346 protein-coding genes and 12 pseudogenes (2 of these 358 running past the window's edge) are annotated in these 461373 nt (G+C 60.9%); 141 read left to right on the top strand and 217 right to left on the bottom strand.

The genetic code is table 11. The annotated features are described in order from the left end of the window. Window positions 1–1180, top strand: a pseudogene (locus J4E63_RS09485) (IS4 family transposase) (it extends 13 nt beyond the left edge of the window). Between the two features lie 991 nt (window positions 1181–2171). Here J4E63_RS09485 and J4E63_RS09490 read toward each other — a convergent pair. The 3 genes from J4E63_RS09490 to J4E63_RS30855 are packed head-to-tail and all read right to left on the bottom strand — an operon-like array spanning window position 2172 to window position 6837. After that, window positions 2172–2564, bottom strand: a complete 393-nt coding sequence (locus J4E63_RS09490) for a hypothetical protein (RefSeq protein WP_207281726.1) — start codon at window positions 2562–2564, stop codon at window positions 2172–2174. A gap of 11 nt (window positions 2565–2575) precedes the next feature. Continuing rightward, the gene (locus tag J4E63_RS30850) at window positions 2576–3478 is read right to left on the bottom strand and encodes an RHS repeat-associated core domain-containing protein (RefSeq protein ID WP_259333662.1); all 903 of its coding nucleotides are present in this window, start codon (window positions 3476–3478) and stop codon (window positions 2576–2578) included. Window positions 3479–3501: 23 nt separating this feature from the next. After that, the gene (locus J4E63_RS30855; protein WP_259333663.1) at window positions 3502–6837 is read right to left on the bottom strand and encodes a hypothetical protein; all 3336 of its coding nucleotides are present in this window, start codon (window positions 6835–6837) and stop codon (window positions 3502–3504) included. Between the two features lie 780 nt (window positions 6838–7617). On the opposite strand from J4E63_RS30855, the gene J4E63_RS31210 reads away from it, so the two are divergent. Beyond that, window positions 7618–7743: an Arm DNA-binding domain-containing protein gene (locus J4E63_RS31210; protein ID WP_404943323.1), complete on the top strand. Its 126-nt coding sequence runs from the start codon at window positions 7618–7620 to the stop codon at window positions 7741–7743. Between the two features lie 272 nt (window positions 7744–8015). Here J4E63_RS31210 and J4E63_RS09505 read toward each other — a convergent pair. Then, window positions 8016–8225: pseudogene (locus J4E63_RS09505) on the bottom strand (transposase domain-containing protein); the annotation flags it as partial. Window positions 8226–8350: 125 nt separating this feature from the next. On the opposite strand from J4E63_RS09505, the gene J4E63_RS09510 reads away from it, so the two are divergent. Together J4E63_RS09510 and J4E63_RS30865 are read left to right on the top strand one after the other, a co-directional pair. Continuing rightward, on the top strand, window positions 8351–8905 hold the full coding sequence (locus J4E63_RS09510; RefSeq protein WP_207281727.1) for a hypothetical protein: 555 nt from the start codon (window positions 8351–8353) through the stop codon (window positions 8903–8905). 149 nt (window positions 8906–9054) lie between these two features. After that, window positions 9055–9229: pseudogene (locus tag J4E63_RS30865) on the top strand (LysR family transcriptional regulator); the annotation flags it as partial. Window positions 9230–9317: 88 nt separating this feature from the next. On the opposite strand, the gene J4E63_RS09515 reads toward J4E63_RS30865, so the two are convergent. The 7 genes from J4E63_RS09515 to J4E63_RS09545 form a co-directional block, all read right to left on the bottom strand. Then, window positions 9318–9902, bottom strand: a complete 585-nt coding sequence (locus J4E63_RS09515) for a sarcosine oxidase subunit gamma (RefSeq protein ID WP_060742982.1) — start codon at window positions 9900–9902, stop codon at window positions 9318–9320. A 3-nt stretch (window positions 9903–9905) separates the two neighbouring features. Continuing rightward, entirely contained in the window at window positions 9906–12803 is a 2898-nt protein-coding gene (locus J4E63_RS09520; protein WP_207281728.1) for a 2Fe-2S iron-sulfur cluster-binding protein, read from the bottom strand. After that, a complete protein-coding gene (locus J4E63_RS09525; protein WP_207281729.1) occupies window positions 12800–13102 on the bottom strand; it encodes a sarcosine oxidase subunit delta in 303 nt (100 codons plus the stop codon). Before J4E63_RS09525 ends, J4E63_RS09520 begins: the two co-directional genes overlap by 4 nt. Before the next feature lie 13 nt (window positions 13103–13115). Next, a complete protein-coding gene (locus J4E63_RS09530) occupies window positions 13116–14357 on the bottom strand; it encodes an FAD-dependent oxidoreductase (protein ID WP_046052994.1) in 1242 nt (413 codons plus the stop codon). Next, the gene (gene folD / locus J4E63_RS09535) at window positions 14339–15244 is read right to left on the bottom strand and encodes a bifunctional methylenetetrahydrofolate dehydrogenase/methenyltetrahydrofolate cyclohydrolase FolD (RefSeq protein ID WP_207281730.1); all 906 of its coding nucleotides are present in this window, start codon (window positions 15242–15244) and stop codon (window positions 14339–14341) included. Before folD (J4E63_RS09535) ends, J4E63_RS09530 begins: the two co-directional genes overlap by 19 nt. Then, a complete protein-coding gene (gene purU / locus J4E63_RS09540; protein ID WP_207281731.1) occupies window positions 15241–16107 on the bottom strand; it encodes a formyltetrahydrofolate deformylase in 867 nt (288 codons plus the stop codon). Before purU (J4E63_RS09540) ends, folD (J4E63_RS09535) begins: the two co-directional genes overlap by 4 nt. Window positions 16108–16347: 240 nt before the next feature. Continuing rightward, window positions 16348–16947, bottom strand: a complete 600-nt coding sequence (locus tag J4E63_RS09545) for a helix-turn-helix domain-containing protein (protein WP_003200568.1) — start codon at window positions 16945–16947, stop codon at window positions 16348–16350. A gap of 281 nt (window positions 16948–17228) precedes the next feature. Between J4E63_RS09545 and glnT the strand changes: the two genes are divergently transcribed. From glnT to J4E63_RS09570, 5 genes are all read left to right on the top strand, one after another. Beyond that, on the top strand, window positions 17229–18563 hold the full coding sequence (gene glnT, locus J4E63_RS09550; protein WP_060742976.1) for a type III glutamate--ammonia ligase: 1335 nt from the start codon (window positions 17229–17231) through the stop codon (window positions 18561–18563). Window positions 18564–18635: 72 nt separating this feature from the next. Beyond that, entirely contained in the window at window positions 18636–19541 is a 906-nt protein-coding gene (locus J4E63_RS09555; RefSeq protein WP_060742975.1) for a glutamine amidotransferase family protein, read from the top strand. Between the two features lie 11 nt (window positions 19542–19552). Further along, window positions 19553–20236 (top strand): protein glxC, encoded by a 684-nt coding sequence (locus J4E63_RS09560; RefSeq protein WP_060742974.1) that lies wholly within the window; start codon window positions 19553–19555, stop codon window positions 20234–20236. 20 nt (window positions 20237–20256) lie between these two features. Further along, window positions 20257–21600 (top strand): FMN-binding glutamate synthase family protein, encoded by a 1344-nt coding sequence (locus tag J4E63_RS09565; RefSeq protein WP_060742973.1) that lies wholly within the window; start codon window positions 20257–20259, stop codon window positions 21598–21600. A 335-nt stretch (window positions 21601–21935) separates the two neighbouring features. Next, window positions 21936–23261, top strand: coding sequence for an ammonium transporter (locus J4E63_RS09570; RefSeq protein WP_207281732.1), 1326 nt, complete (start codon window positions 21936–21938; stop codon window positions 23259–23261). A gap of 53 nt (window positions 23262–23314) precedes the next feature. Here J4E63_RS09570 and folD (J4E63_RS09575) read toward each other — a convergent pair whose 3' ends face one another. The 9 genes from folD (J4E63_RS09575) to J4E63_RS09615 form a co-directional block, all read right to left on the bottom strand. After that, entirely contained in the window at window positions 23315–24238 is a 924-nt protein-coding gene (folD, locus tag J4E63_RS09575; protein ID WP_207281733.1) for a bifunctional methylenetetrahydrofolate dehydrogenase/methenyltetrahydrofolate cyclohydrolase FolD, read from the bottom strand. Window positions 24239–24333: 95 nt separating this feature from the next. Further along, window positions 24334–26013: an APC family permease gene (locus tag J4E63_RS09580; protein WP_103307841.1), complete on the bottom strand. Its 1680-nt coding sequence runs from the start codon at window positions 26011–26013 to the stop codon at window positions 24334–24336. 75 nt (window positions 26014–26088) lie between these two features. Further along, entirely contained in the window at window positions 26089–28431 is a 2343-nt protein-coding gene (locus J4E63_RS09585; RefSeq protein WP_207281734.1) for a DUF1989 domain-containing protein, read from the bottom strand. A 15-nt stretch (window positions 28432–28446) separates the two neighbouring features. Further along, the gene (locus J4E63_RS09590; RefSeq protein ID WP_207281735.1) at window positions 28447–29814 is read right to left on the bottom strand and encodes an NAD(P)-binding domain-containing protein; all 1368 of its coding nucleotides are present in this window, start codon (window positions 29812–29814) and stop codon (window positions 28447–28449) included. 39 nt (window positions 29815–29853) lie between these two features. Beyond that, a complete protein-coding gene (purU, locus tag J4E63_RS09595; RefSeq protein WP_060742967.1) occupies window positions 29854–30720 on the bottom strand; it encodes a formyltetrahydrofolate deformylase in 867 nt (288 codons plus the stop codon). A gap of 30 nt (window positions 30721–30750) precedes the next feature. Beyond that, window positions 30751–31881, bottom strand: a complete 1131-nt coding sequence (locus tag J4E63_RS09600; RefSeq protein ID WP_207281736.1) for an aminomethyltransferase family protein — start codon at window positions 31879–31881, stop codon at window positions 30751–30753. 34 nt (window positions 31882–31915) lie between these two features. After that, window positions 31916–32932, bottom strand: coding sequence for a DUF3445 domain-containing protein (locus J4E63_RS09605; protein ID WP_207281737.1), 1017 nt, complete (start codon window positions 32930–32932; stop codon window positions 31916–31918). Window positions 32933–32941: 9 nt separating this feature from the next. Beyond that, window positions 32942–33871 carry a PDR/VanB family oxidoreductase gene (locus tag J4E63_RS09610; RefSeq protein ID WP_207281738.1) on the bottom strand — a complete coding sequence of 310 codons (930 nt, stop codon included), beginning with the start codon at window positions 33869–33871 and terminating at the stop codon, window positions 32942–32944. Further along, on the bottom strand, window positions 33868–34380 hold the full coding sequence (locus J4E63_RS09615) for a dimethylamine monooxygenase subunit DmmA family protein (RefSeq protein ID WP_207281739.1): 513 nt from the start codon (window positions 34378–34380) through the stop codon (window positions 33868–33870). Before J4E63_RS09615 ends, J4E63_RS09610 begins: the two co-directional genes overlap by 4 nt. Window positions 34381–34603: 223 nt before the next feature. Here J4E63_RS09615 and J4E63_RS09620 point away from each other — a divergent pair, with 223 nt between their 5' ends. From J4E63_RS09620 to J4E63_RS09630, 3 genes are read left to right on the top strand one after another with little or no spacing between them, the layout of a single operon-like run. Continuing rightward, a complete protein-coding gene (locus J4E63_RS09620; protein ID WP_404943324.1) occupies window positions 34604–35749 on the top strand; it encodes an ATP-binding protein in 1146 nt (381 codons plus the stop codon). Further along, window positions 35718–36389 (top strand): response regulator, encoded by a 672-nt coding sequence (locus tag J4E63_RS09625; RefSeq protein ID WP_207281740.1) that lies wholly within the window; start codon window positions 35718–35720, stop codon window positions 36387–36389. Before J4E63_RS09620 ends, J4E63_RS09625 begins: the two co-directional genes overlap by 32 nt. Further along, window positions 36390–37151, top strand: coding sequence for a PAS domain-containing protein (locus tag J4E63_RS09630; RefSeq protein WP_207281741.1), 762 nt, complete (start codon window positions 36390–36392; stop codon window positions 37149–37151). It begins immediately after the preceding gene. 93 nt (window positions 37152–37244) lie between these two features. Here J4E63_RS09630 and J4E63_RS09635 read toward each other — a convergent pair whose 3' ends face one another. After that, complete coding sequence (locus J4E63_RS09635) at window positions 37245–38144, bottom strand: AraC family transcriptional regulator (RefSeq protein ID WP_207281742.1); 900 nt, start codon at window positions 38142–38144, stop codon at window positions 37245–37247. Window positions 38145–38301: 157 nt separating this feature from the next. On the opposite strand from J4E63_RS09635, the gene J4E63_RS09640 reads away from it, so the two are divergent. Next, window positions 38302–39060 (top strand): SDR family NAD(P)-dependent oxidoreductase, encoded by a 759-nt coding sequence (locus J4E63_RS09640; protein WP_207281743.1) that lies wholly within the window; start codon window positions 38302–38304, stop codon window positions 39058–39060. Between the two features lie 249 nt (window positions 39061–39309). After that, window positions 39310–39393 (top strand): annotated as a pseudogene (locus J4E63_RS31215) (diguanylate cyclase); the annotation flags it as partial. Window positions 39394–39467: 74 nt separating this feature from the next. Here the strand turns inward: J4E63_RS31215 and J4E63_RS09645 are convergent. From J4E63_RS09645 to ribBA, 7 genes are all read right to left on the bottom strand, one after another. Beyond that, a complete protein-coding gene (locus J4E63_RS09645; protein ID WP_207281744.1) occupies window positions 39468–40511 on the bottom strand; it encodes an LLM class flavin-dependent oxidoreductase in 1044 nt (347 codons plus the stop codon). Between the two features lie 36 nt (window positions 40512–40547). Further along, entirely contained in the window at window positions 40548–41033 is a 486-nt protein-coding gene (locus J4E63_RS09650; protein ID WP_207281745.1) for a flavin reductase family protein, read from the bottom strand. Window positions 41034–41131: 98 nt separating this feature from the next. Next, window positions 41132–42286, bottom strand: a complete 1155-nt coding sequence (locus tag J4E63_RS09655; protein ID WP_207281746.1) for an ABC transporter ATP-binding protein — start codon at window positions 42284–42286, stop codon at window positions 41132–41134. Between the two features lie 17 nt (window positions 42287–42303). After that, on the bottom strand, window positions 42304–43113 hold the full coding sequence (locus J4E63_RS09660; RefSeq protein ID WP_074877303.1) for an ABC transporter permease: 810 nt from the start codon (window positions 43111–43113) through the stop codon (window positions 42304–42306). Window positions 43114–43119: 6 nt separating this feature from the next. Continuing rightward, entirely contained in the window at window positions 43120–44064 is a 945-nt protein-coding gene (locus J4E63_RS09665; protein WP_207281747.1) for an ABC transporter permease, read from the bottom strand. Further along, window positions 44061–45086 (bottom strand): ABC transporter substrate-binding protein, encoded by a 1026-nt coding sequence (locus J4E63_RS09670; RefSeq protein WP_207281748.1) that lies wholly within the window; start codon window positions 45084–45086, stop codon window positions 44061–44063. The genes J4E63_RS09665 and J4E63_RS09670 overlap by 4 nt, the downstream gene beginning before the upstream one ends. Before the next feature lie 301 nt (window positions 45087–45387). Then, window positions 45388–46497, bottom strand: coding sequence for a bifunctional 3,4-dihydroxy-2-butanone-4-phosphate synthase/GTP cyclohydrolase II (ribBA, locus tag J4E63_RS09675; protein WP_207281749.1), 1110 nt, complete (start codon window positions 46495–46497; stop codon window positions 45388–45390). A 71-nt stretch (window positions 46498–46568) separates the two neighbouring features. Between ribBA and J4E63_RS09680 the strand changes: the two genes are divergently transcribed. Beyond that, a complete protein-coding gene (locus J4E63_RS09680) occupies window positions 46569–46865 on the top strand; it encodes a DUF1330 domain-containing protein (protein WP_207281750.1) in 297 nt (98 codons plus the stop codon). A gap of 104 nt (window positions 46866–46969) precedes the next feature. Here the strand turns inward: J4E63_RS09680 and J4E63_RS09685 are convergent, their stop codons facing one another. From J4E63_RS09685 to J4E63_RS09720, 8 genes are all read right to left on the bottom strand, one after another. Further along, window positions 46970–47533 carry an NUDIX hydrolase gene (locus J4E63_RS09685; RefSeq protein WP_207281751.1) on the bottom strand — a complete coding sequence of 188 codons (564 nt, stop codon included), beginning with the start codon at window positions 47531–47533 and terminating at the stop codon, window positions 46970–46972. 1 nt (window position 47534) lies between these two features. Next, window positions 47535–48287: a GntR family transcriptional regulator gene (locus J4E63_RS09690; RefSeq protein ID WP_207281752.1), complete on the bottom strand. Its 753-nt coding sequence runs from the start codon at window positions 48285–48287 to the stop codon at window positions 47535–47537. Between the two features lie 60 nt (window positions 48288–48347). Beyond that, on the bottom strand, window positions 48348–48752 hold the full coding sequence (locus tag J4E63_RS09695; protein WP_207281753.1) for a carboxymuconolactone decarboxylase family protein: 405 nt from the start codon (window positions 48750–48752) through the stop codon (window positions 48348–48350). A gap of 202 nt (window positions 48753–48954) precedes the next feature. Beyond that, complete coding sequence (locus J4E63_RS09700; RefSeq protein WP_123344292.1) at window positions 48955–49440, bottom strand: flavin reductase family protein; 486 nt, start codon at window positions 49438–49440, stop codon at window positions 48955–48957. Window positions 49441–49452: 12 nt separating this feature from the next. After that, window positions 49453–50934 (bottom strand): aldehyde dehydrogenase, encoded by a 1482-nt coding sequence (locus J4E63_RS09705; RefSeq protein ID WP_207281754.1) that lies wholly within the window; start codon window positions 50932–50934, stop codon window positions 49453–49455. After that, entirely contained in the window at window positions 50931–51764 is an 834-nt protein-coding gene (locus J4E63_RS09710) for an alpha/beta fold hydrolase (RefSeq protein ID WP_207281755.1), read from the bottom strand. The genes J4E63_RS09705 and J4E63_RS09710 overlap by 4 nt, the downstream gene beginning before the upstream one ends. A 43-nt stretch (window positions 51765–51807) precedes the next feature. Continuing rightward, entirely contained in the window at window positions 51808–52398 is a 591-nt protein-coding gene (locus J4E63_RS09715) for an amino acid synthesis family protein (RefSeq protein ID WP_018927718.1), read from the bottom strand. 231 nt (window positions 52399–52629) lie between these two features. After that, the gene (locus tag J4E63_RS09720) at window positions 52630–53679 is read right to left on the bottom strand and encodes a LacI family DNA-binding transcriptional regulator (RefSeq protein WP_207281756.1); all 1050 of its coding nucleotides are present in this window, start codon (window positions 53677–53679) and stop codon (window positions 52630–52632) included. A gap of 162 nt (window positions 53680–53841) precedes the next feature. Here J4E63_RS09720 and J4E63_RS09725 point away from each other — a divergent pair, with 162 nt between their 5' ends. Genes J4E63_RS09725 through J4E63_RS09740 form a run of 4 tightly spaced genes read left to right on the top strand, consistent with a single transcriptional unit; the run spans window position 53842 to window position 57376 of the window. Then, window positions 53842–54930, top strand: coding sequence for a fatty acid desaturase family protein (locus J4E63_RS09725; RefSeq protein WP_207281757.1), 1089 nt, complete (start codon window positions 53842–53844; stop codon window positions 54928–54930). Window positions 54931–54966: 36 nt separating this feature from the next. Continuing rightward, window positions 54967–55287: a MocE family 2Fe-2S type ferredoxin gene (locus J4E63_RS09730; RefSeq protein ID WP_060742985.1), complete on the top strand. Its 321-nt coding sequence runs from the start codon at window positions 54967–54969 to the stop codon at window positions 55285–55287. 18 nt (window positions 55288–55305) lie between these two features. Next, entirely contained in the window at window positions 55306–56538 is a 1233-nt protein-coding gene (locus J4E63_RS09735) for an NAD(P)/FAD-dependent oxidoreductase (protein WP_207281758.1), read from the top strand. A gap of 1 nt (window position 56539) precedes the next feature. Then, window positions 56540–57376 (top strand): sugar phosphate isomerase/epimerase, encoded by an 837-nt coding sequence (locus J4E63_RS09740; protein ID WP_207281759.1) that lies wholly within the window; start codon window positions 56540–56542, stop codon window positions 57374–57376. A 401-nt stretch (window positions 57377–57777) separates the two neighbouring features. On the opposite strand, the gene J4E63_RS09745 is transcribed toward J4E63_RS09740, so the two are convergent. The 5 genes from J4E63_RS09745 to J4E63_RS09765 form a co-directional block, all read right to left on the bottom strand. Then, entirely contained in the window at window positions 57778–58359 is a 582-nt protein-coding gene (locus J4E63_RS09745) for a TetR/AcrR family transcriptional regulator (RefSeq protein WP_060742959.1), read from the bottom strand. Continuing rightward, window positions 58346–59194: a 3-hydroxyacyl-CoA dehydrogenase NAD-binding domain-containing protein gene (locus tag J4E63_RS09750; RefSeq protein WP_207281760.1), complete on the bottom strand. Its 849-nt coding sequence runs from the start codon at window positions 59192–59194 to the stop codon at window positions 58346–58348. The genes J4E63_RS09745 and J4E63_RS09750 overlap by 14 nt, the downstream gene beginning before the upstream one ends. A 38-nt stretch (window positions 59195–59232) precedes the next feature. After that, window positions 59233–59760: a cupin domain-containing protein gene (locus J4E63_RS09755; protein WP_207281761.1), complete on the bottom strand. Its 528-nt coding sequence runs from the start codon at window positions 59758–59760 to the stop codon at window positions 59233–59235. A 68-nt stretch (window positions 59761–59828) separates the two neighbouring features. After that, window positions 59829–60944 carry an alcohol dehydrogenase catalytic domain-containing protein gene (locus tag J4E63_RS09760; RefSeq protein WP_207281762.1) on the bottom strand — a complete coding sequence of 372 codons (1116 nt, stop codon included), beginning with the start codon at window positions 60942–60944 and terminating at the stop codon, window positions 59829–59831. Between the two features lie 72 nt (window positions 60945–61016). Beyond that, entirely contained in the window at window positions 61017–61598 is a 582-nt protein-coding gene (locus tag J4E63_RS09765) for an amino acid synthesis family protein (RefSeq protein ID WP_207281763.1), read from the bottom strand. 126 nt (window positions 61599–61724) lie between these two features. Between J4E63_RS09765 and J4E63_RS09770 the strand changes: the two genes are divergently transcribed. The 3 genes from J4E63_RS09770 (at window position 61725) to J4E63_RS09780 (ending at window position 64915) form a co-directional block, all read left to right on the top strand. Beyond that, window positions 61725–62576, top strand: a complete 852-nt coding sequence (locus tag J4E63_RS09770) for a fumarylacetoacetate hydrolase family protein (RefSeq protein ID WP_060742954.1) — start codon at window positions 61725–61727, stop codon at window positions 62574–62576. Window positions 62577–62616: 40 nt separating this feature from the next. Further along, the gene (locus J4E63_RS09775) at window positions 62617–63177 is read left to right on the top strand and encodes a VOC family protein (protein ID WP_207281764.1); all 561 of its coding nucleotides are present in this window, start codon (window positions 62617–62619) and stop codon (window positions 63175–63177) included. Between the two features lie 100 nt (window positions 63178–63277). Next, on the top strand, window positions 63278–64915 hold the full coding sequence (locus J4E63_RS09780; protein ID WP_207281765.1) for a bifunctional 3-(3-hydroxy-phenyl)propionate/3-hydroxycinnamic acid hydroxylase: 1638 nt from the start codon (window positions 63278–63280) through the stop codon (window positions 64913–64915). 84 nt (window positions 64916–64999) lie between these two features. Here J4E63_RS09780 and J4E63_RS09785 read toward each other — a convergent pair whose 3' ends face one another. Next, on the bottom strand, window positions 65000–65686 hold the full coding sequence (locus J4E63_RS09785; protein ID WP_060742951.1) for a GntR family transcriptional regulator: 687 nt from the start codon (window positions 65684–65686) through the stop codon (window positions 65000–65002). A gap of 231 nt (window positions 65687–65917) precedes the next feature. Between J4E63_RS09785 and J4E63_RS09790 the strand changes: the two genes are divergently transcribed. The 5 genes from J4E63_RS09790 to J4E63_RS09810 all read left to right on the top strand — a co-directional run bounded on the left by J4E63_RS09790 (window position 65918) and on the right by J4E63_RS09810 (window position 73107). After that, a complete protein-coding gene (locus J4E63_RS09790) occupies window positions 65918–67570 on the top strand; it encodes a DUF1302 domain-containing protein (protein WP_207281766.1) in 1653 nt (550 codons plus the stop codon). A gap of 24 nt (window positions 67571–67594) precedes the next feature. Further along, a complete protein-coding gene (locus J4E63_RS09795; RefSeq protein WP_207281767.1) occupies window positions 67595–68947 on the top strand; it encodes a DUF1329 domain-containing protein in 1353 nt (450 codons plus the stop codon). Window positions 68948–69034: 87 nt separating this feature from the next. Beyond that, window positions 69035–70129: a YCF48-related protein gene (locus J4E63_RS09800; protein ID WP_207281768.1), complete on the top strand. Its 1095-nt coding sequence runs from the start codon at window positions 69035–69037 to the stop codon at window positions 70127–70129. Then, window positions 70126–72528 (top strand): RND family transporter, encoded by a 2403-nt coding sequence (locus J4E63_RS09805; protein WP_207281769.1) that lies wholly within the window; start codon window positions 70126–70128, stop codon window positions 72526–72528. Before J4E63_RS09800 ends, J4E63_RS09805 begins: the two co-directional genes overlap by 4 nt. Continuing rightward, window positions 72529–73107 carry an NADPH-dependent FMN reductase gene (locus J4E63_RS09810; RefSeq protein WP_207281770.1) on the top strand — a complete coding sequence of 193 codons (579 nt, stop codon included), beginning with the start codon at window positions 72529–72531 and terminating at the stop codon, window positions 73105–73107. 89 nt (window positions 73108–73196) lie between these two features. Here J4E63_RS09810 and J4E63_RS09815 read toward each other — a convergent pair whose 3' ends face one another. From J4E63_RS09815 to J4E63_RS09850, 8 genes are all read right to left on the bottom strand, one after another. After that, entirely contained in the window at window positions 73197–74546 is a 1350-nt protein-coding gene (locus J4E63_RS09815; protein ID WP_207281771.1) for an MFS transporter, read from the bottom strand. Then, window positions 74536–92349 (bottom strand): non-ribosomal peptide synthetase, encoded by a 17814-nt coding sequence (locus tag J4E63_RS09820; RefSeq protein WP_207281772.1) that lies wholly within the window; start codon window positions 92347–92349, stop codon window positions 74536–74538. Before J4E63_RS09820 ends, J4E63_RS09815 begins: the two co-directional genes overlap by 11 nt. After that, window positions 92346–101909: a non-ribosomal peptide synthetase gene (locus J4E63_RS09825; protein WP_207281773.1), complete on the bottom strand. Its 9564-nt coding sequence runs from the start codon at window positions 101907–101909 to the stop codon at window positions 92346–92348. The genes J4E63_RS09820 and J4E63_RS09825 overlap by 4 nt, the downstream gene beginning before the upstream one ends. A 575-nt stretch (window positions 101910–102484) precedes the next feature. Next, entirely contained in the window at window positions 102485–103207 is a 723-nt protein-coding gene (locus J4E63_RS09830; protein ID WP_207281774.1) for a hypothetical protein, read from the bottom strand. 113 nt (window positions 103208–103320) lie between these two features. Continuing rightward, complete coding sequence (locus J4E63_RS09835) at window positions 103321–103944, bottom strand: DUF2182 domain-containing protein (protein ID WP_259333676.1); 624 nt, start codon at window positions 103942–103944, stop codon at window positions 103321–103323. Between the two features lie 172 nt (window positions 103945–104116). Next, window positions 104117–105652 (bottom strand): tyrosinase family protein, encoded by a 1536-nt coding sequence (locus J4E63_RS09840; protein WP_207281776.1) that lies wholly within the window; start codon window positions 105650–105652, stop codon window positions 104117–104119. A gap of 109 nt (window positions 105653–105761) precedes the next feature. Continuing rightward, window positions 105762–106184, bottom strand: a complete 423-nt coding sequence (locus J4E63_RS09845) for a hypothetical protein (protein WP_207281777.1) — start codon at window positions 106182–106184, stop codon at window positions 105762–105764. A gap of 22 nt (window positions 106185–106206) precedes the next feature. Next, window positions 106207–108381 carry a multicopper oxidase family protein gene (locus tag J4E63_RS09850; RefSeq protein WP_207281778.1) on the bottom strand — a complete coding sequence of 725 codons (2175 nt, stop codon included), beginning with the start codon at window positions 108379–108381 and terminating at the stop codon, window positions 106207–106209. A 774-nt stretch (window positions 108382–109155) separates the two neighbouring features. On the opposite strand from J4E63_RS09850, the gene J4E63_RS09855 reads away from it, so the two are divergent. Beyond that, window positions 109156–109611: a hypothetical protein gene (locus J4E63_RS09855; protein WP_207281779.1), complete on the top strand. Its 456-nt coding sequence runs from the start codon at window positions 109156–109158 to the stop codon at window positions 109609–109611. A 269-nt stretch (window positions 109612–109880) separates the two neighbouring features. On the opposite strand, the gene J4E63_RS09860 is transcribed toward J4E63_RS09855, so the two are convergent. The 5 genes from J4E63_RS09860 to J4E63_RS09880 all read right to left on the bottom strand — a co-directional run bounded on the left by J4E63_RS09860 (window position 109881) and on the right by J4E63_RS09880 (window position 117486). Further along, on the bottom strand, window positions 109881–111821 hold the full coding sequence (locus tag J4E63_RS09860) for a hypothetical protein (protein ID WP_207281780.1): 1941 nt from the start codon (window positions 111819–111821) through the stop codon (window positions 109881–109883). Continuing rightward, a complete protein-coding gene (locus J4E63_RS09865; RefSeq protein ID WP_207281781.1) occupies window positions 111818–113521 on the bottom strand; it encodes a VPA1262 family N-terminal domain-containing protein in 1704 nt (567 codons plus the stop codon). The genes J4E63_RS09860 and J4E63_RS09865 overlap by 4 nt, the downstream gene beginning before the upstream one ends. A gap of 120 nt (window positions 113522–113641) precedes the next feature. Then, the gene (locus J4E63_RS09870; RefSeq protein WP_259333682.1) at window positions 113642–115135 is read right to left on the bottom strand and encodes an alpha/beta hydrolase; all 1494 of its coding nucleotides are present in this window, start codon (window positions 115133–115135) and stop codon (window positions 113642–113644) included. A gap of 233 nt (window positions 115136–115368) precedes the next feature. Then, window positions 115369–115815: a hypothetical protein gene (locus J4E63_RS09875; protein WP_207281783.1), complete on the bottom strand. Its 447-nt coding sequence runs from the start codon at window positions 115813–115815 to the stop codon at window positions 115369–115371. 141 nt (window positions 115816–115956) lie between these two features. After that, window positions 115957–117486: a DUF2235 domain-containing protein gene (locus J4E63_RS09880; protein WP_207281784.1), complete on the bottom strand. Its 1530-nt coding sequence runs from the start codon at window positions 117484–117486 to the stop codon at window positions 115957–115959. Window positions 117487–118159: 673 nt separating this feature from the next. On the opposite strand from J4E63_RS09880, the gene J4E63_RS09885 reads away from it, so the two are divergent. The 3 genes from J4E63_RS09885 to J4E63_RS09895 are packed head-to-tail and all read left to right on the top strand — an operon-like array spanning window position 118160 to window position 122142. Continuing rightward, the gene (locus J4E63_RS09885; protein ID WP_310650698.1) at window positions 118160–120160 is read left to right on the top strand and encodes an ATP-binding cassette domain-containing protein; all 2001 of its coding nucleotides are present in this window, start codon (window positions 118160–118162) and stop codon (window positions 120158–120160) included. Between the two features lie 3 nt (window positions 120161–120163). Beyond that, a complete protein-coding gene (locus tag J4E63_RS09890) occupies window positions 120164–121225 on the top strand; it encodes a glycine betaine ABC transporter substrate-binding protein (RefSeq protein WP_207281786.1) in 1062 nt (353 codons plus the stop codon). Further along, a complete protein-coding gene (locus tag J4E63_RS09895) occupies window positions 121222–122142 on the top strand; it encodes a homocysteine S-methyltransferase family protein (RefSeq protein WP_207281787.1) in 921 nt (306 codons plus the stop codon). The genes J4E63_RS09890 and J4E63_RS09895 overlap by 4 nt, the downstream gene beginning before the upstream one ends. A gap of 240 nt (window positions 122143–122382) precedes the next feature. Here the strand turns inward: J4E63_RS09895 and J4E63_RS09900 are convergent, their stop codons facing one another. The 6 genes from J4E63_RS09900 to J4E63_RS09925 form a co-directional block, all read right to left on the bottom strand. Continuing rightward, the gene (locus J4E63_RS09900; RefSeq protein ID WP_192260552.1) at window positions 122383–123705 is read right to left on the bottom strand and encodes a cytosine permease; all 1323 of its coding nucleotides are present in this window, start codon (window positions 123703–123705) and stop codon (window positions 122383–122385) included. A gap of 111 nt (window positions 123706–123816) precedes the next feature. After that, window positions 123817–124791, bottom strand: a complete 975-nt coding sequence (locus J4E63_RS09905; RefSeq protein ID WP_207281788.1) for a biotin-dependent carboxyltransferase family protein — start codon at window positions 124789–124791, stop codon at window positions 123817–123819. Beyond that, complete coding sequence (locus J4E63_RS09910) at window positions 124788–125660, bottom strand: allophanate hydrolase subunit 1 (RefSeq protein WP_192260554.1); 873 nt, start codon at window positions 125658–125660, stop codon at window positions 124788–124790. The genes J4E63_RS09905 and J4E63_RS09910 overlap by 4 nt, the downstream gene beginning before the upstream one ends. Further along, on the bottom strand, window positions 125657–127030 hold the full coding sequence (locus tag J4E63_RS09915; protein ID WP_192260555.1) for an acetyl-CoA carboxylase biotin carboxylase subunit: 1374 nt from the start codon (window positions 127028–127030) through the stop codon (window positions 125657–125659). The genes J4E63_RS09910 and J4E63_RS09915 overlap by 4 nt, the downstream gene beginning before the upstream one ends. A 10-nt stretch (window positions 127031–127040) precedes the next feature. Further along, window positions 127041–127286, bottom strand: a complete 246-nt coding sequence (locus J4E63_RS09920; RefSeq protein ID WP_207281789.1) for an acetyl-CoA carboxylase — start codon at window positions 127284–127286, stop codon at window positions 127041–127043. A gap of 94 nt (window positions 127287–127380) precedes the next feature. Beyond that, entirely contained in the window at window positions 127381–128139 is a 759-nt protein-coding gene (locus J4E63_RS09925; protein WP_207281790.1) for a 5-oxoprolinase subunit PxpA, read from the bottom strand. Window positions 128140–128264: 125 nt separating this feature from the next. On the opposite strand from J4E63_RS09925, the gene J4E63_RS09930 reads away from it, so the two are divergent. After that, complete coding sequence (locus tag J4E63_RS09930; protein WP_207281791.1) at window positions 128265–129182, top strand: LysR family transcriptional regulator; 918 nt, start codon at window positions 128265–128267, stop codon at window positions 129180–129182. Between the two features lie 167 nt (window positions 129183–129349). On the opposite strand, the gene J4E63_RS09935 is transcribed toward J4E63_RS09930, so the two are convergent. From J4E63_RS09935 to J4E63_RS10020, 18 genes are all read right to left on the bottom strand, one after another. After that, window positions 129350–129751 carry a biopolymer transporter ExbD gene (locus tag J4E63_RS09935; RefSeq protein ID WP_207281792.1) on the bottom strand — a complete coding sequence of 134 codons (402 nt, stop codon included), beginning with the start codon at window positions 129749–129751 and terminating at the stop codon, window positions 129350–129352. Next, window positions 129752–130477, bottom strand: a complete 726-nt coding sequence (locus tag J4E63_RS09940) for a MotA/TolQ/ExbB proton channel family protein (RefSeq protein ID WP_207281793.1) — start codon at window positions 130475–130477, stop codon at window positions 129752–129754. 85 nt (window positions 130478–130562) lie between these two features. Continuing rightward, on the bottom strand, window positions 130563–131372 hold the full coding sequence (locus J4E63_RS09945; protein ID WP_207281794.1) for an energy transducer TonB: 810 nt from the start codon (window positions 131370–131372) through the stop codon (window positions 130563–130565). Between the two features lie 271 nt (window positions 131373–131643). After that, window positions 131644–132579 carry a LysR substrate-binding domain-containing protein gene (locus J4E63_RS09950; protein WP_207281795.1) on the bottom strand — a complete coding sequence of 312 codons (936 nt, stop codon included), beginning with the start codon at window positions 132577–132579 and terminating at the stop codon, window positions 131644–131646. A 160-nt stretch (window positions 132580–132739) separates the two neighbouring features. Beyond that, on the bottom strand, window positions 132740–133960 hold the full coding sequence (locus J4E63_RS09955; protein WP_207281796.1) for an MFS transporter: 1221 nt from the start codon (window positions 133958–133960) through the stop codon (window positions 132740–132742). Further along, complete coding sequence (locus J4E63_RS09960; RefSeq protein ID WP_207281797.1) at window positions 133957–134772, bottom strand: ABC transporter ATP-binding protein; 816 nt, start codon at window positions 134770–134772, stop codon at window positions 133957–133959. Before J4E63_RS09960 ends, J4E63_RS09955 begins: the two co-directional genes overlap by 4 nt. Window positions 134773–134816: 44 nt before the next feature. Beyond that, window positions 134817–135584, bottom strand: a complete 768-nt coding sequence (locus tag J4E63_RS09965) for an ABC transporter permease (RefSeq protein WP_207281798.1) — start codon at window positions 135582–135584, stop codon at window positions 134817–134819. A gap of 9 nt (window positions 135585–135593) precedes the next feature. Further along, window positions 135594–136427 (bottom strand): ABC transporter permease, encoded by an 834-nt coding sequence (locus J4E63_RS09970; protein ID WP_207281799.1) that lies wholly within the window; start codon window positions 136425–136427, stop codon window positions 135594–135596. A gap of 2 nt (window positions 136428–136429) precedes the next feature. After that, window positions 136430–137521 (bottom strand): ABC transporter substrate-binding protein, encoded by a 1092-nt coding sequence (locus J4E63_RS09975; protein ID WP_207281800.1) that lies wholly within the window; start codon window positions 137519–137521, stop codon window positions 136430–136432. After that, complete coding sequence (locus tag J4E63_RS09980; protein ID WP_207281801.1) at window positions 137518–138360, bottom strand: class II aldolase/adducin family protein; 843 nt, start codon at window positions 138358–138360, stop codon at window positions 137518–137520. Before J4E63_RS09980 ends, J4E63_RS09975 begins: the two co-directional genes overlap by 4 nt. Next, entirely contained in the window at window positions 138357–139715 is a 1359-nt protein-coding gene (locus J4E63_RS09985) for an LLM class flavin-dependent oxidoreductase (protein ID WP_207281802.1), read from the bottom strand. The genes J4E63_RS09980 and J4E63_RS09985 overlap by 4 nt, the downstream gene beginning before the upstream one ends. Before the next feature lie 243 nt (window positions 139716–139958). Then, window positions 139959–140528 (bottom strand): alpha/beta hydrolase, encoded by a 570-nt coding sequence (locus tag J4E63_RS09990; protein WP_207281803.1) that lies wholly within the window; start codon window positions 140526–140528, stop codon window positions 139959–139961. Window positions 140529–140829: 301 nt separating this feature from the next. Continuing rightward, the gene (locus tag J4E63_RS09995; RefSeq protein WP_207281804.1) at window positions 140830–141387 is read right to left on the bottom strand and encodes an alpha/beta hydrolase; all 558 of its coding nucleotides are present in this window, start codon (window positions 141385–141387) and stop codon (window positions 140830–140832) included. 239 nt (window positions 141388–141626) lie between these two features. Continuing rightward, complete coding sequence (locus J4E63_RS10000) at window positions 141627–142400, bottom strand: ABC transporter permease (protein ID WP_207281805.1); 774 nt, start codon at window positions 142398–142400, stop codon at window positions 141627–141629. Next, window positions 142397–143245: an ABC transporter permease gene (locus tag J4E63_RS10005; protein WP_207281806.1), complete on the bottom strand. Its 849-nt coding sequence runs from the start codon at window positions 143243–143245 to the stop codon at window positions 142397–142399. Before J4E63_RS10005 ends, J4E63_RS10000 begins: the two co-directional genes overlap by 4 nt. 26 nt (window positions 143246–143271) lie before the next feature. Further along, window positions 143272–144321 carry an ABC transporter substrate-binding protein gene (locus J4E63_RS10010; RefSeq protein ID WP_207281807.1) on the bottom strand — a complete coding sequence of 350 codons (1050 nt, stop codon included), beginning with the start codon at window positions 144319–144321 and terminating at the stop codon, window positions 143272–143274. After that, window positions 144321–145655 carry an LLM class flavin-dependent oxidoreductase gene (locus J4E63_RS10015; RefSeq protein ID WP_207281808.1) on the bottom strand — a complete coding sequence of 445 codons (1335 nt, stop codon included), beginning with the start codon at window positions 145653–145655 and terminating at the stop codon, window positions 144321–144323. The genes J4E63_RS10010 and J4E63_RS10015 overlap by 1 nt, the downstream gene beginning before the upstream one ends. A 25-nt stretch (window positions 145656–145680) precedes the next feature. Further along, on the bottom strand, window positions 145681–147786 hold the full coding sequence (locus tag J4E63_RS10020) for a TonB-dependent receptor (RefSeq protein ID WP_207281809.1): 2106 nt from the start codon (window positions 147784–147786) through the stop codon (window positions 145681–145683). Between the two features lie 330 nt (window positions 147787–148116). On the opposite strand from J4E63_RS10020, the gene J4E63_RS10025 reads away from it, so the two are divergent. Then, the gene (locus J4E63_RS10025) at window positions 148117–148980 is read left to right on the top strand and encodes a nitroreductase family protein (RefSeq protein ID WP_259333695.1); all 864 of its coding nucleotides are present in this window, start codon (window positions 148117–148119) and stop codon (window positions 148978–148980) included. 52 nt (window positions 148981–149032) lie between these two features. On the opposite strand, the gene J4E63_RS10030 is transcribed toward J4E63_RS10025, so the two are convergent. The 11 genes from J4E63_RS10030 to J4E63_RS10080 form a co-directional block, all read right to left on the bottom strand. Then, window positions 149033–150214, bottom strand: a complete 1182-nt coding sequence (locus tag J4E63_RS10030) for a cysteine desulfurase family protein (RefSeq protein ID WP_207281810.1) — start codon at window positions 150212–150214, stop codon at window positions 149033–149035. 9 nt (window positions 150215–150223) lie between these two features. Next, window positions 150224–151171, bottom strand: a complete 948-nt coding sequence (gene cysK, locus J4E63_RS10035) for a cysteine synthase A (RefSeq protein WP_207281811.1) — start codon at window positions 151169–151171, stop codon at window positions 150224–150226. A gap of 319 nt (window positions 151172–151490) precedes the next feature. Next, window positions 151491–152225 (bottom strand): UTRA domain-containing protein, encoded by a 735-nt coding sequence (locus J4E63_RS10040; RefSeq protein WP_207281812.1) that lies wholly within the window; start codon window positions 152223–152225, stop codon window positions 151491–151493. 184 nt (window positions 152226–152409) lie between these two features. Next, the gene (gene pnuC / locus J4E63_RS10045) at window positions 152410–152988 is read right to left on the bottom strand and encodes a nicotinamide riboside transporter PnuC (RefSeq protein ID WP_192260559.1); all 579 of its coding nucleotides are present in this window, start codon (window positions 152986–152988) and stop codon (window positions 152410–152412) included. A 12-nt stretch (window positions 152989–153000) separates the two neighbouring features. Then, entirely contained in the window at window positions 153001–153840 is an 840-nt protein-coding gene (locus J4E63_RS10050; RefSeq protein WP_207281813.1) for a 5'-nucleotidase, lipoprotein e(P4) family, read from the bottom strand. A gap of 12 nt (window positions 153841–153852) precedes the next feature. Continuing rightward, window positions 153853–156000 carry a TonB-dependent siderophore receptor gene (locus J4E63_RS10055; RefSeq protein ID WP_207281814.1) on the bottom strand — a complete coding sequence of 716 codons (2148 nt, stop codon included), beginning with the start codon at window positions 155998–156000 and terminating at the stop codon, window positions 153853–153855. A 127-nt stretch (window positions 156001–156127) separates the two neighbouring features. Then, complete coding sequence (locus tag J4E63_RS10060; RefSeq protein WP_207281815.1) at window positions 156128–157000, bottom strand: sulfurtransferase; 873 nt, start codon at window positions 156998–157000, stop codon at window positions 156128–156130. Continuing rightward, on the bottom strand, window positions 156997–158109 hold the full coding sequence (locus J4E63_RS10065; RefSeq protein ID WP_207281816.1) for a phosphotransferase enzyme family protein: 1113 nt from the start codon (window positions 158107–158109) through the stop codon (window positions 156997–156999). Before J4E63_RS10065 ends, J4E63_RS10060 begins: the two co-directional genes overlap by 4 nt. Further along, entirely contained in the window at window positions 158106–159026 is a 921-nt protein-coding gene (locus tag J4E63_RS10070; RefSeq protein ID WP_207281817.1) for an ABC transporter substrate-binding protein, read from the bottom strand. Before J4E63_RS10070 ends, J4E63_RS10065 begins: the two co-directional genes overlap by 4 nt. Window positions 159027–159431: 405 nt before the next feature. Continuing rightward, window positions 159432–160265 carry a CmcJ/NvfI family oxidoreductase gene (locus tag J4E63_RS10075; RefSeq protein WP_207281818.1) on the bottom strand — a complete coding sequence of 278 codons (834 nt, stop codon included), beginning with the start codon at window positions 160263–160265 and terminating at the stop codon, window positions 159432–159434. 15 nt (window positions 160266–160280) lie between these two features. Further along, window positions 160281–161009, bottom strand: a complete 729-nt coding sequence (locus J4E63_RS10080) for an SDR family NAD(P)-dependent oxidoreductase (protein WP_207281819.1) — start codon at window positions 161007–161009, stop codon at window positions 160281–160283. Window positions 161010–161370: 361 nt separating this feature from the next. Here J4E63_RS10080 and J4E63_RS10085 point away from each other — a divergent pair, with 361 nt between their 5' ends. Continuing rightward, window positions 161371–163794 carry a glucose/quinate/shikimate family membrane-bound PQQ-dependent dehydrogenase gene (locus tag J4E63_RS10085; protein ID WP_207281820.1) on the top strand — a complete coding sequence of 808 codons (2424 nt, stop codon included), beginning with the start codon at window positions 161371–161373 and terminating at the stop codon, window positions 163792–163794. 87 nt (window positions 163795–163881) lie between these two features. Here the strand turns inward: J4E63_RS10085 and J4E63_RS10090 are convergent, their stop codons facing one another. The 3 genes from J4E63_RS10090 to J4E63_RS10100 all read right to left on the bottom strand — a co-directional run bounded on the left by J4E63_RS10090 (window position 163882) and on the right by J4E63_RS10100 (window position 168516). Next, on the bottom strand, window positions 163882–164820 hold the full coding sequence (locus tag J4E63_RS10090) for a sulfonate ABC transporter substrate-binding protein (RefSeq protein WP_207281821.1): 939 nt from the start codon (window positions 164818–164820) through the stop codon (window positions 163882–163884). Between the two features lie 63 nt (window positions 164821–164883). Further along, window positions 164884–166218, bottom strand: coding sequence for an LLM class flavin-dependent oxidoreductase (locus J4E63_RS10095; protein WP_207281822.1), 1335 nt, complete (start codon window positions 166216–166218; stop codon window positions 164884–164886). 39 nt (window positions 166219–166257) lie between these two features. Next, window positions 166258–168516 carry a TonB-dependent receptor gene (locus J4E63_RS10100; RefSeq protein WP_207281823.1) on the bottom strand — a complete coding sequence of 753 codons (2259 nt, stop codon included), beginning with the start codon at window positions 168514–168516 and terminating at the stop codon, window positions 166258–166260. A 206-nt stretch (window positions 168517–168722) separates the two neighbouring features. Between J4E63_RS10100 and J4E63_RS10105 the strand changes: the two genes are divergently transcribed. Beyond that, window positions 168723–169769, top strand: coding sequence for a LacI family DNA-binding transcriptional regulator (locus J4E63_RS10105; protein WP_207281824.1), 1047 nt, complete (start codon window positions 168723–168725; stop codon window positions 169767–169769). 88 nt (window positions 169770–169857) lie between these two features. Here the strand turns inward: J4E63_RS10105 and J4E63_RS10110 are convergent, their stop codons facing one another. Both J4E63_RS10110 and J4E63_RS10115 read right to left on the bottom strand, forming a co-directional pair. After that, window positions 169858–170559 (bottom strand): hypothetical protein, encoded by a 702-nt coding sequence (locus tag J4E63_RS10110; RefSeq protein ID WP_207281825.1) that lies wholly within the window; start codon window positions 170557–170559, stop codon window positions 169858–169860. A gap of 247 nt (window positions 170560–170806) precedes the next feature. Then, window positions 170807–171991 carry an aldo/keto reductase gene (locus tag J4E63_RS10115; RefSeq protein WP_207281826.1) on the bottom strand — a complete coding sequence of 395 codons (1185 nt, stop codon included), beginning with the start codon at window positions 171989–171991 and terminating at the stop codon, window positions 170807–170809. Window positions 171992–172179: 188 nt separating this feature from the next. Between J4E63_RS10115 and J4E63_RS10120 the strand changes: the two genes are divergently transcribed. Further along, window positions 172180–173145: an AraC family transcriptional regulator gene (locus J4E63_RS10120; RefSeq protein ID WP_207281827.1), complete on the top strand. Its 966-nt coding sequence runs from the start codon at window positions 172180–172182 to the stop codon at window positions 173143–173145. A gap of 38 nt (window positions 173146–173183) precedes the next feature. Here the strand turns inward: J4E63_RS10120 and J4E63_RS10125 are convergent, their stop codons facing one another. Next, window positions 173184–173306: an OprD family outer membrane porin gene (locus J4E63_RS10125; RefSeq protein ID WP_256587119.1), complete on the bottom strand. Its 123-nt coding sequence runs from the start codon at window positions 173304–173306 to the stop codon at window positions 173184–173186. 247 nt (window positions 173307–173553) lie between these two features. On the opposite strand from J4E63_RS10125, the pseudogene J4E63_RS10130 reads away from it, so the two are divergent. From J4E63_RS10130 to J4E63_RS10180, 12 genes and pseudogenes are all read left to right on the top strand, one after another. Beyond that, window positions 173554–174808, top strand: a pseudogene (locus tag J4E63_RS10130) (HD-GYP domain-containing protein). Between the two features lie 826 nt (window positions 174809–175634). After that, window positions 175635–176237 (top strand): annotated as a pseudogene (locus tag J4E63_RS30870) (methyl-accepting chemotaxis protein); the annotation flags it as partial. 11 nt (window positions 176238–176248) lie between these two features. After that, entirely contained in the window at window positions 176249–176617 is a 369-nt protein-coding gene (locus J4E63_RS10140) for a response regulator (protein ID WP_013692986.1), read from the top strand. Between the two features lie 32 nt (window positions 176618–176649). Beyond that, a complete protein-coding gene (locus J4E63_RS10145; protein WP_060742938.1) occupies window positions 176650–176967 on the top strand; it encodes a lipid asymmetry maintenance protein MlaB in 318 nt (105 codons plus the stop codon). Between the two features lie 16 nt (window positions 176968–176983). Then, a complete protein-coding gene (locus tag J4E63_RS10150) occupies window positions 176984–179113 on the top strand; it encodes a chemotaxis protein CheA (RefSeq protein ID WP_207281828.1) in 2130 nt (709 codons plus the stop codon). An 891-nt stretch (window positions 179114–180004) separates the two neighbouring features. Beyond that, window positions 180005–180412, top strand: a pseudogene (locus tag J4E63_RS31220) (HAMP domain-containing protein); the annotation flags it as partial. Between the two features lie 33 nt (window positions 180413–180445). Continuing rightward, window positions 180446–181525 carry a methyl-accepting chemotaxis protein gene (locus J4E63_RS31225; RefSeq protein WP_404943329.1) on the top strand — a complete coding sequence of 360 codons (1080 nt, stop codon included), beginning with the start codon at window positions 180446–180448 and terminating at the stop codon, window positions 181523–181525. Window positions 181526–181528: 3 nt separating this feature from the next. Then, the gene (locus J4E63_RS10160) at window positions 181529–182041 is read left to right on the top strand and encodes a chemotaxis protein CheW (protein WP_207281830.1); all 513 of its coding nucleotides are present in this window, start codon (window positions 181529–181531) and stop codon (window positions 182039–182041) included. Window positions 182042–182115: 74 nt separating this feature from the next. Continuing rightward, the gene (locus J4E63_RS10165; protein ID WP_207281831.1) at window positions 182116–182640 is read left to right on the top strand and encodes a chemotaxis protein CheW; all 525 of its coding nucleotides are present in this window, start codon (window positions 182116–182118) and stop codon (window positions 182638–182640) included. After that, a complete protein-coding gene (locus J4E63_RS10170; protein ID WP_207281832.1) occupies window positions 182637–183440 on the top strand; it encodes a protein-glutamate O-methyltransferase CheR in 804 nt (267 codons plus the stop codon). The genes J4E63_RS10165 and J4E63_RS10170 overlap by 4 nt, the downstream gene beginning before the upstream one ends. Before the next feature lies 1 nt (window position 183441). Then, window positions 183442–183951 carry a chemotaxis protein CheD gene (locus J4E63_RS10175; protein WP_060742932.1) on the top strand — a complete coding sequence of 170 codons (510 nt, stop codon included), beginning with the start codon at window positions 183442–183444 and terminating at the stop codon, window positions 183949–183951. Next, the gene (locus tag J4E63_RS10180; RefSeq protein ID WP_207281833.1) at window positions 183951–185027 is read left to right on the top strand and encodes a chemotaxis response regulator protein-glutamate methylesterase; all 1077 of its coding nucleotides are present in this window, start codon (window positions 183951–183953) and stop codon (window positions 185025–185027) included. Before J4E63_RS10175 ends, J4E63_RS10180 begins: the two co-directional genes overlap by 1 nt. 12 nt (window positions 185028–185039) lie before the next feature. Here the strand turns inward: J4E63_RS10180 and J4E63_RS10185 are convergent, their stop codons facing one another. Then, a complete protein-coding gene (locus J4E63_RS10185; RefSeq protein WP_060742930.1) occupies window positions 185040–185669 on the bottom strand; it encodes a response regulator transcription factor in 630 nt (209 codons plus the stop codon). Next, the gene (locus tag J4E63_RS10190) at window positions 185666–188695 is read right to left on the bottom strand and encodes a PAS domain S-box protein (protein ID WP_259333700.1); all 3030 of its coding nucleotides are present in this window, start codon (window positions 188693–188695) and stop codon (window positions 185666–185668) included. The genes J4E63_RS10185 and J4E63_RS10190 overlap by 4 nt, the downstream gene beginning before the upstream one ends. A gap of 199 nt (window positions 188696–188894) precedes the next feature. On the opposite strand from J4E63_RS10190, the gene J4E63_RS10195 reads away from it, so the two are divergent. Beyond that, a complete protein-coding gene (locus tag J4E63_RS10195; protein ID WP_207281834.1) occupies window positions 188895–191795 on the top strand; it encodes an ATP-binding protein in 2901 nt (966 codons plus the stop codon). Then, on the top strand, window positions 191780–192841 hold the full coding sequence (locus J4E63_RS10200; protein WP_207281835.1) for an HD-GYP domain-containing protein: 1062 nt from the start codon (window positions 191780–191782) through the stop codon (window positions 192839–192841). The genes J4E63_RS10195 and J4E63_RS10200 overlap by 16 nt, the downstream gene beginning before the upstream one ends. 56 nt (window positions 192842–192897) lie before the next feature. Here J4E63_RS10200 and J4E63_RS10205 read toward each other — a convergent pair whose 3' ends face one another. The 27 genes from J4E63_RS10205 to J4E63_RS10335 form a co-directional block, all read right to left on the bottom strand. Then, window positions 192898–193971 carry a polyamine ABC transporter substrate-binding protein gene (locus J4E63_RS10205; protein WP_219738603.1) on the bottom strand — a complete coding sequence of 358 codons (1074 nt, stop codon included), beginning with the start codon at window positions 193969–193971 and terminating at the stop codon, window positions 192898–192900. A gap of 44 nt (window positions 193972–194015) precedes the next feature. Beyond that, on the bottom strand, window positions 194016–194357 hold the full coding sequence (locus tag J4E63_RS10210; RefSeq protein ID WP_047738985.1) for a cupin domain-containing protein: 342 nt from the start codon (window positions 194355–194357) through the stop codon (window positions 194016–194018). Continuing rightward, window positions 194354–195778: an FAD-binding oxidoreductase gene (locus tag J4E63_RS10215; protein ID WP_207281837.1), complete on the bottom strand. Its 1425-nt coding sequence runs from the start codon at window positions 195776–195778 to the stop codon at window positions 194354–194356. Before J4E63_RS10215 ends, J4E63_RS10210 begins: the two co-directional genes overlap by 4 nt. A gap of 57 nt (window positions 195779–195835) precedes the next feature. Then, entirely contained in the window at window positions 195836–196636 is an 801-nt protein-coding gene (locus J4E63_RS10220; RefSeq protein WP_207281838.1) for an AraC family transcriptional regulator, read from the bottom strand. 216 nt (window positions 196637–196852) lie between these two features. Further along, window positions 196853–197437, bottom strand: coding sequence for a biliverdin-producing heme oxygenase (locus tag J4E63_RS10225; RefSeq protein ID WP_207281839.1), 585 nt, complete (start codon window positions 197435–197437; stop codon window positions 196853–196855). Window positions 197438–197522: 85 nt separating this feature from the next. Next, complete coding sequence (locus J4E63_RS10230) at window positions 197523–199670, bottom strand: HlyD family efflux transporter periplasmic adaptor subunit (RefSeq protein WP_207281840.1); 2148 nt, start codon at window positions 199668–199670, stop codon at window positions 197523–197525. A 4-nt stretch (window positions 199671–199674) separates the two neighbouring features. Then, complete coding sequence (locus J4E63_RS10235) at window positions 199675–201009, bottom strand: efflux RND transporter periplasmic adaptor subunit (RefSeq protein WP_207281841.1); 1335 nt, start codon at window positions 201007–201009, stop codon at window positions 199675–199677. Next, on the bottom strand, window positions 201006–201755 hold the full coding sequence (locus J4E63_RS10240; RefSeq protein ID WP_207281842.1) for an efflux RND transporter periplasmic adaptor subunit: 750 nt from the start codon (window positions 201753–201755) through the stop codon (window positions 201006–201008). Before J4E63_RS10240 ends, J4E63_RS10235 begins: the two co-directional genes overlap by 4 nt. A 43-nt stretch (window positions 201756–201798) precedes the next feature. After that, on the bottom strand, window positions 201799–203469 hold the full coding sequence (locus J4E63_RS10245; RefSeq protein WP_207281843.1) for a TolC family protein: 1671 nt from the start codon (window positions 203467–203469) through the stop codon (window positions 201799–201801). Window positions 203470–203492: 23 nt separating this feature from the next. Beyond that, window positions 203493–210026, bottom strand: coding sequence for a beta-propeller fold lactonase family protein (locus J4E63_RS10250; protein ID WP_207281844.1), 6534 nt, complete (start codon window positions 210024–210026; stop codon window positions 203493–203495). A gap of 51 nt (window positions 210027–210077) precedes the next feature. Beyond that, window positions 210078–211604: a Tad domain-containing protein gene (locus J4E63_RS10255; protein WP_207281845.1), complete on the bottom strand. Its 1527-nt coding sequence runs from the start codon at window positions 211602–211604 to the stop codon at window positions 210078–210080. Between the two features lie 266 nt (window positions 211605–211870). Further along, entirely contained in the window at window positions 211871–212440 is a 570-nt protein-coding gene (locus J4E63_RS10260; protein WP_207281846.1) for a hypothetical protein, read from the bottom strand. Continuing rightward, the gene (locus tag J4E63_RS10265) at window positions 212437–212925 is read right to left on the bottom strand and encodes a TadE/TadG family type IV pilus assembly protein (protein ID WP_207281847.1); all 489 of its coding nucleotides are present in this window, start codon (window positions 212923–212925) and stop codon (window positions 212437–212439) included. The genes J4E63_RS10260 and J4E63_RS10265 overlap by 4 nt, the downstream gene beginning before the upstream one ends. Window positions 212926–212935: 10 nt before the next feature. Next, complete coding sequence (locus J4E63_RS10270; RefSeq protein WP_207281848.1) at window positions 212936–213802, bottom strand: lipopolysaccharide assembly protein LapB; 867 nt, start codon at window positions 213800–213802, stop codon at window positions 212936–212938. 26 nt (window positions 213803–213828) lie between these two features. Further along, window positions 213829–214788 (bottom strand): type II secretion system F family protein, encoded by a 960-nt coding sequence (locus tag J4E63_RS10275; RefSeq protein ID WP_207281850.1) that lies wholly within the window; start codon window positions 214786–214788, stop codon window positions 213829–213831. A gap of 37 nt (window positions 214789–214825) precedes the next feature. Further along, a complete protein-coding gene (locus tag J4E63_RS10280) occupies window positions 214826–215806 on the bottom strand; it encodes a type II secretion system F family protein (protein ID WP_207281852.1) in 981 nt (326 codons plus the stop codon). Between the two features lie 3 nt (window positions 215807–215809). After that, window positions 215810–217168, bottom strand: coding sequence for a CpaF family protein (locus J4E63_RS10285; RefSeq protein WP_207281855.1), 1359 nt, complete (start codon window positions 217166–217168; stop codon window positions 215810–215812). Window positions 217169–217179: 11 nt separating this feature from the next. Beyond that, complete coding sequence (locus J4E63_RS10290; protein WP_207281856.1) at window positions 217180–218409, bottom strand: hypothetical protein; 1230 nt, start codon at window positions 218407–218409, stop codon at window positions 217180–217182. Window positions 218410–218421: 12 nt separating this feature from the next. Continuing rightward, window positions 218422–219081, bottom strand: coding sequence for a CpaD family pilus assembly lipoprotein (locus J4E63_RS10295; RefSeq protein ID WP_207281858.1), 660 nt, complete (start codon window positions 219079–219081; stop codon window positions 218422–218424). Window positions 219082–219095: 14 nt separating this feature from the next. After that, window positions 219096–220733 (bottom strand): type II and III secretion system protein family protein, encoded by a 1638-nt coding sequence (locus J4E63_RS10300; protein ID WP_207281859.1) that lies wholly within the window; start codon window positions 220731–220733, stop codon window positions 219096–219098. A gap of 64 nt (window positions 220734–220797) precedes the next feature. After that, the gene (cpaB, locus tag J4E63_RS10305) at window positions 220798–221685 is read right to left on the bottom strand and encodes a Flp pilus assembly protein CpaB (protein WP_207281861.1); all 888 of its coding nucleotides are present in this window, start codon (window positions 221683–221685) and stop codon (window positions 220798–220800) included. A 20-nt stretch (window positions 221686–221705) separates the two neighbouring features. After that, the gene (locus J4E63_RS10310; protein ID WP_207281865.1) at window positions 221706–222263 is read right to left on the bottom strand and encodes a prepilin peptidase; all 558 of its coding nucleotides are present in this window, start codon (window positions 222261–222263) and stop codon (window positions 221706–221708) included. An 8-nt stretch (window positions 222264–222271) separates the two neighbouring features. Further along, on the bottom strand, window positions 222272–222466 hold the full coding sequence (locus tag J4E63_RS10315; RefSeq protein WP_207281866.1) for a Flp family type IVb pilin: 195 nt from the start codon (window positions 222464–222466) through the stop codon (window positions 222272–222274). Window positions 222467–222611: 145 nt separating this feature from the next. Continuing rightward, window positions 222612–224030: a HAMP domain-containing sensor histidine kinase gene (locus J4E63_RS10320; protein ID WP_207281867.1), complete on the bottom strand. Its 1419-nt coding sequence runs from the start codon at window positions 224028–224030 to the stop codon at window positions 222612–222614. Beyond that, on the bottom strand, window positions 224017–224682 hold the full coding sequence (locus tag J4E63_RS10325; RefSeq protein ID WP_207281868.1) for a response regulator transcription factor: 666 nt from the start codon (window positions 224680–224682) through the stop codon (window positions 224017–224019). The genes J4E63_RS10320 and J4E63_RS10325 overlap by 14 nt, the downstream gene beginning before the upstream one ends. Window positions 224683–225025: 343 nt before the next feature. Next, complete coding sequence (locus tag J4E63_RS10330) at window positions 225026–226030, bottom strand: aldo/keto reductase (protein ID WP_207281869.1); 1005 nt, start codon at window positions 226028–226030, stop codon at window positions 225026–225028. Window positions 226031–226132: 102 nt separating this feature from the next. Next, a complete protein-coding gene (locus tag J4E63_RS10335; RefSeq protein WP_207281870.1) occupies window positions 226133–226693 on the bottom strand; it encodes a PaaI family thioesterase in 561 nt (186 codons plus the stop codon). 59 nt (window positions 226694–226752) lie between these two features. On the opposite strand from J4E63_RS10335, the gene J4E63_RS10340 reads away from it, so the two are divergent. Beyond that, window positions 226753–227208, top strand: coding sequence for a MarR family winged helix-turn-helix transcriptional regulator (locus J4E63_RS10340; RefSeq protein ID WP_060742910.1), 456 nt, complete (start codon window positions 226753–226755; stop codon window positions 227206–227208). A gap of 93 nt (window positions 227209–227301) precedes the next feature. Here J4E63_RS10340 and J4E63_RS10345 read toward each other — a convergent pair whose 3' ends face one another. The 12 genes from J4E63_RS10345 to argH form a co-directional block, all read right to left on the bottom strand. Continuing rightward, window positions 227302–228810, bottom strand: coding sequence for an amino acid ABC transporter permease/ATP-binding protein (locus tag J4E63_RS10345; protein WP_207281871.1), 1509 nt, complete (start codon window positions 228808–228810; stop codon window positions 227302–227304). A 106-nt stretch (window positions 228811–228916) separates the two neighbouring features. After that, on the bottom strand, window positions 228917–229723 hold the full coding sequence (locus J4E63_RS10350; protein WP_404943325.1) for an ABC transporter substrate-binding protein: 807 nt from the start codon (window positions 229721–229723) through the stop codon (window positions 228917–228919). 74 nt (window positions 229724–229797) lie between these two features. After that, entirely contained in the window at window positions 229798–230850 is a 1053-nt protein-coding gene (locus J4E63_RS10355) for an isopenicillin N synthase family oxygenase (RefSeq protein ID WP_103307803.1), read from the bottom strand. Window positions 230851–230864: 14 nt separating this feature from the next. Further along, on the bottom strand, window positions 230865–231716 hold the full coding sequence (locus J4E63_RS10360) for a sugar phosphate isomerase/epimerase (protein WP_207281872.1): 852 nt from the start codon (window positions 231714–231716) through the stop codon (window positions 230865–230867). A 319-nt stretch (window positions 231717–232035) separates the two neighbouring features. Then, the gene (locus J4E63_RS10365) at window positions 232036–233214 is read right to left on the bottom strand and encodes an MFS transporter (RefSeq protein ID WP_207281873.1); all 1179 of its coding nucleotides are present in this window, start codon (window positions 233212–233214) and stop codon (window positions 232036–232038) included. 69 nt (window positions 233215–233283) lie between these two features. Continuing rightward, complete coding sequence (locus J4E63_RS10370; protein WP_207281874.1) at window positions 233284–234633, bottom strand: MmgE/PrpD family protein; 1350 nt, start codon at window positions 234631–234633, stop codon at window positions 233284–233286. Next, a complete protein-coding gene (locus J4E63_RS10375; protein ID WP_207281875.1) occupies window positions 234633–235517 on the bottom strand; it encodes a polysaccharide deacetylase in 885 nt (294 codons plus the stop codon). The genes J4E63_RS10370 and J4E63_RS10375 overlap by 1 nt, the downstream gene beginning before the upstream one ends. Further along, window positions 235510–236352, bottom strand: coding sequence for a polysaccharide deacetylase (locus J4E63_RS10380; protein ID WP_207281876.1), 843 nt, complete (start codon window positions 236350–236352; stop codon window positions 235510–235512). The genes J4E63_RS10375 and J4E63_RS10380 overlap by 8 nt, the downstream gene beginning before the upstream one ends. Window positions 236353–236493: 141 nt before the next feature. Beyond that, on the bottom strand, window positions 236494–237318 hold the full coding sequence (locus tag J4E63_RS10385; RefSeq protein ID WP_060742902.1) for an ABC transporter substrate-binding protein: 825 nt from the start codon (window positions 237316–237318) through the stop codon (window positions 236494–236496). A 39-nt stretch (window positions 237319–237357) separates the two neighbouring features. Then, window positions 237358–238122 carry an amino acid ABC transporter ATP-binding protein gene (locus tag J4E63_RS10390; protein WP_008001408.1) on the bottom strand — a complete coding sequence of 255 codons (765 nt, stop codon included), beginning with the start codon at window positions 238120–238122 and terminating at the stop codon, window positions 237358–237360. A 10-nt stretch (window positions 238123–238132) separates the two neighbouring features. Next, the gene (locus J4E63_RS10395) at window positions 238133–239011 is read right to left on the bottom strand and encodes an amino acid ABC transporter permease (RefSeq protein WP_092325990.1); all 879 of its coding nucleotides are present in this window, start codon (window positions 239009–239011) and stop codon (window positions 238133–238135) included. A 72-nt stretch (window positions 239012–239083) separates the two neighbouring features. Next, window positions 239084–240511 carry an argininosuccinate lyase gene (gene argH / locus J4E63_RS10400; RefSeq protein WP_207281877.1) on the bottom strand — a complete coding sequence of 476 codons (1428 nt, stop codon included), beginning with the start codon at window positions 240509–240511 and terminating at the stop codon, window positions 239084–239086. Between the two features lie 293 nt (window positions 240512–240804). Here argH and J4E63_RS10405 point away from each other — a divergent pair, with 293 nt between their 5' ends. After that, complete coding sequence (locus J4E63_RS10405; RefSeq protein WP_207281878.1) at window positions 240805–241770, top strand: LysR family transcriptional regulator; 966 nt, start codon at window positions 240805–240807, stop codon at window positions 241768–241770. 253 nt (window positions 241771–242023) lie between these two features. On the opposite strand, the gene J4E63_RS10410 is transcribed toward J4E63_RS10405, so the two are convergent. Next, window positions 242024–242800 (bottom strand): IclR family transcriptional regulator, encoded by a 777-nt coding sequence (locus tag J4E63_RS10410; RefSeq protein WP_060742898.1) that lies wholly within the window; start codon window positions 242798–242800, stop codon window positions 242024–242026. A gap of 164 nt (window positions 242801–242964) precedes the next feature. Here J4E63_RS10410 and J4E63_RS10415 point away from each other — a divergent pair, with 164 nt between their 5' ends. From J4E63_RS10415 to J4E63_RS10440, 6 genes are all read left to right on the top strand, one after another. Next, window positions 242965–243723: an ABC transporter substrate-binding protein gene (locus J4E63_RS10415; RefSeq protein ID WP_092254690.1), complete on the top strand. Its 759-nt coding sequence runs from the start codon at window positions 242965–242967 to the stop codon at window positions 243721–243723. Window positions 243724–243784: 61 nt separating this feature from the next. Beyond that, entirely contained in the window at window positions 243785–244441 is a 657-nt protein-coding gene (locus tag J4E63_RS10420; RefSeq protein ID WP_060742896.1) for an amino acid ABC transporter permease, read from the top strand. Then, window positions 244438–245184 carry an amino acid ABC transporter ATP-binding protein gene (locus tag J4E63_RS10425; protein ID WP_207281879.1) on the top strand — a complete coding sequence of 249 codons (747 nt, stop codon included), beginning with the start codon at window positions 244438–244440 and terminating at the stop codon, window positions 245182–245184. Before J4E63_RS10420 ends, J4E63_RS10425 begins: the two co-directional genes overlap by 4 nt. After that, window positions 245181–246470: an FAD-binding oxidoreductase gene (locus J4E63_RS10430; protein ID WP_192260594.1), complete on the top strand. Its 1290-nt coding sequence runs from the start codon at window positions 245181–245183 to the stop codon at window positions 246468–246470. The genes J4E63_RS10425 and J4E63_RS10430 overlap by 4 nt, the downstream gene beginning before the upstream one ends. 179 nt (window positions 246471–246649) lie before the next feature. After that, window positions 246650–248089, top strand: a complete 1440-nt coding sequence (locus J4E63_RS10435; protein ID WP_207281880.1) for an ATPase domain-containing protein — start codon at window positions 246650–246652, stop codon at window positions 248087–248089. A gap of 23 nt (window positions 248090–248112) precedes the next feature. Continuing rightward, a complete protein-coding gene (locus tag J4E63_RS10440; RefSeq protein WP_092202955.1) occupies window positions 248113–248475 on the top strand; it encodes a response regulator in 363 nt (120 codons plus the stop codon). Window positions 248476–248632: 157 nt separating this feature from the next. On the opposite strand, the gene J4E63_RS10445 is transcribed toward J4E63_RS10440, so the two are convergent. Both J4E63_RS10445 and J4E63_RS10455 read right to left on the bottom strand, forming a co-directional pair. Next, the gene (locus tag J4E63_RS10445; RefSeq protein ID WP_192260595.1) at window positions 248633–249625 is read right to left on the bottom strand and encodes a hypothetical protein; all 993 of its coding nucleotides are present in this window, start codon (window positions 249623–249625) and stop codon (window positions 248633–248635) included. Window positions 249626–249847: 222 nt separating this feature from the next. Beyond that, window positions 249848–250741, bottom strand: a complete 894-nt coding sequence (locus tag J4E63_RS10455; protein WP_207281881.1) for a LysR family transcriptional regulator — start codon at window positions 250739–250741, stop codon at window positions 249848–249850. Window positions 250742–250835: 94 nt separating this feature from the next. Here J4E63_RS10455 and J4E63_RS10460 point away from each other — a divergent pair, with 94 nt between their 5' ends. Next, window positions 250836–252002 carry an MFS transporter gene (locus J4E63_RS10460; protein ID WP_207281882.1) on the top strand — a complete coding sequence of 389 codons (1167 nt, stop codon included), beginning with the start codon at window positions 250836–250838 and terminating at the stop codon, window positions 252000–252002. Between the two features lie 115 nt (window positions 252003–252117). Here the strand turns inward: J4E63_RS10460 and J4E63_RS10465 are convergent, their stop codons facing one another. From J4E63_RS10465 to J4E63_RS10490, 6 genes are all read right to left on the bottom strand, one after another. Then, entirely contained in the window at window positions 252118–252852 is a 735-nt protein-coding gene (locus J4E63_RS10465; protein ID WP_207281883.1) for an SDR family NAD(P)-dependent oxidoreductase, read from the bottom strand. A 73-nt stretch (window positions 252853–252925) separates the two neighbouring features. Further along, on the bottom strand, window positions 252926–253744 hold the full coding sequence (locus J4E63_RS10470) for an ABC transporter permease (protein ID WP_207281884.1): 819 nt from the start codon (window positions 253742–253744) through the stop codon (window positions 252926–252928). A gap of 12 nt (window positions 253745–253756) precedes the next feature. Continuing rightward, window positions 253757–254938, bottom strand: coding sequence for an ABC transporter permease (locus J4E63_RS10475; protein WP_310650699.1), 1182 nt, complete (start codon window positions 254936–254938; stop codon window positions 253757–253759). Window positions 254939–255080: 142 nt separating this feature from the next. Further along, window positions 255081–256133 (bottom strand): ABC transporter substrate-binding protein, encoded by a 1053-nt coding sequence (locus J4E63_RS10480; protein ID WP_207281886.1) that lies wholly within the window; start codon window positions 256131–256133, stop codon window positions 255081–255083. A 151-nt stretch (window positions 256134–256284) separates the two neighbouring features. Next, window positions 256285–257391 (bottom strand): ABC transporter ATP-binding protein, encoded by a 1107-nt coding sequence (locus J4E63_RS10485; RefSeq protein ID WP_207281887.1) that lies wholly within the window; start codon window positions 257389–257391, stop codon window positions 256285–256287. Beyond that, window positions 257391–258782, bottom strand: a complete 1392-nt coding sequence (locus J4E63_RS10490) for an aminotransferase (RefSeq protein WP_207281888.1) — start codon at window positions 258780–258782, stop codon at window positions 257391–257393. The genes J4E63_RS10485 and J4E63_RS10490 overlap by 1 nt, the downstream gene beginning before the upstream one ends. Before the next feature lie 187 nt (window positions 258783–258969). Between J4E63_RS10490 and J4E63_RS10495 the strand changes: the two genes are divergently transcribed. The 4 genes from J4E63_RS10495 to J4E63_RS10510 all read left to right on the top strand — a co-directional run bounded on the left by J4E63_RS10495 (window position 258970) and on the right by J4E63_RS10510 (window position 262970). After that, window positions 258970–259854, top strand: a complete 885-nt coding sequence (locus J4E63_RS10495; RefSeq protein ID WP_207281889.1) for a transketolase — start codon at window positions 258970–258972, stop codon at window positions 259852–259854. Next, entirely contained in the window at window positions 259851–260861 is a 1011-nt protein-coding gene (locus J4E63_RS10500) for a transketolase family protein (RefSeq protein WP_207281890.1), read from the top strand. The genes J4E63_RS10495 and J4E63_RS10500 overlap by 4 nt, the downstream gene beginning before the upstream one ends. Further along, window positions 260851–262134, top strand: coding sequence for an aspartate aminotransferase family protein (locus J4E63_RS10505; RefSeq protein ID WP_207281891.1), 1284 nt, complete (start codon window positions 260851–260853; stop codon window positions 262132–262134). Before J4E63_RS10500 ends, J4E63_RS10505 begins: the two co-directional genes overlap by 11 nt. 161 nt (window positions 262135–262295) lie before the next feature. After that, a complete protein-coding gene (locus tag J4E63_RS10510; RefSeq protein ID WP_063321744.1) occupies window positions 262296–262970 on the top strand; it encodes a GntR family transcriptional regulator in 675 nt (224 codons plus the stop codon). A gap of 165 nt (window positions 262971–263135) precedes the next feature. On the opposite strand, the gene J4E63_RS10515 is transcribed toward J4E63_RS10510, so the two are convergent. Then, window positions 263136–263933 carry a helix-turn-helix domain-containing protein gene (locus J4E63_RS10515; RefSeq protein WP_207281892.1) on the bottom strand — a complete coding sequence of 266 codons (798 nt, stop codon included), beginning with the start codon at window positions 263931–263933 and terminating at the stop codon, window positions 263136–263138. Window positions 263934–264079: 146 nt separating this feature from the next. On the opposite strand from J4E63_RS10515, the gene J4E63_RS10520 reads away from it, so the two are divergent. From J4E63_RS10520 to J4E63_RS10530, 3 genes are read left to right on the top strand one after another with little or no spacing between them, the layout of a single operon-like run. Continuing rightward, on the top strand, window positions 264080–264268 hold the full coding sequence (locus J4E63_RS10520) for a DUF1656 domain-containing protein (RefSeq protein ID WP_207281893.1): 189 nt from the start codon (window positions 264080–264082) through the stop codon (window positions 264266–264268). A gap of 12 nt (window positions 264269–264280) precedes the next feature. Further along, window positions 264281–265189 (top strand): HlyD family secretion protein, encoded by a 909-nt coding sequence (locus tag J4E63_RS10525; protein WP_207281894.1) that lies wholly within the window; start codon window positions 264281–264283, stop codon window positions 265187–265189. Beyond that, on the top strand, window positions 265189–267123 hold the full coding sequence (locus J4E63_RS10530; RefSeq protein ID WP_207281895.1) for an FUSC family protein: 1935 nt from the start codon (window positions 265189–265191) through the stop codon (window positions 267121–267123). The genes J4E63_RS10525 and J4E63_RS10530 overlap by 1 nt, the downstream gene beginning before the upstream one ends. Window positions 267124–267264: 141 nt before the next feature. Here J4E63_RS10530 and J4E63_RS10535 read toward each other — a convergent pair whose 3' ends face one another. Continuing rightward, window positions 267265–269475 carry a TonB-dependent siderophore receptor gene (locus J4E63_RS10535; protein ID WP_207281896.1) on the bottom strand — a complete coding sequence of 737 codons (2211 nt, stop codon included), beginning with the start codon at window positions 269473–269475 and terminating at the stop codon, window positions 267265–267267. 292 nt (window positions 269476–269767) lie between these two features. Here J4E63_RS10535 and J4E63_RS10540 point away from each other — a divergent pair, with 292 nt between their 5' ends. From J4E63_RS10540 to J4E63_RS10585, 10 genes are all read left to right on the top strand, one after another. After that, complete coding sequence (locus tag J4E63_RS10540) at window positions 269768–270571, top strand: ABC transporter ATP-binding protein (RefSeq protein ID WP_207281897.1); 804 nt, start codon at window positions 269768–269770, stop codon at window positions 270569–270571. Beyond that, entirely contained in the window at window positions 270568–271551 is a 984-nt protein-coding gene (locus tag J4E63_RS10545) for an iron ABC transporter permease (protein ID WP_106272111.1), read from the top strand. Before J4E63_RS10540 ends, J4E63_RS10545 begins: the two co-directional genes overlap by 4 nt. Then, on the top strand, window positions 271548–272597 hold the full coding sequence (locus J4E63_RS10550; RefSeq protein WP_207281898.1) for an iron ABC transporter permease: 1050 nt from the start codon (window positions 271548–271550) through the stop codon (window positions 272595–272597). Before J4E63_RS10545 ends, J4E63_RS10550 begins: the two co-directional genes overlap by 4 nt. Before the next feature lie 40 nt (window positions 272598–272637). Then, window positions 272638–273588 carry an ABC transporter substrate-binding protein gene (locus J4E63_RS10555; protein ID WP_310650700.1) on the top strand — a complete coding sequence of 317 codons (951 nt, stop codon included), beginning with the start codon at window positions 272638–272640 and terminating at the stop codon, window positions 273586–273588. Between the two features lie 155 nt (window positions 273589–273743). Continuing rightward, window positions 273744–274697, top strand: coding sequence for a TauD/TfdA family dioxygenase (locus J4E63_RS10560; RefSeq protein WP_404943330.1), 954 nt, complete (start codon window positions 273744–273746; stop codon window positions 274695–274697). Between the two features lie 70 nt (window positions 274698–274767). After that, entirely contained in the window at window positions 274768–279585 is a 4818-nt protein-coding gene (locus J4E63_RS10565; protein WP_207281900.1) for a non-ribosomal peptide synthetase, read from the top strand. A gap of 43 nt (window positions 279586–279628) precedes the next feature. Next, window positions 279629–289090 (top strand): non-ribosomal peptide synthetase, encoded by a 9462-nt coding sequence (locus J4E63_RS10570; protein WP_207281901.1) that lies wholly within the window; start codon window positions 279629–279631, stop codon window positions 289088–289090. Window positions 289091–289101: 11 nt separating this feature from the next. Beyond that, window positions 289102–298119, top strand: a complete 9018-nt coding sequence (locus tag J4E63_RS10575) for a non-ribosomal peptide synthetase (RefSeq protein ID WP_207281902.1) — start codon at window positions 289102–289104, stop codon at window positions 298117–298119. Continuing rightward, window positions 298116–301904: a non-ribosomal peptide synthetase gene (locus J4E63_RS10580; RefSeq protein ID WP_207281903.1), complete on the top strand. Its 3789-nt coding sequence runs from the start codon at window positions 298116–298118 to the stop codon at window positions 301902–301904. Before J4E63_RS10575 ends, J4E63_RS10580 begins: the two co-directional genes overlap by 4 nt. Continuing rightward, window positions 301901–303544 carry a cyclic peptide export ABC transporter gene (locus J4E63_RS10585; protein WP_207281904.1) on the top strand — a complete coding sequence of 548 codons (1644 nt, stop codon included), beginning with the start codon at window positions 301901–301903 and terminating at the stop codon, window positions 303542–303544. Before J4E63_RS10580 ends, J4E63_RS10585 begins: the two co-directional genes overlap by 4 nt. Window positions 303545–303552: 8 nt before the next feature. Here J4E63_RS10585 and fhuF read toward each other — a convergent pair whose 3' ends face one another. After that, window positions 303553–304290 (bottom strand): siderophore-iron reductase FhuF, encoded by a 738-nt coding sequence (gene fhuF / locus J4E63_RS10590; protein WP_207281905.1) that lies wholly within the window; start codon window positions 304288–304290, stop codon window positions 303553–303555. 203 nt (window positions 304291–304493) lie between these two features. Here fhuF and J4E63_RS10595 point away from each other — a divergent pair, with 203 nt between their 5' ends. From J4E63_RS10595 to treS, 3 genes are all read left to right on the top strand, one after another. Beyond that, window positions 304494–304709, top strand: coding sequence for an MbtH family NRPS accessory protein (locus tag J4E63_RS10595; protein ID WP_207281906.1), 216 nt, complete (start codon window positions 304494–304496; stop codon window positions 304707–304709). A 38-nt stretch (window positions 304710–304747) separates the two neighbouring features. Beyond that, entirely contained in the window at window positions 304748–306178 is a 1431-nt protein-coding gene (locus J4E63_RS10600; protein ID WP_207281907.1) for a diaminobutyrate--2-oxoglutarate transaminase, read from the top strand. 281 nt (window positions 306179–306459) lie between these two features. Further along, window positions 306460–308526, top strand: coding sequence for a maltose alpha-D-glucosyltransferase (gene treS, locus J4E63_RS10605; RefSeq protein WP_207281908.1), 2067 nt, complete (start codon window positions 306460–306462; stop codon window positions 308524–308526). Window positions 308527–308672: 146 nt separating this feature from the next. On the opposite strand, the gene J4E63_RS10610 is transcribed toward treS, so the two are convergent. Together J4E63_RS10610 and J4E63_RS10615 are read right to left on the bottom strand one after the other, a co-directional pair. Continuing rightward, the gene (locus J4E63_RS10610; RefSeq protein WP_207281909.1) at window positions 308673–309065 is read right to left on the bottom strand and encodes an ester cyclase; all 393 of its coding nucleotides are present in this window, start codon (window positions 309063–309065) and stop codon (window positions 308673–308675) included. A gap of 126 nt (window positions 309066–309191) precedes the next feature. Further along, window positions 309192–310874, bottom strand: coding sequence for a diguanylate cyclase (locus J4E63_RS10615; RefSeq protein ID WP_207281910.1), 1683 nt, complete (start codon window positions 310872–310874; stop codon window positions 309192–309194). A gap of 195 nt (window positions 310875–311069) precedes the next feature. On the opposite strand from J4E63_RS10615, the gene J4E63_RS10620 reads away from it, so the two are divergent. Beyond that, window positions 311070–311852 (top strand): EAL domain-containing protein, encoded by a 783-nt coding sequence (locus J4E63_RS10620; protein ID WP_207281911.1) that lies wholly within the window; start codon window positions 311070–311072, stop codon window positions 311850–311852. Between the two features lie 282 nt (window positions 311853–312134). On the opposite strand, the gene J4E63_RS10625 is transcribed toward J4E63_RS10620, so the two are convergent. Next, on the bottom strand, window positions 312135–313031 hold the full coding sequence (locus J4E63_RS10625) for a LysR family transcriptional regulator (protein WP_207281912.1): 897 nt from the start codon (window positions 313029–313031) through the stop codon (window positions 312135–312137). 231 nt (window positions 313032–313262) lie between these two features. On the opposite strand from J4E63_RS10625, the gene J4E63_RS10630 reads away from it, so the two are divergent. Beyond that, the gene (locus tag J4E63_RS10630) at window positions 313263–313889 is read left to right on the top strand and encodes a hydrolase (protein ID WP_207281913.1); all 627 of its coding nucleotides are present in this window, start codon (window positions 313263–313265) and stop codon (window positions 313887–313889) included. A 100-nt stretch (window positions 313890–313989) separates the two neighbouring features. On the opposite strand, the gene J4E63_RS10635 is transcribed toward J4E63_RS10630, so the two are convergent. From J4E63_RS10635 to J4E63_RS10645, 3 genes are read right to left on the bottom strand one after another with little or no spacing between them, the layout of a single operon-like run. Then, window positions 313990–315600 carry an arylsulfatase gene (locus tag J4E63_RS10635; RefSeq protein WP_207281914.1) on the bottom strand — a complete coding sequence of 537 codons (1611 nt, stop codon included), beginning with the start codon at window positions 315598–315600 and terminating at the stop codon, window positions 313990–313992. Between the two features lie 29 nt (window positions 315601–315629). Then, the gene (locus tag J4E63_RS10640; protein WP_060742880.1) at window positions 315630–316445 is read right to left on the bottom strand and encodes an ABC transporter ATP-binding protein; all 816 of its coding nucleotides are present in this window, start codon (window positions 316443–316445) and stop codon (window positions 315630–315632) included. Then, window positions 316442–318034, bottom strand: coding sequence for an ABC transporter permease (locus tag J4E63_RS10645; protein WP_207281915.1), 1593 nt, complete (start codon window positions 318032–318034; stop codon window positions 316442–316444). The genes J4E63_RS10640 and J4E63_RS10645 overlap by 4 nt, the downstream gene beginning before the upstream one ends. 287 nt (window positions 318035–318321) lie before the next feature. Between J4E63_RS10645 and J4E63_RS10650 the strand changes: the two genes are divergently transcribed. Then, entirely contained in the window at window positions 318322–319323 is a 1002-nt protein-coding gene (locus tag J4E63_RS10650) for an ABC transporter substrate-binding protein (RefSeq protein ID WP_207281916.1), read from the top strand. Between the two features lie 116 nt (window positions 319324–319439). Here the strand turns inward: J4E63_RS10650 and J4E63_RS10655 are convergent, their stop codons facing one another. Further along, the gene (locus J4E63_RS10655; protein WP_207281917.1) at window positions 319440–320360 is read right to left on the bottom strand and encodes a LysR family transcriptional regulator; all 921 of its coding nucleotides are present in this window, start codon (window positions 320358–320360) and stop codon (window positions 319440–319442) included. 182 nt (window positions 320361–320542) lie between these two features. Here J4E63_RS10655 and J4E63_RS10660 point away from each other — a divergent pair, with 182 nt between their 5' ends. Next, on the top strand, window positions 320543–321448 hold the full coding sequence (locus J4E63_RS10660; RefSeq protein WP_207281918.1) for a TauD/TfdA family dioxygenase: 906 nt from the start codon (window positions 320543–320545) through the stop codon (window positions 321446–321448). A gap of 72 nt (window positions 321449–321520) precedes the next feature. On the opposite strand, the gene J4E63_RS10665 is transcribed toward J4E63_RS10660, so the two are convergent. Continuing rightward, entirely contained in the window at window positions 321521–323128 is a 1608-nt protein-coding gene (locus J4E63_RS10665) for an alkaline phosphatase family protein (protein WP_207281919.1), read from the bottom strand. 190 nt (window positions 323129–323318) lie between these two features. Further along, complete coding sequence (locus tag J4E63_RS10670; protein ID WP_207281920.1) at window positions 323319–324263, bottom strand: LysR family transcriptional regulator; 945 nt, start codon at window positions 324261–324263, stop codon at window positions 323319–323321. A gap of 155 nt (window positions 324264–324418) precedes the next feature. Between J4E63_RS10670 and J4E63_RS10675 the strand changes: the two genes are divergently transcribed. The 6 genes and pseudogenes from J4E63_RS10675 to J4E63_RS10700 form a co-directional block, all read left to right on the top strand. Continuing rightward, window positions 324419–326758 (top strand): TonB-dependent receptor, encoded by a 2340-nt coding sequence (locus J4E63_RS10675; RefSeq protein WP_207281921.1) that lies wholly within the window; start codon window positions 324419–324421, stop codon window positions 326756–326758. 327 nt (window positions 326759–327085) lie between these two features. Next, window positions 327086–327895: an energy transducer TonB gene (locus J4E63_RS10680; RefSeq protein ID WP_207281922.1), complete on the top strand. Its 810-nt coding sequence runs from the start codon at window positions 327086–327088 to the stop codon at window positions 327893–327895. Window positions 327896–327947: 52 nt separating this feature from the next. Then, the gene (locus tag J4E63_RS10685; protein WP_219738604.1) at window positions 327948–328667 is read left to right on the top strand and encodes a MotA/TolQ/ExbB proton channel family protein; all 720 of its coding nucleotides are present in this window, start codon (window positions 327948–327950) and stop codon (window positions 328665–328667) included. 1 nt (window position 328668) lies between these two features. Further along, window positions 328669–329070: a biopolymer transporter ExbD gene (locus J4E63_RS10690; RefSeq protein WP_092203032.1), complete on the top strand. Its 402-nt coding sequence runs from the start codon at window positions 328669–328671 to the stop codon at window positions 329068–329070. A gap of 130 nt (window positions 329071–329200) precedes the next feature. After that, entirely contained in the window at window positions 329201–329830 is a 630-nt protein-coding gene (locus J4E63_RS10695; protein ID WP_207281923.1) for a LysE family translocator, read from the top strand. Between the two features lie 40 nt (window positions 329831–329870). After that, a pseudogene (locus tag J4E63_RS10700) lies at window positions 329871–330077 on the top strand (DUF2867 domain-containing protein); the annotation flags it as partial. A gap of 6 nt (window positions 330078–330083) precedes the next feature. On the opposite strand, the gene J4E63_RS10705 reads toward J4E63_RS10700, so the two are convergent. The 3 genes from J4E63_RS10705 to J4E63_RS10715 all read right to left on the bottom strand — a co-directional run bounded on the left by J4E63_RS10705 (window position 330084) and on the right by J4E63_RS10715 (window position 333855). Beyond that, window positions 330084–331538 carry an amino acid permease gene (locus tag J4E63_RS10705; RefSeq protein ID WP_207281924.1) on the bottom strand — a complete coding sequence of 485 codons (1455 nt, stop codon included), beginning with the start codon at window positions 331536–331538 and terminating at the stop codon, window positions 330084–330086. 176 nt (window positions 331539–331714) lie between these two features. Beyond that, the gene (locus J4E63_RS10710) at window positions 331715–332770 is read right to left on the bottom strand and encodes an ornithine cyclodeaminase (RefSeq protein ID WP_207281925.1); all 1056 of its coding nucleotides are present in this window, start codon (window positions 332768–332770) and stop codon (window positions 331715–331717) included. A 50-nt stretch (window positions 332771–332820) separates the two neighbouring features. Then, entirely contained in the window at window positions 332821–333855 is a 1035-nt protein-coding gene (locus tag J4E63_RS10715; RefSeq protein ID WP_207281926.1) for a histone deacetylase family protein, read from the bottom strand. A 119-nt stretch (window positions 333856–333974) separates the two neighbouring features. Here J4E63_RS10715 and J4E63_RS10720 point away from each other — a divergent pair, with 119 nt between their 5' ends. From J4E63_RS10720 to J4E63_RS31240, 5 genes and pseudogenes are all read left to right on the top strand, one after another. Then, complete coding sequence (locus tag J4E63_RS10720) at window positions 333975–334475, top strand: Lrp/AsnC family transcriptional regulator (protein WP_092168820.1); 501 nt, start codon at window positions 333975–333977, stop codon at window positions 334473–334475. Between the two features lie 490 nt (window positions 334476–334965). Beyond that, window positions 334966–336066, top strand: coding sequence for an ABC transporter substrate-binding protein (locus tag J4E63_RS10725; protein WP_207281927.1), 1101 nt, complete (start codon window positions 334966–334968; stop codon window positions 336064–336066). A gap of 1286 nt (window positions 336067–337352) precedes the next feature. After that, window positions 337353–338405, top strand: a pseudogene (locus J4E63_RS31230) (sensor histidine kinase); the annotation flags it as partial. 210 nt (window positions 338406–338615) lie between these two features. After that, window positions 338616–338951: pseudogene (locus J4E63_RS31235) on the top strand (response regulator transcription factor); the annotation flags it as partial. Between the two features lie 519 nt (window positions 338952–339470). Further along, window positions 339471–339812 (top strand): annotated as a pseudogene (locus tag J4E63_RS31240) (ATP-binding protein); the annotation flags it as partial. Window positions 339813–339848: 36 nt separating this feature from the next. On the opposite strand, the gene J4E63_RS10735 reads toward J4E63_RS31240, so the two are convergent. Continuing rightward, window positions 339849–340358 carry an Lrp/AsnC family transcriptional regulator gene (locus J4E63_RS10735; protein ID WP_060742855.1) on the bottom strand — a complete coding sequence of 170 codons (510 nt, stop codon included), beginning with the start codon at window positions 340356–340358 and terminating at the stop codon, window positions 339849–339851. Between the two features lie 198 nt (window positions 340359–340556). On the opposite strand from J4E63_RS10735, the gene J4E63_RS10740 reads away from it, so the two are divergent. The 4 genes from J4E63_RS10740 (at window position 340557) to mdeB (ending at window position 345328) form a co-directional block, all read left to right on the top strand. Further along, window positions 340557–341573: a 1-aminocyclopropane-1-carboxylate deaminase gene (locus J4E63_RS10740; protein ID WP_060742854.1), complete on the top strand. Its 1017-nt coding sequence runs from the start codon at window positions 340557–340559 to the stop codon at window positions 341571–341573. 135 nt (window positions 341574–341708) lie between these two features. Continuing rightward, a complete protein-coding gene (locus tag J4E63_RS10745) occupies window positions 341709–342167 on the top strand; it encodes a transketolase (protein WP_207281929.1) in 459 nt (152 codons plus the stop codon). 45 nt (window positions 342168–342212) lie between these two features. After that, entirely contained in the window at window positions 342213–342635 is a 423-nt protein-coding gene (locus J4E63_RS10750) for a hypothetical protein (RefSeq protein WP_207281930.1), read from the top strand. Beyond that, entirely contained in the window at window positions 342632–345328 is a 2697-nt protein-coding gene (gene mdeB / locus J4E63_RS10755; protein ID WP_207281931.1) for an alpha-ketoglutarate dehydrogenase, read from the top strand. The genes J4E63_RS10750 and mdeB overlap by 4 nt, the downstream gene beginning before the upstream one ends. Window positions 345329–345847: 519 nt before the next feature. On the opposite strand, the gene J4E63_RS10760 is transcribed toward mdeB, so the two are convergent. The 7 genes from J4E63_RS10760 to J4E63_RS10790 all read right to left on the bottom strand — a co-directional run bounded on the left by J4E63_RS10760 (window position 345848) and on the right by J4E63_RS10790 (window position 353909). Further along, a complete protein-coding gene (locus J4E63_RS10760; protein ID WP_207281932.1) occupies window positions 345848–347002 on the bottom strand; it encodes a M20 family metallopeptidase in 1155 nt (384 codons plus the stop codon). Next, complete coding sequence (locus J4E63_RS10765; RefSeq protein WP_207281933.1) at window positions 346999–348423, bottom strand: M20 family metallopeptidase; 1425 nt, start codon at window positions 348421–348423, stop codon at window positions 346999–347001. The genes J4E63_RS10760 and J4E63_RS10765 overlap by 4 nt, the downstream gene beginning before the upstream one ends. Then, on the bottom strand, window positions 348420–349409 hold the full coding sequence (locus tag J4E63_RS10770; protein ID WP_192260639.1) for an ABC transporter ATP-binding protein: 990 nt from the start codon (window positions 349407–349409) through the stop codon (window positions 348420–348422). Before J4E63_RS10770 ends, J4E63_RS10765 begins: the two co-directional genes overlap by 4 nt. Beyond that, entirely contained in the window at window positions 349406–350422 is a 1017-nt protein-coding gene (locus J4E63_RS10775; protein ID WP_207281934.1) for an ABC transporter ATP-binding protein, read from the bottom strand. Before J4E63_RS10775 ends, J4E63_RS10770 begins: the two co-directional genes overlap by 4 nt. A gap of 31 nt (window positions 350423–350453) precedes the next feature. Then, entirely contained in the window at window positions 350454–351356 is a 903-nt protein-coding gene (locus J4E63_RS10780) for an ABC transporter permease (protein ID WP_207281935.1), read from the bottom strand. Between the two features lie 9 nt (window positions 351357–351365). Beyond that, window positions 351366–352283, bottom strand: a complete 918-nt coding sequence (locus tag J4E63_RS10785; RefSeq protein ID WP_092165408.1) for an ABC transporter permease — start codon at window positions 352281–352283, stop codon at window positions 351366–351368. Window positions 352284–352388: 105 nt separating this feature from the next. Then, the gene (locus J4E63_RS10790) at window positions 352389–353909 is read right to left on the bottom strand and encodes an ABC transporter substrate-binding protein (protein ID WP_207281936.1); all 1521 of its coding nucleotides are present in this window, start codon (window positions 353907–353909) and stop codon (window positions 352389–352391) included. A 186-nt stretch (window positions 353910–354095) separates the two neighbouring features. Between J4E63_RS10790 and J4E63_RS10795 the strand changes: the two genes are divergently transcribed. Next, complete coding sequence (locus J4E63_RS10795) at window positions 354096–355010, top strand: LysR substrate-binding domain-containing protein (RefSeq protein WP_072339293.1); 915 nt, start codon at window positions 354096–354098, stop codon at window positions 355008–355010. A 54-nt stretch (window positions 355011–355064) separates the two neighbouring features. Here J4E63_RS10795 and J4E63_RS10800 read toward each other — a convergent pair whose 3' ends face one another. The 5 genes from J4E63_RS10800 to J4E63_RS10820 all read right to left on the bottom strand — a co-directional run bounded on the left by J4E63_RS10800 (window position 355065) and on the right by J4E63_RS10820 (window position 361023). Further along, window positions 355065–357974, bottom strand: a complete 2910-nt coding sequence (locus J4E63_RS10800) for a DUF4132 domain-containing protein (protein ID WP_207281937.1) — start codon at window positions 357972–357974, stop codon at window positions 355065–355067. Window positions 357975–358004: 30 nt separating this feature from the next. Continuing rightward, a complete protein-coding gene (locus J4E63_RS10805) occupies window positions 358005–358445 on the bottom strand; it encodes a hypothetical protein (RefSeq protein ID WP_207281938.1) in 441 nt (146 codons plus the stop codon). A gap of 171 nt (window positions 358446–358616) precedes the next feature. After that, complete coding sequence (locus J4E63_RS10810) at window positions 358617–358892, bottom strand: hypothetical protein (protein WP_207281939.1); 276 nt, start codon at window positions 358890–358892, stop codon at window positions 358617–358619. A gap of 442 nt (window positions 358893–359334) precedes the next feature. Continuing rightward, window positions 359335–360075 (bottom strand): NAD(P)-binding domain-containing protein, encoded by a 741-nt coding sequence (locus tag J4E63_RS10815; RefSeq protein WP_310650710.1) that lies wholly within the window; start codon window positions 360073–360075, stop codon window positions 359335–359337. A gap of 189 nt (window positions 360076–360264) precedes the next feature. Beyond that, window positions 360265–361023, bottom strand: a complete 759-nt coding sequence (locus J4E63_RS10820; RefSeq protein ID WP_192260647.1) for an SDR family oxidoreductase — start codon at window positions 361021–361023, stop codon at window positions 360265–360267. A 122-nt stretch (window positions 361024–361145) separates the two neighbouring features. On the opposite strand from J4E63_RS10820, the gene J4E63_RS10825 reads away from it, so the two are divergent. From J4E63_RS10825 to J4E63_RS10840, 4 genes are all read left to right on the top strand, one after another. Beyond that, window positions 361146–361718 (top strand): TetR/AcrR family transcriptional regulator, encoded by a 573-nt coding sequence (locus tag J4E63_RS10825; RefSeq protein WP_207281941.1) that lies wholly within the window; start codon window positions 361146–361148, stop codon window positions 361716–361718. A 75-nt stretch (window positions 361719–361793) separates the two neighbouring features. Next, complete coding sequence (gene gcvA / locus J4E63_RS10830) at window positions 361794–362699, top strand: transcriptional regulator GcvA (RefSeq protein WP_207281942.1); 906 nt, start codon at window positions 361794–361796, stop codon at window positions 362697–362699. Window positions 362700–362767: 68 nt separating this feature from the next. Continuing rightward, window positions 362768–363595: a DMT family transporter gene (locus J4E63_RS10835; RefSeq protein ID WP_207281943.1), complete on the top strand. Its 828-nt coding sequence runs from the start codon at window positions 362768–362770 to the stop codon at window positions 363593–363595. Between the two features lie 33 nt (window positions 363596–363628). After that, window positions 363629–364390 (top strand): SDR family oxidoreductase, encoded by a 762-nt coding sequence (locus J4E63_RS10840; RefSeq protein ID WP_207281944.1) that lies wholly within the window; start codon window positions 363629–363631, stop codon window positions 364388–364390. A gap of 105 nt (window positions 364391–364495) precedes the next feature. On the opposite strand, the gene dctA is transcribed toward J4E63_RS10840, so the two are convergent. Together dctA and J4E63_RS10850 are read right to left on the bottom strand one after the other, a co-directional pair. Further along, window positions 364496–365803 carry a C4-dicarboxylate transporter DctA gene (gene dctA, locus J4E63_RS10845; RefSeq protein ID WP_207281945.1) on the bottom strand — a complete coding sequence of 436 codons (1308 nt, stop codon included), beginning with the start codon at window positions 365801–365803 and terminating at the stop codon, window positions 364496–364498. A 102-nt stretch (window positions 365804–365905) separates the two neighbouring features. After that, the gene (locus J4E63_RS10850) at window positions 365906–367075 is read right to left on the bottom strand and encodes a mandelate racemase/muconate lactonizing enzyme family protein (RefSeq protein WP_207281946.1); all 1170 of its coding nucleotides are present in this window, start codon (window positions 367073–367075) and stop codon (window positions 365906–365908) included. 99 nt (window positions 367076–367174) lie between these two features. Between J4E63_RS10850 and J4E63_RS10855 the strand changes: the two genes are divergently transcribed. After that, window positions 367175–368056: a LysR family transcriptional regulator gene (locus tag J4E63_RS10855; RefSeq protein ID WP_207281947.1), complete on the top strand. Its 882-nt coding sequence runs from the start codon at window positions 367175–367177 to the stop codon at window positions 368054–368056. A 74-nt stretch (window positions 368057–368130) separates the two neighbouring features. Here J4E63_RS10855 and J4E63_RS10860 read toward each other — a convergent pair whose 3' ends face one another. The 11 genes from J4E63_RS10860 to J4E63_RS10910 all read right to left on the bottom strand — a co-directional run bounded on the left by J4E63_RS10860 (window position 368131) and on the right by J4E63_RS10910 (window position 383403). Then, window positions 368131–369108, bottom strand: coding sequence for an aliphatic sulfonate ABC transporter substrate-binding protein (locus tag J4E63_RS10860; protein WP_060742838.1), 978 nt, complete (start codon window positions 369106–369108; stop codon window positions 368131–368133). 144 nt (window positions 369109–369252) lie between these two features. Next, window positions 369253–371385, bottom strand: coding sequence for a TonB-dependent receptor (locus tag J4E63_RS10865; RefSeq protein WP_207281948.1), 2133 nt, complete (start codon window positions 371383–371385; stop codon window positions 369253–369255). Between the two features lie 414 nt (window positions 371386–371799). Continuing rightward, complete coding sequence (locus J4E63_RS10870) at window positions 371800–372759, bottom strand: D-isomer specific 2-hydroxyacid dehydrogenase family protein (protein WP_207281949.1); 960 nt, start codon at window positions 372757–372759, stop codon at window positions 371800–371802. Then, complete coding sequence (locus tag J4E63_RS10875) at window positions 372756–373943, bottom strand: acyl-CoA dehydrogenase family protein (protein WP_207281950.1); 1188 nt, start codon at window positions 373941–373943, stop codon at window positions 372756–372758. Before J4E63_RS10875 ends, J4E63_RS10870 begins: the two co-directional genes overlap by 4 nt. A 79-nt stretch (window positions 373944–374022) precedes the next feature. Beyond that, window positions 374023–375033: an ABC transporter substrate-binding protein gene (locus J4E63_RS10880; RefSeq protein ID WP_207281951.1), complete on the bottom strand. Its 1011-nt coding sequence runs from the start codon at window positions 375031–375033 to the stop codon at window positions 374023–374025. A gap of 13 nt (window positions 375034–375046) precedes the next feature. Continuing rightward, window positions 375047–375730: a peroxiredoxin-like family protein gene (locus J4E63_RS10885; RefSeq protein ID WP_207281952.1), complete on the bottom strand. Its 684-nt coding sequence runs from the start codon at window positions 375728–375730 to the stop codon at window positions 375047–375049. Further along, window positions 375727–377073 (bottom strand): LLM class flavin-dependent oxidoreductase, encoded by a 1347-nt coding sequence (locus J4E63_RS10890; protein ID WP_207281953.1) that lies wholly within the window; start codon window positions 377071–377073, stop codon window positions 375727–375729. The genes J4E63_RS10885 and J4E63_RS10890 overlap by 4 nt, the downstream gene beginning before the upstream one ends. Window positions 377074–377101: 28 nt before the next feature. Beyond that, window positions 377102–378076, bottom strand: a complete 975-nt coding sequence (locus tag J4E63_RS10895; RefSeq protein ID WP_207281954.1) for an ABC transporter substrate-binding protein — start codon at window positions 378074–378076, stop codon at window positions 377102–377104. 299 nt (window positions 378077–378375) lie between these two features. Continuing rightward, window positions 378376–380850, bottom strand: coding sequence for a TonB-dependent siderophore receptor (locus tag J4E63_RS10900; RefSeq protein WP_207281955.1), 2475 nt, complete (start codon window positions 380848–380850; stop codon window positions 378376–378378). A 364-nt stretch (window positions 380851–381214) separates the two neighbouring features. After that, a complete protein-coding gene (locus J4E63_RS10905) occupies window positions 381215–382798 on the bottom strand; it encodes a rhodanese-related sulfurtransferase (protein WP_207281956.1) in 1584 nt (527 codons plus the stop codon). Then, window positions 382795–383403 (bottom strand): cysteine dioxygenase, encoded by a 609-nt coding sequence (locus tag J4E63_RS10910; protein ID WP_103308121.1) that lies wholly within the window; start codon window positions 383401–383403, stop codon window positions 382795–382797. The genes J4E63_RS10905 and J4E63_RS10910 overlap by 4 nt, the downstream gene beginning before the upstream one ends. A 240-nt stretch (window positions 383404–383643) precedes the next feature. Between J4E63_RS10910 and J4E63_RS10915 the strand changes: the two genes are divergently transcribed. Continuing rightward, on the top strand, window positions 383644–384549 hold the full coding sequence (locus J4E63_RS10915; protein ID WP_207281957.1) for a LysR family transcriptional regulator: 906 nt from the start codon (window positions 383644–383646) through the stop codon (window positions 384547–384549). A 127-nt stretch (window positions 384550–384676) separates the two neighbouring features. Continuing rightward, window positions 384677–385471: a class II aldolase/adducin family protein gene (locus J4E63_RS10920; RefSeq protein ID WP_103308123.1), complete on the top strand. Its 795-nt coding sequence runs from the start codon at window positions 384677–384679 to the stop codon at window positions 385469–385471. A gap of 361 nt (window positions 385472–385832) precedes the next feature. Here J4E63_RS10920 and J4E63_RS10925 read toward each other — a convergent pair whose 3' ends face one another. Beyond that, the gene (locus J4E63_RS10925) at window positions 385833–386921 is read right to left on the bottom strand and encodes an LLM class flavin-dependent oxidoreductase (RefSeq protein WP_207281958.1); all 1089 of its coding nucleotides are present in this window, start codon (window positions 386919–386921) and stop codon (window positions 385833–385835) included. A gap of 361 nt (window positions 386922–387282) precedes the next feature. On the opposite strand from J4E63_RS10925, the gene J4E63_RS10930 reads away from it, so the two are divergent. The 3 genes from J4E63_RS10930 to J4E63_RS10940 are packed head-to-tail and all read left to right on the top strand — an operon-like array spanning window position 387283 to window position 390008. Further along, complete coding sequence (locus J4E63_RS10930) at window positions 387283–388155, top strand: ABC transporter permease (RefSeq protein WP_207281959.1); 873 nt, start codon at window positions 387283–387285, stop codon at window positions 388153–388155. A 1-nt stretch (window position 388156) separates the two neighbouring features. Further along, complete coding sequence (locus tag J4E63_RS10935) at window positions 388157–388945, top strand: ABC transporter ATP-binding protein (protein WP_192260664.1); 789 nt, start codon at window positions 388157–388159, stop codon at window positions 388943–388945. 37 nt (window positions 388946–388982) lie between these two features. Then, window positions 388983–390008 (top strand): ABC transporter substrate-binding protein, encoded by a 1026-nt coding sequence (locus J4E63_RS10940; protein WP_207281960.1) that lies wholly within the window; start codon window positions 388983–388985, stop codon window positions 390006–390008. 78 nt (window positions 390009–390086) lie between these two features. Here J4E63_RS10940 and J4E63_RS10945 read toward each other — a convergent pair whose 3' ends face one another. Continuing rightward, entirely contained in the window at window positions 390087–390542 is a 456-nt protein-coding gene (locus tag J4E63_RS10945; protein WP_207281961.1) for a MaoC/PaaZ C-terminal domain-containing protein, read from the bottom strand. 260 nt (window positions 390543–390802) lie between these two features. Here J4E63_RS10945 and J4E63_RS10950 point away from each other — a divergent pair, with 260 nt between their 5' ends. The 5 genes from J4E63_RS10950 (at window position 390803) to J4E63_RS10970 (ending at window position 397356) form a co-directional block, all read left to right on the top strand. Next, on the top strand, window positions 390803–391828 hold the full coding sequence (locus J4E63_RS10950; protein ID WP_103308126.1) for an AraC family transcriptional regulator: 1026 nt from the start codon (window positions 390803–390805) through the stop codon (window positions 391826–391828). A gap of 336 nt (window positions 391829–392164) precedes the next feature. Beyond that, window positions 392165–393508 carry an MFS transporter gene (locus J4E63_RS10955; RefSeq protein ID WP_060742822.1) on the top strand — a complete coding sequence of 448 codons (1344 nt, stop codon included), beginning with the start codon at window positions 392165–392167 and terminating at the stop codon, window positions 393506–393508. A 49-nt stretch (window positions 393509–393557) separates the two neighbouring features. Next, a complete protein-coding gene (locus tag J4E63_RS10960) occupies window positions 393558–394298 on the top strand; it encodes a nitroreductase (protein ID WP_060742821.1) in 741 nt (246 codons plus the stop codon). Further along, window positions 394295–395947 (top strand): AMP-binding protein, encoded by a 1653-nt coding sequence (locus J4E63_RS10965; RefSeq protein WP_207281962.1) that lies wholly within the window; start codon window positions 394295–394297, stop codon window positions 395945–395947. Before J4E63_RS10960 ends, J4E63_RS10965 begins: the two co-directional genes overlap by 4 nt. A 146-nt stretch (window positions 395948–396093) precedes the next feature. Beyond that, a complete protein-coding gene (locus J4E63_RS10970) occupies window positions 396094–397356 on the top strand; it encodes an OprD family porin (protein WP_207281963.1) in 1263 nt (420 codons plus the stop codon). 194 nt (window positions 397357–397550) lie between these two features. Here the strand turns inward: J4E63_RS10970 and J4E63_RS10975 are convergent, their stop codons facing one another. From J4E63_RS10975 to J4E63_RS10985, 3 genes are all read right to left on the bottom strand, one after another. Further along, window positions 397551–398477 (bottom strand): sugar ABC transporter substrate-binding protein, encoded by a 927-nt coding sequence (locus J4E63_RS10975; protein ID WP_060742818.1) that lies wholly within the window; start codon window positions 398475–398477, stop codon window positions 397551–397553. An 80-nt stretch (window positions 398478–398557) separates the two neighbouring features. Next, window positions 398558–399349: a TIM barrel protein gene (locus J4E63_RS10980; protein ID WP_207281964.1), complete on the bottom strand. Its 792-nt coding sequence runs from the start codon at window positions 399347–399349 to the stop codon at window positions 398558–398560. Further along, complete coding sequence (locus tag J4E63_RS10985) at window positions 399346–400368, bottom strand: Gfo/Idh/MocA family oxidoreductase (RefSeq protein WP_060742816.1); 1023 nt, start codon at window positions 400366–400368, stop codon at window positions 399346–399348. Before J4E63_RS10985 ends, J4E63_RS10980 begins: the two co-directional genes overlap by 4 nt. A gap of 184 nt (window positions 400369–400552) precedes the next feature. Here J4E63_RS10985 and J4E63_RS10990 point away from each other — a divergent pair, with 184 nt between their 5' ends. Beyond that, the gene (locus J4E63_RS10990; protein WP_060742815.1) at window positions 400553–402544 is read left to right on the top strand and encodes a sigma-54-dependent Fis family transcriptional regulator; all 1992 of its coding nucleotides are present in this window, start codon (window positions 400553–400555) and stop codon (window positions 402542–402544) included. 75 nt (window positions 402545–402619) lie between these two features. Here J4E63_RS10990 and J4E63_RS31095 read toward each other — a convergent pair whose 3' ends face one another. Both J4E63_RS31095 and J4E63_RS31100 read right to left on the bottom strand, forming a co-directional pair. Next, window positions 402620–403171, bottom strand: coding sequence for a hypothetical protein (locus J4E63_RS31095; protein ID WP_310650701.1), 552 nt, complete (start codon window positions 403169–403171; stop codon window positions 402620–402622). After that, a complete protein-coding gene (locus tag J4E63_RS31100; protein ID WP_310650702.1) occupies window positions 403138–403815 on the bottom strand; it encodes an MFS transporter in 678 nt (225 codons plus the stop codon). The genes J4E63_RS31095 and J4E63_RS31100 overlap by 34 nt, the downstream gene beginning before the upstream one ends. A 444-nt stretch (window positions 403816–404259) precedes the next feature. Between J4E63_RS31100 and J4E63_RS11000 the strand changes: the two genes are divergently transcribed. The 4 genes from J4E63_RS11000 (at window position 404260) to J4E63_RS11015 (ending at window position 408326) form a co-directional block, all read left to right on the top strand. Beyond that, complete coding sequence (locus J4E63_RS11000) at window positions 404260–405279, top strand: substrate-binding domain-containing protein (RefSeq protein WP_060743238.1); 1020 nt, start codon at window positions 404260–404262, stop codon at window positions 405277–405279. 131 nt (window positions 405280–405410) lie between these two features. Further along, a complete protein-coding gene (locus J4E63_RS11005) occupies window positions 405411–405836 on the top strand; it encodes a YciI family protein (RefSeq protein WP_207281965.1) in 426 nt (141 codons plus the stop codon). A gap of 23 nt (window positions 405837–405859) precedes the next feature. Next, on the top strand, window positions 405860–406267 hold the full coding sequence (locus tag J4E63_RS11010) for a VOC family protein (protein ID WP_207281966.1): 408 nt from the start codon (window positions 405860–405862) through the stop codon (window positions 406265–406267). Window positions 406268–406583: 316 nt separating this feature from the next. Next, on the top strand, window positions 406584–408326 hold the full coding sequence (locus J4E63_RS11015; RefSeq protein ID WP_207281967.1) for an OPT family oligopeptide transporter: 1743 nt from the start codon (window positions 406584–406586) through the stop codon (window positions 408324–408326). Window positions 408327–408334: 8 nt separating this feature from the next. Here the strand turns inward: J4E63_RS11015 and J4E63_RS11020 are convergent, their stop codons facing one another. Beyond that, window positions 408335–409237: a LysR substrate-binding domain-containing protein gene (locus J4E63_RS11020; RefSeq protein ID WP_207281968.1), complete on the bottom strand. Its 903-nt coding sequence runs from the start codon at window positions 409235–409237 to the stop codon at window positions 408335–408337. A 157-nt stretch (window positions 409238–409394) separates the two neighbouring features. Between J4E63_RS11020 and J4E63_RS11025 the strand changes: the two genes are divergently transcribed. Then, a complete protein-coding gene (locus J4E63_RS11025) occupies window positions 409395–412457 on the top strand; it encodes an FAD-binding and (Fe-S)-binding domain-containing protein (RefSeq protein WP_207281969.1) in 3063 nt (1020 codons plus the stop codon). 712 nt (window positions 412458–413169) lie between these two features. On the opposite strand, the gene J4E63_RS11030 is transcribed toward J4E63_RS11025, so the two are convergent. Then, the gene (locus tag J4E63_RS11030) at window positions 413170–413658 is read right to left on the bottom strand and encodes a hypothetical protein (RefSeq protein ID WP_207281970.1); all 489 of its coding nucleotides are present in this window, start codon (window positions 413656–413658) and stop codon (window positions 413170–413172) included. A 411-nt stretch (window positions 413659–414069) separates the two neighbouring features. On the opposite strand from J4E63_RS11030, the gene J4E63_RS11035 reads away from it, so the two are divergent. Further along, window positions 414070–415275, top strand: a complete 1206-nt coding sequence (locus J4E63_RS11035; RefSeq protein WP_207282486.1) for a DSD1 family PLP-dependent enzyme — start codon at window positions 414070–414072, stop codon at window positions 415273–415275. A gap of 54 nt (window positions 415276–415329) precedes the next feature. Here J4E63_RS11035 and J4E63_RS11040 read toward each other — a convergent pair whose 3' ends face one another. Beyond that, window positions 415330–416550, bottom strand: coding sequence for a multidrug effflux MFS transporter (locus J4E63_RS11040; protein WP_207281971.1), 1221 nt, complete (start codon window positions 416548–416550; stop codon window positions 415330–415332). Between J4E63_RS11040 and J4E63_RS11045 the strand changes: the two genes are divergently transcribed. From J4E63_RS11045 to J4E63_RS11095, 11 genes are all read left to right on the top strand, one after another. Continuing rightward, the gene (locus J4E63_RS11045) at window positions 416441–416797 is read left to right on the top strand and encodes a hypothetical protein (RefSeq protein WP_207282513.1); all 357 of its coding nucleotides are present in this window, start codon (window positions 416441–416443) and stop codon (window positions 416795–416797) included. The genes J4E63_RS11040 and J4E63_RS11045 overlap by 110 nt on opposite strands. Window positions 416798–416887: 90 nt before the next feature. Further along, complete coding sequence (locus J4E63_RS11050; RefSeq protein WP_207281972.1) at window positions 416888–418306, top strand: LLM class flavin-dependent oxidoreductase; 1419 nt, start codon at window positions 416888–416890, stop codon at window positions 418304–418306. A gap of 4 nt (window positions 418307–418310) precedes the next feature. Further along, window positions 418311–419282, top strand: coding sequence for an AMP-binding protein (locus J4E63_RS11055; RefSeq protein ID WP_060742783.1), 972 nt, complete (start codon window positions 418311–418313; stop codon window positions 419280–419282). After that, window positions 419279–420049 carry an ABC transporter ATP-binding protein gene (locus J4E63_RS11060; RefSeq protein ID WP_072405043.1) on the top strand — a complete coding sequence of 257 codons (771 nt, stop codon included), beginning with the start codon at window positions 419279–419281 and terminating at the stop codon, window positions 420047–420049. The genes J4E63_RS11055 and J4E63_RS11060 overlap by 4 nt, the downstream gene beginning before the upstream one ends. Continuing rightward, the gene (locus J4E63_RS11065) at window positions 420046–420927 is read left to right on the top strand and encodes a branched-chain amino acid ABC transporter permease (RefSeq protein ID WP_060742781.1); all 882 of its coding nucleotides are present in this window, start codon (window positions 420046–420048) and stop codon (window positions 420925–420927) included. Before J4E63_RS11060 ends, J4E63_RS11065 begins: the two co-directional genes overlap by 4 nt. A 4-nt stretch (window positions 420928–420931) precedes the next feature. Next, window positions 420932–421996 (top strand): branched-chain amino acid ABC transporter permease, encoded by a 1065-nt coding sequence (locus J4E63_RS11070; protein WP_207281973.1) that lies wholly within the window; start codon window positions 420932–420934, stop codon window positions 421994–421996. A 78-nt stretch (window positions 421997–422074) separates the two neighbouring features. Continuing rightward, window positions 422075–423415: an ABC transporter substrate-binding protein gene (locus J4E63_RS11075; protein ID WP_060742779.1), complete on the top strand. Its 1341-nt coding sequence runs from the start codon at window positions 422075–422077 to the stop codon at window positions 423413–423415. A 66-nt stretch (window positions 423416–423481) separates the two neighbouring features. Then, the gene (locus tag J4E63_RS11080) at window positions 423482–424816 is read left to right on the top strand and encodes an ABC transporter substrate-binding protein (RefSeq protein ID WP_103308157.1); all 1335 of its coding nucleotides are present in this window, start codon (window positions 423482–423484) and stop codon (window positions 424814–424816) included. 62 nt (window positions 424817–424878) lie between these two features. Beyond that, window positions 424879–425655: an ABC transporter ATP-binding protein gene (locus J4E63_RS11085; protein ID WP_207281974.1), complete on the top strand. Its 777-nt coding sequence runs from the start codon at window positions 424879–424881 to the stop codon at window positions 425653–425655. 171 nt (window positions 425656–425826) lie between these two features. Then, the gene (locus tag J4E63_RS11090) at window positions 425827–427059 is read left to right on the top strand and encodes an SfnB family sulfur acquisition oxidoreductase (RefSeq protein ID WP_207281975.1); all 1233 of its coding nucleotides are present in this window, start codon (window positions 425827–425829) and stop codon (window positions 427057–427059) included. 9 nt (window positions 427060–427068) lie between these two features. Then, window positions 427069–427464, top strand: a complete 396-nt coding sequence (locus J4E63_RS11095; protein ID WP_060742775.1) for a hypothetical protein — start codon at window positions 427069–427071, stop codon at window positions 427462–427464. Between the two features lie 131 nt (window positions 427465–427595). Here J4E63_RS11095 and J4E63_RS11100 read toward each other — a convergent pair whose 3' ends face one another. The 5 genes from J4E63_RS11100 to msuE all read right to left on the bottom strand — a co-directional run bounded on the left by J4E63_RS11100 (window position 427596) and on the right by msuE (window position 432621). Continuing rightward, window positions 427596–428444, bottom strand: a complete 849-nt coding sequence (locus J4E63_RS11100; RefSeq protein ID WP_207281976.1) for an amidohydrolase family protein — start codon at window positions 428442–428444, stop codon at window positions 427596–427598. Further along, the gene (gene ssuD, locus J4E63_RS11105; RefSeq protein WP_207281977.1) at window positions 428441–429571 is read right to left on the bottom strand and encodes an FMNH2-dependent alkanesulfonate monooxygenase; all 1131 of its coding nucleotides are present in this window, start codon (window positions 429569–429571) and stop codon (window positions 428441–428443) included. Before ssuD ends, J4E63_RS11100 begins: the two co-directional genes overlap by 4 nt. Before the next feature lie 127 nt (window positions 429572–429698). After that, window positions 429699–430802, bottom strand: a complete 1104-nt coding sequence (locus tag J4E63_RS11110) for a sigma-54-dependent Fis family transcriptional regulator (RefSeq protein ID WP_060742772.1) — start codon at window positions 430800–430802, stop codon at window positions 429699–429701. Between the two features lie 8 nt (window positions 430803–430810). After that, a complete protein-coding gene (locus J4E63_RS11115; protein WP_060742771.1) occupies window positions 430811–431998 on the bottom strand; it encodes an acyl-CoA dehydrogenase family protein in 1188 nt (395 codons plus the stop codon). A gap of 59 nt (window positions 431999–432057) precedes the next feature. Then, complete coding sequence (gene msuE, locus J4E63_RS11120) at window positions 432058–432621, bottom strand: FMN reductase (protein ID WP_207281978.1); 564 nt, start codon at window positions 432619–432621, stop codon at window positions 432058–432060. Between the two features lie 139 nt (window positions 432622–432760). Between msuE and J4E63_RS11125 the strand changes: the two genes are divergently transcribed. Continuing rightward, window positions 432761–433159 (top strand): YceK/YidQ family lipoprotein, encoded by a 399-nt coding sequence (locus J4E63_RS11125; RefSeq protein ID WP_259333710.1) that lies wholly within the window; start codon window positions 432761–432763, stop codon window positions 433157–433159. A gap of 42 nt (window positions 433160–433201) precedes the next feature. Here the strand turns inward: J4E63_RS11125 and J4E63_RS11130 are convergent. Further along, window positions 433202–433534, bottom strand: a pseudogene (locus J4E63_RS11130) (NmrA/HSCARG family protein); the annotation flags it as partial. Between J4E63_RS11130 and J4E63_RS11135 the strand changes: the two are divergent. Beyond that, window positions 433443–434300: a LysR substrate-binding domain-containing protein gene (locus tag J4E63_RS11135; protein ID WP_207282488.1), complete on the top strand. Its 858-nt coding sequence runs from the start codon at window positions 433443–433445 to the stop codon at window positions 434298–434300. The pseudogene J4E63_RS11130 and the gene J4E63_RS11135 overlap by 92 nt on opposite strands. Window positions 434301–434306: 6 nt before the next feature. Here the strand turns inward: J4E63_RS11135 and J4E63_RS11140 are convergent, their stop codons facing one another. After that, a complete protein-coding gene (locus tag J4E63_RS11140) occupies window positions 434307–434765 on the bottom strand; it encodes a helix-turn-helix domain-containing protein (RefSeq protein WP_207281979.1) in 459 nt (152 codons plus the stop codon). Window positions 434766–435040: 275 nt separating this feature from the next. Here J4E63_RS11140 and J4E63_RS11145 point away from each other — a divergent pair, with 275 nt between their 5' ends. Then, a complete protein-coding gene (locus tag J4E63_RS11145; RefSeq protein WP_404943331.1) occupies window positions 435041–436324 on the top strand; it encodes an MFS transporter in 1284 nt (427 codons plus the stop codon). On the opposite strand, the gene J4E63_RS11150 is transcribed toward J4E63_RS11145, so the two are convergent. After that, the gene (locus J4E63_RS11150) at window positions 436249–437139 is read right to left on the bottom strand and encodes a LysR family transcriptional regulator (protein WP_003200706.1); all 891 of its coding nucleotides are present in this window, start codon (window positions 437137–437139) and stop codon (window positions 436249–436251) included. The genes J4E63_RS11145 and J4E63_RS11150 overlap by 76 nt on opposite strands. 167 nt (window positions 437140–437306) lie before the next feature. Here J4E63_RS11150 and J4E63_RS11155 point away from each other — a divergent pair, with 167 nt between their 5' ends. From J4E63_RS11155 to J4E63_RS11175, 5 genes are all read left to right on the top strand, one after another. Next, a complete protein-coding gene (locus J4E63_RS11155; RefSeq protein WP_207281981.1) occupies window positions 437307–438389 on the top strand; it encodes a 4-oxalomesaconate tautomerase in 1083 nt (360 codons plus the stop codon). A gap of 41 nt (window positions 438390–438430) precedes the next feature. Then, on the top strand, window positions 438431–439756 hold the full coding sequence (locus J4E63_RS11160) for a dicarboxylate/amino acid:cation symporter (RefSeq protein ID WP_207281982.1): 1326 nt from the start codon (window positions 438431–438433) through the stop codon (window positions 439754–439756). 140 nt (window positions 439757–439896) lie between these two features. Next, window positions 439897–441201 carry a CitMHS family transporter gene (locus J4E63_RS11165; protein WP_207281983.1) on the top strand — a complete coding sequence of 435 codons (1305 nt, stop codon included), beginning with the start codon at window positions 439897–439899 and terminating at the stop codon, window positions 441199–441201. 94 nt (window positions 441202–441295) lie between these two features. Beyond that, window positions 441296–442549: an OprD family porin gene (locus J4E63_RS11170; protein WP_207281984.1), complete on the top strand. Its 1254-nt coding sequence runs from the start codon at window positions 441296–441298 to the stop codon at window positions 442547–442549. 247 nt (window positions 442550–442796) lie between these two features. Beyond that, window positions 442797–444071, top strand: a complete 1275-nt coding sequence (locus tag J4E63_RS11175; RefSeq protein ID WP_219738606.1) for an MFS transporter — start codon at window positions 442797–442799, stop codon at window positions 444069–444071. Window positions 444072–444101: 30 nt separating this feature from the next. On the opposite strand, the gene J4E63_RS11180 is transcribed toward J4E63_RS11175, so the two are convergent. Genes J4E63_RS11180 through J4E63_RS11190 form a run of 3 tightly spaced genes read right to left on the bottom strand, consistent with a single transcriptional unit; the run spans window position 444102 to window position 446948 of the window. Continuing rightward, window positions 444102–445472, bottom strand: a complete 1371-nt coding sequence (locus J4E63_RS11180; protein WP_259333712.1) for a HAMP domain-containing sensor histidine kinase — start codon at window positions 445470–445472, stop codon at window positions 444102–444104. Continuing rightward, a complete protein-coding gene (locus J4E63_RS11185; RefSeq protein ID WP_103308546.1) occupies window positions 445465–446151 on the bottom strand; it encodes a response regulator transcription factor in 687 nt (228 codons plus the stop codon). The genes J4E63_RS11180 and J4E63_RS11185 overlap by 8 nt, the downstream gene beginning before the upstream one ends. Then, window positions 446151–446948, bottom strand: coding sequence for a MipA/OmpV family protein (locus J4E63_RS11190; RefSeq protein ID WP_207281987.1), 798 nt, complete (start codon window positions 446946–446948; stop codon window positions 446151–446153). Before J4E63_RS11190 ends, J4E63_RS11185 begins: the two co-directional genes overlap by 1 nt. Window positions 446949–447218: 270 nt before the next feature. Here J4E63_RS11190 and J4E63_RS11195 point away from each other — a divergent pair, with 270 nt between their 5' ends. Then, on the top strand, window positions 447219–449180 hold the full coding sequence (locus tag J4E63_RS11195; protein WP_207281988.1) for a methyl-accepting chemotaxis protein: 1962 nt from the start codon (window positions 447219–447221) through the stop codon (window positions 449178–449180). A gap of 43 nt (window positions 449181–449223) precedes the next feature. On the opposite strand, the gene J4E63_RS11200 is transcribed toward J4E63_RS11195, so the two are convergent. From J4E63_RS11200 to J4E63_RS11240, 9 genes are all read right to left on the bottom strand, one after another. Then, on the bottom strand, window positions 449224–449979 hold the full coding sequence (locus J4E63_RS11200) for an ABC transporter ATP-binding protein (RefSeq protein WP_207281989.1): 756 nt from the start codon (window positions 449977–449979) through the stop codon (window positions 449224–449226). Then, window positions 449973–451034, bottom strand: a complete 1062-nt coding sequence (locus tag J4E63_RS11205) for an iron ABC transporter permease (RefSeq protein ID WP_207281990.1) — start codon at window positions 451032–451034, stop codon at window positions 449973–449975. Before J4E63_RS11205 ends, J4E63_RS11200 begins: the two co-directional genes overlap by 7 nt. Further along, window positions 451031–452218, bottom strand: coding sequence for an ABC transporter substrate-binding protein (locus tag J4E63_RS11210; RefSeq protein WP_207281991.1), 1188 nt, complete (start codon window positions 452216–452218; stop codon window positions 451031–451033). Before J4E63_RS11210 ends, J4E63_RS11205 begins: the two co-directional genes overlap by 4 nt. Before the next feature lie 64 nt (window positions 452219–452282). Further along, window positions 452283–454694 carry a TonB-dependent receptor gene (locus J4E63_RS11215; RefSeq protein WP_207281992.1) on the bottom strand — a complete coding sequence of 804 codons (2412 nt, stop codon included), beginning with the start codon at window positions 454692–454694 and terminating at the stop codon, window positions 452283–452285. A gap of 99 nt (window positions 454695–454793) precedes the next feature. Beyond that, entirely contained in the window at window positions 454794–455771 is a 978-nt protein-coding gene (locus J4E63_RS11220; RefSeq protein WP_207281993.1) for a FecR domain-containing protein, read from the bottom strand. After that, window positions 455772–456287 carry a sigma-70 family RNA polymerase sigma factor gene (locus J4E63_RS11225; protein WP_207281994.1) on the bottom strand — a complete coding sequence of 172 codons (516 nt, stop codon included), beginning with the start codon at window positions 456285–456287 and terminating at the stop codon, window positions 455772–455774. Between the two features lie 789 nt (window positions 456288–457076). Continuing rightward, window positions 457077–458261: an aminotransferase class V-fold PLP-dependent enzyme gene (locus J4E63_RS11230; protein ID WP_207281995.1), complete on the bottom strand. Its 1185-nt coding sequence runs from the start codon at window positions 458259–458261 to the stop codon at window positions 457077–457079. 15 nt (window positions 458262–458276) lie between these two features. Continuing rightward, window positions 458277–459521, bottom strand: coding sequence for an MFS transporter (locus J4E63_RS11235; RefSeq protein ID WP_207281996.1), 1245 nt, complete (start codon window positions 459519–459521; stop codon window positions 458277–458279). A gap of 16 nt (window positions 459522–459537) precedes the next feature. Continuing rightward, on the bottom strand, window positions 459538–461373 hold the 3' portion of the coding sequence (locus J4E63_RS11240) for an IucA/IucC family siderophore biosynthesis protein (protein WP_207281997.1). Its footprint extends 12 nt past the window's final position; 1836 of the gene's 1848 nt are visible here — the last part of the coding sequence; the start codon falls outside the window, past its right edge; its stop codon occupies window positions 459538–459540.

A 461373-nucleotide genomic window follows, 5' to 3' on the forward strand; every position in this document is an offset into this window, starting at 1 on the left:
GATTCTTACACAGCGCGCTCGCTCAAGCACTTCCAGTGTTCACTCTCGTCGCCTGAAAACGTTGATGTGTTGTGTCAGCGCATTGCTACGAGGACGTCGTCTCACTCTGACGGGGCTTGGTCGATTTTTACCGAGCAAAGCCTATCCCAAACACACCATCAAACGAGTGGATCGGTTGCTGGGTAATCGGCATCTGCAAACCGAGCGACCGCTGTTTTACTGGGTCATGCTGCGAGCCCTGTTGGGCTCGCTCAAGCATCCATTGATCCTGGTCGATTGGTCACCCATTGATGCGGCTGGAGAGTTCTTTTTGTTGCGCGCAGCCATCCCTTTGGCGAGACGATCATTCCCGATCTATGAGAGCGTTCATGATCTTGAGGGTTGTCCGAAATATCAAAGACGATTGCTACAAATGCTGGCCGAAATGCTTCCCGAAGAGTGCGTCCCGGTCCTTGTGGCTGATGCAGGTTTTCGCCGACCATGGATCAAAGCCGTCGAGGCGCAAGGCTGCTATTACGTGGGACGCGTGCGTAACCGGGATCTCTACCGAGCCGACGCAGACACTTGGCTACCCGTTAAAAACCTCTACACTCTGGCATCGTCCTCACCGAAGTCATTGGGGCGTATCGAGATGACCCAAAGCGCTCCGCACATCATTCATCCGTACTGCGTTAGGAATTCGGCAAAAGGTCGCAAACACCAGCGTGTCACCGGATCAATCGCCAAAAACAAACTCAGCAGGCAATCGGCCAATCGTGAACGAGAGCCCTGGTTATTGGCTAGCAACCTGCCGGTAGATCAATGGAATCCATCGAAAATCATGGCCATTTACAAACAGCACATGCAGATAGAAGAAGGCTTCAGAGATGTAAAAAGTGAGTATTTTGGCGTAGGCGTCACTAGCCATCGGAGTTACTGCCCACGCCGAATCGAAGTACTTTTGCTGATCTCGGCTCTGGCTAGTTACATCATTTGTTTAATTGGGTTGCAGGCCCGCGAGGCGTGGCATGAGCACCGTTTTCAAAGTAATAGCCTTAAACGCCGACGAGTATTATCGCTATGGCGGCTGGGCCTGGAATACTGGCGTAGCGGACGCGGCTCAAACTCTCGAAAAACTTTGGAGAGACTTGAGCACGCGTTGCGAGCAGAGGTACATCAAGAGGCGCAGGCATTGGAGTAGATTTGTGGGGATCCCTCAGGAACGGACCATTTTTCATATCCTTTAATTTTTTTCCAAAAAAGATGAGAGCTTTGCGTTACGCTCAAGACTGTCGTTATCTTGCTCGTAAGCATATTTTATCGGTGATCTACCTGCATCGTTATTGATTGGAAACTGTTCGGGATGAATAATTCGCAGGGCGCTTATAATGTTCCCTTATTTGAAGTCGATAACACGCAGCTTTTCCAATCCGCTTAGTTTGATTTTGGTTGCTTTGCTCTGTGCGAGTATTTCGATAGCCAAAGTGTCGTCCATCACTGAAATGGATATTAGTTGTCCGTCATGAAAAGTGCTCGACAACATTTGATTATTACCTTTAGGCAGAGGCTATAGGGGGCTGACATTACGGTCTTTATATGTGGGTGGACTACCATCAGCAGGTAATGACCATTTCCTACACCGGACTCATTGGGGGGGCATCATAGGCCACTTCAGGGAATCCATCGCTTCCGTAGCGGTGAGCGTTTCCTCCGGCATCCCTATCTGTGGTTGAGCCCGGCTCCCCCGTCCACGGCCTCCCGCGAGTGCGCTCACCTTTGTCGGGGTTAGAGGTACTCTGTTTGTTGTCCTCACCCTGTCCAGACTCTTCACTTCTGTAAGTGGTAGTAGTTGGAGTATCTGAAATTTGCGTTACTGATCGTGGTGAGTTTCCGAAGCTACTGTCCTCCAAGGATTGACTGCTACCGCCATTATTAGACATGCTTTTCACAGTGCGTGCGCCAGCCAACGCGGTTAAGGCGTAAATCGCTGGGTCTATCAGGAACGCATAACGCCCATCAGGATCGACATACTTATAAGGATTGTTGTTGGCGTAGGCATAACGATTGAAGCTATGGAGGTTGTCCGTCTAAAAATCAACCGGATCAACGCCCATAAACCCCATCCGCACCATCCTTGGAAGGCTGAGGCGGATGGGGCGCTTAGGGAACTTTAAACCGAGGTGCTGATACAATCAGTCAGCTTCAAAAATAATAATCGGATTTTCATTGCAGATAATATCTATCCATTCCTCAGTAACAATTGCCAAATGAAAAATCGGATCATCTTTATATATGTCAAGCGAGTCATTATTCAGCCATGCTAAGAATTCTGAATGCTCAACCAAGAAAAATGAACTTTCGGAATTCTTCGGAACAAATGACAGCGAGGCAAGTCGCATACTTTCGTTTGCTACGCGTATAGCGGTAGGAAGTTCAGGAAAGTCTAAGTAGAATCGTTTTCCTGCGCCTCCAGCCTCCCTAAGGTGAATTTGCATACCGCTACCATAGGTAATATGCTCGAACATGACCTTGCCGAAACTTGGTGAGCCTGATGGGCTCCAGGGTCGAAAAATCTGTGTATTCATGTCAGTATCCATTAATCGTAACGTATCTTATCGCCGGCTCGCTTTCCATCAGGTCGCTGAATTTCTATGGTTGGTCTACCGTCACTACTATTTGGCCTAACGATAACTCTCCTGCCGTCTTCCAATGTACCTACGCGTACACCGTTCCCCTTGTCCCCCACATTCGAAGGGTTCATAGCATCAAAATCTTTGTTGGCTTCGTCGAAGCCGCCAGGCCTTGTCCAAATCCGCGTTCCCCCTCCAGTCTTCTCACCCTCAGTTGCACCGGGTACAGGCGATTCAGCATTACTCCCGTCTTTTCCAGTATTTGTGCTTTGTTCGTTATGTACTTTTCCTATGGACCAGTTATCGGAACTACCTAGGTCATGACTCGCGGAAGTGCTTTTTAAGCTAGAGCCCTCGAACAATCCTTGATTGCTAGCACCATTAGATATGCTTTCCACAGTGAGTGCACCCGCCAAAGCGGTTAATGCGTAAATCGCTGGGGCTATCAGGAACGCATAACGCCCATCAGGATCCACATATTTGTAAGGATTGTTGTTGGCGTAAGCATAACGATTGAAGCTATGGAGGTTGTCCGTCTGAAAATCGACCGGATCAACGCCCATAAACCGTCCCAGCACCGGGTCATAGTATCGGGCTCCCATGTACGACAAGCCAGTGGCATCGTCATAGGCTTTGCCGTGGTAGCCGATCTTGTTACTGCTGCTGGGCGCCGAGCGATTCAGCTTGTCCCCATAAGGCTTGTAGTTTTCCTTCCACAGCAGGTTGCCAGCGGCATCCGTGGCAGCCATCGGGGTGCCCGAAATGTCGTTGTGAAAATAGGTGATGGTGTCGGCGATGGCAACGTTGTTCAGCATGATCGCCAACAAGCCCGCCCCGAGTTTTTTGCCCAGCCTTTTCAAAGCATCCATGTGTTTCTCTCCTTTTTTCCGGCTCATGGGCTGACCCGCTGGGCGATGCGCTTGTCACCTAGATAGAGGTACTCGGTGAGCACGCCTGCATTCAGTTCGATCAACGGTTTGCCATTGGAGTCGTGCATCTCGTAAACCTTACCGCTGGCCTTGGTCACGGCACTGCGGTGGTTGAGGCCGTCATAGCTGTATTCCACCTTTTTCGCAGGAACAGCGCAGTTGATGCAGATGAGATTGGGCACGTCGTTATAGCTGTAGGTGTTGCCTTGGCTGCTGCTGACGTTGCCGTAGGCGTCGTAGCCAAAGGTGCTGGCCCGCAATCCACTTACACTGCTGAGACGGTTACTGGTGTCATAGGTGTAGGCGAGACTGGATTGCCCGAGGGTTTGCTTGGTGAGATTGCCGCCACCGTCGTAGGAGATGCTGCCCTGGCCCCAGAAACCCACAGCGCTGGTCAAGCGGTTGATGTTGTCGTAGCCCAGCGTGCGGTTGAAGTTGCTGTCAGCGGCATCTTTGATTGTGGTTAAGTTTCCGACGCCATCATAGGTGTAGGTGCTGCTGAGGTAGACGCCGGCTGTGCCTGTTCTTAGAGTGCTGAAACTGGACGGCCACAGGCGCGCATTCTGGCCATAAGTGGATACGGCACCGCTGCTGTAGGTGATGCTTTGAATCAATCCAGACGGCCAATACTTCACGTTGGTGACGTAGCCTGAAACCGTGGTGGGCCGCCCCAGTGCGTCGGGTGTGTAGCTCACCACACGACCGGATTGCGGGTAGGTGATGCTGCTCAACTGATCATTGCCGTTGTAGGCATATTTGGCAGTGAACACCTTGCCGTCCAATGCCAGACTTTCCTGGGTCAGGTTGCCTGCGGCGTCGTAGGCGAAGCTGCGATTGCCGCCGCTGGTATTGCTGGTCAGCAGTTTGCTGTTCTTGTTGTAGGTGTTGGTGATTGCCGGTGTTGAGCCGGGATAAGTCGTAGTGATCAGGCGATTCAACTTGTCGTACGTGTAGGTGGTCACGCCTGAAGCTCCGGTTTTCTTGCTCGTCATGTTTCCGGCAATATCACGCCCATAAGTAGTGATACCGGTTTCTGGATTTGTGACGCTAATGAGATAGTTGTGGCTGTCATAACCATACGTTCGTTTTTGCCCGAACTGCGTAACCGCTGTCATAAGGCCATTGGGCGCGCGCTCAATGCTTACATTGGCAGAGGGCTCGGGTGCGGTAATGCTCATCAGTAACTGTTTGTCGGGATTACCGTATCCGCGGTAGGTGTAAGTTGTGGTTTTGCCACGCTCATCCACGACCAACATATTGGCCGGACCGTAGCTGCTAGATTGGAAGGTGCCATCGGCATTGGTCTGACGGGTCAAGCGGTTCAGAGCGTCATATTGATAGCTTGTTCCTATTGCCACTCCTGGATTTGATTCAAAGGTTTTGCGTCCCAAGCCATCGTAAGTGAAGCTTCTGGCTACTCCGGCCAATGTGATGCTGGCGGGTCGACCGAACGGGTCGAGTAGAGTTTTTTCCACCAGCGCGCCGCGGGTGACAGTTTTGGAGGTCGAGGTATAGACGGTAGTTTGGGGAGTGCCCGCTGGCGGTGTGAATGAAGTCTGACGGTTCAGGCCGTCGTAAGTGAAAGTGGTGGTTTTCCCCTCACCATTGGTTTCGGATGTAATATTGCCTGCATTGTCCACCAGGCGCGTAATGGTGATGCCTTCGGGATGAGTTTCGGTTTGAGCAATGCCGCGTTTGTAGTTTGAGTGAGTGTAAACCCCGCCACTTGGAGTGGTTTTGCTGGCGACGTTGCCTTGACTGTCGTAGGTAAACTTTGTCGTCACGCCGTCACGAGTTTCAGTAAGCACCTTGCCGTTAGCATCGAAGATACGCGCCATCGACAGGCCAGGAGACGTCTCACTCTGCAGTCGCCCGATGATCCATTTGTTGGGATCATTGAAGTAGGTCATTGTTGTAGTGCGGCTGCCTCCATTGGGTCCGGTCTCTATTCGGGTTCCAGGGTTACCATAGATGTCGTAGTTCGCAAACGACGTCGTGTATATCGCCCCGTCCCGGGTCAATGTGCGTTTTTGCAGGTCGGCAGCCCAAATACTTTGGTCGTGGACAATGCCAAGCTCTCTTAGTTGTGTAGGGAGATTCGCGATAGTCCTGGTTTGCCAAACATAGGATTCCGATGCTCCGTTGGGGTAGATTTTCTCCATCAGACTGCCTACCCGCCACGCATTATTCTGAAAACCGGGAGGAGGGGCTGCGGTAGTGATGGAGTAACCTGGTCCCATGTACTTATAAGTTGTTGTTCCTTCTGGGCCGGTGACTTGAGTTGTATCGAGTGCTCCAGCCCCGCCTCGGGCATAGGAGTATGTCCAAGCCTCTCCGGTGGATAGAGCGCGTTTTTTAATTCGCTCCCCTCTTGCATAAACCCTTAAGCCTCCAAGAGGAGAATTCATATTAAAAAAATCGTACTCATACGTGGTTTTGCCGCCAGATGGATTGGTAAAAGCTATTAATTTTCGGGCAGTTACTCCCGCAGTAGTCAGAGGGATAGTTTCAGGTAAAGAATCGATGCCGGCCGCCACAAAACTTCCAGGGGCATAATTGTAGAGCCAGGTTAAGCCGGACGGCATCGTAACCTTTGCAAGTGTGCGAGAGTTAACTGCGTCAGGTGCTAGATAGCTGTAGCTCCAAGCCCTTCCAGCGTTGTCTGTCATTGACAGAAGACGACCTGTTACAGGGTCATAAGAAAAACTAACGCTCCTACCGTCGCTGGATGTGATTTTAGACAGCAATCGCGATGGTTTTTCAATTTCATCCACGGTTGGCGAAGAGTACACAATTAGCTGTGCGTTGATACCTGGAAGGGTGAGCGGTTTTAATTGAGTTCCAAAGTCAATGTAGCTGAAAGTTAGCGTATTTCCAGTCGGATCTATTGCGCTTTTGGCTGTCATGTAACTTGAGGAGCGAAGCGGGGTGTAGAACATGGTGTCATATTCAATTGGCTGATACATGTATTCATCTTTGTAAATCCCTAGCTTCCCTGCGTATCGATCAATGAGGATGTTACCCATGTCGTAAGCTATCCCCTCGGGAGATGTGAGCTTAACGTTATTGGATATGCAGTCGACCTTCCAGCCATTTTTGGTCTGTGCTTTATAATTGTTGAGCATATAAAGTGTTTGGGTTTCACCGTTTGGCATTTCAAGCGTTGCCATATGGGGAGGAAAATTCGAGTTGGTAGGTTTGTTGGCGCAGAGATTGACCATTCCGCTTTCCATGTAATATGGATCGCTTTGCTGCATTTGATAATGATTATCAAAGGTAATGCGTGGTGCTGCGTTCAACGACCACCCAGGTCCTAGGGCTGTCCACCGATAGGACTGTAGGTGTGTCGACGCAAGGCCTGTTGAGGCGGAGCGCATATCATAATTCCTCCAAACCTCTATATCGAGACCACCATTCCCTGGTAAGACAAGATCCTTATGGCGTAGATTTAAATTTCCTGACCAAGGGTCCACGCGATCAATTTGATCATGATCAATTTGCTTTATTTGTAGCGGGCGTCTATCTGTATCAACTGTTGAGCGTGCCTGTGCCAGTGGGGATACCAAAACAAAACTCATCAGGATTAAGTTTAATCTGCCTCTGAGTGATGGCTTGTTAATATGCCTAAAGCTATTTAATAAGCAGTAATATGTCACAACTAACTCCATTCCGTTGGCAATGATTTTTAGTGCTGTTTAGCCCAATATCTCCAGCTTCTGATTGAGGGGCGAAGCGTAGCTGAACGTCACGACTTGGCAATTTGCCATCAGTACGTACCAATAATCAATAGCTGTCAAAAAAAACAAAATATTTAGTCCGTTAGATTGACGAAGCGGTCTAAGGATTGTCTCTGTCCGGTGGATCAAGATTGGTCGATGGTGGCTCTGTAGTGGTCTAATGAAATCCAGCACTATCCGGTGCGTTTGAGTCCAGGATTGAGTCCAGGATTCTGGCGAGCACTGAATCGGTTTATTGCTGGAGCAGATTGTGTCGCGAGATGAGCATCTGGCTCTGACTCTGTCAGGAGCTCGCGATGGCGCTCTCAGAAATGATCGTTCGGCAATCCTGAATCACTGGCAATGACTACGATAGGCGACACGGATGGACTTGCGCTCAACGTGACCGCCCACGGCGGGAAAATCTGGCGCTTCAGATACTACTGGGCGGGCGTGCAGAAGCGCATGTCTCTCTGTAGTTATCCGTAATCAGGCTCAAAGAAGCTCGTGCCCGACGTGATGAGGCGCGGACCTTAGTCGCCCAAGGCATCACCTTATGAGCACCGTAAGCAACAGCGTCGTGCTGTTCGTTTTGCGGCAGAGCATACCTTCGAGGCCGTATTCAATCAGTGGGTGGAGTTCCGCAGGTTGAGTTTGAAGGAGGGTCGCCAAAGCACGCTCTCGCAAATCTTGAGAATCTTCAATAGAGACATTCTGCCGTAAGCGCACGGGCAGAACGTCTTGCACGACTAAGCCGGCCGTCACCTATGCGTTAGCAGCGCTGCAATCTCACTCGCCCGCTGCGTAGGCAGGCGCGCCAGCACATCCTTCAGGTAGGCATACGGATCGTGCCCATTGTTCCGGGCCGACTGGATCAAACTCATGATCGCAGCGGCGCGTTTGCCGCTGCGTAGCGACCCAGCAAAGAGCCAGTTCTTGCGCCCCGGCGCCCGAGGTCGTATCTGGTTGTCGGGTAGTCAGACGCGGTCACCCGCGGCTGTGAACAACATCCTGGGCAAGTGAGCAGGCAAGTAAGCTAGGCTGTTCGCACGACTGGCCGTTGGTATTCGACGGCCTGAAAACAAAGGCGCTATCAATGTCGAAGCATTTGCTGTTGGGCTGGACCCGTTCCTTGTGCGTGCTTGCTGCCTTGAGCGGCGCGGCCACCATGGCAGTTGCTGCCCCGCCTGAAAAAACCGCTACGGCGGTATCGGACACGCAATCGGTGTCCCTGGCAGGCGGCAAGCTGAAGTTCGTGCTGAAAGGCGTCGAGGCCCGTACCTTGAACAGCGAGAACGGCGGCACGATGTACTTCGATCCGAAAAGCGAGCGGGCCATCATCGTTACCGAAGGTCCGGCGCCGACTGCGGGCACCACCCCGGACGCTGCGTTTCGCCTTGCCGTGGATACCTTGAAGGAAAAGCAGCAGGCCGCGTCACCCAACTTTCGCATGACTAGCGAGAAGACCATTCAGGTGAACGGCTTGAACATGTACCGCCTGGACGGCACCGACGATTTCAACGGCCTTAAACTACTTATGGCCTCGTTGATGACGATGAACGATCAGAAGATCACCATCATCGAAGTGATGTCCAGCGTAAACGACCCGGCCGGCCATACCGCTGCGTTGAAGAACATTCTGGGCAAGTAAACCGCAGGTTGGGCCGCCTCTAAGGCGAGCTGATTTTGGTACCGAATTGCGATCAATGGATTCCTTTCCTTCGATGGTCGAGAACTCTACAGAATCTCAAAGTCCGAGAAGCGGCTTAATCTGCGAGTTTAATTTCAGCGCAGCCGTGGCGCTTCATACTCAACAGTGTCGGCTTGATTCGGCGCTTGGCAACCCTTGACCAGGGCATTGTCCTGATGCCAAAGGAAATCGTTGCCGATGAGCGCCTATGCCATCACTGAAACACGTCTGCTGCCCGCGAAGACACAACGCTTCATTGAGTTCTTGCAGAGGCGGTTGCGGTAAAGGCGACTCGGTCAGCGGGGTGGTATGTGGCGTGGGCTCCCCTATCACGGTGTGGGAGCCTGGCCCCAAGGTACAAGCGATGTTGCGTTCAGTCTGGTTGAGCCCCCCCGAATTGCTCCAGGGCATCGAGCATGGCGCAATGGAAGTAGGCCCGTGATGCTCGGTCGCAGAGAATGTGGAACGCAGGGGTGTCAACGATTCCAGAGTAGATGATGATCACGTTGATCCGCGCCGCCGACGTTTGCGCCACCGCACCCGGGCTGAAGGCTTGCCGGCTCAGGTCGACGCCGCACAGCTTGGCCATGACCTGAGCAACGGAGCTACCGCTCAGCAAGAAGCAGGCATGGCTGTCCTGACGTGGCAGCAGGTAGTTGGCTCGGTGGTCGAGTTCCCAGCGTGCTTCTTCATCGGCGATCCGTTCGCCTTGATCGTCGGGGCTCCCCAGCAGCAGGTATTCGGTTTGCGACAGACGCGCCACCTGACTACCGTCAGTCTGGACGGTGGCCCGATTGGGGGCGTCCGGCAGTACGAAGCCGCGTGCCTTCAGGTAATCGGCGGTTTGTGTTCCGCGAAAACCGACCCGGGGCAGGTCGGTCAGATCCACCAGCGTGCAGGTTTGCGTGTGGGCAACCGGCCGTGGTCTGATCATCTCTTGTGGATTCAGACTGGACATGACTTAAAGCTCCTGCCGTTGGTTTTCAGGATCGAAGAAGGGTAATTGCACGACTGTGGCCTGAACCACGATCCCGCCCTCGACGCGGATCGGAATCTGTTGGCCCGGCGCACTCTGGTCGATGCCGGCGTAGGCCAGGCCGATGATCTTGCCCAGGGAGGCGGAATACTCGCAGGAGGTGACGTTGCCGCTGATGTCCGGGCCGTTAAGCACCAGATGGCCTTCCAGCGGTTGCAGGCTACCTTTGGGCAGGCTGAAGCCCACCAGTTTGCGTTTCAGCGGCTGGGCTTCGAGGATGTCCACCGAGCGGCGGCCGACGAAGAACGGCTTGGTGCGACTGACCGCCCAACCCATGTCGATTTCCGCCGGGTGAGTCATTCCATCGGTGTCCTGACTGATGATCACGTGGCCTTTTTCCAGGCGCAGCAGGCGCTGGGTTTCGACGCCGAAGGGGCGGATGTCATGTGCTTTGCCGGCCTCAATCAGCGCATCCCAAAGCTTGAGTCCATGACGTGCCGGGACGTGGATTTCATAACCCAGCTCGCCGACAAAACCGACTCGCAACAGCCGTGCCTTGATGCCGGCCACGGTGCCTTGACGGACGCCCAGATAAGGGAAGGCTTCGGCGCTCAGATCGAGATCACAGCAGACTTTCTCAAGCACTTTGCGCGAGTCTGGCCCGGCGACGTTGACCGCGCAGATGGCTGCGGTGACGTTGGCGACGTCCACGTCCAGGCGCCATTGTGCATTCCACTTGAGCATCTGCTGATAGATCCGGTCGACGCCGCTGGTGGTGGCGGTGACGTAGAAATGGTTCTCGGCAAACCTCGCACAGACACCGTCGTCGATCACCACACCATGCTCATTGGTCATCAGCGCATAGCGAGAACGGCCGATCGGCTGTTTGAGGAAGGCAAAGGTGTACATCCGGTTAAGCAGCTCGGCGGCGTCCGGGCCGCGCACGTCCAGGCCGCCGAGGGTCGAGACGTCGATGAGGCCGACCTTGTTGCGCACGTGCAAGGCTTCGGCTTGCATGCAGCGTTCGCGATCCTCGGCGTTGCCGTAGTAGGCCGGGCGTTGCCAGATGCCTGCTGGCATCATCTTCGCGCCAGCTTGCAGGTGACGAGCGTGCATCGGCGTTTGTCGGTACGGGTCGAACGCGCGACCGGCGACATGCGCGAGCTTTTCCGCAACAAACGGTGGCCGCGCTGTGGTGACGCCGGTTTCGCTGATGTTGCGCTGGGTGGCCCAGGCGACCAACCGCGCGGTCGGCAGCGCCGAGTGACGACCCTGGGACGGTCCCATGCCGACGGTGGAGTAGCGCTTGACCAGTTGCACGTCGCGATAGCCGATCCGGGTGGCGTTGACGATGTCGGCTACTTGCAGATCCTCGTCGAAGTCGACGAAGTCCTTGCCTTTGGGGTGCGGGAAGATTGGCCAATTAAAGTTGACCCGAGCCTCACCGCTCAATGGCGCGCGTTGCGTGCCGACGGTCAGCCCCAGCGCGAGGGCAGCTTCGGCAGCGGCATTCACACCATCGGCAATCACGTTATCGAGCTGGTGACGACCGTTGACCGAGCCGGCGACATTCAGATTCTTTGGCAGGCCGCTGAGCGTGAACTCGGCACGCTGATCGTCGTAGGCCAGCTTGCCGCCGGCCTGGCACAGCAGTTGATAGACCGGCATGTAACCGGCGGACATGCACAGTAAATCGCACTCCAGGTGTTGCCCGCTCTCGGCGACCTGGCCTTGTGCGGTGATCTGGCGCACGTCGACGCCGTTGATATGGCGCATGCCTTTCTCGTGCAGGGCTTCATAGACGGTGCTGTTGCTCTGGTGGTAGATCTTGCGTTGCGCCAGTGCGCGCAGCAGGGATTCGTCCGAAGGACCCTGGCGCAGGTCCACCACAGCGACGACCTCCACGTCCTGGTCATGCAGATCCAGCGCGGCGAGGTAACCGTCATCGTTGCCTGTCAGCACCACGGCGCGTTTACCCGGTTTGACCGCATACAGTTTCATCAGTCGTTGCGCGGCGCTGGTCAGCATCACGCCTGGCAGGTCGTTGTTGCGAAAGATCACCGGCTGATCGAAGGCCCCGCTGCACACCAGGCACTGGCGGGCGCGGACCTTGTACATGCGTTTGCCCTGAATCACCGGCAGGTAGTTGTCGGTGAACCAGGCGTTGCAAGTGGCTTCGGTCAGGATCTGGATATTGGCGTGTTGCTCTACCGCCGCGAGCAGTTCGCGGCGTAGGTTTTCAGCCTTGTTGCCTTCGATATCGAAGCGGGCATAGGTTAGCGAACCGCCGAGAACCGATTGTTGCTCGATGAGCAACACCTTGGCCCCCGCGTTGGCTGCCGTCAGCGCCGCATGGAGCCCGGCGGGGCCTGCGCCGATTACCGCGACGTCGGTAAACAAGTAGGCCTTGTCGTAATACTCAGGCTGGAACTTCAGGTCGAGTACACCGAGGCCGGCCTTCTTGCGAATGATCGGTTCCCAGACTTTCCACATGCCCTTGGGTTTGTAGAACGAGCGGTAGTAGAAACCCACCGGCATGAATTTCGAGAACTTGCCGAGGTAGGCGTCCTTGTCGTTATCCAGCGAGCCGTTGACGTTCTGCGCCGTCACCTGCAACCCAGCGGACAACGCATGTGCATCGGCCAGCACGTTGGGTTCTTCGGGCAACTGCACCAGGCTGTTGGCGTCCTGGCCGGCCATGGTCAGCGGGCCACGCGGGCGATGGTATTTGAACGAACGGGAGATCAGGAAACGCCCGTTGGCCAGCAAGGCACTGGCGATGCTGTCGCCCAGCAAGCCTTGGTAGCGCTGGCCGTCGAAGCTGAAATCCAGTGGTTGATCACGGTCGATCAGCAAGCCCATGGGGGCGGGTAGGCGATTCATCCTGCGATCTCCTTGGCGGCGGCGTTAAATTCGACACGGGTGCTGAAGAGCTCTTTGGGGTCGAAGGTCCGCAGGATTTCATCGGTGACGGTGTGACGCTCCGCCAGAAACCAGTAGCTGGACGGCGTGTGCATCCACCATTCGCGCACCACGCCGGCGAGGTTGTCGGTGTTGAACACGTAGTCGGCCCATTCCGCATCGCTGCAACTGACGGGATCAGGCATCGGTTTGAATTCACCGCCATAGGTGAACTCGCTGATATTGCGCGGCCCGTTGAGCGGGCAAATCATGATTTTCATCGTCTGCTCTCCGTCAGTGGCTGGCCGCCGTGGCGCCCATTTCGTTGACTTGCTGGAAGGTCGAGAAACGTTCGAGGCCGAAGGGTTTGATCAGCTCCGGCACCTTGCCGCCGCTGGCCACCAACTCGGCCATGGTCTTGCCGCAGATCGGCGTGGCCTTGAAGCCCCAGGTACCCCAGCCCGCGTCGAGGTAGTAATTCTTCACCGGCGACAAGCCCATGATCGGACTGTAATCCGGGGTCATGTCGGTGATCCCGGCCCATTGGCGCATCAGCTTGGCGTTGGCCAGGAACGGGAACATCTCGATCGCATGGGCGAGCAGGCTTTCCTTGAGGTCCAGGGTCGAGCGGGTGTTGAACAGTGGATAGGGATCGGAGCCACCGCCGAATACCACCTCACCACGGCTGGTCTGCTGCACATAGCAGTGCAGTGCGGAGGAGCTCACCAGCGGATCGAGAAACGGTTTGAACGGCTGGGTGACCATCGCTTGCAGCGGGAAGGTCTGGATCGGCGAACGGATCCCGGCCTTGGCCATCAGCAATGAGCTGTGCCCGGCAATCGCCTGCACCGCGCAACCGCACTTGATGGTGCCGCGGTTGGTCTTGACCGCGGTGATGGCGCCGTTCTCGATAATCAGATCCTGGACTTCGGTGAGCTGATGGATTTCGACGCCGCGCTTGGCCGCCTGCTTGGCGTAACCCCAGGCCACGGCGTCGTGGCGTGCTGTGGCGCCGTCGATGTGCCACAGACCGGCGATCACTGGCAAGTGGCCGGGATCGAGGTTGAGGCTGGGCACCAGTTCGCGGATCTGCTGGCGGTCGATCATCTCGGTACGGCCGCCAAAGTGTTTGTTGACCTCGGCTCGCTGGCGGAACGAACGCACTGTGGCATCGGTGTGGGCCAGAGTCAGTTGGCCGCGCTCCGAGTACATGATGTTGAAATCGAATTCGTTGGACAGCGACTGGAACATCCGCACCGACTCGGCATAAAAGCGCACGCCTTCGCTGGTCAGGTAGTTGGAGCGGATCACCGCGGTGTTGCGCGCGGTATTGCCGCCGCCCAGGTAAGACTTTTCCAGCACCGCAATGTTGGTGATGCCGTGGTACTTGGCCAGGTAATAAGCGGTGGCCAGGCCATGGCCGCCGGCACCGATGATCACTACGTCATAGCTCGATTTGAGTTCCTTCGGTGGTGGCAAATCCACTTCCACCGGATACTCCGAACTCAGCCCGTATTTCAATAGATTGAATGGCATAGGGCCTCCGATTGGCTGCGTTGAGCCTGGTGTTGCGCAAGGGCTGCGGTCACGGTGTTCTTCATCAGAAAGGCGATGGTCATCGGCCCGACACCACCCGGTACCGGGGTGATCGCCGCGACCTGGGGCAGGGCGCTGTCGAAGTTGACGTCGCCCACCAGCCGGCTGCTGCCATCGTCTTCGATGCGGTTGATGCCGACGTCTATCACCACTGCGCCAGGCTTGAGCCAACTGGCGTCGATCAACCGTGGGCGACCCACGGCGGCGATGACAATGTCTGCCTGGCGGCACAGGGCCTGCGGATCCGGGCTGCGCGAATGCAGGACGGTCACCGAGCAGTCGGCCTGCAGCAACAACGCGGCCATGGGTTTGCCGACGATGTTCGAGCGGCCGATCACCACCGCATGCTTGCCGCGCAGATCGCCGCAGGTTTGTTCCAGCAAATACAAACAACCACTGGGGGTGCAGGGCGCGAGTACCGTGCGACCCTGGCTGAGGCCGCCGACGTTCTGACTGTGGAACCCGTCTACATCCTTGTCCGGAGCGATAGCCTCCAGTGCGCGTAATTCGTCGATATGCGAAGGCAGCGGCAGTTGCAGCAGAATGCCGTGGATCGAGCGATCAGCATTCAGTCGAGCGATCAGAATGAGTAACTGTTCAGTGCTGGTGTCCGTGGACAGCCGATGTTCCAGCGAGCGGATACCCACTTCTTCGGCGCGCAGGATCTTGTTTCGCACATAGACCTGGCTGGCAGGGTCGCTGCCCACGAGAATCACCGCCAAGGCCGGTTGAATGTCTTGCTCGCGCAGACGCTCCACGTCCTCGCGAACCTGCACCAGGACGCGGGCGGCAGTGGCTTTTCCGTCGATCAGTTTGTGCGTGTTCACCGGAAGATCACCGTTCTGTCCTGGTTGAGGAAAACCCGGTGCTCCAGGTGATACTTGACCGCCTTGGACAGGGCCACGGTTTCGGTGTCACGGCCGGTGGCAACCAGGTCGTCGGGCAGGTAGACGTGATCGACGCGCTGTACTTCCTGCTCAATGATCGGTCCCTCATCGAGGTCGCTGGTGACGTAATGAGCGGTGGCGCCGATCAGTTTCACGCCACGCTGGTAGGCTTGGTGATAAGGCTTGGCTCCTTTGAAGCCGGGTAAGAACGAATGATGGATGTTGATCGCCCGCCCGGAGAGTTGCTTGCACAGGTCATCAGAGAGGATTTGCATGTAGCGCGCCAATACCACCAGTTCGGTGCCGGTGTCGTCGACGATCTTCATCAGCTCGGTTTCCTGTCGAGCCTTGGTTTCCTTGGTCACCGGCAAGTAGATGAAACGAATGCCTTCGCGTTCAGCCATGGGCCGCAGGTCGAGGTGGTTGGAGACGATGGCGGTGATGGTCATGTCCATCTCGCCCTTGTGGTAGCGATAGAGCAGGTCGGTCAGGCAGTGGTCGAATTTGCTGACCATCAGCAGCACACGCATCGGCTCGCGGGTGTCGTGCAATTCCCAGGTCATATCGAATGCTTGGGCGACGTCGGCGAAGCCGTCCTTGATCTGCTGAATGTCGCCCTGATGGCCGTCGTTGAAGCGGAACACCGCACGCATGAAAAAACGGCCGCTGAAATCGTCATCGAATTGCGCCATCTCCCCGATGTAGCAACCGTTGTCCGCCAGGTAGGTGGTGACGGCAGCGACGATGCCGGACACCGCGGGACAGGTGATCTTGATGATGAAATGGTTTTTTTCGTGTTGCATGACACGTCCTCGGGATGATGGCGGCAGCTCATCGCATAGCGAAAAAAATCATCGACGGACAGCAGGCTCATCCATGAGCGTATTTTCTTGTTGGGAATAAATTATTCCTGGTTGTGGCTTTATAGGGGAATGGCCGCGTCGCGTCCAGAGCTTTCAAGAAAGTTTTTTAACTGACAGGAAAATTCGTGAGGCCGACGCTGGGTCGGCCTCAAGACAGGGCAAAGCAAAGGAAAGGGGGCGTTATTCTTTGTCGTTGCCGTAATTCATGATCGACAACAGGCGGATCGGCACCTGCACCAGTTGCTCGGGGCCGTGGGGGATTTCGCCTTCGAACGTCAGGCTGTCGCCAGCTTCCATTCGGTACAGCTGATTGCCGTGGCGATAGATCAGCTCACCTTCCAGCAAGTGGAGGAATTCGGTGCCGGGGTGGGAGAAGGTCGGAAACTCTTCACTCGCATCATCCATGCTGACCATGTAGGCCTCAAAACTTTTCTTCGGCCCACGAGTGTGATTGAGCAGATGATAGGTATGACCCTTCTCGGTGCCTCGTCGAACCACTTCCATTCCCTGATCAGCCTTGACCAGCAACGCACTACCGTCTTGCTGGTCGTATTCGCTGAACAGCTTCGACAGTGGCAGGCCGAGCACGTCGCACAGGCGGCTCAAGGTGTCGAGGCTGGTGGACACCTGGGCATTTTCGATTTTGCTCAGCATGCCCTGGCTGATATCGGCAATCTTGGCCACGTCAGATAATTTCAGATCCTGAGCCTGGCGCTGGCGCTTGATCTGCAATCCCAGGTATTGCTCAAGCTTGAGGCGCGGGGCGGTTTCGGTCGACATAGTCATCAGGTCCTGCACACTTTCCGTTCAGTAATATTAGTTTCGCACTGAGAAAGTGCAAATGGCACTGCTTGGCGCCTGGCCTGTGGGCAGTATTCTCACAGGGAAAAGAATATTCCCATATATACAGCACAAAAGCGCCTGTCACGGCGTTTCTGCGTTCACTCGCGAATCTGGCAAGGGCTTTGCATTCCTATTGGGAAAATAACTTTCTTTTTAGGAATAAAAAGACGGTCAAGGCCCATTCAAGATGTTTTGCCTTTCGCGAGGAGTGACGAGCAATGTTGCCAGCAGAAACCCAGCGCATCATCGACAAGCACGGGATCAAATACGTACTTGCGCAATTTGTGGATATTCACGGTGCGGCCAAGACCAAGTCGGTGCCGATCTGTGGGCTCAAGACCGTGGCTGAAGAGGGAGCAGGTTTTGCCGGGTTTGCGATCAGCGGCATGGGCATGGAACCCCACGGCCCTGACTTCATGGCTCGCGGCGACTTGTCCACCCTGACCCCGGTGCCCTGGCAGCCGGGTTACGGGCGGGTGGTGTGCGTTGGCCACGTCGACGGTAAGCCGCATCCGTATGACAGCCGTTATGTGCTGGGGCAACAAGTGCAACGCCTGGCGGAAAAGGGTTGGACCCTCAACACCGGTCTGGAACCGGAGTTCAACCTGATGCGCCGCGATGAGAGCGGCAAGCTGCAACTGGTCGACCCCAGCGACAACCTGGACAAGCCTTGCTACGACTATAAAGGCCTGTCGCGTTCCCGGGTGTTTCTCGAGCGCCTGACCGAGGCCTTGCAGGCAGTGGATTTCGAGGTCTATCAAATCGACCACGAGGACGCCAACGGCCAGTTCGAGATCAACTACACCTACAGCGACGCCATGACCTCGGCGGATCGTTTCACCTTCTTCCGCATGGCTGCCGGCGAGATCGCCAATGACCTGGGGATGATCTGTTCCTTCATGCCCAAGCCCGACCCGAAACGCGCCGGCAACGGCATGCACTTTCACCTCTCGATCAGCAGCGCCGACAACAAGAACCTGTTCCATGACGCCAGCGATCCGAGCGGCATGGGCCTGTCGAAGCTGGCCTATCACTTCGCCGCTGGGCTGCTGGCCCATGGTCCGGCGCTGTGCGCCTTTGCCGCGCCGACGGTCAACTCCTACAAGCGTCTGGTCGTGGGCAATTCCTTGTCCGGCGCGACCTGGGCGCCGGCCTTTATCGCTTTCGGCGCCAATAACCGTTCGGCCATGGTGCGGGTACCTTACGGCCGCCTCGAATTCCGTCTGCCGGACGCAGGGTGCAATCCCTATCTGGTCAGCGCCGCGATCATCGCCGCCGGCCTGGATGGCATCGACCGTCAGCTGGAAATCGACCACGTCTGCAATGAAAACCTCTACAGCCTGAGCCTGGAGCAGATCGCCGCGCGGGGCATCAAGACCCTGCCGCAATCGCTCAAGGAAGCCTGCGACGCGCTCGAAGCCGACCCGCTGTTCGCCGAGATGCTCGGTCCGCAGATCGTAGACGAGTTCATCAAGCTCAAGCGTATGGAGTGGGTGGAATACAGCCGCCACGTCTCCGACTGGGAGATCCAGCGCTACACCGAATTTTTCTGACTGTGTGCTTTGACAACCATTCGGGCACCCGGCACGGCGTCGGGCGTTCACTGCCTCCGAAGGAGACTTGATATGTGTGGAATCGTAGGTCTTTACCTGAAAAATCCGCAGCTGGAATCCCAGCTCGGCAAGCTCTTCGAACCGATGTTGCAGGCTATGACCGATCGTGGCCCGGACAGTGCCGGCTTCGCCATTTACGGCGATGAAGTGGCGGACGGCTGGGTCAAGCTGACCTTGCAGGCGACCACCGAAGGCTTCGACTGGAAAGCCTTGATGGGCGAATTGGAAGGGCGCCTCGGCTGTTCGCTGGACTGGTTCCAGAACGCCAGCGCCGCTGTACTCAAGATCCATGCCGCAGAGGCGCCGGTGCGCCTTGTCCTCACCGAACTGGCCCCGAGCGTGCGCATCATGAGTGCCGGCCAGAGCATCGAAATCCTCAAGGGCATGGGCTTGCCCGAGGAAATTTCCCAGCGTTTCGGCCTGGCCGGCATGCAAGGCAGCCACATCATCGGTCACACGCGGATGGCCACCGAAAGCGCGGTGACCATGGAGGGCAGCCACCCGTTTTCCACCGGCGCCGACCTGTGCCTGGTGCACAACGGCTCGCTGTCCAACCACTTCCGCCTGCGTCAGGAACTCAAGCGCGAAGGCATTCACTTCGAGACCGACAACGACACCGAAGTGGCCGCTGGCTATCTGACCTGGCGCCTGCAGCAGGGCGACTCATTGAAAGAAGCGCTGGACCATTCGCTGGTAGATCTGGACGGTTTTTTCACCTTCGCCATCGGCACCCGCAACGGTTTTGCCGTGATCCGCGACCCGATTGCTTGCAAGCCGGCGATCCTCGCCGAGACCGACGACTACGTGGCCATGGCCTCCGAGTATCAGGCACTGTCGAGCCTGCCGGGCATTGAACACGCCAGGGTCTGGGAGCCGGCACCGGCCACGATGTACATCTGGGAACGCGAGTCAGCTTAAGGAGCGCACATATGAAAACTATCGATCTTTCCACTGCCACCGTGCGTGACCTCAATCAGGCGCTGCATGACCAGGTCAATAACGTGACCGATCACGAGTGGCTGGTGACTCATTCCAACGGTAAGCACAACCTCGCGGTCGGGGTGAACGAAGCCGTCTCCATCGATATCCAGGGCCACGCCGGTTACTACTGCGCCGGCATGAATCAAAAGGCCTCGATCACCGTCCACGGCAACGTTGGTGTCGGTTGCGCCGAGAACATGATGTCCGGCTACGTCCGGGTCAAAGGCAGCGCCTCCCAGGCGGCCGGTGCCACGGCACATGGTGGTTTGCTGGTGATTGAAGGCGACGCCGGGGCACGCTGCGGTATTTCCATGAAAGGCATCGACATCGTCGTTGGCGGCAGCATCGGCCACATGAGCTGTTTCATGGGCCAGGCTGGTCGCCTGGTGGTGTGCGGTGATGCCGGTGATGCGCTGGGCGATTCGTTGTACGAAACCCACATTTACGTCAAAGGAACCGTCGAGTCCCTCGGCTCGGACTGCATCGAGAAAGAGATGCGTGCCGAGCACCTGGAAGAGCTGCAAGGACTGCTCAATCGCGCCGGTTTCGAGCATAAGGCGGCTGACTTCAAGCGTTACGGTTCGGCCCGTCAGTTGTACAACTTCAAAGTCGATAACGCGTCCGCGTACTGATCCGCGCGAGGAGAACAGATATGAGCGACCCGATTAACCAAAAAGCAGCCACTCCAGTGTTGCGTGAGTCCGCGACCTTCGACCGCCTGACCATTCAGGAAATCCAACGTGCCGCCGAGACTGGCATCTACGATATTCGCGGCGGCGGTACCAAGCGCAAACTGCCGCACTTCGATGATTTGTTGCTGCTCGGTGCCAGCGTTTCGCGTTACCCGCTGGAAGGCTATCGGGAGAAATGCGGCACCGATGTGATCCTCGGCAACCGCTTTGCCAAGAAGCCGATCCACCTGAAGATTCCGGTGACCATCGCCGGCATGAGCTTCGGTGCGTTGTCGGCCAATGCCAAGGAAGCCCTCGGTCGTGGCGCGACCATCGCGGGCACCAGCACCACCACCGGTGACGGCGGCATGACCCCGGAGGAGCGCGGCCAGTCGCAGCATTTGGTCTATCAGTACTTGCCGTCGCGCTACGGCATGAACCCGGACGACCTGCGCAAGGCTGACGCCATCGAAATCGTCCTGGGGCAGGGCGCCAAACCCGGTGGCGGCGGTATGTTGCTGGGCATGAAGGTCACCGAGCGTGTGGCCGGCATGCGCACCTTGCCGATCGGTGTCGACCAGCGCAGCGCCTGCCGTCACCCGGACTGGACCGGCCCGGATGACCTGGCGATCAAGATTGCCGAACTGCGGGAAATTACTGACTGGGAAAAACCGATCTACGTGAAAATCGGCGCCAGCCGGCCGTATTACGACGTCAAGTTGGCCGTGAAGGCCGGGGCGGATGTGATTGTGCTCGATGGCATGCAAGGCGGGACGGCGGCGACACAGGAAGTCTTTATCGAACACGTGGGGATTCCGATTCTGTCGGCCATTCCTCAGGCGGTACAGGCTTTGCAGGAGATGGGCATGCACCGCAAGGTTCAGTTGATCGTTTCCGGAGGGATTCGCAACGGTGCCGACGTCGCCAAGGCGATGGCGCTGGGGGCGGATGCAGTAGCAATCGGCACCGCGGCGCTGATCGCCTTGGGCGATAACCATCCACGCCTGGACGAGGAACTGAAGAAAATCGGCTCGGCCGCCGGTTTCTACGATGACTGGCAGAACGGCCGCGACCCGGCCGGTATCACCACCCAGGATCCGGAACTGTCCAAGCGACTGGATCCGGTGGAGGGGGGCCGCCGCTTGGCCAACTACCTGCGCGTCCTGGTGCTGGAAGCCCAGACGATGGCCCGGGCTTGCGGCAAGTCGCACCTGCACAACCTCGATCCCGAGGATTTGGTAGCCCTGACGGTGGAGTCGGCCGCCATGGCCCGGGTGCCGCTGGCGGGGACCAACTGGGTTCCGGGTTCCGGTACCGGTTACTGACAAAAAACGGTGGGAGCGAGCTTGCTCGCGATGACGGTGGCACAGTCAAAACCGACGCAAGCTGACCCACCGCTATCGCGAGCAAGCTCGCTCCCACAAGGGATTTGTGGCGTGCGCAATGTAAGTGAACGCCCCGAAAAATTGTGGGAGCGAGCTTGCTCGCGATGAAGGTGGCACAGTCAAAACCGATGCAAGCTGACTCACCGCTATCGCGAGCAGGCTTGCTCCCACAAGTCCTGTTCATGGCATTTATATTCGAGAGGCCGAAAAGGTCCGTATCTCATTCTTTATTGCTCGCTGCCCGACACCCACCTTTCTTCGCAGGAGCTTTGAACATGGTCAATCGTCTTCTCGGCAAATCCCTTCTTGGCTTAATGGCGGCCAGCGCGCTCGCGCCGCTCGCCCAGGCAGCCGACGCCCCCACCTTGAACACCGGCAGCACCGCCTGGATGGTTACTGCCGCGGTGCTGGTGCTGTTTATGTGTCTACCGGGTCTCGCCTTGTTTTACGGCGGTCTGGTGCGGGCGAAAAACATGCTCTCGCTGTTTACCCAGTGCTTCGGCATCGCCGGCCTGGTCGGCGTGCTGTGGGTGATCTATGGCTACAGCATGGTGGTCGACAGCACCGGCATGATTGAGGGGCAGGTGACGTTCAACAGTTTCGTCGGTGGTTTGAACCGGGCGTTTCTGGCGGGCATGACCCCGGAAAGCCTGGTCGGCGACATCCCGGAAGGCGTGTTCGTGACTTTCCAGATGACCTTCGCGATCATCACCCCGGCGCTGATTGCCGGTGCATTCGCCGAGCGCATGAAGTTCTCGGCAGCGCTGTGGTTCATGGCGTTGTGGTTCACCCTGGTGTATGCCCCAGTGGCGCATATGGTTTGGGGTGGTTCGGGCGCTTTGATGCATAACTGGGGCGTTCTCGATTTTGCCGGTGGCACTGCGGTGCATATCAATGCCGGCGTCGCTGCATTGGCGGCGTGCCTGATTCTCGGCAAGCGCAAGGGCTATCAGAACACGCCGATGCCAGCCCACAACCTGAGCCTGACCATGGCCGGCGCGGCGATGCTCTGGGTGGGCTGGTTCGGCTTCAACATCGGTTCCGGTGGCGGTCTCAATGGCACTTCGGGCATTGTCATGCTCAATACGCAACTGGGTGCCTGCGCCGGGGTTCTCGGCTGGATGTTCACCGAGTGGTTCAAGGTCGGCAAGCCGAGTGCTTTGGGCCTGGCCAGCGGTGCCTTGGCCGGTTTGGTCGGCATTACTCCGGCGTGTGCGTATGTGGGCGTCGGCGGCGCGTTGGCCATCGGTCTGCTGTGCGGGGTGTTCTGCTACTTGAGCGTCACGGTGCTGAAGCGCCGCTTTGGCTATGACGACAGCCTCGACGTGTTCGGCTTGCACGGCATCGGCGGAATGATTGGCGCGGTGTTGACCGGCGTGTTCTGCGTGCCGTCCTTGGGCGGGTTGGTGGAAGGCGTGAGCATGGGCGCTCAGGTCGTGGCGCAGATCAAGGGCGTGTTGCTGACGACGGTTTACTGCTTCGCCATCAGTTGGATCATTCTCAAGGTCATCAACGCGCTGATCGGCTTGCGCGCCGATGAGTCGGTGGAGGAGATGGGGCTGGACCTGGCCGAGCACAATGAGCGCGCCTACAACCACTGATCGTTACTGTTCAACGACACGGCCCACCTTCGAGTGGGCCGTTTTCGTGGCGCTCAAATCTCAGCCAGATGGCTGGCGGATTTCTGCTCACGGGCCTGGGCCGCACGCTGCAATTGACTGGCGATCAGGGTGTTCTTCAGCAGATACGCAATGGTCATGGGCCCCACACCTCCCGGAACCGGCGTGATCGCACGGGCGACGGTGCGCGCACTGGCGTAGTCGACATCGCCCACCAGATGGCTGCCGGATTCGTCAGTAACACGATTGATTCCGACATCGATCACCACCGCTCCAGGCTTGAGCCAACTGGCATCGATCAGCCCAGGACGGCCCACTGCCGCGACGACGATATCGGCCAGTCGACACAACGCCGGGGCATCGACGCTGCGCGAGTGCACCACACTGACCGAACAGTGAGCCTGCAGCAGCAAGGTCGCCATGGGTTTGCCGACGATGTTCGAGCGACCGATGACCACCGCGTGCAAGCCGCTCAAGTCACCGCAGGTTTCGTGCAGCAGGCGCATGCAGCCACTGGGTGTGCAGGGTGTCAGGACGTCGATGCCTTGCACCAGGCCGCCGACGTTTTCGCGATGAAAACCGTCCACGTCCTTGATCGGATCAATGGCATGGATCACCGCGCCTTCGTCGACATGGACCGGCAATGGCAGCTGCACCAGGATGCCGTTCACCGTGGTATCGGCATTGAGCTGCGCAATCAGTTCCAGTATTTGCACCTGGCTGGCGCTTTCCGGCAGACGGTATTCAAGGGAGCGGATCCCGACGTCCTTGGCCCGCAGTAATTTATTGCGCACATAGACCTCGCTGGCCGGGTCTTCACCAACGAGCAGCACGGCCAGGGCGGGGTAAATTTGCTGTCCGGCCAAGAGCAGAACCTCTTCTCGAACTTCGTCGAGAACCTGGACAGAGATGGTTTTGCCGTCGATAACGCGGGCAAGTGCAGGGGTGGTGCTGATCAAAAGAGTCACCGTGGTCTTGATTGATAGGGGGCGAAGTGATCATCGAGGCGTCGTTGCGCCCCGATGATCCGTCAGAGACCCGCTGGCAAGGGCGCTCAGGCTACCAGTTGATGGCAACCGTACACCACCAGTACGCCCGCGATCAGCGTGGCATAAGGCAACCAGCCGGCGCGTTTTTGACCGGCATCGGTCTGAATGTACAGGTCGCTGAGCATGGTCTCGGGGAAGCGTCCCTTGTCCTGCACATAGTGGCGGAAGCAGAACACCGGAAGAATCAACAACGCCAGCAACAGGCCGGTCAACAGAGTGCCGGCGCCCCAGATATCGGCGCCCAGCCCCATACACGCCAGGTTGACGAAACTCAGTACGCCACCCGCGACCAACAGCACGGTCGGGGCCTTGTACGGGCGTATCCAGTCGGGACGGTCCAGGCGATGGATCCAGCCGGCATTGAGGTTGAGGAAGTTGAAGATGATGTAGCTGACGTTGGACGCGGCCAGCACGAAGACATAGTCGGACATCAGCAACAGCAGCAGGTTGAACGACAGGTCGGTCCACATCGCGGCGGTAGGCGCACCGTGTTCGTTGGTGCGGCCCAGGTATTTCGGCAGCCAGCCATCCACCGATGCTTGGTATAAGGTGCGCGAGGAGCCGGACATCGAGGTCATGATCGCCAGCAGGGTGGCCAGGACCAGCATGATCAGTACGATGTTGGCGACCAGCTTGCCGCCGCCGATGCTGTCCGCCATCACTTGGCCGACGCCCATGCCGCTGTAGATCGCGGGTGACAGCAGACCGCTGTAGACCGCCGGTGTAACCACCGCGCCGCTGGCATCGAGCACCGCCGGGGTCACCAGTTGCCCGAGTCCCAGACTGCCTTGAAACGCCAGGGGCACCAGGGTGAACACCAGAATGCACAGCAGGCCGGCGTAAAAAATGGCCTTGAAGGTGTCACGTTTGGGGTCCTTGAATTCCCGGGTATAGCACACTGCGGTTTCGAAGCCGTAAGTGGACCACGCGGCCATGAACAGGCCTCCGGCCATCAATGACCACCCGGAAATATCCCAAGGCCCGTCGATCACTTGCCCGGCCGCGTCGTGGGCCAGCGGGTACAGGGGCAGGAAGTTGGCTTGGGCCGAATCCCCGGTGAACAACGGCACCACACCCACCAGCAACAGAGGAATCAGCGAGGTCACGCCAAGCACCAGGGTCAGGCGTGCCGAGCGCAAGATACCGCCATGCTGCACGGCGAACACCGTCAGTAAAATCAACAGGCCGATGGCGAACGTCGCGTTGATCCGCAGCGACAGGCCACTCTTGATCCAGCCCAGGTCAAGCAGGGTCAGTTGCCAGGTGTTGATCAGCGCATCGGCGGGAAACAGCGCGGTGAGGATGTAACCGGCTGCCAGCCCTGAACCGATCGACAGCACCGGCGACCAGGCCAGCCAGTTGCACCACACCGAGACCGGTGCGATCAGCTTGCTGTAGCGCACCCAGGCGACCGCGCCATAGACCGAGGCGCCACCGGATTTGTGCGGGAACAGCCCGGCGATTTCGGCATAGGTGAAGGCCTGGATGAAACCGAACAGGATCGACACGATCCAGACGATCCAGGCCGGTTTGCCGACGGTGGCGGCAATCGCTCCGATAGAGAACAGCACCAGCGCGGGCACGCCACTGGCGACCCAGAACGCCCCGCGCCAATCGATCTTGCGGTGCAAGCTGCCCACTGAGCTGGCGGCCTGCGGTACGGCCTCGAACGTAGTCGCTTCCATCTTCGTATTCCCATGTCTGAGTAGAGTGGTAGTGGGGCAGTCAAGGTCGGGTGACGCACAGGCTCGTGTGATCGATCAACTGCGTACCCGGCTCTTGTCCGGGTCGTAGAAAATCGCTGCGGTGACCGTGGCGCTGATGCGCTTCTGAAGGCCATCGACTTTGCCGATCTCAAGCGTCGTGCCGACGTCGGCGCAGGCCACGTCGACCCGGCACAGCGCGATATTGCTGGCCAGCAGCGGCGAGCGGCAGGCACTGGTGATGACCCCGACCTGGGCTCGGCCGCGATACACCGGGTCGCCGTGGTGGGCGCCTTCGTTGCCGCTCAGTTGCAGGCCCACCAGTTTGTGAGCGGGATGGGCGCTGCGCCGCAACAGCGCATCCCGGCCGATGAAATCGTCGGTTTTGCTTTTCAGCGGCACGGAAAAGCCGATACCGGCCTCGAACGGATCGGTCTGGTCGTTGAACTCGTAGCCGGCGAAAATCAGCCCGGCTTCGATGCGCAGCATGTCCAACGCTTCCAAGCCCAGCGGCACCAGGCCCAAGGGTTGGCCCAGTTGCCAGATCCGGTCCCAGACCTGCTCGGCATCCTCGGGCTGGCACCAGACTTCGTAGCCCAACTCGCCGGTGTAGCCGGTGCGTGAGATCATCAGCGGGCAGCCGTCGTAACCGTCCAGGCGGCCCACCAGGAAACGGAACCAGCCCAGGGTTTCCAGGCTCGGTTGGGTCGGTGGGGTCCAGACCATCTGTTTGAGCAGTTCACGACTCATCGGGCCCTGGACGGCCAGGTTGTGAATCTGCTCGCTGGCGGATTTGACCCAGACCTTCATGCCGAGCTTTTGCGCCTGCTCGCGTAGCCAGACCCCGGCGTAATCCTCGCCGCAGATCCAGCGGAAATTGTCCGGGCCCAGGCGCAGCAGGGTGCCGTCGTCGAGCATGCCGCCGTGTTCGTGGCACATCGCCGAGTACACCACTTGACCGACCGCCAGGCGCCGCACATCCCGGGTCAGGCAGTACTGCAGCAGGGCTTCGGCGTCGGGACCGATGATTTCGAATTTGCGCAGGGCGGTCAGGTCCATCACCGCGACACGTTCGCGGCAACCGAGGTATTCCTCGATGGCGCCATAGCCGTCGTAGCGCAGCGGCAGCCACCAATTGCGGTAGTCGGTAAAGCTGCCGGTCAAGGCGCTGGTGCGTGAGTGGAACGCGGACTCACGGGTGAGAATCGGGTCGGCATCGGCCGTGGTTCGAGTGCTCATGGCGATGGAAAAACGCTCCTTTTCGCTGTAGATGCGGACATGGATATCGGTCGGGTTCCAGCCGTTGGCCGGGTCGATGTCATCCGGGCACGAGGTGCTGCCACACAGCAGATCGGTCATGGCCCGCAGCAGTACGTAATCGCCGGGACGCGACCAGGGCTCGTCCAACGTCATCTGCTGGTGGGCGTCGATCCCGGTATTGAAGAAGAAATTGATCGCCGGCCAGCCATTACGGGCCTTGACCCCATGTGACGCGAGCACTCGGTTGAGGTTGTCGCTGCAGTTGTCGTGCCCGAAGTAGCCATGGCTCTCGTAATAGCGCGCGGCGCAGGCCAGGGCGAAGGAATCGTGGCGGCCGACGGTGTCACGCACCACCTCCAGCATCGGCTGCATCTGTCGGTCGAAAAACTTCGAGAACAGCCCCGGTGCCGGGTAGGCGCTGCCGTTCAGAGTGCGGGTCACGGTCTGGTCCAGGTCCAGTTCCTGGCCGCGATCCAGTGCCCTCCGGTCCAGAGCGACGAAGTCCGAGCACTGGCGGCCGGCGACGTCCAGCACCTGCACGTACTGCCCTTTGCCGACGGTGTAACTGTGGGCGGTGCCGGCGCCAATGGTGAACTCGTCAATTAATTCGCCCAACGGTTCTGGCAACGCGGGGAGTAGCAGGGGCGAGGGATTGGCCCGTGTCACCCATGACCTGAGTTCGCCAGGCCGGTATTGCCGGTCAACAGCGGTCGGTCCGGCGGGCGCCGCGATGATCACCAGTAGCTCATCGCTGGCGACGAAGTGGCGGCTGAAGTCGGCGGGGCTGTCCTCGTCCCAGAGTGACGCGGCGCTGGGCAGATGTTGCGGGTCAATCCCGCGTTGGCTCAACGCCTGGCAGATGCGCCGAGCCTGCAAGGTCGGTTCGTTGAGCCGTGCGCCGATAAATCCACAGGCCGTCGAACCGTTCAGTGCCCAGGCTGCCAAGGCGCTGCGACCGAGCCTGTCCACGGCCAGCAATTCGCAAGGTTGCCGGCCTTCGAGATCGATCACTTGCAGGCTGTCGCCGGGCTGTAGCGCAACAAGGGTCAGGCCGCCAGCGGCCACCCGATAGCGCTCCAGGGCCGGGGCCCGGGCAAAGAGTCCGGGCTCCCGCGGGCTGGAAACACGAGGTGCGTTCATGGTGAGGCTCCCGGGTCAACCGATCGACTTGACGGACATCGGCGGTTCGGCGAGGTACGCCGCCATGGAGTCGTCAAGGGCATGCAGCCAAGGCGTGTGATGGGGGGGCGACTGGGTGCCAGTCATCAGCGATCGGTAGGACTTGTCGCGGTAACCCATGATGTCGTGGGCCTTGTCGTGCTTCCAGTGCAGGAAGGTGTCGTTGACCGCGGCGATATCGAAGTTCGGGTAATCGGTGGCGTCCACCAGTTGCTGGATATAGGCGCCCTGGTATTCGAACATCTGCTGATTGGTTTCAAGCTGCTGTTCACGGGCATGCCATTGCTGACTATCGGCGGCCCTTTGTGCCTGGTCGGGTAGGGCGATGCGTTGCAGGATCACGTCGCGGGCGTACCACGCCTGGGCGTCGAACATGTTGAACGAGTACCACTGGTCCTGCATGCCGAGGTAGATCAGCTGCGGGTTGGGCTCCCAGAAAATGCCCTTGTACAGGTTCATCGGCCATAGCCGGTTGTCGGTCTTGAGGCGCAGTTCGTCCGGCAGGAAGGGGAAGTGATGTTTGTAGCCGGTGCACAGGATCACCGCATCGATGTGCTTGTGGGTGTCGTCGATAAAGTACGCGCGATTTTTTTCCAGGCGCTGTAACAGTGGTTTTTCTTCCCAGTTGGCCGGCCAGTCATAGCCCATGGGGGCGGTGCGGTAGCAACTGGTGATGCTGCGGGCGCCATATTTGTAGCACTGGGAGCCGATGTCTTCGGCAGAATAGCTGCTGCCGACGATCAGCAGATCCTTGCCCTTGAACTCCAGCGCGTCGCGGAAATCATGGGCGTGCAGGATGCGCCCGCCGAACTGCTCGAATCCGGGGAAGTACGGCATCATCGGCGTCGAAAAGTGCCCGCAGGCGTTGATCACATAGTCGAACTCTTCCGAGGTCTGGGTATCGCTGCCATGGTCGTGGGCGACCACCGTGAAGCGACGAGTCTCTTCGTCAAAGGTGATCTGGCGCACCACGTTGTTGAAACGGATGTAGTCGCGAACCCCGGCTTTTTCTACGCGGCCCTTGATGTAGTCCCAGAGCACCTCCCGTGGCGGGTAGGAGCCGATGGGACGGCCAAAATGTTCTTCGAAGGTGTAGTCGGCGAACTCCAGGCATTCCTTCGGGCCGTTCGACCACAGATAGCGGTACATGCTGCCGTGCACCGGTTCGCCGTTTTCATCCAGACCGGTGCGCCAGGTGTAATTCCACATGCCGCCCCAGTCTTGCTGTTTTTCATAGCAGACCAGTTCCGGGATGGGCGTTCCCTGGTCCCTGGCCGATTGAAATGCCCGCAGTTGAGCCATGCCGCAAGGGCCGGCGCCGATGATTGCTACACGTGTGGTCATGGTCGTTTCTCGTGGCTGTGATTCGGAAAAAAGGCTCGCTCAGCGAAAAATCACCGTCTTGTCCTGGTTGATGAATACCCGGTGTTCCAGGTGGTATTTCAGGGCTTTGGAAAGGGCGACGGTTTCGGTGTCGCGGCCGATGGCAACCAACGAATCAGGCAGGTGGGTGTGGTCGACGCGCTGGATTTCCTGCTCGATGATGGGGCCCTCGTCGAGGTCGCTGGTGACGTAGTGGGCGGTGGCGCCGATCAACTTCACGCCACGGTCGTAGGCCTGGTGATAGGGCTTGGCGCCCTTGAAACCGGGCAGGAACGAGTGATGGATGTTGATGGCCCGGCCGGACAGCTGCTGACACAGGCCGTCGGACAGAATCTGCATGTAGCGGGCGAGCACCACCAGATCGGTCTGAGTGTCCTCGACGATGCGCATCAACTCGGCTTCCTGGCTGGCCTTGCTGTCCTTGGTGATCGGCAGGTAGATGAAGCGAATGCCTTCGCGTTCGGCCATGGCTCGCAGGTCCAGGTGGTTGGAGACCACTGCGGTGATGTGCATGTCCATCTCGCCTTTGCGGTGGCGGTACAGCAGGTCAGTCAGGCAGTGGTCGAACTTGCTGACCATCAGCAGCACCCGGGTCGGTTGACTGCTGCAGAACAGCTGCCACTGCATGTCGAAGCCGCCGGCCAGGTTGCCCAGACCTTTGCGTAGAGCGTCGACATCGCCGGTTACGCCGGTGTTGAAACGAAACACCGCGCGCATGAAAAACTGCCCGGTGAACTCGTCGTCGAATTGCGCCAGCTCGCTGATGTAGCACTGCTGTCCGGCCAGGCAGGTGGTGATCGCGGCAACGATGCCGGACGCTGCCGGGCAATTGATCTTGAGAATGTAATGTTCGCTGGAAGTGTCCATCGAAGGTCCCTTGGATAAAGTGTTGGAGGCTCAGCCCTTGGCCGTGCGCTTGGTTTTTTCCGGGTCGTCGAAGGGCAGGGCGTGGGTCACGGCGGCGCTTTCCTGGCTGCCGCGCACCTGCAGGGCAACGCCTGGATTCGAGCAGGCGACGCTCATCCGGGCGATGGCCATGGAGCGCTTGCTCAGGCGCGAATACATGCCGCAGGTGATCACCCCGACTTGCTGGTTGCCTTGCCACAAGGTGTCCCCGGCCTCCGCGGCGCGGACGCCTTCGAGCAACACGCCGGTGATCTTGAAGCGCTCCTGGCCGCGCAACCGGAAGTGCTCTTCGGCGCCACGGAATTCGCGCTTGTCCGGGGAAACGGTGAAATCCAGGCCCATTTCCCACAGGGTGTCGCCAGCCTTCTGATCGGCGAAGGGGTACATCTGCGAGTTGTCGTAGGGGAAAAACATCAGCGAGCTTTCCACCCGCAACCAGTCCAGGGCGGTAAAGGCGCAAGGGATGATGCCCAGGCCGGCGCCTTGTTCGAGGATCGTGTCCCACAGCGCCGGGGCATCGGCGGCCTTGCAGAAGATCTCGTAGCCGCGTTCGCCGGTGTAACCGGTGCGAGAAATCATCACCGGGCGATCGAACAGGCGGGTTTGCAGGTGATGGAAATAGGGCAGCTGACGGATTCCGGGGACGTGCTCGGCGAGAAAATCCACCGCCAGCGGCCCTTGCAGTGACAGATCGTGCAAGTCGTCATCGAACAGCACCGCCACCTGGCGACCCTGCGATGAACGCACCAGCATTTCGTGGCCACTGCCGGCACCATGGACCACCATGAACGCGTTGGGACCGGTGCGATAGACGATGCAGTCATCGACGAATTTTCCGTCCTCGTCGAGCATCGAGGCATACACCGACTTGCCGGGGTAGAGCTTGGCGATGTCGCGGGTGGTGGCCCACTGCAGCAGGCTCTCGGCGTGGGGGCCGACGTAGTGGACTTTTTTCAGCCCGGACACGTCCATCAGCCCGGCCCGGGTGCGGATTGCCTGATGGTGATCGGCCAGGTCGCTGTCGTAGGTCCAGGCAGTGCCCATGCCGTTCCAGTCTTCCAGGTTCGAGCCGAGTGCGCGGTGCCGTTCGGCCAGCGCGGAAATACGCCATGAATGCGTCATGTGAAGATCCTTGTCGGGAAAAGTAGGTGAGGGGTCAGGCTTGCGGGTCGAAGCGGCTCAGCCACTCCACCAGGGTCTGTCGATAACGACTCATGCCCTTGTAGTCGGCGATCGGCTCGGGCAGGTCGCGCAGCACACGGTGCAGGCGGCAGCCCCAGCCGGGCTGGGTGACCAGTTCCTGCATGCTGATCAGGTAGGTACGGATGCTGAACATCACCGCGTTGCTGCGCGGCAGACGGGCCATCACTTGCAACTCGACCCGCAGGTGAACCTGCTGCCCGACGTTTTCGGCGCTGATGCGGCCGCGGTCGGCGCCCCATTCATGGAAAGTCTCGGGGGAGGAGTCCAGGCGCGGATTGATCGTCAGTGTCCAGTTCAGGCGCCGCACCGGCTGCCCCGTTTGCAGGTTGAGCAGGTACTTCAGCGCGCGGTCGAAAATGCCCATCTGATGGGCCATGGGCACCGGTGAATGCCATTGCTTGAAACTCATGCCGGCGTCGAAGGCCAGGGACCAGTCGGCCGGGCTGGTGACCAGGCCGGCGTCCATGTACAGATCGCCGTCGCGTTGATCGAGGAGGGCGAAATCCCCCTGTACCTGTCGGCCAATGAACTCCAACGGTTCGCAGGGCAGGCTGGTGGCATCCCCGAACACAAAGTGCTGATCGATGTTCAGCAGCGTGTTGCGCCAATGCCAGCGATCATCGTCACGCACCAGCGAGAACCACTGCGGATAATCCGCGGCGAGATGTTCCATGAGCATCTGCAGCGCATCCCAGGCTGCCACTTGCATGTGCGGCATCACCAGGTAGCGGCGCGGATCCTTGTCCAGTACCAGGGCGCGTTCGGCCATTTCCGAACGGTAGTGTTCGTCGATGTCGAACCCGTGCTGGTAAACCGAGCCTGGGTCCCGCGAAATCGCCGGCTCGATGTTCACCGAGTACAGGTAGCTGTCCTCGGTGAAAGGGAAGGGAAAACGGCGGATGGCCGTGGGGCTGTTGCGAAAACTGAAGTCGTCTCGGTAACTCTGCAGGGGGCTTGATTGAATGGTCATGGTCGACTCCTAAAGATCCAGCGAAACGCAAGGGCCGCGGCCGCGGGAGACACAAGGCATGAGAAAGTCAGCCTGCTCGGCGGGGCTCAGGAAACTGTCGCGGTGTTCGATGTCGCCGCCCACATGGCGGGTCATGCATTGGCCGCAGACGCCGCCACGGCACAGGTTGGGGATCTGCAGTCCGGCGGACTCCAGGGCTTCGAGCAGGCTTTGTTCGGCGCCGACGCGTAAGCGCTGGCCGCTGCGCAGCAGTTCCAGGTCGAAGGATTGGCCCGGTTGTGCGGCATTGAAGGCTTCCCAATGCACCCGGCCCGGCGGCCAGCCAAGGGCCCTGGCCTGTTGCCGAACCGCATCGAGCAACGGTTGCGGACCACAGGTGTAAACGTGGCTGCCCAGTGGTCGATCGCGCAGGATCCGGCTCAGGTCCGGGCGGCTGGCGTAGGTGTGCAGGCGTGATCCCAGCCGTTGTTGCAACGCCTCGACATAGGCATCGCTCAGGCCAGGACGACAGAGGTAGTGCAATTCGAAGTGAGCCTGGCGTTGTTCAAGGGCCGCGATGTAGGTCATGAACGGCGTGATGCCGATGCCTCCGGCGATCAGGATGTGCAGGCTGGCGGTCGAGTGCAGGGCGAACAGATTGGCCGGCGGCGAAATCTGCAGCCTGTCCCCGACCTGGACCTGCCGATGCAGGTAGTGCGAGCCGCCGCGGGAGGCCTCCTGCAGGCGTACAGCGATGCGGTAATGCTGGCTGTCCGCCGGGTCGCTGGTGAGTGAATAGGCATTGCGCAGCGTGCCTTCGGCCAGTGGCAGGTGGACCTGCACATGACTGCCGGGAGAGAAAGCCGGCAGGGGCCCGGCGCACGCCTGCAGGGTGAATTCGCGCACCACTGGGGTGAGCATTCTCGCTGCGCTGACCCGCACTTCGATGGCGGCGCTCATGGCCGGACTCCGCCATAAGGCTGGTCGGGGTTGGTGCAGACGCCGAGGTACGCCCCCAGGCGGCGGGAAAAATGTTCGCGGACTTCCAGCCCTACGTCGCAACCGAGGCAAGTCAGCAGCGCCTCTGGCCCGGCGACCTGCGTCAGGCCGCAGTGCACGCAATACACCCGGCGCGCACCGGCAATCGTGCGGATGATGTCGATCTCGTCATTTTCCATTCCGGCGCTGCGGGCCTCGCCGTGGATGCGCCAGATAAAGGCCTCGTCGCCCATGATGTAGAGATGGCTGCCGATGGTCGCGCCAACCAGCACCTGATGCAGGCGCCGGGAAAAGTCGGCGCTCTCGCCATCCAGCACCAAGGGTTGTTCCAGTTCCCCGACAAAGGGCGAGCAGGCGGCCGCCGATTGCATGGCCACGATGTGCCGGGTGACGCTTTCACGAGGCAGCGGCTGGCGATAGCGCGGGAGGCTGTGAAGTCGGTCCGGGGCGGCGCTGTGTCTATCCGTCATGGGGATTTTCCTGGCTGATCCGCGTCTGTCGAAGCGCGAGAAAGGTGGCGTTGGATTGGGCGTTTGTTTCCTGTTGGGGAAGATACTTTCCTATGGGGAAAATCTTCTCAATCCGGAAAAAGGGCTATGTCTTTGGAGATAAGCCCTGCGCAACGCTTGTTCGGGGCATGGAAGTTGCTGGTCTTTACTCATGGCTGAGCAACCGGACGGGGAGTTATCGAGAGTGCGAACACGACCGCAGTGGTGGCCGCTCTGGTTGGGGCGTATCCGCCCCGAGCAGGCGCGCAGCGTGCGCAAACTGCTGGCCGGGTTGCCCTTGTGTCAGGTGCACGCTGACGGTGCCTTGTCGGGTTTTCTGGATCGTTTCGAAGCGCTGCTGCCAACCTGCAGACTGAATCTGATCCTCGATGGCGAAGACCTGGGGCCGGCACGGCGCGGATTGCTCGAGGGCTGTCAGGACGTTGCGCGTTGCCCCTGGCGTGACTCGACACTGCCGGATGCGGCTCAGGCCTGTGGGCCTTGCCGGCAACGGGGCGTGCATCGACTGCTGTGTGCCTTGCCGCATAGCGACGATTCGAGCAACGGGGTGTTGTTGCTCGATACCCCACATCCGGTCCACGCAAGCTGGCGCCAGTTGGTGGAGGAGGCGGCGCAGGCGGTCTGCGTCACGGTGCGCTTGCGCGGCTACACCCGTGAACAACAGCGCAAACAGGCTACATCCCGGCACGGCGCCCTGGCCCGCGAGCTGCATGATTCGGTGGCTCAGCAGTTGGGCTACCTGTCGTTCCAGGCGCGTTCGCTGCAGTCGCAGTTGGGCGAGCCCGCGCAGGCCAGCGCCGTATTGCAAGAACTGTGCGGCGGCTTGAGTCAGCTGCAGCGTCAGGTGCGCGAGCTGATCACCAGCGCTCGTCTGACCATGGACGGGCGTTCGCTGCGCCAGGCGCTTGCCGATTCTATCGCCGAGTTCTCGCGACGCTGCATCATCGTTTTTGAACTGGACAATCGCCTGGCTGATGACGCTTTGAGCCCGGAAACTGAATTACAGATTCTGCAGATCATTCGCGAGGCACTGGCCAATGCGGTACGCCATTCCCATGCGCGGCATGTGCGCATCGAGTTGCGGCAGAACCAAGACGGTGATGCTTCTGTTTCGGTGGAGGATGACGGCATCGGACTGAGCCCGGCCTCAGGGGAGGAAAATCATTTCGGCCTGGCGATTATCCGCGAGCGCGCCGCGAGCATCGGCGCCCGACTGACCATTGAGGCGATCCGCCCGCACGGGGTCCGCGTACACCTTGGACTTCGCCGTCACCAAGACCTGCCACAGGGGAGTTTCGATGGACTGCACGACCTTATTACTGATCGATGATCACCCGCTGTTCCGCAAGGGACTGGCACAGCTGTTCGGTGCCAGCGACGACTTCGAAGTGGTGGGGCAGGCCGCCAGTGGCCGCGAAGGCATCAACCTGGCCGTGAGCCTGGCGCCGCAGCAGGTTTTGCTTGATCTGCACATGCCCGGTTTGAGCGGTTTGCAGGTGCTCGACGAACTGCGTCAGTTGCGCCTCGATTGCCAGGTGGTGGTGCTCACCGCATCGATGGATCGCGCCGAACTGTTGACCGCCCTGCGCCTGGGGGCCAGTGGTTATGTGCTCAAGGAAACCGAGCCTGATGCGTTGTTGGACTACATGCGCAATTGCCACAAGGGTGCGATCGTTCTGGATTCAACCCTGATTGCGCTGCTGGCCGATCAAGGCGAGTCGATGACCCGGCCTGCGCACGATTCGGCCCCGCTCGACACCGGCAACCTGACCGAGCGCGAGGGGCAGACCCTGGCCCTGATCGCCGCTGGCATGAGCAATAAACAGATCGGCCGGGAACTGGGGATCAGCGATGGCACGGTCAAAATCTATGTGAGAAATCTGTTGCAGAAGCTCAACCTGCACTCGCGCCTGGAGCTGGCGGCGTGGGTGCACAACGGCACATCGATGAGACACGAGGAGCGTCATTAGATGATGGAACGGGCCGAGGCATTTGGGCAGACACTGCCCTTGCACCTGATGGATCGCTTTCCGGCGGCGTTGCTCCAGTTGAGCGATAACGGACAGATCGTCCATTTCAATCTGGCCTGGGTCGAGCTGATGGATCTGCCGGGTACGGAACGCAACCTCATCGACTATGTGCATCACGAAGACCGTTCGTTGTGGCGCCAGGCGCTGCATGAATTGCGTCGGCGTCCCGAAACCTCGTTCAACCAGCGGTTGCGGTTTGTTCACCCTTCCGGGGAACTGCGCTGGTTCGACATCAGCCTGAAGCGCGGGCCTCAGGGTTTTTATCTGGTGGCCGGCGACATCACTGCGCACAAGCGGCGTGAAATTGCCTTGCAGGCCAGCCAGCGCAGCAGCATGAGCTTGCTCGACAGCATGCCGGGGCTGATCTATCGCGGCCGCAACAACCGCGACTGGACCATGGAATTCGTCAGTGCCGGTTGCCTGCAACTGACCGGATATCCACCGGAACGGCTGGTGGATAACCATGAGTTCACCTACAACAGCCTGATTCTGGCCCAGGATGCCGATTACGTCTGGCGCGAGGTGCAATATGCCTTGTCACGGCAGGAACCGTTCGAACTCAATTACCGGATTCGCTGCGCTGATCAATCGATCAAGCATGTCTGGGAAAAGGGCGTCGGGATCTATGCCGATACCCGCGAAGTGTTGGGTATCGAGGGGGCGATTTTCGAGCGCAGCACTGGCCCGAACTTGGGGCGCTGAACGGATGCAATGTCTGTCGTTAATCTGGCTCTGGCTAAGAGTCTGGATGGACTTACCAATCACAGTGCGTCCAAGACGGTTCTCATGTGCCGTTCATGCCGTGCCCGAAGCCCCGATCGCCCGTCGTATCTTACGAACGTCCCGTGCCGGCGATGCACCGAATTGCCGCAGGTATTCGCGACTGAACTGCGATGCGCTTTCATAGCCCACAACGAACGCCACGTCAGACGCGCGATGCTCGCCGGCCAGCAACAGCTGGCGAGCCTCCTGCAACCTGAGTTGTTTCTGATACTGGAGAGGGCTGAGTCCGGTCATCGACACGAAATGGCGATGCAGGCTTGCCCGGCTCATGCCGCTGACATCGCACAATGCCTCGATGCGAAGTCGGTTCTTGTAGTTGTCCCTGATCCAGGCGACAGCCTGCCGGATGCGACTCAGTGCACCATCGGGCTGGGCAATCTGACGCAACAGTCGCCCTTGGGGGCCCTGCAGGAGACGATAAAGCAATTCCCGTTCGACCATGGGGCCGAGCACCGGGATATCGGCAGGCGTGTCGAGCAGCGACAACAGGCGCAGCAACGTATTGCGCAGCGACTCGGTCATTGGGTTGATCGTGATGCCGATCCCTTTCTGTTCGCTCTCGTGAACCGGCGTCATGGTCGCCGCCAATTCCGCCAGTAGGGCCGGATCCAGCACGAGCGATACCGCAACGTAGGGCTGCCCATTTTCAGCATCCAGGATCTGGCCCATCAACGGCAGGTCCAGCGCGCTGATGAGGTATTGCTCACTGTCGTAGCTCAGCAGGCTGTCGTTGATTGCAACGCGCTTGGAGCCTTGCAGGATGAAGCAGATCATCGAGCGGTACAGGCAGGGTGCCTTGTTTGTAGAGCCCTGTCCGACGCAAAGGTCTACGCGGGGGATCCGTGTGGTCGTCAAGCCCGGTGGCGCATGGCGCAAGGCGATTTCGAGATGGGGGGCTAGGCGATTGTTCATCAGGCGATTATGCCCTCGCTCAGCCATCACGCAAGATGATTGAGACAATCAGGCAAGCAATTGAGCTGATCGGACGTGGGTGACAGCCCGTTCATTGCTTATCTTGGACCGCTCAAGAAGGCGTCGAACGGCGCGCCCAACCTAGCAGAGACAGTCCATGCCCCATCCGATCGCACTCATCACCGGCGCCAGCCGTGGCCTTGGCCGTAACATGGCGCTTCACCTCGCCAAGCGCGGCGTCCACATCATCGGTACCTATCGCAGCGGCGGCGCAGAAGCCCAGACGCTGAAGCAGGAGATCGAGGCTCAGGGCGGCAAGGCCGCGATGCTGCCGCTCGACATCACCGATACCGCCAGCTACCAGGATTTTTCAAATGCACTGACAGCGACACTGAAGACCGACTTCGGCCGTGAGCGCTTCGACTTCCTCGTCAACAACGCCGGCAATGGCCTCTTCGCGAACTTTACCGACGCGACCGAAGGTCAGTTTGATTCACTGGTCGCTACGCACCTTCGCGGACCGATTTTCCTGACGCAAAAGCTGTTGCCGCTGGTGGAAGACGGCGGTCGTATCCTGAACGTCTCCTCCGGCTTCGTGCGCTTTACGCTGCCGGGGTACAGCCTTTATGCGGCGGTCAAGGCCGCCATTGAGGTGCTGACCCGTTTCATGGCGGTAGAGCTCGGTTCCCGCCAGATTCGGGTGAATGCGATTGCCCCGGGTGCCATCGCCACCGATTTTGGCGGCGGTGTCGTGCGCGACAACCAGGATGTCAACGCCTATGTGGCGCAGGGCATCGCGCTGGGTCGTGTGGGGCTACCGGACGATATAGGCGGGGCGGTAGCCGCTATCCTGTCCGATGACATGGCCTGGGCCAACGGGACGACTTTTGACGTTTCGGGCGGGCAGTTGCTGTAGCCATCGACGACAAGGTTACAGTCGATACCGTCTGTCACGCCGGCAGACCAAGCGATTCCCGATACTGCGTTTCATCGACCTCGCTCAGCGTCGCATAACCGTCGTAATGGTAGATCCTTCGCCCAGCCATGCCCACAGGATTCGAACGTAGCCGCTTGGGCCCTACGAATCGGCTCCGGGGGATGGTAGAAAACCCTGTGACAGAACACGGTCTTTCCGTCAGTCAGGTAGGGTGAGTCCAGTGAGCGGAAGGGTGTCGGGATCTATGCCGATACGAGGGATGTGTTGGGGATAGAGGGCGCTATTTTCGAGCGCGGGGCGGGTCGGCCCTGAAGGAATATGGGGTCTGTAAAGCACATCAGTCAAGTGTGGGGGCGGGCTTGCTTGCTCCCACATTGAACCTTGTGTTAACGAAACGCCGGCACCACCTGTTTGATAAACAGCTCCAAGGATTTTTTCTTCTCCGCATGGGGCAAGCTGTTGTCGCACCAGAAGCTGAACTCATCGACCCCGAGTTCCTGGTAATACTTGATGCGCGGGATGATTTCTTCCGCGGTGCCGATCATGGCGGTCTTGTGCAGACTCTCCAGTTCGAACTCCGGGCGAGCGGCGAACTTTTCTTCCGGGCTCGGCGCCAAGAAGCCGTTGACCGGTACTTCCTTGTTGCCGAACCAGGCATCGAAGGTGCGATAGAACTTGGAGATCGCCTTGGCCCCGACTTTCCAGCCTTCCGGGTCATCGACGGCGTGGACGTGGGTGTGACGCAGCACCATCAGTTGCGGACGTGGTACGTCCGGGTTGTTGTCCAGAGCCGCCTGGAATTTGTTCTTCAGGTCGAGGACTTCTTCGTCGCCTTTCATCAGCGGCGTGACCATGACGTTGCAGCCGTTGGCCACGGCGAAGTTGTGTGAGTCCGGGTCGCGAGCGGCGATCCACATCGGCGGATTAGGCTTCTGGATCGGCTTCGGCACGCTGGTGGACGTCGGGAATTTCCAGATATCGCCGTCGTGGGTGTAGTCGCCTTGCCACAGGGCGCGCACCACCGGAACCATTTCCCGCAGGGCTTGACCGCCGGATGAGGCAGGCATGCCGCCGGCCATGCGGTCGAATTCCACCTGGTAGGCGCCACGGGCCAGGCCGACTTCCATGCGACCGTTACTGATCACGTCCAGCAGCGCGCATTCACCGGCGACCCGCAACGGGTGCCAGAACGGCGCGATGATGGTGCCGGCGCCGAGGTGAATAGTGGTGGTCTTGGCGGCCAGGTAGGCCAGCAGCGGCATCGGGCTCGGCGAGATGGTGTATTCCATGGCGTGGTGTTCGCCGATCCAGACGGTGCTGAAGCCACCGGCCTCGGCCATCAGAGTCAGTTCGGTCAGGTCTTGGAACAACTGGCGGTGGCTGACACTTTCGTCCCAGCGTTCCATGTGCACGAACAGGGAAAACTTCATGACGCTTACCTCGGATCTTTGTTATTGACTGTCGGTTCAGGCGAGGACGGGCAGGGCGCCCATCTTGCCGTGGCAGTACACCAGGGGACCGGCGGTGTGCTGCGGCACTATCAGGTTCTTCACGGCGCCGACCATGATCGCGTGGTCGCCGCCTTCATATTCGCGCCATAGCTCACATTCGATGACGGCCGTGGCGTTGGCCAGAATCGGATTGCCCAGCTCGCTCAACGTCCATTCGATCCCTTGCGCCTTGTCCTTGCCTTTGCGGGCAAAGGCATAGGCTTCGCTTTGCTGACCGCCGGAAAGTACGTGGATGGCAAAGCGTTTGTTCTTGATCAATACGGGATAGGAGTCGGAACTGTAGTTTGGGCAGAACAGCACCAGGGCCGGGTCCACGGACAGCGAGCTGAACGCGCTGGCCGTGAGGCCGACGATTTGCCCGTCGTCATCCAGCGTGGTGATGACCGTTACCCCGGACGGGAACGAGCCCATGACTTGTTTGTAGATGGCGGCATCGATCATTGGACGGTCCTCTGGTGTTGTACTACGGTTTTTATGATCTTATTGGTATTATGGTATACCGTAATATACTGTTTGCAAGCGCTTTTTGTGAGGCTGGATCAGTGGGCGCCAGCGGCCTTGTTCAGATCGCTTTCGGCCCATTGGGTGTACACGCAAGCATCCGCAGCGGCCCAGCGTACTCGCACCGGGTCGCCGGCTTTTAGAGGCATGCCTGCGGCAGAGAGGGCCTTGACGGTCATGGCGGTGCTGCCCGACGTCACCACGCTGCAAGTCTGGCTTTCACCGAGAAAGAGCATTTCCACGACCTTGGCCGAGACTTCATTCCAGCCTGTCGCCAACGGTTCCTGCGCAGCTTGCTCAATACTCAAGGCCAACGCTTTCTCCGGTCGCACCATCAGCAAAACATCCTGATCAGTCTGCAAGCCTGCGGTCAGTCGAATCGACAGAGACTGACCTTCAAACGAAGCCACCGCATTGCCCTGGGCCTTGAGCTTGAGGAAGTTGGAGTTGCCAAGGAAGGAGGCAACGAAGGCATTTGGCGGGTTCTGATACAGGTCAAAACCGCTGCCCAAACCGACGATTTTGCCGTGGCTGAAAATCGCGATGCGTTGAGACAAACGCATGGCTTCTTCCTGGTCGTGGGTCACGTAAATGATGGTGATGCCCAGACGCCGATGCAGCTGACGCAGTTCGTCTTGCAAGTCTTCGCGGAGTTTTTTATCCAGGGCCCCGAGGGGTTCGTCCATCAGCAGGATGCGTGGTTCATAGACCAGCGCCCGAGCGATCGCTACCCGCTGTTGCTGGCCACCGGAGAGTTGCGAAGGGCGGCGATGCGCAAATTGCTCAAGCTGCACCAGCTTGAGCATGGCATCGACCCGACGCTCACGTTCGCTGGCGGCCAGCTTGCGGATGGCCAGGGGGAACGCGATGTTGTCGCGCACTGACAGGTGCGGAAACAGCGAGTAACGCTGGAACACCATGCCGATGTCACGCTTGTGCGGCGGTACGTTGACCAGCGACTGGCCATTGACCTGGATCTCGCCGCTGCTCGGGGTTTCGAAGCCGGCGAGCATCGACAGGGTGGTGCTTTTTCCGGAGCCGCTGGAGCCGAGGAAGGTCAGGAATTCACCGTCCTTGATGTCCAGTGAGATGTCGTCCACGGCGGCAAAGTCGCCGTAGTACTTGTTCAGGTTGCGCAGGCTGACCAGCGGTTTGTCGTTCTGCTGCGCGGAATCTTTGATGACGGCACTCATGTAGTACTCCTGTGCGCTCAGGCGCTGATTTGATTGCGCCGGCGAACGGCGGCGGCGATGACCATGACCAATACCGAGAGACCGATCAGCAGCGTCGAAGCGACGGCAATCACGGGGGTCAGGTCCTGGCGCAGGGTGGTCCACATTTTCACGGGAAGGGTTTGCAGGGTCGGGCTGGCCATCATCACGCTCAGCACCACTTCATCCCACGACACCAGGAACGCGAACAGCGCACCGGCGACCATGCCAGGGCGGATTGCCGGAAAAGTCACCTTGAATACCGCTTGCAGTCGCGAGGCGCCGCAGATCACTGCAGCATCCTCGATGGACTGATCGAACAGCTTCAGCGAGTTGATGATCGAGATGATCGTGAATGGCAGCGCCACGATGACGTGGCTGACCACGAAAGCGAACATCGTCCCGGTGTAGCCGAGTTTGAGAAACAGCGCGTACACCGCCACGGCGATGATCACCAGGGGCACGATCATCGGCAGGGTGAACAGACCGTAGAGCATTTCCCGTCCCGGAAAGCGCCCGCGTACCAGGGCAAAAGCGGTCGGCAAACCCAGGGCTACGGCGCAGATCGTGGTCAGCACGGCGACCTTGAGGCTGGCCATGGCTGCGTTCATCCAATCGGGATTGGAGAAGAACTGGCCGTACCATTTCAGCGTCCAGCCCGGCGGCGGAAACACCAGCCACTGAGAGGAGCCGAAGGACAGCAGCACGATGAACACGATCGGCAACAGCAGGAACAGCGCGATCAAACCGGTCGTGAAATACAGGCCGAAACGCATGCGCCGGCTCATGGCATTGGGGGTCAGGAGCATGACGGCTTACCTCGCGTTGCTGGCGCCAACCGGGGATTCCGGCTGGAGCTTCAGGTAGAAGTAGAACAACACCAGCGTGATCACGATCAGCAAGGCTGCACCGGCGCTGGCCAGTCCCCAATTGAGGAACGACTGCACCTGCTGAATGATGAACTCCGGCAGCATCATGTTCTGCGCGCCGCCCAGCAATGCCGGGGTCACGTAGTAACCGAGGGACATCACAAACACCATCAGGCCGCCGGAGAACAGCCCCGGCCGGCACAGTGGCAGGAACACCCGGAAGAAGTTGGTCCAGGGGCTGGCGCCGCAAATCGAACCGGCTTGCAGAATCATTGGGTCGATGGCCTGCATGGTTGCCTGCAACGGCAGCACGATGAACGGAATCATGATGTAACTCATGCCGATCACCACGCCGGTCAGGTTGTGCACCATTTCCAGTGGCTGATCGATGATGCCCATTGCCATCAGTGTTTTGTTGATTACACCGGACGCCTGCAACAGCACCAGCCAGGAATAGGTCCGCGCCAACAGGCTGGTCCACATCGACAGCAGCACAATGTTGAGGACCCAGCGGCCCCAGCCACGAGGCACCAGCGTGATCGCCCACGCCAGAGGAAAGCCCAGCAGCAGGCTGAACAGGGTCACCAGCCCGGCCACCGAGAAGGTGTTGAGCAAGACCCGGGCGTAAGCCGAGTTGGCGAACAGTTGTTCGTAGTTTCCCAGGCCCGGTACCGGTTCCAGTACGCCCCGCAGCAGCAGACCAATCAACGGCGCCAGAAAGAACAGGCCGAGAAACAGCAGGGCGGGGAGCAGGTTGCTCGAACCGCGCCAGCGCTGCGCCAATGAAGAGGATTGGTTCATTACAGCCGCCTTGCCGGGAACCGCTCCGGCAGCGCCAGTGGCGCTCCCGGTCGGAGTAGGTTGGCGGGACGCTGTTGCCGTCATTTTCATTTGACCAGCCATTCGTTCCACCGTGTCGCGATGGCGGGACCGTTCTTGGCCCAGTACGCGAAATCAAGAGTGATCTGATCCTTGGTGTAGGCAGTCGGCAGGTTAGGGGCGAGCACCGAATCCAGGCGCGCCACGCTGTCGACGTTGACCGGCGCATAGGCGGTCAGGTTGGAGAAGTCAGCTTGTCCTTTGGCGCTGCTGGCGTTGGCCAGGAACTTCATGGCAGCCGCCTTGTTTTTCGAACCTTTTGGAATGACCAGGATGTCGGCCATGACGAGGTTCTGTTTCCAGCTCACGCCCACCGGTGCGCCATCCTGTTGCAACGCGTAGATCCGGCCGTTCCAGAACTGCCCGAGGCTTGCTTCACCCGCGGCCAGCAACTGTTGCGACTGCGCGCCGCCGCCCCACCAGACGATGTCTTTCTTGATGGTGTCGAGTTTCTTGAAGGCGCGATCCAGGTCCAGCGGATACAGCTTGTCGGCGGGTACACCGTCGGCCAGCAGAGCCAGTTCGAGCACGCCGGGGCTTGGCCATTTGTAGAGAGCGCGTTTGCCGGGATAGGTCTTGGTGTCGAACAGCGCGGACCAATCCTGAGGTTTGGCGGCACCGAGCTTGCCTTCGTTGTAACCGAGGACGAAGGAGAAGTAGAACGAGCCGACACCATGGTCAGAGACGAAGCGAGGATCGATTTTATCGCGCTGGATCACCGAGAAATCGAGGGGTTCGAGCAAGCCTTCAGCCGCCGCGCGCAAGGCGAAATCAGCCTCGACGTCGACCACGTCCCATTGCACGTTGCCGCTTTCGACCATGGCTTTGAGTTTGCCGTAGTCGGTAGGACCATCCTGGACCACGGTGATGCCGCTGGCCTTGCTGAACGGATCGGCCCAGGCCTGCTTCTGTGCATCCTGGGTGCTGCCGCCCCAGCTGACGAAGTTGACGCTTTCGGCCGCCATTGCCACATGGCTGACCGTGGTCAACAAGCCCGCGAACAGTACTGCGGTTACACCTTTGTTCAACACCATTTTCACGCCCTCATTTGTTGTGTTTTTGAGCGGGTTTGGTAATGCCCGCCTATCGGGAGCAGTAGGTCCATTGGGGCCTCTAAAGGCGGCCATGCCAAGGGCTGTTATTGGTGCTTTCCCTGTAGGGGGCACTTGGCTGAAGCGTTAGGCCTATGGAATATCATATTATGGTATTCCAAGCTTTGTGCAAGCACTTTGCCTTACCGGCTATCAGCCAAAAACGGTTTTTTGTGGCGAAGGACAGGTCTGATGACAGTTTAGTCGGCGAGTTAACCGCTTTTCGTAGGAGCCTGCCCCGGACTCATCCGGTGAACGGGATGCTCTCGACCACTTCCAGGTCGTAACCGGTCAAGCCTGCGTATTTCAGCGGTGGGCCGAGATGACGCAACTTGCCCACGCCGAGATCCTGCAGAATCTGCGCACCGGTCCCTACTTCAGAATAGATGCGCGACTGCGAACGGCTGAACTGTCGTGGCGGCTGGGTGAGTTGGGGCACCCGTTCCAGCAGCGCTTGCGACGACTCATGGTTGGCCAGCACGACCACCACGCCGCGACCTTCTTCAGCCACCCGTTGCAGCGCGGCCCACAGCGTCCAGTTGGACGGGCCGCTGTATTGCGCACCGACCAGATCGCGCAGCGGGTCGATCACATGCACCCGCACCAGGGTTGACTCTTCCCGACAAATATCCCCCATGACCATCGCCATGTGCACGCCACCTTCGATGCGGTCCTCGAAGGTGATCAGCCGGAAAGTCCCATGCACCGTCGGCAATTCGCGTTCGCCGATGCGCACCACGGTGTGTTCGGTGCTAAGTCGGTAGTGGATCAGATCGGCGATGGTGCCGATCTTGATTCCATGTTTGCGTGCGAAGACTTCCAGGTCAGGGCGGCGAGCCATGGTGCCGTCGTCGTTCATCACTTCGACGATCACCGAGGCTGGGGTGAAGCCGGCCAGGCGGGCGAGGTCGCAACCCGCTTCGGTGTGGCCGGCGCGGGTCAGAACGCCGCCTTCCTTGGCGCGTAGCGGGAAGATATGGCCGGGCTGCACAATGTCCGTGGGACCTGCATTGGCAGCAACGGCGGCGGCAACGGTACACGCCCGATCGGCGGCGGAAATACCGGTGGTCACGCCCACGGCGGCCTCAATGGATACCGTAAACGCGGTGCTGAATACGCTGCCATTGCTCGGCACCATCTGCTCCAGCCCCAGGCGCTGGCAGTGTTCGTCGGTCAGGGTCAGGCAAATCAATCCGCGCGCTTCACGGGCCATGAAGCTGATGGCCTCGGCGGTGCAGCGGTCGGCGGCGAGCAACAGATCGCCTTCGTTTTCCCGGTCCTCGTCATCGACCAGAAGCACCATCTTGCCTTGCCGGTAATCTTCGATGATTTCTTCGATGCTGTTGAAGGCCATGCTGGAACTCTCAGTGTTTGGTAGGTATATTTATTGGTATACCATAATACAGAATAAACCGAGAGGTCACTATGAAGGCGTACTGGATTGCTCACGTGGATGTCACCGACCCCGACCAATACAGTCAATACACCCAGCGCGCCCCGGCGGCGTTCGCTTTATATGGCGGGCGGATGTTGGCCCGGGGCGGGCGTAGCGAAGCGATGGAAGGTCGGTCCACGCCGCAACGCAGTGTGGTCATCGAGTTCGATTCTTACGAGCAGGCGCTGGCCTGTTATCACAGCGAGCAATATCAGGAGGCGAAACGGCACCGCGAGGGCGTGGCCCGGGCCGAGGTGATCATTGTCGAGGGTGTGATTCCACTGTAGGAGCTGTCGAGTGCAACGAGGCTGCGATCTTTCCCCTGCCAATTGAGTCTGGAGCGAAAGATCAAGATCAAAAGATCGCAGGCTTCGCCAGCTCCTGCAGGGGCTTAGCGGATGAAATGGATCTTGCCGCTGTCGTCGTTGCCGATGTAGATGCCGTAGACCCCGGCCTGGCGCTCCTCGATATAACGCTCGAGGATCTGTCGGATGGCCGGGTAATAAATGCTGTCCCAGGGAATGTCTTCGGGGGCGAAGAACTGGCAGGCGAGGGTTTCCGGGCCGAACTGGCCGGTGATCTCCACCGCGATGGCGCGGAAGATGATGTACACCTCGCTGATCTTCGGCACGCTGAAGATGGAGTAGGGCGAGACGATCTCGGCGCGTACGCCGGTTTCTTCCCAGACTTCCCGCAGTGCCGCCTGTTCGGTGGTCTCGCCGCCTTCCATGAAGCCGGCCGGCAGGGTCCAGGTGCCGGGACGCGGTGGAATGGCGCGTTGGCATAGCAGGTATTTACCGTCCTGCTCGATGATGCAGCCGGCAATGATCTTCGGGTTGACGTAATGGATGTAGCCGCAGCCGCCGCACATCAGGCGCTCATGGGTATCGCCCGGTGGCAGGCGGTGACTCAAGTCACTGCCGCCACACTTTGGACAAAAGCTCGGGCTGAACATATCAGCGACCTATGCGCGGTTCTTTCAAGGCGATGGGCGCCGTGATTTCAGGGATGTCACCGGTCTCTTCCTGCTTGCGCTTGAGGTATTCCAGGGCGACCTTGGCGGCGGCGCGCACGTGGTCGACGCACGCCTGGTGGGCGGCCAGGGGGTCGCCGCTCTTGATCGCGTCGACCATGCGTTCCATTTCCTGGTTACTGCTGCCGCGCCGGTTTTCCTGGGACACCGACGTCGCCCGCAGGTAACTGATGCGGGCCTGCAGCTGGCGCAACTGGGTGGCGGCGACATGGTTGCCGGAGCCTTCGAGCAGCACGTCGTAGAAGCCTTGCACCGAATCGATGACTTGTTGCAACTCGCCATCCTTGAGGGCCTTGCGGTTTTCCTCGAGGGCTTTCTCCAGCGCCTTGATGTCCTTGGCCTTGGCCCGCAGGGTGAACAGCTGGACGATCAAGCCCTCGAGCACGCAACGCAATTCATAGATATCGCCGGCATCGGCCAGGGTAATGATCGCCACCCGCGGGCCTTTCGCATCGGCGAACTCCACCAGGCCTTCGGATTCGAGGTGGCGCAAGGCTTCGCGCACCGACGTGCGGCTTACGCCCAGGCGATCACATAAGTCCCGTTCCACCAGGCGATCTCCCGGCAAAAGCTGGAAGTTCATGATGGCGCTTCGCAGTTTATCCAGCACGATTTCGCGCAGGGTGATGGGGTTGCGATTGACCTTGAAGCTGTCGTCGAGTGGCAGGCGTTTCATGGGGTCCGCTCTGTAATATGGCTGTCCATGCCAAACGGGCAACATTCGTGCACGTTCAGATCAAACAGCCGAGGGTTGACTGGGGGCCTCGGCATCGGCTTCGGCGAAGGCTTCACGGGCAAGCCGGAAACTGTCCACGGCCGCGGGGACACCGCAATAGATACCGACTTGAAGCAGAATTTCGCGTATTTGCTCACGACTCAGGCCGTTACGCAAGGCGCCACGCACATGCAGCTTGAGTTCATGGGGGCGATTGAGCGCCGAGATCATCGCCAGGTTAATCATGCTGCGTTCCTTGAGCGACAGCCCCTCGCGACCCCAGACATGGCCCCAGCAGTATTCGGTGACCATTTCCTGCAAGGGCCGGGTGAAGTCGTCGGCGTTTTTAATGGAGCGCTGCACATAGGCTTCGCCCAGCACCTGGGTGCGGATCTTGAGGCCTTGTTCGTATTTATCGTTGCTCATCGCTGTGTGCTCTCAAAATCGTCGATATAGGCTGGCTGGCTAAAGAGTTGCTAGGCTACCGGGCTCATGCGCGCTCCCTGAAAAAGTGAAGAACCTGTGGGAGCGAGCTTGCTCGTGATGAGGGCAGCACATCCAACATCCATGTGACTGACACACCGCTATCGCGAGCAAGCTCGCTCCCACAGGGGGAGGTGTATAGCCATCAGGCCAGCGCGGGCAGCGGGCCCAGCTTGCCTTTGTGGTAGATCATCGGTGTCACCGGTTGCTGCGGCAGAATCAGATTCTTCACCGCGCCGACGATGATCGCGTGATCGCCGCCGTCGTATTCACGCCACAGCTCGCACTCGATGATGGCCGTGGCCTTGCCCAGCAGCGGGTTGCCCAACTCACTGAGGTGCCAGTCGATGCCTTTGGCCTTGTCCTTGCCTTTCCCTGCAAACGCATAGGCTTCGGCAGTCTGGTCGGCGGACAGCAGATGAATCGCGAATTGCTTGCTGTCACGCAGGATCGGGTACGTGTCGGAGGCGTAGTTGGGGCAGAACAGCACCAGTGCCGGATCAATCGATAGCGCACTGAAGGCGCTGGCGGTGATGCCGACGATATTCCCATCCGGGTCCAGGGTGGTGACCACCGTGACGCCGGAAGGGAAGGAACTCATGACTTCTTTGTAGATGCCGGGTTCGATCATTTCTCAGGACTCCTAGCGCATCACGAACGGATCAGGCATGGGCGCCTGGGAAAGATTGATCCACACCGTTTTCAGTTCGGTATAGGCCAGCACTGAATCGATGCCGCTTTCGCGTCCGTAGCCGCTGTTCTTGAAACCGCCGATGGGCGCCATGGCCGAGACCGCGCGGTAGGTGTTGACCCAGATGATCCCGGAGCGCACATCCCGGGCCAGGCGATGGGCACGGCCCAGGTCGCGCGTCCAGATGCCGGCGGCGAGGCCGAACTGTGAGTCGTTGGCAATCGCCAGGGCCTCGGCTTCGTCCTTGAATCGGATGACCGACGCCACCGGGCCGAAGACTTCTTCCTGCATGATTTTCATCGAGTTGCGATCGCATTCGAACAGGGTCGGTTCGTAGAACCAGCCTTCGCCCAGGTTCTGCGGACGCTTGCCGCCCAGGCGCAAGCGAGCGCCTTCGGCGATGGCATCGGCGACCAGGCCTTCGACCACCGCCAGTTGTTGTGCGGTGGCCATCGGCCCCATTTCGCTGCTGTCTTCCTGCGGGTTGCCGATGCGGATGCGCTTGGCGCGCTCGACCAGGCGCGAGACGAATTCGTCGTAGATTTCGTCTTGCACCAACAGTCGCGAGCCGGACACGCAGCTCTGGCCCGATGCCGCATAGATCCCGGCAATCGCACCGTTGATGGCGCTGTCGAGGTCGGCGTCGGCAAAGATAATGTTCGGTGACTTGCCGCCCAGTTCCAGGGACAGCTTGGCGAAGTTCTCGGCGCTGCTGCGCACCACATGCCGGGCCGTGGCGGCACCGCCGGTGAAGGCGATCTTGCGCACCAGCGGATGGCGGGTGAGGGCGGCGCCGGTGCTTGGGCCGTAACCGGTGACGACGTTGACCACCCCTGGCGGGATGCCGGCTTCCAGGGCCAGGCGAGCCAGTTCGAGAATGGTCGCCGAAGCGTGCTCGGACGGTTTGATCACGATGGTATTGCCGGCCGCCAGCGCCGGTGCCAGTTTGATCGCCGTCAGGTACAGCGGGCTGTTCCAGGGAATGATCGCCGCGACCACACCCATGGCTTCGTGCACGGTGTAGGCGAACATGTCCGGCTTATCCAGCGGCAGCGTGCCGCCTTCGAGCTTGTCGGCCAGGCCGGCGGTGTAGTGGAAGAACTCCGGCAGATAGCCGACCTGGCCGCGGGTTTCGCGAATCAGCTTGCCGTTGTCGCGGCTTTCCAGCTGGGCCAGTTGTTCTTTGTTCTCGGCGATCAGGTCGCCCAGGCGGCGCAGCAGTTTACCCCGTGCGGTGGCGGTCAAACCGCGCCAGGCCGGGCTGTCAAAAGCGCTCTGCGCAGCCTGCACGGCGCGCTCGACATCGGCTTCGTCGGCGTCGGGCAATTCGGCCCAGGGTTGCGCCAGGGCTGGGTTCAGGCTTTGGAAGGTTTTGCCGGACAGCGCATCGACCCATTCACCGCCGATGCACATCGAAAAACGTGCGAGTGTCATGCAACGATCCCCTTTATTGGATTTTGTCGGGCGTTTGCCGTGTCGAGAAACGCCAGCAGCAACTGGTTGACCAGGCGCGGCGATTCTACCGGCATCATATGTCGTTGCTCGGCGAGCACGGCAACGGTGGCGCCGGGAATTCGCTCGGCCAACTGCCGGGCCATTTCCGGCGTCGAGCCCGGGTCCAATTCACCGGTGGCGATCAGCGTCGGTACTTGGATGTTGCCCAAGTCATCGGCGCGGTACATGTCCTGGGTGGCGAACAGTTCATAGGTGGTCAGGTAACCTTGCGGATCGTTCTGCGCCAAGGTCTGGCGCAGCGCGGCAATCTGCGCCGGGTTGGCCGCCTGGTATTCGCGGCTGAACCAGCGCGACAAGGCGGCCTCGGCGTTGGCGTCCGGTCCGTGCTCGGCGGCTTGGGCGGTGCGGGCGATGACCCCGGCGCGCTGTTCGGCGCTGCGGTTGAACACGCTGTTGAGCACCACCAGGCCTTGCAGGCGTTGCGGGTAATGCAAGGCAAAGGCCCGCGCCACCAGGCCGCCCATAGAAAAACCGATCACGCTCGCCTGGGGCAATTGCAGGTGGTCGAGTAGCTCGAGCAACTGATCGGCATAACCGAGCAGGGGCGTGCCGCTTTCCGGGCGAGGGCTGGCGCCATGGCCGAGCATGTCGTAGGCAATCACGCGGTACTTCGTGGCCAGGCCAACGACCTGGCCGCCCCACATTTCTTTATTCAGGCCCACGCCGTGGATCAGGACCACGGGCTGGCCTTGGCCGGTCGCCAGGTAACTGGTGCCCGCCGGGGTGAGTTCAGCGGTGAGCCGAATCATGGAGCGCTCCTGCATGCCTTTTTGTTGTTCTTACCGACCTTGATTATTGGGCGTTTTCAGCGGCCAGTTCTTCGAGATCGATGTAACGGTTGCCGATGCGAGGGTGCAGGCGGCCGCCATCGGCGCAACCCAGAACAACCACGATTTCGTCGGCACGCGGTGCATCTTCGATCTGCATTTCCAAGGTGATGTAGTGCGAACGCAGGCCTTCGTCGTCCTTGTGCATCATCGGGATCTGGATCGAGGTGCCCGGCCCGCCGCGCTTGTTGGTGAAGCTCAGGTAGCTCTTGGCTTTCACCGCTTCGCGGTAATGGTTGCCGAAGCGCAGGGTATGGATGACGGCGGAGGCGTGTTCGATTTCACCGTCGGCGCCCACTACGGCGGCCTTGCCATAAGCCTCGATCTTCTCGGCGCCGCCGATGATGCCCACCAGACGCTCGACCATCAGCGCCCCGAGGTCGGAGCAGTTGGCGCGAATTTCCGGCTTCAGGTCTTCGACAAAGCCGCGACCCAGCCAAGGGTTTTTCATCACGACGGCCAGCCCGACCATGGTCACGGGCTTGTCGGCAGCCTTGCCGCCTTCGATAAAGGTTTCTTCGACGTAGCTGACGATCTTGCGGATTTCGAAACTCATGAGCTGCTCCGTGTAGGGTAGGAATGTCTATGCGTCTGATGGTATACCATAATACCTGAAGCACAAGTCCCTGGAACGGGTTTCTGGTCGGAAGTTGATAAAAGGAGGGAAGGTATTGCTCCGTTGCTCGGAGTACAAAGAGGGGACTGAATGCGCAGAAGTCAGCTGAAGCCGTAGTAAGTGGCGGTTAACCGCGCCATCAAGGGCCGAACAGGTTGTGCCGCCAGCCCATCAGCTTTGGGAATTCTCCGATGTCACAATCTGCAGCGGAATATGCACCCGGTGGCGCACAGGATCGAACTGCTCCGCAGTCTGCAATTCCACCAGTAGATCCACCAGCGCCGTTGCAGTCTGGCGCGGCTGAGAGTCGATCACCACGTCGACCAAACCCTGGGCCAGGGCTTGGCGTGACAGCTCGGTGGACTCCTGCAAAATGCAGCACAGCGTCGGGCGCTTGGGCAGTTGCGCCAACGCGTTGATAATCCCGTCGCCACCGCCGCCTACCACGCATAGCCCGCGCAAATCGTCATGCCGAACCAGCAGGTCGAGGGTTGCTTCTTCGGTGATGTCGCAGTTGTCCAGATTGATCAGCGGCTCCAGCGGGCGCAGCCCAGGTGCGTGTTCGGCCAAGTAACTGTGCAAGCCTTCGACCCGCGCCTGGTGGCCAAGAAAGCGATGACCTCCGAGCAGAATGCCGATGCTGCCTTTGCGCGCGCCACAGGTGCGGGCCAGCAGCCACCCCATCGTGCGCCCGACGACGTGATTGTCTTGGCCGACATAGGGCTCGGTCGCCGCCTCATGAATGCCCGACAGCAGTGCCACCACGGGCACGCCGGCCTCGCGAATCTGGGCAAGGGCGGCGTTGATCTGCGGGTGGGCGAAGCTGACCACCGCTAGGCCGTCGCACTGCACCGCCAACTGTTCGATCTGGGCGATGATGGCGCTGGGGGTGCGATCAAAAACGTATTCGAATTGGCAGGTCAGGTTGGCCCCGACCTGGCGTTGCGCGGCCTCGGTGATGGCTTGGGCCAGGTTGGCGTAGAACGCCTGGGCGGTGCCCAGCAGCAGGATGCCGAAACGGTACGTGGGGCGACGTTCGAGAATACGTTGGCCGATCAGCCGTGCGGCAAAATAGCCCACGGCTTCTGCGGCCTGAAGCACCTGTTCGGCAGTGGCGGGATTAACCGGGGCGCGAGCGTTGAGCACGCGGTCGACGGTGGCGACACTTAAGCCTGCGTGTTTGGCGACCGTGGCGATGGTGGGGCGTTTATTGTTATTCATGATGGACCTTCAAAGCGTCTTGATAGAAAACTATCAAGCCCTGCAGGAGCTGGATGATAGCTTGATAGGGAATGTATTCAAGGCCTTGAGAGGGCCTTTCACGCTCTCTATATTTTCTTACGCAAGGCACCTGACATCTCACGCTTGCGGAGAACAATAACAATGTCTCAAGACAACACAGCCTCTACTCGGGACTATCGCCTGACCGGCCCTGAAGCCGCCCGCGCGGCTGAAAAGGGCCTCGTATCGGCCAGTTGGTACCAGTCGCCCATCTCCCGTCAACGCATGAAGCAACTGATGCAGCGCCGCGACGGCCCGGCCTTGCTCGACACCGCCATCTGGCTGCTGACCCTGCTGATCACCGGCTTCGGCGGCTACTGGTTCTGGGGCACTTGGGCTTGTGTGCCGTTTTTTCTTGCGTATGGCGTTCTGTACGCCACCGCCTCCAACCCGCGCTGGCATGAAAGTGGCCACGGCACGGCTTTCAAGACTCGCTGGATGAATGATGCGCTCTACCAGGTGGCGAGCTTCATGTGCATGTTCGAGCCCCATGTGTGGCGCTGGAGCCATGCCCGGCACCATACCGACACCATCGTCGTCGGCCGCGATCCGGAAATCGTCGAACCGCGTCCACCGAGCTTGTTCATGATGCTGCTGAGCCTGTTCCAGATCCCGTTGCTGCTGAAGACGATGGGAGGCGTGTGCCGGCACGCGGTTGGCAAAATGGATGCCCAGGAACAGACGTTCATCCCTGAGTCCGAATGGTCCAAGGTGTTCCTGGCGGCCCGTATCTGGCTCGTGATTTACGCCGTTGTCTTTGGTGCGGCGCTTTACCTGCACAGCTGGTTGCCGCTGATGTATATCGGCCTGCCCATCCTGTATGGCGGCTGGTTGTCCTACCTGTTTGGCCTCACCCAACATGTAGGCCTGGCGGAAGATGTGCTGGACCACCGTAGCAACTGCCGCACCATCTATATGAACCGGGTACTGCGCTTTCTGTACATGAACATGAATTATCACCTTGAGCACCACATGTACCCGATGGTGCCGTACCACGCCCTGGCGCAACTCCATGAAGAGATCCGCCACGACTGCCCGCCGCCTTACGCCAACATAGGTGAGGCCTTCAAGGAAATCATTCCGACCCTCTTGAGGCAGCGCAAGGACCCGACGTATTTCGTGCGACGCCCCGTCGGTAGCCCAAGGCCTGCCACCGACGCTCATCCACAGGCTGAAGCCACCCTGGGCTGACACCTTCCGGCTGTATCCCGAACAAGAGAAAACGCCATGAACGATCAATGGATCGATGTATGCGCCGTGGGCGAAATAAATGAAGAAGACGTCATTCGCTTCGACCACGGTCCGCATACCTATGCCATCTACCGCTCTGCTGACAACGAGTTTTTTGCCACTGCTGGCCTGTGTACTCACGAGTCGATCCACCTGGCTGACGGCCTGGTGATGGACCATGTCATCGAGTGCCCCAAGCACAACGGGCGCTTTGACTATCGCACCGGCAAAGCCTTGGGGGCGCCAGTGTGCGTCAATCTCAAGACCTATCCGGTACGGGTCGACGCGGGGCGGGTTCTGCTCGCCATTTCGGTTTGACCGCCAGGAGTGCACGCCATGAATGCTCCACTGATTATCGTCGGCGCCGGCCATGCCGGTGGCCGCGCGGCGCTGACCCTGCGCGAGCAGGGTTATACTGGTCGGCTGATCCTGATCGGCGATGAACTCCATTTGCCGTACGAGCGTCCTCCGCTGTCCAAGGGCTTGCTGCAGGGCACGATGGACCTGGATGATTGCAGCCTGTGGAGCGATAGCCGGCTCACTGAACTGAACATCGAACACCTGGCGGGCAACCCGGTAAAAAGCCTGGATCCGCAGCACCACCGCCTGCAATTGACCGACGGACGTTGGTTGCCTTACAGCCGATTACTGTTGGCAACCGGGGGCAGAGCGCGTCGCTTGTCCCTGGTGCCTGAACCTCTGGCCAACGTGCTTTACCTGCGCACCCATGACGAAGCCCTGGCCCTGCGCAGCGCATTGATGCCCGGCACGCGCCTGGTGATCATCGGCGGTGGCCTTATCGGCCTCGAAGTCGCGGCAACGGCCCGGACCTTAGGCTGTCAGGTGACGTTGCTGGAAGCCGGGCCGCGACTGGCCGGGCGAGTATTGCCTGAAGCTGTGTCCCAGGCCTTGTTGGATTTGCATCGGCAACAGGGCGTGGACGTGCGGCTGAACGTAGCGCTTGAAATGGTACAAGGCATCGAACGCGCTGAGGCGGTGCAACTGGTGGACGGCCAGGTGCTGCCCTGTGACTGGGTGGTGGTCGGTATCGGCATGCAACCCAACATCGAATTGGCCGCGGCGGCGGGGCTGGAGGTGGGCCAGGGAATTCGAGTCGATGCCCAGTTGCGCACCAGCGCGCCGGACATCTTTGCGGCCGGCGATGTGTGTGAGTTTCGCCTGCACGCCGACGCGTTATTCCAGCGCCAGGAAACCTGGCGCAATGCCGAGACCCAGGGCCGTCACGCGGCATTGAATCTGTTGGGCGGCGAGCTGCCGTTCGAGGGTGTTCCCGGCTTCTGGTCTGATCAGTACGACTGGGGCTTGCAGACGGTGGGCGTGATCTCACCGGCGCCACCTTCGGCCGTTCGCACCTTGGCAGGCGGTGGTCTGCTGCTGTTCTACCTGGACACCGAGCAACGTTTGCAAGGCGCCTGCGGCTGGGGGCAGGGCAACAGCGTTGCCAAGGACATCAAGTTGTGCGAACGGCTGATTGCCAACCTGACCCCACTCTCTGTGGACGCGTTGGCCGATGCCGATGTGCCTCTCAAACATCTACTAAGGCCCTGACATGCGTGAGTTCCTGGTATTTCAGTCCCTGTGGGCCATGCAAGATCACCGTGGTCAATGCGATCTTTCCCTGGAGGCGCAGGTGGAGAAGATTGCCGCTGCTGGCTTCGATGGGATCACCGACCATTTCTGGATCGCGCCACAGGCCGAACGTCTGCATGCCGCTGCCAAGGCGCAAGGCCTGCAAATCGAAGGTCAACTGTTTCCCCGCACCGTGAATGACTTGGCGCAAGCACTTGAGGTTGCCTCCCGTTACGGCTGCCACCACCTCACGCTGCAAGCCGACGTCCGGCCGCGCACGCTGGCACAAGCGATCACTCTGGTCGAAGGCTGGCAGCGTCTGGCCGAGCAGGTGGACTTTCCGATCCTGCTGGAAACCCACCGCTATCGTCTCACCAGTGACCTGTTGTTCACCCTCGACTTGCTCGCGCAGATGCCCGACCTCAAGTTGTTGGCTGACTTGTCCCATTACGTCGTGGGCCGCGAATTGCCTGAGTCGGCCACTGCCGAAGACGACGAACAGATTCATACCATCCTACGACACAGTTGGGGTTTTCACGGGCGAGTCGCTAATAGTGAGCAGGTCCAGGTGCCCTTGACCTTTGCCCAGCATCGCCCCTGGTTGGACCGGTTTCTGGGCTGGTGGCGTTACGGAATCAAGGATTGGCTGGTGCGACCGAACACACCCGCGAGCCTGTCCTTCACCTGCGAGCTTGGCCCGCCACCCTATGCGATCACATGGAGGGATGGGCGCGATATAACGGATCGCTGGGGTGAGGCGCTGATGCTGAAGGAACTGATGCGGGGTGTTTGGGATGAGTGTCAGGCGGGGCGCTGATGATGATTGCTGGTTCTACTGAATGTGGGACGAATCAAATCGTATAGACCGAAGCCACCCCTTCTTGGGCCTTGATATACCTCAAAAACAAGTCCGGAATTGAGTCTTTTCTTGCTTCGGAAAGATAATAAAAACCTTAAATTTCAATGGGTAGGACGCCAGATACGAGTCTCGTTTGCCGCTCCAGGATTCAGAAAAAAGCCACTCAGATGAGTGGCTTTTTTTGGCCTGGGATTTATGTGCAGGAGGCGTGTCGTGCGGGCTCATCCTTTGCGCCGAACCGCGCGTGCTGACCCGGACTGCATGCGCACAAAGTCCAAAAAGGCTGTTTCCAGTCCTGCTCGAGCCAAATGCTGCACTGCCAGTGGAATGTCGACCTCGTGCAAGTCGACATGTACAGACTAAGGTGCGGAACACTCCTGCACAGCCCCCCTTATCAGCCGCTCGACCAGGTGGGTATAAGCTTCATCAGTCAACGAGCGTTCCTCAAGCCAATCCGGCAGGCAGTTGAGAAGTCGCGTGATGATGGGCCCGGCTGCCGTAACTGTTTCGTGCGCGCTGAACGTATCGCTGAACACCGCGCGCAGAAACGCATGCTCATATCTGCCGCGTTTGAGGATGATGTGTTGCTTCTGGGCGGTATCAAGATAGGCGAAACCCTGTAACGCCAGCCGAAAATGCAGGGGCCGCTCACGGTGCAGGCGCAGGTGGGCGGCAATCAGGTTCGACAGTGGTCGAGGTCCAGCGGTGCGTTGCCGCACAGGTTGCTGGACCAACAGGTGGAGTTCTTCGTAGAACTCTTCGATCAGGTCGAACAACAGGGCTTGTTTGCTGGGGAAATGGTTGTACAGCGAGCCAGGGGCGATACCCACGTGGCGAGCCAGTTCGCGCATGCTGACCTGTCCGAATCCCTTGCTGACGAAAAGCTCCAGGGCCCGTTCTCGGATCGTGTCATACCCGCCGCAAGTTTCAGTTGTAGACATGAAAGCCACGTCCGGATTTTTTGCCTAGCAATCCTGCTGCGACCATCTCTTTGAGCAGCGGGGCAGGTCGGTATTTCGGATCGCCAAAACCTGTTTGCAGGTTGTCCAGAATTCCCAGCACGGTATCCAGGCCAATCAGGTCAGCCAATGCGAGCGGCCCGATCGGTTGGTTGCAGCCCAGGCGCATGCTGGCGTCGATTGCTTGGGCATCGCCGTTTTCCTGAAGGACGAAAATCGCTTCATTGATCATCGGAATGAGGATTCGGTTGACCATGAAGCCCGGGCGATTCTGTGTGTGGATCGCGGTCTTGCCCAACTGTTCGATCAGTGCCCCGGCGGTGGAACAGGTTGCGTCGCTGGTTTGCAAGCCACGGATCAGCTCCACCAGGCCCATGATCGGCACAGGGTTGAAGAAGTGAATCCCCATGAAGCGTTCCGGGTGTTTGATACTCGCCGCCAATTCGGTAATCGATAGCGATGAGGTGTTGCTGGCGATCAGGCAATCCAGGCGAGCGTGGGTGTCGACCTGCTGCAAGATCTTGCGCTTGAGTAACAAGTCCTCCGTGGCCGCTTCGATCACTACGTCCATTTGATCCAGGTCGGTGTAATGGGTCGAGGTATGGATACGTTGCAGGGTCTCAATGGCTTGCGCAGGGAGGAGTGTCCCTTTTTCAACTTGCCGGTCCAGGTTTTTTTGCACGATTTGCAGGCCCCGGCCGAGCGCCTGTTCATGGATATCGATGAGCAATAACGTATGGCCGGCTGCCGCACAGGTTTGGGCGATTCCACTGCCCATTGTGCCGGCGCCAATCACTGCAATGTGCTGCAGGGTCATGTTGAGCACCTAAGGTTCGGTGGGAGAGTGTGTGTCGACTAGTCACGCTTCGTGCCGATCATCACGAACAGCGCGCGGGCGATTTGATCGCTCTTGTTACGCCAGGCATGCCGGGTTCCACGCTGGATGACAACCTCGCCGGGCCGGATCAGTTTTTGTTCGCCATTGTCCAGCTCCAGCCAGAGTTCGCCCTGGAGCAGGATGCCGTAGTCGATGGTCGGCGTCGTGTGCATGCCCGGATGGTCCGGTTCGAAGCATTCGAACAAGCCGGGCAGGGCGCCGCCCAATTCCTCGATCATCTGTCCGACATCCGTCGGGTTCTGCATCACGGTGTCCGGCGGAAAATCATAGATTGCCAGACTGGTTTCGCCTGGCCCAGGCACCAGGGAAGGGTGCCCCAGGGTGGGATCCTGCTGCGCGCCGGCCGTTGATCCGGTGGACCACAGGTGCGCCATGGCATGGCCGGGAATGGACTTAAAGGCACAAGACCGCGGGGCCGCATCATCGCTGATGAATACGGATTGGCCTGTGGCATCCAGGCCGGTGACGACTCTTCGAATTTTCATGGCATTCCCTGGGTTCGGTGGGCGGGCATCAGGGTGCCCGCCGTTGTGTTGAACGGGTTTCGTGAATGTCAGGGGCAGATCACGTAGTTGCTGAAGCCACCCTGGCGATTTTCGATACCGGTAATCGCGTCGTTCACCTTTTCCAGGCTGAAGGCCGTGTTTTCGAAGAATGAAAGATCCAGCGTTCCAGACTCCACCATGTCCGCCATGGCTTGTCCTTGACCTGTGGTGAACCAGGCCGAGCCGCTGATCTGGATGTCGTTGTCCATGATCCAGTGCAGATCGATGGGGACCTCACCTGCGATAGCACCGATATTGACCAGATGACCGCCGCGGTGAATGGATTTGAGGGCTTGGGTCAGGGTCTCGTGAGGGGCGCCTGGGCCCAGGGCATCGATCACCACATCGACACCTTCACCGTGTGTCACTTCATTGACCCACTCATTGGTTGGCAGCGTGCCCAGGGTATGGATCTCAATCCGGCCTGGCGCGGCGAGGTCTTTCACGCGTTGGAAGAGCTCCGCGTTGCGAGCTGTGCCGAGGATCTTGCGAACGCCCATCGCCAGGGCCAGTGCGACAGCGCCCAGGCCGAGCGTGCCACTGATGCCGTTGATCAGCAGGACGGTGCCAGGCCCGACATTGGCCTTGAGCATCGCCTTGTAGGCGGTACCCAGGTAGCCCAGTCGCGCGGCAGTCTCGAAGCTGAGGTTATCGGGCAGTTTCACCAGGCTGTATTGCGGCGCAGGGATGTACTCGCAAAGACCACCGTAGGGATAGTCTTCGAACATGCGCGGGCTTTTTGGCGTGAAGCCGAAATAGCCATTGAAGGTGTAGGCCGTGCAGGCGATGGTATTGCCCGCACGACAGGCTCGACACGAACCACAGTGGCGGCCCGGATTGACGTAGACCCGGTCACCGACCTTGAAGTCGTAGACCTGTTCGCCTACGGCCTCGATGACTCCCGTGGGGTCGAGGCCAAAAGTCGCCGGCAGTTTTGGCAGGGGATTTTGCGGGAACCACTTGACCCAGTTTGTCAGGATGTTGTGGAGGTTGGGGACGATCCCGCATGCCTTGATCTTGACGAGCACTTCAGTTGGACGAATGCCCGGTACGGGCAACTGCTCGATGACCATGGGTTTACCGCCTTCATACAGGCGTGCGGCGCGCATCGTTTTTGCAGTCATGATGTTCTCCGATACTCATATTATTTTTGTCGTAGTGCGTAATCCGTGGAGCGACACTTCAAAACCTTGGCATCAACGTAAGCCGTCTTCACCTCTCACGTCAGCGACCGCCAGGCCGCCCAGTCGCGAATGGATCCTGCCGCCTGTAGCCATGGCCAGGCCGAAAGCGATTTCCCCGCGGCGGGGGCCGTCCCATACCGTCATTTCCGCCACACCAAAATGACTGCGGACATAAGCTGCCTGGATATGCCCCAGCGGAATCATCACCCGGCAACCAGGACCACCGATAGTCTTGCCTGCTGGAACGATGGCCTTGGGGTTGCCCAGTGCCTCACGCATGGCCCAGCCACCGGCTTCGTGCCAGACCGCTCCGTGTTCCAGCTCGCCGTCTTCACCGACAATCGCGCCCTTGCCATAAGCCTGCACTTGCGCGGCGCCGCCCAGTGCCTGGATCAATTGCTCCGACAGTTGTGCGCCTAAACCCCTGAGCTCCTGCATGAATGGCAGCAGGTCTTCTTCATATCTGCCGGCGTAGGGATTGGCGACCACCGCGGTGGCGACCGCAATGCGTAACGGCGTTGATGTGCGGGGGCCTCCCTCGTGGAATATTTCTTCGATGTCCAGTTTGATCTTACGAACCATCACCAGCGACATGCTTGCCTCCAGAACCAGGAGCCTCATGGGGCTCATTATTTTTTTTCGCGACCTTTTGCATTATGCATTTAATGATGTATGGTGCAAGAAATTAGTTTTTATGCACAAAAAAAACAGGAGAAGAACATGAAGCTGATTTCGTACCGCAAAGAAGGGAGGGCCCATTTTGGCGTCGTGTCAGGTGATGGGGTGGTCGAGCTGACCCGTCGTTTTGCGCAGGTTCCGGACCTCGCCACCTTTCTGGCCAATCGACTGCTGGTACAGGAGGCACGCAAGATCGTCGAGACCGCCCAGGCCGATTATTCGTTTTCCAGCATTCAACTGGAGGCCGTCATACCGAATCCCGGCAAGGTTATCTGTGTGGGCATCAACTATGTGGCTCACGCTGAAGAGGCCGGCCGGAAGGTCGGGGAGTTTCCGGTGATATTCCAGCGATTTGCCGAAACGCTACTGCCCCACGGCGAACCACTGGTCAGGCCAAAAGTCTCGGAGCAGTTCGACTTCGAAGCTGAACTGGCCGTCGTCATTGGGAAAGGTGGCGCGCACATCGATCCGGCCGATGCCATGGACCATGTGGCGGGCTACACCTGTTTCAACGATGCTAGCGTGCGGGATTGGCAGTTCCATACGCACCAGTACGGCATGGGCAAGACGTTCAGAAAAACTGGCGCACTGGGCCCCTGGATCATTCCAGCGTCGGAAATTTCCGATTACCGTACGCTGGTGGTACGGGGCATTCTTAACGGTGAGCAACTGCAGGAAGGCAGCCTCTCGGAGCTGGCTTTCGACATTCCACATTTGATCTCCTACGTGTCCAAGGCGCTGCCATGGAACCCGGGCGACATTCTGGCAACCGGCACGCCGAGCGGGATCGGCTTCAAGCGCAAACCGCCGATTTTCTTGAAACCCGGTGATGTGTTCGAGGTGGTCATCACTGAAATCGGGACCCTATCGAACGGCGTCATTGACGAAGCCTGAGCGTTGTCCTCTACACAATCATAAAAATTGGAGGTTCCACATGCCCGCGTTACCCACTATCAATTTCACCCATTCCGGCGTGTTCTGTTCAGACCTGGATCGGATGGTCGACTTTTACTGTCGCGTCCTGGGTTTCATCGTCAGCGACAAAGGCGTGGCCTCGACCGGGCATCGCCTGTTTTTCATGACGCAGAATCCGGAGCTGCACCATCAGGTCGTGCTCTTTGACGGCAAACCTGTTGATCTGCCATTCAACCCGATCAATCAACTGTCGTTCCTGCTCAATTCGTTGGATGACCTGAAGGCCTACTACCAATTCGCCAAAAGAAGCGGCATTGAGGGCATCGCCCAAGTGGATCACGGGAATGCCTGGTCGATTTATTTCAAGGACCCTGAAGGCAACCCCGTCGAGATGTATGTCGATACACCGTTCTATACCGCTCAGCCGTGCAAGGAACCGCTGGACCTCGAGTTACCGACCGAGGTCATTCTGGCCCAGACCGAGGCGATGTGCATACGCCGACCAGGGTTCCAGACACGTGCGCAATGGATGGACTCCATCCGCGCGAAAATCGAAGAACAGCGGGTCCGGATTGCCTGATTGTTCCGTCCGGTAAAGGCGATGCCTGGTTGACGAGCAGGCGTCGCTATCGGCATCAACCAGCACGCGCAATCGATAACTACAAGAAGCGGAGTAGACGATGGACTACGATGTCATCATTGTTGGAATGGGACCGGTGGGCGCGTTGTGCGCCAATCTGGCCGGTCTGTGGGGGCTCAATGCCCTGGTGGTGGACAAGTGCGAAACGGTCTATGCCAACCCTCGGGCCATGGGCTTTGACCATGAGGTGATGCGCGTCTTCGGCAATATCGGCTTGGCTGACGATATTGCCGAACATGTCATGCCGTATCGCCCCTCGGAATACCGCACGACCGGTTCACAATTGATCAAGCGCATTGACGCTGCCAAGCCGCCGTTTCCACTGGGCTGGGCGCCAAATTATGTGTTTTCCCAGCCGCCGGTGGAGCGCGCCCTTCGCGACAAAATTGCCCGTTTCAAATCGGTAACCGTTGAGCTTGGCTCCGAGGTGCTGACGGTCGACTCCGCCGAGTCCCAGGCTAATGTGCGCATCCAGGCGAAGGACGGAACCGAACGCACGGTCACGGCGACCCATGTGCTGGCCTGCGATGGCGGCACCAGCCCGATCCGCACCCGCTTGGGGTTGAAGATGGACGACCTGGCGTTCGACGAGCCGTGGCTGGTGGTCGATGTGATCCTCAACGAAGGGGCGGGGGAGGACCTACCGAAGACGAACGTTCAGTTCTGCGAATTGGCCAGGCCGTGCACCTTTGTCGTCGGCCCCGGGCGCCATCGTCGCTGGGAGTTCATGATCAATCCGGACGAACAGCCTTCGGAAATCTCAAAGCCTGAAACGATCAAGAAGCTGATTGCCCGCTGGTTGCCAGAGCAGGACTATCAGTTATGGCGGGCTTCGGCGTACCGATTCCATGCATTGATCCTGGAGCAGTGGAAAGCCGACCGGGTGTTCTTTCTCGGGGACGCGGCCCACATGACGCCGCCATTCCTGGCGCAGGGCATGTGCCAGGGGATTCGCGATGCCTTGAATCTGGTGTGGAAAATCGCCTTGGTGAAAGAAGGGCTGGCGGCTCCGGATTTCCTGGAAACCTATCAGATCGAGCGTATCCCTCATGTGCGCCAGACCACCCTGGCGGCCAAGGAGTTCGGCGGTGTGATCTGCGAGCGCGACAGTGAGAGAGCCGCGAACCGGGATACACGGCTGATCGAACATATGAAGGAGAACCCGGGCGGGACCATCCGGCAATCGCTGATCCCCGGTCTTTCCCAAGGGTTTATCGCGCAAGTGTCGCCGGCCGGTGAGCTGTTTCCCCAACCTATGGTGATCAACCATGTCGGCAAGCAGGCCTTGCTTGATGAGTTTACCGGCCAGGCGTTTCGTGTGGTCGTTGCCCCCGGCTTCGATGCCACTGCGTTGTTGAGATGCCTGCGCAGCAGCCAGTCGCTTAAAGGCTTGCCTATCCACGTCGTGCGGTTGGTCAACCCTGAGCAATCAGGAGCCCGCGCTGCCGATGAGTACCAGGAAGTCGATGGACTGCTGGCGCAATGGCTGGAACAGCGAGGGTGCAATGTGGTGATCGTGCGGCCCGATCACTACGTATATGGCGGGGCGGTGACGGTGGCCTGGGCGATGGAGTTGCTCGAAGGCATGGAGCTTGCGCTGTGGTGCAAGCCGCCGCAGAAACCCACGCCGACTCAAGGCGGCGTCTGCGACAAGACGATCAGGTTCGCACAGGCTTAAAGCCTGAAAGGCAACACGCCCTTCGCCTGGCACGGTCCACGAACACAGTGCCAGGCGAAGGGTTTTTTGTGACGTTTCATAAGTCTATTGAAGCGTGGCTTGTCGGCGTTCTATGGCTTCGACAATCCGGCCCAGGGTTTCCTGGATGTGATTGCGCAGCAAGGTGACGGCTTTCTCGGTGTCGCGAGCAAGGGCCGCGTCCATCAACTTCTGGTGCTCGTTGCCCTTGTGCCGCTGGGTGACCCGCTGCTGGGCGGAAAAGCGCCGGTAGCGTTCGGCCCGATCAAACAGCGAGTCGATCATCTTCAACAACAACGGCGAGGGGCACGCCGCGAACAGGGCAAAGTGAAAAGCCTTGTGTCGGGTCGACCATTCATCATCGAGCACCAGCACACCGCTTCCGAGTTTTTTCTCGACCAGATTCAGGCGGTGAAAAGCCCCCAGCACATCGGCTTCCCAGGCATCGTCGCCATGCGTAATGGCATCGGCCAACGCCTCGCACTCCAGTAAGCAGCGCATGCGTGTGATGTCGCGAAAATCAGTGACGGAAATGGGGGCAACCCTGAAGCCCTTGTTATCGCTGGCTTCGACCACGCCATCCTGGGTCAATCGATTGAGGGCTTCACGAATCGGCGAGCTGCTGAGGCCGTAGGTCTTGGACAACTCTGCGACCTTGAGTTTTTCGCCGGGAGCCAGCTCACAACAGACGATCGCTTTTTTCATCTTCGTCAACGCGACATCGATCAGCGGAATGCTGGGGGAGGGAATCATGGTCGGAGCCGTCCTGAAATTTGCACCAAACCGATTTTATGCGCAAAACAGACTTTAGTGCAAAGGCTGATTTATCCGCTTGACTTTGAATTTGCGCAGGGCTAGTTTTTGTGCACAAAATATATTTAAGTGCAGCAATGATGTTTTTACGCATAAGAAGTGCCAGCGGTATTCGCGGCCAAGGCTGCGAGTGGATGACCTTTTACAAAAACAAAAAACAGGAACATCTCCATGAAAACAGCCAACCAGCGGTTTTGCCCGTTGCCGGTCTCCAGCCTTGCTTGCACCGTCAGTGCAACGGTACTGCTGAGCCTTTCAACCCAGGTACAAGCCTTCCAGATTGATACCGGCAACCCCGACCTTTCGGCGACGTGGGATAACACCATCAAGTACAGCAATGCCTGGCGTGTGAACAAGCTCGATCACAAAGTGGCAGTGGGCCCGGGGACCTCCAACAGCAATCCCAACCTGGACGATGGCGACCGAAATTTCGACCGCGGGCTCATTTCCAATCGCCTGGACATTCTTTCCGAGTTCGACATCAAGTACAAAGACGTCGGTGCGCGCCTCAGCGCAGCGTCCTGGTACGACAATGTCTACAGCCAGGACAATGACAACGATTCGCCGGGCACCGCCAACTCGGTGAGTGTCGACCACGACGAGTTCACCAGCGACACTCGTCGGATCCACGGTCAACGCACTGAAATCCTCGATGCCTTTGTCTACGGCTCGACGGAGATCGGCACAACCTCGTTGTCCGGGCGGCTCGGGCAGTTCACGCAGATCTACGGCGAAAGCTTGTTCTTTGGCGCCAACGGCATTGCCAACGCCCAGTCCACCGTGGACCTGGTGAAGCTTCAGTCAGTCCCCGGTTCTCAGTTCAAAGAAATCCTGATGCCCACCAAGCAGGTGTCCGGCAACTGGCAACTGAACGACACCGTGAGCGTGGGGGCCTACTACCAATTCGAATGGAACAAGACCCGTTTGCCCGCCGCGGGTAGCTACTTCAGCGGCGCGGACTTTGTGGGTGAAGGCGGGGAGCGGGTGTTCTTTCCAACCGGTGAACTGCGCCATGGCAAGGACAAGGATGCAAGGGATTCCGGGCAGTTCGGCGCGCAGTTGAAGTTCGCTGTGGATGACTGGGAGTTCGGTCTCTACGCCGCGAAATATCACGAAAAGACGCCGGTGTTTTACTTCCGTCCGGCCGCGCTGGTGCCGGGGGCCGATGACTCGTTTATCAATGTCTATCCCGAGGACGTGAAGGTCTTCGGCGCGAGTTTCAGCACGCTGGTGGGCGAAGCCAATATTGCCGGTGAGACATCCATCAGGCTCGATACGCCCTTGGCAGGCGTCGGCGGCACCATCATCACTGGCATGGACGCCGACAACGATTCCAACCCCGCGTACCCCATCGGTCGGTCGTGGCATGCCCAGGTATCGATGATCAATGTCTATGGAGGATCCGCTCTGTGGGACGGCGCTTCCCTGTTGGGTGAGTTGGCGTTCAACCGACGGCTGAGCGTCACCAAAAATGCCGATCAGTTGGACCCCAACACCACGCGCGATGCATTCGCCATGCGCTTCACTTTTGAGCCGCAATATTTCCAGGTCTTTCCCGGCATCGATGTCCAAGCGCCGATCACCCTTGGCTACAACCCGTCCGGGCGTTCTTCCGTCACGCCGCAGGCATTTGGACCGGAACATGGCGGCGACCTGACGCTGGGTCTCAAGGCCGATTACAAGAAGCAGTGGTACGCCTCGCTGAGCTACACCAACTTCTTTGGCGAGGCCGGGCCGGTTATCAACTCAGCCAATTCCTTCACCTACCAGCAAAACATGAAAGACCGGGATTTCGTGGCGTTTTCGATCCAGCGAACCTTTTAAGCAAAGAACAGGCGGGCCCTGATAATGATAAAAATTAAACTGCTGTTGCTGTCCACTCTGTCGATCTCCCTGTCTGTCGGTACCGCGCTGGCGGCGGTCAGTCCCGACGAGGCGGCGAAGCTCAAGACGACGCTGACGCCCATGGGGGCCGAAAAAGCCGGCAACGCCGATGGCTCCATCCCGGCCTGGACCGGCGGCCTGACCAAGGATGTCGCCGGGGCCAAGTTCGGCGATATGCCTGCCGATCCGTTCCCTGGCGAAAAACCGCTGTTGCAGATCACCGCCAAGAACGCTGCGCAGTACGCCGACAAATTGAGTGAAGGAACCAAAGCCCTGTTGGCCAAGTTCCCGGACACCTTTCACCTTGATGTCTATCCGACTCACCGCAGCGCTGCGGCGCCGGACAACGTCTATCAGAACACCTTCGCCAACGCTACTGGCTGCAAGACCACCAGCAATGGTTTGTCGGTAGAGGGCTGTTACGGCGGTATCCCGTTCCCGATCCCGAAAAACGGCAACGAGGTCATCTGGAATTTTCTGCTGCGGGTTGAAGCCGAATCCATACAGATGGGCTATGTCAACGTCATCGGCAACGCTGATGGGACTCGGACGCTGGCCAGCCGGGGCGTGGAGAACTGGCAATACCCGTACTACTACAAGGACGGCGCTGCGGATAAATGGTCCGGGCAGTATGCGCTGCTGCGATTCTTGACCAGCGAGCCGCCATTCAAGGCCGGGGAATCGCTGGTGACCCATGACAGTATCAACGTCCAGGAGCCACGGGAGGCCTGGCAATACCTGGTCGGCCAGCGTCGTGTGCGGCGGGCGCCAACCGTGGGTTATGACACTCCGGACTTCGTCGCTTCAGGTGCGAACTATTTCGATGAGGTGCACGGCTTCATCGGTCATCCGGATCGCTACGACTGGAAACTGGTGGGCAAGAAGGAACTGTACATCCCTTATAACAACAACAAGTTCCACGCCGAAAAACGCGACGATGCCTTTACCGCCAACCACCTCAATGCGGACAAGGTGCGCTGGGAACTGCACCGTGTCTGGGAGCTGGAAGCCACGGTGGCGCCGGGCAAACGCCACGCCGTGCCCAAGCGCCGATTCTTCATCGACGAAGACAGCTGGACCATCTCGCTGGTGGATGGCTACGACGCCGAGGGCAAACTCTGGCGTGTCTCCCAGGTACTGCCATTCGTGGTGCCGGCCATCCCAGCGGTGGTGGTCAAACCTGTGGTGATCTACAACCTGCAGGCCAAGACCTACAGCGTCGTCCAGGGTCTGAACGGGGAAACCTACAGCGTGATACCGCGCAAACCCGAGAACTTTTTCACCGGCACCGCGGTGGCATCCGGGTCGGTTCGCTGAGCCTCGCAACGGTTGATTAATACGTTTGTTTTCTGGAAGCGGTGCACGGTCATCGCTTCCAGAGAGCGGCATCATCGAGGTTCAGACATGCCTACTTTCTATTCCGGCCCTATAAAGGCCTTCATTGCCAGCCTGTGGATGGTGACGACGTTTTATGGCTCGGTCGCCGTAGCGCAAACGACGGGATTGTCCCAGCAACCGGCGATTTACAGCGCGATGGCAACGCAATCGGTCATGCTCAGTGTGGCCCGGGCAGGGCAGCGGTTGGTGGCCGTGGGCGAGCGAGGTTTCATCATCGTATCGGATGACAACGGGGCGAGCTGGCAGCAAGTCGGCTCGCCGGTCAGCGTGACGCTGGTCAAGGTGCGTTTCATCGATGACAACCAGGGCTGGGCAGTCGGACATGCCGGCACCGTGCTGCACAGCCAGGATGGCGGTTCGACCTGGGTTAAACAGCTCGACGGTGTCCGAGCCGCCGAAATCGAACTGGAGCAGGCCAGGCGTGACACCGATGAGCGGGCCCCGGAGCGTCTGTCCCTGGCTCAGCAACTGGTAGATGAAGGGCCTGACAAACCTCTGCTCGACCTGCTTTTCCTCGACGCGCAAAACGGTTGGGTGGTGGGGGCTTATGGCTTGGCTTTCGTCACCCATGATGGCGGGCTCAGTTGGCAGTCCATTCGTGCCCATGTCGATAATCCAGACGGATTACATCTCTATGGCATCGCGCGGATAGGAGCCGATGTCTTCATCGCTGGCGAGCAAGGGACATTGCTGCGTTCCAGCGATACCGGCCAGACCTTCGAGGCGCTGACGCCGCCTTTCGAGGGAACGATCTTCGGTCTCGCACCGGCCGCCAATCATTCGATCCTGGCGTTCGGACTGCGTGGCAAGGCCTTCGAGTCCCGGGATCGCGGCGAGACTTGGAAGCATCTCGACACCTTGCAGCCGGTGACGTTGACCAGCGGCCTGCGTCTTGATGATGACTCGGTCCTGCTGGCGGACGAGTCGGGTCGGGTGCTGCGTTTTGCCGATGGCGACACGCAAGCCGCTGTCCTTCAGATACCTCAACCTCGTTACTTCACGGGCATGACGCAAGCGGCGAACGGTGACCTGATCATCAGCAGCACGCGCGGCATGCTGTCGTCCGCCATAAAAGTGGAATCGTCGGAGCCGCTACAATGAACAGTTTTACGCACTCTGCCGAACACTCGCCTGCGCTTGCATCACCTGCCTTTGATCCTGCTTCCGGAACCCTGGTCGAGCGATTGTTGTTCAATCATCGCAGCATCGTCTTGGGCATCTGTGTGCTGCTCAGCCTGGTGCTCGGCTATCAGGCGTTGAGTCTGAAGCTCAATGCCGCCTTTGAAAAAATGATCCCGACGGATCACCCCTATGTGCAGAACTATCTGCAGAACCGCAGTCAGTTGGGGGAGGGCGGCAACACATTGCGGATTGCGATCGAGGCCAGACAGGGCAGCATTTTCAGTGCCGAGTACTTGGAAACGGTCAAGAAGATCAACGACGAAGTGTTTTTGCTCCCCGGTGTCGACCGCTCCTACATGAAGTCCTTGTGGACGCCGGCCACGCGCTGGATCGGCGTGACCGAGGAGGGTTTCGACGGCGGTCCTGTCATCCCGGACGATTACGATGGTTCAGCCAGCAGCCTGGAACAGGTGCAGCAGAACATCGAACGGTCGGGCGAGGTGGGGCGGCTCGTGGCCTCCAACTTCAAGTCCAGCATCGTGCTCCTGCCGCTTCAGGAAAGCGCCTCGGATGACGGTACCCCACTGGATTACAACGCATTGTCAAACCGACTCGAACAGATTCGGACCAAGTACGAAAACCAGAACATCCAGATTCACATCACCGGTTTCGCCAAGGTCGTGGGGGACTTGATGGACGGCATGCGGCAGATGCAGCTGTTCTTCGCCGCGACCTTGGTGATCTGCGGGCTCGTGTTGTTCTGGTACACACGTTGTGTGCGTAGCACGGTGCTGGTGCTGCTGTGCTCGATCATCGCGGTGGTCTGGTTGCTGGGCTTGCTGCCGACACTGGGGTTCGACCTGGATCCGTATTCCATCCTGGTTCCGTTCCTGGTGTTTGCCATCGGCTTGAGCCATGGCGCCCAAAAAATGAACGGCATCATGCAAGACATCGGACGCGGTGCCGACAAGCTGGTTGCGGCGCGCTTTACCTTTCGCCGGCTGTTTTTAACCGGGTTGATGGCGCTGGTGGCGGACGCCGTGGGCTTTGCAGTGTTGATGATCATCAAGATCCCGGTGATCCAGGACCTGGCCGTTACCGCGACGGTCGGTGTGCTGACGCTGATTTTTACCAACCTGATCCTGCTGCCGATCCTGTTGTCATACACCGGCGTGAGCAAAGTGGCGGCGCAACGGGAAGCGGCCAACGACCGGTTTTCCAAGCTGGACGCTCATCACGCCCGGCATCCGCTCTGGGCTTTCCTGGATCGCTTCACCGAACGCAAATGGGCCAGCGGCGCGATCTTCATCGGCGTGGTGCTGGGTGCGCTGGGCTTTGCCATCAGCCTTCACGTCAAGATTGGCGACTTGAATCCTGGAGCACCGGAGTTGCGTCCTGAGTCGCGCTACAACACCGACAACCGCTTCATGGTCAGCAACTTCTCCGCCAGCAGCGACAAGTACGTGGTGATGGTCAAGACCCCGCAGTACTTCTGCGCCAATTACCAGACGTTGGTAACGGTGGATGCTCTGGAGGCGCAGTTGCAACAGTTGCCGGGCGTGGTGTCCACCACCTCCCTGGCGGCACTGAGCAAACAGGCCGCGGCCGGGATGAACGAGGGCAGCATGACGTGGTACGAGATACCGCGTAACCAGGGGCTATTGAACGCGATCATCACTCGTGCACCGCGGGAGTTGTTCAACCAGAACTGCGATCTGCTGACCGTGTATGTCTACTTGACGGACCACAAGGCCGATACGCTCACCCGCGTGGTGCAGACGGTCGAACAGTTCGCGGCAAGCCATGACAGCGATCAGATTCAGTTCCTGAACGCGGCGGGTAATGCCGGTATCGAGGCGGCCACCAACATCGTCGTGAAACGTTCGAATGTGCAGATGTTGTTCATGGTGTACGCAGCGGTCATTGCCCTGTGTTTCATCACGTTCAGGTCCTGGCGAGCCGTGGTCTGTACGGTGTTGCCGTTGATGCTCACGTCCGTGCTGTGCGAAGCCTTGATGGTGGGGCTCAACATCGGTGTAAAAGTGGCGACCCTGCCAGTGATCGCCTTGGGGGTGGGAATCGGTGTGGATTACGCGCTCTACATCCTCAGCGTGACGCTTGCCAACCTGCGCAATGGTTCCAGCCTGTCGGATGCCTATTACCTGGCGCTGTTATCCACCGGCAAGGTGGTGGTGATGACCGGGATTACCTTGGGGGTGGCCGTGACCACTTGGGTACTGTCGCCGATCAAGTTCCAGGCCGACATGGGCATTTTGCTGGGCTTCATGTTCGTCTGGAACATGGTGGGGGCGCTGATCCTGGTGCCCGCGCTCGCGCATTTTCTCCTCAAGCCCAAGCCACAGACCGTGAGTGTTTAAATGACCGCAACGATAAACCTCCTGGGCTTGTCCGGCAGTTTGCGCCAAGAGTCGGCCCATACGGCGATCCTGCGCACGGTGGCCGAACGGTTGCCTGAACATGTGCAGTTGACGCTCCACGAATTGAACAATGTCCCGCCGTATAACGAGGATGACGATGGCGCCCATTCACCACCGGCCGTGATTGCCTTGCGCGCTGCTGTGGCGGCGGCCGATGGGTTAGTGATCGGCTCGCCGGAATACAACCACGGTATGTCCGGCGTGTTGAAAAATGCGCTGGATTGGTTGTCCCGTCCTCATGGGAAATCGGTACTGCAGGGCTGCCCGGTATTGAGTTTCACTGCCTCGCCGGCGTTCACGGGTGGGGTGCGCGCGCATCAACAGCTCAATGAAACGCTCTGGGCGATCCAGGCGCTGCAGGTCGTTTATCCGCAGATCGTGATCGGTAACGTGACCGGCAAAATAGATCAGGGGCAGCTACGGGACGAATCAGCCCGGGCTTTTTTATTGGATGGCGTTGGCGTGTTGATCACGCAGATCGCTAACGCGCCTATGAGGGGACGTTCACGTTGCTCTTGATGCCCGCTGGAAGCGAGTCCGGACTTAGGGGGATGGTCAGTGCCCAGACCTCCGAGGGGCTGTGGCGGTGGGAGGGCTCAGGGGGGTAATCAAGGAGCTGGAGCCTGTCCACTGGACACGTCGGCTGCTGCCTTTTTGATTGGCTGAGCAGTGGGTGCCGCGCCCGGCTGCAGGCGCCGCAAGGGGCCGAAGGCCAGCCCCAGGCTGGCCAGCAGCCCATACAACAGGCCAGCCGCGGCAAACAGCAGGCTCAGGCCGCCCACCTTGCCCGTTCCCAACAGCGGCGCCAGCCTGGCCTGCCACTCTCCGGCTTTGCTCATCCATGTGATCGCCCAGCCGTCGGCCAATGCGCCGGCGCCCAGGGCGCCAATGGGCATTGCCAGCAGGCAAACCATCTGCCGGGCCGACAAGACCCGGCCGAGGGCGTCGGCGGGCAGGCTGCGTTGCCAGAAACTTTGGTCGCTGCTGGTGCTCAGGGAAAAACAGCCGAACGCGACGAAGGCGGCCACATACAGCACCACCGGCGAAGCGCTGGCGCCGATGGTCAGGACGGCGGCGCCGAGCAGCAGGTCGGCCAGCAATACAGTGCGGATCAGCCGTGCCGGCGGCCGGGCCACCACCCACAGTGAGCCGCCGAGCATGCCCAGGCCACCGCAGGTCATCAGTGTGCCCAGTACCAGCACCGAGTGGCGCTCCAGTACCAGTGGCGACAACAGCGCCGAGGCCAGGCCGAGCATCAAGTGCTCCAGCCCGAGGTAGGCCAGCAACGCCCACAGCGCCGGACGCCCGCGCAGCACGGCCAGGACCACCGACGATCCGCCCTCGGCGCCGACGCGGCCCTGGCCGGTGCCGCGTACGGCGCTGACGAACAGGCCGATCCAGACAAGGACGGTGGCGCATAACAGCACGGCGCCAAGGTCCAGCAACAGCACCCCTGCCACCCCGACGCTGCCTAACAGCAGCGCCGCCAGGGTGGGGGCGATCAGCTGTGGCAAGCCCACCATCAACTGCATCAGGCCATTGGCCCGGCCGATCGCCTGGGGGCTGCGCAGAAGTCGCGGGATGGCCGCCTGACACACCAGCATGCGCACCACCAAAGTGCTGGAGTTCACCGCGGCGAAAGCGTACACCTGCCAGCGGTCCAGGGCGTTGGATTCGAACAGCCACCAGAGCGCCAGCGCCGCCGCGCCGCTACAGGCTTCCACGCCCAACAGCAGGGCACGCGCTTCACAGCGGTCCACCAGCCATCCGGCCAGCGGCGCCAGCAGCAGTCCGGGCAGGGCTGACAGGGCGATGACCCAGGCGTAGTCGCTGACGCTGCCGTGTTGCTGCAGCAACCAGATCCCCAGGCTGAATGCCGCCAGGGCGGAGCCCAGGGTGGACGCGACCTGGGCGCCCCAGGCCCACAGCCAGGGGCGTAGCGAAGGTTCAATCGCCATGGTTTGGCAGTGCCTCGATCACGGGCCAATGGTGGCGCAGCAAACCGGCGAGGGCCGGCGCCGCGCGAGACTTGAGAATCGACAAATGATTGCAATCCTCGAGAACGTGCCGCCTGCAATTGGGCGCGAACGCCTCCCAGTGTCGCGCCGGGTCGTCCGGTTCGGCGCTGTGCTGGCCAGCCTCGACCAGCACCACGGACCCTGGGTAGGGCGGTGTTGGCTGGTACTGCGTCGCCAGGTTGGCCTGGAACACCCGCAGTGGCCCGCGCAACGCCTCGGCTCGGGCCTGCGCCGGCATCAGCCCGACCGCTTGCATGCTCGCCAGCAGTTGAGCGCATTGCTCGTCGACTTCGAGGCTGGCGAGGCGGTCGATGTCCAGGCCCAGGTCGCGCCCGGCATCCATCTCCAGCAAGCCGACGTAACGGGCCAGGGCGTGGCGCGCGTCGCTGGCCAGACGCGGGCCGGGCGCGCGGCTGTCGAGCAGCAACACCGGCGCCACCAACGCGCCCTCGGCTAGCAGCTGACGGGCCACTTCGAACGCCAGCCAGCCGCCGAACGAATGGCCGAGCAGGTAATACGGGCCATCCGGCTGCTGTCTGCGGATCTCCTTCACATAGGCGCTGGCGGCCGCCTGCACCGTCCCGTGGGGCTCGCAGCGCCCATCGGAGCCGCGGGCTTGCAGGCCGATCACGTTCAAGCGCCCATCCAACTGCTGGATCAGCGGCACGAAGCTGGCGACGTTGGCCCCGGCACCGGGGATCATGAACAGGCAAGGCGCCTGCGCCGCGCCGGTCTGCAAGACAAAGCCGATACGGCCGCCGCGGGGTTCGTCGACATCCCGTTCGGCCTGGCTCAAGGCCTGCTCCAGCGCTTGGGCCAGGTGTTGCAGCGGCTCGGGGTCACGCATGATCGACCAGTGATCACCCTCGATGCGTTGTTCCACCAGATCGTTGCCCAGCAGAGCCTGCCAATCGGCCCCAAGCCCGTTTGGGCTGGACAACCCCGGCACAGGCGAAGTGGCGCTGAACAAATACACCGGCAGGCCCAGGGGCGCCGGCCTGTAGCGGACCATGGCGTTGCGCAGGGTCAGGTTGAGGCGGGCGCGACGGTCCAGTGCCTGGCGGTCAAAGCCGCCGGGCAGCCAGCCGCGTTCCTGGGCCGTGGTGATCAGCGCATCGAGGTCGAGGCCAGCGTGCCAGGCGTCCCCCGGCTCCTGGCCGGCCCCATTGCGCCAGTGCTGCGTCAGATAAGCGAGCAGTTGCTGGCGCAGTGCGTCATCGTCCAAGTCCAGGGTCAGCGGCGCGGCGCGCAGTGCGCCCGGCTGGCTGCTGTCGATCAGGCCAACGAACGCCACCGGACAATCCTCGCCTCGCAGTTGGCGGGCCATTTCATAGGCCAGCAGGCCGCCCGCCGACCAGCCGGCGAGCCGGTATGGGCCCTGGGGTTGGACCTTGCGCAGCAGCGCGATGTAACGGCTGGCGAGCGTCTCGTTGCAGATGCCTTGCTCCAGTTCGGCGGCGGCTTGCACCGCGTATATCCCCAGCGCCGGGTCCAGGTAGCGGGCCAGGCGAGCGTAGGGCAGCGCCTCGCCGGTGCCTTCGTGGATGAAGAACAGCGGGGCCCGTTGGTTCGTGCCAGCGCGGATGCACAGTAGCGCCTGCTGGTCGACGGCCTGGGCATCCAGAGGCCGCACTTCACGAGCCAGTGCCGCCAGGTCCGCGGCGTTGAACAAGTCGCCCACGGACACGCCCAGGCCTTGTTCGCGCAGGGCGTCGAGCATTTGCACCAGCAGCAGCGAATGCCCGCCGAGGGCAAAGAAATTGTCCTCGCGACCCACCTGCTCGACCCCCAGCAACCGTGCCCAGAGTTGTGCCAGCAGGCTTTCCGTGGCGCCTTGGGGCACAGCGTAGGGACGCTGTTGCAGGGCGTGCTGGTCAGGCGCGGGCAAGGCGCCGCGGTCGACCTTGCCATTGGCGGTCAACGGCCATCGTTCCAGTTGCACATAGGCGCCGGGCACCATGTGCGCTGGCAACTGTTCGGCCAATGCCAACCGCAGCGACGCAGGCTCCAGCTGGCGGCCCGGTTCGGCGAGCAGATAGGCGACCAGCCGCGGATCACCGGGTTCGTCCTGGCGTGCCAGGACCCGTGCCGAACGCACATCGTCCAGCGCCGTGAGGCGTGCTTCGATCTCCCCCAATTCGATGCGGAAGCCGCGCACCTTGACCTGCTGGTCGTTGCGTCCCAGGTAGTACAGGGTGCCGTCGCTGCTCCAACGCGCCAAGTCGCCGGTTCTGTAGAGGCGTTCGCCCTCGCCACCGGCAAAACGCGCCGGCAGGAATCGCTCGGCGTCCAGCGCTGGACGGTTGAGATAGCCGCGGGCCAGGCCCGGCCCGGCGATGTGGAGTTCGCCCACCACGCCGCGGGGCACCAGTTCGCCCCGCTCATCGAGCAGATAGACCCGCAGGTCGGGGATCGGCCGGCCGATGGGGGCCAGCCCGGCGTGGCAGTGGGCGGCATCGATGGGCTGGTAGGTGACATGCACCGTAGTCTCGGTGATGCCGTACATGTTCACCAATTGCGTGCCCTGGCTGTCCGGGCGCTCGAACCAAGGCCGTAGCGCCGCGCCATCGAGGGCCTCGCCGCCGAAGATGATGCAGCGCAGGCGATGGGGTTCGGCGCGGGTCTGTTTCATCCAGGCGTAGAAGGCGCTGGGCGTCTGGTTGAGTACGGTGACGCCGGTTTCCACCAGCAGCCGGTAGAAGTCTTCGGGGCTGCGCGAGGTCAGGTAAGGCACCACCACCAGCCGGCCGCCATGCAGCAGCGCGCCCCAGAGCTCCCAGACCGAGAAGTCGAAGGCGTAGGAGTGGAACAGCGTCCAGACGTCTCGTTCATCGAAGCCGAACCAGGCATCGGTGGCGCTGAACAGCCGCAACACCGAGTGGTGCTCGATCATCACGCCCTTAGGCATGCCGGTCGAGCCGGAGGTATAGATGATGTAGGCCAGGTCGCGGTCGCTGGCGTGCGGATCGGCTGCCGGATCGGTGCAGGGCAGGTCGCGCCAGCCGCCGCGATCCGGGTCCAGGGAAAGGACTTCGCAGCCGGCCGGTACGTGCAGTTCAACCGGCAGATCAGCCAGGGTCAACAGCACCCGCGGCTGGCTGTCGTCCAGCATGAAGTTCAGGCGCTGGGCCGGGTAGACCGGATCCAGCGGCACATAAGCGCCGCCGGCCTTGAGGGTCGCGAGAATGGCCATGGGCATGTCGAGGCTGCGTTCGACATGGATTGCCACGCGGCTGTCCGCGCCGACCCCCAGCCCACGCAAGCGATGGGCCAGGCGATTGGCGCGCTCGTTGAGCGCTCGATAACTGAGCCGTTGTTCACCGTACTCCACCGCTACGGCGTCCGGACGGCGGACTGCCTGGGCCTCGAAGCGCTGGTGCAGACGCTCGCCATTGGTCGTGGGGAGCGCCACGGCGGGGTTGAAGCCATGGAGCAGTTGCTCGCGTTCGGTTTGGCTGAGCAGGTCGATGTCGGCGACCGATTGACGGTCGTCCGCGACCATCGCCCGTAGCACCGAGAGCAGCGCCTGCCAGTGGCGAGCTACGGTATCGGCGTCAAACAGCGCGGTGGCGTAGTTGAAGCCGCCTTCGATCACGCCGTCCACCTCGTGCACATCCAGCGCCAGATCGAACTTGGCCGTGGTCACCGGCGCACCGACGCTTTCCAGATGCAAGCCGTTGCCCAGGTCCAGTTCGCCCGCCGGGGCGTTCTGCCACGCCAGCATCAGTTGGAACACGGCGTTGTAGGCTTGGGAACGTGTCGGATTGAGTGCCTCGATGACCTGTTCGAACGGCAGGTCCTGGTGTTCCTGGGCGGCCAGCGCCAGGTCCTTGACCCGGGCCAGGAGGGTGTCCACCGTCGGGGCGTCGTCCACTTCGATGCACAGCGCCTGGAAGTTCACGAAGAACCCGATCAGCGGCTCCAACTCGACCCGGTTGCGGTTGGCCACCGGCGAGCCGATGACCACCCGGTCCTGGCCCGAGAACCGGCTGACCACCACCGCCCAGGCCGTCAGCACGGTCATGTAGAGCGTGGTGCCGTGGCGCTGGCCGAGGGCCTTGAGGCCGTGGGTCAGCTCAGCGTCGATGCGCACCGGCAGGCTGGCGCCGGCGTAGTCCAGCCGCGCCGGTCGCGGCCGGTCGGTGGGCAGGGCCACGCAGGTCGGTGCGTCCTGCAAATGGCGGGTCCAGTAGGCGCGCTGGCGTTGCAGTTCGTCGCCTTGCAACCATTGGCGCTGCCAGAGGCTGTAATCACCGTATTGGCGGTCCAGGGCCGGCAGTGGATCGACCCGCCCCTGGCTGAACGCTTGATACAGGCGGGAGAACTCGTCGGTGAGGATGCCCATGGACCAGCCGTCCGAGACCAGGTGGTGCAGCGTGACGAGGACGACGTGGTCGTCGTGGTCCAGACGCAGCAGGCTGGCGCGGATCGGCCATTGGCGCGTGAGGTCGAACGGCCGAGCGGCTTCCTCGACGCAGATCGATTGCCAGTCCGTCGCGTCGGAGGCGCTCAGGTCCAGGGTTGTCAGGGCCAGCGCCCGGGGCAAATCGATCACTTGGCGCGCCTGTCCCGCCACACTGACGAAGCGGGTACGCAGGCTTTCATGCCGCGCGACGATGCGGTCCAGCGACCTGCGCAGCGCTTCGATATCCAAGTGCCCGCGCAAACGCAGGCCCGCGGGCATGTTGAAGGCTGCGGTGGAATCCGGATTGAGCTGCTGGATCAGCCAGAGGTTCTGCTGAGCGAACGACAGCGGCAGCGGCTGACTGCGGTCACTGGCCAGCAGCGGCCCAAGGCGGCTGCGCCCGGCGTTGCCCAGGGCGGCGGCGAGCGCGTGCAGGCGCGGCTGGGCGAAGACCGCCGAGAGTGGCATTTCCAGGCCCAGTCGATGGCGCACCTTGGCCAGCAAGCGTAACGCCAGCAACGAGTGTCCACCCAGGGCGAAAAAGTCATCTTCACGACCCACTGCCTCGACCCCGAGCAGTTCGCGCCAGATCGCTGCCAGGGTGGTTTCCAGTTCGCCCTGGGGTGCGCTGTATTGACCCTGGGCGAACGCATCGGCGGGAGGCGCCGGCAAGCGCTGACGGTCGACCTTGCCGTTGGCAGTGATCGGCAGTGCCGGCAGTTGGACGAAGGCACTGGGCAGCATGTACTCGGGCAGGCGCTCGCTCAGTTGGCTGCGCAGGGTCAGCGGCGAGAGAGTCTCGCTGGCGCTGTAATAGGCCACCAAGCGCGCCTGACCGCTGTCGCCCGGCAGAACGATCACCACCGATTCGCGCAGGCTGGGCAACTGATCGAGGCGACTTTCCACTTCGGCCAGTTCGACCCGGTAACCGCGGATCTTGACCTGGGAATCGTTGCGCCCCAGGTACTGCAGGGTGCCCTCGGCGGTCCAGCGTGCGAGGTCGCCGGTCTTGTACAGTCGCGCGCCGGGGGTGGTGTCGAAAGGGTGCTCGATGAAGCGCTCGGCGCTTAGCTGCGCCCGGTTCAGGTAACCCTGGGCCAGGGCCGCGCCGGCGACATGCAGTTCGCCGGCCGCGCCCTGGGGTACCCATTGGCCGCTGCTGTCCAACAGGCACACCTGGGTATTGGCGATCGGCCGGCCGATCACCGGCAGGTCCGGCCAGAGCGCAGGATCACCGGACAGGGTGTGGGTGCAAACCACGTGGGTTTCGGTGGGGCCATAGTGGTTGTGCAGACGGGCCTGGGGATGAGCTTCGAACAGCGCGCGCAGGGCGCCGTTGATGCGCAGCGCTTCGCCGGCGACGATCACGTCCCGCAGCATCGGCAACGCCAGTGGCGCCTCGGCCCAACCGTCGGCCAGGGTCGCCAGGGCGATGTAGGGCAGGAACAGCCGTTCGATCCGCTCCTGCGCCAGCCATTGGGGCAGGCCGGCGAGGTCCAGGCGCTGGGTCTCGTCCAGCAGCACCAGGGTGCCCCCGGTACCCAAGGTGGAGAAGATCTCCTGGAACGCCACGTCGAACCCCAGCGCGGCGAATTGCAGGGTCCGCGCCGGACCGGGCAGCGCCTGGGCGGCCTGCCAGGCCAACAGGTTGCTCAAGGCCAGGTGGCCCATGGCAACGCCCTTGGGCGTTCCGGTGGAGCCGGAGGTGTACATGACGTAGGCCAGGTCATCCGGCCGCGGCGGCGCCAGTTCCGGCAGGGCGGACACCGGACCCACGGTGGCCGCCAGGCGAACCGACAGCGCTGGGCAGTGCTCGCCGAGCCTCAGGGCTTCGACGCGCTGGGCATCCCAGAGCAGCAGGCAGGGTTGGCAATCGTCGACGATAGCCTGCCGGCGGGCGATGGGTTGGCTGGGGTCCAGGGGCACGTAGGCTGCGCCGGTCTTGAGCGTGGCCAACAGGGCCAAAACCATCTCCAGGCTGCGGGGCAGGTGGATGGCGATCCGTTGGCCCGGGCCTGCGCCCAGTTCCAACAACTGCGCGGCGAGATGATTGGCCTGGCGATCAAGTTCGCCATAGCTCAAACCGCGTCCATGCAGCTCCACGGCAAGGGCCTCGGGCTGCTGCCGTGCTTGCCGTTCGAACGGCCGATGCACCCAGCTTGCTTCGGGGAACGGCGTCGGGACCGGATTGAGCTGATGCCACAGGCGCTCGCGTTCCCGGTGGTCCACCAGCGACAGCCGCGCCACCGGCTGGCGGTCGTCCAGGCAGAGCTGTCGCAGCACATGGGTCAGGTAGTCCCAATGCCGTTGCACACTGGCGGGATCGAACAACGCGGTGGCGTAGTTCAGTCCTCCGATGATGCGTCCATCGGCCTCGTACAGTTCCAGGGACAGATCGAACGGCGCGGTGATCTGCTCACCGGCGACACTGGTCAGGCTCAGGCCATCGAGGTCCAAGGCTCCGCGCGGCGCGTTCTGCCAGGCGAACATGAGTTGGAACACTGGACTGTGGGCCAAGGTGCGCGGCGGATTGAGCGCTTCCACCACGTGCTCGAACGGCACGTCCTGGTGCGCCTGGGCCCCCAAGGCGTGCTCGCGGACCTGGGCCAGCAATTGGCCGACATCCGGTTCCCCGCCCAGGTCGACGCACAGCGCCTGGGTGTTGACGAAAAAGCCGATCAGAGGCTCGACTTCAGCTCGGGTGCGGTTGGCCACGGGTGTCCCGATCACCACCTGCTCCTGGCCGGCCAGGCGCCCGACCACCACGGCCCAGGCGGCCAACAGGGTCATGTACAGCGAGGTGCCGTGGCGCCGGCCCAGTTCCTTGAGCGCGGCGCTGGTGGATTCATCGAGGGCGACCGTCAGGCGCGCGCCACTGAAGTCCTGGCGTGGCGGCCGCGGCCGGTCGCTGGGCAGGTCGATGCGTGCTGGTGCGTCACGCAGGTGCGCGAGCCAGTAGGCCAACTGTTCGGCACCGCGCTCGCCGGCCAACCACTGGCGTTGCCAGGCGGCATAGTCGGCGTACTGAATCGCCAGGGCCGGCAGCGGGTCCGGGGTGCCCCGGCGAAAGGCCTTATAGAGGGCCGACAGTTCGTCTACCAGCACGCCGATGGACCAGCCGTCGGCGATGATGTGGTGCAGTGTCAGGTGCAGCACATGGCGCTGGTCCTGCTGTCGCACCAGCAGAGCCCGCAGCAAGGGCCCTTCGCTCAGGTTGAACGGTTGCGCCGCTTCGGTGGCCAGGGCCGCCCGCAGGCCGGCGTCGTCGTTGGCTTCCAGGGTCAGGCGCGAGGATCCCCAGCGCGGCCCTGGCTCGATGACCTGCCGGACTTCGCCGTCCTGTTCAACGAACCGGGTGCGCAGCACCCCATGGCGCTCGACGATCCGGGTCAGGGCCTGGTCCAGGGCGGCTTCGTCGAGTTCGCCATCCAGGGCCAGGGCGCCGCTGATGTGGTAGGCGGCGCTCGCCTGGGCGTCCAGGCGGCTGATGAACCACAGCCGCTGCTGGGCGAACGACAGCGGCCGTTCGGCAGCCTCCGGCAGTACCGGGATCGCCGTCAGGGCAGAGCGCGCTGCGCCCGCCATTAGCGGGGCCAGGGCTGCAACGGTCGGGTTCGCGTACAGGGTCGCCAGGGGCAATTCCAGGCCCAGGCGCTGGCGCACCCGCGAGACCCATTGCACCGCCAGCAGTGAATGGCCGCCCAATTCGAAGAAATTGTCGTGCCGGCCGACCCGGGCGACCCCCAGCAGGTCACGCCAGATGGCGGCCATGAGGGTTTCCTGCTCACCCCGCGGAGCTTCGTAGGCCTGACTGCTCCAGGCCTCCTCGCCGGGCAGTGGCAGGGCGCCGCGGTCGAGTTTGCCGTTGGGTGTCAGCGGCAGGGTGTCCAGCGGCATGATGACCGCCGGTACCATATAGCCCGGCAGCCGGTTCGCCAGGGCGTCGCGCAGGGCCGCCGGCGCCAACGGCCCGTGGCCAGGACTGGCCACGGCGTAAGCCACCAGCGCCGGCTCGCGGCCATTGCGCGGGACCGCCAGGACTGCCGCCGCGGCCACTTGCGGCAGGGCCAACAGGGCGCTTTCGATCTCCCCCAGTTCGATGCGGAAGCCGCGGATTTTGACCTGGAAGTCATTGCGCCCCAGGTAGTGGAGCTGGCCGTGGACGTCCCAGAAGCCCAGGTCGCCTGTGCGGTACAGCCGCGCGCCGGGCTGGTCGCTGAAGGGGTCGGCGAGGAAGCGTTCACGGGTCAGGTCGGGTCGCCGGTGGTAGCCGCGTCCAACGCCAGCACCGCCGATGTACAGCTCGCCCGGTACGCCTACGGGCAACCGCTGCATGGCGTCATCGAGGACGTGCACCTGGGTGTTGTCGATGGGCCGGCCGATGTGCGGGACGAAGCCCCCTTCGCGGTCCATCGCAGCCCAGGTCGAGTAGACCGTGGTCTCGGTCGGGCCATAGAGGTTGTTGACCTGACGCACGCGGCTCTGCTCGAACAGGCGCTGCACCAGGGGGCGGGGCAGCGCCTCGCCGGCCAGGTTGACGCTCTCCAACGAGTCCCCCAGGGCTTCTGCGCGCAACAGCGCATCGAGGGCCGAGGGCACCGTATTGAGTAGGCTCAGCTCCGGACGCTGGTCGAGCAGGGCGAGGGCATCGTCCACCAGCTCCAGGGTGCCGCCGCAGGACAGCGGCGCGAAGCATTCGAATACCGACAGATCGAAGTTGATCGAGGTGCTGAACAGGCTCCGGCTGAGCACTTGCGGGGTGAAACTGCCCAGGGCCCAGTCGAGGAAATTGCGCGCGTTGCGGTGTTCGATCATCACCCCCTTGGGTTGTCCGGTGGAGCCGGAGGTGTAGATCATGTAGGCCAGATGCTGGCCTTCCAGCCCCAGGGCCAGCGGCGTGTCGCTGGTCGCGGTTTTGCTGTCGCGCAGCACTTCATCGACGTTCACGCGGTGGCAATCGTCGGCCAGCGCCAGTTCCAGCGGCGCGTCGGCCAGGGTCAGCACCGCCAGCGGGGCGCTGTCGTCGAGCATGTAGGCCAGGCGCTGCGCCGGATAGGCCGGGTCCAGCGGCACGTAGGCACCGCCGGCCTTGAGTACGGCGAGCAGGGCGACGATCAGTTCCGGAGTGCGGCGCAGATGGATGCCGACCCGCGCGTCAGGTCCGACGCCCAGCGCTTGCAGGCGCCGCGCCAGGTGATTGGCCTGGCGGTCGAGCTCTGCGTAGCTGAGCCGGCGGCCCTTGCAGTGCACTGCCAGGGCCTGCGGGGTCTGCCGGGCCTGGGCTTCGAAGCGCTCGTGGAGCAGGGCACGCTGGGGCTGGGGACGCGCCGTGGCGTTGAACCGGGCCAGTTGCGCGAGTTCCGCTGGCGGCAGCACATCCAGGGTCCGGGCCAGACGATGCGGGCTACTGCCCAGGGCTAGCACCAGGCTGGCGAGGGCTTGTTCCAGAAACCCCAAGGCCCGTTGCGCACCCACCGAGCCGGCAATCTGCGCGGTGATGCCAAAGCCCTGACCGAGGTCATCCACCGAGAAGGTGAAGGGGTAATTCGTGCGCTCGGCGGTGCCCAGCACCTGCATGCCAGCGACGCTCTGGTGGGGCATGTCTTCCAGGCTGTAGCGAAAATTCAGCAACGCGCAAAACAGCGGCGTCCCTGCCGGCACGCCACTGCAGCGCTGGGCCAGCGTCAGCGGCGCGTGCTCATGCTCAAGCAGGTCCAGCAGCGCCTGATGGGTGCGCTGCAGGCTGTCGATTACCGAGGTCTGCGCGAAGCCGATGCGCAGCGGCAGGGTGTTGATGAACACCCCCAAGGCCTGGTCCGCCCCCTCGATCCCCTGCAGACGACCCAGCAACACGGTGCCGAACACCACGTCGGCGCGGCCCGTGGCCTTGCCCAATACCAACGCCATGGCCAGGTGGAACAGGCTGGCGACGCTCACCTGGTGGTGGCGTGCCGTTTGCCGCAGGGCCAGCGCCAGCGTCGGGTCGAGGACGCCCCGGGCTTCGTCCAGAGCGCCGGTATTCTGCACGTCCAGCAGGCCGAACGGCGCGGTGGGTTCGCTGACGTCCGCCAGCATGGCTTCGAAAAACCGTTGTTGGCGTGCGCTGTCCTGGCCGTGCCGGGCGTGGGCAACAAAGGCCCGGAACGGCACCGGCTCGCGCAGTTGCGCGGCGCGACCCTGCTGGATCAGCACGATTTCCTCGACCATTCGCTCCAAGGTGGTGTGGTCCAGCACCAGGTGATGGTGCAGCACTTGCAGCAGCCAGCGTTGCCCGGCGGCGTCGAAGGCCTTGACGAGCCGCAGCAGCGGCGCCTGGCGGATATCCAGGCGGCGCTGCCGTGGATTGGTGTGCGCCTGCAACTGGGCGAGGGCGTCGGCCTCGGTGATAGGCAGCACCTCGATGGGCAGTGGCGCGTCACGCCAGACTACCTGCACTGGCTGTTCCAGCCCCTCCCAGGCCAGGGCGGTACGCAGGATGTCGTGGCGGGCGATGACCTGTTGCAGCGCCTGGCAAAAACCGTCCAAGCCGGCTTCGTCGTCGAAGGCCAGGGTGGTGTGCAACAGGTAGGTGTCGCCTTCTTCCTGCAGCAGGTAGTGGAAGAACAAACCTTCTTGCAAAGGCGCCAGGGGGTAGATGTCTTGCACGTTGGCGGCGCCACCTTCGACCTGGGCAACAATGGCGTCGATCTGCGCCTGGGTCAGCTCCACCAAGGGCAGCAGCTCAGGAACGATACGGCTGCAGCCGGCAGGTATCGTCGCCTGCAGCGATGCCAGCTCAAGACTCGGGACCGCCGAGCGCTGTGCCAGGCAGTCGGCCAGCGCGGCGACACTGGGGGCGCCGAACAGCGTGCGTACATCCAGCGGCCAGCCCTGTACCCGCAGCTGTTCCACCAGTTGCACCGCCAGTAACGAATGCCCGCCGAGGGCGAAGAAGTTGTCCTGCCGACCGACTCGCGGCACGCCGAGGACCTCGGCCCACAACTCGGCGAGTCGGGTTTCCACTGGCCCTTGGGGCGCTTCGTAGCAGTGCAGGGCGAAATGCTGTTCGTCGGGCTCGGGCAGGGCGTGGCGGTCGAGCTTGCCGTTGGCGGTCAGCGCGAAACCGTCCACCTGGACGAAAGCTGCCGGCAGCATGTAGTCCGGCAGCACGGCTGCCAGGCGGGCGCGCAGGGCGTTGGGCTCTTGCGCTTCGGTGGCGCTGAAGTAGGCCAGCAGGCGCTGCTGGGCATCGGCCAGCACCAGCGCCTCGTCGATCCCCGGCAGGGCCTTGAGCTGGGCTTCGATTTCCCCCAACTCGATGCGAAAGCCACGGATCTTCACCTGGAAATCATTGCGGCCCAGAAACAGCAGCACGCCGTCGGCGCGCCAGCGCACCAGGTCGCCAGTGCGGTACAACCGTGCCCCGGGCGCCTGGCTGAAGGGGTTGGCGACGAAGCGTTCTTCGCTCAGTCGGGGTTGGTTCAGGTACCCCAGGGCGAGCCCATCACCACCGACGTAGAGCTCGCCGACCACCCCAATCGGCACTGGGCGGCGCTGTTCATCCAGCACGTAGACCTGGGTGTTGCCCACGGGCCGGCCGATGGGAATGTCACCGGCCAACGCATCCGCGAGGGTGATGGCGTGAGTGGTGGTGAAGGTGGTGTTTTCCGTCGGCCCGTAGCCGTTGAGCAAGTGCTGGGGTGGCGAATGGCGCAGGACCTTTTCGATGCGCCGCGGATCGAGCACGTCGCCGCCGACCATCAGGTAGCGCAGCGCGTCGAAGGCCGGCGCCAGGGCCTCGGCGTACTGATGGAACAGCCCGGCGGTGAGCCAGAGCACGCTGACTTCGTGGTGCAGCAGATGCTCGTTGAAGCGGGCCGCGTCCAGCAGGGTTTCCCTGGGGCAGACCACCAGGCAGCCGCCGTTGAGCAGTGCGCCCCAGATCTCCAGGGTACTGGCGTCGAAGGCCGGATTGGCGGCGAGGGCGAAGCGGTCCTGGGCGGTGAACTCGGCGAAGCCGTTGTTGCGCACCAGCCGGGTGATGGCGCGGTGCGGCACCTGCACACCCTTGGGCGTTCCGGTGGAGCCGGAGGTGTACATGATGTAGGCCGGTGCTTCGCTCGACACTGTCACAGGTTGACGCGGCGGGATGGGTTCGTCCGCAGTCGCAAGGCGATCCCAAGGGCACAAGATCTGGTAGCCGGTACCTTGCACCGGCGCGTCCGGGTTTTCACAGAGCAGCCAGGCGCTGGCACAGTCGTCCAGCAACGCGCGTTGACGCTGCAGCGGGGTGGCGGTGTCGATGGGCACGTAGGTCGCGCCGTTTTTCAGGATCGCCAGGACCGCCGTGACCAAGCGCGGGCCGCGCGCAAGGCTCAGGGCGACCCGGGCGCCCGGGGTGACGCCGTGCTCGGCCAACCAGTGCGCGAGCTGCTCGGCCTGTTGGTCGAGCTGGCGGTAACTGAGCAAGTGTTCGCCGTCCTGCACCGCGGTGGCGTCGGGCCGGCGCTGGGCCTGGGCCTCGAACAGACGGTGCAGGGGCTCGTCGGCAGGGTAATCGCGGGTGGTTTCATTGAATCCGTGGAGCACCTGCCGACGTTCGTCCGCGCCGAGGATCGACAGCGCCTGGAGCGGCAACTGGTCGTTCTCGACCATCGCCTGCAACGTGGCGCACAGCGCCTGCCAGTGACGCTCCACGGTGCCGGGGTCGAACAGCGCCGTGGCGTAGGTCAGCCGACCGCCGATCGCGCCATCGCGCTCATACAGGTTCAGGGTCAGGTCGAACTTGGCGCTGTCCTCACCGGTGGACAGCGGGGTCACTTCCAGGTCGCCCAGGGCCAGGCTCGGCTGCGGAGCATTCTGCCAGGCCAGCATGACCTGGAAGATCGGACTGTGAGCCAACGAACGCGACGGGTTCAAGGCTTCCACCAATTGCTCGAAAGCCAGCTCCTGATGGGCCTGGGCATCCAGCGCAGTGCGCCGCACCTGGGCCAGCAGCTCGCCGACCTGGCTGACCCGGTCGAGGCGCACCCGCAACGCCTGGGTGTTGACGAAGAAGCCGATCAGCGGCTCGACCTCGGCACGGGTGCGATTCGCCAGCACCGAGCCGATGACCAGGTCATCCTGACCCGACAACCGGCCAAGGACCACCGACCAGGCGGCCAGCACGGTCATGAACAACGTCGTGCCGTGGCGTTCGTTCAAGTGCTTGAGGGACCGCACCAGTGCGGCGTCGATGCTCAGCTCCAGGCTGGCTCCGGTGAAGTCCTGTCGGGCCGGGCGCGGCCGGTCCAGGGCCAGGTTCAACGAAGGGGGCGCGTCGGCCAGTTGGGTGCGCCAGTAGTTCAGTTGCTCAGCGATGCGTTGCGCCTGGCGTGGGGAGCGTTGCCACAGGGCGTAGTCGGCGTACTGGATGGCCAGCGGTGGCAACGGATCGGCTTGCCCCCGGCTGAAAGCCCGGTACAGCTCGCTCAACTCCCGGGTCAGCACGCCCAGGGACCAGGCGTCGCCGACAATGTGGTGCAAGGTCACCAGCAGGACGTGCTCCTGCTCGGCCAGGCGCAACAGGCGGGTGCGAAACAGCGGGCCGCCGGCCAGATCGAAAGGCGCCTGGGCTTCAGCGATGTAATGGGCCTGCAACTGTGCTGGCGACTGATCCCGCAGGTCGTGGCATGGCATCAGCAGCGAATGCCCGGGATCCACCACCTGGCACGGCTCGCCGCCGTCGGACACAAAACGGCTGCGCAAGGCTTCGTGCCGCTCGACGATGCGCGCCAGCGCGGCGCCCAGGGCCGCTTCATTCAGCTCACCGCGCAGCCGCAGGCCTCCGGCCATGTGGTAGGCCGCGCTGGCCTGGGCATCCAGGTGCGCGATGAACCATAGGCGTTGTTGGGCAAACGACAACGGCAGCCGCGCCGGCCGTGGACCGGCCGGGATCGGCGCCGCGCCGTGGAGCCCGGCCGCGCCCAGGGCTTCGATGGTCCGTGCCTGGCGTTGCAGAGTCGGGTGATCGAACACACTGGCCAAGGGCAGTTCGACGCGCAATTGCTGACGCAGTTGGGAGACCAATTGCACCGCCAGCAGAGAGTGGCCACCGGCCTGGAAAAAGTGCTCGTCGCGGCCGATCCGTGGCCGGCCCAACAGGCGCCCCCAGATCGTCGCCAGTTGGTTTTCCAGCGGCCCCATGGGCGCTTCGAAGTGTCCGCTGGCGGCCTGTTCCGGTGCCGGCAGCGCGCTGCGATCGAGCTTGCCGTTGGGCGTCAGTGGCAGGGCGGGCAGGGCCACGTAGGCGCTGGGTTGCATGTACTCGGGCAATACCGCCGCCAGGGCGTCGCGCAGTACCGCCTCGTCAGACGCCGCTTCCGGCTGGGCCACCCAATACGCCACCAGCCGCGCATCGCCGCTCGGCGCCTGACGAGCCACGACCACGGCATGCTGCACCCCCGGGACACGCGCCAGGGCGCTTTCGATCTCGCCCAGTTCGATACGATAGCCGCGCACCTTGACCTGGAAGTCGTTGCGCCCCAGGTAGAGCAGTTGTCCATCCTCGGTCCAGCGACCGAGGTCGCCGGTGCGGTACATCCGCGCGCCGGGCTGGGCTGCGAAGGGGTCCGGGAGGAAACGCTCCTCGGTCAGCGCCGGCCGGTTCAGGTAACCCCGAGCGACACCGGCGCCGCCGATGTACAGCTCGCCCACCACACCACGGGGCACCAGTTGCCGGTGCGCATCGAGCAGGTAGACCTGGGTGTTGTCCAGCGGTCGACCGATGCCCGGCACGAAGCCTTCGGCGCGGTCCATCGTCACCCAGGTCGAATAGGTGGTGGTTTCCGATGGTCCATACAGGTTGCACAGGCGCTGCACGTCACTGTGGGCGAAGATCCGTTGCACCAGGCCCTGCTTGAGTGGTTCGCCGGCCAGGTTGACCACCCGCGTCGAGGCCGGGATCGCCGCGGCCCCCACCAGCGCATCGAGCGCCGACGGCACGCTGTTGATCAGGGTGACGGGCACCGGACGGTCGAGCAGGGCCAGGGCATTGGTGGCCAGGTGCAGGGTCGCGCCAGCGGCCAGGGGCACGAAATATTCGAAGACCGCCAGGTCGAAGTTGATCGAGGTGGCGAACAGGCTCTCGCGCAGACTTTCGGCGTCGAAGGCGCGCAGCGCCCAGTGCAACAGGTTGCAAGCATTGCGGTGCTCGATCATCACGCCCTTGGGCAGGCCGGTGGAACCCGACGTATAGATCACGTAGGCCAGGTGCGCGCCGGTCAGGCCCAGGCGCGCCGGGTCCGGGTTGTCGGCCGGTTGCTCGGCCAGACGGGCCTGGGTCTGCGGATCGTCCAGGCACAGGGCGGTGCAACCCGCCGGTGCCGTCACGCTGGCTTGCAGTGCGGTGGTCGTCAGCAACGCCTGAGGCGCGCTGTCTTCGAGCATGTGCGACAGCCGCTCGCGCGGGTACGCCGGGTCCAGCGGCACATAGGCCGCGCCGGCCTTGAGGATGCCGAGCAGGGCGACCAGCAGATGCGGGCCACGCTCCAGGCAGATCGCTACCCGGCTGTCCGGCTGCACGCCGGCGCCCAGCAACAGGTGGGCAAGGCGATTGGCCTGGGCGTTGAGCGCTCCATAGGTCAACGGACTGGCGCCATCGGCCGCGTCGAAACGCGCGGCGATGGCCTGGGGCTGGCGTTCGGCCTGGCGCTCCAGGGCCAGGTGCAACAGGTCCCGTTCGGGCAGCGGCCGGGCAGTAGCGTTGAACGTGTGCAGCAGTTGCTCACGCTCCGCCTCCGGGAGTATCGAAAGATGGCAGGCCAGGCGCTGGGGTGTACCTTCCAGCGCGTTGAGCAGGTTATCCAGGGCCGTTTGCAGCCAGCCAAGCACCGGGGCTGCGCCCACCAGGGGATCGATTTGCAGGCTCAGCGAAAACCCATCGCCCAGGTCGTCGACCGACAGGTTGAAAGGATAGTTGGTGCGTTCCTCACCGCCCAGAACCTGCATGCCATCGAGCACCGGGGCAGGCCCCTGGGCCGTGCTGTGCCGGTAGTTGAGCAGCGCCGAGAACAGCGCCGTGCCGTTGGGCAGCGCGCTGCAGCGTTGGGCCAGGCCCAAGGGCGCGTGCTCATGGGCGATCAACCGGCTGAGTAACCCATGGGTGTCGCGCAGCGCCTGCCTCACCGGCACCGCCAGGCGCACCCGCAACGGCAACGTATTGATGAACAGGCCCATGGCGGTGGCTGCTTCGGCGGCGCCCAGCAGGCGACCGAACATCACCGTGCCGAACACCACATCGTCACGGCCGCTGGTCTTACCCAGCACCAGGGCCCAGGCCAGATGGAACAGGCTGGCGCTGCTGACTTCCAGGCGGCGCGACAGTTCGCGGATGCGCCGGCTCAGATCCAGCGCCAGTGGCACTTCCAGGGTCTGCACCTGGCTGCCGTCGCCGCGCACATCGAGCAGCCCGCAGGGCGCGGTGGGCTCGTCGATATCGCCAAGCAGCTCGGTGAAGAATGCCGCGTGTTGCGCTTCGCTCAGGCCCTGACGGGCGCGCACCACGAAATCACGGAACGGGCGTGGCGGTTGCAAGTCGGCCAGGCGGCCCTGCTGGATCGCCGCGACCTCGCTCACCAGCCGCTCCAGCGATGTATGGTCCATCACCGCATGGTGGTGCAGCAGTTGCAGCAGCCAGCGACCGTTTGCCGGATCCGCTGCAGCCACCGCGCGCATCAGGGGTGCCTGGCGCAGGTCCAACCGATGCTCCCTGGGATCGGTCCAGGCGCGCAGCGCGGTGGCCACGTCGCCCGCGGGCGGGCTGAACAGTTCCAGCGTCAGCGGGGCCTGACGCCACACCACCTGGACCGGCGCGTCGAGACCTTCCCAGGCCAGCGCGGTGCGCAGGATGTCGTGGCGGGCGATGGCCTGGTTGAGAGCGTCCATGAAGCGGCGCAGGCGCGGTTCGTCATCGAAGGCCAGTAGCACGTGCAGCAGGTAGGTATCGCCGCGCTCCTGGAGCAGGTGGTGGAAGAGGATGCCGGCCTGCAGGGGCACCAGCGGGTAGATGTCCTGGATATTGGCGGCACCGCCCGGAACGCTGGCGACAATGCCCTCGATCTGAGCCGCCTCGAGCTGGCAAAGGTCGAGCAGCGCCGGGGTGATGACGGTGGTACCCGCCAGCAGTCCGCTGGTGCCGGCGGGCTGTGCCGCGGGCTGGCGCAGGGCTTCGATCAGCGCCGGCTTGTGGCTGCGCAGGAGGGCGATCAGTTCCTGGTCGGCCAGAACTTCATCGTCGGCCACCACCGAGAGTTGGTCGCCGCGCAACGACAGGGTCACGCCGCGGTGTTTGAGCAGAGCCAGCAATTGATCCGCAGTCACAGGAGCAGTTCCTTCAATGGAGTAGTGGCCGCGGCCAGACCGGCAAGGGTCGGTGCGGTGAACAATTGGCTGATGTCGACCCGCAGGTGGTGCTGGCGCATGCGCTCCACCAGCCCCATGGCAATCAGCGAGTGGCCGCCGAGGGCGAAGAAATTGTCGTGTCGGCTGACCCGCTCGACGTTCAGCAGCTCGCACCAGATGGCCGCCAGGGCTATTTCGATGTCGCCTTGGGGGGCTTCGTAACGGGTTTGCACGTACGCCTGGGCGTCGGGTTCGGGCAGGGCGTTGCGGTCGAGCTTGCCGTTGGCAGTCAACGGCAGGCTATCGAGGCGCACATAGGCGCTGGGCAGCATCGACTCGGGCAAGCGTTCGCCCAGGGCCGTCCGAGCCTGTGCCGGCGTCGGTGGCGCGTCGCCCAGCAGGTACGCGATCAGTCGGGCCACGCCATGGCGATCGGGACGACCGACCACCACCGCCTGCCGAACACCGGGCAGTGTCAACAGATGGCTTTCGATTTCCCCCAGCTCGATGCGGTGCCCATGGATCTTCACCTGGAAATCGGTGCGGCCAAGGTAGCTGAGGTTGCCATCAAGCTCCCAGCGACCGAGGTCGCCGGTGCGGTACAGCCGCGCGCCGGGCTGGGTCGAGAATGGGTCGGCGATGAACCGCTCCCGGGTTAGCGCCTCGCGCTGCCAGTAGCCACGGGCCACGCCTCGGCCGCCAATGTGGATTTCACCCACCACCCCCGGCGGCGCGCGCCGACCGTGATGATCGAGCACGTGCACTTGAGTATTGGGCAGGGGCAGGCCAAGGCTGGGCAGCGGATGCTGATCCAGCCAGGCGCTGGTGGTGTCGACCGTGCATTCGGTCGGGCCGTAGACGTTCAGCACCCGCACACCGGGCTCGTCGGCCAGTTGCTGCCAGAGCTCTGCGGGGACGGCCTCGCCGCCGAGCAGCAGGCGGCGGGGCAACGGCTGGGGCAGGGCCAGCGTCTGGCGATGCTTGAGCAGCGCCTGCAACTGGGTCGGGGTGCAGTCGAATAGGGTTACCTGCCGGCTCTGCAGGTAATCGAGCAGGGCCGCCGCGTCCAGGCGCACGCGTTTTGGAATCAACACCAGGCAGTGGCCGCTCAGCCACTGACACAACTGCTGGACCGAGGCGTCGAAGGCCACCGAGGCGTTGAGCGAGCAGCGCGTACCGGCCGGCAGGTCAGCCAGACGCTGGTGCAACCCGGCCCAGAGGTTGAGCACCGAGTGGTGCTCGACCATGACGCCCTTGGGCTGGCCGGTGGAGCCTGAGGTATAGATCAGATAGGCGAGGTCGCTGGACTGGGTGCCGATGTCCGGATCGTCGGTTGCGGCCTGCTGCCAGGCGGCACCAACGGCATCCAGGCAGATCAGCGGCCCGGCGTCGAATGTCGGCAGCCCCTCGCGCACTCGCTCCTGGGTGAGCAGCGCCCCCGGAGCGCTGTCTTGCAGCATGAAGGCCAGCCGCGGAGCCGGATAATCAGGGTCCAGCGGTACATAGGCGCAGCCGGCTTTCCACACCGCCAGCAAGGCGATCGCCAGGTGCGCTTCGCGGTCCAGGCATACCGCGACCCGTTGCCCGGGCCGTACGCCCTGGTCCAGCAAGTGATGGGCCAGGCGGTTGGCCTGTTCGTCGAGCTGTCGAAAGCTCAGTTGGCGGTGCTCGTCGATCAGCGCAAGGACGTCGGGGTGGCGAGCGGCCTGCTCGGCGAAGCGCCCGTGGAGGGTGCCGTCGGGCGCTGACACGGACGGCACTGGATTGAGGCGATTCAACCGGGCCTGCTCGGCGGCGGGTAATACGTCCAATGACTGGATGTGCCCATCGTCGGTCTGTTCCAGCGCTTCCACCAGGGCGTGCAGGGCCGTCAGCATGAAGCCCAGCAGCCGTTCCGGCGCATGGTCGGGGTGGGTCTGGGCGGTCAGCGAAAAACCTTCGCCCAGATCGTCCACCGCCAGGTTGAAGGGGTAATGGGTTCGCTCCTCGCTGTGCAGCAGGGTCATGCCGGGCATGGCCTGGTGCACATTGGCCTGGCCGGCATGGCTGTAGCGGTAATTGAACAAGGCGCTGAACAACGCCGTCCCCGGCGCGACCGCGCTGCAACGCTGGGCCAGGGCCAGCGGGGTCTGCTCGTGGCAGAGCAGACCGTTGAGGGTGTCCTGGACCTGCCGCAGGATGGCGTGGACGCCGCCGTCCAGGCGCACCCGCAGTGGAAGGGTGTTGATGAACAGGCCCAAGGTCCGGTCGGCGTGGGTGCCGGCCTGCAGGCGGCCGAACAGTACCGTGCCAAAGACCACATCGTCGCGCCCACTCAGGCGCCCCAGCACCAGGGCCCAGGCCAGGTGGCAGACACTCGCCGCGCTCACCCCGTGGGCTTCGGCCTGGCGACGCAGGCGGCGCGCCAGCTCCGGTGCCAGCGGCTGCTGGTGTTCCAGGGCCTGCCAGCGGGGATCGGTTTGCAGGTCAAGGTCGAAGGGCAGGGTGGGTTCATCCAGATCGCCCAACTGCTCGCTGAAAAAAGCGCGGGCGGCGGCCACCGCTTCTGGTCGCCGGGCCTGGGCCACCAAGGCTCGGGTGCTGGTGGGCGGCGGCAGGTCCGCCGGGCGTCCGCCCTCGATCAGGGCGATCTCTTCGATCATCAATTCCAGGGAGGTGTGATCGACCACCACGTGGTGATGCAACAGCAGCAACAGCCAGCGCTCCTGCGCCGGGTCAAAGGCCACCCGGGCCTCGATCAGCGGGGCCTGTCGCAGGTCGAGGCGGTAGTGGCGCGGGTCGGCACTGGCCTGTAGCCGCGCCGCGATATCGTCACCCTCCAGCGCCAGGCGCCGAGGCGTGAACGCGACCTGCCGCAGCACCACCTGCACGGGTTCCTCCAGGTCCTCCCAGAGCACCAGGGTGCGCAGCGCGTCGTGCCGGCCGATGACCTGGCCCAGCGCCGCGCAGAAACGTTGCAGGCGCGCCTCGTCGGTAAAGGCCAGCAGGCTGCGCAGCACATAACGATCGCCCTCGCGCTGGGCGCGGTGGTGATAGAGCATGCCCTCCTGCAAGGGGCCCAGTGGATAAATGTCCTGAATATTGCCGGCGCCGCCGGGCACTCGCGCCGCGATCAGGTCGATCTGTGCCTGGGGAAGGGTCACCAGATCCAGCATCTGCGGGCTGATGCGGGCGCACGGGGTCGGGATGGCGCTTACGCTTGGTGCCGGCGCCGGAACGCTGGCCAGTTTTTCCAGGCGCAGGGCCTGGGCGGCCAGTGTCGAGCGTTCGAACACGCTGCGTATGTCCAGGTCCCAGCCATTGCGGCGCAACTGTTCGAGTAATTGCACCGCCAGCAACGAATGCCCGCCAAGGCTGAAGAAGTCGTCGTCACGGCTGATTTCCGAGACGCCCAGCACCTGGGTCCAGATGGCCGCCAGCCGCCGTTCGGTGTCCCCTTGCGGCGCCTGCCTGACGGCACTGCTGGCCTGGGCCTCGGGCAACGGCAGGGCCTGGCGATCAAGTTTGCCGTTGGGCGTCAGTGGCAGTTGCTGCAGGGCGACGCAGGCGCTGGGCAGCATATAGTCCGGCAAGCGACTTTCCAGATAGGCGCGTACTTCAGCCAAGTCCGGAACGGGCGTGGTCGAAACCTGCGCTATCAGATAGGCCACCAACCGCGGATCACCGGCAGGGCCAGGCTGCGCCAGCACCACCGCTTCGCGCACCGCCGGCATGCCCAGCAACTGCGTTTCGATCTCCCCGAGTTCGATGCGGAACCCGCGTACCTTGACCTGGAAGTCATTGCGTCCCAGGTAATCCAGCGAACCATCGGCTCGCCAGCGCCCCAGGTCACCGGTGCGGTACATGCGCGCCTGGGGATCCTCGACGAAGGGGTCGGACAAAAAGCGCTCTTGGGTCAGCTCGGCACGATTGAGATAACCCCGCGCCACGCCTGCTCCGCCGATGTAGATCTCACCGGCCACGCCCAACGGCACCGGCTGGCGATGACGGTCAAGCAGGTAGACACGGGTGTTGTCCAGGGGCCGGCCGATGCCGGGCCGGTAGCCCCCCGCACGGTCCATCGACAGCCAGGTGGAATAGGTGGTGGTTTCCGTTGGCCCATAGAGATTGCAGACCCGTTGCGTCGTGCTGCGGGCGAACAATTGTTCCACCAGTCGCGGCTTGAGCGGTTCGCCCGCCAGGTTGACCACCCGGGTGCTGTCGGGGACGGCGCCGACCCTGACCAGTTCTTCCACCGCCGAGGGTACGCTGTTGATCAGCGACACCGGGCAGGGTCGGGCCACCAACGCCAGGGCGTTCTCCACCAGGTGCAGGGTCGCGCCGGCGGCGAGAGGGACGAAGCATTCGAAGACCGCCAGGTCGAAGTTGATCGACGTGGCGAACAGGCTGCGGCGCCATTCCTCGGCGTCGAAGCTGCGTAGCGCCCAATGCAGCAAGTTGCAGGCGTTGCGGTGCTCGATCATCACGCCCTTGGGCACGCCGGTGGAGCCCGAGGTGTAGATGACGTAGGCCAGGTGCGCTGGGCCCAGGTCCGCAACCCTGGGGTTTTCCGTGGGCAGGGTCGCCAACCGGTCCCGCAACTGCGCTGCATCCAGGCACCAGCATTCGACCGCCGTGGCCGGTAATCCACTGACCACGGCCTGGCTGCTCAGGACCAGCCGGGGCGCGCAGTCTTCGAGCATGTGCGCAAGACGCGCCGGCGGGTAGTTGGGGTCCAACGGTACGTAGGCCGCGCCGGCCTTCAAGGTGGCGAGCAGGGCGATCAACAGGTCTGGACCACGTTGCAGGCTGATCGCTACCCGGTCATCGGGGCGCACCCCGGCCGTCAGCAGGGCGTGGGCCAACTGGTTCGCCTGCTGATTAAGCTGGGCATAGCTGAGCTGGGCTCCCGCGGGCGTTTCGAACTGCGCCGCCATGGCGTCGGGATGCAGTGCCGCCTGCCGCTCGAAGGGCTGGTGCAGCAGGGTGTCCCGTGGATGCGCCTGCCGTGTGGCGTTGAATTCTTCCAGCAGTTGCTGGCGTTGCTCCAGAGGTAGGATGTCCAAGGCACAGGCACGGGTGGCCGGTGCGGTTTCCAGGGTCTGTGCAACCACCTCCAGGGCCCGAATCATTTGCGCAAGGACCGCGTCGACGCAGACTGAACGATGGACCTGTCCGGTCAGGGCAAAGCCGTCGCCGAGGTCATCGATGGACAGGCAGAACGGGTAGTTGCTGCGCTCCTCGCTGCCCAGCAGGCGCACCCCGGGCAGGTCGAAATCTGGGCGGGCCGAGCGTTGTGCCTGGCTGTGGCGAAAGTTCAGCAGCGCTGAGAACAACGCTGCCTGGGTGGGCAGTGCAGTGCAACGTTGGGCCAAGGCCAGCGGCGCGTGTTCATGGGCGAGCAGTTCGGTCAGTCGTCCATGGGTCTGGCGCAAGGCGCTATACAGGGGCATGTCGAGGTCGATGCGCAGGGGCAGGGTATTGATGAACAGCCCCAGGGCCTGCTCCACCTGCTGGCCGGCACTGAAGCGACCGAACAGCACCGTGCCGAAGACCACGTCGTCGCGGCCGCTGGCCTTGCCCACCACCATGGCCCAGGCCAGGTGGAACAGGCTGGCGACGCCCACCGCCTGGGTCTTGGCCAGTTGCCGCAGGCGGCGGGCCAGGGCGGGGTCGAGTGAGCGCTGGGCCTCGCGGTTGTCGCGGCCGGAACCCTGGATGTCGTGCAGCGCGTAGGGCAGGGTCGGTTCGTCGAGCGTGCCGAGCAGCCGCTGGAAATAGGCCTCGGCGCTGGCCTGGCGCCGGTGCTCGCGGGCCTGGGCGACGAACCGGCGAAACGCCACGGTCGGAGGCAGCGGATGCCCGGGATCTTGCATCAAGGTGCGGACTTCGCCGAACAACAGCGCCAGGGTGGCGTGGTCGATGGCCAGGTGGTGGTGGACCAACTGCAACTGCCATTGGCCGCTGGGCATGTCGAAGCGCACGTAGGCCTGGGCCAGGGGCGCGCGGCGGATGTCCAGGGGCTGTTCGGCGAAGGCGTCGCATGCCGCCAGCCAGACCACCGGCAGGGGCGCCTCGCGCCAGACCACTTGCACCGGCTCGTCCAGGCCTTCCCAGAGCACGGCGCTGCGCAGGATGTCATGGCGGGCGATCACCTGATCGAAGGCGGCGATGAAGGCGTCCAGCAGTGGGCGGCTTTCGAAGGCCAGCGTCGCGCGTAACAGGTAGGCGTCGTCGGTCGGTTGCAGCAGGTGCTGGAACAGCAAGCCTTCCTGCAGGGGCGCCAGGGGATAGATGTCCTGCACGTTGGCGGCGCCGCCTTCCACCGCCGTCACGATCAGGTCGACCTGAGACTGTGGCAGGCTGAGCAACGGCAGCATGGCCGGGGTGATGCGCTTGCAGTCCGGCGCGATGGCGGGTGCCTCAGGCAGCGCCTGTGATTTGGCCGGACCCAGCGGGTTCTCCAGCAGCAATGCGAGATTGAGCAGGTTCGCCGCGCTGAACAAGGTCCCCACGTCCAACTGCCAGCCTTCGGCCCGCAACTGCTCGACCATCTGCACCGCCAGCAACGAATGCCCGCCGAGGGCGAAGAAGTTGTCCTGCCGACCGACCCGCGGCACTCCGAGGACCTCGGCCCACAGTTTGGCGAGGCGGGTTTCCACTGGCCCTTGGGGCGCTTCGTAGCAGTGCAGAGCGAAATGCTGTTCGTCGGGCTCGGGCAGGGCGTGGCGGTCGAGCTTGCCATTGGCGGTCAGCGCGAAACCTTCCACCTGGACGAAAGCCGCCGGCAGCATGTAGTCCGGCAGCACGGCCGCCAGGCGGGCGCGCAGGGCATTGGGCTCGTGCGACTCGGTGGCGCTGAAGTAGGCCAGCAGGCGCTGCTGGGCATCGGCCAGCACCAGCGCCTCGCCGATCCCCGGCAGGGCCTTGAGCTGGGCTTCGATTTCCCCCAACTCGATGCGAAAGCCACGGATCTTCACTTGGAAATCATTGCGGCCCAGAAACAGCAGCACGCCGTCGGCGCGCCAGCGCACCAGGTCGCCAGTGCGGTACAAGCGTGCCCCGGGCGCCTGGCTGAAGGGGTTGGCGACGAAGCGTTCTTCGCTCAGTCGGGGTTGGTTCAGGTACCCCAGGGCGAGCCCATCACCACCGACGTAGAGCTCGCCGACCACCCCAATCGGCACTGGGCGGCGCTGTTCATCCAGCACGTAGACCTGGGTGTTGCCCACGGGCCGGCCGATGGGAATGTCACCGGCCAACGCATCCGCGAGGGTGATGGCGTGAGTGGTGGTGAAGGTGGTGTTTTCCGTCGGCCCGTAACCGTTGAGCAAGTGCTGGGGTGGCGAATGGCGCAGGACCTTTTCGATACGCCGCGGATCGAGCACGTCGCCGCCGACCATCAGGTAGCGCAGCGCGCCGAAGGCCGGCGCCAGGGCCTCGGCGTACTGATGGAACAGCCCGGCGGTGAGCCAGAGCACGCTGACTTCGTGGTGCAGCAGGTGCTCGTTGAAGCGGGCCGCGTCCAGCAGGGTTTCCCTGGGGCAGACCACCAGGCAGCCGCCGTTGAGCAGCGCGCCCCAGATCTCCAGGGTACTGGCGTCGAAGGCCGGATTGGCGGCGAGGGCGAAGCGGTCCTGGGCGGTGAACTCGGCGAAGCCGTTGTTGCGCACCAGCCGGGTGATGGCGCGGTGCGGCACCTGCACGCCCTTGGGCGTTCCGGTGGAGCCGGAGGTGTACATGATGTAGGCGACATCGCCGGCTTCGCGGGTCGGGTGGGATTCAGCCAATACATGGTCTGGCGCTGCAACGTCAATGAAGCGGACGTTTTCCAGTGCGGGCCGATCGTCACCCGCCACCAGCAGCCAGGCGCTGCCACAGTCCGCCAGTACCCGCGCCTGATGGGCCGTCGGGGCCTCCCGGTCGATGGGTACATAGCATGCGCCGCGCTTGAGGATCGCCAGGATCGACACGATCAACGCCGCCCCCCGGGCCAGGCACAGCGCCACCGCATCACCGGCGCCAATCCCACAGGCCGCCAAATGCCCAGCCAGGCGCTCGGCCCGTTGGTCGAGCTGGCGGTAGCTCAGGGTCTGCGCGCCGTCCAGCAGCGCACACGCATCGGGGCGCCGTTGCACCTGCCCGGCGAAGAGCACAGGCAGCGGTTCATCGGCCGGGTAGTCATGGCTGGTGGCATTGAAATCGTCAAGGATCTGCTGCCGTTCGGCTGTGTCCAGCAGCACCCAGTCGCCCAGGGCCCGGGTTGGCTCGGCGAGGACCTGATCGCTCAAGCACTCCAGGCGCCGCAGGTGCATGGCCATTTGTTCGGCACTGAACAGTCGCGGGTCGTAGTTGAATTCCAGAAAAGGTTCGGCCTGGGCTTCGTAATGCCGCAGATAGATCGCCAGCGGATAGCGCTCAAAACCGTTGTGCCAGGTACGCAGAGCGCAGCGGGCCGAGGCAAGGTTGACGTCGCCGGGGTACTGTTCGACCGACAGCATCAGCTCGAACAACTGGCCGGGATGGCCGGCGCGAGCCCGCAACTCACGATGCAGACTTTGCAGGGGGTAGCGCTGGTGGCGGTAGCTGCGCAGGGTCTGGCTGGCTACCCTTTGCACGGTCTCGACGAAGCTGGCGGCGGGGTCGACCTCGACCGTCAGCGGCAGCACCGAGGAGAACATGCCCACGGTCCGTTTCTGCAGGGGATTGCTGCGGTTGTGCACCGGAACGCCGATGACCAATCGCTCACGCTGGTCGGTCACCCGGCTGAAGTAGCCGGCCAGCAATGCGCTCAGACAATGGCTCAACGTCGCGCCCTGGGTTTTTGCCCACTGGGTCATGAGGGCCAGGCGCTGGTGGCCCAGGGTCCAGATCGCCTGGGCACTGGGCTGCGGCTCGCTGGTGCTGGCCGGATCACGGGACGGCGAAGCACTCTGGAACAACGGTTCCGGCAATGCCGGGAACTGCTCCAGCCAGAAATCCCGCGCCTTGGCGTGGCGCGCCGAATCAAGGTAATCGCGGTCGCTGGCGACAAAGCTGCGATAGCCCTGAGCCAACACCGGGTCCAGTTGGAGTGGCTCGCCGACGAACAGTTGGTTATAGGCGGCGCTGACAGCCTGGCCGACCAGGCCCACCGAAGTGCCGTCGCTGATCAGGTGATGGTAACGGCTGTTCCACAGCGCATGGGTGTCGGACAGTTGAAACCATTCCATGCCCCACAGAGGTTGCCCGCGGAGCGAGAACGGCGTGCGATTCAATTGCTCGATGGCGGCCATGGCCCGGCCTTCGGACTCACCGCGCCAATCGTGGAAGGTGAACGGCGTCTGCAAGTGCTCGGCGACCTGCTGCTGCACCTGCCCGTCGCGGTCGCTGATCATCAGCCGCAACGCATCGAATTGGGCCACCACGGCTCGCAGCGCCACGGCGAACAGCGCGTGGTCCACCGTGCCGTGGATTTCCACGGTTACGCCGATGTTGTAGGAGGGCGTGTCGGGCGATAGCAGTTGGTCGAGCCAGACGGATTGTTGCGTGGAACTCAACGAAATGCATCGCGGTTCGATCATGACACCTCCTTGTGCAGGGGTCGTGCCCCTGGGTCGACGCGGCAAGGCTTGTGGCCTGCGCGATACGGACCGGTCCTGTTTAGAAAACAACGGCAGACAAGCCTCGACGCCGCTCCCCTGGCCGGATATGGCCGCGCTGGAAACGGATTTCCGGCGTCTTTCGATGGGTGGGACGGGCTTGGTGCGCATTTAAAATAACAGCGCTTTTGCAGATGGGAAGCATTTTTTAATAGTTGTACGATGTCGTATCGGAATCATTTCCCGCCCCGCCGCGGGCTAGAGCTGCCGCGCAGGCTTGAGCCCGTGGGTTGTGTGATCGCTCACCGGGGGTCGGTCCCGCCCCTTGCAGGCGGGGGACATGGAGAGGTGAGCGTAGGGGAGGCCGACAGGATGGAACGGCGAACGGTGCAGGCGCTGGAGATCGTACATCACTTGCTGAAGCAGGTTGTCCCCGCGCAACGTTACTTGTTTGGCAAGCGTCCGGCCAACATTTGAGTTCAGCCAACTAAGGTGATAGGCAATGAAAAAACCACGCTTGGCCTGACAGCTACCTGGATAGTCTGCGCATCATTTAGTCAAACCGTCACGTCGACCTTATTGGCGCCTACGGTCATCTGGGTGACGGTTTCATGCGTCATCCGCTCGCCCTTGCTCCACAGCTGGGAGGAGAAGAAGCCGTTCAGGGTCTCAGCGTTTGGGGTTGTCCCTTTTTTAAGGAATAGGGCACCCAGATCGATGGTGTTGGCGAAGTTGTCCTTGTTCAGAATGTACCCACCCGTAAAGTTGCCACCCCACGTAGCGTCGGCGGCCACCAGGGCGATGGAGGCGTCGCGGTAGCTGCTCGCTGCCGATTTCAACTCACTGGAAGCATTCAGCCGCTCGTTCAGCCGATCCATGTCGGAAGCGCTGAGCTGGCGTGAACTGTCGAGGACCTTGAGGCTGCCATCCGCTTCGATGGTGAAGCCAAATTTCTTCTCGGCGAGATCCGGATCGGTGTGAGCCAACGCTGATTGGAACTCTTCGAAAGAGAGTTTCAGCGATTGATGGGCGCTTTTGTGCCCCTCGGCAATTTGCGGGTAATCCGGCGACTGGGTGCGCGCGATCATGCTCTCGATCGATGCCGTTTCCGGGCTCGGCGCGGGGGCTTCATTGATTGGATGGCAAATCGCCGCCGGATTGATGTTGACCGTGGTTTTCAGCAAGTCTTCACTGAGGGTTTTGGTGGTCAATGGCTGGCTGGTTTGGCTCAGCTGAGCGGCTGATGGCCGGATAAATACGGAATTGATTGAAAGGGTCATGTCGTCATTCCTTGAACGTCTGAAGTTAGCAGGGTATCGACGGCCTATGAAAAAACATGAGGTGGAAGGGAAGGTCCAGACGGATTGCATACGTGAAGCCTTGTTTTAAACGGTCAGCTCCAGCGCGGCGTTTTGGCAGCGCTGAGCCGTTCAGACAGCAGGATCGCGCCCGCCAGCAACATCATCGGAATGTGCCAGGACCCGCTGACAAGCGGCACGATCATCCAGGCCCAGCACGAAACGATGCAAAAGAGGCCGTGCGCCAGGCCTCGGATCAGGCAATCCCTGTCGGCAGCCCAGCCGAACAGGCTTAGCCGCCCCATTCGGCGGCCACGATTGAGGGCTGCGCGGTGCCACGGGCTCGCGCTCCACAGCATCGCAACCAGCAGCGCCACGGCCAGGGCATTTTCTGCGGCAGCCATCTGTAGCAACAGCGCCAGGGCGATCAGGAGCGGGCCGGCGGCCATCCACATGGCACCGTAACCGAGCAGGAAGCCGACTGACGCTTGTATTCGCCTGCTTGGCAGGCTGGAGCGCCAGAGGTGTATGAGTGGCGTCGCCAGGAGGGGCGGCATCATGGCCAGGAGCATCAAGGCCCAACCGGCCAGGATTCGCTGGGGTGGGTTGAGTGCCAGCTCCGCTTGCAGGGCGGCAGGCCAACTCGTGAAGATCGATAGCCCATTCACTGTGACGCAAAACGCAGGTCCGTTGGTGGTGATGTCGTTGTAGACGGACAAGGCCAAGCCGAGTCCCGCCATTGCCAAAAGCACCGGCCAGGGGTCGTAGGTAAATTGGCGTAGAACAGAGCCTGGGCGCATGAGGTCGTTCTCGACGCTGATGTCTATCTGGCGTTCGTCAACGGCTGAAGCCGGACTTCAACGCCTGAAGTCCGGCACCCTTGGTCCAGCGCTACTGAGTTTGCAGCAATAGATGCACATCAATGACGGGATCGCCCATCAGCTTCTGCGGGAACCGATCGCCGATGAAGTCCTTGTTCACCGGCTCTACCCAGACGCTCAGCTTGCCGCCCAACACGGCCGCCATGGGTAACTCGAAATCGAATTGGGTCATGGCATTGGTCACGCAATTGGCGCAGCTTTGAACCTCTACCGGTTGAAACAATGCTCTGGAGGCAATGGTCTTGGCGTCTTTTTGCAAGTGCACCGAGAAGCTGCCGGGGATCTTCAGGCGATTGATACCGCTGACCCGCACATTGACCCGATCGGCTTCAACCGTGAAGTGTTTGGATGCAGCGAGCGTACGCTGGGTCTTTGGCAGGAAATCGACGTTCGAGCCTGTCGCCGCGGGTGCATAGTCAATGCCGAGTTGAGCGACCGAATCGATGATCGCCAGCGTGTTCAGCTCTGGCGGGGTGCTGGTGAATGGGTTCAGGGTTTGCAGCGCCGTATCGTTGAAGATCTGATAACTGACGGGGTCGGTGACTTCGTTGATAGTCGTGAGCAATCCATGCAGATCGGTGGCCAGCATTTTTTTCTGCCATTCCCAGAACAGCCTGTCCCAATTGCAATGGAAGAACCAGAACACTGGGTCGAAGGCCGCCACTTCCTGGTTCTGCATGGTGGGGCCAATTGAGTTGTGGCCACTGTCGTGGGCGGCAATGATGGTGTTGTGGGCGGCGCCGGACCAATAGCCGTGGAAGTCCTCCCAGTCAGTTTTGCTCATGGCCCGGTTCACATCATCGGTCACCCCATAGGTCAGCAGGTTCTGGGCGATCGTGTCGTAGGTAAACCGTGTGGTGACGTAGCCTTCCGGATAATCGGAGCTGGCCGCTTGCTGCAACGTGTACTGGTCGAAGGGCGGGCTTTTGAGCACGTCGGGGAAGGGCGTGGTGATATCCCAGTAGGGCAGGGTGACGTTCGCACAGCCGGGGACCGATCTCAGGGCGTTCTCGAAGCTGACCAGATAGGCTCGGTGCCAAGGGTTGTAGCCCGGGACGTGATGCATGCAGTAGGTATTGGGTGCCGGAAACCAGTGATAACCGGCCTGCGTGAAGTAGCTGTTGGGATCGGAGGGGTCCATGGCCATAATGGCTGAAAACGCCTGTTTGAGCAGATCGAGCTCGGCGCTGGACAGCGTGGTGATGTCCTTGCGGACCCTGGCGGTGGACGCGTCTGCGCTGAACAGTGACCGCGCAGCGAAGTCCGTTGCGTTGGCGCTGGCAGCGGGGACTCCTTTCGGGTAGCCGTTGTTCATCCAGTTGAGGAAGGTACCCGCCCAGTCAGCGGGCCAGGGTCGGTCTGGCGGCATATTGCCCCCCGCCACTTGTTGGTAGATGTCGCCTGCGTGCTTCATCACCGCGTCGTAGCTGGCCAGGTCGAGGCCTTGCCTGGCCATGTGCGCCCGGTCTACTGAGGTGAACATGTCGCGGATCTGCCCGTACCAGGTAGGTTGGGTGACAGGCGCTGTGGTGGAGGTAGTGGTCATGCCCGACTCCTTGTCGTCAATAACGAACGTTGCAGTGGATCGGATCCTGGTCGCCGGTATTGCTTGCTCGACATCCGTGGCGGCCCGGTAGTGCCCCGACAAACAGTACCTAGGTACTTTTGACGCAGATGAACGAGGCGACCAGTCCAGCGGGTTCGCCATTGTGAGGTTTCATGCGGATGACCGACCCGGTGATGGCCGGGACCTGGCTCACGCCGTTGGGCCAACGCTCTGTCAGCGATCCGTCATAATCGTAGAAGTAGTCTTGTGTCGAGGTCCCGGGACGCCCGCTGCCCGCAATGTGCACATGGTCTGGACGACCGTGGCCATGGGTGATGACCCCCTTCAAATCCATGACGGCGTTTGCCCCGAAACTGAGTTCGCCGATGAACGTCTCGTTGGCGGTGTCCTCTACGGTCCACACACCTTCGGCGAACAACAGCGCCTCCAGTTTTTTCGGGTCACCGTCAGTCAACGCGGGGTTGTTGAGAAAACTCCTGTACGTCCATTGGCCTGCAAAGGGATTGCTCATTACCGATAGCTCCTGATCAGGGTTACTTGGAGTTCGAGTGTTGATGTGCCGTGTGCTTCATACCGGCCATGCCAATGCCACCGCCGACAGCAGTGATGTCCGGCACGATCTGGATATTGGTCATCATGCCGCCGTCTTCGTGGTCGAGGATGTGGCAGTGGATGACGAACTCACCGATGTAGCGGTCGTAGTGCGTGCGCACCAGGACCTGGTAGTCGTTCTGCACGAAGATGGTGTCCTTGAACTCATGCCACATCCCGCAATATTGATTCTGCAGGCCCAGTTCGTCGGCTGGCACCAGGCACTCGCCGTTGGCGCCGAAGATGCTTTTGGGCTTCTCGCCCGGCTTGGCGTAGAGCACGTCCATCACCTGGAACGGGTTGACGTGGATGTGAAAGATATGAGGTTCACCCTGGGAGGTCAGGACCCAATCGTCTGTCGTATTGACCTGTCGGGTGAAGTCGATGCGGTCCGGATCGTAGGACTTGTAGTTGATGTAGAAGCCGAACGGGCCGGTCCACGGGTCTCCCGGTTTCTGCGGCGCGTTGGCGGGCGGCGAGGGCGGGAATGGCGGATTGCCAATAAAAAAGTCGGCCTTCTGAATGTCGTCATTGACCACGGCATTCTTCAGGTCATCCATCCCGCGCCAGGGGTTCAGGTCTCCGGTTCGCAGCCCTTCCAGGGCTGCGGCAGGGAGCGACTTATCCGTTTTGTTAGCGTCGTACAGCGCTCGCTGGATGTAGCTTTGCGGATCATCAGTCACCACCTGGCCGCCCGACACGATGACCGTGGCCAGCAATTGTGTTTCGTTCGGACCCTGGCCGCCCGGGCCACCCTTGGGGCCTGCATTGGCGCGTTCAGCGGGAGTCGCTGCCTGGTTCAGTACACAGTAGGTGCCGTCGCGGGGGAACATCAGCAGCACATCGCTGCGATAGCCCGGTTGCAGGAAGTTGCTGCCGATGCCGCCGCTCACGCTCTTTTTGTTGACGCCGATGGGGCGAATTGCAGTGCGTGTGAGTCCGTCGGCGGCGATCTCGAACTGAGGCACGAGCTCGACCGGTTTGCTGGAGTCGGGCACGGTCACCGGGCACAGGTCGGCGATCAGCGCAGCCTGTGCCTTCGGTGTACCGCTGAGCACGCCTTTGAGCGCGAGACTGGCTTTGGGATTGGTCGTGTTCATGGGCACGATTTGCAGGTTCACGGTGTCGTGGATGCCCCCATGAATGAAGCGCCAGCGTTGGATTTCTCCCGCGGCAATGCCCTGCAGGGTCGGTTGCACTACGCCATTGATGCTGGTGAACCGACCACTCTCATCCCAGACAGTGGCCGAGGAGAGTTGTGCATCGAAGTTCTCTACCACACCGGTTTTGCCGCTGGGACACGTCCAGGTGAGATCCTTTTGCTTAATGATGGCGCCCATGTCGTCGAAACACGCATACGGGATTTGCTGGAACAGAAAGACTTGTTCGGTAATGGGCTTCCCGGCCGCATCCTTGAGAATGGTGTCGATGTCGCCTGGCTTGCCGCCCGTGTAGGGGCGGTTGCCGCGTACAATCAGGGCACCCGCGGCACCGCTGGCGACTTGCAGCGCCGTGGAGCCATGCCGGTGCGCGTGGTACCAGAAAGTGCCCGAAGGGTGATCGGTGGGGATGTTGATCTCGTATTCGAATTTGGTTTGCGGGGCGATGTTCAACAGCACGTTGTCACTGTTGCCCGACGGAGACACGTGCATCCCATGGTAATGCAGATTGATCGTATTGAAGCAGCCCGGCTGGCCATTCGCCGGATCACCCCCTCCCGGACAACTGGGATCGTTTTTATCCAGTTGGTTGTCCAGGTGGACCCGCAAGGTGTTGCCTGGCTGCACATCGATCAGCGGCCCCGACAGACAGCCGCCATAGGAACGCAGCTGGACCTTGTCCTTGGCACCGTCGGGATTGCCCGGGTTGTAGATATAGTTTTCGCGCTTCTGCACTTGCAGGTTGAGTTCGACGGTTTGTCCGTCGCGGGTAATGTCGCCCTGCGGGTTGCAATCTGTTTTGGCAAGGGTCGACTCAGTTGCCTTCAGCGTGCCCGGCGCGCCTTTTTCAACAAGCCTGGGCGGCGCCAGGAATGGCTGGGCGGCGAGTTCGGCAAACACTGCCTGGGAGGTTGTGCAGACCAACAACCCGGCCAGGACTATACGAAGCGAAGTCATATTGTTCTCCCTGCGCCATTGCGCGAATGTGTGCGACAGCCTTGGCGGCTGTGTGTCCTTTGATCAGCTGATTTATATGGGAACCGACATCGATCCTGCGGTGAGGCTGCCTGTTTTCCAGGAGGAATCTTTGCGCTTTAGCACATTGGCGCTGTTCGCAGCCATGCCGGAGGAGTCGCAGGTGCGGCCTGCGGCTGGGCGGTGGTCCGGCGATTGGGTGGCGCAAGGGAGGGCGGGGGTGTACGGCGGTTCTCTCCGAGCCATCCGATTGAATGGCTCGTAAGGGGCACTGATATCGAGCAAGACCACGGGATCATGGGCCGCTATTGCAAACAGGTACTGTCCTGGTGCGGACATGGCTCCCTCCTGGGGAACACCATGACGAACGCGTTTGCGTCGCCAGATGTGTAGCTTCCTGCTAATCAGCGTTGCGATGCCCGGACGGCAAGATCGGAGGTCTTGTGGCTCGGAGCCAGTATCCTGAAAGTCAGCTTTGGGAGCATAGCCGGCGTTACTTTATCTGCAAGATATTTTCGTAGGAATTTTCTGATGGGGGCCGGTAGAGGGTATTCAGATGATCGACGGCACAACGTGCCCCTCTCAAACCTATCTGTGCATGCGGATGAATGGCGGTAGTCAGCGCTAGGGTTATCAATCAGCAAGTGGAACAAACTAATGGCTTGGTAGTCTTCAAGAGTGCCCCTTGGCAACGGACGGTTCTTGCATGGGGGCGGTCCGAAACGTTGGAGTATTTTTTTCCATAGGAGGTTTCGCGTGCTCTGGAAGTCAAATCTTGTAGTGCTCGCCTTGTCTGCCGTTGTCTTTTCGGCGCAGGCTCAATCCGATCGTCAAGTGGTCGAGGACATGGTGACTCGCTCGGCCAATGTCTGCCCAGGCCACAGCGCCGAGCGCACCACGCCCACGGTGAAGGCGGTGCCTGTCGGCGCGTTGCGGGTCATGCTTGATCGCGGCTTGGTGATGTGTCCCGATCGTCGTCTCGATGCCAACGCGCCGGCTGTATTCTACGGTCGAGTTGGCGTATTCCAATGGAACCCCGAGGTGCCTGCAAGCTCGGAGGTGATCGTCAAGCAGATCGACGCCATGACCCGCAAGGACGAGTATCCATCGGACACCTTGGTTTGGGACGCCAAGGGGGTGCCACTTGAGCAGCGCACCGTGCCGGCTTTCGAACCCAAGCCAGGGGCTGCTGTGCTGTACCAGGTACGGTAAGTCCTGTCGACGAGGTGCGTAACCGCGGCGCGAGTTCGTCCGATTGGCTACGAATGGAATTCAGTCGCTCAGCTTGGAATAAATCCCCTCTTGACCCTTGAAGCACTTCAAGAACAAGTCCGGGATTAAGTCTTTTCCTGCCTCGGCAAGAATAATAACCCTTTGGATTTCAACAGAGTTCCACTGAATTCTGTAAGCGATTGAAATCAGGACCTTCGGGTCCTGATTTCGTTTTTGGCGGTTACGCACACTGGCCAGGCTTGGCGATCTCAAGACACTCGTCGATGGCGTCTTTTGTGCCAGTAACTGCGCAACTGAGCTGGTAGTTGCCGTGATTCAAATTGCAGGCTCCATGCAAGGTACCTGGTGATGCGATCTTCCATCTCGCTTTGCAGGCTGTTGTCTTCGGTGATTTCGCCCAGGTCTAGCCCTGCTGTGCCAAGTGCAGTGATAGCCAAGGTAAGCAAGCGGTCATCTGACCCCAGGCGGTCGATGTAAGTCAGCAGTGCGCCTGACCGATCATCTTCCTGGAGCTTCTGGGTGCTTGGATAACACCGAAACAGGTCTTCGATCACAGTGGCCCAGGTATCAAAAGGGTCTGAGCAGACGTGGGCGTGGAAGGCGGCTTCGAAGACCGCCGACCACAGTTCGGTCATCTGCGCCGTAAGGGCAGGCGGGGCGTCCGGGCTCGTGCCTTTGCGAATCATGGCAATGCCCACACCTGCGAGGAACAGGCTTGGGACGCCGAAGTCCTTCCTGATGGACTGCTCCAGCCGATCACGTCTGAGCATCGAGGCGAAACGGTTGAATGCGACTCTCCATCTATCGGTTACAGACTCTTTATCGCTCAGATAGAGATCGGCGACCAACGTATGCTGCCAACTGTATTTGTACCCAGTCGATGAACCGAACTGGCTCCGGGCCGCAACCAGAAGACTCTCGAACGCCTCGCGTAAGTCCGCTGCGACGGGCATCTTCTTGTGCAGTATTAATGCAATGAAGAAGTGAAAGTAGGCGCGCTCGTCTTCCTTGTCAGCCAGCGTGATCAGTTTGAGATCCTGGAGCCCGATTTTCAGTGGTTGTACTGGAGGCAGGATCAGCGTTGTCGCTGGAAACTCATGGTTCGCCAATTGGGCAATGCATTCATCGATGAGCGTGTCCACATATCTGGAGGCCCAGACCCGGTGAAGCGGCTTCAGCAGGTGTACCAGCCAGTTCACGCAGAGGTAATAACCGTCGGCGCGGGCAAGGAGCACCGACAGAATTGCACGAACCTTGATTCTGATTTCGTCGAGATCTGCCGTAGGCTCCGTGTTTCCTGGTGGATTGCCCAGATCCTGCAGGTATCGGAAGGCAACCTCAAGCAGTAGCGGAGCCATCATGTTTCGGTTCCAGTCGCCTTCGTCATTCCGGACGTTCGGGGCACTTTTCAGCAACGCAAGCAGATGCTCGAAATCGTAACGGATGTCATATGTGTAGAGCATGTCCGATGCAAGCGTCGGAACAGTGAGCTTTTCGGCCATTTGCAGGAAGCGTTTTGCATCGGCATGGCGGGCAGCCATCAAAAGAGAAAGTACTTCTGAGCCCAGATAGCTCATTCCCCAGGCATGCAGATGCCAGAGTTCATGAATGTCTGTTTCCTGATGCCATCCCTTGAGCAGGTCCATCCGATGTTTGTGACGGACGTGCTCCGGATCCTCATAGAGCTGATTCTCATAGGCGATGAGTGATTCCAAGGCATCCCACAGCTGATGATCCGTAGACGCAAGAGCATCCTGGGTCGCTTCGGTGAAGCCGATGATGAGTAGATAGTCGTGTCTGGCCAGCAATGCCACTGGCACGATATCGGTAGCGAACTGCGCGCGTGCAAGGAGTGCGTCTCCCAGGGCAAGGCCGATGATCAGGGCTTCGCCACGCTCTGCGTCATTCGTCATAAGAGCCTGCAACACGGTGTAAATCCCATGCTTCGACTGCTCTGGCAGGTCTAGATTATCGAGTGCTTGTCGGTGCAGCAGGCTGTGATCGCGGAGCTTCTCAGGAATGTCTTCGGTGTCACCATTGAGGTTGGCGAGAAACTGGCTCAGCAGTTCGGCAATGGCGTCTCGTGCACAGGGTACCCAGGATTGTTCACAGAGTGCGCGTGCCAGTTCATCCTCCTGGATACATCGATTGACGTAATAGTCAGTTTCAGCAATGCGTGGATCAATCATGGCATTTTCTCCGCTTCAACGACCATTTCCGCTGTTTGGCTGGCAGGCCTCGAAGCAGACGGTTTGGCACTCGAAGAAGGGCCAGGCATACCAAGCGACCCACGTTTGAGCTTGCGTGCCCAACGGAGCAGTTTGACGAACTTTGAGCAGGGGGCAGACTCGCGCGTCGCCAAGCGATGCTGCACCCAGTCATCCAAGGTTTTGGTCCGGGCCGGGTCATGCAGGACCAGGCTGATCTTGTCGATGACCGGCTCAGGTGCCGGGAGCTTAATCATCATGCCGGCACGTTCGCCGAGCGAGTTCAGTGAGTTGCCGGTGAACCAGACATCGTTGTCGATTACCAGAAACCGGTCGTGCACCGTTGGCATAGCACCCGTCATCACGCGCACTTTGATGTGCGTCATGTCAACTTGGGATATGTTCAACAGCATGGCCTCACCGGCTTCCTTGTCCTTGTAGTGCTCATCAGGCTTGGCCATTGCGGTACTCGCGCCGGTGAGGATTGTCACTTCGGTGTTCAAATAGGCCGTGGCAGCAGCGAAACTGAAAAGCTCCGCCGTGGCGAAGTATGGGTCGATGATCCATACACGATGTTTGGCCTCACCGATCAGTTGACGAACGAAGCTTGTGGCCTCTTCTTGGTTGCGATGCAGCCACTTTTGTCCCTGGCTTTCGGCTACCAATGTTCGCCGGCGGTCATATTGTCCCTTGCGCAGTCTCGCCGGTATACCGTTAGCGCGAGCGGCTTTGCCCACAACACGTTCCGAAACCCGCTCGCGGATCGCAACGTTGAACGAGAGGCCTTCCTTGCCGGGGACTTGAATCGCTTTTTGGGTACCGATGACCTCAAGACCGAAATTCATCTGTGTGCAGTAGCTACGGTCTTTTTTCCACACCAACACACCCCTTACCGGGCAACGAATGAACAGCTCGAATTTCTCAGCTGTCCCTGCATGGGGTATTTCGAGGTACGAGCCCTCGGCAATGACAGTTTGTATGGCGCTTATCCCCGTAGGCCGATGCTCCAGCATCATGACTTCCAGGCCTCTGACCGAATGATTATGTCTCGGCGACAGTCGCAGTACGGTTTTTTCCACGCCCTGTTCATCGACATGGAGTCTGATCTGCAGATCACGCAAGACGGGATTCGGCAATAACAGGTGTACCGAGCCAAATTGTTCAGGATGACGCAGGAAATCGATACCCAGTTCGCTGCACAGCCACGAGACTGCTGCCGGCTCGATGTCGCAGAGCTGAGATATCATGGGCGGGCAGTGGTGGGGCATCAGGTGGTGCACGCGGAGTGCTCCTTCTACGTCACTGACCGCGACGAAGTCTTCCGTGGTCACTAGATGTGGCCATGACGGTTCGGGGAACAGGTTCTCGTGCAGCAGTCGGTAACGTTGCTCATCGCCCATCAGCAATTGTACTTCACCACTGAGACAGTCGTGATACCAGGCCTGCGCCTGCTTGGCTGTTACGACATAGCGGCGACGCACCAATCGGCTGCCGCTCTTCAATTTTTTGACCGGGTAGCTGGTCGACGGTTCTTCGGCTGGCGCACCAAGCTCGGCAGGGAAAAACTGTGCAGATGCGAATACCAGGTAGCAGGCGTTGTTATGAAACAGGCACGCCATGTCGACGACGGCATATTGATAATCGTCGTCGAGGATGGTCGCATTTGGGGTGGTGATTGACATCTGGTCCTGCCTTCCTGATGGATCCTATGCCTGATAGGGGCTAGGTGATGCATATATGCCATCGGTCTGGTAGAAGCAAGCAAATGCAGCATCACGGCAGGGAAGGCTCGGCGCGGCAGTTCAACGCTGTAGAGCGTACTCTTCAACAAGACGCCATAGCAGCCTGCCCATTGGGAGCCGGTAAATATCGCTATGAGCACCGCCGCCAGAGCCGGGGGAGTTGAACTGGGTGATGCCTTCAGAGGCGTCGATAAAACTAATCTTGCCTGGGTTGGTGGGCGACATCGAGCAGTCTTTGCCATCGGCCTTGCACAGGCTGAAGCTGCCTCCAGGTGTTGCAGATGTATCACTGGCTTTCAGGCATTCGAAGGTTGCTGTCATTGCCGGGTCAGGGGTGTCACAGGCCAGTTTCCAAGAGCTGATCGAGCCTGAAGGGTCGTACCAGACCACCATTCGCCCGCCTGCGGCACCATCGTATTTCGAGGCAGTCAGTGCAATATGGGTCGTGCTCAACTTGCCAAAGTCGCGATAAGGCGCACCTTCAATCCCTTTACCCACTATGAAACGGTTGATGCTCACCGCACCTTGCAAACCCACCGCCAGATCCACCCTACTGACGGGGACTGTTTGACTGGGCTTGAGCGCTGGCGAGCTGAACAATGCGCGGGTCATGGCTCGGGCTCCGAAGCTGTGGCCGATAGCGACTACTTTGGCCTTGCTTCCCGATGCATCGAGCGCGTCGGGCACGGTTTCGTTGATGAGTTTGTTAAGCCACGACAGGCCGATTTCGTCGGCGTCGTTAGCCTTGTTGCCATAGCTGAAAAAATTAGTGAAGGAATTGGACCAAAATGACGGCCACGTTACGCCAATCACCAGCGGGCGGAACTGACTGTTTACGATATTCAAGGACTTGGGGCGAGTCGCCTGATCATCTAGTCGAGCGTTTTGCGCTTCTTGCGCGGCAGCCATCATGTTCCCGGTAATATCGTTGATGTTGCGAATAGCCTCATCCTGAGCAGTGTTCCAGCCCATCACCACGATGAGTACGTGGGTATAGCGAGAGCTGCGCAGATCCTGAGTCAGGTTCCTTTCCAATGCATCGAGAGCCTTTGAGCTTTCGCCGTACAGATCAGTGAGCGCCGGATTGGTCACTTCCAGATTCTGGGCGGTCTGGCAGGCATGCCAGTCATTGATTTTCTTGAGATCGTAGTCTTTGCGTATTCCTGCCAGAGCATCGGCTGCATAGGCGTTGTAGACAAAGCAGTGAGTTTTGGCCAGATAGGGGTCACCCTCCACGCTGTCGTCCTGCAATACTCCGTTTTGGAGAATATGCGAGACGAACATGGCCTTGCTGTCGAATGTCTGGAATCGCTCGATGTGATGGGCCGTGTTATATCGAGTGTCTTCCTCCCCCTTGAAGTACGCCGCCTCGGAATGAATAAAGCGCACGTTATCGTTAAACTTCGGTCCGCCTATTATCTTTTGTGGGCTTTTCTCCAGCGCTACCACGTAGCCAGGGAAGTGCAGCGCGGTGCCAGAAGGGAAGTAGAGCATGCTGTGAAATTTCACCGCGTCGCTGCTATCCAGCGATAGCGCGTCCTCATACGGGGCCATGACTCGCTCGGTCGAAATGCATCCACTTATCAGGACGGGCAATACTGCTGCGGCAAAAACGGGCACTCCAGATCGCCAAATCTTATGCATCATTTTTCTCCCTGAGCCGCCGAGCGCGGCGCGATGTCAAAATGATTGTAGTCAGCCTTTTCAGCTCTGGTGGCGCGCTTCAGGATTTGTCTGAAAAAGTTTGTCGATGGGCACAGCCCCATCTTTCAGGTAGCGCGTCAGTGCTATCCAGCGTTTAAGACTGTAATCCAATCACGCCAAGCCATGATAAAAACTAGCAATGTTACCAGTATTAAACACAGCCAGAACGCAAAGGTTATTTTTGTTCTGTATTTGTTCTTTGTTTTCTCGCTATGGAAATGTTCCCAGCCTTTTGCATGTTGATTGCTTTGTGAAACTTCTATTTCTATTTTCTTTATGTAGGTGCTAAGGCGTTGTAAATGTTGGCCAACATTAAAGCTACGTAAAGCACTGAACAGCGAGACCAGTATCGGAATGCTCCACGCCAAATATGAAAATGGGATGGCCAACTTTGCAGTTACAAGCCAGGAATAAATGGCGGCAATGGCAAGTATTGCATTCCGTTCCAGGGAGGCTAATTCGGCGACAGCCGCTTCCACTTCTTTGCGAAGTGTTAGATATTCTTCTTTAAGAAAGTCTGGCGTATCCATTTCAACTCCCGTTTAACTGATATCAGGCGACATGCCCTGTAGCGATGGCGTGTCGTATAAGGTTCCTTGTCACCCTATAAGTCCTTGTCTTTGGGCAAGCACCTCTCTAAGACCGAGTACAAAACTGCAAACAATGCTGTTTCAAGGTTTTTTAACCACCCATCTCAACGCCACGTGTCCACGATTATTGCCATAACAGTTCCAAGCATCATTGGCATACGCATACAAATACCCCGAGCGCTTTGGCACATAGCTGCATCCCTTGCCGATCTTGAAACTCTCGGGCTTGATCAAATAACCCTTGGCATCCACGCCGTCGCCGTTTGTGATCGCGCCCATTAGGCAGAACCAGGGGTACTGTTCGTGACGTTTAGTAAAGCGGAAATTGGCATCACTGTTTTTGAAGAGCCTGCCGTACCAGGATTCCACCTGCCCCAACGCACTGGCTACCAAGTGTGCAACTTCCGCTGGCTGGAAGTTGCCGTCATCGGTGCCGTCGGGGCCGCAGCTGATGGCGCTGTCCAGCCATTCGCCGGATGCACTGAAGGTGTAGCTCACGCCCGCTTCCAGCCATAGACCCGTTTCGTTCCAAGGCGAACGTGCCGAGATATCCAGCGACACCGGCGGTTTCGGTGCGATGAGGCGCGACTGTCGATAGGGGTATTGGGTTATAGGCGGATCGTCTTGGCGTTTCAGCGCGGAGTCGTGAAAGCGATCAGGTTGTGCGACGAGGTTGGCGATGCTACGCGGCTGGGTTGGCAGCAGGCTGAAAACGCCGTCACAGGAGTCATGCATCATGTCGTGGTAATCAGGTTTGATCTGATTGATCGCGTTATTGAACTGTAGCCCACACGAGGACGCTTCTTCGATCATCCACTGCAAGGCGCCATCTGCCAGGCCGTTTTCGTGATAGCCACCACCAACGTCTGAATGCACCCCTGGAAACCACAACTGCTTCATGTCTTGGTCGGTTGGCACTTCGGTCCATAAAGTTGGCTGGAACGTCGCTCTACGTTCATCCATGGCCACTGCGTGTCGAGCGGTCTTTACCGAGTTATGCAAAGTCGTATCGTGGAAGGTGTAACGGTTGCGGTCGTCGAGCAAGTTGAGCAAAGCCATATCGTCCGGAATACCTAATGCACCAACGGTATCCCACACACCAAGGAAGCGGATCGGAATGCTGGCGCTCGTCTTGTTGTGAAACTTCCAACCCAAGTCATCCCAGTCTGCACGGTCTTCAAGTTTGCGTCGGTAGCCACGTTTCAATAATTGATCTATTCGCCTCCAAACTTCGGCAGGTTCTAAATCAGCGATCTTCAACAACCCACAACTGGTGATGAAACCGCACAGGCTTCGCACCGTATATGCGCCGCGACTGAAGCCGAACAGATAGATGTCGGCGTCTGTTTTGTAATTGTAGCATAGTTTCTGATAGGCACTTTTTATATTGTCATCCAATCCGGCTCCGGTGCCGCCACCAATCGCCTTGTCCCACCACTTGCCGGAGGTCCCCACGCCTGGGTGGTAGTACTTTTCTTGAGGAGTCCCTTTGGCATCGGTTGCTGCAACGGCGTTGTGCAGTCTGACCACGTTGGTGGGGGCTGGTACGCCTTTGTCGAGCTGGTCAGGTGTATTCCAAGTACCATCGCAGCAAATTACGATGTTGGCCATAGCAGGGTCCTCGCTTCAGTGGTTAGTGAAGTCAAAACCAGTTCGGTAAGTGCGTCAAGTATGGAAACGGGGAAAAAGCTATATGCCTAATTTAAAAAAAGTTTTTTATTATTTGCTGGCGGAGTGTTACGTAGTTGAAACACAGTTCACTCAACAGATTTTGTTTCGAACATTGGAATATGACACGCTCATAAAAAATGGGGGCTATTTACTTTTCCCGAGTCTTCAGGGTTGTCAAATGAGTTTCATCTGATTTCGTACAGAGCCTGAGACTACTCAGATATTTTTATAACGATAAATACGTGTTTTTTATTTGTTGATGCCTTTTGATTATTTGTGACTCTAGATCAGAGGCAGATAGACCGGGGAAAGCGGGCCTAAGCTAATTCCAAAAAGATATTTATTTTTGCTTTTTAAGATCGATTAGCTTTATTCAGCAAGAGGCGCCGTGCCGCACGCGCAGCGTTTTTTTGCTTCAGGCTAACCGTGTTCGGGTCATGGCCTGGGGCTCAGCCAATTTCCTATTCTGGGGCGAGCGCCTTGATCGCCTCCCAGGGTACGCTTGCCCGGAGCTCCTGTGACGCTTATTCAAACCTCTTTGGCAACTGCCTGGATCGATTCATCTCAACGGCCTGCGCAACCCGCCAGCGATCAAGCAAATGAGGGCGATGTTGTGCTCGAACTGCGAGACGTCACCAAAGCCTATTTGCGCAAAGGCTCTCCAGTGCTGCCGGCCGTGAGCAATGTCAGCTTGAAGGTGCGTCGTGGGGAGGTTCTGTGCCTGATGGGGACATCCGGAAGTGGCAAGTCTACGTTGCTGCGGCATATCAATCGCTTGATCGAACCCACGAGTGGCGAGGTCTTGATCGAAGGGCAGGCCATAAGCGGTTTGAGCCACAAGGCATTGCGCGAATTGAGATCGCAGCGCATCGGGATGGTGTTTCAACATTTCGGCCTGTTGCCTCACCGTACGGTGCTGGACAACGTAGCGTTGCCCCTCGAGCTGCGGGGCGAACCCGAGTTGGTTCGTCATTCGGCGGCAACCCTGCAGTTGCAGGCGGTAGGCCTGGAGGGTTGGGGCGAGCATTATCCCCATGAACTGTCCGGTGGCATGCAGCAACGGGTTGGCCTGGCGCGGGCATTGGTGACAGATCCGGACATCCTGCTGATGGACGAGCCATTCAGTGCGCTGGACCCGACCATCCGGCGAGATCTGCAAAGTCATTTTTTGGCCTTGGTGCGTGAGCGCGGCATCAGCACATTGCTGGTCACCCACGACCCGGCGGAAGCCGTACGTCTTGCTGACAGAATTGCGGTTCTGCGTCGCGGCCGCCTGGTGCAATTGGGCACTCCCAAACAGTTGATCGAGCAGCCGGTTGACGACGACGTTGGGGACTTTTTCCGGGATTTCACCCCGACCCCTTCACCGTTGCGCAGCGTCGACAGCGTTCCGCTCCAGGCCCCCGAATCTGCTCCTCGCGAGCAGTCCGCCAGCCCTGGCTCGCGTGGCTGGCAAGCCCTGCTGCTGGGGCCGGCAGCGCTGGCTGCGCGGGGCAAGGGCGGTCTTTTCTGGCTTGGCTTCGCTGCTGAGCTTGCAGCGCTGGCGGTTGCTGGCCAAGGCATTGTCAGTCAGTCATGGCTAGCGATTCTGGCGGCTGTGAGTGTGTTCGCGGCCAGTCGCTTTACTGCGTTCTCGTTGAGCCGCCAGCCTGTGCGGCGCAACGTATCGGGTTGGGGGCTGCCGTTGGTTGTACTGCTGGTCAGTCAGGCATTGGTGATCTGGCGGGTGTTTACGCCTGATACCACCCACGTACTGTTGCAGTTCCCGGCCAATCGCCAGGCGCTGCTGCTGGCGGCACAGAGCATTGATGAATTCATCGGCTGGTCGCAGGTGACGTTCGAGAGCGCCTTCGTTGGCGTGATCGTTGCCGTTCGTACTGTCATTGAAGGTGTCGAGAACCTGTTGGGCTGGTTGCCCTGGTCAGTTTCGGCAGTGGCCCTGGTGTTTCTGGCGTGGCGTTCGGCCGGCTTGGCGCTGGCGCTGAGCAGCAGCGCTGCCTTGGTGTACATCGGGGTGTTCGGTTTTTGGGAGCGAACCATCGCGACGTTGGCGCTGGTCGGCTCGTCGGTGTTGATTGCCCTGGCCATCGGTGTACCAACCGGCATTCTGCTGGCGAAGCGCCCGCTTGTACGGCGTCTGATCACACCCTTGCTGGATGTCATGCAAACCCTGCCAACGTTCGTGTACCTGATTCCTGCGGTGGCGTTCTTCTCTGTCGGCAAGACTCCCGCGGTGATCGCGACCGTGATCTTCGCCCTGGCGCCGATGATTCGCCTGACGTCGCTGGGTATCCAGGAAGTCCCGAAGGATGCCGTCGAAGCGGCGGTTGCCCATGGGGCCAGCCCTTGGCAAACCCTGATCAAGGTGCAACTGCCCCTGGCTCGCCGCTCGCTACTGCTGGGGATCAATCAAACCATCGTCATGAGCCTATCTATGGTCGTGGTGGCCGCCCTGATCGGTGCTGGCGGTCTGGGTTATGACGTCATGACGGCGTTGCGCAACATCAAGGGGGGCGAGGGGGTTCTGGCGGGTGTGGCGATCGTCCTGTGCGCACTGATCCCTGATCGAATCATTCAATCGAGCTTGCGCAAGCAAGATCATTTGCACAACTGAACAATGAGGCTAATCGTGAAGAAACACCTATTCCGCAACCTGGGCGCTGCTGCGCTGCTGGCCTCAGTGATCCTTCCTGCCGCCGTCATGGCCAAGGACAAGATAGTCATCGGCGAGCAGAACTGGACAGGGGCTATCGCCATTCAGCATATCCTCGGCGAGGTGATTAATACTCGCCTGGATGGCGATGTGTCGTATCTGGCAGGGGATGTCGCAGTACTGTTCAGTGCCGCGGCGAAAGGCGATGGCTCGGTGGATGTGCTGACGGACATCTGGCTGCCCAATCAATCGGCCGCTTGGGCCAAGTACGTGACTGGCGGCACCCGGTCATTGGTGCCGAACACTCACCCGTATGCGGGTGAACAAGGGTTTTACATTCCCGGTTATCTGCAGGATAAGTACGGGGTCAAATCCATCTATGATCTGAAAAAACCGGAAGTGGCCAAGCTCTTCGAACCACTGGGCGGCGGCAAGGCTGAACTGCTGGTAGGGCCGGCGGGCTGGGAGTCGACTTACATCGGCCAGATCAAGGCCAAGGATTACGGGTTTGCCGATAAATTCGAGTCGGTGTCCACCGAAGCCTCGGTGACCTACGCCAAACTCGCCTCGGCTTACAAGGCGCAACGTGGCGTGGTGTTCTATGCCTACACCCCGGACTGGATCTTTTCGGCCTTTGACCTGCGTCGCCTGGAGGAGCCGGCATTCGACGGTTACGCCCAGGACAATAAAAAAGATGACCCGCTTTACAAGGCTGATGGCTGCTGGAAATTCATCAGTCCGACCGTCGACCCGGACTGGCTGAACAAGAGTCAGATCACCTGCGCCTTCCCGGATGCCAAGGTGCATGTCCTGGCGTCCACTGCCTTGCAGAAACGCGCACCTAAAATTGCCGAGTTCCTGCGCAATGTTGCTATCGATCCGGCGCAACTCAATGACCTGATCCTGAAGATCGAAAAGGAAAAACAGCCGGCTGACGTCGCGGCCAAGGCGTGGGTACAGGCGAACAGCGCCATCGTCGATCAATGGCTCGCCGCCTCGGCGCCGAAAGTGAGCGCGATCCAATGAGCCAGGCGTCCTTGCGTTTGCTCGATGGCGGCATGGGTCGCGAATTGCAGCGTATCGGGGCACCGTTTCGCCAGCCGGAATGGTCGGCCCTCGCGTTGATCGAGGCGCCTGACTATGTGCTGCAGGCTCATCAGGCATTTATTGAGGCCGGTGCGCGAATCGTCACCACGAACAGCTACGCGGTGGTGCCGTTTCACATCGGCGATGAGCGCTTTGCCGAGCAGGGCCGTGCGCTGGCCGAACGGGCCGGACGCCTGGCTCGTCAGGCGGCGGCCGGCAGCACCGAGCCGGTCACGGTGGCCGGCTCCCTGCCTCCCGCCCTGGGGTCGTATCGACCTGACTTGTTTGATCATCAACGTTCGGTCGTGATCCATCGCGAGCTCATCGCCGGATTGCAGGCGCACGTTGATGTGTGGCTGGCGGAAACCCAGAGTTCCATCGCTGAAGTCCGGGCAGTCGTCGAGGCGCTTGGCGCAGAATCGAAACCGCTTTGGCTGTCGTTCACACTGCTTGATGAAGCCGGCGAGCCACCGCGATTGCGTTCCTCGGAGTCAGTCGCCCAGGCGGTACACGTAGCGGTCGAATTGGGGGCGAGGGCGGTGCTGTTCAATTGCAGCCAGCCGGAAGTCATGGCGGCGGCGCTGGCGGTGGCGCGGGATGTCCTTCTGCGCCTCGATCAAAGCATCGAGCTGGGGGTTTACGCAAACGCATTTCCGCCTGTCAGCACAGAGGCAAAGGCCAACAGCACGCTGCTGGAGATTCGCCGCGACCTGGGCCCTGAATCCTACCTGCACTGGTCCAGAACCTGGGTAGCGGCGGGTGCCAGTATTGTCGGTGGATGCTGCGGTATCGGGCCTGAACATATTGCGCAGTTGCATGAGCATCTGCTGCCAAACGAAGAGGTTGTCGGTGCATGATCGATTTTCGCCAAGACCTGGTGGTTGAAAGCCCGACCCCGATGCCCTGGCTCAGCTGACTTAATGCCGGCCTTTCAGTTTAGTCGTTCGGGGTACGTCACTAGCAGGAACGCTATAGCTTCACTGTCAGCCGGACTGCGACACTGTGCGGTGGACCCATCAGCGAATTCGTAATGAGCTTCCCATTGCCTGCTCTACCTTGTTAGAGCAGGCGGGTAAGGGATGAGTGACTGCAAAACTCTACTCTGCCAACCGTATCCGCAACCGGCTTCGATGGGACAAGCCTGCTTGCAAGGCAAACGCAACTATCACGGTAGATGGCGCGGAAAAGCTGCTCAGGCCGCCGCCGGAAAACATCAACGCAAGACCCAATGCGGTGGCGCCAAACCAGGCCGTCAAGCCCACCGGGTTAAACGCGACCACCCGTTCGAGCGCTGCCACGTCACTGCGTCCGTAGACAATTTGCGCCAACGCCACACCCACCCAGGCCACCACGAAAATCCCCTGATAGGCCAACGCCTTGAGGATGTAGGCAAACACGTCCGCGAGCATCAAACCGTAGACGATCACTCCCACTGCCACTGCCCACATCAGGTACGAACCGCGAAGACCAAATCGACCAAAGAACGCCTGCATGTTCAGGGTCGCCAAGTAATAGTTGGCGGTGTTGATCCGGGTTTGCGTGGCCCAGACAAACAGCAATCCCCACAGGCCCATCAACTGCAAAATCGCCATCACCACCGAGACTTCGTTCAGCGCGCCTTCGTGGGGAATGCTGCTGACCAGGTAAATGCCCGCCGCGCCGTTGAGCAGAAACGTCACCGCGTAGAATGGCATGCCGAAGTTCCAGCGACCGTGGTACTCGGCGTCTTCAGGCTTGCCGAAACGCGCATAGTCGAAGGTGAACAGCATCAACACCCAGACGCCCATGTAGGCGACAAAACAATCCCACCAGCCGAATGCACTAGGCGTTGCCGGGCCGAAATCCAGCCATTGCGGCTGGTAGCCATAACGGCTGATCGATAGCCCCACCGCCACCAGCAAACCACCGAGGTACACCGGCAGCAATACGCCGTTGAGCTTGTCCAACCAGTGCTGCACGCTGCCCAGGATCATTGGCACGCTGTAGAGCACTACTGCCAATGCCGCCAGTGGATAGACCAGTTCCGGGTACAGGTGATTGAGCGCGACGGCGATCACCGAACCTTCGAACACCGCGTAATAGATCGCGGTCGAGAAGAAAATCAACGTCGCCAGGCTCGCTCCGGTGCTGCCGAACAACAGCCGTGAAAACAACGCCACCGACAAACCGCTGCGAACCGCAAAGCGGCTTAGCACGCTGTTGACCAGTCCATAACTGATCACCGACAAGACCATGCCGATCAGCGCATTGCGCGCACCGAACGACAACGCCAATGAAGCCCCCACCACGATGTAAAACATTGCACTGCATACCGCCCACCAGGCCATGGTCAGGGACAGTCGACCCATGCGCGCTTCGGTGGGAACAGGATGATGCGCCGGGTCTTGCCCGGTTTGACTCGATTGCGATAAAGCAGCCATATGCGTGAACTCCAAAACCAATCAAAGGTTGAAGCGCGGGCAGCCGTCACCGCACCGAAGTGCGGCGTTGGCGTACCGTTTGGCATGGCCCGCGCTAGACGGCGGGCAGAGTCAGGAAGGGAACAGCTTGCTCAGGTAGCTGAGTTTTTTCTTATAGGAACGTCGCGCTTGCAGCGCCTCTTCGAGGGTTACCGCGACAAAGCGGGCCTTCTGGTTGGGTTGCATCTGGCCGATCAAATCGAGGTCGGCGCTGATCACCGTGCCAATCATCGCGTAGCCGCCACCGGACACCGCATCACGGTGCAGCACGATGGGTTCGAGCCCGGCGGGCACCTGGATCGAGCCGATCGGGTAGCAACTGTCGACGATGTTCGACGGATCGGAACCGGCGCCGAACGGCTGCTCCCGGGGCTGAAAACTCAGCGCGCTGCCGCCCTTGAAGCGATAGCCGATGCGGTCGGCTTCCGAACCGACCGTCCACGGCTCGGCGAAAAAGCTCTTCGCCGCCGATTCGCTCAAGCGGTGGTAGTACAAACCGGGCACCACCCGCAGGGTGATATCGCCACCCAATGATTGCCGTAACACCATGGGCAAACTGGCCCCGGCGCGGCTCTTTCCACTGGCGATGCCTATCGGCAATTCGTCGCCTGCAATCAGGCGTCGCCCCTGAAAGCCGCCGAGCGCGCCGAGCGTATAGGTGGAGCGACTGCCGAGCACCACCGGCACATCAATGCCGCCGGCTACCGCCACATAAGCGCGGGCACCCGCCTTGGGAAAGTCAAAGCGCAGCACTTGCCCGGCCTTCACGGTGAACGCAGTGTCGTGGTGCATTTCCACGCCATCGACCCGTGGCGTCATGTGCGCGCCGCTGACCGCCACCAATGCATCCTGCTGAAACTCCAACTCAGGCCCGAGCAGCGTGCATTCCAGCACCGCCAGACCTGCCGGGTTGCCGACCAATTGATTGGCCGCGCTCAAGGCGTATTGATCGAGCGCGCCGGACGGCGGAATGCCCAAGTGGTAATACCCTTCGCGGCCCAGGTCTTGTACCGAAGTGGCGAGGCCGGGTTTGAGGACCTTGATCATGCCAACACCTCCTGCAACGACTTGGGGTAGCCAACGGGATCGGCGAGGAACGCGTCCAGCGAAAACTCCACCGGCCGAATCCGCAGATCAAAGCAACCGGCTTCCACGTCGGCCACCGCGTGGTCGTAGGCTTCACGGTCCATCGGTTTGAACTGCACGATGTCGCCTGGACGGAAAAACACCATGTGTTCTTTCAGGTACGCGAGGTTCTGTTGCGGGTCGTAGATCGGCGCGGGGGTGACGCCAAACATCTGATAACCGCCGGCACCACGCACCGAGTAAATGCAACCAAAGCAACCGCCGTGACCAAGGGTCAATTTCGGTGTGTCGGTGCGCGGGCGCAGGTACTTGGGCACCTGCAACTGGCGCTCGCGCTCGACCATCTGGAACATGAACGGCAGCCCGGCAACGAAGCCAACCATCGAGACAAACCACGGCGCGCCACTGTGGGCCGCGATGAATGCATCGACGTCGGCCAGACCGTTGATTCGTGCGGCGTATTCCAGGTCCGTGGCGCTCGGGTCTTGATGGCGGTCGCGAAAACGCATCAGGGTTTCGTGGGTCCAGGGATCGTTGTAGAGCACCGGAATCTCGATAATCCGCGTCTGCAACGTGCGCTCGGCAACGGCCCCGGCCTCGGCGATTTTTACCGCTTCGAGCAAGGTGTGAGGGGCGATGCGATCCGGGTCGAAACGAATCTGGAATGACGCGTTGGCCAGGCAGATATCGAGCACGCCATCCAGCGCCAGCTGTTCCACGGCGCGGGTGACGGCCAAGCCTTTGAAGAACGCGTCCAGGGACATGCTGTCGCTGACTTCGGCAAACAAATGCTCATCGGCGCCAAAGCTGTAGCGGATGGGAGTACTCATGCTTCACCTCCGCTGCGGCGCTCGGCCAGCCAGGTTTCAAGAGTGCCGGTGTGAAAGTCGGCGCTGTGCAACCACGGTTGTTCCAGCAATTCACCGTGCAACGCCAAGGTGTTGGCCATGCCGGTGAGCGTGGTGTGCGCCACCGCCATTCGCGCTCGGGCCAGGGCTTCGGTGCGATCCGCACCGTGAATGATCAGTTTGGCCAGCAGCGAGTCATAGTACGGCGGCACACGGTAGCCTTGATACAGGTGCGTATCGACGCGAATGCCCGCGCCGTTCGGCCAGATCAGTTCCTCGACCAGGCCTGGACTCGGGAAGAAATCCCGCGCCGGGTCTTCCGCGTTCAGGCGCATTTGCAGGGCGGCGCCGTTGAGTCGGATGTCACTTTGCTTGAAGCCCAACGGCTCGCCGCCAGCGATGCGCAACATGGCCTGGACCAGGTCGATGCCGGTGATCAGTTCGCTGACCGGGTGCTCCACCTGAATCCGCGTGTTCATCTCGATAAAGAAGAACTCGCCAGTGGTGTCGTCGTACAGGTATTCCAGGGTGCCGGCGCCCTTGTAGCCCAACGATTCGGTCAGGCGCACGGCGCTTTCGCAGAGGTTTTCCCGTTGCTGTTGGCTGAGGACTGGCGACGGCGCTTCTTCGAAGATTTTCTGCCGGCGCCGTTGCAGCGAACACTCGCGCTCAAACAAATGCACCGCGTGCCGACCGTCGCCCAACACCTGCACTTCAATATGCCGAGCCCGGCTGATAAACCGCTCCAGATACACCGCGCCATTGCCAAACGCCGCTTGGGCTTCGCGCTGGGAGCGGGGAAATTCTTCGCTCAGTTGCTCGGCGTTTTCCGCCAGTCGAATACCGCGCCCGCCGCCACCGGCCGAAGCTTTGATCAACAACGGGAAGCCAACGGATTGAGCCGCCTGCAGCGCCGACTCGACGTCGAACAGTTCACCCGGCGACCCCGGCACCACCGGCACGCCAGCGGCTTGTGCGGTACGCCGTGCCTCGGCTTTATCGCCCATGCGCCGGATCGTCTCCGCGCTCGGGCCGACGAATATGGCGCCGGCAGCCACCACCGCTTCGGCGAAATCGGCGTTCTCCGACAGAAAGCCGTAGCCGGGATGCACCGCGTTGGCGCCCGTGGCTTTCAAGGCGCCGAGCAAGGCCTCGACGTTCAGGTAACTTTTGTCGGCACGGGCCGGGCCAAGAATGTGCACCTCATCGGCCATGCGCGCGGCCTGGGAATCGACGTCCGCCTCGCTGCACGCAGCAACGGTGGGAATGCCCAGTTCTTTGGCGGCGCGGATAATCCGCACGGCGATCTCGCCACGGTTGGCGACCAGCAGTTTATGAATGGCTTGGGTCATGATCGCCCCCTCACTTGTCGTCGAGTGTTGCGACGACTTGACCCGGCTCCACCGGATCACCGTCTTCTACCAAAAAGGCACTGAGGCGACCAGCCGTCCCGGCGGTCAGTTCGGAGAACTGCTTCATGACCTCGATCAGGCCAATGACCGTGTCGGCGCTGACCTGCGCGCCGACCTCGACGAAGTTCGCCGATCCCGGGGTGGCTTTGCGGTAGAAGGTCCCCGGCAATGGGGTGATTACAGTGTGTTCAGCCATGTCTGTTCCTCTTGGAATAATTGTAGAAAGGCAGGCAAAAAGTGAATCGGTGGGCAAACCCTGGCGTCTGTGGGCCAGGTGTTTTCGTTCGGTCTCAGCGCGGTGCTCGGACCTCTATGCCTGCGCCATCAAGTGCATGACGCGTGGCTTCGACCAACGCCAGGGCACCCGGCGTGTCGCTGTGCAAACAGATGGAATCGAATTCAATCGCGAGGTCTTCGCCCTCGACGGTGCGCACCACGCCTTGTTGGCAAGCACGCAGCACCCGCTCGGCGACGTGGGCCGGGTCGTAAGCCCGCACGTTGCGGGTGAAGACGATGGAGCCGCTGAGGTCGTATTCGCGATCGGCGTAGAACTCGCGGATTACCGGTTGGCCGAGTTCCGTGGCAACCCGCCAGATCACCGAATCGGGCATGCAATACAACAGCAACTCCGGCTCCAGGCGCTGGAGGTTTTCCACCAGCAAACGGGCGGCCTCTTCGTCTCGGGCCAGGTGCATGTAGAGCGCGCCGTGGGGTTTGATGTGTTGCAGGGCCACGCCTTGAACCCGGGCGAGTTCACGCAGGGCGCCCAACTGATAGAGCATGTCGTCGACCAGTTCCTGGGCCGGCGCATTGATGTGTCGACGGCCAAAACCAACCAGGTCGCGAAACCCCGGATGCGCGCCGATAGCCACGCCCAGGCGCTTGGCCTGCTCGACGGTGCGGCGCATGGTGCCAGGGTCGCCGGCATGAAAACCGGTGGCGATGTTGGCCGAACTGATAAAGCCCATCAGCTCATTGTCGACGCCATCGCCGATGGTCCAGGGGCCAAAGCCTTCGCCCATGTCCGAGTTGAAGTCTACTGCCTGCATGACGCTTGCTCCCGACGCTTGTGACTTCGTGGAGGCCAAGTTAGATTCCTCCCAACCCCTTGGGAAGATCTATTATCAGATAGGTCATCTTCTGAAAAACAGATACGTCGTCGCCTGGAGTGCTCATGTCCCTGACCCTGCGCCAAGTCCGCTATTTCGTCGCCACCGCCGAGATCGGGCAAATCTCTCAAGCCGCGATTCATCTGAATATTTCCCAGTCGGCGGTGACCACGGCGATCAAGGAACTGGAGGGCCTCCTTGGCACGCTGTTGTTCCAGCGCTCGGCCCAGGGCATGAGCCTGACTGACGCCGGGCGGCACTTTTTGAATCGGGCCTACGTGATTTTGCGCAGCGTCGATGACGCGTTGAATAGCCCGTTGCCGGACATCCGCGCCAGCGGCGTGTTGCGCCTGGCGGCGAGCTACACAGTGATCGGTTATTTCCTCCCGCACCATTTGCAGCGCCTGGAACACTGGCATCCGGACGTGGCCATTGAAGTCCATGAACAGGAACGGCAAGCGATTGAGCAAGGCTTGTTGGACGGTCGTTTTGATATGGCCGTGGTGCTCACCGCCAACCTCACGCACCCGGACATCGTTTCAGAGATTCTCTTCAACTCCGAACGGCGGTTATGGCTGCCCAGCCGCCATCCGTTGTGCGAACGCTCGGCGGTCAGCCTCGCCGACGTCGCGAAAGAACCCTACATCCTGCTGACCGTCGACGAAGCCGAACAAAGCGCCATGCGCTACTGGGAACATGCGCATCAACAGCCAAACGTGCGGGTGCGTACCAGTTCAGTCGAAGCGGTGCGCAGCATGGTCGCCAATGGCAGCGGCGTGGCAATCCTCTCGGACCTGGTGCACCGCCCCTGGTCACTGGAAGGAAAACGCATCGAAACCCTGACAGTCACCGACGAGGTGACGCCGATGAGTGTCGGACTGGCGTGGCATCGCGAGCGCGAATTCAGCCCGGCGATGCAGGCGTTTCGTAACTATTTCCACGATGCATTTTTGGCGCCACAACAGCTGTCTGCGCGACGCTGAAAACGGCGAAAAGCATGCCCTCTTTTTGTGGATTTACGATGAGAGCGTTGGGCCATTTCCGGTCTGTTGTGACGGGAAGATTTTGGCAGTTTCTCCCCGTCGTGAATGACCGGTTTGATCCAGAAACCGTCGCCAGCGCCCGCGACGTTGTTAGCGATTGAGCTCCGTCATTTTGCGGTAATCACTGATAGTTTGGTGATTCCTGCCCGTTCAATAGACGCCATGGCCCTGGCCACTTCACCGTAGTTCACCCCGTTGTCCGCCTGCAGTTGCACCCGCAGATCAGAATTCTTGCCTTTGGCCGCCTGCAAGTTGGATTCAAGCAGGTCAGCCTGGATCTCGTCCTTGTTGATGAACACCTTGCCCTTGTCATCGATGCTCACCACCAGCGGGTCCTTCTGTTCCACTGGCGCCACCGACTCGGTCTTCGGCAGGTTGATCGGGATGGCGTTGGTCAGCAGCGGCGCGGTCACGATGAACACCACCAGCAGCACCAGCATCACGTCCACCAGAGGCGTCACGTTGATCTCGCTGAGCACTTCATCGCTGTCTTGTGTGGAGAAGGCCATTCAGGATGCCTCCTTGACTTTCTGACCGGCGATCTTCGCGCCGGACTTGTTCAGCGCCGGGTGCTGCAACACGCGGAAGGCGTTTTTCTGCGCCAGGCTGTAGAAGTCGTGGGCGAAATCGTCCAGGTCAGCGGCAGTCAGCTTCAGGCGACGCAGAAAATAGTTGTACACCAGCACCGCCGGGACCGCGACGGCAATACCGACGCCAGTAGCGACCAGGGCGGCACCGATCGGGCCGGCCACGGTTTCCAGGCTCGCCGAGCCTGCGGCGCTGATGCCTTTAAGCGCCGACATGATGCCCCAGACCGTGCCGAACAGACCGATGAAGGGCGATGTACTACCGATGCTCGCGAGGATCGCCAAGCCACTTTCCAGGGCACGCCGCTCGCGCACAATCTGCTGGCGCAAAGCGCGCTCCAGGCGATCCTGGTGATTGATTGCCTGGCTCAGGTCCGCCGCTTGTGTCCCTTCCTGGACCTGGATAGCGGCATATCCGGCCAGCGCGACACGGGCGGCGGCGCCTGGTTGGCCGTGGGCCGGTTCAGCGGCGGCGTCTAGGCTGGAGGCCGCCCAGAAGCGCTTATGGAATGCACGATCCTGGGTCTTGAGACGCGTGAACTGCACGCCCTTGAGCAAGGCCAGGCCCCAGGTTGCGACAGAAAAGACAATTAGCAGCCAGATGACGGCGTGTTCGATGGACTCGAACGGTGATGCGATCAGGTTCATGGTCAGGCTCTCCAACAAGGCGTTCAGATCAGTTGTGGCGATGCGCCTTTTGTCAGGTGGCCCGCGGTCTATCGGTTAACTCGAGTTACTTGATTTTGAAGTCGATGGGTACGCTGACCCACCCGTCCAGGGTGACGTCGCCTTGCTTGGCCGGAACGAAACTCCAGCGTTTGACCGCTGCCAGAGCGGCGTCATCAAGTTGATCGCGGCCACTGCTTTTCTGGATCTGGATTTCACCAGGCTTGCCACTGGCCAAGACGTGAACCCGCAGCAACACTGTGCCCTCCCAGCCGCGACGCATCGCCAGCGAAGGGTATTCGGGGGCCGGATTTTTCAAGTAGCCGGCGCTGGCTGAAGGCGGGCTCACCGGTTTCGGCGCTGGCGGTGCGGGAGGCGTGGGCGCGGCAACCGGTTGCACTGGCGCAGGGGCCACCGGCGGTTGCTCCACAGGCTTGGCGACCGGTTTAGGCACGGGTTTGACCACTGGCTTGGGTTTGGGAATAGGTTTGGGTGGCGGTGGCTTGACGGCCAGCTCATCCTCCACCGGCGGCGGTGTCTCGACCACGGGTTGCGCAATCGGCTCGGGCGGCGGTGGTTCCACCAGGGGCGGCGCGGGCTGGGAGAACTCGATGGTCATGGGCGGAATTTCCGGCGGCATCACGGGCAGCACCGGTGCTGGCGTCTGGTTGACCCAGACAAGTACCGCGCCGTGCAACACCAGCGCGAACACGCCCAGCAAGACACCCTCACGGCGAGTCAACACGTGTTTAGGGGTGGTGTGCAGGCGAGAAGAAGCCAACGGCCCGCTGTAGATTTGTCCTGGATCAAGCAGCGTGCCACTTGGTAAGGGGCGCCAGAAGGTATCTAACCCTGTGACGGCTTGGACATTGCCCATGAATTACTCCTGCAAGTCCTTAACTGATATGGAACGCGTCATAGCGTTTCCGACTGCTAATGCGTTACTGGGATTGATGATCCTTTAGGAAAAGTACTTAACAAAATAATATTTTCACCGATGGTTATCTGGTTTTTGACCAAACGGCTGCGTGTGGTCGGTTCATGCTTCAGTGGCATGAGTCCCTAATACATTTGAGTTTTGTTTCTGCCGGATGCGGCTTACCTGTTTTATAAACTAGGTATTGTGTGTTGGGTGTCCAACTAGTTTTTCATATAAGATCACGACTGCCTTCGACAGCCGCACGGATCTCATCGCTGCCAAGATTCGGAATCAGGGTTTGTATGAAGGCGATTGCATATCCGCGCAGGAAAGTGCCACGTCGTACCGCGATACTGGCTATGTTGGGAGGTATGAGGTTTTCCTGCTGTAGGCATATGATGCCTTTGTCACGCTCTGCGTTGTAGGCCATCTCGGCAACAATACCAATGCCCATGCCGAGTTCGACGTAAGTTTTGATGACATCCGAATCAATTGCGGTAAGTACAATATTGGGTGTTACACCCTGATCGTAAAAAGCCTGATTGATACGACCTCGTCCGGTCATTCCTTCTTCATAAGTAATGATGGGATATTCGGCGATGTCTACGAGTGATGGATTGATGATCCTTGTGAGTGGGTGGCCAACCGGTACTACCACTCGGTGCCACCACGTGTAAGCCTGGAAAAGTGCAAAGTCCGATTGCCTGGACAGCGACTCCGTCGCGAAGCCAAGGTCGACACGTCCATCGCGCACCATCTCGACGATCTGTGCCGGTGAAGTCTGGTGCAATGCCAACTTGACGTTGGGGAATGCTTCGCGAAAGGCTGCGACCGCCTTGGGCAACCGATAGCGTGATTGAGCGTGGGTACTTGCCACCGTGAGACGACCGCTGGCGCGACCCAGGTACTCGTCGGCGGCGTCCTTGAGATTGTCTTTTTCTACCAAGATGCGCTCGATGATACGGGCGATATCGCGGCCAGGGGCTGTCAGTCCCGTCAATCGCTTGCCGTGACGCTCGAAGATCGACACACCGAGTTCTTCTTCCAGCTCGCGCAACTGACGGGACACGCCTGATTGTGAGGTGCACAACACGTCAGCGGCTTCGGTCAGGTTGAAACCCTTTCGTATGGCTTCTCTAACCGAGCGCAGTTGTTGGAAATTCATGGTACCGCCCCCTTGTACAACCTCTGGCCTCCCGCCCGACATGCGCTTCATTGCGCGATTGCGATTGTTGATTCGAAGCGCATGGTAAAGAATACTGTTACGGCTTAGAAGTTATTAATAATTATCTTGTTATCTCTAATTGGAATATAAAATCTGTGCATCAGATCCGGGATTTTCTTCCGGTAACCAGGCTTTTCAGCAGAAAAGCCGCAAAAATGGGTGCCATCAGCAAGAACATGAATTGCAAGTTGAACCAGTGTCCAACCGCTCCTCCAATTGCGCTCCCAACCAGTCCGCCAGCCGGCCCGACGAAGGTGGTCAGGCCGGCAATGCGTCCTTGGCCGCGCTGTGCGCCGACCTTGGCGAACCAGGAAATAGTCATGATCTGCAGCATGCCCAGACCCATTCCCAGAACGATGGCGCCCAGCCACAGCATCCAGTCCGTCGCTGCAGCTCCGAGTATCAGCAGGGCACAGATAACAATCACACAGCCGAAGCGAAAGAACAGCTGCTCACCCATGCGCGAAGCGAGGCTGCCTATTCCGAGCAGCGCCAGCACATAACTGGCGCCCTGGGCGGAGATCAATCCGGCCGCTTGGGCTGGGTCGAAGAGAAATGCCTGGATGGCGATGACGACGATAAAGAAGCTATAGAACTGATTGACGGCCTGAATGCAAAACTCGCGCAGGCAGGCATCACGCAGCAGTTTGTCGCTGCCCACCAGAGCTATTTGAGCCGCGAGTTCAGCCAGGCTGAAGGTACGAACATGTGCCTGTGAGGGTTGGTAGTGACGGAATACGTGCGGAGCCAGCAGGACCAGTACGAAGAAGGTGCTGCCTATGGCGACATAGCCACCGGCGAAGCCGACGCTGTCCAGTAGCCAGGCGGCTACCAACGGTCCCAGCAATAGCATGCCGATCATATGCGTCGCACGAAACCAGCCGGCCATGCCGACGCCGACTCGCCCGATCTGCTGCATGAACATCGCGCTTAGCGAGACAATACGCAGCGGCATGAAACAACTGATCAGCAAAATGATCAGGCACAGCAGGGCGGATGAGTCGATCCAGGGCATTGCCAGATATAGGCCGCCACTGACCAGGGTGCCGATCGTGAACATGCGCAGGGGGCCGTGTTGATCCACCAACACTCCGGCGGGCAGGCTCATGAGCAGGATGCCGACGCTTTGCGCACCGGCTATCAGGGCCAGTTGAATGGCGTCTGCCTGCAACTGCACGGCATACAGTGACAACACCACTTTGGCAACGCCGACACTCAATCCGGCGAGTGCATTGAGGCAAAGAAAACCCGCCAGCACGTTGCGCTGCCCTTGCAGGCCGTTGGTGTATTTGTCGGCTGCCAAGGGTTGCGCATTTTTCACCAGGTCAGTCTCCACGTGTCGGTACCCGCGTGTATCGAAGGCGCCTCCGGAACGGTCGAGACGTCGGAAAAATCGCTCATCACATCGTCCTTGATCGCCACGAACAGCGGGTTCGCCCGTTCGCGCGGACGCGCCAGTGGCACCGCGACGATGCGTTTGATTCGCCCCGGACGGGGTTCCATCACCACGATGCGATCGCCGAGGAATACCGCTTCTTCGACATCATGGGTGACCATGATCGTGGTGATGCGCTCCTGGCGCAGGATGTTCTGCAACTCGCGCTGCAAATGGCTGCGAGTCAAGGCATCGAGTGCTCCGAAGGGCTCATCCAGCAGCAGGATCTGTGGACGACTCACCAGCGCACGAGCGATGGCCACGCGCTGGCTCATGCCGCCGGACAGTTGCGATGGATAGGCGTTTTCAAACCCCTTGAGGCCTACCATCTCGATATGGGTTTGTACCGATTCATGCTTCTCTGCGGCGTTAAGGTCTGCATTGATCAGACTTATCGCAACGTTCTGGGCCACGGTCAGCCAGGGGAACAACCGGTGTTCCTGGAATACGATGCCGCGCTCCAGGCTGGTGCCGATGATGCGTTTGTCATCCACCAGAATGTCGCCTTGGTAATCGTCTTCCAAGCCGACAATCAGCCGCAGCAGGGTCGACTTGCCGCAGCCACTGCTGCCGACCACACTGACGAATTCGCCAGGGCTTATGCTCAAGTCGATGTTCTGCAACACCTGCAGGGGCTGGTTTTCTACAGCGTAGTGCTTGTTCAGGTGGCGAATTTTCAGAGCGGCGGCATGGGCCATGGTGCTCCTCCTTCAAAGTGGTCAGAAAAAGTTGGGGGCGGCGTTTACGCCGGATCTCGCCAGCGCAGCAGGTAGCGCTCCAAAGCCTTGGCGGCTATGTCCAGGGCAAAGCCGACGGCACCGATCAGCACGATGCCCAGCAGCATCAGGTCCAAGCGCATCTCGGCGCGGCTTTCCATCAGCAGCACGCCCATCCCGTCGCCCGAACCGAGCATGTATTCGGCGCCCAGGGTGGCGAGCCAGGAGAACACCAGCGCCAGATAGAAGCCGTTGAAGAGGGAGGGCAGGGCTGCCGGTATCAGTAGTCGACTGAACATCTGCCAGCGTGAGAAACCGCTGACGCGGGCGACGTCGACCAGCTCGCGTGGCACGCCGGAAACACCCTCGAATGTATTGAGTAGTACGGGGAAGAATGCGGCCCAGGCGATAAACGCCAATTTGCTGCTCTCGCCAAAACCGAACCACAGTGACAACAACGGCAGCCAGGCAAACAACGACACCTGCTTGATCGAGTGCAACGTCAAGGCGAAGAACCGCTCGGCGTGCCGCGATACACCCAGCAGCACTCCGAGCAGCAGCCCAAGGCTGGTGCCGATGATCAGGCCACTCAGCCCGCGCAGCAGACTCTGCGCCAGGGTCTGCCAGATAGCAGCGCCCGCTTCGGTGCCGAAGGCGGCATTCAAGACCTTGTCGGGAGCGACGAACAAGGTGGAATCGGTCAGCCCGAACGCGTACACCGCCCACCATATGAACAACAACAGTGCAGGCAGTGTCAGACCGCGCCGCAGGCGACGTAGAGCAAGGGGATTCATGGGCATTCCTCAGGCGAAACCGCTACGTCGCCAGCGCAGGATGCGCCGCTCGATCAGGGCCAGACCCAGGTCCAGAAGAAAACCGATCAGGCCAATGGCAGCCACCGCTACCAGCATCACGTCCAATTGGTAGAGCTGACGGCTGTCGACCATCAGAAACCCCAGACCCTCGGACGAGGCCAGCAACTCGACCACCACCAGCGCCAGCCAGCTCTTGGTCAGTGCATAACGGATGCTGCTCCAGATCGACGCAAAGGCAGCGGGAAAGATGATTCGCCACAGCAACTGACGATGGCTGAAGCCATAGAGGCGACCTACTTCAATGAGCCGTGACGGCACCGCGTGGATGGCATTGCAGGTGTTCAGCGCCACGGGCAACAGCGCGGCCTGGGCCACCAGAACAACCTTCAAGGTTTCGCCGATGCCCAGCAGCAACATCAGCAACGGCAACCAGCCCAGCAAGGGCACATAAGCGATCATGCGTACCAGCGGATACAAGTAATCGCTGGCGCGCTCGGAAAGCCCCATGGCAATCCCCAGCAACAGGCCGATGCCACTGCCCATGAGAAAACCCAGCAGCACCCGTTGCGTGCTGATCGACACATGCTCGGCCAATTGTCCGCTGCCGATCATGTCCCGCGCGGTGTTCAATACCACCTCTGGCCCCGGCAGAACTTGCGAGGCGATCAACTCGTGGCGTGCGCTCAGCCACCAGAGCAGCATCAGGCCGACTGGCAACAGCCATGGCCAGACGAAATGCAAGACGCCACCGGTCATACGCGACAAGGTAATGCTCGGCAGTGTCTTGCCGGTGGGCAGGGACGAGAGTAGGGCGCGGTTCATGTTTACTCACTCGCCTTGGCTATCGGGGTGCCGTGGGCGTCCATAGGCTGCCAGTGGTGCTCAAGCTGCAGTTCTTTCAGCGCCTGGTCGAGAAAGCTGTGATCCATCCACTGGTCCAGGTCGAAGTCCTTGCCGCGCAACAGTTTCAGCTCTTTGGCCAGGCGATACGTGTCGTGGTACTGGGCGACCAGGAACGGGTCGAACAGCGGACTGGCGCGCTGGCTCCAAGGGCGATCACTGGTGTCTTCCCTGATTGCGTCCTGCAGGCGGAAGCTCCACCACGGGCCGAAAACCGCTTCCTTGTTGGCCGGATCCGATCCCCATTGGGCCGCGCGAACCAGTACCTTGACGATGCGCGCGGTGGTTTGAGGGTATCGACTGGCGAAATCATCGCGCACGATCAGGCCTGTCTGAGCGGTGGCGTTGGTATCCCGGTCACGGGTGGTGTAAACGATCCTGGCGGCGCCGTTGTTACGCAATAGCAGCAGCTCGGCACCGCCAAACACCGCGTCGATATCTCCGGTGCCCAGGGCTGTGTTGGAGGTGGCCTGGTCGAGGCTGACCTGTCGCACATCGCGTTCGCTCAGCCCATTGGCGGCGAGGATACGGATCACCTGCAAGTGAATGTAATTGCCCTTCAAATAGGCAACGCGCTTGCCCTTGAGGTCTGCGATCGACTTGATGGGGGAGTCGGGTTTCACCGCCAGGTAGGCATTGCTGAACTTGCTTACTGGCAGGATGTAGCGGGTCTTTACACCCGCCGAGCGGCCGATCAGCGAGATCAGGTCGCCCTGGCCGGCAAAGTCCAGTTGGTTGCTGGCCAGCGCCTCACCCACCATCGGCACGGTATTGAGGCCGATGAACTTGAAGGTGGTGTCATCATTTTTGAACTCTTCCTGAAACAACCCATTGGCATGGGCGATACCGAGCAAACCCCAGCCCCAGTAATCCTTGCCCGCTACGCCCAGGGCGGGGCCGCCCAGGCGGATTTCCTTGGGCGCGGTTTCTGCCAGGGCCGAGGTGGTGCCGATGATAAGGGCGGCGGCGAGAACAATACGTCGCCAGAATGCGGCGACCGGTAATACGGCTTTCACCGAACACTCCCGACTGAAGATTGGGCGGCGGACAGCAGGTCCGGTTGCTCCTTGACGATGCTTTGATACAGCGGCTGGAAGTTCAGCCAGCCGTTATAGGGACCAAAACGCTCGGCGCTTTTGCGGGCATGTTCCTCTTCCATGGTCAGGGTCGAGCCCATGGATTCGGCGGCGATCTGCGACTGACAGACTTTTTCCAAGGAGATGAACAGGTAGGCCGTTTCGTCAACACTCTGGCCGACGGTGAGCAGCCCGTGGTTTTTCAGCAGCAGCGCACGGTTGCCTTCCAGCGCTTGCGCCAGTGAATCACCTTCGCCGTGGGCATGACTGTCGAAGATCGCGTGTTTGCCGAAGAACACCGCTGACTCAGCGCTGGCGGGTGGGATCAACCGGCCGTTGGTGGTCCAGGTGCGTCCGTAGAGAGAGTGCACATGGGCCACCGAGACGATGTCCGGGCGTAGAGAGAGAATCGCCGAGTGCAGGGGAATGCCGCCCGGGTGTGGATAGCCGTCACCTTCGACCAGATCGCCGTTGAGGTCGATCAGCAACAGATCGTCTGCGGTGATCAGGTTGAAGCTCAGCCCGAACGGGTTCATCCAGAAATGGTTGGGGTTTGCCGTGTCGCGTGCGCTGATGTGGCCCATCACGCCTTCGTCGTAGCCCAGCTTGCCGAAGATGCGGAACGCGGCAGCAAGCTTGTGCTTGCGGTGCAAGCGCTCCTCCTCGACCGTGGCGAACACCGGTGGTTGCGGTCGCGGATAGGTCTTGGCTTTTTCGAAGCGCCGCTCGATATCCGATTGTGGTGCGGATTGTTGGTTGAGTTGGGTGATGTCGTTCATGCCTGCATCCTCTCGGTTTCAGCCAGGCGTCGTGCGGCGGCGTAGCGGTTTTCGGGGAAGTCGAGGCCGAGGTTGCCGCGAAAGGTTTCGGCCTCGTAGTCGGTACGGAACAATCCACGCTCCTGGAGGATGGGAATTACCTTGTCGACAAAGCGCTGGGTCAGGTTCACGTTGCCAAACACAATGAAACCATCAACCACGGGGTGCTCGAATAAAGCCTGCAACTTGTCGGCGACCTGCACCGCAGTGCCGACAAAAGCGCCACGCGGGTTGGCGGCGCGCAAGGCAAGTTGGCGCAGGGTAAGTTTTTCCTCGCGGGCGATGCGTTTGTAGTACTCGGCAGTGGATCTGAAGCTGTCCTTGCCGATGTCACCCAGCTCTGGCAAAGGCTCGTCAAGGGGGAACTGTGAGAAGTCGAAGAAACTGAAGTAACGGCTCAGGTATTTCACGGCGAACTCGATATCGATGTACTGCAATGATTCCTGGTACAGACGTTCGGCTTCTGCTTCGGTGTCGCCGACGATCGGCCCGATGGAGGGCAGGATCAAGACGTGTTCCGGGTTGCGGCCATAGGCTTTCACCCGGCGCTTGATGTCCTGGTATTGCTCTTGTGCCTCGGTCAGGTCACCGCTACCGATGCTGGCAAAGTCGGAGAAGATCGCGTCGGCGTAACGTGCGGCCAGATCGCGTCCGGCCTCCGAGGCGCCCGCCTGGAATTGCACCGGCCGGCCTTGTGGTGAGCGCTCGATGTTCAGCGGGCCTTGGACCGAGAAAAACTCACCTCGATGATCGAGGGTGTGCATTTTGTCGAAGTCGACATATTGGTTGGTCTCGCGGTTGCGGACGAAGGCGTCGTCTTCCCACGAATCCCACAGGCCATTGACCACGCCCACGTATTCCTGGGCGATGCGGTAACGCAGCGCGTGATCGTGCAACTTGTCGTGGCCATAGTTCTTGGCCACGCCTTCCAGCGCCGACGTCACCGCGTTCCAGCCGGCGCGACCATCGCTGATCTTGTCCAGGGACGCGAGTTGGCGAGCGGTGGTAAAGGGTTCGCTGTAGGAGGTGGTCATGGTGCCGACCAACCCGATTCGCTCCGTCACTGTCGCAACGGCCGAGAGCGCGCTGATGGGCTCCAGGCGGCTGAGGAACGGCCAGGTAGCGTCTTTGGTGATGTAGGCCGAGTCGGCGATGAAGGCGAAATCGAATTTGGCGGCTTCGCCGAGTTGAGCCAGTTTGATGTAGCTACGGATGTCGGCGGCTGCGCCGTCCGGGATTGCCGGATCGCGCCAGTGGCCGCCACCACCTTGAATACCGATGCCAAAACGGATTGTACGATTGTCGGTGCGGGCCATGAGTAGTGTCCTGCAGGTTTGAGCGGCGACTCTCGGAGGGAGCAGCGCTGCTGTCGGTTGAATTCGACGCGGCTGTCCTGTGCAGGGTGAGCGCGGTGGCAGCCCCAAGATACGAAAGCACCGGGGCTACTGGAACTGATAAAAACGGTGTTTCTTATGCAGTAAAGTCGTAAGAAGCGTCTGAAGAGGAACTGAAAGTTATCACCGCAGCGGGTATTTCTTTAATACCCAGAGGTTTAGGGTTTATTCCTGTCTTGCGACGACAGGGTCAAGCGCCGCGTGGGCGATCAGTTCGTCACGTAACTGCGCGCCAAAGGTCCAGTCCGCCAGTTCGGAAGCTGCACCGAGATGGCCGTGGGCGCCGGCGATTTCCAGGCGTGCCCCCCACGCGTTGGCGAAATGTTGCGCGCGTGGCAGGCTGACTTTCGGGTCGTCGGTACTGGCAACGACCACCGTCTTGAATGGCAGCACCTGCAGCGGAACGGGAGCAAATCCCTGCGTACCGGGCGGGTAGTCAGGCGCTTCGATATCGCTGGGCGCTACCAGCAATGCGGCTTGTACCGGGCCGCTGTAACGGCTAGCCCAGTGCACGACCAGGCTGACTGCCAGCGAGTGCGCGACCAGCACCACCGGCGTGTCCTTTTCGCTGATGGCCGCTTGCAAGGCTTCGACCCAATCGTCGAGGTCGGGATTCTGCCATTCCTGTTGCAGAACCCGTTGGTAGGAAGGGTTGTGTTTTTGCCAATGGGTTTGCCAATGTCCTTCTCCCGAGTTGCCACGTCCGGGAAGAATCAGAACACGTACATCTGTCATCTGTGAGTCCTCGTCATCTGGTTTTTGCCGGCGCAAGCGTGATGCATCGTTGTGCTGCGCCGCGTGTGGAGCATCAGGAGGATCATGCTAGGGGATCGGAGCAGGGTGGCGAACCGATTTAAAGTGCTATGCAAAGCCACTTCACGCATATGCGTCGCAATGGCCGGCGGGCGAAGGGGGCTGCGTGCACGTGTGCGGGCAGGTTAAGCAGATGTGCGGGGAGTGCGAACTGAGATTGTCGGCGTTGCTTGCGCGCCGATTTCATATGGCTGTGGGCGGAAAAGAGTCCGGGATTACCGCTTCATGAAGCCTCGACCAACTCCTGCAGCAACGCGTAGCCATAAGGCCAGTCACCCAGTTCAGCCAGTGAACCGAGGTGACCGAATGCGCCCGGTATCAACAGGCGTGACCCCCAGGCCGTGGCAAATTGTTGCGCTCGTACCAGCGTCACCCGTGCATCGTCGGTGCTGGCGACGAGGATGCTGGGAAAGGGCAGGCCCACCAAGGGCATCGGCGCGAAGCCCAGGGCGCCGGGCGGGTAGGACGGTTCTTCGACATCGCTGGGTGCTACCAGCAACGCACCCTTGACCGGCCCTTTATAGGCCGCGCCGGTATGCCGCAAAGCCCAGTGTGCCACCAGACCCACCGACAGCGAATGGGCGACCAGTATCGCCGGTGAGTCGTCTTCGGTAATGGCCTGGTGCAGGGTCTCGACCCATTCCTCGACGTCGGGGTTGTCCCAGTCGCGCTGGAATACCCGGCGGTAGTTCGGGTGGCTGCGCTCCCAGAACGTTTGCCAGTGCTTGGCGCCGGAGTCGCCTCTGCCAGGCAGGATCAGTACGCGCGTTTCGGTCGGCATCGTGAGCTTCCTCGAACATGAAACGCGCAGGCTAGCCGATGCGCCCTGATCCGGCGACTGGTCAATTGGCATAACGACATAACCAGCATGCCTCAGGGCAAGGCGTCGCCGAGGCGGTACTCATGACTCAGCGCTAGCGATGCTGCCGAGGTTGAAGCGCGTACCTTCGGTGGGCCAGGGAGCGTAGTGGGACGATTCGATCCGGTGTTCTGTGCATTCACGGCGTGCAGACAGAGCTCTCACGCTGGTTTTCGCCAGCGCAACAGGCGTGTCTCCAGAAGGTGAGTCAGCCAGTTCAGCCCGAAGCCGATAGCCGCGACAAGGAATATGCCGAGCAGCACGTGATCCATGCGATACCGCTCCTGGCCATCGATCAGCAGGTTGCCCAGCCCGTCGCCGGAGGTGAGCATGTACTCCGCGCCCAAGGTCGCCAGCCAAGCGTAGATCAGTGCCAGGTAGAACCCGGTGAAAATCGACGGTACTGCTGACGGCAGAACGACGCGGGTGAGCAGTTGCCAGCGGCTGAACCGGTGCACACGAGCGACCTCGACCAGGGCGGTGGGGACGCTGCCGACGCCTTCGAAGGTGTTGATCAGCACCGGAAAAAATGCCGCCAGTGCGATGAACACGATTTTGCTGGTCTCGGCCAGACCGAACCAGGCCATGATCAGCGGGATCCAGGCGAACAGCGAGATTTGCTGCACGGTGCGCAGCGTCGGGCCGAACAACAAACGGCTCAATCGCGACAAACCGAGCAGCAGGCCTGTCGCCAGACCGGCCGAGGCACCCAGCATCAGTCCGCTAACGTAGCGCCCCAGGCTGGTGAACAGCGTGGTCCACAATTGGCCGTCATCGCTCATCTCGACGGCCGCGCTCAGCACGCTCTGCGGCGTGACAAACAGCGGTCCGGTGTAACCCCAGGTTGCGGCTGCCTGCCAGAGCAGCAGACCAATAAGCGGCAAGAGCGCGCCGAGGACATAGGGGCGCCAGACGGGCACGTGCACCCGGCTCATGATGCGAACGCCTGTTGGCGCCAGCGCAATAGATGCCGCTCGGTGGCCTCAAGCAGCTTGTCCAGGGTGAAGCCGACCGTGCCGACGATGATCACCGCCGCCAGTAGCACATCCATCTGCATGAGTTGTTGGCCGTTGGACATCAGGTAGCCCAGACCTTCCGACGACGCCAGCAATTCCACCAGCACCAAGACTAGCCAGCAGTGCGTGAGGCCATAACGCAGACCGCTCCAGATTGCAGGCAACGCGGCGGGCAGCAGCACTCGCCACAGTCGCTGGCCATAACCGAAACGATACACCCGCGCCAGTTCCAGATAGCTCGGGGGTACGTTGCGCAGACCCTGGTAGGTATTGAGAGTGACCGGGATCAGCGCCGCCTTGGCGATAAGCACAATCTTCAGTGTTTCGTCGATGCCGAGCAGCAACATCAGCAGCGGCAACCAGCCGAGCAGCGGCACGCAGGCCAGCATGCGGAACGCCGGATACAGCAACTCGCGGATGATGTTCGAGAGCCCCATGCCGAACCCGATGAGTAAACCGGCGCCGGCACCCAGCGCAAAACCGCCGAAAACCCGTTGCAGACTGACTGCCAGATGCCGCCACGCCTCACCGGTGTGAAGCATCGTCAGCAGGGTGTCGAACACTTGGGTGGGAGGGGGCAAGGTCTGCGCGCTGATCCAGTTTTGCTCGGTGCCCAGCCACCAGAGTGCCAACAGGACGAAGGGCACCGGCCAGGCCAGCAGCAGGCTGAAGACCGGGCGCCACTCCCGGCGCCCGTGAGCCGACGCAGAACCCGCCGATACGGCGCGGGCCGGCGTTTCATTCAGGCTGAGCGGTGTTGTCATGGTTACACCTTGGCTACCGGCCGACATTAGCGAGTCCGTTGTCCGTTGGCATTCAATGCCACCCAGTAATTTTCCAGACTCAGTTCCTTGAGTGCGGCCTCAAGCGGCTGCGGATCGAACCATTGCTGAATATCGAACTCAACGCCACGCAGCAGGCCGAGCTCCCCGACCAGCTTCTGTGTGTCCTGATACTGAGCGACATAAAACGGGTCGAGCAACGGGCTGAGGCGGTCTGCGATGGGGCGGTTGCTGTAGTCTGTCTCCAGCGTCGCCAGACTGCGCCCACCCTTGGCCCAGATAGCAAAGACCTCGTCTTTGTTGGCTGGATCGCTAGCCCAATGCGCAGCCTTCACAATCACCTTGACCACCCGCCGGGTAATGTCCGGGTAGCGTTGGGCGAACTCCTCGCGCACCAGAATGCCGGATTGCGCAGTGAGCCGTGCCGAGCCGCCCTGGGTGCTATAGATCACCTGGGTCAGCCCCTTGTCCCGGCTCTCCAAAGACTCCGCGCCCGCGAAGATTGCGTCGATGTTGCCGTTGAGCAGGGCATTGGTAGCCGCCGCACCGAGCAGGCTGACGTTGCGGATGTCTTTTTCGCTCATGCCTTGGGTGGCCAGAATGCGAATGACTTGTAGCTGGATGTAGTTGCCCTTGAAGTACGCGACCTTTTTGCCACGCAAATCGCTCACCGATTTGATCGGCGAGCCCGGAGCGACCAGCAGATAGGCATTCTCCAGGCGGCTGCCGGGCATCAGCAGGCGAGTCTTGATGCCTGAGCTTTTGCCGATGATAGAGATCATGTCCCCGTTGCCCGCGAAGTCGATCTGGCCGTTGGCCAAGGCCTGACCGACCATGGGGCCGCCGCCTTTGAAACCGGGGAACTCAAACGTAATGCCATCTTTGGCGAACTCTTCTTCGAACCAGCCTTTGGCCCGCGCGACACCGGTTGCACCCCATACGCCCTGAGTGTCGCCGTGCAAGGCCGGCGCGCCGAGACGCACGACCAGCGGCTGTTCCTGAGCGTGCGCGGCTGCGCCGAACAGTAAAAAAACCAGTACCCCAAACAGACGAATCATCACTGGCCACCCTTGGCATTTCGGTTTTCCGGGAACGACAGGCCGAGGTTGCCGCGCAGGGTATCGGCCTCGTATTCGCGGCGAAAGATACCGCGGTCCTGAAGGATGGGGACTACCTGATCGACGAACTCGCGCAACCCTAGTGGTTGCAGATAGGCGTGGAGGATATAACCATCCACCACCTCCTCTTCAAAAAGCGCTTGCAAGCGGTCGGCAATTTGTTCCGCTGTGCCAACAAACTGCAAACCCGGACTGGCGGCGCGTAAAGCCAGCTGGCGCAGGGTCAGGTTCTCATCGCGTGCGATACGCAGGTAGGCCTCGGCAGTGGATTTGAAGCTGTCCTTGCCAATGTCACCGAGGTCGGGCAATGGTTCGTCGAGGGCAAACTGGGAGAAATCGAAGAAGCTGAAATAGCGGCTCAAATATTTCACCGCCACCTGGATATCCAGCAGTTCGGCGACTTCACGATGCTTGCGCAATGCATCGGCCTCAGTCTCCCCGACAATCGGTGTGATCGAGGGGAATATCAGGACCTCTTCCGGCCTGCGCCCATAAGCTGCAGCACGTGTCTTGATATCGTTGTAGTAGGCCTTGGCCAATGGCACATTCTCAACGCTCCCAGAAAAGATCGCATCGGCTTCACGGGCTGCCAGGTCACGGCCCGGTTCCGATGCTCCTGCTTGAAACAGCACCGGGCGACCCTGCCGGGAGCGCTCGATGTTCAGTGGGCCCTGCACGGAAAAGAATTCGCCCTTGTGATTAAGCGGATGCATTTTTTTGAAGTCGACGTACTGGCCGCTGTCTTTGTCGCGTATGAAAGCGTCGTCTTCCCATGAGTCCCAGAGCCCCTTGACCACGCGAATGTATTCATCAGCGATGCGATAACGCAGGGCATGGTCGTAGAGTTTTTCGCCGCCATGGTTTCGCGCGTGGCCCTCAAGCGCTCCGGTTACGGCATTCCAGGCTGCGCGTCCACCACTGAGAAGGTCCAGCGAGGCAAGTTGGCGAGCGGTGGTGAAGGGTTCACTGAACGATGTGGTCATGGTAGCTGCCAGACCGAGATGAGTGGTCACGGAGGCCACTGCCGAAAGTGCGGTGATCGGCTCCAAACGGCTGAGAAAATACGGAGTCGAATCTTTAGTGATAAACGTCGAATCGGCGATGAAACCGAAATCGAACTTGCCGGCCTCGGCGATACGCGCCGCTTCGATAAAGGCGTCGAGGCTCGAGGCACAATTGCTGGACGTCTCTGGATGTCGCCACGCCTGAACGTGTGCGCCTATGCCCGAGAGAAAGGCTGCAAGATGCAACTGGCGTTTGTTTGAGTGGGCCATAGCGGTGCTCTCCTTTAAGCTTGATTCAGAGGAAATCGTGGCGAACCGTGAACAGCAATTGCCGCTCGCGGTTGTAATTGACGGAGTAAAAATCCAACGCAGGCACGTAGGAGCCGGGAAGCTCGTAGGTCTTGTTCAAAAGATTTTTAGCGGTGACCGAAAAGGTCCAGTCGGCATCCGGTGTGGTATAGAAGATGCCCGCGTCCAGGTAGTGTGTAGACGGGAATTTGGTGTACTCGTTAGTCGCACTGACCGCCGAATAGGAACTGCTCTCCGAGCGGTAGTTGGCGTTCAATCGTACGTCGCCACCGTTCTGCAACGAAACGCTGTAGGTACTGCCAATGCTGCCACTCCAACGGGGCGCATAAGGCAGTTCGTAGCCAGTGAAGTCCGTGCTGGCGGCACCGGTAGGGTTGAGGAACTCGTCGAATCGGGTACGCAGGTAGGCCAGGTTGAGGTTGAACTCCAGATTACGGCTGGCTTTGAGGGTGGACTCCCATTCGGCACCATAGGTGTGGGCTTGCCCTGCATTGGCAATCACTGCGCCGGTGATCAGTTGGCCGTTGACCACCGGGTTGTTGATTGACGCCTGATAGTCCTCATAGTCGTTGTAGAACAGAGCCAGGTTGTTGCGCAGACGCCCATCCCATAGGGTGCTCTTGAGGCCTAGCTCATAGGAGGTGACTTTTTCCGGGTCGACCGGTGTTTGCGCGATGGCCAACGAGGCTGAGGCTGGGTTCCAGCCGCCAGCCGTTTCGCCGACGGCCCAGGTGGCGTAAGTCAACAGTTCAGGTGTCCACTGATAGTCGAGGGTAACTTTAGGCGTTACGGCCTCGTACTCTTCCTTCAAACCGTTTACCGAGTAACGCTGCGCGAGCTGCGCGCCTGTGGCGTTGCTGTTGTAGGCGGCGCTATCCATCTCACGCCATTCCTTGTTCAGGCGCAAGCCAAGGGTCAGGCTCAGGGCATCGGTGAACTTGTACGTGCTTTGGCCATACAGACCTATGCTGTTGGTGGTGCTCTTGCTATCGATGACACTGAAGGCGTTGTTGTTCCAGCTCAGGCGATCCATCTCGAACACCTCGTGCCAGAGCATCAGGCCCGTGATGAAGCTCAGGCGACCATAGTCACCGAGCAACTGGAATTCCTGCGAATACTGCTCCTGATTGAGGTCCTGGTCGAAGCCCTGCACATAGGTTGGGTAGGGGTCGTCAGAGGGCATGTCCACGTCGAAGTTGCGGTAGGCCGTTACTGACTTGACCGACAGTTGATCGTTCAGCCAGGACTGCAGTTTCAGTGAGGCACCGCCACTGTCGTAGTTCTGCTCTTCACCGATATCAGAAAAATTGCGCCGCTTGCCGCTACCCGGGTAGTTGGTGGGCGTAGGCCCGCCGGTAGCATGTCCGTGTAAACCGTCGACCGACAGCACCGCATCGAAGGTATCGGAAGGGGTTAGATGGAAAATGGTGCGGAACTGTTTGTTCTCGTAGCCATTTACATCCTTGTCCAAATAATGGTTGTCCACGTCACCATCGATATGGCTGCTGGCAAGTGCGACGCTGGCGGTCAGTAGTTCCGGGCTCAGGGTGCCGGTGGCATAACCGCGAGTCTCCACTTGCCCCTGATTGCCCAGGCCAACGCTTGCCCAGGCATGGGGCTGTGCAGTGGGTTGACGAGAGATCAACTTGAGTGCGCCAGAACTGGTGTTCTGCCCGTAAAGGGTGCCTTGGGGGCCGTGCAGCACTTCAACACGTTCGATGTCAGGCAAGCTGCCGAGGAAGCTGCTGCCAAACGAACGTGGAATATAGACGTCGTCCAGGTACCAACCCACTGAAGGGTTGCCAATCGGTCGCGATGAGCCAATACCACGAATGAACACACTTTGAGTATTCGTCCATTGGTTGGGGATGTTGACGCCAGCGGCGAGACCGGCGAGGTCGGCGAGTTTTGTGACGGAGCGCTTTTCCAGTTCGTTGGCGTCGATCACATTGACCGTGACAGGGGTTTTTTGCAGGGTCGTTTCACGGCGCTCGGCAGTGACCTTGACTTCCGGCAGGCGAGTGTCGTCTTGGGCAGGTGCCTGTTCTGCGAGGGCAGCGTTTGGAACGCCCAGGCCGGCGTTGATGATCAACAGCAATGCCAGTCGGATTTTGTTGCTGTACAGCTGTGGTGCACTTGGAGATGGAACAGTTTTTCGCAGAATTTGCAGGATATGCATGGCACCCTCGCAATCGTTGTTTGTTTAACGTCACCTCCATCTCGTGATAGTCGGAACATGAAGCCGTATCGTTACGGCGAAGTGAGAGTAATTCTGGACGATCCGTTCAGGAACTGAATTTATCTCCAATCTAAAGTCATTTATCGGCTATCTGAACGTTTGGTTCGCGTTCCGTAACTCGAGTCGCCGATTGCATTTGCATAGTTGGAAAACGCGCTTTTGTTGCAAGCTCGGAGCTCTAAGATGATTCGCGCGCAATGGTGCGCATCGTCTGGAGAAAACAGCATGACAGCGATACCCAGTGAGTCACTGTGGCGGCGTTACGGTGACGCTACCGAGAAAACCCTGTCTCCCAGTAATGCGATAGTGGAGTCATTGCTTGCGCACCGCAGTGTGCGTCATTACCTGCCGACACGGGTGCCCCCGGGCACCCTGGAGGCTATAGTCGCAGCGGCACAATCGGCGGCGACATCGTCCAATCTGCAGTCCTTGAGTGTGATCAACGTCGAAAGTCCACAACGTCGACGTCGGTTTGCCGAGATCGCTGGTGGTCAGCAACACATCGTCGAGGCACCGCTGTTTCTGGTCTGGGTTGCTGATTTGTCACGGGCGAAACGGCAGGCACAACGGCATGGGGCCGAGTTGGCGGCCATCGATTACCTTGAGAGCCTACTGTTCAGCAGTATCGATGTCGCCATGGCAGCGCAAAATGCAGTGGTGGCGTTAGAGGCTTTGGGGCTGTCGAGTGTTTATATCGGCGCTTTGCGTAACGACATTGCTGCCGTCAGTGATGAACTTCAACTTCCACAAAACAGCTTTCCGGTTTTCGGCCTCTGTGTCGGTTATGAGGACCCGGCGAATCGTACGGAAATCAAGCCGCGATTACCTCAGGCCACCGTGGTGCACCATGAGGTGTATTCGACGGCAAATGAGGATGTCCTGGTCGATGAGTACAGTGTCCGGTTGCAAGCCTTCTATCGTGAGCAGAAGCTCCCGATCCTTAGCTGGCCGGAGCTGGTTCTGAAGCGCCTGCAGCATGCGGCAACACTGGGTGGACGGGCGAACCTGGCCGGGCAGTTACGCGAGCGAGGCTTCAGCCTGGACTGACTGCGACATTGCCGACGGCGTTCGAAGCGCGCCGTCGGCAGATGTACTTCAGTCATGGCACCGGGATCGTAAGGGCGCTTCGGATGAGTTGCGCAGCGCGATCAACCTCGCGTTCTGTGCTGTAACGACCTAGGCTCAACCGGATGGTGCGTAGCGCTTCGCTTGGCCGCAGGCGTAGCGCCAGCAATACGTGGGACGGTTCATTGCTCGCTGAATTGCAAGCGGAAGTGGAAGAGAGAGCGAGTTCGTTACCGAGGGCGAAATCGTAGTAGGGCGTCAGGCTCAAGGTATTCGGTATGTGGTTTGTACGGTTGCCATTGATGGTGATGGGCAGCCCCGCCAGTGACTTAAGCAGGCGCTCGCGCAGTGCTGATATACGTTCGCGTTCGGATTCGGCATGTTCCCGGGCCATGGCGAAGGCTTCACCCATGCCGACAATCTGGTGAGTGGCCAGCGTGCCCGAGCGTAATCCCAGTTCATGCCCTCCACCATGAATTTGCGCCTGCAGTTTTCCCTCGGCCCGCGAGCCTATATAAAGTGCACCAATACCTTTTGGGCCGTAGGTTTTATGGGCGGAAAAGGACATTAAATCGACATCAAGCCTCTTCAAGTCGATGCTGACCTTACCGGTAGCCTGGGCGGCATCGACATGAAAAAGTGCGTCGTGCTCACGCACGATCCGCCCGATGGCGTCGATATCGGTCAGCGTACCCAGTTCATTGTTGACCAGCATCAAGGACACCAAAAAGGTGTCTGCGCGCAGCGCTTGGCAGAGTGCCTGAGGCGTAATGGCACCGTCCTGATCGGGGGCCAGATACGTCACTGAAAACCCCTGGCCCTCCAGTTGGCCAAGCGTGTCGAGCACCGCTTTGTGCTCAAGTTGGCTGCTGATGATGTGGCCAGTGGGCTTACCTCGAGCCTGGGCGACGCCTTTTAAGGCGAGGTTGTTCGATTCGGTGGCTCCCGAGGTCCAGACAATCTGTTCGGGACGTGCGTTGACCAGCTCAGCGACTTGTTGGCGCGCTCCTTCCACCAACGCTTTGGCGCGTTGGCCAAAGGCATGGGAACTGGACGCCGGGTTACCGAACGTGTCCGCTTTGCCCAGGCATTCGATCATTCGAGCGATGACGCGTTCGTCGACAGGCGTGGTGGCGGCGTAGTCGAAGTACAGTGCAGGCTCGGCGTTGCTTTCGGCCGTTGTGGCGGGCCATATCCAGGGAATAATGCGTGGCATGATGGTTTTTCATACCTCATCGAACAGAGCGGTCGACAAGTAGCGCTCGGCGAAGCTGGGAATGATGGTGACAATGACTTTGCCTTCGTTCTCTGGACGCTGTCCGATGTTCCGTGCGGCAGCCAGAGCGGCCCCGGAGCTGATACCCACCGGTATGCCTTCGAGCCTGGCAATTTTTCGCGCGGTATCGAGGGCGTCGTCGTCACTGATGGCGAGGAATTCGTCGATCACTTGCAAGTTGAGAATCTTTGACAGGAAGCCCGAACCTATGCCCTGGATTTTGTGTGGCCCGGGTTTGCCGCCTGACAAAACCGCGCTGCCGGCCGGCTCGACGCCAATTATCTGGACCGAAGGCTTGTAAGCCTTTAGCACTTCACCCACACCAGTAATGGTACCGCCTGTGCCAATCCCCGCCACAACGATATCGACTTCGCCGGCGGTGTCATTCCAGATTTCCTCGGCTGTTGTGACCCTGTGAATCGCCGGGTTGGCAGGATTTTCGAACTGCTGGAGGACGATCGAATCGGGTATTTCCTGCTGCAGCTCGTGAGCCCTGGCGATGGCGCCACTCATGCTTTGGTTGGCGGGCGTCAGTTCCAACTCTGCACCCAGAAACCGGAGCATTTTGCGTCGCTCTTCGGACATGCTTTCCGGCATGCACAGAATCAACCGGTAGCCTCGTGCGGCCGCGATGAAAGCAAGAGCGATACCCGTGTTGCCTGAGGTCGGTTCAATAATTGTCGAGCCGGGCTGGAGCCGCCCGGATTGTTCGGCGTCGTTGATGAGTGCCAGGCCAAGGCGATCTTTAACCGAAGACAGTGGGTTGAAGAATTCAAGCTTGCCTAACAATTGAACCGGGAGGTTGAGCTCGGTTGCGAGTCGGTTGAGGCGCACGAGTGGTGTGGCGCCGATGGTGTCGATGATACTTTCGTAAACGTGGCCTCTGAATGTAGGCATGATTCCTCGCAAGTACATTACGCATACAGTTGATGCCCACGCGCGAATGCGAGCGAGTCTGGGAGAGGAAACTATCGCGGGAGCGCTTTAATGAAAAACGAAAAAAATGGCGAAGCTTAGATGCCTGGCGGGATAGGGGCGTGCGTCTAGAGCCTGAAATGGGGGCCGACGTCTTGTTGAGGCACGAGAGGGTACTGATCTGGCCCAACACGCCAATGGGCAGGGTTCTCGGGGCCGCCTGGCGCCTGAAGTGATTTCAATAGTCGCTCGCCTCAACGCCATGTACGCGGGACTTGTCGGCGGCGTCTGTGCCGAGGCCTCAGGGAGTTCCCGGATACCGCGTCTCCATCACGATCGACAGCGCATCCGGGCGCCAGAATTCCTGGTCGAACTCCACCGGCTGGTTGTCTTCGCCAAAGTTCAAGCGCTCCAGGTATACACTGGTGGAACCCGGTGACAGTTGTAGCAACTCGGCCTGTTCTTCATTCACCGTGCCGATATGCATCTCCAATTCGCAGCGTGATTGCACGCGCCCAAACCGTTCGCGCAGTAGTTGTGTCAGCGAGGTGTTCAAGTCGACCTCCAGCAGGCCGGGGCACCAACTGGCGAGCAAGGCGTTGAACTCCAGCAGCACCGGGCGGCGGTCGATCCAGCGGCGGCGTTGCAGGAAAAACACCGGTTCGTCCGCCGAGGCCAAACCCATGCGCTTGGCCAGCCACGGGCCTGCCGGGCGCAGTTCGGCATGCAGGCATTCGGTGCGGGGTATGCGGCCCTGGGCACTGACGTAATCCATGAAACCGCTGATGCGCGTCGGGTCGTAGCGGATGCGCTGGGGGCTGACAAACCAGCCCCGGCGATTTTCCCGATACACCAGGCCCTCGGCCTCCAGTTGCTGCAGGGCCTGGCGCAAAGTGACGCGAGTGCAGCCGAAGCGTTCGATCATTTCCCGTTCGGAGGGGAATTTTTCATCGGCCTGGGGGACACCGGCGGCGATGTCGTTGGCGATCTGTTCGCGGATGCGCTGGTAATGCGGGGAAATCGGGTCGAAAGGCATCCTGGGGTTCCGTGTGCAGGCATGACATGAGGGTGACTCTACCGTTCCTGCTGGCCCAGGTCACCTGTCCCAGGCAGGCTTCAGGCAACGCGGAATGAGGCGCCATGGGCCGAGCCCGGCCGATGGTCGCCATCGGTCTTGAGGCGCGAGCGCAATGAAAACACGCTTGTAAGCCAACCCTCGGCTATAGGTGATGCTGTTGTTTCTGCAGCAGGAAATCTCGGCGCCAGGCCCGTAAACCATAGGCCGCCAGCAGCACAAAACCGGCGTAGAGGGCGGCGGTCAATTGCAGGTCTTTATACAGGAACAGACCCACGTAGGCCGCGTCCAGCACCATCCATAACCACCAACTGGCCATGTATTTGCGCGCCGCCCACAGGCTGGCCACCAGGCTGAACGCGGTGAGCAGCGAATCCAGCCAGGGCAGGGCGGCATCGGTGAAATGATGCATCACCGCGCCGAGGGCAACGGCGCCGACCGCGCCCGCGAGCAAGTGTCGCCATGCCTCGTTGGGTGGCAGGCGCTCCACCCGCACCTTGCCAGCCTCGACGCGCCCAGTGCTCCAGCGCCACCAGCCATAGCCTTGGAGCACGGCGAAGACCAGTTGCAGGAGCATGTCCGAATACAGCTTCACGTCGAAGAAGATCCAGGCGTACAGCAACACCGCGATCACACTGACCGGCCAGCACCAGCGCACCCGTTGTGCGGTGAGCCAGACCCCGGCGATGTTGAAGAACACGGCGACGATTTCCAGTGGCGACATAGGGTTCTCTTATCACTGATTTTCTAGATGCAGCGCCTGTTGCTTGAGTTGGCGCTTGCGTTCAAAGGGCAGTTTTTCCTGGTCGCCATAGGGGGCGCTGTACCAGTTGCCGTAGGTCGGGTTGGGCAACAGGAACCAGCGTTGGCCCAGCCACGCCAGGTAGGGGGCGGCGGCCTTGCGTTGGTCGGCCAGGGTGTTGTGCTCGGCCTGCACGAAGTCACCGAAGGAGTCGCCGGCCAGCATCAGCACACGGGCGTGGCTGGCGACCCATTGGCGGCGGCAGTTCTTGCCGTAGCCGGCCTGTTCGCAGTGACCGGTCGGGGTGCTGGCGGCCAGTACCTGTTCGTTGCGCTCTACCGGGAAGCCGCGCAGGCGCAGGTTGTTGACTGTCGCCTGGACCTGGCTGTGTTCACGGTTGGTGATGTAGTAGACGGTGATGCCTTTCTTATCAGCCGCCTGCAGGAACTCTACGGCGCCGGGGAGCGCCTGGGCCTTGGCCTGGTCGACCCAGGTGTTCCAGCGATCGTAGGAGTAGACCTGGTTGTTGAGGATGTCCCGGGCATTGAGCGGTACGTTGTCCAGCACGGTTTCGTCGATATCCACCACCACCGCTGGCGGCAGGCCGGTGAGGTTGCGCGGCGCAAAGGGCAGGGCGTCCCAGGTCAGGTCGGCCAGGGCCGCGTCCAGTTGACGCGTAGCGCTGGCGAATACCTGGCGATAAATCAGTTCGTGCTCAATGGAGGTCTGGGCCCACAGCACTGCGTCCAGTTGATCGTTGGCGGGCGGTTGCTGCTGGCAGCCCACCAGGGCGGTGGAGAGTAGGCATACAGTGGAAATAATCAAATTACGCATGGTCAGTCAGCCTCAAAAATTGACGGTGGCGGACAATCGCGCCGTGCGCGGCGCACCCAGGAACAGGTAGCCGTCGCCTGCGGATTCACCCACATCTCGCCAGTAGCGTTTGTCGAACAGGTTGTCGACAGTCAGTCGCAGCACAGTATCGTAATCGCCAACCTTGGTGGTGTAGCGACTGCCCACATCGAACACCGCGTAATCGTCGACTTTCACCGTGGCCTGGCGGTTGGCGTATTTACTCGCGCTGTATTGCACTCCGCCGAGCAAGGCCAGGCCGGGGATGCCGGGAATGCTGTAGTCGCCGTGCAAGCTGGCGCGCAGCTTGGGCACGTTGATCGCCTGGTGGCCGTCGTAGTCATCGGTGCCGCTGCCACTGACCCGGGCGCGGATCGCCGCGACGCTCGCCGAGAGTTGCAGGTCGGAGGTCACGTGGCCGTTGGCTGACAGTTCAATCCCTACATTCTTTTGTGTGCCTTGCTGCACGAAAGTGGTGGTGCCGTCGTCGTTCGGTCGGTTGTATTGCAAATCCTGGCTGATCTGGAACAACGCGGCAGTCAGGCTCAGGCGCTGGAAGTCACGCTTGATCCCGACTTCCAACTGGCGTGACGTGGTGGGCGGCAGTACCTCTTCGGCGTTGCTGCTGAACCACGCAGCTTCACCGCCCAGGGACAAACCTTTGCTGTAGCTGGCATACAGCGACGTGTCCGGGCGCGGCTTGTAGATCAGCGCCACCTGGGGCAGGAACACGCTGCGTTGGGTGTGCCGGGTGGTGGCGCCGGCCTGGTTGTAAGTCTCTTCATCGAGGCGTACCTGGCGCCCGCCGAGGAGGGTTTGCCACTGCTCGTTGAAGCTGATGCGGTCGCTGGCGAACAGGCCGTACTGGCGGCTGTCGAGGCGCCGGTAGGTGTGGCCAAGCGGGCCGTCGTAGGGTTCCAGTACCGGTGACGGCTCATAGATATTGCCCTCGCCGATGTACTCGTTGACCGAGGTGCGCCGGTCCACCAGGCGACGGAACGCAGTGGTGCCGAAGGTCAGGTCATGCTTGAGGAAACCGGTGTCGAACTGGCCATTGAACGCAGCCTGGGCTTCTTCGTTGCGGCGGGTGTCGTCGGGGCTGCGGTAGTCGGAGATGTCATAGTCACCCTCGGCGCTGAAGTGGTTGGGCACAGCGGTACTGGCGCAACTGGCGGCACCGTAGCAACCCCAGGCGAAGGTGCTGTAGTCGTCGATCACTACGCGACTGCGGGACGCACTGAAGCTGGCCTTCCAGGCGTCGTTGAAGCGGTATTCGAATAGCCCATCGAGGTTCAGGGAGCGGATGCCCACCGGGTTCGACCAGCTCTGGTACGCCAGCAGGTCCTTGGGCGAAACGTGATGCGGCACCTCGGTGCCGCCGAGCAATTGATAGCCCGGCACCGAGCGCTGCTCGCGGTCCTGGTACTCGGCGTTGAGTTGCAACAGGGCGTTGGGGCTGATGTTCCAGTCCAGCGCCAAGGAGGCGAAATCGCGCTTGCCGTCGGCGTGGTCGACGTAGGAGCGAATGTCTTCATGGGCCAGGTTGACGCGCACACCCACCTGCTGTTCGGTGCCGAGCCAGCCGCCGACATCGGTGGCCAGGTAGCGCTCGCCCTGTTCGTTGGTAGACACCGTCACCGAGCGCACATTTTCCGGGCGCTTGCTCACGTAGTTGACCAGTCCGCCGGGCTCGGAGACGCCACTCTGCAAGCCAGACAGACCTTTGAGCACTTCCACCTGTTGCTTGTTTTCCAGCGCCACGTTCTGTTCGCCGGTGATGGTGCGGCCGTTGATCTTGTAGCTGCTGGCCGGATTGAGGGCGAAGCCACGGATCACGAAATTCTCGTAGTAGCCGACCGGCGCATAGCTGTCGCCGACCGAGGCGTCATTTTTCAATACCTCACTGAGCAGGCGTGCCTGCTGGTCTTTCAGGCGCGCTTCGGTGATCACCGCGACGGACGCCGGGGTGTCCAGCAACGGCGCGCTATCGAAACCGGCCACGGCGGCTTTTTTTGCCTGATAGTCGTTGGTTTCCTGGCCGACGACGGTGACGGTGTCCAGCGTCGCCTCCTGGGCATGGGCTGCCGCAGCGGCGAGGGTGATGCTCAGGGCGAGCAGCGTGTGACGGTAAGGTGTAGCCATATAAAGAGCGCTCCAAAGGTCTGCCGGCCATTGCCGTACGCTTTTATCGGGCGCAAAGGGGCCCAGCGCTGCGCAACGGACGGGTTGCCAGTTCGTGATGAAAAAGCCGAATTCGCCGAAAGTGGCGTCAAGCCGGAGCTGCTCCGGTAGTCATTGGTAAACGTGCGTCGGCGGCCCATTCCTGCAAGGAACCGTCGTAGATCGCGATGTCCTGGCGACCCAGCAGGGTCAGAGCCAACGCGTTGGCAGCCGCGGAGATACCGCCGCCGCAATACAGGATCAGTGGGCCTTCGCTGTGCAGCAGCGTGGGGCCAATCGCCAGGGCCAGGGCATCCTTGGGCAGGTAGCGGCCGTGAGCGTCGAACAGGTGGCGCGCCGGCAGGTTGCGACTGCCGGGGATATGCCCGCGTCGGGCGTAGCGGGTGGCGGCGGTGCCCTCGAAAAGGGCCGCGCCGAGGGCGCAGATCAGTTGTCCCGGTGCGTTGCCAGCGACGATTGCTTCTACACCGCTGCGGTCGATCCACAGCTCTGGGCGCGGGTTGATCGGCCAGTGTTGCACAGGCGTTATCGGCTTGGCAGGGCCGCTGTGTTCTGGCAGACCGGCTTCACGCCAAGCGTTGAAACCGCCATCCAGCACCCTGGCGTCGATACCTGTGCCACGCAGCATCCACCACAACCGTGCGGCCCAGAAGCCGTCGGCGCGGTCATAGATAACCACGGTTTTTCCTTCGCCTGCGCCAAGGTTTGCCAAGGCGTTCACCAGTGCCTCGGGACGCGGCAAGGCAAAGCTGAAACCGGCCTGGGTGTCCGCCAGTTCAGTCAATAGGTCGGCATGCCGCGAGCCCGGGATGTGTGCCTGGAACCAGCCGTCGTAACCGCTATCGACGCGGTAGTCGCCATCGAACTCGGGTGATGGCAGCACTACCGTGGCGTCCAGCACCACTAATCCAGGGGCGTCCAGATGCGCCTGCAGCCATTGGCTATCGACCAGAATACTCATACGACTTTACGCCGGATATGGCCGAGCAGACGTTGCCCTTGCGGCCCGGCGAACCAGCGCAAATGACCCAGCAGATACGCGTAGTACGCCACGTCTGCACTGGCGGTGGAGCCCACCACATCCTGGTAATACGCCACTTCGGACAGCGCAAAATCTACATGCACCAACGGCAGCAAGGCGCTGAGGGTATGTAAATCTTTCGCGCTCAGCGGGCGCACCTGGTGATAACCGGTAAGCAGGGCATCGACGCTGTCGAGATCGGCGCGAGCCGCACCGCCAGTGTCCAGTTCCAGCCAGGGCACGGCGTTGCGCTCAATGGCAGTTGCCAGGTCGAAGAGGGCGAAGGTGCGGTCGGCCAGTCCGAAATCCAGCACGCTCGAAACGCTGCCATCAGCACTCCATAACAGGTTGGAGGCGTGCCAGTCGTTGTGGGTCCACAGCGGTGGTTGTTCACGTAACAACGGGTGCAATGCGTTGTGCCACGGCAACAACAGTTCGCTGAGTTGGGCTCGCCAATCCTTGCCTGCCAGGTAAGGGCTGGCGATATGGGCGATGGCTTCCAGGGGGGCAGGCTGTTCGATCAGCCGCGCGTTTGCCAGAAGCACGTGGGTCTGGCGTCGGGGCGCGTCGTAGTGTTCGGCGGCCTGATGCAAGCGGGCCAACGCCTGGCCGGCGGCGAAGGCATGCTGAAGATTCTGGAACGGCGACCACGACAGCGCATCGCGGTACAGGTCCAGGCCCTCGGCGACGTGGTGCACTTCATAGGTCCACTCTCCTTGCACCGTGGCCGTCGCGCCATGTCGATTCGGCACTACCGCCGCCACTGGCGCGTCTTGGCGATGCAAGTGGGCGATCAGTTGGTGTTCTTCTTGCAGCCACGCGGCTTGGCGCACCCGTTGGTGATGTCGTTTGACGAACAGCGTCGCATGGCGGGTGGTGATCAGCCCCGCTGCGGAAAACGGCCTTGGGCTGTGCCAATGCAGGCTATGCAGCGGACCCAGTTGCGGGTACTCCCGCAGCAGGTGTTCGATGTCGGTTTCGTGCAGGGCCGGCCAGTCGGCGACGACCGGCTCCAGCCCAAGGCCGTGAGCGGTGCGTTGGGGGTTCATGCGCTCACCTCGGGCAGATAAGCGTTGCTGGTTGCGCCTTGCCACACCTGCGGATTGTCGAGCACCGCATGCTCGTGCAGCCACTCGGCGTAGGGTGCCAGCAGCGCCTGGCGTTGCTCGCCCCAGCGGCCTTCATGCAGCCAGGTCGGGGCGATTTTATGCAGTGACGCACTCAGCAGTTCGGTCGGGAAGTACGGCGTGGTGTGTTCGTAGGCGGTGAGGGCAATCGACGGATCCTGAGCCACGGCCAGGTAACCGCGAGCGGTGGCCGCGAGGAAGTCACGCACCACTTCAGGTTTGTCGGCCAGGGTGCGTTCATGGGTGCCGAGCAGGTAGCTGTGATAGGCCGGTGCGCCGATGTCGTCCACCCGCAACACCACGCGCCGCGTCGCTTCGATGGGGCTGTGCATCAAAGCTTCCCAGGCCCAGTAACCACCAAAACTGGCGTCGGCGATACCTTCGGCGAGTTGCTCGGGGCGCAGTTCGCGCACACCGCTGTTCACCAGGATCACAGCGTCGAAGTCGCCTCCGTCGCGGTTCACCAAGTGGCGCACCATGGCCAGGCCACGTGGTGTCGGGTTGAGGGCCAGGCGCTTGCCGACCAGATCGCGGGGGCGGCGGATGCCGGAATCAGTGAGGGTCTGGATCGATTCCAGGCCTGCATGGTTGATCGCCGCGATACCCTGCAACGGCTGGCCCAGGCCCCGACGTACCAGCAGGCGGTTGCTGGGAAATACGCCAAAGTCCGCCGCGCCGGCCAACAGGTGCTGCAAGGTGTCGCCGCGGTAGGGGTCGTGCACCACCAATTCCACATCCAGGCCCAGCTCTTCATACCAGCCGCGCTCCCGCGCCAGGTACAAACCCGCCGAATTCGGCCAGGGATGGAAGTACTCGAGCATTACCTTTACCGACACCATCGCTTGCCACTCCCGTCCAACGTCTTTTGATGGAAGCGATTTATAAGGGAGTGATCTGGTATATACCAATATCCTTTATTGCTATGGATATAACCGCACCGGGCGACCTGAAATTGGCTTCACTGACAGTGTTGTTGTCGCCGGCGCGGTAATTTCCCGGCAGGTAGCCCATTTTGGCGGTGGCCCCCTAAGCTTCGGCAATGTGCGCTGCGGTGCGGGCCATGGGCTGTCACACATCTTCGCGTCGTTCATCGTTGACGGTGCGAATCGAACCTTCCAGGCGCATTTCGGCGGGGATCGTGTCGTGGCGATCAGCGGCTTGCGTAATCATTTTGTTCACCCAGCACGGATCGCAGGCTTGGTCGGTAGCCAAGCCTGCGATCCGTTGCTGGGTGAAGCCTTGATTTACGTGTCGAAGAACACCAGTGCGCGTAATTCGATACTGCGGCGCGGCGGCGCATCCTCTGGCGTCGTCGGGTCATCAAAGGCGGTGTGGGCACTCAGCCGGGCCACATCCTGGCGCGAATCATGGATTTTCAGCAGCAAGACTTCATCGGGCTGTAACTGCGAATAGTAATACCAGCGGTGGGCCGGGTTGGCCTTGACCGAAAACGTCTCGCCGACCTTGTCGCGGTACACCAGGTCGCTGGGCAGCAGATCGCTATCGGCCATGCTGCGCGCATCGCACAAGGCAAGGGGGGTGCTCAGCACTGGCGCACCGATGGGGCGCCACACGTTGATGATCGCAAAGCGCTTGAGCAGGCGCTGTTCGGCTTCCTCTGCCGGCAGGTGGTCGCGGACGCGGCGGATAGCCGAGCGTTCGGTCTGGTCGTTGTGCACGTAGCGCACCGGTTCACGCAGGCCACGGGCTTCCCGGCCAGGGTCATCGACGCGGATCGTATGGTCGAAGATCACCACCTTCACGGCACCGGTCTGCTGTTTGAGCAGGGCTTCGGTTTCCGGGTAGTAATACAGGCGCACTTGTTCGTCGTCTTCAAGGTTCGCAACGGCGCTGGTGTGATCAACTTTTTCGAAACCCTGGCGGTTGAGATTCGCCGGCTCGTCGAGTAACCGTGCGTTGTGGATGGTCACCTGAGTCGGGTCCAACACGCCGCTGCGTTGGGCCACGCCGTCGGGCGGCGGGTAGGTGTAGTTCACTGGACGCCCTCCGGTGTCCTGCAGGTAGTTCAGCACGCTGCGCACGGAGACGGGGGCGAGTTGAGTCTGATCGGTTCCCATAAAAACACCTCCAGGTCAGAACGGTTCCTTGAATGGCCTCAGGTCCAATTCCTGGGTCCAGGCGCTGCGCGGTTGGGTATGCAGGTACCAATAAGCGTCGGCGATATCGTCGAGTTTCAATGAGCCGTCTTCACCCAGCTTGGCAAGGTAATCCGGCGCACGGCTCTTGATTCGCTCGCCATCAATGGAGCCGTCGATGACCACATGGGCGACGTGCACGTTCTTCGGGCCGAATTCACGGGCAAAGGACTGCGCCACCGAACGCAGTCCGGCCTTGCCAGCTGCGAATGCGGTATACGGCGGTTTGCCCCGCCACGATGCGGTCGCGCCGGTAAACAGAAGGCTGCCGCCGCCATTGTCGAGCAGCGCCCGGGTCGCCTCGCGAGCGAACAGAAACCCACCCAGGGTGGATGCGCGCCAGGTTTGCTCGAACAGTTCTGCGCTCAACTCAAGCGACGGTGCGGATACCGAATTGCCCACATTGAAAATTGCCGCTTTGAGCGTGCCGAGCTGATTCACCCGCGTAATCGCCTCGAGCACCTGGGTCTCGATTCCTGAGTCGGCCACAACTGCATCCGCTTTGCCCCCGGTTGCTTCGATATCCGCGACCACTGCCTGCAACTTGTCCAGGCTCCTGCCGCTAACCACCACGCGGTAACCCTCGCGGGCGAATCGTCGCGCCAATGCAGCGCCCAATCCCGCGACCGCGCCGACCCCGGCAACCCACACCACTGAGTCAGCCATTCGCAACACCCTCCAAGAGATACGTAGCTAGCAATCTAACCGTCGCCGAGCACGAGGAATAAGAATTTCGACAGCTAAGGTTATGCTCGCGGTTTCAGGCGTGCGGAATCGGAGGGCGCGGCCCGTGAACTTACGAACCGTTTGCGTTGGCCGGTTTTGTTCGAGTCCCAGGACACCACCCGGTCCAGATGATGTGTTCAATTCAGTCGAGAATACCTTAGGGAATTCGGGCTGCCGCCAAGTAAGGACATCAAACAAATGTCCGAATCCTAGACTTTGGAGGTGACGGTGCCGACGTAAGGCACCAATAAGTAGTTAGCTACCTATATAATATTCACTTCATTTCAGTGAAGGTTTTTATATGAAGCATGCACAGCACCTATCAAGGATCTCGGCAATCATTTTGATTGGATTAGGCGTGATCATCACCATGCTCGGCCTTGCGCTGGCTGTTGGCGGGGTGAAGTTGCTTAGTTTGGGAGGGTCGTGGTACTTCCTGATCGGTGGCCTTGCCATGGTCATTTCAGGTGTGTTGATCGCTTGCCGAAAACCGGCCGGTGCGTGGTGGTTCGGGGCGTTTCTCCTCGGTACGGCAATCTGGGCGCTGGTGGATGTCGGGCTAGTGTTCTGGCCACTGTTCTCGCGCCTGTTCATGTTTGGCGTAATCGGCTTGGCAGTGACGTTGGTGTATCCACTGCTCAAGCGTGCCAGCGGTGCAGCTTCGGGCCGCGGTGCCTATGGCCTGGCGGGCGTGTTGGCCGTGGTGCTCGCCGTCGCGGCGGGCAACATGTTCGTGGCTCATCCAAGCGTCGCCCCGACAGGTGATGGCCCAGGCGTGACGCCGGTCGACCCGGCCAAAGCTCAAAAGGATTGGGCGCACTACGGCAACACCGAGGGTGGCAGTCGTTTCGCCGCGCTGGATCAGATCAATCGCAACAACGTCGACAAGTTGAAGGTCGCGTGGACTTATCACACCGGCGATATCGCCGAGAGCGATGGTAATGGCGCCGAAGACCAACTGACGCCACTGCAGATTGGTAACAAGGTGTTCATCTGCACACCCCACAACAACCTGATCGCCCTCGATGCCGACACCGGTAAAGAGTTGTGGAAGAACGCGATCAACGCGCAGTCGAAAGTCTGGCAGCGTTGCCGTGGCCTCGCCTATTTTGACGCTACCCAGCCAGTCGCCCAGGCGACCCGCTCGCCAATCACACCGGTCAGCATTCCTGCCGGCGCCAACTGCCAGCGTCGTGTGCTGACGAATACCATTGATGCGCGCCTGATTGCCGTCGATGCTGACACAGGCGAGTTCTGCCAGGGTTTCGGTACCAATGGCCAAGTTGATCTCAAAGCCGGTCTGGGCAATGTGCCGGACAGCTACTATCAATTGTCCTCGGCGCCGCTAATGGCCGGTACCACGGTGGTGGTTGGCGGCCGCGTTGCCGACAACGTTCAAACCGACATGCCAGGCGGCGTGATTCGTGGTTTTGACGTGATCAGCGGCCAAATGCGTTGGGCGTTCGACCCGGGTAACCCGCAAAGCAAAACCGCGCCAGCTGACAACAGTACCTATGTACGCAGCACCCCGAACAGTTGGGCGCCGATGTCTTACGATCCGGCAACCAACACGGTGTTCCTGCCAATGGGCAGTTCGTCCACCGACATCTATGGTGTTGAACGTACCGAGTTGAACCACAAGTACGGCGCCTCACTGCTGGCGCTGGATGCCACCAGCGGTGATGAGAAGTGGGTCTATCAGACCGTGCACAACGATCTCTGGGACTTCGATTTGCCGATGCAACCGAGCCTGATCGATTTCCCGCAAGCAGACGGCAAAACTGTTCCTGCGGTGGTGATCGGGACCAAGGCCGGGCAGATTTTCGTCCTCGACCGCGCTACCGGCAAGCCGCTGACGGAAGTCAGTGAAGTCCCCGTCAGGCCGGGCGACATTCCGAACGAACCGTACTCGCCGACCCAGCCAAAATCCGTCGGTATGCCACAGATCGGTGCCCAGCATTTGACCGAGTCGGATATGTGGGGCGCGACGCCTTACGATCAGTTGCTATGCCGTATCGACTTCAAGTCCATGCGTTACGAGGGCCTTTTTACAGCGCCGGGCACCGACAAATCGCTGAGCTTCCCGGGTTCGCTGGGCGGCATGAACTGGGGCGGCATCTCTACTGACCCAGTGCATGGCTTCATCTTCGTCAACGACATGCGTCTGGGCCTGTGGATCCAGATGATCGGGGCCCCAGCAGAGGCACCTAAAGCCCGGCCTACCGGTGCGTCCGCTGGCGAAGCGCTGAACACAGGCATGGGGGCTGTTCCGCTAAAAGGCACGCCTTATGCGGTCAACAAAAACCGCTTCCTGTCGGTTGCAGGCATTCCATGCCAGGCGCCGCCATTCGGCACCCTGACCGCCATCGACATGAAGACTCGTAAGGTTGCCTGGCAAGTCCCGGTCGGCACCGTCGAAGACACGGGCCCCCTTGGGATCCGTATGCACCTTCCGATCAAGGTGGGTCTGCCAACCCTTGGTGGCACGCTGTCGACGCAAGGTGGCCTGGTGTTTATTGCTGGTACCCAGGATTTCTACCTGCGCGCTTTCAACAGCTTTGACGGTGAGGAAATCTGGAAAGCCCGTTTGCCAGTGGGTAGCCAAGGAGGCCCGATGACTTACGTGTCGCCGAAGTCCGGAAAACAGTACGTCGTCATCACCGCCGGTGGTGCTCGTCAGTCCCCGGACCGAGGAGATTGGGTCATAGCCTATAGCCTGCCTTGAATCGGCCAATATGCTTGCCCTACGGGCAGGCGGTCTGATTCGACACGGCGATCCGGAACCTGGCGCGTTGACCGCGCCAGGTCAGCCTCAGTTTGCCGGCGTCCAGACCGCATCCTTCACGTCCAGCCGTTTAGGCAACAGTTTGTTGGCATAAAACAGATCTGTTGTGGCCTGCTGCGCTTCGATGATTTTTTCATCAATGGGCAGCACGGGTGACGGCGGCCGACTATCCACGTAACGAGCGACCACGGCTTCGGGCAACCCCATGGATTGAGTCAGCACTCGAAGGCTTGCCTCCCGTTGGCTGCGAGTCAGGGCTTCGGCTGCGGTCAGCTCATCAAGCAGTGCATGGAGGAACGCACCGTGGCTTTGGGCATAGTCGCGCCGGGCGGTGTAGACCGGGCCGGACAGGCCCAATCCTTCGCCATTGGCGAGTACGCGGCCGCCGCTTTGGCTCAGGGCCAGTGACGCGTAGGGTTCCCAGATCGCCCAGGCATCGACGCTGCCTTGTTCGAATGCCGCGCGTGCGTCTGCGGGAGGCAGGTAGATCGGCTGTATGTCTTTGTAACTCAGCCCCGCCTTGTTCAAGGCGCGCAGGATCAGGTTGTGTGAGCTGGAGCCTTTCTGGAAGGCGACTTTCTTACCTTTGAGCTGGGCAATGTCGTGCAGTGGGCTATCACCGCGCACCAGGATGGTTTCGGCCTGGGGTTTGGCCGGCTCGGCGCCGATGTACACCAGGTCGGCGCCGGCGGCCTGGGCGAACAGCGGTGGAATGTCGCCCGTGGAGGCGACATCCAGCGCGCCGATGTTCAGTGCTTCGAGCATCTGCGGCCCGGCTGGGAATTCGATCCACTTGATGGCGGTCTGTCCGAAGCGTTTTTCCAGGAGACCGTGTTCCTTGGCCAGTACCAGGGCGATCGAGCCCTTCTGGTAGCCGATCCTCAGCGTCGCGGGGTCCGCCGCGGCGGCGATGTGGGTCAGGCCGAGCAGGGCAAGACCTGCACAAATTTTTTTCAGAACATTCATCGTCGTCTCTCTTTGTTGTGCCGGAACTGTAGAGGCCGTTCCCGGCATTGGAAGAGTTGCTTGTCAGGTTGATACGAAGCGGTTGCCCGGGCGCGCCAGTCCCAGATTTTCCCGTAGGGTCCGGCCCTCGTATTCACGGCGAAACAGCCCACGCCTTTGCAGTTCGGGCACCACCTGCTGCGCGAAGTCTTCCAGCCCACCGGGCAGGTGGGGGACCAACACGTTGAAACCGTCCGCCGCGTCGCTTTCGAACCAGTTCTGCAATTCATCGGCAATTTGTCCCGGTGTGCCGATCAGGCTGTAATGCCCACGGCCGCCGGCGATTCTGCGGCCCAATTGCGCCAGGCTGAGGTTTTCCGAGCCGGCCAGGTCGGTCAGCAGTTGCTGTCGGCTTTGCTGGCCGTTATCGGTCAGCGGGAGCTCAGGCAACGGGCCGTCCGGCGGGTAACCGGATAAATCGAAGTTGCCCAGCATGCGCCCAAGCAGGGCGATGCCGACTTCGGGCTCGACCAGCGCCTGGAACTCTTCGAACTTCTCCCAGGCTTGCGCTTGTGTCTCTCCGACCACGACAAACACCCCCGGCATGATTTTCAGCGAGTCAGGATTGCGTCCGAACGCTTCCAGGCGGCCCTTCAAATCGGCATAAAAAGCCTGGGCATTGGCCAGTGATGTCTGTGCGGTAAACACCACTTCAGCGGTTTGCGCCGCCAGCTCCCGGCCGGTTTGTGAAGCGCCGGCCTGGACGACTACCGGCTGGCCTTGGGGGGAGCGGGCGACGTTCAGCGGGCCTTTGACTTTGAAGTATTCGCCGCTGTGATCCAGGAGATGCCGCTTGCCTGGGTCGTAGTACTGACCCGAAGCCTTGTCTCGGATGAACGCGTCATCTTCCCAGCTGTCCCAGAGGCCGGTGACGACTTGGTGAAATTCCCGGGCGCGACGGTAACGCTCGGCGTGACCGATGTGTTCTTCGCGGCCGAAATTCGCCGCTTCCGCGGCCGCGTCGGACGTCACCAGATTCCAGCCCGCGCGGCCGCCGGACAGGTGATCCAGGGAGGCGAATTTACGCGCCACATGGTAGGGCTCGTTGTAGCTCGTCGTGGCGGTTGCGATCAGCCCGATGTGCTCGGTGACTGCGCTCAGGGCCGATAGTAGGGTCAACGGCTCGAAATGATCCGAGCGCGCCATGCGGCTGGCTGCTTCACCCGTCGCCGCGGCGACGCTGTCGGCGACAAACAAGGCATCGAATCTGGCTGCTTCAGCGATCTGGGCCAGATGTTTGTAATGCTTGAAATCCAGCCCGGCGTCGGCCGGAACCTGTGGATGGCGCCATGCCGCGACGTGGTGCCCGGTGGCCATCAGAAAAGCGCCCAGTTTGAGTTGGCGGGTTGTGTGGGTCATAGCCAGTTCCTTGATCAATCGTCGAGCGTGCGCAACGGCTCAGAAATCCTTGCGCACTTGCACACCGAAATAGCGCTCGTCGTCCCGGGGCACAGCCCGGTAGATGTAGTTGCCTCCACTGGCCAGCAGCGGTGAGTAGGACTTGTCGGCGAGGTTCTTGCCCAGCAGCGCTACGCGCCAGCCTTCGTTGTAATCGGCCAGGGCAATGCTGGCATTCCAGATACCGTAGGCGCCCTGTCTGGTATCCGGGTTCTGGCTGATGTCGTACTGCACCTCGCTCTGCCAGCTGTAGTCGGTCCCCAGTTCAACATCCAGACCGTTGTCCAGCGGAATGCTGTAGTCGGCGCGCACGTAACTTTTCCAGTCCGGGCTGTACGGCAGCGGCTTGCCGTTGACGTTGCACGAAGCCGCCGCGCCCGCCGGGCAGGAGAACTCGTCGATCCTGGCGCGAGTGTAGGCAAGGGCGCCGGATAACTTGAGTTGTTGAGTCGCCTGCAAGGTGTAATCCAGTTCGACACCTTCGGTACTGACGCTGCCAGCATTGATCAGGCGCGTCACCACTTGACCTGCGACGGTGTCGAAAAAGTTTGCCTGGTAGTTGTCGTAGTCGCTGTGGAACACCGCCAGATTGGTGGTCAGGCGATTGTTCCATGAGGTCGCCTTGATGCCGACTTCCCAGGTGTTGGAGGTTTCCGGTTTCAGCGCTTCGGTATCGCGTGGTTGCATGTTGAAGAACACGTTGTAGGCCGGGCCTTTATAACCTCGCGAATAGGTCAGGTAGGTCGTGACCGCGTCGCTCAAGTCATACTGAACGCCGAGCCGACCGGACCAGCCGTCTTCGTCCACCGAGCCGGAACTGCTGGTGCCTGGCTGAATGCCGCTGACCGCAGTGGTCGAGGTGGAAACACGGCGGTGATCGTATTCCAGGTCGTCGTGAGTCCAGCGCAGGCCGGCGATGCCACGAAAGTCCGAAGTGAAATTGAGGGTGCTTTCGCCGAACACCGCATAGCTGTCGCTGGTGGTGCTGTAGTCGGCGACGCCACGATTGGCGGTGCTGACGGTGGTCAACGTGCGTCGGTAGGTTTCCTCGTCCTTGGCGTGCATGTAGAACAGGCCGCCTACGTATTCGAGAAACTGGCCCTTGGGTGAGGCCAGGCGCAGTTCCTGGGAGTATTGGTTGTAATCCAGCTCGCCCTTGTCGGCGGTGCCGGGAAAGGCGGCAGTGACGGTGCCGAGACGGTCGCCGTCCTGGTATTGGGTGTTGTCCCAGCCGCGCCAGGCGGTGATGGATGTCAGGGTGTAGTCGCCGAGGTTCCAGTCGAGCTGGCCGGACAAGCCCTTGTTGACGTCTTCCACATGGCTGCGGGTGTCGGTGTTGATGTCACGGTTATCGCCGCTTGCCCGCACCGGGTTCAAGGCATTGGCGAACGCTGGCGTCAGGGCCTTGGTAACCACCCCATTGGGCGCATCGTCGTGGGACTGCATGTAGTCGGCCGCAAGGGTGAAGGTGACGTCGTCGTTGGGCGTGAATGCCAGTTTGCCGCGCACGCCCTTGCGGTTGTAGCCGTTGACTTCATGACCGTTGTGTTCGTTGTCGACATTCCCATCGTAGCTGCCGAACAGCGTGGTGACGGAACCGGTCAGGGTTTCTGGAATCAGGCTGCCGCCGATGCCGAAGCGGGTGCGGCTTTCATTGCCGCTGTAGTACGACTGGTCGATGTAGCCGTGGGTCTCGCTGCCGGGCGCCTTGGTCACGATGTTCAGCACCCCGGCCGAGGCGTTCTTGCCGAACAGCGTGCCCTGCGGGCCGCGCAGCACTTCGATGCGCTCCAGATCGAGAAGGTCAAGGGTTGCCTGGCCGGGACGGCCGTAAACCACGCCGTCGATCACTGTCGCCACCGTTGGTTCGACGCCGGGGGAGGTGGAAATGGTCCCGACCCCGCGGATGAACAGCGAGGTGTCTTTGTTCGACGCGCCAGTGCGGAAATTCAGCGACGGCACCTGTTGGACGATACTGGCGACGCCGTTGCGGTTGTCACGCTCCAGCTGTTCGCCGTCTACCACCGAAACCGCCACCGGGACTTTCTGCAGGGACTCTTCGCGGCGGGTGGCAGTGACGGTGACTGCCTCCAGGGTCAGCGGTTGAACCTGGACGGCTGCGGTACTGTCCGCGGCAACGGCGTAGGGCAGTGGCAACGCTGTGAGTCCAGCCAGTAACAGGCCCAGATGCTGCTGGCGCGGCGTGGCGGCGCGTATCAACCGCGCCAGTTTCTGTTGTTCCCCAAGAATGTAATGCATCGTTGTGCCTGCTTGGAAGTTGCCCTGAACCGCCGCTGGCCTTTAGCCACGGCGCCTTGAATTTGTCTTGGGGCATTCGCTCGAGCGAGTAGCAGACAACATGCTTCGGTAGCGCTAACATCACCAGTATTGAGAGATCCGGTATAGATCGTAAAATAATAAAAAATTATATTTATATGCAATTTAAGGATAAAAAGGAGTTCCAGTTGAGTATCGAGAAGCCCCCCGGACGCAAACGCCGCGGCGCCGGACGCGTGACGCTGAGCACGGTGGCCAAGCACGCCGGCGTTTCCGCCATCACGGTCTCGCGCTATTTCAACCAGCCGGAGCAGGTCTCACCCGAGCGTCGCGAAAGGATCGCGGCGGCGGTCAATGAGCTGGGTTATGTGCCGAATCTGGTGGCCGGTGGGCTGGCATCGGCGAGGGGCAAGATCGTGGCGATGGTGATCCCGAACATCTCCGGCCCAATCTTCGCCAATACCCTTCAAGGCTTCAGCGACACCCTCAGCCTGCACGGTTATCAGCCGCTGCTGGCGTCGAGTTATTTCTCCCTGGAACAGGAGGAAAACGCGGTTCGGGCGTTCCTTGGCTGGTCACCGGCGGCGCTGGTGCTGACCAGCCACTACCACAGCGCCGGCACCGAAAAGATGATCGCGGAGGCGGACATTCCGGTGATTGAAACCTGGGATTACCAACCTGAACGTGACCCGGTGCAGATCGGTTTTTCCCACTATGAAGTCGGTGTGACAGCTGTTCGTTATCTGCACGGCAAGGGTTATCGACGCATTGCTTTTGTGCAGAACAGCATGGTGGGAGACCTCAGCGCGCAGGAGCGTTGCGAAGGCTATGCCGCGACGTTGCTGGCGTTGGAGCTGGAGCCTTGGGTATTCACGCCCGATGCCGGCCGGGCGCCGTTCGAGGCAGGCAAGCAAGCCATGGATGCATTGATGAGCGAGGCCTTGCGCCCCGACGCGATCATTTTTGCCAACGATAACCTTGCTGCCGGTGGCTTGTTGGCCGGAAAAAGGGCCGGGCTGAACATCCCCGAAGATTGCGCTGTGTTTGGTTTTGGCGATTATCCTTTTGCCGAAATGCTGTTGCCGAGCCTGAGTACCATCAAGCCCCCGGCGCTTGAAATCGGCGTTTTGGCCGCCACGCGTGTATTGGAGAGTCTGGGTCGCCTGCCAGTGGAGGGTGACGTGCCGCGATTGAATCTGCTGACGTGTCGTTTGATCGAGCGCGAGAGTGCGTGAATGGCAGAAGCAATCGCGCGAGGGCGCTTTACGCAACAACGTTGCAACCAACAGCGTACCAGCACCGTTTGCTCGGTCGCCACAGGTGCTATTTCCAGTCAGCTCTAACTTCTAACAACGACCTCAAGAAGGTATAAAGAAGAATTGCGGCGAGAGAGGCGGCTGCTATCAGCGTAAGCCACATGATGACCAGCAGGGTGAATGTGACGCTGTTGTTTAACTCTCGAAAAATGCCGAAGGCGAAAGCTGTGTACCAAGACACCCCCGAAACTGCACCGGATGCGAGAAACAAGGTAGCTCTCCTGCGGGAGACTCCAAAGAGCAGCGGCCGACTCATGTCGCGTAGTACCTCTGGCAACACAAACGCGTGGATGATTATTCCATTGATGGTCAGGACGCTCACCACAATGACCTTCGCCCAAAGTTTAGGGTTTTCAAACTTTTCCGGCGACTCCATCGCGTAAAGGGCAAGGAAACCAAGGCCTGAGAGCCACAGGAGGCATAGTCCAAGAGTGACTGCGCCGCTGATGAAGTGAAAAGTGCGTCCGATTTCAACGGGGAGGCTACCCTTGCGCATCCAGCGCAAGATCCAGAGATCTAGCATCGTCGCCCCGCCGAGACCAAAGCTCATACCAAGCAGGTGTATGCCTACAAGGAATGTCAGCACCTTTAGCTGTGGGAGTGGATGAGGCAACGGAACGCTAAGGGCAAGTGTGTCCGCGAGTAAGTGACCACTGCTGGAGAATGCAAGTAGGCCGCCGAAAATCAGGAGTGACGTTCGTCTGTTCATTATTACGACCTTAGGCTAGCGTTCTTATTTGAACGCGTGCACAGTTTATTTGCTGAAGAATAAGGTCCTTGAATTCTCAACGTTATGGATACAAGTGGTTGCCGCGATTAGACGTTCAAGCTCGCTTCGGTAAAGTTCTAGTGCTTCGCTGCTGCAACCAAGAGGAGGCGTTTTAAACCCGCCTCGGGTTGAATGAGGCTAGCGACGATAGCGTCACATCAGCAGGTAGCACGGGTGCAGACCCTGATCAGGAAGGAACCGGTGCTTGAGCATCGATCAAACCCTGGCTCTTCAGCTCCTCCCAAAAGGCTGCTGGGATACCGACCTTCATTGCCTGCACATTGGAAACTATCTGTCCCGGTGAGCGGGCACCTGGAATGATCGCGGACACTTGCGGATGTGCTGCCGCGAACTGCAGGGCGGCAGTATGAATGTCGATGCCATGTTTTCTGGCAACCGCCATGATTCGCGCGCGCTTTTCCACCGCTCCGGCAGGCAGATCCGGGCTGAAGTTATAGCGGCTGCGCCCTCCCAGAAATCCATCGTTCAGTGGTGTTCCAACCACAGCGCTGGTGCCTTTCCTGCTCAACGCCGGAAAGGTGTTGCGCAACGCCTCGCTGTGGTCAAGGAGGGAATACTGGCAGGCAAGCAACACGATGTCGGGAGTCGGGTCATAACCGGCTACTGCCTGAACCACGGCATTTGGCGTATTGACTCCGAAGCCCCATGCCTTGATGAGGCCCTCATCACGCATCTTTTCAAGCTCGACCATCGCCCCTGAGCGCGCAATTCGGTACGCCGCTTCCCAACCACCTTCCAGTTCGGTGTTATCTGGCGAGATGTCATGGATAAAGACGATATCGATACGCGGCAGCCCCAGCCGCTGCAGGCTGTCTTCCACGGAACGACGCGCGCCTGCCGCGGTGTAGTCATATCGGTAGTTGAAGGGCGCCGGCGACTTCCAGATAGCATGGTCCGCGCGCCGGCCACCAGCGGCCGTCAATACGCGACCGACCTTGGTGGACACCACATAGTCGTCTGGATTTTTGCCGCGCAGGAAGCGGCCTAGACGATATTCACTCAGGCCAAACCCGTAGAACGGCGAAGTGTCGTAAAGCCTTACACCTGCCTCCCAAGCAGCCTGCAGAACCGAGTTCGCCTGCTCGTCGCTGATCGGCGCAAAGATATTGCCGATCTGCGTCCCGCCCATACCAAAGCGTTGAGGCGTCATGTATCGCATTGCATGCGAGGGTAAATTGACGGGCAGGTCTGCGCGCACGATCCGTCCTTCGGTACGCATCACGCTTCCGGGCTCCGTCAGCGAAGAGGGCACCGGGGCAGGAGCCAGCGAACTTGCGACACCCGATGCTGGCAGCAAAGCGGCTGCAACAGTACCCACTGCCGAATAAGTAAGAAAATCTCGTCTGTCCATCCAACTTTCCTTTCGCGACCAAGGTTTCACGGGATCATCGAAGCCGGTTCACGGACTAGAAGTTAGAACAACGAGGGTTGGCCGAGTGACCCTAATTCGCCATATCTTTTGCACAATCCTGCCGATGCTCTTGTGTTGGTCACGCACTCTCAGCAGACTCGAACATTCCGTAAATTGGGGGGCATGTGATGACGAGCGGTTCCTTCTCGCAGTTCGGTTTCAGCCGTGTGGACTCCCTGACCTTGCGCGACCCCGTGCAGCCCACTGAACGCTCCCAGGCGCTCAAACGGCTTGTCGAAAAAGTCACCCTGCAAATTGGCTTGAACGAGGTTTGCACGACGTCGATTCCAGGCTTGAGCTTTTATCGAGTGGCCGAGCTAGGTACGCCCACGTACTGCATTTATGAACCTTGCGTGGCCATTATCCTGCAGGGCGCGAAGGAGATTTCGTTCGGCGAGCAAGCCTGTGAGTTCGGGCAAGGGACGTTTTTCGTCACATCGGTCGATATCCCCACACTGGCTCGCGTGACCGCGGCTAACGAGCAAACCCCCTACTTATCCGTTGTGTTGAAGCTCGATTTTTCCATGCTCAATGAGGTGATCCTGACCCTCGAGCCGCCAAAGCAGGAAATGGCTACTGAGGCGCGGGGCTTCGTATCCGGTGTGGCGACGAGTGAGATGCTCGATGCGTTCGCTCGACTGGCCACGCTGATCGAACGGCCACTTGAAGCAGGCTTGATGTCAGGCCTTATCAAGCGGGAGATATACGGCAGGCTGCTGCTCAGTGAAGCGGGGCATTTGTTGCGCAGCGTCACTCGCGATGGTTACCGGGATAGCGGCATCGTGAGAGCCGTTGAATGGCTGAAATATCACTACGATAAACCGTTGCAGGTGGCCGACCTCGCCGAACGATCCGGCATGGCCAGCTCCACGCTGCATCATCGCTTTCGCAAGCTGACAGGCACGAGCCCCATTCAGTATCAAAAATCGCTACGACTGCAAGCCGCGCGTAGCCTTATGTTGACCGAGCGGATAGACGTGAACACCGCCGCGTTGCGAGTAGGCTATGAAAGCGTCGCCCAATTCAGCCGCGAATATGCCCGGCGCTTCGGAGCGCCTCCCTCGAGAGACATCAAGCGCGCACGGGAAAAATGAAAGGAGCCCGGAGGTGACAGCCCTCCGGGCCCTTCGTCTTACAGGTTGATCGGGTACTGAGTGATGAACCTGACGTCGTCGACGTCGCCACTGAACGAGTTGCGATAGGTCGCCTGGCGCAGGCGGAATGACAGGTTTTTCAACGGTCCGTTCTGGATCACGGCATTTTTCAGCGCGGCGCGTTGGAAAACCGTTCCCAGTATGCTCGGTGTTTGTAGGGAAATCCCTACGCCATCATCCTCAATTCCTAGTCTAAATAGGACTGCTCCGATTTTATGAAGGGTGGCTCATGGCTATTATTCAAAGGCCGGAGTGGCATCCTGAAACCAATCCAAGACATACCGCGCTTGGTGATTGAGTTCGGACAATTCAGGGAAGACGGTTGGGGATAGAAAGGGGATCTGCATCGTGCTGAAACATATCGGCGTGACCGATCTTTGCGTAGGAATGTATGTCCAGGAGCTATCTGGTTCCTGTGTAGAACGTCCGTTCTGGAACAACAGCTTCCTGATCCAGAATGAAGAGGTGTTGGAAAAAATCCTTGTGTCGGGCATCGTCGGTGCATGGATCGACCCTTCAAAGGGGGCGGATGTGCCGGCCTCTGCGCCTGAGGAAAGCCTTGTGCAGGCGGATCATGGTGGACGGCAACCTCCTTGTGCGTCTGACACAATCTTGTGCGCAAGCCGCCGGCCCCCATCCCCGGGTGTCGATGAGTGAAGAGTTGTCGAGGGCGCTCAAGCTTTGCTCCAGGTCCAAGACTGCGGTCATGGAGATGTTCGGCGATTTGCGAATGGGGCGTATCGTTAAGCTCGATCGCGTCACGGACATGGTGGGTGAAATATCCGACTCGCTGCTACGTCATCCTGACGCACTGATCAGTCTGGTGCGCCTCAAGAACGCCGATGAATATACCTACATGCATTCCGTCGCGGTCTGTGGGTTGATGATTGGTTTGGCTCGTCAACTGGATCTACCACCGTCGCTGGTGGAAGAAGCCGGGTTGGCTGGCTTGCTGCATGACGTGGGCAAGATGACGATACCCACGGCTATTCTGGCTAAGCCATTAGCCTTGAATGACAACGAATATACGACGATGCGCACCCACCCTGAGGCGGGAGCCAGGATGCTGGCCGACAGCAGGTATTTCACTGCCCGAGTGCGGGATGTTTGTCTGCATCACCATGAGAAGGTGGACGGCACTGGCTATCCCCATAAGTTGTGCGGAACCCAAATCAGCCTATTCGCGCGCGTGGCCGCTGTGTGCGATGTATATGACGCCGTGACGTCCGACCGACCTTATCGAGATCGCTGGTGCCCGGCCGAATCCATTCGAAAAATGGCCGGATGGACTGGGCATTTCGATCAGAAAGTCTTTCACGCCTTCGTCAAATGCATTGGTATCTATCCGGTGGGCGCGTTGGTGCGCCTGCAAAGCGGCAGGTTGGCGGTGGTCATGGAACAGCACACCGAATGCTTGCTCACGCCCATGGTGAAGGTGTTCTTCTCGGCGTCGAGTCGCACGCCGCTGCCGCCCGAAAGCGTTGATCTGGCCTGCGGGCAGGACAGGATTGTCAGCTTCGAGTCGGAGAAAACCTGGGGTTTCAAGAGCCTTGAAGCGCTCTGGGCCGGCAGGGTGCAAGGCAGCGAGGCGCATTTTGGGTAGCGCGATGCGAGCCTGAGTTTTCTTACCAGCGCTTGTCGCTGGTTTTTTTTGCGTTTTGGGGGGTTGTCACTGGGGTGTAGGAATTCTCCTACGACGCAGCCGCAATCCTTAGCTGCAAATCAGGATGCTCCGATAGTTTCGCTGCCACTACTTGGCCATTATCTCTTCAGGCCAACAAAACCGGGCATCCCAAGGGTGGATGCTCTTGCGCAGGATCCCGCCGGATCCGCACTGAACTGGAGAGATGAAGGTGAAAGGACAGGTAATTTCCTCCCCCCTGATCTTGATGCTGCTGCCTGCGGGTTTGACGGGAGTGCTCGGTTGCGCCGCGATTCTGATCAACGCGGACTTCACCCTGCGCAGTGCAGCCAGTTGCGCTTTTGTCCTGCTGGGCTCGCTGTTCATGGGCATGTGGAGCAAGCGTTTAGCGAGCAGCCGTTTGCACGCCCGGCAAGACGATCAGCCAGGTCACCTCCCGCTGGCCGTTTCACCCGATGAAGGGCTGGGCGAAGTGTGCGCGCAGGTACTGCCGATCTGGAGCCACCAGATCGAAGCGGCGCGCATCCTCAGCGAGGAATCGATCCTCAAGCTGAGCAACCGCTTCGCGACGTTGTCGGGGGACATCAGTGCTTCTGCTTCCCATGGCGCAGGCCAGAGTTCGGGAGCTCGGTTGCTGGAAATCCTTGAAGTTGGCCAGCGGGACCTGGATTCGATCATGGTTGCCCTGCGCGACGCGCTTTTGCGCAAGGAGTCGGAGCTCAAGGAGGTCTTGCTCCTTTCCGACTTCACTTCGCAGCTGCAGGAAATGGCCAAGTTCGTCGGTGATATCGCCCAACAGACCAATTTGCTGGCGCTCAACGCTGCCATTGAAGCGGCGCGGGCAGGAGATGCCGGGCGCGGCTTCGCGGTAGTGGCGGATGAAGTGCGCAAGCTGTCCAGCTTATCCGGGGAGACGGGGCAGAAAATCAGTGAAACGGTGAACACTGTCAATGCTGCCATCTCCCGCACCGTCGAGCTTTCCCGGCATCAGGCGCAGCAGGATTCGCAAACCCTGGCTCAGTCAGAGCAACTGGTGTCCCAGGTGATCGAGCACTTCCGGCACAACGCCCAGGCCATCGTCGATACCAGCAGCAGTCTTCAGCAGCAAAGCGAAAACGTTGCCACTGAGATATCGGGGGTACTGGTCGCCCTGCAGTTCCAGGACCGGGTGGGCCAGATGCTTTCCCTGGTCAACAACGATCTTTGCAAACTGCATGCGCATATCGCCGAACGCCAGCAACTGGCCCTCGCCGGCGGTACGCCTGCCCCGATTATCGCTGATACCTGGCTTGAGCAACTGGCAAGCACCTACACGATGCCTGAACAGCACGCGATCCATCACGGTAAGCCTGTGGTGAGCAGTCCTTCATCCGAGATCACTTTTTTCTAGGGAGTTTCCCCATGAGCAAAACCATCCTGATTGTCGATGACTCTGCTTCCATTCGCCAAGTGGTGAGTATCACCTTGAAGGGCGCCGGATACGAGGTCATCGAAGGTGTCGACGGCCGCGACGCCCTGACCAAGCTCGACGGACGCAAGATCCACTTGATTGTCAGTGACGTGAACATGCCGAACATGGATGGCCTGAGTTTCATCAAGGCCGCCAAACAGCTGCCGGCCTACAAGTTCACGCCCGTGATCATGCTGACCACCGAAACCGGTGAGGCCATGAAGCAACAGGGCCAGGCCGTCGGTGCCAAGGCCTGGATGGTCAAACCCTTCCAGCCGGCTCAGATGCTGGGCGCCGTCTCCAAACTGATCATGCCTTAGCGCTGCCCAGAGTCCCTGGAAAGGAGGTTGTCATGACAAACACCACGGCTTGTCTGCGTCGGATTCTGGTTCTCGAAGGGCCGCTGACCATTTACACCGCCGCTGAACGCAAAGACCTGTTGCTGGAGCTGTTTCCCTTGGCTCAGGAAGTCGAAATGGATCTGGGGGGCGTGGACGAAATGGATACCGCCGGGCTCCAGTTGCTGGTGCTGATCAAGCAGGAATCACTGCGCCACGGCTCCAGTCTGTTGCTGAGTAATCCCAGCACAGCGGTGCTCGATGCACTGGATATGAGTGGGCTGCACAACTTTTTCGACGAGTCGGCCACGCCTCGTCAGCAGAGAGGTTGAAACCATGAGCTCGCCCATGAATCTGGACGACGTGCTACAGACGTTCATCGCCGAAAGCCAGGAGCTCTTGCTCCTGATGGAAGACGCGCTGCTGCAGATCGAACAGGCGCCGGACGATGTGGACACCATCAACGCGCTGTTTCGCGTCGCCCACACCATCAAAGGTTCCGCCGGCCTGTTCGGTTTCACGCCGATCGTTGCCTTTACCCACGTGGCGGAAAGCGTACTGGATCGGGTCCGTGGACATGAACTGCGGGTGGACGAGTCGCTGAGTGCCTTGTTCCTGGAAGTGCGGGACCACCTGTGCACGCTGATTGAATTGCTTGCCAGCCACGGTGACTTGCAAGGCATGACCGCAGAGCATGAGCGGCAGGGCGCGGCGTTGGTCGAGCGTCTCAACCGTTACCTGGAAAACCGTCACGAACCGGAGCTGTCCCAGGTACCGATCGAGCCGCCGCAATCGGCTTGTGCCGCGCGTTGGCATCTGTCCCTTCGCCTGTGTCCGGACGTCCTGCGTAACGGCATGGATCCGCTTTCGTTGCTGCGCTACCTCAACAGTTTTGGCCAAATCAGTGCAGTTGTATGCATGACCGATGGCATGCCGGATATCGCGACGATGGATCCGGAAGCGTGTTACCTGGGGTTTGAACTGGGGTTTGTCAGCGATGCCGGCCAGGCCACCATTGAAGGGGCCTTCGACTTTGTTCGCGAGGGCAGCCAGATCTGCGTGTTGCCGTGCAACGGCGACTTGGCAGGTTTCCGGGCGTTGATCGGCCGTCTCGAAGCTGAGCCCGATGCCATGGTAGAGGCCTTTGTCGCCTGTGGTTCCGTGACCCGTGAGGCATGGCTGGCCGGTTCGTCTTCTGACGAGTCGACGACCGTTGCGGTTGCCCCCGTGGTGCCAGACCAGGCGACGCGCGATGACGCGACCAAGAGCCGGGTGGCAAAAGAGGCCCGTCCGGCCGAAGGTAATCTGATTCGGGTCGACGCCGGAAAACTGGATCAATTGATCAACCTGGTGGGCGAACTGATCATCGCCGGCGCTGGCGCCAACCTGGGAGCCATCCAAAGTGGTATCGGCGAGTTGATTGAAACGACGAGTTCGCTCTCGCGTCTTGTCGAGGAGGTGCGCGACTGTGCCCTGACCCTGCGAATGGTACAGATTGGCGGCACATTCAACCGGTTCCAGCGGGTGGTGCGCGATGTCTCCAAGGAACTGGGCAAGGACATTGCCTTGCAGGTCCTTGGCGCCGAGACCGAGCTGGACAAGACGGTGGTCGAGCGCATCGGCGACCCCCTGACCCACCTGGTGCGCAACGCCATGGACCACGGCATAGAAGCCTCCCAACTGCGTCGTGACCGTGGCAAGCCGGAGCAGGGTACGGTTCGCCTCAACGCCTATCACGAGGCTAACAGCATCGTCATTGAAGTCAGTGACGACGGCGGTGGCCTGAACAAACAACGCATCCTGGCCAAGGCGATGGAGCGCGGCCTGGTTGCCGAAGGGCAACAGTTGGCTGACGGCGACATTCTCAATCTGATTTTCGAACCCGGCTTTTCCACGGCCGACCAGGTCAGCAACCTGTCCGGGCGCGGCGTGGGAATGGATGTCGTCAAACGGAACATCGTTGCCCTGCGCGGCTCGGTCAATCTGGAAAGCGAGGAGGGCGTGGGCACCACGGTGCGTATCCGCCTGCCGCTGACCCTGGCCATCATCGATGGTTTTCTGATCGGGGTCGGCAATGCCTCCTATGTCGTGCCTCTGGACCTGGTCGAGGAGTGCATCGAACTGTCGACCGACGACTACGGCAATCAAGAATTCCTCGACCTGCGGGGCTCGGTGCTTCCAGTCCTGCGCCTGCGCGAGATGTTCGCCATCGATGAGCCTAACCATGGCCGTGAAAACATCGTGGTGGTGCATTACGCGGGGATGCGGGTGGGCCTGGTCGTCGATCAATTGCTGGGTGAGTTCCAGACGGTGATCAAGCCGCTGGGCAAGATTTTCGGTACAGCTCATGGACTGGGCGGCTTCACCATCCTGGGGAACGGAGCAGTCGCGTTGATCCTGGATATTCCCAAACTACTCGGGCAAGTCGTCAGCCGACAGAAGCACGGTACGACCCTCAGCCCTGAATTGACTCAATAGTTTTCCCTGGAGTACAGCATCATGACCGTCAAAAAAAATATCTCGCTGCTGGTCGCCTCTGCTCTGTTGGGCATCCTGGTCCTGGTCAGTCTCAGTCTTTATCTGATGGGTGGGGTCAGGAGCACCGCCAGCTATGCGCAAGTCAATACCGTGCCCAGCCTGCAGTTGCTGGATCATGTGGCCCTGGCCCTTGCGGATAGCCACAGCCGCCAATGGCAGAGCCTGTCCGGACCTGCCGGCAATTCCCAGCAAAGTGACAAGGAGTCGGTACTCCAGGCACTCGATCGCTACCAGAAAGAGTTCGTCTCCGACGATCGTGATGCGACGCTGCTCAGCGCCTTGCGCAGCACGGTCAACGAGTACAACCGGGGTGTGGAGCGTTTCGACAACGCCCTGCGCAATGCAGCCCCTGAAGCCCGCACCGTGCTGCTCGACCTGGACGTGACACGTGAAAAGGTCACTTCGGCCTTGAGTGATATCCGCCAGCACAACCTGGACCTGGGACGAAAAAATGCAGCGATTGCGGCGTCGACCGAACAGACGGCGATCTACAGCATTGCCTTGGTCGGTGGCGCCACCTTGCTGGTGATCGGCTTGATCGGTTTCTTCCTGGTACGCCGGCTGCTGCACACCTTGGGTGGCGAGCCCGACGATGTACGCCTGTTGGCGGAGCGGTTCGTGGCCGGGCAGTTGGACGTGCAAGGCAGTAGCAATGGCCTTGAACGTACCGGACTGATGGGCTCCATGGACCGCCTGAGCGGGACCTTGAATCAGTTGATCAGCGATATGACCCAGATGTCCGCGGAGCACGACAAAGGCGACATCGACGTGCAGATCGATGCGGCACGCTTCGCTGGCAGTTATGGGCTGATGGCGCAAGGTATCAACGACATGGTTGCCGGACATATCAACGTCAAGAAGCAAGCGATGGCCTGCATCAAGTCGATCAGCGAGGGCGATCTGCAGGCGCCTCTGCAAGCGTTCCCCGGCAAGAAGGCGTTCATTAACGTCACCATCGAGCATCTGCGCAGCACCATCATGGCGTTGATCGAAGAGATGCGTCACATGTCGGACGAGCATGAGAAAGGTGACATCGATGTGCATATCGACGTACAGCGATTCCAAGGCTCGTACCGTCAGATCGCCCAAGGCATCAACGACATGGTCGATGGCCACATCAGCGTGAAAAAACAGGCCATGGCTTGCATACGTTCTTTCGGTGAAGGCGACCTGTCGGCGCCCCTGGCCCAGTTCCCCGGCAAAAAAGCCTTTATCAACGACAACATCGAGCAACTGCGCCGCAACATCCAGGCGCTGATCGAAGATACCCAGATGCTCAGCGAGAATGCGGTGGTCGGCCGGCTCGATACCCGTGCGGACAGTACTCGCCATCAAGGGGATTTCCGCCGCATCGTGGCGGGGATCAATAGCACGCTGGACTCGATTGTTGCGCCGCTCAGCGAGGCGATGGAGGTCATGGTGGCCCTGTCCGGTGGTGACCTGACCCGCAGCGTCAAAGGTGATTACCAGGGCAGCCTGCAAGACCTGAAGAGCGCGGTCAACGAAACGGTGAGCAAACTCTCGCAGATCATTGGCGAAGTTCGCAGCTCCGCCGATTCGCTGTCCAGTGCCTCGGAAGAGATCTCCGCCACGGCCCAGAGCATCAGTCAGTCGGCTTCGGTACAGGCGGCGTCGGTTGAAGAGACGTCGGCGTCGATGGAGCAAATGTCGGCGTCGATTTCGCAGAACACCGAGAATGCCAAGGTGACCGATGGCATGGCCGGCAAGGCGAGCAAGGAAGCGAGCGAGGGTGGGCAGGCCGTCAAGGACACCGTCTCGGCCATGAAAACCATCGCGGAGAAGATTGGGATCGTCGACTCGATTGCCTATCAGACGAATCTGTTGGCGCTCAACGCGGCCATCGAAGCGGCCCGTGCCGGTGAACATGGCAAGGGCTTTGCGGTCGTCGCCGCTGAGGTGCGCAAACTCGCCGAGCGTAGCCAGGTCGCGGCACAGGAAATCGGCCAGGTGGCCAAAAGCAGTGTTGCCCTGGCTGAACGGGCCGGCAACCTGTTGGATGAAATCGTGCCCTCGATCACCAAGACTTCCGATTTGGTCCAGGAGATCGCCGCTGCATCTGAAGAGCAGTCCATCGGTTCCGAGCAGATCAATACCGCCATGTCGCAGATGAGTCAGATCACTCAGCAAAACGCCTCGGCTTCCGAGGAGCTGGCCGCCACCGCCGAGGAAATGAGCAGCCAGGCCGAACAGTTGCAGGAGTTGATGGGCTTTTTCACCCTGCAGGGTCGGGTGGCGGTGTCTGCCGTTCCTCGGGCCGCTTCTTCCAGTCTGGGCGGTATGCAAAGCAGTGAGCATGCCCAGGAAGGCGGTTTCATTCGCTTCGGGAGTTGAGCCATGGACGCTGCAGTCGTGAGTCATTTCGAGTATGCGCCGCAGAGTCCTTGCGACAGCGAGTTCCTGCAATTCCTGACATTCGTGTCCGCCAGGGAGGTCTATGCAATCGATACCTTGTGTGTGCGCGAGATCATCGAATACGGCCAGGTGACAAGCGTACCGATGATGCCGGACTTTATCCGCGGGGTGATCAACCTCCGCGGTTCGGTGGTCCCTGTGATCGATCTGCAGGCGCGCTTTGGCAAGGGCACCACGCAGCAAGGCAACAGGACCTGCATCGTTATCCTGGAGTTGATCCAGGAAGGCGAACCCCACGTGCTGGGCATCGTCGTCGACTCTGTGAGCGAGGTGATTGAAATCGAGCTGGCCGACATCAAGGCCGCGCCAGCGATCGGGAACCGGATCCGTGAAGACTTCATTCGAGGGATGGTCAAGGTGCGAGGGGCGTTCCTGACGGTGCTTCAGCTCGACCAGGTGCTGTGTGTCCGTGAGATCGCCAGCCAGTTGCATTGAGTCGTCGCGCCCACGCGTGCGTACGTTGTCTTGAGAGGGGGCCGCCGCCTGCGGTGGGTCCCGAGGAGTGAACCATGTCCATATCCGCATCGCGTTCGCCGGCCCCAGGGACGGCAGCCCCACAGTACCTGACCTTCAGCGTGGGTCAGGAGATGTTTGCGGTAGGTACCCTGTGCGTCCGGGAGATTGTCGAATACGGCCCGATTACCCCGTTGCCGATGGCGCCGCCAAAGGTTCGCGGCATCACCAACCTGCGCGGTGCGGCCATTCCAGTGCTGGATCTCGGATTGTGTTTTGGCGGCGCCCAGACTTTGGAAAACCCACGCACCTGTATCGTCATGCTGGAAGTCCACGGCAGCGGTGGCACAGGCCTGGTGGGCATCATCGTGGACGCCGTCAGCGAGGTGCTGGAGATACCGGCCGAGCAGATCGAGCCGGCACCGGCACTCCAGGGGCGCCTTAGCCCTGAGTTCGTGGTGGGGATTGGCAAGCTCAGTGACCGTTTCGTCTTGTTGCTGGACATCGAGCACATGCTCGGAAGCGATGACTGGCCGGCGCTGTTTCCTTCGAACATCAACGAGGACGGGTTGCAAGCATGAATACCGTTCTCTCCGACAACGAGTTCCAGCAGTTCCGGTCAATGATTCATGAAATTGCCGGGATCAGCTTATCCGTCGCCAAGAAACAGCTGGTCAGTGGCCGCTTGGCCAAGCGTCTGCAGTTTTTCAACTTGACCACCTATGGCAGCTATTACCGTTTGCTGATGAAGGACCGGGCCGAGTTGCAAATGGCGGTGGACTTGCTGACCACCAACGAAACCTACTTTTTCCGCGAACCCAAGCATTTCGAGTTTCTGCGCGACGTGATTCTTCCCGGGCTTCGTGGCAATGGCCCAGTGCGTATCTGGAGTGGTGCCTGTTCCACGGGAGAGGAACCCTACACCCTGGCCATGGTGCTGGCGGACAGCCTGGGCACCCGGCCATGGGAGATCCTCGCTTCCGATATCAGTAGCCGGGTGCTGGAAAAAGCCCAGGGCGGACGCTACCCACTGGATGGTATCCGCGGTATTCCCGAGGCGCTGTTGAACAAGTACTGCCTGAAGGGCGTGGGCTGCAACAACGGTATTTTCATGGTCGACCGCGCGTTGGCGTCACGGATCACGTTCACTTCGATCAACTTGAACAATGCGCTGCCTTCGGTGGGGCAGTTCGACGTGATTTTCCTGCGCAATGTGATGATCTATTTCGATAACCAGACCAAGTCCGAGGTGGTGAAGCGCTTGAGCAAACACCTGAGGCCAGGTGGCTATTTCATCGTGAGCCATTCGGAAAGCCTGAATGGCATCAGCGATGAATTGCAGGTGGTCAAGCCCTCGATCTATCGCAAACCGGATGCTTGAGATGGCTCGGGTGGTCGAATATTTCCTGCAGCCCGGCGAGGTGGCGTTCGGAGGGCGCCAGATGCGCTTATGTACGGTGCTGGGGTCTTGTGTTGCCCTGGTGTTCTGGCATCCGCAACGCTTGTTGGGCGGCATGTGTCATTTCATGTTGCCTCGTCGAGGAGGCCACGGCGCGGGACACCTGAACGGTCGTTATGCGACGGATGCATTGATGCTGCTGTTCGAGTGCATTCATCAAGCGGGCGCCCGGCCCGAGCAGTTCGAGGTGAGCCTTTTTGGCGGGGCTGACATGTTTCCCGGAGTGGAGCGCGGTGATGCTATCGGGATTGGCCAACAGAACGTCAATGCCGCCAGGCGCCTGATTCAGGACCATGGGTTGCAATGCCGGGCCTATCACGTAGGTGGCCGGGGGTATCGCCACTTGGTGTTCGATGTGAGCACCGGACGCCTTCAGCTCAATCATGCCGATTCGGTACGCAAAGTATTCGAATCGCCCAAGAGTAATGTCTGATGACGGATATCAAGGTCTTGATCGTGGATGATTCCGCCGTGGTGCGCCAGGTGCTGAGTGCGGTTCTGAACCAGGCCAGTGGAATCCAGGTGATCGACGTCGCCGTCGATCCGGTGTACGCCATGGAGAAGATGAGCAGGCAATGGCCTGACGTCATTGTGTTGGATGTCGAGATGCCACGAATGGACGGCATCACCTTCCTGAAAAAGCTGATGGCGCAAAAGCCTACGCCGGTGGTGATTTGTTCGACGCTGACAGAGAAGGGCGCCAAGACCACCTTGCAGGCGTTGGCGGCCGGTGCAGTCAGTATCGTCACCAAGCCACAGTCCAACCTGCGCCAGTTCCTGACTGAAAACGCGGACGAACTGGTCCAGGCCGTCAGGGGCGCAGCGAAGGCCAACCTGCGGCGCCTGGTGGGTGCCCGGGCGCCTGTCGACGTACCGCCCCGGCTCAGTGCCGACTCGATCCTGTCCCCTGCGTCCGTAGCCATGGCCCGCACGACTGAAAGCATCGTTGCCATAGGCACTTCCACCGGAGGCACCCAGGCCCTTGAACAGGTCCTGCAAGGGTTGTCGCGGGTATGTCCCGGCATTGTCGTGGTGCAGCACATGCCGGAGAAGTTTACCGCCGCCTTCGCCGAGCGCCTCAATCACGTTTGCGAGATCGAGGTTCGCGAGGCGGTACAGGGTGATCGCATCATTCCCGGGCGGGCGCTGATCGCGCCGGGAGGCACTCACATGCTGGTCAAGCGCAGTGGCGCCCAATACCAGGTGGATATTGTGCAGGGACCTCCCGTCAGCCGACATCGACCCTCGGTGGATGTATTGTTCCGTTCGGTCGCACGCAGCGCGGGCAGCAATGCCTTGGGCATCATCATGACGGGCATGGGGGATGATGGCGCTCGGGGCCTCAAGGAGATGCGTGATGCCGGCGCCAAGACCTTGGGGCAGGATGAAGAGTCGTGCGTGGTGTATGGAATGCCGCGCGAGGCGTTCAAGCTGGGCGCGGTCGAGCGTGAGCTGCCCCTGGAGCAGATTGCTTCCGCCATCCTTGGCGTTCGCGGTCATCAGCCCTGAGTCGCGGCGTCTTCAGACCAGCCCTTCATTCAAGGCGTAGCGCACCAGGTCGGTACTGGTGGCAAAGCACATCTTCTCCATCAGTCGAGTCTTGTGCGTGCTGACGGTCTTGTTGCTGATCACCAGTTGTTCGGCGATCTGGTTGACGCTCAGCCCTTGGGCCAGCATGCGCAGGATCTGGAATTCACGGGAGGTCAGGCTCTGCGAGGCGTTCTCGGGTGTCACACCGCTGCTTTGCAGTGCGATTTGTTCGGCCAGTTGTGGATCGAGGTAGCGCGCGCCGGTGCTCACCTTGCGGATCGCCGCCAGCAGCGCTTCCGGGTCGCGGTCCTTGGTCATGTAGCCTGAAGCGCCGGCGCGTAGGGCTCGCTGGGCGATGTGGGCTTCATTGTGCATGCTCAGGATGAGCATCGGCAGCTTGGGGTAATGGGCGTGGATACGGCCAATCAGGTCCTCGCCACTCGAACCAGGCATGGTCATGTCGAGCAGGAGCACATCGATCTCGGTATGGCGCAACAACTCCAGGACCTGGGCCCCGTTCTCCGCTTCTGCCACCACGGCAATATCCTTGACCAGCGCGAACAATTGCTTGAGGCCTTCGCGCATGATCGTGTGATCGTCGGCCACCATTAAACGGATCATGAGTCTTGACTCCTTGAAGCGGGTACACGTAGTTGGACAGTCGTGCCGCTGCCCGGGGTGCTGGATATGGTGGTGGTTCCCCCCAAGGTCAGGCCCCGTTCGCGCATTCCCAGCAAGCCGAGGGTCCTGGATGATTGTTCGCGTTGCTCGAAGCCCTTGCCGTTGTCGGTGATTTCCAGTGACCAGTCATGCTCGCCTTGCTCAAACCTGATATCGACCCGAGTGGCTTCGGCGTGCCGGGCGATGTTGGTCAGCGACTCCTGGGCGATCCTGAATGCAGCGGTTGCGCTGGCATCGTCCAAATGGATTTTCTGCGGGTGGATCTGCAGGTTGCAGTCGATGCCTTGTTGCTGCTTGAACGTGTCGGTCAGCCATTCCAGTGACGCGGCGATACCCATGTTGAGGATGGAGGGGCGCAGGCTGGTGGAAATGTTCCTGACCACCTGCACCGTTTGGTCGATCAGTTGCAGCAGGCGTGCCACCTGTTCGCTGAGCTGGGGCAGTTGCTCGCCGTACTGGAAGCGCAGCAGCGAAGTGCCCATGCGTATGGCGGTCAGATGTTGTCCGAGCTCATCGTGGATCTCCTGCGCAATGAGTTTGCGTTCCTCTTCCCGCGCACTTTCTCGACTGGACATCAATTGGCGCAGTTGTTTGTTGAGCGAAGCCAGGCGCAGTTCAGCCAGGCGTAGCTGCGATATGTCGCGAACGACAGCCAGAACGGTGGCGATTTTCCCCTGGATGTTCTGCTCGGGAACGAGACTGATGTGATAGACGCGTTGCAATCGATGTTGCTCGGTGAGCACATATTCATGCTCCAGAGGCTGGCCTTTTTCCACCGCGTCGATGACGGCGGCATGGAATAATTGGCTCTGCAGGTTTTTCGGCAGAATCTCGAGCAGGTCCTTGTGCAGTAAATCGATTTGCGGGCGATCCAACCAGGCTTCCAATGCCGGATTGACGAACAGCAGCTCTGCCGTTCGACTCAGTCGTGCAATGCCGTCCGGAGAGTTCTCAACCAGTGTGCCAATTTCCTGCTGCCGGGCCAGTTCGTTGCGCTGGGCCTCCAGGATGTCGGTAATGTTGCGAGCAATGCACACCAGGCGATGCAAGCGCCCATTTGAATCGGCTACGGGTACCAGGTTGAAATGGACAACGAGTGAGCGCTGACCGCAGGGCAGATGTGCATCCAGTTCGATGGGGGCTCCCACGGCAATGCAGTGCAGGCAGATCGCCTCGACGATACTGGCGGCTTCCTTTTCCAGGCACTGGCCCAACGATTGGCCGATCATGTCGGAGTGACTTTTGGCGAGCATGTCGCATAGCTTTGGATTGGCCTCCAGGCAACTGAGTTGCTGGTCGGCATCCACGGCGAGCAGGCAAAGCATATCTTGCGAATGGTCGAAGACTTCGCGGTAACGGCGTTCGCTTTGTGCCAGGTGGCTGTGGGCCGAGCAGCGCTCCCAGGCGATGGCACCGATATGACTGGCCATTTGTGCATGCTTGCGATCCTGCTCGCTCAGTTGGGCGTCCCCACCGACGAACAACAGGATGGCCCCCATCGCGACACCGGTCTTATTGACCACCGGTTCTACCCAACAACCTCGATAGCCTGCCTGCAAGGCGGGCTGGCTGAACGCGAGGCCCGCGGCGTCGCTTTTCAAATCAGCGATGAAGTGATGGTGTTCGAACCGCTCGGGGTGTCGATCAAGATCTTCGGCCAGACAGGTTGCAATCGAGAGCGTGCCCGTAGGGGGGACGCGAAGGGGCTCGTCGCCAGGCACAGCCTTGAAGGCCATGGCGTTGTGAAACTCGGGCGTCAGAATATCCAGGTAGGCGCCGAGCAGTGGCAGCACCTCCCGGAGTGTGTCGTGAGTGACCATCTTTTGAAAAATGGCGGAGCGCGCATTCTCGGCCCGCTCCTGTCGGCGCAACGCACTGATATCCTGGGCGGTGACCAGCACCCCGCACAGCTCGCCTGTTTCGTCATGCTCCGGCGTCAGGTTGCAGAGGAAATCCACGGAGCGACGTGAGTGTGAGCCCCTGTTTTCCAGCAGGAACGTATTGGCTACGCCGGTTGAAAGCGTAAGTTCTACTTGCGTGCGAAAGTATTCGTCCAGCGGATTGTGCGTCGAGGCGCGTTCGGTGATGTGAGTGTTGGGAAAACCCCGGGCGCGCTCAAGCTCGGGATTGGCATAGATTTGTTGTCCTAGCCGGTTGTAGCGAAGGATGATGTTTTGTGAGCTTTTGGCCAGTGAGAGGTACTTCTGTTCGTTATTGAACAATGCCTGGCGCAAGGCGAGATGTTCACTGATGTCTTCTAGCTGCGATACGAAGTAAAGCGCTTCTGCATCAGCGTTACGGGCGATGCCCAGGGTCAGGCGTGCCCACAGCGTGCTGCCGTCCTTACGGATGTAGCGTTTTTCCAACGTCAGGCTCGTACGGTGTCCCAGGATGAGTCTGTGCAATTCATCCTTACTGATATCGGTGTCGTCCGGATGCGTCAAACGCTGGAAAGATGTGGCGCGAAGTTCTGCTTCGGTGTAGCCGAGCATCTGACACAGCATTTGATTGGCCGCGATCCATTCACCGCTCATTCGCAATAAGGCCAGGCCTGTGCCAGCAGAATCGAACGCCAGGCGATAGTCCTGTTCGGCAAGGTGGATGCGTTCGGCGTGGCGGATCTTCACCAGGAATGTGGATTGTTGTGCCCTGTAGTCGAGTGTCACTTTCAGCGTGTCGCCGTTCGCCGACGCACTTTGAAAATGCCAGTACCCTTTGAGTCGCGCATGGGTCAGGTGCTTTTCAAAAGTCAGACGCTTGAGAGAAAACAATGCAGGCGAGGGAACAAGGGCGGCGACGCTTTCGCTCAGCCCCAGTAGCCGACTGGCGCAGTCATCCATGATGAGCAACGTTCCCTGGGCATCCAGCAACACGACACCCACGTCATCCGCATCCTGCGTGAACGGTGTTGCTACCGCTATGGCTGAATCCATTCGCCCCATCCTCTGATCACTGTTTTTGAGCATAGCTTAAGTCTTGAGGCCGAAATCGAGTGTTCGACTATGGTCATAAGGCTGCCCACACGCTTTTGATCGATGCTGGGGACCTGCAAGGTCGTGTAGACGGCGAACGATAGAAGAGAGTCCCGTTGGACAGAAACCGAGGATGGGCTCACAATGATGTCATAGTGATATCGTTTGTGCCGCCAACGCAACGAGCGTGCTTATGCAAGCAACTTCAAAGAAGAAGAGGGTGAGTTTGCGCAGATGGATCTGGCGAGCATTCGCCAGTACCAGCCTCTTGCCCCTTGTCTTGGTGGAGGGTGTGCTGATCACTACTTACTTCATCACGAACCAGTCCATTCGAAGTTCTCAGATCGAGTACCTGCATCAAAGTGCAACACGAGACATTCAGGTGTCGGTTCAGCAGAATGCATTGCTGGTGCAGGGACAACTTGAGCAGATCCACAAGGCGATCGATCTTTATGCCAAATCCACGGAGCATGAACTCACCGAGAAACAGCACCTCGTGGCAGCATCGCTATCATTAAGTGCCGACGGTGTCCGTTACAGCGCAGCAAACGATGGAGCATCCGCCTCGTTTTATTCGAATGTCACTGCGCCGCAAGATCAGGATCTCTACAAGGTATCCCTGCTGGCCAATCAGGATTTCATGATGAAGCAGTTGAAGGACGGGGATCCTCTGATTGCCAGTATCTATTTCAACAGTTGGGACAGCTATAACCGGATTTACCCCTGGTTCAATACGCTCGAGCAATACCCCCATGATATGGACATCACCCAATACAACTTCTACTACCTGGCCGATGCACAGCACAATCCTGATAAAAAAGTAGTCTGGACGGATGTCTACCTGGACCCCGCCGGCCAGGGGTGGATGATGTCTGCCATTGCGCCGGTCTATAAGGGCGACTTTCTCGAGGGTGTCGCCGGAGTTGATGTCACGGTCGACGGCATCTTGAAGCGAATCGAACAGTTGCAGATGCCGTGGGATGGCTACCTGATGCTGGTCAATGACAAGCTCGATGTCATGGCCGTACCCAAGGCGGGCCAACGTGACTTCTCCCTGCGAGTCGAGAACCAGCCCGCCGCAGAGCCTGTTGATCGCGAGCGTCTGCAGTCCCCGGATTTAAATCTTACCCGTCATCCGGACCTCGCCAGCCTCAATCAGAACTTACCGGGCCATCCGGGGGGCATTGTTGCCCTGACGTTGAATGGACGGCCTCATCTGGTCGCCTGGAATGTGATTCCCTCCACCGGGTGGTTCTTGCTGGCGGTCGTGGACGAAGCAGCGGTCATGCAGGAAACCAATCTGCTCGCCAGTCATTACCGCGATGTGGGTTATTTGTTGGTCGCGGGGCTGGTCCTGTTCTACGCCTTGTTCTTTGCCTTCATGTGGTGGCGGACACGTAACCTCAGTCACCAATTGAGCGCGCCGGTGCAGGGGGTTTCACGAATGATGCGAGAGATTGGCCGGGGTAACTGGCAACCGGCGGAGAGCCCCTCCGATATCTCCGAACTCTGGTCAATGTCCAACCAGGCACTGGGAATGGGCAGGCAGTTGGCCCAGGCCGAGTTTGTTCGCAGTTCCACACAGCAGCGTCTCGAGTTGGTCATGGAGAGTTTTGCCGAAGGGCTCTGGGAGTATTACCCCCAGCGGCAGCGTTTTATTCTCAAGGGCGCCCTGTGCCAGCGTTTCGGCTTTGCCGCCAATGAAGTGCCGATGGCGACACTGCTGGAGAACATACCCATTGAAGACCGGCAGACCTTCATGCGGTTTCTGGAGGAGGCCAGGGGCACTGCCAGCGTGGCGCCGGAAGCGGAGTTCCGGATCCGGGACGTGCATGGCAAGTTGATCTGGATCCTTTGCCGGGGGCGCATGCTGGAACCCTCGCGGCTTGAGGATGCCAGTGTCGTGGTCGTGGCGTGTGTCGACATCACGACGCTCAAGCAGACCCAGTTGGATCTGCGGGAGAAAACCCTGGAGGCAGAGGCCGCCAGTACAGCCAAATCCAAGTTCATCTCCAGCATGAGTCATGAGTTGCGAACGCCATTGAATGCCATTTACGGGTTTGCCCAATTGGGACTCATGCAGCCGCCTGACGACGCATCGCAGCAAACGGCCAACCTGCAGGAAATCATCGAGGCCAGCGAGCACCTCATGCAGTTGATGGACGATCTGCTCGAACTCTCCAGTTTGCAGGCTGAGAGGCCTCTGCTGGATCTCAAGCCGGTGCATGTGGCGAGCCTGTTATCCAACTGCGCTGACATGGTTCGCCAGCAGATCGCAGCGCAGGGCCAGACCTTGCACACCACCGCTCCTCTGGATACATGGCATGTCTGGGCGGACAAGCGTCGCCTCAAGCAAGTCCTGATCAATCTGTTATCCAATGCAATCAAATACAACCGACCCGGTGGTGACATTACCCTGGGGGCCATGGTTGTCGAGGGGGGAACCCGGCTGCGTCTTTATGTGACGGATACCGGTGTGGGCATTCCCCCGGCGTTGCAGGACGAGCTGTTCAGGCCCTTCCAGCGCTTGGGTAAAGAGAACTCTTCCATCCAGGGCACGGGTATTGGCTTGGCGCTGTGTCGGGACCTGGCACTTCTGATGCACGGCAGCATGGGCTTTGAAAGCCACGTCAATGTGGGGTCGACTTTCTGGATCGACATGTACTCGTCGGCTTTTCCCGCACCCGGGAGGGAGTCCAACTTGTCGACGATAGCGTTGCCACGCGTCCTGTTGGTAAGCAGCAACCCCAAGGATGATGAGGTGGTCCGGGAGGCACTGGCCGGTGATTTCGAGTTGCAATGGGTCAACACGTTGCCCGACGCCAGCGTTGTGCTTGATGCCACGGCAATCAGCGTATTGATCGTCGCCACCGCGGACCGTGTGCCTGTGCTGGAGACTTTTTTCCGCGGTTTACGCACGAGGATCGCAGAAACTGCCCTGTCGATCATCGTGGTGCGTGCTGCCGTCGATCACGCTTCGATTAGCCAACTGGAGTGCCAGGCCATCGTGGCTTCTCCCTTGGAGAGGCAGAGTATTCGCCATCTGGTATTGACGCTCGCCACGAAGAGGGCAGATGCATGTTCGCCAAAGTAAATGCTGAAAGCAGGATTGTCATTATTGACGATGTGCCCACCAATCTCCGGCTTCTGGATTCATGCTTGCGAGCCGTAGGCCTGCGCAACATCACGACCTTCAGCGACTCGGTGCAAGGACTGGATTGGCTGCTTTCGAACGCCTGGGACCTGGTGTTGCTGGACCTGGATATGCCCGCGCTTGACGGCTTCGAGATCCTTGATCGGCTCAATAAACGAGACCGCACGGAGTCACCGGTCATCATCGTAACGGCTTTGAATGACCAGCAGAGCAGACGAAAAGGGCTGGAAAAGGGTGCCAACGACTTCATCTCCAAACCCATCGACCTGCCTGAAGTGTTGCTCAGAGTACGCAATTGCCTGGAGCTGGCGCAGGCGGCGAAGCAGCTGCGCGACGTCAATGTCGAGCTCGAGCGCAAAGTAGAGCTGCGCACCGCCCAACTGGCTTCCAGCTACAAGGCGATCAGCAGCAGTCTGAGTCGAGCGGCCAGCTATCGCGACGATGACACGGGGCATCATATTGTTCGTATTGGCGAGTCCGCTGCGTTGTTGGCCAAGGCTATCGGGATGCCCTCTCAATGGTGCGACCTCATGAAGATGGCGGCCCCGATGCACGATATTGGAAAAATCGGTATTGAAGACGCCATTCTGCAAAAACCTGGAGCGCTGACACCGCAGGAAAGAGAGATCATGCAGGAACATGCCCGTATCGGTTATGAAATCCTGCATGACCCGGAGGGTTCTCCTTTGACGGATTTGGCAGCGGAAATTGCCCTGGCGCATCACGAACGTTGGGACGGCACCGGTTATCCCAAGGGATTGCGAGGTAAGGAGATTCCGTTATCGGCAAGGATTGTGTCGATATGCGATGTGTATGACGCCATAAGAATGCCTCGAGCCTACAAACAGGCTTGGGATGTCGAGCGTTCGAGGCGTTTCATCACCGATCAAGCCGGTACCCAGTTCGATCCTTCCCTGGCGGACGTCTTTTGTAATCTCTTTGACGAAATAGATCGCTTGCGCTTGCCCGATGCGCGAGAGGGCTGATGAGACCCGAGAGATATCGCCGATGATCCGGATGCCTGCTTCATCGGCGACAGGTTTCATTGCCCGCTTTTAATCCGGCTCCAGACTCGCGTGCGCAGCCGGTCGTTCTCCAATGGCATTGCCTCCAGCACAAAGAGTTTTTTCATCACGCTGTCAGGCGGGTACACCATCGGGTCGTTGCGGATGGCCTTGTCGACCAGCCCCTCGGCGGCGGTGTTGCCGTTGGCATAGTGCACATGATTACTGATGCCAGCCATCACCTTGGGGTCCAGCAGGTAGTTGAGAAATTCGTAGCCGGCGTCTTCATTCGGCGCATCGGCGGGCATGGCGACCATGTCGAACCACATCGGTGAGCCTTCCTTGGGTATGGCGTAAGCAATCTGCTGACCGTTCCCGGCCTCATTGGCTCGCGCTGCGGCCTGCATCACATCGCCGGAAAATCCCACGACCAGACACACGTCACCCGTCGCAAGGTCACTGGTGTACTTGGAGTTGTGGAAGTAACTCACATAGGGGCGCACGTTGAGTAGCAGGGCCTGCGCCTTCTCGTAGTCGGCCTTGTCCTTGCTGTGATGCGGCAGGCCAAGGTAGTTCAAGGCGATGGGGAGGATCTCGGGACCATTGTCGAGCATTGCCACGCCGCATCGGGCGAGTTTCTTCATGTTTTCCGGCTTGAACACGATGTCCCACGAGTCTATCGGTACATCGCCCAGGACCGCCTTGACCTTGGCCACGTTGTAGCCGATGCCGGTGCTGCCCCACAGGTAGGGGAAACCGTAGCGGTTGCCGGGGTCATTGGCCTCCAGAACCTTCATCAGCGTCGGGTTGAGGTTGTGCCAGTTCGGGAGTTTGCTGCGGTCCAGCGGTTTGAGTGCGCCGGCCGTGATCTGCCGGGCCATGAAGTGGTTGGACGGAAACACCACGTCATACCCTGAATGGCCGGCCATCAGTTTGGCGTCGAGCACCTCGTTGCTGTCGTACAGGTCATATTGAGTCTGGTGCCCGGTCTGGGTGGTAAAGTTTTGCAGGGTATCTGGAGCGATGTAGCTGCTCCAGTTGTAGATCCTGACGGTGTCTGCTGCCTGAGCGGTAGACGCGATCAACAGTAACGGAACGATCGACTTCAACATGCGAGACCTCAACCTTTGTTCTAGGCGTTATGGATGAAGGCAGTTCAGAAAATCAGCACGTAGCTCTTGCGAACGGTTTCTTGTACATCCCAGATTCCCGTCGTGTTCGCAGGGAACATCAACGCGTCGCCGGCCTGGATATGTAGGGTCTCGCCACCGTCCGGGGTGAAGGTGCAACGCCCCTGAATGAAATGGCAGAACTCCTGTTGCACGATCTGGCGCCGCCAGCGGCCGGGGGTGCATTCCCACACGCCGGCCTCGACGCCGTCGTCGCGTTCGACGCATGCCGTGGCAACCTGTGAAAGCGGCTCGCCCAGCGGTACACCAACAGCGCCAGGCTCACCGAGCGGCAAACGGGCGGTGTCGCGAAAATGATCGATCTTCATGCAAAAGGCTCCTTGGACTTCATCAGACGTTCCATGCAACCGGCCAGCCCTTCAGCCATCCGGCGACGCCAGCGTGGCGCATGGAGGTTGGCCAATACCTGATCCTCGTGAACGAAGCTCTGGATAATGGCGTTGTAACCCAGCCAGCGCAGAGGCTCAGGCTCCCATCGTGGCAACGAGGCCAGGGGCCGATCATCCAGCACCCAGGGCTGGCGAGTCAGTTCGTTGTCCTGGCCGAGAATCAACGCCGCCACGGTTCGGCCGCCCAGATTGCTGGCGCCTACACCTTCACCTCCGTAGCCACCCGCCAGTGCGATCCGCTGGCGACGGTCGGCGAGCATGTGCGGGTGAAAGGACCGGGCAACACCCAGATTGCCGCCCCAGGCATGGGTCAGGCGCACATTGCGCAAGATCGGAAAGAGTTCACTAAACAGGTGTTGCCGCAATGCTCGTTCGGCCTGAGTGAGGTTGAAGTCACTGCGCAGGCGACCGCCAAAGCGATACCCACCGCGGGCGCCAAACACCAGGCGATCATCTCGGCTGCGCTGACCGTAGGTGACTTGTCGGCTGTTTTCGCTGAAAGCCTGGCCACGGTTCAGGCCGATTTCGGCCCATACATCGGCCGGCAGCGGCTCTGTCGCGACGATCAGGCTTTGCGCGGCCAGTTGATGTTTGTTCAACGGGGGCAGGGTGCTGGCGTAACCTTCGACCGCCGGCACCACCCAATCGGCGCTCACCCGACCGTGCTCGGTTCGGACCTGGCCTGGCTTCCAGTCGAGCACCGGGCTTTGCTCGTAAATGCGTACACCCATCCGTTCGACGGCTTCGGCCAGGCCCCGTACCAACCGTGCAGGCTGGATGGTCGCGCAGTGAGGTGAGTACAGGGCGCCGTACGCCTGGGCCACATTTAACTGTTCACGCAAAGCCTGAGGGCTCAACCAGCGGTAGTCGTCTTCACCCAGGCCTTGCGCACGGACAGCATCGAGCTGTTCGCGCAGGCGCCGTTCTTGCTCGGGATAACGCGCCGCGCAGTACAGCACGCCACCTTTGCGCAGCTCGCAATCGATGCCTTCGAGGCGGCACACCCGCGCCACCTCGTCGGGGATTGCATGCAGCAGTTGGTAGCCCGCGTGACGTTGCGCGGCAGGTAATGGGTCCAGGAGCCGGTCTTCGCCCAGCAGGTTGCCCATCAACCAGCCGCCATTGCGGCCGGAGGCGCCGAAGCCGGCAATCTGTGCTTCAACGATGACGATGTTCAGGTGCGGTGCTTGCTGTTTAAGGTAATAGGCCGCCCAGAGGCCACTGTAACCGGCGCCGATAATCACAACGTCTGCTTGCAGATCCTGATACAACGCCGGGCGCGGCATCAGCGCCTCGTCGAGTTGTTCCATCCACAAACTCACACCACCCCAGCCAGACATCCCATGCTCCATCGGTTGATTGCCGACAGAGATTAATGCGCTGCCACGGGGGCTGTGTTATCTGCGGGCACGCGCGCAATTGGCTTTCAACCACGCCTTGGGTGTGCAGCCGGTATGACTACGGAAGGCCTTGTAGAACGCCGAGGTGGAATTGAATCCGGCACTCGCCGCAAGGGCATCGATGGGCGCGTTTTCACCGTGATGGACCAGGCGCTCAAGCAGGTAGGCCAACCGTGCTTGGGTCACGTAGCGATAGAAGCTTTGTCCCAGCACTTGATTCAGCAGGTAAGACAGCTGATTGCGACTGTACCCGGTGGCGCTGGCAATCCGTGCAAGGTCCAGATCCGGGTCGAGGAATGGCTGCTGGCGCGTAAAATAGTCGGCCAAGTCTCGCGCCATGAACGTCAGCTGACGCGCCGAGAGCCCCAGTTTACTGATGGCGGGCGCGTGGCGCCCAGTCTGGGGCTCGCTGTCGCGCACCAGTGAGGCATATTCGTTTATACGAAGGATCAGGCCATCACATACCGTGATGGCTTCACTGGTGCGAAAAACCACCCGCTCGCCACTGCCTTTGAGCGCTGTCTGGTACTGGATGAATGCGGTACAGCCATCTGCACGGATGCGGTCGTTGTGTTCAAGATACTCGTCGGGATGGCGCGGTAACGTGCTGGTGATGTAAGCGCGCAACTCGGTCAGGCCCATGCTGCGGTTCTGGAAGAAATCGTTGTACTGCACTTGCGGGTGATAAATCGCGAGAATCGCCTCCAAGTCGCGGCGTTTCCACGCCATGTGGTAACGCAGCACCACTTCGAGGGTCAGCGTTGTCTGTTCGGCGGTATCTGGCGGAAGGAGAGGCATTGGCTGACCGGCGTGACGATTGGGCTAGCGCCAGTCTAGCCCTGCAGTGGCTCACCGAACAAATACAGTGGCCTCATACCTGAGCCCGCCAAGGGCTACGCAAAATATAAGAGGCTCGATCTGGATCGTGATTTGGTTCGCCGGCTCGGTTGTACGCTGCATGCGGGAAGAATCCCTGGAACTACCCTATTCAGGGTTGCTTCTAGGCTGTGGCCATCAGTGAAATACCTGGTTCAGCGCACTGCGATAGAAATCAAACGCTGCACAGGCACCGGCGATGACTTGTTGATCCTGCTCCGGGGTCAGTTCAATGGCGTCGAGTTGGGCGACGAAGGCGCGCCAGTTTTGCGCACGACCGACTTCATGGGCCGCCAGGTGGCGGGCACCATGTGTTTCGTCCAGGTCCAGGCGCTTGGTTTCCTTGAACAGGAATGCCGCGCCCAGGTTCGAGCCTTCGCTGCAATACAACCAGCCCAGTGCCGCGTAAGGACTGGTCACGGGTGCCGCTTGTGGCGCGTTCGGGACGGGCAGGTCAAGGTCTCGCAGATCCGCTTCCACCGCTTGGAACCGGCTGAGGTTGGCCAGGCCCGGCAACTGGCGGTTGAGGTCGACGTCGCTATAGAGGTCGCGCAGGGCGCCGTGGAATTGATACTGCAAACGCAGGAACAAAGCGTAGCGCTCCAGGCTCTCGAACGGGCGGCTGCCCATCACCAGGTTATCGACCTGATCGTGCTCAGTGTGGGTGCCAGCCTTGAGGCGCTTGGCACGGGACACAGGAGTGGTGAGTTCGGCGACGGACATGGAAGTTTCCTTGAGTGAAAGTCTGGAACCACCTTAAGCAACGGTGCGATTGGCTGACAACGCGTGCTCCATTAAGAGTTCTTCACTAAAACGCCGACTCGCGGATCAGGATCGCCAGCACGTTGCGCCAGGCCTGCAGCAGCGGGCTGCGGGCACTGCCCTCGATACGCACCGTACCGCGTAGCACCAGCGGCGGGCTGGCACCTTCGGCGCTGAGCAGCAGGCGATAGATGGCCTGTTCCGGTACCGCAACCCGGTCCGCATCCAACCTTGCGGCGATTCCGCCTTGATAGTCCGACGCCAACTCCGGTGCCGCGCTGAGGGTGCGCTGCGCGGTCTGCGCGATGTCGTCCAGGGTCAGGGCGACGGCGGGCAGGCTCAGGTCTTCGGGGTAGAACCACGCCGTCGCGCCCAGGGTCAGGCGCGTCAGTTCCTGTTCGCTGACAAAGGCCTCGACTTGCACGCCTTGAGGGCCTGTGACGGTGGCCAGCCATTCACCGGCAGGCAACCATTGGCCTTCGACCAGGGGGCTGGCGATGTCAATCAGCTTGCCGCTGAACGGTGCCACGATCTTGAGTTGGACCTGTTGTTGGCGCAGCACTGCCAGGCGTTGGCGTGCCACGCTCAGTTCATGGCGCACCACCGGCAGGTGTGCCGCTGTCTCCCGCTCATGGCCCTGGAAACTGCTTTGCCACTGCAAGGTGGCGATGCGCCGTTCCAGGCTGTGCAGGTCGTGCTCCAGTTGTGGCGCATGCAACTCCAACAGCGACTGGCCGGCAGCCACCGTTTGCCCGACCTCAGGCACGCTGCCGCGCACCTGGGCATTGACCGGGACAAACAGCCCGGCCTGTTGTTGGGCTCGCAGCAACGCCGGGGCATGGATGCTGGCACGCCAGGGCACGGCCACCAGCAGCACTAGCAGCGCGACCAGGGCGAGGCTTCGCAGGGTGTGGCGATTCATACGGTAATCCTTGCGTCTGTGGACCCAGGTCTTGAACTCCTGGGCAATGGGCCGTACCACGAACACGCCGATTTCCACGGCGAACAGCAGCAGGCCCAACAACTTGAAGGCGAAGTGGTAGACCAGCAGCGCAATGCCCAGGAACAGGAACAGGCGGTAGATCCAGGTGCCAAACGCGTAGACCAGCAAGGTGCGCTGCAACCAGGGTTCGAAGACTTCCTCCGGCTGATCCTTGAAGCCAAACAGCGCTTCGCGCAGGCGCCAGCGCGCGAGGGCAAAGGCCCGTTGCTGCAGGTTCGGCACTTGCAGCAAGTCGCTGAGTAGAAAGTAGCCATCAAAGCGCATGAACGGACTGAGGTTGACCGCCAGGGTGAGAATCCAGGTGGTGGTCGCCAGCATAAAGGCAGCGCTGCGCAGCATTCCGTCGGGCAGAAAGCTCCAGAGCAGGGTCGCCCAGGCGGCCAGCGCCAATTCGGTCAGTATCCCGGCACCACCAATCAACAGGCGCTGGCGGCGGCTGGTCAGACGCCAGGCGCCGGTAGTGTCGGTATACAGCACCGGCCACATCACCAGCAGCGCCACCCCCATGGTTGCGACCTTGCAACCGAAGTATTTACAGGCAAATGCGTGTCCCAACTCATGCAGTACCTTGGTCAGGAACAGCGTCAGTGCGGCGAGCGAAGCCCCCTCGAGGCTGAAAAAATGCAGGAAGGTATGGGTGAAGGTGTCCCATTGCCGGGCCACCAGCATCAGGCCCAAGAGTCCTGCGGCCAGGGTGGTCAAGAGAAAGCCGCGACTGAACAGCCGCGAGGCCCAGGGCAGCGCCCATTCAAGGAAACGATCCGGACGTAACAGTGGCAAGCGGATAAACAGATAGTTTTTCAGCAGCCAGCGCCCCCAACCGATCTTTCGCCCATCAGCCAGGCGCTCGATCCGGGCGATGTCCTGGGGCCCTCGCACGTCGATCAATTGCAGGTTGTGCAGGAAGCCGCTGAAGTGCCGCACGTCTTCAACGTCCAGGTCCAAGGTGCTGTCGCGGCTGACGGCATCCGCCACGGCTTGCGCATTCCCCCGGTGCCATTGTTTGAGCATCTCGACTTCTGCCCAGCCGAGGCGGAAAAACTGCCCGCGCGCCGGGTCTTCCAAGGTCCAGCTGGGGGAGCCGTCGCGGTGGCTGGGACCAGGGTGCAGGCGCAGGTCCCGGCGCAGTTGGGGCAAGGCGGTGACGGGTGACTCAGCGGGCGGCGTCAGCGCCAGGGTGGGGGCCTGCATCGCCTCACCACCCCAGGTGGATGCGCAGGGCCGCCAGGGGCCGGCGCATCAGGTAGTAAAACAGTACGGTGCGGTCTCCGTAGAGTTTGGCCGTGCCCTTGAGACCCACGCGTATGCGCGGGTCCTGCCCGTCGAAACTGGCCTTGAGGCGGTAGGTCATGTTGCCTTCGGCGTTGGGTGAGGCGCGGTAGCCGATACGTTGCAGCGTCGCGGCCAGCGGTGCGGACGGGTCGGTGTTGAGGAACAGTTGGGTCTCGGCGCCCGATTGCAGGGCAATGGCATCGCTGATCGGCAGTTGCACTTCAAGGTCTGCTTCCTGGGGGGCCGCGATCAGCATGATGCGTTCGCCCATCGCCACCGGGCGGCCAATCCAGTCACTGGGATCATCGAAAATCGCCACCCCCGAACGGGGAGCCTGAATACGCATGCGCTCCAGGTTGGCCTGGAGAAAGTCGACATCGGCCCGGGCCTGTTCGCGCTGACCTTGCAGCACGCTCAACGTAGCCTTGCTGCGCTGATCAAACAGGGCTTGTTGCTGGGCTTGGCGAAACTCTGCCTCGGCCACGGCAAACGCCTGGCGCGCCGATTCCAGGCGGCTTTGCACTTCGCGGCCATCCAGCTCAATCAAGGGGGTACCGGCCACCACGGTCTGATTGGGTTGGACCAGAATGCGTTCCACCACTCCCTGCAAGGGCGCCCGCAGCACGGCTGGGTCTCGGGGGATGATTTCGGCGGGTGCCAACACCGATTGACGCACCGGCACCAGCAGCACCAACAGGAGGGCGGCGCCGGCCAACCATCCCTTGCGCCGGTTCAGCGGCTTGCGGCCCTTGGCCCTGGATGGGCCAATCAGGTTTGCCCACGCATGGGAACAGGCATCCAGCCACAGTTTGAGCAATGATTGCTCGCCCGATTGCAAGGCGCAGTCGCGGCTCAATAGCAGCGCTCCCAGTAGCGGCCCTCCGGGACGTTGCAGGGGCAGCCATAGCAGCTCGTCAGCCAGGTAACCGTTCCAGTGCGGTTGTTCCTCCTCCGGTACATCAGTCTTGCGCAGGTGGCGCAGCGCTGAACCTTGAGGATCGGCCTGCCAGCGTTTGCACTGGCGTGTGAGCCACACGTGCATCGGCGCTTGTGCCTCCACCAGAGCGAGCCCGGAAAAAGCTTGCACGCTGTGAGTGTCGCAACGCCACAAGATCGCCTGGCGATATTCGAGCAGGGCGCGGGTCTCGTTGACCATCACAAACGCCAGGTGTTGCAGGTTGGGTGCCGCCCGAGCCTGTTGTTCCAATTGCAGGAGCATCGCCAGATGCTGATTCATCCGGTGTTCGGTCGAACTCATTGGGGGCGGTCCACGGTGACACTCAATTGAGCGACGCCACTCATGCCCGGTAGCAGTTGTTCATCATCCTGGGTGATGCGGCCGAAGACTTTCACCGATTGGCTGATGGGATCGACGACGGCGCCGATGCGGCTGATTTGCGCCGGGTAGTCACGTCCGGTTTCGTCCAGGTGAACCTTGAACCCATGGCCGGGCTTGAGCTGGCCAAGCCAGCGTGAAGGCACGATCAGTTCCAGTTCAAAGCCACTGTCGTCATACAGTCCCAGCAGCTCCTTGCCCTCGGCCACGTACTCCCAGCGCTGCACCGAACGCGATGAGACGCGACCGGAAAAGGGGGCATTGATCACGCAACGCTTGAGCATCGCCCGGTTCACGCCGCTTTCGGCCCGTGACACGGCCATGGCGGCTTGCGCCTGGGCCACGTCGGCGACGCTGATGGAGTTGAGTTTGTCCAGGCGATTGGCGACTTCCAGTTTCTTGCGCGAGCCTTCTTCTGCGGCGGTCGAACGTGACAGTTGCGCCTGGTGTACCGAACAGTCGAAGGCTACCAACCGATCACCGGCCGTGAAGCGTTCGCCTTCCTTGACCGACAGTTCGGTGATCTTGCCAGCCAGTTCGCTGGACAGGGTGGTCTGGCGGATCGGGCTCAGTTGCACGCGAATATCCGCCGCGCCCGGTTCTGGCGCAGCGTGAGCCATATGAGCGGCGATGCTCAACAGCAACGCCAGATAGCGCGCACGGCGCATCCGGCAAGCCTGGCAGCGGGCGCCTAGTGGGCACCGCCAGAACCTAGCGCGCATGGTTGCCCTCCAGCTCCATGACTTGAGCACTTTGCAGTGAGCCGACGCTACTCCACATGTCCTGGCGATTGGCGGGGTAGGCCACGGTATTGCTTTGAGTCGTCAACACCGAAGGCCTGACCACCACAGGTTGCACCCCCGGCAGGCGTGGTACCTGAGCACCGCCCTGGGCCAGGGTCAGGGCATTGCGGGCGATGGCCTGGGTCAGTTCGGCGAGGCTTTCACCGGCGAGTTTTTCCGGTAGTGGGTCGAGGCCCGCGGCCTGGTAGATCGCGCCGTAGGCATTTTGCAGTTCGGCAAAGCTTCGGTCGCGGGAGCGGGTGGCCAACACGGTTTCGGTGGCGGTGCGCACTTTTTCCAGCAGGCTCTGGGCCGAGCTGTCATAGGCGCTGTCGCTTTGCTGCAGGATGCTGCGTTGCAAACGCCGCAACTCGTTGCTGCGTTCGAACACATCGCTGGCGCGACGGTATTGCTGCCACGCTACGTTGACCTGGGTCAGCACCGCCATGCGCAACGCCTGGCGACGCAGGTCAGCCACCGCCTCGCGGTTTTCGCCACTCTTTTTGATCGACGAATAGGACAGCACACTGAGCAGGTTCCAACTGACCTGGACCCCGGCATCAGCCCACTGGTTATTGACCAGGTAGCTGTTGCTGTCGCTGTTCATGCCGACAAACAAGTTGGCGCCAGGCAGCAACCTGAGCATCGCCGCGCGGGTTTCCAGCACGCTGTTGCGGGCCTGGTATTGCTCCTCGCGGATTTCCGGGCGCTGGACCATGGCCATGGCTTCAAGGTCATCGAGGCGGTAGTTCAGGTGCGGTGGGTTGAGGCTTTGTTCGCTGGGCAGCACCAGGCTGTACTGGGTTGCAGGCGGCAGGTTCATCAATGCAGCCAAGCGTGATTTGGCAATGGCCAGTTCGGCATCCAGGGCTTCGAGCTGGCGCACCATCTCCAGCAGGTTTTTCTGATAGCGCAGGGCATCCACTGGAGCCAGCAGGCGTTCGCGTTCGGTCTGGCGTGCCTGTTCCAGCGCCTGGCGGGTCTGGGCCAGGGTGCTTTGTACTTCTGGCTTGAGGCGCTCGGCGGTGGCGGCTTCCCAGTAGGCAGAGCGCACTTGCTGGATGATGTCGGCAATCACCCGACGTCGGCGCTCTTCGGCCGCCAGTGTCTTGTTGGCCTGGGCCTGGGCGCCGAAATAGCTCATCCCGAAGTCCAGCACATTCCAGGACAGTTGCAGATCGGCGGTGCGCGAGGAGCGGTCGGTGCTGGTGGACGGTTCCAGGGACTGACTATGGGTACGCACCGATTCGCTGGACGAGCCAGCGGTGTTGTCGCGTCCACGCCAGCCGGCGCGGGCGGCCAGTTGCGGCAACATGCTGAGGTTCTGGGTGTCAAGCAGGCCTTCTTCCAGCGCCCGTTCCATCAGGCCCAGGCGTTGCTGCAGGTTGTATTTCACCGCACGGGCCATGGCTTCGTCGAGGCTCACCGGGCGGGTCACCGGCTCCTGTTGGTCGAACATCTTGACCCGGTCGGCGCCGGCCTGGGCCAATTGCTGTTCGAGGGTCACCGGTTCCGGCTTGACTGCGCAGGCACTGAGGCCCATCGCGGCAAGACCCAGGCCCAGGCGGATGGCGTTACGAAGATATGAGTGAGTGGACATGCGGGAGTTTCCTTGAATCGAAGTCAGGCGCTGCGTGAGTGGGAGGACGTATGTGCGGCATCGCCAATGTCTTGTTCGAACAGGCTGCGCAGGCTGTCGAGCAAGGCCTGGGCTTGGGCCGCCGCTGCGCTGGAGGTCTGCTGCTCAAGTTGCTGCTCCAACCCCGAGGGGTGGGGGGCGTCGTCCTGAGGCAGTTGGGCGCTGCGTGGGTCGCGGATCTGAATCTTGAGCAGGCTGCTTTGCTCGTGGCCCTGGGCATCGCGGCCAGTAATCTGCAACTGCAGATGCTTGAGCTTGGCCAATTGGCGGCTGTCGAGGCTGATCTTGCCGGTGCGCGGGTCAAAGCGAATCCAACTCGGCAGCGGCAGACCATTGGCCATGCGCACGTGCACCGAGCGGCTGTCGAGCCCGAGCAGTGCCTCGGTGGGCAGGCTCATTTGTATCGCCGTCAGTTGCGGGTCGGGGCTGATCGCGGCGTGGTATTGGCCGTCGCTGGAGCGTTGCCAGTCGAGCTGCTCGGGCGTTGGTTGATCGCTGTCGAACAGGCTCGAGGTGGCGCTGTCGATGTCCAGGGCATTCACCGCGTCCAGGACCTGGCGCGTGGAGTTGTCCCCGGCCGTTGCCCAGTAGGCCGGCGGGCTGTCGGGGGCCGTCAGTACGCGGTTATCGATGGCCTGGCGCTCGGCGAGAATCACCGGCGCAACGGTGCCAGTGGCGCCATCGCCGGGCGTAGGGATGACCGGAACGCCAGGTTCAACCGGGGTGGTGGGGTCTACAGGTGTCGTAGGCTCTACCGGATTGGTGGGGTCTACAGGTGTCGTAGGCTCTACCGGATTGGTGGGGTCCACGGGGGTCGTAGGGTCTACGGGCGTTGTCGGCTCGACCGGGGTGATTGGCGGCGCCGGTTGGCCTTTGATCTGCACGGTGGACTTGAGATCCAGCCGAGTGGTGTCTTGGCCGTCATTGTCGGTGCCGCCGTTGTCCTGGATCTCGACCAGAGTGACGACACGCGTGCTGTCGCCGATCAGGCCGCTGCTGTTGCTGTAGCGCAGGCCATCTATCAGTTCCTGCACTGTGGCGCTGTCAACCCCGGCCGCGCTGCTGAGCACCAGGGTGGCGACGCTGCGGTCGATGCTGATGCGGTAATGCATGCCGTTGCTCAGTTGGCCTTCGCCTGCTTGCAACACCAGCAGTTGACCATCGACTTTCAGTCGTTCGTGCACCCCATCGTTGAGACCGTTCACGGTCAAGGTCAGCTTGATGAGCGTTTGCCCGTCCTCGATCACCGAGACTTGGGTGCCGTTGAACAGCGCCAGTTCGCTGCTGGAACTGCTGTAGTCGCTGTTGATCGATCGGGTGACGAGGGTCGGGGCGTCGTTGATTTCGATGATGGTCAATTGCACCGTGCTGGCGTCCGAGTTCTGGCGACCATCGTTGAAGGTCACGCTGAAATTGACCTTGTGGCCTTCCTGTACATCGGTGCTGTAGGTGATGGCGCGAATCACCGCGTTGGCCTGGGCTTTGCTCACACCGTCGCTGAAGGTGAGTACCAGCTTGCCTGATGTCTGGTCGACGCGGGCGATCTGGATATTGCCGTTGGACAGGCTCTTGCCATCGCTGGACAGTTGCAGGCCCGCGCCGAAGCCGAAGCTGTCCACGCCGGTGCTGGCGTCGCGGACAACGGTCAAGGTGCTGCCGCCGTAATTACCTGTGTTGTTATCGAGGCTATCGAGTTCCTTGTCGCTCAGGCTGAACCCGGGGAGTACTGGAACGCTGACGCCGCCCTTGTGCTCGATCACGCCGCTGTCTTCGCCCGGTAGTAATACGGGCACCTCGTTCTGCACCAGGGTTAGGGTCGAGGCAAGTTCGAGCACTCGGGTGTCCTGACCACCTTTTTCGGTGCCGCCACTGTCTCGCAGACTGGTTAAGGTCACCACGCGGGTGCCGTCGCCATCGCCGTGATTGAGGTAGGCGATGGCGTTGACCAGGTTCTGCGTGGCGCCGCTGGAAATACCCCGCTCGCTGCTCAGGGTCAGGGTGGCGACGCCATTGTTGAGCTCTACCTGATAGTTGAGACCGCTGCTGGTTCTGCCGCTGCCATCCACCAGGGCGATCAAGGTACCGTCGACACGCAAGTTTTCCTGGTCGCTGGACACACCGCTGACGGTCAGGCTCAAGGCAATGATCGATTGGCGACTTTCCACCGTGGAAATGCGGGTGTCGGTAAACAACAATTGGGGCTGACCGCTCAGCACATAGGTTGGGTTGCGCGGCGTACTGCCCAGGGTCGGGGCGTCGTTGAGGTCGCTGACGTCGAGGTTGACGTTGAACGCCGGGGCATCAACGCCACCGTCATTGAAACCGATGGCCAGGTTGATCCCTCCTTCGTGGTTGCCGCTACTGCTGTAGCTGAGCTGCCGCAGGGCCTGGCTGGCGGTCTGGCTGTCAACGTGGGCGGTAAATTGCAGGGTCATTTGCCCATTGCTGTTGCTGAAGGTGCCGATGACCTGGCCATTTTTGAGCAGTTGCTGGCCGTCCTGCGACAGCTGCAGCTGGTTGCCGGATTCGAAGGAAAACTGGTCCAGAGGGTTGGCGCCGCCTTCGCGCACGATGGTGATGCGCGAGCCGTTGTAGTCACCCAGGCCGCCATTGGCCGCGTCCAGTTCCACATCGCTGAGGCTCAGCGTCGGGGCGATCATTACCGCGCTGTCGCCGACGTACTGGGGCGCGGCGACGCCTGGCGTGCGCAGGTTGGCCAGGCTATCGCCAACGACCAGCAAAGTGCCGTCCTTGGCCAGGACAATCGCCCGCGCGTTGCCCAGGGCACTGTCTTGGGTGCTGTCCAGCGTGTCGACCAGCGACAGGACCTGTTTATCCGTGGCGTAACGGCTGATGGAGCCGTTGCTGTTGGTGACGAACAGGGTATTGCCGTCGCTGCTCAGGGCAATACTGCTTATGTCGCGGACATCGCTCAGTTGTTCACCCAGGTACCGATACGACTCGGTCAAGGCGTCAAACCTGAACAGGCTGATACTGTGGTCGGTGGCCAGATACAGGGTCTGGCCATCGGCGGACAAGGTGATGTGGCGCGGTGCGTCGAGATCGACCGGGTTGTTGGCCGCGTCCATCACGCTGTCTTGCAGAAAACTCTTGGCCACCAGGGTGCCGTCGCCCTGGCGCTGATAGACGATCAGCGAGTCGTTCATAAAGCTTGGCAGGTCGTTGACCACTACCAGGTAGTTGCCGAAAGCGGCTGCCGACTTGCTGTTGAACAGGTACGGCTCGCTCCAGCCGTCCGAGCCGATGTGCTGCACGAAAGACAGGTTGCCGGTGCCGCTGTCGCGGCGGTAGACCAGCAAGCCGTTGCCGGTAGTGGTGATGTAGAGGCCCTTGCCGTCGGCCGATTGGGAAATATCCACGGTGTCGTACAGCGGGCGACTGGTGTCGTCGCTGGCAGTCAGGCTTTGTACAAGGGTCAGTTCGCCGCTGTTGGCGTCGCGGCTGAACACCAGGATCGCATTGGCACTGCGGGCATACAGTGCCAGGCCGTCGCTGGCGATCAGCATTTGCTCGATGCTGCGGGCGCTGCTGGCCGCCAGCGTGGAGAGGTAGGTCAGTTCACCGCTCTCGGTGTCGCGTGCGAACAGGGCGATGGCACCGTTACTGTCAGCCACATAGACCCATGCACCGTCGCTGGATACCTGGGTGGCCTGGATGTTCGCCAGGCCTTCGACCGTGCTCAAGCCTTCCAACTGCTCCAGGGGGCCCACCGACAATACGGGGTCCTGGCCGACCGCAGGCGCGTCGTTCACCGTAGCGATGCTCAACCGCAGGTTCACGGGGTCGGAGGTCAGGCGGTTATCAGCCAGGGTCACGCGAACATCCAGCGCGCTGGCGGGGCTGCGGCTGTCGTTGTGATAGGTGATCTGGTGCAGCACGTTGTTGAGGTCGGCGGTAGTCGGGCGAGTACCTTTGTCCTCGGTAAAGGTCAGGGTCATGACCCCGTCCTTGTTGCTCATGGTGGCGATCACCACGCCGTCTTTTTTCAGTGTCAGGCCATCCATTTGCAGGCCGTTGCCGGAGGCAAACCCGAGGAGGTCATGATGGGTGGCGCCTTCGCCGAGACTGATCACCAGTGTGGCGCCGTGGTAGTTGCCCAGGCCGTTGTTATAACTGTCCCACTGGGCGTCCGCGAGGGTCACGTCGGGCATCAGCGCAGTTGGCCCGGCGCCTTCGTTGTACTGCGGCTGGCCACCATTGTTGGTCAGGGTCGGCGCGGTATTGGGGCCTTGCGGCGGCATCAGCGTCACCACCGCCGTCAAGCCGCTGAAGGTGCTCAGGTCGGCACCCAGGTCCGTCGCTGGATTCTTGTACGCCTTGAGTTCGCGCAGGCCCACGAGGTTGATTTCCCGGGTGCCACTCAGGGCGGTGCCGGTGTTGTTGTAGGCGATGCTATCGATGGTCTCGGCAGCGAGGGTGGCATTCATGTTGACATACAGGGTCAAGGTGGCGAGGCCATCCTTGACTGTGATCGTGTAGGGCGCGCCCGCGCCGTCGGGGTAGATCAGGCCGTTGGTGGCACCGGCTATGACGATTTTCTGGCCGTTGACCCGCAGGACTTCGTTGGGGCCTACCGCGTTGAGCGTCAGGATGATGTGGCGGATGTTCTGGTTGGCCTCGATGGTGTCGATCTGGGTGTGCTTGAACAGGTCCACGAATTCGCCGTCTTCGAACTGTTGCGGTGCCTGCGGTTCGGTGACCAGCAGCGCCGGGTCATTTTGTCCTTGCAGTTCCACGCGTACATCGAGGGTGGCGGTGTTGCCGTCACCGTCGTCCAGGGTGATGCCGAAGGCGGGGAGAGGGTCGAGGTGCTCCGGGTCCCGGCTGCTGTTGCTGTAGGTCACCTGGCGCAGCACGTTCTGGGCGTCGGCCTGGCTGACGCTGCCGATGAAGGTAATGGTCAGGGTGCCGCCGCTTTGGGAGAAACGGGCGATCAACACGTTATCCTTGAAAATCTGCTCGCCCATGAGTTTCAGGCCATTGCCGGCGGCCAGGCCAAACTGGTCGTCGGCCACCGCGCCATCCAGGCGCAGGATGGTCAGGCTGGCATTGTCGTAGTTGCCCGCGCCGCCGTTGAGGGCGTCCAGTTGCGGGTCGTTGACCCGAGCGGTGGGCAGTAGCACTGCGGGGTTGCCGCCCTCGACGAAGACCGCATCCGGTACGCGCACATTGAGGGTAATGATGGTCGGGTCGTTGCCACTGGCGCTGACATACAATTGGGTGCCGTCCGGGCTCAGCACCATGTTATGGGTGCTGTTGAGGGCGGGCAGGTCGGTGCGTACGGTGATCAGTGTCAGCGCGCCACTGGCGTTGCGGGCGAACAGGAACAGGCCGTCGTTCTGGCTCAACACATAGACGGCCGTGCCATCGGGGGACACGGCGACGGCGGTGGCGCCCTTGACCGGGACCAGCTCGCCCAGGGTCAGTCTGCCGTCTTCGGCCACATTCAGGGTGGTGAGCATGCCTTGCCCTGCATCCTGATTGACCGCGTACAGGCTCTTGCCGTCCACCGACAGAGTCATGCTGCTGACCGAGAACAGCCCGGCATCGTCCTTGACTGTATTGATATAGCGCAGCGAGCCGTTGGCCTCGATGGCAAACGCGGCCACCGCGCTTTCCCCGGCGCCGCTGACAAACAGATAGCGGCCATCGGCGGTAATGGTCTGGGTACGGGCACCGGACAGGCCGTCGACGCCATCGTCGTCGATCAGGCTTTGCTGAAGTACCAGGCTGCCATCGCTGTTGCGCTTAAATACGGAAATGCTGCCGTTGCTGCTGTTATCGGAAGTGGCGTCGGCGGTGACGTACACAAAGTCACCGTGACTGCGCACGCTGGTGGGTGTCTCCAGGCTGCCGACCTGGCTGGTATCCAGGGTGCCAAGGTATTGCAGGCGACCGCTATTGGGGTCGCGGTTGAACATCACTACGGCTTGGTCAAAGCGCCCGACCACATAGAGCGAGCGTTGGTCCGAAGAGAGGGTAACGCTGGTGGCGCCGTTGAGGCCTTCGGTGATGGGTACCTGGACCATCTCGCCAAGCGTCTCGTCGTACCGATTCTTGTACTCATAGAAACTCTGCTCCAGGCTCAGCCGGCCCTCGTCGTCACGGGTGTATACGCTCAAGACTGCGGGTTCGCCGTCGAGAAAACGTACGGCATAGGCGTATTTGCCGTCGGCGGACAGCGCCAGGTCGTTCACCCCTTCAAGGACGTTGGAGTAGGTGTCCGAGTCGTAGCCATCGGCTTTGCCGACCCAATCCACGGCGGTGGATGAGCCCCCCAGGGTGGGTGCCTGCCCCGTTGCATTCAACGTAGCCCGGGCGCTGGCCGCAGCCGGTGTCTCGCTGGTTTCATGGGCCTGGGCCTGCTCCTTGGTGTTTTGCTCGGCAGCCTGATCGTGGGTTTCCACTGCGGTCGCGACCGCGGCGGCATCGAACATCATGCGCGGTTCCAGCGCCAGGGCCAGTCTGGAGATTCGCGTCGGTCTGCGAGCATTCATGGGGCATTTCCTTGGGCAAATTCAGGGAGTGATCGGGCGAGGCGCGGCGCGCTACTCGACCAACCGCACATAGCTGTTGAGGCGAATCTGGTCGGCGATCCGGTGCATGAGCGCCTTGATCTGGGCTTCGCCCTCATCGAAGCGCGAGGCGTCGGCAAACGTCAGTTCGCCGCCGTTGGCTGCGCAAATGGTCAACCCCGGCACGGCGTCCCTGTCGAACAAGATGCGGCCGAAATCCTTCGGGTCGCCGGGTCGCACGCCGATGAAAAAGAATTTCAGGTCACGCTGGCGGAAGCTCTGGCACAGGTCGTTGAAGCGTCTTACGGCAAATCCGCGCGACTCTTCCTTGATGTCTTTGTTGCGTTCGAAGTTGTAGGCGTCGGTGTCGAACCAGTCGCCGACCGTATTGGCCAGCATCACGATGATTTTTTTGTTCTGGCCTTCACCGTTCTCGTTGAAGTTGAGCGGCAGCTTGGGGTCGCCCCAACCGGCGGTGCCGCGCATGTTCGGTGAGAGGCTGGCGGCGGCCCAGGACATGGCGATGGCGTAGTTGACGTTGAAGCGGCTAGAGAATTGCTCCGCGCGCTCGCGGATTTTCTTGCGGTCGTTGGTCAGGGGCAGCAGGGCCGCGCTCGGGCAGCCACGGTCGGCGACGATGAAACGGGTATCGCGGGCGCTGTCGGGGTAAATGTCGGGGTTGGTGCCGACCCAACTGATCGGAGGGGCGCCGGGACTGCCGTTGATAGGCAGGTCGTGGCGGTAGTAGATCTGAAACTGCGCCGAGGGCGGTTGATCCCAATAGAAGTTCTGCCCGGACGGCAGGCCACGGTACATACACAACAGGTTGGCGCGCCGATCCGGGAAGCGTCGGTCGGCCAGGCCGCTAAGGCCTGTGGTGACCAGCATCGAGCGTAACTCGATCGGCGTCAGCCCGCCAGGTATGACCCAGCGGCGGATGCGGTTGGGGTCCTGGGCGTCGTAGACGCTGACGGATTGGCTGTAAGGCACCAGGGAGATCCACAGGTTGTTGCGTTGGGTGATTCGCTGGCTGTTTTCATCGCCCATCAGGTAGTTACTGAAGTCGTTGACCAGGCGGCGCAGGGCAGCCAGTTGCAGCTCGTCCTCGCTGCCGGTATTGGGGATCACCAGGGAGACTTCAGTGGGGCGATTGACCACCTCTGCGGTGGAATGCAGGACAAGCGGGCGTTCGCTGTAACCGGTCAGGGCCGGCTGGCTGAGAAACTCAGCGCTGACGGTGTAGGTGATGTTGCCTTCAGCATTCTTGCCTTCGGTAACCCTTACACCACTGAGGTTGTCGTGCAGCTGTTTGTCCATGCCCAGGTTGCTGCGCACATAGCCTTCGGCCAATGCCGTGCGGGTGCTGGCGAAGTCATCGCGGGCGGCGATGGACTCCTGGCCCACCGCCATGGCCGCGGCATCGGTGGCGCGCTTGAGCTGGCTGGCGTCGCTGGTCATGCGCGTGGTGTCGAGGGCGTAGGCGGTGGCGAGCAACACGCCGCCAAAACCCAGGATCAGCATCGGTGCGACGCTGCCGCGTTGCTGTTTGCGGTTCAACACTTTAGGTATCCGTCGAAGTTGTTGTCAGCCGTTCTGGCCTACTGACTACTGGGTCTGGAGGGCTTTCTATTGCGCGGTTGATAATAAGAATGTTTTGCAACAACTGAAACGACGGCTCTATTAAGACTGCTTAATATTGCCCGAATGTTGGTTGCGCCTCGGGGCGCCCACCGCAGTCCAACCTGTGACGCGGTGCGCGATGAAATGGGTGCCGAGGCAGGCATCCGCCCGGCAGCCATCATTTGCAGAGGGGCCGAGCGGGCTGGTTACAGCTGCTCCAGCCCAGCCTCGCGTGCCAGGCTGTCGTCGAGTTTCATGTCGGTCACGCGCATGCGGTTGATGGCGACGTTTTCCAGGGTTTTGTCGGCCAGCAGGGCTGCTCCGAGGGCCAGGTCACGGCTTTGGCGACAGACCTGTACCACCAGCATGCCGCTGTCGCTGGTCTCGGCGTCATCGTCAGGCCTGGCGTTTTCCGGCAGATCACCGGCGTAACGCCGACTGCCCAAGCGGTCGGGGCAGATGCCGCTGGTGGTCCCACGTTGCAGGCGCCAGGCAACGATGCCGTCGGGAGTGACTTTGCCGATGACGATTTCCAGTGCCAGCGGTCGCTCACTGCCGGTCACGGCGTCAATCAGTGCGGCCAGGCTTTTCTCCTCCAGGGTGCTTTGCACCGAGAGAATGCTCGACAGGTTGAATGCTTTGCTTTCCAGGGCCGCACGGGCCTGGCTGAGGTTGTAGAGATCGCCGGCCAACAGCCCGGAACCGATCAGTACGGGAAAGAACAGGATGGTTTCGAGCAGGGCGTTTCCCCGTTGCGACAAGCGGGAGCGGATCATTGGGTGGTCGCCTTGGGCAAGTTGCCGAGCACGTGCCGGTATTGGTAGTTGAAGGTCTGGGGCAAGCTCAGCAGGGCGGGCAGGGCGGTGATGTAATTTTCCGTGAGGTTGACCTCCACCGTTACCACCGGTGCGGCGTTGTCGTCCTCGTTGGTGTGGGCGATGTCGGCAAACTCCTGCAGGTTGGCGTAGGCACGCACCTGTACCGCCAGTTCCCCCGCGCCCAGCACGCCCCAGGACGCATCGACCATACGCGTCTGGATCAGCCCCTGAATGACTGCGGCGTTGGTGAAGTCGAGTCTGGTGTCCCGGCGCAAGCTGGCCAGGGCCGACTCCAGGGCCAGGTTGCCGACCACCACTACCAGCGCGACGCGGGCCAGTTCGAAGAACATCATCAGGCCGATGAGGATCACCGGCATCATGAACGCGGTCTCGACTGCCGCGATGCCGCGCTGGGAGCGGCGGGTTTTACGGTTCAGGCGCATGCTAGGGGTCTCAGTGCAGAGTATTCAGGGCCAGTGGGCGGCGACTGGCATTGAGCAACTCACTGCTGGCGCGCTGGCCCTCTCGGATACGCTGGGCGCTGGCCTGTAGCTGGCCGAACAACGGCGTGGTCTGAATGGTCGGCAGGCTCTGGTCGAGGACCTGGCGAGCCAGGGTCTCGTTGCCCTGGAGCAAATAAGCCAGGCTCAGGTTCAACACCAGGGTGGGCGAGCTGTTCTGCTCCACGCTTTGCAGCAGATCGATGGTTTTTTGCGGCTGGCCGGCATCCAGGTACACCAGCGCCAGGTTGTTGAGCGCGGCTTGGTTGGACGGCTCGATCTCCAGTACTTGGTTGAACGCCTGTTGTGCTTGATCGCTACGGCCCTGGCTGCTGGCAATCACTCCGATCCCGTTGAGCGCTTCGGTGGATTGCGGGGCGATGCGCAAGGCGTTGGCAAAGTCCTGGGCGGCGCTGTCGGTCTGCCCCAGCGACAAGCGCGCGCGGGCCAACCCCAGGCTGATGGCGAACTTTTCAGCGGGTTTGAGTTGCCCATCGCCGCCCAATTGCTGGCGGGCCCGGCCGAACAACGCCAGGCTCTGTTGGGCGGAACGGACGTTGGCGGCGACGGTGGCGTATTCCAGCAGTTGGGTCGGGCTCAGTTCGTTGCGTTCGTCCATGCGCCCGTAGACTCCGCAGGCGGCCTCCAGGCGTCCGTTGTCGCGCAAAATACGCGCCAGGCGCAGGGCCTCGGCGCTTTCCTTGCTGGCCCGTGGAGCGTTGGCCTGGCCCTGGGTGAGGCCGCCAGTAATGCTGGCGCAGCCGCTAAGGGTCAGCAGGGCGAACAGGCCGAGGGTGAGCAGCAATCGGGAGCAGGACATAGGGGCAGTTCCGAAAAAGGGGCGATTCATGAATGGCTCAACATGCGTACCAGCCGGACCATGGCTGGGGCGCCCATCATGGCGACGATAGGGGGCAGGATCAGGGTCATCAGGGGGATACTCATCTGCGCGGGTAACTTGCCGGCCTTTTCTTCAAGGCCGAGGATCAGGGTCTTGCGACTTTCATCGGACAGCGTGCGCAAGGCTTGGGACAGTGGTGTGCCATAGCGCTCGGCCTGGATCAGGCTGACCACCATGCTCTGGATTTCGCTGACGCCGGTGCGCTGGGCCAGATTGCTCAGGGCCTTGGAGCGGTCACTGAGGATCTGCAGCTCGGCGTAGGTGTAGCGTAACTCTTGCGCCAGTTCCGGAGCTGACAGCGCCAGCTCCTTGGACACCACCTGCATCACCCGCCCCAGGGGCAGTCCGGCTTCGGCGCAAATCACCATCAAGTCCAGACCATCGGGCAGGGTTCGCGCCAGGCGTCCGCCACGCCGTGCCGCGCGCCACTTGAGCCAGGCTTCAGGCAGCGTGGTGCCGACAAACAGGGCGATCAGGCCCCCGGCCAGGCCCTTGAGACCCATGCGGCTGGCGGGCTCGAGGACGCCGAACAACAGCGCACTGACCAGTAGCAGGCCGCTGAAGTACTTGGCGACCATCAACAGCCCCAACCCTTCCTGGGCGCGCACGCCGGCCATGGACAGGAGACGGGTCAATTGCTGGCGGTCGTTCTCGGTACCGGCCAGCAGCTCGCCGCTCTTGGCCAGCGGTGTCAGCAACCGTTGTAGGGCAGGGGACAGGTGCAGGCCCTGGTCGCGCAGGATGTCGTTGAGCGGGTCGTTGACTACCACGGTTTTTGGTGTGCCGGTGCCCAGGCGCTGACGCAGTGGGTTCTTGGCATTTTTCAGATACAGGCCAATCAGCCCCAGGCCAAGCCCGGCGAGCATCAGGCCCAGAGCGACAAACAGCGACGCTGGCGTGGTCATTGCGGGTACTCCGGTGATGGGCGGCGGGTGTGGCGATTCATCCGACTCTCCTGACCATGACTTGCGTGATGCTCATGCCCAGGACCACGCTGCCCAAGGCGTAGAACAGGACAATATTGCCCGTGGCGTCGTTGAGCAGAAAGTGAAAGTCCCCAGGCGAATTGAGGTACATGTAGCCAAGGATCGCCGGTACCAGCGAGGCGACGATCTTGGCCGAGGCGCGGGCTTCGGAGGTCTTGGACATGACCTTGAGTTGCAACTCGTGGCGGTCGCGCAAGGTGCTGGCCAGGCGGTCCAGGGTTTCCCCCAGGCGCCCCCCGGCTTCCTGGTTGATGATCAGGATCACCGCGAAGAACCGGTACTCGTTGAGCGGCACGCGCAGTGCCGAGTCTTGCATCACCCGGCGCAGTGGCACGCCCAGGCGCAGCCAGTGGTCGATGAGGCGGAACTCCAGCGCCAGCGGCCCGGTGATGTGTTCGGCGACCAAGGCAAAGGCGTTGCTCACCGGCACCCCGGCACGGCAGGTGCGGGTGATGGCGTCGATCGCTTCGGGCAGGCTTTTTTTCAGCTCCTTGTGGTACTTGGCCAAGTGGCTGTTATAGAACAGTGCAAAACTGGCGACGGCTGCGAGTCCCGCGATCAGCGGGCCGAACAGCATCGGCAACGGAGTTTCGCGGCCCAGCATGGCGCCTGCGATCATGCCCACCAGGGCGAACACACCGAGGCGCAGCCCCAGGTTCTTGCGCCAGCCCAGCAGCACAATGTTCAGCCATACGAGGCCCAGTACACCGCCAAGTACCGGCACCCTGGACCAGGCGTTGTCCTTGAGTTCACGCAGGATCGAGTCAAACTCGCTGGCCTGTCCGGCATTGGGTTGGTCGCGTTTGTTCAGGGTTGCCAGGCGTTTGGCGCTGGCCAATTCTCGCTGGCGACGCTTGCTCAGGCTGCGCAGGCCAAAGAAGCCGCAGAGCATGCCGATGAAGACCATCAGGGTCAGTAGATCCAGGAGTGCAGTCATCGCTTAGAGCCCGCCGAACAGGTGGGCATGACGGTTGTAGAACTCCGGCCGCTGGCCGCTGCTGACGAACTCACCGACCAATTTGCCCTGGCTGTCCACTGACAGCTGCTTGAAACCGAACAGCTCCTGAGTCTGGATCACGTCGTTTTCCATGCCACAGACTTCAGTAATCGACACGATGCGTCGGCCACCGTCGCGCTGGCGCTCGACCTGGACAATCAGGTTCACCGCGCTGGCGATCTGGCGACGTATAGCCTCAAGTGGCAATTGCATGCTGGCCATCATCACCATGTTTTCCATGCGCATGATTGCATCGCGCGGGGTGTTGGCGTGCACGGTACACAGGGAGCCGTCGTGGCCGGTGTTCATGGCCTGGAGCATGTCGAAGCTTTCGCCGCCACGCACCTCACCGAGGATGATGCGGTCCGGGCGCATCCGCAGGGCGTTGCGCACCAGGTCGCGCTGGTCGACCTTGCCGGTGCCTTCGGCGCTGACCGGACGGGTTTCCAGGCGCACCACGTGAATCTGTTGCAGTTGCAGTTCGGCGGCGTCTTCGATGGTGATGATGCGATCATCGTTGCTGATCTTCTGCGACAGGGCGTTGAGCAGGGTGGTCTTGCCCGCACCGGTGCCGCCGGAGACGATGATGTTGAGTTTGGCCACCATCGCCCGGTCGAGTACTTCGACCATGTCCATGGACATCGCCTGGCGCGCCGCCAGGGATTCGAGCGTGAGGTTGCGACGCATGAACTTACGGATGGAAATGGTCGTGCCGTCGATTGCCAAGGGGTAGGTAATGACGTTGACCCGGCTGCCGTCGGCCAGACGTGCATCAACCATCGGGTTGGATTCATCGATCCGCCGTCCAACCCCGGCAGCAATGCGCTGGGCGGTGTTGAACACATGCTCTTCGTCGAGGAAGGTGATCGACGACAACTCCAGTTTGCCATAGCGTTCGACGAACACCTGGCCGGCGCCGTTGACCAGGATGTCGTTGACGCTGTCATCGTGCAGCAGCGGTTGGATCGGCCCGATACCGAGCATTTCGTCGAGCATCTCTGCGCCGATCTGCTCTTCTTCCTGACGCGACAACTGCAAGCGCTTGTCGTCGCAAATCCTCCGGATCTGGGTTTCGATCTGTACCAGCAGTTTGTCCCGGGTCATGGTTGCAGCCTTGAGCGGGTCGATCTGGTCGTATAGGTAGCCGCGTACCAGCCGGCGGTTGAGTGTGGCGCTGGTATCAGCCGGTTTCACCGGTTGGTGGGCGCGGGCGGCGTTGACCATCTGCGGCTCTTCCGGGATATGCCCGGGTTGGCTCGGTTGCCCGTGGGGGACGGGCTTGCTCGAGGTGCGGATCAGCATGGCATGTTCCTCTAGATGGCCGCGGCACGACGGTTCAAGGCACCCTTGACCCGGCGTAGCAGGCTTCTGCTCGGCGCCTTGGCCGGGGCGCGACCGCAGGCCAGGTCGGCCAGATTGAGCAGCGCCTGGCGAAACAGCGGCACGCGCTCCAGTGCCAGCGGGCCGCCCAGCAAGCTGTCGGCCAGGTCATGCCCGGCGAAGGGCAGGGTCAGGTCGATACGGCGCCCGACGAACTCTTCGAACTGCCGGACTTCTACGGTGGCGTGGCTGCCATGGGCCGGGTTGACCACCAGCAGCAGTTGCTGGCCTTCGCTTTCATCGCCGATGTCTTGCAGCAAGCGTTGGCAGTTGCGTGCGCCCTGCACGGTAAGTTCGGTTAGCAGGATGCGTGTCTCGGAGTGTTTGAGCACTTCCAGTGAGCCTTGCGGGTGCCCGGCGGGCAGGTCCCAGATCACTTGGTTGTACAAGCGGCAAAGGCTGGCACCGAGGTTCAGCACCTGGTCGGTGTTGACCGCCAGGTAGTGGTCGGCGACCGGCTCCTGGGCCAGCAATGCCAGGCGCGGATTGACCGTGGCCATGGCCCGTTGCAGAAAACGCGAGTCGATCTCGCTGCTGTGCATGGCCGAGGCCAGGCCGGCGTCGTGGGCGGCGCCCAGTAGCAATGCCTGATCGCCCTTGCTGCGGTCGTAATCGACCACGGCCACCGGAGTATGGCGTTCACTGGCCAATAGTTGCGCCATGGCCGCGACCACGGAACTGCAACCCAGGCCACCGGCGCTGCCGGTGACGGCAATGCTGCGCCCGGTCCGGCCCTGGCCCTTGCGTTGTGGTTCGACATTGTCGCGTGCGCGCTCCAGGGTGTTGGCCAGCAGGTCGAGGGTCACAGGTTTGGCCAGGTAGTCGAGCACACCGTTGTCGAGCAAGGCACGGTACAGGTTGATCTCTTGTTTGCTGCCCATGGCGATAATGGGGCAGCCGGGATCGCACAGCGCGCTGAGTTCGGCGATGGCTTGCAGTGGCGAGGTTTCACCGTCCAGGTCCACCAGCAGCACACTGGCTTGGTAGGTGGCGCACCAGTTGATGGCCGCGCCAATGCCGCCGTGTGTCGTGCGGGCGTTGTGCAGGCCCAGGCGTTGAAGTTGCTCGCGCAAGGCCTGCGCCTGCTCGGCGGTATTGGCAAAGAGCGCCGGGGCCAGGGGCTGGTTGGCGGTCGGGTTGGCGGCAGTGAGTTTATCGTTCATCGGAGCGCGTCCTTATTCGTTGCTGAAGTCGAGATCAAGCAACTCGCGAATGGAGTCTTCCTGATAACGCTGAACGGCATTAGCGAAGGTGCTGCCATCGGCAGCGTCCAGGGTCCTGGGGCGGATCAGGTCGCGGGGGTCGCTGACCATCCGTGCGAGGTTGGCGCGGTTGGCGCAACCCAGGTTGCCGATGGCGGTATAGGGGCGCACGGCCCATTCAGCCGGATTGACGATGGTGCAGTCTGGGATCTTCGCCACCATGGCTTCAGACACCACTTGCAGGTCCCAGGCGCCATTGTCGGCGCTGCCTTGCAACTGCACCGGAGTCAGCAGCAGTTGCCGCGCCGGAACGCCGCTGTCGCGCAGGACCTGGGCCAGACGTTGGGCCAGTTGCTCACCGCGCGGGGTGAACGGGCGCAGGGTCAGGGTCTGATTGGCCGGACGGCCCTGACTGCGCAACAAGCTGTTGAGGCTTTCCAGGGACTGGGCGGTGAAGCCCCCTTGTGGGTCGGCGGCAAGCGACACCGAAAGTGCCGAAGGCTTGACTTCAAATGCCTCGGGCGTCTGGTTGGCGAAACGCTTGGTGCGCAAGTCATTGAGTTCACGGGTGCAACCGAGCATCAGCAGCGGCACGCCCACCAGCAGCACGAGTCGTACGGAAGTGCGCTTCATACGGATGGTCTCCATTAGTACAGGTAACCGGCGGCGGCCTGGGCAGGCAACTGGCCGTCGAGGGTAGGCAGGCCGCGGCCCGGGGTTTGCAGTTCGCCGGCGCCGACTGGATCGACCACGTAGGCGGTGGCGAGGATCACCAGTTCGGTGTCCTCTTGGGTGCTGGCTTCGTGTTCGAACAGACGGCCCAGGACCGGGATGTTTTTAAGGCCCGGTACCGAGTTGACGGCCTGGCTGCTGTTGCTGCGCAACATGCCGGCCAAGGCGAAACTCTGGCCGCTGGCCAGCTCCACCGTGGTGTCGGCGCGTCGCACTTTGAATGCCGGGATGGTCGAACCGCCGTCGGCCAGGGTGACGGAGCCTTCGTCCGACAGGTCGCTGACTTCCGGGGCGATGTGCAGACTGATGCGGTTGGGCGAGAGCAGGGTCGGGGTCATGCGCAGAATCACCCCGTAGGACTTGTAGTCGATCTGTACGTTGTTGTTGGTGATGATCACGATCGGCACCTCGCCGCCAGCGGCAAAGCCTGCGGTTTCCCCGGACATGGACGTCAGGTTGGGCTCGGCCATGACGGTGGCCATGCCTTCATCGGTGAGGGCGTTGATCAGGGCGGTGAGGTTGCCGTCGGTGAAACCGAATGTATTGGCGCTGCGCACCAGTTGTCCGGCAGGCGTGGTCCCCGCGATGGCACCGGCCGAGCTGACGGCGTTGGCGGTGGAGTCGAACAGGGTGGTGGCCTTGCCAGTGGCGAAGCGGAACTTGCCGCTGTTCATCACCGCGTCCCAGTTCATGCCCAGTTCGTGGGTCAGGCTGCGGGACACTTCCACGACCCGCACGCGAATGTTCACTTGTGCCGAGAGTTCGACCTTCAACTGGTTGATGACCCGGGGCGGTTGGCCCGGACCTCCGGTGGCACTGCCGCCACCGCCGCCACCCTGGGTAGGTGCGTTGTCGGGCGAGCCGACGGCGGCCTTGACGCTGGCGATCACCTGGCGTGCTTCCTGCGGGGTGCGAACCTGACCCCGGACAATGATGCCGCTGCCTGCCGCGGCGACGAATTCGATACGCGAACCGGCGATTTCCGCCTCGATCTGCTTGCGCAGGCTTTCCAGGTCGAAGCCGGCGATCAGGCGGATCGCGACGATCACTTCATCGTTGGCATCCAGGGCATACAGGCTGGTGCTACCGGCGCTTTCGGCAAACACGAAGACGCTGCCGGCCGAGGGCGTCTGGAAGCTGGCGATCTTCGGATCGGCGACCATCACCTTGGCGGCGGCGCGGGGCAATTGCAGCAGGCGTCCTTGTTTGACAGTCAGTTGGACGTCCTGGGTTTCCTTGACCTGGTTGAGTCCCGCGCGCAGACGCGACACCACTGTTGGCGGTGGTGGGGCGTCGGCTGGCAAGGGGTAGTCGGCAAAGGCGTTGTCGTCCTTGTGCACCGGGCCAATGACCGGCATCGACTGGTCCCAGTCCTGCGCAGGCTCGGCCTGGTCGTTGGCGGCGATCTCGCTGGCTTCGGTCGCCGGGGTGTCGGGCATCTCGTCCAGGCGGGTCTGCGCCTGGGCAGCCAGGGGGCCGAGGCCGCTCGCCAGGCTGTACAACAGGCAAGGCAGCACGACCCGAGTGAACGGACGATTAAACAGTGACTTCATTTTGAGGGTTCCGTGTGAGCGGTTTGCCGGCAGGGCGCCAGGCCCTAGGCCCTGGCACGCTGGCTCATGGTTTGGCGAGTTCGATGGTTTGCTGCTGCTGGCCGTGGTAGTTGACGATCTGCGCACTGCTGGCGGACTTGGGGAAAATACTGGTGGTGCTGCGCAGGGTGGTCACCGTTGGCGCCGGTTCATCACCCGACTCTTCGCGGGGAGAACGCAGGGCCAATTGCAGGCTGCCGATTTCCTTGGCCACGGCCAGGCGTTCAGCGGCAACGGGCGGTACTTCCAGGGTGACGGTGTCGTAGTAGTTGTCGCGCTGGGCCTGGACTTTTTTCCCGCTGTCAGGCTCTGCGGGGCGTACGCGGGTCGGGTTCAAGGTGTGGTTGTTGAGGGCCAATACCCGCACGTTGCGCAGAATGGTCTGGGCGGCAATGAACGGCGCGCCGCCACCAATGGCCGCTTGGTCTTTTTCAGCCTTTAGGCTGAGGATCACATCCACCTTGTCACCTGCGGCCACGAGCCCGGAGCTGCTCTCCACAGCGGTGGTTGGCACTGAGATGGCGCGCATGCCGGGACGCATCACCGCACCGAGGAAACCGCTGTCGCCAGGGTGCAGGACGACCGCGCTGGTCAGTGGTGTGCCCGCCTTGATCGCTTGGCGCACGGTGGCGCCGAACAGGCTGTCGGGCTGGTCAGTGCCTTGGATGAAGTACAGGCTTTGCGGGTGCGGGCTGTCACTGTCGACCCAGCGCAGGCTGGTGTTGTCGAGGAACTCGCCGGGTTGCAGGTCACGGGCGGCGGCGAGTGTCGCCGGGTACGCGGGCGCTGCGGGCACTGCGACCTGTTCAGGCGCTTTTACCGGGGGAGGGGTCAAGAGCGCGCGGGCTACCAAAGCGGTGCCTGCCGCCAGAATGACGGCCCCAGCCAGCAGAATTACGGAGTTGGTTTTCATCAGGGACTACCGTCGTGGATTCAGGATGGAAGGTGGACACACAAGGTGAAAACGGTGCCCAGCGCGATGGCGATGCCATAAGGAATGCCCGGCGTCCGATCTTGATCGAGCACGCTCGGAGGGTTTATGCCGCAGTTCGGAAAACGCCTGTTTAGTGCCACCAAGGGACCGGCCAACAGACGCTCCACCAGTTCCACCAATGGCAGGCCGAGGGCCAGGAGACCGCCGATCAGCGAGGTCACGATCAGGAATGTCACTTGCTCGTGGTAGCCCATCCAAAGACAGAGCACGGCCATCAGTTTCACGTCGCCAGCCCCCACGCGCCGCAAGGCGAACAAGCCATACCCCACCAGCAGTACCACGGCGCCACCGAGCAACGACCACGCCACATGGCTGAACACCTGGACCAATACCAAGTCGGGCCAGGGCTTGAGGCCTAACGCTGCCAGCAGCGGCAAGGCCAGCCAGCCCAATAGCAGTACCAGCACCAGGGCGTTGTGGATCTTGCGGTAGAGCAGGTCCGACAAGGCTGCCCACAGGACGGCGGGCAGCAGGACAGCAGCGGCGAAGGAGGGCATCGGCGCAGTTACTTGGCGGAGTTGTTGGTGGTACTGATTTGATCCGCGATATCGGAGAAACGATCGCGCAGGGCCGAGACGAACACGCCGTCGGAGCCGAAGATCAGGCCGATGGCGGCAGCCATGGAGGCCGCGAGAATGCCGTACTCGATCGCGGTCACGCCGCTTTCGTCACGCAGGAAGGCTTTGAGGGAGGCACGCATGGAGGGTCCTTCTGGATGTCAGTGGAAAGGTGCCCCGAAACCGCATGTAGCCGGGGCTGCCGGGGCGTGTCAGTCACTGCCCGTCAGCTCGTTGATATTAAGAGTGATTCTCATTGATCAACAAGCGGCCGATCATTAAGTCTGCTTAATGAATGCCGGCCGTCGGGTCGTCCAGGCTGGCCTGTGTCACGCTCAGGCAGACATTCAGGCCCGGTAGATTGTCGTCCAGTTGCAACTGGCCGCCATGGAGGTCGGCGATCGCCTTGACCAGGGTCAGGCCCAAGCCGTTGCCAGGGACATTGCCGGAGGTGTCCAGGCGCCGGAAGCGTTCCAGGGCATCCTGGCGCAGGTCCTGGGCAATGCCGGGACCGTGGTCGGCAACGCTGAGAAACACCAAGCGTCCGTTGCTCTGGGCGCGCAAGGTCACGGCGCTACCGCGTGGTGCGTACTTGAGCGCGTTGTCCACGAGATTGGCCAGGGCCTGGAACAGCAAGGCCCGGTCTCCCCACAGCAGCAAACCTTTGTCGGCATGAATCACCAGGGGCGAGAGCCGCTCCTCGGCCAGGGGCAGGTAATACTCACGCAGGTCTTCAAGCAAGGCGCGCGCATCCACCACTTCGAAATTGTGGGCACAGCGCCCGGTCTCGACGTCGCCAATGCGCATCACCGCGCGAAACAGGCTGTGAATGCGCTCGGTCTCGCCGACGGCGGTCATCAGTTCGGCATGGATGTCGCCATCGACCTTTTCGGCGGTACTGATCAAGCGATTCTGCAAACGGGTCAGCGGGGTGCGTAGTTCATGGGCGATATGGCTGGTGACGTTCTTGACCTCGGTCATCAGCCGGTTGATGCGTGCCAGTCCCAGGTGGATCTCGCTGCCGAGGCGATCGATTTCGTCCCCTTGAGGGTTATAAGGCGGGCAGGCCAAGTGGTCGCCACTGGCGAAGCGCTTGAGGGTGTCGCGCACCCGGTCGATGCGGTACAGGTTGCGCAAGCTGAAGCGCAGACTGATGACGATGCTGCCGATCAGCACCGTGAACAGCCCGGCGCCGCCCATCAACGGAATCACCTGGGTGCGTTCGAGCATCGGTCGCAGATCGCTGGCGCTGAAGTAGCGACCACCGTCAGCCAGGGGCACCCACAGTCCGAGGATGTCTTTGCGGCGGTTGTCATGGCCGGTCATGTCGTAGTCGCGCCAATTGTCCAGGCACGGCCCATCATGGCATTGGGTCACGATCAGCAGACGCTCGTCGCCGAACTGCACCTGGCCATGGGCATCCACCACCAGGTTATGACGCTCGCTGCGTCGGTCATACACATCGCGCTGGCGCAGGATGTTCGCCACCTGGACGCTGTCGCGATTGTTGGTCAGCAATTGCACTGAGCGCACGTCGGCCAGGATTACGTCGCGCACGTGGTTGCGCATCACCGCCTCAAGCACGCAACCGCTGCCGATCACCGACAGCAGAGCGACCAACAGGCAGATGAAAGCAATGGTGGCGGCTTGCTGGAAGTTGCTGGTTTCAAGGATGTGGCGAATATGGCGCGTTTTAACCGAGCTCATAACCGATCGCGCGAATGGTCCGTAGAAGGCTGCGGGAGAAGCCCTTGTCGATTTTGGTGCGCAGCTTGGACATGTGCACATCGATCAGATTGGTCTGCGGGTCGAACTGATAGCCCCAGACTTTTTCCAAAAGCATGGTGCGGGTGACCGTTTGCCCACGGTGCTCGGCGAGCACTTGCAGCAGGCGAAACTCTTTGTCGGTCAGGTCGATGCGCTGTCCGGCACGGGTCACGTTGCGCTGACCGAGGTCGATGCGCAGATCATCGATATGCAGCAGGTCTTCCTGGGCCGATTGCCCACGACGACGGGCCAGCACTTCCAGGCGCAGCAGCAGTTCGGTGAAATCAAAGGGCTTGCCCAGGTAGTCATCGGCACCGGCGCGCAGTCCATCGACGCGATCGCTGATCTGGTCATTGGCGGAGAGAATCAACACCGGCGGTCGAGGCTTGTCGCGCAAGCGTGTGAGAATCTCCAGGCCGTCCATGCTCGGCAGGATGCGGTCCAGGACAACCACATCGAACGCCTCTGTCTCGATCATGCGCAACGCATCTTCGCCGTCATGGGACAGGCGGCATTTGTGACCCGATGCGTGCAGCTTGCTGCCTAACCAATGACTGACCGAAAGGTCATCCTCTACCACCAGAACACGCATGGACTCTTCCTTTATTGAGTTGATACGGCGTTTTAGCAGGCTCCGCATAAGCAGTCATTAAGAATGTTTGATAATTGCTAATGCGAAGCATTACTAATTGTATGGCGAGTTGTACGATGATGGCCACTGATATCTGAAGATTGAACGACGTGACCTGTTTGTAACCGACCTGGGTGACCAGGCGGGACCAGGTAATGTGGTGTCGATCGCTGCCATGAAAGCTGGCGTTACCGAGGTGTTCGCCAGCTGGCGGATCAGTTGATGTTGCCGCTGGCCATTGCCGGTGCCGGCTGGACAGTGACGGGAGCCCAGCCGCATATGCCTGCACTTGCGCCGCTCATGTTCAAGCCACGATCTGCGCTGCTGCGCGAGCCCAAGGGGTCGCTGTCCTTGCTGGCATCGAAGCAGACAAGCTGCTGACGGTGTCGAGCCGATGAATCTGCTCGGCTGACAGTTCAACCGACAGGGCGGCGAGGTTGTCGGCCAACTGCTCGACCGAGCGCGGTCCGATGATGGGCAACGACCCGTGCGTGCCGGACCAGGCGATGGCGATCTGACCGGGGCTGACGCCCAGTTCGTTGGCGATGGCGATAACCGTGTCGAGGACCTGCGTCCGCTGCTCGCTGTTCTCTGCTTGGAACACCTTGCCACCGAGGCCCTCGGCGCGTCCTTTCTCGCCCTTGCGGTATTTACCGGTCAGCATGCCTCCGCCGAGTGGCGACCAAGTGACGATACCCAATCCCAACGCATGCGAAGCCGGGAACAGATCAGCCTCGGGCTCGCGGTGGACCAGGCTATGCTCGAATTGCGCCGCAGCGATCGGCACCGAGTGGGTGAGTTCGGCGAGGGTGACGGCACGCGATAACCGCCAAGCAGGGAAATTGGAGAGGCCGGCATAAAGAATCTTGCCCGCGCGGGCGAGATCCTCGAACCCACGGACAATTTCTTCGGTGGGCGTGACATCATCCGGCCAATGCGCCCAGTAGAGATCGATGCGATCGGTTCCGAGGCGCTTCAGGCTTGCCTCTACCGAGGCCACCATGGCTTTACGACTATTGCCAGTGACGAGGCGATCAGCATTGGGCTGCGCGCCTCGGGTGTACTTGGTCGCCAGGACGAAATTCTCGCGTCGGCCCTTCAGAAGGGTCCCGAGCAGTTCCTCGGATTGTCCGAACTGGTAGATATCGGCCCCATCGATGAAGTTGCCGCCGGCCTCCGCGTACGCATTAAAGATTGCCGTGCTGACATCGGGATCCGCGCCGTAGCCCCAGCCTGTGCCAAAGTTGCCTGTCCCGAGCACGACCTGGGACACACTCAGTCCTGTTTTGCCGAAGGATGCATATTTCATGTTTTCACCATTGATCAAGTCGGGATGGTATTTTCAGACAGTGCCGGCGCAAGGGCCTGGGCGTCGCGTGTTTCGCGGGTAACGGGTGCGCCAGGATCGGTCTCAGCCTTGGCCATGAGAGGTCCACTGTGTGGCTGCGGGATGATCGAAGATCAGGCAGGTGGTCGTCGCATGCGCATACAGTTTGCCGTCGGGGCCAATGATCCGGCCCTCGGCCGTAGCCACTGTACGCCCCGCATGGATGACCTTGCCCTCGGCACGCACCAACGGGACCTGGTCGTTCAGGGGGCGCACCATGTTGACCTTCAGCTCCAGCGTGGTATAGCCCTTGCCTGCGGGCAAGGTCGAGTGCACGGCGCAACCTACTGCCGAGTCGAGCAGCGTAGCGAACCATCCGCCGTGGACGGTGCCCAGTGGGTTGTAGTGCCTGCGCTGTGGGCGACCTTGAAAGACGGCAATGCCGGGCTCCATGTGAATCGGCACGAAATCGAGCGTGTCGCCGATGGGTGGGGGAGGCAGTTCTCCAGCAAAGATCGCTTCGAACACTTCCATGCCTGTTCGACCGGCGATCTGATCCTGCGGCGCGGTATCGGCGACCAGCAAGCGCGCACGAATCGATTTTTCCTCCGCGTTCCAGTGAGCAACGACCTGATCGACTTCCATCGGCATTTCCTTCTCTCCAGACAATTGCATATGCAAATATTGCAGGTACAATATACCCCATGAAAAATACTATCAAGCCACAGGGCTGTACCAATCTGAAGCTCCGCCAGCTCAATCGCATGGTGACGCGTCATTACGACCGCTACGTCGCCGAGTCCGGCCTGAAGAACACGCAGTACGCATTGTTGTCGCATGTCGTCAGGCTGGGGCCTATTCGACCGAGTGACCTGGCCAGGCAAATGCAGATGGATAATTCGACCCTGACTCGAAACATGCAGTCCCTGACCACTCAGGGGTGGCTGGAGATTGGTGCAGGAGGCGATGCCCGCAGTCGCCTTGTCGAAGCGACCGAGGCTGGACGCGTAAAGCAAGCCGAAGGCCAGCGGGCCTGGAAGGAGGCACAGCGCGCGCTCAATGGTCTACTCGGCGTGGAGCGCGTGGCTGTATTGCACGAATTGCTCGACGCATGCATTGCGAGCCTTGACGACGATCTTGATGAGTCCCCATCAGAATGACTCGCCAGCCGCTTCGCAACGCATAACGTGGGTGGGAACCAGCGTGCTTGACGGATATCCCATCGCGAGTGTCAGCACCCAGTCACACCGCGTTCAAACCCTCATGAATTTCTTGATTCTCTCGCCGCACTGATCAGCTCGGATCATCCCAGGCGCCGCATCCAGTTTGACCAGGCCGTCCTCCATGAAAACCACCCTGTCGGAAATTGACATGGCGAAGTCCATTTCATGGGTCACGATCAACATGGTCATGCCTTCTTTTGCCAGGTCGCTGATCACCTTGAGCACATCGCCGACCAGTTCCGGGTCAAGGGCTGAAGTAGGCTCATCGAACAGCATGATGTGGGGATCCATTGCCAATGCGCGGGCGATTGCCACGCGTTGTTGCTGACCGCCTGACAACTGATGTGGATACTTTTGCGCGTGGGCCAGCAGCCCGACCTTGTCCAGCAGAGCGTAGGCGCGCTGCTCGCTGATGGACTTGTCGCGGCCGTGATAACGCGGCGCGAGGGTGACGTTGTCGAGAATGGTGCGATGGGGAAACAGGTTGAAGCTCTGGAACACCATGCCGATACGCTGTATCCCGTGGCGTACTTGTTGCGTGTTGGGGTTGTCACCGGCGTGGATATAACTTTCGCCGAATAGAATGATCTCGCCCTGGTCGATGCTTTCCAAGGCGTTGACGGTGCGAATCAGCGAAGTTTTTCCCGACCCCGACGGACCGATAATGGAAATCACCTGACCCACGTTGACATCAAGGTTGATGCCCTTGAGTACGGCGTGCTGGCCGTAGCGCTTGTGAATGTTGACCAGTTGCAGGGCGGGTGCCGAGCCAGGTCCCGGCGCTGTACGAGCGTCTGCCGGAGAGGGAGCCGCCGGTGACGCGCGTAGACGCTGCAGGCTGATGTCATCCAGCGTTTGTGGTTTGCGGTTGTTGAGCTCCAGGTGTTGTTCTAGCCAATGAAACAGCCAGCCGAGCACGGTCACGATCAGCACGTAATACACTGCCACAGCCGACAGGGTTTCCATGACCAGGAAGTTTTGCGCGTAAAGGCGCTGGCCCACGGTCAACAGCTCGGTCAAGGAAATCACCGAGACCAGGGAGGTCAGTTTCACCACGGTGATGTATTCGTTGATCAGTGTCGGCAGGGAAATGCGGAACGCCTGTGGGATCACGATCAGGCGCTGTAGACCGATCAGGCCGATGCCCAGTGCACGGCCGGCTTCTTTCTGGCCTTTGGCAACGGATATCAAGCCGCCACGATGGATTTCCGCCATGTACGCCGCCTCGGTGACCACCAGTGCCAACAGCCCGGAATAGAACGGGTTGGACAGTACTCCACGGGTGACCGGGAACATCTGCGGCAGGTTATAGACGAACACCACCAGCACGAGCAGCGGCACGCTGCGAAAGAACCAGATATAAACCGACGCCGGTACGCTGACCCAACGGGTGGCCGAAAGCTTGGCCGAGGCCAGCAGGAAGCCCAGCAGCATGCCGATAAACCAGGCCAGCGTGCTGAGTTCCACCACCGTAATGCAGGCTTTCCAGAAGTCCGAGACCGAAAACAGAGAAAAAAAGTAGGGCCATTCAAATTGCATGTGTACCTCCAACTGCTGGCGTCGACGGAGGCTTCACCTATGCCAGGCAGTCAAGCGAAAGCCGCCGACTGTGGGAGCGGCCTCGCTCCCACAGGGCTGCACTGAGTCAGTTAGTCGGTTCTTCCAGGTTGTATTTCTTCAACAGGGCGGTGTATTCACCCGACGCTTTCGTCGCATCAAAGGCCTTGAGCAGCGCCTGATAGAGCGCTTCGTTGTCCTTTTTGACGTAGATACCCAGTGTCTGTTGATAGATCGAGTGCTCGGTGCTGATCACAACCCGGCCTTTGGTGCGTTCTGCGATCATGCCGGCGGCGCCGTCGATCTCCACCTGAGCCTGCACGTTGCCGGAGAGCAGCGCCTGGGTCACTTCAGGTGCGGACGGGAATTCGCTGACCATGATCGCGCCCTTGTTGTTCGGGACGCAGTAATCGGTCGAGAGTTTGTTGAATTGCGTCACCCAAGTGGTGCCTTTTTCCAGGCCGACTTTCAGGCCGCAGAGGTCTTCCGGTACTTTCGGTTTCAGCGGGCTGTCCTTCAGCACCATGATCGCTGCGCCAGTCTTGGCGTATGCGATGGTTTGCGCTTGGGTCTGCCGTTCAGGCGTGATGTACATGCCCGAGATGATCGCGTCATAGTGACCGGCGTTCAGGCTCAGCAGCAGGTTGGAAAATTTGGTGTCAACGAAGTCAGCCTTGAGGTCCAGATGTTTGGCGAGTAATCGCGCCAGTTCGGGGTCGGAGCCGACGACATTTTTGTGTTCGTCGTATGATTCGAAGGGCGGATAGGTGATTTCCATGCCGACCTTGAGGGCGCCGGGTGTCACCGTTGTGGCTGCATGGGCTCCTGCCGCACCGAGGATCGCGAAGGCCAGCAGGGACAAGCGGACAGCGATATTCATTGGATTGCGCATCATCGGTGACTCCACGTCGAAAAAGTAGGATTGGACTGGTTTTGAAACAGGGCTGTTTTGGAACGGGTCGGGGGGCATCAGGACGCTTCCTGCGTCTGGTTCTTCAAGTGACCGAAGCTCGATGGCTTGCGTGCGCGCTCGTACAGTTTGAGTTCGCCCCGTTCGACTTTGCGGCGCAGGTATTGATAGGTTTGCAGCGCTTGGCCAAACATGTGCTCGCCGATGGTGATTTCCTCGTAATCCTTACCGCCTTCAAGAAACTGCGGCAGCGGCTTGATTTGCGTATGGAAGTCGCACGCATAGAAGAGTGGGAACGAGTAGCGCTCTTCGCTGACGGTTCGCACTCGGTGAGCCGTAGCGACGAATGTGCCTGCGGTCATGACCTCCAGCATGTCGCCGATGTTGACCACAAACGTACCGTCCATGGGCGGCGCATCAATCCATTGCCCCAGATCGTTCATCACCTCGAGGCCTGGCTTGTCGGCAAGCAAAATGGTGAAGCATTCGTAGTCGGTATGCGCACCAATGCCGGGCGCGTCTTGAGCCGCCAGGTCAAACGGGTAATGAATCAGGCGCAGCTTCGACGGTGGGCGAGTCACCATTGCCTCGAAATAGTCCTCCTCCAGGCCCAAAGCGAGCGCGAAGCCCTTGAACAAGCGCCGACCTAATGCAAACACCGCGGCATAGTAGGCTTCGACGGCGGGACGGAAACCCGGCAGGTCTGGCCATTCGTTGGCCCCGATCAATGGCGTGCCGGCAATGACCAGCGGATCGTCTTCGCTCACTTCGAAACCGATATCGAAAGCCTCCTTGTGATCCGGTTTGCCTTTGGCATAGACCTCTTCACCTTCAGGCACAAAACCCTTGTGGCTGCGTGAAGTCCCGATGTAATGCTGCATTTTGTACTCAAGCGATTGGGCAAACAGGTCCTTCGCCGCTTGACGCAAGCCGTCGATCAGTGACGACTCGATGCCGTGGTTCTTGATGTACAGGAAACCGACTGCGCGGGCGGCGTTACCCAGTTCTTCGGCCACTGCCTGGCGCTGGGTGAGGTCGTCGCTGTACAGCCCGGCGATATCCACCACCGGAATGCGATTGAAGTTGGCGGTCGTGGGCGTTTTATCAGGCATGAGGGGGGCGCTCCTTATCGGGTTGAGGTGCAGGCGAAACGCCGAAAGTGCTCGCGCTCGGTGTTTGCCATCCACACGTTCAGCGACCACAGATCAGCCACCGGCACGTTGGTGAAGGGCAGGTGGTGCAGATAGCCGTCGGCGCCGAACTCCGGTGTCAGCGTGCTGACCTGATACCCGCGTTTTTCCTGGGATCGCCAGATGGCCTCCCAATGTTGCTGATGGAAGGCAAGCGCTCGGCTGTACTCGGGGGCGGCGGGGTGGGGAACTTGCGGTCCCTGGTCATAACCGACTCGGGCCTGGATATGGTGAACACGTTCGACGAAGGCACTGAGGTCGTCTTCCGGATCGTTGAGCAGGCGCTCACAGGTGACGACCCAATGACTGATGTCGCTGGTGAAGCGCAGGTCCGGCAGTTGACGAATCAACTCGAGGGTGATCCAGGGGTTGAATAACGAGCGCGCGCGATGGGTCTCGAAGGCGCACACCTGGCCATGCTTGCGCGCGACGTCCATCGCGCGGCCAAAGAAGTCGACTTGCTGTGCCAGTGGCCAGCGGTCGTTGCCAGCCAGCAGGTTGACGAAGCGCGGCGCCAACTCAGCCGCCCAACCGAGTTTCTTGTCGAGGTCCAGAAGGTGTTCGTCGACGGTTGCCGACTGTTCCGGCAGAACGTCGTAGGCGCTGAAGACGGTGCTGATATAGCTGACTTTGTTGATGCGTAGAAAGGCTGCGAACTCGGCACGTTCGCTGGCGGTCATGGGCAGGCGGGCTTCCATGCCATCGAACCCGGCTTCAAGCAACTCATCGAGCGCTTGTGCCTTGCTCGCGGTGTAGCCCCACAACGTTCGGAATATTTCCAGCTTCATCGATCTGCTCCAAAGGTTCCTTCGCATGATTGACACGGCGACGTTGCGGCGCTAACCGAAACGCACAACGAACGGCAGTGACAATCAGAAAAGGCAATCTTCGGGCCGCATCTCTATGGAAAGGCTCCTTTGTTGCCGTCAATAGTAGGGAGGGGTGGTTGGCGGAAAGAATAGGGAAGCGCAAAAAGATAGTTCAGAGATTTCTAAACTATTGATCACCGGCCGCGGCCCTGATCGTCAGTCATGGATCCGGTGCTCCGGACCTGGCGCGTTGATCACGCCGCCGAGCCGTCTTGCAGCAAAGATGCCGCTCCATGAATCACTTTCGCACCACCGCCACCCGGCGCCCGCTCATGAAACACAGCAGCCCACCCACCGCAGTCAAGGCGCTCAAGACGTAGAACATCGTCGGTGCCGGGGTTTGTATCAGCAGGTACCCGCAGATCACCGGGCTCAGGGCGCCGCCGAGGGCGGCCAGGTTTTGGGCACCGTAGTAGCTGCCGCGCAGTTCTTCCGGGGCCAGGGTATCGACGAAGAGAAATTCGGCCGGGTAGATGATCATTTCACCGAGCGTGAAAATGAACATCGCCACGCACCAACTCAGCATGTCGTCCGCCAGGCTGAAGCCGATCAGGCCAAGCATGAACAGGCTGGTGCCCGCAGCGATCCAGTAGCGGAGTTTCTCGCGATCGAGGAACCGGCCGATCTGGTATTGCAGCAGGATTACAGTGATGGCGTTGCAGGCGAGCAGGGCGGCCATGATCTCCAGTGCACGCTTGGCGTCGTGGGTGACCAGCAGGTATTGCGACAGATACAGCGTGAAGCGTCCGTGCACCACGGTGCTGAGCAGGCAGCCGCAGGTGAACATGATCAGGGTGCGGTCGTTTTTCAGGGTCTTCAGCGTCTTGAGAAAACTGGGCGGTGGACCCATGGCCGCTGTCGGCGTCCCATCGCCGGGGATTCCCATCATCAGAAAGATGCTGAAGAACGCGATGCCTGCGGCGATCAGGAATGGCGCGATCGGGTAGACCCCCGCAATCACCACGCCGAGCATGGGGCCGGTGGCGTAGCCGATGTTGGTCAGGGTGTAGCGCAGGGAAAACGCTTTGGCGCGCTGGCCGATGGGCAGGTTTTCGCTGAGGATCGCTTTGGAGCCGATCAGAAACAGGGCCGACGCGGTCTCGGTGATCACCACGGTCAGGGTGGTCAGGTAGAGGTTTTCGGCAAAGGTCAGCAGTACGAAACCCACGGCGCTGGAGAGCATCGCCAGGATCAGCAACCGGCGCTTTTCCAGGCGATCGATGATGTAGCCGCCGTACAGGGCCAGCAGGGTGGCGATGAACACCGCGATGCCCAGCAGTAAGCCGACATCTTGTTGATTGAGGCCCAGCTTGTTGCTCAGGAACAGCGTGAGCAAAGGGCTGGTGATGGCGCGGCTGACCACGATGGTCAGCGAAGCGATCATCAAGCGTCGAATAACGAGGGAGTAAGTGGCCACGGGGGGCAGATGTCCTTATTCAGATTGTTGGCGTACACCGCGATGACGCCCGAGCCGTCAATACCATGATCAACCCAGCCACCGTTCCAGCGTACGTATCGATTCCAGGTCTTCCATGCGTCGCAATTGCTTCAGTAGTTCCGCAGCCCGTTCCTGCGGCATGACCCGCGTCGTCAAACTGAAGAACTTCTCATCCAGGGCCTCATCGGCAAGTGGATTGCCCGGCGCTCCCAAGGGCACTTCTACGCACAGGCTTGCCTGCCGGCCGTCCACGGTCCGCAGCGTCACCACTGGTTCGCCATCCTCATCCAGTCGCGGGTCCACTTCAAGATGGATGCGCGACATGCACTGAATCACCAGCGGATCGTTGCGTTGCCGATCGTCATACGCGTGCAGTCGGCAATGCCCATGCACCAACCGCGCGGCGAGGGCATACGGCAGGCTCATTTGCGCGGCTGCGAGGTGGGTGACATCCCGGCCGCCACACATGCCGTGAAGAAAACCGCTCAGCCCGATGTGCACGTTTTCGACCTGGTCGACGGGTACCTTCAACTGCTCCAACAGCTGGCCGAGGGCATCGATGGCCGAATGGGTGCCACGACAGGAGGCATGGGGTTTGATCGAGCAGCGGGCGAGCTTCCAGTTGACGCCGAGCTCTGCATCCAGCGCTTCGGGCCTTGAAGTCGCTGGGGCAAGGGTGTTCAGAAAGCCGCCCCAGACGTCATCGAATAGCTGGGTAGGCCCGCTGATGCCTTGTTGGGTGAACCGCGCAGCCAACAGCCCCCCTTCTGCGGCGCGCCCGCTGTGCAGTTTCTTGCTGTGCGAGCCGTCGTGAATGAAGGCCCACAGGCCACCGCTGAAGCTGCCGGCAATGCCCAGCGCCGCGAGGGTTTGCCGCGTATCCAGACCCAGGATGCGCGCACTGGCGGCGGCTGCGCCGAACACCCCACAGGTCGCGGTGGAGTGCCAACCGGCGCCATTGTGGGCGCTATAGCCGCCGCAGGCTTCGAGCACTCGACGGCCAACTTCATAGCCGATCACGACGGCGCTGATGAATTCACGACCACTCACGGGCCGTGCGCGCAGCGAAACCGCCGCCATCGCCGCTGGCAGCACGACGGCCCCGGAGTGATCGCAACCACCGGTATCGTCCAGCTCCAGCGCATGGGCGGCGATGCCGTTCAGCAGCGCTGCGGGGCCCGCGCAGACCTGCAGATCGGTTCCCCAAACCGGTACCTCGCCCGCTTCACTGGCGAACACCTTGTGTGCCTGTTTGGCGATATCGCTCGCGGCGCCGGCCAACGTTGCGCCGAACGTATCGAGAATGTGCCGCTTGGCTTGGGCTACCAACCCAGGCGATAGATCTTCAAACCGCAGATCGACACAGAGTTGCGCCAACCGTTGCAAACGTTCGCTCATCAGACGTAATCCCGATAATGGCGCTCGTACACCGATGCGGGATGATCCTCGGCCGCCGGCGCCGCGCTGTTTGCCCACCATTGCGCGACCTCGGCGCCAGTGGCGATCCACACGTCATCGTGCTGTTGAATGCCCTCGATCAGCTCGCGCAACACGCCTATCCGTCCCGGCGTGGCGATGATTTCCGGGTGCAGGCGAAGCACGTAGCACAGGCCGAATCGGTGAAACCCGGCGAAATCCATTTGCAGATTGCCCAGGGTGTGGCTGTAGGAGGCGATCCGTGATTGTGCCGGTGGCACCGCCGGGCTCAAGTTGAAGGCGAAGTAAGGCTCGTCTTCCAGCTCATAATGCAGCGGCACTTCAATGACACCGGGCGCAGTCGGGTGAACGAATGGCAAGTCGTCGCCGCGCCATGACGAGGACCAGCGGATGCCTTGGTCCTTCAATGCGCCGATGAATCCCGGCGCACCATTGCCCGCCGGGATTCGAAAGCCGACCGGACGCTTGCCGATCAACCTGGCCAGGGTCTCGCAGCCCCTGGCGACATCGTCGCCCTGGGCGACCAGGTCTAGCGCGTCGTAATCTTGATGACGGTAGCCGGCGCAGGCGATCTCATGACCGTCGCCTTGGATCGCCTGGATGAGTGCCGGGTTTTCCTCGGCAACGATGCCGGGAACGAACCAACTGCTGGAGACCCCGAGTTCCTTGAACAGGCCGAGCAAGCGTGCCACGCCGCGTTGGGTACCGTAGCGCCATACCGACAAGGTTTTGTCCCGCCCGGCAACTTCCGGGGCTTGCGTGAGGATGCCGTGGATGTCGTTGTAATCGACGGTCAGTACCACAGCGCAGCGATAGCCTTCCGGCCAGATTGGGGAATCAGCCATGGTGGTGCTCCTTCAACCAGAAGTGGGCGACGTCGCGGCAGGTGGCGAACCACACGTCATCGCGCCGACGCATGTGCTCGAAAAGCTGTTCCAGCAGCAGGATGCGTCCCGGTTTACCAATGATCTTTGGGTGGAAGAGCGTGGTCAGGCACAACCCTTCGTCCATCGCGCCGTCATATTCGCGGCACCAGTTGTCCAGGGTCAGCGCGTAACTGGCCGTACGGTCCAATCCGGAAGGAAAGTTCGGTGCGCGGGTATAGGCGAGGGACGCGTAATCGTCCATTTCCCATCGGCCTGGGATTTCCACCAGCGGCGTATCGAAACCCGGTACGTCCACCAGGTACGGTCGGTCGTCGCCGCGCATGCTGCTGGAATAGGTCACGCCGGCTTCCACCAGCATGGCCGGGGTTTCGGCGCGCCAGTCGCCGGACGGCGTGCGAAAGCCTTCTGCGCGGATGTGCAGGTGTTTCCAGAACACCTCGCGGGAGATCTGCATCACCTCTTTTTGCCGATCCAGTGTCAGGGCATAAAAGGATTCGTGTTTGTAGCCGTGATAAGCCACTTCATGCCCGCGCTCGACAATCGCCTGGCATTGTCTCGGCCAGTTCTCCACGACCCAGGCGGGGACGAAGAATGTCGTCGGGATCCGGAACTCGTCGAGCAGATCGAGCAGGCGTGGCAGTGCCCGGTAAGGGCCATAGCCGCCGAACCCGAAGTACTCGGGTTTGCGCCAGATCGAGCCGTTGAGCATGGCATCACCGGTCGGGCCATCGAGGTCGAAGGCAAGGGCCAGGCAAGCCTTGTGCGGCGCGGGCCAGGTGGGTGAGGAGGGCATCGGTAGTGCTCCATCTTTAGTCGTAGACAGCAGACCCTTTGTGGCGGGGCTTGCTCGCGATGGCGCTGAGTGAGGCAACATTGATGTTGGATCACTCACAGGCAAGCCCGCTGCCACATCGGAATCAAATGGCCTGTGGGATCACTTTCCGGCGTTGATGGTCACGGTTTTGATCGCCCCCAGTTCAAGGTCCCATTTCTTCAGGATCGCCTGGTAGCTGCCGTCATCGATCATGCTTTGCAGCGCGACCTTCACCGCTTCACTGAGCTCAGGTTTCTTCTTGCTCACGCCCATGCCGGTGTACTGCTCGGAGATCGGCAGGCCCACGGTCTTGTACATGTCCTTTTCCTGGGTCTTGAGATAAGGCAGGGTTTCGCTGCCCTGCATGGCTGCATCGATGCGGCTCTGGCGCAGTTGTGCCCGGGCATCGGCGGAGCCTTCGGTGCCGACCACGTTGATCGCCGGCTTGCCGGCGGCCTCACAGTTGGCCTTGCTCCACTCGGCGATTTCCGCTGGAAAGGTGGTGCGGCGGCTGGTGCCGACTTTCTTGCCGCACAGGTCGAGGATCTCGTTGGTGTCCTTGTTTTTCTGCAAGGTGTAGAACTGCGGACCACTGGTGAAGTAGTCGATGAAGGTTACGCTGGCCTGACGTTCGACGGTGTCGGTCATGCCCGACAGCACCATGTCCACGCGGTCGGTGGTCAGGGCGTTGATCATTTGCTCGAAGCCGGTTTCCTGCCATTTGATCTTCACACCCAGGCGCTCGGCCAGGGCATTGCCCAGGTCATAGTCAAAGCCGGTGAGGGTGTTGGTGGCCGGGTCCTTGAAATCCATCGGCGGGTAGTTCGGCATGATCGCCACGACGATTTCGCCCTTGGCCTTGATGCTGGCCGGCAATTCGGCCGCGAAGGTGAAGCCGGATGCCATGACGCCTGCGAGTACTGCGGGGATAAAGAAGTTCTTCATGGTCGTTCTCTTATGAGTGTTGTGAGCGTCAACGGACGCTTAGGTTCGAACGGCAGAAATGAAGCTTTGGGTGCGAGGGTTTTGCGGACTTATTAGTATTTCTTCGGGGCTTCCAGCCTCCACGATCTGCCCGCCGTCCATGAACACCATGCGATTGGAAACTTCGCGAGCGAAGCCCAGTTCATGGGTGACGACGATCATGGTCATGCCGGTCTGCGCAAGATCGCGCATCACCGACAGCACCTCACCGACCAGTTCCGGGTCGAGTGCCGAAGTGGGTTCATCGAACAGCATCAGCTTGGGGCGCATGGCCAATGCACGAGCGATGGCCACGCGTTGCTGCTGGCCGCCCGAAAGCTCGATCGGGTAGCTGTTGCGCTTGTCCGCCAGGCCGACACGGGCGAGCAATTCCAGGGCCTCTTCATTCGCCTCTTTGGGGGAGCGCTTGAGCACCTGGCACGGCCCTTCGATGATGTTCTGCAACACGGTCATGTGCGGGAACAGGTTGAACCGTTGAAACACCATGCCGGTGGACAGCCGCTGGCGGGCGATCTGGGTTTCGTTGAGTTCGTGCAGCTTGTTGCCGACGATCCGGTAGCCCACCAGTTCGCCGTCGACCCACAGGCCGCCCTTGTCGATTTTTTCCAACTGGTTGACGCAGCGCAGCAAGGTGCTTTTTCCCGAGCCGGACGGGCCGATGATGCACAGCACTTCGCCTTGCTCGACTTCAATGTTGATGTCCTTGAGCGCGTGGAACTGGTCGTAATATTTATTCAGGCTCACGGCCTTGACGATGCTTCTCATGTGGAACTCCTCAAGAGCGCTTGCCGGCGCCGCGGGCGAAACGACGCTCCAGGCGGCTCTGACCAAAGGACAGGACGGTGACGGTGGCCAGGTACCAGATGCCGGCGACGATCAGCAGCTCCATCACGCGGGCGTTGGCGTAGTAGATGTTCTGGGCGTTGTAGAGCAATTCCGAGTATTGGATGACGCTCGCCAGCGAGGTCATCTTCACCATGCCGATGAACTCGTTGCCTACCGGCGGAATAATGATCCGCATGGCCTGGGGCAGGATGATCCGGCGCAGCGCTTGCAGGCGTGGCATGCCGATCGATTTGGCAGCCTCGTATTGCCCGGTGTCCACCGAGAGCAGGCCGGCTCGCACCACTTCGGCGGTGTAGGCGCCCTGGTTGATGCTCAAGCCCAGCAAGGCCGCCGCGAACGGGGTCATCAGGCTCACGGTGTCCATTTCGAACAGGCCGGGAATGCCGATGGTGGGGAAGATCAGCGCCAGGTTGAACCACAGGAGCAGTTGCAGGATCAGCGGCGTGCCGCGAAACAGCCAGGTATAGGTCACGGCCACATAGCGCAGGATCGGGTTGGCCGACATGCGCATGATCGCAGTGATCACGCCGAACACGATGCCCAGCGCCATGGCCAATACGGCCATGACGATGGTGTTGAGCAAGCCCCACATGATCGCTTCGGAGGTCAGGAACTGGCCGATGTACGACCATTCGATCTTGCCTTCGGCGAAGGCGCGCACCAGGCCAATAAGGGCGATGACGATCAGCGTGGCGAAGAAGATCCGCCCGTAGTAGCGCCGGGGCACATGATCGTACTGGGTAATGTCAAACTGGTTTTCCGCCAGCTTGCGCTCCGCCTGGAGTCGTTCTGCCTGTGTCTGGCTCATGTTGTTTCTCCGTACTCGGTTTCGGCGCTATCGCTGTGGGCGCAAGCTCGCTCCCACAGTTCGGTGTGTTGCTCAGAGGCGAAAGCCCTGATAGTCCTCGGTCCATTGCTGCTGGGTGGCGAGGGCGGTTTTCAAGCGTCCGATCTGTTCGCGTACCTGTTGTGGTGCGGTCCCGCCCCAGCCATTGCGTGCAGCGATGGCGGCTTCGAGGGTCAGGCTTTCGCGTACCTCTGGGGTGAGGCGCGGATCGATTTCCGCCAGCAGAGCGGGGGAGGCCTCCCACAGTTCGATGTCGTGTTTCTCGCACGCCTGGACCAACGCACCGGTGATTTCGTGAGCTTCCTTGAACGGCACGCCGCGCACCGCCAGCCAATCGGCGACTTCGGTGGCGAGGGTGAAGCCCAGCGGTGCCTGGCGGCGCAATTCCTCGACATTGACTTTCATGGTCGCCACCATTCCCGCCATGGCGGGCAGCACCAGCAGCAGCGTGTCGACGCTGTCGAGCACACCGTTCTTGTCTTCGCTCAAGTCACGGTTGTAGGACAGTGGCAAGGATTTAAGCGTGGAGAGCAGGCCGGTCAGGTTGCCGATCAGGCGACCGGCCTTGCCTCGCGCCAGTTCGGCGATGTCCGGATTCTTCTTCTGCGGCATGATCGAGCTGCCGGTGGCGTAGGCATCGTTCAGTGCGACCCAGCGAAATTGCCGCGACGACCACAGACAGAACTCTTCGGCAAGGCGCGAGATATTGATGCCGAGCATGCTGGCGATGAACAGAAACTCGGCGACGTGATCGCGGCTGGCCACGGCGTCGATGGAGTTTTCGCAAACGCCGCTGTAGCCCATTTCCTTTGCCGATTGCTGAGGTAGGCGAGCGATCGCCGAGCCCGCCATGGCCGCCGCACCGAGTGGTGACAGCGACGTCCGTGCGTCCCAGTCCACCAACCGCTGTACGTCGCGTAGCATCGACTGGGCGTGGGCCAGCAGGTGGTGAGCGAACACGATCGGTTGCGCCTGCTGCAGATGGGTGAAGCCGGGGCAGATGCTTTCGATGTGTTGCTCGGCCTGTTCCACCAGCGCCTGCTGCAGGCCCAACACTTCAACGGCCACGGTGCGTACGTGGTCACGCAGGAACAGCCGCAGGTCATTGGCGGTCTGGTCGTTGCGCGAACGGCCGGCACGCAGCTTGCCACCCAGGGCGCCAAGCCGTTCGGTCAGCAGGCGCTCGATGAACGTGTGGACGTCTTCATCATCCAGGGTCGGGGCGATGCTGCCGGCGCGATAGTCCGCGCCGATGCGTTCCAGGGCGTCGAGCATGGTCTGGGTTTCTTGTTCGGTCAGCAGTCCGGCGCGCTGCAATTCCCGGGCATGGGCCTTGGAGCCGGCGAGGTCGTACGGGGTGAGCCGGAAGTAGCGCTCAGGGCAACGGGACAGGGCCGCCAAGGCTTCGGAAGGGCCGCATTTGAAGCGAGCACCCCAGAGTCGGTCGGTGGTTTGAGACATTGTTTTTTCCTCGTCGGTTACGCGAACTGAAACGGGTACTCCAGGCCACGGCGTCGCTACGAAATCAGCGAGCAAAGTCAGGCCAGAGCAGTTTTCAAGAGGGCAGTTGCATCGGTGAAAGAGCTGATCGAACTGTCAGCTTTTGATGTTTCGCGACCAGCGTTTTGGCGCTGATGTTCGGAATTTATTGTCGGTTGCCAAGCTTGGTTTTCTGTGTTCATTATTATTGGGCCAGCTTGTTTTTGTTGTTGGGCACAGGTTGTTGAATAGAGCGCCAGAGGTAAATAAGCATTATGGAAACCCCACTTTCCAATTCCGGAAACCCGCCGCCAAGACCCCCGCAAAGGGCACCGTTGGCCCTCAGCGGGCTGGATTTCAAATTGCTCAAAGTGTTCAAGGCCGTGGTCGAGGCGGGAGGCTTTAGTGCCGCACAGAATGAGCTGAATGTGGGGCTGGCAGCCATCAGCAAACAGATTTCCGACTTGGAAATCCGTATCGGTATGCGCCTTTGCACGCGCGGGCGCGAGGGCTTTAACCTGACGGAAGAAGGGCGTCTGGTGTATCAGGCGTCGATAGACTTATTTGCCTCGGTCGACAACTTTCGTGATCGCCTTAGTTCCGCGCAAAACGAACTTGTTGGTGATCTTGGTGTGGGGGTTATTGATAATACTATCTCGGATGATAATTCCCCGTTAGTTGCTGCGCTCAGGAAGATTAATGAACAGTCGCCCAAGGTTCGGTTTCAACTTCAGGCTTCGCAACTCGATGAAGTCGAAAGAGGTGTCGTCGAAGGACGGTTGGTGGCGGGGATCGTACCGATTTATCAAAAGCGCGAAGAGTTCGATTACTACGAACTCTATGAAGAACGTTCGCAGGTCTATTGCGCACTCGGCCATCCGCTGTTCTCCATGGCGGATGCGGACATGGGAGAAAATGTGCTCAAGGAACATGAGTGCGTCAACCATCGCTACGCGATTCATCGCGACAAACTGAAATTTGCACACTACGACAGCTTCTCCGCCTCGGCCATCCAGGTGGAAGCCGTGGCGTTGCTGATCAAGACGGGGCGTTTCCTCGGGTTTCTGCCTCAGCATTACGCCGCGTCGATGGTGGCGCGGGGAGAGTTGCGCGCAGTGTGTCCGGACCTGATCAACATCGTCACGCCGTTCAGTCTGATACTGCGTCACAACACTGTGCGCAGCCCCTTGGTAAAGGCTTTTGCCCAGGCGCTGGGGGTGGATCTGAAGGCTCCGGTTTGATGTTTATGTGGTTAGTCACCCACGAACCTTGGCGGCAACCGGAGTGATAGGTAAGTTGCACCATCAAACCGTTGGCGCTGTTCTCGTTCAAACACCGCGACCTGTTCCGGCGTGTTCCGTTGGAAAGGCACCTAGTTGAACTATCCCAGGGTTCAATCACCCCCTCCAGTATGCGCAGTGCCACCCTCTAAGTGACGGTGGTAATAATTGGATTTGTGCAAGGGAAACGGTGGCTGTCCATGGGGTCAATCTGCTAAAGGGTTCGTATTGACGAACGAATCGCCCGTGCACATTCGATCACCGCGGGCGCCAGCTTGCGCTCGGCTTCCTCCAGGCTCCAGCGACTCGTTGGCACCACCACATGCACGGCTGCGACCGGCAGGCCCTGGCTGCCAATGATCGGCGCGGCAATGGACATGTCGCCAAGAAACAACTCTTCCTTGTTCGTGGCGTAGCCCCTGCGCCGTGTGGCCTCGATCTGCTCGATGATGTCGTCGATCGCGGTCAGGGTGTACTGGGTATGGCGTTTGCGCTCGCTGGCTTGCAGTGCGGCAACGAGTTCGTCGTCGGGCAGGGCGCTCAGGAAGGCCCGTCCGGAACCGGTGCAGTACATCGGGATCCGGCTGCCGATGGGCATGTGGATAGGGATGAATTTCGGCGCCACGAAGCGTGCCACGTACACCATGTCCAGCCCGTCGGGTTCGGTCAGGTTGGTCGTTTCCCCGGTAGCCTGTGCCAACTCGGCAAGGAACGGGTTGGCCACGTCCACCAGTGTGTCGGCGGCCAAGTAGTTGTAGCCGATCTCCATGACCTTCGGGGTCAACTGAAAGCGTTTGGTCTGCGGGTGCTTGCGCACATAACCCAGCTCTTCGAGGGTATGGATCATGCGTTGCGCCGAGCTTTTGTTGATATCTGCAGCTTGGGCGATATCCGCCAGGTTCATCGTGCGCCGGGCTGCGTTGAACGCCCGCAGCACCGCCAGGCCTTTTTCCAATGACTGATTGAACAGCGGATGGGGGTTATCGCTCATGGAGAGTCCTTATATTCTGTGCTTTGAATATCGATATTCGATACTTATAAATCTCTTTACGATTTTTGTAAATCGCTTTACAGTCATTTTGAGCCTCCTGCCATCCATATGGGGCAACCCTTACCGGACTTAAGACAATAAAAGCGTCCAATGGGAGATACGCCATGCTTACTCGCTTTCGTGCACTCACGTTCGTTGTTGCCCTGGCTGCTGGCATCGCTTCAGCCAACGCCGTCGCCGAGCCCGTCTACAAGGTCGGTGCAACCGCAACGGGGATTCCCTTCACCTTTCTCGACGTCAAGAGCCAGAGTATCCAGGGCATGATGATCGACGCTGCGCAGGCAGTGGCCAAGGCTGGCGGCTTCGAGGTGGAGATCCAGCAGACCACCTTCGCTTCGCTGATCCCGTCACTGACGTCAAACAAGATCGACCTGATTTCTGCCGCCATGCTCCGGACGCCGGCGCGGGAAAAGGTGGTGCAGTATTCCGATCCGGTCTTCACCTATGGCGAGGGTCTGATCGTCAAGGCCGACGACCCGACCGCGTACACCCGCATGGAGGATTTTGCCGGCGAAGTTGTCGGCGCCCAGGTCGGCACCGTGTTCATCGATGAGCTGAACAAGCGTGGTGTCTTCAAGGAGGTCCGTGGCTATGACTCGATCCCCGATCTGATGCGCGACCTGGCTCTCGGCCGTATCAAGGCGGGTTTCGCCGATCGCCCGATCGTCGCCTACCAATTGGCCCAGGGCACCCAGAACAAGGTGCACCTGGTACAGAGCTATCAGCCGGTGGTGATGGGGGACGTTTGCCTGATCGTGCGCAAGGGCGACAACGCAACACTGGAGCAGGTCAACAAAGGCATCGCTGCGATCAAGGCTGATGGTTCCCTCGAGCGGATCATCGAGAAGTGGAAACTCAACTGATGGTTTTGTCGACCGCCTGCGGTAGCGGGCGGGTCCACTCATTGTTCCGTGGGTAGCTTTTATGATTCTCCAGAATGCGTTGGACTTCCTCCCTATCTTGCTCAAAGGGGCGGTGGTCACTCTTCAAGTGACGGCCGGGTCGTTTGTACTCAGCTCGCTGATCGGCCTGCTCCTGGCCCTGATGATGGTCTCGAAAATACGTGCGGTCGCGTTGTTCGCCATCAGTGTGGTGAACATCATCCGGGGGCTGCCGATCATTGTGCAGCTGTTTTATATCTATTTCGTCCTGCCGGAATTCGGCATTCAACTGACTGCGATGCAGGCCGGCGTCATTGGCCTGGGAATCGCTTATTCGGCCTATCAGGCGGAGAACTTCCGGGCCGGTATCCAGGCGATCCAGCAAGGGCAGATCGAGGCGGCGGAATCCTTGGGTATGCGCGGTGCGATGGTGATGCGACGCGTGGTGCTGCCCCAGGCATTCCGCATCGCCTTGCCGCCTTACGGCAACACCCTGGTCATGATGCTCAAGGACTCGTCGCTGGTCTCCACCATCACCGTGGCCGAGATGACTCGCGCGGGGCAACTGATCGCCTCTTCGACCTTCGAAAACATGACGGTCTACACCCTGGTGGCATTGCTCTACCTGGCGATGAGCCTGCCGCTGTCCTTTGCGCTGCGCCGTCTGGAAGCACGCTTCAGCACCCGGAGAACGTCATGATCGAGATCAAGGGCATTCACAAGCGTTACGGCAGCGTGCCGGTCCTCGAAGGCATCGATTTGCAGGTCAAGAGCGGTGAAGTGGTGTGCCTGATTGGCCCTTCGGGGTCGGGGAAGTCCACGTTGCTACGCTGTATAAACGGCCTGGAAAGTTATGACCAGGGCGAGGTCCTGATCGGCGATGAACGTGTCGACCGCAATGCCAGGAACATCCACGACATTCGCACTCGGGTGGCGATGGTCTTTCAGCGCTTCAATCTGTTCCCGCACCGCACGGCCTTGGAAAATGTCATGGAAGGGCCGATCTACGTAAAGAAGGAGAACCCTCAGGCGGCGCGCAAGAATGCCGAGGCGCTGATGGAAAAGGTTGGCTTGTCCCATCGGATGAATGCCTACCCGGACGAACTGTCCGGGGGGCAGCAGCAACGTGTCGCCATTGCCCGGGCGTTGGCGATGAACCCCCAGGCGATCCTCTTCGACGAACCGACCTCGGCGCTCGATCCGGAGTTGGTCGGCGAAGTGTTGGCGGTGATGCGCAACCTGGCCAATGAGGGCATGACGATGATCGTGGTGACGCACGAAATGGCCTTCGCTCGAGACGTCGCCGACAAGGTCTGTTTTCTTCACAGTGGCAAGATCGTCGAGTCAGGACCCGCCGGGGAAGTACTGAGTACGCCGACGCATCCTCGCACACAGGACTTTCTTCGCCGACTGCTCAATCACAGCGGGGAGGTGCCGGCATGAATGCACCTTTCGCCCCGCAACTGCCGGCCTCGCTCTGGGCCGCGACTGCCACACCGGCGGTGCAAACGCCGGCCTTGGCCGAAGACAAGCAAGTGGATGTGGCCATCGTGGGGGCTGGCTATACCGGTCTGGTGACGGCTTTACGATTGGCCGAAGCGGGTGTCAGCGTCTGTGTGCTGGATACCGGGGAGCCAGGCTGGGGGGCCTCGGGGCGTAACGGCGGGCAGGTGATTCCCGGGCTGAAGTTCGACCCGGATCAATTGCTCGCCAAGTTCGGCCCGGCCCGTGCCGAAGCGATGATCGAGGCGGCCGGATCAGCCGCTGACGAAGTGTTTGCGCTGATTCGCCAGTACGGGATCGAGTGTGATGCCACCCGCAAAGGCTGGATTCAACCGGCCTGTTCAACGACTGCGATGAAGACCATCGAGCAGCGCGCCGCGCAATGGCAACGCCGGGGCGTCAAGGTGGAGCTGTTGGACCGGGCCGCGGTCAGCCAACGTATCGGTACCGAGAATTACCTGGGGGGGTGGGTCGATCCTCGGGCCGGCAGCTTGCACCCATTGAGTTATGCCCGTGGCCTGGCGAAGGCCGCAGTGGGGCAGGGCGCAATGATCCACGGCCACAGCCGCGTCACGGGGCTGCAGCGGCAGCGATCAGGCTGGCTGTTGTCCACTGCGCAAGGATTCAAGGTCAGTGCGCAACGGGTGTTATTGGCCACCGATGGCTATACCGACGACCTGTGGCCCGGGTTGCGCCAGACCGTCGTCGCGGCCAACAGCTTCATCATCGCGACCCGTCCGCTCCCGCCGGCGATCCGCAAGACCATCCTGCCCGGTGGCGAGGTCTGTTCGGACTCACGCCGTTTGCTGCTCTACTTCAAGCAAGATGCCCAGGGGCGTTTGCTTCTGGGAGGGCGGGGGCCGTTCTCGGAGCCTTCCCGGCAGCGTGACTGGGCGCACCTGGAGCGTTCGCTGGGGGCGCTGTTTCCGCAAGTGGCGGAGGTGCCTGTCGAGTACCGCTGGAGTGGTCGGGTCGCCCTGACGCAAAGCTTTCTTCCGCATGTGCATGATCCGGCACCGGGGCTGTCAGTCTTGCTCGGCTACAACGGCCGCGGCATCGCCCTGTCCACGGCGTTAGGCAAGCATCTGGCCGCGAAGCTCTCAGGGGCGACGCAGGACTTCCCATTCCCGGCCATGCCACTGCGGCGAATTCCGTTTCATGCGTTGCAGCGGCTTTATCTTGCTGCCGGGATCAGCTATTACCGGGTATTGGATGCCTTGTTTTGAGCGTTTACTGAAGAAACTGCAGGCACCGGTTGGGCGTTGTCAGTGGAGTCGTATCGGCCCAAGGCGAGCGACTCCCAGGCCAACTTTCCATTCAGTCTGAATGGCTCCGAAGTGGAAATGGCGTTAGCATCCCATCCATTGGGCTTGAACAGCCTGTTTTTTCAGATCAGGGTCGCATTGTGGAAAAGCTAAAACGCCTTCAAAGCGGAATCGAAGGACTCGACGCGCTGCTCCAGGGAGGGCTGGTCGCGGGTGCTTCATACATAATCCAAGGACGCCCAGGTTCAGGCAAGACTATCCTCGCGAACCAACTTGGATTCCATCATGCCCGCAGTGGCGGTCGTGTTTTAGTCGCCACGCTGCTGGCCGAATCACATGATCGACTTTTCCAGTTTCTTTCTACGCTGAGCTTTTTCGACTCATCCAAAGTCGGCGCTGAAATCCAATTTGTCAGCGCATTCGACACATTGGAAAACGAAGGCCTGGATGAAGTCGTGAAACTGCTTCGACGTGAGATCAGTCGGCAAAAGGCTACCGTGATGGTTGTCGATGGTCTGCTCAATGCGCGCTCCAAGGCCGATTCGCCCATCGATACCAAGAAATTCATCTCAGAGCTGCAGGGACATGCCGCTTTCGCCGGTTGCACCGTGTTGTTCCTCACCAGTTCGCGGCTCGACGACGGTAGCCCCGAGCACACGATGGTGGATGGTGTCATCGAAATGGGAGAAGAGCTGTTCGGGACGCGTTCGGTACGACGCATTCAACTGCGCAAGACACGCGGCAGCGGTGCGTTGACCGGTCTTCACGAATGTGAAATCAACGACGACGGTTTGGTTGTCTATCCGCGCCTGGAAAGCCTCTACAGCCGTCCTTCCGCGCCCGACAGTGCCGACATGACGCGTATCGCCAGCGGGATCGATTCTCTGGATGACATATTGGGCGGGGGCTTGCACAGCTCCAGCGTGTCCCTGGTCATCGGTCCTTCAGGGATTGGTAAAACGACGCTGGGTCTCAAATTCCTCGCCAAGTCGACGGCAGATGCCCCTGGCTTGCATTTTGGATTCTATGAAAGCCCGCAGCGACTGCGCCTCAAAGGCCTCTCCCTGGGCATCGATATCGAAGACATGGAAAAAAGCGGTGCGTTGAGCATTGCCTGGCAGCCCACCACCGAAGGCTTGCTGGATGGACTCGGCGCACGGCTGCTGAACATCGTTAAGGAAAAGGGTATCAAGCGCCTGTTCATCGATAGCCTGAGCGGCATGATACGGACTTCGACAAATCCCGCGCGGATTACGGATTTCTACAGTGCGCTGATGAACGAGCTGCGATCCCGGGGCGTTACGGTGTTCGCCTCCTGGGAGATGCGGGATTTATTCGGTTCCGAGGTCAGTTCACCGAACTCGGACCTGTCCAGCATCGTCGATAACCTGATGCTCATGCGTTTCCTTGAGGATCGTTCTGAACTAAGAAGGACACTCTCCATTCTTAAGGTACGAGACAGCGCTTATGACCCCTCGCGATTCGAGGTGGTCATCCGGGATCAAGATGTTTTCCTTGAAAAGGCTTTGAAAAATGAACCTTCAGTCGCAGCTGAGTCATTGCCTGGTTCAATTTCATAAGTCTTTGAGCGGGTTGAATTAACATGACCACCATCCTGGTCGTCGACGACGAGTATTTGATCGCTGACATCCTCGGTTTTGCGCTAGAGGATGAGGGCTTCATGGTCGTAAAAGCCAGCAATGGTCAAAAAGGGCTCGAAGTGCTGGAAAGAGAACGTCCAGCCTTGATTATCACTGACTTCATGATGCCGGTCATGGATGGGCTTGAATTCGCCACGGCCGTGCGAGCCTTGCCGTCCGTCAAGGGTTTGCCGATCATCTTGATGAGCGGTGCCCAGGCTCACGTGGGTATGAAGAGATCGGATTTGTTTGATGCAGTGCTGCCCAAGCCATTCGACATCGACTCGATTGTCGCCGAGGTGAAGAGGCTCCTGGTTGCAGAGTGATACAGCGTCGAGAGCCGCCTGGCCATAAGACGGCCGACATGCAGCTCCTGAAATCGCTTGCGCAGGGATCAGAAGGTTGCAGTGGCGTTCACGGTCGCCAGGGGCTTGAGACAGCCCCTGTTGACCATCGGCGCTATGCCGGGGCCCCCTCGAACGTTCAGTCCTCCAAGTCCGCAGCGAGTTCGTCCTCTCCGCGGATTGTCTCCATAAGAGACTTCCAGAGACCGGTGGACGATGACGGGTCAACGATCCCCAACTTGTTGCTGATGGCTTCGAAGGTTTCCATGGTCATATCGTCGCCCGAGTAATGCTTTTTGAGCCCACGGTTCAACTGACGCCGCATATCCGTCGAGACTTCGGTGTACTCATTGAAGTCTGGCTTGGTGGCCCGTCTTGCGTCCATGGTTCGTGAGTAGATGGTGTCGCCGTTCAGCATGACCCTGAACCAGATGGATTCCGCCAGGTGTTTCCAGCCGTATGCCAGCTTGGCTTCGACTTTCAACATCATTTTCTCCATTCGGTAGTCATGCAGGACGCTTTCGAGAATCAGCTGTTCCGAGTTTTGGTACGTGGTTGCAGCGACGATGTTGCCCGCAATGTCTTTGCCAAGCAGCCCATGACCTACCAGATGGCACCAGTCGTACCGAATCGCTGAATGCCCCTTGTTGAAGGTGAGCACCCCGCCCTTGCGGGCGTACTGCGTTGCGGATAGTTCCTCGCCCACTTCTTCCAATGTCGCAGCTTTCATTTTTTTAGTGTGTATGCGTTTGCCGACGAAGCCATGCATCAGATCGTGCATCTGCGGTTGTTTCTTGCCCTCGTAGGGCACAAGCCAAGCCCAGGAACCTTGCAGCAGCACGAAGTTCATCAGCCCGTGATTGACGGCTCGAATCCTGCGTTTGGTGATTTTTCCGGATGAGGCATTCTTGTAGTTGGAAAAACGTCCGTAGGTCGGGGCGCCGCCCGCCTTGGGGATGACACGCACGATCGACCGGTCATCTTTCAGCAAGATTTCTTCGTACGGATCGATAGGCGAGCCATCGCTAAGCTCCCGGGTTCCGTACCTTGCCTGCACGGTCCAGCGATTACCTTTCAAGTCGCGAATGTAGTAGGTACCGTCTCGGCAATAGACTGAGTACTCGTTGGACATGGGAACCTCTTCCATCTGCCGTGGTGCTATAGCCAGGACTCGACGCCACCATGACGTGAACACGTCTCGCTGTGCCGACTGGAAACCACGAATGCACCGTCTTTGCTTGCCCTGTAACCAGGTTTCGGTGATCCACGGTCACAATGAGGCTAGCAGACTTTTTTGCGTTGAAATTCCCAAGTTTCCTATTTAGTCATACGTCTCGCCCGGTGACGCCACCGCTCACATCCGGTGATGTTCCAGCAGGAAATCCACGAACACCCGCACCCGCGCCGGCATTGCCGAGCCCCCTACGAACACCACGTGAATCGGTTCCCGGTCGCCTGGGTTCCAGGCTTCCAATAGCGGTATCAGGTCACCGCGCTGCAGGTCCTCGCTCACGCTGAACTCGCCGATACGGGCAATGCCGGCACCCACTCGTGCGAGTTGTGCCAGCGCTTCACCACTGCTGCATTCGATGTTGCCGCTGACCTTCAGGGAAAACTCTCTTGCGTCGCGGATGAACGGCCAGTTGGGTTCGGCACGCCGGAAATTGAAGCGTAGGCAGTTGTGTCGTAGCAGGTCTTCCGGCTCCTGGGGGATGCCGTGGCGCTGCAGGTACTCGGGCGATGCCACCACGACCTGGCCGGTGTCGCCGATCCTGCGCGCGGTCAGCGGGCTGTCCGGCAGATGGCCGAAGCGTACCGCCACGTCGGCCTGGCCGCCGAGAATGTCGACGACTTCATCGCCCAGGGTGAGGTCGACGACGATGTTCGGATAGCGGGCGCTGAATGCCGCTACCAAAGGAACGATGGCCAGCCGTCCATGGCCAAGGGCGGCACTGACCCGCAATCGGCCCCTGGGCACGCCCTGGTCGGCGATGGCTGCTTCGACCTCGTCCATGTCGGCCAGGATACGCCGGGCGCCACGCAGGAAAGCCTCGCCCTCGGCGGTGAAGGTGATCGCTCGGGTGGTGCGCAACAGCAAGCGGGTACCCAGGCGTTGTTCGGCACGCGCGATGATCCGGCTGACCGCCGAGGGTGTCAGCCCCAATGCACGCGCGGCGGCTGACAGGCTGCCTTCCTGCGCCACGGTGGCGAACACGCTCATTTCACCTGACCTGCCGTTGAAATCCATTTGTGCCTATTACGCAAAGGTGATTGCCAAAAATGCTATCTACCGCCTGAAAAGACAGGATCGTAGCATTCGCAGCATAGATGAGGAGCCTTCCATGCGTATCAATCCACCACTTGTTGCACTCGCCATCGGTGCCTTTGGCATCGGCGTGACCGAGTTCGCCCCCATGGGCATGTTGCCGGGCATCGCTGCGGATCTCGGTGTTTCCATTCCCGCCGCCGGTTTGTTGGTCAGTGCCTACGCCCTGGGCGTACTGCTCGGCGCGCCGCTGATGACCCTGACCACCGGCAGGATCCCCCGGCGCTATCTGCTGATCGGGCTCATGGCGATTTTCACCCTGGGTAATCTGATGTCAGCCCTGGCGACCGATTACTACAGCCTCATGGTCGCCAGGGTGGTGACCTCACTGAACCACGGTGCGTTCTTTGGCGTTGGCTCCATCGTCGCCGCCAGCGTGGTCGCCCCGGACAAACGTGCCGGGGCGGTTGCGGCAATGTTCATGGGCCTGACCCTGGCGACCATCGGCGGCGTGCCGCTGGCCACTTGGTTTGGCGAACTGTTCGGCTGGCGCACGGCATTCTGGGGTATTACCGGGCTCGGCGGGCTGACCATGGCCGCGCTGTGGTTCGCCTTGCCCAACCTGCAAATGCCGCAAAGCGTCGGCGTGCTGGCTGAAATTCGGGTACTGGGCCGTGGCCCGGTGCTGGGGGCGTTGGCCCTGACCGTCGTCGGCTCGGGTGCAATGTTTACCGTCTTCACTTACATCGCGCCGATCCTCAGCAACGAGACCCACGGGTCCACCGCTTACATCACCGCCATGCTGGTGTTGTTCGGTGTGGGGTTGACGCTGGGCAACATGTGGGGCGGCAAGGCCGCCGACCGCTCGATAGACCGCACCCTGATCGCTTCGCTGAGCGTGCTGATTCTCGTCTTGCTGGCGTTCACCGTCCTGATGCGTTGGCCACTGCCGGCCGCCGTGGCCATCCTGATATGGGGGATCGCCAGCTTCGCCCTGGTGCCGCCGCTACAGATGCGCGTCATGGAAGCCGCCAAGGACGCGCCCAATCTGGCCTCGGCAGTGAACATCGGTGCCTTCAACCTCGGCAACGCGATAGGTGCGGCGCTGGGCGGAGCGGTGATCAATGCCGGGCTGGGTTATCCGGCGATTTCCCTGGCCGGCGCGGCAATGGCGGGTCTGGGGCTGTTGATGGTGCTGGCTTTTGCCTGGCGTTCCAGAGCGGCTGCAACGGCGGTTGCGTGACGATGATGTGAAGGGGCTGTCAGTCTCTATCGTCTTGCGAGCCTGCTTGGCCATCGTGGGGCCAAACAGCGACGGTCTCACATCGACCGTCACTCAGGATGGACGGTGGAAACGATCAGGATTCAGGCGTGAGCAAGCCGGCTGTTTCACCGCCATCGACCGTGAGGGTCGTACCGTTGACGTAGCTTGCGCCCGGTGAAAGCAACCAGCAGATGGCCTCCGCGACTTCCCTGGCGGACGCCAGGCGTCCTTCTGGAATCCTGGCGGTCAGCGCTGCTAGCCGGGCTTCGTCATTGACGATTTTATCCATCATGCGCGTGGCGATCTGTCCGGGGCAGACAGCGTTGAAACGCACCTGCCCACCGTACTCCAGGGCCAGCGCCTGGGTCAGGCCGAGGAGGGCGGCCTTGCTCGCGCAGTAGGTGGCGAGCCCTTGCTCTCCGGTCTTTCCAGCGATGGAGGAGACGTTCACGACAGCGCCCCGGCCTGCGATCAGACCCGGCAACGCGTGTTTGGTGTAGAAAAAGGCCGAGCGGGTATTGACGGCGAACAGCGTGTCCCACTCCTGTTGGGTGGTTTCGATGAACGCTTTGCGCCCCGACATGCCTGCGTTGTTGACCAGCCCCGCCAGCTTGCCGTTGCCCAATCGCAGCGCTGTTGCTACGACGTTGCGGCACTCGTCTTCATTCGATACGTCGCCCGCGACGAAGGTGCAGTTGGGCAGGCTTGCGGCCCGCTGGGTGCCTGCCGACTGGTCGCGTCCGGTGAACACCACCGGATGGCCGAGGCTGACCAGTTTTTCCACGGTTGCGGCGCCGATGCCCTGGGTTCCGCCTGTGACGATGTACATGGATGTTGCTCCTGAAGGTATTGCCGGCTCATGTCATGCCGGCTGCTGTGAAAGCGTTCGTGGCCGCTGGATATCAGGCTACCGATTGATTCAGTGTTCTGCTTGAGCGCATCGAGAGCCAGGTCGTGGTCAGCAGGCCTGCGAGGCCCACGACCAGCAGGAACGATGACATCGCGACAATCGATGGATCGATGGTGTCACGGATGCCGTCGAACATTTGCCGTGGCAGCGTGCGCTGGCCGGGGCCGCCGATGAACAGCACGACGACGATTTCGTCGAACGACGTCATGAATGCAAACAGCGCCCCCGAGATCACCCCTGGTGCAATGATCGGCAGGCCGACATTGATGAACGCGCGCACGGGCGATGCCCCTGACATTGCCGCGGCCCTGAGCAGACTCATGTCCAGGCCTTGCAGGCTGGCGGCAACGTTGATCAGGACGAAGGGGGTTGCCAATACGGTATGGGCCAGGATCATCCCGGTCAGAGTGCCTGTCAGGCCCAACTGTCCAAACAGAAAATACATGCCCAGCCCGGAAATCACCGGTGGAATGATCATTGGCGAAATCAGCAGCGCCAATACGTGGGTGGCGCCGGGTAGGTTGCGTCGGGCGAATGCCAGCGCAGCAAGTGTCCCCAGCAACGTGGCCAGCAGCGTCGCGGCACAACCGACCAACAGGCTGTTGCGCAACGCCTGAAGCCAGGGGCCAGCACTGAAGACCTTCTCATACCAGCGCAAGGATAGCCCCGGCAGGGGATAGGACAGGAATGTGCCGCTGCTGAACGATATAGGCACCACGGCCAGCAACGGCGCGATCATGAATACGATCATGACGATCCCGAACAGGCGCATCAGATTGCGACCAACGAAACACAAGGTGAAATGATTCATAGGTTTCCCCAATTATTTGAGTCCGGCGATCTGGCGGATGCCCACCAACCGTGCCGCGACCAGATAGATCGCCATGACGCAGAGGATCAGCACCAGGCCCAGTGCCGAGGCCATGCCCCAGTTGACCGTGGTGTTGGTGTAGAAGGCGATGAAATAGCCGAGCATCTGCTCCCGTGCGCTGCCTACCAGAGTAGGCGTGACGTAGTAGCCAGCCGCGACGATGAATGTCAGCAGCGTGCCGGAGCCGATGCCCGTGAGCGTCATGGGCAGGTACACGTGCAGGAAGCCGCGAACCGGATGAGCACCGAGGGATTGCGAGGCGCGCATGTAGTGGGTTGGAATGCCTTTCATGACGCTGTACAACGGCAGTACGGTGAAGGGCAGCAGGATATGGACCATGACGATGTAGACCCCCAGGGCATCGAAGATCATTGGCAACGGTTGCTCGATCAGCCCCAGTTTCAGCAGAAGGGTGTTGACGATACCTTTCTCTTGCAGCACCACGATCCAGGCTGTGGTCCGCGCCAGTAGCGACGTCCAGAAGGGCAGCATCACCGCCAGGATCAACAGCATCTGAAAGGCGCGGGAAGCTTTTACCAGCAACACGGCGAAGGGAAAGCCCAGCAGCAGGCACAAGACGGAGACGACAAAGGCAATCTTCAACGTCTTGAAGGTAAGGTCCAGATAGACCCGTTTGTCCGGGGCCACGCGCTGGATGCCGTGGGCCGTTCGCTCAAGATCAAGGGCGCTGAGCAGGTAATAGGACGTGTAGGCCGGTGACGCCCGTTCGAACGCCTGCCAAAGCTCTGGCGTGGCCCAGCGTGGGTCGATGGCGGTCAGGCGCGCACGCGATGACTCACCGCTGACGGGTTGCTGTTTGGCGGGCCACTGGTAACGGCGGGCAGTGGCTGTGATCAGGAAACGGTAACCACTGTTTTCGTAGTTCATGCGCCGTGCCGCTTCACCCATGACGCCCATATTCTCGACGTGGATAAAGTCCTGCTCGATCGCTTCGAACACCGCATCGCCCGGCAGGCCTTGAGCATCGCTGGGGGTTTGCTGCTCCAGTGCCTGGACCGTGCGAGGGAAGGCCTGGATCAGCTCCGGGTTACTGACGGCGCGATACAGCATCATGCCGATGGGAAGAACGAAGAAGACAGCGGTGTAGATCAACAGGGGTAACAACAGCAGCACAGAGACGAGACGTTTTTGTCTGCTCGACTTCTGATGAGCGCTTGCTAGTGAATCCAGCGCAGGGGCGGACATATCGACTGACCTCGGAATTCATGTCAGCGGCTTCGCGCGAACGAAGCCGCCATTCAGGCAAGGGCTGGACTTACTTCGCCGCCCAGTTGGTAAAGCGCGTCATCAGGTCTTCCTCGTAGTTGACCCAGAACGGTGTGTCGAGCAGCAGGGCGTTTTCCAGGTTGGCGGGGGCCGTGGGCAGGTTGCTCAGCGTCTGCTTGTCCAGTGCGGCCTGGGCCTTGCCGTTGACGATGCCGTAGGGAATGGCTTGGGTGAAGGCGCCCTGGGCTTTGGGGCTGAGCATGTAGTCGAGTAGTGCGTAGCTGTCGGCAAGGTTCGGCGTGCCCTTGATGATGGTCCAGTAATCCATGCTGTAGAGCTGCTGGTTCCAGATCAGTGGAAAATGCGCGCCCTGTTGGTTGGCGATGGCGATGCGACCGTTGTAGGCGGCTGTGACCGCAATGCTGCCTGAGGACAACCACTCAAGGGGTTGAGCGCCGGTTTCCCACCATTGGATGTACGGCTTGATTTCATCCAGCTTGGCGAAGGCCCGATCCTGTCCGGCCTTGGTCGCCAGTACCGTGTAGACATCGGCAGGCTTGACGCCGTCGGCCATGAGGGCGATTTCCAGGGTCATGCGTGCCTGTTTGCGCAGGCCGCGCTTGCCGGGCCATTTCTTCACGTTCCAGAAATCGGCCCAGGTTTTCGGACCCTCGTTGGCGAATTTCTTGTTGTCATAGGTCATGACTTCAGACCAGACGATAGCGCCGACCCCGCACGGAGCGAACTTGTCTGTCGGGATGTCGGCGGCGCTGCTCAGCTTGCTGTGATCGAGGGGCTCCAGCAGGCCTTGCTCGCAGGCCAGGGTCATTTCGTTCTCGTCCATCTGGACCACGTCCCAGGTGGGGTTGCCAGCCTGGACCATGGCTTTCTGCTTGGCGATGCCGCCGTCGTAGGTGTCTTGCACCACCGGCTTGCCGCTGAGTGCGGCGTAGGGCTTGAAGTAGGCCTTGTCGAAGGCTTCCTGGGTGGCGCCCCCAAAGCCGACGACGGTCAGGTCACGGGCCAGGGCGGCGTGGCTGGCAAGTAGGGTGGTGGCGCAAATCGAACAGACCAGTGCGGTGCGACGGAATATCGAGGACATGTTGGTCCCTCCTGCTGTTTGAGGATGTAAAAGGAAGCAAAGGTTCACAAACGGGCAGTGACGAACTAAACGGTGCTAGGGATGGTGTGCATGGTTGCCTCTCGGATCGTTATTGTTGTCGAGACTTATCGTTGTCGGGTGCAGCGGTGGGTCAGCTCAGTTCGAATAGATGGGCGTCGTCGGTACTCCAGTCAAAGCCGGTCGCCTGGCCGGGTCGCAGCTGTTTGAAAAACGCGTTGTTGGCGACTTTCACAATCAGCGCTTGCTGATGGCCAAGGCGCAGATGCACCCGCAGATGGTCTCCGAGGTAGATGCTGTCGATCACCGTGGCCTGCCAGGGCATGCTGGTCACCGGGCCCAGGCGGATGTTCTCCGGACGGATGACCAATTCAACCCGTTCGGGCCGCAGGCCCTTGAGCGCTTTAGCGGAGCCGGTGACGTGCAGGCCGTTTTCAAGGGTCACTTCGCAGGTCTGCCCGTCGCGATGTCGGACGGTGCCGACCAGCACGTTGTTCTCGCCGATGAAGTTGGCGACGTAGGCGTTTTCCGGGTGTTCGTACAGCGCAGTCGGCGTGCCGATCTGAGCGATGTCTCCCTCATGGAAGACGGCGACCCGATCCGACATCGTCAGTGCTTCGCTCTGGTCGTGCGTCACGTAGACGACGGTGACGCCCAGGGATTTGTGCAGTTGCTTGATCTCGTACTGCATGTGTTCGCGCAGGTTCTTGTCCAGCGCGCCCAGAGGCTCGTCCATCAGAATGACTTCCGGTTCGAAGACCATCGCCCTGGCCAGCGCCACGCGTTGCTGCTGGCCTCCGGAAAGCTCGGTGATGCGCCGTTGCTGCATGCCGTGCAATTGCACCATGTCGATGGCTCGCTTGACCTTGGCTTGCAGGGCCGAGCGATTCAGGCCTCGCATCTTCAGCGGGTAGGCAAGGTTTTCCTCGACGCTCATGTGGGGGAACAGGGCGTAGTTCTGGAACACCATGCCCATGCCCCGCTGATGGGCCGGTTTTTTCTGGATCGGCGTGCCACCCATGAGTATTTCGCCGCGGGTCGGGGTCTCGAAACCGGCGAGCATCATCAGCGTCGTGGTTTTACCGGAGCCCGAGGCGCCCAGCAGGGTCAGGAATTCGCCACGGCTGATGGCCAGGTTCAAATCCTTGATGACCAGCGTCTTGCCGTCATAGCTTTTCTGAACACCGTTGAATTCGATCAAGGGCAGGGTGGTTTGAGAGAGAGCGGCCTTGGCGTTCATCACAGTGACAACCCGTTGGCCAGGGCGACGGCATCCAGTGCGCGCGTCAGGCGGGCGACCAGCTCGACGATCTCCTCGGCGCTGATGATGAAAGGCGGCGCAAGGGCGATGGAATCACCCATGTTGCGCACAATCAGCCCTTGTTCACGGGCTGCCCGTTCGACCTGTACGCCGATGGCGATTTCGCGGGGGAAGGCGGCACGGGTGTGTTTGTCTACGACCAGTTCCAGGCCTGCCACCAGGCCAATGCCACGAACCTCGCCGATCAGCGGGTGCGCGAGCAGCGGTTCCAGTTGCTGGTGCAGCAGGCGGCCAAGCTCTTCGGTGCGTTGCGGCAGGTGCATTTCCTGATAGATGGTCAGGGTTTCCAGGGCCACGGCGGCTGCCACCGGATGGCCCGAGTAGGTAAAGCCGTGGCCAAAACCACCCAGTTGCTGGCTCTGCTCTTCAATGACCTGGTAGACATTTCCCGCAACCACTACACAGGAAATGGGCTGATAACCCGATGACAGGCTCTTGGCGCAGGCCATCATGTCCGGGGTAAACCCAAGCGTCTGGTGGCCGAACCAGCGACCGGTGCGGCCGAACCCACAGATGATCTCGTCGGCGAGGAACAGGATGTCGTGCTTTTTCAGCAGCGCCTGGACGCCGGCGAAGTAACCGGGCGGTGGCACGATCACACCACCGGCCCCCATCACCGGTTCCGAAATGAACGCGGCGATGGTGTCGGCACCTTCCGCTTCGATGCGCTGCTCCAGGTCCCGCAGCAGGCGTTCGGTGAACTGCGCTTCGCTTTCGCCCTCGATGCCATGGCGATAGAAGTGTGGGCATTGCACATGCAGTACGCTGTTTTCCAACGGCAGGCCGAACGCTGCATGCATGTTGGGTAGCCCCGACAGGCTGGCCCCCATCACCGTCGAGCCGTGGAAGCCCTTCTGGTGGGCAATGACCTTGCGCTTGCCGTCATTGCCGCGAGCACGATGGTACGCCCAGGCGAGCTTGACCATCGAGTCGTTGGCTTCCGAGCCCGAGCACGCAAAGAACACCTTCGGCTGTTCGAACGGCACCAGGCTGGCGATGCGCTCGGCCAACTGTGCGACCACGTTCGGCACGCGATGATTGAAGGTGTGGTAGTAGGGCAGCATCGCCATCTGGCGTTGTGCCGTCTGCACCAGTCGTGGATTGGAGAAACCAAGCCCGGCACACCACAGGCCCGACATCCCTTCGATGTAGTCCCGGCCATGTTCGTCCGTCACGTATATCCCTGACCCTCGCTCGATAACCAGCGGGCCGTGTTGTTGGTGCGCCCGCAGATTGGTCTGCGAATGCAGGTGGAAGCGCACGTCCGTGCGGGCTAGTTCGGTTAGGGGAGGGGTGGTTTCCTGCATCATGAAAAGCCTCGTTGAGCGTTACTGATCACTTATAACTTATATGATTGACATCGAAATGGACGTCACGCAAGCCCTCGGCGAGAAAAAATAAAAACGTCGATCGATGCTTGATTCTACAAAATATAACTTATAAGTTGTAAGAAGAAGGCCGCATCAGGCCTCGATCAACCCACTCAGGAGTGCCCTCATGCCCGCTGCAAATCTTGCGGTTCGTGATCCCGTAACGCCGTTGACGCCCGAGCAGATCGCTCGTCTGAAAGAGCGCGCACTGTTCGTGCGCCTTGAGACGGTGCGGCTGATTTCCATCGCCAAGGTCGGCCACTACACCTCGGTGTTTTCCTGTGCCGAGATTTTTTCCGCGCTGTACTACGACGCCCTGCGCCTCAAGCGCGGTGAGCCGAAGTGGGTCGGGCGCGACCGGTTTCTGATGGGCAAGGGCCACGCCGCTGTGGGGCTCTATCCGTTGCTGGCCGACTGGGATTTCTTCGACAAGGCCTGGCTCGATGACTACACCCGGCTGGGCAGCCCACTGGGGGATCACCCGGACATGCGCAAGGTGCCGGGTGTGGATTTCAGCTCGGGGTCCATCGGTCATGCCCTGTCGGGCGGGTTGGGCATGGCACTGGGCGGGCGCCTGCGGGGCAATGCATTCGACGTCTACGTGCTGCTGGGCGATGGCGAGATGCAAGAGGGCCAGGTCTGGGAAGCGGCATTGGCGGCTGCGCACCACAAGACCGGCAACCTGATCGCCATCGTCGATCGCAATGGCTACCAGCTCGATGGCAAGGTCGATGACGTGGTGGGTATCGAACCTCTGGCCGATAAATGGCGAGCCTTTGGCTGGGATGTCAGGGAGGTGGACGGCCATGACGTAGCCGCTGTCGCGACGTTGTTTCGGGAGTTGAAAGCCGAGCCTGCGCGGGAGCGTCCGGTCTGCGTGATCGCAATCACCGCCAAAGGCAAGGGGGTGGAGTACATGGAAACCGAACCCGGATGGCACCTGGGCTGGCTCGCGCCGGAAGATGAAGTGCTGGCAATCGAAGAAATCAAAGCCAATGGAGGTGTTCAATGAGTGCGCCGATCAACCCCAAGAGTTGGCAGTACCGCCAACTGAACGCCATCAATCCGGGGCTTGATTATCTTTCGGAAGGGCTGTTGGACCTGGTCGCCGACGGCCACCCGATCGCCGTCGGGACGGCCGACCTGCAATACTCCAACGGCCTGAACCGCTTCGCCGAGAAGCATCCGGAGCTGTTCATCCAGTTTGGCATTGCCGAGCAGAACATGGTGAGTGCCGCGGCCGGCATCGCCACCACCGGGACCATGCCGTTCGTGGCCACCTTTGCGTCATTCCTGGCGCTGTTGTGCTGTGAGCAGATCCGTATGGATGTGGCTTACTCGGCATTGCCGGTGCGTCTGATCGGCCATCACACCGGCATCAGCCTCGGCTTTTACGGCACCTCGCACCATGCCACCGAGGACATCGCGATCATGCGCAGCATCGCCGACCTCACCGTGGTCGCCCCGGCAGACGGCCCGCAACTGGCGGCCGCCATTCGTGCGTCGATTCATCATCCGCAGCCGATCTATTTCCGTATCGGACGCGGCCAGGAGCCCATTGTCTACCCAGACGATGTCACCTTCGCGTTTGGCAAAGCCATCGTGCATTCGGTCGGCCGTGACGTCACCCTGATTGCTACCGGCGGCATGCTGCACCCAACTCTGGAGGCAGCCAAGGCGCTGACTGACAGCGGTATCGCGGTCGGCGTCATCGACATGCACACCCTCAAGCCCATCGACCGCGAGGCGATCTTGAACGCTGCCGGCGGGACGAATCTGCTGATCACCGTTGAGGAACACAACGTCCTTGGCGGTCTGGGCGGTGCCGTGGCCGAAGTGCTGGCCGATGAGGGCGCCGGTGTACGCCTGGTACGCCATGGTATCCATGACGAGTACAGCCTTATCGCTCCGCCGACCCACCTGTACAGGCATTACCGACTGGACGCGGCGGGCATCGAAGCGGTCACCCGCGAAGCGTTGACCACCCTTTCAGGCAAGGGGCAGCGCCATGTCGGCTAATCAAGCGTGGTATGCCCGCGCGGAAAAAGTGCTGCCAGGCGGTCATCTGAGCCCCAGCCGCAAGCTCGGACAACCCTACGCGTTCGTGCGCGCCGAAGGTGCCTACCTCTTCGATGCCGATGGTCATCGCCACACCGACTTTCACTGCGGGTTCGGCGCTCATGTGTTGGGGCACGGGCATCCGGCCATTCGTGACCGGGTTTTTGAAGTTGCGCAGCGCATGGACCTGATGGGCGCAGGCATTACCGATCTGGAAGTCGAAGTGGCCGAGACGCTGGTCCGGTACATCCCCTGTGCCGAACAGATTGCGTTCTGCAACAGCGGGTCGGAGGCGACCTATCACGCCCTGCGGCTTGCCCGTGCGGCCACAGGGCGCAAACGGATCATCAAGTTCCAGGGCGGATACCATGGCTGGCACGATTACGTCGCCATGAACGGACAGACTGCCAGAGACAGGATCGGTCAGTTCGACCCGATGTCCGACGGTATTCTGCACGCGGCTGCCGAGTACACCGCCGTCCTGTCTTACAACGATGCGGAGGCGGTCGAGCGGTACCTCAAGGCTCATCCGGGGGAGGTGGCCGCCATCATCGTCGAGCCCATCGCCCACAACATGGGGGCGGTGGCCGCAACGGATGCTTTCCTCAAGGACCTGCGCAGCCTGACGCGTACCCATGGCGTCGTGCTCATCTTCGACGAGGTGATTACCGGTTTCAGGCATGCATTGGGCGGCTATCAGTCAATCGTGGGCGTGACCCCGGACCTGGCCACCTTTGGCAAGGCCGCCTCGTCCGGCTATCCCGTAGGGTTCATTGCGGGCAAACGAGAACTGATGCACCTGATCGGCATGACCGGCCCCAAGGGCGTGTTCATGGGCGGTACCTGCAATGGCACACCTTCAACACTGGCGGCGGTGCAGGCCACCCTTGAAGAGCTGGCGCGCCCCGGGACCTACGAGCGGTTGTTCGAACTCGGCGACTATATGCGCGCGCAACTGGATGCCATCGTTCAGCGCCTGGGCATTGCGGCACAGAGTGCAGGTTATGGTTCGGCCTGGCTGCTGTATTTTTTTGAGGGGCCGTACTGCCAATACACCGACCTGTTGCGCAATGATGACGCGCTCGATATGGCGTTCCGTCAACGCCTGATCGAGAAGCGTCATATCTTCCAGCCGATGCAACTCAAGCGGCTGTACCTGTCTACCGCGCACACCCGGGAGATACTGGATGAGTCCCTTGGGGTGATTGAGGACGTCTTGAAAACGCTGGTGTAGCCGCGCTATCAGCCACTGACCGAAGGCGGGCTGACACCTGCCTTCGGTACTGGCGATTGTCGGCACCCAAGTGCCTATATGTTATAAGTGGCGTCTTATCGCGTAGGGGGGGCGGAAACGGTCATGCCACTTCCCGGGACCGTCAATATCAGGAGCTAACTGTGCAGATTCAACCCTTGGAGCAAGGCAACCTTTCGGCTCGGGCGTACTTTTCGATTCGCGAAGGACTGATCGCTGGAAACTTCAAACCAGGGGAACGGTTGGTCATGCAGGATCTTGCAGAGCGACTGGGGACCAGTGTCACACCGGTGCGTGAGGCCTGCCTTCGGCTTGTCAGCGAGCGCGGCCTGGAGCTTCGCTCTGGCCGGTTTGCAACGGTGCCGGCATTGACCCGGGCGCGGTATCTGGAGGTTCGTACCATTCGCATTGCGCTGGAAGGGCTGGCCGCCGAAATGGCCACGCACAACGTGACCGATGCCGACTTGGCCAGGCTTCTGGAGCTGCACAAGCTGTTCGAGGAAGCCGATCGAAAGAACGACGGGTTGGCGGCCATGCATCACAACCGCGAGTTTCACTTCACGCTCTACAGGCTGTCGGGCATGGACATGCTCACCGCCCAGATCGAGGGTTTGTGGGTCTCCATGGGGCCTATCCTGAATCTGTTCTACACCTACGGCCACAACTCCTACATCGGTGCCGACGAACACCTGGTGCTGATGGATGCGCTCAGGGACAAAAAACCATCGAAGGCTCGCAAGGCCATCGCCGACGACATCCTGCGCGGCGGCGTCAGCATCCTGAAGTTCATTGACGAAACCGAAGATCGGCCGGCTTGAGACAAGCAATGTCTGATTCGCGAGCTTGTGGAGGTTGAAGAAGGTGTAGAGGGCTTGGCCGAGCCTCCATTGCTGGAAGGCGTCTTTGATGCCACTGAATCAGAAGCTCATCGTACGCAGCCATCTCGATTCCAACTCCACGATGGCGCTGAGGTCCCTCCGGGCTCATTGCCGTAGCGTGGTGTTGCGCAGGTAGCGTGCGGGTGAGGTGCCCAAGGTCTTGCGAAACATGGTGATGAACGAGCTGACTGACTCGTAGCCGAGCGCTTCAGCGGTTCTCTGCACCGACTGCCCCTCGGCCAGGCTTTGCAACGCGACGATGATCTGCCATTGCTTGCGCCATTGACCGAAGGTAAGCCCGGTTTCGCTTTTTATCAGGCGGGCCAGGGAGCGTTCGCTCATGGCCACATGCCGTGCCCAACTGGCCATGGTGGCGCGGTTGGAAGGTTCTTGCGCCAGCGCCCGGGCGATTGTGCGAAGCTGGTTCGAGGCGGGCAAAGGCAGGTAAAGTTGTTCCGTGGGCGCCAGTTCGAGTTCTTCGAGCAGCACGCTGGCCAGCCGTGCCAGGCGCGAATGGGTGGGGTAATCCTGGACCTGGCCACTCAGGTGGAGGATGAGTTCCAGGATCAGTGGCGATAGCGCCAGCGTACAGCAGCGATCTGGAAGCGACGCGGCGCCGGGTTCCACGAATAAAAAACAGACCTGCCCGTTGGCCGTGACGCGGTTGCTATGGGCGACCCCTCCCGGAATCCAGACGCCGAACCCTGACGGGACCATCCACACGCCATCTTCCACCGTACACACAATGCCTCCGCAATAAGCCACGACCAGTTGCCCCTTGCGATGTTTGTGTTCGGCGGACTCACTGTCGTTGCGCTGGGTTTCCAGCATCAGTGCCACGGCAGGTTGCGACAGGTTGTCGTACTCGAATTGATCGACGTGGAAACGGTGGATTTCGGCCATGGCGTGTCGTCGGCGTTTGTCTGAATTTGATTATATTTTGGCAGTGTACTCAATATCGGCAGCGGTGGTAGTTCCTTAGCATCATCACCAAGCCCCCTTCAGTACGCGGGCGAATCCTGGACCCCCTCCGAATCCCGGTGCTTGCCATGCTTAGCGAAATCTCCATTGCCAACCTCTACGTCCCCCCCTTTTTGATCTACCTGGGTGCATCCGTCCTGGCCTACAAACTCATTGAGCGCCTGGCCCGGCGTTGGTTGGACGAGGCGTGGCACCCGGCGCTGGCGCGTTTTTTTGTCTCGCTTATCGTCGTGTCGGCGATGGTCGTCAATTGCTGAGTGAGGCCGGTCATGTCTATCGTCAAAATCCTCAAACCTGCCGCCACCCTGGGACTTGGCGTGCTGGCCCTGGTGTTCTGTCTGCAACTTTGGCGGGCTTATGTCTTGGCGCCCTGGACGCGGGACGGACGGGTGAGCGCGCAGGTCATCCGTATCGCACCAGAGGTTTCCGGCCAAATCGATCAGTTGCTGGTCAGTGACAACCAATGGGTCGCCAAGGGCGATTTGCTGTATCGCATCGATGCGCGTGCTTATCGATTGGTCCTGCAACAGCGTGCGGCGCAGTTCGCTGAAGCGCACAGTGTGTTCGAGCAGCGCAGTGCACAATTGAAGCGGCGATCCCAATTGGCCGACGCCATCGCCCGGGAAGAGATTGACAACGCGGCGCGTGACTTGGCTGTGGCCCAAGCGCGCCTGGACGCGGCACGCAGCCAGTTAGCCCATGCGCAGCTCGACCTGGACCGCACGACGATACGTTCGCCGGTGGACGGCTATGTCACTCAACTGCGGCTGCAGCCTGGTGACTACGCGGAGGCTGGCCATACCAACCTATTCGTGGTCGATGGCCATAGTTTCTGGATCACGGGTTATTTTGAAGAGACCAAGCTGCCCGGTGTGCGTATCGGCGCGCCGGTGTCGATCAAGCTGATGGGGTTTGCCCCGCTGCTGGAAGGGCATGTGGCAAGCATGGGCAGGGGAATCGCCGATGCCAATGAATTGCGCAACGACAGCGGTTTGCCTCAGGTGAGCCCGACCTTCAGTTGGATTCGGTTGGCACAGCGCGTACCCGTGCGCATCGAGTTGGACAGGGTCCCGGACGGGGTGGAGTTGGCGGCGGGCATGACCGCCAGTGTCGAAGTGACGCAGCCGAACGCCGCGCCGCGCTGGCGACTCACCCAATGGCTGCAGGCGTTCATGTGATGACTCGCCTGGCGACACGTCTGTTCGCGCTCATCCCCTTGCCCTGGACACCCGTCAGTTTCTTCTACGTGATGCGCAGTGTCTTGGCGGCGGGGCTGGCGCTGTGGCTCGGCTTCCAACTGCATCTGGAATCGCCGTTCTCGGGGGCATCCACTGTGTTGCTGCTGGTGCAGCCCATTCAAGGGGCGGTGCTGGGAAAAGGCTTCTACCGGATGTTGGGAACCCTGGTAGGCCTGGTCGCGGCTTTCGTGCTGACAGGGTTGTTCGCTCAACAGATGCTGCTGTTCATACTCGGTATCGGTATGTGGCTGGGCCTGTGCGTCAGTGCAATGAGCGTCTTGCGCCATTACCAAGCTACGGCGGCAGTGGTGGCGGGTTATACGGTCTGCCTGGCATTGGGGCCTGCCATCGTCGCGCCTGAACAGGCCTTCGATCACATCATCACGCGCGGCACGGCGGTAGCGCTCGGGGTGCTGAGCTTGAGCCTGGTGGTAACGCTGTTCAGCTCCAAGACGATGGAGAAGAAGCTTCGAAACTCGCTGGTCGATGTCTGCGTCCGCAGTGCCCGGTTGCTCGCCGCGAGGCTCTCAGGCGAGCAGTCCGCGGAGCTGGCGACGCAACGCCACCAGCTCGCCATGGATATCGGCAAGGTGGACGACCAATTGGGAATAGGGCGGGGCGAATCGTCGCGGATTCGCTCTCGGCAGTTGGTGATTCAGGCGGGCCTGGCGCATTTGCAATCCGCTGTACTCGATGTGCACAGCGACGATCCATACCCCGGGATCGACCCCACGTTGCTCGCGCGGATAAGCACGGCGTTGCGGCAACTGGGTGAACGGATGAGCGATAGCCGCTGCGACTTTCTCGCCGCCGCCGATACGGTGGGGCAGCTGCGTAGCCTGGCGAATGATTTCGCTGACTCAAACCACCCCTCGCGGTTGCTCAGCGAACGCTTGGACGAACAACTGACGGATCTGGGCGAGGCCTTGCTGAACTTCGCCAGCCTCGACCACGCTCGCCGCGAGCAGGTACGTACCGTGGTGTATCCGCGCAATTACACTGATGCGGCGCGAAACGGCATCAGGGCGCTGCTCGCCACGTTGGCCGCGGGTGCGGTCTGGTATCTCAGCGGTTGGGATCAAGGGCCCGCGCTACTGGCGGTTCTGGGCCCTTGCTGCACACTGCTGGCGCCGGCTCCCGCGCCTGTCCAAGGCCTCGCCAGCTTTATTCGGGGCACGTTCTACGCCATTTTGGCGGCAGCACTGTGCAAATTCCTGCTGATGCCACAGATCAATGGCTTCCCGTTGTTATTCCTGTTACTGGCTGCGTTCTGGTCGTTCGGGATTCATGCGACGAGCCAACCGCGCTACGCCCTGCAAGGGATTGCCTACCTGATCGGGTTCAATACCTTGGTGAGTACCGGCGATACCGCCTCCTACAATTTCGTCGATTTCGCCAACCAAGCGCTGGCCTGGATCGTTGCAATGCTTGTCTGTCTATTAGCGTTCCAGGTCTTGCCGAAGGATCCCGCTAAACATGTTCGGGCATTGAAACACTCGCTCCACAAGGACACACGCCGGCTACTTCGCCGTGGAGGCAATATCAATCACCCAAAATGGCAAGCGAAACAACAATCCCGGCTAGTCGCGTTGAAAAGTTTGCTTGGCGCTGATAGCCCGCAGGATTACCAAGCGGGTTATTTGTCGCTGCAACTAAGTAAACAATTGAGTCGGCTACAGCGTAACGCGAGCGGTATCGATCCTGAATCGCCCGTCGCCCAATGCGCACAAACCGGCGCCCGGCGGATCGCTCGATATGCTTATCATCCGGCGATCGGTGCTGCCCAGGCCCGGCGCACATCAAGGTCGATGAGCAGACTCGGGGCACATCATCTAGCGATCTGTTACCAGGATTTGGCTTGGCTGTTGGAGTAATACGCGAACGTTGCGCGTTCCCCTTTATTGAGTCAGAACCGCAATCGGAAGGCGGAACGCGCGCAGTAAATGAAAAAAGAGGCCTTGGCCTCTTTTTTCATTCCGCGATTTCAGTGCACTAATCCAAGGCTGGATGAATCCTTACCACCTGAAGTTAACGGAGGTCACCAACTCGCGCTCGTCACCGTAGCGGCAGATGGCAAATTCACAGTAGGTGTACTTTTTGTTGGTCACGTTGTTTGCGTTGAGGGCAACGTCCCAGTTCTTGTCGATCTGATAGCTGGCCATGGCATCGAACAGGGTATAGGCCGGCATCTGCGAATCGATACCCGAGGCCTGGGTCGTTCCCTTATAGCGAGCACCGCCACCGACCTTCAACTGCGGCAAGCCGAGCAGGGCGAAGTTGTAGTCTGCCCATACGGCGGCTTGATGGTACGGCGTATCTTCGCTGCGCTGGCCCACTTCGCTCTGGATCGCACTTTTGGTAATGCGTGCATCGGTGTAGGCGTAAGTCGCAATGACACTCAGTTGAGGCGTGATGTCCGTCTTGGCTTCCAGTTCCAGGCCGCGGGAGCGTTGTTCGCCAATTTGTGAGGCATTGCCGCCGAGGTCAAACTTCAATACGTTTTCTTGGGTCAGTTCATAAACCGCCGCACTCAACAGCGTGTTGCTGCCTGGGGGTTGGTAGCGAATGCCGATTTCGTACTGCTTGCCTTCGGTGGGATCGAAGGTCTGGCCAGGTGCTTCGGATACCGCGACAGGAAAGAATGATTCGCTGTAGCTGATGTACGGCGCCAAGCCGTTATCCGCCTGGTACACAAGGCCCGCACGCCAGGTGGTGGCTTCGTTGTCCTGGTCGAGCTTCTGGCCCGTGGCAAAACCTCTTTGATCCTGGTCGGCCCAGTCATGTCGGCCACCGAGCAACAGCAACCAGTGGTCGTCGAACTTGATCTGGTCTTGCAGGTAGATGCCTGTCTGCAGGGTGTCGATCTGCGAACCGCGATCACGACTTGGATCTTTGTTCACAACCACCGGTTGTCCGTAGTTGTAGTCACCGATATTGATGGAAGACGTGTTGGCCCGGAAGTTATGCGAATCGTACGAGGCATCGTAGGTATCGGCACCCACCAGGAAAGTGTTCTCCACACCCCCGATGTTCCAGCGCGTTTCGACATTGGTGTCGCTGGCCAGGGCCCTGGAGCGTTCACGGCGATCGCTGTACTGCCGGCGCAGGATACCCGTGGTAGCGGCGGCATTGATGGCCGCGGCACTGGTCTGGGCCTGCAGGTATTTCCATTTCACATCCGCTTCGTAGTAACGCAGTTTGTTGCTGATGCGGGTGTGCTCATCGAAACGGTGTTCGAACTCGTAACCGATGGCGGACATCTCGCCATTCATGTCGTCGTAGTCAGGCTCGCCGATGAAATCGTGGCGGCCGATGGTGAACGGCCCGTTGCCGACCCCCTTGACGAGTTGGTAAGGCAGAGGGGCGGAGAAGCGGGTGTCACTTTTTTGATAGAAGGACAGCAAGGTCAGCGACGTATCATCGTTGGGGCGCCAGGTCAGGGCCGGGGCGATGTAGGTCTTGTCGTCGTTGATGTAGTCCTGTTGGGTGTCACTGTCACGCTGGAGCATGGTCAGGCGATAGCTGAGGGTCTCGCTGTCGCCCAGGGGGCCGCTGAAGTCCGCGGTCAGTTGCTTGCGATCGTGATTGCCATATTGCAGGCCCAACTCGTGCAGCGGTGTCTCGGTCGGGCGCTTGCTGACGCCGTTGACGAAGCCACCTGGTGAAAGCTGCCCGTACAGGACCGAGGCCGCGCCGCGAATCACTTCCACGCGCTCCATGCCGTAGGGTTCCTGGACGCCGTCGTAGGAGTTGTTTTGCAGGCGCAGGCCGTCGCGCAGCGAGCCGCCGGTGGCGGACTCCACGTCGAAACCACGAATGCGGAACCGGTCGGACGTGCGGTTGAAGCTGCTTGGCTGGCTGGTGAAACCCGGTGTATAGCTCAGGGCGTCAGCCATGGTGTCCGATTTGCGATCGCGCATTTCATCGGCGGTCACCACGGACAACGACTGTGGGGTTTCAGTAATAGCCGCGTTGGTTTTGGTGGCACTGGTATTGCGCAAGGCGACTTTGCCGGTGAGCGGGGCTGTCGGGTTTTCAACGGCGGCGGCATTGATGTTGATTTCGCCCAGTTGAACCGCTGTGCCCTTGTCGGAGCCATCCTGTGCGGCAATCGCCTGTGCTGAAAAAATGCTCCCCAAAGCCAGCGCAAGGGTGCTCAAGTGAAAGGCTGGATGACGTGCGCCGTAATGTTTTTCGGTGCCAACTGTTGTTTTTTTTCCGAGCATCGAGGAAGTCCTTGAGTTTACATTGTGCTCTTGGGGAGCTGTATGCCCTGATTCTGTTCTACCAGGCAGACCTTCAGGGTAGGTGTCTACTGGCCATATGTTAGCTGTAAATGATAAGGGTTTGCATTAGTATTGTCAGGCTTGTAGGCAATTATTTTAGTTTCGACATATCCTGTCGCCCACTTAATGGCCCCCCTGGCTGAGTACCTGTCGTGTCACAGGACGAAAAATGCCGCGGGGGCGTCCTCGATAACCCATTCGGTCAGGCCTTTTTGGGCATGGAGGGACAGTCATGCTGAAAGCCACCGATGTGCGGCTGAGCTATGGCGAACAGCAGATTCTCAATGGTGTCAGCCTGGATATTCCTGAAGGTTGTTTCACCGCGTTGATCGGGGCCAATGGCTGCGGCAAGACCACGTTATTGAACGTGCTGGCACACATGCTGCGACCGAGCGCTGGCAGCGTGCAGCTGTCGGGCAAACCCTTGGGGCAACATTCGCGTCGAGCGCTGGCACAACAAATGGCGTTGTTACCCCAGCGCACCACATCGCCTGCCGGCATGAGTGTGCGAGAGCTGGTGATGCAGGGCCGCTTTCCCTGGCAGAGCTGGTGGCGCCAATGGTCGGAGCAGGATCAACAGGCCATTGACCGCGCCATTGACCTGGCGGGTATCGGTCCTTTGCTGGATCGTTCGCTGGCCACCTTGTCGGGTGGACAGTTGCAGCGCTGCTGGATCGCCATGACCCTGGCCCAGGATACCCCGGTGATTCTGCTGGATGAGCCAACGACGTTTCTCGACATTGCCCATCAGATCACGCTGCTTGAATTGCTGGTGGATCTGCGTGACCAAGGCAAAACCATCGTGGCGGTCCTTCACGATCTGAACCAGGCCGCGCGTTATGCCGACCATCTGGTAATGATGCGTGCGGGGCGTTTGCTCGCTGAGGGCGCGCCGGCCAAGGTTTTCACGCGGGAAAATCTCAAGGCAGTGTTCGATCTGGATGCGCACATCATCACCGACCCTTATTCCGGTGATCCGTTGTGCGTGCCCCAGACCAATCGAAGCCAGCCGCTGGCCGTGCGGGAGGCGATGTGAATCACGGTTTGCGATTGCCGGTCTGGTTGGGTTTGTTGGTGGCGATTGCCCTGACGGCGCTGCTTCATCTGGCCGTCGGCGCAAAGGACATACCCTGGCAGGAGGCTTGGCAGGCCTTGGTCGCCTATGCGCCGGGCAATCCCGACCAGAGTGTCATTCGTGGCAGCCGCTTGCCACGCCTGCTGGTCGCGATGCTGGTAGGCGCCAGCCTGGGGCTCGCCGGGGTGATCATGCAGGCGGTGGGCGATAACCCGCTGGCCGATCCGGGCATTCTCGGTATCAACAGCGGTGCGGCGTTGTTCGTCGTGTTCGGCTTGCTGGTAGTGCCGGGCAACGATATGTCGATGATTCCCTTGTTTGCGTTCGCGGGCGCATTGGTGGCCTCCATCGGTGTCCTGATGTTGGCGGGGCGGGGGCACAATCCGATTCGACTGACATTGTCCGGGGCGATGATCGCGGCGCTGTTCAGTGCGATTACCTCGATCCTGCTGCTGCTCGATCAGCAGGGGCTCGACAGTCTGCGTCGCTGGCTGACCGGCTCCATCGGCGTGACCGGAGGCTCGATGCAGGCCTGGGTCTGGCCCTACGTCCTGCTGGGCATGTGCCTGTGTCTGGTGAACGTTCGCGCATTGAATGCTCATCGTCTTGGTCCGCAGGCGGCGGCCGGCATGGGCGTCAACCTGTTGAAGATGCGTGTGCTCGGCCTGGCCTCGGTGGTGCTGCTGTCCGGGGGCGCAGTGGCCTTGGCCGGGCCCATTGGGTTCGTCGGCCTGGTGGTGCCGCATGCGGCGCGGTTGTTGTTTGGTGATGACTACCGCCGCCTGTTATTGGCCGCCCCTTTGCTGGGGGCGTTGCTGCTGATTCTGGCGGATATCGCGGCGAGGACCGTGGTGCGCCCATTCGAGCTCAACACCGGCATCGTGACCGCTCTGATCGGCGGCCCCATTTTTGTCGTGCTGGTATTGAGGAAGGTCCGATGATGCGAGCTGGATTGACCTTGCCCCGGACCTATCCGTTGCTGCCCTGGGTGGCGCGACCAATCGACTTGATCTCGGTGCTGGTGCTGGTGGCTGCCGTTATTGCATTAGCGTTGTATGCATTGACCGTCGGCAGTTACTCATTGGACGTTGCCCAGGCATGGCAAGCGTTGCTGGCGCCTGAGCAGGTCAGTTCGACGACGCGCAATCTGCTCTGGGAACTGCGGTTGCCCCGTGTCTTGCTGGCGATCCTGGCTGGCGCCGCCATGTCCCTGGCCGGTCTGTTGATGCAGTCGTTGACACGTAACCCCCTGGCAGCGCCGGGCCTGGTGGGCGTGGAGTCGGGCGCGAGCGTCACCATGTTGCTGATCATCGTGCTCTGGCCGACGCTTCTTCCCCTGGAGTTCTATCCATTGGCGGCGCTCGCCGGCGGGTTGGCGGTGGCTTTCTTCGTCGCGCTGCTGTCCTGGCGCCAGGGTATCTCGCCGTTGCGCCTGATCCTGGTGGGCGTGGGGCTTACCGCCATGCTCAGTGCGGTGGCCGACCTGCTGATCACGTACGGCAACATCGATCAGGTAGAGTCGGCCCTGATGTGGCTTGGCGGCAGTCTGCATCGGGCCGGCTGGGCCCAGGTCCATAGCCTGGGCGTTTGGCTGGTGCTGGCGGGGGGGCCGTTGCTGTTTTGTCATCGCCAGTTGAACCTGTTGCAGTTGGGCGAAAAAGTCGCCCTCAGCCGCGGTCTGAATGTCACAGGGGTCATGATTTCCTTGCTGCTGTGCAGTGTCATGTTAACGGCGGCCGCGGTGGCCAATGTGGGCACCATGACCTTTGTCGGGCTGGTGGCGCCGCACCTGGCGCGACAAATGGCAGGTGACCGTCATGGCGCGTTGATCCCCTTGTCGGCGTTGGTGGGCGCACTGTTGGTGCTGGCCGGCGACACCCTGGGGAGGGGGCTTTTCCCGCCTTTGCAGTTGCCTGCGGGGCTGGTTGTCGCAATCATCGGCGCGCCTTATCTGATTGTTTTGTTGGCGCGTCAGCGCAGTCGCTGAAAACACGGCGATGTTCATTGAATTGTCTGGAGGTAAACGCGTGCGGGAACGGGTAAAGGGTTTTTTTCGAGGTGTGGCCGGCATGCTGTGCGTGCCGTTGGCGTTGCTGGCAGCACAGGCCGGCGCCGCTGAAACCAAGGTGTTCGAGAACAGTTTTGGTCGAGTCGAGGTTCCCGTAGCCCCGCACTGCATCGTGTCTTTGCATGACTTCAGTCTGACGGCCCAATTGCTCGAGCTGGGGGTCAAGCCTTGTGGTTCGACGGGGAGAAAGAAGTTGTTCTCGGATGTGCTGTTTCGTGGAACCCAGGAGCGATTCAATGTGGCGGGTATCCAGTACATCGGCTCGCACCAGTCACCCGACCTGGAGGCTATCGCGGCCTTGAAGCCTGACTTGATCGTGGGGTTGTCGTATCACGCCGACATCAAGGAAAAGCTCAGCAAGATCGCCCCGGTCGTGCTGCTGCCTGCCCGGGAAAGCGACATCAAGACCTACGCCAAGGAGCTCGCCGAGCTGGTTGGCAAGCAGCAGCGCTATGAAGAGATGCTCAACGAGTATCAATGGGTCGTCAGTGAGTTCAAGAAGCGTGTGAAAGATCCTTCGCGCATTACCGTCACGACGTTGGAAGTCTACAGCGATGGCTTTCAACTGATCGGCCGCGGCGGCATGGACGACGTCATTGCCGATTTTGGCCTGGGGCGTGTCGCCGCGTACCGCGAGGCACGGCAGAACGTGCCTTACAGCCTGGAACGAATCGGAGACTTCGACAGTGATTTCATTATCGATACCTATGAAGAACTGCTCGACTCAGAAGCCAGCACAGCGGCGTTTCGCCAGTCTCCCCAGTGGCAGAATCTGTTTGCAGTGAAGAATCGCCAGTTCTTGTACCTCAATCGCAGCCGCTATGCCGATACGATGCAGGGGCTGCTGGGTTCTGCCTATTTGCTGATGTCCCATGTCGCTGAGCGGGAGAGCGTGCTGCAAGGCAAATGAACGTACCATTTGCGATACAAACGATACTAATGACAATGATTCTCTATTGCGATTGTTAGTCGTTTGTATTAGTTTGTGCTCTCGAAAAATACGCTGATTGGAATGGCGGGAGGGCTTTTATGGAAAGCGGTTTGGTGCGTGCACAGGTTCAATCCATGGATGATGTACCGGGTAACGAGCAGAACCTGCCGTTCATTTTCCAGGCTCCGATTGTCGGCGATGCCTGGCAAGCCAGCCAGGCGCAGATCCTGCAGGCAGTGGAGTCCGAGTTGCCTCGTGCCGGTGGTATCTTGTTCCGCGGTTTCGCGTTCAAGGGTGAAGCGGACTTCGAGGCGTTTGCCCGCAGCTTCGGTCATGAGTTGCTGACCTACGACTATGCCTCCACCCCGCGCACCAAGCTCAACAACCGGGTATACACCTCCACCGAGTACCCGGCCCATCAGGTCATCCCGCTGCACAACGAGCAGTCCTATTCGCTGAATTGGCCGATGAAGATCTGGTTTCATTGTGTGCAGGCCGCGCCGGTCGGCGGTGAAACACCCATTGCCGATAGCCGCCTTGTTTACCGACAAATCGACCCCGCTATCCGTCAGCGCTTTGCCGAGAAGCGCCTGATGTATGTGCGCAATTATGGCAATGGCTTGGACTTGCCCTGGCAACAGGCTTTCAGCACCGAGGACCGTTCGCAGGTCGAGCGCTTCTGCCGTGCCAGCAACATCGAATTCCAGTGGAAGGACGACGGTGAGCTTTCCACTCGCCAGGTCTGCCAGGCCGTGGCCCAGCACCCGGTGACCGGGGATTGGGTGTGGTTCAATCAAGCGCACCTGTTCCATATCTCCAATCTTGCAGCGCCGGTACGCGAGACCTTGATCTCCATCGTCGGGGAGCAGGGCGTGCCGCGTAACGTGTTTTATGGCGACGGCTCGCCGATTGAACTGGAAGCGCTGGAGCACATCCGCCAAGTGCTGCAGCGCTGTCAGGTGACCTTTCCCTGGCAGGCGGGTGATGTGTTGATGCTCGACAACATGCTGGTCGCTCACGGTCGCTCCACCTTCCAGGGAGCGCGCAAGGTCGTGGTCGCCATGGCGGAGCCTGCCTCGGCAAGCTGATCGCCTCCGCCTTTCAGAAGGCCGCCGCAATGGGCGGCCTGTTTCGAACAAGCACAATGAAGGACATCAAATGCTCGATCGCCTGATGCATCGCTGCTGGTTGCGTGGAATTCGCCTATCGATGGCCGAAGGTGGCGTAATCGTTACGCACGGATCGCCAGGCACGCTGGATGAAGAGCTCAGTGCCCAGCTTCACGCAAGGGAAGCCGAAGTGCAGCAATGGCTGCAACGGCACCCCGACTATTTCGATGCCCGGCCACTGACGGATAACGAACAGGCCCTCTGGTTTCTTCAGCGCCTGGAGCCTGACAGCTGCGCCTACAACATTGCCTATGCCGGACGGATCAAGCCACGCTTCGTTACCCAGGACTTGCCCCAGCGCCTGCAAGACGCCTGGACGACGGTGCAACAGCGCTATCCGTTGTTGTGCACGCCCTACGCCGAGCGCAACGGTGAGTTGCTGCAGTGGAGTCATCGCGAGCGTGTCCAACCGTTGCAGTGTGTGGCATTGCAAGACGCGGATGCAGAGACGTTGCAGCAACGTATCACTGAGTCGGCCGATCGTCCCTTCAAATTGGAAGACGGCGACGTCAGCCGGGTCGTCCTGTTGAGCAACGCACGCGACGGCCATGTCGAGCACACCGTGCTGCTGGTGATCCATCACATCGCGGCTGATCTGGCCACGTTCTACATTGTGCTCAATGAGCTGTTCGCATTGATCAACGATCAGCTGCTGCCCGCCGTGAATCCCGACGCCTATCGCGACTACTGCAGTGACTTGCATATTCGTAGCGAAGCGGCCGAGCCGGTGGAGCTGGCATGGTGGCAGGCACAGCTGGCCGAAGCCCCGGCCCTGGAGCTACCCACGGATTTCCCCTATGGCAGCACCCAGGCATTCAAGGGTGGGGAATTGTCGGTGCGCTTCGATCCGTCCACGACGGCACGGTTTCGCGCCGTTGCCCGAGAGTGGGGGGTGACACCGTATGTGCTGTGGTTCTCGCTGTTCCAGCAATTTCTCGGCGTACTCTCGGGCCAGGACGACTTCGTCCTGGGAACGCCCAGTGGTTGGCGCTTGCGGCGCGAACACGTCAACCTGCCGGGGTACTTGGTCAACCCGCTGCCCATCCGCTGCCGTCTGCGTCGGGATCTGTCCAGCGGCGAGTGGGCAAGGCAGGTAGACGCCACCGTCAAGCAGGCCCTGCAGCACCGCCATTATCCGTTCTCGCGCCTGGTCAAACAGTTGGATCTACCGCGCCAGGCGGGCAGGGCGCCGCTGTTCCAGCACATGTTCACGCTGAACAAGGAACGCATCGCGCCGTTCGAGCAGTACGTCGACCGCTTGCTCTCGGAGCAGCGAGGCGCGGCCCACGAGTTGAACATGGTGATCATCGACGAAGAAGAAGGATTTCTTTGCCGGTGGCGTTACAGCAAGGCGTTGTATCGCCATGAAACGATCGAACGCTATCGGGACCAGTTCGTCGCCCTGGCCCTTGCGGCGATCGAACAGCCCCAGGTGCCGTTTGCCGAACTCGATTGGTTGGCGCCCGAGCAGCAGTCCTTCCTGAAAGGGGAGGATGTGCCGGTTGCCGTGAGCAACGCCTGGCAGGCGTTCACTGAACAGTGTGGGCTCAACCCCCAGTCGATTGCCCTTCAGGATGAGCAGGGTACGCTCAGCTATGCCGAACTGGGGCGTGCCGTGGTCGCCCGTGGCGAACGTTTGCAGGAGAACTCGAGCCTTGCCGGCGAGCGCATCGCCTTGTGCCTGCCGCGCAGTCGTGAGCTGGTGATGCACATGCTCGCCACGTGGCAGTGCGGCGCGACCTACCTGGCGCTGGATCCGCAGTGGCCGTCGTCCCGTTTGCAGGACATCTGTCAGGACGCCATGCCCAAGGTGTGGATCAGTGAGGGCGAGCGTCCCGAATGGCTGCCCGAGCAGGTCCGGTGGTTGGCGTTGCCGCCTGCCCCCTTGTTCAGTGAATCACCTTTGCGCGCGCCCCTGGCGGCCGATCTTGCCGCTTACGTGGTGTACACCTCGGGCTCCAGTGGCCGGCCCAAGGGCGTGAAAGTCAGCCAGGGCAACCTGATTCATTACGTGACCGGCTGCCTTGAACGCCTGGGCCTGCCGGCCGATGCGAGCCTGGCCAGCCTGGCCAGTTGTGCGACGGACCTGGGGCATACCGCCCTGTTCGGCGCACTGCTGAGCGGCCGCTGTCTGCGCCTGCTGGCCGAGGACTTGGCCTTCGACGCCGAAGAACTGGCTGCTGTACTGGCGCGCCAACCCGTTGATCTGCTGAAAATCGTGCCGTCGCACCTCAACGCCTTGTTGATCGCCAAGGACCCGCAGCGGTTGTTGCCACGGCAATGCCTGGTTGTCGGCGGCGAAGCCCTGACTCACGACCTGGTGACACGCTTGCGCGGGTTGAAAGCCGATTTGCGCATCGTCAACCACTATGGCCCCAGCGAAACCACTGTCGGGGTGTTGACCCATGAGGTCGATGCCAGTGGCGCAGCACCGTTGGGACGGCCACTGGCCAATGTCCAGGTCAGCGTGCGTGGCCCTGACGGTGCCCTGTTGCCAGCAGGCGTCAGCGGTGAACTGTACATCCAGGGAGCGACGGTGGCGCTGGGTTATCTCAGTGCCAGCGACGCCGACCATGCACGCTTTGGTGAGCACGGTTATCGCAGCGGTGACCGGGTACGGCTCAATCACCAGGGGCAGATGGAGTTTCTCGGTCGCCTCGATGAGCAGGTCAAGATCAGGGGCTACCGGGTAGAACCCGCCGAGGTCGCGGCACAATTGCGCGCCATGCCGCAGGTCAGCGACGTCAGGGTGCTGAACTGCCCCACGCCGTTGTCGGGCAATCGACTGGTCGCCTTCCTGGTTGCGCCGCCGGCCGTGCTGGCCGAGATCCAGGCCGCCTTGCAACTGCAATTGCCGGATTACATGCAACCGGCGCAATGGCATTGTCTCAACGCCTTTGCCTTGTTGCCCAACGGCAAGGTCGATCGTCAGGTGTTGTTGCGCCTGGCTGAGCAAGCGGCGGCGCCATCCCATGGGGCAGGGCAGTCGAACGAACAGCCCTTGAGCGCCGTGGAAGCCGCGTTGCTGGACATCTGGCGGACGATGCTTGGCAACCCCGAGGTGGGGCCCGATGACAACTTCTTCGCCTTGGGCGGCGATTCCATTCTCGGCTTGCAAATCATCGCCCTGGCGCGTCAGCAACAGATTCTGATGACGCCCAAGCAACTGTTTGCCGAGCAAAATGTGCGGGCCTTGGCCCGTGTGGTGCAGACCCCACAGCGCACCGTCGAACGGCGCCTGCTCGACATCGCCCGGGAGATTCTCAATAACCCGGACCTGCGAGTCGATGACAATTTCTTCGCGGTCGGCGGCGACTCGATTCTGAGCTTGCAGATCATTGCCCGGGCCAAACAACAGGGCCTGCAGCTCAAACCCAAACAGATCTTCGAATCTCCCACCGTGCGTGGTTGGGCCGAGCAGGCGGTGGACCTTGGCGCGGCGAATGAGCGGCCCGCCAGCGACGCGCCCGAGCCCACCGCGGCGTTTGCCTTGACCCCCATCCAGGATTGGTTTTTTGCCCAGCGACAGAACTTGGCCGAACACTGGAACCAGTCATTGTTACTGGCCCTGGACGAGCCATTGGATCAGGAACGGTTTAGCCGGGCCCTGGCCGTGTTGCTGGAGCGTCATGCCAGCTTGCGCCTGACCTTTGAAGCGTCCTCGCAAGGCTGGCAGCAACGTTATCAAGGTTATTCCCAGGACCAGGTCAACGCGCTGTTCCGGGTGGAGGAAGAACCCTTGACCGAAACCCTGCTGCAACGTTCGCAGCAGGGCTGGAACCTGGCCCAGGCGCCCTTGATCCGCTGGGTGTATTTCACTCAAAGCCGGGAGTTGCTCTGCACGGCCCATCACCTGTTGGTCGATGCGGTGTCCTGGCAGGTTCTGCTGCACGAGCTGGAAAGCCTGTATGTGCAACCGGACGTGGTGTTGCCCGCCGTCACGGCAGGTTTCCATGTGTGGAGCGAGGCTTTGCAGCGCCACCGTGGTGAACCTGAGGTGCTGGCCCAGGTGGATTACTGGCGCGACCAACTGGCCGCTGAGGGCAGCGTGCCTGAACAGGTCAGTGTGTACGGTGAGAGCCGGACGCTGGAGGCGCAACTGTCGGTCGAGCAGACCCGGTTGTTGTTGGGCGATTGCCACGCGGCCTACGGCACTCAAGTCCAGGACCTGTTGGTGGCGGCCTTGGCCGGGACCATTGGACAGTGGCAGGGACGCGAACGAGTCACCCTGGAACTGGAAAGCCACGGTCGCAGCGGCTGGGAGCAAGGTCCCGATCTGTCCCGTTCGATCGGTTGGCACACCAGCCGCTACCCGTTGGCCATCGACACCTCATGGGACCCTGAGCACTCGATCATCGCGGCCAAGGAGGCCCTGCGCCGCCTGCCTGAACAGGGCCTGGGTTATGGACTGCTGCGCCTCGACCCGGCCAACGGCCTGGGAGCGGCCTCGCTGTTGACCTTCAACTACCTGGGGCGCGTTGACCAGTGGCTCGAGGCCTCCAGTCTGTGGCGATTGGCCCGGCCGATCTGCCCAGGCATGCGCGCCGACAGCACCCGCCGCACGCATCTGCTGGATGTCACCGCGCTGGTGAACGAAGGGCGGCTGCACATCGAATGGCGCTACGACCCGCAGATCCACGAGCCCGCGTTGGTCGGCGATTTGGCCCAGCAGTTCCAGCAGCGCATCGCTGCCTTGCTGGAGCACTGCCTGGCGCCCACGGTGGGTCGCGCCACGGCTTCGGACTTCGCTGACTCCGGCTTGTCCGACGATGAATTCCTGGGGCTGCTCGAACAACTCGAGCAGTGATTAACCCTGCGTCCCCATACATACAGGTTCGGATACCGTCAGCATGAACGACAAGGTCAAAGCACTTTCGCGCAACATCGAAGCGATTTATCCGCTGGCTCCCATGCAGCAGGGACTGCTGTTCCACAGCCTGCTGCACCCGGGCAAGGGTATGTACCTGTTGCAATACCGTCATGTCATGGTCATGCCGAATCTCGATCTGGCGGCTTTCCGTCAGGCCTGGGCGCAGGTGGTGGAGCGCCATGAGCTGCTGCGCACCTCCTTTGTCTGGAAGCAGCAGAAGCGCCCGATGCAGGTCGTGCACAAACAGGTCGAATTGCCGATTACCTATGAAGACTGGTCGCATCTAGGCGAAGGCGAACAACAGGAACGCCTGGAGCACTTGCTCAGTGAAGAACGGGCCCAGGGACTGGACTTCACCAAGGCGCCCCTGATGCGGGTCAGGCTGTACAAGCTGGCGCCCGACACTTACCAGTTCGTGCGCAGCTATCACCACATCCTGATGGACGCCTGGTGCTTTTCGATCATCATGATGGACTTCCTCAACGGCTACCGGGCCGCCCAGGAAGGCCGGCGCCTGAACCTGCCGGCGCCGCGCCCGTATCGCGATTTCATTCGCTGGCTGGAAACCCAGAAGCCGGAGGATCACCAGGCGTTCTGGCAACAACGCCTGGCGGGGTTCGACACCCCCAACGAGTTTGGCTTCGGTCATGTCGGCCGGATCCAGGGGGCTGCGGAGCCCGTTGAAGACTGCGTCGAACATCTGGAGCTTGAGCATACCCGGGCACTGCAGAACGCGGCAGCCCAACACGGCATCACCTTGAACACCCTGGTGCAGGGGGCCTGGGCCTTGCTGCTGGCGCGTTACAGCGGCGATCGCGACCTGGTGTTCGGTATTACGGTGGCCGGTCGGCCGGTTCACCTGCAAGGCATGGAAAACATCGTCGGTCTGTTCATCAACAGCCTGCCGCTGCGCTGGACCTGGCGCCCGGATGACGCGCTGGCCCCATGGCTGAAGGCCTTGCAGACCGAGAACCTGAGCCTGCGCGAGCACGAAAGTGTGTCCCTGGCCGAAATCCAGCGCTGGAGCGAAGTGCAGCGCCAGGACCTGTTCCAGAGTTTGTTCGTGTTCGAGAACGCGCCCATTACCGCCGACTTGCGTCAGGGGCAACTGGACTACCTGATCAGCGACATGGCCAACCGCACCCACACCAACTATCCCATCACGGTGGTGATCGTTCCGGGTGAGCGTCTGCATTTGCAATTGACCTACCAGACCGACTGGTTCCTGCGCGAAGAAATCGAGCAGATGTTGCGCCACTTCCGCACGTTGCTGCTGAACATCGGCGCCGCCCTGCACAGCAATCCAGAGACACCGTTGCACCACTTGGCGATGCTCGACGAGCGTGAAATCGCGCACCAGCATCAGGTCTGGGCCGGTGGCGGCCTGGCAGCCGATGAACAACTGCTGCAACCCTTGTACATCGAGCGATTGCAACAACAGGTTCGCCAGACGCCCGAGCGCATCGCCATGGTGCACGGCGAGAACAGCCTGACCTTCGATCAGTTGAACCGCGCCGCCAACCGTCTGGCCCGGCATCTGCGCGCGCAAGGTGTCAACGCCGACGACTTGATCGCGGTGTTCGACGAGCGTGGCCTGGACCTGGTCGTGATGATCGTCGCCACCCTCAAGGCCGGTGCCGGTTGGTTACCCCTTGACCCGCGCAACCCGCCTCAGCGGCTGGCCCAGGTCCTGCGGCAGAGCCGAACGCCGTTGCTGGTTCACAGTGCGGGGCAGGGTGAGCTGGCGCTGGAGGCGCTGGATCTGCTCGAACAGCGTCCCAAGTCCGTACTCTATGATCCTGCGGTATTGAGCCGTTACAGCGATGAAGACCTGAACCTCCCGGTTCACGACCGTTCGTTGGCCTATTGCATCTTCACCTCCGGTTCCACCGGCACCCCCAAAGGGGCCATGGTGGCGCATGCCGGCATGCTCAACAACATCCTCGGCAAACTGCCGGGGCTGGGGCTCGATGCGAGCGATGTCATTGCCCAGACCGCGCCGCAATGCTTCGACATTTCCGTCTGGCAGACCCTCGCCGGCCTGGTGCTGGGGGCGCGCACCGTGATCCTCGGCGATTGCATCGTGCAGGATCCCGATGCGCTGGCGTCGGCCATTGAGCGGCACAGCATCAGTATCCTCGAAGCCGTGCCATCGTTGATGCAGAGCCTGCTCGACGCGGGGCTTGAACGTTCGCGCCTGCGCTGGGTGCTGGCCACCGGCGAGGCGCTGCCACCGGCCTTGGCGCGTCGCTGGTTCGATCGCTATCCCGCCATCCCGTTGATGAACGCCTACGGGCCAGCGGAATGCTCCGATGATGTCGCCTTCCATCCATTGCTCGAACGGTTGCCGGAACAGCGCATCAACGTGCCCATCGGTCGCGCCACGCTGAACAACCGCTTGTACCTGCTCAATGCCGACCTGCAACCCATACCGGCTGGCGCGGTGGGGGAGATTTTCGTCGCCGGTGTCGGCGTCGGCCGCGGCTACATGGCAGACCCGGCGCGCACGGCGGCGGTGTTCCTGCCGGACCCGATCGCCAACGATGGTTCCCGTCTCTATCGCACCGGTGACCTGGCGCGCTTCCTGCCCAATGGTGACCTTGAGTACGTGGGCCGGACCGACCATCAGGTCAAGATCCGCGGGCACCGCATCGAACTGGACGAAATCGAAGCCTGCCTGAGCCGTTACCCCGGCGTCCGGGAAGCGGTGGTCGTCGCCCGTGATGACCAACAACGCTCCAAGGTGCTGGTGGCCTATGTGGTGGGGGATGCGCAAGCGAGCATCGAGGCCTTGCGCGAGCATGTCCTGGGCAACCTTCCGCCCTACATGACGCCGGGGGCATTTGTGTTCCTGGAGCGTTTTCCCCTCAATGGCAACGGCAAGATCGATCGCAAATCCTTGCCCGCACCGGATTTCGCCGCCCAGAGCCAGGCCCGCTACGTTGCGCCAAGCAGCGCGCTGCAAGGCCAGATGGTCGAGGCATGGCAAAGCGTGCTGGGGCTCGGCCAGGTGGGGGTCGAGGACAACTTTTTCGAGCTGGGCGGTCACTCGCTGCTGGCCACGCAACTGATTGGCCTGATCGGCAAGCTCACGGGCAAGGATGTGCCGCTGCGCGTGGTGTTCGAGCGCCCGACCATCGCCGCCATGGCCGATTGGCTGGAGAACCAGGCCGGCACCGTGAAGGCAGCGCCAACGCTGTTGCCGCGCCCTGAGACGCTGCCGCTGTCGTTTGCCCAGCAACGGCTTTGGTTCCTGCAACAACTGGATCCCCACAGCCCCGCCTACAACCTGGCGGGCGCCGTTCGCTTGACCGGCCAGTTGCACATCGCCGATCTGCAGGCTGCGTTGCAGGCTGTGGTTGATCAGCATGAAGTGTTGCGCACCGGTTTCATCAACGAAGCCCAAGGGCCGAGCCAGGTGATCCTGGCCCGCACCGAACTCGATTTGCCGTTGATCGATGTGCCGAGCGAAGAGGCGCTGCACGATTTGCTGCGTCAGGATGCAATGACACCGTTCGTGCTGGAAACGGCTCCGTTGCTGCGCGCCAGACTCTATCGCCTGGCACCGGATGCTTTTGTCCTTTCGTTGAACTGCCATCACATCGTTGCCGATGGCTGGTCGTTGCAGTTGATCATCGATGCGGTGTGCAAGCAGTACCGCGACCTGCGGCAGGGGCTGTCGACAGCGCTGCCGGCGCCGTCGATGCAGTACGCCGACTACGCGCTCTGGCAACACCAATGGATGAACAGCAAGGCGTGCGAGCAGGAACTGGCCTTCTGGCGCGAGCAGTTGGCTGGCGAGTTGCCGGTGCTGGAACTGGCGGCCGATTTCCCTCGTCCTGCCCAGGCGAGCCAGGCCGGTGGGCGTGTTGAACGGCGCCTGCCCGACGCCCTGGCGGCACGCTTGCGCGCCTTCAGTGCCCGCCACGGCTGGAGCAACTTCATCCCGATGCTGGCCGCGTTCCAGCTGCTGTTGCGCAGTCGCGGCGGCGCAGACGACATTCTGGTCGGCGTCCCCGTGGCCAACCGGCACCATGGGGTGCTGCAACCCCTGGTCGGTTGCTTCGTCAACACGCTGGTGTATCGCAAGAAACTGTCGGGTGAACGCAGCCTGCTGCAACTGATGAGTGAGCTGCAAGCGTTGTCCGTGTCGGTTCAATCCCATCAGGACTTGCCGTTCGACTACTTGATCGAGCAGCTCGGCGTGGTTCGGCAGGTGAGCTACAACCCGCTGTTCCAGGCCATGTTCAACTATTTCCCGGGCAATGCCCTGGAGCGTTTCGAATTGACCGATGTGATCGCCGAGCCGTTGGACAACCGTCCGGACAGCGCCTTGTGTGACCTGCATCTGGACGTGCGTGACAGCGAACATGGCATCAGCCTGAGCCTTCAATACAGCAGCGACCTGTTCCGCGAATCGACCGCCCAAGCGATGGCCGAGCAGTACCTGGCCTTGCTCGATGCGCTGCTGGAGCAGCCGGGGCGAGCCTTGGGTGAGCTGGCGTGGCAATCCACCGAAACCTCCCCGGCCCGCATCGAGGGCCCTGGTGTCACGGGCCATCAGGATATTCTCCAGGCCTTTGCGCTTCAGGTAGCCCGTCAACCCGAAGCGCTGGCCGTACTGGCTGGTGATGAGCGCCTGAGCTACGCCCAGCTGGATAGGGCTGCCGAACAACTGGCGGCAACCCTGCAGGCCCATGGCGTTGGCATCGAGAACCGAGTGGCCCTCAGCTTGCCCCGCGACGCCCGCCTGCCCATGGCGATGCTGGCGATTCTCAAGGCCGGTGCGGCCTACGTGCCATTGGCCGAAGACACACCGCCGGAACGTGGCCGTTACATCCTTGAAGCGGCGCAACCCAAGCTGTGCCTGGGAACTGCCACGAGCCTGGCGGTGTTGGCGCAGTGGAACAGTGGCGTGGCGTTGCTGGACATCGATACCGCGAGCGCGACCGACCGCTACAAGGCACCGGTATCGACGGCGGACCAGCTCGCTTACGTGTTGTATACCTCAGGTTCCACCGGCCAGCCCAAGGGTGTGGCAATCAGCCGTGGCAACCTGATGAACCTGATGCTGGCGGTGGAGCAGGTCTTGCCAATGACGGCCCGGGACCGGGTCCTGGCCTTGACCACCGCGACCTTTGATATTGCCATTGTCGAATTGCTGCTGCCGTTGGCACAGGGCGCCAGCATCCTGCTGGCCGATCGCGAACAGGCGCGTGATCCGCAAGCGATCGATCAGCTGTTGATGGCCGGGCAACCGACAATCATGCAGGCCACGCCGGCGACCTGGCGGATGCTGGTGGCGCATACCTCGCGCAGCTGGCAGGGCGTGCGCGCCGTGTCCGGCGGAGAGGCCTTGCCGTGTGCACTGGCCGAAGCCATGGAGGGCCGGGGCGCCAGGGTCATCAACGGTTACGGGCCGACAGAAGCGACGGTCTACAGCACCTTTGAAGTGCGCAGCGGCGGCGAGGCGGGCGTGGAGGTGCCGATCGGGCATCCGGTGGCCAATACCGCCGCCTATGTCCTCGATGCCGATTTGCAGCCGGTGGCCGCAGGGGTGCCCGGTGAACTGTACCTGGCCGGGGCCAACCTCGGTCGGGGCTACTTCGCCGCGGCACGCCTGACCGCGGCGGCTTTCCTGCCGGATCCGTTCGTGCCCGGTGCGCGCATGTACCGCACCGGCGACCGGGTCCGACGCAACAGCCATGGCAGTCTGGACTACCTGGGACGTCTGGACTTCCAGGTCAAGCTGCGCGGTTTCCGGATCGAACTGGGTGAAATCGAAGCGCTGCTGGCCCGTATTCCCGGGGTCCGCGAAGCGGCTGTCGTGCTGCTGGGCAGCGGTGAAACAGCGAGCCTGGTGGGTTACTACGCCGGCGATGCGCTGGATGAAACAGTGCTGCGCAAGGCACTCGGCGCGCAATTGCCGGACTACATGTTGCCGAGCCAGTTCGTTCGCCTGGACACCCTGCCGCTAAGCCCGAGCGGCAAGGTCGACCGCAAGGCATTGCCGGCGCCGCAACAACGCGACGGCCAGCGCGGCACGTTGTCGAGCGAATGGGAGCAGGAGGTGGCCAGGCTCTGGGAGGAACTGCTGGGATGCACCGACATCGGTGCGCACGACAACTTCTTCGCCCTGGGCGGTCATTCGTTGCTGGCGGCGCGTCTGGTGGCACGCATTGCCGAGCAGCATGGCCGGCGCCTGCCATTGCGCACGCTGTTCGAGCAGCCAGTCCTGCGCGATTTTGCGGCGCAGGTGGCGGCCAAGGACGTTGAAGCCGAGGGCATCCTGCGTCCTTTCAAGGAACCCCTGGCACCGCTGCATTTCACCCAGCAGCGCTTGTGGTTCCTCGATCGCTTGCAGGGGGATACCCAGGCTTATCACTTGTCCCTGGCCTTGCGTCTGGAAGGTCACCTGCAACCGGCGTTGCTGGAGCAGGCGCTGACCCAGCTGAGCAGCCGCCAGCACAGTCTGCGGACGGTGTTCAGCGACACGGCCGATGGGGCGCGGCAGTCTGTCGAAGCACACTCGACCGTGCCGTTGAGCTTCGAGGCGCTGGAAACAGACGAACATTCGCCAGTCTTCGCGCTGAAATTGAGCCAGGAAGCACAACGTCCCTTTGACCTGACGGCGCCACCGCTGTGGCGGGTTCGTGTGTATCAGGGCCAGAACCTGAGCGTGCTGCAGGTCACCTTGCACCACATCATTGCCGATGCCCGTTCGCTGGAAGTTTTCTTCGACGAGCTGCAGCTGATCTACCAGGCCCTGCTGGAAGAGCGCAGCCTTTGCCTGCCGTCACTGCCGCTGCAGTTCTCGGACATCGCAGCCAGTTGGCAAAGCCCGGCCGGACAGGCGCGTATCGAATCGCAGCTTGAATACTGGCGGCAGACCCTGGAAGGGGAGCCGCCGGTGCTGAACCTGCCGACCGACAAGCCACGGCCCGCCGAGCAAGGTTATAACGGCCAGCGCCTGCGCTTCAGCCTGCCGGCACCGTTAGTCAGGCGTCTGCGCGAGACTGCGCAACACCATGGGCTGACCGCGTTCGCGCCGTTGCTGGCCGCTTGGAAAATGCTCCTGGCCAGGCACTCGGGCCAACGTGAAATCTGGATCGGCCTGCCAGTCGCCCATCGCCACCAGGCCCACACCGATCACCTGATCGGCTACTTCGCGACCACCCAAGTGTTGCGCAGCCACATCGATGCCCAGCAGCCGGTCGAACAGTTCTGGCAGCAACTGCAAGCCACTCACCTGGCTGCCCAGCAGCATGCGGACGTGCCGTTCGAACGCTTGGTCGAGGCCTTGAACGTGCGCCGCGACCTCAGCCACACCCCGCTGTTCCAGGCGTTGTTCAACCTGATCCAGCGCGATACCGCGAAGGGCGAGGAGCGTTTCGCCGGCTTGTCGGCGCAGCGGCTGGATGTGGAAAGCGACAGCGCTCTGGTGGACATCGGCTTGCACATCGAGCAATACGGTGATGATTGGCAATGCGTGCTGGAATACAACACCGACCTGTTCCTGGCCCGGACGGCCCAACGCTATGCAGACGAATACCTGCACCTGCTCGAAGGCATGCTGGAAAATGCCCAGGCGCGCCTCTGGGACATCGACCTGGCCAATACCGATCATGCCCTGGCCCTGCGCCCATGGAACCAGACGGCCGAGGCCTTGCCCCGCGAAGCGGACCTGATTGCCCGTTTCGAACGTCAAGTGGCGCTGACGCCCCAGGCGTTGGCGCTCGACTGTCAGGATCAGCAACTGAGCTATGCCCAGCTCAACGCTCTCACTAATCGCCTGGCCCATTGGTTGCGTACACGCGGCGTCGGCACGGATGACCTGGTTGCGGTGTGCCTGACGCGAGGCCCATGGTTGCTGCCAACCCTGCTGGCCATTCACAAAGCCGGTGCGGCGTACCTGCCGCTGGACCCACAACACCCGGCGGATCGCCTGCGCTTCATCATCGAGCATGCACGTCCGGCCCTGGTGCTCAGCGAAAGCCTGTGTGGCGATGTGTTGGGCAGCGTCGACACCCTCTGGCTCGATCAGTTGTCGCTGGAGGCGTGCAGTCCCGACAACCCGGTGCAGGCGGTCCACCCCGCGCAACGCGCCTATGTGATCTACACCTCGGGCTCGACCGGTACCCCGAAAGGCGTGCAGGTCACACGGGAGAACCTGAGCAACCTGTTGGCCGGTCTCGATCGGCAATTGCCCCTTGGCGCCGCGGATGTCTGGCTGGCCAGCACCACTTACGCGTTCGATATGTGCAAGCCGGAGCTGTTCCTGCCTCTGGTCAATGGCGCGGCCATACTGCTGGCCCGTCGCGAGCAGGTCGTCGATGGTTACCAACTGTTTGCCTTGCTGCGCCGCGCGACCGTGTTCCAGGCGACTCCCGCCGGCTGGCAGATCCTGTTGGAAACCGCCCAGGCCGACTGGCCGCCGGTGCGCGGGCTGATCGGTGGTGAGGCGGTTCCCGCTGAGCTGGTGACCGAGCTGCGCAGCCGGGGCGTGGTGTTGATCAACGCCTATGGCCCGACCGAAACCACCGTCTGGTCGACCACCCAGGCGCTGCAAGAGGTGCCGTCCGGTGTGGCCGACATCGGCTCGCCACTGCTCAATACCCGCTGCTATGTGCTCGATGAAAGGCTGCGTCCGGTTCCGCTGGGCACCACCGGTGAACTGTATATCGCCGGCGCCGGGGTGACCCGTGGTTATCAGCATGCCGCGGCGATCACGGCAGCGGTCTACCTGCCCGACCCCTATGCCAGCGAGCCTGGCAGCCGCATGTATCGCACCGGCGACCTGGTGCGCCGGCGCGATGACGGTCGACTGGCCTATGTCGGTCGCAGCGATTTCCAGGTCAAGGTGCGCGGGTTCCGCATCGAGCCCGGCGAGATCGAATCGCTGTTGCGTCGTTACCCGGGTGTGGAGGAAGCGGTGGTGATGATCGAGCCGCGCAGCCAAAGCCTGTTCGCCTGGCTGCAAGCACCGAGCCCCGTTGACCAGGCAGAACTGCGTCGGTACCTGGAAGGCCTGTTGCCAGGCTATATGATTCCGGCGGGTTTCATCACGCAGCAGCGCCTGGCCCTCAATGCCAACGGCAAGATCGACCGCAAGGCATTGCCGGCGCCGCAGCCAGTCACGGTACAGGGAGTGGCGCCGCGCACCGAGCTGGAGCAGCAACTGGCCGAAATCTGGCAGGACCTGCTCGAATTGCCGCAAGTGGGGGTATTCAACAGCTTCTTCGAACTGGGCGGGCATTCCTTGTTGGCGATGCGCTTGATGACCCAGGTCGAGAGTCGTTTCGGGATCAGGATCGAGCTGCGCAGCCTGTTCCACAACCCGACGATTGCCGGTCTCGCCGAGCAGATCGAGAAACCCCAAGGGCCTACGACCGACCAGGCCCTGGACGAAATGCAGCGCCTGTTATTAGAGATGGAAGAGTAAGGATGAGTGCGATGACGCAACAAGCTTTCCTGGAGATTGCGCAGCGGCTGGCTTCCTTGCCCGCGGACAAGAAAAAGATCTTTCGCCAGCGCCTGGCCGAGAAAGGCATCGATAGCTGGCGCCTGCCGATCGTTCCCGCCATGCTCGCCGAAGATGGGCGCTTGCCGTTGGCCCAGGCGCAGCGGCGTTTCCTGTCGGCGGAGGCCCTGAGCAGTCGTGCTCTTTACAACCTGTGCTCGGTACTGCGTTTCGACGGCCGCCTCGATGGCGAACGTTTGCAGCAGGCCATGCAACAGTTGACTGACCGTCACCAGATATTGCGTACCCGTTACACGACCGACGCGCAAGGACAGTTGCAGTCTCATTGCGAGGCGCAACAAGTACCACGGCCCAGCGTCGAACCGCTGGCCCTGGCGGCTTGCGAATATGAGCAGTGGTGCGCCGATGAGTACGCCCGGCAACTGGCCGAACCCTTTGACCTCAGCCAGTCGGCGCCTTGGCGCTGGCAAGCGTTCAGCGATGCGCAGGAGCAATCGACCTGGTTGTTCTTCACCATTCACCATGTGGCCTACGATGCCTGGTCGGCTCAACAACTGACCCTAGAACTGGCCGAGGCTTACCGGGCGCTGGCAGTGGATGAGCCTGCCCGGCAACCCGAACTGAGCATCCAATACGCCGACTATGCCGCTTGGGAACAGGAATGGCTGGACAGCGAAAGCTGCCGACAGCACATCGATTTCTGGTGCGCACAGCTGGCCGATGCGCCAGCGCCGCTGGCATTGCCCCTGGACCGCCCACGTCCGGCGCCAGCTCAACGCCGCCACAGCGGCGCGGTGCTTGCCCGGACGCTGTCGCCGCAACTGGCGACAGCGGTCGAGGCGGCTATTCGTAACCATGGGGTGACGCTGTACATTTACGGCCTGGCGGCTTTCAGTTGCCTGCTGTCGCGCTACAGCGGCGAGACCGACCTGTGCCTGGGCACTTCGGCCGCTCAACGCGATCGTCCAGAGCTGGTGCCGTTGATCGGCCCGCTGCTCAATACCCTGGTGATCCGTCAGCGCTTGCACGACAACCCGGACTTCGCCACCGCGCTGCTGCGCACCCGTGACACTGTCGCCGCCGCCTTCGATCATCAGTTACTGCCGTTTGAAAAGGTGCTCGAAAACCTCGAGCGCCCACGGTCTAGTCCGCTGTTCCAAGTCATGTTCGTCCAGGTGGACTTGCCCGAGAGCCGCACCCTGACATTGCCGGGTGTCGCGGTTGAAGTCCTTGATCCGCCGCAGCGTCATGCACGTTTCGACCTCACGCTGCGCCTGATGCGTAGCGCTGATTCGGGCCTGCGTTGTGAGATGGAATACAGCGATGAAGTGTTCGATGCGGCAACGGTCGAGCAGATGCTGGACGACTTGCTGGCGATTCTCCAAGAGGCGTCGAGTCATCCCCAGTGCCGTCTGGCCGAGCTTCCGCTGGCTTCGCCGCCGAGCGAGGTGTGGGGTCCCGCGTTGGGCGCGACTCCCTTGCCATTGGACCAGCAGGTGCTTCATTGGGCCGCGCATACGCCGACCGCTGCGGCCTTGTGCAGCGTCGAGGGAAGCGTCGACTATGCCAGCCTCGGTGCCGCAAGCCGCGCGTTGGCTTCGCGATTGGCCGGGCAGGGCGTTGGGCCGGGGCAGGTGGTTGCGCTGTGCATGCCGCGTTGCGCGGAACAACTGCTGGCGACGCTGGCGTGTTGGCGGCGTGGAGCGGTCTGTCTGTTTCTCGACCCGGCGCAGCCGCCACAGCGACTTGCGCAGCTCTTGCAGGACAGTGGCGCGAGCCTGTGGGTGACATTGGCCGATGCCCCTGAAACCGGCGTCCACATGGCGCGCCTGGTGCTCAGCGCCGCCGACTTGTCCGCCGTGGCCACCGAGGGGCCGGGTGAGAGCCTCAGCCAGCCACACCTGCCGGCCTACCTCATTTACACCTCGGGTTCTACCGGCCAGCCCAAAGGCGTCCTGGTCACTCACGGCAACCTGGCGCATTACGCGAGCGCGGTGGGTCAACGCCTGCAAGCGAAGCCGGGCAGCCGCTGGGCGACGTTGGCGACCGTGGCCGCGGACCTGGGGCTGACGTGCGTGTTCGCTGCGCTGAGCGCCGGCGATCCGCTGATCCTGCCGCCCGCGTCGTTGACCTTCGATCCGCCCGGTTGGGCTGACTTTCTTGACGAACATCCCGTGGATTGCCTGAAGATCGCGCCTTCGCACTTGCGCGGTCTGTTGGCCCTGGACGATGCCCGACGGGTCTTGCCCAGGGATCTGTTGATCCTGGGCGGTGAGGGTTTCGACCCCACCTTGTTCGCACGGGTGCGCGAATTGGCGCCGCAACTGCGCATCTTCAACCACTACGGGCCTTCGGAAACCACGGTGGGGGTGATTTGTGGCGAAATCCCTGCGCTGGACTCGCTGGACTCGGGTCTGTATCTGCCCTTGGGCCAGCCTTTATCGGACTGCCAGCTGCGCATCGTCGACGGCAACGATGTCTGCGTGCCGCTGGGTGTCGCCGGTGAGTTGCTGATCGGTGGCCCTCAGGTTGCCCAGGGCTATCTCGGTCAACCGGAGTTGACCGCCCAGGCTTTCGGTTCCACGGCCCAAGGGCAACGCTTTTATCGCAGCGGTGACAGGGTTCGCCTGGATCGCCAGGGGCGGCTGGTGTTCCTGGGGCGCCAGGACGACCAGGTCAAGATCCGTGGTTTCCGCGTTGAACCGGGCGAAGTCAGCGCCTGGCTCAATGCTCAGCCTCAGGTGCGCGAAGGGGTGGTACTGGCCTGTGAAGTGAAGGGGCGCACGCAACTGGTGGCGTACCTCAGTCCGTCATTGGCGGCCGAAGTTTTGGCGAGCCTGCAAGCCGAGGCCAGGCGCCAATTGCCGGAGCACATGGTGCCCAGCCATTGGTCGGTGCTGGACGCGTTGCCGCTGACGGCCAATGGCAAGCTGGATCGACGTGCATTGCCCGAACCGGCTGAGCACGCGTCGTCCGCTGTCTCCGTTCGGCCACCCAGTGGCGCCACGGAACAGCGCCTGGCGCAGTTGTGGTGCCAGATCCTCGGCTGCACCCAGGTCGGGCGCGAAGATGATTTCTTTGCCCTCGGCGGCGATTCGATTCTGAGCCTGCAATTGATCGGCCTGGCTTCGCGCGAAGGGCTCAAGCTACAACCGCGCGATGTCCTGCAACATCCCACCCTGGCGGCCATGGCCCTGTGCATCGATGGGCGGTTGGACCCGGTGTTGCTGACCGTCCTCACGGCCTTTCGCGAATTGCTTGGGCAGCCCGGCCTGGGGCCGGACGCTGACTTCTTTGCCGAGGGCGGGGATTCGATCCTCAGCCTGCAATTGATCGCGCGTCTGCGTCAGGCCGAACTGCGCCTGATGCCCCGGCAACTGCTGGAAAACCCCACCGCCCGGCGACTGGCCGGGGTACTGACTTCCTCGGTGGCACCGGTCGCACCACCGTTGGCAACCGAAGCCTTGGCGTCGCCGCGTGCACTGTCCCACGCCCAGCAACGGGTGTGGTTCATGCAACAGCTCGATCCGACTGCAACGGCCTACAACGTGACGCAATTGCTGGCCTTGCGCGGTGACTTGGATGTGCCTCGGCTGCAACGCACTTGCCAGACCCTGGTCGCGCGCCATGACGCCTTGCGCTGCCGGTTCTTTGAAGAGCAAGGGCAAGTCTGGCAGCGCCTGGATGAGACTTGCGCTGCAATCTTCAATGTGCATGACCTCCAGGACCTGGATGAGTCGCAGCAGGCCGCGGCCATCGCCACTGCCGCCCAGCGCGTTTTCGACCTGGTCCAGGGACCGTTGCTGGCAATCGATTTGTTTTGTGTGGCGCCGGGTGACCATCGCTTGCTGTTCAATGTGCACCATATTGCCGTGGACGGCTGGTCCATGGGCTTGTTGGTTGAGGATTTTGCGCTGATCTACCAGGACCAGGCCGCGCCCGCGACCACCGGGTTGCTGCCGCTGATCGAAGCTCAGCGGCGCGATCTGGAAGGCGCGCAGGGCAGCCAGTTGCTGGCGTATTGGCAACAACGCTTGCAAGGCCTGAGCAACGAGCCGCTGGAGTTGTCGGACCACTGCGCGCGTCCGGCACTGCAGGCGTACGCCGGTGCTCGCACTGAGTTTGTTTTGCCCGGCTCGTTGAGCGCGGCTATCGATACTCGGGCCAGGGCATTGGGGGTCACGCCCTTCGTGCTGTATTTCGCCGCCTATCAACTGCTGCTCTGGCGTCATGGCGGACGCAAGGACTTTGCCATTGGCTTGCCAGTGGCGGGGCGCGAATCGGCCGAGAGCCAGGCATTGGTCGGCTTGTTCGTCAACACGCTGGCGCATCGGGTACAGATCGATGGCCGGCAAAGCCTGCAATCCTTTATCCACGACCTGAACGGGCGATTGGCCGGTGACCTGGCCCATCAGGCGCTGCCGTTCGAGCAATTGTTGGACATGCTGGATGTCGAGCGTAGCCTGGACCGCACGCCGGTGTTTCAGGCGATGTTCAACTATCAGGCTGACCACCGCGATGCGCGCAGCCTCAGCCTGCCCGGCATCGCCGTGGAGTCACTGGCGTTGCCGGATGGCGTGGTGAGTGCCAAGTTCGACCTGACGTTCAATGTGTTCAGCCAAGGCCGTGGGGCCGATGCCCGCACCGGTTTGATCGTCGAGTACGCCACCGCGTTGTTGCGCCCTGGCACCAGCCAACGACTGGCGGAGGATTACCAGGGATTGCTCGCCAGCCTGGCCAGCCTCGACCTTCAGCAGCGCTTGCTGGAAGTGCCCCTGGGCTCAGTCGCCAGCCTGGCCACGGCGGGCACGTCATCGCTTTTGAGTGGCGAAGCGGATTTCGTCACGCGCTTCGAAGTACAGGCCGCCGTTCATCCTGATCGTATCGCGGTGTGCTGCGCCGATCGCCGCTTGAGCTACGCCGAACTGGATGCCCAAGCCAACCGCCTGGCCCACTGGTTGCTGGCGCAGGGCATCGGCCAGGAATCGACGATTGCCTTCTGCCTGCCTCGAGACGAACGGCTGCTGGTGTGCCTGTTGGGGATCCAGAAAGCCGGTGCCGGCTACCTGCCGCTCGACCCGGCTCATCCACCGGCACGCCAGGCGCAGATTCTCACCCGGGCGCGGCCGCAATTGCTGCTCTGCGATACGCTGTCCGCAGATTTTCCCGGGCACCTGCGTAGCTGTTTGTGGACGGACCTGCCGTTGGCGCAGTGTTCCGCTCAAGCCCCGGCCTTGCCGACGACGCTTGAGCAGTTGGCTTACACGCTCTACACCTCGGGGTCGACCGGGCAGCCCAAGGGCGTGCAGATCAGTCGCGGCAGTTTCGCCAACTTCCTGCTGGCCATGGAAGAGGCGCTGCCATTGGAACACGTGCAGCGCTATCTGGCCCTGACCACCGTGACCTTCGACATTTGCGGCCTGGAACTGTGCCTGCCGTTGGTACGCGGTGGCACGGTGGTACTGGCCGACGATGAAGAACGACAGGACCCCGTGTTGCTCGCGCGCCTGATCCAGCACCAGGCCGTGGATCTGATCCAGGCCACGCCGGCCACCTGGGCGATGCTGTTGCAAGGTGATCGCCAGGTACTGGCCGGGCGTGTGGCCCTGGCCGGTGGTGAGGCGCTGGCGGCGGAGATGGCGACCGAACTCAGGCAATGCGTGGCGCACCTGGTCAATGTCTACGGCCCGACAGAAACCACGGTGTGGTCCACCCAGACGCCGATCGATGCCCTGCAATCGCCCGTCGCACCGATTGGCCGGCCGCTGCTCAACACCCGTTGCCACGTCCTTGATGAGCACCTGTGCGAAGTGCCTCCCGGTTGTGTGGGTGAGCTTTATATCGCCGGTGACGGCCTGGCCCGCGGTTATGCCGGGCAGCCGGGGTTGACCGCCGAACGCTTCATTGCCGATCCGTTCAGCCGCGAAGGCGGGCGGTTGTACCGCACCGGTGATCTGGCGCGTTGGCAGCCCGATGGGCAGCTGTATTACCTCGGTCGCACCGATGATCAGATCAAATTGCGCGGTTATCGCATCGAACTGGGGGAGATCGAGGCCGTGCTGCTCAGCCACCCCGAGCTGTTGCAGGCGGTCGTGACCGTGCAAGGCGAGCACCTGGCCGCCTTCTGGGTCGCCAGTCCCGACAACGCGCCTGACGAAGCCACGATCCGCCACTACTTGCAGGCGCGTTTGCCGGCCTACATGTTGCCGACGCATTTGCAGGCGCTGGAACAACTGCCACTCAATACCAATGGCAAAGTGGATCGCAAACAACTGCCACAGGTGCAGTTGGACGTCGGCGGTGCGGGTGTCGTCCAGCGTGCGCTGACGGCCAGCGAGACACAGCTGGCCGAGGTCTGGGCGGCGGTGTTGAACCGGCCGCAGATCCCTGCCGACGGGCATTTTTTCCAATTGGGCGGACATTCGCTGATGGCGGCCCAGGTGCGTGCGCGCTTGCGCGAACAAGGCCTTGAAGTGCCGTTGCGCTGGTTGTTCGAAACGCCCGTGCTGGCAGAGCTGGCGCAGCGCATCGAAGGCCTTGGGCCTCATCTGGACCTGGCTTCGTTGCAGATTCCTCAGGTCGACCGACAGATCGATCAACCCTTGTCCTCGGCGCAGCAGCGGGTCTGGTTGATGCAACAGTTGGATCTGGCTGACAGCAGCTTCAACATGAGCAGCAACGTACGCTTGCGCGGCCAGCTGGACAGCCACGCCCTGGAGCGCTCGTTGCATCGGCTGGTGGAACGCCATGCCATCTTGCGCACCACGTATCACCAGCGCGGCGGCGAGTTGTACCAGCGGATTCACGAACACCTGTCGGTGGCGTTGCAAGTGATTGCATCGAGCGCGACGCAGTGGCCGGCCGATGCCCGCGACATTGCGCTGCGACCGTTCGACCTCGGCGGCGAGGCACCGCTGCGGGCGGTCCTGTACCGCCTCGGTGAGCAGGACCATGTGCTGCAACTGGTCATGCACCACATTGCCTCCGACGGTTGGTCCGGCGCTGTGCTGGTCGATGAGCTGATCCAAGGTTACGAGGCCTACAGCGCGGGTGTTCTGCCGCCACAAGACGAACTGGCGATCCAATACGTCGACTACGCGGTATGGCAAGGTTCTGCGGCGGTACAGCGGCGTCAGCGTGAAGGCCTGGATTTCTGGCGACAGGCCCTGGCCGGCATTCCCGCGCAAGTGCCACTGCCGTTCGATTTCCCACGTCCGGAGCGTGACAACGGCGCCGGGGCGGCCTTGGACTTTCAATTGCCGGCGGCCACGGTTGGCCGGTTGAAGGCGTTCGCGCAAGACAGCGCAACGTCGCCGTTCATGGTGCTGCTGACCTGTTATGCGGCCGTGCTGCAGCGCGAAACCCAAGGACGTGACCTGGTCATCGGCACGGATGTGGCCAACCGCGAGCATCCTGCCACGGAGTCTCTGATCGGCTTCTTCGTCAATCTGCTGGCCTTGCGCATCCGCCTGCAACCGGAGTTGAGTTTCCGTGAGCAAGCGCAGCAGGTCCGGGAGGTTTGCCTGCAAGCGTTCGCCTGGCAGGACACGCCGTTCGAACGTGTCGTCGAATGCCTGGAGCTGCCACGGGTGGCAAATGTTCATCCGCTGTTGCAAACGTTGTTCGTGCTCGATAACACGCCGCGGCAACAACGCCAACTTGGCCACTTGCAGGTCGAGCCACTGACGGGCGAGCAGCACCATTCCAAGTTCGACATGGCCCTGTTCGCCAGCGAAGACGGCGATGGGATCAGCCTGCGCTGGGTGTATCGCACCAGCCTGTTTCGCCAGGGCACGGTTGAACGCTTGCGTGATGCCTTCCAATCGCTGCTGGACCTGGCCCTCGGTGCGCCAGACAACCCAATCGATACCTTGATTCTGACTCCAGGAGAAGCTGCCGCAATGTCCACGGACAATCCGCTGCAACGCAAAATGAGCAAATTGGGCAAGATGCGCCAGAGCGGGTCGCCTGTTACCCGCGAGCCCTTCGAAGCCCGACCGCTGCGCGAAGGCTCGAAGTTCCCCTTGTCGATTCAACTGCGTGACCGCGAGCTGGCGCCGGCCATCTGGGCTGAAGCCAACCGTGAAAAGGTCGAAAACTGGCTGCTCGAACACGGTGGCATTGTCTTCCGTGGCTTTGATCTGCCGACGCCGGCGGCTTTCGAAGCTTTTTGCCAGGCCTTGTGTCCTCAGTTGTATGGTCAGTACGGTGACCTGCCGAAGGAGGAGGGTGGCAAGAACATCTACAAGTCCACGCCCTATCCCAAGGACCGGATGATCCTGTTTCACAACGAGAGTGCTCATCAGCATCGCTGGCCGCGCCGGCAATGGTTCTACTGCCAGACGCCCGCCACGTCCGGTGGCGCGACCCCGATTGTCGACAGCCGCCAGGTCTACCGTGAACTGCCGGCCTGGCTGCAAGCGAACCTGCGACGCAAACAACTGATGTACGTGCGTAATTTCAGCGCCAGCCTGGACGTCAGTTGGCAGCATTTCTTCCAGACCCAGGAGCGTGCCGACGTCGAACGGATCTGCCGTGAGAGCAATATCGAGTTCCAGTGGCGCGGCGCCAACGATCTGCACACCCGGCAGGTGTGTCCCGCAGTCATCCTGCACCCGTTGACGGGAGAGGAGAGCTTCTTCAATCAGATTCAGCTGTATCACCCGGCCTTTCTCGATGCCGATGTGCGCGAGCAGTTTCTACGCGACGGTGAAGCCTCGATGCCCAGGCAGGTGTTCTACGGTGACGGTTCCGAACTCGAGCCCGAGGCCATCGAGGCCATCAACACGGCCTACGACCGTTGTGCCGTGCGTTTCGACTGGCAACAGGGGGATGTGGTCATGCTCGATAACATGATGGCGGCACACGCCCGGGACCCGTTCGAAGGCGAGCGCAAAATCGTCGTGGCCATGGGGGAAATCTATGGTCGTGACCAAGTGATGGCTGCGCCGGCGCAGACCGAAGAGACACAGGCAGAGTTGAAACCATGATGGACCTTGGACTCACGCTTTCACCCCAGCAAAAACAACTGGCCCAGGCCAATCCGCACGCCTGGCGCTGGGTTCGCATGCAGCTGGCGGGCGTACCCGAAGGCCTCGTCGAGCAGCGCCTGCGTGACGGCTTGCAGCAGCATCAAGCGTTGCGCCTGCGCTACCAGCGTCCGGTCGGCGCCACCGGCCTGCGCCAACGGGTTGTCGAACCTGGCGACCTGCGCCTGAACTGGCGTCAGGGGCGCTCGGGTGACGGGCACGATGAGCAAACATGGCTACGTGATGCCCAGCAGCGTTGCCTGGCCGAACAACCCGATATATTGGCCTGGCTGCTCGACGATTGGCTGCTCTTGGCGGTCCCGGTGTATTCGCTGGACCCGCGCAGCCTGATCCAGTTGCAGGAGCAGTTGCTGGGGCGCGCCGCGTCCTTGGACGCCGACCCTATGCAGTACGGCGAATACGTCGAATGGATCAATGGCCTGCAACTGGACGAAGATGCCGAGCAGGGCGCGCAGTTCTGGCGCAACCAAGCCCTGCAGGAAGTGCCGGGCATGCGCCTGATCGAACGCTATGGCATCGCCAGCGGCAGCCATGCCGTTGTCCGGCTGGCGCTGGCGCAGACACTGCCGGCGGCCTTGACGGCCCTGGCCGAGCGCGAAGGTGTGGCTGTCGAGCCACTGGTCCTGGCTGCCTGGGGGGCATTGCTGGGCAGGCTCAATGGGCAGCAGCACGGCCAGTTGGGTTTGCAGCACGATCCTCGTGATGACTACGAGGAGCTATCGGGCGCCTTCGGGCTGTTCGAGCAGACCCTGCCGATGATGGTGCAGTTGTCCGAGCACAGCACCTTGATCAACCTGGCGCGGCCATTGGCCCGGCAACTGGAAAACGCCGTGGCCTGGCAAGAATATGTCGGCCAGGCCCAGCTGTTGCCAGACTGGCGCGCCAGTTTCCAGACCGGGCTGCGTGTTGTGCATGCACCGTCGCTGCATGGCTTGCAGGTCCTGTCCTTCGATACGCCGGTCGAGCTGCAATTGCAGCTGACGCTCGATGCCCAGGGCAGCGCAGAGCTGGCACTGGCCTACGATTGTGGCCTGTACCGTGAAGCCCAGGTGCAGGTGTTGCTCAAGCGCTTCGCCCATTGGCTTGAACAATTGGTGCAGTCGCCCAACGCTCTCATCCATGGCGTCGATGCCCATTTGCCCGAAGAACTGTCGGCGTTGCCGACCCGTCCCGCCCAGGTGTCGGATCTCGATATCGTCGCCACCGTGCGCGAACACGCCCGGACACAACCGGACCGGCCAGCGCTGCGCTATGGGGAGCAAATATTCTCTTACGCCGAACTCGATGCCCTGAGCGATCGGGTTGCCGGCAGCCTGCGTCAGGCCGGTGTCGGCCGTGAGCAAGTGGTCGGCCTGTATCTGCCGCGTGGGGCGCAGATGTTGATCGCGATGCTGGCCTGCTTCAAGGTCGGTGCTGCCTATCTGCCCTTGGATCCTCAACAACCCCCCCTGCGTCTGGCCGGCATCATCGATGATGCTCGACCTGCGCTGTTGCTGCACGCAGAGGGGCTATCGCCCGATACCTCGGTGAGCACGCTGTGCTGGTCGCAGGCATGCACCGGGCCGGTGTTCGATTCGCCGGTGCAGGGCACGGCGCAAGACTTGGCCTATGTACTCTATACCTCTGGTACCAGCGGCAAGCCTAAAGGTGTGCAGATCGAACAAGGTCAATTGCGCCACTACGTCACGCAGGTGACTCGCGCGCTCCAGTTGCCCGAGGCCGGGCACTATGGCCTGGTGTCCTCGCTGCTGGCGGATCTTGGCAATACCGTGCTGTTTCCTGCCTGGTTGCAGGGCGGCTGCGTGCATGTGCTGGAGCAGTCCACCGTGACGGATGCCCGGGCGTTCGCCGAAGCGCTTCAGCGCTACCCGTTGGACGTGCTCAAGATCGTTCCTTCGCACCTCGAAGCGCTGATGGGCGAACACGCGACCCAGGCGGTGCTTCCGCGCCGGGTCCTGGTGCTGGGCGGCGAGCCGATCAGTGAGCCTCTGCTGAACCGTTTGGCCCAAGCCAAACCCACCTGTCGCCTGTACAACCATTACGGTCCGACGGAGACCACCGTAGGGGTGTTGTGGCGGGCGATCGATATCGACCAGGGCGTGAGTGGCAGTGCCTTGAATCAGGTCTTGGGCGATAACCGCATTCACTTGCTCGATGACCAGCAACGACCGGTCCCACTTGGCCAGGCCGGGGAGCTTTGCATCAGCGGCGCCAGTGTCGGGCGCGGCTATGTGGGCGGTGCCGGAGGCAGTGCCTTTGGTGTCGATCCGCTCAGCGGCAGCCGCTTGTATCGCACCGGTGATCTCGCCTTGCGCCAGGCCGATGGCGCACTGCGCATTCTTGGACGCAATGATCAGCAGGTAAAAATCCGCGGGTTTCGCCTGGAGCTGGCAGAAGTCGAGCAAGCGTTGTTGGCCCAGCCAGGCGTATTGCAGGCCGCTGTCCTGCTGGACGGCGAAGGCGATCATGCACGCTTGCTGGCTTTCGTGGTCAGGGACGAGACCGGGGGGCAGACCACCGAACAGCTGTGTGCCGCCCTGGCTCGCCAGCTACCGGACTACATGCTGCCCAGCGCTGTCCTTGCGCTCAAGACGCTGCCACTCAACAGCAATGGCAAGCTGGATCGCAAGAGCCTGCTCGAACGTGCCCGGCAACGCTTGCAAAGCACTCGCGTGGCACCTGTCGGCGAGCTGGAAACTGCCATCTTGGCCATCTGGTGCGAGGTGCTTGGCGTTGACGACCTGGGGGTGACCGACCACTTCTTCAACGTTGGCGGGCACTCGCTGGCGGCGATCAAAGTGGTATCGCTGATTCGCGAGCGCCTGTCACTCGAATTGCCTACCAACCTGCTGTTCGAACGGCATACCGTGCGTGATCTGGTCCACGGCCTGGGCAACGACGACGGCGGTGGCCCTTGGAAAGTCTTGCATGACGCTGATGAACAGTCGCCGGCCTTGCTGCTGGTGCACGGCGCGCAAGGGCACCTGCAGGCGTATCAGCCGCTGGTAGACAATCTAAGTGGCAAAGTCGCTGTCTTTGGCCTGGCCGCCCTGGAAAATGGCTGGGATGAAGGCGACATGGACGCGTTGCTGCAACAATACGTGGCAAGCATCCCCGTCCAGTTGAAACAGCGTCCGTTGGTGCTGCTGGGCTGGAGCCTGGCGTCGCGCCTGGCGTTGGCGCTGATACCCCATCTGCAAGCCAACGGCTTTACCGTCGAAGGGCTTGTGGTACTCGACCACGATGCACAGCGCAGTTTGGTCGGGGAGGGGGATGAGGCGGGCCAGTTGATTGCCGATTTCGCTTTCTATTGCCGCAGCCACGCCCAGCCCATGGGCGAGTCACTGCGCGAGCGCTTGACGGGGCTGCTGGCCGGTCTTGACTACGCCGAGGGGGTTGCCCGGTTGCTCGACGATGCCCAGGTGCGTGCGCATCTGCAATGGGAAGCCGCCGATGCTGATTTGCTCGCACTATTGGCGCAGTATCGGGCAATCAAGCTGCGTCTGTACGAATATGCCTTGCCCACCGTCGATGTCCCGCTGTGGCTCTGGCGCGGCAATGCCCATGCCGATTTGCGCGCCCAGTGGCAAGCCCATACCCGGCAGACTGTTCACCAGTGGACGCTGGACGTGGGCCATCACGAGATACTCGGGGAGCCGCGCTTGGTCGAAAACCTGTTGCCTTTACTGTTGGAAACCTCTGCCAAGGTGGTGTCGGTCTCATGATCCTATTGAAAGAACTGCTGCATGACGCTCGCTGGCGCATTCTGCTGGCGATCCTGAGCAGCGCCTTGAGTGCCGCCACCAGCATCGGCCTGATCGGCTACATCAACCGCAGCCTGGAACACGGTCTCGATGATATCGGCCGGGGCTTGGTGCTGTTCGGTGGTTTGCTGATCCTGTTGTTCATCAGCGGTGTCATCTCGCAATGGTTGCTGGTGCAGATCGGCCATCGCCTGGTCTATCAACTGCGCCTGCGGCTGGTGGGCAAGGTATTGGGCACTGCACTGGAACGCATCGAGCGGTTGGGCAGCCCGCGTATCTACAACGCGCTGACCAAGGACGTGACCACCGTCGCCACGGCGTTCAAGCAGCTGCCGATCTCCTTGTACAACGGTCTGCTGTTGTTGGCCGGGCTGGCCTATATGGCCTGGCTGAGCCTGCCGTTCTTCTTTCTGACCCTCGGGGTGATCGCCCTTGGGGTGGGGCTTGATGTGTTGCTCGGGCGCAAGGTCAAGACCCTGATGCAGGCCGTACGACGGCAGGATGATCAACTGACCGAACAATTCGAGGCCGCCATCCAGGGCCGTTGCGAGTTGGGCCTGAGCCGGGAACGCCGCCACTTGCTCTATGAACGCAGGCTCGAACCCATCGCGCGGGCCTCATTGGACGCGTCGGTACGGGCCGACACTTTGTGGGCGGTGAACCTGAACTGGACGACACTGCTGGTGTTCGTGCTCATTGGCACGCTGTTCTTTCTCGGCCAGGGGCTAGGGTTGCTCAGCCAACAGGTGGTGGTGGGCTACGTGCTGGCGATCATGTTTCTGCGCACGCCGATCTCGATGATCCTCGACGCCATTCCCGCGGTCATTCGCGGCCATGTCGCCTTGCAAGCCATCGATGCCCTGGCGCTGGGTGAGACGGTGCAGTTCACGACGCCTGCGCAAGCGGCACAACCTTTCGGCGAGTTGCGCCTGTCAAACGTGCGCTATCGCTATCCGGGGCAGAGTGACGAGTTCGCGTTCGAGCTGGGGCCGATCGATCTGTCGATTCGTCGCGGTGAGTTGATTTTCATTGTCGGTGGCAATGGCAGCGGTAAATCGACCCTGGCCAAGCTGCTGACAGGGCTCTACGTGCCAACTTCCGGGCAGGTTTCGCTCAATGGCGTGGAACTCGATGCCAGCACCAGTGAGTGGCATCGCGAGCATTTCGCCGCCATTTTTGCCGACTTCTACCTGTTCGCCGATGTGCTGGGCGAGGCTGGCAACCATGAAGGACTCGAGGCGCGGGTGGATCACTATCTCGACCGCCTGGGGCTGGCTCATAAAGTCGAATTCGCGGCCGGGCGCCTGTCGACCACGGCGCTGTCCCAGGGCCAGCGCAAGCGCCTGGCGCTGTTGTTGCTCATGATGGAAGGCCGGGAAGTGTTCCTGTTGGACGAATGGGCCGCAGATCAGGATCCGGTGTTCCGTCATGTGTTCTACAACGAGCTCCTACCCGAGCTGAAGGCAGCCGGCAAGACAGTGATTGCAATCACCCATGATGACCGTTATTTCGATGTCGCCGACCGGGTCTATCGCCTCGACTACGGCCATCTCGTGGACTATGACCGAACGGCGGAAAACCCGTTTCAACTGGTGAAATAGCGTTGCCGTCAGGCGGGCTGTTCCTGCCGTTTGCACTCATCGAGGGGGCAACTGCTGCAATAGCCGACGCCGGGAAGGCGGTAGCGAATGCAGCAGATGCGCCTCAGGCGCTGCGGCTCGTCGTCACCGATATCGTGGTACTGCACGGGGGCGAACAACGGATTGCGCTGACCGTTGGGGCGCAGGCGGCTGGTCAGGATTTCTCTGGCCGGTGCGGTGCTGTCTGCGTTGGCGAGCGGGTGAAGGTCGATACGGCTGGTGACGAACTCGAAGGTATTGCCGGCATTGCTCCAGAACAACCGGGGCGACGCCCGGGAGGCACTGACCAGGGTTTCGATGACGGGCTCCAGATGGCCTTCGATCAGTGTGTGGAATCGTTCGAAGGCCGTGCAGGGCGGCAAGGGATGGCCCGCATGGGGCAGGTACAGCGCTTGTGGCCTCGCGTCATGGCCCAGTTGTATCCCCGTGTCGGCCAGGGCAAGCGGCAGATCGCATTGCTGGAGCAGGTTGGCCGCCATCACCGGTGCCAGGAATGTGCTGAAGTACCATTTGGACCACAGCGAGACCAGGGCCAGGCGCTCATCGGTTTTGTACCTTGCCTGCAGGTCGTCGACGAAGGCGCTGAAATGCCCAGGCTGGAAGAACCTGTCTCCCGGTACGCCCGTACGAGGATGGCTGCGCAGTTGCAGCTTTTCACCGTAGTCGGCGAGCGGACCGGTGAACAGCGGGGCAAGGCTGGGAATCATCGACTCATCCGTGGACCGCGAATTGAGAGAGGTTATCGTTCAGAAGGGCTCGAAGTATAAACAGGGTGTTGCCGTGATGCGACTGTTCAACGTCGAAATGAAATTTTGAGAAACAAGCATAAATTTTAGAATATTAATGAGAATCGATACCATTAGTATTGTATCGTATGATCCTTCCCGTCATACCCGTCAAGGAGCAAGCAATGAGTTTGGACAGTCCGGATACGCGCTTTCTGGTGGTCGTCAATGATCAAGAGCAGTACTCAATCTGGCCGGATTATCGAAGTGTGCCCACCGGCTGGCGCACGCTCGACGTGAGCGGCAGCAAGCAAGAGTGCCTGGACTATATCGAAAAGGTCTGGACCGATATGCGCCCGTTAAGCTTGCGCCAGGCCATGCAGGAACAAGGACAGGGCTGATCGCCCGCGACAGAGTTTCTTCACCTCAGGAATTCAATATGGAAAGCGTCCAGCCCCGTCTATCCTCCAGCGCAACCTTCACGCTGGAACAGTTTCGTCAGCAAGCGCCGCGTGAACTGAATACCAACCCGTATCTGCAACGCCAGGCCGCCCGTGAGTCGAATGCCCGGTCTTACCCGCGGCGTATTCCATTGGCGCTGCAGGAGGCCCATGGCCTCTATGTCCGCGACACCCAGGGTCAACTGTTCATGGATTGCCTGGCGGGGGCGGGGACTCTGGCGTTGGGGCATAATCACCCGGTAGCCATTGCGGCCATGCGCCAAACGCTCGACTCGGGCTTGCCGTTGCATACCCTGGATCTCACGACACCGGTCAAGGATCGTTTCGTCGAAGACCTGTTCAACGCGCTGCCGGAAAACTTTGCCCGTCATGCGCGCATCCAGTTTTGCGGCCCGACGGGGGCCGATGGCATCGAGGCGGCCTTGAAACTGGCCAGGACGGCCACCGGACGTAAACCGATCCTGTCGTTCTCTGGCGGCTATCACGGCATGACGCTGGGAACATTGAGCCTGATGGGCAACCTGGGGCCCAAGCAGGCCCTGGGTTCGCTGATGGCTGACGTGCAGTTCCTGCCATACCCTTATGACTACCGTTGCCCGTTCGGCATTGGCGGCGAAGCCGGTATCGATGCCGGCCTGCATTTTATCGAGCAACTGCTCAGCGACCCGGAGTCCGGCGTCTTGCCACCCGCGGCCGTGGTGGTCGAAATCGTGCAGGGCGAGGGAGGGGTGATTCCGGCGCCGATCCGGTGGCTCCAGGGCCTGCGCCAGTTGACTCGCAAGTTTGGCGTGGCGCTGATCATTGATGAAGTACAGACCGGCCTGGGCCGTACCGGCAAACTGTTTGCGTTCGAACATGCGGATATCGAGCCGGACATCCTCGTGCTCTCCAAGGCCATCGGCGGCGGCCTGCCGTTAGCCGTGATGGTGTACCGCGAAGAACTCGACACCTGGAAACCAGGCGCCCATGCCGGCACCTTCCGCGGCAATCAGATGGCGATGGCGGCGGGGGCTGCAACGCTACGTCACATCATCAGTGAAGACTTGCCTGGGCACGCCGAGGTCATGGGGCAACGATTGATGGGGCATCTGCGTCGGCTGCAAAGCGATTACGCGTGCCTGGGTCAGGTCCGCGGCCGAGGATTGATGGTGGGGGTGGAGATCGTCAGCGATACGCCGAGCGATAACCGTGTACCGGCAGCGGACACGGCCCTGGCCCAGTCCATCCAGCGTCAATGCCTGCGCCTGGGTGTCATTCTGGAGCTTGGCGGGCGCCATGGTGCCGTTGTGCGTTTCCTGCCGCCGTTGATTATCCAGCCCGAAGAAGTCGACGTGTTGGTTGAACTCTTCCACGTCGCTTTGGCCAATGCGCTGGCAGAAGTCAAGGGAAGGGCACTGCACATCGCGTAAAAACCTGGCGGTGACGCTTGAAGCAATGCCCCGACTTTTCGGGGCATTGTTTTTTGGGTGCGCTCGGCGGTGGGAGTGAGGCGGTATTCAACGCCTCACGGATGGCGTCTACCTCTGCGCTACGTTCCAACGAGGTATCTCTTGGACGCGTTGTTGTTCAATTCGAATCGGAGTCCTGATTCGATGCAACGAATGTCGCGTGGTGGCCTCATATGAAAACGAGCGGCGCTTCGGTTGGAGAGGGGCGACTGCGGTTTTTCATGACGGAGGTGATTGTGTCCATGACGGCAGCTGAGAAAAATCATGTCGACTGGCTGGTCGAACAATCGATGCTCAATGCTGCGAGGAAGCGCGCCAAGCTCTACTCGGGCCAGGGCCGAATGTGGCAGCAGCCCTATGCGCATACTCGGCCTCGCGACGCCTCGGCATTGGCTTCGGTGTGGTTCACCGCGTATCCGGCCTCCATCGTTACCCGCGAAAATGGCACTGTGCTTGAAGCGCTGGGGGATGAAACCTTATGGCATGCGCTGTCGAGAATCGGTATCCAGGGCATCCACAATGGCCCTTTGAAAAGGTCCGGTGGCCTTTCGGGCAGTGACTACACACCGACGATTGACGGCAATTTTGACCGCATCAGTTTCGACATCGACCCGCAATTGGGCACCGATGCGCAGCTGCAAGCGTTGACCCGAATGGCCGCGGCGCACAATGCGGTCGTCATCGAGGATGTCATCCCGTCTCATACCGGCAAAGGCGCGGATTTTCGTTTGGCCGAGATGGCGTATGAAGATTATCCGGGGCTCTACCACATGGTGGAAATCCGCGAGGAGGATTGGCCGCTGCTGCCCGACATTGCCGAGGGCCGTGATGCGCAGAACCTCACCCCGCAGCAGGTCGACGTTCTGCGGGACAAGCATTACATCGTCGGACAGTTGCAACGGGTGATCTTTTTCGAACCAGGGGTCAAGGAAACCGATTGGAGTGCGACACCGGTGGTGATGGGTGTTGACGGCAAGCCGCGCCGTTGGGTCTATCTGCATTACTTCAAGGAAGGGCAACCTTCGCTGAACTGGCTGGACCCTACCTTTGCCGCTCAGCAGATGATCATCGGGGACGCGCTGCATGCCATCGATGTCTCGGGGGCAAAAATCCTGCGCCTGGACGCCAACGGATTTCTTGGCGTAGAGCGCAAACTCGAGGGTACCGCCTGGTCCGAAAGCCATCCGCTATCGATCACCGGAAACCAGTTGCTCGCTGGAGCGATTCGCAAGGCCGGCGGCTTCAGTTTTCAGGAGCTGAACCTGACCGTAGACGATATCGCCGCCATGTCCCACGGTGGGGCGGATCTCTCCTACGACTTCATCACCCGACCCGCCTACCAGCATGCCTTGCTGATGGGCGATGCCGAATTCCTGCGCTTGATGCTGCGGCAGATGCACACCCTCGGCATCGATCCGGGCTCGCTGATTCATGCGTTGCAGAATCATGATGAGTTGACCCTGGAGTTGGTGCACTTCTGGACCCTGCACGCGCACGATACTTACCTCTATCAGGGGCAGACCTTTCCCGGCAGCATCCTGCGTGAGCACATCCGCGAGCAGATGTACGAGCGCCTCACTGGAGAGCATGCGCCCTACAATCTGAAATTCGTCACCAACGGCGTGTCCTGCACCACCGCGAGCATCATCACGGCGGCGCTGGGGATTCGCGATCTCGATGCCATTACGACGGCAGATGTCCAGCAGATTCGCCAGGTACATCTGCTGCTGGTGATGTATAACGCGATGCAACCCGGTGTATTCGCATTGTCTGGCTGGGACCTGGTCGGCGCGTTGCCGTTGCCGGCCGAACAGGTCGAGCATCTGATGGGCGACGGCGACACACGTTGGATTCACCGCGGTGCCTACGATCTGGTGGACCTTGGCCCTGATGCGGCATTGTCGGCCGGCCAGATGCCGCGGCCGAAGACCCTGTACGGCAGCTTGCCAAGCCAGTTGAAAGATCCGGATTCGTTCGTCTCGCAGTTGCGCAAGATCCTCGCTGCGCGCCGTGCCTATGACATCGCCGCCAGTCGCCAGATACTGATTCCGGACGTCGAGCATCCGGGGCTGCTGATCATGGTTCACGAATTGCCGGCCGGCAAAGGTACGCAAATCACCGCGCTGAACTTCGGTTCGACCCCGATCACTGAAACCCTGCACCTGCCCAATATCGCGCCCGGGCCGGTGGTCGACATCATCAATGAGCGGGTCGAAGGCGACCTTACGCCTGAGGGCGAATTCACCATCACACTGGATGCGTTCGAGGGGTTGGCGCTCCGGGTGGTGAGCAGCTCACCGATGATCTAGGGCTTGGGAAAGCGAGGTGGTTGATCGCTCAATCACCCACCCATGCCATAAGTTCTGGTCAGGCTTAGTCAAGGCTTTGTCTATGCTCTGCTCCGTCACCCATGGGGAAGAGCTGGCCTGGATAACCTGCAGCCTTGAGCCATCCGCTACGCTGATCGGAGCTGAGCTTCGATCGCTACCTTATCGATGACCGACCAGACCTCGCGGATCCTGCCGTCCTCGAACGCGTAGAAGACGTTTTCGGCGAAGGCGATGCGTGTCCCATTCACCGCCAGGCCCAGGAACTCCCCAACCGGCGTGCAATTGAAGGCCAGGCGAGCCGCCAACTTCGGTGGGTCGATCACCAGGAATTCAATTGCAAAGCGCAAGTCGGGGATCGCCCGATAATCCGCTTCCAGCATGCTTCGATAGCCGTGCAACCCTAATGGTCTCGCGTTATGAACCACATCCGGGTGCACAAAGTGACCTAGGTTTTCCCAGTCCTGTGCATTCAGGCAGGCGATGTAGTCGCTATAAAGATCGGCAAGGCTCGAGGTCATGGGGCTGATTCTCCTCTCTTTGTCCAAGGTCATACAGGCGTTGCGACGGCGATCGGAGAAAGAGGGCCCGCCGCTTGGCTGCTGGTTGTTTTAAGGCGGCTTAAGTTCTTCCCTCCCTATGACCGGCTACGAGGCTACGCGGTTTTTCCCCTCGTGCTTGGCTTTATACAGCGCGGCGTCCGCTGCTTGCAGCAATAGGGTTTGATCGGTCCCGTTACGCGTCGTCGAGGCCACGCCAAAGGATGCGGTAACGCTGAACGTCTGCATTCCATCCGTAGGGCTCATGCTTTCCAGCGAATCCCGGATGGATTCGGCTCGCAGGAGAGCGTCTTCAATGGAGCAATCCGGCAATATGATGATCAGCTCTTCTCCACCGAACCGGCAGGCGACATCGGTGGCTCTGATTGACTTCATGATCAAGGATGCCGTGCTTCGCAACACCGCGTCACCCGCAGAATGACCATGGATGTCGTTCAGTTTCTTGAAGTTGTCCAGGTCGAGCATGATGAGGCTAAGGTCTACTGCGTCTCGAGTGGCTTTGGAGAGTTCGCGCTTGAGAGTTTCTTCCATGAAGCGACGGTTATACAGGCCAGTCAGCGGGTCTTTAATCGACTGGACTTGCAGGACCTGGCGCATCCTGCCGTTCGCCAGCGCTAGCGCGGTTTGCTCCGCGGCAGCTTCCGCAAACTGGCGGTTGACTTCCTTATCGTCATTTCCGCCAGCATGCTGGATATGCAAGAGTCCCAATGTTTCTCCGTAGGCTATCAAAGGCAGGCACCAGTGAATGTCGCCATCGTCGAACTCTGATTTGTCTGAGTAGTGGGCGCAGCGCAGCTCATGACGATGTTCAACCACATGGGGATGGCCTCGACGTATGGCCCAACAGTCTTTGGGGCCGATGAGGACATCTGATTGAGCCTCGACGTGGCCCCAGCTTGCGGCCGGTTGCAAAGCATCAGCCGAATTGCGGTACAGGTATAGCGTTCCACTACTGCCGTCCAGCAACTGTTGGCAATAAGTGCTGACCAGCTGGAGCGTTTCCTCTTGGCTCATTTCCGTCTGCAGCAGGCGAGCCATTTCTGCGAGCAAGCCTATTTCCGCGTTGCGCCGCTCAAGGTTTTTCAGGCTTTTGCTCAGTTGGGTGCTTGAAGAAAGCGCGCTAGCCGTCGATTCGGCTTGGCGTTTTATGGTCTGGCGCATGGACACGTAGATGAAACGGCCCAGCACAAGCGTAAGCAGGAAGCTTGCAATGGAAACGGCGACGGCCCAACGCAGGTTGGCGTTAAGCTGGTTGTCCAGAACAGCCACCTCCTCGATTTCTGCTTGAATCAGCTCGCTCCCCAGGTCGCGGACCTGGTCCATGAGGTGCTTGCCGTTACCCGTAGCGATTTCGGCCACCGTCGCAGCGGAACCTTGGGTGCCGCGCAGCTTGATCACCATGTCCAGGTGGTCCAGCTTCAGTGCGGACTTCTCGATGAAGTCCTCCACCTTGGCAATTTCAGCGGCCGAATCGTTTCGATAGTTTTCACGAAGCAGCTTGATCGCGTCGGGAAGCTGCGACGTGGCGATGTAATAAGGGCGAAGAAATGTCTCCATCCCCGTTAATGCATACCCGCGTTCGCCTGTCTCCGCATCCACGAGCAAACCTTGTACCGTGCGGATGCCGTCCAGCTGCTTTTCTACCAGGTTGCGGTCGTTACGCGTTTCGTTCGTCCAGAACAGGGTAAACGGACCTACTGCGGCCGTGACGGACATGACCAATGTGGCAGTAGCTGCTGCGAGGAGAAGTCTGGGTGTGCGATGGGGCATCGTCAGCTCCAATGGGATTCACATCTTATCGGCGAGCAAGGTTAATGGCGTAGGTGTATCACGCTAAAACCGTTAGACGGTCAAAAGATTGCATATCCGCTGATCAGAAACTTCGGCCCGCGCCGATTCAAGTGGTGTCGGCTACAGTTCCTTGTATCCGCAGGGATGTATCACGACCGCCACGGAATATTGATCATGACGAAACGCCCTCCGTTCCAATCGCTCGGCTGCGCCGAATGCCGCAACCATGAAGCGTTGGGGTTTGATTTCACCATGGCCTTCCAGCCTATCTTCAACGTCCGGACACGTGCTGCGTTTGCTTATGAGGCGTTGGTCAGAGGCATCAATGGCGAATCGGCTGGCTACATCCTGGGGCTCGTCAACGACAGCAACCGCTACCGATTCGACCAGGCTTGCCGGGTGAAGGCCATCGAAGAAGCCGCAAGGCTGGGGCTGCTGGACATTCCCGATTGCTTGCTGAGCATCAATTTCCTGCCCAACGCCGTATACCGGCCAGAGACGTGTATCCGGGCCACTCTGGAAGCGGCGCGCCTGACCCATTTTCCGCCAGAAAGGCTTATGTTCGAAGTGACCGAAGGCGAGAAGGTGGTAGACCCTGAGCATCTCAAATCGATTTTCGTGGAGTACGAGCGCCAGGGGTTCATTACCGCCATCGACGATTTTGGCGCGGGCTATTCGGGCCTTAACCTGCTGGCCATGTTCCAGCCGCAGGTGCTGAAGATTGACATGGCATTGACCCGAAACATTGATCGAGACTCGGTCAAACAAGCGATCGTCGAAGGAGTCATCCTGGTCGCCAGGCGCTTGGATATCCTGGTCATCGCCGAAGGTGTCGAGACCCGTGAAGAAAGCTCGACGCTGCTAGGCATGGGTATCGAACTGATGCAGGGATATTTGTATGCAAGGCCCGCGGTCGGTCATCTGCCGGCTGGATGCTTCGATGACGGTGTGCAGTAAAGTGTGCGGTAAAGGCGGGCTCGAATCCATAGGTTCGCTACGGCAGGCGTGCTTCACGATCCCATGCAGTTATCCAAGAAATCCGTGAGTATGTCTGTGGATAACCGCGCTGATGCCAAGTGGGCAGGGGGGTTGAACGGGCGCTCAAAAAATGTACAGGCAGGTTGGCATCACCTCCCGCCGTAGGCCATTGAGTTCAGGGCTGTCAGCGGAGGCAGGCGACTAGTAGCCCTCAATCGCTTGAGTCACGAAGTGGCCGGCCAACGGTGATCTTCGCTGCGATCAAATACGAGCAGGCCCCGCAAAGTGCGGAGACTGTCCGAATGACTCGATCAGAAGCTCTGTGAGCATTCGTATCTTCCGTGCCGGATGCTGGCCTGGCGGACGGACCACGTATACACCTGCCGGGGGTGGTGGATACCGGGTCATGATCGGCACGAGCGCCCCTGAGTTCACATGTTCATAAGTCAGGCAATCCGGCAGGTACGCGATTCCGAGTCCCGCGGTTGCGGCAGCCACGAGCGCTATGCCGTTGTCCGCCTTGAAGCGGCCCTGCGGACGAACCGTGATGACCTTGTCACCCACCATGAATTGCCACGCTTCGGTCCCCTGCAGGAGAGCCTCATGGGCCATGAGCTCGTCCGGTGTCTCTGGTGCCCCATGCGCTTTTATGTAGCCTGGGCTCGCGACGAGCTTGGTGTAGATCGGGCCGATTTTCCTCGCGATCAAATTGGAATCGGGGAGGTACCCGACGCGTATCGCACAATCGAACCCCTCGGCAATGAGATCAACGAAGCGATCGCTGTAGCAGGTCTGGATATGAAGCTCGGGGTGACGGTGTGCCATTTGCGCGAGCATGGGCGCGAAATGGGTCGGGCCAAAAGACAGCGGCGCCGCGACGCGTAAGCGACCACGAAGGGCGCCTGTCGGCAGGATCGTTTCTCTGGCTGCCTCGATTTCGGCGCAGACCCTGGCCGCATAATCTCGGAACGTGGCCCCGGCTTCAGTGAGGGCGGCCCCGCGGGTGGATCGTGCAAGCAACTGGATGCCAAGTTCCGCTTCAAGCCGGGCGAGCCTGCGGCTGACGATCGACTTGGATACGCCAAGCCGGAGCGCCGCAGGCGAAACGCCCCCTGCGTCAGCCACTTCCACGAATGTTTGCAGCTCTTCTATATCCAAGTCAGCGTTCCTCCTTGTGCGACACAGCTAGCCTCGTGTTGCGACTACTGCGTCGAAAATGGGAACAGCATAATCCTCGCTTCCGGGCAATGTCGCCAGTGGCGCAGGTTGCCTGGAAACCCAAATCCACTGACAACATCAGTAGACACTTCGTCAGGGCCATGCCCGTCCATACGAGTGAGCGTTGGCTCTCTGGCACACGTGCATCACAACTGAGAACAGGACCAGACAATGACAAGCGAGACTATTCGCAACCCCCATACCGACCAACTCTTATCGCCTGAGAATTGCGCGCTGATCATCATCGATTATCAGCCGATCCAGGTCTCCTCGATTCGCTCGATGCCCCGTGACGAGCTCGTTTTCAACATCACGAGCGTTGCCAAGGCGGCCATCAACTACAACCTTCCTATCATCCATTCGACGGTCAACGTCGCGACCGGTCGCAACAAACCGCCGATTCAAGCGTTGCGGGATGTGCTCGGCCATCTGCCGACTTATGACCGCACCTCGATCAATAGCTGGGAGGACACTGAGTTCAAGCAGGCGGTCAAGGCAATCGGCCGTCGCAAGCTCATCATGACCGCGCTCTGGACCGAAGCCTGCCTGACGTTCCCAGTACTGGACGCAATCCAGGAAGGCTATGAGGTGTATGTGCCGGTCGATGCGGTCGGTGGCACGTCAGTCGCCGCGCACGAGGCCGCCCTTCGTCGAATCGAGCAGGCGGGCGCGAAACTCATCAGCCGTGTGCAGATGTACTGCGAGCTCCAGCGCGACTGGGCACGGGAGTCGACTGTCCCGGGCTTTATGGGTGTCTTCGAAAACTTCGACGGTTTTAACGCTGAGAAGGCGCTCTAGAAGGCGACTCGGCACAACTCAGGAAGCTGTAAACAGGATGGGGGTGGCGCTTGCGAAAGTCGCCACCTTCAGACCGCGTAGAGTTTTTTAGGTCGGACATTCAATCCGGCTGAAACGGCGATGCGCTGAGCACCACGCCAGTTTCGTCGACGTACTGCTGCCAATGGCCAATCAAAGTGGCCAGTCTGTCCGGCTGACTCAGCGCCAGGTCATGGATTTCGCCCGGGTCCTGGCCCAAGTCATACAGCTGCCAGGTCGCCGGCCCTGCGGGGCCGGGGATGTACACGGCTTTCCACTGGCCCTGGCGAATCGCGCGGCGGCCAAACAGCTCCCAGCCGGTGACCGTGTGTTCGTCGTGCACCTCGCCGGTCTCGCCCGACAGGAAGCCCAGCCACGATTTGCCGCGCAATGGCGCCACGGGCTTGCCGCGCCACTGTGTGCCGGGATGACGTACGCCGGCCAGGTCCAGAATGGTCGGTGTGATGTCCATCACTGTGCCGAACCCATGGCTGATGCGCCCCTTGAGCGACAGCTGGGGATAATGCACCAGCGCGGGCACACGAATCCCACCCTCGGTGGTAAATGCCTTGAACAACCGCGACGGCGCCGTTGCCACCTGCGCCCACGACGGCCCGTACCAGACGTAGGAGTTGGCGCGGCCGATGTTGTCCAGGCTGTTGTCGTAATGCTGGTTGAGGTAGGTCAGCAACTGCGGCCCGAACTTGGGGAAGGCCTCCAGCAACGCACCTTCGGCACCGTTATCGGACATGAACACAATGAACGTATTGTCCAATTGCCCTTGTTGGCGCAGGTACTCCACCACCCGGCCGATGTTCCAGTCCATGCGCTCGACCATCGCCGCATACACTTCCATCGCACGGGCCGACACCTGGCGCTGCTCGTCGGTCAGGGCGGCCCATTGGGTGTTCAATTCGATCAGAGGGTGGGGCTCGACATCGGCGTCGATCAGCCCCAAGGCCTTGAGTTTTGCCAGGCGCTCCAGGCGTAGCACTTCGGGGCCGGCGTCGTAGCGGCCACGGTATTTTTCAACGATGTCGGAGGGTGCCTGTAACGGCCAGTGCGGTGCGGAAAACGGCAGGTAGGCAAAGAATGGCCGGGCCTGGTCGCGCTCCTTGAGGTACTGCAGCAGTTTGTCGCCAAAGGCATCGGAGGAATAGAAGTCCTTGGGCAGTTGCTCGACGAAGGTGTCGTCCTCGATATACAGCGCCGGCGTGGATTTGAGCAGGCCCGGCGTGTGCTCGTCATAGGTCGGTTCGAAACCGTAGTGGTTGGCCGCCCCTGGCAACAACGAGAACGAACGCTCGAAACCACGAGCGTGAGGCGCCAGTTCGGCGGTCAGGCCCAGGTGCCATTTGCCGCTCATCAGTGTCTGGTAACCGGCTTCGCGCAGCAGCTCCGGCAGTGCCGCTACCTTATCGTTCAGGTAGCCCTCGTAGCCGGGCTTGCCGATCAGCTCCGGGGTGAGGGCCTCGGCCATGGTGCCGATGCCGGCGATATGGTGGTCGGTGCCGGTGAGCAGCATCGAGCGCGTTGGCGAACAGGTGGGCGCGGTGTGGAAATCGGTCAGACGCAGGCCATTCAGCGCCAGGGCGTCCAGGTGCGGCGTGGCAATTTCCCCACCAAACGCACCCAGGTCGGAGAAACCCATGTCGTCGGCCAGGATCACTAGAAAATTGGGACGTTGCGGCATCAAGGCGCTCCTCGTTAGCAGGCAGTCTTTCAGCAGGCGATAAAGGCCAGGGGCAGGTCGCGGATCTGTTCGCGCACCGGTGGCTGGTAATGGTCATCGCTGGTCAACTCGTGCAGCAGCTCTTCACGCAACTGGTGGAATTCGAAGCTGCTGCGTTGGCGTGGATGGGGCAGGGCAACGTCGACGACTTGCTTGATTCGCCCAGGCCTCGGCTCCATCACCACCACACGGTCGGCGAGAAAAATCGCTTCTTCCACATCGTGGGTCACCAGCACCGTAGTGATCTTGGCGCGGTCACGAATCGCCAGGAGTTCGTCCTGCATCTGTTGGCGGGTCAGGGCGTCGAGGGCGCCGAAGGGTTCGTCCAGCAGCAGGATGCGCGGGCTGGCCACCAGGCCCCGGGCAATCGCCACCCGTTGCGCCATGCCGCCGGATAACTGGTGAGGATAGGCACGGGTGAAGTCGCTGAGGCCCACCAGCTCGATAAAATCGCTGATACGCCGGTTACGTTCAGCCTGGCCGATGGGCTCGTTGACCAGCCCCAGGCCGATATTCTCCGCGACGGTCAGCCAAGGAAACAAACGGTGCTCCTGGAACACGATGCCGCGCTCGCCGCCGATGCCGCTGACCGTTTGGCCGTCGACGCGAATCTCGCCGCTAAACTGGGTGTCGAGCCCCACCAGCAGGCGCAACAGGGTGGATTTGCCGCAGCCGCTGGAGCCGACAATCGCGACGAATTCGCCTTCGGCGATGTCCAGGTTGAATTCACGAATAGCCTCCAACTCGAAGCCGTCGACGTCGAAGGACTTGCCCACATGGTTGAAGCTGACAATCGGTGCGTTCATGCGTGTCTCCAGCGGGTAGCACGGGTTTCGATGCGTTGGCCGATCAAGTTGAGGGCTGCGCCGGTGAGGCCGACCAGGAGCATGCCGCTCATGATCAGGTCCATGCGCAGCAGTTGTTGGGCGCCGATCATCAGGCTGCCGATACCGCCGTTGGACGGCATGAAATATTCTGCACCGATGGTGCCCAGCCAGGCGTAGATCAGGCTCAGGCGCAGGCCGGCGAAAATCCCCGCGGCAGCGCCTGGCAAGATCAGACGGCGCAGCCGCTGGGCCAGACTCAGACGCAGCACCTGAGCGGCCTCGCTGAGCTGTGGCGAGAGGTTCAGCACGCTGCGTTGGGTGGCGATGAGCAGCGGGAAAAACGCCGCGAGGGCGATAAACACCCACTTGGTCAACTCACCCAGACCAAACCAGGCGGTGAGCAGCGGTACCCAGGCGAAAATCGCGATCTGACGCAGGGCTGCCAGGGTCGGTCCCAGCACTCGTTCGCTGCGCCGCGACAGCCCAAGCCACAGGCCCATGGCAAAGCCCAGGCCGCCGCCGAGCAGCAACCCGCCCAGGGTGCGTTTCAGGCTTGTGCCCAAGGCGCCGCTCAGGCTGCCGTCCAGTGCGCCGGCGACGGTGGTGTGCAGCACGAGCCAGGGGCTGACCAGAATGTTTGCGTCTACCCAAGCCTGTTGCGTCGCCACCTGCCACAGACTCAACAGCAGCAGGGGCAGCAGCCACGGTTGCAGGCGCTGCCAGCCTTGATAGCGCGGGCCGCGTCGAATCTGCGCGGTGGCCGGGTGCGGCCAGTGCACCCATTTTTGGTCCAGCCAGCCAATGCCGCGATCCATCACCACGCCGAGTACGCCGATGATCACGATGCACACGAAGACGATATCGAGCATGAACAGTTGGCGCGCCCAGACCATCAGGTAGCCGATGCCTTCGCTGGAGGCCAGCAACTCCACCGCCAGCAATGAGGTCCAGCCGGCCGCCAGGGCCAGGCGTACGCCGGCCATGAATGCAGGCAGTGCGGCGGGCAGGATCAGGCGGCGGATCAACAGGTGGGTGGGCAGGCGCAGTACGCGGGCGGCTTCACGTAAATGGGGTTGGGCGTCGCGTACGCCCACCAGGGTATGCAGGGTCACGGGCACCACGATCGCCTTCACCAGCACCACCAGTTTCAGGGTTTCGCCGATGCCGAAAAACACCATGAACAACGGGATCCAGGCCAGCGTCGGCACTTGCGACAACGCACTGAACGTCGGAAACACCAGGCGCTCGGCGCGCGCACTGAAGCCTAGCAGTGCCCCCAGCAACGCCCCACTGCCAATGCCCGCCAGCAGCCCCCAGGACAGGCGTTGCAAGCTGATTGCCAGATGGCTCCACAGCTCGCCGCCGGCCAGTTCCACCGCGCTGCTCCATACCAGCGACGGCGGTGGCAGAATCTGTTCGCTCATCCAGTGATGGCGGCTGCCCAGCCACCACAGCGCGAAAAGCGCCAAAGGCAGCAGCCATGGCAGCAGGCGTTCATTGATTACCGGCCAGTGCGGCTTGGCGCTGGGGGCCGCGAGCGGTAGGCTCAAAAGTGAAATTCGGGCCATGGAAGACCTCCGTTGTCGCCAATGGCGTTATGTGATTTTGATCTTATAAAAATGCAATCAAGATGATTGAGGGATAAGAAAATCATTTAAAGCCTCTGCCCTGCACGCATCCAATGCATTCGAAGAATATTTTCGATGCTGTTTATGCATAGTCCTCTGGGGCCGGCGTTTTAACTTGCATAGGTCTAAAAGCTATTAAAGTGTGAATTTATAGTATTTAAAGTTTTGCTCAGCGTGTGCCTACTTTCTGCTCCCCAGGCGACCCTCGCCCACAAGGAGCTGCGCTTATGAAATTGCCTTTTAAACGTCTGATCACTCTGTTCGCGGGCACTGCGTTGGCCGGGCTGGTGCATGCTGCCGAACTCAAGGAAATCCGCATTGCCGTGCCTGACCTCAGTGCCGGCAGCCAGCACAGTGGCGGTGGCATAACGGATGTGTTGCGCGAGCAGCAGATCTTCGAGAAAGCCTTTGCCGACCAGGGCATCAAGATTCAGTGGAATTACTTCAAGGGCGCGGGCCCGGTGATCAACGAAGCCTTCGCCAATGGCCAGGTGGACCTGGCCTACCTGGGCGATCTGGCCGCGATCATCGGTCGCTCCAATGGCCTGGATACCCGCCTGCTCAGTGCCACCGCACGGGACCTCAAGCAGTACCTCGGCGTGGTGCCGGGCTCGGGTATCAAGACCTTGCAGGACCTCAAGGGCAAGCGTGTCGCGGTGTTTCGCGGCACGGCCAGCCAGTTGTCGTTCGACGCCGCGTTGGCCAGCCAGGGCTTGAGTGAAAAGGATCTGAAAATCATCAACCTGGATTACAACGCAGCCGGTGCCGCCTTGGCCGCCAAGCAGATCGACGCCACCTGGGGCGGCTCGAACTTGACCGCATTGCAAGCCAAGGGGCTGGCGGAAATAGCGTTGACCACCAAGGACCTCGGTGGCGCCGGCAGCGTGCAGGCGGTTCTGGTGGGCAGCAAACAGTTCGTCGACGAGCACCCCGACGCGGTGGCCAAGCTGCTCAAGGTCCAGCAGCAAGCGGTGCAATGGTTGACCGATGACAACAACAAGCAGGCCTACATTCAACTGGTGTCGGGGCGGGCCAGCTACCCACCGCTGATCCTGACCAATGACTTGAAAGACCAGGCCCTCAGCGAGATCTTCCTGTCGACCCTGGACCCGGTGTTCCTGGGCAAATTACAGGGGGCGGTCGACCTGGCGTCGAAGGAAAAGCTGATTCGCAGGCCGTTCCAGGTGAGTGATTGGGTGGCGCCGAACCTGGCCTCGGCAGGGCTCTGAGTCTGGTGGTGTCCGGGGTATCGCTTTCGCGAGCAAGCTCGCTCCCACATTCGACTACATTCATCCTGACGAAACGCGGTCGGAGGTGGGAGCGAGCTTGCTCGCGAAGAGGCCGGTCAGACCGCCACGCTGATGGCCTGCTGATCCACCTCCAGCAACGTCTCGATCATCGCCTTCGCCGCTGGCGACAAGCGTGAACCGGTGCGGCTGACGATGCCGCAGCGGGCGCTCAGGGTGTCCATGTTCTGTGGCAGGTTGCGCCAGTGCAGCAGTACCAGCGTGCCTTGGGCGATGTCGTCGGCGAAGGCTTCCTCGGTGCCCACGCCGATGGCATTGGACTGCAGCACGATCTTGACCAGCGCCGGGAAATGTTCGGTCTGGATGCTCGGTGAGAAATCCATGCGCCCGCTGAGGTTCGCCAGCAGTTTGCGAACGCCCTGGGAGATCAGCGGTGCCGCCAGTGGGTAATCGAACATGTCGTTGGTCGACAGGCTGTCCTTGGCCAACAGCGGGTGCCCAGGCCGGCAGAAGAACACCCCACGCTTGGGCGTCAGCGCGCGGGTCTGGAAATTCGGGTCGGTTTCGAACTGACGAATGTCGGCGATAAAAAATTCGATCTCTTCTCGGCTCAGGGCGCGGCTGAGTTTTTCCCAGTTATCCACCTGGAAACCGGTGCGGATTTTCGGGTGGGCGGTGATAAAGCGCGCCACGGCGTCGGGCACCAGTTTCACGGCGGGTGCCGGGCCACAGCCGAAGCGCAGGTCGCCGGCGTCGAGCTTGGTCATGCGTGTCACTTCACTGCTGAGCAAGGCTGCGCCATGCACCAGGGTCAGTGCGTGTTGCAGTACCACCTGGCCCTCGGGGGTAGGGCGCAGATCCTTGTGGCCACGGTCCACCAGTACGCAGCCGAATTCCTGTTCCAGCCCCTGGATGCTGCGGCTGAACGCTGGCTGGGTGATGCCCATGGCGTCGGCCGCGCGTACGAAACTGCGGTGTTCGTTAAGGGCGATGAAATAGCGCAGTTGGCGAAGATCCATATGCTTTCCCTGCATTTTAAAAATAGGTCGAAGGCATTTGCGACCAAGGGAGCAGAGGTTTTAAATGCAAGCTCTTATTCCGTCAACGATGCATCCGTTAATTTGCTAGATCAAAATTGCATATTGATAGAGCGTTGCCGGGAAACGTTCCCACCATCAGCAGGCACATGAGGGTCACCACAATGAGCAACGCCGCATTAGCTGTTCAACCCATTGCCCAGGTACTGGACATTCACCCGGTCGCTGGCCGCATCGGTGCCGAGATCCGCGGCATCAGATTGTCCGGTGACTTGGATGCCGCCACCGTCGAAGCCATCCAGCAGGCGCTGGTGCAGCACAAGGTGATCTTCTTCCGCGACCAGACCCACCTCGATGACCAGAGCCAGGAAGCCTTCGCCCATCTGCTCGGCGAGCCTATTGCCCACCCGACGGTGCCGGTACGCGACGGTACGCGGTTCCTGATGGAACTGGACGGTACGCGCGGCCAGCGCGCCAATTCCTGGCACACCGACGTGACTTTCGTCGACGCCTACCCAAAAGCCTCGGTGCTGCGTTCGGTGCTGGCGCCCAAGTCCGGTGGTGACACCGTGTGGGCCAACACCTCCAGTGCCTATAACGACCTCAGCGCGGAGTTGCGCGCATTGGCCGATACCCTGTGGGCAGTGCACAGCAACGAATACGACTACGCCGCGATCAAGCCGGATGTGTCCGTAGAGCGGCTTGAGGAATACCGCAAGGTGTTCACGTCGACGGTGTACGAAACCGAACACCCGGTGGTGCGCGTGCACCCGGTCAGCGGCGAGAAAACCCTGTTGCTGGGGCATTTCGTCAAACGCCTCAAAGGGTATTCGCAGGCGGATTCGACCCAACTGTTCAACCTGTTGCAAAGCCACGTCACGCGTCTGGAAAACACCGTGCGCTGGCGCTGGAGGAGCGGTGACGTGGCGATCTGGGACAACCGCGCCACCCAGCATTACGCCGTGGACGACTACGGCACCCAGGAGCGTATCGTGCGCCGGGTCACCCTCAAGGGCGATGTGCCGGTGGGCGTGCAAGGGCAGTCGAGCAAGACCACCAAGGGTCTCTAAGCCGGCGCAGACTCGACTGTGTGGGCAATGTGGCCCTCGCCACAGGAATCTCACCCCATTGATTCGCGTCGTTTACCAGACGCCGATTTGCACCACTTTCTCCGCCTCCGGCTCACCATAACGAAACCGTTGGCCACGCAGATCGATCTCTGTGTGGCTGATGGTGGTGCGCCGCTTCAGCCCGCGCAGCCACTCGAACAGATACCCCAGATGGGTTTCGCGGACCTCGGCAAAGGCCGGGTCGCTGCCCAGGTCGTGCAGTTCCTGCGGGTCGTTTTCCAGGTCGAACAGCTGTGGACGAAAGCCGTCATAGGCCAGGTACTTCCAGCGTTCGCTGCGCACCATGGTCATGCGGCAGCGGTCGATGGGTTGTGCCAGGCGCTCGCGGGCCGGGGCCTGGAAGGCGTAGTCGTATTCGGCGATGGCGTAGCGGCGCCAAGTGATGTCTTGAGCGTGCAGCAGCGGGATCAGCGAACGGCCTTCCAGGCGGTGGTCGGCAGCGGGCAGGCCCAAGGCGTCGAGGAAAGTCGGCAGGGCGTCGATGGTTTCGACCAGGCGTGCGTCCACCGTGCCACGGCTGATATCGGCAGCGGCCCGCGGGTCACGCACGATCAGCGGAACGCCCACCGCAGGCTCCAGCAAAAATTCTTTCTCGCCCAGGAAGTGGTCGCCGAGAAAGTCGCCATGGTCGCTGGTGAACACGATCAACGTGTCGTCCCAGCGGCCATTGCTTTGCAGAAAATCGAACAAGCGCCCGAGTTGATCGTCGATCTGTTTGATCAGCCCCATGTAGGTGGGAATCACCGTGAGCCGCACCTCGTCACGGGAAAAGTTCAGGCTCTCCTGATGCTGGAGGAACGCTTGATACACCGGGTGATCGCTGGTTTGTCCAGGCTGTATGGGCGCCTGGATATGCTCGGCCCCGTACAACGCGTGATAGGGCGCCGGGGCGATGTAGGGCCAGTGCGGCTTGATGTAGGACAGGTGCAGGCACCACGGTCGCTCGGCTTGCTCGTGGATAAAGTCGATGGCGCGGTCGGTGGTGTAGACGGTTTCCGAGTGCCGCTCGGCGACTCGCGCGGGTCGCCCGGCGTTGCGCATGTGCCAGCCGCTGAGCACCTCGCCGTTTTCACCTTCTGCCGCGTTCGCCCATTCGTGCCACGGGTTGGTGCCGCTGTAGCCCTGCTCGCGCAGGTAATGGGTATAGGGCGCGGACTCGCGTTTGTCGTCGAACAGCGGGCTGTCGGGGTAAATGCCATCGTGACGAAAGTAGGCGTCGAAGCCGACTTCATTCAGCGGCTCGGCCTGCGCGCTGTCGGGGTCGATATTCAGCCGCTGCAAGGCCTCCAGGTTGGGCGTGGCGTGGGTCTTGCCCACCAGCGCCGTGCGGATGCCGTGGGGGCGCAGGTAGTCGCCGATGGTCAGTTCCTCCAGGGGCAACGGTACCGCGTTCCACGCCACCTGATGGCTGCTGACGTAGCGCCCGGTATAGGCCGACATGCGCGAGGGGCCGCAGATGGTGCCCTGGGTATAGGCGCGGCTGAAACGCACACCGGCGGCGGCCAGGCGGTCGATGTTCGGTGTATGCAGATGGGCGTGACCGTAGCACGACAGGTAATCGCGGCGCAGTTGGTCGCACATGATGTACAGCACGTTGCGGACGGTTTGGGGGGGAGGCATAGGGCTTCACCAAGCGGAGGAGAGGTGAGGTTTTTCGCCGTTCGGAGGGTGGGCTGGCAAGTGCATTTGGGGACTGGGTTTGATGCAGTCAATGCATCGGTGTTGCTGCCAACGCTTTCGCGAGCAAGCTCGCTCCCACATTTGGAATGCGTACAAATGTGGGAGCGAGCCTGCTCGCGAAAGCGCCGGTTCACACAGCGAGGTTCTCCAGTGCGCACACATCCTCATCCAGCTCATCGATCTGCTTGATCTGCTCGATCATCGCCTCCGCCAACGGCGACAAGCGATACCCCGCACGGCTGACGATACCGTAGCGGGTGTAACGCTCCTCCAGGTCTTCGGCCAGGCCATCGATCGTCAGGCATATCAACTCGCCGCGCGCCATGTGCAGCACATCACTGTTGGCGCTGACGATGCCGATGGCGTCGGAACGCAGCACCACGCCCATCAGGCTGTAGCCGTTCTCGCATTCGACGTTGGGCAGGTAATCGGGCCGTCCACTGAGGTCGACGATGACCTTGCGCAGGTTCGGCGGGCGAATGGTCACGGCCAGTGGGTAACTCATCAGTTGCGCGGCCGTCACGCTGGGTTGCTGTGCCAGCGGGTGGCCGGCGCGGCAGCAGAAATACCATTTGCGCGGCCGCAAGCGGTAGGTGTGGTAGTCCGGGTGGGCTTCGAAGTGGCGGGTGTCGGCGACGAAGAATTCGAATTCTTCGCTGAGCAGGCGTTTGCCCAGGCTTTGCCAGTCATCCACCTGGAACTGCACACGGGCCCTGGGGTAGCGCCCGATAAAACTGCCTATGGCGCGGGGTATCAATCCCGCCGCCGGCGCCGGGCCGCAACCGAAACGCAATTCGCCGGCTTCCAGGCTATTGAATTGGCTGATCTCGTTGGCCAGTTGCTGCGCGCCACTGACCAGGCGCCGGGCATGTTCGAGCAATACCTGGCCTTGTTTGGTAGGCGCCAGGTCTTTGCGGCCGCGATCCACCAGTTGGCATCCGGCGCTGTGCTCCAGGGCCTGGATGCTGCGACTGAACGCCGACTGCGACAGGTTCACCGTCAATGCTGCTGCGACAAAACTGCGTTGTTCGGCAAGGGCGATGAAGTGGCGGAGTTGGCGCAGATCGATATGCATTTTTCACATCAAAAATATCGGGGAAATGCATTGGCTATGCATTAGGTCGACTCCTTATAAAGGCTATCTCTTATGCAGTAAATGTTCGTAAAAACATAAATAAATAACCTTATGGAATATCTGATGGTGGATATTTCCGGGTTCCGGAGCCGCTTATGAGTCTGTTGAAGCCCGCTGTACCTTGCTCTCCCTGGAGGCTCAAACGCCTGCCCCTGGCCATGTTGCTGGCGGGCAGTGCCAGTTGGACACCCAGCCACGCGGCCGAACCGGCACCCTCGGGTGAAAGCGCCAGCGGCCAACTGGAAACCGTCACGGTGACTGCCCGGCGGCGTACGGAAAGCGCCCAGGAGGTGCCCACGCCGATGAGTGTGATCGGCGGCCAGGCCCTGGAAAGCCAGCGGGTCTATCGGATTCAGGATTTGCAGCAACTGGTGCCCAGCGTCAACGTGGCCTACATGCATGCGCGCCAGTCCAGCGTGTCGATTCGCGGCCTGGGCAACAACCCGGCCAGCGACGGGCTGGAAGGCAGCGTGGGCTTGTATATCGACAACGTGTACCTCGGCCGGCCGGGGATGGCGGTGTTCGACCTGATGGACATCGAACAGCTCGAGGTGCTGCGTGGCCCCCAGGGCACGTTGTTCGGCAAGAACACCACGGCCGGCGTGATCAATATCAGCACCCGCGCACCGAGTTTCACCCCGGAGCGCAGCATCGAAACGTCGCTGGGCGAGGACGGTTACTTCCAGACCAAGGGCACGATCTCCGGCCCGCTGACCGATGAACTGGCGGGGCGTTTCTCGGCCTATCGCACGCGCAGCGACGGCGACATCAAGAACGAATACGACGGCCATGACCTCAACGGTGGCTCGCGCCAGGGCTTTCGCGGGCAACTGCTGTACAAGCCCAGCGAAGCGTTCAACCTGCGCTGGATCGGCGACTACAACGAAGAGGACTCCAGCGCCGGGACCCGCGTGCTGTACAGCACCGGGCCGACCATCAATGGCACCAACCTCTACCAGTCGCGGGCGGCCGCTGCGGGGGCAACCCTGGTGGACGGCACCCATCGCAAGGTCAACCTGGACAGCGACCAGCACGTCACCGTGTTCCAGGGCGGCACCTCCCTGGAAGCCAACTGGACGTTGCCCAGCGATTTCACCCTGACCTCGGTCAGTTCCTATCGCTTCTGGAATTTCACCCCGCGCAACGATGACGGCCTTAACGTGCCGGCATCGTATAACGGCGGCGTGTCGGTGGAAGACAAGCAGTGGTCCCAGGAATTTCGCCTGGCATCGCCCGCTGGTGGCTTCTTCGACTACGTGCTGGGTGCCTACTACTTCGGCAACTCGCTGGACAACAAATCCTTCGTCTCTTACGGACCCCAGGCGGATATCTGGAACGGCACGCCTGCAGGCGCATTGGCCAACGTCAGCACCGTGGGTAACGGGCACATCCGCACCGACAGTTTCGCCCTGTTCGCCCAAGGCACCTGGCACCTTACCGAACGCCTGGATTTCACCGCAGGCTTGCGCGGTACTTATGAAGAAAAAAGCGCCTGGGTGACGCGTAACAGCCCAGTGGGCGGTGCGGCCGTCACGGGCGCTGCCGCGACGGCTCGACGTAATCGCACCGGTGCCTATGACTCCGGCGACCTCACGCAATACAGCGCCAGCCCTTCGGGCTTGCTCAACCTGAGCTACCGCTTGAACGACAACCTGCTGGGCTACGCGACCCTGTCCCACGGCGAGAAGTCCGGTGGGGTCAACCTCGTGGTCGGCTCCGCACCGACTGCCGGGGCGGACTCGCTGCTGGTCGGCACCGAGCGCGCCAACAACGCCGAGCTGGGTTTCAAAAGCACATTGTGGGACCGGCGCCTGCAGCTCAATGCCAACCTGTTCTGGACCCAGGTCAACGGTTACCAGACCAACGCCTATGATCCGGACAATCGCGTGCAGTACCTGACCAACGCAGGTTCCGTGCGCTCGCGCGGCGTGGAAGTGGAAAGTACCTGGCTGCCGATCAAGGGCCTGACGCTGAACCTCAACGGCTCGTTCAACGATGTGCGTTACCTGAGCTACAAGGACGCGCCGTGCCCACCGGAAGTCAGTCTGCGCCCAGGGGCGCCGGCTTCCTGCGACCTGAGCGGGCACCAAGTGGTGGGGGCGTCGAAGTGGATCGCCAATGCCAACGGCGAGTACAAGTGGAACCTGGATAACGGTTTCGAACCCTACGTCACCGGCAGCTATGCCTTCCGCTCCAAGGCCGTGGGCACGGTGGAGGATTCCGACTACGGACAGATTCCCGCCTACGCCGTGGTCAACCTGTCCACCGGTTTGCGCGGCAACTATGAGCAGGGGCAGTGGGACGTGTCGCTGTGGCTGAAAAACGCCTTCGACAAAACCTATTACACCACCCTGTGGACCGGCGGTAACGGCGGCTACGAAGGCCTGCTGGGGAGCCCGCGCACGCTAGGGGTGACCGGACGCTACGACTTCTAGCCCATGGGATAGGTGGCCGGCTTGAACACCCGTGTCACCCGCAGCATCGTCAGCGCCGTCACTCGTGTGCGCAAACAACCCTGTCGAGCCATGCCTTTAATGAATATTTTGCATGCCTAAAAAAGCATCGAAAAACCTTGTTACGGCGCCAGGCCACGCGGGCCGTGGCTTTAGCGTATGCGTGAATTTCAGTTATTCATTTTTGATCTATGTATAACTTTAAAGATTACTTTAAGAGATAAGCGTCTAGCCCCGATCATTTAGCCCTCGACGGCCTTCCACGCAGGCCTGTCGATTTCTGTTTCAAAAACCGTAGGGAGTGAATCAATGGGCAATGTCCAAGCCGCCGCCAGTGCGCATGAGGCGCAATGGCGCCACGCACCGGGTGGTGAGTTGGTCGACCTTGGCCGGCCGCATCGTGCGCCGTTGGGGCAGCTGCGCTTGCAGCGTACCCCCATGCGCTTTTCGAGCCGGCGCGAAGGGATTCTGCTGGGGTTGCTGGTATTAGCCCTGCACGGTGCGGTGATTTATTGGGTGAGTCAGAAGCCCACCCTGGTGCTGCCGATTGTGCCGCCGGAAATCCCACCGATGACCATCGAATTTTCCCAGCCCGCGCCGCCGGTGGTCGAACCGCCGCCGCCCGTGCCGCCACCACCGCCGCCACCTGTGGTCGAGCCACCGCCGCCAGTCGTGGATGAGTTGGCCGCCAAGCCGGCACCGAAACCCAAACCGGTACCCAAGCCAGTACCCAAGCCTGTGCCTAAACCGGTCGCCAAACCGGTGGAGCAACCGCCTGCGCCTCCCACGCCTGCGCCACCGGCTCCCGCGCCAGTCGCAGCCCCCGCACCGGCTCCGGTAACGCCCGCTTCGGCCAACGCCGCGTACCTGAAGAACCCGGCGCCCGAATACCCATCATTGGCCCAGCGCCGGGGTTGGGAAGGCACGGTGTTGTTGCGGGTGCAGGTACTGGCCAGCGGCAAACCGGGTGAGATCCAGATCCAGAAAAGCAGCGGTCGCCAGCAACTCGACGACGCTGCGCTGGCCGCTGTGAAGCGTTGGAGCTTTGTGCCGGCCAAGCAGGGCGATGTGGCCCAGAACGGCTGGGTCAGCGTACCTATCGATTTCAAGATTCACTAACTATTGCTGCGGGGTGTTGCACACGCCGCGGTCTGTCCAGAGGGAAAACATCATGGCATTAGCATCTCCACTTGAATCCATCGAAAGCGCGGTGATCTGGCTGCTGGTGGCCTTTTCGGTCGCAACCTGGGGCCTGGCCTTGCTCAAGGGCGTGCAGTTCGGTCGTCTAAAGGCCCAGGATCGCAAGTTCCACAAACAGTTCTGGGCGGCGTCGAGCCTTGACTCGGCCGCTGAACTGGCCGAAACCCAACCCGGCGCCGCTGCCCGTGTGGCCCAGGCCGGTTATGCCGCGATCCAGGTTGGTGATGCCCCCCACGCTGCCGACCTGAGCCAGGCCATCAACCACCAGGACCGCCTCGAACGCGCCCTGCGCCAACAGATCGTACGGGAGCGCCGCTCCCTGGAAACCGGCCTGGCCGTGGTCGCCAGTATCGGTAGCACCTCGCCGTTCATAGGCCTGTTTGGCACCGTTTGGGGGATCATGGAAGCGCTCAAGGGCATCAGCGCTGCCGGTTCCGCCAGTCTGGAAACCGTAGCTGGGCCGATTGGTGCGGCGCTGGTCGCCACGGGCGTGGGTATCGCCGTCGCGGTTCCTGCGGTGTTGGTCTACAACTACTTCCTGCGTCGCCTGAAACTCACGGCTGCCGACCTCGACGACTTTGCCCACGACTTCTACAGCCTCGCGCAGAAAAATTCATTCCGCGTGCTGCTGCACCCAGCGCTGAACAAGGCCCGTGCCGGCAACCCGCAGAAAGTGAAGGAGGCGTCCTGAGATGGCTTTCTCTACACAAGACAACGATGAGGTGCTGAGCGAGATCAACGTCACGCCACTGGTGGACGTGATGCTGGTGCTACTGGTGGTGTTTATCGTCACCGCGCCGCTGCTGACCAATGCCATTCCCATCAATTTGCCAAAGACCGAGTCAGTGGCGCCCGTGGAACAGAAAGACCCGCTGGTGGTGAGCATTGACGACAAGGGCAAGGTGTTCATCAACAAGGACGAGATCCAGGCGGATTTGCTGGAGTCGAACCTGCAAGCCGCCAAGGCGAAAAACCCGGATGTACGCGTACAATTGCAGGCGGACAACGGGGTGAACTATGGCGAGGTTGCCCGGGCCATGGCATCCATCGAGCGTGCGGGGATCAGCAAGTTGTCGGTGATAACGGCGAAATAGGATCGGGCGCTTGTCTTGGGTTCCTGGCGTACATCTCTCGAACGACGGGCTACATAGAACGTTTGACCGAACGCCAAGTGGCTAATTAGAGTGGCTAACCGTACGGCTGCCGACTGCCATGGACATCCAAATGAGCGATTTATCCCTGCTGCTTGCCTTCATCGCTGCTGCGTCAGTGCTCACTGTGACCCCGGGGGTGGACACAGCCATGGTGCTTCGCGCTGCAGCGACCGGCGGTCGACGTTCGGCGGCGATGGCTGCTATCGGTATCGTGCTCGGGTGTCTGGTGTGGGGAGCCGCGGTGTCACTGGGGCTCGGTGCCCTGTTGCAAGCTTCGGAGTGGGCTTACCTTGCGCTGAAAATTGTCGGTGCCGCGTATCTCGTCTGGTTGGGTGTAAAACTGCTGCTGCGGCCTAGGGCGACGCTGCAAGGGCAGGGGAACGAGAACATGGCGGCCTCTGCCCGTGGCGCCTTTATTCGCGGTTTATTGACGAACCTGCTGAACCCCAAGATAGGTGTCTTCTACATCACGTTCCTCCCCCAGTTTGTTCCGAGTGGCGCGAGCGTGGCCAGTTACTCCTTCTTCCTTGCGGTGTTACACGTGCTGTTGACGCTGGCCTGGTTTGGCATTCTGGTAGCGGCTACGGTGCCGTTGAGCAATTTCCTGAAACGCCCGGCGGCCCTGAAGGCGCTTGACCGACTCACGGGCGGTGTTTTTGTCGCGTTTGGGCTCAAGTTGGCTGTTTCCAATCCGGCTTGAGCCCAATACCGCACTTCGGCGCGAGAGACTCTCGGCCAAATCACTTGCTAATCGGGTTGGCGTCTTCAAGGTCTACAGCACCAACCAGACTGAAATCGTGTTGGGAGAGGACGACAAGCACCTCGACTTCCGGTTATCGATCCTGTGTGCTGGAGAGGCCGAGCCAGAAGGCAGTCGCCAACGGGTTTTTGCAACCGTGGTCCAATGCCACAACCGGCCCGGCCGGGCCTACATCTTCGTTTCCGCGATTAGCTTACGAGATGTTCGCGCTCTGCGTGATGTTGCGCGGGGGAGGCGCATTACCTTCGCTGTTGCTAGGCGCGGATTTCGGCTTCCTGGCATCGGTCAGTTGATAAGCGATCGCCAACCAAATGAACCATCCTGGCATGACCAGCAAGGCAATACGAGTGTCAGGTCTCAATGCCAGCAGACAAAGAACAAAGCCCAGAAACGCCAGGGAAAACCAGGCCATTGGCACGCCGCCAGGCATTTTGTAGGCCGATTTGGCATGCAGCTCAGGTCGCTTTTTGCGGTAGGCGATATACGAGGCCAGGATGGTCGACCAAGTAAAAATCACCAGGATGGCCGACACAGTAGAAACAATGGTGAATGCGGTCATCACTTCAGGAACGATGAAAAGCAACAACACGCCCACCAGCATTAGCAGTGTGGTGAACGCCAGGCTCAGCAGAGGCACGCTATTGCCCGACAGACGTCGGAAAATCCCTGGGGCGTTGTCCTGATTGGCCAGGCCAAACAGCATGCGGCTAGACGAAAATACGCCACTGTTGGCCGAGGACGCGGCAGACGTCAGCACCACAAAGTTGACGATGCCTGCTGCTGCGGGAAACCCGGCCACCAGGAACAGCTCGACGAAAGGACTTTTGTTGGGTGAAACCTGTTGCCAGGAAGTCACTGCAATGATGCAGGCCAGTGCCAGCACATAAAACAGGATGATTCTCAGCGGAATCGAGTTGATGGCTTTCGGCAGGGTCTTCTCAGGGTTGCGGGTTTCGGCGGCTGCGGTACCAATCAGTTCGGTGCCGGCAAAGGAGAAGATTGCCATCTGGAAACCGGCAAAGAAACCGAACAAGCCGTTGGGAAAGGCGGCTTGTTTATCCAGCAGATGGCTCAGAGAGGCAGTGACACCGCTGGGTGAGACAAAGGAGCTGGCAATCAGCACCAGGCTGACGCCAATCAGGGTGACGACGGCAATGATCTTGATGATCGCGAACCAGAACTCTATCTCGCCAAAAAGCCTGACCGTCAGTACATTCAATGCGAACAGCGTCATCAGCATACCGATGGCCGGTATCCAGGCGGGTACATCGGGGAACCAATACTGGAAAAATCCGCCGACAACGACGGCGTCGCCTATCACCGCAACGCTCCAGCTCAACCAATACGACCAGCCAAGAAAGAATGCCGCGCGTGGGCCAAGGTAGGCACCGGCAAAGTCTGCGAAGGTTTTGAAGTTCAAGTTGGAGAGCAGCATTTCGCCCATGGCACGCATGACGAAATAAACAAACAGACCGATGATCATGTAGATGAGGATGATCGACGTGCCAGAGAGGGCGATGATCTTCCCGGAACCCATGAACAGGCCCGTACCGATGGCACCTCCCATGGCCATTAATTGAATGTGACGGTTGCTGAGCGTGCGCTGCAGCGCGGGCTGTTCAGTCAGCCCTGATGGGATTGATTTCATTACAAAACCTCTTGATTTTATGTTTTTGAGTTTTGGCAGAAAGGTGGATGTCTTGCGTACTTGTTAGGGATGCAACGGCTATTGACGGTGGTGGTTTGCGGACGGCGAGATTTGCCGCGTACTCGCAGGGGTGAGTTGCCCCTTGGCACTTTGCCCAGGGGCATCACCTATGGCTTTCAACTCACTGCGCGCGGGCGTGAAGGGGCGATCGCTGGTTGCCGATCGAGAATTTGGTAGAGGTCTTTTATGTTGGCGGGTGTCGGCACGAGATGGATGCGCTCACCGATTGCATGCTCCTGCGCCAGGTCCAGCATGTAGCGCAGCGACGAAAAGTCTTCGAGGGCAAAACCCACCGAATCGAACACGGTGACCTGTGCGTCGTTCTCGCGGCCCTGGATTGCGCCCTGAACAATCCGGAAAAACTCGACGACGGGGAAGTCGGCTTCCAATTGCTGGATATCACCCTCGATCCGGGTCTGAGGTTCAAATTCAACGATGACCCGGGCATTGCGCAAGATCTCGGCGTGCAGTTCGGTTTTCCCCGGACAGTCCCCACCTACGGCATTGATATGCATGCCGGGTTCGATCATCTCGGGCGTCAGAATCGTTGCATAGGCTTTATCGGCGGTGACCGTGGTGACGATGTCTGCGCCCTTGACCGCTTCCTGAGCAGAGCTGGCCAGAATCACCTCGAGATCCGGGAATGCGGACAGGTTGCGCTTGAGCTTGAGCGAGGCGTCACGATCGATATCGAATATCCGCAGTTCCTTGATAGCGAGCATTTCATGGAAGGCGAGGGCCTGGAATTCGCTCTGGGCGCCATTGCCGATGATTGCCATGCTGCTTGCATCTGGACGCGCCAGGGACTTCGCGACCAAGGCCGAGGTCGCTGCGGTGCGCACCGCGGTGGTCAGCGTCAGTTCACTGAGCAGGGTTGGATAGCCACTGTGGACATCGGCCAGGACACCGAAGGCCATGACCGTCAGCAGGTTGCTTCGACCGTTGTCCGGATGGCCATTGACGTATTTGAACGAGTACTGCTGGCCATCGTCGGTCGGCATCAACTCGATCACACCGTTGGCCGAGTGATTGGCGGTGCGGGGCGATTTATCAAACTGCGCCCAACGTGAATAGTCAGCTTCGATGTAATCGGCCATTTCGCGGATTGCCCGGCGGATGCCCACCGTGGCGAACAGGCGTGCGGCATGATCGACGTCTATAAAAAGAGTCATGTTTTTATTCTCCGGTTCAGTAGTAGCAACGTTGCGGGGCAGGGGACGGTTCAGGTGCGCTTGCTCTCGAAACCATGCAGCACATTGACTGCATTGATTCCGATTTCATCGACCATATAGCCGCCCTCCATCACGAACAGAGTGGGGCAGCCCACACCCGCTATCAGCTCGCCGATGCCGATGAAATCGTCGCTTTCCAGCAGGAAGTGGCTGATGGGGTCGTCCTTGAATGTGTCGACGCCGAGTGAAATGACCAGCACTTCAGGGGCGAATTGCTGAAGTTTCTTGCAGGCGTGGAGCAGGGCATTGCGATAGCTTTCCCAGGTGGTGTTTTTCGGCAACGGGTAGTTGAGGTTGTAACCTTCGCCCTGGCCGGCGCCGACTTCGTGACTGAAGCCTGAGTAGTACGGATAAGACACCGTGGGTTCGCCGTGCAGCGACACGAACATGACGTCGCTGCGCCCGTAGAAGATGTTTTGAGTGCCGTTGCCATGATGGAAATCGACGTCCAGTACCGCGACACGTTTCGCGCCTTGAGTGATGGCCTGTTGTGCGGCAATGGCCGCGTTGTTGAGGTAGCAATAGCCGCCCATGTATTCACGTGCTGCGTGATGCCCAGGCGGGCGGCACAGGGCGAAGGCACTGTCGTGGCCTTCATCGATCAGCGCCAGGCCGGTGAGGGCGATGTCTGCGCTGGTCTTTACCGCTTGCCATGTGGTCGCGGTAATCGGGGACCCGGCATCCATGGCGAAGAAACCGAGTTTTCCGTCGATGAAAGTCGGGACTTGATCGTTGGACAAATCGCGCACTGGCCATACCAGCGGCAAGGCATCGTGAGTACGTCCGGTCGCACACCATTGTGACCAGGCGCTTTCAAGGAAACTGACGTAGCGCTCGCTGTGCGCATTGACGTAGCACGCCCGGTCAAATGCTCGTGGTTCGACGATCTGGCCAAGGCCTACCTGCTTGACCCGATCATGGACAGTGTCGGCCCGGCTGGGTTGTTCGAACGACGGCTTGAGTACGCCGTCTTTCAATTCGGTGCCATGGTGCAAACGATGGGAATCACTGAAAACTGTAAACATTCTGCGCATCCGTCAATTCGAAACAGTGCAAATATTCTGTTCCGCTACGCAGGCGCTTTCTTTGCTTTATATTCGCAGTCTGCTAGATTTTTCGGGTGTTTTTACTCAGGAATTGCGAAATGCAGAAAAAATCATCCAAACGCATCAGTCTCGACGAGACTGACTTGGCGATACTCAAGTTGCTGCAAGATGATGCGAGCATTTCCAACGCCGAGCTCAGTGAGCGCCTGTCGTTAAGCCTCACGCCTTGCTGGCGACGGCGCAAGAGGATGGAGGAAGCGGGCGTGATCAAGGGCTATCAGGCCAACCTTGATCGACGAATGCTGGGGTTGGATATCATGGCGTTCGTGCACATTCGTTTTTCCACCCACGCCGATCACGCGCCTGACGCCTTCGAGGCGGTGATTGCGCAATTGCCTGAAGTGTTGTCTTGTCACAAGATCACCGGGGATGCCGATTACGTGCTGCAAGTGCTGGCAGAGGATCTTGATAGCTACAGTGACTTTATCGAGCAGGTGCTACGGCGCCAGGTGGGTATTGCCTCGATCCAGTCCAGCCTGGCCTTGCGCGAGGTCAAGACCAGTAACCGCATAGCGATACCCAAATCCAGCAGGGACTAAAGCCTGATGCCGCGCTCGCCCAGCCGGGTGTCGTAGTCGGTTTGATCGTGTAGGGCGCTCGGTTGGCTGAAATCCTCCACGGCCGCGAGCGAAGCGGGCGCGTTGCGACTATGCTCATTGCCACTGCAGGCAATGTATTGGTTTCAATGATCGGCCGCCAAGGGAAGGAGTCTGTATGTGTCTGGTTCTACATGTCCGGTTCTATTGTTGGAATGACCGAATGAGCAATCTGGCAACAGGTGTCCATCGGCGCATTTTGATCCCTGGGCGACCCATCCTCAATTCGTGAGCATGTGCGTGAGACTTTTGGTCTGGCCGCTAGAGGCCGCCCGACTACGAGCTCAAGTTGAATGCCTGCTCCAATTTCACAGGGCCGATGATCTTCAATCTGCTGGCCGACTTCTCCAAACCAGATCAAGCAGTCGATCCAGGCTGTCGACAGGTGCAGGTGGATGACTTTTGGTAAATCCCAAGGACGATGGAGAACAACATGAACACCAAACCGATCCACAAAATCTTGTGGCGCCTCGCTGGCTGCGTGACCGGGCTGGCGATGGTTGCTGCCAATCCAGTCCAAGCTGCCGACGGCGGCATCGCCGGCGGCCCTACCGCAAGCCATAGCATTGCTTTCAGCAATTCCTACGCGGGCAGCGATTTCCGCAAGGTGATGGTGCGCAACTGGCAGGAGATTGCGGCCCAGGCGCAGAAGGATGGCTTGATCCGCGAGGCTCCGGTGGTCAGCGCGAACAACTCGGCGTCGGAACAAGCGGCCCATATCCAGGACCTGGTCGTCAAGGGTGTGAACGCCATCGTCATCCTGGCCGCGTCCGACACAGCCCTCAACGGGGTGATCCGCGACGCCTGCAACGCCGGCATCGTGGTGGTGGTCATGGCCAGTCTCGTCACCGAAAGCTGCGTCTATACCGTGGATTACAACTGGTCCGCCATGGGCCGCGTGGAAATGGATTATATCGCCGAGCGCCTCAAGGGGAACGGAACGCTGCTGGAGATCCGCGGCATTGCCGGCGATGCCACCGATAAAAACATCAGCGACGGCATTCGCAAGGCCGCCAGCGACTATCCGGGCCTGAAGTTCGCCAAGACCGTCTACGGCAACTGGACCGCTTCCGTCGCACGCAAGGAGGTGGCGCTGGCGCTGCCGTCGCTGCCCAGCATCGATGCCGTCGCGACCCAAGGGGGCGACGGCTATGGCGCGGCCATGGCGTTCAAGGCAGCAGGACGCCCTTTGCCGATCATCGTGATGGGAAATCGCCAGGACGAACTGGCCCTGTGGAAACAGGAGCGCGATGCCAATGGCTACGAGACCGTCTCGGTCTCCGCCTCCCCAAGCGTCTCCCAGGTGGGGTTCTGGGTGGCCCAGCAGATTCTGGCGGGCAAGCAGGTGCCGAAGTTCGTCGAAGTGCCACTGGTGCGTATCGATGGGAAAGACCTGGACGCCTGGCTCGCCACCATGCCGGTGGGCGGCGCAGCCAATCCTTCCTATGACCAGGCTTCCGTTGTGGCGATGATCGACGCGGCCATCAACAATACGGCGCCGCCGACGCCTTTGCCGGAGGTGACGAAACAGTAGTGGCGGACGGGGGGCGCGGCGCCATGTCGACATTCAAACCCGCCACGGACAGGCCCATTGCCGTCAGGATCGGCCTGGCGGTCGCCGCCCTGGTGTTCCTGATGCTGGCGGTGTCGCTGGTGAACCTCTACGGCCTGCGCGGGATGGTACGTGCGGTGGATTCCGCCAGCCATTCCGCGGAAATTCTCGCCTCGGTCAACGGTGCCACCGGACGGGTGGAGAACTTCATCGCCACCCGCGACCAGGAAAGCCTGTCCCAGGCCGAAGGCATGGTGGCGACAGCTATCGCCGGTCTCTCGGCCATTGCGGTGGCAGAGGCGCAATCGCTCAAGGGCAGTCTGGAAAGGCTCGCGACGGCGATCGCCGCCTTGCGGGCGGCAAGCCTGGCCATGGATGGCGAAACGGAGAACATGACAGCCCACTACAGCCGGATGCGAGAGGCGACGATCCTCGTCGAACAGGGCATCGCCGATGGGTTGAAGGGGCTTGGGTCCCGCACCGCTGAGCACGAGGCGCGGGTGAGCGACATCGAAAGCGCCCATCGCATCCTGGATATCCTGCGCAACGGCGAACGGATCATCACTGCCAATGTGGCCAGGATGCTGGTGACCGGTGACGGGGCGGCCGCCACTGCGGCGCGGAACGCCAGCGCGGCACTCCGGCCCGTGGTCGAGCAATTGCGCGAGTTGATGGGGGCACCGCAGGAGAGAGAGGCCCTGGACCAGTTGGCCACGGCGCTCGACGCTGCCAGCTTAGCGGTCGAGCATCTTGGTGAGGCGCCCAGGCTCCGGGGAGGCGAGGCTTTGCAGTATCTCGCCGCCGTCGGGGAGACGGCCGAGCGCCTCGAGACAATGTTGGGGGAAGTGGAAGGGCACGTTGTCCATGACGCCAGCGACATCCAGGCCGCAACCGGTTTGCTGCAAAATGCCGCCGCGTTGTCCAAGCGTTTCGCCGAGCGTGTTGCCACCCTTGAGGCGCAGACCTTGTCGTTTCGCCTGTCACCGTCGGCCGAGGTCGCCAGCTCTGTCGGCCACATCCTGGACGAGCTATCCCGACTCTCTCGGGTTCTCCCGGCGTCCGTGGGGCTGCAGGCCAAGGCTACGCCCCTGACGGTCAGCGAACAGATCGCCGGCTACCGGGCGGCATTCGCCAGGTTCCATCAGGCGAGCAACGCCTTGAGCGACGCGCGCGACCAGGTTCGCAACGAGGCACGGAGCGCCGGCCTGTTGGTGGCACGCTTCGCAGGTCAAGCGCGCTCCGACGCCTTGGTCCACAATGATCGCGGCATGCTTGCGACGATCGTTGCAGGGACCGTCGCCATCCTGCTGGCCGGCGCCATCGCCTGGAGCACATCGCGATTTGTCGCGCAGCCCATCGTGGCCCTGGCCTCGGTCATGCGCCGGCTTGCGGCTGGCGACCTGAACGCCGAGATCGCCAGCGCCGGCCGCGGCGACGAGATTGGAATCATGACCCGCGCCGTACGGGTGTTCCAGGAGAATGCCCTGCGCATCCGGGTGTTGGAGGCCGAGGCCGACGCCGAACGACAGCAAGTCCAGGCCTCTTTGGAAAGAATGGTCGCCGAACGGACCGACACGCTGCACCACCAGACCGAGGTGCTGGAGGCGCAGGCCATCGAACTCATTCAGGCGCGCAACCAGGCCGAGACGGCTAACCAGGCAAAGAGCGATTTCGTGGCCACGGTCAGCCACGAACTGCGCACCCCCCTGACCCTCATTCTCGCCCCGCTGGAGCAGCTCTCGGCGGCGTCCATCCCGCCGGCGGACTGGCATGTGCAAATCGACCGCGCCCAACGCAACGCGTTGCGCTTGATGAACCGGGTGAACGACATCCTCGATTTCTCCAAGGCCGAAGCGGGCAAGTTCGAGTTGTGCCCAACGCCCATTGATTTGAACAAGGTGGTGGGCGTGCTGGCCGAGGACGCCGCCATGGTGGCCGAGGGCAAAGGCTGCACCTTGACCTGCAGCATCGATCCCACGCTCGGCACGGTGTTCCTGGACCCCCAACACTTCGAGAAGATTCTTCTCAACCTGGTGAGCAATGCCATCAAGTTCACACCGGCTGGCGGCACCGTGCACCTGGCCGTCACGCCGCTCGATGGCGAGCGATTTGAACTCGCGGTGCAGGACTCGGGGATTGGCATCGCGCCTGACAAACTGCCGCTGCTGTTCCAGCGTTTTTCCCAGATCGACAATTCCGCCACGCGTCACTACAGCGGCACAGGCATCGGTCTCGCCCTGGTCAAGGATCTGGTCGAATTGATGGGGGGTGAAGTCGGTGTCAACAGCGAGCCCGGACGGGGTTCGTGCTTCTTTGTTCGACTGCCGCTGGGGACCGAGCCAAACACCGTGCCGACCGAAGCCAGCACGATGCACGAGCGATCGTCATCGAGCACGACAAGCACAACCGAGCAGCGTCACCTGCGTTTCGATGACGGTCGCCTTGGCAGTCGCAACGACCGGGCTTCGATCCAAGGCGCAGACGACGAGCAGCCCCCGGAACTTGCCTCGCGATCCAGAGTGCTGGTGGTCGACGACAGCCCGGAAATGCTGGGCTATCTCAGCGAGCTTTTGCGAGACGATTACATCGTCGCTACCGCAACCGATGGAGAGCAGGCCTGGGCGCTGCTGCAGCTTCGACCCATCGATGTCGTGGTTTCGGATGTGATGATGCCGCAGCTCGACGGTTTCGGCCTGACAGCCAGAATCAAAGCCAGCGCCGGTTTTGCTCATTTACCCGTGATTCTGGTGACCGCCCGTGGCGGTAGCGAGGCCTGCGTCTCCGGGCTGGAGAGTGGTGCCGATGACTACATCGCCAAACCCTTTTCGCCGCTTGAACTCAAGGCTCGCGTACGCGCGGCGCTGCGCATGAGCCAGGTGCAAACCGAACTGCATGCAAAATCCCGTCAGGCGGGCATGGCCGAAATCGCTACGACGGTGCTGCACAACGTCGGTAACGTCCTCAACAGCGTGAACGTATCGGCAGAACTGGTCAGCAGCCAGATGCGCACCTCCAAGGCCCAGGGGCTGGGCAAGGTGGCTCAACTGATGAACGAACACGTCCATGACCTGAGCGATTTTCTCACCAAAGACCACAAGGGAAAGATGCTGCCCGACTACCTGCTCAAGCTGGCGGGGGTGGTGGCGGCAGAGCAACAGAGCATCATCGAAGAACTCGGGCAACTCACCAAGGGCATTGACCACATCAAAACCATTGTCGCAGCCCAGCAGTCCTATGCCGTTGCCGTCAGTATTGTCGAGACCGTGCCGGTCGCAGAGTTGATCGACGATGCCTTGCGCATGAGTGCTGGATTACTGGCGCGCCAGGAGGTGACGATGGTCAAGGACATTGCCGACTTGCCCCTGCTGCCGTTGGACCGGCACCGGGTTCTGCTGATTCTGGTGAACCTGATCGGCAATGCCAAGCAGGCGTTGGACGGTGTGATCGATCGCAGCCCATGCGTCACGTTCAGCGCGTCCCTCGTTGACGGGGCCGTATTGCGCATCACGGTGGCCGACAACGGCAATGGGATTGCGCCTGAGCACATGAAACGTATTTTTTCCCATGGTTTCACGACGCGCAAAGACGGTCACGGTTTTGGCCTGCACAGCTGTGCGCTGGCGGCGCAGGAAATGGGGGGCAGCTTGTCCGTGCACAGCGACGGGGTTGGACAGGGCGCAACCTTTACCCTTGATATTCCTCTTGATGCTTCGCTGAGTAAGCGATGAATACCGAACCGATGCCTGCTCGGTCTGATTGGAGCCTCAAAGGGGAATGTGGGTGGTCGACAAGACTTGGCGCAACCCCATGAACGAGCGAATCTGGCGAACCCCGGGCAGGTAAAGCAGTTGCTCCGCGTGGAGCCGGTTGAAGCTGTTGCTGTCCTTGGTTCGTATCAACATGAAGTAGTCGAACTCCCCCGTCACCACATGGCACTCCATGCAGCCGGACACTTTTTGTGCGGCCGCCTCGAATGCGGCGAAGGATTCCGGTGTGGAACGGTCCAGCACCACGCCGATCAAGACCACCATCCCCGCATCCAGCGCTTCATTGTCCAGCAGTGCGACGATGTCCTTGATCAGGCCGACCTGCTTGAGTCGTTCGACACGCCTGAGGCAAGCCGGGGCACTCAGTTTCACTTTTTCTGCGAGCGCCACGTTGGAGATGGAGGCATCTCGTTGCAGGACCTTGAGAATCGCGCGGTCGGTTCGATCCAGTGGCTGCGGCACCGGGGCCGTAGTGGCCGACTTCTTGTGAGTGTTTGTTGCTTTCATGTCGAATTCCACGCATTAAAAATATGTTTTATGTGCTTTCATGGAAATTATGTTTTTCCAAGTGGTAGAAACTTGCAACACATATTTTTCGAATTCTTCTTAATATTGAACTCATCGAAGCCCCTCCTGAAAGAGCCTGGAATGTGGCCTTTCACTTTCGGTCCGGCGCTTGGATATCCAATATCGAGGAGCAGAGTCATGAACCTGAATCGTTTTAAACGTTATCCGTTGACCTTCGGTCCTTCTCCCATCACGCCCTTGAAGCGTCTCAGTGAACATCTGGGTGGCAAGGTCGAGTTGTATGCCAAACGTGAAGACTGCAACAGTGGCCTGGCCTTCGGCGGGAACAAGACACGCAAGCTCGAATACCTGATTCCCGAAGCGATCGAGCAAGGCTGCGATACCCTGGTCTCCATTGGTGGCATTCAGTCGAACCAGACCCGCCAGGTCGCTGCAGTCGCTGCCCACTTGGGCATGAAGTGCGTGCTGGTGCAGGAAAACTGGGTGAACTATTCCGACGCGGTGTATGACCGGGTGGGCAACATCGAGATGTCGCGCATCATGGGGGCTGACGTACGACTGGACGCAGCAGGTTTCGATATTGGTATCCGGCCAAGTTGGGAAAAGGCCATGAGCGATGTCGTGGAGCAGGGTGGCAAACCGTTTCCGATTCCGGCGGGTTGTTCCGAGCATCCCTATGGCGGCCTCGGGTTCGTCGGCTTTGCCGAGGAAGTGCGGGAGCAGGAAAAACAACTGGGCTTCAAGTTCGACTACATCGTGGTCTGTTCCGTGACTGGCAGTACCCAGGCCGGCATGGTCGTCGGTTTCGCCGCGGACGGCCGTTCGAAGAATGTGATCGGCATTGATGCCTCGGCCAAGCCAGAAAAAACCAAGGCGCAGATTCTGCGTATCGCCCGGCATACCGCAGAACTGGTGGAGTTGGGTCGCGAAATTACTGAAGAGGACGTGGTGCTCGATACGCGGTTTGCCTATCCGGAATACGGTTTGCCTAACGACGGTACGCTGGAAGCCATTCGCCTGTGCGGCAGCCTGGAAGGTGTGCTGACCGATCCGGTGTACGAAGGAAAATCCATGCACGGGATGATTGAAATGGTCCGTCGTGGCGAGTTCCCCGAAGGCTCGAAAGTGCTTTACGCGCACCTGGGCGGGGCGCCTGCGCTGAATGCCTACAGCTTCCTGTTCCGCAACGGCTGATTCACGGCAATGACCTGTAGGCGGCGCCTGCTCACGAAGCGGTGGGGCAGTTGGCATTCATATTGAATATCACGGCCTCATCCTCGGATCGCCGCTCGGAGCGAGCGCTGCAACCCAACCGCTGGGAGTACCGCCATGCATGCGATATCGCAATCCGCAGTCTGGATCAAGGAACCTTCGGCGGATGCCGGGGTGGTCATCGTGACCAGCGCCGCGCTGCCCAAGTACATGATCGACAAGCTGCACGTGACGATAGATGACTGGGACCAGGTGGCTTATCTGGCCGTCAAGCAATCCGAGGCGTTGCTGGTCGACTGGTTGCGGGTCGGGTCCAGCCCGGAGCCGTCTACCGGGGGCGACACGTGTTATGCCAGCCAACTGTTGCGCTGCGTCCCCCACGGCAGCTTTTTACTGGAAGTCGGCACGGTGCCTGGCCTGACCTGGCTGGGATCCGTCTGCGGTCATCCGCTGCGCGTCGTCGAACTGGGAACGATAGCCTCATCCACTGCGGCGATGGATCGACAGGTGGAAGAGGTGCTATCGGCGACCCGGAGTCTGGCCAAAAGCGTGCTGCAGGCGCGCGGCGTCATTTAACCCAGTCCTCGTCAATCGCCTGTTGAAACCAGAAAGGCAACGCTTATGAGCCGAACCGCCGAGGGGCGTGTCCACGCAATGAGGTGGATGCGCGAGCCGTCCAGTTGTACGCGTATCGTGGTCATCGTGAGCGGACTCGATAGCGATCATATTGATTTGATCCATCAGGGGTTCAGCTGTTTTGACAATGTGGCGCTGATCCATGTCGATACAGTGAACCCCGTGAATGGCAAGCTGGTTGGCGTGCAAATGGCCAAGAGTGACTACTGTTTTGTGGTGCTCGGTGAACTGGATGAGCACGTCTTGCACGACCTTTCCATTGGCCAGCCATGCCTCTACCCGGTCGCACCAGACGAGGCGGCCGAGCGCTCCGTCATTGCCGCGGTAGAGCAAGTCAAAAGCCTCGCCCGAGGAAGCCATTCGCGCCACCTCGGAGCGATATCCGACACCTGCAGGAGTTGCCTATGAACCTGTCCAATCCCCATGCCCAATGGCCGGTCCAGGCTGTTGAGGATGAAGAAATGGCCGAGTGGCGCGAGGCCTTGCTGTCGGTCGCAGCCCACGGTGGCACGGACCGGGCCAAACAGATCCTCGACATGCTGCTGGCCGTGGCAAGCACTTCGGCCATCGGCTGGCGGCCCAGCCATGGCACCCCTTACATCAATACCATCAGCGTTGAGCAGCAACCGGTGTTTCCCGGGGACCTGGCCATCGAGGAGCGTCTGGCATCGATCATGCGCTGGAATGCCCTGGCGATGGTCGCCCGGGCCAATCACGCCTATGGGGAGTTGGGCGGACACATCGCCAGTTATGCCAGCGCGGCGGATCTGTTTGAAGTGGGCTTCAATCACTTCTTCAAGGCGCGCACCCCAACCGGTGGCGGTGATCTGGTGTTCTACCAGCCGCACTCGGCGCCAGGCGTCTATGCCCGGGCGTTCCTCGAGGGACGCCTGGAAGAAAAGGATCTGCAGCACTATCGACAAGAGATCGGCGCGCGCGCCAATGGCGCCCGGGGGTTGTCGAGTTATCCGCATCCCTGGTTGATGCCGGACTTCTGGCAGTTCCCGACGGGCTCCATGGGGATCGGTCCGATCAGCTCGATCTACCAGGCGCGTTTCATGCGTTACCTGGAGCACCGCGGCCTGCAAAAGACCTCGGGGCGAACCGTCTGGGGGGTGTTTGGCGACGGTGAAATGGATGAGCCGGAAAGCATGTCGGCGCTGACCCTGGCGGCGCGCGAAGGGCTGGATAACCTGGTCTGGGTGGTCAACTGCAACCTCCAGCGCCTGGACGGCCCGGTGCGTGGCAACGGTCGCATCATCGACGAGCTCGAGGCGTTGTTCGGCGGCGCGGGCTGGAACGTGATCAAACTGGTGTGGGGTTCCGACTGGGACAGATTGTTTGCCCGGGATAAAGACGGCGCGTTGGTCCGGGCATTGTCGGCCACGGTCGATGGCCAGTTCCAGACGTTCGCGGCCAAGGATGGGCGCTTCAACCGTGAGCATTTCTTCGGTCAGGACGAAGCTCTGGCGGATTTGGCCCACGGCCTGACCGACGAGCAGATCGACCGGCTCAAGCGCGGTGGTCATGACCTGGTGAAAATCTTTGCCGCGTATCAAAGCGCAATGCTCGAGGGCAAGAGACCTACGGTCATCCTGGCCCAGACCAAGAAGGGCTTCGGCATGGGCGACGCCGGGCAGGGCAAGATGACCGTGCACCAGCAGAAAAAGCTCGATAATGAGGCGTTGATCGCGTTCCGCAACCGTTTCAACCTGCCGTTGACCGATGAACAGGCCACCTCCCTGAGCTTCTTCAAGCCGAGCGATGACAGCGCGGAAATGCGCTACCTGCATGCACGCCGCCGGGCGTTGGGCGGTTACATGCCGGCGCGACCTTCGGCCAGCGAGTCATTGGCCGTACCTGATGTAGACAGCTACGCCGGGTTTGCCATCGCCGCCCAAGGCAAGGAAATGTCCACCACCATGGCCTTCGTGCGGATGCTCAGCGGCTTGCTCCGGGACAAGCAACTGGGCCCGCGCATTGTGCCGATCGTGGCGGATGAAGCGCGTACGTTCGGCATGGCCAGCCTGTTCAAGCAGATCGGCATCTACTCCAGCGTGGGGCAGCGTTATGAGCCGGAGGACATTGGTTCGATCCTCAGTTATCGGGAAGCCCTGGACGGGCAGATTCTCGAAGAGGGCATCAGCGAGGCCGGCGCCATCAGTTCCTGGGTTGCAGCGGCGACCAGCTATTCGGTGCATGGTTTGCCGATGCTGCCGTTCTACATCTATTATTCGATGTTCGGCTTCCAGCGCATCGGCGACTTGATCTGGGCGGCGGCGGATCAACGGGCCCGCGGTTTTCTGCTTGGTGCCACCGCAGGCCGCACGACATTGGGTGGCGAAGGCCTGCAGCATCAGGACGGCAACAGTCATCTGATGGCGGCGATGGTCCCCAATTGTCGGGCTTACGATCCGGCATTCGCCGGCGAGTTCGCGGTGATCCTGGATCACGGCATGCGCCAGATGCTGGAGCGCCAGGTCGACGAGTTTTATTACGTCACCCTGATGAACGAGAACTACCCGCAGCCCAACCTTCCTGAAGGTGTCGAACAGGCCGTTATCAAGGGCATGTATCTGTTTGCCCGGCATGAAGTCGAGGATGCCCGTGGACGTGTTCAGTTGTTGGGTTCCGGCGCCATCCTGCGCGAAGTGATTGCCGCCGCCGAGTTGCTGGCCAGCGATTGGGGGATCGACAGTCAGGTCTGGAGCGTTACCAGCTTCACCGAGTTGGCACGTGATGCTCGTGAAGTGGAGCGCTGGAATCGACTGCATCCCGGACAACCTGCCAAATGCAGTCATGTTCGGGAATGCCTGCGCGACTCGGCGCCCATCATTGCCTGTACCGATTACGTACGCGCCTTGCCCCAGTTGATCGCCAGCTATCTCGATGGCCCCTACACGGTGCTCGGCACCGACGGGTTTGGCCGCAGCGATACCCGCAGCCAACTGCGCAGGTTCTTCGAAGTGGACCGCCACCAGGTCGTCTTGAGTGCGCTGACCTCCCTGGTGCGTGAGGGGCGTCTGGACGCCAGTGCCTGTGCCGAGGCCATTGAACGCTACGCCATTGACGTTGATGCCGTGGCCCCTTGGGACGCTTGAGGCCGCTTCATCCTGTGGGAGCGAGCCTGCTCGCGAAGGCGGTGGTTCAGTCACAGGGATGTTGGGTTTGCTGGCCTCATCGCGAGCAAGCTCGCTCCCACAGGTTTTTGTGTCGTGTGCGGATGCTGTGAACACCCGCGAATCCATGTGGGAGCGAGCCTGCTCGCGAAGGCGGTGGTTCAGTCACATGGAGGTTGGGTTTGCTGGCCTCATCGCGAGCAAGCCCGCTCCCACAGGTTTTTGTGTCGTGTGCAGATGCTGTGAACACCCGCGAGTCCATGTGGGAGTGAGCCTGCTCGCGAAGGCGGTGGTTCAGTCACATGGAGGTTGGGTTTGCTGGCCTCATCGCGAGCAAGCCCGCTCCCACAGGTTTTTGTGTCGTGTGCAGATGCTGTGGGTACCCGCAACCCCCTGTGGGAGCGAGCTTGCTCGCGATAGCGGTGGTCCGGCTACATAGAGGCTGGACGTGTGTCCTGCTCTTGTTCTTGCTTTGGACTTTGATCTCGACGCCCCGTTATCTCAACTGCTCTCGCCAACAGCCAGGATGGTCGCCACCAACGCCTGGGCGCGAGGCACCAGCGTGTCCAGTTCCAGATATTCACGATCGGTATGGACTTTGCCACCCACCGGCCCGAGGCCACACAGGGTTGGAATGCCCAGGCTGGCGGTGAACCCGGAGTCGGCACAACCGCCGGTGAACTCGCCTTCGACGCTGAAACCCAGTGCCAAGGCTTTTTGTTGGTAGATGTGCAGCAATCGTTCGCTGTGACGGGCTTCCATCGGTAGAAAAGTGGTCGCTTCCTTGAGGATGGCATGGGTGCCGATCAGTTCTTCTTCGGCGACGATGGCCAGGATTGCCGTAAGGATTTGATCCCAGTGCTTGAGTTCGATGAAGCGTACATCCAGCCGGGCCGAGGCGCTCGGTGCGACGGTGTTGCTGGATGTGCCCCCGGATATCAGGCCCACATTAGTCGTGATGCCTGCCGAGTAATCAGTCAAGGCATGGAGCTTGACGATCTTGCGTGCCAGGGCCTCGATGGCGCTGGCTCCGTCGGCATGGTTGACCCCGGCATGCGCCGCGCGACCGAAGACTTCGATGATCAGCGTGGCGCCGCCTTTGCGCGCGCTGACCACGTTACCACTGGCCCGGCCGGGTTCGGTATTGAGCACGGCGCGGGCAGCACGGGCGGTGTGTTCGATATGGGTCCTGGCGCTGCCGGAGCCGATTTCTTCGTCACCGGTGTAGAGGACCTGCACCGGATAGGGCAACTGGCCGGCGCGCTTGAGTGCCTTGAGCGCAAAGCAATTGAGCACCAGGCCGCCTTTCATGTCGGCGACGCCGGGACCATGGGCGAGGTTGCCATCGCGGCTGTAGCCGCGCGTCGCGGTGGTGCCTTTGGGGAACACCGTGTCGCGATGGCCCAGCAGCAACACCGGCTTTCCAGGTTCGCCTGGCACTTCGGCGAGTAGCACGTCGCCAAAATCATCGACCGGCATGCGCTTGAGCAGGATTCCGTCGGCTTCCAGTTCCGCCGCGAGCAGCGCGCCCACCGCGTCGACGCCCGCCTTGTCATAGCTGTTGGAGTCGGTGTCGACGATACGCTGCAGCAACGCTTCCATGGCGGGGCGCTGGTCGGCAAGCCAGTCCAGCGCCTGTTGTGGCGTGGCATTCATTGCGCCTGCTCCCGCAACTGATGTTCCTGGGTCAGGCGTGCCCCGTCGTTGCCCAGGTCCCAGAACAGCCCGGCCATGATTTGCAGGCTTTCCTTGACCACCGGTGCCAGCAAGTGCTCGTTTGGTGCATGTTGCGAGCAGGCCGGGTACGAGTGCGGCACCCACAGTGTTGGCAGGCCGAGCACGTCAGCGAACACATCGTTGGGCAGCGAGCCACCGAGGTTTGGCAGCAGCGCGGGTTTTTTGCCGGTGGTCTGGGCCAAGGAACTGAGCGCCCAATTGACCCACGGGCTTTGCGGGTCCAGCCGAGTGGCATGCATCACCTCGACGTGGCTCTGCTTGACCTCGACATTGTTGAAACCATGAGCATCCAGGTGGGCACGGACAGCCGGGATAAAGGTCGTGTAGTCGCTGTTCACCACGAAACGGATATGGCAGTGGGCATTGGCCTTGCCGGGGATCGCATGCACGGGGGCGTCCGGGTTGCCGGTCTTGAAGGCGATGACGTCGAGGGTGTTCCAGCCGAACACCTTTTCGCTCAGGGAGAGCTCGGGGTTACCCCAGTTGGCGTCGATTTCCGGATCGCCCGGTCCTCCACCCACCTCAATATCGGCCAGTGCCTGGCGAACCGGTTCAGGCAGTGTCTCGGGCATCAGGCCCGCCACTTTCACCCGACCGTGCTCATCGACCATGCTCGCGATGGCATTGGCCAGAATGATCCCGGGGTTGGCCAGCAACCCACCCCAGTTGCCAGAGTGATGGGCGCCTTCACGCAGATTGACCACCAGCTCGAAGTTGAACACCCCCCGTGAGCCGAGAAAAATCGTCGGTCGTGATGCCGCCAGGCGTGGGCCGTCCGAGGCGATGAAAATATCCGCCGCGAGCTCTTCGCTGTGCGCGGCACAGAACGCGTTCAAGCCCGGCGAGCCTTCTTCTTCGCCCATTTCCAGCAGCAACTTGACGTTGAACCCCAACTTGCCGTCGCGAGCCTTGAGCGTTTGCTCCAGCGCGGTCAGGTTGATCAGGTGCTGGCCTTTGTTATCCGCCGTGCCGCGGCCGTACCAGCGATCGCCCTCGGCAATGACTTGCCACGGCGACAGGCCTTCACGCCATTGGGCTTCATAGCCGCGCACCACATCACCGTGGCCGTAGCTGAGCACGGTCGGCAGTTCCGGATGCTCGATGCGTGTGGCGATCATGAAAGGACCGCGCTCTGCCACCGGGTTGTCATAGATCTTGACGCTGAAGCCCATCGCCTCGACATGCGGGGTGATGAACTCATGGAGGTAGCGATACAACTCGGGCCGGCTGTCCGTTGCCTGGCTTTCGGTGTGCAAGGCGACGCTGCGTTCGAGCAGATTGAAAAATGCGCCGTTGTCAAATTGCGCTGTGGTGTTGCTGATGGCAAGTGAACGACTCATGAGTGGACAAGCTCCAGTGTTTGGGCGGGACTGTCGTGAAGGTGGCAACGCACGTTGCCGCCGATAATCGGATCATTGGCCGGGTAGGCCGTTTTGCAGGGGGCGAAGCAGCTCGGGCAGCGCGGGTGGAAAGCGCAGCCGGACGGTGGTGACATCGGATTGGGAAAGGTGCCGTGCAGGCCGATTTCGGGAATGCCCAGGCGCGGATCGGGTGTGAGCACCGAATCCAGCAAGGCGCGGGTATACGGGTGGCCGGGTTCAGCGAACAACGATTCGCGAGTACGTTCTTCGACGATGCGCCCCAGGTACATCACCGCGACCCGGTCGGCGAGGTGTTCGATGACCGCCAGGTTGTGGCTGATCAGCAGATAGGTCAGGCCGAATTCGCGCTTGAGGTCTTGCAGCAGGTTGAGAATCTGCGCCTGCACCGACACGTCCAGCGCCGAGGTGGGTTCGTCGCAGATCAACACGTCAGGGCGCATGATCAACGCCCGGGCAATGGCCACCCGTTGCCGCTGGCCGCCGGACAGTTGGCTCGGATAGCTGTCGATGACCCGCTTGGGCAGACCGACCACATCGAGCATCGCTTCGGTCTTCTTGCGCCGCTCGGCGGGGCTACCGATGTCATGCACGATCAGCGGCAGGGTAATGATTTCGCGCAGTGTCTTGCGTGGGTTCAGCGAGGAGTATGGATCCTGGAATATCGGCTGGATGTGCCGGGCCATTTCCTTGCGATCCGTCGCCGCCAGATGTTTGCCATTGACCAGCACATCGCCGCTGGTCGGCGCCAACAGACCGAGCAGTAGCTTTGCCAGGGTACTTTTTCCGCAACCGGACTCACCTACCAGGCCGAGGGTCTCGCCACGCATCAGGCGCAGGGAAACACCATCCACGGCTTTCAGGATGGCGGCGGGTTTGAAAAAGCCCTTGTTGATCCGAAACTCGCGACGGATGTCACACAGTTCCAACGTGATGTCTTTTTTCATGACCTTGCGCGCTCCAGAAGGCGAATCGGTGCCGGTGCCGGTGCGGCGAACAGGCAGCGCGCCATGTGTCCGTCCTGCTCGACTTCGCAGATGTCTTGCGCGCAGGCCGGTATCGCCTGGGCGCAACGATTGCGGAACGCGCAACCGTGCTGTTCGCCCACCAGGCTGGGCACCAGGCCTGGAATTGAACCCAGGGCCTCGCCCGGTTTGGTCTGTCCAGGGATTGGAATACTGGCCAGCAGACCACGGGTGTACGGATGCTGCGGGTTCTCGAACAGTTGCAGGGCAGGGGCGGTTTCGACGATTTCCCCGGCATACATCACCGCGACCCGATCGGCGATCCGTGCCACCAGCCCAAGGTCGTGGGTGATGAAGATCACCGCCAGGCCGAGCTCTTTCTGAATGTCGCGGATCAAGCGCAGGATCTGCGCCTGGATGGTCACGTCCAGGGCCGTGGTGGGCTCATCGGCGATGATCAGGTCCGGTTCGCACATCAACGCCATGGCGATGATCACCCGCTGGCGCAAACCGCCAGACAGTTGATGCGGATACTGACGCAAGCGCTCGGTGGCATTGCTGATACCGACTTTCTCCAGCATCCGCCCGGCGCGAACCAGGGCATCCTTGCGCGACACCTTGCGATGCTGAGTCAGCACTTCGCTGAGCTGATCGCCAATGCTGTAGGCCGGGTTCAGCGAGGTCATCGGTTCCTGGAAGATCATCGCCAGGCGGTTTCCGCGCAGGTCGCACATGTGCCGTTCGCTCTGGCCGATCATGTCGATACCGTCCAGTGTCAGCCGGGACGCGGTGCGTTTGGCCTTGCGTGGCAACAGGTCCATCAGCGCCAGCGACGTCAAGGATTTACCGCAGCCTGATTCGCCGACGATGCACAACATTTCACCGCGTTCGACTTCAAAGCTCAGACCGCGCACGGCATGCAGCATGTCATCCGGCGTCGGGCTGTTGCCCATGGGGATGTCCACGCGCAGGTTTTCAACATGGAGTAGTGCCATGTTCGGTACCCTCTATCAGTAAGGCCGTCTATCAGTTGCGGCCGTCGGGCAGGATCAGATCGCGCAGACCATCGCCCACCAGGTTGATGCCCAGCACCAGAATCATCAGGGCGACGCCAGGAATGGCGATGACCCACGGGGAAAAGAACATGTAGGGTTTGCCTTCGGCGATCATCAAGCCCCAGGACGGCGTCGGCGGCTGCACGCCAACCCCAAGGAATGACAGGGCCGACTCCAGCAGGATCGCGTGGGCCATTTCCAGCGTCGCGACGACGATCAGTGCGCCGACCAGATTGGGCAGGATTTCACTGACCAGAATGCGCAGGGTCGAGCAGCCCAGCGCCTGGGCCGACGCCACATATTCAGCATCGCGAATCTGTTGCACCGAAGCCCTGACCACCACCGCGAAGCGATCCCATAACAGGCAGCCGAGCAGCACGATCACCACTTTCAGCGAGCCGCCCATCAACGAGGCCGAGGCCAGCGCGACCATCACGACCGGCATCGCCAGCCGAGTGGTGATCAGGTAGCTGATGAGCGCATCGACCTTGCCGCCGTAGTAACCCGCCAACAGCCCCATGACAGTGCCGATAAAGCCGGAAATCAACGCCGCCGCAATGCCGATGAACAGTGAGATACGTGCGCCGTAGAGCAATCGCGACAGGTAGTCTCGGCCCAGTTTGTCGGTGCCGAGGGCGTACTCCCAGGTGCCGTTGGCCATCCATACCGGCGGTTTCATGCGCAGCATCACGTCTTGTGCATAAGGGTCGTAAGGTGCCAGCCACGGGGCGAACAGTGCGCCGGTGAAGATGATCAGCAACAACACCGCGCCGATGGCGAAACCACGATGGCGGAAGCTCTTGCCAAGTACTCGGCTCAGGCTGCTGGGTGGTGGCAGGTAATCATTGATCGCGAGGGTAGTGGGGGTGCTCATATAAGCCTCCTAGCGCACGCGAATGCGCGGGTCGAGCAGTGCGTTGAGCACATCGGCCAGCAAGGTGAGGATGATGTAGATCACCGCAATCAGCAGGACCACGGCCTGTACCACCGGAAAGTCGTCACGGGCGATGGCATCCCAGGCGAGTTGTCCGATGCCTTGCAGGGAGAACACGGTTTCGATCACCACCGAACCGCCGAGCATGAAGCCGAACTCCACCGCCGCCAGCGCGACGACCGGAATCAAGGCGTTGCGCAGTGCGTGCTTGAACAACACGCGGGCAGGGCGCAGGCCCTTGGCGCGGGCCGTGCGGATGTAATCGGAACTGAGCACATCAAGCATGCCTGCACGGGTCAGGCGCATGATCGCGGGCGTCGCGTAGTAGCCCAAGGCAATGGCCGGCATGACGAAGTGCAGCAGGGTCGAATTGCCGGACACCGGCAGCCACTTGAGCGTCACCGCGAACACCACGATCAACATCAACGCAAACCAGAAACTTGGCATCGCCTGGCCCAGCACCGCGATGCTCAAGGCCAGTCGATCAACCCAGGTGTCGCGCTTGACCGCCGCCAGTACCCCCAGTGGGATTGCCACCAGCAAGGCGATGCCCAGCGCCAGGGCACCTAACCCGAGGGTGATCGGCAAGCGGCTGGCGACGAGGTTGTAGACCGATTCCTGAAAGAAAAACGAGTTACCCAGGTCCAGCCGCAGCAAATCGCCCAGCCAGTTGAAGTACTGGGTCGGTAGCGGTTTGTTCAAACCGTATTGCACGCGGATCTGTTCGATCTGTTCGCTGGTGGCTTCCGGTCCGCCAATGGCCGTGGCCAGGTCGCCGGACAGGTGCAACAGGGAAAAGCTGATCACCGACACGGTAATGGCCACGCAAATAGCGATGCCCAGCCGGCGCAGAAGGAATCCAAGCATGGCAAGTTTCCTCATATCCAATGGATGGCATGTGTGAGGAGGTATCCGTGGTGCGGGTTGGTCCGCAAGCCACGGCACCTCTCGATCAATCCGCTCGGTTGCGGATTACTTCCAGCTGGACTGAACGAAACGCGGCAGCTCATCCGGGTACGACGTGAACGCCAGTTCGGAGGTGTAGGCGTAGTTCATCGAGTAGTTGAACAGCGGCGCCCAGTACGCCTGTTCGCTGATGCGCTGCAACGCCTTGCGGTAGTTGTCCTTGCGCAATTGCGGGTCAAGGGCGTTGTCAGCGGTCTGCAGCCAGCCCTGGACTTGCGGATCCTTGATGTTGTCGTCCGGGTTGCCCTTGAACCAGGTGCCGGCCGACGCCGAGGTGTCGAGGATCGAGAACGAGCCCCAGGCCTGAAACGACATGGGCACCTTGCCGCCACGTTGTTGATCGCGCAGGGCGGCGTACTTCAAGAAGCGCAGCTTGGCGTTGATGCCCACGGCGCGCAGGTTGCCGATGATGGCTTCGACGTAATCACGGTCGCGATAAGCGAAGATTTCGGTCTCGAAGCCATTGGGGTAACCGGCTTCGGCGAGCAGCGCCTTGGCTTTGGCCGGGTCGTAGTTGTAGACCGTGGCCGCGGAGGTATCGCAGCCGAACTGGCCTGGATAACAGGCAACCTGCAGGGGTTTGGCTTCGCCCCCCACCAATTGCGTGGCCAGCGCATTGCGGTTGATCGCATGGTTGATGGCCTGACGCACCTTGAGGTTTTTCATCGGCGAGTTTTCAGTGGAGGTGCCGCGAGCATCAAGAATCAGGAAGCCGATGCGCATGGTTTCGCCGCTGGTCACGGTCAGGTTCGGCATGCCTTTGAGGTCGACTGCCTGATCCGAGGTCACGCGCCAGGTCCAGTCGACACCATCGGTCATCAACTCGGCCAGGCGGGTTTCGGCATCCGGGATCACTCGGAATTTCAGGTGACCGATATGGGGCTTGCCTTGTGGGCTGTCCGGGAAGTAGTCCTTGTTGATCTCCATGGCCACGCCTTCGCCAGCCACCACCGACACAGCTTTATACGGTCCGGTACCGATTGGCTTGCGGCTGAATTCGGCCAGGCCGACCTTCTCGAAATACTGCTTGGGGAACATCGGAACGGCGTTGGACAGGTATTCCAGTGCCGGAGGGAAGGGCTTCTTCAAATGCAGGCGGACGCTATAGTCACCGGTTTTTTCGGCGTTCTTGATCCAGTCTACGTTTTGCACGGTAACGACTTTCGCTTCGGGCGACACCACGTAGTTGAGGGTGAACACCACGTCGTCGGCGGTGAAGGTATCGCCGTTGTGAAATTTGACGCCTTTGCGCAGTTCGAAGTCGATGGTGGTGTCATCGACCTGTGTCCAGTGGGTGGCCAACATGGGCTGGTATTCGCCGCTGTTGGGATCGCGGTAGATCAGGTTGTCCCAGATCAGCCGGCCGAGAATCACGCCTTCGCGTAGATCGTTGTGATAGGGGCTGATGTTTTCAGGCTCGCTGTCGGAAGCGTAAACCAGGGTGTCGTTGGCTTTACCGGCATGAGCCGGAAAACTGCTGATGATGCCCATCAGCGCGATAGTGCAGGCGAAACCTTTGATGCCCATGCCGTCGTCTCCGTTGGCGAGAGTGGTTGAATCAAAGGGCAGCGAATCGCAAAAGCGTAAAGGAGGGTAAAAAGACCAGGTCATGTTTTTTTTGATCTGGACACGAATGTAGGGAAAGGCTATCAATGCCGCAAGAATAATATTTCGATACTTCCTTTGCCGAAAAGGCAAACCTTGGAGGCGCCGATGCAGCTGTATGGTGTGCAGTCCACGGCACTGCGCTATTTTCTTGAAGTGGCGCGATGCGGATCGATCAGCGAAGCCTCGGTACGGCTGAACGTCGCGGCGTCAGCGGTGAGCCGGCAGATTGCCAAGCTTGAATTGGCCCTGGATGCCAGCCTGTTCGAGCGTCGTGCCCGGGGCATGGTGCTGAGCGAGGCGGGGGTTCGACTGGCGGCTTATGCGCGCAAGTCGCAGCTTGAGGCCGAGCAGGTGGTGCTGGAAATTACCGAGCTGCATGGCTTGCAACGAGGTCATGTGCATGTTGCCTGCTCGGAAGGCTTTGCGCTGGAGTACATGCCCAGGACCATCAGCGCGTTCCGGCGTGAGTATCAGGGCATTCATTTCACATTGGAGGTCTGTGCGCCTGCCGAAGCGACCGAGAAGGTTCGCTCCGGCGAAGCCGATCTGGCGATGACCTTCAGCCTGACGCCGCAAAAGGAAATCAAGGTCGAACATGTCCTGAGCGGGGCGATTTTTGCCGTGGTCTCCAACGCCCATCCTTTGGCCGGACGTGAAGCGGTCAGCCTCGCTGAGCTGCAACCCTGGCCCATTGCGTTACCCAAGGCCGACACCACGATACGGCAACTGTTCGACATCTGTTGCGGTGTACAGGGCTTGTTGTTCGACCCGGTGTTGACCACTAATTACGTTGCCTCGCTCTACAGCTTCGTCCGCGAAGAGGGGGGTATCAGCCTGGCCAGCGAAATGACCTTGCACAAGCAGGTGGCGGACAAGGCACTGCAATGCTTGCCGATCCTCGATGAAGGCATGCATGCGCGGCGCATCGAACTGCAAAGCATGGCTGGACGCAATCTACCGGCAGCGGTTTGTGCATTCAGGGATTTTCTGATTGCGGATCTGGCGAAGGCCAAGCTCTGAGCCGGGTGAGTGTGTTTTCAATGCTTGCATGACGTCATTCGATTTTCTTGACCATCAGCCGCCGCGCTGTATTTGCTCCAGGATCAGGCTATCGGTGATGTTCATGTCATCCAGCAACAGAAACATCTTGCTCAGCACCTCGGCCATTTTCTTGTCGGTGTCGGCGAACGGCAGGTAGAACTCCGTGGCGTGGCTGCCTGCGGGCACGATGCACAGGTAATTGCCGGGTTCGATATGGATGGCGGCGCTGCCCAGATGAATGCGGTAGTTCGCACGCTGGCCGGTAATGTGCAGAAAATGCCCTTCGCATTTAACGTTTCGCAACCCTAGCCCTTGAATCAGCTCGCCGACCAGTTCGGCGCGTCGTTGCACGGTTTCGTGGCTGGTGCTGTAGTCGTCTGCGGCGTGGGCCACGGAGACCAGCAGGTCGGCGTCGCGCATGACTTCCGAGAACAGCAGCGGCGGTACTTGTTCAAGAGGGATGGCTTTGTGGTCGCGGTGGAACGCAATCGTGTCGAAGGTAAAGTGTTCTGTTTCCGAGAGGTAATGACCGGTATCCAGAAAGTTGAACAGAGCGTAAATGCCGTGCTCCTTGCTCTCGTAATAGATGTCCTCGACGCTGGAGGTCGACCAGTTGCGGACCTGTAGCAACCGGGCGGCGACTTTGGCTTTCAGGCGGTGGCCGGCAAAGCGGTTGGACCACAGGCCGGTGTCTCGCTCGGCCGGTGTGAGCAGGTACAACTCGCGAAAGGCCTGTTTGAACGGCTGCACGCGGCGATGGGTCACCACGTCTTTCTGCCAGGCCGACAGTTGCCCTGCCGTGAACAGATGAAAAGGGTGAGCGATACGCAGGGTCTTTTCAGCGACGTGTTGGCGGCCTTCTAGGTCCGTCACCGTCAGCGTTGCGACATCGAGCCAGCCCAGCGCCGCATCGTCGGCCTGCACGATCAGTTGTTCCAGCAGCAGGCGAACGGCGGGCATTTTCAACAGCGGCTTCAGGTCGTCCAGGGCCAGGGTTTCGCCGCTGCTCATCATCGCTTCCAGGGTGCGGCAGAAGCGGCCGATCTGCTCCTTGAGCTGGGTCTGCTGCGTTTTGAGGGCGATGAAGTCTGCGTTCTTGCGAATCGCTGGCGGTGCGGTCTTGAGCGTCTTTGTGGCCTTGCAGATGTGCAACGTGGGTGACAAGCCGTCGATGACGAGCGTGACGTCATAGCCATCGATGGTGGCGGCTGTCAGGGCGGATTCGGCGATCTCCGATTCCATGGCCCATTCCAGGCGAATCGCCGAGGGGTAGCCGGCGACACGCGCCAGGTTTTCCAGGCCTGCCTGCACCGCTGCGTGGGAGTTGGCCTGGCGTTCAGCGCCGTATTTACGCACCTCTCTGTGCAGTTTCTTGAGCGTCAGATAGCGCTGGCGTACGTCGTCCGCATCCTTGACGGGCAGTACACCATAGATGCGCATGGCCGCCTGTGCATGGCGGGTCAACTTCTTTTCCAACGCTGCTCGACCGATGCCCTGGTAGGCGTCGAGCAGCACACGGGTCTCGGGAAATGCCCAATGCGAGGGTTCGAGCGCCGCGAGGTACTCGCGCAGGTGGTCTGGGTCGGCCTCGGCCAGCGCCTTGTCCAACAGGTAGCGGTCTACCACACCCACGGTTTCATCCAGCGTATTGGGCAGGTCGGTGCCCCAGCCGGATCGAGGTGCCAGGGCAATGCTCAGGTATTCACGCTGGAAGGCGTGCAGATCGCTCCAGCCGAGCGCATCGAGCACCACCCGGCTGGCTTGTCCGGCGTAGGGCAGGGCGGTCAGCAGGGTATTTCTTGAAAAACCGGACAACGCCGCAAGCAGCGCTGCCGATTGGTCTTTGGGCAAATCCTGAAGCAGCAGGAAGCATTGGAGCATCGCGGCCGTATCGCCGAAGCTGTCAAAATCATCCGGCGTCATGCCCAGTCGTTCGATGACCGCCAAGGCCCGCAGCAACCAGCGGGTCTGATACACCTCGACCGAGCGGAAGGTGTCAGCCAGCCTCTCGGCGTCATCGGGCAATCCAGCCAGGGCGTCCTCGACGTAGCGAGCGGTGAAGTTCGCCAGTTCCGAGGGCACTTCGGCGGGGGCGTCGTCAGGCTGAGATGACTCATCATCGCTGTCTTGCGGGTCATCGTCGTTTGAGTTGTCTTCGTCGAAATCTTCATCGACGTACCGGTTCAGGTCCACATCGTCGCTGTCCAGTCCGCTGTCGTCTGAGTAGAACATCATGGCGCTGCCCCAGGTATTGGCCGCCCGGACGAAGCGCGGGTAATCGAGGCGACCCGCTTCCATCAGGCCCAGGGCGATGCGCCTGATTTCCTTGTGCCCGTAGATATATGCATCGGCGATTTTCCTTTGTTCACCACCCGGCGTTGAAGGCGGCTGCTCGCGGTTCCAGCTGCCGTCCAGCAGCCATTCGGCGAAGGTCTGCCAGGCCGGGGTGGACGGGTAATCGCTCAGGCGATGGATGCAGGCCTGAACATCGGGGAAGGCCCAGGCCTGGTCCGGACTTCTTCGGTAATAGGCAGGGCCATCTTCGTCAGTGGGCAGTGGATAGTCACTGTCCTCGAAGGCAAATTGCAGCATGTGCTGCAGTCGCGCGCAGATCTGCTCCAGCGCATAGGCATCCGGGTGAGCCGTGACCCAGGCATCGCAGAGTCGATATTGCAGACCGTAGCGCTGTTGATCGCGGCGGTCCTCCAGATCGTCCCAAACGGTCGGGAACACAAAACCATCAGCCAGTGCCTTGGGTCCATCCTCGGGATGCTGCCTGACCCAGTCATCGGCCAGGCGCAGGAGGTCGATACCGTCCCAGAAATCGGGCTCGAATTCGTCATGGTGGCTGAGCTCGGGATAGTCATCCAGCGCTCTATCACAGAATGCTCGCAGTGCTGCGAGGCGTGTGGCTTGTTCAGGCACAGGACGGCGTGACGGCATGATGTTGTCCGAAGAAGTGAGTGACGAGGATCAACCGCCAAGCAGCGGCACCAAGCGGATAAACGCGAGGGTGGAAGGGGGACTGAGTTCGATTGTCTCATCGAGTCTTTGCAGCATGACGCCGTTGTGCAGGACGCGGAACGCACGGCTTTCAAAACCCTTCAAGGCTCGTTCGACCTCAACGCCGACATCCAGGTCTGCAGGCGCGCAGGCCTGGGGCATGACCACCGCGCCTTCACTGGCTTGCCGAAGAATGTCCCGCTCGCTCAGGTATTGGCGGTCGAGCACTTCACGCATCGATACGTGTGCCAGCCAGTGCTGGACCGACAGCGCGGCGATCTGTTCGGCAACGGTCAGGCGAATGAGCTCGGCGACCGTCAAGGTCGATGCGGTCGGTGTCAGGGAGACAGGGGGCAGCAAAGGCTCTTGGCGTGCGCCTTTCAGGCAATAGCTATGAACCACGAACTCCATGACGCATTCCTTGCAAACCAGGCCAGCCGGGCGGATGGCACCGTAGCATAGCCCTGTGTGCAGTAAATTTCATCGCGCCGCGGTCTCTTTTCATCTTTACGATATTCGCCGGTCAGCCTCCCTGTGCCGAGCGGCCGATGAACCTCTGTTGTCGGCGAAAAAACCGTAATGCTAAGGCTGGACAGTGCTCTTGGTGGAGACGATTTTGCCGTAACCTTCTATCGGCGACGTCTCGACCACCGCCGTACGCTCGCTGCGACATTTGAACTTCACACCTTTGCGCGGCGCCATGACTCTGGCCGTCTCCATGCACATTGCCCTGGTCGCGAAGGTAGGCCCTGGTTTTCGCTCCTCGACACAACCTTCGATGCCACTGCAGATCGTCAGCACAACAAAATAAACAGTCATCATCTCCGTATTGCTCCCTTGCGCGATGCGAGTGAACACATCCTGTAGTCCAGGTCGGCTGGCCTAAACGTTTAGCGGGGTTGCCTTCGGATAATGAGCTTCGATTTAAATCGCCAGCAATGGCACGTTGGTACCGCGCGTCGGGAAACTGTCGCTGTATTAATATATTTTTATTTCATCGATTTTTATGCCAATAACTTGGCGTCACCCGCGTGCCGGGGGAGGGTGAACGCGGGGTCCATGAACACCCGGGAACCCTGTGGGAGCCGAGCTTGCTCGCGATAGCGTCGGTACATCCAACATCACTACCAGCTGACCCAGCGCTAGCGCGTTCCACACAGGGAATTTGTAGTGAGCGCCCGATCAGGCCATGCCCCAATCGCTGCTCAGCATACGGGTCGCATCCTGACGGATTGGATTCACCGATGGGGTAGATCCATTCACCACTTTGATGCCGTCAACCCCTGCGCGTAATCGGCAGTCAGGCTGTCATTGCACGATTCGTTGCAACAATTTGCTCATGGGTGGACTGACTGCCAGAAGCCATGAACTTGGCCAGAAGTGCGTCCCGGTTTTGAGGCGCCTTCGTTCTATCTGCCGCACATAAGGCCGATTTCAGCTCCGGCAACGTCAGTTCGGTGCAATACGCTGGCGTGCCTGGTTGCTGGCGCCATGACTCCTCAAGGCTACCAGCGGCAAGCGCGGTGAAACCGGTATCTTCGACAAGATCCTGCACGATTGCCTCGGCATTGGCGTCATCCCCGGCGACAGGCAAGGCGATGCGTGTTGCAGACCCGGTGGGTTGGCCTTTGTCGGCAAGCGTCGCTGCGAGGACGGCGTTCCATGCCTTGATGATCGGGCGGCCAATCTGCTCGCTTACCCAGACGCTCTCGGGCTTGCCGTCGTCTACTTCTTTGATTGACCCGTCACGTCCTGGATAGTAATTGGATGTGTCAATGACGACGACTTTGTCGGGAACATTACTCAACGTTTGCTTGAGATCAGGGTATTTCGCGAAGGGGATCGAGAGAATAACAACGTCCACCTCGGACACGGCATCTTCCTTGGTCACCGCCGGTACACCGATTTCGTTGGCAAGGTTCTGAATGCTCCGAGGGGCCTTCGAGTTTGCCAGTTTAATCTCATGGCCGCACGCAGCGAGCTTACGGGCAAGGGTAGCCCCGATGTTGCCCGCGCCGATAATTCCGATTTTCATTTCAATGACCTCCTCGTATATCAACAACTATTCAGTGACCCGCTTGGCTGGGTGTGCGAATGAATTAAGCGTGTCGCGAAGATCCAGTAATTCTATGTCTCAACACATCAACCACGCTGAGTAGGAGTCTCCTTCAGGCGCTATTCAAACAAGCGGTGCCCCGTCGAGGCAGGTGCTACCGACACACGGTTAACATCATTCTGCCGGTGGTTTGTATCCTGCCAGCATTTTCAATACCTCATCGTGTGCCCCGTTCGCTTCAGCAAGCCGCAATGGCTTGGCACGTTCGACGACCAGTTCGCGTGGGGTCGGGGTGATCTCGAGCAGTTCGAAGATTTCATCCAAGAACTCATCCAAAGGCATGGCGTGTTCGTCATTTTCCTGACCGAGCAAAGTGGTCCGCACACCCGGTGGCGCAAGCTCGATAACCTCGACTGACGAATCCTCCAGCTGCACGCGAAGACTTTGAGTGAACGAATGAACGGCCGCTTTGGTTGCGCTGTAGGTCGGTGTCGCAGGCAGTGGGACGAATGCCAAAGCCGAACTGACATTCACGATCGTTGCACTGGGCTGCTTGATCAGTTGGGGCGTGAAGGCATACACCATGCGAATCGTGCCAAGCAGATTCGTTGTCACGATATCTTCGGCTGTGCTCAGGTATTGGGAGTCAGTCAGATCCTCCCAGTGCATGATGCCCGCGTTGTTTATCAGAACGTTCAGATTCGGGTGGCTGATCGCAAGTGCTTCGCGGGTGCGCTGGATGGATTGCGGATCGGCGACGTCCAGTAATACCGATTCAATACCTGGATGTTCCGACACGATCTTGTCGAGCAGAGCCTTGCGACGTCCCGCGATGATGACGTTGTTTCCCGCCTTGTGAAGCCTGAGCGCCAGGCCGAGGCCTATGCCTGAAGTGCTGCCGGTAACCAGGATCGTGTTGCCAGTGCTGTTCATAGTAAACTCCGGTACGGGTAGGTAAGCGGACAGGTGTCCACGTGCTAAAAAAACTACCGGACAACTGTCCGCTTTGCAATGCAGCGAAGGAAAAAACTTTGCCCAGGAATGACGAGTTGGCGATGCGTTCTGACGCCAAGAAAAACCGAGAACGAATTCTGAAGGTCGCTGTGGCGCAGCTGACACTCGATCCTGCGGTCCCGCTGAGCGCGATTGCGAAGAAAGCAGGAGTGGGACAGGGCACGTTCTATCGCCATTTCGCCAACAGAGAGGAACTGGTATTCGAGGTTTATCAATTCGAAATGCAGCAAGTGGCCTCGTTGGCGGAACAGCTGCTCGTGACAAAACCCCCCAAGGAAGCCCTCCGAGAATGGATGGATTGCCTCGCTGAATATGCAATGACGAAGGCGGGACTTGCGACCGCGATACGACAAGCAGCTTCCACTTACGAGTTTCCAGGGAAGTCGGGGTACGCCCCCGTCCAGGCAGCAGCCGAGTCGCTTTTGAGGGCGAATGAAAAGGCTGGAACGATTCGTAGCGGGGTTACCCACGACGACTTTTTTCTAGCCACTGCCGGAATATGGCAAATAGATTGCCAGGGTGAATGGCGCTCACGTCTTGCCAGATTGATGGACTTGGTCATGGATGGTCTATGCGCTGGCAGCCCTGAAAGCCTGAAGGAGAGAAACCAGTAGCGGTCGGCGAACAGCTGTCTACAACGACAGATGCAAAGGCGCTAGCATGAGCGTTTACTCATAGAAGGGAACATCATGCGAAACCTTCCTCCTTCTTCGAGCCTGCGCGCCTTTGAAGCCGCTACCCGGCACGCCACGTTCACTGCGGCAGCGGAGGAGTTGCATGTCACACAGAGCGCAGTGAGCCACCAGCTCAAGCATTTGGAACAGCTCTGGGGATTGCAACTGTTTCATCGCGGTAACTCGCTGCACCTGACCTCGGCAGGCGCAGCGCTTGCGCCCATCGTGCGGGAGTTCTTCATGAAGCTCGAGGCCACCTTGGCCGATTTGCGCGAGCAAAACGGGCGGCAGCGGCTGAGCGTGAGCACGACCTATTCTTTCGCCTTGAAGTGGTTGCTGCCCAGGCTTCCTGATTTGGCGCAAGCGCATCCGGAAATCCTGCTGACCCTGGACAGTACCGATAGCCCGATTAACTTCTCGACGACAGACCCGGACGTGGCTATCCGCCTGGGCAACGGGCATTTCCCTTCGCTGTTTTCAGAATTCCTGTTCCGCGAGCAGATTTTCCCAGTCGCCAGCCCAGCGTTGCTTGCACGTTTTGGTACGCCTCAAACGGCCGCCGAATTGCTGCGCTATCCACTGCTTACGCGCGATGGCGCAGCGTTGGTGCCGAAATGGGAGCAGTGGTTTGCCCAGGTGGGCGTCGAGGTCACGACCTTGAAGGAAAGCATTCGCTACGCAGATACCAATATGACCATCGAGGCGGCGCTCCTGGGACAAGGTATCGCGCTGGCACGCAGCGGGCATGTCGAAGCAGAGCTCAATGACGGCCGTCTTGAAAGGCTTTTCGAACTGCAGTGCGCATCGCCCCTGGCGTATTACTTCGTATGCCCCAAAGGGATCGAGGCTCAGCCTCATATCACCGGCTTTCGTCGTTGGCTGGTTACCCAGGCCCTGGACGCTCAGCACGCTTATACATGAGGTTTTCCTCATGCCGGGATGAAGAGACTTTGCTTTTTTAGCGCGACTCGATCGGTCTAGGATGATGCATGCCCTTACACATCATCTGCCTCGTCTTGTTCGCCGCGCTGCTACACGCCAGTTGGAATGCCATGCTGCGTGGGGGAGCCGACCGTTTGTGGTCCATGACCATCATGTGCATGGCGATAGCCCTGGCGAGCGTCGTCGTGGCGGTGCTGTTGGAGCTACCCGCCCGTGCCAGCTGGTCTTGCATCGGACTCTCCGCTGTATTGCACGTGGGCTACAACCTGTTCCTGGTGCGCAGTTACAAGTCCGGCGACCTGGGCCAGACCTATCCAATCGCCCGCGGTGTATCCCCGATCCTGATTGTCCTGGCCGCCTCGTTGTTCGCGGGCGAGCGCGTGGCGCCGAGTGGACTGCTAGGTATCGCGTTGGTGTCGACCGGAATCCTCTCGCTGGCTTATACCGGGCGCCGGCGGGCGTTGCCTGACTTGCCCTACGCACTGGGAACCGGTTTTTTCATTGCCGCCTACAGCGTTGTCGATGGCATAGGTGTTCGCCTCTCCGGGGCGCCAATGGCCTACACCGCCTGGATGTGTCTGTTGTGGGGCGTGATGATGCCCCTGGTTTATATCGGACTGCGGGATGCCAGAAGCCTCTTTGCCTTGCGGCCAGGTATCGCCGTGGCTTTCGCTGGCGGGCTGGTTTCATTGCTGGCCTACGGCGTCGTGATCTATGCCATGGCCCATGCCCCGATGGGGGCGGTGTCCGCCCTGCGCGAAACCAGTGTCATGTTCGCCGCTTTGATCGGGTACGCATTTCTTGGCGAAGCATTGACCTTGCGCAAGCTGTTGGCCTGCGCAGTCATCGCGCTCGGTACGCTGGTTATCGGCTGACGCTGCTTTTTCATTTGGCTGTGAGGATTGACCATGAATGACCGTTCGCAAAAACCCGTGATCGTGATCACCGGAGGCGGGCGCGGGATCGGGGCGGCGACCGCCCTGCTGGCCGCTGAGCAAGGTTATGACGTCGTGCTGACCTACATCGCCGATGAGGCGTCGGCGTTGTCGGTGGCAGCGCAAGTCGAGGCCAAGGGGGGCCGTGCCTTGGCGGTGCGTGCCGATAACGCCGACCCCGCACAGGTCGCCGAACTCTTCGCCACCCTTGACCTACGCTTCGGACGAATCGATGTGCTGGTCAACAACGCTTCGATATTGGCACGCCAATCTCGCTTGGAGGATCTTGGCTTCGAGCGCATGCAGCGAATCTTTGCGGTCAACACCTTGGGCCCGATGCTCTGCGCGCAACATGCGACCCGGCGCATGGCCTACCGTTATGGCGGGCGTGGCGGTGCGGTCATCAATATCTCTTCGGCGTCAGCCCGCCTCGGTAGCCCGAATGAATACGTGGACTACGCAGCGTCCAAGGGGGCGGTTGAAACGTTCACGACGGGTTATGCCAAGGAAGTGGCCCGGGAGGGTATTCGTGTCAACTGCGTTCGCCCCGGGCATATCTATACCCAGATGCATGCGAGTGGGGGAGAGCCGGACAGAGTCGACCGGGTGAAGGAGACGATCCCTATGGGGCGTGGCGGCCAGCCGGAGGAGGTCGCGCGGGCCATTCTCTGGTTGGCGGGGCCGCAGGCTTCGTTTGTGACGGGTACCTTTCTGGATGTGACCGGAGGGAAGTAGACCGGCTATCAAGTTTTTCTTTCAAATGACAGCGTCCGATTATTGCCGCTGCACCACGACCGGTCATGCCGTGTTCGAAGCGGCATGACCGGAGCGCTTTGTGGATTATTTTTGCGCCAGCAATGCCTTTCTTGCCGCCTTGTCATGTTTCATGGCAGCGATTTCACGCTCGCAGGCCTCGATATCGAACGAGTTGTCCCACTTGGCAATGGCGATGGTGCCGATGCCGTTACCGATCAGGTTGGTCACGGCTCGCGCTTCGTTCAGGAACCGGTCAATGCCCAAGAGCAAAACCAGGCCTACCAGAGGAATGGAGTGGATGGTTGTGAGCGTTGCGGCCAGCGTTACGAAGCCCGCACCCGCCACGCCAGCCGAGCCTTTTGAGGTCAGCAGGAATACGCCCAGCAGAATCATCTGATCCATAAAGGTCAGTGGTGTGTTGGTCGCCTGGGCGATAAAGATGGCGGCCATGGTGAGATAGATGCAGGTGCCGTCCGCATTGAAGGTGTACCCCGTTGGCAACACCATGCCCACTACCGATTTTTTACAGCCAAGCTTTTCGAGCTTCACCATCATTCGCGGCAGTACGGCTTCGGTGGAGCAGGTACCGAGCGTGATGAGAATTTCATCCTTGAAATAACGCAGGAATTGCATGAGTGGCATGCCCGACCATCTAGCCACCGTACCCAGCACTATCACGATGAAAATCAAGGTCGTGGTGTAGAGCGCGACCAGCAACTGGCCGAGTGACAGCAAGGTACCAATACCGTACTTGCCGATGGTGAAAGCCATACCTGCACCGGCACCAATCGGCGCCAAGCACATCACCATTGCAACAACCTTGAAAAGCCCTTGCAGGAACAGGTCAATGGTGTTGATCAGCGGCTTGCTGGTTTCGCCCATTTGAACCAGGGCAACACCCATCAATACCGACAGCAGGATGACCTGGAGCATGACGCCATTGGAAAATGCGCCAAGGAAGGTCGGCGGGATGATATTGAGAAAGAAATCAATGATGCCGCCTTGCTCACTGGCCGCTTGGCTGTATTTACCAATGGCGCTTCCATCAAGTGCGCTAGCGTTGATGTTCATGCCCACGCCAGGCTTCACGATGTTGACCACAATGAGGCCAACGACCAAGGCGATGGTTGAAAGGATCTCGAAGTAGACCAGCGCTTTTACGCCAATCCGCCCGACCTCCTTGATGCTGCCCATCTTCGCGATACCCACGACGACGGTACCGAAAATAATGGGCGCCAACAGCATTTTGATCAGCTTGATGAAGCCATCGGCGAAGGGTTGGAGCTTGGCTCCGATATCGGGCGCGAAGTAACCGATTGCCGCACCGATCACGATGCCGATCAGCACTTGCACGTACAGCTGGCTGTACCAGCGAGACTTGGAAATTTCCACGGAAGCACCTCATTTTATTTTTGTGATGGGCATGTGGCTTGGCGTCAGTGGAGAACGCCTGTTTCTGCGGTCTTTTTCAGAAAGACCGCAGAACGAGAGGGATCAACCTTCGCCCAGCTCACGCATGACGGCGTACAAAGCGGACTTGGCTTCGAAGCCAACACCTGGAATATCCGGCAGGCCGACATAACCGTTTTCGACACGGATGCCGTCAGCGAAACCGCCAAAGGGCTGGAACACATCGGGGTACGATTCGTTGCCGCCCAGGTGCAAGCCCGCGGCGATGTTCAGGGACATCTGGTGACCACCGTGAGGCACTACGCGGCGGGAAGACCAACCCATTTCCTCCATCACCTTAAGGGTGCGCATGTACTCCACGAGCCCGTAGGACAGCGCACAGTCGAACTGGAGGTAGTCACGATCAGGGCGCATGCCGCCGTGGCGCAGAAGGTTGCGGGCATCCTGATGGGAGAACAGGTTTTCGCCGGTCGCCATGGGCAGTTCATAGTGGTTGGCAAGCTCAGCCTGCAAGGCGTAGTCCAGCGGGTCGCCGACCTCTTCGTACCAGAAGAGGTTGTACTGCTTGATGGCCTCCGCGTAAGCAATACCTGTCTGAAGATCGAAGCGACCATTGGCATCGACCGCCAGTCGACGACCGTCTCCAACCACTTCAAGTACCGCCTCGATGCGACGGATATCCTCATCCAGTGGCACTGCACCAATCTTCATCTTGACGACATCGTAGCCACGATCCAGATAGCTCTGCATTTCCGCTTTGAGCTTGGTCTGGTCTTTGCCAGGGTAGTAGTAGCCTCCCGCTGCATAGACCCAAACCTTGTCATCCGCCACGCCGTTACGGTAGCGGTCAGCCAGCAGGCGATACAGCGGTTTGCCCTCAATCTTGGCAACGACGTCCCATACCGCCATGTCGATGGTGCCAACGGCGACCGAGCGCTCGCCGTGGCCACCCGGTTTTTCGTTGGTCATCAAGGTCTTCCAGATGGCGAACGGATCCAGGTTGTTGTGCTCATGATCGACGAGCGTATCTGGATCCGCTTCCGTGATTCGTGCCAGGAAGCGATCACGCATCAGGGCGCCTTGGCCATAGCGACCATTGGAGTTGAAACCGTAGCCGATGACAGGCTTCCCCTCGCGAATCACGTCCGTGATGACAGCCACGACCGAGCAGGTCATTTTCGAAAAATCGATATAGGCATTGGCGATTGGGGAGGCAATCGAAACGGTTTTTTCACGAATGTCTACGATGCGCATGGCGGGTTCCTCTTGTTGTTGATGGCCCCACGTTATGCGTTGCGATGCCCCCCGCCCAATGCTATTAATGCCGCACCCTATGCACAGGAGGCATGGCCCTTGGAGCTCGTTTGGCTTGAAGATTTCTCGGCGCTTGCGGAGTACGGCAGCTTCGTTCGGGCGGCTGAGGCGCGGCACGTTACCCAGCCCGCATTCAGTCGCAGGGTGCGTTCATTGGAGAGTTGGATGGGGGTGCAGTTGTTCGTTCGAACACCTCAAGGCGCGACGCTTACTGAAGCAGGCAGGCAAATTTTGCCAAGTGCTCAGGAGGCGGCCAGGCGCTTGTACAGAATGCGCAACGAGGCTCAAGAGATCGCTGGAATGGCCGCCAAGTCGCTTCAGTTTGCGGCCACTCACTCCCTGTCGTTTACATTTTTTCCAAAGTGGCTTCGAAGCTCGGAGAGCGGTGCGCCAATCGAGGCTGTGCAACTGCATTCGGCTAGCATGGCAGCCTGTGAGCAGATGCTCATACACGGCCAGGTTCAGTTTTTGCTTTGCCACCGCCATCCCGACGTTCCTCCTCTGCTAGCCCCTGATCAGTTCATTGGCAAGAAGGTGGGTGAGGACGTTCTCGTTCCCCTTGCGAGTGCTTCCGCTAACTTCGGCACCTCGCCTGCGGCATTGCCATACCTCGCTTACACCCATGAGTCCGGATTGGGGCGTATCGTCGCTCACAGATTGCGTGGCAAAGAGGATTACCTTCACCTCAAACCACTTTTTAGCAGCCACCTTGCAGCGGTACTCATGTCCATGGCCCTGGAAAGCAAAGGTGTGGCTTGGCTGCCCAAGAGCCTTACCGAACAGGAAATACTGGATGGACGCTTAGTCCGGGCGCTCGATGAAAGCTGGGATATACCTCTGGAAATTCATCTGACCCGTCCAACAGCGCCACTCAGTCAATCGGCCGAAGCGTTCTGGGGCAGGGTGGGCAGCCGCGCTTGATTGCTGGTGTTCTTCGCTAAGTAACGGTTCCGTTAGTCGAACGTTTACGGCGTGAGGCGTGGTCTGGCACCGTGTCAAGGTGCCCAGATTCCCACATCGCGGGCATCCACCGACTTGGGCAACAGCCCGGCGGCGAAAAAGGCATCGGCGATTTTCTGCTGTTCATCCAGTTGGTCGGCTTTTACCGGTTGTACCTGGTAACTGCGGTGGGCGTTGGCCGCTTCGACCGTCTCCACATCGAGATTGCCCCACAACGGGCCCAGGACCTGCGCCGCGTCGCGGGGATGGTTCTTGATCCAGTTGCCAGCGTCCTGCAGTTGCTCGTATACCACCTTCAGCACTTCAGGGTGCGCCTTGGCGTAGGGGGTGCTGGTCAGGTAGTAACGCTTGTAGCTGGCCAGCCCGCTGCCGTCAGCCAGGGTTCGCGTTGGTAGCTGCCGCTGCACACCGCTGAGGAACGGTTCCCATGTGACCCAGGCATCGACTTTATGATTCTCGAATGCCGCCCGGCCATCCGCGGGGGACAGGTAGGCCGGTTGGATGTCCGAGAACTTCAGGCCTGCCTTGTTCAGGGCCGCGATCAACAGGTAGTGGGCACCCGCCGCCTTGGTGACCGCGACTTTCTTGCCTTTCAGATCCGCCAGTTGCTGCAAGGGGGAATCCTTGGCCACGACAATGGCCTGGGCCGAGGGCGAGGGCGCTTCCTGTGCGAAGTAAGTCAGCTTGGCCTGCGCGGCCTGAGCGAATATCGGCACGGTATCGGCCACGTCGGCGCTGACGTCGACATTACCGACATTCAATGCTTCCAGCAGTGGCAGGCCGCTGGGGAACTCGTGCCAGCTCACTTCGATGTCTGCCTGGGCGAGCGCCTTGTCCAGTTTGCCTTGGGTTTTCAGCAGCGTGATCAGGGTCGATGATTTCTGGTAACCGATGCGCAGGGTTTCCCGAGCCTGGGCCGGGAGCGCAAGAGTGGACAGGACCAGTGCAACGACCAGGCCGGTCAGAGCGGGGTGATGCAATATCGCCCGGGGATGGTTGATGAGTCTTGACATGGCATGCTCGACATTGACTAAGGGGTGGATGAACACCACGGAATCCTATGGTTATAAAAACCAATTTATAAATACTTTTTGTGCATTAGCTTAGGCGTCTTTGCACTCGTCAAAGCGGCCACTGCTGGCCAATTGCGCCGGGCCTCAGAGGTCGTAGCGCACCGACAACAAAAGGGTTCGCGGATCGTTGACGGAGTAGTAGCGAGCACCGCTTGCGGGCACATAACCGACCGCTTGCGGGTAGGCGCGGTCGAGCAGGTTTTTCACCGACAGTGTGGTCGTCCAGTGCCCGTCGCCGGAGATGTAGCGGGTGTTGGCGTTCCAGAAGGTCTGCTGGGGGATTTCCTGGACGTCGTCGTTCAGCGCATTGGCATAGGACTTGGTCTGGAACTGCGCATCGGTGCCAGCCAACCAGGTGCCGGGCAAACCCGCCGGGATGGTGTAGTTGAGGCCGACACTGGTGTTCCAGCGCGGCGAGTACACCAGTTGTTTGCCGTTGGCATCGATCCCGGCGCCGCTGGCGTTTTCGAAGTCGTCGTATTGGCTTTGCAGGTAGCCAAGGTTGAACGTCAGTTGCAGGTCGTTGGTCAGCGCGCTGAGGGTTTCCAGTTCGACGCCGTAGGTGTGGGCCTGGCCCACGTTGGTCCGCAGGCTGACGCCCAGCGCCGGGTCATAAGCGTTGGTTTGCAGGTCCTCGTAGTCGTTGTAGAACAGCGCGAGGTTGGCGCGCAGGCGACGGTTGAAGAAGTCGCCCTTGAAGCCGGTTTCCCAGGTGGTGACGTCTTCCGGAGAGAATGCCTGCTCGGCAGCGGCCTGGGTCGGCGCGCGGTTGTCGTAGCCACCGGCCTTGAAGCCTTTGGCGACGTAGGCGTACTGGTTGAGGTGTGGCGTCCAGGCGTATTCGAAACCGAGTTTCGGGCTGGTGGATTGCCAGGATTTGCTTGAGTCGGCGCTGAAATTGGTGCCGGTGATCTGCCGGTCGGTGTTGACCACGTAGTTGGTGTAGTCGAAGTTCTTGTGTTCGCGGGTGAACCGTAGGCCGGCGATCAGCGACAGTTGTTGCGTGACTTTGTAACTGCCCTGGCCATACAACGCATAACTTTCGGTATTGGTCGTGCTGTATTGACCCTGGCCGATCACTCGGTTGCGCGCAATCGAGTAAGTCAGGCTGTCTCGCTCGGCATCGAATTTTTCCCGGTACAGGTACAGGCCGGTGCTGAAGCTGAAATCGTCGTAGTCGCCGTTGAGCTGGAACTCCTGGGTGGCATAGTCCTGCTTGTAGGTGATCAGGCTGTTCTGAATGAGGGCCGCCTGCCCGGAATTGTCATAGTCCACCGGTTGGTTGAAGGCTGAGTAGGCGGTCACCGATTTGAAACTCAGATGATCGTCGAGGGTGTAGATCGCCCGCAGCACCGAGCTGCCCTGGTCGAGGCGGTTCTTCGGATTGAGGCTGCTGTAGCTCTTGAACTTGTCGAAGTGGCCGTCGGCATCGAAGGGGGTATAGCTGGTGGTGTCGCCGCGGTCGAAAGTGCCGGCCAGCGTCAGTTGCACATCCCAGGGCGAATCGATGGGGTTGAAACGCAACTTGCCGCGGTAGGACTGCAGGTCGACGTTATTCACGTCCTCGCCGCGGGTGGGGTTGGAGACGGTGCCGTCACGGGTCAGGCGAATCGCCGAAAAGCTGCCGAACAGGGCGTTGTCTACCAGTGGGCCGCTGATCAGCAGTCGACCGTTCTGAACGTTGTAGTTGCCGGCGCCAAGCTCGAAGAAACCACGGGTTTCCTGGGTCGGGTCGCGGGTGATCACGCGGATCGCGCCGGCGCTGCTGTTGCGCCCGTAAAGCGTGCCTTGGGGGCCACGCAGGACCTCGACGCGCTCGACGTCGTTGAAGTCGAGCATCGAGGAAATCGCCCGGGGGATGTACAGGTCATCGGCGTAGACCGCCACGGCGGCTTCCTGGATCGGATCGGTCTCGCCGATGCCACGAATCCCGTAAGTCTGCGCGCTGTAGGAGATCGACTGGCGGCTGAGGGTCAGGTTCGGGACCTGCCCGGAAAGGTCGCGGATGCTCTTGATCTGCTTGTCCTCAAGGGCGTTTTCATCGAACGCGGAAATCGCCAGCGGGGCTTTCTGCAAGTCCTCGCTGCGATGTTCGGCGGTAACGGTGACAACGGGGAGGGCACCCTCCTGGGTGTTTTCTTCGGCGTGGGCCGACAGCCCGAACAAGGCCAGCGATACGGCCAGTGCCAAGCGGTTTGAAGTGAAGGTGTCGTGCATGGTGAACCCCTGGTGTGTAGATGCTGCGTGGGTGTTGCTTTTTTTGGGCAAAGCGTTGCCGTGGTCATGGCTGTGAACGCCATGGCGGCGGTGGCTCGGGCCGGTTTCAGGTTTGGGTGTGCAATTGACCGTGGAGTGGTGTCGGCCGGAAAAACATAGCGTTCCGAGAGCCTCCACCTGGTCAGGGGTCGGTGATGGTTGTAACAGTATTTGTATAATAGAGCGCTGTAAAAGTCCGATTTGTTATAAGTTAATTATAAAAAATAGACATTAAGTTTTTGTATTAAATGCGTAAAGCTGATGTTTTTGTCTTTGGCTGACATGACGCAATCGCGGGCAAGCCTCGCTCCCACAGGTTATGTACATGACCTGTGAGAGCGAGGCTTGCCCGCGATGACGATGGTTCTGCTGGAATCAATACCCGCGTTGTACGTTCGCCAGATTTTCTGGCGCCAACCCGTTCAGGAAGCGCTCAAGATTGGCCAGGAAGCTGTCGGCTATTTCATGGCGGCTGTTGCTGGAGATCGCCGAAGTGTGGGGCGACAGGCGCACCCTGGGGTGGGCGTAGAGCGGATGGCCGTCGGGCAGCGGTTCGGGTTCGGTGACGTCCAGTGAGGCCAGGCCGAGGGTGCCTTCGTCCAGGGCCGCGAGCAACGCCCCATGGTCCAGCAGGCCGCCGCGGGCGATGTTGATCAGGTGCAAGCCCGGCTTGGCACTGGCGAGCACCGCGCGGTTGACGATATGCCGCGTTGCATCGGTCAGCGGCGCGGCCAGTACCAAGTGATCGGAGCGTGAAAACAGCTGGTGGATGTCCTGCGCGGCCTCGACGCCTTCCACTTCGAACGGCGTCTGGCTTTGCCGCAACGCCAGCACGTGGATGCCCAGGGCACGGGCCTTGGTCGCCAGGCTGCGGCCAATCGCACCAAAGCCGAGAATGCCCAGGGTGCTGCCCTTGAGCGGCGTCAGGGCGCTGAACTGCCATTGCGAGTCGTGCACCCAGATGTCCGGCAGGCGTTTGGCCGCCGCGAAGATCGACGCCAGGGCAAATTCGGCAATGTTGTCGGCGGCGCTGCCCCGGGAGGTGCTCACCGGCGGGCCATCGAACAGCCACTTGGGGTAAAAGTCGATGCCTGAAGACACCACCTGGACCCATTTCAGGCCGTAGGGCCAGCCCGGCGGCGGCGTGTCCGGCGCCAGGTAGCCGCGCACGTTGATGGGCCGGGCCAGCAACACACTCACTTCGGCCGGCAGGTCGCTTGGCACGCCGGCCGGCGCGTCGAGCACTTGCGCGCCGGGGTACGTCTGTTCGAGGCGTTGGCGGATCACATCGTTGAAGTCTTTATCCAGCTGGCTGGCGATCACGAGTGTGCTCATGCAAGGTCCTTTTTCTGGCGTTGGGCAAACACCGCTTTGCCGACGCCTTGCAGCACGGCATCGTTTTGCGGGGTGTGGACGCGACTGCACAGCACGTCGCGGTAATGCCGTTGCAGCGGGCTGTGCCGCGACAGGCCGGGGTTGCCGGAGGCTTCGATGGCCAGTTCGACAGCGCGGATGGCGTTACCGGTCACCAGGTATTTCAATTGCGCGGCATGGGCCGCAGGAGTGCGCCCTTCGGCGGCGGCATCCAGCAGGCTGCGATTGGCGAACAGCAAGGTGTCGATATGCCCGACGGTTTCCTGGAAGCGTGGCAGGGTCGCCAACGCAGCGCCGAGGTTGGACGGTTTGCGCTGTTCCAGCCAATCCACGAACCAGTCCCGCGCGGCCTGGGCGACGCCGTCGTAGACCGCTGACAGCAACACCGACATCCACAGGAAGCCGTCACCGTCCAGTTCGGGCTGCGGCGCACTCCAGCGACTGACACTGACGGCGTGATCCAGTGGCACCAGCACGTTGTCGAACCGCACTTCATGGCTGCAGGTGGCACGCATGCCCAGGTGGTCCCAGTCGTCGACGATGCTGATCCCGGGTGTGTCCTTGTGGATCAGCCAGGCACCCACCAGAGGATCTTCATCGGTGCTGCGCGCCCAGACGCTGAACCAGGTCAGGCCGTGACTGCCGGTGGAATAGATCTTGCGCCCGCTGATGCGCCAGCCTTCGGAGGTGCGTCTGGCGATGGTGGCCGGCAGCCCGCCACGGGCCGGGGTGCCCAAGTCGGGCTCGACACGCAAGGCATTGATCAGCGCGCCTTCGCGCACGGCATCCTGGGCCACTCGCAAGCGCAATGCCTCGGGCCAGTTCCGATTGTCCTGCAGGCGCGAATGCTGAAGGTACTGCATCACCAGAATCAACGCCGTGGAAGGCTCGCCCTTGGCGACCGCACTGATCGCTTTGTGTGCCTGTACCAGGCTGGCGCCGCCACCGCCCAATGCCTTGGGTACCGTCAGGGCCAACAGGCCATGCTCGTGCAGCAACGTGAAATTGTCCCGGGGAAAGGCGCCGCTCTCGTCATAGACGTGGGCCGTGGCTGCCAGTTGCCTGCCGATGCGTTCTAGCAACGTGTCGAAGTCGGCGACATCGACCGATTGCAGCGAGGGTGGGCGTGAAGAAGAAAGACTCATGGTGCATTCACTCGATCAAAAAGGTGAGGCCCGGATGCGGCCCTTGTGGCAAGGGAGCAAGCGCCCTCGCCACAGAAGTTCAAAGCGGCAGCAGGCGGAAGTTCCTGTCCCACAGCGGACTCACGTCGAGTCGTTCGTTCAACACGCCGGCGTTGAAGAACAGGTCGGCGACTTCTTGTTGCGAAGCAATGGCCTGGTCGCTGACTTCGACGACTTTCGACGGCTGGCTGCGGTTGTTGTACATGTCCAGGAACACGGCTTTATCGACGCCCAGCAACTGTGCCGACTTGGTGGCCCAGGGCTCGGGGTTGTTGTTGATCCATTCCAGGGTGCGCGCCTGCCGTTGGATATAGTCCTGGATCGCCTGCTTGCGCAGCGGGTCTTCCAGGGCAGCGGGGCGCGCGGCGACCAGGTAGTTGCCCGACAGGTAGCCCAGGGCGGTTTTCAACACCCGGGCACCGCTGCGGAACTTCGCCAACTGGATGAATACGCCATAGATCACCCAGGCATCGAGCTGACCGCTCTGAAACGCCGTGAAGCCATCCTGGGGCGTGAGCGCCACCGCCGTGATGTCGTTCATGGTCAGGCCCTGTTCTTTCAAGGCCTTGATCAGAAAGTAGTGGGACGTGGTGGAGCGCACATAGCCGACCCGCTTGCCACGCAGTTGTCCGATCGATTCGAGGGATGAATCCTTGGGAATCAAAATCACCTGGTTGTTCACATCGCCTTGCAGCACCGCGATCAGGCGCGGCTGGCGGTGGCTCTGGATGGAAAAGATCGGCGGGATTTCGCTCATGCTGCCCACGTCCAGGCTGCCCGAGGCCAGCGCTTCGACGATCAGGTTGCCACCGGCGAACTCGGCGTATTCGATCTTGTAGGGGGTATTGCCGGTGCCGGCATCGTCGACGAAATAGGAGTCCTGGCCCCGGTAGGTGGCGACACCCAGCGTCAGGTCCGAGAGCTTGGCGCCTTGCGCGAACGCACGCGGGACCAAGCCGAGCGATGACAGCCCCAACGCCCCGAGGGCGATAGAGCTGGCCGTCAGGAAGTCGCGACGATTGAACTGTCTCGGAGTGATGTTTTTCGTCATGGTCAGGCTCTTGTCAGATGGCAAGTTGCAAGGCTGTTTGCCCGAGCAGTTGTTTGATTGCGTGTAGTATCGGTTCGGCCTCGGTGCGCACCAGCCAGTCCGGGCTGACTTCAGCGAAGGCCACCGTGCCGTCCTTGGCGATGACCACCACGGTCGGTTGTGGCAATTCCCAGGTTCCGGTGCCGGTGGTTTCGCCAATGCTCTTGCCCTTGGCCAATACCGCTTTACGCGAGGCTTCATCGAAGCTGTAGAGAATGCCCAGGCGTCGACCGAGGCGATTGTCAGGGTCGCTGGCTACTTGCAGATCGAGATTGTGCCGGGTCTTGATCTCTACCAGCTTTTCCGGCACCTGCGGGCTGACCGCCACCAGCGGCACACCCAGCGCGTGCAGTCGCGGATACAGTTGGCGTTGGTAATAGGGCAGGGTGATGTTGCACGCCGGGCAACCCGCGAACCGGAAGAAAATCAGCACCGCCGGACCGTTGGCGAGCAGCTCGTCGCGGCTCAGGCTGCCGCCTTCGACCTTCAACAGGGTGAAGGGCTCAAGCAAGTCGCCAGCCTTGGCGAAGTCGTCGACCCGGGCTTCGTTTACCAGGCGCTGACGCTGCTCGATATTGACTTGCACGGCCGAGGGCTCCCAGGTCGCCAGGCGCTCAGCATGCAAGTTGGCCAACAGGTGGTTGAGGGATTCACTCATGCCACTGCCTCACTTTTCGCTTGAACCTTGGAAGTAGCGTGACGGTTGGTGGGGACGGCGAGGCCAAGGTTGTCACGCAGGGTGGTGCCGCTGTACTCATCGCGAAACAACCTGCGTTGTTGCAGGATCGGTACGACGAGCTCGGTGAAATATTGCAGGCCGTCCGGCAGCAGCGAATTGATGATGAAGCCGTCGGCCGCGCGTCCTTCGAACCACTGCTCAATGGCGTCGGCAACCTGCTCGGGCGTGCCGACAAAATCGCGCCGTGGTTGGGAGAAGCGCAGAGCGACTTCGCGCAGGGTCAGGCCTTCATCCCTGGCCAGTTGCTTGATCCGGTCCGAGCCGCCTTTCTGGCTGTTGGAGCCAAGGTCGCCGAGCTCAGGGAACGGCGCATCCAGCGGATATTGGCTGAAGTCGTGGTCATTGAAGGGGCGGCCAAGGGCGACAATCGCGTCTTCGATGGTCACCAGCGCCACCGCTTGCTGGTAACGGTCTTCGACTTCGGCTTCATCGCGCCCGACGATCGGGCGAATGCCGGGCAGGATCGACAGCGCGGTGGCATCGCGGCCAAAGCCTTTGGCACGTTTTTTCAAGTCCTGATAGTAGGCGCGGGCTTCGTCGAAGCCTTCGGCGCCGACGAATATCGCGTCGGAGTTCTCGGCGGCGAAGTTACGTCCATCCTCAGAGGTACCGGCCTGGAAAATTACCGGCTGGCCTTGCCGCGAGCGGGCAATATTTAGCGGGCCTTTCACCGAGAAAAACTCCCCCTTGTGCTCCAGAGCATGCAGTTTACCGGGCGTGAAAAACTCGCCGCTTTGCTTGTTATAGGCAAAGGCATCGTCTTCCCAGGAGTCCCATAGGCCTTTCACCACATTCACGTGTTCCTTGGCGATGCGGTAGCGCAAGGCATGGGGTGGGTGCGCGGCCTTGCCGAAGTTGTCGGCGGTGCCACTGAGCCACGAGGTGACTACGTTCCACCCGGCGCGCCCGCCGCTGATGTGGTCCAGCGAGGCGAACTGGCGAGCAACCTGGAATGGTTCGGTGTAGCTGACGGTGACGGTCGCCACCAGGCCGATGTGCTCTGTGGTCGCGGCCAGGGCCGAGAGGATGGTCAGCGGCTCGAAGCGGTTGAGGTAGTGTGGACTGGACTTTTCGTGGATGTGCAGGCTGTCGGCGATGAACACGAAATCGAACTTCGCGGCTTCGGCCAGTTGCGTCTGTTGCTTGTAGAAACCAAAGTTGGTGCTGGCATCAGGTTGTGCCTGCGGGTGGCGCCATTCGCCCCAGCCGTGACCGACGCCATGGACCATCGCACCGAGTTTCAGTTGCCGTTGTTTGCTCATGGTTCTGCTCCTTCAGTCAGTCACATCGTTATCGAGATGCCTGGTTAAGTTGAACGCGCTGGGCGTTGAAGCTCTTGTCGAAGCCTTTGGAGACGTCGACGTGTTTCGTGAGAATGCCTTCTTCCTGATAGATGTCTGCGGTGGTTTGCAGGCCGCTGATGACCTTGTCATCAATCTCTACAGGGTCCATGTGCGTGCCTTTGGCCACGGCGATGTGCACCGCCAGCGGCAGGCCGGTCACGCGCGCCTGGGCGGCGGCGTACTCCTCGGGATGGGCATTGGTCCAGCGGTAGGCGCGATCGACCCGGGCGATGAAGTCGTCGAGCTGCTGGCGTTTACCGGCGATGGCCTGGCTGGTGGCGGCCAGGTACAAATGGTTGGTCAGCAGGGTTTCGCCACTGGCCAATACCTTGGCCTGGTTCTGAGTGGTGGAAATGGTCGTGTACGGGTCCCAAGTCGACCAGGCATCGGCGCTGCCGTTGTCCAGCAGGATTCGTGACTCGCTCGGCAGCAAGTAGATGAACTGCACGTCCTGCGTGCTCAGGCCGGCGTCGCGCAAGGCTTTGATCGCCAGGAAGTGACCGATGGAGCCACGTGTGGTGACGATCCGCTTGCTCTTGAGGTCGCTGGCGTTGTTCAGCGGCGAGTCCTTCGGCGCGAGGATAGCCGTGGTGTAGCGGCCCTTGGCATGTACGATGCTGACGACCTTGATGGGCGCGCCAGCCCCAAGGGCAAATACATAGGGCGCATCGCCCAAGGCACCGATGTCCACCGCGCCGGCATTCAGCGCTTCGCCTAGCGGTGCGGCGGCGGGGAACTCGGAAAATTGGATCTCGTAAGGCACGTTCTCCAACTCGCCGGACACCTCCAGCAGCACCTTGATCGTCGACTTCTGATTGGCCACCAGCAGCGGTTGAAGATCGGCGGCCTGGGTCAGCGCGCCCCCCCAGGTGAGAACTGCGCCCAGCAGCAGACGTGTTAAAAGCGGTCGTTGAAGCGTCATGATGGCGTCCTTCCAGGCAGGTCTTGGATCGTTGGTTTACCTCCGCCTGGAGAAAGGGGTCGGCCTGGAATTAACGTTATTCCTATAAGAATTCGGTGTGAAGGTCTTTTTGATTATATGCTAATTATTAATTTATCTGATTAATATTATTTAGATTATGAAATTAATGCATGTATTGGCGTGGGCTTCCCGCGATGAGGACGGCACATCCGACCTAGAGGCTGACTGCCGATGCCATCGCGGGTAAGCCATGCTCCCACTGGTTAGGAATGGTTGATCCGGCTCTACGGGCGGTTCCGTCAGAAGTTGTAGGCCAGCCGGGTGTAGTAGTAGGCTCCGCCAAATCCGAATGGCGAGAACTGTCCATATTTGTAGCCTCCGGCCCAGTCCTGGACGCCATTCTTATCGGGGTACACGTTGAACAGGTTGTTCGCTCCCAGTGCCACTGTCAGTTGTTTGGTCAGGTCGTAGGCGGCGTCCACGTCGGTGATCCACTTGGCGCTGAATTTTCGATCGTTCACCGGGTTGTTGTCGCCCTCGACGTAACTGCCAAAGCGGGTGACCGCCAGGTTCAGGTTGTAATCGGTGACTTTCCAGTTTGCCGCCAGGATCAGTTTCGATTGCGGTGTCGCAACCGTCAGGTCCTTTTGCAGGCGCCGGTCGAAGAGTTGGTAGTTTGGGCCCAGGCTGCTGAGTGCCGGTGGGTTGGCCTGGAGTTTTTCGATCCTGGTCTGGTTCCAGTTATAGGCCGCGCTCCAGCGGATCTGGCCGTACTCATCCAGTTGCTGGCGGAACTCGTTGACGATGTCTATGCCGCGGGTACGGGTGTCGACCGCGTTGGTGTAGTACTGGGCAAACAGCCCTGGAGACAAGCCGTTGGCGGCGAGGATTTGCGAGACTTCCGGGCCGCCCAGCAGGCTGGTGGAGACGATGCGGTCGCGAATGCCGATCTGATAGAGGTCAGTGGTCAGTCGATAGTTTTGCGTCGGTTCATAGGAGAAGCCGAAGCTATAGTTCAAGGACTTTTCAGGCTTGAGTTTTTCCGCGCCCAGGGCTTGGGCCTCAGTGGTGTCCACCGGCAACACCTTGACCGGCACCGAAACCTGCTGGCCGTTGACCACACCGCCGGAGGTAAAGGTCGACGAGGCATATATGGTCTGTGCCAGAGACGGTGCGCGGAAGCCATTATTGATGGTGCCGCGCAGGGCAAAGGCGTCGGTGACCTTGTAACGGGTAGAGAACTTGCCGCTCCAGGTGCTGCCGATGTCCTGGGTGTAGCGCTCGTAGCGAGCGGCCACGCCGACGTACCATTTATCGGTCACGTCGAGGCCCAGGTCGGCGTAGCTGGCGACGTTGCTGCGGCTGATCTCTCCGGCATCGGCGGGGCTGGTGCCATTGTATGAAGCCAGGCCGGGCAGCGGTGTTCGGCCGGCAAAGGGGCCGCTTGGGATGACGTAGTTGCCAGGAGTATAGGCGGCAAAATCGCCGGGCTCGATCTGGTATTTCTCCCAGCGGTACTCGAAGCCGAAGGCGGCTTGCAGCGGGTTCTTCAGGCCAATGTCGAAGCCGCGATTGAAGTCCAGGTTATTGGTCCACTGATCGAAGATCTGCGATGCCAAATGGAACGAGGTCGGGCTGGTGGGGCCCCAGGAAGGGTTGAGGGTGTTACTGGCGTTGAGCGTCGAGTCGTCCTCGCCCCAGGTCGAGCTGGCGTCATAGTTCCATTCGCCGACCTGGCCCTTGAAGCCTGCGGCCACCTGAAAGTCTTTGGTGCGGTTGCGCCGCTGTGCGTGGATACCGTCGGGGTAAGGCGTATTCGGGTCGCCGGCCAGGGAAACGATGTCGTTGGGACGATAGTTGCCGGTGACTTTGGTGGTCTCCATGTAGCTGGCGGTAGAAAAGGAATAGAACGTCAGGTCATCCTGGATCGGCAGCTCGAGATTGTAGCTGGCGTTGGTGACCTTTTCCCTGCCCAGTCCATAGCTGGGGTTCCAGCCGTGGCGATTGACAGTCTGGTCGCGGCTGTCGGGGAAGCCGGGTAGCGAGTAGAGGTTGCCGGTGGCACTGCCGGTGCGGTCGAAAGGTTCCTGTTCCTTGCTGTCCAGTGCCAGATTGGCGAAGCCGTCGTTAGGCAGTGCCAGACCGTAATTGACCGTCTGATGCACTGTGTCGCCATCGCCACTGCCATAGCGACCGAATGAGGTTTCGGCGCTGCCACCGCTGTCGTTTTCCTTGAGGATGATGTTGATCACCCCGGCGATTGCGTCTGAACCATATTGCGCGGAGGCTCCGTCACGCAGCACCTCGATATGATCGATCGCCGAGACCGGGATTAGGTCGAGGTTGACCGGCACCGCCGCCGTGCCGATGCGGGCCAGGTTGTTGATCAGTGCTGTGTTGTGCCGCCGTTTGCCGTTAACCAGCACCAGCACCTGATCGCCGGACAGCCCGCGCATGGTCACGCCGCGCACCGACCAGGACGTTCCGCCGCCATTGATGGCCGGCAGGTTGAAGGAGGGCAGCAGGCGTGCGAGCAGTTCCTTGAGCCCAACCTTGCCGCTGGTTTGCAATTGCTCGGCGCTGATCACATCAATTGGCGAAGGGCTGTCGGTAAGGGTGCGGGGTTGACTGCCTCGGTTGCCGGTCACCACCACCGTGCCCAGGGTCTTGTCCGTCTCAGCGGTCTCGGCATGGGCCTGGAGGCTGGCGGCCAGCAGGCTGAAGGCGGCGACCGCGTAGTAATCGTATTTCACTCTGGGGCTGGATGAGCTCATGACGCGAATTCCTGAAAAATTGCACGCGCAGGCAAGCAATCCGTGGGAGCGAAGCTTGCTCGCCAGAGCGGTAGACCAGTCAGTCAGGCGTCGACTGACTTGGCCCGATCGCGAGCAAGCTTTGCTCCCACAGTTTGGGAATTGCCAGGTATTTTCTTGGGGGGGATTAGGCCGCGTGGGCGCGTCTTACCCGGTGGGGAATGTCGTCATGGGCGATCAGTACCCGTTCCATTCGGCGAGGCTCGGTGCAAGACGGCAGGCATGATGTAGATCCTCTCTGTTGTAGGTTCAGCCTCCGCCTGGAGAGGGGTCGGATGTTGGGTAGGTTGCCCTTGTGCCTGGCCGGGCTCAGGGGCGGGTATTGCTAGATCACGAAAAAACCATGGGTGCCGTCGCGGGCCAGTTGGTCCACCAGGCCGTACTCCCAATCCAGGTAGGCCTGCATGGCCTCCCGTGGGTTGTCGGTGCCCTCGTACGGTCGGCGATAGCGGTCGATGCGCGGCGAGGCCAGGCGGGTTTCGCCGTGCTCCAGTGGTCGTTGCTCGGCGATCCATGCTGCCGTGCCGCTGCGCAGCAGAAACACGTCCTTGCCGGTCAGCGCCTCGACTTCGGGGACCGCCAGCCGGGCCAATTGGCTGCTGCCGCACGTCAGCACATAGCGTTGGGCCGGTGGCACCTTGGCCAAGGCGTCGCTCAACTGAGCGCGCAATACCCACCAGGCGCCGGGGATGTGGCGCTTGACGTAGTTGGCGCTGCCGGTGAAATCCAGCACCACGGTGTCACCTTCGGCCAGCCATTGTTCAAGGGTTCCGGGGCTGATTTCCTCGGCTTGCGGCGGTGCAGGCACCGGCGCTTTCCAAGTGCCCTGTTCACTGAAGTGCGGCGGTTGCAGGTCATCCAGCACGTGCACCTCCCAACCCAGTTGCGCGAGCCAGGAGGCTGACATATTGGCGCGTACGCCGTCGTCATCCACCAGCACCAGGCGCGCGCCGCGCACACTGGCGAAGTGATCGGTTTCCTGCACCAGTTGCCCACCGGGGGTGGAGCGCGAGGCGGGCAGGTGGCCGGCTTCGAATTCTTCCGGAGTACGCACATCGAATAGGTAGGTGCTGCGTGTCGGTTCCTGCTGCCAGCGATACAGGTCGGCGAGGGTAGCGCGCCCGACCAGTGCCTTGTCGGCGACACGGCGGGCATCGCGAGCAGCGACGTCTCGATGTTCTTCGCCGGTGACGGCAAAGCGGCGTGACTGGCCGTGCTCAAGGGTTTGACCGGCCAGGGTCCAGCCGATGGTGCCGTTGCGCAGGGCGGCCACCGGGTTGTCGATGCCCGCGTTGATCAGCGACTGGGTGCCGATGATGCTACGGGTACGCCCGGCGCAATTGACGATGATGCGGGTCGTCGGGTCTGGCGCGAGTTCGCGAGCACGCAATACCAGTTCCGCCCCCGGCACGCTGATGCCACCGGGAATGCTCATGGTCTGGTATTCGTCGAAACGCCGGGCGTCGAGCACCACCACGTCGGCTTCGCTGTCGAGCAACGACTGGACCTCTTCCGCCGCCAACGAAGGTGTATGACGCTGGTTTTCCACCAGCTCACCAAAGGCCTTGCTCGGTACATTGACGTCGATGAACAACTCGCCGCCGGCCTTGCGCCAACCCTCGAGGCCGCCCTCGAGCACGCTGACATCGCTGTAGCCCAGGTCCTGCAAACGCTGCACCGCGATGCCCGCCAGACCCTCGCCGTTGTCATAGACCGTCACCGAGGTATCACGCCTCGGGATGCGCGAATACACCTCCAGCTCAAGCTTGGACAGCGAAATATTGGCGGCGAACAGCGGATGCCCTTCGGCGAAAGGGGCCTCTTCGCGGACATCGATAAGGGCCAGTTCTTCACGGTTCAGCAACGCCTGGCGAATCTCGGCGTAGGAGCGGGTAGGTGCGGTGCTCATAGGGCTTGGCTCTCTTTGGACAGGTCCCAGATATTGGGGAGGAAGGCGTTGGAATAACCGGAAATGAACAACTTCTCGCTGCCGTCGGGCTGATACACCGCACGGCGAACGGCGCCGATGTTGGCGCCGTAGACGTGAATGCTGATGGACACCTGGTTATCGAAGGCGTTGCTGACTTGGTGGATGTCGCCGATCTTGGGAGACACCGCTTCGACCTGGCCCGGCACCAGCCGTGTGGGCGTGCCCTCGGGCACCAGGGTGCCGTCGGGATGGCGGGCGAAGCCTTGGGAATGCTCGGCGCCACGCAGCATGCCAATCAGGCCCCAGACCCGATGATCGTGGATCGGCGTACGTTGCCCCGGTCCCCAGACAAAACTGACCACGCTGAAACGCTGCCGCGAATCGGCATGCAGCAAGTACTGCTGATAGCGCTCGGGGTCTGCCTGGGCAAAATCCTCGGGCAGCCAATCGTCATGGCTGACCAACTGAGCGAGCAGCTTGCCACCGCGATGCAGCAGGTCGCCTTCGCGAGGATTGCCATCGATCAGCTCCGCCAGGGCGCCGATGAATGCTCTGAGTCTCTCCGGGTGTCGGGCCTGGGTCATGGCGATTCCGTCGTTGTGTTGAATATCTGTTGCCATGATTTAAGCATAATGATTTTTCTTAATATGCTATTTTTTAATGATTAGGTTATAGCTGAAAAGAATTTAGAACAGTTGTGAATAGACTTAGAGGTTATCGATCGGTGCGCCGGGCTATCCAGGCATGCGCAATGGCACTATGATTTTTTACAGTGCATTATGCTTTTCAAACATTTTATTGACTGTTCTCTATGTGCGGGCCAAATGAAAATTGACGATATTGACGCCTTTGTCGAAGTGATTCGTTGCCAGTCCATCAGCCATGCCGCCGAGACCTTGCAGCTAACGCAACCGGCTATCACACGACGCGTGCAGAACTTCGAGCAAGCGTTGGGCGTGGAGTTGTTCGACCGCAACACCAAGCCGCTCAAGCCCACGTTGATCGGTATGCGGGTCTACGAGCAGTGTCGCCTGATCCTGCGGGAGATGGACGCCCTGCGCGAGCTGGTCGCCACCGATGCGCCGCCTACCGGCCTGTTGCGCCTGGGCGTTCCGCAAACGATCGGGGATGTGGTGCTGCTCGATGCGCTCAAGCATTTGCGCGTGGAGTACCCCGAGCTACGTGCCCAGGTCGTCACCGGCTGGGGCAGCCAGTTGGTCGGCAAGATCGAGCGTGGCGAATTGGATGCAGCGGCGGCGTTGTTTCCCGCTGGCAAGATTTTTCCAGACAACATTGTTGGTGAGTCGATCGGCAAGATGGAACTGGTGGTGGTGTGCGCCAGCGCGCAGTTGCCCAAGCGTCCCTGCAAACTGGCCGACGTCTACCAGAGTGGCTGGATCCTCAATCCGGACGGCTGCGGTTTCCGTGCCGGGTTGCAGCGAACCCTGTCGGACCAGGGCCTGGCTTTGCGGGTCAACCTGGAAACCTTCGGTACCGAATTGCAACTGGGCCTGGTCGCCGATGGCCTGGGCCTCGGCCTGGTGCCGCGTCCGCTGCTGGAACGCAGTGTTCATCGCGAACACCTGGCGGCCATGCCGCTGAAGGATTTCAAGCCGGTGATGGACCTATGGCTGATCTATCCACACTTCCTGGGCAACCTGCAAGGGCCGGTGGATGCCTTCGGCAAACTGGTGTCTGGATCGCTGCAGAAGGTCAAGAATGCCGCATGAGTGGGAGGGAGGCCGGCATATCATAAAAAATAATAATAATTAGCTTAGATTAAAATGTGCTTTTTATTATTTTTTGCCTTCCCCTAGGCTTCCTGGAGATCCTTAAGGCCATCCAGGAAGTTTTGCCATGAGCAGCGTCAGTCCGTTATCCAGCGTTTCGAAAAATGTTCGCCAGCGTGTCAGTCCCGAGGAATGGGAGGTGCGGGTAAAGCTGGCCGCCGCCTATCGGCTGGCGGCCCTGTTCAAGTGGACCGATCACATCTACACGCACTTTTCCGCGCGGGTGCCGGGGCCTGAGGAGCATTTCCTGATCAATGCCTTCGGGTTGTTGTTCGATGAAATTACCGCATCCAACCTGGTCAAGGTCGACATTGACGGTACCATCGTCGATGACCCGACCGGCCTGGGCATCAACTACGCCGGATATGTGATCCACAGCGCTATCCACGGTGCGCGTCCCGACCTGCAAGCGGTCCTGCATACCCATACCCGCGATGGCATCGCGGTATCGGCCCAGCGCGATGGGCTGTTACCGATCTCGCAGCACTCCATCGGCTTTTCCGGGCGGGTGGCCTACCACGGTTACGAAGGTATCGCCCTGGATCTGGACGAGCGTGAACGGTTGGTGGCGGACCTGGGGGACAAGAGTGTGTTGATCCTGCGTAACCACGGCTTGCTGACAGCGGGGATCAGCGTCGAGCACGCATTCCAGCAGCTGCAAGGGCTGGAGCGCGCCTGCAACATCCAGATCGCGGCACAGGCTGGCGGCAATGCCGACTTGATCTTTCCTCCGGCCGAAGTGGTGGCCAAGGTCGAGAAACAGGCCGAAGTGTTTAAAAGTGGTGACGGGCCGGGTGTTGCGCGGCACTGGGATGCGCTGATCCGGCAGTTGGAACGGACCGACATCGACTACAAGAACTGAGTTTTCAAGGGGTGTGCCAGGCGGCTCTGTCTTTGCCTGACTCACCGCTTTCGCGAGCAAGCTCGCTCCCACAGTGATGAGTGGGCGGGGCACGAATCGCCCATCCAACCACAACCCAATGTGGGAGCGAGCTTGCTCGCGATAGGGGACTGACATTCAACATTGATGCTGACTGTGATGGCCTAATCGCGAGCAGGCTCGCTCCCACAGTGATGAGTGGGTGGGGCACGAATCGCCCATCCAACCACAACCCAATGTGGGAGCGAGCTTGCTCGCGATAGGGGACTGACATTCAACATTGATGCTGACTGTGATGGCCTAATCGCGAGCAGGTTCGCTACCACATTAGATACTCAGTGCTTTACGCGACTTTTTCCGCCGCTTGCCGTTCGCGTTCGGCGACGAGGCGACGGGTCAGCGGGATCAGACGCTTGCCGTAATCGATGGCGTCATCAAGTGGGTCAAAACCGCGGATCAGGAACGTGGTGATGCCCAGGTCGTAATAGTCGAGCAGGGCGTCGGCCACTTGTTCCGGGGTGCCGACCAGCGAGGTCGAATTGCCTTGTGCGCCGAGCAGGCCGGCGATCCCGGTCCACAGGCGTTTATCCAGGCGCGAGCCCTGGGCAGCGGCCGCCAGCAAGCGTCGGGACCCTTCGTTCGGTGGTTCGCGACGCACAAAGCCGTTCTGTTCGGCCAACGCTGTGGCCTGTTGCAGGATGCGCTCGGCACGGTCCCAGGCTTGCGTTTCGGTGTCGGCCAGGATCGGTCGCAACGACAGACTGAAACGAATGCTGCGCCCGTGCTTGGCCGCCTCGGCGCGCACCTGATTCACCACTTCGCGCACCTGTTCGTAGGTTTCACCCCACAATGCGTAAACGTCTGCATGCTTGCCGGCCACAGCGATGGCCGCCGCCGATGAGCCACCAAAATACAGCGGTATGTGTGGCTGTTGCGGCGACTTCACTTGCGAGTGCGCACCCTCGACCTGGTAGTACTTGCCCTGATAGTCGAAGGGCTTTTCGCGGGTCCATTCCTGACGCAGCACATCAAGGTATTCATCGGTACGGGCGTAGCGCTCGTCTTTGCCGATGTAGCTCCCATCGGCGCGCAATTCACGATCATCGCCGCCGGTGATGATGTGCACGGCGGTGCGCCCACCATTGAACACATCGAGGGTGGTGAACTGTCGTGCGGCCAGGGTCGGGGCGGCGAATCCCGGTCGATGGGCAATCAGGAACTTCAGCTTTTTCGTCACGCTGGCGGCATGGGAGGCAATCAGCGTGCTGTCCGGACTGTTGGAGTGGAACGCTACCAGGGCGCGGTCGAAACCGGCTTCCTCATGGGCGCGGGCGACGGTCTCTACATATTCGGGCTGCAACACCGGGCCGCTGCGCGGCTGGGTTTCCGAGGATTGATGGCCACCGATGTAACCGATGAATTCGATGCTCATGCTGGGTTCCTTGTCTTTGGATAGGCGTGATTCAAGCCTCCACCGGGCAGGGGGTCGGTCTGTGACGTCGAAAGTAGGCGCAGCGGGCAGGGCTGTGAAATGCCGTTTTGTTCTAAGTTAATTATTAATTAAATGAATCATATGAAATCGAAAATATCAGTAATGCGCATTTTAAGGTGTGTCAGGGATGCATCCGCCGCGGGACGTGGGCTGCGGGCTTTTATTATGCAAATAATTCATCTGTATTATTTTATATCTGATTTTTAATCATATTAGGTTATTCCCAAAAAGAATTTCACTGGCATTTTTTATGCGAATAGCATGAATTCGAAGCCGTATTCTTGATGAGGAAGGAAGCCTGATGACCGAAAAGACCTTCGATACGCAGAGCACGAGTAGCTCGTTTTCTGTCAGCAAGGCTGTTGACAGCCGGGGTGCGTCGAAGCTGATTCCCGGCTGGCTACACAACTGGCGAACCCCGGAAGTCCTTCTGCGCCTGCTCAGTCCGGTTGCGTTGCTGCTCTTGTGGGAACTGGCGTCGCAGCTCGGCCTGATCCCCCAGCGGATTATCGCCGCACCCTCGCAAATAGGCGGCACCCTCTGGGCGATGATTGTGTCCGGGGAGCTGGGCAAGCATTTGCTGGTGTCGCTGCAGCGCGCGTTGCTGGGGTTGAGCATCGGGGTCAGCGTCGGCGTCGTCGCGGCGCTGATCACTGGTTTGTCCAAGCGCGGTGAGGTCATCCTCGACTCGCCGATGCAGATGTTGCGCACCATTCCTTCCCTGGCGCTGGTGCCGTTGTTCATCCTCTGGTTCGGCATCGGCGAGTTCACCAAGATCGCGCTGATCGTCACCGGTACGACCTTCCCGGTGTACCTGAATCTGTTCGCCGGGATTCGCAACATCGACCCCAAGCTGATCGAGGCCGCCAACACCCTGGGCCTGAATCGCCGCGAGTTGATCTGGCATGTGATCTTGCCAGGTTCCTTGCCTTCGTTTTTTGTCGGCTTGCGCTATTCCCTGGGAATTTCCTGGCTGGCCCTGGTGTTCGTCGAACAGATCAACACCACCGCCGGTATCGGTTTTCTGGCCAGTGATGCGCGGGATTTCATGCGCACCGACGTGATCGTGATCTGCCTGCTTATCTACAGCGTCCTCGGTTTATTGATCGACGGACTGATCCGCACGCTCGAGCGTTTTGCCCTGGCCTGGCGCCCATCTTTTGTGAGGAACTGACATGTCGACTATCGCGGCAAAAAACCTGCAGTCAGAAGCACCGGTACAACTGCGTAATGTGGTGCGCCAATTCGGCCAGCAACGGGTCATCGATGGCTTGGACCTGGACATCGCACCGGGCGAATTCGTCGCGCTGCTCGGGGCCAGCGGTTCGGGCAAGACCACCTTGCTGCGCAGCCTGGCCGGCCTGGACAGTATCGACAGCGGTCAGTTGCTGGTGCCCAAGGCACGGGCCGCGGTGTTTCAGGAGCCGCGGTTGATGCCGTGGAAGCGCGCCTGGAAGAATGTGGTTCTCGGTCTGCACACCCCGGACGCCAAGGCGCGAGCGGTGCAAGCGCTGACGGAGGTCGGCTTGGCCCATCGTCTGGAGGCCTATCCGGCGACGCTCTCCGGCGGTGAAGCGCAACGCGTGGCGCTGGCCCGTGGCCTGGTGCGCGAACCCAAGCTGTTGCTGCTCGACGAACCCTTCGCCGCACTCGATGCACTGACCCGGATTCGCATGCATCGGCTGATCATCGAGTTGTGGCGTAAGCACACCCCGGCGGTGTTGCTGGTCACCCATGACGTGGATGAAGCCATCCTGCTGGCCGATCGGGTGATCGTGTTGGCCAATGGCAAGATCGCCGAGCAATTGTCGATCGATCTGCCGCGGGCTAGAGATACCGGGCAGGAGGGTTTCCAAGCGATCCGTGCGCGCTTGCTGGGGTTGTTGGGGGTCGAGGTGGAGACCGTTGCCGTGGCTGAACGTCCGCTCACGAACAGCACTGTCCGGCGTTTTGCCCATGGCTGACGCTGCCTCCAATTCATTGATACAGGAATGTGCTGTTATGCCGATCCTCGTTCGCAAATCTGCGCTGGTGTTGTTGTCCTGCGTCGCGTTGTTACTCAGCGGTTGCGGTGACACGGTCGAGTCCCAATCTCCATCTGCTGCCAAGTCAGACTTGTCCGGCGTCAAGTTGATTTTGGGCGATCAAGCCAAGGGCTTGCGCACTGTGGTCGAGGCGGCAAATGCATTGGAAGGGATCGACTATACAATTGAATGGGCGAACTTCCAGGGGGCCGCGCCCTTGTTCGAAGCCTTGCGCGCTGGTGCCGTCGATTTGGCACCGGCTGGCGATACGCCGGTGCTCGCCGCCGCGACCGGTGGTACGCCACTGCGCATCGTCGCGGTACGACGTAGTCAATCAAGGGGCATTGCGATCCTGGTTCCAGCTGATTCGCAGATCCGCACCGTTGCCGATTTGAAAGGCCGCAACGTCGTGGTGTCTTCGGCTCGCGGCAGCATTTCCCAATACCTGTTGATTCGCGCACTGGCCAATGCCGGTGTCGAGGACAAGGAGGTCAATGTCGGATTTGTCCTGCCGACCGATGCCTTGTCCGCATTCAACGCTGGCAAGATCGAAGCCTGGGCCACCTTCGGGATTTATCAGGCGTTTGCCGAGCAGCAGGGCGCGCGGGTGCTGATCAGCGGCGAGGGCATCAATACCGGCCTGACCTTCATCACCGCCTCCGATGACGTCCTGGCCGATCCCCTCAAGCGCAAGGCACTTAGCGACGTATTGCAACGCTTTGCCAAGGCCTTCGAATGGGCCCGGCAGAATCCTGACGAGTACGCACGGGTCTTCGCCAAGGTCAACGATATTCCCCTGGAAGTCTCGCAACGACTACGCAGTTGGGGGGATGAGGCGCTGTTGCCGCTCGAACCACAGGATGTCCAGGCACTGCAGCAAGTCGATGACTTGTTCGTGGAAAAAAACATTTTCCCCCATCGTGTCGATGTGCAAAAACTGACGGATGACCAGGTGTTTTCCCTGAAGCCTTTGACATTGACGCAATCGGAGACGACACGTTAGTCCGGGGCCAGGCATGTGTTCATTTTGGATGTCTACAGGAGTCAACGAATGGGCAATGTTCAGAGCGTCACAAGGGGCCTAGCCGCTTCTACGGAGTATTAGCACCGTGATCTCATACGTGAGGACAGCTTTTCCCGTTGTCGTAGCAACTTCCACATCGAACACAACCCAGCCTCGGTTTGGGTTTCTGGTGTGAATGAGTAATCGGAGGACTTGGGCGCTAAGTTTGAGTTTGTCTCCTGGCACTACAGGAGCAATCAACCTGAACGCATCGATCTTCCCTCCCGCCACGAGGCTTGTTTGAAGAAACAACGCCTCGCACATCAAGCGCTGCGCAAAACCGAAGGTTTGCACCGCGCTGGCACAGTGCACCCCTAACGGGCTCGAATGGGCCAGGTCCGGATCGATATGCATGTCCAGAGGATCGTACTCGGTCGCAAAGGCAATAATTTGCTCCTCTGTGATGGCGGCAGACTGCGTGGCAGTCCATGCTCTGCCAAGCGTAAAGTCTTCCCAAAACAGCGCCTTTTCCATCGCGATGTCTCCATTTTTTGTGTCATGACCGTTGAAGGTTCTGGAATGGATAGTGGCGGTGACCAGGGCTCACGGCAATGTTCAACCACCTCAGCCTGGCTGAACGCTTTGGACAATGGGGGCTTGGCATCGAGGTCCTGACGGCGCTGTTACCCAATTGATCTCAACCTGCACCACCTTCGGGTTGACACGCGTTGCGTTGGCGCGAGAACTTATTGACGCAACCTCGACCGCGAGGCCACCCGCAGAGAGAAATACGCGTGCTCGCCCAAGACAAAGGGACTACTTCAATCAGCTTGGTGCATGAAGCCCTCGAGGGCGCATTGCGGCGCCAGCTGGATACCGCTGGCGTCCTGCAGCAAGCACGCATCGATCCTGAGCTCCTCACCTCGCCCCAGGCGCGCGTTTCGGCAGCTGCATTTTCTCGTTTGTGGGTTGCGCTTTCAGACCTTCTCGATGATGAGTTTTTCGGCATCGATAGTCACCCGATGCGAAGAGGCAGCTTCCGACTGATGTGCCAGGCGTCGATGGGTTCCACGTCGCTAGAACAGGCGTTGCATCGGATTTTGAAGTTTCTTCGGCTCGTACTCGACGACATCTACGGTGAACTGATGTTTGACGGCGACTGCGCCGTCATCGTCATTCATGATCACGGCGTTGAGCGACGCCTGTTCAGTTATGGAACCTGGCTGATCCTGGTCCATGGCTTGCTGTGCTGGCTGGGTAACAGGCGCATTCCAATTCAGGCGCTCTGCTTCAGGCCCTCCCGGCCCGCTGACGACAGCGACTACCGCATGCGTTTTTGCGAAGACATTCAGTTCGACGCCCCAACCAGCAGGGTGCGATTTGATCGCAGTTATCTGAACCTGAGGGTGGTGCAGACCCAGGCGACCCTGTCGACCTTCATGAAGGAGTCGCCTGCCAGCCTGTTAGTCAAATATCGCAACGAAGACAGTATCAGCGTCCAGGTCCGAATGAGATTAAGGGGGCTTGACCCGGAACAATGGCCAGAGCTCGACAAGCTGGCGAAGGTTCTTGGCATGTCCTATTCGACCCTTCAGCGAAGGCTGCAGGCCGAAGGCATCAGTTACCAGCGCCTGAAGGACAACTTGCGGCGGGATATGGCAATCAACCTGCTCTGTCAGCCAGACATGACGGTCATGGAGGTGGCGGCGCTCACAGGCTTCCAGGAAAGCAGCGCCTTTCACCGGGCCTTCAAGAAATGGACTGGCGTCAGCCCAGGCGCCTATCGTCGATCTAACGCCGACGACTCGAGCGAGGGCTGAACAGCCCTGCATGTGTTCGCGCGCAAGAGTTTCCTTGAAAACTGCAACTCGTTTCCCGACCTGAACCCTCGGTTCTTCCACGCCAGCACCGCCCCGACGTGTCAGGCGGCCACGACTGTCCAAAACGGTCACGCAAAACGATGCCGTAGGGCATAGGCCACAGCCAACCCAACTCCTACGATGCGAACCAGGTAAACCCTGGGTGCGCGTCGATCAAGCAAGCCGCCGATTGTCGAACCGGTGTGTCTTCTCCCCGACCGCAACCACGACCATGCGCCTCGTGACGCAGGGACATGTGCACTTCACCAACAAAAACAAGATCGAAGGAGACACACTATGCAGCCGGTAAATGTTTATGCACTTGCGGTGGACTCAACGTTCAACCGCTTCCATGGGCTCATACTTTTTTGGTGTGTGCTCATTCTGATCATCGATGGCTATGACCTCGCCGTCGTCGGCGCTGCTCTTCCGGCAATCATGAAAGACATGAACATCGATCCGACCAGCGCCGGCGTCATGGCCGGTGCTGCACTCTTTGGAACGATGCTTGGCGCAATTTTTCTTGGCACGCTGGCGGACCGTATTGGCCGGCCGAAAATGATCGCCATCTGCGTAGCGCTGTTCAGCATTTTTACCGCCGCGGCAGGGCTGACCAGCGACCCTATCAGTTTCAGCATCTCTCGCTTTGTCGCCGGCCTTGGTATTGGCGGTGTACTGCCCATTTGTACAGCGCAGATGGGGGAGTTTTCCCCGCTCAAACTTCGCACGCGCCTGGTGACCCTGGTTTTCGCGGGCTACTCCGTAGGCGGTATTCTGGTGGCGCTCACTGGCAAGCAGCTCATTGAGAGCTACGGCTGGCAGTGGGTGTTTTATGTAGCACTGCTGCCTGTACTGCTGATCCCCCTGATCCTGAAGACCATGCCAGAGTCCATCGGTTATCTGCTCAAAACCGGCCGTCAGGAGGAACTGCGGGCTATCGCACGCAAAATAGACCCGACGCTCCAGATCGACGAGAACACCGTGATGGTGGGCAACGCTGCGGTCCTGGATAAACAGCAGGCACCCGTTCGGCACCTGTTCAAGGAGGGCCGGGGTTTCAGCACGGTGATGATCTGGGCGGCGTTCATGACTGGCTTGTTTATGGTCTACGCCCTTAACTCGTGGCTGACCAAGCTGATGGCGATGGCTGGTTTCAGCCTGGGCTCGGCGTTGAATTTTGTGATCGTGTTCAACGTGGGCGCCATCGTGGGTGCTATTGGTGGTGGCTGGCTGAGCGACAAGCTCAACATCAAGCACGTGCTGGTCGGTTTCTACATCGTGGGCGCCATTGCGCTGACTGTCTTGGGCTATACGCGCTCAACGACGCTATTGTTTCCGGTGGTATTCGTTGTCGGGGCGTCCACCTTGGGTACCCAGTTGCTGGCCTATGCCTATGCGGGTGATTTCTACCCCTCAACGATTCGTTCGACTGGCGTGGGCTTTGCGTCGGGGGTCGGTCGAATCGGCGCCATCGTTGCCCCTGTTCTTATCGGCTGGCTGGTGTCATTGAACCTGCCGCTCGAGAAAAACTTCATGGCCATCAGCCTGGCTGGCCTGATTGGCGCGGCCGCGGTCACCCTGATCAATCAGTCGCGCGCTGACTCTACACACGTTCGAAAGGCAGCGGCCCTCACTCCCTGAAGCGTTGCGTATCCCCTGTACCCGAATCTGTAAGCCATAAGGCATGAAAATGAACCGCTTATCCCAGCCGCCAGTACCAGCTGAGCTACTTAGCCAGACGATTGATTGGGCGATCGCTTCACGACGCAGCATTCGGGCGTATCTGCCCACGCCTGTACCACGGGAAGAAATCGAGGCGATCCTGGATGTCGCCCGTTTTTGCGCGACAGGCGTGAATATGCAGCCTTGGCGTGTCCACGTAATCACCGGTGCCGCCAAGGCTCAGGTTTCACGGGCTATCGCTGAGCTGGACAACGATCCGTCGCTCAGCGGTGACCTTGAAGACGCTTATGAGTACTACCCACGAGAATGGACATCGCCGTACGTGGACCGGCGCAGGAAAGTGGGTTGGGACCTTTATGGCCTGCTGGGCATCGCCAAGGGTGACAAGCAGCGCATGCACGCTCAGCACGGACGCAACTACCGTTTCTTCGATGCGCCTGTCGGTTTGCTGTTCACCATTGACCGGGTGCTCAAGGAGGGGAGCCTGCTGGACTACGGCATGTTTTTGCAGGCGGTGATGGTGGCGGCGCGAGGAAGAGGGTTGCATACCTGCCCACAGGCAGCCTTTTTGAAGTACCACGAGGTTATTTCCAACGCGCTCGAGATTCCCGCCGAACAGATGCTGGTATGCGGAATGAGCCTTGGCTACGCCGACGAAAACAGCATTGAAAATACGTTGGTGACTGATCGTGAGCCAGTGAGCGCGTTCACTACGTTTCATCACAATAATAAGGAGTCAACACCATGAAGCCTGGTGCCTACGAGAATGGGTTGGAGCAATCCAAGGCCAACTATCTGCCCCTGACGCCCCTCGGATTTCTGGATCGCGCGGCCCTTGTCCACCCGGACCGGGTCGCCGTGGTACATGGTGACCTGCGCAGAACGTGGCGCCAAACGCGCGAACGCTGCTATCGGCTCGCCAGTGCGCTTTCCAACGAGGGCATGGGGGCAGGGGACACGGTTTCGATCCTGTCCCCCAACACCCCAGCCATGCTCGAGGCCCATTTTGGCGTGCCGCTTTGCGGCGCGGTGCTCAATACCGTCAACTACCGCCTCGATGCGGAAGGCGTGGCATTCATCCTGCGTCATGGGGAATGCAAGCTTTTGTTGGTGGATCGCGAGTTTGCGGCGCTCGCCGTTGCCGCCCTTGAGCGCCTCGAGCACCCACCCGTGGTCATCGACATCAATGATCACTTGGCGCCCCTGGGCAGCAGCATTGGCGATGTCGACTACGAAACCTTTATCGGCCGCGGCAGCCCGGATTTCCAAGGCGTGTGGCCCAGTGATGAGTGGCAGCCCATCGCACTCAATTACACGTCCGGCACTACAGGCGATCCGAAGGGGGTCGTGGCCAGCCATCGCGGTACCTATCTCATGAGCATGCTGCAGATGACCAACTGGCCCCTTTCCCGGGCGCCACGGTACTTGTGGACATTGCCTATGTTCCACGCCAACGGCTGGTGTTTTACCTGGGCTATCACTGCCGCTGCTGGCACCCACGTGTGTTTGAGAAAGGTCTCGGCAGAAGCGGTGTTCGATGCGATAGATACCCAGGGTGTCGATCACTTCTGCGCGGCACCTATTGTGATGGCCATGATCGCCAACTCAGCCGATCGTCGCCCGCTTGAAACGCCGGTTCGCGTGCTGACGGCGGGCTCTCCGCCTCCGGCAACCGTGCTTGATGCCGTCGTTTCCTTAGGCTTCGACGTTGACCACGTGTACGGCATTACCGAAGTATCCGGCACGCCGATCAGTTGCGTCTGGCAGGACGGTTGGAACACGCTCACGCAAAGTGACCAAGGCGCCTTGCGCGTACGCCAGGGCGCTCGCGCGGCTGGATTTGAGGGCCTGATGGTGGCTGATGCTGACACCCTGCAGCCGGTTCCAAAAGACGGCCACACCACCGGAGAACTACTGCTCAAAGGCAACACCGTGATGATGGGTTATCTGAAAAACGAAAACGCGACGCGCAAAGCCTTTGAAGGTGGCTGGTTCCACACCGGTGATGTCGCAGTGGTACACCCTAACGGTTACATACAAATCACCGACCGCTGCAAGGACGTCATCATTTCCGGAGGAGAGAATATCTCGTCTGTCGAAATTGAAGAGGCCATCCACTGTCACCCGGCTGTTTTGCATGCGGCCGTCGTCGCGCAGCCTGATGACATATGGGGCGAGGTGCCGTGCGCGTTTATCGAACTCAAAGGCGGGGCTGAGTGGCCTACCGAAGCCGACATGATCGCGTTCTGCCAAGCGCGCCTTGCCCGCTTCAAATGTCCTCGCAGAGTGATCTTCATGGAGTTGCCCAAGACCGCGACCGGGAAAATCCAGAAGTTTCTTCTGCGAGAACAAGCCGGCAGTCGCGATGCAATTGTGCGTTTAGCATCGAGTGGTTGAACCGAGTTCATTTCGCCCAAGGCGGTAGGGCTCAATCGTTGATATTTCCACCGCATCGTCATCGAGCGTTTCGCATCCAACTCACACGCTGCCACCCATCAAGCAGTGAGCACTCATGCACACTACAAAAACAAAGGGCGCCCACAATGTCGAACAAAAACAATAAACTGTGGTTGGTTTTAGCTATTGCTTCCCCTGCGTCCGTCGCATTCGCCGACATCGTAAAGGATGCAAAAGGAAGTCTGGAACTCCGTAATTTTTACTACAACCGCGATTACCGAAACGACGGGGCAACTCAGTCGAAGCGGGATGAATGGGCTCAAGGTTTCATTCTTAATCTGCAGTCAGGCTTCACTGAAGGCAGCGTTGGCTTCGGTATCGATGCCCAAGGCCTTCTAGGTGTGAAGCTGGACTCGAGTTCGGATCGAACGGGTTCTGGACTCCTCGCCTACGATTCCCAGCGGAACGTCGAAGACGAATACGCAAAGATGACCTTGACCGCGAAAGCGCGTATGGGGCGAAGTGAAATGAAAATAGGCGGGCTCAGCCCGCTGATGCCCCTGCTATGGAGCAACAACAGCAGGCTGCTGCCGCAAGTGTTTCGCGGCGGCATGCTGGTATCCAATGACCTGGATCCACTCTCCATTACGGCGATAAGAGTCAATGCCGTCAGGCAGCGTAACTCCACAGACTTCGAGTCTCTAACCACATTTGGCTATCGGGCTATTGAAGCCGATCACTTCAACTATCTTGCGTTCGACTATAAGGCTCTACCCACGCTGACGCTCAGTGCGCATGCCGCACAGCTTGAGGATCTATATCGGTCGAACTTCTTTGGCATGAAGCTGAACCAACCCATCACTCGCGGTAGCGTTATCGCAGACATTCGCCTGTTCGATGCGAAAGAAGCCGGAGATAAGAACTTAGGGGAGGTGGACAATCGGACACTGAGTAGCTACTTCGCTTACAGCCTTCAAGGTCATACCTTAGGCGGTGGGTATCAGAAAGCATGGGGCGACACCCCGTTCGCCTTTGTTAATGGAACGGACACCTATCTGTTCGCTGAGTCGCTCGCGAGCACATTTACAGCGCCCAATGAACGTATCTGGTTCGCGCGCTATGACTTCGACTTCGTAGCCGTTGGCGTTCCCGGACTTACCCTCGGCCTCAAGTATGTGAGCGGCCAAGATGTTGACCCAACGGTGCTGACGACACGCCAGGCGGCTGCGTTGAGAGCGGAAGACGAAGAGGGGAAAGAGTGGGAGCGTGTGACTGACCTTACTTACGTTGTGCAAGGCGGCCCGGCGAAAGGTGTCGCCGTGCAGTGGAGAAACTCGACCAATCGCTCGACCTACGCCGACAGCGCAAACGAAAACCGCCTCATTGTTCGTTATACGCTGAACTTCTAGTCGAGCATTGGGCGTTTTTCTCAGTCGGCTTCTTCATTGGTTCTTTCTGAGATGCCTGGCTTTTATCGTCGCGTTCAGCGGCTTTGATGCGCACAACAAGAGGTTCATCCCGCAGCTGTTGCAATCGGTTCATACAACGACAAACGCCGCTGATCCCTGGTCGGGACAGCGGCGTTATTGTTTAACGCCTGAGGCTATTTGTAATGTTGTTCAAACACCGCCAACTGCTCAGGTTTGATCAACTGAAAGGGCACCCAGACGTCCGTTTCCACCGGCTCTCCCTTGATCATCTTGAGTGCTGCCTGTACCGCGCTGGTCGCCTGGGCCTTGGGGTCCTGGAACACCGAGGCGACCAGCATCCCGCGCTTGATCGCCGCCAGGCCGTCGGGCAGGCCGTCGATACCGACGATTGCGACCTCGCCCTTGGCTTTGCCGGCCTGCTGCAAGGCCATGGCCGCACCGATAGCCATCTCGTCGTTGTTGGCGACGATGGCGTCAAACCGACTGCCGGCCAGCAACCAGTTGCTGGTCAGGTCCATCCCTTTGTTGCGCTGCCACTCGGCACTTTGCTGCTCGACGATCTTGATACCGGGATAGTCCTTGAGCACCTGTTTGACGCCTTCGGTGCGGTCGTGGGTGGCGTTTTGCGCCAGGTCGCCCATGATGATCGCCAGATTGCCCTTGCCTCCGAGCTTTTCGGCCAGGTAGCGCATCTGCAGTTGTCCGGCCTCAATGTCATTGGACGCCACCGTAACGACGCCTTTGGGCAAGGTGCGCTCGTCCGGGTGACGGTTGACGTAGACCAGTGGCGTCTTCGCTTCGACCGCGGCGCGGGTAATGTTGGCCGTGGCGGAGGTGTCTACCGGCAGGACAATGACCGCATCCACTTTCTGGTTGATAAAACCTTGGACCTGGTTGAGTTGGCGCACCACATCGCCTTGGGCGTCCTCGAACTGGATCTGCACGTTTTCCTTTTTCGCGGCCTCGTCCAGGCCGTTACGCACATAGGTCATGAAGTTGTCGTCGACCCTGGCGATGCTGACGCCGATGCGGTATTCGGCGGCGGCCCATTGGCTGAACAGCAACAGCAGGGTGGCGAAAAGCAGTGTGCAACGACGCATGATGATTTTCCTTTTGTTGTTATGGGTTGTACGTCACCAAGAGATGAAAATCTGCCGCACGTTTTGAATTCGGCGCGGCTTTATCCATCAAGCGTGAAGGCCTGCCGGAAACGCTCAAGCGCGACCTCGCTGTCACCGCTGGCCCAGCCTTCGAGGCCGACGACACCGCTGTATCCCATGCCGAACAAGGCCCTGGCAATGGCGGGATAGTGGATTTCACCGGTGCCGGGCTCCATGCGTCCCGGGACGTCGGCGACCTGGATTTCGCCGATGGCGTTGCCGGCGCGCTGGATCAGTTCGATCAGGTTTCCTTCGCCGATCTGCGCGTGATAGAGGTCCAGGTTCATCTTCAGGTGCGGGCTGCCCACGGCTTCGATCAGCGCCAGGGTATCGTCAGCGCGGGCGAACGGCGTGCCGGGGTGGTCGACTTCGGTATTGAGGTTTTCCAGCAGGAATACCCGACCCGCGTCTTCGCCCAGGCGGGCGATTTTTTCCAGCGTCTTGCAGGCGCTCAACCACATGCGGCCGGTGGCCTGGGCCACGGGTTTGACCGGCAAGCCCTGAGCATCCAGGCCGGTGCCGTGCAGGTTCAGGCTCGGGCAACCCAATTGAGCGGCGACGGCCAAGGACTCCTGGGCGCTGTCGAGCAGCTGCCGGATCGCCTCGGGATCGGTCAGGTTGCCCGAGAGGTAGCCAGTCATGGAGGTGAAGTCCGCGCCGGTCGCGGCGAGGGCTTGGATGTCTTTGCTCGCCCAGTTCCATATCTCGACGCTGAAGCCCAACGCATGGATGCGTTTGACCCGTTCGACGAAGGGCAGCTCGATGAAAACCATCTCGGCGCTGACTGCCAGTTTGAACGGTATGAAACTCATGAAAGCGCTCCCTGCACACGCACCGTCTTGCCCTGTTGGAAGGACTCGATACAGGCGCGGGCGATGGCCAGTGCCGCACGCGCGTCTTCACCGCTGGCCAAGGGTTTTTCTCCGCTGCGAACGCAGTTGGCGAAGTGGTTGAGCTCGGCCACATAGGCATCCCGCAGCAAGTCGGTGTCCATGCGCTGGGTGTCGGCCTGGACCCCATTGGCCAGGTACCGCAACAAGTCAGAGTCGTTGACGTTGCCCATGGTCAGCATGCCAGCGCTGCCGAACACTTCGCCGCGGACATCATAGCCATACACGGCCTGGAAGTTGGCCTCGGCCGTGGCGATGGCACCATTGTCGAAACGGATGGTGACCACCGCGGTGTCGAGAAAGCCCTTGTCCTTGTAGGCGGGGGCGATCAGGGCATCGGCCATCACAAAGACCTCAACCGCCTCGGCACCCGGATTCAGGTAGCGCAGGGTATCGAAGTCATGGATCAGGGTTTCCAGGAAGATCACCCATTGCGGCGACGCGGCCGGGTTGTTCAGCGCCGGGTCGCGGGTCAGCGAGCGCAGCAGCTGTGGCGTACCGATCCGGCCGGCAACGACGTCCAGGTGAGCGGTGCGGAAACTTCTGGCAAAACGGCGGTTGAAGCCGACTTGTAGCGTCACTCGTGCATCGGCAGCGGCGGCGATGGCGCGGTCAGCTTCGTCCAGGGTGATGGCCATCGGTTTTTCACAGAACACCCCTTTGCCGGCCCGGGCCGCACTGATCACCAGTTCGGCATGGCTGCGTGCCGGGGCGGCAATCAGCACGGCGTCGATGTCCGGGTCATCCAGCAATTGCTGTGGATCGGCATAGACCTTCTGTACGTCCAGTTCTACTGCCAGGCGTGCGGCCTGGCCAGGGGTAGGATCGGCGATGGCGGCGAGGCACGCGCCGGGGATGTGCCGGGCGGCGGTCAGGCCGTGAAAACTGCCCATGCGACCAGCGCCGATAAGGCCCAGGCGGAGGATCTTGGATGTGCTCATGAACATGACTCCCTTTATTGTTTTTACGACTCGGCGGTAAGAATGTCCTCGTCTGTTCATCCAGGGAGCAAGCGCTGTGCCAATAGTTATCTTGTTGATGTTTAACGATTTTTATTTGAATTGCTGTTCATTTGAATGACATGTCTATACTGACATGTCGAAAATATGAACATATGGCGGGACAATGGATCAGCAACCTGCAGCGTTGAGCGCCGAAGACCGTGATTACCTCACCACCCTGGGCCCTGCGTCGTTGAACGAAGGACCCAGCACGGCGCTGGATGAGGCCTGGCGGGCGTGCTTGCGGGGGGAGATTGATCGTCCTGCCGGGATCCGGCGGGTGATTTGGGCGTCCTGGTTGCGCAGCGTCAATGCCGGCCTCGATCCGGAAGACGGCGAGTACCGTTTTGTCGCGCCTGCCGACCTGACCGCGACACTGGCCGCCAACCGGCTGCTGATCGCCGCGGCGGCGCAAGTCATGCGCGGTTTGCTCGCTTATAACCCCAGGGGCCATATCAACCTGACCGATGCCGAAGGCACCACGTTGTACTTCTGTGGCCTGGACCTCACCCCCATAGGCAGTCGACTGCTGGAATCGATACAGGGCACCAATTGCACCGGTCTGGCGATCGTCGAAGACCGTTTGGTGTATGTGCTGGCCGAGGAGAACTTCGGGCTTGGCCTGCGCCAGCGCCGCATGCATTGTGCCGCCGCGCCAATCCGCGATGCCCAGGGCCGGACGCTGGGTATGTTGACCTTGACGGCGGAGCCGGGCTGGTTTCATTTCCATACGCTGGGCACCGTCCAGGCCGCGGCCGAGGCCGTCTCCAGGCAGATGACACTGCAAGCCTTGCTCGAGGAGCAACAAACCGTCCTTGAAGTGCTCAACGAGGGGTTGGTGGTATTGGATGAGCGCGGCTGCATCAAGGCGCTCAACCATTACGCCCGACAATTGTTCCGCGTGGGGCATGACCTGCTCGGCAGTCCGTTCAAGAGCCTGGGCAAGAGCGAATTGACCGATGCGGTCCTGTTCGGGGGCGGGGAAGGGGTACGGGACCTGGATTGCACCTTTGAACTGCACGACCGCAGCCATCTGGCCTGCCTGGTGTCGGTCTGCCCGCTGGAGCAAGGTGGACGGATTGTTTCGTTGCGCGAGAACCGACGCATCCGTGAAATCACCCGGCGGATCATTGGCACCCAGGCCAGCTACACCTTCGAAACCATCCTGGGCCGCTCACAGGCGATTCAGGATGCACTGCACCTGGCCCGGATTGCCAGTCGCAGTGATTCCACCACGCTGATCCTCGGTGAGAGCGGCACGGGCAAGGAACTGTTCGCCCAGGCCATCCATAATGCCAGCGACCGTAGTGGCGGGCCTTTCGTGGCGGTCAATTGCGGGGCCATTCCCCGTGACCTGGTGCAGAGCGAACTGTTCGGTCATGTCGAAGGCGCCTTCACCGGATCGGCTCGCGGTGGGTCGGCAGGCAAGTTCGAATTGGCCGATGGCGGGACGATCTTCCTCGACGAAATCGGTGACATGTCCTTCGATGCGCAGGTCAGCTTGCTGCGTGTCCTGCAGGAAGGCGAGGTGACACGGGTGGGGGCGAAGAAATCGCTGCGGGTCAACGTTCGCATCATCGCCGCCACCCATCGCAACCTGAGCCAGGCGGTGGCCGAGGGCGCCTTTCGTGAGGACCTTTACTACCGGCTCAACGTGCTGAACCTGACGGTGCCGCCGCTGCGGATGCGCCGCGAAGATGTGCCGTTGCTGGCGCGGCATTTTCTTGCGCGGTGTGCCCGGTCGCTACGCAAGACGATGCAGGACCTTTCACCAGGGGCGTTGGAGATGCTTGGCGGCTATCACTGGCCGGGCAATGTCCGTGAGCTGGAAAACGTCATTGAGCGAGCGACCAACCTGGCGCTGACCGAACTGATCGAACCGAGCGATCTTGCGCTGGAAATCAGGCAGCGAGGACGGCCATCGCCGTGGGTAGGTGTGCCTGAGCCGCGGACGGCTCCGGACCTGGGCACCCATGAGATGAATGCCATCATCGCCGCCCTCAAGGACACGCGCGGAAATATCCGCCTGGCCGCTCAACGGTTGAATGTGTCACGTGGCGGGCTGTACAACAAAATGAGTCGATTTGGGCTCAAGGTCGATGCGTTTCGTTCGTAGCGGGTGGCGCAACGCTGACGGTGAAACGGGCGGTCAGTTTGCCGCCCGATCAACCCATTGCCTGGCTAAGTGGAGTCAGAAAACGGTTTTCTTGAAGGGGCGAACGGAGACGCCCCGATAGAACGACAAAATGGCCAGCACCTGCACGATGACGGCTGCTGTCACGACAGCGACGATGGCGTGATTCGGATCGGTGAAGGCGGCGCGCAACAGGCCAAAAAAGGCCGGGGCGAAGGCGTAGGTGGCCTGGCTGATCGCAACCATCAGGGCGATCACCCTGGCGGTGTGTTCACGGCTGAACTCCGCCTGTGCTATCAGCGGCGGCAAGGAGGTGGCATTGCCAATGCCCGAACCGATCAGCACCACGGCTATCCAGGCCACTGTCGGGTGAAGGTCCAGGCCCAGAAGCATCAGCGTGCCCAGCATCTGGACGGTATAACCGAGGCAAGCCAGCTGTCGGCGATTCATACCTTGGGTCATCAAGCGTGCGGCGACGTATCGCCCGCCTATCGCACTGGCGGTGGCCAGCCCCATGGCGAATGAGGCGTCATGGGCCCCCATGCGTCCCACCAGGATCGAGTACAGGTGCGCGATCAAGCCGACCTGAGCGTCTGCATGACGGTCCACTGCGCGGGGCTGGCGCTGATTGGCACGGGGGCCGGCGGGGCTGCATTGTCGGGATGTTGTCCCTGGCTTTGTGGGGTTTTGTTGAAAACCAGGAAGGCGAAAGCGCCTATGAGCAGCACCGCGATGACGCTGATCAGCGCCGCCGCCGGGGCAAAGCCGAAACGCTCGATCAGCCACACCCACAGCGGCGAAAAGATCACGCCTCCCAGGCTGGCGCCGTTATAGGCCTTGCCCAAGGCCTTGGGTCTTTCCTTGACGTACCACGGCGCGATGAGGGTGTTAACGGCCGCGGCCCCCAATGTCACCCAGCCGATACCCGAGCAGACGGCGCCGGCATACAGCACCCAGGGCTGGTTGGCCTGCGCCCAGAGGTTCACGCCGATGCCCAGGACGATGCTGCCAAGCAAGGTGATGGCGGGGATGCCGAAGCGTGCATAAAGGCGTGGCAGGTTGGCGATGACCATCGTGCCGCTGAGAAAGTGCAAGGTCACGGCAGCCGAGACTTGGGCGATTGGCCAACCCGTGCGCTCAATGACCGCCTGCATGTAAATCGGCGGGCCATAGAAGCCGATTCCCCAACCGATCATCGCCAGGATGAACGTGCAGGCCAGTACGGTTTTGCCAAAAAAACGGGTGTGTGTCATCGCCATCTCCTCCAGGGTGGCTCACAGACTATGCGCGCGACAGGTTCCTCACTTCGTGGTGCGTCGAACAATGGATGTCGAGCACGATTGCTTGTCCAGATCCAGGCCGGGCGCGCCAAGGGTGGGCCTTCAGCGATCCGGAACCGATCAGGGGGCCGGGGCAGAAAGGATGTTACAAACTTGCTATTTCCCTTTCGGGCCGATGACAGCAGAGCGACTATCCTTGCGGACACTGAACGTAAACGCTGCATCCATAAAAAAAGAGACGCCATGTCACATTATGATCGCGCCATAGGCTCCAGGCCCGGCATCTCACGCGGTGATCGAAGCTGTTTGACCAGGTCCCGGTTGCTCCGGATAGTTTCAATGACGATGCTTTGTCTTTTCACGGCAACGCCTGGGTATGCCCAGGACCTGCCCGTCGCGACGGACACGACGGTGACGGTGGCTCAAGCGCAGGAAATGGTGGCCAAGGCCACCCTCGGCGCCGTTCCCTGGAGCGGCCCCGAGTCCGGCCCGCCCGCCCAGCGCGGCAAGAGCATCGCCATTGTCGCGGAAGATATGCGCAACGGCGGCATTGTCGGCGTCGCCCAGGGCGCTCGCGAGGCCGCCAAGGCGATGGGCTGGACGCTGAGGGTATTCGATGGCGCTGGATCCTCGGCCGGGCGTGCAAAGGCCTTTGCCGACGCCCTGGCGGCGAACCCCGATGGGCTCATTCTGTGCGGTGCCGATGCCCTTGAAAACAAGGCGGCGCTGGCCGTCTTCGCCGACAAGGGCGTGCCGGTGGTGGGCTGGCACGCCGGGGAGCGCCCCGGGCCGATTGTTGGCACGCCGATGGCCATGAATGTCACGACCGACCCGCTCGAAGTGGCTCGCATCACGGCCATGGCGGCAGTGGCACAGTCGAACGGAAAGGCCGGTGTGGTGATCCTGACCGACTCCAGGTACAGCATCGCCATGGCGAAGGCCAAGGCCATGGAAAGCGTCATTCGGGCCTGTCGGGAGTGCTCGTTGCTGGAGGTGCGCGACGTCGCGATCTCCGAAAGTCGCGAGAAGATGCCGGCGATCACCACGGAACTGCTTCAGCGCCATGGCAAGCGTTGGACCCACACACTGGCCATCAACGATATCTATTTCGACTATGCGGTTGCCACCTTGGCCAGCGCCGCGATACCCCGCGACGGCATCAGTCTGTTGTCTGCCGGTGACGGTAGCGCTTCGGCGTTCTTGCGCATACAGGAAAAAAACTACCAGACCGTCACCGTGGCCGAACCGCTCAATGTGCATGGCTGGCAAGTGATCGATGAATTGAATCGACTGATGGCGGGCCAGCCGGTGAGCGGCTTCGTGGCACCGGTTCACTTGGTCAATGCCGACAATATCGCTTTGGACGGCGGGACGAAGCTGCTGTACGACCCAAGCAATGGTTATCGAGAGATCTATCGATTCCAATGGAATCCCTGAGCGTTGACATGGCTCCCAGGCCGCCAACGATCTATCGAAAAATAATCGCGTCGACCTGTCGATTTGGACCATTGCCATTCGATTAGTCCGTAGAGCCGCCACAAGGGTGGCCATTCTCAGGAGATACGAGCATGCGATTTTTGGTGATCGTCAAGGCCAGTCCGGAATCGGAAGCCGGAGAAATGCCCAGCGAAGAACTGCTGGCCGCCATGGGCGCCTACAACGAAGAGTTGGTCAAGGCCGGGGTGATGCTCGCCGGTGAAGGCCTGCATCCCAGTGCCGAAGGCGTGCGTGTGCAGTTTTCCGGCAAGAACCGGACTGTCGTCGATGGGCCCTTTGCTGAGACCAAGGAGCTGATCGCCGGCTTCTGGATCTTCAAGGTCCAGTCATTGCAGGAGGCCGTCGATTGGGTCAAGCGTTGCCCGAATCCGATGGTCAGCGACAGCGAAATCGAAATCCGCCAGATCTTCGAACTCGAGGAGTTCGGCGAGTCCTTTACCCCCGAGTTGCGCGAGCAGGAGGAACGCTTGCGGGCGCAGATGGCCGGTCAATCGTGACGCCGACGACAGGAGAACCCAGCATGAGAATCATCCCGTACCTGACCTTCAACGGCCGCTGCAAGGAAGCCTTTGCATTTTACAAGGACGTGCTTGGCGGCGATCTGTTTTCCATGTCCTATGCCGAGGCGCCCGAGGACGTCGGCATGCCCAAGGACGCCAGCCTGATCATGCACGCCTGCCTGACCGTGGGCACTTTCAGCCTGATGGCGTCCGACTGCCCACCGGGCCAGCCGTATAGCAAACCACAAGGCGTATCGATTTCCCTCAATGTCGACAGCGTGAAGGAGGCCGAGCGGCTGTTCGAACGCTTGAGTGAGGACGGTCACGTGCAGATGCCCTTGGACAAGACCTTCTGGGCGGAACGCTTCGCCATGTTCGAGGACCGTTTCGGAATCGCCTGGATGGTCAATTGCGAGGGCCAGCAATAAGTCGAACGCTGCCTGGTCGCGATGCGCCGCCTGGCCCTTGGCAGCGCTCGCGACAGGCCTCACTTCCTGCCCATGGATTGACGATTCTGGCGAGTACGCTTGCCAGGTTTTCCCTCCATCGTGTGAACCTTGCGCCAATACTGCGTTCACTTATTGAGTTGCCGCTTTACATGACCCTGTGGGAGCGAGCTTGCTCGCGATGGCGGAGTGTCAGTCTCTATCCCTGTCACTGATCCACCGTCATCGCGAGCAAGCTCGCTCCCACAGGGGGGCAGTCTGAATCTGACGGTGGCCCCAGTGCCGATAAGGACTTCGCATGCACCCAACCTCATCCACTATCCCCTTGAACGCCGCCGTCGAACGCGAGCTCAGTCCGCGCGCGGTCAGCACGGGGATTGTCCTCGGTATCCTGCTGACACCTTCCAATGTCTACGCCGGGTTGAAGATCGGTTGGTCGTTCAACATGTCGATCATTGCCTTGCTGATCGGCTATGGCATCTGGCAAGGCTTGGCCAGTCGATCAGTGGGGCGACTGCCCTGGACCCTGCACGAAAGCAACATCAACCAGACGGTGGCTTCTGCCGCGGCGTCGATCATTTCCGGTGGGCTGGTCGCGCCCATCCCGGCCTACACCCTGCTGACCGGCCAGCAGTTGGATGCCATTCCCATGGTGGCCTGGGTCTTTTCGGTGAGTTTCCTGGGGATCTGGATCGCCTGGTACCTGCGACCCTCACTGCTCAATGACAAGGCGCTGAAATTTCCCGAAGGCATGGCGACCCTGGAAACGTTGCTGCACATCTACAACCACGGCCACGAGGCCGCGACGCGTTTGAAGGTGCTGCTCAGCGCCGCGCTGCTGTCCGGGCTGGTCAAGGCGGTCGACACCTTCATGTGGGCCATCCCGCGCTGGTCTCCGAGCGCTCAATTGGAGCGCCTGACCTTTACCGCGGACCCTTCGCTGCTGTTGGTGGGGTTCGGCGGGATCATCGGTATTCGCGTGGGCCTGACCCTGCTGCTCGGTGCTGTGCTGGCGTGGGGCGGGTTGGCGCCGTGGCTGTTGGAACAGGGCCTGGTGCAGTTGCCGCACGGCAGCAGCGGCCCGCAGTTCGCGGCGCTGGTGGAGTGGTTGCTCTGGCCGGGGGTGAGCCTGATGGTCTGTTCGACCCTGGCCTCACTGGCGATTCGCTTGTGGGCATTGCACCGGTCCACCAAGGCGGGCGGCGGGGCGATCTGGACGATACCCAAGCCTGGGCCTGCCGCCGGTTTCGCACTGTCGATCATCCTGGTGGTCAGCCTGCAAGTGCTGTTGTTCGGTATCAACCCGTGGATGGCCTTGTTGACCATTCCCTTGGCGATCTGCCTGGCGGCGGTGGCCGCCCGGGTGGTCGGCGCCACGGGTATTCCGCCAATCGGCGCCATCGGGCAATTGTCCCAACTGAGTTTCGGCATCGTCGCCCCGGGCCAGGTGCCGATCAACCTGATGAGCGCCAACACCGCCGGTGGTTCGGCCGGGCAGTGCACCGATTTGATGAACGACTTCAAGGTCGGCCGGGCGATTGGCGCCACGCCGCGCAAGCAATTGATCGCCCAGACCCTGGGTATTTTCATCGGTAGCATCGTCGGCGTCCTGGCCTATCTGGCCCTGATCCCGGACCCGCAAACCATGCTGCTCACCGAAGAGTGGCCGGCCCCGGCGGTCGCCACCTGGAAGGCCGTGGCGCAAACCCTGACTCTGGGCCTGGATTCATTGTCAGCGAGCATTCGCTGGGCGATTTTCATCGGCGGCCTGGTGGGGTTGTTGTTGGGGATCCTCGACAGCCTGCTGCCAGCGCATCGGGCCCGCTACCTGCCGAGCACGGCGGCCCTGGGCCTGGCTTTCGTCCTGCCGGCCTCGGTGTCCCTGATGATGGCGCTCGGCGCGGTGCTGACGTGGCTGGTGAGCTGTCGCTGGCCGAGCCTCACGGAACGCTTCGCCATTACCGCAGCGGCGGGGTTGATTGCCGGGGAGAGCATTACCGGGGTGGGGGCGTCGTTGTGGCAGATGCTTGGGGACGGGTGAGGGCGACCTCAGTTGTCAGGAAACGGCAACGACAGAAGCCAGGCACTGAAGGCCTTCAACGCCGGCAGGTGTTGGTATCGGCTCGCGTAGACAAGGTAATAGCTGCGTCCACTTTCCATCGGTTCAAACAGCGCAACCAGGTCGCCGCTCTTCAGTTCATCCTGGACCAGGATTTGTGGAACCAGCCCAATCCCGATCCCCGCCGACACGGCTTGGATAAGGTGGGCCGTGAGTTCAAAGCTCGGGCCGGATCGCATGTTGCGGTGGTCGACGTTGTGCTTGTCGAACCAGTCCGACCAGGCACCCGGCCTTGATACGACGTTCAACAAGGCATGCTCGGCAACGTTCGCCGGCGACATTGCCCGGTACTCGGGCAGTGCGGTCGGGCTGGCGATCACCACCAGCTTTTCCGTGAGCAACTGATGTGCAATGTAGCCAGGCCACTCCCCCGAGCCTGCGCAGATGATTGCATTCATGTCATGGGTGGAGGATTGAACGTCTTCGCGGATGATCCTCGAATGTATGTGCACCAGCAGGTCCGGGTGCTTGGCATAGAATTCATGCATCCGCGGCAGCAGCCATTTGGAACCGAGGGTTGGCAGCACGGCCAGGTTCAATGGGCCGCTGTCGCTCTTGTAGGCGATGGCCTGCAACGTTGCGCTTCGAATACGCCCCAACGCGGCTGCCAGCTCGTGCTGATACAGCGCGCCGGCGGCGGTCAGTTCAATCTTTCGCCCTTCGCGGCGGAAGAGTTCGATTTCAAGTTGCGCCTCCAGGGTCTGCACCTGCCGGCTGACGGCGCTTTGCGTCAGTGCCAACTCTTCCGCGGCCTTGGTGAAGCTGCAATGGCGTGCGGCGGCCTCAAAGGCAACCAGCAGCGACATCGAGGGCGTCAGTCGTCTAGGGTTCATTCATAAAGCTCATGCAAAAACAGCAGGAATTACGTTTGCTCCGACCGTATAGGCAGGCAAGAATCATTAAAACCTTATGCAGCTGCTCGATACGTCCTGTACCGAGCATACGTAATGTGAATGCATAGATTAGCTTTTCAGCCTGTAGGAATACATCATGATTGCCCGGTTATCGCCTCCTGAACCCCAGAAAGCGACCTATGACGCTTTTCTGAATGCGCTCCAAGTGGCGGGGTTCCAAGGCGAGATTGCCCGCGACCATGGCGATCGGACGGTATTGGCCACCGACAATTCCATCTACCAGCGCCTGCCCCAAGCGGCGGTGTTCCCACTTGACGAACAGGACGTGATGATCCTGTCACGCCTGGCGGCCGAACCCGCGCACCGTGCGGTCGTGCTCACGCCGCGCGGTGGAGGTACCGGCACCAACGGGCAATCGCTCACCGATGGTGTGGTGGTCGACCTTTCCCGCCATTTGAACAACATCCTGGAAATCAACGTCGAGGAACGCTGGGCCAGGGTACAGAGCGGTGTGGTCAAGGATCAGCTGAACGCAGCGCTCAAACCCTACGGTTTGTTCTTTGCCCCCGAGCTCTCGACGTCTAACCGCGCGACTATTGGCGGCATGATCAATACGGACGCGAGTGGCCAGGGGAGCTGCACCTACGGCAAGACGCGCGATCACGTGCTCGAACTTTCGACGGTGTTGCTGGGCGGTGATCGTCTCACCAGTTCAGCCGTCGACGCCGCGCTGTTATCGGCGCTGGTCGAACGCCAGGATCGAGTGGGGGAGGTCTACCAGTGCGCGTTGGACATTGCCGATACCCACGCCGAGCTGATCAGGGACACCTTCCCGAAACTCAACCGTTGCCTGACCGGTTATGACTTGGCCCATTTGCGTGAACCCGATGGGCGCTTCAATCTGAACAGCGTTCTTTGCGGCTCCGAAGGGTCCCTGGGCTTCATCGTCGAAGCCAAACTGAACGTCCTGCCTATCCCGACATACTCCATCCTGGTGAACGTGCGTTACGCCGGGTTCATGGATGCCTTGCGTGACGCGAAGGCGTTGATGGCAATGAAGCCGTTGTCGATCGAGACCGTGGACTCGAAAGTGCTGATGCTGGCGATGAAGGACATTGTCTGGCACGGCGTCGCCGAGTATTTCCCTGAAGACCCTGATAGGCCGACGCTCGGGATCAATCTCATTGAGTTCAGCGGGGATGACGAAGCGGCGGTTCAGCAGCAGGTTCATGAGTTCGTCCTGCACCTGCAGCGCGATACTTCCGTGGTCCGCTTGGGCCACACACTGGCCATCGGCGCCGATGCGCTCAAGCGTGTCTATGCGATGCGCAAGCGCGCCGTGGGGTTATTGGGCAACGTCAAGGGCGAGGCCAGGCCCCAGCCCTTTGTCGAAGACACCGCTGTTCCACCCGAACACCTGGCGGACTTCATCCAGGCGTTCCGTGCGCTGCTCGATCGCCATGACCTGCAGTACGGCATGTTCGGTCACGTCGACGCCGGGGTCTTGCATGTGCGGCCGATCCTCGACATGAAGGACCCGACCCAGGCCGCCTTGATCCGGCCGATTTCCGATGCGGTCGCGGCCTTGACGCAACAGTATGGCGGACTGTTGTGGGGCGAACATGGCAAGGGCTTGAGGTCGCAATACGTGCCCGCTTACTTCGGTGATTTGTATCCCGCGCTGCAAGCGCTCAAGGCGGCCTTCGATCCATTCAACCAACTCAACCCCGGCAAGATCGCCACCCCGAGCACAGTGCCCGGCGCTCGATTGACCCGCGTCGATGAAGTGCAAATGCGCGGTGCCCTGGATCGCACCATCGATGAACGTGTCTGGCAAAGCTATGACACGGCGGTTCATTGCAATGGCAATGGCGCGTGCTACAACTTCGACCCGGACGACGCCATGTGCCCGTCCTGGAAGGCGACGCGCAATCGCATTCACTCGCCCAAGGGGCGGGCCTCGCTGATCCGGGAATGGCTGAGGTTGCAGGGCGAGCAGGGTGTCGATGTACTGGCGGCCAGCGAGCGGGGTCGAGGAGCTGGCGGGGCGCCGGGCGTTGCGCGTCGGACCGTGAATAGCCTGGCCCGGAGGATGGGGCAGCCAGATTTTTCCCATGAGGTCTACGAAGCGATGACCGGTTGCCTGGCCTGCAAGTCCTGCGCGGGCCAATGCCCTGTCAAAGTGAATGTGCCGGAGTTCCGCTCGCGTTTCCTTGAGCTTTACCACAGTCGCTACCTGCGTCCCCTCAAGGACTACCTGATTGGCTCATTGGAATACACGGTTCCGTATCTCGCCAAGATGCCGCGGCTGTACAACTTCGTGATGAGTGCCCGGCCGATCCGCTGGGGGCTCGAACGTGTAGCCGGGATGGTCGATAGCCCGCTGCTCAGCCTGGTGGATTTTGCCGCCGTGTGCCGGCGCTGGAACGTGGAGGTGGCAACTCCGGAGCGCCTGGAAGCGCTTAGCGCTGAGCAGCGTGAGAAAAGTGTCATCCTCGTTCAGGACGCTTTTACCCGGTTTTTTGAAACGCCATTGCTCGTTGATTGGGTGGAGCTGATCTCGAGGCTGGGCTACCGAATCTTCCTGGCCCCGTACGCGCCCAACGGCAAACCGCTTCAGGTGCAGGGTTTCCTGAAAGCGTTCGAGAAGGCCGCCAGCTTCAACGGCCAGACCTTGCTCAGCCTCCAGCAGCATCGAGTGCCATTGGTGGGGCTCGATCCGGCGATGACCCTGGTCTATCGACAGGAGTATGCCAAGACACTGGATGCCGGCAACGCTCCCCAGGTGATGCTTGCGCAGGAGTGGCTGATGAATGCGCTGCCGGAAGACGCAGCAGTGGAAGAGCGAGAGCCTTACCACTTCCTGCCCCATTGCACGGAAAAGACCAATGAGCCAGGCAGCATCGGGCAATGGCAGAAAATTTTCCAGCGCATGGGCCTGACGCTTCAAGTGCAGGCCAGCGGCTGTTGCGGGATGTCGGGCACCTACGGGCATGAAACGCGAAATGCTGGAACGTCCGACACGATCTACGGGCAGTCCTGGAAGCCGCTCCTGCAGAAACTCAACCGGTCAGGCAGGGTGGTCGCCGATGGGTACTCTTGCCGCAGCCAGGTGAAGCGGCAAGAGGGTGTCGCAGTGCTTCATCCCCTGCAGGTTTTGTTGGCACGGGTGAAAGACGTGTCGGCCGAGCGCGGATAGCCTTTCGACAGGCACAGACCTCCCTGTGGGAGCGAGCTTGCTCGCGAAGGCGGTGGATCAGGCAATGAAGTGTCGGTCGGGCGGGCCTCATCGCGAGCAAGCTCGCTCCCACATGGGGCAGGGTAAGGCCGGAGCCTTTCGACAGGCACAGATCTTCCTGTGGGAGCGAGCTTGCTCGCGAAGGCGGTGGATCAGGCAATGAAATGTTGGCAGGGCGGGCCTCATCGCGAGCAAGCTCGCTCCCACAGGGGGCTGGGTAAGGCCCGAGCCTTTCGACAGGCACAGATCTTCCTGTGGGAGCGAGCTTGCTCGCGAAGGCGGTGGATCAGGCAATGAAGTGTCGGCAGGGCGGGCCTCATCGCGAGCAAGCTCGCTCCCACATGGGTCTGGGCATGGCCCGAGCCTTTCGACAGGCACAGACCTCCCTGTGGGAGCGAGCTTGCTCGCGAAGGCGGTGGATCAGGCAATGAAGTGTCGGCCGGGCGGGCCTCATCGCGAGCAAGCTCGCTTCCACATGGGGCTGGGCATGGCCGGAGCCTTTCGATAGGCACAGATCTTCCTGTGGGAGCGAGCTTGCTCGCGAAGGCGGTGGATCAGGCGATGAAATGTTGGCAGGGCGGGCCTCATCGCGAGCAAGCTCGCTCCCACATTGGGTCTGGGTATGTGACCCGGCCTTGCGACTGGGTGAAGGCTTTGTCGAGGTCGCCTGGTCTCAGGACGCGTCCTGCTGATAGGTGCAACCCACGTAGAGATCGCTGTCCTTGTTTTCGGTGGAGACCACGCGCAGGGTCGCGCCGTTGTCGAGGTTGCGCTGGTAATCCACGTAGCCGTCGGTATCCAGCGTCTTTTCCAGTTTCAGGGTGCTGGCGAGCTTCTCTGCGTCGGCCTTCGGGTTGCTGCTTTTGGCCTGGAGAAAGAAACTGAAGCGATCGGTCATCACCAGGGTGGTCGACGACACGCCGTGCACCGCCAGCGCCGGGGAAGCTTGCCAGGCGCCACCGCCCCACGGGGTGTGCGCTTCATCCTTGGCTAGCGACACTTGCTCCGCGTCAACCAGACCGTTGAACTCGCTCACCTGTTGCGCACTGGCCTGGCACTGCGCCAGGGCCTTGAACAGATCGCTGTGGCTCGGGCCGGCAGCCGAGACAGGGACGCTGGCCAGGCAGCCAGCCAGGGCGACGACACCAAGAGAGATTTTCATGAGGACATCCTTGTTCAGTTGGATAACAGGTGATGAGTGCCCGAGGTGAATGGCAACGGGCATCGGATAGGGACGACTTGCCCGGCTGCATACGGGGCTGGGCGGCGGTCGCAAGCTTGCCATCGCGGACGTGAATATGTCATCAGGATATTTTGGAAAAACCGGCGCTAAGAGCAGGCCATGGACGGATCGAGCCAGTTGCAGCCACTCACCCTGGAGGGCAGGCCTTCTGGACATCGGCAAAGCATGGCCGCCAAAGCCCCCTTTCTGGCCTCCCATAACCTCAACGCTGGAGTAGCGCTGCCGTAACGTGCACCTGACTGCGCGCGAAGGAGCGTCCTGATGAACCGTAGAACCTTTATGCTCGGCACCGCGGGAGTGGGGGCGTTGATGGCAGGGGCGGGCGCGCTGTTGCGTCCGAGCGACCGGGGCAGTCCCTACAACGAGTATTTCCACGCGCTGAACCAAGAGCTGAAGGTCCATGGGCCGATGCGGCCGGCGATGCTGATCGACCTCGATGGGCTCGATCACAACATCAATGTGGTCATGCAATCGGTCAAACGTGCCGGCAAACACTTGCGCCTGGTGGAGAAATCCCTGCCGTCACCGGGGTTGTTGGCGTATATCGCCAAACGAACCGATAGCCAGCGGCTGATGTCGTTTCACCAGCCGTTCCTCAATCGTGATGCAGTGACCTTTCCCGAGGCCGACCTCATGCTTGGCAAGCCTTTGCCGGTGCGCTCGGCCGAGCTGTTCTACCAAACCCACAAGGGCACCTTTGACCCTTCCAGGCAATTGCAGTGGCTGCTCGACACCCCGCAGCGGCTGATGGATTACCTGATGTTGGCGCAGGGCCTGGGCCTCCGGATGCGGGTCAATATCGAGCTGGATGTCGGCCTGCATCGCGGCGGAGTCGCTGACCAGGCGGTGCTCGGCGAGATGCTGAGGCTGATCAGTGCCCATCCACAGCATCTCGAATTCTCAGGCTTCATGGGTTATGACCCGTTTGTCGGCATGGGCGTGCCCCGGGTCCTCGGTTCGTCCCAGGCGTTGTTCGACCAGGTGATGGTCATTTACAACGGCCATGTGAACTACGTACGTGAGCATTTTCCGGCGCTTTGGCACGACGGGCTCACGCTCAATACCGCCGGCAGCCCCAGCTACCGCATACATGAACAGGAGCGCTTGAGCAGCGAGGTCTCGGTGGGGACGGCGTTTCTCAAGCCGACCCATTACGACTTGCCATCGCTGGCCGAGCATGTGCCGGCGGCCTTTATCGCAACGCCGGTGTTGAAGAGCACCGGCGCCGTCAATTTTCCCGCTTTGGATGACAAGTCCCGATTGTTCTCCTGGTGGAACCCGAATCAGCGTGGAACCTTCTTCATCTATGGCGGCAACTGGATGGCTGAGTTCGAGTCCCCTTCGGGGCTGCAAAGTAACGAACTCTATGGCCGCAGTTCCAACCAGGAAATGGTCAACGGCTCACCGGCCGTGGGGCTGAACGTGGAGGACCAGGTGTTTTTACGGCCGACTCAGACTGAGTCCGTGCTGCTGCAGTTTGGCGACTTGCTGGCCGTGCGCGGGGGAAAGATTGTCGAAACCTGGCCGGTGTATTGACTGGCGATTCACCGGCGCAACCCTCCATCATGCTTGGCCGGCAAAGCGGTTTGCTCAAAGCTTGCCCCGCAACAGAAACAGTACCAGCGCCACCAGGCAGGCCGTCGCCTGGATCCCACCCAGCGTCGTGACCGGTGCGAAGCTCAAGACCGAGGCCAGCCAGGTGGTCAGCGCAGCCGCGCCCATGGAGAGAAAGCCCAGCAGTGCGGAGGCCATCCCGGCTTCTTTGCCGAAAGGGCCCATGGTGATTGCCGTGCCCAGTGGGTTGGCCAAACCCATGCCCCAAAGGAAGGTGACCATCGAGAGGGCATACCACCACAGCCCAGGCACGGCCGGACCTACCAGAAGCAGGCCACCGCCGATCATGGCGCAGGCGATGCCCAGGAGCGTGATGACTCGAGCGCCATGACGATGGGCCAGGCGTGGGGCCGCCATGCCGGCGGCGAACACGACGAATACCGTAGAGGCGAAATACAGGCCGGTCTGCACCGACGTCAGGCCGATACCTTGCATCAGGATGGCGGGCGCCGCCGCGAACGAGGCGAACAGGCCGCTCATCAGCAGGCTTATTGAGAGGGCAGGAAGGATGAAGCGCTTATCCAGTACCAATCGGCGATAGGCGAGTACCACGCTCTTGGCCGAGTGGGGCGCCCGGCGATCGGCGGGATGGGTTTCTCCGAGGTCGCGCATGTAGAAGAACGCCAGTACCACGGCGGCCAGTCCCACCAGGATAAAGATGGCACGCCAGCCGAGCGTGACGGCCAGTACGCTGCCGGCCAACGGCGAAAACCCCGGTGCCGCGGCAGTGGCGATCATCGTCAGCGACAGGGCGCGGGCGAGCGTCTCGCCTTCGAACAGATCCCGCGCGATGGCGCGGGACAGCACCGAGGCCGCACACACGCCCAGCGCCTGCACGACGCGCCCGGCGATCAGCACATCGAGGGTGCTGGCAAGGCCGGCAATGACGGTGCCGACCACGAACACCGACAAGCCGCCCAGCACCAGTTTCTGGCGCCCGTAGCGGTCGGCCAGTGGCCCGACCACCAGTTGGCCCAAGGCGAAGGTGATGAAGAAACTGGACAGCGTCAGGCCGAGTTCGCGAGCGGTCACGCCCAAGTCTTCACCGATCGCCGCAAACGCCGGGAGGATGATGTTGGTAGAGAGCATGCTGATCGCCGCAAGGCCTGCAAGCAGCGCGACGACTTTGCCGGTCAATGGTTGTGTGGAGGCGTGCGGTTGGCTAGCGGTAATCGCCAATGAAGTTCTGGCTTCCATACGTCATCTCCTGCGCGGGTGGAGGGCGTGCCTCAACCTGAGTCTGCGGCCCGTGGTGGTTCACATGATGGTCATAATATTCTGGCCAAATATGATGATCATCATCTCAGGCGTCAAGCTAAATATTGGCGGTTCGAGTTTCGTCACAGGAATCACCTGCGCACTGTCTGCCACCGGACAGTTGATCAACACGGTTGTCACCATGCAGGCATTCCTGTTGATCGAATGGACATCTAACTTGTTGTAAGTAAAAGAATTATTACTTGGCACGAATTGTGTTGATAGAGCAGTGAGAAGCACTCGGAAGGGGTGCTGAATCTATCGAGCAGGAGTTCCCATGCCACGTGAAATTCGATTGAATGCCTTTGAGATGAACTGTGTCGGTCACCAGTCGCCCGGTCTCTGGAGGCATCCCAAGGATCGCGCCTGGCAGTACAAGGACCTGGATTACTGGACCGACCTGGCCAAGCTGTTGGAGCGCGGCAAGTTCGACGGCATCTTCATCGCCGATGTGATTGGTATCTACGATGTGCTCGGTGGCAATGGCGATGCGGCCATCCGCCAGGCGACGCAGGTGCCGGTCAACGATCCCTTGGCGTTGATCACGCCGATGGCGCTGGTGACCGAACACCTGGGCTTTGGCCTCACCGCTTCGTTGACCTTCGAGCACCCTTATCCCTTCGCCCGTCGCCTGTCCACGCTGGACCACCTGACCAAGGGGCGCATCGGTTGGAACATCGTCACCTCTTACCTCGACAGCGGGGCGCGCAACCTCGGGCAGAAAGCCCTGAGCGATCACGATGCGCGCTACGACTACGCCGACGAATACCTGGAGGTGCTTTATAAGTTGTTCGAAGGCAGTTGGGAGGAGGGGGCGGTGGTGCGCGACCGTGAGCGCGGCATCTTCAGCGACCCGAGCAAGGTCCACGAGATCCGCCACCAGGGCAAGCACTTCCAGGTGCCGGGTATCCACCTCTGCGAGCCGTCGCCACAGCGCACGCCGGTGCTCTATCAAGCGGGAGCGTCGAGTCGTGGCAAGGACTTCGCCGCCGGGCACGCGGAGTGTGTGTTCGTTGCCGCACCGTCCAAGGTGATCCTGAAGAAGACCGTGGCCGATATACGCCGGCGTGCTGCCGAAGCCGGACGCGATCCGCGCAAGGTGCTGATCTTCAACCTGCAGACGGTGATCGTCGACGAGACCGACGCCAAGGCGCAGGCCAAGTGGCGGGAACTGAAATCCTACAGCAGCTACGAGGGCGCGTTGGCGCTGATCTCCGGTTGGACCGGTATCGATTTTGGTCAGTACCGGCCCGACCAGGTGCTCAAGCACATCCATACCAACGCCATCCAGTCGGCCGTGGAAACCTTCTCTACTGCCGACCCGGACAAGCAGTGGACCGTCCAGGAGCTGGCCGACTGGGTCGGTATCGGCGGCTTCGGCCCATTGATTGTCGGCAGTGCGCAAACCGTGGCCGACGAGCTGCAGGCCTGGGTCGAGGACACCGATGTGGACGGTTTCAACCTGGCCTACGCCTTGGCCCATGAAACCTTCCGCGATGTGGTTGAGCTGCTGGTGCCCGAGTTGCAACAGCGCGGTGCGTACAAGACCGAATACCGCCCCGGCACCTTGCGCGACAAGCTGTTCGGCGACGGTCCGCGACTGCCCGATAACCACCCTGGCGCCGGCTATCGGGACTTGAAGCGCCTCGCCCCGCGCAGCCGCCTCGCTGAACCGGCCTTGGCCGGTGAGGAGTAAGCGCATGAGTGTCTACGAACTCAATTCGCCACTGCCCGACAGGGTCACGGACAACGCCCTGGCGGCCTTGCAACGCTGGGCCAGGGAACGACCGACGCAGATCGCCCTGCGCCATCGGCGCCTCGGTCTCTGGAAGGCCTGGCGTTGGATCGATGTGCAGCGCGAGGTCGAGCGTGTGTGCGATGGCTTGCGCCAGCAGGGCTTTGCCCCTGGGGCGCGGCTGGCGCTCAGTGGTGCCTTCGAGCCGAGCCTGCTGATCCTGGCACTGGCCGCACGCCAACTGGGTGGGCACAGCGTGGTGATCGACCGCGACAGCCGGGGTGAGGATCTACAACGTCAGTTACGCCTGACCCGTCCGGCGTTCGCCTTTGTCCAGCGCCGCGAAAGCGTGTCGCACTGGCTGCAGTGCGGCCTGGATGAGGAGTGGCCGCTGCGGCTGTATTCGGCCCAGGTCAACGTAGCGAATCGTGGTCTGTGGCAGGTGCAGTCGCTGTCGGTGCTGTTCGTCACCGAGGCGCCGACCGCGCAACGCCAGGGCTGGGCCCAGGTCGCCGAGGACGCGGTGGTGTGGGTCGATGAAGGCACCGAGTGGCGCGATGGCCTGGCCCACTTGTTCAGTCGCTGGCTGGAGGGTGGTGAAGGCTTGGCGTTTCCGGAAACGCGCGAGTCAGCCAGTCGCGATCGTCGCGAGATCGCCCCCACAGCCTTGCTGCTGTCCGCGGTGCGAGTCGAATCCCTGGCGGCGGAAATCGAAGCTCGCCTGCCACTTCCAGGCAGTTGGCGCCGACGCCTGTGCGAATGGACCCTGGACGATCCGCGGCGTGGCCTGCGCCGCTGGCTCAAGGCGCGGGTGCGGCACCTGCTCGGCTTCCAGCGGCTGCGCCGGATCGAAGTCCCGAGCGCGCCCGCAGACGCGGTGCTGCAAGGCCCTGCACGCCAATCGTGGTTGCAGGAGTACCTGGAGCGAGCGGCATGAGTGCACTGCTGGAGGTGCGCAACGTGTCGCTGTCGTTCCAGGGCGTGAAAGCGATTTCCGACCTTTCGTTCAGCGTCAAGCTTGGCGAGATCTGCGCGCTGATCGGGCCGAACGGCGCGGGCAAGAGTTCGCTGCTGAACATCCTCAACGGCGTCTACCGGGCCGACGCCGGCCAGTTGTTCTTCGCCGCCGAACCGTTGCGCCGCCCGCATCCGCTGAAGGCGGCGCGACTCGGTATCGGTCGGACGTTCCAGAACAATGCGCTGTTCAAGAAAATGAGCGTGGTGGACAACCTGCTCACCGGCCTGTCGCGCTTCCAGCGGACGTTTTTTCTCGAACAGGCCTTGGGTTTGCCGCGTGCCCGGCGCGAGGCGAGGGCGTTCGCCGAGCGTGCCGAGCGGGTGTTGGAATTTCTCGAGTTGCAGGCTTGGCGCGACGTCGCCGTGGGCAGCCTGGCCTACGGCCTGCAGAAACGCGTGGAGCTGGGCCGGGCGTTGATCGCGCAGCCGACGCTGCTGTTGCTCGACGAGCCGATGGCCGGCATGAACGCCGAAGAGAAACAGGACATGAGCCGCTTCATCGCCGATATCAATCGTGATCTTGGCACCACGGTGATTCTCATCGAGCACGACATCCAGGTGGTCATGGGCTTGTCCAGCCACGTCGTGGTGCTGGACTACGGACGCAAGGTCGGCGACGGCTCGCCGGCCGAAGTCCAGGCCAATCCCGATGTGATCGCTGCCTACCTGGGGACGCCTCGCCCATGAACTTCTTTCTGGAAACCCTGATCGGCGGGCTGCTGGCCGGCACCTTGTATTCGCTGGTAGCCATCGGTTTCGTGCTGATCTACAAGGCCAGTGGCGTGTTCAATTTCGCCCAGGGCGCCATGCTGTTGTTCGCCGCGCTGACCTTCGTCAGCTTGCGCGAACAGGGCCTGTCCTTTGCCCTGGCGTTGCTCCTGACGGTGTTGGTGATGGTCGTCGGCGCACTGTTGATCGAGCGCCTGGTATTGCGGCCGTTGGTCAACCGTTCGCAGATTACCCTGTTCATGGCCACCCTCGGCCTGTCGTTCATCATCGAAGGCCTGGCCCAAGGGCTGATGGGCGCCCAGGTGCGCGCACTGGACCTGGGCATCGAGGACGTCCCGCTGTTCGTCGGCGAGATCATGATCAGCCAGTTCGACCTGATCGCCGCCGGGGTGTCCGCGCTGACGGTGGCGGTGCTGGCCCTGCTGTTCAACAAGACCCGCATCGGTGTTGCCCTGCGCGCCGTGGCCGACGACACCCGTGCAGCGCTGTCGCTGGGCATCAACCTCAACCGCATCTGGCAGATCGTCTGGGCCGTGGCCGGGGTGGTCGGGCTGGTCGCCGGGCTGCTCTGGGGCGCGCGCCAGGGCGTGCAGTTCTCGCTTTCGCTGGTGGTGCTCAAGGCGCTGCCGGTACTGATCATCGGGGGCTTCACCTCGATTGGCGGGGCCATCGTCGGCGGGCTGATCGTCGGTGCCGCCGAGAACCTCGCCGAGGCCTATATCGGCCCGCTGATCGGCGGCGGCATCACGCCCTGGTTCGCCTATTTCCTCGCCTTGATCTTCCTCTACATCCGACCGGCCGGCCTGTTTGGCGACCGGATCATTGAACGGGTATGACGCCATGACCGCTACTGTTCCGCGCCTGACTGCCAGCTTCGACGAGGCGCCGCTGACCCTGGTGCGCCGGCGCTGGCGGCCGGGCCTGCTGCTGTTGCTGCTGGTGGCGTTTGTCGGCCTGCCGTGGCTGGGCAACGACTATTGGCTCAACGCGATCCTGATTCCGTTCCTGGTGTTGTCGCTGGCCGGCCTGGGGTTGAACCTGCTGACCGGCTACACCGGCCAGACGTCGGTCGGCGCCGCCGGCTTCATGGCGGTGGGCGCGTTCGCCACCTACGGCCTGCTGCTGCGCGTACCCGGATTGCCGTTGCCACTGGCGCTGATCGGCGGTGGTTTGATCGCCGGGCTGGTGGGGTTGCTGTTCGGCATCCCCAGCTCGCGGATCAAGGGCTTCTACCTGATGGTCACGACTCTGGCCGCGCAGTTCTTCCTGGAGTGGGTGTTCGCCAAGTTCCCCTGGTTCTACAACTACGCCTCGTCCGGCACCATCAGCGCGCCACGTCTGGAGCTGTTGGGCCATAACCTGACCACCCCAGTCGGTCGCTACCTGTTGACCCTCAGTTGCGTGGTGCTGCTGACCTGGATAGCGGCCAACCTGGTGCGCAGCCAGGTCGGCCGTAACTGGATGGCGATCCGTGACATGGACACCGCTGCCGCCGTGATTGGCATTCCTGTGGAACGCTACAAGCGCCTGGCCTTCGCGGTCAGTTCGTTCTACCTGGGCATCGCCGGGGCGCTCTGGGCGTTCGCCTACCTGGGCACGGCCAGTGCCGGCAGCTTCGACATCAACCGCTCGTTCCAGATTCTGTTCATCATCATTATCGGCGGCATGGGCAGCATCGTCGGCAGCTTCATCGGCGCGGCCTTCATCAGCCTTGTGCCAATCCTGCTCAGCCATGCCGGGCTATGGCTGTTCAACGGCAACGTCGACGCCGGGCAGTTGCAGAACCTGCAGAAGGTGCTCTTCGGCGGCCTGATCATCTGGTTCCTGATCAAGGAACCGGAAGGGCTGGCCCGCCTGCTTGGCGACTTGCGCGAACGCATCAGGGTCTGGCCGCTGCGGTTCTGAGCGCCGACCCACGACCCAACAGACCTTGACCCGACCCAGGGAAAGGAGGTTTCCAACACTGCACAAGAAGTACAGACCATGCGTAGAACCTTGCCTCGCCTCCTGTTCGCCAGTCTCTTCGTGGCTGGCGTCCAGGCCCTGCTGCCGACCATTACCCAGGCCGCCAGCAACCAGCAATTCATCCCCATGGCCACTTACCGGGTCGGCGCCTACGCCTCCAGCGGCATCCCCTGGTGGGCGGGGGAAATCGACTATTTCCGTTACATCAACGAGGTCGAAGGTGGCATCAATGGCGTCAAACTGGTCTGGCAGGAGTGCGAGACGGAGTGGAACGTCGACCGTATCGTCGAGTGCTATGAGCGCTACAAGGGAGGACTCGATGGCGCGCCGACAGCGTTCTTCTTCACCCACAGCACGCCGGGTTCCTACGCGCTGATGGAGAAGGGCGCGGCCGACCGGATCCCGCTGATCGACGGTGCCGGCGGGCGTACCGAATCCACCGACGGCAGCGTGTTTCCCTACGCCTTCCCGTTGCTGCTCAATTACTACGGCCAGGCCTCGGTGGGCATCAACTACATCGCCGAGCGCGAGGGCGGTTTCGACAAGCTCAAGGGCAAGAAGATCGTCACCGTCTACCACGACTCCGCCTATGGCCGCGAAACCCAGGCGCCGATGACCTTGCTGGCGCAGAAGTACGGTTTCGAGAACATCCAGATTCCGGTGGCCGATCCAGGCAACGAACAGTCCGCGCAATGGCGCCAGGTGCGGCAGATCAAGCCGGACTGGGTGTTCCTGCGGACCTGGGGCGTGTCCACGCCGGTGGGGATCAAGACGGCGGCGCGGTTCGGCATCCCGGTCGATCGCATCATCGGTGATGTCTGGGCCGGTTCCGAGGCCGACGTGATCCCGGCGGGCCCTGCCGCCAAGGGCTACCAGGCGCTCGCGCCGTTCCCGGGTGGCGATGGTTTCGAGATCCACAAGCGCTTGCGCCAGTCCATCCTCGACACCGGCAAGAGCGACCTCAAGGACCGCAGCTATTTTGGCAAGGTCTACTACAACATCGGCCTGATCAACGCGGCCATCGCGGTCGAGGCGCTGCGCACGGCCCAGGCGAAGTTCGGCAATCGCCCACTCAACGGCGAGGAAGCGCGCTGGGGCTTCGAACACCTGGACATCGATGCCGCACGACTCAAGGCCAGTGGTTTCGAAGGGCTGTTGCCGCCGCTGAAACTGTCCTGTTCCGACCATGAGGGCGGCGGTGCGGCGCGTGTGCAGCAGTGGGATGGCGAGAAGTGGGTGTTGGTGACCGACTGGGTTCAGGCCGACCGAGCCACGCTGCGCCCATTGATCGAAGCCAAGTCTGCCGCCTACGCCAAGGAAAAGGGTATTACCGCGCGTGATTGCGCCAGCGAACAGTGAGCCGCCGTCGATAACTGTCGCTCGGCCGCCTTCGCGCGGTCGGGCACTCAAGCCGAGAAGATAATCATGCATGCAACCCTCAAACGTCGCCTCGCCGCCATCGGCCTGGCACTCGGCGCCTATACGGCGCTGGTACCGGCTGCCCAGGCGGCCAACGAACAGTTCTTCCCGCTGGCCACCTACCGGGTCGGCGCCTATGCCTCCAGCGGTATTCCGGTCTGGGCCGGAATGATCGACTACCTGCGCTACATCAACGAGGTGGAAGGTGGCATCAACGGCGTCAAGCTGGTCTGGCAGGAGTGCGAGACCGAATGGACGGCGGAGAAGGGCATCGAATGCTACGAGCGCTTCAAGAACGGTCTCAATGGCGCGCCGGTGGCGGTCTATCAGCCCAACGGCGCCCCGGCTGCCTACGCCCTCGCGGACAAGGCCGAGGCCGACAAGATTCCCTTGATCACCCTTGGCTATGGCCGTACCGAAGCCACCGACGGCAGGGTGTTTCCCTATAACTTCCCGGCCATGCTGACGTTCTACAGCGAGGCCTCGGCGTTCATCAACTACGTGGCCGAGCGCGAGGGCGGGCTGGACAAGCTCAAGGGCAAGAAAATCGCCACCGTCTACCACGACTCCGCCTACGGCCGGGAAACCCAGGGGCCGCTGGCGTTGCTGGCGCAGAAGTACGGCTTCGAGAACATCCAGATCGCGGTGGCCGACCCGGGTAACGAGCAGGCCGGGCAGTGGCGCCAGGTGCGGCAACTCAAGCCGGACTGGGTATTCCTGCGGACCTGGGGCGTGTCCACGCCGGTGGCGATCAAGACCGCAGCACGTTTCGGCTACCCGGTGGAACGCATCGTCGGCGACATCTGGGCCAGCTCCAACGAAGACGTACTACCGGCCGGTGAGGCGGGCAAGGGGTATCTGGCATTGACACCCTACCCGGGCGGCGCCGACTTTGACATTCACCAGCGCATCCGCCAGCACATCCTCGATACCGGCAAGAGCGACCTCAAGGATCCGAAGAGTTTTGGCAGCGTCTACTACAACTCCGGCCTGGTGAATGCGGCCATTGCCGTCGAAGCGATCCGCACCGGGCAGAAGCATTTCGGCAACCGTCCGCTCAACGGTGAGGAAGGTCGCTGGGGCCTGGAGCATCTCGATCTCAACGATGCGCGCCTCAAGGAAATCGGTTTTCTTGGGCTGATGCAGCCGCTGCGGTTGTCCTGCAGCGACCACGAGGGCGGCGGGGCGGCCAAGGTGCAGCAGTGGGACGGCCAGCAGTGGAACCTGATCACCGACTGGGTCCAGGCCGACCGCGCCACGTTGCGCCCGTTGATCGATGCCAAGGCCGCCGAGTACGCGAAAGAGAAGGGCGTGACCCCTCGCGATTGCACGGCGCAGTGACCCTGCGCACGGCTTGGCAAATCGAAACACAACCGGGCGCGACTGCGCCCAAGGAGTAAACCATGACCATTGCGGCCCTTGCGGGCACCGAAAGCAGTGAGTTGCTGGCGGTGCAAGACATCGAAGTGATCTACGACGGCGCGATCCTCGCCGTGGCCGGGGTTTCCCTGCGGGTCGGGCAGGGCGATATCGTTGCCCTGCTCGGTGCCAACGGTGCGGGCAAGAGCACTACGCTCAAGGCCATTTCCGGGCTGGTCCAGGCCGATCGGGCGCAGGTCAGTCGTGGGCGGATTGTCTTCCAGGGACAGGACACCGCGGGGGTTGCGGCCAATCTGCTGGCACGCCAGGGCATTGTTCATGTGCTGGAGGGGCGGCATGTGTTCGCCCACCTGACGATCGAGGATAACCTGCGCAGTGGCGGTTTCCTGCGCAAGCCGACGCGCCGGGAGCTGGAGCACGATCTCGAGCGGATCTACGCCTGGTTCCCACGGCTGAAGACCAAGCGCAAGACCCAGGCCGGGCTGACCTCGGGCGGCGAGCAGCAGATGCTTGCCATCGGCCGGGCCTTGATGACCCAGCCTCGACTGGTGCTGCTCGACGAACCCTCGATGGGGCTGGCACCGATTCTCGTCGAAGAGATTTTCGCCATCGTCGCGCAGCTCAATGCCCAGGAGGGCGTGAGCTTTCTGGTGGCCGAGCAGAACATCAATGTCGCCCTGCGCCATGCCAGCTACGCCTACATCCTGGAGAACGGGCGGGTAGTGGGCGAGGGCGACGCCACTGAGCTGGCGGCGCGGGAAGACCTCCAGCATTTTTACCTGGGTGGCAAGGCTCGCTGAGGGCGGCGCAACGCAACTGTTCGCTGGGCAACAGTTCATCGACAGTTTGCCGCTCACGGAGCTTTCAAGCGTACTTGGATTTATCTTCAAGGTATTGAATATAAAACGTTTTTAATGTTGGTACGGGCTGTGCTTTAGCGCTGTATGAACCCGTTATGCATGGAGTAGCACATGACCGACTCACCGTCTTTCGATCTGCCTGGGCAGGCCCATCCGGCGCCGCGCAGTCCGGCTCACATCATCCGTAGCGACGCCGAGGCCATCGAGGTGGCGCAGCGCCTGGCCGAGGATTTCGCCCGCGAGGCGGCCTTGCGCGACCGCGAGCGACGGCTGCCCTGGGAAGAGCTCGAACGTTTTTCCGCGAGCGGGCTGTGGGCGATCCGCGTGCCGAAGGCCTACGGTGGCGCCGAGGTCTCCTATGCCACCCTCAGCGAAGTGATCGCGATCATTTCCGCTGCCGATCCGTCCCTCGGCCAGTTGCCGCAGAACCATTTTGGTGTGCTCAGCAACCTCAGCCTGACCGGCAGCGAGGAGCAGAAGCGCCGCTACTACGCCAAGGTTCTGCAAGGCTATCGTTTCGGCAACGCCTTTTCCGAAGCGCGCAGCCAGTACGTCACCACCTTCCAGACGCAGATCCGCTTCGACGGCGACACGGCCGTACTCGACGGCGAGAAGGCCTATTGCACCGGTGCGTTGTTCGCCCACATCGTGCCGGTCGCCGGGGTGGACGAGGCGGGGCACGTTCATATCGCCCTCGTTCCACGGGATGCAGCGGGCCTGACGGTGATCGACAGTTGGGACGGCTTCGGTCAGCGCATCACCGCCAGTGGCCAGGTGCGCATCGAAGGTGTACGGGTACCGGCGAGCGACGTGGTGCCGGCCTGGAAGGCCTATGACCAACCCACCTCCGACGGCCCGATCTCGCAAATCATTCAGGCTGCGGTGGACACCGGCATTGCCCGTGGTGCGTTCGCCGAGACTTTGCGCGTAGCACGCCAGGCGCGCCCGTGGGTGGACAGCGGGCTGCAACACGGCTGGCAGGACCCGCTGGGCCAGGCGCTGATCGGTGAGTTGGCCTGGCGCCTGCAAGCGACCGAAGCGATTCTGCGTCGCGCGGCGCACGCGGTCGACCGTGCTGTCGTCGAGCCTAGCGAGGAACGGGTTGCTGAAGCTTCGGTGATTGTCGGCCAGGCCAAGGTGCTGTCCACCGAGATTTCCCTGGAGGCTTCCAGCCGTCTGTTGGAGTTGGGTGGCACCCGCAGCGTCTCGGCCAGCCAGGGGCTGGACCGGTTCTGGCGCAATGCGCGGACCCACACCCTGCACGATCCGGTGCGCTGGAAGTATCACTTGGTCGGCAATCAACTGCTCAACGGCATCAAGCCGCAACGTCATTCCTGGAACTGAGGATCGCCCATGTCCAACTTACATTCCCAAGGCCGTAGCGACCTGGCCCATGCTCGGCATGTCGAGGTGGCGCTGATTGACTATCTGCGTGCACAAAGTGCCCGCCACGAAGCGCTGGTGATTGCCGCCGTCGGCGAACTGCGCATCCGCATCGACGCTGCTGACGCCTTGTTGGAGTACGCCGATGAGTCCCAGTCGGCTGCCATTGCCTTTCGCTTGGCTGCCGCCGAGGCGGCGCGCCTGGCGGGTGACGTGTACTTCGAACTGGCCGGCCGAAGCCTGCCGCGGCCCCTGCCAGACAGCGCCGAACCGGCCTTGCTGACCCAGCGCCGGTTGCTGGGCGACCACTACCTCAACGGCGCTGCGTTGGCCGACGAGCAAGAAGGGCGCCTGGCTGCGGGATAGGCAATGGATCGTGATGAAATCGGGGAGTGCCGGAGTGCTCCCCGGGTTGTTCGCTGAAGATCACCTGGCGTTTCCTGCGGTTCGGTTTGAATCGCGGGAAACGCTCCCCGGGGAACAGAACCGACGCCGGCTCAGGCCAGCCCGAACACCCTGCGCGCGTTACCGTGGAAGAACTTCTCCAGCACCTCGTCTTTCAGCCCCAGTTGCAGGGCGTCTTCGATGCTTTGACGGATCGGTCGGAAGGTGTAGGAAGAGCCGAACAGCAACTGGTCGGCCAGGTAGCCGTTGGCCGCTTGCACGTAACCCTCGCTGCCCGGCTGGAACAGGTACATGTCCGGTACCAGATGAATGTTTTCAAAGCGGAAAGCAACGCCGAGGGCCTGCTGCACGTTGGGCCAGTAGCCGTGGTAGACGACGATCGTCAGGTCCGGGAACGCACGGGCCACGGCCGCCAGGCGTGCCGGGTCGTTGTAGCTGGGGTCCGGGGTGGTCGGCCCGCTCATCAGGAACAGCGGGATACCACGCTTTTGCAAGTGCTCGTAGAGCGGCCAGTACAGCCCATCGTCGGGGTGCCGGGCCGGTTCGGCGAAGCCCGGTTCCAGGTCGATGCCGGCCAGGCCCAGGTGATCGATCGCCCGGTCTATTTCCGCCAGGGCGCCTTCGATTCCTTGTAGCACCGGCTCTACCGAGCCGATGCCGATCAGCTCGTCGTGACCCCAAACGATTTCGTGGATGCGCTCATTCGGCAGGTGCTGGCTCGGTGTGTGGCGGCCCACCACCACGGCTTTGTCCAGCCCGGCGTCACGCACCTCGGCGAGAAAACCCTCCGGTGTCAGCGAACGTTCGAAGTGATCGTCCGGGCCGCGAGTGCCGACGCGCCGGTTGAGCCAGCGCGCCACGGCGTGTTCGGGCGAGCCCGGGACCCCGCCGAAGAATGGGTGCAGGTAGGCCGGGCGACAACGCAGGTCGATGACGTTCATGCGACTTTCTCCTTGCCGGCGCGGACGTCGAAGGCACCTCCCGTGAAGGCGCCCTCCACGGTGACCCTGCCCTTGCCCGGCAACAGCGGGAACACCAGTTCGGCGAAGCGGTAGGCTTCTTCCAGGTGCGGGTAACCCGAGAGGACGAAGCTGTCGACGCCCAGATCGGCGTATTCGAGCAGGCGTGCGGCGACGGTTTCCGGATCGCCGACCAGTGCCGTGCCGGCGCCACCGCGAACCAGGCCGACACCGGCCCAGAGATTGGGCGCCACTTCCAGCTTGTTGCGGTCGCCGCCGTGCAACGCGGCCATGCGCCGCTGGCCTTCGGAATCCATCTTGACGTAGTTGGCCTGGGCGGCGGCAATAGTGGCGTCGTCGAGGTGGCTGATCAACTCGTCGGCAGCGGCCCAGGCGGCTTCGCTGGTTTCCCGCACGATCACGTGCAGGCGCACGCCGAAGCGCACGCTGCGGCCATGCCTGGCGGCACGAGCGCGCACGTCGGCGATTTTCTCGGCCACGGCCGCCGGCGGTTCGCCCCAGGTCAGGTAAGCATCGACATGCTTGGCTGCCAATTCATGGGCGGCCTCTGATGAACCGCCGAAGTACAGCGGCGGGTGGGGGTGTTGTACGGGCGGGAAGAAGTTCTGGGCGCCACGCACTTTCAGGTGCTTGCCGTCGAAGTCGACAGTTTCGCCCTGGAGCAGGCGGCGCCAGATGGTCAGGAACTCATCGGAGGCGTCATAGCGCTCGTCGTGCGTGAGGAACACACCGTCGGCTTCCAGTTCGGTGGCGTCGCCGCCGGGTACGACGTTGAGCAGCAGGCGGCCACCACTGGCCTGATCCAGGCTGGCAGCCTGGCGCGCCGACGCCGTGGGGTTGCCCAGCGAGGTGCGCAGCGCCACCAGCAGCTTGATGCGCTGGGTCACCGGAACCAGGCTGGCGGCGGTCACCCAGGGATCCAGGCAACTGGCCCCGGTGGGGATCAGCAGGCCATCGTAGCCGAGTTGATCGGCGGCCACGGCGATCTGGCGCATGTAGGCGTTGGTCGCCGGTCGGCCACTGTCGGAGTGTCCCAGGTAACGAGTGTCGCCGGAGGTGGGAAGGAACCAGAAAATATCCAGGCTCATGAGGTTCGGTCCTTGTGCGGTTGGGCGTATGGAAGGGCGCATGGGCCCTTCCGGCATCGCAACGCTTGGCATGTTGGGGCGTTGTCGGTCGCCCACGGGGGCGCCGCATCGCCTGGTTTTAGTTTGATCAGATCGACAGTTGCAGCGCCCGATCCGGGCGTGTGTGGATGTCCGGGCGACGTCGGTTGACCACCAGCTCGCCAATGGCGATCAGTCGTGCTCGCGTGACGTTGCGACTCAAGCCCAGCAAGCTGGCGGTGCGCACCTGGTTGCAGTGGCAGAAGCGGTAGGCGGCGCGCAGCAGGCTGTCTTCGACTTTCTCGTGGAGGCCGCCAGCCTGTTCTTCGAACAACCGGTGGAACGTGCGCAGCAGTTGTTCGTCGGCGCTCTCGCCGAGGGCGGCCTGCGCTGGCTCCTGGCGCTCGATGCGCAGGGACGACAAGCGCAAGTCGTCTTCCTGCACCAGACCGTTGCGGCACACCAGCAAGGTGTGGTGGATGACGTTCTCCAGTTCGCGGATGTTGCCCGGCCAACTGTAGTCCGCCAGTTTGCGCTCGGCTCCGGAGGTCAGGCGCACTTCGCCGTAGCCCAGGCGGTTGCAGTAGGTCTTGATGAAGTGCCGGGTCAGCGGCAGGATGTCGCCTGGCCGCTCACGCAGCGGAGAGAGTTGCAGGCTGACCACGTCGAGGCGGTAATACAGGTCCTCGCGGAAGTGGCCGGCGCCGATGGCCTTGTCCAGTTGCACGTTGGTGGCAGCGACCACGCGCACGTTGATCGGGATGCTCTTGCGCGAACCCAGGCGCACCACCTCGCGCTCTTGCAGCACACGCAGCAGCTTGACCTGGATGGCCATTGGCAGGTCGCCGATCTCGTCGAGGAACAATGTGCCGCCGTTGGCTTCCTCGAACCAGCCGGCCTTGGCGGCGAGGGCGCCGGTGAAGGCACCTTTCTCGTGGCCGAACAGCTCCGCTTCCACCAGCGACTCGGAAAAAGCCCCGCAGTTGACGGCGACGAAGGGCCCGGCGCGACGGCCGCTGAGGTTGTGGATGTGGCGTGCGACCAGCTCCTTGCCCGTGCCGGTTTCACCAATGATCAGGACGCTGGCCTCGCTGGGGGCGACCTGTTGTACGTGGGCGAGCAGCGCCTGCGATCTAGGGTCTTCGAAGACCTGTGCGGTCGCCCGGATCGAGGTGGCCAGTGTCGGCGAAGGGGGGAGGGTCAGCAGTTGCATGGGCATCCCTATGAGTAGAAGGAGGGGGTGGGCCGCGTCTGGTTCAGCGCCCATTCACCCAGTTCGTGGAGTTTGTAATCCACGGGGTCGTGCAGGCTCTGGGTGCGCAGGTTGCGCCAATGGCGGTCCAGGCGTAGCGAAGCATGGGTGGCGCGGGCGCCGGTGACTTCGAACAGGCGGCTACAGATATCCAGGCCGGTGCGTACGGCGGCGACTTTGGCGGTGGCGATGGACAGCGCCAGCTGGGCGCGTTCCTCGGCACCCAGGGCGTGGCCCTTGTGCCAGGCCTCATCCAACTGGTCGGCAGCGCGTTCCACCAGCAGTCGCACACTTTCCAGGCCAACCCAGAATTCGCCGAAGTGGCGCAACACATAAGGGTCTTCGCTGACATGCTGGGCCTTGGAACGGAACCACGGCCGGCCTTCCTTGAGGGTGTAGTGCCGGGCTTCTTCCAGGGCGCCTTCGGCAATACCGAGGAAGATGTGGGAGAAATGCAATTGCGCGATCAACGGGCGCAGGCAGGCGAAAGGCGTACTCAGGGGGCCGGGGTCGAGCAGCAATTCGTTCTCTTCTACCCGCACCCGTTCGAAGGTGGCACTGCCACTGTCGGTCTGGCGTTGGCCCATATTGTCCCAGTCGCCGTGCAGGGTGATGCCGGTGCGGCCACTGGGGATCGCGGCGATCAGCAGTTTGCCGCCAGCGCTTTCGTCGATGGCCGAGGCGATCAGCATTTCCGAGTCGCTGGCACCGGAGCAGAAGCTCTTCTTGCCGGAGAATTCGCGCCAGCCGTCGAAGGTCTTGACCACGGTACGGGTGTCCAGTGGGTTCAGCGCGTTGCCCCAGAACCAGTTCTTGCGGGCGGTCTGTTCGAACCAGGGTTGCCACTGATCGGGGCGCGAGAACAGACGCACGGTGGCCAGCATCAGGTGCTGAAAACCGAAGACGTGGGCGATGGAACTGTCCACCTTGGCGAACTCGCGCACCACGCCAAGGGTTTCGCTCCAACTGGCCCCGAGGCCACCGAACTGGGTGGGGATGCTCAAAGCCAGCAAACCGCTCTGGCGTATGGCATCGCGTTGCAGCTTGGGTGTGCCGCCGGCCTCGTCGCGCTCGACGGCGGTTTCGGCGAACTCCGCAGCCAGGCGGCGGGCGGTCTGCAGCGGGGTCAGCACGGTGGGTTGTGGTTGGATTCTCATGCGATGTCCCTCGCAAAAACGCCTTCCAGGCAGATGCAATCGTGATTCATGCGGGCTCCTCAGGCGATCTTGCGCAGGGCGTACGCCTGGCCGGCAAACAGGCGAGAGGCGCGTGCGGCCGCCAGCTCGATGCGCGACTGCAAGGCCGCGCTGACGATGCGGTAGTCGGCGAAATCGGTCTCGCTGGCGTACACGCCGATGGGCAGGGTGAGTGACTGGAAGAAGCTGAACAGCGGGCGCAACTGGTGATCGAGGACCAGGGCATGGCGTTCGCTGCCACCGGTGGCGGCCAGCAGTACCGGCGTGTTGATCAGGGCGTCCTGGCCGACCAGATCGAACAAATGCTTGAACAGGCCCGGATAGGTGCCGCGATAGACCGGCGCGGCCACCACCAGCAAATCGGCAGACTCGATCAGGCGCAGTTCGTGCTCGACGGTTTCCGGCAATTCCTTGCGCCATAGCGCACCGCCCAGCGGACGGGCGATGTTGCCCAGTTCGATCAGGTGGGTATCGATGACCAAGTGCTGGCCGAGCTCGCCCAGGATGGCTTCGGTCAGTGCCAGAGTGCGCGAGGGGCGGGCGGTACCGCCGGAGACGGCGACGACTTTCAATGGAGTGCTCATCCTAGGTGTTCCTGTTGGACTGTTGATCGAGGTACATAGACTTGAGCAAGGGCCGTACCAACGCGAAAAGCCCAGCGTTTACTGGGCTTGGCGGGGATGGGAGGGGGCGGAACTGTTGGTCTGGTGGATGAATTGTTGAATGGCTGTTGCCCAGGCAACAACTGAACCGCTGTTTCTGGGGCAACAGTCTTCAGTGGCAACAGTCGTCACCCCTATAGGTCGTCCGCCATCGATGCTACAGTCCCGTCTTTCCAGGGGAGAGAGCGTCATGCGGATCGTGGTATTGGCTTTGACGATGGCGCTGCTCGGGGGATGCGCGACGGCCAACGAAACCTTTGGCATGGGGCAAATGTGCGGCCTTCATCCGTACTGCGGTGCGGCTACCGATATCGAGATCATCAAGGGCTCGACGAACGACAACGATGTGTATTCACGCGCGCTGGCACCGTTTGCAATCATTGACCTGCCTTTCAGTGTCGTGGCCGATACGTTGATTCTGCCCTATACGATTTTTCATATGAGGCCTGCCGAGGAGTAGGCCTCTCTGAATGATTCGAAGCCGCTCCCTCGTCCCAGGGATTCAAACCCCGGCGACAACCTCGCGAACGAAGTCTTCATAGGTGCGCAGCGGGCGTCCCAGGATCGCCTGGAGCCGTTCCACGGTGCCTTCGGCGGCCTGCATGCCAAACGTCTGGATACCGGACATCATCAGGCGCATGTCATAAGCCAGCCAGGCTGGGCCGTACGCCGCCAATTGTGCTTCGAAGGCGAGCACATCGTCACCGCCGTAGGCGACCTCGCGACCCAGGGCGGCGCTCCAGATTTTCGCCACGGCGGTACCGGTCAGTGCGTGCGGGCCGACCAACTCCAGGGTGACCCGATCCAGGGCCGAAGGTGCCTTGTCGCGCCGCATCGCCGACCTTGAGGAGCAATTGGGGGGCAGGCTGATCGAGCGCAGCGCCCGCGGCCTGAAGCTCACCGAGGCCGGTGCGCTGCTGATGGCCAGGGCCGAAGGGCCCCTGGCCGAGGTGGCCGAAGCCATGGCGGCGGCGAAGGAGGGCGTATCGACGCCGCGCGGACGCTTGCGTGTCGCTGCCCCGGTCCTGTTCTCGCAGCTGGCGATGGGGCGCATCGGCGCAGAGTTTTGCGCGGCTTACCCTGACGTCACGATCGAGGTCGTTGCGGAGGATCGCGTGGTGGATCTCGTCGAGGAGCAATTCGATGTCGCCATCCGGATCAACCCCGGCCCGGACAGCGATTTAGTCGGTCGCTGTTTCGCCAAGGACCGGCTGGTGGTGGCCGCACCTGGACTGCCAATGCCTGCACCCGGGGCCATCCGCTCGGTTCCCGGCATTGTGGCGTCCGGTTTCGAGCCCACCCAGTGGATACTTGATGGCGGCCACTTGGTCTTGGAACCGATCCCCAGGCTGCGGTTCTCTTCGTTCCTGATGATCCGCGATGCGGCCATCGCCGGTGGTGGAGCGGCCCTTATCCCGCAGTCGATGGCATGGAACCAGCTGGCCAGTGGCGAGTTGGTCCAGTGGGGCACGGTATCTGGGAAAGAAGCCGAACTCTGGGTCCTGCACACGTCCCGACGACTTGCTGCGCCGAAGGTGCGGGCGTTTGTCGATTTCATGTGTGCCAGGTACCCGGACATGTCCCTGGTCTTGCAGGGATAAAAACGCTCACGTCAGGTCGTCGGTCATGAGCCTCACCCTGTGGCAATCGGTCGGCCCGAGTTTCTGACCGCTTGCCGAGCGCACTTCCATCGGCATGAGGGCCTGGCCGGTGGCGTTGTCCAACAGTACGGAACGGGTTTCCCCCGGCTCGAACAGGAAACGTTCGCCCCACTGTCGCAGGCTGACCACCACCGGAAAGATCTCCAGGCCTTTCTCTGTCAGGACGTACTCCTTGTAGGCGCTCCCATCCGAGGCGGGTCGAACGTCGAATACGCCGACCTCGACCAAGGCTTTGAGTCGCGAAGCCAGAATGTTCTTGGCCACGCCCAGGCTCTTTTGAAATTCGCTGAATCGACGGATGTCGTCGAATGCGTCGCGGATGATCATCAGTGACCAGCGATCACCCATCACATCCAGTGTCCTGGCGACCGGGCATTCGTTGTTTTGCGATGAAGCGGTTTCCATTTGATTGACCCTCTGGAAAGCATTGCCAAGTTGGTCGGAATTATATGGTTGCAAATTGAAACCTGATCAAGCAACAATTTAGACAGGTTTTTAATTGAAACCAGTTTAGCGCCAAGGAGACGTGCATGACAGCAGAGGCCGACTGTTTCACCCAGCAGCCTTCGGGAAATCAGGGGGGCGAGGGAGCAGGCTCTCGCCGGCCTGTAGGAGCTGACGAGCGAAGCGAGGCTGCGATCTTTCCCTCGACGCTTGAGTCTCAAGCGAAAGATCAAAAGATCGCAGCCTTCGGCAGCTCCTACACGGGGTCATCGAGCTCTTTGAATGAACAGCAGCCCCCAGGGCTTTCACCATCGCTCACGTTATTGTTTTCCGTGACCTGCGCCCTGGCCGTCGCCAATGTCTACTTTGCCCAGCCCTTGCTCGCCTCGATGGCCGAGAGCCTGGGTGTCGCTTCTGGATTGATCGGGGGAGTGGTGACGGCCACCCAGGTGGGGTACGCGCTGGGGTTGCTGTTCATCGTCCCGCTGGGGGACAGGGTCGAGCGTAAACGGCTGGTTTTCGCGCAATTGGTGTTGTCTGCCATCGCGCTGGCAGCCGTCGGCGCAGCCCAGCATTGGTTGGCTTTGCTGGGCGCCATGGTCGTGATGGGGTTGCTGGCGGTGGTCGTCCAGGTGCTGGTGGCCTATGCCGCCGTGCTGTCCTCGCCATCCCAACGGGGACAGACCGTGGGTACCGTCACCAGTGGCATTGTCCTGGGGATTCTCCTGGCGCGGTTCACCTCCGGGGTGATCGCCGACCTGGCGGGCTGGCGTGGGGTTTATTTCGTGTCCTCGGGCTTGATGCTGGCCATCGCGGCAGTGTTCTGGGTCGTGGTGCCCGCCGCTGTGTCGCCCCGTCACCGGCAGCCCTACCTGGCGCTTATCCGCTCGCTGTTCATGCTGTTCGTGACCGAGCCGATGCTACGGACCAGGGGCCTGCTGGCCTTGCTGATCTTTGCCGCTTTTTCGGTGCTGTGGACTGCGATGGTGCTGCCGTTGAGCGCCGCACCGCTGTCACTTTCACACACGGCCATCGGCCTGTTTGGGCTGGCGGGTGTCGCCGGTGCCCTGGCGGCCAGAAGCGCCGGTCGCTGGGCCGATCAAGGCTGGGGGCAACGGGTTACCGGCTGGTCGCTGGGGCTCCTGACGTTTTCCTGGCTGCCCATCGCGTTTACCGAGAGCTCCCTGATCGCACTGGTCTGCGGCGTGGTGCTACTTGACTTCGCGGTACAAGCCGTGCACGTCACCAACCAGAGCCTGATTTTCGCCGCGCGGCCCGACGCCCAGAGTCGCATGGTCGGCGCCTACATGTGTTTCTACTCGGTAGGCAGCGCATTGGGCGCGACCGCCGCGACCCAGGTCTATGCGCTGTGGGGCTGGATGGCGGTCAGCCTGCTGGGCGCCTCGATCAGCCTCGCCGCGCTGGTGGTGTGGAGACGCTCGCTTCATTGCGGCCACTGCTCAAGCAGGATCGAGACGAATTTCTCCGCGGCCGGGGAGAGCGATGCGCCCCGGCGGTAGACCAGGCCCAGGGAGCGGTTTACCACCGGCTCGATCAGCGGCACGCTGACCAGGGTTGGATGATCCCCGGCCGGCATGGCCAGGCTGGGCATCGCCGACACGCCCAGGCCGGCCTCGACCAGTCCCAGCGACGTAGACAAGTGCTGAACTTCGTAGAACCACTGCGGGCGCCAGCTCAGGCCCGACAGCGCGTGGTCCAGCAGCATGCGGTTGCCGCTCAGGCGCCCGACCCCGATCAGCCGATAGTCGCTGAGTTCCGACCAGGTGACCGCACTGCGTTCAGCCAATTCATGGTCGCGTCGGCAGGCCAGCACAAAGGGTTCGTTGACCAGGGGCACGAACTCGATGTCCGGGTGCTGGCCGCTCATCATGTTGATGCCGAAGTCGGCTTCGCCGCGCAGTACCGCTTCGAGCCCTTCGTTGGCGCTGAGGTCGAGCAGGCGGATGCGGATTTTCGGGTAGCGCTCGTTGTAGAGGCGGATCACCGAAGGCAGGAAATAGAACGCCGCCGTGGGGATGCACGCCAAGGTCACCCGGCCGATCTGCCGCTCCGCCAGCTCGCGGATGTTGAGAATCGAGTCGTCGAAATCATCCAGCAGGCGCCGTGCCTTGGGCAGGAAGTCACGGCCAACACTCGTCAGGCTGACCTTGCGGGTCGTGCGGTCGAGCAAAGCGGTTCCCAGGCCCTCCTCGAGTTTTTTCATCCGTCGGCTAAGGGCCGGTTGTGACAGATGCAGCGCATCGGCGGCTTCGTGGAAACTGCCAAGTTCGGCGATTTTCACGAAAGATCGTATGTCCTGGAGCTCATATTCCATGTTCTACCTCACCGCAGAGGGGATGCGCAGTGCGAATCATCGTAAAGTAATTCATTTGTGAAACGCAATAATCTCTCTGATCTTTGCATTGGAAACACTTTTCAAACTTTGCCACTCTTGTGTCCAGAGCATCAATTATCCAGATTGATCAACAAGAGTTAGTGATCATGCAGCGAATTCCTTGTGTGCTAATGCGCGGCGGTACGTCCAAAGGCCCGGTGTTTCTCGCCTGGGATCTGCCGGTCGCCATCGCCGAACGTGACGAGCTGCTGCTCAACCTGATGGGCTCCGGCCACGAGCTGGAAATCGACGGCATCGGTGGCGGCAGCCCACAAACCAGCAAAGTGGCGATCGTCAGCCCATCGCTGCACCCTGACGCGGATGTCGATTATCTGTTCGTCCAGGTCATGGTTTCCCAGCGTCGGGTCGATACCGCCCCCAACTGCGGCAACATGCTCTGCGCCGTCGGCCCGTTCGCCATCGAGCAGGGGCTGGTCAAGCCTTCCGGCGATCTGACCCGGGTGCGTATTCGCAACCTCAACACCGGGACTTTCGTGAATGCCGAAGTGCAAACCCCGCAAGGCAAGGTCAGCTATGAAGGCGACACCGCCATCGACGGCGTGCCTGGCACAGCCGCTCCGGTACAACTGACGTTTCTCGATGCGGCGGGCAGCAAGACGGGGAAACTCTTCCCGACCGGGCAACTCCTGGACCTGATCGACGGCATTCCGGTGACCTGCATCGACATGGCGATGCCGATGATGATCGTCGAGGCCAGCCAGTTCGGTAAACGCGGTGACGAAAGCCCTGCCGAACTGGACGCCGATAAAGCCTTCCTGCAGCGGCTGGAGTCCTTGCGGTTGAAAGCCGGCCTGGCGATGGGCCTGGGCGATGTCAGCGACAAGGTCATTCCCAAGCCGGTGCTGGTGTCTCCGGCCAAGTGCGGCGGGACGGTCCAGGTGCGCTACTTCATGCCGCACAACTGTCACCGCGCCCTGGCGATCACCGGCTCCATTGGCCTGGCCACGGCGTGCGTAACCGAAGGCAGCGTCGTTGCACAGTTGCTCGGCAACGTCAGCGAACCGCGCTTGCAACAGGTTCGGATCGAACACCCAAGCGGCGGTATCGATGTCGTACTGTCCTACACCGGTGAAAAGGGTGAGACCATTCGGGCTTCGGTAGTACGTACCGCGCGCCGGCTTTTCTCAGGTTACGTCTACGCCACGGCGTCCCAACGGCTGGCCGGGTAGCCCTGGTCGCCAGGGTCTTTTGCATCAGAACAATTCTAAAAATGGGTGATGCCATGAAAGTTGTTAAATCGCTCTACTTCCAGATCATCTGCGCCGTGCTGCTGGGCGTGGTCGTCGGGCACTTCTGGTCGCAACAGGCAATTGCCTTGAAGCCGCTGGGCGATGCCTTCATCAAACTGATCAAGATGATGATTGCGCCAGTGGTGTTCTGCACCATTGTCACTGGCATCGCCGGTATGAGCGACAAGCGCTCGCTGGGGCGTTTGTTGAGCAAGACCATGCTGTTGTTCCTGGCGCTGACGGTGATCAGCCTGATCATCGGCCTGGTGTCGGTCTACCTGTTCAAGCCCGGCGCGGGCATGAACATCGACCCGACGCAGTTGAGTACCCAGGGGCTGTCGCAGTACACCGAATCCGCCGCGAAACTGAGCGTGGTGGACTTCTTCATGCACATCATTCCCGACACCTTCATCGGCGCCTTCAATAAAGGCGAGGTGCTGCCGGTGCTGTTTATCGCGGTGCTCTGCGGTTTTGCCCTATCGTCCCTGGGCGAGCGCGGCAAACCTGTGCTGGAGGTCCTGGAATCGGCTTCGCACATGGTGTTCAAGATTTTCTCCTACCTGATGCGTTTCGCTCCGATTGGCGCTTTCGGGGCCTTGGCCTTCACGGTGGGGCAGTACGGCATCACGTCGCTGGGCTCGCTGGCCAAGTTGATCATGACCTTGTATATCGCCTGCGCCTTCTTCGTCTTCGTGGTGTTGGGCAGCCTTTGCCGCGCCCACGGTTTCAGCCTGTGGAAGCTGTTGCGTTATCTGCGTGAAGAGTTCCTGGTGGTGCTCGGCACGTCCTCGACCGAACCGGTAATGCCGCGGATGTTGGAAAAACTCCAGGCCCTGGGGTGCAAGAAAGGGGTCGTGGGGCTGGTGCTGCCGACCGGCTACTCGTTCAACCTCGACGGCACGGCGATCTATCTGTCGCTGGCGGCGATCTTCATTGCCCAGGCCTGCAACATCGACCTGACGCTGACCCAGGTCATCACCATGCTGGCGATCATGCTGCTGTCGTCAAAGGGTGCCGCGGGTGTGACCGGCAGCGGGTTTGTCGCTCTGGCCTCGACCTTGACGGTCATCCACGACATTCCCCTGGCGGGCCTGGCCCTATTGATCGGGATCGACCGGTTCATGTCCGAAGCGCGGGCGTTGACCAGCCTGGCGAGCAACGCCGTCGCGACCGTGGTGATCTCCCTCTCGGAGAATGCCTGTGACCGCGAAGTGCTGTTGCAGACCCTGGATGGCAAACCCGCCCTGGCACAGACCCCGGCAACGGACTCGAGCTGGGACGGCACGAAGGTCGCCAAACACATCTAGCCGCTCACGGCTGACTCGACAGCACCGCAAGCTCATTCGATACCTCTGCGCCAGGCACACTTCAGCGTGTTGCCTGGCGGGTGGGAGGGCGTGTGCCTGGGTGTCTGCCAAGCTACTCATAACAACAAGAGATCTGACATATGCTCGCTTTACTTGGCTTGGCCATGGTGGTGGTTTTCACCTTCCTGATAATGACCAAACGGTTGTCCCCGATTGTCGCTCTGACGGTAGTGCCCATCGTCTTTGCCGTGCTCGGCGGCTTTGGCGGGACCACCGGCAAGATGATGCTGGACGGCCTGAAAATGGTCGCGCCCTCGGCGGCACTGCTGTTGTTCGCGATCCTGTTTTTCGGCCTGATGATCGACGCCGGTCTGTTCGACCCGCTGATCCGCAAGATCCTCAAGCGGGTCAATGGCGACCCGATGAAAATCGCCGTGGGCACCGCGTTGCTGTCGCTGTTGGTGGCGCTGGACGGTGACGGCACGACGACCTACATGATCACCTGTGCCGCGATGCTGCCGCTGTATAAGCGCATCGGCATGAACCCGATGATCCTGGCGACCATTTCCATGCTCTCCCTGAGCATCATGAGCGGCATGACCCCTTGGGGCGGCCCGGCGACCCGTGCGATCGCAGCGCTGGGCCTGGATGCCGGTGAGTATTTCGTGCCGTTGCTGCCGACCATGATCGGCGGTGCAATGTGGGTGGTGTTCACGGCCTTCCTGCTGGGCCGTGCCGAGCGCAAGCGTATCGGCAACGTCCAGCTGCAAAGCGGTGGCGGTGACTGCTACATCAACGCGATCATCGAGGACACGCCACACAAGCGCCCGAAACTGGCCTACGTCAACCTGCTGCTGGTGGTTGCGGTGATGGTCGCGCTGGTGATGGGGCTCATGCACTCGGCGATTCTGTTCCTGATCGGTTTCGTCCTGGCGCTGATGATCAACTATCCGCAACTGGATATTCAGAAGGAGCGCATTCTCGCCCATTCGGGTAACGCCATGACCGTGGTCCTGCTGGTGTTTGCCGCGGGCGTCTTCGCCGGGATCTTCTCCGGAACGAAAATGGTCGATGCGCTGGCACAGACCCTGGTCGATTGGATTCCGCCTTCCTGGGGCCATCTGTTCCCGCTGGTGGTGGCGATTACCAGCATGCCGCTGACCTTCGTATTGTCCAACGATGCCTACTACTTCGGGGTCGTGCCGATCCTGGCCAACGCCGCCGCTGCCTACGGGATCGATCCGGTGGAAATTGCCCGGGCCTCCATTCTCGGCCAGCCGGTGCACCTGATGAGCCCGCTGGTGGCCTCGACCCTGTTGCTGGTGGGCATGGTCGACCGCGACTTGGGCGACTTCCAGAAAGCCACCGTCAAATGGGCGGTGCTCACGTCCCTGGTGATTACCGCGCTGGCCTTGCTGACCGGGGCACTGACGCTGTTTTCCTGATTCACCCGACAACCTTGTTTTCCTGCCTGACACGCCCCCTGCAAATGGGGGTGAGAAGGCCTGCACGCCCAATAACAACAACGAGTAGCCAGACATGACCATTTTGCTGACCCGCGGGGCTTTGTTTCCAATCCTTGGCCTGTTGCCCCTGGCCACGGCCAGCGCCGAAGGTTTCATCGATGACAGCAAGCTGAAGCTGCAATTGCGCAACGTCTACTTCAACGAAAATTTCCGCGACGAGCACGGTATGAGCGCCCGGGCGGCGAGGACCGCCAAGAGTGAGCGCACCGAATGGGCCCAGGGCTTCCTGCTGGATTACCAGTCAGGCTTTACGCCGGGCACCCTCGGCTTCGGGGTCGATGCCCTGGGCCTGCTCGGGGTCAAGCTCGATTCCGGGCGTGGTCGCAGTGGCACCGGTCTGCTGCCGGTGCATGACGACGGTCGCGCCGCCGACGAGTTCGCCAGTGCGGGCATGACCGCCAAGGCCCGGCTGGCCAAGACCACGCTCAAATACGGTACCTTGCTGCCCAAGACCCCGGTGCTGGTCTACAACGATGCGCGGCTGTTGCCTCAGACTTACCAAGGCACCCAGATCAGCAGCAATGACATTGACAACCTCACCGTCACCGGCGGGCACCTGGAGCGTTTCAAGCTGCGGGATTCGAGTGACAGCATGCCCATCGTGCCGGACGGCTACGGCGGCGATAAGTCCGGTGACTTCAGCTATGCCGGCGCCGACTACAAGCTGGGCAAGCACATCCGGCTGAGCTATTTCTATGGCGAGCTGGAGAATTTCTATCGACAGAACTTTGTTGGCATCCAGCATGATCTGCCCCTGGGCGCCGGGGTATTGACCAGCGACCTGCGCTACTTCAACAGCGTCGACTCGGGGTCGGCCTACGGCGGCAAGATCGACAACGACATGCTCAGCGGGTCGCTGTCCTATGCCGTTGTCGGCCACACACTGAGCGCCGGTTACCAGACCCTCAGCGGCGAGGCGGGCCTGCCTTACGTCAGCGGCGCCACGGTGTATTCCTTCAGCAACGTCGGGATCGGCAAGTTCATCGAGGAAGACGAGAAGACCTGGATGCTCGGTTACGGCTACGACTTCGCGCGCCTCGGTGTGCCCGGCCTGACGTTCTCCACCCGCTACCTGAGCGGCAACGACGGTAAGTCCGACACCACGGTCAAAGAGTGGGAACGTGACGCAGAGATCGCCTATGTGGTGCAACAGGGAACGTTCAAGGGGCTGGGGGTGAAGTTGCGAAACTACGTCTATCGCTCGGACTTTTCCCGTGGTCGTGACAGCAACCGGGTCTACTTTACCTACGACATCGCTCTTTGGTAGGTCGTGCAGTTCACCTAAGAAACAACGATGGACCTGTGGCGAGGGAGCTTGCTCCCGCTCGGCTGCGAAGCAGTCGTGAACCGGCGGGTGCGGTGTGTCTGTGTTACGCGTTCGGCAGGTTTTGGGGTCGCTTCGCGACCCAGCGGGAGCAAGCTCCCTCGCCACGGTTTTCTCAGTGGCCCCGCGCTCATCACGGTGGCCCGGTTCGATTCTTTGCGACATCATTGCGTCAATTTTCTTTGGGGCAATGCCCGTCGAGGCCGCTGTGGATCGAAACCGAGACCGACGCAACAACCTTTCCCTGGATGGCCTGAATTTTTTCCTCGCGGATGTGCGCGATGGCTTGGGCCCTTACCTGGCGATCTACCTGCTGGCGGTGCATCGCTGGGACCCGGCCAGCATTGGCGTGGTGATGACGGTGGCGGCCATGGCCGGGCTTGTCGCCCAGGCGCCCGCCGGCGCGTTGATCGACCGGGTGCGCAGCAAGCGTGCCGTGGTGGCCGTGGCGGCATTGGCGGTGACGCTGGGGTGCCTGGTGCTTCCGTTCACGTCGTCCTTTGGCCTGGTGGCATTGACCCAGGCCATTGGCGCCGTGGCAGCGTCAGTCTTTGCGCCGGCTATCGCGGCGATTTCCCTGGGCATTACCGGCGCCAAGGCCTTTACACGGCGCACGGGGCGCAACGAAACATTCAATCACGCGGGCAATGCCTGCGCCGCGCTGCTGGCGGGTGGGTTCGCCTGGTTGTTCGGGCCCATCGCGGTGTTCTACCTGATGGCCGCCATGGCATTGGCGAGCATCGTGGCGCTCAGTTGCGTGTCCGCCGAGGCCATCGACCATGACGTGGCACGGGGCCTGGAGGCGGGGCAACTGGTTCACGGTCCTGTACCCTCGACGCTGCGGGTCCTGCTGGATAACCGTACGCTGCTGTTGTTCGCCATTTGCTGCGGGCTGTTCCACCTGGCAAACGCGGCGATGCTCCCGCTGGTCAGCCAGAAGCTCGCCCAGGCCAATGTGCACCTGGCCACGCCGTTGACATCGGCTTGTATCGTTGCGGCGCAACTGGTCATGGTGCCCATGGCGTGGCTGGTGGGCGTCAAGGCCGATGCCTGGGGCCGCAAGCCGTTGCTGCTGGCCGGCTTCCTGATCCTGCCCATCCGCGGTGTGTTGTACGTGCTCTCGGACGACCCCTACTGGTTGGTGGCGGTGCAACTGCTGGACGGTATCGGTGCCGGGCTGTTCGGCGCGCTGTTTCCTCTGGTGGTCAAGGACCTGACCCAGGGCACCGGGCGCTTCAACGTCAGCCTCGGGGTGTTGTCGACGGTGTTCGGGCTCGGCGCCGCGTTGAGCAACAGCCTGGCCGGCTTCGTGGTGCAAGGGGCTGGCTACAGCGCGGCGTTCCTGACCCTGGCGGCGATTGCCGCGCTGGCATTCGGCCTGTTGCTGGCGATGCCCGAGACCTTCAGGCCAAGCCGCGTGTCCCAGGCCGACCCCCTTGCGGTGCCCGACGGCGGGGTCGCCTGAGGCCGCGTACCCGGTTCGACCCCGCGCTGTTCAAGCCCGGGCGGGGTCGCTGGGGTGTTCCCGGCGAGACAACTGAAGCAGCAGTCCTGGTTCCGCTCTTGTGGCTGAAAGCGTCCAGCCATGGGCCTGGGCGATTTCCTGGCAGATCGTCAGGCCCAGGCCGGCGCCATGGTCGCGGCGATGGGGCCCGCGCCAGAAGCGCACGAATAGCTGGGGCAGTTGCTCCCGATCAACCCCAGGGCCCCAATCGCGTACGCTCAAGTGATCCCTGGCGATGTTCACTCGCACCTCGGTGCCTCGAGGGGCGTGTTGGAGGGCGTTCTCCAGCAGGTTTTTCAGCAAGGTGAAGAGGGCGCTGCGATCAGCCTGCCAGGGGGCAACGCCCGTGCAATCCTCGGCCAGCACCAGGCGTACGTCGACGGCTTCGGCCATGCGCTGTAGATAGTCGGCGGCTTCCTTCGCGACATCGGCCAGTTCGACCGCGGCAAACCTATAGTTCTGCGCCTCGCTGGCTTCGGTCAACAGCAGCAGTTGCTGGGCTTGGCGGGTCATGTGGGCGACGTCGTTGAGGAGCGCGCTGCGATCGGGACTGTCTGCCATCAATTCGATCTGCGCGCGTATCAGCGCCAGCGGTGTCTTCAGCTCGTGCGCCGCTGTCGCCAGAAATTCCTGCTGGATCCGGTAGCCATTTTCCAGGCGCTGGAGGACCCGATTGAAACTGTCCACCAATGGCAAGACTTCGGAAGGTACGCGGCTGACCTGCAAGCGCGAATGCAGCGAGCGAGGCGAGATGGCCGCGGCCGACTCGGACACTTCGCGCAAGGGCTTGAGCGTGTACCCCAGGATGACATAGGCACAGGCACCAAAGACGAAGAGCAGTACCAGGCTGAACAGGACGATGCCGGCCCCCATGAAGGGCAGCGCGAAGGCGCCGTGAAAGAGGTCCATCAACCGTTCGCTGACGGCAAGCTGCAGGAACCAGGTCTGGCCGTCGTGTTCGACTGGCGCGGTGGCACCGTACATCAAGATGCCCTGGCGCTCGAACTTGAACGGTTCGTGCCCCAAAGGGCGCAGCGAGGCACTCGCCGGCCAGAAGGTTGCGTTGGTGGACGCCAGGGCCACATTTGCCGAGGCGTCCAGCACGCGGTAGCCGATCTCCTGTCCCATGCTGTCATAGGTCCAGATTCGATCCGCCTCGCTGGGGTCGAATCCGACCGGGCGCCCGCCAGCATCGAACTGGAGTTTCTCCGCCAGCTCCTGGGTGCGTTCGGCCATGTTCATGACCGACAGGATGTCGCTCTGTGAGCTGACCAGGGCCAACGCCGCCGACACGATCAACAGAATGCTCAGCGCCACGCCGGCAATATAGGCCAGCAGCACCTTGAACCGGAGGCTACTCAACCACGTCGACCTGGCGGAGCGCATAACCGAGACCTCGCAGGTTGACAATGCGTTGGCGGGAGCCGATGGCAAGCAGCTTGCGGCGGATACGGTGCAGGGCCACGTCCAGGGCGTTTGGCGTGACCGCCTCGCTCAAACCCCAGCCCGCCGCCTCTATGCTGGCGCGACGGACGATTTCCCCAGGCTTGCGCAACAGCAGCAACATGATCTGCATTTCCGCCGGTGCCAGGGTAATGCTTTCATTCGCACAGCACAGAGTGCCGGTCTCGGGTTGCAGGCTCAGGTCACCGTGGCTGGGCGCCAATGGGCGACAGTCCACGGGGCGCCGCAGCAAAGCCCGCACCCGGGCGACCATTTCATCCATGGCAAACGGCTTGGGCAGATAGTCATCGGCACCGGCATCGAGCCCTTGTACCCGATCATGCAGGGCATCCCGCGCCGTGAGCACCAGGCACGGCAGGCCAAGCCCGGCGCTGCGCAGGCGCTTCAACAAAACCAGCCCATCGCCGTCCGGCAAGCCGCGATCGAGGATCAGCGCCTGGTAGGGCACCCGCTGGATGGCCGCCCATGCACCGTCCATGCGGTTGATCACATCGACGGCGATCCCGGCGTTCGTCAATCCCGTGCTGACCAGTTGGGCCAAGCGTTCGTGGTCCTCGACCAACAGAATGCGGCTCATCAGAAGCGGTACAGGTAGCCGAACAGCGCGCTGTTTTCGGTAGAACGATCTACCAGCGGGCTGTCCTTGATCTCGCTGGCGAAGCGGGTCGCCTTGATATCGAGGAACACAGAGTGGTGCTTATCGAACATGTAGTTTCCCCGGACGCCAAACTCGGTATTGAGGGCGGACTTGCCATCATAGGCCGCGCGATCGATGCGGGCTTCACTGTCGCGTACGCCAAAATAATAATCGACGTATTTCTTGTCCTGCCACATCGCCGTCACGTGGGGCGTGAGGGTCATGTGGTCGTCGAGTCGCCAGGTCCGCTCCAGGCCCAGGTTGAAGCGCTGCCCCTTGCTGTTGCCCGATACATCCGCCAGCCACTCGGCGTGGGCGTCCACCCAGTCGGTGTGCCACTGCACTTTCGCTCCGGCCCAGAAGCTGCTTTTACGGTCGCTCATGCCATCGAAAACCCGCGAGTCATCGGCATCATAGCCACTGAAGTCGTACTGGCCCACGAGGCTGAAATCGATGTGCTGGGTGTCGTTGATCTCGAGCTGCGACAGCTTGGCCTCGGCGTTCGGGCCGAACACCCGCAGGTATTCGTTCTCGAAGTAGATCAGCGGTATCGCCTTGTTGTCACGATCGATGCCGGTATAGGGCTGCTGGCTGCTGATGGCGCCGACCCCCAGCCCCCAGGACGAAGACGGTTTGGCGGTTTCAGGTTCGGCGGCCTGTGCGGCCAGCGCTGAAGGGGGCGCAGTGAGTAGGATCAGGCTCGGGATGGTGGAAACGGCTAAGCGCAGCAAATGCATGGGGTGCTCCAACGGGACAGGATGAAATGCGCGCCTATCGTTGAGCGTCTTCCCTTACCGGATACTTACGGTTATTTGTCGAAAGCTTGACCTCGATCAAGGCAAATACATATTCCCGCTTCATGGCCGTTATATGTGCCAAGCGGTGCAATATCAGGGGTGATGGCTATTTGGTATTGCGCTAAGATCGCGTCAAGTCAGCGTGTATAACAGCCTTCTTACAATAAGTTCACGCGTCACTAGTCATTTTGAAATGAGGCTTGAACGGAAATGCTCAGGAATGCACCGCTGCGTCTGAAACTCTTATTGATCCTGCTCCTTCCCTTGTTGGGATTCCTTATTTTGGCCGGCGTCTTTGTCGTGGACAACTACAAGACACTGCGCGATATGGACGCCACGGTCACCGCCAGCGCCACGGCGCAGAAGTTGAGTCAACTGATCACGGTATTGCAGCGTGAACGCGGCGCCAGCGGGGTGTTCCTGGGCAGCGCGGGCAAGTCCATGGGCGAGCGGATGGCCCAGGCGCGCCAGGATTCCAATGCTTCTGTCGAGGTGGTGAGCCGGTTGTCTGCGTCGGGGAGCGCGCAATTGGACAACGTCCTCCAGGCCTTGGCGCAACTGCCCGCCATCCGTGGGCAAGTGGATAAGTTGGGTATCAGCAGCACCGAATCGGGTGTTCGTTATACCGAGATCATTCAAGCGCTCGTGGGCTATACCCACTCTTTGGAAGCGACGATCAATAACGCCACCATTGTTCATGCACTCGGTGCGCTCAATCAGTTTATCGAGATGAAAGAACGGGCTGGACGCGAGCGGGTCGTGCTGGGCCTGGTATTCAGTCAGGACCGTTTCGACGAAACATTGTTGTCGCGCTTTAGCCGTAATCTCGGCGAGTTCTCTGCTTATTCCGACGCATTCCGTCGCCAGGCCCAGCCAGCCTTGCTTCAACAGTTTACCGAGCAGATGCTCAAACCCGCTGCGGTCGAAGTGGGCAAGTTGCAGCGCCTGGCTTTCGAAGTGCCATTGGGGCAGTCGCTGGGCATCAAGCCAGAGGCCTGGTTTGAACTCTCCACTCAGCGCATCGACATGATGAGCCAAGTGGAGGAAGCCCTCGGTCAAAGCGTCAGCCGCCTGGCGGTACACGGGCGCGATGAAGCCAGCCGTGCGTTGTGGTTGACCCTCGGTGCGGTCGTCGTGGCGCTGCTGGCGGTGACGGTGCTGTCGTATGTGATCATCCGCATGATCGATTTGGCGGTACGCGATGTGAACCGGGCCCTGAACGGCCTGGCACAGCGTGATCTCACTGCCAGGGCCACGTACGAAGGTCGGGATGAATTCGGCCAGATCTCGCGCAACCTCAATCGCATGGCGCAGGAGATCAGCGAAGTCGTGCAGGAAATCGGCAATGCCACGGCGCAGGTAGCCACCGCCGCGCAAGAGTCTTCCACGGTGACGGTCCAGACCAGTGCGAGTGTCGAGCAACAGCGCCAAGGCACCGAGCAGGTGGCCACCGCGATCAATCAGATGAGCGCCACGGTGCGCGAGGTGGCGCAAAGTACCAACGATGCGGCGCACATGTCGCAACAGGTCAACCTCAGCACGGCGCAGGGGCGCGTGGAAATCGAAAGCACCATCGGGCTGATTCGCCAATTGTCCGGGCAGGCCGAGGAGACCGCGGGGATCATTGGTGATCTCAAGTTGGAAAGCGATGCGATTTCTTCCGTGCTCGACGTGATTCGCGGCATTGCCGAACAGACCAATCTGCTGGCGCTCAATGCGGCGATTGAAGCGGCGCGGGCCGGTGATCATGGGCGCGGGTTTGCGGTGGTCGCCTCCGAGGTGCGCACCCTGGCACAAAAGACGCAGGAGTCCACGGGCAACATTCAACAGATGATCAGCAACCTGCAAGCCGGGTCGGATCGTGCGGCGCTGTCCATGCAGCAGACCCTGGACAAGGCTCAGGACGGGGCGAGCAAAGTCGAGCGCGCGGGGACGTTGTTGGTGGAGATCGCCGAGGGCGTGGCGACGATCAGCGACCGTAACATCCAGATCGCCTCCGCAGCCGAAGAGCAGAACGCGGTGTCCGAGGACATCAATCGTAACGTGAACGAGATCAATGACCTGGTGATCCAGGTGAGTGCCGGTGCCGAGCAGACGGCCATCACCAGCCAGGAACTGGCGCGCCTGGCCGAGTACCAGCAACAGTTGGTCAATCGCTTCAAGGTCGCCTAGTTCCTGCGGCCCCGGGCCTTTGGCGCAAGGCCCGGCTGTGCGCTCAAACGATATCGTCGATCAGGATGTGGCGCTCGCCGCGGCTGCACTGCTCGATCCGCGCTTCGACCTTGTAGACCTGGCGCAGCATCGACTCGGTAATCACCTCGGCGCTCGGGCCGCTGCCCTGGGCGGTGTTGTCGGCGATGACCAGCACTTGGTCGGCAAAGCGCAGCGCCTGGTTCAGATCATGGATGGCAATGAACACAATGACCTGGCGTTTGCGCGCCAGGGCCCGCATGAAATTCAGCACCTGGACTTGCCGATGCATGTCCAGGGCGCTGGTCGGCTCATCCATCAACAGGATTTCCGGTTCGCGCACCAGGGTCTGGGCGATCGACACCAGTTGCTGCTGTCCGCCGCTAAGCTCTCCGAGATTACGGAACGACAACTCAGTGATGCCCAGCGCGGCGAGAATGTCGTCCACCAGCTTCAGTTCGTCATCGTGGACGACCCAGCCCGGCGTGAGCTGCTTGCGCGCCAGCAGCACCGACTCGTACACCGTCAACCGGGCACTGGCGTTCAAGCCCTGGGGCATGTAGCTGATGCCCTGCGGTCCCTTTTTCGAGCCCTCCAGGATCACCTGCCCGGGGCCGTCGATCAACCCGGCCATGCGCTTGAACAAGGTGGATTTGCCCGCCGCGTTGGGGCCGACTACCGCTACCACCTGGCCGCCGACAAAAGCTGCCGTGGTCACGCCGTGAATGACCGTGCGCTGGCCATAGCGGGCTCCGAGATTCTCCAGCCGGATCGTTACCATGAGTTTTTCTTCCCGCCGAGAATCAAGGATATAAAGAAGGGCACGCCGATCAGCGACGTCACCACACCGATGGGGAAAATGGCCCCAGGGATCAGGGTTTTGCTTATCACCGAACTGGCGGACAGAATCAGGGCGCCGGTCAGCAACGACGCCGGCAGGAAGAACCGTTGGTCTTCACCGATCAGCATCCGCGCGATGTGCGGGCCGACCAGGCCGATGAAGCCGATCGTGCCGACAAACGCCACCGGGAACGAGGCGAGCAGGCTGACCATGATCAGCGTCTGAAAGCGCAGGCTGCGCACGTTGATGCCGAAACTCGCGGCCTTGTCGTCCCCCAACCGCAGCGCGGTCAAGGCCCAGGCGCGCCGGGCGAAAATCGGCAGGGTGACGAGGATCACCAGGCAGATCACCCCGAGCTTGGGCCAGGTGGCTTTGGTCAGGCTGCCCATCGTCCAGAACACCACGGCGGCCACGGCTTGCTCGGTGGCGAAGAATTGCACCAGCGCCAGCAACGCGTTGAAGGTGAACACCAGGGCGATGCCGAGCAGCACGATGGTCTCGGCGGTGACACCGCGGCGCAGGCTCAGGAAGTGGATCAACAATGCCGACAACATGGCCATGATGAACGCGTTCACCGGCACCATGTAATGCGCCGCCAATGGGAACAAGGCCACGCCAAACGCCAGCCCCATGGCCGCACCGAAACTGGCGGCGGCGGAAATGCCCAGGGTGAACGGGCTGGCCAGCGGGTTGTTGAGGATCGTCTGCATCTGCGCGCCGGCCAGCGACAACGCGGCGCCGACCGCAACGGCCATCAGCGCCACAGGCAGGCGGATGTCCCACATCACCACGCGGACCTGGGGCGAAGCGCTGTCCGGCGAAAACAGTGCGCCGAGCACTTCGTCGAGGCTGTAGCGTGCCGGCCCGAGGGCCAGGTCGAGCAGGACGCTGCAAATCAGCAACAGCGTGAGCCCGCCGAGGATAAGCCGCTTGCGCAGCACCAGGCGTCGGTAGGTGTCACGTTGCATCACCAGGGTTTCGTTCAACGACGTCATGGCTTGTCCTCGGTCTGGTCCAGGCTGACGGCGTAACCCGGCTCATAAGGAACTGGCAGGAACTGCTCGTGCAGTTGACGGAACGAGGCGTCCGGGTCCAGGTCGGCGAATAACGTCGGGTGAAACCACTTGGCCAATTGCTGGATGGCCACGAACTGATAGGGGCTGTTGTAGAACTGGTGCCAAATGGCGTGGAACGCCTGGTCGTCCTGGGCCTTGATGCCGGCGTAGGCCGGTCGCTGGGTGTACCACGCCAGTTTTTTCCTGGCTTGGGCCATGTCCGCCCCGGGGCCGACGCCGACCCAATGGCCACCGGGTGCAAAGGCTTCCCAGTTGGCGCTGGTGACCACCACCTGCGCCGGGTTGGCGACCACCACTTGCTCGGCATTCAACTGGCCGAACGTGGTGGGGATGATGCCTTTGGCGATGTTGTCGCCACCGGCCATTTCGACGAACAGGCCGAAATTCTCGTTGCCGAAGCTCAGGCAGCAATCATCGGTGTAGCCGCCGATGCGTTCGATGAAGACCTTGGGCCGGGCAGGGTGGCGCGCTTCAATGACGTCGGTGACCCGTCGAATCTGTTGGTTGCGAAAATCGATGAAGGCTTCGGCACGGGCTTGCTTGCCGAACAGTTGGCCGAACAGGCGCATGGTCGGCTCGGTGTTCTGCATCGGGTTGTTGCGAAAGTCGACGTAGACCACCGGGATGCCCAAGGCGTCGAGCTTCTCGATGTAGCGCGCATCCTCGGTGGCGTGCTGGGCTTCGATATTGAGGATGATCACATCCGGACGCTGGGAGATGGCCTGTTCGATGTCAAAGGTGCCGTCCTCGAACCCGCCGAAGGTCGGGATCTTGGCAATCCCGGGAAATTTGCGCAGGTAGGCGCCGTAGGTGTCCGGATCTGACTGGATCAGGTCCTTGCGCCAACCGACGATGCGTTCGATGGGGTTTTGCGTATCCAGCGCCGCCACCAGGTACAACTGGCGACCTTCACCGAGGATCACCCGCCTGACCGGGAGGTGGACCTTGACCTGGCGCCCGAGCAGGTCGGTCACGCTGCCCAGGGCAGGGTCCGCCTCGGCGGCCAGGGCGTTGCGGGGCGTCAGCGAAAGAAACGACACACCGAGCAGCCCGGCGAACAGCAGGGCGGCAAGGGTGTGAGGGCGGCGAAAAACGGTAACCATGGTTCATGCCTTTACAAAAGCCGGACCGGACAACGGCGCAAGTCGCCGCCCCGGCCCGCAGGTTTCAGAAATCAACGGTGGCGGATAACAACAGCGTGCGCGGTGCGCCTTGGGAAAACGCGCCATAGGACGCGACCCCCGACCAATAGGCGCGGTCAAAGACGTTCTGCACCGTGGCGCGGAATGTCGTGGGCCGTTCGGCAATGCGCGTGGCATAGCGGGCACCGACATCGAAGCGGGTCCAGGCATCCAGTTCCTGGGTGTTGGCCTGGTCGACGTACTGGCTGGCGGTGTAGATCGCGCCGCTGGTCAGTGTCAGCCCATCGATGCCCGGGGTGTCCCACTCGGCCCAGAGGTTGGCCTGGACCTTGGGCACGCCCACCGGTGTATTGCCGCGGTTGGCCGTCACGCTGGTGCGGGTCAGCTCCCCATCGAGTAGCGTCACACCACCGAGCAGGCGCGTGCCCCGGGCAATCTCGCCGGACAGGTTCAGTTCCACGCCACGGTTGCGTTGCTGGGCCTGGACCGAAAATACCCCGGACGACAATTCACCGCTGGGTTTCTTGATCTGGAACAGCGCCAGCGTGGCCATGAAACGCTCGTAGTCGAGCTTGAGCCCGATCTCCTGCTGGCGGGAAATGTAGGGTGAAAAAACTTCGTCGGCGTTCGTGGCGGCAGCCGGCGCGATGTCGCCCTTGCTCAGGCCTTCGATGTAGTTGTAGTACAGCGCGACATGGTCCCAGGGCTTGGCGACGATACCGAGCAGTGGCGTGGTCTTGCTTTTGTCGTAGGACGGGGTGGCAACGGTGGTGTTGTAGTTGTCCGACTGGATGTTTTGCCGGCGCAACCCGAGGGTGAGTTGCAGGCGCTCATCGAGCATCGACAAGGTGTCGGCCAGGGCGACGCCCGACAGTTCGCTCTCGGAGACTTTTGGCGTGTGAGGTTCGGCGATGTTGGGCCTGGGTCGATCGACCGGGTGATAGATGTTCGAGAGGATGGCGGGGCCGGAAATAATGCCCCGGGACAATTCATCGCGATAACGGCTGACTTGCAGCACCGCGCGGTGGCTGACCGGCCCGGTGTCGAAGCCCAGGCGCGCGCCGGCATCGACGGTGTAGCGTTGGACGTTGAATTTGTAATAACCGGGAACCGATGACGTGTCGCCGGCGGCGTTGATGATGGTCGGGGTCTGGTCGGACATGCGCTCGACCTCGGATTTTCCGCCGCCAGCGTGGGCAAACAGGGTCAGCTGGTCGCTGAGGTCGTACTCGCCACTCAGCAACGCCGATTTGTCCCGGGCCCGGGAGCGCCCCCAGTCCTGGCTGACACTGGTGCGGCCGTTGGCGGCGGAGGGAACTTGCACGCCAGGGGCGATCAGGAAAGGGCGGGAGGCGGCGTCGAATTTTTCATCCTGGCTGATCAGGTCCAGGGTCATGCGCAGGCGATCCCCTTGGTAATCCAGGGACATGGCGCCGGTACCGACGTCTCGGGACTGCTTGTCGATGGCCGTGTCGCCCTGCTGCAGGCTACCGTTGAGCCTGATCCCGAACCGGCGTTCCTCGCCAAAGCGCCGACTGACGTCGAGGTGGCCGCCCAGTTGCGAGTCCGTGGCGTAGCGGCTGGTGAAGCGGGTCAGGTCCTCGTCGAGGGCGCGCTTGGGGACCACGTTGATCACTCCGCCCACGGCGCTGTTGGGCGACATGCCATACAGCAGCGCGGCGGGCCCCTTGACCAGTTCGATGCGCTCGGCGTAATCGGTGAACACCCGGTAATTGGACGCCACGCCATACACGCCGTCGAAAGCCAACTCCCCGAGGTTGCCTTCCCCCAACGGAAAACCGCGGATGAAGAACGAATCGACGATGCCGCCCGCCTGGCCAGTGGAGCGCACCGAAGCGTCGCGTTCCAGCAAGTCGCCCACGGTGGTTGCCTGTTGATCCCTGATCATCGTCGAGGTGTAGCTGCTGACGCTGAACGGTGCATCCATCACATCGGCGTTGCCCAGCAGGCCGAGGCGTGCGCCGCGGGCGACCTGGCCGTTGGCGTCGGTAGGTGGCAGGTCGCTGCTGCGTCTGCCGGCGGCGTCGACGCTGATCTGCGGCAGGGACACCTGGCGCAGCACCAGTGTGTAGCTGCCATCGTCGCGGGCAACCATTTCCACGCCGCTGTCGGCCAGCAGATGGGTGAGTGCTTGCGTTGCCGGATAAGTGCCGGAAAGCCCCGGGCTGACCAGGCCCTCAGTGATCGAGGGCTGGAATGACAAGGCAATGCCGGCGGTCACCGCAAAGCTCGACAGGGCAGGGCCGAGCGGCCCCGGGGCGATGTCATAGGCGCGGGGGGCGACGGCTTCCAGTTGTGCGGGCACTGCGGCGAAGGCGAACGGCCCGGTGACCGTGCTCAACGCAAGGCTCAACAGCACACTGCGCATGACGGGCTTGGACGGACGATCCGGACGCAGGGGCCGCGCAACGAGCATGGATGGATGACCCTATGGACGAGATGAAATGGTTATTCCTTTCTTTGCCAGTTGAGATCAAAAAAAGTATCACCCGAGCAGCAAATAATTTTTGTGGGGTCAGGCCGGGGAAAGCGTCACCCAGTAACCGCTCAAATGACCGGTGACCAGGACCGGGTAGGTTTGCACCAGCATGTTGAGCGTGCGCTGGGTATCGCTGATGGGAAACGCGCCGGACACCCGCAGCTCGGCAATGGCCGGGTCGCAACGCACGAAGCCGCGGCGATAGCGCGCCAGTTCGGCGACGAAATCCGCCAGGCGCATCCTGTCGGCCATCAGCATGCCTTGGGTCCAGGCGCTGGCGTTGCGATCTGTCGGGGTCAACGGGCCGAAGGCCTGGGATGAGAAGTCGGTGCGCTGTCCGGCGTTGACGATGAGCGGCGCGGCCTGGCGAGCCTCGGTCAATTCAATCCGCACCGCGCCTTCGAGTACCGCCAGATGGGTGCGCGATGGCAGTTGGCGCACGATGAACCGCGTACCCAGGGCCTGCATCCGGCCGTCGCGGGTGCTGACCAGGAACGGTCGGGCCTGTGGTGAGGCATCCGGCGCGGTCTGCACCAGGACTTCCCCTTCGCGCACATGGAGGAGCCGCTGGCGGGTGTCGAACAGCACGTCGATGGCCGTGTCGGTATTGAGGGTGAGGTGAGAGCCGTCGGCCAGGGTCAACTCGCGGCGCTCGCCGATGGCGGTGCGGTAGTCGGCGGACCATTGCTGCGATTGCGCCAGTTTCCAACTGCCCCAACCGACAGGCACCGCTGCCAGCAGCAGCGCCAGTTTGCCGAGGGCCGCGCGTCGTTCGGGGCTGCTTGGGCGATCCAACGCCGACATCGCCAATGCTCGTGGCAAGCCGCCGAGCTTGCTTTGCAGCAATTGCGCACGAGACCAGGCCCGGCCGCGCTCGGGGCTGCTGGCCCTCCAGCATTCCCATTCGGCGCGCTCGGTGTCACTGAGGTCGCTTTCGCTCAAGCGCATCAGCCACTCGGCGGCTTCTTCGAGGGCCTTGGGGTCGAGCGGCGGCTCACGGCGACGAGTGAGCATTCATTCCACCAGCATCAAGCACTGCACGAATGCCTGCTTCATGTAGCGTTTGACCGTGATCAGCGAGACGTTCAGCTGTTGGGCGATGTCGTCGTACTTCAGGCCGCCGATCTGCGACAGCAGGAATGCCCGCTTGACCGGCGCCGGGAGGGTGTCGAGCATGGCGTCGATTTCGTGCAGGGTTTCCAGCACCAGAAAGCGCAATTCAGGGGACGGCACTTCCTGGGCCGGTAAATGCGCGAGCGCCTCCAGGTAGGCACGTTCCAGGGCCTTGCGCTGATACCAATTGATGAGAATGCCCTTGGCCACGCAGCTCAGGTAGGCCCGAGGCTGGTCAATGGCCGTGACTTGGGAGGCGAGAATGCGCGTGAAGGTGTCTTGCGCCAGGTCCGCCGCATCCATGGCGTTTCCCAGCTTCTTCTTCAGCGTGTTGTACAGCCAGCCGTGATGGCCGGCGTACAGGTCTTCGATCACGCGCAGATGATGGTCGTTGTTCGCGGGCAGGGTTTCGCTCATGGCTGCGTTTTTTGCAATTGAGAAGTATTCCCAATGCTAAAGGACAACTTGCTCGCGACGCAAGCGGCATCGACTGGGAGCGAGCTTGCTCGCGATAGCGGTGTGTCAGCTTGCGGGGATGTTGACTGTGCCGGCGCCATCGCGAGCAAGCTCGCTCCCACCGTTTTCGGGATGATGATGAGATTTGAGATACATCCCGAATCCCCTGTGGAAGCGAGCTTGCTCGCGATAGCGGTATGTCAGCTTGCGGGGATGTTGACTGTGCCGACGCCATCGCGAGCAAGCTCGCTCCCACCGTTTTCGGGATGATGAGATTTGAGATACACCCCGAATCCCCTGTGGGAGCGAGCTTGCTCGCGATAGCGGTGTGTCAGCTTGCGGGGATGTTGGCTGTGCCGGCGCCATCGCGAGCAAGCTCGCTCCCACCGCTTTCGGGATGATGATGAGATTGAGATACACCCCGAATCCCCTGTGGGAGCTCGGCTCCCACAGTTTTTTTTGAGCGTTCACAGATCAGGCGTCCACCATTGATCCTCTGTGGGAGCTGAGCTTGCTCGCGATAGCGGTACATCAGTTTGCAGAGATGCTGGATTTACCGACGCCATCGCGAGCAAGCTCGGCTCCCACAGTTTTTTGAGCGTTCACAGATCAGGCGTCCACCATCGATCCCCTGTGGGAGCGAGCTTGCTCGCGATAGCGGTGTGTCAGCTTGCGGGGATGTTGACTGTGCCGACGCCATCGCGAGCAGGCTCGCTCCCACCGTTTTTGAGCAAAGCCCTGAACCATCCCTCAGGTGCGCGGCAGGTGCGCCAGCGCGGCCACCAGGGTGTCGATTTCAGCTTCGGTATTGTAGGCGTGTACGGAGGCGCGGCTGACTTCCAGCAAGTCGCGTTGCTGCATGTCGAGCATCGTCGAGCGGAACGTCGATGTGCTGACGTTGATCCGTTTGGCCTGGCCCGCCAGCCATTGCTGGACCTGGGTCGCGCTGCCGTGTCGGTGAGTGAATGTGACGATGCCGGATTGGAGCGTGCCCTGGTCTTGAAGCGTCACCGTCGAAATCGCCGTCAGGCGTTCGCGCAAATGGCTGGCCAGGTGTTGGATGCGCTGCCACATCGGCTCGATGCCTTGGGCCAGAGCGTATTCCACCGCCGCGCCGAGCCCGAGCTTGGCCGCCACGTTGCATTCCCAATTCTCGAAACGCTTGGCATCGCCACGCAGGCTGAACGTGTCAGGTGTTTGCAGCGAGGCGGCATGCAGGTCGAGAAAAACCGGCTCAAGGTTCTGGCACAGGGCCTTTTCGACATAGAGAAAACCCATGCCCCTGGGGCCGCGCAGGTACTTGCGGCTGGTCGCGGCGAGCATGTGGCAGCCGATGCGTTTCACATCGATCGGCATTTGCCCGACCCCTTGGCAGGCATCGAGCAGAAACAGCACCCCGGCGGCCCGTGCCAGGGCGCCGATCTGTTCGACGGGTTGGACCGGTCCGCCGTTGGTGGCAATCACCGGCAAGGACACCAAGGCGACGCGATCATCCTCCAGCAGCGTCTTGAGGGCCGGCAGCGACACCTGGCCGTGCTCATCGTTGGGAATGATCCGCAGCTCGATACCGCGGAGTTTCTTCAGTTGCAGGTAGGGGATGTAGTTGCCGGCGTATTCGGTGGTGGACGTCAGCACCACATCGCCGGGCCGCAGCGGCAATGAATAGAAGGCCATGTCCCAGGCGCGGGTGGCGTTTTCGATTACCGCGATTTCGTCGGGCTGGGCGTTGATCAGGCGGCCAATGGCGTTGTAGACATTGTCCAGCGCCGCGGCCTGTTGCCCGGCGGCCTCGTAACCACCGAGGCGCGCCTCCCGTTGCAGGTGGTTGGTCACGGCCTCGATCACCGGTTCAGGCATCAGTGCCGCACCGGCGTTGTTGAAATGGACCAGATGCGCGACACCGGGCGTATCGGCGCGCAGTTGTTCAACGTTCAAAGGGAAACTCCTTGATCAGTCCCCGGGTGGGGCGGGGCTGGCTTGCAGGCTCGCGGGCCAGTAACGCAAGGCAACGATGGGAATCAGGGCCAACACATAGGCCAGGCAAACGAACAGGTAGGTGTACTGCAGACCGTAGACCTGGCTGAGCAACCCACCGGCCGAGATGCCCGCGATCGAGGCGAATTGCGCGGTGCCCTGGGCAATGCCCAGCACCTGGCCTTGGCGCGCGCTGTCGGCGGATTTCGAGATCAGCGCCATCAGCACCGGCGTGGTAGCCCCCAGCAGCACGCCCCAGATGAAGTAGACGACGACAAAGACGATGGCATTGCGCGTGACCCCCGCCAGGGCGGTCAGGGCGATGCAACCGAGCACGACGTAGATGATGCGGTGCAAGGTGTCCTGCTGGGTACGGTGTTCGAAATAGCGCGACCAGGCGGTGGCCGAGAGGATGAAACCCAGCGCCAGCAAGCCGTAGCATAGGCCGACCACTGAGTTGCTGACGTCGAATACCGAGCTCACATACAAGGAAAATGAGGTCTGTGGCAGCATCCGGGCCAACAGCAGGATGCCCATGACCCACAGCAATGACAGCAATGGCGATCCTTGCCAGACGCTGTCGGTACGGCTGGCTGTCGTCGGGGCCTGGCTGGTCGCGACTTTTTTCACCGGTGGCACGTCCGGCAAGGTCACGGCGGCCACCACCGTGCACACCGCGCACAAGGCCGAGGCAATGATGTTGATCCAGAAGAAGGTGGCGTAGTCGAGGATCAGGCCCCCGACCACCGCGCCGAGCAATGAGCCGACGTTGGTGGATATTTGCAGGATCGCGAACAGCCGCGCCCGTCGCGAGGGGGCCTCGATGCTGACGCCATAGGCCTGGGCCGGGGCGATGTACCCGGCAAAGGCGCCCTGCAGGAAGCGCAGCACCAGGATGACCCAGATATCGCTGCACAGCGCCAGCCCGAGCTGCGTCAATGACAGGCCCGCCAGGGCGCGGATCATCATCAACTTGTGACCGTAGCGATCACCGATACGGCCCCAGAAGGCGCTGGTCAGAATGATGCCCAGCATCGGCCCGACATACACGGCGATGCTGGCGAAACTGAAGACCGACTCCGAGGACGTCAGCCCGCGCAGGTGGACCGGCCAGAACGGTCCGCTCATTTCCATCGCGCCCATGGAGATGAGCTGGATCGCGAATAGAAGGTAAATCAGGATCCTGACGTTCGAACCCTGGATGGCACCTGCGTGGGACATGACTCAGCCTCGGTGGTTAAACGCTCGCAAGCGGGTTGGTCAGCGTGTGCTGTAAACGATAGTTGGAGTACTGCAACAGGTGCATGCGCAGCAACGATCGGGTCGGCCACGGGTCCTGGATGAACGCCTGGCGTTCGGTTTCCCACAATGGCGCGGCGACACGCTCGCGCACGGCTTCGAACGCCGCCTCGGTTTCCTCGCGCAACACGCGCCACAGTCGCGTGTCGTCCAACCCGTACTCCCGTGTCAGCCACAAGGCGATCTCGTGCAGGTGGGTGAGGAACGCCGCGTCGAGCACGAACATGCGCACCGGTTCGATATCTTCCACGAACACGGTCGGCAAGATGCCCGGCTGCACATGAGGTTGCAAGGTGTACCCGCGTTCCTCCAGCAGGGGCGCGTAGGTTCTGCCATCGCCGAAATCGCGGATCAGCAGGCTACGCGCTTTGCCATCGGGGGCAAAGAGCACCATGGTGTTTTGCTGATGGGCTTCGAGCCCGATGCCGTACATCAGGTAGATCGCGACCACTGGGCGGGTGACCACGGCGGCGTACTGCCGGAACCAGTCTTCAACGCCTTGGGCATCGGCCCGAACCCCATCGCGCTCGATCAGGTCGGTAAACAGCGGGCGGCCGCCGGGCAGGCGGGTGAACAACGAGGCCACGGTGATGGGCAGGCAATCGTCGTTGCGTTCGAACGCCGCTCGGCTGGCGCGATAGACCACTGACAGGTGTCGTCCGGGGGCGTCGTCCTGGGTGATCGCGTTGCGGTACCGCACGCCGATCTCTTCCGGGAAGATCTCCAGGCGCTGGTCGAAGCCGTTTTCGGCGGCGAGGATTTTCGTGATCACCGTGCTGATCCGCGGGCCCATGTGGATCGACTTGGCTTGCAGGCTGCGCAGCTCGCTGGTCATCCACACGGCGATGGGCAACTTGATCAGCGGCGCGGTCTCGTCCAGCACCGGCATCATGGTCCGATAGGACATGGTCGGCAGGGTCTGGAGGTCGGGGCCCTCGGTGATCAGGATGCCGGCTTCGATTTCCGCGGCAAAGGTCTTGAGTACGTAGGCCTGCAGATGCCAGGCATGGATGGGCAGCGGCAGCCATTGGTTTTCGTCCAGGCCCTTGGCATTGAGGGCGGCGGTCCACTGCGCCCATTGCGCCGGGAAGTTGCTGGCGAACCAACGGTGGTAGCTGGTGACGTGGGGCATGCTTTCACTTTTGGCCATGTCGGCGCGCAATGCGGCGATGCGCAAGGGGACCTGGGCGTTGAACTCGGGGGACAGTTGTTCGACTTCCGCATCGCTGAGACCTGGACGGGATTTCCAGGTCGGATAATACGGATGGCCTTCCAGCGACCCCCATTGGTCCAACAGGATCGCGGCGTCCTTGGTGCTGGTGTGTTGGCGCAGGTAGTCGGTCAGGCTGGCGAGCCCGTGGCTTTCAGCGGCCTGGGCCAGGCGCGCGTTCCATTGCTGGCGATGCTGGCGGGCGTGGGCATCGTTCATCAGGCTGTTTTCCATGTCCGACTTGAGGCCGGCCACGCCTTCGTCGCTGGGTTCGAAGTCGAAGCTGTCGCGCAGCACGTCCAGCAAGTCCTGATGGCTGTGAATGACTTGGCGTACGCCTTCGTCGGTCAGCAGGACCACGTCACCGTCACTGATCAAGGTGTCGGCGGGGGCCAGGGTAATCTGCGAGAAAAACAGCTGGGCCCGTGCATTTTTCAACGGGTAGGTCGCCTCGCTGCCGTCCGCGGAAAAGCTCAGGGCCGAACGGTCCAGGATGTTCTCGGCAAACAGGCAACGAACCAAGCGTCGCATGGCGTTTTTGCGTGAATAAGTGACCAGTGTCTT

It is taken from the genome of Pseudomonas sp. FW300-N2F2 (genome assembly GCF_017351655.1).
GTDB lineage: Bacteria > Pseudomonadota > Gammaproteobacteria > Pseudomonadales > Pseudomonadaceae > Aquipseudomonas > Aquipseudomonas fluorescens_AA.

Excerpts from the sequence above, each read along its gene's own strand:
- J4E63_RS09490 (WP_207281726.1), bottom strand. The coding sequence starts at position 2,564 with ATGAATACACAGATTTTTCGACCCTGGAGCCCATCAGGCTCACCAAGT.
- J4E63_RS30850 (WP_259333662.1), bottom strand. The coding sequence starts at position 3,478 with ATGGATGCTTTGAAAAGGCTGGGCAAAAAACTCGGGGCGGGCTTGTTG.
- J4E63_RS31210 (WP_404943323.1), top strand. The coding sequence starts at position 7,618 with ATGACTACGATAGGCGACACGGATGGACTTGCGCTCAACGTGACCGCC.
- J4E63_RS09510 (WP_207281727.1), top strand. The coding sequence starts at position 8,351 with ATGTCGAAGCATTTGCTGTTGGGCTGGACCCGTTCCTTGTGCGTGCTT.
- J4E63_RS09515 (WP_060742982.1), bottom strand. The coding sequence starts at position 9,902 with ATGTCCAGTCTGAATCCACAAGAGATGATCAGACCACGGCCGGTTGCC.
- J4E63_RS09520 (WP_207281728.1), bottom strand. The coding sequence starts at position 12,803 with ATGAATCGCCTACCCGCCCCCATGGGCTTGCTGATCGACCGTGATCAA.
- J4E63_RS09525 (WP_207281729.1), bottom strand. The coding sequence starts at position 13,102 with ATGAAAATCATGATTTGCCCGCTCAACGGGCCGCGCAATATCAGCGAG.
- J4E63_RS09530 (WP_046052994.1), bottom strand. The coding sequence starts at position 14,357 with ATGCCATTCAATCTATTGAAATACGGGCTGAGTTCGGAGTATCCGGTG.
- purU (WP_207281731.1), bottom strand. The coding sequence starts at position 16,107 with ATGCAACACGAAAAAAACCATTTCATCATCAAGATCACCTGTCCCGCG.
- J4E63_RS09545 (WP_003200568.1), bottom strand. The coding sequence starts at position 16,947 with ATGTCGACCGAAACCGCCCCGCGCCTCAAGCTTGAGCAATACCTGGGA.
- glnT (WP_060742976.1), top strand. The coding sequence starts at position 17,229 with ATGTTGCCAGCAGAAACCCAGCGCATCATCGACAAGCACGGGATCAAA.
- J4E63_RS09555 (WP_060742975.1), top strand. The coding sequence starts at position 18,636 with ATGTGTGGAATCGTAGGTCTTTACCTGAAAAATCCGCAGCTGGAATCC.
- J4E63_RS09560 (WP_060742974.1), top strand. The coding sequence starts at position 19,553 with ATGAAAACTATCGATCTTTCCACTGCCACCGTGCGTGACCTCAATCAG.
- J4E63_RS09565 (WP_060742973.1), top strand. The coding sequence starts at position 20,257 with ATGAGCGACCCGATTAACCAAAAAGCAGCCACTCCAGTGTTGCGTGAG.
- J4E63_RS09570 (WP_207281732.1), top strand. The coding sequence starts at position 21,936 with ATGGTCAATCGTCTTCTCGGCAAATCCCTTCTTGGCTTAATGGCGGCC.
- J4E63_RS09580 (WP_103307841.1), bottom strand. The coding sequence starts at position 26,013 with ATGGAAGCGACTACGTTCGAGGCCGTACCGCAGGCCGCCAGCTCAGTG.
- J4E63_RS09585 (WP_207281734.1), bottom strand. The coding sequence starts at position 28,431 with ATGAACGCACCTCGTGTTTCCAGCCCGCGGGAGCCCGGACTCTTTGCC.
- J4E63_RS09590 (WP_207281735.1), bottom strand. The coding sequence starts at position 29,814 with ATGACCACACGTGTAGCAATCATCGGCGCCGGCCCTTGCGGCATGGCT.
- purU (WP_060742967.1), bottom strand. The coding sequence starts at position 30,720 with ATGGACACTTCCAGCGAACATTACATTCTCAAGATCAATTGCCCGGCA.
- J4E63_RS09600 (WP_207281736.1), bottom strand. The coding sequence starts at position 31,881 with ATGACGCATTCATGGCGTATTTCCGCGCTGGCCGAACGGCACCGCGCA.
- J4E63_RS09605 (WP_207281737.1), bottom strand. The coding sequence starts at position 32,932 with ATGACCATTCAATCAAGCCCCCTGCAGAGTTACCGAGACGACTTCAGT.
- J4E63_RS09610 (WP_207281738.1), bottom strand. The coding sequence starts at position 33,871 with ATGAGCGCCGCCATCGAAGTGCGGGTCAGCGCAGCGAGAATGCTCACC.
- J4E63_RS09615 (WP_207281739.1), bottom strand. The coding sequence starts at position 34,380 with ATGACGGATAGACACAGCGCCGCCCCGGACCGACTTCACAGCCTCCCG.
- J4E63_RS09625 (WP_207281740.1), top strand. The coding sequence starts at position 35,718 with ATGGACTGCACGACCTTATTACTGATCGATGATCACCCGCTGTTCCGC.
- J4E63_RS09630 (WP_207281741.1), top strand. The coding sequence starts at position 36,390 with ATGATGGAACGGGCCGAGGCATTTGGGCAGACACTGCCCTTGCACCTG.
- J4E63_RS09635 (WP_207281742.1), bottom strand. The coding sequence starts at position 38,144 with ATGAACAATCGCCTAGCCCCCCATCTCGAAATCGCCTTGCGCCATGCG.
- J4E63_RS09640 (WP_207281743.1), top strand. The coding sequence starts at position 38,302 with ATGCCCCATCCGATCGCACTCATCACCGGCGCCAGCCGTGGCCTTGGC.
- J4E63_RS09645 (WP_207281744.1), bottom strand. The coding sequence starts at position 40,511 with ATGAAGTTTTCCCTGTTCGTGCACATGGAACGCTGGGACGAAAGTGTC.
- J4E63_RS09650 (WP_207281745.1), bottom strand. The coding sequence starts at position 41,033 with ATGATCGATGCCGCCATCTACAAACAAGTCATGGGCTCGTTCCCGTCC.
- J4E63_RS09655 (WP_207281746.1), bottom strand. The coding sequence starts at position 42,286 with ATGAGTGCCGTCATCAAAGATTCCGCGCAGCAGAACGACAAACCGCTG.
- J4E63_RS09660 (WP_074877303.1), bottom strand. The coding sequence starts at position 43,113 with ATGCTCCTGACCCCCAATGCCATGAGCCGGCGCATGCGTTTCGGCCTG.
- J4E63_RS09665 (WP_207281747.1), bottom strand. The coding sequence starts at position 44,064 with ATGAAAATGACGGCAACAGCGTCCCGCCAACCTACTCCGACCGGGAGC.
- J4E63_RS09670 (WP_207281748.1), bottom strand. The coding sequence starts at position 45,086 with ATGGTGTTGAACAAAGGTGTAACCGCAGTACTGTTCGCGGGCTTGTTG.
- ribBA (WP_207281749.1), bottom strand. The coding sequence starts at position 46,497 with ATGGCCTTCAACAGCATCGAAGAAATCATCGAAGATTACCGGCAAGGC.
- J4E63_RS09680 (WP_207281750.1), top strand. The coding sequence starts at position 46,569 with ATGAAGGCGTACTGGATTGCTCACGTGGATGTCACCGACCCCGACCAA.
- J4E63_RS09685 (WP_207281751.1), bottom strand. The coding sequence starts at position 47,533 with ATGTTCAGCCCGAGCTTTTGTCCAAAGTGTGGCGGCAGTGACTTGAGT.
- J4E63_RS09690 (WP_207281752.1), bottom strand. The coding sequence starts at position 48,287 with ATGAAACGCCTGCCACTCGACGACAGCTTCAAGGTCAATCGCAACCCC.
- J4E63_RS09695 (WP_207281753.1), bottom strand. The coding sequence starts at position 48,752 with ATGAGCAACGATAAATACGAACAAGGCCTCAAGATCCGCACCCAGGTG.
- J4E63_RS09700 (WP_123344292.1), bottom strand. The coding sequence starts at position 49,440 with ATGATCGAACCCGGCATCTACAAAGAAGTCATGAGTTCCTTCCCTTCC.
- J4E63_RS09705 (WP_207281754.1), bottom strand. The coding sequence starts at position 50,934 with ATGACACTCGCACGTTTTTCGATGTGCATCGGCGGTGAATGGGTCGAT.
- J4E63_RS09710 (WP_207281755.1), bottom strand. The coding sequence starts at position 51,764 with ATGATTCGGCTCACCGCTGAACTCACCCCGGCGGGCACCAGTTACCTG.
- J4E63_RS09715 (WP_018927718.1), bottom strand. The coding sequence starts at position 52,398 with ATGAGTTTCGAAATCCGCAAGATCGTCAGCTACGTCGAAGAAACCTTT.
- J4E63_RS09720 (WP_207281756.1), bottom strand. The coding sequence starts at position 53,679 with ATGAATAACAATAAACGCCCCACCATCGCCACGGTCGCCAAACACGCA.
- J4E63_RS09725 (WP_207281757.1), top strand. The coding sequence starts at position 53,842 with ATGTCTCAAGACAACACAGCCTCTACTCGGGACTATCGCCTGACCGGC.
- J4E63_RS09730 (WP_060742985.1), top strand. The coding sequence starts at position 54,967 with ATGAACGATCAATGGATCGATGTATGCGCCGTGGGCGAAATAAATGAA.
- J4E63_RS09735 (WP_207281758.1), top strand. The coding sequence starts at position 55,306 with ATGAATGCTCCACTGATTATCGTCGGCGCCGGCCATGCCGGTGGCCGC.
- J4E63_RS09740 (WP_207281759.1), top strand. The coding sequence starts at position 56,540 with ATGCGTGAGTTCCTGGTATTTCAGTCCCTGTGGGCCATGCAAGATCAC.
- J4E63_RS09745 (WP_060742959.1), bottom strand. The coding sequence starts at position 58,359 with ATGTCTACAACTGAAACTTGCGGCGGGTATGACACGATCCGAGAACGG.
- J4E63_RS09750 (WP_207281760.1), bottom strand. The coding sequence starts at position 59,194 with ATGACCCTGCAGCACATTGCAGTGATTGGCGCCGGCACAATGGGCAGT.
- J4E63_RS09755 (WP_207281761.1), bottom strand. The coding sequence starts at position 59,760 with ATGAAAATTCGAAGAGTCGTCACCGGCCTGGATGCCACAGGCCAATCC.
- J4E63_RS09760 (WP_207281762.1), bottom strand. The coding sequence starts at position 60,944 with ATGACTGCAAAAACGATGCGCGCCGCACGCCTGTATGAAGGCGGTAAA.
- J4E63_RS09765 (WP_207281763.1), bottom strand. The coding sequence starts at position 61,598 with ATGTCGCTGGTGATGGTTCGTAAGATCAAACTGGACATCGAAGAAATA.
- J4E63_RS09770 (WP_060742954.1), top strand. The coding sequence starts at position 61,725 with ATGAAGCTGATTTCGTACCGCAAAGAAGGGAGGGCCCATTTTGGCGTC.
- J4E63_RS09775 (WP_207281764.1), top strand. The coding sequence starts at position 62,617 with ATGCCCGCGTTACCCACTATCAATTTCACCCATTCCGGCGTGTTCTGT.
- J4E63_RS09780 (WP_207281765.1), top strand. The coding sequence starts at position 63,278 with ATGGACTACGATGTCATCATTGTTGGAATGGGACCGGTGGGCGCGTTG.
- J4E63_RS09785 (WP_060742951.1), bottom strand. The coding sequence starts at position 65,686 with ATGATTCCCTCCCCCAGCATTCCGCTGATCGATGTCGCGTTGACGAAG.
- J4E63_RS09790 (WP_207281766.1), top strand. The coding sequence starts at position 65,918 with ATGAAAACAGCCAACCAGCGGTTTTGCCCGTTGCCGGTCTCCAGCCTT.
- J4E63_RS09795 (WP_207281767.1), top strand. The coding sequence starts at position 67,595 with ATGATAAAAATTAAACTGCTGTTGCTGTCCACTCTGTCGATCTCCCTG.
- J4E63_RS09800 (WP_207281768.1), top strand. The coding sequence starts at position 69,035 with ATGCCTACTTTCTATTCCGGCCCTATAAAGGCCTTCATTGCCAGCCTG.
- J4E63_RS09805 (WP_207281769.1), top strand. The coding sequence starts at position 70,126 with ATGAACAGTTTTACGCACTCTGCCGAACACTCGCCTGCGCTTGCATCA.
- J4E63_RS09810 (WP_207281770.1), top strand. The coding sequence starts at position 72,529 with ATGACCGCAACGATAAACCTCCTGGGCTTGTCCGGCAGTTTGCGCCAA.
- J4E63_RS09815 (WP_207281771.1), bottom strand. The coding sequence starts at position 74,546 with ATGGCGATTGAACCTTCGCTACGCCCCTGGCTGTGGGCCTGGGGCGCC.
- J4E63_RS09825 (WP_207281773.1), bottom strand. The coding sequence starts at position 101,909 with ATGATCGAACCGCGATGCATTTCGTTGAGTTCCACGCAACAATCCGTC.
- J4E63_RS09830 (WP_207281774.1), bottom strand. The coding sequence starts at position 103,207 with ATGACCCTTTCAATCAATTCCGTATTTATCCGGCCATCAGCCGCTCAG.
- J4E63_RS09840 (WP_207281776.1), bottom strand. The coding sequence starts at position 105,652 with ATGACCACTACCTCCACCACAGCGCCTGTCACCCAACCTACCTGGTAC.
- J4E63_RS09845 (WP_207281777.1), bottom strand. The coding sequence starts at position 106,184 with ATGAGCAATCCCTTTGCAGGCCAATGGACGTACAGGAGTTTTCTCAAC.
- J4E63_RS09850 (WP_207281778.1), bottom strand. The coding sequence starts at position 108,381 with ATGACTTCGCTTCGTATAGTCCTGGCCGGGTTGTTGGTCTGCACAACC.
- J4E63_RS09860 (WP_207281780.1), bottom strand. The coding sequence starts at position 111,821 with ATGATTGATCCACGCATTGCTGAAACTGACTATTACGTCAATCGATGT.
- J4E63_RS09865 (WP_207281781.1), bottom strand. The coding sequence starts at position 113,521 with ATGTCAATCACCACCCCAAATGCGACCATCCTCGACGACGATTATCAA.
- J4E63_RS09870 (WP_259333682.1), bottom strand. The coding sequence starts at position 115,135 with ATGGCCCCGTATGAGGACGCGCTATCGCTGGATAGCAGCGACGCGGTG.
- J4E63_RS09875 (WP_207281783.1), bottom strand. The coding sequence starts at position 115,815 with ATGGATACGCCAGACTTTCTTAAAGAAGAATATCTAACACTTCGCAAA.
- J4E63_RS09880 (WP_207281784.1), bottom strand. The coding sequence starts at position 117,486 with ATGGCCAACATCGTAATTTGCTGCGATGGTACTTGGAATACACCTGAC.
- J4E63_RS09890 (WP_207281786.1), top strand. The coding sequence starts at position 120,164 with ATGAGGCTAATCGTGAAGAAACACCTATTCCGCAACCTGGGCGCTGCT.
- J4E63_RS09895 (WP_207281787.1), top strand. The coding sequence starts at position 121,222 with ATGAGCCAGGCGTCCTTGCGTTTGCTCGATGGCGGCATGGGTCGCGAA.
- J4E63_RS09900 (WP_192260552.1), bottom strand. The coding sequence starts at position 123,705 with ATGGCTGCTTTATCGCAATCGAGTCAAACCGGGCAAGACCCGGCGCAT.
- J4E63_RS09905 (WP_207281788.1), bottom strand. The coding sequence starts at position 124,791 with ATGATCAAGGTCCTCAAACCCGGCCTCGCCACTTCGGTACAAGACCTG.
- J4E63_RS09910 (WP_192260554.1), bottom strand. The coding sequence starts at position 125,660 with ATGAGTACTCCCATCCGCTACAGCTTTGGCGCCGATGAGCATTTGTTT.
- J4E63_RS09915 (WP_192260555.1), bottom strand. The coding sequence starts at position 127,030 with ATGACCCAAGCCATTCATAAACTGCTGGTCGCCAACCGTGGCGAGATC.
- J4E63_RS09920 (WP_207281789.1), bottom strand. The coding sequence starts at position 127,286 with ATGGCTGAACACACTGTAATCACCCCATTGCCGGGGACCTTCTACCGC.
- J4E63_RS09925 (WP_207281790.1), bottom strand. The coding sequence starts at position 128,139 with ATGCAGGCAGTAGACTTCAACTCGGACATGGGCGAAGGCTTTGGCCCC.
- J4E63_RS09930 (WP_207281791.1), top strand. The coding sequence starts at position 128,265 with ATGTCCCTGACCCTGCGCCAAGTCCGCTATTTCGTCGCCACCGCCGAG.
- J4E63_RS09935 (WP_207281792.1), bottom strand. The coding sequence starts at position 129,751 with ATGGCCTTCTCCACACAAGACAGCGATGAAGTGCTCAGCGAGATCAAC.
- J4E63_RS09940 (WP_207281793.1), bottom strand. The coding sequence starts at position 130,477 with ATGAACCTGATCGCATCACCGTTCGAGTCCATCGAACACGCCGTCATC.
- J4E63_RS09945 (WP_207281794.1), bottom strand. The coding sequence starts at position 131,372 with ATGGGCAATGTCCAAGCCGTCACAGGGTTAGATACCTTCTGGCGCCCC.
- J4E63_RS09950 (WP_207281795.1), bottom strand. The coding sequence starts at position 132,579 with ATGAATTTCCAACAACTGCGCTCGGTTAGAGAAGCCATACGAAAGGGT.
- J4E63_RS09960 (WP_207281797.1), bottom strand. The coding sequence starts at position 134,772 with ATGGCCCATGCCGCCGCTCTGAAAATTCGCCACCTGAACAAGCACTAC.
- J4E63_RS09965 (WP_207281798.1), bottom strand. The coding sequence starts at position 135,584 with ATGAATCCCCTTGCTCTACGTCGCCTGCGGCGCGGTCTGACACTGCCT.
- J4E63_RS09970 (WP_207281799.1), bottom strand. The coding sequence starts at position 136,427 with ATGAACCGCGCCCTACTCTCGTCCCTGCCCACCGGCAAGACACTGCCG.
- J4E63_RS09980 (WP_207281801.1), bottom strand. The coding sequence starts at position 138,360 with ATGAACGACATCACCCAACTCAACCAACAATCCGCACCACAATCGGAT.
- J4E63_RS09985 (WP_207281802.1), bottom strand. The coding sequence starts at position 139,715 with ATGGCCCGCACCGACAATCGTACAATCCGTTTTGGCATCGGTATTCAA.
- J4E63_RS09990 (WP_207281803.1), bottom strand. The coding sequence starts at position 140,528 with ATGACAGATGTACGTGTTCTGATTCTTCCCGGACGTGGCAACTCGGGA.
- J4E63_RS09995 (WP_207281804.1), bottom strand. The coding sequence starts at position 141,387 with ATGCCGACCGAAACGCGCGTACTGATCCTGCCTGGCAGAGGCGACTCC.
- J4E63_RS10000 (WP_207281805.1), bottom strand. The coding sequence starts at position 142,400 with ATGAGCCGGGTGCACGTGCCCGTCTGGCGCCCCTATGTCCTCGGCGCG.
- J4E63_RS10005 (WP_207281806.1), bottom strand. The coding sequence starts at position 143,245 with ATGACAACACCGCTCAGCCTGAATGAAACGCCGGCCCGCGCCGTATCG.
- J4E63_RS10010 (WP_207281807.1), bottom strand. The coding sequence starts at position 144,321 with ATGATTCGTCTGTTTGGGGTACTGGTTTTTTTACTGTTCGGCGCAGCC.
- J4E63_RS10015 (WP_207281808.1), bottom strand. The coding sequence starts at position 145,655 with ATGGCCCACTCAAACAAACGCCAGTTGCATCTTGCAGCCTTTCTCTCG.
- J4E63_RS10025 (WP_259333695.1), top strand. The coding sequence starts at position 148,117 with ATGATTCGCGCGCAATGGTGCGCATCGTCTGGAGAAAACAGCATGACA.
- J4E63_RS10030 (WP_207281810.1), bottom strand. The coding sequence starts at position 150,214 with ATGCCACGCATTATTCCCTGGATATGGCCCGCCACAACGGCCGAAAGC.
- cysK (WP_207281811.1), bottom strand. The coding sequence starts at position 151,171 with ATGCCTACATTCAGAGGCCACGTTTACGAAAGTATCATCGACACCATC.
- J4E63_RS10040 (WP_207281812.1), bottom strand. The coding sequence starts at position 152,225 with ATGCCTTTCGACCCGATTTCCCCGCATTACCAGCGCATCCGCGAACAG.
- pnuC (WP_192260559.1), bottom strand. The coding sequence starts at position 152,988 with ATGTCGCCACTGGAAATCGTCGCCGTGTTCTTCAACATCGCCGGGGTC.
- J4E63_RS10050 (WP_207281813.1), bottom strand. The coding sequence starts at position 153,840 with ATGCGTAATTTGATTATTTCCACTGTATGCCTACTCTCCACCGCCCTG.
- J4E63_RS10055 (WP_207281814.1), bottom strand. The coding sequence starts at position 156,000 with ATGGCTACACCTTACCGTCACACGCTGCTCGCCCTGAGCATCACCCTC.
- J4E63_RS10060 (WP_207281815.1), bottom strand. The coding sequence starts at position 157,000 with ATGAGTATTCTGGTCGATAGCCAATGGCTGCAGGCGCATCTGGACGCC.
- J4E63_RS10065 (WP_207281816.1), bottom strand. The coding sequence starts at position 158,109 with ATGAACCCCCAACGCACCGCTCACGGCCTTGGGCTGGAGCCGGTCGTC.
- J4E63_RS10070 (WP_207281817.1), bottom strand. The coding sequence starts at position 159,026 with ATGGTGTCGGTAAAGGTAATGCTCGAGTACTTCCATCCCTGGCCGAAT.
- J4E63_RS10075 (WP_207281818.1), bottom strand. The coding sequence starts at position 160,265 with ATGGGAACCGATCAGACTCAACTCGCCCCCGTCTCCGTGCGCAGCGTG.
- J4E63_RS10080 (WP_207281819.1), bottom strand. The coding sequence starts at position 161,009 with ATGGCTGACTCAGTGGTGTGGGTTGCCGGGGTCGGCGCGGTCGCGGGA.
- J4E63_RS10085 (WP_207281820.1), top strand. The coding sequence starts at position 161,371 with ATGAAGCATGCACAGCACCTATCAAGGATCTCGGCAATCATTTTGATT.
- J4E63_RS10090 (WP_207281821.1), bottom strand. The coding sequence starts at position 164,820 with ATGAATGTTCTGAAAAAAATTTGTGCAGGTCTTGCCCTGCTCGGCCTG.
- J4E63_RS10095 (WP_207281822.1), bottom strand. The coding sequence starts at position 166,218 with ATGACCCACACAACCCGCCAACTCAAACTGGGCGCTTTTCTGATGGCC.
- J4E63_RS10100 (WP_207281823.1), bottom strand. The coding sequence starts at position 168,516 with ATGCATTACATTCTTGGGGAACAACAGAAACTGGCGCGGTTGATACGC.
- J4E63_RS10110 (WP_207281825.1), bottom strand. The coding sequence starts at position 170,559 with ATGAACAGACGAACGTCACTCCTGATTTTCGGCGGCCTACTTGCATTC.
- J4E63_RS10115 (WP_207281826.1), bottom strand. The coding sequence starts at position 171,991 with ATGGACAGACGAGATTTTCTTACTTATTCGGCAGTGGGTACTGTTGCA.
- J4E63_RS10120 (WP_207281827.1), top strand. The coding sequence starts at position 172,180 with ATGACGAGCGGTTCCTTCTCGCAGTTCGGTTTCAGCCGTGTGGACTCC.
- J4E63_RS10140 (WP_013692986.1), top strand. The coding sequence starts at position 176,249 with ATGAGCAAAACCATCCTGATTGTCGATGACTCTGCTTCCATTCGCCAA.
- J4E63_RS10145 (WP_060742938.1), top strand. The coding sequence starts at position 176,650 with ATGACAAACACCACGGCTTGTCTGCGTCGGATTCTGGTTCTCGAAGGG.
- J4E63_RS10150 (WP_207281828.1), top strand. The coding sequence starts at position 176,984 with ATGAATCTGGACGACGTGCTACAGACGTTCATCGCCGAAAGCCAGGAG.
- J4E63_RS31225 (WP_404943329.1), top strand. The coding sequence starts at position 180,446 with ATGCTCAGCGAGAATGCGGTGGTCGGCCGGCTCGATACCCGTGCGGAC.
- J4E63_RS10160 (WP_207281830.1), top strand. The coding sequence starts at position 181,529 with ATGGACGCTGCAGTCGTGAGTCATTTCGAGTATGCGCCGCAGAGTCCT.
- J4E63_RS10165 (WP_207281831.1), top strand. The coding sequence starts at position 182,116 with ATGTCCATATCCGCATCGCGTTCGCCGGCCCCAGGGACGGCAGCCCCA.
- J4E63_RS10170 (WP_207281832.1), top strand. The coding sequence starts at position 182,637 with ATGAATACCGTTCTCTCCGACAACGAGTTCCAGCAGTTCCGGTCAATG.
- J4E63_RS10175 (WP_060742932.1), top strand. The coding sequence starts at position 183,442 with ATGGCTCGGGTGGTCGAATATTTCCTGCAGCCCGGCGAGGTGGCGTTC.
- J4E63_RS10180 (WP_207281833.1), top strand. The coding sequence starts at position 183,951 with ATGACGGATATCAAGGTCTTGATCGTGGATGATTCCGCCGTGGTGCGC.
- J4E63_RS10185 (WP_060742930.1), bottom strand. The coding sequence starts at position 185,669 with ATGATCCGTTTAATGGTGGCCGACGATCACACGATCATGCGCGAAGGC.
- J4E63_RS10190 (WP_259333700.1), bottom strand. The coding sequence starts at position 188,695 with ATGCTCAAAAACAGTGATCAGAGGATGGGGCGAATGGATTCAGCCATA.
- J4E63_RS10195 (WP_207281834.1), top strand. The coding sequence starts at position 188,895 with ATGCAAGCAACTTCAAAGAAGAAGAGGGTGAGTTTGCGCAGATGGATC.
- J4E63_RS10200 (WP_207281835.1), top strand. The coding sequence starts at position 191,780 with ATGTTCGCCAAAGTAAATGCTGAAAGCAGGATTGTCATTATTGACGAT.
- J4E63_RS10205 (WP_219738603.1), bottom strand. The coding sequence starts at position 193,971 with ATGTTGAAGTCGATCGTTCCGTTACTGTTGATCGCGTCTACCGCTCAG.
- J4E63_RS10210 (WP_047738985.1), bottom strand. The coding sequence starts at position 194,357 with ATGAAGATCGATCATTTTCGCGACACCGCCCGTTTGCCGCTCGGTGAG.
- J4E63_RS10215 (WP_207281837.1), bottom strand. The coding sequence starts at position 195,778 with ATGTCTGGCTGGGGTGGTGTGAGTTTGTGGATGGAACAACTCGACGAG.
- J4E63_RS10220 (WP_207281838.1), bottom strand. The coding sequence starts at position 196,636 with ATGCCTCTCCTTCCGCCAGATACCGCCGAACAGACAACGCTGACCCTC.
- J4E63_RS10225 (WP_207281839.1), bottom strand. The coding sequence starts at position 197,437 with ATGTCCGTCGCCGAACTCACCACTCCTGTGTCCCGTGCCAAGCGCCTC.
- J4E63_RS10230 (WP_207281840.1), bottom strand. The coding sequence starts at position 199,670 with ATGCAGGCCCCCACCCTGGCGCTGACGCCGCCCGCTGAGTCACCCGTC.
- J4E63_RS10235 (WP_207281841.1), bottom strand. The coding sequence starts at position 201,009 with ATGAGTTCGACCGAACACCGGATGAATCAGCATCTGGCGATGCTCCTG.
- J4E63_RS10240 (WP_207281842.1), bottom strand. The coding sequence starts at position 201,755 with ATGCGCCGTGCGCGCTATCTGGCGTTGCTGTTGAGCATCGCCGCTCAT.
- J4E63_RS10245 (WP_207281843.1), bottom strand. The coding sequence starts at position 203,469 with ATGTCCACTCACTCATATCTTCGTAACGCCATCCGCCTGGGCCTGGGT.
- J4E63_RS10250 (WP_207281844.1), bottom strand. The coding sequence starts at position 210,026 with ATGAATGCTCGCAGACCGACGCGAATCTCCAGACTGGCCCTGGCGCTG.
- J4E63_RS10260 (WP_207281846.1), bottom strand. The coding sequence starts at position 212,440 with ATGATCCGCTCCCGCTTGTCGCAACGGGGAAACGCCCTGCTCGAAACC.
- J4E63_RS10265 (WP_207281847.1), bottom strand. The coding sequence starts at position 212,925 with ATGCGCCTGAACCGTAAAACCCGCCGCTCCCAGCGCGGCATCGCGGCA.
- J4E63_RS10270 (WP_207281848.1), bottom strand. The coding sequence starts at position 213,802 with ATGTCCTGCTCCCGATTGCTGCTCACCCTCGGCCTGTTCGCCCTGCTG.
- J4E63_RS10275 (WP_207281850.1), bottom strand. The coding sequence starts at position 214,788 with ATGACCACGCCAGCGTCGCTGTTTGTCGCTCTGGGCCTGATGCTCGCC.
- J4E63_RS10280 (WP_207281852.1), bottom strand. The coding sequence starts at position 215,806 with ATGACTGCACTCCTGGATCTACTGACCCTGATGGTCTTCATCGGCATG.
- J4E63_RS10285 (WP_207281855.1), bottom strand. The coding sequence starts at position 217,168 with ATGCTGATCCGCACCTCGAGCAAGCCCGTCCCCCACGGGCAACCGAGC.
- J4E63_RS10290 (WP_207281856.1), bottom strand. The coding sequence starts at position 218,409 with ATGAACGATAAACTCACTGCCGCCAACCCGACCGCCAACCAGCCCCTG.
- J4E63_RS10295 (WP_207281858.1), bottom strand. The coding sequence starts at position 219,081 with ATGAAGCGCACTTCCGTACGACTCGTGCTGCTGGTGGGCGTGCCGCTG.
- J4E63_RS10300 (WP_207281859.1), bottom strand. The coding sequence starts at position 220,733 with ATGAAGTCACTGTTTAATCGTCCGTTCACTCGGGTCGTGCTGCCTTGC.
- cpaB (WP_207281861.1), bottom strand. The coding sequence starts at position 221,685 with ATGAAAACCAACTCCGTAATTCTGCTGGCTGGGGCCGTCATTCTGGCG.
- J4E63_RS10310 (WP_207281865.1), bottom strand. The coding sequence starts at position 222,263 with ATGCCCTCCTTCGCCGCTGCTGTCCTGCTGCCCGCCGTCCTGTGGGCA.
- J4E63_RS10315 (WP_207281866.1), bottom strand. The coding sequence starts at position 222,466 with ATGCGTGCCTCCCTCAAAGCCTTCCTGCGTGACGAAAGCGGCGTGACC.
- J4E63_RS10320 (WP_207281867.1), bottom strand. The coding sequence starts at position 224,030 with ATGAGCTCGGTTAAAACGCGCCATATTCGCCACATCCTTGAAACCAGC.
- J4E63_RS10325 (WP_207281868.1), bottom strand. The coding sequence starts at position 224,682 with ATGCGTGTTCTGGTGGTAGAGGATGACCTTTCGGTCAGTCATTGGTTA.
- J4E63_RS10330 (WP_207281869.1), bottom strand. The coding sequence starts at position 226,030 with ATGAAATATGCATCCTTCGGCAAAACAGGACTGAGTGTGTCCCAGGTC.
- J4E63_RS10335 (WP_207281870.1), bottom strand. The coding sequence starts at position 226,693 with ATGGAAGTCGATCAGGTCGTTGCTCACTGGAACGCGGAGGAAAAATCG.
- J4E63_RS10340 (WP_060742910.1), top strand. The coding sequence starts at position 226,753 with ATGAAAAATACTATCAAGCCACAGGGCTGTACCAATCTGAAGCTCCGC.
- J4E63_RS10345 (WP_207281871.1), bottom strand. The coding sequence starts at position 228,810 with ATGCAATTTGAATGGCCCTACTTTTTTTCTCTGTTTTCGGTCTCGGAC.
- J4E63_RS10350 (WP_404943325.1), bottom strand. The coding sequence starts at position 229,723 with ATGATGCGCAATCCAATGAATATCGCTGTCCGCTTGTCCCTGCTGGCC.
- J4E63_RS10355 (WP_103307803.1), bottom strand. The coding sequence starts at position 230,850 with ATGCCTGATAAAACGCCCACGACCGCCAACTTCAATCGCATTCCGGTG.
- J4E63_RS10360 (WP_207281872.1), bottom strand. The coding sequence starts at position 231,716 with ATGAAGCTGGAAATATTCCGAACGTTGTGGGGCTACACCGCGAGCAAG.
- J4E63_RS10370 (WP_207281874.1), bottom strand. The coding sequence starts at position 234,633 with ATGAGCGAACGTTTGCAACGGTTGGCGCAACTCTGTGTCGATCTGCGG.
- J4E63_RS10375 (WP_207281875.1), bottom strand. The coding sequence starts at position 235,517 with ATGGCTGATTCCCCAATCTGGCCGGAAGGCTATCGCTGCGCTGTGGTA.
- J4E63_RS10380 (WP_207281876.1), bottom strand. The coding sequence starts at position 236,352 with ATGCCCTCCTCACCCACCTGGCCCGCGCCGCACAAGGCTTGCCTGGCC.
- J4E63_RS10385 (WP_060742902.1), bottom strand. The coding sequence starts at position 237,318 with ATGAAGAACTTCTTTATCCCCGCAGTACTCGCAGGCGTCATGGCATCC.
- J4E63_RS10390 (WP_008001408.1), bottom strand. The coding sequence starts at position 238,122 with ATGAGAAGCATCGTCAAGGCCGTGAGCCTGAATAAATATTACGACCAG.
- J4E63_RS10395 (WP_092325990.1), bottom strand. The coding sequence starts at position 239,011 with ATGAGCCAGACACAGGCAGAACGACTCCAGGCGGAGCGCAAGCTGGCG.
- argH (WP_207281877.1), bottom strand. The coding sequence starts at position 240,511 with ATGTCTCAAACCACCGACCGACTCTGGGGTGCTCGCTTCAAATGCGGC.
- J4E63_RS10405 (WP_207281878.1), top strand. The coding sequence starts at position 240,805 with ATGGAAACCCCACTTTCCAATTCCGGAAACCCGCCGCCAAGACCCCCG.
- J4E63_RS10410 (WP_060742898.1), bottom strand. The coding sequence starts at position 242,800 with ATGAGCGATAACCCCCATCCGCTGTTCAATCAGTCATTGGAAAAAGGC.
- J4E63_RS10415 (WP_092254690.1), top strand. The coding sequence starts at position 242,965 with ATGCTTACTCGCTTTCGTGCACTCACGTTCGTTGTTGCCCTGGCTGCT.
- J4E63_RS10420 (WP_060742896.1), top strand. The coding sequence starts at position 243,785 with ATGATTCTCCAGAATGCGTTGGACTTCCTCCCTATCTTGCTCAAAGGG.
- J4E63_RS10425 (WP_207281879.1), top strand. The coding sequence starts at position 244,438 with ATGATCGAGATCAAGGGCATTCACAAGCGTTACGGCAGCGTGCCGGTC.
- J4E63_RS10430 (WP_192260594.1), top strand. The coding sequence starts at position 245,181 with ATGAATGCACCTTTCGCCCCGCAACTGCCGGCCTCGCTCTGGGCCGCG.
- J4E63_RS10440 (WP_092202955.1), top strand. The coding sequence starts at position 248,113 with ATGACCACCATCCTGGTCGTCGACGACGAGTATTTGATCGCTGACATC.
- J4E63_RS10445 (WP_192260595.1), bottom strand. The coding sequence starts at position 249,625 with ATGTCCAACGAGTACTCAGTCTATTGCCGAGACGGTACCTACTACATT.
- J4E63_RS10455 (WP_207281881.1), bottom strand. The coding sequence starts at position 250,741 with ATGGATTTCAACGGCAGGTCAGGTGAAATGAGCGTGTTCGCCACCGTG.
- J4E63_RS10460 (WP_207281882.1), top strand. The coding sequence starts at position 250,836 with ATGCGTATCAATCCACCACTTGTTGCACTCGCCATCGGTGCCTTTGGC.
- J4E63_RS10465 (WP_207281883.1), bottom strand. The coding sequence starts at position 252,852 with ATGTACATCGTCACAGGCGGAACCCAGGGCATCGGCGCCGCAACCGTG.
- J4E63_RS10470 (WP_207281884.1), bottom strand. The coding sequence starts at position 253,744 with ATGAATCATTTCACCTTGTGTTTCGTTGGTCGCAATCTGATGCGCCTG.
- J4E63_RS10480 (WP_207281886.1), bottom strand. The coding sequence starts at position 256,133 with ATGTCCTCGATATTCCGTCGCACCGCACTGGTCTGTTCGATTTGCGCC.
- J4E63_RS10485 (WP_207281887.1), bottom strand. The coding sequence starts at position 257,391 with ATGAACGCCAAGGCCGCTCTCTCTCAAACCACCCTGCCCTTGATCGAA.
- J4E63_RS10490 (WP_207281888.1), bottom strand. The coding sequence starts at position 258,782 with ATGATGCAGGAAACCACCCCTCCCCTAACCGAACTAGCCCGCACGGAC.
- J4E63_RS10495 (WP_207281889.1), top strand. The coding sequence starts at position 258,970 with ATGCCCGCTGCAAATCTTGCGGTTCGTGATCCCGTAACGCCGTTGACG.
- J4E63_RS10500 (WP_207281890.1), top strand. The coding sequence starts at position 259,851 with ATGAGTGCGCCGATCAACCCCAAGAGTTGGCAGTACCGCCAACTGAAC.
- J4E63_RS10505 (WP_207281891.1), top strand. The coding sequence starts at position 260,851 with ATGTCGGCTAATCAAGCGTGGTATGCCCGCGCGGAAAAAGTGCTGCCA.
- J4E63_RS10515 (WP_207281892.1), bottom strand. The coding sequence starts at position 263,933 with ATGGCCGAAATCCACCGTTTCCACGTCGATCAATTCGAGTACGACAAC.
- J4E63_RS10520 (WP_207281893.1), top strand. The coding sequence starts at position 264,080 with ATGCTTAGCGAAATCTCCATTGCCAACCTCTACGTCCCCCCCTTTTTG.
- J4E63_RS10525 (WP_207281894.1), top strand. The coding sequence starts at position 264,281 with ATGTCTATCGTCAAAATCCTCAAACCTGCCGCCACCCTGGGACTTGGC.
- J4E63_RS10530 (WP_207281895.1), top strand. The coding sequence starts at position 265,189 with ATGACTCGCCTGGCGACACGTCTGTTCGCGCTCATCCCCTTGCCCTGG.
- J4E63_RS10535 (WP_207281896.1), bottom strand. The coding sequence starts at position 269,475 with ATGCTCGGAAAAAAAACAACAGTTGGCACCGAAAAACATTACGGCGCA.
- J4E63_RS10540 (WP_207281897.1), top strand. The coding sequence starts at position 269,768 with ATGCTGAAAGCCACCGATGTGCGGCTGAGCTATGGCGAACAGCAGATT.
- J4E63_RS10550 (WP_207281898.1), top strand. The coding sequence starts at position 271,548 with ATGATGCGAGCTGGATTGACCTTGCCCCGGACCTATCCGTTGCTGCCC.
- J4E63_RS10560 (WP_404943330.1), top strand. The coding sequence starts at position 273,744 with ATGGATGATGTACCGGGTAACGAGCAGAACCTGCCGTTCATTTTCCAG.
- J4E63_RS10565 (WP_207281900.1), top strand. The coding sequence starts at position 274,768 with ATGCTCGATCGCCTGATGCATCGCTGCTGGTTGCGTGGAATTCGCCTA.
- J4E63_RS10570 (WP_207281901.1), top strand. The coding sequence starts at position 279,629 with ATGAACGACAAGGTCAAAGCACTTTCGCGCAACATCGAAGCGATTTAT.
- J4E63_RS10575 (WP_207281902.1), top strand. The coding sequence starts at position 289,102 with ATGACGCAACAAGCTTTCCTGGAGATTGCGCAGCGGCTGGCTTCCTTG.
- J4E63_RS10580 (WP_207281903.1), top strand. The coding sequence starts at position 298,116 with ATGATGGACCTTGGACTCACGCTTTCACCCCAGCAAAAACAACTGGCC.
- J4E63_RS10585 (WP_207281904.1), top strand. The coding sequence starts at position 301,901 with ATGATCCTATTGAAAGAACTGCTGCATGACGCTCGCTGGCGCATTCTG.
- fhuF (WP_207281905.1), bottom strand. The coding sequence starts at position 304,290 with ATGATTCCCAGCCTTGCCCCGCTGTTCACCGGTCCGCTCGCCGACTAC.
- J4E63_RS10595 (WP_207281906.1), top strand. The coding sequence starts at position 304,494 with ATGAGTTTGGACAGTCCGGATACGCGCTTTCTGGTGGTCGTCAATGAT.
- J4E63_RS10600 (WP_207281907.1), top strand. The coding sequence starts at position 304,748 with ATGGAAAGCGTCCAGCCCCGTCTATCCTCCAGCGCAACCTTCACGCTG.
- treS (WP_207281908.1), top strand. The coding sequence starts at position 306,460 with ATGACGGCAGCTGAGAAAAATCATGTCGACTGGCTGGTCGAACAATCG.
- J4E63_RS10610 (WP_207281909.1), bottom strand. The coding sequence starts at position 309,065 with ATGACCTCGAGCCTTGCCGATCTTTATAGCGACTACATCGCCTGCCTG.
- J4E63_RS10615 (WP_207281910.1), bottom strand. The coding sequence starts at position 310,874 with ATGCCCCATCGCACACCCAGACTTCTCCTCGCAGCAGCTACTGCCACA.
- J4E63_RS10620 (WP_207281911.1), top strand. The coding sequence starts at position 311,070 with ATGACGAAACGCCCTCCGTTCCAATCGCTCGGCTGCGCCGAATGCCGC.
- J4E63_RS10630 (WP_207281913.1), top strand. The coding sequence starts at position 313,263 with ATGACAAGCGAGACTATTCGCAACCCCCATACCGACCAACTCTTATCG.
- J4E63_RS10635 (WP_207281914.1), bottom strand. The coding sequence starts at position 315,600 with ATGCCGCAACGTCCCAATTTTCTAGTGATCCTGGCCGACGACATGGGT.
- J4E63_RS10640 (WP_060742880.1), bottom strand. The coding sequence starts at position 316,445 with ATGAACGCACCGATTGTCAGCTTCAACCATGTGGGCAAGTCCTTCGAC.
- J4E63_RS10645 (WP_207281915.1), bottom strand. The coding sequence starts at position 318,034 with ATGGCCCGAATTTCACTTTTGAGCCTACCGCTCGCGGCCCCCAGCGCC.
- J4E63_RS10650 (WP_207281916.1), top strand. The coding sequence starts at position 318,322 with ATGAAATTGCCTTTTAAACGTCTGATCACTCTGTTCGCGGGCACTGCG.
- J4E63_RS10655 (WP_207281917.1), bottom strand. The coding sequence starts at position 320,360 with ATGGATCTTCGCCAACTGCGCTATTTCATCGCCCTTAACGAACACCGC.
- J4E63_RS10660 (WP_207281918.1), top strand. The coding sequence starts at position 320,543 with ATGAGCAACGCCGCATTAGCTGTTCAACCCATTGCCCAGGTACTGGAC.
- J4E63_RS10665 (WP_207281919.1), bottom strand. The coding sequence starts at position 323,128 with ATGCCTCCCCCCCAAACCGTCCGCAACGTGCTGTACATCATGTGCGAC.
- J4E63_RS10670 (WP_207281920.1), bottom strand. The coding sequence starts at position 324,263 with ATGCATATCGATCTGCGCCAACTCCGCCACTTCATCGCCCTTGCCGAA.
- J4E63_RS10675 (WP_207281921.1), top strand. The coding sequence starts at position 324,419 with ATGAGTCTGTTGAAGCCCGCTGTACCTTGCTCTCCCTGGAGGCTCAAA.
- J4E63_RS10680 (WP_207281922.1), top strand. The coding sequence starts at position 327,086 with ATGGGCAATGTCCAAGCCGCCGCCAGTGCGCATGAGGCGCAATGGCGC.
- J4E63_RS10685 (WP_219738604.1), top strand. The coding sequence starts at position 327,948 with ATGGCATTAGCATCTCCACTTGAATCCATCGAAAGCGCGGTGATCTGG.
- J4E63_RS10690 (WP_092203032.1), top strand. The coding sequence starts at position 328,669 with ATGGCTTTCTCTACACAAGACAACGATGAGGTGCTGAGCGAGATCAAC.
- J4E63_RS10695 (WP_207281923.1), top strand. The coding sequence starts at position 329,201 with ATGAGCGATTTATCCCTGCTGCTTGCCTTCATCGCTGCTGCGTCAGTG.
- J4E63_RS10705 (WP_207281924.1), bottom strand. The coding sequence starts at position 331,538 with ATGAAATCAATCCCATCAGGGCTGACTGAACAGCCCGCGCTGCAGCGC.
- J4E63_RS10710 (WP_207281925.1), bottom strand. The coding sequence starts at position 332,770 with ATGACTCTTTTTATAGACGTCGATCATGCCGCACGCCTGTTCGCCACG.
- J4E63_RS10715 (WP_207281926.1), bottom strand. The coding sequence starts at position 333,855 with ATGTTTACAGTTTTCAGTGATTCCCATCGTTTGCACCATGGCACCGAA.
- J4E63_RS10720 (WP_092168820.1), top strand. The coding sequence starts at position 333,975 with ATGCAGAAAAAATCATCCAAACGCATCAGTCTCGACGAGACTGACTTG.
- J4E63_RS10725 (WP_207281927.1), top strand. The coding sequence starts at position 334,966 with ATGAACACCAAACCGATCCACAAAATCTTGTGGCGCCTCGCTGGCTGC.
- J4E63_RS10735 (WP_060742855.1), bottom strand. The coding sequence starts at position 340,358 with ATGAAAGCAACAAACACTCACAAGAAGTCGGCCACTACGGCCCCGGTG.
- J4E63_RS10740 (WP_060742854.1), top strand. The coding sequence starts at position 340,557 with ATGAACCTGAATCGTTTTAAACGTTATCCGTTGACCTTCGGTCCTTCT.
- J4E63_RS10745 (WP_207281929.1), top strand. The coding sequence starts at position 341,709 with ATGCATGCGATATCGCAATCCGCAGTCTGGATCAAGGAACCTTCGGCG.
- J4E63_RS10750 (WP_207281930.1), top strand. The coding sequence starts at position 342,213 with ATGAGCCGAACCGCCGAGGGGCGTGTCCACGCAATGAGGTGGATGCGC.
- mdeB (WP_207281931.1), top strand. The coding sequence starts at position 342,632 with ATGAACCTGTCCAATCCCCATGCCCAATGGCCGGTCCAGGCTGTTGAG.
- J4E63_RS10760 (WP_207281932.1), bottom strand. The coding sequence starts at position 347,002 with ATGAATGCCACGCCACAACAGGCGCTGGACTGGCTTGCCGACCAGCGC.
- J4E63_RS10765 (WP_207281933.1), bottom strand. The coding sequence starts at position 348,423 with ATGAGTCGTTCACTTGCCATCAGCAACACCACAGCGCAATTTGACAAC.
- J4E63_RS10770 (WP_192260639.1), bottom strand. The coding sequence starts at position 349,409 with ATGAAAAAAGACATCACGTTGGAACTGTGTGACATCCGTCGCGAGTTT.
- J4E63_RS10775 (WP_207281934.1), bottom strand. The coding sequence starts at position 350,422 with ATGGCACTACTCCATGTTGAAAACCTGCGCGTGGACATCCCCATGGGC.
- J4E63_RS10780 (WP_207281935.1), bottom strand. The coding sequence starts at position 351,356 with ATGAGCACCCCCACTACCCTCGCGATCAATGATTACCTGCCACCACCC.
- J4E63_RS10785 (WP_092165408.1), bottom strand. The coding sequence starts at position 352,283 with ATGCTTGGATTCCTTCTGCGCCGGCTGGGCATCGCTATTTGCGTGGCC.
- J4E63_RS10790 (WP_207281936.1), bottom strand. The coding sequence starts at position 353,909 with ATGGGCATCAAAGGTTTCGCCTGCACTATCGCGCTGATGGGCATCATC.
- J4E63_RS10795 (WP_072339293.1), top strand. The coding sequence starts at position 354,096 with ATGCAGCTGTATGGTGTGCAGTCCACGGCACTGCGCTATTTTCTTGAA.
- J4E63_RS10800 (WP_207281937.1), bottom strand. The coding sequence starts at position 357,974 with ATGCCGTCACGCCGTCCTGTGCCTGAACAAGCCACACGCCTCGCAGCA.
- J4E63_RS10805 (WP_207281938.1), bottom strand. The coding sequence starts at position 358,445 with ATGGAGTTCGTGGTTCATAGCTATTGCCTGAAAGGCGCACGCCAAGAG.
- J4E63_RS10820 (WP_192260647.1), bottom strand. The coding sequence starts at position 361,023 with ATGAACAGCACTGGCAACACGATCCTGGTTACCGGCAGCACTTCAGGC.
- J4E63_RS10825 (WP_207281941.1), top strand. The coding sequence starts at position 361,146 with ATGCGTTCTGACGCCAAGAAAAACCGAGAACGAATTCTGAAGGTCGCT.
- gcvA (WP_207281942.1), top strand. The coding sequence starts at position 361,794 with ATGCGAAACCTTCCTCCTTCTTCGAGCCTGCGCGCCTTTGAAGCCGCT.
- J4E63_RS10835 (WP_207281943.1), top strand. The coding sequence starts at position 362,768 with ATGCCCTTACACATCATCTGCCTCGTCTTGTTCGCCGCGCTGCTACAC.
- J4E63_RS10840 (WP_207281944.1), top strand. The coding sequence starts at position 363,629 with ATGAATGACCGTTCGCAAAAACCCGTGATCGTGATCACCGGAGGCGGG.
- J4E63_RS10850 (WP_207281946.1), bottom strand. The coding sequence starts at position 367,075 with ATGCGCATCGTAGACATTCGTGAAAAAACCGTTTCGATTGCCTCCCCA.
- J4E63_RS10860 (WP_060742838.1), bottom strand. The coding sequence starts at position 369,108 with ATGTCAAGACTCATCAACCATCCCCGGGCGATATTGCATCACCCCGCT.
- J4E63_RS10865 (WP_207281948.1), bottom strand. The coding sequence starts at position 371,385 with ATGCACGACACCTTCACTTCAAACCGCTTGGCACTGGCCGTATCGCTG.
- J4E63_RS10870 (WP_207281949.1), bottom strand. The coding sequence starts at position 372,759 with ATGAGCACACTCGTGATCGCCAGCCAGCTGGATAAAGACTTCAACGAT.
- J4E63_RS10875 (WP_207281950.1), bottom strand. The coding sequence starts at position 373,943 with ATGAGTCTTTCTTCTTCACGCCCACCCTCGCTGCAATCGGTCGATGTC.
- J4E63_RS10880 (WP_207281951.1), bottom strand. The coding sequence starts at position 375,033 with ATGACGAAAAACATCACTCCGAGACAGTTCAATCGTCGCGACTTCCTG.
- J4E63_RS10885 (WP_207281952.1), bottom strand. The coding sequence starts at position 375,730 with ATGAGTGAATCCCTCAACCACCTGTTGGCCAACTTGCATGCTGAGCGC.
- J4E63_RS10890 (WP_207281953.1), bottom strand. The coding sequence starts at position 377,073 with ATGAGCAAACAACGGCAACTGAAACTCGGTGCGATGGTCCATGGCGTC.
- J4E63_RS10895 (WP_207281954.1), bottom strand. The coding sequence starts at position 378,076 with ATGACGCTTCAACGACCGCTTTTAACACGTCTGCTGCTGGGCGCAGTT.
- J4E63_RS10900 (WP_207281955.1), bottom strand. The coding sequence starts at position 380,850 with ATGAGCTCATCCAGCCCCAGAGTGAAATACGATTACTACGCGGTCGCC.
- J4E63_RS10905 (WP_207281956.1), bottom strand. The coding sequence starts at position 382,798 with ATGAGCACCGCACCTACCCGCTCCTACGCCGAGATTCGCCAGGCGTTG.
- J4E63_RS10910 (WP_103308121.1), bottom strand. The coding sequence starts at position 383,403 with ATGACCCAGGCCCGACACCCGGAGAGACTCAGAGCATTCATCGGCGCC.
- J4E63_RS10915 (WP_207281957.1), top strand. The coding sequence starts at position 383,644 with ATGAAAATTGACGATATTGACGCCTTTGTCGAAGTGATTCGTTGCCAG.
- J4E63_RS10920 (WP_103308123.1), top strand. The coding sequence starts at position 384,677 with ATGAGCAGCGTCAGTCCGTTATCCAGCGTTTCGAAAAATGTTCGCCAG.
- J4E63_RS10925 (WP_207281958.1), bottom strand. The coding sequence starts at position 386,921 with ATGAGCATCGAATTCATCGGTTACATCGGTGGCCATCAATCCTCGGAA.
- J4E63_RS10930 (WP_207281959.1), top strand. The coding sequence starts at position 387,283 with ATGACCGAAAAGACCTTCGATACGCAGAGCACGAGTAGCTCGTTTTCT.
- J4E63_RS10935 (WP_192260664.1), top strand. The coding sequence starts at position 388,157 with ATGTCGACTATCGCGGCAAAAAACCTGCAGTCAGAAGCACCGGTACAA.
- J4E63_RS10940 (WP_207281960.1), top strand. The coding sequence starts at position 388,983 with ATGCCGATCCTCGTTCGCAAATCTGCGCTGGTGTTGTTGTCCTGCGTC.
- J4E63_RS10945 (WP_207281961.1), bottom strand. The coding sequence starts at position 390,542 with ATGGAAAAGGCGCTGTTTTGGGAAGACTTTACGCTTGGCAGAGCATGG.
- J4E63_RS10955 (WP_060742822.1), top strand. The coding sequence starts at position 392,165 with ATGCAGCCGGTAAATGTTTATGCACTTGCGGTGGACTCAACGTTCAAC.
- J4E63_RS10960 (WP_060742821.1), top strand. The coding sequence starts at position 393,558 with ATGAACCGCTTATCCCAGCCGCCAGTACCAGCTGAGCTACTTAGCCAG.
- J4E63_RS10965 (WP_207281962.1), top strand. The coding sequence starts at position 394,295 with ATGAAGCCTGGTGCCTACGAGAATGGGTTGGAGCAATCCAAGGCCAAC.
- J4E63_RS10970 (WP_207281963.1), top strand. The coding sequence starts at position 396,094 with ATGTCGAACAAAAACAATAAACTGTGGTTGGTTTTAGCTATTGCTTCC.
- J4E63_RS10975 (WP_060742818.1), bottom strand. The coding sequence starts at position 398,477 with ATGCGTCGTTGCACACTGCTTTTCGCCACCCTGCTGTTGCTGTTCAGC.
- J4E63_RS10980 (WP_207281964.1), bottom strand. The coding sequence starts at position 399,349 with ATGAGTTTCATACCGTTCAAACTGGCAGTCAGCGCCGAGATGGTTTTC.
- J4E63_RS10985 (WP_060742816.1), bottom strand. The coding sequence starts at position 400,368 with ATGAGCACATCCAAGATCCTCCGCCTGGGCCTTATCGGCGCTGGTCGC.
- J4E63_RS10990 (WP_060742815.1), top strand. The coding sequence starts at position 400,553 with ATGGATCAGCAACCTGCAGCGTTGAGCGCCGAAGACCGTGATTACCTC.
- J4E63_RS31100 (WP_310650702.1), bottom strand. The coding sequence starts at position 403,815 with ATGACACACACCCGTTTTTTTGGCAAAACCGTACTGGCCTGCACGTTC.
- J4E63_RS11005 (WP_207281965.1), top strand. The coding sequence starts at position 405,411 with ATGCGATTTTTGGTGATCGTCAAGGCCAGTCCGGAATCGGAAGCCGGA.
- J4E63_RS11010 (WP_207281966.1), top strand. The coding sequence starts at position 405,860 with ATGAGAATCATCCCGTACCTGACCTTCAACGGCCGCTGCAAGGAAGCC.
- J4E63_RS11015 (WP_207281967.1), top strand. The coding sequence starts at position 406,584 with ATGCACCCAACCTCATCCACTATCCCCTTGAACGCCGCCGTCGAACGC.
- J4E63_RS11020 (WP_207281968.1), bottom strand. The coding sequence starts at position 409,237 with ATGAACCCTAGACGACTGACGCCCTCGATGTCGCTGCTGGTTGCCTTT.
- J4E63_RS11025 (WP_207281969.1), top strand. The coding sequence starts at position 409,395 with ATGATTGCCCGGTTATCGCCTCCTGAACCCCAGAAAGCGACCTATGAC.
- J4E63_RS11030 (WP_207281970.1), bottom strand. The coding sequence starts at position 413,658 with ATGAAAATCTCTCTTGGTGTCGTCGCCCTGGCTGGCTGCCTGGCCAGC.
- J4E63_RS11045 (WP_207282513.1), top strand. The coding sequence starts at position 416,441 with ATGCTGATCGCCGCAAGGCCTGCAAGCAGCGCGACGACTTTGCCGGTC.
- J4E63_RS11040 (WP_207281971.1), bottom strand. The coding sequence starts at position 416,550 with ATGGAAGCCAGAACTTCATTGGCGATTACCGCTAGCCAACCGCACGCC.
- J4E63_RS11050 (WP_207281972.1), top strand. The coding sequence starts at position 416,888 with ATGCCACGTGAAATTCGATTGAATGCCTTTGAGATGAACTGTGTCGGT.
- J4E63_RS11055 (WP_060742783.1), top strand. The coding sequence starts at position 418,311 with ATGAGTGTCTACGAACTCAATTCGCCACTGCCCGACAGGGTCACGGAC.
- J4E63_RS11060 (WP_072405043.1), top strand. The coding sequence starts at position 419,279 with ATGAGTGCACTGCTGGAGGTGCGCAACGTGTCGCTGTCGTTCCAGGGC.
- J4E63_RS11065 (WP_060742781.1), top strand. The coding sequence starts at position 420,046 with ATGAACTTCTTTCTGGAAACCCTGATCGGCGGGCTGCTGGCCGGCACC.
- J4E63_RS11070 (WP_207281973.1), top strand. The coding sequence starts at position 420,932 with ATGACCGCTACTGTTCCGCGCCTGACTGCCAGCTTCGACGAGGCGCCG.
- J4E63_RS11075 (WP_060742779.1), top strand. The coding sequence starts at position 422,075 with ATGCGTAGAACCTTGCCTCGCCTCCTGTTCGCCAGTCTCTTCGTGGCT.
- J4E63_RS11080 (WP_103308157.1), top strand. The coding sequence starts at position 423,482 with ATGCATGCAACCCTCAAACGTCGCCTCGCCGCCATCGGCCTGGCACTC.
- J4E63_RS11085 (WP_207281974.1), top strand. The coding sequence starts at position 424,879 with ATGACCATTGCGGCCCTTGCGGGCACCGAAAGCAGTGAGTTGCTGGCG.
- J4E63_RS11090 (WP_207281975.1), top strand. The coding sequence starts at position 425,827 with ATGACCGACTCACCGTCTTTCGATCTGCCTGGGCAGGCCCATCCGGCG.
- J4E63_RS11095 (WP_060742775.1), top strand. The coding sequence starts at position 427,069 with ATGTCCAACTTACATTCCCAAGGCCGTAGCGACCTGGCCCATGCTCGG.
- J4E63_RS11100 (WP_207281976.1), bottom strand. The coding sequence starts at position 428,444 with ATGAACGTCATCGACCTGCGTTGTCGCCCGGCCTACCTGCACCCATTC.
- ssuD (WP_207281977.1), bottom strand. The coding sequence starts at position 429,571 with ATGAGCCTGGATATTTTCTGGTTCCTTCCCACCTCCGGCGACACTCGT.
- J4E63_RS11110 (WP_060742772.1), bottom strand. The coding sequence starts at position 430,802 with ATGCAACTGCTGACCCTCCCCCCTTCGCCGACACTGGCCACCTCGATC.
- J4E63_RS11115 (WP_060742771.1), bottom strand. The coding sequence starts at position 431,998 with ATGAGAATCCAACCACAACCCACCGTGCTGACCCCGCTGCAGACCGCC.
- msuE (WP_207281978.1), bottom strand. The coding sequence starts at position 432,621 with ATGAGCACTCCATTGAAAGTCGTCGCCGTCTCCGGCGGTACCGCCCGC.
- J4E63_RS11125 (WP_259333710.1), top strand. The coding sequence starts at position 432,761 with ATGGCTGTTGCCCAGGCAACAACTGAACCGCTGTTTCTGGGGCAACAG.
- J4E63_RS11140 (WP_207281979.1), bottom strand. The coding sequence starts at position 434,765 with ATGGAAACCGCTTCATCGCAAAACAACGAATGCCCGGTCGCCAGGACA.
- J4E63_RS11150 (WP_003200706.1), bottom strand. The coding sequence starts at position 437,139 with ATGGAATATGAGCTCCAGGACATACGATCTTTCGTGAAAATCGCCGAA.
- J4E63_RS11155 (WP_207281981.1), top strand. The coding sequence starts at position 437,307 with ATGCAGCGAATTCCTTGTGTGCTAATGCGCGGCGGTACGTCCAAAGGC.
- J4E63_RS11160 (WP_207281982.1), top strand. The coding sequence starts at position 438,431 with ATGGGTGATGCCATGAAAGTTGTTAAATCGCTCTACTTCCAGATCATC.
- J4E63_RS11165 (WP_207281983.1), top strand. The coding sequence starts at position 439,897 with ATGCTCGCTTTACTTGGCTTGGCCATGGTGGTGGTTTTCACCTTCCTG.
- J4E63_RS11170 (WP_207281984.1), top strand. The coding sequence starts at position 441,296 with ATGACCATTTTGCTGACCCGCGGGGCTTTGTTTCCAATCCTTGGCCTG.
- J4E63_RS11175 (WP_219738606.1), top strand. The coding sequence starts at position 442,797 with ATGCCCGTCGAGGCCGCTGTGGATCGAAACCGAGACCGACGCAACAAC.
- J4E63_RS11185 (WP_103308546.1), bottom strand. The coding sequence starts at position 446,151 with ATGAGCCGCATTCTGTTGGTCGAGGACCACGAACGCTTGGCCCAACTG.
- J4E63_RS11190 (WP_207281987.1), bottom strand. The coding sequence starts at position 446,948 with ATGCATTTGCTGCGCTTAGCCGTTTCCACCATCCCGAGCCTGATCCTA.
- J4E63_RS11195 (WP_207281988.1), top strand. The coding sequence starts at position 447,219 with ATGCTCAGGAATGCACCGCTGCGTCTGAAACTCTTATTGATCCTGCTC.
- J4E63_RS11200 (WP_207281989.1), bottom strand. The coding sequence starts at position 449,979 with ATGGTAACGATCCGGCTGGAGAATCTCGGAGCCCGCTATGGCCAGCGC.
- J4E63_RS11205 (WP_207281990.1), bottom strand. The coding sequence starts at position 451,034 with ATGACGTCGTTGAACGAAACCCTGGTGATGCAACGTGACACCTACCGA.
- J4E63_RS11210 (WP_207281991.1), bottom strand. The coding sequence starts at position 452,218 with ATGGTTACCGTTTTTCGCCGCCCTCACACCCTTGCCGCCCTGCTGTTC.
- J4E63_RS11215 (WP_207281992.1), bottom strand. The coding sequence starts at position 454,694 with ATGCTCGTTGCGCGGCCCCTGCGTCCGGATCGTCCGTCCAAGCCCGTC.
- J4E63_RS11220 (WP_207281993.1), bottom strand. The coding sequence starts at position 455,771 with ATGCTCACTCGTCGCCGTGAGCCGCCGCTCGACCCCAAGGCCCTCGAA.
- J4E63_RS11225 (WP_207281994.1), bottom strand. The coding sequence starts at position 456,287 with ATGAGCGAAACCCTGCCCGCGAACAACGACCATCATCTGCGCGTGATC.
- J4E63_RS11235 (WP_207281996.1), bottom strand. The coding sequence starts at position 459,521 with ATGTCCCACGCAGGTGCCATCCAGGGTTCGAACGTCAGGATCCTGATT.